At 55.5% G+C, this 406,953-nt stretch carries 362 protein-coding genes, 7 tRNA genes, 4 pseudogenes, 2 riboswitches and 1 other annotated feature (1 of these 376 only partly in view); of the genes and pseudogenes, 224 read left to right on the plus strand and 149 right to left on the minus strand.

Going from position 1 to position 406,953, the window contains the following annotated elements:
• Window positions 1-404: the beginning of a D-lactate dehydrogenase gene (dld, locus tag KK102_RS10270; RefSeq protein WP_126544437.1), read on the minus strand. 1,345 nt of this gene lie to the left of the window's left edge; 404 of the gene's 1,749 nt are visible here — the first part of the coding sequence; it begins with the start codon at window positions 402-404; the stop codon falls past the left edge of the window.
• 189 nt (window positions 405-593) lie between these two features.
• On the opposite strand from dld, the gene bglX reads away from it, so the two are divergent.
• The 5 genes from bglX to KK102_RS10295 all read left to right on the plus strand — a co-directional run bounded on the left by bglX (window position 594) and on the right by KK102_RS10295 (window position 6,787).
• Complete coding sequence (gene bglX / locus KK102_RS10275; protein WP_216357508.1) at window positions 594-2,891, plus strand: beta-glucosidase BglX; 2,298 nt, start codon at window positions 594-596, stop codon at window positions 2,889-2,891.
• A 144-nt stretch (window positions 2,892-3,035) separates the two neighbouring features.
• A complete protein-coding gene (osmF, locus tag KK102_RS10280; protein ID WP_216357509.1) occupies window positions 3,036-3,953 on the plus strand; it encodes a glycine betaine ABC transporter substrate-binding protein OsmF in 918 nt (305 codons plus the stop codon).
• A gap of 12 nt (window positions 3,954-3,965) precedes the next feature.
• The gene (locus KK102_RS10285) at window positions 3,966-5,123 is read left to right on the plus strand and encodes an ABC transporter permease (RefSeq protein WP_216357510.1); all 1,158 of its coding nucleotides are present in this window, start codon (window positions 3,966-3,968) and stop codon (window positions 5,121-5,123) included.
• Complete coding sequence (locus KK102_RS10290; RefSeq protein WP_216357511.1) at window positions 5,116-6,066, plus strand: ABC transporter ATP-binding protein; 951 nt, start codon at window positions 5,116-5,118, stop codon at window positions 6,064-6,066. Before KK102_RS10285 ends, KK102_RS10290 begins: the two co-directional genes overlap by 8 nt.
• Window positions 6,050-6,787 (plus strand): ABC transporter permease, encoded by a 738-nt coding sequence (locus KK102_RS10295; RefSeq protein WP_010433609.1) that lies wholly within the window; start codon window positions 6,050-6,052, stop codon window positions 6,785-6,787. Before KK102_RS10290 ends, KK102_RS10295 begins: the two co-directional genes overlap by 17 nt.
• Here the strand turns inward: KK102_RS10295 and KK102_RS10300 are convergent.
• Window positions 6,762-6,875: a protein YohO gene (locus KK102_RS10300; protein WP_010433613.1), complete on the minus strand. Its 114-nt coding sequence runs from the start codon at window positions 6,873-6,875 to the stop codon at window positions 6,762-6,764. The genes KK102_RS10295 and KK102_RS10300 overlap by 26 nt on opposite strands.
• A gap of 69 nt (window positions 6,876-6,944) precedes the next feature.
• Window positions 6,945-7,685 carry an HTH-type transcriptional regulator MlrA gene (gene mlrA, locus KK102_RS10305; RefSeq protein ID WP_010433616.1) on the minus strand — a complete coding sequence of 247 codons (741 nt, stop codon included), beginning with the start codon at window positions 7,683-7,685 and terminating at the stop codon, window positions 6,945-6,947.
• Window positions 7,686-7,903: 218 nt separating this feature from the next.
• On the opposite strand from mlrA, the gene KK102_RS10310 reads away from it, so the two are divergent.
• Genes KK102_RS10310 through KK102_RS10320 form a run of 3 tightly spaced genes read left to right on the plus strand, consistent with a single transcriptional unit; the run spans window position 7,904 to window position 10,819 of the window.
• On the plus strand, window positions 7,904-9,589 hold the full coding sequence (locus KK102_RS10310) for a sensor histidine kinase (protein ID WP_126544442.1): 1,686 nt from the start codon (window positions 7,904-7,906) through the stop codon (window positions 9,587-9,589).
• On the plus strand, window positions 9,583-10,302 hold the full coding sequence (btsR, locus tag KK102_RS10315; RefSeq protein ID WP_216357512.1) for a two-component system response regulator BtsR: 720 nt from the start codon (window positions 9,583-9,585) through the stop codon (window positions 10,300-10,302). Before KK102_RS10310 ends, btsR begins: the two co-directional genes overlap by 7 nt.
• A 46-nt stretch (window positions 10,303-10,348) precedes the next feature.
• Window positions 10,349-10,819 (plus strand): YehS family protein, encoded by a 471-nt coding sequence (locus KK102_RS10320; RefSeq protein WP_216357513.1) that lies wholly within the window; start codon window positions 10,349-10,351, stop codon window positions 10,817-10,819.
• A 107-nt stretch (window positions 10,820-10,926) separates the two neighbouring features.
• Here KK102_RS10320 and metG read toward each other — a convergent pair whose 3' ends face one another.
• Window positions 10,927-12,960 (minus strand): methionine--tRNA ligase, encoded by a 2,034-nt coding sequence (metG, locus tag KK102_RS10325; RefSeq protein ID WP_216357514.1) that lies wholly within the window; start codon window positions 12,958-12,960, stop codon window positions 10,927-10,929.
• A 137-nt stretch (window positions 12,961-13,097) separates the two neighbouring features.
• On the opposite strand from metG, the gene apbC reads away from it, so the two are divergent.
• Window positions 13,098-14,207 carry an iron-sulfur cluster carrier protein ApbC gene (gene apbC / locus KK102_RS10330; protein ID WP_216357515.1) on the plus strand — a complete coding sequence of 370 codons (1,110 nt, stop codon included), beginning with the start codon at window positions 13,098-13,100 and terminating at the stop codon, window positions 14,205-14,207.
• A 92-nt stretch (window positions 14,208-14,299) separates the two neighbouring features.
• Here the strand turns inward: apbC and KK102_RS10335 are convergent, their stop codons facing one another.
• Both KK102_RS10335 and KK102_RS10340 read right to left on the minus strand, forming a co-directional pair.
• Window positions 14,300-14,779 (minus strand): GNAT family N-acetyltransferase, encoded by a 480-nt coding sequence (locus KK102_RS10335; RefSeq protein WP_216357516.1) that lies wholly within the window; start codon window positions 14,777-14,779, stop codon window positions 14,300-14,302.
• Window positions 14,730-15,062, minus strand: a complete 333-nt coding sequence (locus KK102_RS10340; protein WP_042718816.1) for an RcnB family protein — start codon at window positions 15,060-15,062, stop codon at window positions 14,730-14,732. Before KK102_RS10340 ends, KK102_RS10335 begins: the two co-directional genes overlap by 50 nt.
• A 490-nt stretch (window positions 15,063-15,552) precedes the next feature.
• On the opposite strand from KK102_RS10340, the gene KK102_RS10345 reads away from it, so the two are divergent.
• Genes KK102_RS10345 through KK102_RS10355 form a run of 3 tightly spaced genes read left to right on the plus strand, consistent with a single transcriptional unit; the run spans window position 15,553 to window position 19,338 of the window.
• A complete protein-coding gene (locus tag KK102_RS10345; protein WP_216357517.1) occupies window positions 15,553-16,692 on the plus strand; it encodes a polysaccharide export protein in 1,140 nt (379 codons plus the stop codon).
• The gene (locus KK102_RS10350) at window positions 16,692-17,132 is read left to right on the plus strand and encodes an arsenate reductase/protein-tyrosine-phosphatase family protein (protein WP_126544447.1); all 441 of its coding nucleotides are present in this window, start codon (window positions 16,692-16,694) and stop codon (window positions 17,130-17,132) included. The genes KK102_RS10345 and KK102_RS10350 overlap by 1 nt, the downstream gene beginning before the upstream one ends.
• A 7-nt stretch (window positions 17,133-17,139) precedes the next feature.
• Entirely contained in the window at window positions 17,140-19,338 is a 2,199-nt protein-coding gene (locus KK102_RS10355; protein WP_216357518.1) for a polysaccharide biosynthesis tyrosine autokinase, read from the plus strand.
• On the opposite strand, the gene KK102_RS10360 is transcribed toward KK102_RS10355, so the two are convergent.
• Window positions 19,335-20,678, minus strand: a complete 1,344-nt coding sequence (locus tag KK102_RS10360) for an NCS2 family permease (protein ID WP_216357519.1) — start codon at window positions 20,676-20,678, stop codon at window positions 19,335-19,337. The genes KK102_RS10355 and KK102_RS10360 overlap by 4 nt on opposite strands.
• 20 nt (window positions 20,679-20,698) lie before the next feature.
• Window positions 20,699-22,477: an adenine deaminase gene (locus KK102_RS10365; protein WP_216357520.1), complete on the minus strand. Its 1,779-nt coding sequence runs from the start codon at window positions 22,475-22,477 to the stop codon at window positions 20,699-20,701.
• Between the two features lie 122 nt (window positions 22,478-22,599).
• Between KK102_RS10365 and KK102_RS10370 the strand changes: the two genes are divergently transcribed.
• Window positions 22,600-23,520, plus strand: coding sequence for a LysR family transcriptional regulator (locus tag KK102_RS10370; RefSeq protein WP_216357521.1), 921 nt, complete (start codon window positions 22,600-22,602; stop codon window positions 23,518-23,520).
• 50 nt (window positions 23,521-23,570) lie between these two features.
• Here the strand turns inward: KK102_RS10370 and KK102_RS10375 are convergent, their stop codons facing one another.
• The 3 genes from KK102_RS10375 to KK102_RS10385 form a co-directional block, all read right to left on the minus strand.
• On the minus strand, window positions 23,571-25,037 hold the full coding sequence (locus KK102_RS10375; protein ID WP_216357522.1) for a pyridoxal phosphate-dependent decarboxylase family protein: 1,467 nt from the start codon (window positions 25,035-25,037) through the stop codon (window positions 23,571-23,573).
• A gap of 18 nt (window positions 25,038-25,055) precedes the next feature.
• On the minus strand, window positions 25,056-26,432 hold the full coding sequence (locus KK102_RS10380) for a diaminobutyrate--2-oxoglutarate transaminase (RefSeq protein ID WP_014884533.1): 1,377 nt from the start codon (window positions 26,430-26,432) through the stop codon (window positions 25,056-25,058).
• A gap of 333 nt (window positions 26,433-26,765) precedes the next feature.
• Window positions 26,766-27,773, minus strand: a complete 1,008-nt coding sequence (locus KK102_RS10385; RefSeq protein WP_216357523.1) for a LacI family DNA-binding transcriptional regulator — start codon at window positions 27,771-27,773, stop codon at window positions 26,766-26,768.
• A 238-nt stretch (window positions 27,774-28,011) separates the two neighbouring features.
• Here KK102_RS10385 and KK102_RS10390 point away from each other — a divergent pair, with 238 nt between their 5' ends.
• Together KK102_RS10390 and KK102_RS10395 are read left to right on the plus strand one after the other, a co-directional pair.
• The gene (locus KK102_RS10390) at window positions 28,012-29,253 is read left to right on the plus strand and encodes an MFS transporter (RefSeq protein WP_216357524.1); all 1,242 of its coding nucleotides are present in this window, start codon (window positions 28,012-28,014) and stop codon (window positions 29,251-29,253) included.
• A 15-nt stretch (window positions 29,254-29,268) separates the two neighbouring features.
• Complete coding sequence (locus KK102_RS10395) at window positions 29,269-30,702, plus strand: glycoside hydrolase family 32 protein (protein ID WP_126544455.1); 1,434 nt, start codon at window positions 29,269-29,271, stop codon at window positions 30,700-30,702.
• A gap of 110 nt (window positions 30,703-30,812) precedes the next feature.
• On the opposite strand, the gene KK102_RS10400 is transcribed toward KK102_RS10395, so the two are convergent.
• Together KK102_RS10400 and KK102_RS22215 are read right to left on the minus strand one after the other, a co-directional pair.
• Window positions 30,813-31,166 (minus strand): hypothetical protein, encoded by a 354-nt coding sequence (locus KK102_RS10400; RefSeq protein WP_216357688.1) that lies wholly within the window; start codon window positions 31,164-31,166, stop codon window positions 30,813-30,815.
• A gap of 599 nt (window positions 31,167-31,765) precedes the next feature.
• Window positions 31,766-32,857 carry a YadA C-terminal domain-containing protein gene (locus KK102_RS22215; protein ID WP_244992452.1) on the minus strand — a complete coding sequence of 364 codons (1,092 nt, stop codon included), beginning with the start codon at window positions 32,855-32,857 and terminating at the stop codon, window positions 31,766-31,768.
• Window positions 32,858-33,553: 696 nt separating this feature from the next.
• A riboswitch (TPP riboswitch) is annotated at window positions 33,554-33,650 on the plus strand.
• A 35-nt stretch (window positions 33,651-33,685) separates the two neighbouring features.
• Here KK102_RS22215 and thiM point away from each other — a divergent pair.
• From thiM to KK102_RS10420, 3 genes are read left to right on the plus strand one after another with little or no spacing between them, the layout of a single operon-like run.
• Window positions 33,686-34,456: a hydroxyethylthiazole kinase gene (thiM, locus tag KK102_RS10410; RefSeq protein WP_126544458.1), complete on the plus strand. Its 771-nt coding sequence runs from the start codon at window positions 33,686-33,688 to the stop codon at window positions 34,454-34,456.
• Window positions 34,453-35,253, plus strand: a complete 801-nt coding sequence (thiD, locus tag KK102_RS10415; protein ID WP_126544459.1) for a bifunctional hydroxymethylpyrimidine kinase/phosphomethylpyrimidine kinase — start codon at window positions 34,453-34,455, stop codon at window positions 35,251-35,253. The genes thiM and thiD overlap by 4 nt, the downstream gene beginning before the upstream one ends.
• A 42-nt stretch (window positions 35,254-35,295) precedes the next feature.
• The gene (locus KK102_RS10420; protein ID WP_042718846.1) at window positions 35,296-36,042 is read left to right on the plus strand and encodes a GntR family transcriptional regulator; all 747 of its coding nucleotides are present in this window, start codon (window positions 35,296-35,298) and stop codon (window positions 36,040-36,042) included.
• On the opposite strand, the gene KK102_RS10425 is transcribed toward KK102_RS10420, so the two are convergent.
• From KK102_RS10425 to KK102_RS10435, 3 genes are read right to left on the minus strand one after another with little or no spacing between them, the layout of a single operon-like run.
• Window positions 36,016-36,969: a PfkB family carbohydrate kinase gene (locus KK102_RS10425; RefSeq protein WP_216357525.1), complete on the minus strand. Its 954-nt coding sequence runs from the start codon at window positions 36,967-36,969 to the stop codon at window positions 36,016-36,018. The two genes, KK102_RS10420 and KK102_RS10425, sit on opposite strands and share 27 nt — an antisense overlap.
• The gene (locus KK102_RS10430; protein ID WP_216357526.1) at window positions 36,966-37,970 is read right to left on the minus strand and encodes an ADP-ribosylglycohydrolase family protein; all 1,005 of its coding nucleotides are present in this window, start codon (window positions 37,968-37,970) and stop codon (window positions 36,966-36,968) included. The genes KK102_RS10425 and KK102_RS10430 overlap by 4 nt, the downstream gene beginning before the upstream one ends.
• Window positions 37,967-39,244: a nucleoside permease gene (locus KK102_RS10435; RefSeq protein WP_216357527.1), complete on the minus strand. Its 1,278-nt coding sequence runs from the start codon at window positions 39,242-39,244 to the stop codon at window positions 37,967-37,969. The genes KK102_RS10430 and KK102_RS10435 overlap by 4 nt, the downstream gene beginning before the upstream one ends.
• A 251-nt stretch (window positions 39,245-39,495) precedes the next feature.
• On the opposite strand from KK102_RS10435, the gene fbaB reads away from it, so the two are divergent.
• From fbaB to KK102_RS10470, 7 genes are all read left to right on the plus strand, one after another.
• A complete protein-coding gene (gene fbaB, locus KK102_RS10440) occupies window positions 39,496-40,548 on the plus strand; it encodes a class I fructose-bisphosphate aldolase (protein ID WP_126544464.1) in 1,053 nt (350 codons plus the stop codon).
• A gap of 317 nt (window positions 40,549-40,865) precedes the next feature.
• Window positions 40,866-42,020 (plus strand): mandelate racemase family protein, encoded by a 1,155-nt coding sequence (locus tag KK102_RS10445; RefSeq protein WP_216357528.1) that lies wholly within the window; start codon window positions 40,866-40,868, stop codon window positions 42,018-42,020.
• A 33-nt stretch (window positions 42,021-42,053) separates the two neighbouring features.
• Window positions 42,054-43,670: an ABC transporter substrate-binding protein gene (locus KK102_RS10450; protein WP_126544466.1), complete on the plus strand. Its 1,617-nt coding sequence runs from the start codon at window positions 42,054-42,056 to the stop codon at window positions 43,668-43,670.
• Window positions 43,667-44,704, plus strand: coding sequence for an ABC transporter permease (locus KK102_RS10455; RefSeq protein ID WP_120157850.1), 1,038 nt, complete (start codon window positions 43,667-43,669; stop codon window positions 44,702-44,704). The genes KK102_RS10450 and KK102_RS10455 overlap by 4 nt, the downstream gene beginning before the upstream one ends.
• Window positions 44,701-45,606, plus strand: coding sequence for an ABC transporter permease (locus KK102_RS10460; RefSeq protein WP_126544467.1), 906 nt, complete (start codon window positions 44,701-44,703; stop codon window positions 45,604-45,606). The genes KK102_RS10455 and KK102_RS10460 overlap by 4 nt, the downstream gene beginning before the upstream one ends.
• Window positions 45,578-46,438 carry an ABC transporter ATP-binding protein gene (locus tag KK102_RS10465; RefSeq protein WP_216357529.1) on the plus strand — a complete coding sequence of 287 codons (861 nt, stop codon included), beginning with the start codon at window positions 45,578-45,580 and terminating at the stop codon, window positions 46,436-46,438. The genes KK102_RS10460 and KK102_RS10465 overlap by 29 nt, the downstream gene beginning before the upstream one ends.
• A gap of 9 nt (window positions 46,439-46,447) precedes the next feature.
• The gene (locus tag KK102_RS10470; protein WP_126544469.1) at window positions 46,448-47,221 is read left to right on the plus strand and encodes an ABC transporter ATP-binding protein; all 774 of its coding nucleotides are present in this window, start codon (window positions 46,448-46,450) and stop codon (window positions 47,219-47,221) included.
• 98 nt (window positions 47,222-47,319) lie between these two features.
• Here KK102_RS10470 and yegS read toward each other — a convergent pair whose 3' ends face one another.
• The 9 genes from yegS to yegD all read right to left on the minus strand — a co-directional run bounded on the left by yegS (window position 47,320) and on the right by yegD (window position 62,505).
• Window positions 47,320-48,219 carry a lipid kinase YegS gene (gene yegS / locus KK102_RS10475; protein WP_216357530.1) on the minus strand — a complete coding sequence of 300 codons (900 nt, stop codon included), beginning with the start codon at window positions 48,217-48,219 and terminating at the stop codon, window positions 47,320-47,322.
• Between the two features lie 249 nt (window positions 48,220-48,468).
• A complete protein-coding gene (gene trhP / locus KK102_RS10480) occupies window positions 48,469-49,830 on the minus strand; it encodes a prephenate-dependent tRNA uridine(34) hydroxylase TrhP (protein WP_216357531.1) in 1,362 nt (453 codons plus the stop codon).
• Between the two features lie 176 nt (window positions 49,831-50,006).
• Window positions 50,007-50,729, minus strand: coding sequence for an envelope stress response regulator BaeR (gene baeR / locus KK102_RS10485; RefSeq protein ID WP_120157855.1), 723 nt, complete (start codon window positions 50,727-50,729; stop codon window positions 50,007-50,009).
• Window positions 50,726-52,129: an envelope stress sensor histidine kinase BaeS gene (gene baeS / locus KK102_RS10490; protein WP_216357532.1), complete on the minus strand. Its 1,404-nt coding sequence runs from the start codon at window positions 52,127-52,129 to the stop codon at window positions 50,726-50,728. Before baeS ends, baeR begins: the two co-directional genes overlap by 4 nt.
• On the minus strand, window positions 52,126-53,541 hold the full coding sequence (gene mdtD / locus KK102_RS10495) for an MFS transporter (RefSeq protein WP_216357533.1): 1,416 nt from the start codon (window positions 53,539-53,541) through the stop codon (window positions 52,126-52,128). Before mdtD ends, baeS begins: the two co-directional genes overlap by 4 nt.
• Window positions 53,542-56,619 (minus strand): multidrug efflux RND transporter permease subunit MdtC, encoded by a 3,078-nt coding sequence (gene mdtC, locus KK102_RS10500; RefSeq protein ID WP_216357534.1) that lies wholly within the window; start codon window positions 56,617-56,619, stop codon window positions 53,542-53,544.
• The gene (locus KK102_RS10505; protein ID WP_216357535.1) at window positions 56,620-59,742 is read right to left on the minus strand and encodes an MdtB/MuxB family multidrug efflux RND transporter permease subunit; all 3,123 of its coding nucleotides are present in this window, start codon (window positions 59,740-59,742) and stop codon (window positions 56,620-56,622) included.
• Entirely contained in the window at window positions 59,742-60,944 is a 1,203-nt protein-coding gene (locus KK102_RS10510) for an MdtA/MuxA family multidrug efflux RND transporter periplasmic adaptor subunit (RefSeq protein ID WP_216357536.1), read from the minus strand. Before KK102_RS10510 ends, KK102_RS10505 begins: the two co-directional genes overlap by 1 nt.
• 208 nt (window positions 60,945-61,152) lie before the next feature.
• Window positions 61,153-62,505: a molecular chaperone gene (gene yegD, locus KK102_RS10515; protein ID WP_216357537.1), complete on the minus strand. Its 1,353-nt coding sequence runs from the start codon at window positions 62,503-62,505 to the stop codon at window positions 61,153-61,155.
• A 130-nt stretch (window positions 62,506-62,635) separates the two neighbouring features.
• Between yegD and alkA the strand changes: the two genes are divergently transcribed.
• Window positions 62,636-63,508 carry a DNA-3-methyladenine glycosylase 2 gene (gene alkA / locus KK102_RS10520; protein WP_126546208.1) on the plus strand — a complete coding sequence of 291 codons (873 nt, stop codon included), beginning with the start codon at window positions 62,636-62,638 and terminating at the stop codon, window positions 63,506-63,508.
• Here the strand turns inward: alkA and KK102_RS10525 are convergent.
• On the minus strand, window positions 63,473-66,802 hold the full coding sequence (locus KK102_RS10525; protein ID WP_216357538.1) for a diguanylate cyclase: 3,330 nt from the start codon (window positions 66,800-66,802) through the stop codon (window positions 63,473-63,475). The two genes, alkA and KK102_RS10525, sit on opposite strands and share 36 nt — an antisense overlap.
• Before the next feature lie 343 nt (window positions 66,803-67,145).
• Here KK102_RS10525 and udk point away from each other — a divergent pair, with 343 nt between their 5' ends.
• The 3 genes from udk (at window position 67,146) to asmA (ending at window position 70,333) form a co-directional block, all read left to right on the plus strand.
• Window positions 67,146-67,787 carry a uridine kinase gene (udk, locus tag KK102_RS10530; protein ID WP_010431898.1) on the plus strand — a complete coding sequence of 214 codons (642 nt, stop codon included), beginning with the start codon at window positions 67,146-67,148 and terminating at the stop codon, window positions 67,785-67,787.
• Window positions 67,788-67,878: 91 nt separating this feature from the next.
• Window positions 67,879-68,460, plus strand: a complete 582-nt coding sequence (gene dcd, locus KK102_RS10535; RefSeq protein WP_006176323.1) for a dCTP deaminase — start codon at window positions 67,879-67,881, stop codon at window positions 68,458-68,460.
• Between the two features lie 22 nt (window positions 68,461-68,482).
• Window positions 68,483-70,333, plus strand: coding sequence for an outer membrane assembly protein AsmA (asmA, locus tag KK102_RS10540; protein WP_216357539.1), 1,851 nt, complete (start codon window positions 68,483-68,485; stop codon window positions 70,331-70,333).
• Between the two features lie 90 nt (window positions 70,334-70,423).
• Here the strand turns inward: asmA and KK102_RS10545 are convergent, their stop codons facing one another.
• Window positions 70,424-72,007, minus strand: coding sequence for a TerC family protein (locus tag KK102_RS10545; RefSeq protein WP_126546211.1), 1,584 nt, complete (start codon window positions 72,005-72,007; stop codon window positions 70,424-70,426).
• A 694-nt stretch (window positions 72,008-72,701) separates the two neighbouring features.
• Here KK102_RS10545 and KK102_RS10550 point away from each other — a divergent pair.
• The 36 genes from KK102_RS10550 (at window position 72,702) to ugd (ending at window position 113,756) form a co-directional block, all read left to right on the plus strand.
• Complete coding sequence (locus KK102_RS10550; RefSeq protein WP_042719349.1) at window positions 72,702-73,838, plus strand: polysaccharide export protein; 1,137 nt, start codon at window positions 72,702-72,704, stop codon at window positions 73,836-73,838.
• Between the two features lie 6 nt (window positions 73,839-73,844).
• A complete protein-coding gene (gene wzb / locus KK102_RS10555; RefSeq protein ID WP_126546212.1) occupies window positions 73,845-74,288 on the plus strand; it encodes a low molecular weight protein-tyrosine-phosphatase Wzb in 444 nt (147 codons plus the stop codon).
• A gap of 2 nt (window positions 74,289-74,290) precedes the next feature.
• On the plus strand, window positions 74,291-76,453 hold the full coding sequence (gene wzc / locus KK102_RS10560; protein WP_126546213.1) for a tyrosine-protein kinase Wzc: 2,163 nt from the start codon (window positions 74,291-74,293) through the stop codon (window positions 76,451-76,453).
• Between the two features lie 121 nt (window positions 76,454-76,574).
• Window positions 76,575-77,417, plus strand: coding sequence for a colanic acid biosynthesis glycosyltransferase WcaA (gene wcaA, locus KK102_RS10565; protein ID WP_216357540.1), 843 nt, complete (start codon window positions 76,575-76,577; stop codon window positions 77,415-77,417).
• Window positions 77,417-77,908 (plus strand): colanic acid biosynthesis acetyltransferase WcaB, encoded by a 492-nt coding sequence (gene wcaB, locus KK102_RS10570; protein ID WP_216357541.1) that lies wholly within the window; start codon window positions 77,417-77,419, stop codon window positions 77,906-77,908. Before wcaA ends, wcaB begins: the two co-directional genes overlap by 1 nt.
• The gene (gene wcaC, locus KK102_RS10575; protein WP_216357542.1) at window positions 77,905-79,122 is read left to right on the plus strand and encodes a colanic acid biosynthesis glycosyltransferase WcaC; all 1,218 of its coding nucleotides are present in this window, start codon (window positions 77,905-77,907) and stop codon (window positions 79,120-79,122) included. Before wcaB ends, wcaC begins: the two co-directional genes overlap by 4 nt.
• Window positions 79,097-80,317 carry a colanic acid polymerase WcaD gene (wcaD, locus tag KK102_RS10580; protein ID WP_089598070.1) on the plus strand — a complete coding sequence of 407 codons (1,221 nt, stop codon included), beginning with the start codon at window positions 79,097-79,099 and terminating at the stop codon, window positions 80,315-80,317. The genes wcaC and wcaD overlap by 26 nt, the downstream gene beginning before the upstream one ends.
• Window positions 80,318-80,333: 16 nt before the next feature.
• Complete coding sequence (gene wcaE, locus KK102_RS10585) at window positions 80,334-81,080, plus strand: colanic acid biosynthesis glycosyltransferase WcaE (protein ID WP_089598071.1); 747 nt, start codon at window positions 80,334-80,336, stop codon at window positions 81,078-81,080.
• Between the two features lie 16 nt (window positions 81,081-81,096).
• Entirely contained in the window at window positions 81,097-81,651 is a 555-nt protein-coding gene (gene wcaF, locus KK102_RS10590) for a colanic acid biosynthesis acetyltransferase WcaF (protein WP_010431937.1), read from the plus strand.
• Between the two features lie 21 nt (window positions 81,652-81,672).
• On the plus strand, window positions 81,673-82,794 hold the full coding sequence (gene gmd / locus KK102_RS10595) for a GDP-mannose 4,6-dehydratase (protein WP_088208132.1): 1,122 nt from the start codon (window positions 81,673-81,675) through the stop codon (window positions 82,792-82,794).
• A 2-nt stretch (window positions 82,795-82,796) separates the two neighbouring features.
• A complete protein-coding gene (gene fcl / locus KK102_RS10600) occupies window positions 82,797-83,762 on the plus strand; it encodes a GDP-L-fucose synthase (RefSeq protein ID WP_024908102.1) in 966 nt (321 codons plus the stop codon).
• Between the two features lie 2 nt (window positions 83,763-83,764).
• Window positions 83,765-84,244, plus strand: a complete 480-nt coding sequence (locus KK102_RS10605; RefSeq protein WP_216357677.1) for a GDP-mannose mannosyl hydrolase — start codon at window positions 83,765-83,767, stop codon at window positions 84,242-84,244.
• A complete protein-coding gene (wcaI, locus tag KK102_RS10610; protein ID WP_126546218.1) occupies window positions 84,241-85,464 on the plus strand; it encodes a colanic acid biosynthesis fucosyltransferase WcaI in 1,224 nt (407 codons plus the stop codon). The genes KK102_RS10605 and wcaI overlap by 4 nt, the downstream gene beginning before the upstream one ends.
• 3 nt (window positions 85,465-85,467) lie before the next feature.
• Window positions 85,468-86,904: a mannose-1-phosphate guanyltransferase gene (gene cpsB / locus KK102_RS10615; protein ID WP_216357543.1), complete on the plus strand. Its 1,437-nt coding sequence runs from the start codon at window positions 85,468-85,470 to the stop codon at window positions 86,902-86,904.
• 110 nt (window positions 86,905-87,014) lie between these two features.
• Window positions 87,015-88,385 (plus strand): colanic acid biosynthesis phosphomannomutase CpsG, encoded by a 1,371-nt coding sequence (cpsG, locus tag KK102_RS10620; protein WP_216357544.1) that lies wholly within the window; start codon window positions 87,015-87,017, stop codon window positions 88,383-88,385.
• Window positions 88,386-88,431: 46 nt separating this feature from the next.
• Window positions 88,432-89,826, plus strand: a complete 1,395-nt coding sequence (wcaJ, locus tag KK102_RS10625) for an undecaprenyl-phosphate glucose phosphotransferase (RefSeq protein ID WP_126546220.1) — start codon at window positions 88,432-88,434, stop codon at window positions 89,824-89,826.
• Window position 89,827: 1 nt separating this feature from the next.
• Window positions 89,828-91,306, plus strand: a complete 1,479-nt coding sequence (wzxC, locus tag KK102_RS10630; RefSeq protein WP_216357545.1) for a colanic acid undecaprenyl disphosphate flippase WzxC — start codon at window positions 89,828-89,830, stop codon at window positions 91,304-91,306.
• A 15-nt stretch (window positions 91,307-91,321) separates the two neighbouring features.
• Window positions 91,322-92,602 (plus strand): colanic acid biosynthesis pyruvyl transferase WcaK, encoded by a 1,281-nt coding sequence (gene wcaK / locus KK102_RS10635; RefSeq protein ID WP_216357546.1) that lies wholly within the window; start codon window positions 91,322-91,324, stop codon window positions 92,600-92,602.
• Window positions 92,599-93,819, plus strand: coding sequence for a colanic acid biosynthesis glycosyltransferase WcaL (gene wcaL, locus KK102_RS10640; protein WP_100165927.1), 1,221 nt, complete (start codon window positions 92,599-92,601; stop codon window positions 93,817-93,819). The genes wcaK and wcaL overlap by 4 nt, the downstream gene beginning before the upstream one ends.
• Before the next feature lie 12 nt (window positions 93,820-93,831).
• On the plus strand, window positions 93,832-95,223 hold the full coding sequence (wcaM, locus tag KK102_RS10645; protein WP_216357547.1) for a colanic acid biosynthesis protein WcaM: 1,392 nt from the start codon (window positions 93,832-93,834) through the stop codon (window positions 95,221-95,223).
• Window positions 95,224-95,400: 177 nt separating this feature from the next.
• A complete protein-coding gene (galF, locus tag KK102_RS10650; RefSeq protein WP_216357548.1) occupies window positions 95,401-96,297 on the plus strand; it encodes a GalU regulator GalF in 897 nt (298 codons plus the stop codon).
• 378 nt (window positions 96,298-96,675) lie between these two features.
• Window positions 96,676-97,800 (plus strand): non-hydrolyzing UDP-N-acetylglucosamine 2-epimerase, encoded by a 1,125-nt coding sequence (gene wecB, locus KK102_RS10655; RefSeq protein ID WP_276516118.1) that lies wholly within the window; start codon window positions 96,676-96,678, stop codon window positions 97,798-97,800.
• Between the two features lie 3 nt (window positions 97,801-97,803).
• Window positions 97,804-98,892 carry a dTDP-glucose 4,6-dehydratase gene (gene rfbB / locus KK102_RS10660; protein ID WP_216357549.1) on the plus strand — a complete coding sequence of 363 codons (1,089 nt, stop codon included), beginning with the start codon at window positions 97,804-97,806 and terminating at the stop codon, window positions 98,890-98,892.
• On the plus strand, window positions 98,889-99,782 hold the full coding sequence (rfbD, locus tag KK102_RS10665; protein WP_216357550.1) for a dTDP-4-dehydrorhamnose reductase: 894 nt from the start codon (window positions 98,889-98,891) through the stop codon (window positions 99,780-99,782). The genes rfbB and rfbD overlap by 4 nt, the downstream gene beginning before the upstream one ends.
• Window positions 99,783-99,833: 51 nt before the next feature.
• Window positions 99,834-100,712, plus strand: a complete 879-nt coding sequence (rfbA, locus tag KK102_RS10670) for a glucose-1-phosphate thymidylyltransferase RfbA (RefSeq protein WP_216357551.1) — start codon at window positions 99,834-99,836, stop codon at window positions 100,710-100,712.
• A gap of 2 nt (window positions 100,713-100,714) precedes the next feature.
• The gene (gene rfbC, locus KK102_RS10675; protein WP_216357552.1) at window positions 100,715-101,263 is read left to right on the plus strand and encodes a dTDP-4-dehydrorhamnose 3,5-epimerase; all 549 of its coding nucleotides are present in this window, start codon (window positions 100,715-100,717) and stop codon (window positions 101,261-101,263) included.
• Between the two features lie 11 nt (window positions 101,264-101,274).
• Window positions 101,275-102,411: an MATE family efflux transporter gene (locus KK102_RS10680; protein WP_216357553.1), complete on the plus strand. Its 1,137-nt coding sequence runs from the start codon at window positions 101,275-101,277 to the stop codon at window positions 102,409-102,411.
• Window positions 102,395-103,459, plus strand: coding sequence for a polysaccharide pyruvyl transferase family protein (locus KK102_RS10685; protein WP_216357554.1), 1,065 nt, complete (start codon window positions 102,395-102,397; stop codon window positions 103,457-103,459). Before KK102_RS10680 ends, KK102_RS10685 begins: the two co-directional genes overlap by 17 nt.
• Window positions 103,460-103,475: 16 nt before the next feature.
• Entirely contained in the window at window positions 103,476-104,894 is a 1,419-nt protein-coding gene (locus tag KK102_RS10690) for a hypothetical protein (protein ID WP_216357555.1), read from the plus strand.
• A complete protein-coding gene (locus KK102_RS10695) occupies window positions 104,891-105,745 on the plus strand; it encodes a glycosyltransferase (protein ID WP_216357556.1) in 855 nt (284 codons plus the stop codon). The genes KK102_RS10690 and KK102_RS10695 overlap by 4 nt, the downstream gene beginning before the upstream one ends.
• Window positions 105,746-105,755: 10 nt before the next feature.
• On the plus strand, window positions 105,756-107,153 hold the full coding sequence (locus tag KK102_RS10700) for a mannose-1-phosphate guanylyltransferase/mannose-6-phosphate isomerase (protein WP_216357679.1): 1,398 nt from the start codon (window positions 105,756-105,758) through the stop codon (window positions 107,151-107,153).
• A gap of 18 nt (window positions 107,154-107,171) precedes the next feature.
• Window positions 107,172-108,602, plus strand: coding sequence for a phosphomannomutase (locus KK102_RS10705; RefSeq protein WP_216357557.1), 1,431 nt, complete (start codon window positions 107,172-107,174; stop codon window positions 108,600-108,602).
• Between the two features lie 22 nt (window positions 108,603-108,624).
• Window positions 108,625-109,740, plus strand: a complete 1,116-nt coding sequence (locus tag KK102_RS10710) for a glycosyltransferase family 4 protein (protein ID WP_216357558.1) — start codon at window positions 108,625-108,627, stop codon at window positions 109,738-109,740.
• Between the two features lie 8 nt (window positions 109,741-109,748).
• Window positions 109,749-110,807 (plus strand): DUF1972 domain-containing protein, encoded by a 1,059-nt coding sequence (locus KK102_RS10715; RefSeq protein WP_216357559.1) that lies wholly within the window; start codon window positions 109,749-109,751, stop codon window positions 110,805-110,807.
• 151 nt (window positions 110,808-110,958) lie between these two features.
• The gene (gene gndA / locus KK102_RS10720) at window positions 110,959-112,365 is read left to right on the plus strand and encodes an NADP-dependent phosphogluconate dehydrogenase (RefSeq protein WP_216357560.1); all 1,407 of its coding nucleotides are present in this window, start codon (window positions 110,959-110,961) and stop codon (window positions 112,363-112,365) included.
• 224 nt (window positions 112,366-112,589) lie between these two features.
• Complete coding sequence (gene ugd / locus KK102_RS10725) at window positions 112,590-113,756, plus strand: UDP-glucose 6-dehydrogenase (RefSeq protein WP_216357561.1); 1,167 nt, start codon at window positions 112,590-112,592, stop codon at window positions 113,754-113,756.
• 53 nt (window positions 113,757-113,809) lie between these two features.
• Here the strand turns inward: ugd and KK102_RS10730 are convergent, their stop codons facing one another.
• On the minus strand, window positions 113,810-114,814 hold the full coding sequence (locus tag KK102_RS10730; RefSeq protein WP_216357562.1) for an NAD-dependent epimerase: 1,005 nt from the start codon (window positions 114,812-114,814) through the stop codon (window positions 113,810-113,812).
• Between the two features lie 192 nt (window positions 114,815-115,006).
• Between KK102_RS10730 and wzzB the strand changes: the two genes are divergently transcribed.
• Window positions 115,007-115,987, plus strand: a complete 981-nt coding sequence (wzzB, locus tag KK102_RS10735) for an LPS O-antigen chain length determinant protein WzzB (protein ID WP_216357563.1) — start codon at window positions 115,007-115,009, stop codon at window positions 115,985-115,987.
• Between the two features lie 40 nt (window positions 115,988-116,027).
• Here the strand turns inward: wzzB and hisIE are convergent, their stop codons facing one another.
• The 9 genes from hisIE to hisL all read right to left on the minus strand — a co-directional run bounded on the left by hisIE (window position 116,028) and on the right by hisL (window position 123,244).
• Window positions 116,028-116,639, minus strand: a complete 612-nt coding sequence (hisIE, locus tag KK102_RS10740) for a bifunctional phosphoribosyl-AMP cyclohydrolase/phosphoribosyl-ATP diphosphatase HisIE (protein ID WP_216357564.1) — start codon at window positions 116,637-116,639, stop codon at window positions 116,028-116,030.
• Window positions 116,633-117,409 carry an imidazole glycerol phosphate synthase subunit HisF gene (gene hisF, locus KK102_RS10745; RefSeq protein ID WP_216357565.1) on the minus strand — a complete coding sequence of 259 codons (777 nt, stop codon included), beginning with the start codon at window positions 117,407-117,409 and terminating at the stop codon, window positions 116,633-116,635. Before hisF ends, hisIE begins: the two co-directional genes overlap by 7 nt.
• Entirely contained in the window at window positions 117,391-118,128 is a 738-nt protein-coding gene (hisA, locus tag KK102_RS10750; RefSeq protein ID WP_216357566.1) for a 1-(5-phosphoribosyl)-5-[(5-phosphoribosylamino)methylideneamino]imidazole-4-carboxamide isomerase, read from the minus strand. Before hisA ends, hisF begins: the two co-directional genes overlap by 19 nt.
• Entirely contained in the window at window positions 118,128-118,718 is a 591-nt protein-coding gene (gene hisH / locus KK102_RS10755; RefSeq protein ID WP_216357567.1) for an imidazole glycerol phosphate synthase subunit HisH, read from the minus strand. Before hisH ends, hisA begins: the two co-directional genes overlap by 1 nt.
• Window positions 118,718-119,785 carry a bifunctional histidinol-phosphatase/imidazoleglycerol-phosphate dehydratase HisB gene (gene hisB, locus KK102_RS10760; protein WP_042716027.1) on the minus strand — a complete coding sequence of 356 codons (1,068 nt, stop codon included), beginning with the start codon at window positions 119,783-119,785 and terminating at the stop codon, window positions 118,718-118,720. Before hisB ends, hisH begins: the two co-directional genes overlap by 1 nt.
• Entirely contained in the window at window positions 119,782-120,843 is a 1,062-nt protein-coding gene (gene hisC / locus KK102_RS10765) for a histidinol-phosphate transaminase (protein WP_216357568.1), read from the minus strand. Before hisC ends, hisB begins: the two co-directional genes overlap by 4 nt.
• The gene (gene hisD / locus KK102_RS10770; RefSeq protein ID WP_216357569.1) at window positions 120,840-122,144 is read right to left on the minus strand and encodes a histidinol dehydrogenase; all 1,305 of its coding nucleotides are present in this window, start codon (window positions 122,142-122,144) and stop codon (window positions 120,840-120,842) included. The genes hisC and hisD overlap by 4 nt, the downstream gene beginning before the upstream one ends.
• Before the next feature lie 5 nt (window positions 122,145-122,149).
• Entirely contained in the window at window positions 122,150-123,049 is a 900-nt protein-coding gene (gene hisG, locus KK102_RS10775; protein ID WP_126546241.1) for an ATP phosphoribosyltransferase, read from the minus strand.
• A 45-nt stretch (window positions 123,050-123,094) separates the two neighbouring features.
• Window positions 123,095-123,218, minus strand: a sequence feature (His leader region).
• On the minus strand, window positions 123,194-123,244 hold the full coding sequence (gene hisL, locus KK102_RS10780; protein WP_099516347.1) for a his operon leader peptide: 51 nt from the start codon (window positions 123,242-123,244) through the stop codon (window positions 123,194-123,196). Its footprint overlaps the feature before it by 25 nt.
• 173 nt (window positions 123,245-123,417) lie before the next feature.
• Here hisL and KK102_RS10785 point away from each other — a divergent pair, with 173 nt between their 5' ends.
• The 4 genes from KK102_RS10785 to KK102_RS10800 all read left to right on the plus strand — a co-directional run bounded on the left by KK102_RS10785 (window position 123,418) and on the right by KK102_RS10800 (window position 126,843).
• Complete coding sequence (locus KK102_RS10785) at window positions 123,418-124,242, plus strand: SDR family oxidoreductase (RefSeq protein WP_042716031.1); 825 nt, start codon at window positions 123,418-123,420, stop codon at window positions 124,240-124,242.
• A 41-nt stretch (window positions 124,243-124,283) separates the two neighbouring features.
• On the plus strand, window positions 124,284-125,213 hold the full coding sequence (locus KK102_RS10790; protein WP_042716033.1) for a LysR substrate-binding domain-containing protein: 930 nt from the start codon (window positions 124,284-124,286) through the stop codon (window positions 125,211-125,213).
• Between the two features lie 219 nt (window positions 125,214-125,432).
• A complete protein-coding gene (gene yoeI, locus KK102_RS10795; RefSeq protein WP_099458931.1) occupies window positions 125,433-125,495 on the plus strand; it encodes a membrane protein YoeI in 63 nt (20 codons plus the stop codon).
• The gene (locus KK102_RS10800) at window positions 125,485-126,843 is read left to right on the plus strand and encodes an APC family permease (protein WP_010432055.1); all 1,359 of its coding nucleotides are present in this window, start codon (window positions 125,485-125,487) and stop codon (window positions 126,841-126,843) included. Before yoeI ends, KK102_RS10800 begins: the two co-directional genes overlap by 11 nt.
• Before the next feature lie 111 nt (window positions 126,844-126,954).
• Here KK102_RS10800 and sbcB read toward each other — a convergent pair whose 3' ends face one another.
• On the minus strand, window positions 126,955-128,391 hold the full coding sequence (gene sbcB / locus KK102_RS10805) for an exodeoxyribonuclease I (RefSeq protein ID WP_371317564.1): 1,437 nt from the start codon (window positions 128,389-128,391) through the stop codon (window positions 126,955-126,957).
• 198 nt (window positions 128,392-128,589) lie between these two features.
• Between sbcB and dacD the strand changes: the two genes are divergently transcribed.
• From dacD to KK102_RS10825, 4 genes are all read left to right on the plus strand, one after another.
• Window positions 128,590-129,756, plus strand: a complete 1,167-nt coding sequence (dacD, locus tag KK102_RS10810; RefSeq protein WP_126546243.1) for a serine-type D-Ala-D-Ala carboxypeptidase DacD — start codon at window positions 128,590-128,592, stop codon at window positions 129,754-129,756.
• A gap of 118 nt (window positions 129,757-129,874) precedes the next feature.
• Window positions 129,875-130,348, plus strand: coding sequence for a DNA gyrase inhibitor SbmC (sbmC, locus tag KK102_RS10815; protein WP_126546244.1), 474 nt, complete (start codon window positions 129,875-129,877; stop codon window positions 130,346-130,348).
• 91 nt (window positions 130,349-130,439) lie between these two features.
• The gene (locus tag KK102_RS10820; protein WP_126546245.1) at window positions 130,440-131,498 is read left to right on the plus strand and encodes an FUSC family protein; all 1,059 of its coding nucleotides are present in this window, start codon (window positions 130,440-130,442) and stop codon (window positions 131,496-131,498) included.
• Between the two features lie 158 nt (window positions 131,499-131,656).
• On the plus strand, window positions 131,657-131,992 hold the full coding sequence (locus tag KK102_RS10825) for a DUF496 family protein (protein ID WP_010432067.1): 336 nt from the start codon (window positions 131,657-131,659) through the stop codon (window positions 131,990-131,992).
• A gap of 49 nt (window positions 131,993-132,041) precedes the next feature.
• Here KK102_RS10825 and KK102_RS10830 read toward each other — a convergent pair whose 3' ends face one another.
• A complete protein-coding gene (locus KK102_RS10830; protein WP_216357570.1) occupies window positions 132,042-132,374 on the minus strand; it encodes a gamma-glutamylcyclotransferase family protein in 333 nt (110 codons plus the stop codon).
• 53 nt (window positions 132,375-132,427) lie between these two features.
• Window positions 132,428-132,503: transfer RNA gene (locus KK102_RS10835), tRNA-Asn, on the minus strand.
• 161 nt (window positions 132,504-132,664) lie between these two features.
• Here KK102_RS10835 and emmdR point away from each other — a divergent pair.
• Both emmdR and KK102_RS10845 read left to right on the plus strand, forming a co-directional pair.
• Window positions 132,665-134,119 carry a multidrug efflux MATE transporter EmmdR gene (gene emmdR, locus KK102_RS10840; RefSeq protein ID WP_216357571.1) on the plus strand — a complete coding sequence of 485 codons (1,455 nt, stop codon included), beginning with the start codon at window positions 132,665-132,667 and terminating at the stop codon, window positions 134,117-134,119.
• A 103-nt stretch (window positions 134,120-134,222) separates the two neighbouring features.
• A tRNA-Asn gene (locus KK102_RS10845) sits at window positions 134,223-134,298 on the plus strand.
• A 61-nt stretch (window positions 134,299-134,359) separates the two neighbouring features.
• Here the strand turns inward: KK102_RS10845 and KK102_RS10850 are convergent.
• From KK102_RS10850 to shiA, 3 genes and pseudogenes are all read right to left on the minus strand, one after another.
• Window positions 134,360-136,122, minus strand: a pseudogene (locus KK102_RS10850) (aminopeptidase P family protein).
• Window positions 136,123-136,137: 15 nt separating this feature from the next.
• Entirely contained in the window at window positions 136,138-137,592 is a 1,455-nt protein-coding gene (locus tag KK102_RS10855; RefSeq protein WP_010432073.1) for an AMP nucleosidase, read from the minus strand.
• A 73-nt stretch (window positions 137,593-137,665) separates the two neighbouring features.
• Window positions 137,666-138,982 (minus strand): shikimate transporter, encoded by a 1,317-nt coding sequence (gene shiA / locus KK102_RS10860; RefSeq protein WP_216357572.1) that lies wholly within the window; start codon window positions 138,980-138,982, stop codon window positions 137,666-137,668.
• Window positions 138,983-139,238: 256 nt separating this feature from the next.
• Here shiA and pagP point away from each other — a divergent pair, with 256 nt between their 5' ends.
• Complete coding sequence (gene pagP, locus KK102_RS10865; RefSeq protein WP_174339782.1) at window positions 139,239-139,814, plus strand: lipid IV(A) palmitoyltransferase PagP; 576 nt, start codon at window positions 139,239-139,241, stop codon at window positions 139,812-139,814.
• Here the strand turns inward: pagP and KK102_RS10870 are convergent.
• The 3 genes from KK102_RS10870 to KK102_RS10880 are packed head-to-tail and all read right to left on the minus strand — an operon-like array spanning window position 139,811 to window position 144,920.
• On the minus strand, window positions 139,811-140,776 hold the full coding sequence (locus KK102_RS10870; protein WP_216357573.1) for an acyltransferase: 966 nt from the start codon (window positions 140,774-140,776) through the stop codon (window positions 139,811-139,813). The two genes, pagP and KK102_RS10870, sit on opposite strands and share 4 nt — an antisense overlap.
• Window positions 140,777-140,778: 2 nt before the next feature.
• Window positions 140,779-143,835: an efflux RND transporter permease subunit gene (locus KK102_RS10875; protein WP_216357574.1), complete on the minus strand. Its 3,057-nt coding sequence runs from the start codon at window positions 143,833-143,835 to the stop codon at window positions 140,779-140,781.
• Window positions 143,835-144,920, minus strand: a complete 1,086-nt coding sequence (locus KK102_RS10880; RefSeq protein ID WP_216357575.1) for an efflux RND transporter periplasmic adaptor subunit — start codon at window positions 144,918-144,920, stop codon at window positions 143,835-143,837. Before KK102_RS10880 ends, KK102_RS10875 begins: the two co-directional genes overlap by 1 nt.
• Window positions 144,921-145,317: 397 nt before the next feature.
• Here KK102_RS10880 and KK102_RS10885 point away from each other — a divergent pair, with 397 nt between their 5' ends.
• The 3 genes from KK102_RS10885 (at window position 145,318) to ldtA (ending at window position 149,449) form a co-directional block, all read left to right on the plus strand.
• Complete coding sequence (locus tag KK102_RS10885; protein ID WP_126546512.1) at window positions 145,318-145,749, plus strand: universal stress protein; 432 nt, start codon at window positions 145,318-145,320, stop codon at window positions 145,747-145,749.
• A gap of 47 nt (window positions 145,750-145,796) precedes the next feature.
• The gene (locus tag KK102_RS10890) at window positions 145,797-148,490 is read left to right on the plus strand and encodes a cation-transporting P-type ATPase (protein WP_216357576.1); all 2,694 of its coding nucleotides are present in this window, start codon (window positions 145,797-145,799) and stop codon (window positions 148,488-148,490) included.
• 62 nt (window positions 148,491-148,552) lie between these two features.
• Complete coding sequence (gene ldtA / locus KK102_RS10895) at window positions 148,553-149,449, plus strand: L,D-transpeptidase (RefSeq protein WP_216357577.1); 897 nt, start codon at window positions 148,553-148,555, stop codon at window positions 149,447-149,449.
• A gap of 134 nt (window positions 149,450-149,583) precedes the next feature.
• Here the strand turns inward: ldtA and KK102_RS10900 are convergent.
• Window positions 149,584-149,659: transfer RNA gene (locus KK102_RS10900), tRNA-Asn, on the minus strand.
• Between the two features lie 319 nt (window positions 149,660-149,978).
• Here KK102_RS10900 and nac point away from each other — a divergent pair.
• The 7 genes and pseudogenes from nac (at window position 149,979) to KK102_RS10935 (ending at window position 154,814) form a co-directional block, all read left to right on the plus strand.
• Window positions 149,979-150,896, plus strand: coding sequence for a nitrogen assimilation transcriptional regulator NAC (nac, locus tag KK102_RS10905; protein WP_010432103.1), 918 nt, complete (start codon window positions 149,979-149,981; stop codon window positions 150,894-150,896).
• A 96-nt stretch (window positions 150,897-150,992) separates the two neighbouring features.
• Entirely contained in the window at window positions 150,993-151,943 is a 951-nt protein-coding gene (gene cbl / locus KK102_RS10910) for an HTH-type transcriptional regulator Cbl (protein WP_010432106.1), read from the plus strand.
• A gap of 380 nt (window positions 151,944-152,323) precedes the next feature.
• A pseudogene (locus KK102_RS10915) lies at window positions 152,324-152,524 on the plus strand (type II toxin-antitoxin system RelE/ParE family toxin); the annotation flags it as partial.
• 38 nt (window positions 152,525-152,562) lie between these two features.
• Complete coding sequence (locus KK102_RS10920) at window positions 152,563-152,865, plus strand: helix-turn-helix domain-containing protein (RefSeq protein ID WP_182945657.1); 303 nt, start codon at window positions 152,563-152,565, stop codon at window positions 152,863-152,865.
• 205 nt (window positions 152,866-153,070) lie between these two features.
• Window positions 153,071-154,030 carry a quinone oxidoreductase family protein gene (locus KK102_RS10925; protein WP_216357579.1) on the plus strand — a complete coding sequence of 320 codons (960 nt, stop codon included), beginning with the start codon at window positions 153,071-153,073 and terminating at the stop codon, window positions 154,028-154,030.
• A 193-nt stretch (window positions 154,031-154,223) separates the two neighbouring features.
• Complete coding sequence (locus KK102_RS10930; RefSeq protein ID WP_216357580.1) at window positions 154,224-154,481, plus strand: AbrB/MazE/SpoVT family DNA-binding domain-containing protein; 258 nt, start codon at window positions 154,224-154,226, stop codon at window positions 154,479-154,481.
• Window positions 154,482-154,814, plus strand: a complete 333-nt coding sequence (locus KK102_RS10935) for a type II toxin-antitoxin system PemK/MazF family toxin (protein WP_216357581.1) — start codon at window positions 154,482-154,484, stop codon at window positions 154,812-154,814.
• A gap of 54 nt (window positions 154,815-154,868) precedes the next feature.
• Here KK102_RS10935 and KK102_RS10940 read toward each other — a convergent pair.
• From KK102_RS10940 to KK102_RS10965, 6 genes are all read right to left on the minus strand, one after another.
• Window positions 154,869-154,944: transfer RNA gene (locus tag KK102_RS10940), tRNA-Asn, on the minus strand.
• A gap of 164 nt (window positions 154,945-155,108) precedes the next feature.
• Entirely contained in the window at window positions 155,109-157,298 is a 2,190-nt protein-coding gene (locus KK102_RS10945) for a TonB-dependent siderophore receptor (RefSeq protein WP_216357582.1), read from the minus strand.
• A gap of 26 nt (window positions 157,299-157,324) precedes the next feature.
• The gene (locus KK102_RS10950; RefSeq protein WP_216357583.1) at window positions 157,325-158,650 is read right to left on the minus strand and encodes a lysine N(6)-hydroxylase/L-ornithine N(5)-oxygenase family protein; all 1,326 of its coding nucleotides are present in this window, start codon (window positions 158,648-158,650) and stop codon (window positions 157,325-157,327) included.
• Window positions 158,647-160,389, minus strand: a complete 1,743-nt coding sequence (gene iucC / locus KK102_RS10955; protein ID WP_338070876.1) for an aerobactin synthase IucC — start codon at window positions 160,387-160,389, stop codon at window positions 158,647-158,649. Before iucC ends, KK102_RS10950 begins: the two co-directional genes overlap by 4 nt.
• Window positions 160,386-161,333: a GNAT family N-acetyltransferase gene (locus KK102_RS10960; RefSeq protein WP_216357584.1), complete on the minus strand. Its 948-nt coding sequence runs from the start codon at window positions 161,331-161,333 to the stop codon at window positions 160,386-160,388. Before KK102_RS10960 ends, iucC begins: the two co-directional genes overlap by 4 nt.
• A complete protein-coding gene (locus tag KK102_RS10965) occupies window positions 161,333-163,075 on the minus strand; it encodes an IucA/IucC family protein (protein WP_216357585.1) in 1,743 nt (580 codons plus the stop codon). Before KK102_RS10965 ends, KK102_RS10960 begins: the two co-directional genes overlap by 1 nt.
• Window positions 163,076-163,213: 138 nt before the next feature.
• Here KK102_RS10965 and KK102_RS10970 point away from each other — a divergent pair, with 138 nt between their 5' ends.
• Complete coding sequence (locus KK102_RS10970) at window positions 163,214-164,425, plus strand: MFS transporter (protein WP_216357586.1); 1,212 nt, start codon at window positions 163,214-163,216, stop codon at window positions 164,423-164,425.
• Here KK102_RS10970 and mtfA read toward each other — a convergent pair.
• Window positions 164,422-165,219, minus strand: a complete 798-nt coding sequence (mtfA, locus tag KK102_RS10975) for a DgsA anti-repressor MtfA (protein ID WP_126545511.1) — start codon at window positions 165,217-165,219, stop codon at window positions 164,422-164,424. The genes KK102_RS10970 and mtfA overlap by 4 nt on opposite strands.
• A 314-nt stretch (window positions 165,220-165,533) precedes the next feature.
• Between mtfA and psrA the strand changes: the two genes are divergently transcribed.
• Window positions 165,534-166,433 (plus strand): L-proline-binding transcription factor PsrA, encoded by a 900-nt coding sequence (gene psrA / locus KK102_RS10980; RefSeq protein ID WP_126545510.1) that lies wholly within the window; start codon window positions 165,534-165,536, stop codon window positions 166,431-166,433.
• Here the strand turns inward: psrA and KK102_RS10985 are convergent.
• From KK102_RS10985 to KK102_RS10995, 3 genes are all read right to left on the minus strand, one after another.
• Window positions 166,408-167,199, minus strand: coding sequence for a substrate-binding domain-containing protein (locus KK102_RS10985; RefSeq protein WP_216357587.1), 792 nt, complete (start codon window positions 167,197-167,199; stop codon window positions 166,408-166,410). The genes psrA and KK102_RS10985 overlap by 26 nt on opposite strands.
• A gap of 15 nt (window positions 167,200-167,214) precedes the next feature.
• A complete protein-coding gene (tcuC, locus tag KK102_RS10990) occupies window positions 167,215-168,510 on the minus strand; it encodes an MFS transporter (RefSeq protein ID WP_120157903.1) in 1,296 nt (431 codons plus the stop codon).
• 327 nt (window positions 168,511-168,837) lie between these two features.
• Window positions 168,838-170,136: a serine hydrolase domain-containing protein gene (locus tag KK102_RS10995; protein WP_216357588.1), complete on the minus strand. Its 1,299-nt coding sequence runs from the start codon at window positions 170,134-170,136 to the stop codon at window positions 168,838-168,840.
• A gap of 116 nt (window positions 170,137-170,252) precedes the next feature.
• Between KK102_RS10995 and KK102_RS11000 the strand changes: the two genes are divergently transcribed.
• Window positions 170,253-171,134: a LysR family transcriptional regulator gene (locus KK102_RS11000; RefSeq protein WP_010432293.1), complete on the plus strand. Its 882-nt coding sequence runs from the start codon at window positions 170,253-170,255 to the stop codon at window positions 171,132-171,134.
• Here KK102_RS11000 and fumA read toward each other — a convergent pair.
• Window positions 171,123-172,772, minus strand: coding sequence for a class I fumarate hydratase FumA (fumA, locus tag KK102_RS11005; RefSeq protein WP_216357589.1), 1,650 nt, complete (start codon window positions 172,770-172,772; stop codon window positions 171,123-171,125). The genes KK102_RS11000 and fumA overlap by 12 nt on opposite strands.
• A gap of 55 nt (window positions 172,773-172,827) precedes the next feature.
• On the minus strand, window positions 172,828-174,336 hold the full coding sequence (locus KK102_RS11010; RefSeq protein ID WP_108417534.1) for an anion permease: 1,509 nt from the start codon (window positions 174,334-174,336) through the stop codon (window positions 172,828-172,830).
• A 609-nt stretch (window positions 174,337-174,945) separates the two neighbouring features.
• Here KK102_RS11010 and KK102_RS11015 point away from each other — a divergent pair.
• The gene (locus KK102_RS11015) at window positions 174,946-177,726 is read left to right on the plus strand and encodes a flavocytochrome c (protein WP_216357590.1); all 2,781 of its coding nucleotides are present in this window, start codon (window positions 174,946-174,948) and stop codon (window positions 177,724-177,726) included.
• 95 nt (window positions 177,727-177,821) lie between these two features.
• Window positions 177,822-178,784 (plus strand): FAD:protein FMN transferase, encoded by a 963-nt coding sequence (locus KK102_RS11020; protein ID WP_216357591.1) that lies wholly within the window; start codon window positions 177,822-177,824, stop codon window positions 178,782-178,784.
• On the opposite strand, the gene dcuR is transcribed toward KK102_RS11020, so the two are convergent.
• Entirely contained in the window at window positions 178,765-179,484 is a 720-nt protein-coding gene (gene dcuR / locus KK102_RS11025; RefSeq protein ID WP_010432304.1) for a two-component system response regulator DcuR, read from the minus strand. The two genes, KK102_RS11020 and dcuR, sit on opposite strands and share 20 nt — an antisense overlap.
• On the minus strand, window positions 179,481-181,097 hold the full coding sequence (locus KK102_RS11030) for a sensor histidine kinase (RefSeq protein WP_216357592.1): 1,617 nt from the start codon (window positions 181,095-181,097) through the stop codon (window positions 179,481-179,483). The genes dcuR and KK102_RS11030 overlap by 4 nt, the downstream gene beginning before the upstream one ends.
• A gap of 163 nt (window positions 181,098-181,260) precedes the next feature.
• Between KK102_RS11030 and KK102_RS11035 the strand changes: the two genes are divergently transcribed.
• The gene (locus KK102_RS11035) at window positions 181,261-182,124 is read left to right on the plus strand and encodes an N-acetylmuramic acid 6-phosphate etherase (protein ID WP_216357593.1); all 864 of its coding nucleotides are present in this window, start codon (window positions 181,261-181,263) and stop codon (window positions 182,122-182,124) included.
• Window positions 182,125-182,179: 55 nt separating this feature from the next.
• Here the strand turns inward: KK102_RS11035 and ompC are convergent, their stop codons facing one another.
• Window positions 182,180-183,355 (minus strand): porin OmpC, encoded by a 1,176-nt coding sequence (ompC, locus tag KK102_RS11040; RefSeq protein ID WP_216357594.1) that lies wholly within the window; start codon window positions 183,353-183,355, stop codon window positions 182,180-182,182.
• A 285-nt stretch (window positions 183,356-183,640) separates the two neighbouring features.
• Here ompC and KK102_RS11045 point away from each other — a divergent pair, with 285 nt between their 5' ends.
• From KK102_RS11045 to KK102_RS11055, 3 genes are all read left to right on the plus strand, one after another.
• A complete protein-coding gene (locus KK102_RS11045; protein ID WP_216357595.1) occupies window positions 183,641-184,342 on the plus strand; it encodes a phosphohydrolase in 702 nt (233 codons plus the stop codon).
• Between the two features lie 61 nt (window positions 184,343-184,403).
• Complete coding sequence (locus KK102_RS11050) at window positions 184,404-185,819, plus strand: DNA cytosine methyltransferase (protein WP_126545528.1); 1,416 nt, start codon at window positions 184,404-184,406, stop codon at window positions 185,817-185,819.
• Complete coding sequence (locus tag KK102_RS11055; protein ID WP_216357596.1) at window positions 185,800-186,282, plus strand: very short patch repair endonuclease; 483 nt, start codon at window positions 185,800-185,802, stop codon at window positions 186,280-186,282. Before KK102_RS11050 ends, KK102_RS11055 begins: the two co-directional genes overlap by 20 nt.
• Here the strand turns inward: KK102_RS11055 and yedA are convergent.
• Window positions 186,254-187,168, minus strand: a complete 915-nt coding sequence (gene yedA / locus KK102_RS11060) for a drug/metabolite exporter YedA (RefSeq protein WP_100165984.1) — start codon at window positions 187,166-187,168, stop codon at window positions 186,254-186,256. The genes KK102_RS11055 and yedA overlap by 29 nt on opposite strands.
• A gap of 178 nt (window positions 187,169-187,346) precedes the next feature.
• On the opposite strand from yedA, the gene KK102_RS11065 reads away from it, so the two are divergent.
• The 3 genes from KK102_RS11065 (at window position 187,347) to dgcQ (ending at window position 190,274) form a co-directional block, all read left to right on the plus strand.
• On the plus strand, window positions 187,347-188,258 hold the full coding sequence (locus KK102_RS11065; RefSeq protein ID WP_216357597.1) for a DUF808 domain-containing protein: 912 nt from the start codon (window positions 187,347-187,349) through the stop codon (window positions 188,256-188,258).
• Between the two features lie 78 nt (window positions 188,259-188,336).
• Window positions 188,337-188,519, plus strand: a complete 183-nt coding sequence (locus KK102_RS11070; RefSeq protein WP_010432330.1) for a YodC family protein — start codon at window positions 188,337-188,339, stop codon at window positions 188,517-188,519.
• A 54-nt stretch (window positions 188,520-188,573) separates the two neighbouring features.
• Complete coding sequence (dgcQ, locus tag KK102_RS11075) at window positions 188,574-190,274, plus strand: cellulose biosynthesis regulator diguanylate cyclase DgcQ (protein WP_216357598.1); 1,701 nt, start codon at window positions 188,574-188,576, stop codon at window positions 190,272-190,274.
• On the opposite strand, the gene KK102_RS11080 is transcribed toward dgcQ, so the two are convergent.
• Both KK102_RS11080 and yodD read right to left on the minus strand, forming a co-directional pair.
• The gene (locus tag KK102_RS11080; RefSeq protein WP_216357599.1) at window positions 190,259-191,059 is read right to left on the minus strand and encodes a mannosyl-3-phosphoglycerate phosphatase-related protein; all 801 of its coding nucleotides are present in this window, start codon (window positions 191,057-191,059) and stop codon (window positions 190,259-190,261) included. The genes dgcQ and KK102_RS11080 overlap by 16 nt on opposite strands.
• A 299-nt stretch (window positions 191,060-191,358) precedes the next feature.
• A complete protein-coding gene (gene yodD / locus KK102_RS11085) occupies window positions 191,359-191,586 on the minus strand; it encodes a YodD family peroxide/acid resistance protein (protein WP_120157917.1) in 228 nt (75 codons plus the stop codon).
• A gap of 128 nt (window positions 191,587-191,714) precedes the next feature.
• On the opposite strand from yodD, the gene dsrB reads away from it, so the two are divergent.
• Window positions 191,715-191,903, plus strand: coding sequence for a protein DsrB (gene dsrB, locus KK102_RS11090; RefSeq protein WP_010432339.1), 189 nt, complete (start codon window positions 191,715-191,717; stop codon window positions 191,901-191,903).
• Between the two features lie 105 nt (window positions 191,904-192,008).
• Here the strand turns inward: dsrB and rcsA are convergent, their stop codons facing one another.
• The 14 genes and pseudogenes from rcsA to fliF all read right to left on the minus strand — a co-directional run bounded on the left by rcsA (window position 192,009) and on the right by fliF (window position 203,538).
• Window positions 192,009-192,632, minus strand: coding sequence for a transcriptional regulator RcsA (rcsA, locus tag KK102_RS11095; RefSeq protein WP_010432341.1), 624 nt, complete (start codon window positions 192,630-192,632; stop codon window positions 192,009-192,011).
• 290 nt (window positions 192,633-192,922) lie between these two features.
• Window positions 192,923-193,715, minus strand: a pseudogene (gene fliR, locus KK102_RS11100) (flagellar biosynthetic protein FliR); the annotation flags it as partial.
• A 7-nt stretch (window positions 193,716-193,722) separates the two neighbouring features.
• Entirely contained in the window at window positions 193,723-193,992 is a 270-nt protein-coding gene (gene fliQ / locus KK102_RS11105; RefSeq protein WP_003859587.1) for a flagellar biosynthesis protein FliQ, read from the minus strand.
• Window positions 193,993-194,002: 10 nt separating this feature from the next.
• Window positions 194,003-194,740 carry a flagellar type III secretion system pore protein FliP gene (fliP, locus tag KK102_RS11110; RefSeq protein ID WP_126545492.1) on the minus strand — a complete coding sequence of 246 codons (738 nt, stop codon included), beginning with the start codon at window positions 194,738-194,740 and terminating at the stop codon, window positions 194,003-194,005.
• A complete protein-coding gene (gene fliO, locus KK102_RS11115) occupies window positions 194,740-195,114 on the minus strand; it encodes a flagellar biosynthetic protein FliO (RefSeq protein ID WP_126545491.1) in 375 nt (124 codons plus the stop codon). Before fliO ends, fliP begins: the two co-directional genes overlap by 1 nt.
• A gap of 2 nt (window positions 195,115-195,116) precedes the next feature.
• The gene (gene fliN, locus KK102_RS11120; protein ID WP_003859592.1) at window positions 195,117-195,530 is read right to left on the minus strand and encodes a flagellar motor switch protein FliN; all 414 of its coding nucleotides are present in this window, start codon (window positions 195,528-195,530) and stop codon (window positions 195,117-195,119) included.
• Window positions 195,527-196,531, minus strand: coding sequence for a flagellar motor switch protein FliM (gene fliM, locus KK102_RS11125; protein ID WP_010432363.1), 1,005 nt, complete (start codon window positions 196,529-196,531; stop codon window positions 195,527-195,529). Before fliM ends, fliN begins: the two co-directional genes overlap by 4 nt.
• Before the next feature lie 4 nt (window positions 196,532-196,535).
• Complete coding sequence (fliL, locus tag KK102_RS11130; protein ID WP_010432366.1) at window positions 196,536-197,006, minus strand: flagellar basal body-associated protein FliL; 471 nt, start codon at window positions 197,004-197,006, stop codon at window positions 196,536-196,538.
• A gap of 106 nt (window positions 197,007-197,112) precedes the next feature.
• Window positions 197,113-198,348 (minus strand): flagellar hook length control protein FliK, encoded by a 1,236-nt coding sequence (gene fliK, locus KK102_RS11135; RefSeq protein WP_216357600.1) that lies wholly within the window; start codon window positions 198,346-198,348, stop codon window positions 197,113-197,115.
• Window positions 198,345-198,788, minus strand: a complete 444-nt coding sequence (fliJ, locus tag KK102_RS11140) for a flagellar export protein FliJ (protein WP_126545489.1) — start codon at window positions 198,786-198,788, stop codon at window positions 198,345-198,347. Before fliJ ends, fliK begins: the two co-directional genes overlap by 4 nt.
• Before the next feature lie 21 nt (window positions 198,789-198,809).
• Window positions 198,810-200,180, minus strand: coding sequence for a flagellar protein export ATPase FliI (gene fliI / locus KK102_RS11145; protein ID WP_010432376.1), 1,371 nt, complete (start codon window positions 200,178-200,180; stop codon window positions 198,810-198,812).
• Window positions 200,180-200,887, minus strand: a complete 708-nt coding sequence (fliH, locus tag KK102_RS11150) for a flagellar assembly protein FliH (protein ID WP_126545488.1) — start codon at window positions 200,885-200,887, stop codon at window positions 200,180-200,182. Before fliH ends, fliI begins: the two co-directional genes overlap by 1 nt.
• Window positions 200,880-201,878 (minus strand): flagellar motor switch protein FliG, encoded by a 999-nt coding sequence (gene fliG, locus KK102_RS11155; protein ID WP_089599455.1) that lies wholly within the window; start codon window positions 201,876-201,878, stop codon window positions 200,880-200,882. The genes fliH and fliG overlap by 8 nt, the downstream gene beginning before the upstream one ends.
• Window positions 201,871-203,538, minus strand: a complete 1,668-nt coding sequence (gene fliF, locus KK102_RS11160; RefSeq protein ID WP_126545487.1) for a flagellar basal-body MS-ring/collar protein FliF — start codon at window positions 203,536-203,538, stop codon at window positions 201,871-201,873. Before fliF ends, fliG begins: the two co-directional genes overlap by 8 nt.
• 228 nt (window positions 203,539-203,766) lie before the next feature.
• Here fliF and fliE point away from each other — a divergent pair, with 228 nt between their 5' ends.
• Window positions 203,767-204,081 carry a flagellar hook-basal body complex protein FliE gene (gene fliE, locus KK102_RS11165; protein WP_010432385.1) on the plus strand — a complete coding sequence of 105 codons (315 nt, stop codon included), beginning with the start codon at window positions 203,767-203,769 and terminating at the stop codon, window positions 204,079-204,081.
• Between the two features lie 75 nt (window positions 204,082-204,156).
• Complete coding sequence (yedD, locus tag KK102_RS11170; RefSeq protein WP_216357601.1) at window positions 204,157-204,570, plus strand: lipoprotein YedD; 414 nt, start codon at window positions 204,157-204,159, stop codon at window positions 204,568-204,570.
• 94 nt (window positions 204,571-204,664) lie between these two features.
• Here yedD and amyA read toward each other — a convergent pair whose 3' ends face one another.
• From amyA to fliD, 4 genes are all read right to left on the minus strand, one after another.
• Window positions 204,665-206,152, minus strand: coding sequence for an alpha-amylase (amyA, locus tag KK102_RS11175; protein WP_216357602.1), 1,488 nt, complete (start codon window positions 206,150-206,152; stop codon window positions 204,665-204,667).
• Between the two features lie 98 nt (window positions 206,153-206,250).
• On the minus strand, window positions 206,251-206,622 hold the full coding sequence (fliT, locus tag KK102_RS11180; RefSeq protein ID WP_126545484.1) for a flagella biosynthesis regulatory protein FliT: 372 nt from the start codon (window positions 206,620-206,622) through the stop codon (window positions 206,251-206,253).
• Entirely contained in the window at window positions 206,622-207,032 is a 411-nt protein-coding gene (gene fliS / locus KK102_RS11185) for a flagellar export chaperone FliS (RefSeq protein ID WP_126545483.1), read from the minus strand. Before fliS ends, fliT begins: the two co-directional genes overlap by 1 nt.
• A 30-nt stretch (window positions 207,033-207,062) precedes the next feature.
• Entirely contained in the window at window positions 207,063-208,475 is a 1,413-nt protein-coding gene (gene fliD, locus KK102_RS11190) for a flagellar filament capping protein FliD (protein WP_126545482.1), read from the minus strand.
• Between the two features lie 268 nt (window positions 208,476-208,743).
• Here fliD and KK102_RS11195 point away from each other — a divergent pair, with 268 nt between their 5' ends.
• The 8 genes from KK102_RS11195 to sdiA all read left to right on the plus strand — a co-directional run bounded on the left by KK102_RS11195 (window position 208,744) and on the right by sdiA (window position 216,326).
• Window positions 208,744-210,471, plus strand: coding sequence for a FliC/FljB family flagellin (locus tag KK102_RS11195; protein ID WP_032659212.1), 1,728 nt, complete (start codon window positions 208,744-208,746; stop codon window positions 210,469-210,471).
• Between the two features lie 163 nt (window positions 210,472-210,634).
• Window positions 210,635-211,354 (plus strand): RNA polymerase sigma factor FliA, encoded by a 720-nt coding sequence (locus KK102_RS11200; protein ID WP_042714098.1) that lies wholly within the window; start codon window positions 210,635-210,637, stop codon window positions 211,352-211,354.
• A gap of 54 nt (window positions 211,355-211,408) precedes the next feature.
• On the plus strand, window positions 211,409-211,960 hold the full coding sequence (gene fliZ, locus KK102_RS11205; RefSeq protein WP_010432406.1) for a flagella biosynthesis regulatory protein FliZ: 552 nt from the start codon (window positions 211,409-211,411) through the stop codon (window positions 211,958-211,960).
• Window positions 211,961-212,046: 86 nt separating this feature from the next.
• Complete coding sequence (tcyJ, locus tag KK102_RS11210) at window positions 212,047-212,847, plus strand: cystine ABC transporter substrate-binding protein (protein WP_010432408.1); 801 nt, start codon at window positions 212,047-212,049, stop codon at window positions 212,845-212,847.
• A 107-nt stretch (window positions 212,848-212,954) separates the two neighbouring features.
• Entirely contained in the window at window positions 212,955-213,941 is a 987-nt protein-coding gene (dcyD, locus tag KK102_RS11215) for a D-cysteine desulfhydrase (RefSeq protein ID WP_216357603.1), read from the plus strand.
• Window positions 213,942-213,962: 21 nt separating this feature from the next.
• Window positions 213,963-214,631: a cystine ABC transporter permease gene (gene tcyL / locus KK102_RS11220; RefSeq protein WP_126545481.1), complete on the plus strand. Its 669-nt coding sequence runs from the start codon at window positions 213,963-213,965 to the stop codon at window positions 214,629-214,631.
• Window positions 214,628-215,380: an L-cystine ABC transporter ATP-binding protein TcyN gene (gene tcyN / locus KK102_RS11225; protein ID WP_126545480.1), complete on the plus strand. Its 753-nt coding sequence runs from the start codon at window positions 214,628-214,630 to the stop codon at window positions 215,378-215,380. Before tcyL ends, tcyN begins: the two co-directional genes overlap by 4 nt.
• Before the next feature lie 223 nt (window positions 215,381-215,603).
• On the plus strand, window positions 215,604-216,326 hold the full coding sequence (gene sdiA, locus KK102_RS11230) for a quorum-sensing transcriptional regulator SdiA (RefSeq protein ID WP_216357681.1): 723 nt from the start codon (window positions 215,604-215,606) through the stop codon (window positions 216,324-216,326).
• A 65-nt stretch (window positions 216,327-216,391) separates the two neighbouring features.
• Here the strand turns inward: sdiA and KK102_RS11235 are convergent, their stop codons facing one another.
• Both KK102_RS11235 and KK102_RS22390 read right to left on the minus strand, forming a co-directional pair.
• Window positions 216,392-216,616, minus strand: a complete 225-nt coding sequence (locus tag KK102_RS11235) for a DUF2594 family protein (RefSeq protein WP_126545479.1) — start codon at window positions 216,614-216,616, stop codon at window positions 216,392-216,394.
• The gene (locus KK102_RS22390; protein WP_420842092.1) at window positions 216,603-216,758 is read right to left on the minus strand and encodes a hypothetical protein; all 156 of its coding nucleotides are present in this window, start codon (window positions 216,756-216,758) and stop codon (window positions 216,603-216,605) included. Before KK102_RS22390 ends, KK102_RS11235 begins: the two co-directional genes overlap by 14 nt.
• Window positions 216,759-217,084: 326 nt before the next feature.
• Here KK102_RS22390 and uvrY point away from each other — a divergent pair, with 326 nt between their 5' ends.
• From uvrY to KK102_RS11275, 8 genes and pseudogenes are all read left to right on the plus strand, one after another.
• Window positions 217,085-217,741: a UvrY/SirA/GacA family response regulator transcription factor gene (uvrY, locus tag KK102_RS11240; RefSeq protein ID WP_042714108.1), complete on the plus strand. Its 657-nt coding sequence runs from the start codon at window positions 217,085-217,087 to the stop codon at window positions 217,739-217,741.
• Window positions 217,738-219,570: an excinuclease ABC subunit UvrC gene (uvrC, locus tag KK102_RS11245; RefSeq protein ID WP_126545478.1), complete on the plus strand. Its 1,833-nt coding sequence runs from the start codon at window positions 217,738-217,740 to the stop codon at window positions 219,568-219,570. The genes uvrY and uvrC overlap by 4 nt, the downstream gene beginning before the upstream one ends.
• Before the next feature lie 56 nt (window positions 219,571-219,626).
• Window positions 219,627-220,175 (plus strand): CDP-diacylglycerol--glycerol-3-phosphate 3-phosphatidyltransferase, encoded by a 549-nt coding sequence (gene pgsA / locus KK102_RS11250; protein WP_046888002.1) that lies wholly within the window; start codon window positions 219,627-219,629, stop codon window positions 220,173-220,175.
• Between the two features lie 151 nt (window positions 220,176-220,326).
• Window positions 220,327-220,402: transfer RNA gene (locus KK102_RS11255), tRNA-Gly, on the plus strand.
• Between the two features lie 46 nt (window positions 220,403-220,448).
• Window positions 220,449-220,522 (plus strand) — tRNA-Cys (locus KK102_RS11260).
• An 11-nt stretch (window positions 220,523-220,533) separates the two neighbouring features.
• Window positions 220,534-220,620 (plus strand) — tRNA-Leu (locus tag KK102_RS11265).
• 913 nt (window positions 220,621-221,533) lie between these two features.
• Window positions 221,534-222,680 (plus strand): annotated as a pseudogene (locus KK102_RS11270) (IS3 family transposase).
• 393 nt (window positions 222,681-223,073) lie between these two features.
• Window positions 223,074-224,222, plus strand: a complete 1,149-nt coding sequence (locus KK102_RS11275) for a hypothetical protein (RefSeq protein ID WP_216357604.1) — start codon at window positions 223,074-223,076, stop codon at window positions 224,220-224,222.
• Between the two features lie 30 nt (window positions 224,223-224,252).
• Here KK102_RS11275 and KK102_RS11280 read toward each other — a convergent pair whose 3' ends face one another.
• On the minus strand, window positions 224,253-226,115 hold the full coding sequence (locus KK102_RS11280) for an acyltransferase family protein (RefSeq protein ID WP_216357605.1): 1,863 nt from the start codon (window positions 226,113-226,115) through the stop codon (window positions 224,253-224,255).
• A 247-nt stretch (window positions 226,116-226,362) separates the two neighbouring features.
• On the opposite strand from KK102_RS11280, the gene KK102_RS22220 reads away from it, so the two are divergent.
• Window positions 226,363-226,749, plus strand: a complete 387-nt coding sequence (locus KK102_RS22220; protein WP_244992461.1) for a HumD family translesion DNA polymerase — start codon at window positions 226,363-226,365, stop codon at window positions 226,747-226,749.
• A 285-nt stretch (window positions 226,750-227,034) separates the two neighbouring features.
• Here KK102_RS22220 and KK102_RS11285 read toward each other — a convergent pair whose 3' ends face one another.
• The 5 genes from KK102_RS11285 to KK102_RS11305 form a co-directional block, all read right to left on the minus strand.
• On the minus strand, window positions 227,035-227,751 hold the full coding sequence (locus KK102_RS11285) for an ABC transporter ATP-binding protein (RefSeq protein WP_216357606.1): 717 nt from the start codon (window positions 227,749-227,751) through the stop codon (window positions 227,035-227,037).
• Complete coding sequence (locus tag KK102_RS11290; protein ID WP_216357607.1) at window positions 227,748-228,623, minus strand: ABC transporter ATP-binding protein; 876 nt, start codon at window positions 228,621-228,623, stop codon at window positions 227,748-227,750. Before KK102_RS11290 ends, KK102_RS11285 begins: the two co-directional genes overlap by 4 nt.
• Window positions 228,620-229,894: a high-affinity branched-chain amino acid ABC transporter permease LivM gene (gene livM, locus KK102_RS11295; protein ID WP_216357682.1), complete on the minus strand. Its 1,275-nt coding sequence runs from the start codon at window positions 229,892-229,894 to the stop codon at window positions 228,620-228,622. The genes KK102_RS11290 and livM overlap by 4 nt, the downstream gene beginning before the upstream one ends.
• A gap of 11 nt (window positions 229,895-229,905) precedes the next feature.
• Complete coding sequence (locus KK102_RS11300; protein WP_089598431.1) at window positions 229,906-230,820, minus strand: ABC transporter permease subunit; 915 nt, start codon at window positions 230,818-230,820, stop codon at window positions 229,906-229,908.
• A gap of 97 nt (window positions 230,821-230,917) precedes the next feature.
• Window positions 230,918-232,039 (minus strand): branched-chain amino acid ABC transporter substrate-binding protein, encoded by a 1,122-nt coding sequence (locus KK102_RS11305; protein WP_126545475.1) that lies wholly within the window; start codon window positions 232,037-232,039, stop codon window positions 230,918-230,920.
• A 424-nt stretch (window positions 232,040-232,463) separates the two neighbouring features.
• On the opposite strand from KK102_RS11305, the gene KK102_RS11310 reads away from it, so the two are divergent.
• A complete protein-coding gene (locus tag KK102_RS11310) occupies window positions 232,464-233,132 on the plus strand; it encodes a YecA/YgfB family protein (protein WP_216357608.1) in 669 nt (222 codons plus the stop codon).
• Between the two features lie 33 nt (window positions 233,133-233,165).
• On the opposite strand, the gene tyrP is transcribed toward KK102_RS11310, so the two are convergent.
• From tyrP to yecR, 3 genes are all read right to left on the minus strand, one after another.
• Window positions 233,166-234,377, minus strand: coding sequence for a tyrosine transporter TyrP (gene tyrP, locus KK102_RS11315; protein ID WP_216357609.1), 1,212 nt, complete (start codon window positions 234,375-234,377; stop codon window positions 233,166-233,168).
• Between the two features lie 213 nt (window positions 234,378-234,590).
• A complete protein-coding gene (ftnA, locus tag KK102_RS11320; protein ID WP_216357610.1) occupies window positions 234,591-235,088 on the minus strand; it encodes a non-heme ferritin in 498 nt (165 codons plus the stop codon).
• 202 nt (window positions 235,089-235,290) lie between these two features.
• Window positions 235,291-235,629 carry a YecR family lipoprotein gene (gene yecR, locus KK102_RS11325; RefSeq protein WP_216357611.1) on the minus strand — a complete coding sequence of 113 codons (339 nt, stop codon included), beginning with the start codon at window positions 235,627-235,629 and terminating at the stop codon, window positions 235,291-235,293.
• Between the two features lie 246 nt (window positions 235,630-235,875).
• Between yecR and KK102_RS11330 the strand changes: the two genes are divergently transcribed.
• From KK102_RS11330 to KK102_RS11340, 3 genes are all read left to right on the plus strand, one after another.
• Entirely contained in the window at window positions 235,876-236,514 is a 639-nt protein-coding gene (locus KK102_RS11330; RefSeq protein ID WP_126545470.1) for an RpiB/LacA/LacB family sugar-phosphate isomerase, read from the plus strand.
• Between the two features lie 234 nt (window positions 236,515-236,748).
• Window positions 236,749-236,832, plus strand: coding sequence for a stress response protein AzuC (azuC, locus tag KK102_RS11335; RefSeq protein WP_003859682.1), 84 nt, complete (start codon window positions 236,749-236,751; stop codon window positions 236,830-236,832).
• Between the two features lie 106 nt (window positions 236,833-236,938).
• On the plus strand, window positions 236,939-237,190 hold the full coding sequence (locus tag KK102_RS11340) for a DUF2766 family protein (RefSeq protein ID WP_006176098.1): 252 nt from the start codon (window positions 236,939-236,941) through the stop codon (window positions 237,188-237,190).
• A gap of 40 nt (window positions 237,191-237,230) precedes the next feature.
• Here the strand turns inward: KK102_RS11340 and KK102_RS11345 are convergent, their stop codons facing one another.
• Window positions 237,231-238,574, minus strand: coding sequence for an anaerobic C4-dicarboxylate transporter (locus tag KK102_RS11345; RefSeq protein ID WP_216357612.1), 1,344 nt, complete (start codon window positions 238,572-238,574; stop codon window positions 237,231-237,233).
• Between the two features lie 149 nt (window positions 238,575-238,723).
• Window positions 238,724-239,227 (minus strand): non-heme ferritin-like protein, encoded by a 504-nt coding sequence (locus KK102_RS11350; RefSeq protein ID WP_010432470.1) that lies wholly within the window; start codon window positions 239,225-239,227, stop codon window positions 238,724-238,726.
• Window positions 239,228-239,732: 505 nt separating this feature from the next.
• On the opposite strand from KK102_RS11350, the gene KK102_RS11355 reads away from it, so the two are divergent.
• From KK102_RS11355 to otsA, 6 genes are all read left to right on the plus strand, one after another.
• Window positions 239,733-240,290, plus strand: a complete 558-nt coding sequence (locus tag KK102_RS11355) for a DJ-1/PfpI family protein (protein ID WP_126545468.1) — start codon at window positions 239,733-239,735, stop codon at window positions 240,288-240,290.
• A gap of 316 nt (window positions 240,291-240,606) precedes the next feature.
• The gene (araF, locus tag KK102_RS11360; protein ID WP_008500409.1) at window positions 240,607-241,596 is read left to right on the plus strand and encodes an arabinose ABC transporter substrate-binding protein AraF; all 990 of its coding nucleotides are present in this window, start codon (window positions 240,607-240,609) and stop codon (window positions 241,594-241,596) included.
• Window positions 241,597-241,666: 70 nt separating this feature from the next.
• The gene (araG, locus tag KK102_RS11365) at window positions 241,667-243,181 is read left to right on the plus strand and encodes an L-arabinose ABC transporter ATP-binding protein AraG (RefSeq protein WP_216357613.1); all 1,515 of its coding nucleotides are present in this window, start codon (window positions 241,667-241,669) and stop codon (window positions 243,179-243,181) included.
• Between the two features lie 14 nt (window positions 243,182-243,195).
• The gene (gene araH / locus KK102_RS11370) at window positions 243,196-244,176 is read left to right on the plus strand and encodes an L-arabinose ABC transporter permease AraH (protein ID WP_216357614.1); all 981 of its coding nucleotides are present in this window, start codon (window positions 243,196-243,198) and stop codon (window positions 244,174-244,176) included.
• 152 nt (window positions 244,177-244,328) lie between these two features.
• A complete protein-coding gene (otsB, locus tag KK102_RS11375; protein ID WP_216357615.1) occupies window positions 244,329-245,132 on the plus strand; it encodes a trehalose-phosphatase in 804 nt (267 codons plus the stop codon).
• Complete coding sequence (otsA, locus tag KK102_RS11380) at window positions 245,107-246,531, plus strand: alpha,alpha-trehalose-phosphate synthase (RefSeq protein WP_100166006.1); 1,425 nt, start codon at window positions 245,107-245,109, stop codon at window positions 246,529-246,531. Before otsB ends, otsA begins: the two co-directional genes overlap by 26 nt.
• Window positions 246,532-246,546: 15 nt before the next feature.
• On the opposite strand, the gene uspC is transcribed toward otsA, so the two are convergent.
• Window positions 246,547-246,975, minus strand: a complete 429-nt coding sequence (gene uspC / locus KK102_RS11385) for a universal stress protein UspC (protein WP_216357616.1) — start codon at window positions 246,973-246,975, stop codon at window positions 246,547-246,549.
• Between the two features lie 794 nt (window positions 246,976-247,769).
• On the opposite strand from uspC, the gene flhD reads away from it, so the two are divergent.
• The 6 genes from flhD to cheW all read left to right on the plus strand — a co-directional run bounded on the left by flhD (window position 247,770) and on the right by cheW (window position 253,190).
• Window positions 247,770-248,120, plus strand: a complete 351-nt coding sequence (flhD, locus tag KK102_RS11390) for a flagellar transcriptional regulator FlhD (protein WP_010432485.1) — start codon at window positions 247,770-247,772, stop codon at window positions 248,118-248,120.
• Window positions 248,117-248,701 carry a flagellar transcriptional regulator FlhC gene (flhC, locus tag KK102_RS11395; RefSeq protein WP_172411157.1) on the plus strand — a complete coding sequence of 195 codons (585 nt, stop codon included), beginning with the start codon at window positions 248,117-248,119 and terminating at the stop codon, window positions 248,699-248,701. Before flhD ends, flhC begins: the two co-directional genes overlap by 4 nt.
• Before the next feature lie 123 nt (window positions 248,702-248,824).
• Window positions 248,825-249,712 (plus strand): flagellar motor stator protein MotA, encoded by an 888-nt coding sequence (gene motA, locus KK102_RS11400; RefSeq protein ID WP_008500417.1) that lies wholly within the window; start codon window positions 248,825-248,827, stop codon window positions 249,710-249,712.
• Window positions 249,709-250,638 carry a flagellar motor protein MotB gene (gene motB / locus KK102_RS11405; RefSeq protein ID WP_126545465.1) on the plus strand — a complete coding sequence of 310 codons (930 nt, stop codon included), beginning with the start codon at window positions 249,709-249,711 and terminating at the stop codon, window positions 250,636-250,638. The genes motA and motB overlap by 4 nt, the downstream gene beginning before the upstream one ends.
• A gap of 4 nt (window positions 250,639-250,642) precedes the next feature.
• Window positions 250,643-252,667: a chemotaxis protein CheA gene (gene cheA / locus KK102_RS11410; protein WP_126545464.1), complete on the plus strand. Its 2,025-nt coding sequence runs from the start codon at window positions 250,643-250,645 to the stop codon at window positions 252,665-252,667.
• 19 nt (window positions 252,668-252,686) lie between these two features.
• Window positions 252,687-253,190, plus strand: a complete 504-nt coding sequence (cheW, locus tag KK102_RS11415; protein ID WP_008500420.1) for a chemotaxis protein CheW — start codon at window positions 252,687-252,689, stop codon at window positions 253,188-253,190.
• Window positions 253,191-253,287: 97 nt separating this feature from the next.
• Here the strand turns inward: cheW and KK102_RS11420 are convergent, their stop codons facing one another.
• Complete coding sequence (locus tag KK102_RS11420) at window positions 253,288-254,547, minus strand: dicarboxylate/amino acid:cation symporter (protein WP_126545463.1); 1,260 nt, start codon at window positions 254,545-254,547, stop codon at window positions 253,288-253,290.
• Window positions 254,548-254,977: 430 nt separating this feature from the next.
• Between KK102_RS11420 and KK102_RS11425 the strand changes: the two genes are divergently transcribed.
• From KK102_RS11425 to cheZ, 11 genes are all read left to right on the plus strand, one after another.
• A complete protein-coding gene (locus KK102_RS11425) occupies window positions 254,978-255,550 on the plus strand; it encodes a Csu type fimbrial protein (protein ID WP_216357617.1) in 573 nt (190 codons plus the stop codon).
• A 78-nt stretch (window positions 255,551-255,628) separates the two neighbouring features.
• Window positions 255,629-256,111 carry a Csu type fimbrial protein gene (locus KK102_RS11430; RefSeq protein WP_476728941.1) on the plus strand — a complete coding sequence of 161 codons (483 nt, stop codon included), beginning with the start codon at window positions 255,629-255,631 and terminating at the stop codon, window positions 256,109-256,111.
• Between the two features lie 16 nt (window positions 256,112-256,127).
• Window positions 256,128-256,886: a fimbrial biogenesis chaperone gene (locus tag KK102_RS11435; RefSeq protein ID WP_126545460.1), complete on the plus strand. Its 759-nt coding sequence runs from the start codon at window positions 256,128-256,130 to the stop codon at window positions 256,884-256,886.
• Complete coding sequence (locus KK102_RS11440) at window positions 256,862-259,246, plus strand: fimbria/pilus outer membrane usher protein (RefSeq protein WP_216357618.1); 2,385 nt, start codon at window positions 256,862-256,864, stop codon at window positions 259,244-259,246. Before KK102_RS11435 ends, KK102_RS11440 begins: the two co-directional genes overlap by 25 nt.
• Complete coding sequence (locus KK102_RS11445; protein WP_216357619.1) at window positions 259,243-260,205, plus strand: Csu type fimbrial protein; 963 nt, start codon at window positions 259,243-259,245, stop codon at window positions 260,203-260,205. The genes KK102_RS11440 and KK102_RS11445 overlap by 4 nt, the downstream gene beginning before the upstream one ends.
• 84 nt (window positions 260,206-260,289) lie before the next feature.
• Complete coding sequence (tar, locus tag KK102_RS11450) at window positions 260,290-261,957, plus strand: methyl-accepting chemotaxis protein II (RefSeq protein WP_216357620.1); 1,668 nt, start codon at window positions 260,290-260,292, stop codon at window positions 261,955-261,957.
• Window positions 261,958-262,001: 44 nt separating this feature from the next.
• Window positions 262,002-263,603 carry a methyl-accepting chemotaxis protein IV gene (gene tap / locus KK102_RS11455; protein ID WP_126545456.1) on the plus strand — a complete coding sequence of 534 codons (1,602 nt, stop codon included), beginning with the start codon at window positions 262,002-262,004 and terminating at the stop codon, window positions 263,601-263,603.
• A gap of 19 nt (window positions 263,604-263,622) precedes the next feature.
• Window positions 263,623-264,489: a protein-glutamate O-methyltransferase CheR gene (cheR, locus tag KK102_RS11460; RefSeq protein ID WP_216357621.1), complete on the plus strand. Its 867-nt coding sequence runs from the start codon at window positions 263,623-263,625 to the stop codon at window positions 264,487-264,489.
• Window positions 264,486-265,535: a protein-glutamate methylesterase/protein-glutamine glutaminase gene (locus KK102_RS11465; RefSeq protein WP_126545455.1), complete on the plus strand. Its 1,050-nt coding sequence runs from the start codon at window positions 264,486-264,488 to the stop codon at window positions 265,533-265,535. Before cheR ends, KK102_RS11465 begins: the two co-directional genes overlap by 4 nt.
• 16 nt (window positions 265,536-265,551) lie before the next feature.
• Window positions 265,552-265,941 (plus strand): chemotaxis response regulator CheY, encoded by a 390-nt coding sequence (gene cheY, locus KK102_RS11470; protein ID WP_010432528.1) that lies wholly within the window; start codon window positions 265,552-265,554, stop codon window positions 265,939-265,941.
• 10 nt (window positions 265,942-265,951) lie between these two features.
• Entirely contained in the window at window positions 265,952-266,596 is a 645-nt protein-coding gene (gene cheZ, locus KK102_RS11475) for a protein phosphatase CheZ (protein WP_216357622.1), read from the plus strand.
• A gap of 47 nt (window positions 266,597-266,643) precedes the next feature.
• Here the strand turns inward: cheZ and KK102_RS11480 are convergent, their stop codons facing one another.
• The 4 genes from KK102_RS11480 to KK102_RS11495 all read right to left on the minus strand — a co-directional run bounded on the left by KK102_RS11480 (window position 266,644) and on the right by KK102_RS11495 (window position 271,768).
• Complete coding sequence (locus KK102_RS11480) at window positions 266,644-267,807, minus strand: fimbrial protein (RefSeq protein WP_216357623.1); 1,164 nt, start codon at window positions 267,805-267,807, stop codon at window positions 266,644-266,646.
• On the minus strand, window positions 267,797-270,352 hold the full coding sequence (locus KK102_RS11485; protein ID WP_216357624.1) for a fimbria/pilus outer membrane usher protein: 2,556 nt from the start codon (window positions 270,350-270,352) through the stop codon (window positions 267,797-267,799). The genes KK102_RS11480 and KK102_RS11485 overlap by 11 nt, the downstream gene beginning before the upstream one ends.
• A 9-nt stretch (window positions 270,353-270,361) precedes the next feature.
• Window positions 270,362-271,054, minus strand: coding sequence for a fimbrial biogenesis chaperone (locus tag KK102_RS11490; RefSeq protein ID WP_216357625.1), 693 nt, complete (start codon window positions 271,052-271,054; stop codon window positions 270,362-270,364).
• Between the two features lie 138 nt (window positions 271,055-271,192).
• Window positions 271,193-271,768, minus strand: a complete 576-nt coding sequence (locus tag KK102_RS11495; protein WP_126545451.1) for a fimbrial protein — start codon at window positions 271,766-271,768, stop codon at window positions 271,193-271,195.
• Window positions 271,769-272,274: 506 nt separating this feature from the next.
• Between KK102_RS11495 and flhB the strand changes: the two genes are divergently transcribed.
• The 5 genes from flhB (at window position 272,275) to bglB (ending at window position 278,875) form a co-directional block, all read left to right on the plus strand.
• Window positions 272,275-273,423 carry a flagellar biosynthesis protein FlhB gene (flhB, locus tag KK102_RS11500; RefSeq protein ID WP_126545450.1) on the plus strand — a complete coding sequence of 383 codons (1,149 nt, stop codon included), beginning with the start codon at window positions 272,275-272,277 and terminating at the stop codon, window positions 273,421-273,423.
• A complete protein-coding gene (flhA, locus tag KK102_RS11505; RefSeq protein ID WP_089598182.1) occupies window positions 273,416-275,494 on the plus strand; it encodes a flagellar biosynthesis protein FlhA in 2,079 nt (692 codons plus the stop codon). The genes flhB and flhA overlap by 8 nt, the downstream gene beginning before the upstream one ends.
• Complete coding sequence (gene flhE, locus KK102_RS11510; RefSeq protein WP_120157986.1) at window positions 275,494-275,886, plus strand: flagellar protein FlhE; 393 nt, start codon at window positions 275,494-275,496, stop codon at window positions 275,884-275,886. Before flhA ends, flhE begins: the two co-directional genes overlap by 1 nt.
• 261 nt (window positions 275,887-276,147) lie before the next feature.
• Entirely contained in the window at window positions 276,148-277,731 is a 1,584-nt protein-coding gene (locus KK102_RS11515) for an MFS transporter (protein WP_126545448.1), read from the plus strand.
• A gap of 4 nt (window positions 277,732-277,735) precedes the next feature.
• Window positions 277,736-278,875 (plus strand): beta-galactosidase BglB, encoded by a 1,140-nt coding sequence (gene bglB / locus KK102_RS11520; RefSeq protein WP_216357683.1) that lies wholly within the window; start codon window positions 277,736-277,738, stop codon window positions 278,873-278,875.
• A 75-nt stretch (window positions 278,876-278,950) separates the two neighbouring features.
• Here bglB and argS read toward each other — a convergent pair whose 3' ends face one another.
• Window positions 278,951-280,684, minus strand: a complete 1,734-nt coding sequence (gene argS / locus KK102_RS11525) for an arginine--tRNA ligase (RefSeq protein WP_126545447.1) — start codon at window positions 280,682-280,684, stop codon at window positions 278,951-278,953.
• A 239-nt stretch (window positions 280,685-280,923) separates the two neighbouring features.
• Between argS and KK102_RS11530 the strand changes: the two genes are divergently transcribed.
• Both KK102_RS11530 and cutC read left to right on the plus strand, forming a co-directional pair.
• Window positions 280,924-281,484 carry a VOC family protein gene (locus KK102_RS11530; protein ID WP_126545446.1) on the plus strand — a complete coding sequence of 187 codons (561 nt, stop codon included), beginning with the start codon at window positions 280,924-280,926 and terminating at the stop codon, window positions 281,482-281,484.
• A gap of 78 nt (window positions 281,485-281,562) precedes the next feature.
• Complete coding sequence (cutC, locus tag KK102_RS11535) at window positions 281,563-282,306, plus strand: copper homeostasis protein CutC (protein WP_216357684.1); 744 nt, start codon at window positions 281,563-281,565, stop codon at window positions 282,304-282,306.
• A gap of 192 nt (window positions 282,307-282,498) precedes the next feature.
• Here cutC and cmoB read toward each other — a convergent pair whose 3' ends face one another.
• The 5 genes from cmoB to KK102_RS11560 are packed head-to-tail and all read right to left on the minus strand — an operon-like array spanning window position 282,499 to window position 286,080.
• Window positions 282,499-283,470: a tRNA 5-methoxyuridine(34)/uridine 5-oxyacetic acid(34) synthase CmoB gene (gene cmoB / locus KK102_RS11540; RefSeq protein ID WP_216357626.1), complete on the minus strand. Its 972-nt coding sequence runs from the start codon at window positions 283,468-283,470 to the stop codon at window positions 282,499-282,501.
• The gene (gene cmoA / locus KK102_RS11545) at window positions 283,467-284,210 is read right to left on the minus strand and encodes a carboxy-S-adenosyl-L-methionine synthase CmoA (protein ID WP_216357627.1); all 744 of its coding nucleotides are present in this window, start codon (window positions 284,208-284,210) and stop codon (window positions 283,467-283,469) included. Before cmoA ends, cmoB begins: the two co-directional genes overlap by 4 nt.
• Before the next feature lie 40 nt (window positions 284,211-284,250).
• Window positions 284,251-284,646, minus strand: coding sequence for an MAPEG family protein (locus tag KK102_RS11550; protein WP_010432562.1), 396 nt, complete (start codon window positions 284,644-284,646; stop codon window positions 284,251-284,253).
• Window positions 284,647-284,698: 52 nt separating this feature from the next.
• Entirely contained in the window at window positions 284,699-285,517 is an 819-nt protein-coding gene (locus KK102_RS11555; protein ID WP_216357628.1) for a DUF72 domain-containing protein, read from the minus strand.
• Entirely contained in the window at window positions 285,514-286,080 is a 567-nt protein-coding gene (locus KK102_RS11560; protein ID WP_126545443.1) for a hydrolase, read from the minus strand. The genes KK102_RS11555 and KK102_RS11560 overlap by 4 nt, the downstream gene beginning before the upstream one ends.
• A gap of 264 nt (window positions 286,081-286,344) precedes the next feature.
• On the opposite strand from KK102_RS11560, the gene aspS reads away from it, so the two are divergent.
• The 6 genes from aspS (at window position 286,345) to ruvB (ending at window position 291,600) form a co-directional block, all read left to right on the plus strand.
• Complete coding sequence (aspS, locus tag KK102_RS11565) at window positions 286,345-288,117, plus strand: aspartate--tRNA ligase (protein WP_216357629.1); 1,773 nt, start codon at window positions 286,345-286,347, stop codon at window positions 288,115-288,117.
• A gap of 1 nt (window position 288,118) precedes the next feature.
• Window positions 288,119-288,562, plus strand: a complete 444-nt coding sequence (gene nudB, locus KK102_RS11570) for a dihydroneopterin triphosphate diphosphatase (protein WP_216357630.1) — start codon at window positions 288,119-288,121, stop codon at window positions 288,560-288,562.
• A gap of 27 nt (window positions 288,563-288,589) precedes the next feature.
• Window positions 288,590-289,330, plus strand: coding sequence for a YebC/PmpR family DNA-binding transcriptional regulator (locus KK102_RS11575; protein ID WP_047345933.1), 741 nt, complete (start codon window positions 288,590-288,592; stop codon window positions 289,328-289,330).
• A gap of 34 nt (window positions 289,331-289,364) precedes the next feature.
• Window positions 289,365-289,886 (plus strand): crossover junction endodeoxyribonuclease RuvC, encoded by a 522-nt coding sequence (gene ruvC, locus KK102_RS11580; RefSeq protein WP_003859749.1) that lies wholly within the window; start codon window positions 289,365-289,367, stop codon window positions 289,884-289,886.
• An 80-nt stretch (window positions 289,887-289,966) separates the two neighbouring features.
• On the plus strand, window positions 289,967-290,581 hold the full coding sequence (gene ruvA, locus KK102_RS11585) for a Holliday junction branch migration protein RuvA (protein ID WP_023312236.1): 615 nt from the start codon (window positions 289,967-289,969) through the stop codon (window positions 290,579-290,581).
• An 8-nt stretch (window positions 290,582-290,589) separates the two neighbouring features.
• Entirely contained in the window at window positions 290,590-291,600 is a 1,011-nt protein-coding gene (gene ruvB, locus KK102_RS11590) for a Holliday junction branch migration DNA helicase RuvB (RefSeq protein ID WP_100166022.1), read from the plus strand.
• Window positions 291,601-291,694: 94 nt separating this feature from the next.
• Here ruvB and znuB read toward each other — a convergent pair whose 3' ends face one another.
• Both znuB and znuC read right to left on the minus strand, forming a co-directional pair.
• A complete protein-coding gene (znuB, locus tag KK102_RS11595; RefSeq protein WP_126545440.1) occupies window positions 291,695-292,480 on the minus strand; it encodes a zinc ABC transporter permease subunit ZnuB in 786 nt (261 codons plus the stop codon).
• Window positions 292,477-293,232 (minus strand): zinc ABC transporter ATP-binding protein ZnuC, encoded by a 756-nt coding sequence (gene znuC, locus KK102_RS11600; protein ID WP_216357631.1) that lies wholly within the window; start codon window positions 293,230-293,232, stop codon window positions 292,477-292,479. Before znuC ends, znuB begins: the two co-directional genes overlap by 4 nt.
• A gap of 77 nt (window positions 293,233-293,309) precedes the next feature.
• Between znuC and znuA the strand changes: the two genes are divergently transcribed.
• The 3 genes from znuA (at window position 293,310) to lpxM (ending at window position 296,680) form a co-directional block, all read left to right on the plus strand.
• Window positions 293,310-294,254, plus strand: a complete 945-nt coding sequence (gene znuA / locus KK102_RS11605) for a zinc ABC transporter substrate-binding protein ZnuA (RefSeq protein WP_216357632.1) — start codon at window positions 293,310-293,312, stop codon at window positions 294,252-294,254.
• Window positions 294,255-294,269: 15 nt separating this feature from the next.
• Window positions 294,270-295,589: a murein DD-endopeptidase MepM gene (mepM, locus tag KK102_RS11610; protein ID WP_148399914.1), complete on the plus strand. Its 1,320-nt coding sequence runs from the start codon at window positions 294,270-294,272 to the stop codon at window positions 295,587-295,589.
• A gap of 119 nt (window positions 295,590-295,708) precedes the next feature.
• Window positions 295,709-296,680, plus strand: coding sequence for a lauroyl-Kdo(2)-lipid IV(A) myristoyltransferase (gene lpxM, locus KK102_RS11615; RefSeq protein WP_089598192.1), 972 nt, complete (start codon window positions 295,709-295,711; stop codon window positions 296,678-296,680).
• Window positions 296,681-296,735: 55 nt separating this feature from the next.
• On the opposite strand, the gene pyk is transcribed toward lpxM, so the two are convergent.
• Both pyk and KK102_RS11625 read right to left on the minus strand, forming a co-directional pair.
• The gene (gene pyk / locus KK102_RS11620) at window positions 296,736-298,178 is read right to left on the minus strand and encodes a pyruvate kinase (RefSeq protein ID WP_010432595.1); all 1,443 of its coding nucleotides are present in this window, start codon (window positions 298,176-298,178) and stop codon (window positions 296,736-296,738) included.
• Window positions 298,179-298,292: 114 nt separating this feature from the next.
• Window positions 298,293-299,162: a MurR/RpiR family transcriptional regulator gene (locus KK102_RS11625; RefSeq protein WP_010432597.1), complete on the minus strand. Its 870-nt coding sequence runs from the start codon at window positions 299,160-299,162 to the stop codon at window positions 298,293-298,295.
• 357 nt (window positions 299,163-299,519) lie between these two features.
• Here KK102_RS11625 and zwf point away from each other — a divergent pair, with 357 nt between their 5' ends.
• The 3 genes from zwf to kdgA all read left to right on the plus strand — a co-directional run bounded on the left by zwf (window position 299,520) and on the right by kdgA (window position 303,722).
• Window positions 299,520-300,995, plus strand: a complete 1,476-nt coding sequence (gene zwf, locus KK102_RS11630) for a glucose-6-phosphate dehydrogenase (protein ID WP_089598193.1) — start codon at window positions 299,520-299,522, stop codon at window positions 300,993-300,995.
• Between the two features lie 234 nt (window positions 300,996-301,229).
• Window positions 301,230-303,041: a phosphogluconate dehydratase gene (gene edd / locus KK102_RS11635; protein WP_174339742.1), complete on the plus strand. Its 1,812-nt coding sequence runs from the start codon at window positions 301,230-301,232 to the stop codon at window positions 303,039-303,041.
• Window positions 303,042-303,080: 39 nt separating this feature from the next.
• A complete protein-coding gene (gene kdgA, locus KK102_RS11640; RefSeq protein ID WP_006811025.1) occupies window positions 303,081-303,722 on the plus strand; it encodes a bifunctional 4-hydroxy-2-oxoglutarate aldolase/2-dehydro-3-deoxy-phosphogluconate aldolase in 642 nt (213 codons plus the stop codon).
• A gap of 41 nt (window positions 303,723-303,763) precedes the next feature.
• Here kdgA and purT read toward each other — a convergent pair whose 3' ends face one another.
• Window positions 303,764-304,942 (minus strand): formate-dependent phosphoribosylglycinamide formyltransferase, encoded by a 1,179-nt coding sequence (gene purT / locus KK102_RS11645; protein WP_216357633.1) that lies wholly within the window; start codon window positions 304,940-304,942, stop codon window positions 303,764-303,766.
• Between the two features lie 169 nt (window positions 304,943-305,111).
• Between purT and KK102_RS11650 the strand changes: the two genes are divergently transcribed.
• Both KK102_RS11650 and ptrB read left to right on the plus strand, forming a co-directional pair.
• Window positions 305,112-305,765, plus strand: coding sequence for a tellurite resistance TerB family protein (locus tag KK102_RS11650; protein WP_126545436.1), 654 nt, complete (start codon window positions 305,112-305,114; stop codon window positions 305,763-305,765).
• Between the two features lie 83 nt (window positions 305,766-305,848).
• Entirely contained in the window at window positions 305,849-307,909 is a 2,061-nt protein-coding gene (gene ptrB / locus KK102_RS11655) for an oligopeptidase B (protein ID WP_216357634.1), read from the plus strand.
• Here ptrB and exoX read toward each other — a convergent pair.
• The 3 genes from exoX to KK102_RS11670 all read right to left on the minus strand — a co-directional run bounded on the left by exoX (window position 307,906) and on the right by KK102_RS11670 (window position 309,584).
• Window positions 307,906-308,568, minus strand: a complete 663-nt coding sequence (gene exoX / locus KK102_RS11660; RefSeq protein ID WP_010432611.1) for an exodeoxyribonuclease X — start codon at window positions 308,566-308,568, stop codon at window positions 307,906-307,908. The two genes, ptrB and exoX, sit on opposite strands and share 4 nt — an antisense overlap.
• A 24-nt stretch (window positions 308,569-308,592) precedes the next feature.
• Window positions 308,593-309,243 carry a carbon-nitrogen hydrolase family protein gene (locus KK102_RS11665; protein ID WP_126545434.1) on the minus strand — a complete coding sequence of 217 codons (651 nt, stop codon included), beginning with the start codon at window positions 309,241-309,243 and terminating at the stop codon, window positions 308,593-308,595.
• Between the two features lie 110 nt (window positions 309,244-309,353).
• The gene (locus tag KK102_RS11670) at window positions 309,354-309,584 is read right to left on the minus strand and encodes a DNA polymerase III subunit theta (protein ID WP_010432616.1); all 231 of its coding nucleotides are present in this window, start codon (window positions 309,582-309,584) and stop codon (window positions 309,354-309,356) included.
• 137 nt (window positions 309,585-309,721) lie between these two features.
• Here KK102_RS11670 and yobA point away from each other — a divergent pair, with 137 nt between their 5' ends.
• From yobA to KK102_RS11685, 3 genes are read left to right on the plus strand one after another with little or no spacing between them, the layout of a single operon-like run.
• The gene (gene yobA / locus KK102_RS11675; protein ID WP_216357685.1) at window positions 309,722-310,093 is read left to right on the plus strand and encodes a CopC domain-containing protein YobA; all 372 of its coding nucleotides are present in this window, start codon (window positions 309,722-309,724) and stop codon (window positions 310,091-310,093) included.
• Between the two features lies 1 nt (window position 310,094).
• Window positions 310,095-310,964 carry a copper homeostasis membrane protein CopD gene (copD, locus tag KK102_RS11680; RefSeq protein ID WP_216357635.1) on the plus strand — a complete coding sequence of 290 codons (870 nt, stop codon included), beginning with the start codon at window positions 310,095-310,097 and terminating at the stop codon, window positions 310,962-310,964.
• Window positions 310,965-310,980: 16 nt separating this feature from the next.
• The gene (locus KK102_RS11685; protein WP_010432621.1) at window positions 310,981-311,319 is read left to right on the plus strand and encodes a YebY family protein; all 339 of its coding nucleotides are present in this window, start codon (window positions 310,981-310,983) and stop codon (window positions 311,317-311,319) included.
• 407 nt (window positions 311,320-311,726) lie between these two features.
• Here KK102_RS11685 and KK102_RS11690 read toward each other — a convergent pair whose 3' ends face one another.
• Window positions 311,727-312,668: a VirK/YbjX family protein gene (locus tag KK102_RS11690; RefSeq protein ID WP_216357636.1), complete on the minus strand. Its 942-nt coding sequence runs from the start codon at window positions 312,666-312,668 to the stop codon at window positions 311,727-311,729.
• Between the two features lie 167 nt (window positions 312,669-312,835).
• Here KK102_RS11690 and pphA point away from each other — a divergent pair, with 167 nt between their 5' ends.
• Window positions 312,836-313,474, plus strand: a complete 639-nt coding sequence (gene pphA / locus KK102_RS11695; protein WP_216357637.1) for a protein-serine/threonine phosphatase — start codon at window positions 312,836-312,838, stop codon at window positions 313,472-313,474.
• 34 nt (window positions 313,475-313,508) lie between these two features.
• Here pphA and KK102_RS11700 read toward each other — a convergent pair whose 3' ends face one another.
• The 4 genes from KK102_RS11700 to yebS all read right to left on the minus strand — a co-directional run bounded on the left by KK102_RS11700 (window position 313,509) and on the right by yebS (window position 319,258).
• The gene (locus tag KK102_RS11700) at window positions 313,509-313,748 is read right to left on the minus strand and encodes a YebV family protein (protein ID WP_042717979.1); all 240 of its coding nucleotides are present in this window, start codon (window positions 313,746-313,748) and stop codon (window positions 313,509-313,511) included.
• Window positions 313,749-313,852: 104 nt separating this feature from the next.
• Entirely contained in the window at window positions 313,853-315,316 is a 1,464-nt protein-coding gene (rsmF, locus tag KK102_RS11705; RefSeq protein ID WP_244992467.1) for a 16S rRNA (cytosine(1407)-C(5))-methyltransferase RsmF, read from the minus strand.
• A 56-nt stretch (window positions 315,317-315,372) separates the two neighbouring features.
• Window positions 315,373-318,006: a PqiB family protein gene (locus KK102_RS11710; RefSeq protein ID WP_216357639.1), complete on the minus strand. Its 2,634-nt coding sequence runs from the start codon at window positions 318,004-318,006 to the stop codon at window positions 315,373-315,375.
• Window positions 317,975-319,258 (minus strand): membrane integrity lipid transport subunit YebS, encoded by a 1,284-nt coding sequence (gene yebS, locus KK102_RS11715; RefSeq protein ID WP_216357640.1) that lies wholly within the window; start codon window positions 319,256-319,258, stop codon window positions 317,975-317,977. Before yebS ends, KK102_RS11710 begins: the two co-directional genes overlap by 32 nt.
• 132 nt (window positions 319,259-319,390) lie before the next feature.
• Between yebS and KK102_RS11720 the strand changes: the two genes are divergently transcribed.
• From KK102_RS11720 to htpX, 4 genes are all read left to right on the plus strand, one after another.
• Window positions 319,391-319,888 carry a GAF domain-containing protein gene (locus KK102_RS11720; RefSeq protein WP_010432639.1) on the plus strand — a complete coding sequence of 166 codons (498 nt, stop codon included), beginning with the start codon at window positions 319,391-319,393 and terminating at the stop codon, window positions 319,886-319,888.
• Window positions 319,889-319,984: 96 nt separating this feature from the next.
• On the plus strand, window positions 319,985-320,671 hold the full coding sequence (gene proQ, locus KK102_RS11725) for an RNA chaperone ProQ (protein WP_126545427.1): 687 nt from the start codon (window positions 319,985-319,987) through the stop codon (window positions 320,669-320,671).
• A 19-nt stretch (window positions 320,672-320,690) separates the two neighbouring features.
• Entirely contained in the window at window positions 320,691-322,739 is a 2,049-nt protein-coding gene (gene prc, locus KK102_RS11730; protein WP_216357641.1) for a carboxy terminal-processing peptidase, read from the plus strand.
• Between the two features lie 193 nt (window positions 322,740-322,932).
• Entirely contained in the window at window positions 322,933-323,814 is an 882-nt protein-coding gene (gene htpX, locus KK102_RS11735) for a protease HtpX (RefSeq protein WP_216357642.1), read from the plus strand.
• Window positions 323,815-323,865: 51 nt separating this feature from the next.
• On the opposite strand, the gene KK102_RS11740 is transcribed toward htpX, so the two are convergent.
• Window positions 323,866-325,239, minus strand: coding sequence for an MFS transporter (locus tag KK102_RS11740; RefSeq protein ID WP_214605549.1), 1,374 nt, complete (start codon window positions 325,237-325,239; stop codon window positions 323,866-323,868).
• Between the two features lie 178 nt (window positions 325,240-325,417).
• Here KK102_RS11740 and kdgR point away from each other — a divergent pair, with 178 nt between their 5' ends.
• A complete protein-coding gene (kdgR, locus tag KK102_RS11745) occupies window positions 325,418-326,209 on the plus strand; it encodes a DNA-binding transcriptional regulator KdgR (protein WP_010432655.1) in 792 nt (263 codons plus the stop codon).
• 65 nt (window positions 326,210-326,274) lie between these two features.
• On the opposite strand, the gene KK102_RS11750 is transcribed toward kdgR, so the two are convergent.
• The gene (locus tag KK102_RS11750) at window positions 326,275-326,514 is read right to left on the minus strand and encodes a YobH family protein (RefSeq protein ID WP_029485125.1); all 240 of its coding nucleotides are present in this window, start codon (window positions 326,512-326,514) and stop codon (window positions 326,275-326,277) included.
• A 159-nt stretch (window positions 326,515-326,673) separates the two neighbouring features.
• On the opposite strand from KK102_RS11750, the gene mgrB reads away from it, so the two are divergent.
• From mgrB to rlmA, 7 genes are all read left to right on the plus strand, one after another.
• Window positions 326,674-326,817: a PhoP/PhoQ regulatory lipoprotein MgrB gene (gene mgrB, locus KK102_RS11755; RefSeq protein ID WP_089598207.1), complete on the plus strand. Its 144-nt coding sequence runs from the start codon at window positions 326,674-326,676 to the stop codon at window positions 326,815-326,817.
• 74 nt (window positions 326,818-326,891) lie between these two features.
• A complete protein-coding gene (locus tag KK102_RS11760) occupies window positions 326,892-327,182 on the plus strand; it encodes a YebO family protein (RefSeq protein WP_216357643.1) in 291 nt (96 codons plus the stop codon).
• Between the two features lie 23 nt (window positions 327,183-327,205).
• Window positions 327,206-328,195 (plus strand): MBL fold metallo-hydrolase, encoded by a 990-nt coding sequence (locus KK102_RS11765; protein ID WP_216357644.1) that lies wholly within the window; start codon window positions 327,206-327,208, stop codon window positions 328,193-328,195.
• 526 nt (window positions 328,196-328,721) lie between these two features.
• On the plus strand, window positions 328,722-328,865 hold the full coding sequence (locus KK102_RS11770) for a DUF2627 domain-containing protein (protein WP_052302290.1): 144 nt from the start codon (window positions 328,722-328,724) through the stop codon (window positions 328,863-328,865).
• A 12-nt stretch (window positions 328,866-328,877) separates the two neighbouring features.
• The gene (gene cspE, locus KK102_RS11775; RefSeq protein WP_001062678.1) at window positions 328,878-329,087 is read left to right on the plus strand and encodes a transcription antiterminator/RNA stability regulator CspE; all 210 of its coding nucleotides are present in this window, start codon (window positions 328,878-328,880) and stop codon (window positions 329,085-329,087) included.
• 218 nt (window positions 329,088-329,305) lie between these two features.
• Window positions 329,306-331,024 (plus strand): peptidoglycan glycosyltransferase FtsI, encoded by a 1,719-nt coding sequence (gene ftsI / locus KK102_RS11780; protein ID WP_126545421.1) that lies wholly within the window; start codon window positions 329,306-329,308, stop codon window positions 331,022-331,024.
• Between the two features lie 67 nt (window positions 331,025-331,091).
• On the plus strand, window positions 331,092-331,907 hold the full coding sequence (gene rlmA / locus KK102_RS11785; protein ID WP_126545420.1) for a 23S rRNA (guanine(745)-N(1))-methyltransferase: 816 nt from the start codon (window positions 331,092-331,094) through the stop codon (window positions 331,905-331,907).
• Here the strand turns inward: rlmA and mntP are convergent.
• The 5 genes from mntP to manX all read right to left on the minus strand — a co-directional run bounded on the left by mntP (window position 331,904) and on the right by manX (window position 336,057).
• Window positions 331,904-332,470 (minus strand): manganese efflux pump MntP, encoded by a 567-nt coding sequence (gene mntP / locus KK102_RS11790; RefSeq protein ID WP_126545419.1) that lies wholly within the window; start codon window positions 332,468-332,470, stop codon window positions 331,904-331,906. The two genes, rlmA and mntP, sit on opposite strands and share 4 nt — an antisense overlap.
• A gap of 9 nt (window positions 332,471-332,479) precedes the next feature.
• Window positions 332,480-332,670: riboswitch (yybP-ykoY riboswitch) on the minus strand.
• A gap of 197 nt (window positions 332,671-332,867) precedes the next feature.
• On the minus strand, window positions 332,868-333,326 hold the full coding sequence (locus tag KK102_RS11795) for a DUF986 family protein (RefSeq protein ID WP_126545418.1): 459 nt from the start codon (window positions 333,324-333,326) through the stop codon (window positions 332,868-332,870).
• Window positions 333,327-333,382: 56 nt separating this feature from the next.
• Window positions 333,383-334,234 (minus strand): PTS mannose transporter subunit IID, encoded by an 852-nt coding sequence (locus tag KK102_RS11800; RefSeq protein WP_006810994.1) that lies wholly within the window; start codon window positions 334,232-334,234, stop codon window positions 333,383-333,385.
• A 12-nt stretch (window positions 334,235-334,246) separates the two neighbouring features.
• Window positions 334,247-335,047 carry a PTS mannose transporter subunit IIC gene (gene manY / locus KK102_RS11805; RefSeq protein ID WP_008500490.1) on the minus strand — a complete coding sequence of 267 codons (801 nt, stop codon included), beginning with the start codon at window positions 335,045-335,047 and terminating at the stop codon, window positions 334,247-334,249.
• 47 nt (window positions 335,048-335,094) lie between these two features.
• A complete protein-coding gene (manX, locus tag KK102_RS11810; protein WP_126545417.1) occupies window positions 335,095-336,057 on the minus strand; it encodes a PTS mannose transporter subunit IIAB in 963 nt (320 codons plus the stop codon).
• 461 nt (window positions 336,058-336,518) lie between these two features.
• Between manX and yoaE the strand changes: the two genes are divergently transcribed.
• Window positions 336,519-338,078, plus strand: a complete 1,560-nt coding sequence (yoaE, locus tag KK102_RS11815) for a CNNM family cation transport protein YoaE (protein WP_008500492.1) — start codon at window positions 336,519-336,521, stop codon at window positions 338,076-338,078.
• Between the two features lie 6 nt (window positions 338,079-338,084).
• Here yoaE and KK102_RS11820 read toward each other — a convergent pair whose 3' ends face one another.
• The 4 genes from KK102_RS11820 to pabB all read right to left on the minus strand — a co-directional run bounded on the left by KK102_RS11820 (window position 338,085) and on the right by pabB (window position 343,274).
• Complete coding sequence (locus KK102_RS11820) at window positions 338,085-339,683, minus strand: EAL domain-containing protein (protein ID WP_216357645.1); 1,599 nt, start codon at window positions 339,681-339,683, stop codon at window positions 338,085-338,087.
• 130 nt (window positions 339,684-339,813) lie between these two features.
• Window positions 339,814-341,178: an L-serine ammonia-lyase gene (gene sdaA / locus KK102_RS11825; RefSeq protein ID WP_008500494.1), complete on the minus strand. Its 1,365-nt coding sequence runs from the start codon at window positions 341,176-341,178 to the stop codon at window positions 339,814-339,816.
• A gap of 185 nt (window positions 341,179-341,363) precedes the next feature.
• Entirely contained in the window at window positions 341,364-341,942 is a 579-nt protein-coding gene (locus KK102_RS11830) for a CoA pyrophosphatase (RefSeq protein WP_045908238.1), read from the minus strand.
• A 6-nt stretch (window positions 341,943-341,948) separates the two neighbouring features.
• Entirely contained in the window at window positions 341,949-343,274 is a 1,326-nt protein-coding gene (gene pabB, locus KK102_RS11835) for an aminodeoxychorismate synthase component 1 (RefSeq protein ID WP_216357686.1), read from the minus strand.
• A gap of 61 nt (window positions 343,275-343,335) precedes the next feature.
• Here pabB and KK102_RS11840 point away from each other — a divergent pair, with 61 nt between their 5' ends.
• On the plus strand, window positions 343,336-343,518 hold the full coding sequence (locus KK102_RS11840) for a YoaH family protein (RefSeq protein ID WP_008500497.1): 183 nt from the start codon (window positions 343,336-343,338) through the stop codon (window positions 343,516-343,518).
• A gap of 6 nt (window positions 343,519-343,524) precedes the next feature.
• On the opposite strand, the gene KK102_RS11845 is transcribed toward KK102_RS11840, so the two are convergent.
• The gene (locus KK102_RS11845; protein ID WP_216357646.1) at window positions 343,525-343,869 is read right to left on the minus strand and encodes a RidA family protein; all 345 of its coding nucleotides are present in this window, start codon (window positions 343,867-343,869) and stop codon (window positions 343,525-343,527) included.
• Between the two features lie 133 nt (window positions 343,870-344,002).
• Between KK102_RS11845 and KK102_RS11850 the strand changes: the two genes are divergently transcribed.
• The 5 genes from KK102_RS11850 to rnd all read left to right on the plus strand — a co-directional run bounded on the left by KK102_RS11850 (window position 344,003) and on the right by rnd (window position 350,382).
• Complete coding sequence (locus KK102_RS11850; protein WP_216357647.1) at window positions 344,003-345,913, plus strand: DNA repair helicase YoaA; 1,911 nt, start codon at window positions 344,003-344,005, stop codon at window positions 345,911-345,913.
• A gap of 66 nt (window positions 345,914-345,979) precedes the next feature.
• Window positions 345,980-346,675 carry a tRNA (adenosine(37)-N6)-threonylcarbamoyltransferase complex dimerization subunit type 1 TsaB gene (gene tsaB, locus KK102_RS11855; RefSeq protein WP_216357648.1) on the plus strand — a complete coding sequence of 232 codons (696 nt, stop codon included), beginning with the start codon at window positions 345,980-345,982 and terminating at the stop codon, window positions 346,673-346,675.
• A gap of 37 nt (window positions 346,676-346,712) precedes the next feature.
• The gene (locus tag KK102_RS11860) at window positions 346,713-347,294 is read left to right on the plus strand and encodes a Slp family lipoprotein (RefSeq protein ID WP_010432706.1); all 582 of its coding nucleotides are present in this window, start codon (window positions 346,713-346,715) and stop codon (window positions 347,292-347,294) included.
• Window positions 347,295-347,497: 203 nt separating this feature from the next.
• Entirely contained in the window at window positions 347,498-349,183 is a 1,686-nt protein-coding gene (gene fadD / locus KK102_RS11865) for a long-chain-fatty-acid--CoA ligase FadD (protein WP_126545410.1), read from the plus strand.
• An 83-nt stretch (window positions 349,184-349,266) separates the two neighbouring features.
• A complete protein-coding gene (gene rnd / locus KK102_RS11870; RefSeq protein ID WP_216357687.1) occupies window positions 349,267-350,382 on the plus strand; it encodes a ribonuclease D in 1,116 nt (371 codons plus the stop codon).
• An 84-nt stretch (window positions 350,383-350,466) separates the two neighbouring features.
• Here rnd and minE read toward each other — a convergent pair whose 3' ends face one another.
• Genes minE through minC form a run of 3 tightly spaced genes read right to left on the minus strand, consistent with a single transcriptional unit; the run spans window position 350,467 to window position 352,280 of the window.
• On the minus strand, window positions 350,467-350,733 hold the full coding sequence (gene minE, locus KK102_RS11875; RefSeq protein ID WP_003859937.1) for a cell division topological specificity factor MinE: 267 nt from the start codon (window positions 350,731-350,733) through the stop codon (window positions 350,467-350,469).
• Between the two features lie 3 nt (window positions 350,734-350,736).
• Window positions 350,737-351,549, minus strand: coding sequence for a septum site-determining protein MinD (gene minD / locus KK102_RS11880; RefSeq protein ID WP_094943030.1), 813 nt, complete (start codon window positions 351,547-351,549; stop codon window positions 350,737-350,739).
• 23 nt (window positions 351,550-351,572) lie between these two features.
• On the minus strand, window positions 351,573-352,280 hold the full coding sequence (gene minC / locus KK102_RS11885; protein WP_010432720.1) for a septum site-determining protein MinC: 708 nt from the start codon (window positions 352,278-352,280) through the stop codon (window positions 351,573-351,575).
• A 123-nt stretch (window positions 352,281-352,403) separates the two neighbouring features.
• Between minC and KK102_RS11890 the strand changes: the two genes are divergently transcribed.
• The 3 genes from KK102_RS11890 to KK102_RS11900 all read left to right on the plus strand — a co-directional run bounded on the left by KK102_RS11890 (window position 352,404) and on the right by KK102_RS11900 (window position 353,920).
• Window positions 352,404-352,679: a YcgL domain-containing protein gene (locus KK102_RS11890; RefSeq protein WP_089598219.1), complete on the plus strand. Its 276-nt coding sequence runs from the start codon at window positions 352,404-352,406 to the stop codon at window positions 352,677-352,679.
• A 47-nt stretch (window positions 352,680-352,726) separates the two neighbouring features.
• Window positions 352,727-353,386: a fumarylacetoacetate hydrolase family protein gene (locus KK102_RS11895; protein WP_126545409.1), complete on the plus strand. Its 660-nt coding sequence runs from the start codon at window positions 352,727-352,729 to the stop codon at window positions 353,384-353,386.
• A gap of 93 nt (window positions 353,387-353,479) precedes the next feature.
• Window positions 353,480-353,920 carry a YcgN family cysteine cluster protein gene (locus KK102_RS11900; RefSeq protein ID WP_126545408.1) on the plus strand — a complete coding sequence of 147 codons (441 nt, stop codon included), beginning with the start codon at window positions 353,480-353,482 and terminating at the stop codon, window positions 353,918-353,920.
• Window positions 353,921-354,047: 127 nt separating this feature from the next.
• On the opposite strand, the gene dsbB is transcribed toward KK102_RS11900, so the two are convergent.
• Together dsbB and nhaB are read right to left on the minus strand one after the other, a co-directional pair.
• The gene (gene dsbB, locus KK102_RS11905; RefSeq protein ID WP_216357649.1) at window positions 354,048-354,578 is read right to left on the minus strand and encodes a disulfide bond formation protein DsbB; all 531 of its coding nucleotides are present in this window, start codon (window positions 354,576-354,578) and stop codon (window positions 354,048-354,050) included.
• A gap of 143 nt (window positions 354,579-354,721) precedes the next feature.
• Window positions 354,722-356,260, minus strand: a complete 1,539-nt coding sequence (gene nhaB / locus KK102_RS11910; RefSeq protein ID WP_126545407.1) for a Na(+)/H(+) antiporter NhaB — start codon at window positions 356,258-356,260, stop codon at window positions 354,722-354,724.
• Between the two features lie 201 nt (window positions 356,261-356,461).
• Between nhaB and fadR the strand changes: the two genes are divergently transcribed.
• Window positions 356,462-357,181, plus strand: coding sequence for a fatty acid metabolism transcriptional regulator FadR (gene fadR / locus KK102_RS11915; RefSeq protein WP_014884259.1), 720 nt, complete (start codon window positions 356,462-356,464; stop codon window positions 357,179-357,181).
• Between the two features lie 113 nt (window positions 357,182-357,294).
• On the opposite strand, the gene KK102_RS11920 is transcribed toward fadR, so the two are convergent.
• On the minus strand, window positions 357,295-358,827 hold the full coding sequence (locus tag KK102_RS11920) for a SpoVR family protein (RefSeq protein ID WP_089601462.1): 1,533 nt from the start codon (window positions 358,825-358,827) through the stop codon (window positions 357,295-357,297).
• A gap of 322 nt (window positions 358,828-359,149) precedes the next feature.
• Between KK102_RS11920 and KK102_RS11925 the strand changes: the two genes are divergently transcribed.
• Together KK102_RS11925 and dadX are read left to right on the plus strand one after the other, a co-directional pair.
• The gene (locus KK102_RS11925) at window positions 359,150-360,448 is read left to right on the plus strand and encodes a D-amino acid dehydrogenase (protein ID WP_100166050.1); all 1,299 of its coding nucleotides are present in this window, start codon (window positions 359,150-359,152) and stop codon (window positions 360,446-360,448) included.
• A gap of 9 nt (window positions 360,449-360,457) precedes the next feature.
• Complete coding sequence (gene dadX / locus KK102_RS11930) at window positions 360,458-361,528, plus strand: catabolic alanine racemase DadX (protein ID WP_010432750.1); 1,071 nt, start codon at window positions 360,458-360,460, stop codon at window positions 361,526-361,528.
• A gap of 96 nt (window positions 361,529-361,624) precedes the next feature.
• Here the strand turns inward: dadX and KK102_RS11935 are convergent, their stop codons facing one another.
• Window positions 361,625-363,358, minus strand: coding sequence for a potassium/proton antiporter (locus tag KK102_RS11935; RefSeq protein ID WP_216357650.1), 1,734 nt, complete (start codon window positions 363,356-363,358; stop codon window positions 361,625-361,627).
• Window positions 363,359-363,455: 97 nt separating this feature from the next.
• The gene (ldcA, locus tag KK102_RS11940) at window positions 363,456-364,370 is read right to left on the minus strand and encodes a muramoyltetrapeptide carboxypeptidase (RefSeq protein ID WP_126545405.1); all 915 of its coding nucleotides are present in this window, start codon (window positions 364,368-364,370) and stop codon (window positions 363,456-363,458) included.
• Window positions 364,371-364,477: 107 nt separating this feature from the next.
• Between ldcA and emtA the strand changes: the two genes are divergently transcribed.
• The gene (emtA, locus tag KK102_RS11945) at window positions 364,478-365,089 is read left to right on the plus strand and encodes a membrane-bound lytic murein transglycosylase EmtA (protein ID WP_216357651.1); all 612 of its coding nucleotides are present in this window, start codon (window positions 364,478-364,480) and stop codon (window positions 365,087-365,089) included.
• A 35-nt stretch (window positions 365,090-365,124) separates the two neighbouring features.
• Here emtA and ycgR read toward each other — a convergent pair whose 3' ends face one another.
• Window positions 365,125-365,856, minus strand: coding sequence for a flagellar brake protein YcgR (gene ycgR, locus KK102_RS11950; RefSeq protein ID WP_216357652.1), 732 nt, complete (start codon window positions 365,854-365,856; stop codon window positions 365,125-365,127).
• A 206-nt stretch (window positions 365,857-366,062) separates the two neighbouring features.
• Between ycgR and KK102_RS11955 the strand changes: the two genes are divergently transcribed.
• Window positions 366,063-366,317 (plus strand): GlsB/YeaQ/YmgE family stress response membrane protein, encoded by a 255-nt coding sequence (locus KK102_RS11955; protein WP_126545520.1) that lies wholly within the window; start codon window positions 366,063-366,065, stop codon window positions 366,315-366,317.
• A 115-nt stretch (window positions 366,318-366,432) separates the two neighbouring features.
• The gene (locus KK102_RS11960) at window positions 366,433-368,535 is read left to right on the plus strand and encodes a TonB-dependent siderophore receptor (protein WP_216357653.1); all 2,103 of its coding nucleotides are present in this window, start codon (window positions 366,433-366,435) and stop codon (window positions 368,533-368,535) included.
• Between the two features lie 62 nt (window positions 368,536-368,597).
• Here the strand turns inward: KK102_RS11960 and KK102_RS11965 are convergent, their stop codons facing one another.
• Both KK102_RS11965 and KK102_RS11970 read right to left on the minus strand, forming a co-directional pair.
• A complete protein-coding gene (locus tag KK102_RS11965) occupies window positions 368,598-370,283 on the minus strand; it encodes an alpha,alpha-trehalase (RefSeq protein ID WP_216357654.1) in 1,686 nt (561 codons plus the stop codon).
• A gap of 102 nt (window positions 370,284-370,385) precedes the next feature.
• Window positions 370,386-371,342 (minus strand): AraC family transcriptional regulator, encoded by a 957-nt coding sequence (locus KK102_RS11970; RefSeq protein ID WP_216357655.1) that lies wholly within the window; start codon window positions 371,340-371,342, stop codon window positions 370,386-370,388.
• Window positions 371,343-371,457: 115 nt separating this feature from the next.
• Between KK102_RS11970 and KK102_RS11975 the strand changes: the two genes are divergently transcribed.
• A complete protein-coding gene (locus tag KK102_RS11975; protein WP_126545400.1) occupies window positions 371,458-372,645 on the plus strand; it encodes an MFS transporter in 1,188 nt (395 codons plus the stop codon).
• A gap of 41 nt (window positions 372,646-372,686) precedes the next feature.
• On the opposite strand, the gene gap is transcribed toward KK102_RS11975, so the two are convergent.
• Both gap and KK102_RS11985 read right to left on the minus strand, forming a co-directional pair.
• Window positions 372,687-373,697, minus strand: a complete 1,011-nt coding sequence (gap, locus tag KK102_RS11980) for a type I glyceraldehyde-3-phosphate dehydrogenase (protein WP_216357656.1) — start codon at window positions 373,695-373,697, stop codon at window positions 372,687-372,689.
• Between the two features lie 78 nt (window positions 373,698-373,775).
• Entirely contained in the window at window positions 373,776-374,756 is a 981-nt protein-coding gene (locus KK102_RS11985) for a GlxA family transcriptional regulator (protein ID WP_216357657.1), read from the minus strand.
• Between the two features lie 154 nt (window positions 374,757-374,910).
• Here KK102_RS11985 and KK102_RS11990 point away from each other — a divergent pair, with 154 nt between their 5' ends.
• Together KK102_RS11990 and KK102_RS11995 are read left to right on the plus strand one after the other, a co-directional pair.
• Window positions 374,911-375,867 (plus strand): fatty acid desaturase, encoded by a 957-nt coding sequence (locus KK102_RS11990; RefSeq protein ID WP_216357658.1) that lies wholly within the window; start codon window positions 374,911-374,913, stop codon window positions 375,865-375,867.
• Complete coding sequence (locus KK102_RS11995; protein ID WP_216357659.1) at window positions 375,860-376,618, plus strand: phosphate/phosphite/phosphonate ABC transporter substrate-binding protein; 759 nt, start codon at window positions 375,860-375,862, stop codon at window positions 376,616-376,618. Before KK102_RS11990 ends, KK102_RS11995 begins: the two co-directional genes overlap by 8 nt.
• On the opposite strand, the gene KK102_RS12000 is transcribed toward KK102_RS11995, so the two are convergent.
• The gene (locus KK102_RS12000; protein WP_216357660.1) at window positions 376,597-377,493 is read right to left on the minus strand and encodes a LysR family transcriptional regulator; all 897 of its coding nucleotides are present in this window, start codon (window positions 377,491-377,493) and stop codon (window positions 376,597-376,599) included. The two genes, KK102_RS11995 and KK102_RS12000, sit on opposite strands and share 22 nt — an antisense overlap.
• 22 nt (window positions 377,494-377,515) lie before the next feature.
• On the minus strand, window positions 377,516-379,804 hold the full coding sequence (locus KK102_RS12005) for an FdhF/YdeP family oxidoreductase (RefSeq protein WP_216357661.1): 2,289 nt from the start codon (window positions 379,802-379,804) through the stop codon (window positions 377,516-377,518).
• Window positions 379,805-380,807: 1,003 nt separating this feature from the next.
• On the opposite strand from KK102_RS12005, the gene KK102_RS12010 reads away from it, so the two are divergent.
• The 10 genes from KK102_RS12010 to KK102_RS12055 all read left to right on the plus strand — a co-directional run bounded on the left by KK102_RS12010 (window position 380,808) and on the right by KK102_RS12055 (window position 392,708).
• Window positions 380,808-381,302 (plus strand): SH3 domain-containing protein, encoded by a 495-nt coding sequence (locus KK102_RS12010; RefSeq protein WP_126545393.1) that lies wholly within the window; start codon window positions 380,808-380,810, stop codon window positions 381,300-381,302.
• Between the two features lie 24 nt (window positions 381,303-381,326).
• Window positions 381,327-381,830 carry a type VI secretion system lipoprotein TssJ gene (tssJ, locus tag KK102_RS12015; protein WP_216357662.1) on the plus strand — a complete coding sequence of 168 codons (504 nt, stop codon included), beginning with the start codon at window positions 381,327-381,329 and terminating at the stop codon, window positions 381,828-381,830.
• A gap of 28 nt (window positions 381,831-381,858) precedes the next feature.
• On the plus strand, window positions 381,859-383,202 hold the full coding sequence (gene tssK, locus KK102_RS12020) for a type VI secretion system baseplate subunit TssK (protein ID WP_216357663.1): 1,344 nt from the start codon (window positions 381,859-381,861) through the stop codon (window positions 383,200-383,202).
• Window positions 383,203-383,219: 17 nt separating this feature from the next.
• Window positions 383,220-384,458, plus strand: a complete 1,239-nt coding sequence (locus tag KK102_RS12025) for a DotU family type VI secretion system protein (RefSeq protein ID WP_089601490.1) — start codon at window positions 383,220-383,222, stop codon at window positions 384,456-384,458.
• Window positions 384,459-384,460: 2 nt separating this feature from the next.
• Complete coding sequence (gene tssM, locus KK102_RS12030) at window positions 384,461-388,081, plus strand: type VI secretion system membrane subunit TssM (protein ID WP_216357664.1); 3,621 nt, start codon at window positions 384,461-384,463, stop codon at window positions 388,079-388,081.
• A gap of 16 nt (window positions 388,082-388,097) precedes the next feature.
• Window positions 388,098-388,814, plus strand: a complete 717-nt coding sequence (gene tagF / locus KK102_RS12035) for a type VI secretion system-associated protein TagF (RefSeq protein ID WP_126545389.1) — start codon at window positions 388,098-388,100, stop codon at window positions 388,812-388,814.
• 11 nt (window positions 388,815-388,825) lie between these two features.
• Window positions 388,826-389,842 carry a type VI secretion system protein TssA gene (tssA, locus tag KK102_RS12040; RefSeq protein WP_216357665.1) on the plus strand — a complete coding sequence of 339 codons (1,017 nt, stop codon included), beginning with the start codon at window positions 388,826-388,828 and terminating at the stop codon, window positions 389,840-389,842.
• Window positions 389,843-389,917: 75 nt separating this feature from the next.
• Complete coding sequence (gene tssB, locus KK102_RS12045) at window positions 389,918-390,442, plus strand: type VI secretion system contractile sheath small subunit (RefSeq protein WP_008502644.1); 525 nt, start codon at window positions 389,918-389,920, stop codon at window positions 390,440-390,442.
• A 3-nt stretch (window positions 390,443-390,445) separates the two neighbouring features.
• Entirely contained in the window at window positions 390,446-391,945 is a 1,500-nt protein-coding gene (gene tssC / locus KK102_RS12050; protein WP_028018712.1) for a type VI secretion system contractile sheath large subunit, read from the plus strand.
• Between the two features lie 97 nt (window positions 391,946-392,042).
• Window positions 392,043-392,708, plus strand: a complete 666-nt coding sequence (locus KK102_RS12055) for a hypothetical protein (protein WP_235843720.1) — start codon at window positions 392,043-392,045, stop codon at window positions 392,706-392,708.
• A gap of 193 nt (window positions 392,709-392,901) precedes the next feature.
• On the opposite strand, the gene KK102_RS12060 is transcribed toward KK102_RS12055, so the two are convergent.
• Complete coding sequence (locus KK102_RS12060) at window positions 392,902-393,117, minus strand: hypothetical protein (RefSeq protein ID WP_126545387.1); 216 nt, start codon at window positions 393,115-393,117, stop codon at window positions 392,902-392,904.
• 272 nt (window positions 393,118-393,389) lie between these two features.
• Between KK102_RS12060 and KK102_RS12065 the strand changes: the two genes are divergently transcribed.
• The 12 genes from KK102_RS12065 to KK102_RS12120 all read left to right on the plus strand — a co-directional run bounded on the left by KK102_RS12065 (window position 393,390) and on the right by KK102_RS12120 (window position 406,806).
• A complete protein-coding gene (locus tag KK102_RS12065) occupies window positions 393,390-393,872 on the plus strand; it encodes an Hcp family type VI secretion system effector (RefSeq protein WP_014884229.1) in 483 nt (160 codons plus the stop codon).
• 58 nt (window positions 393,873-393,930) lie between these two features.
• Window positions 393,931-394,422 carry a type VI secretion system amidase effector protein Tae4 gene (locus tag KK102_RS12070; protein ID WP_126545386.1) on the plus strand — a complete coding sequence of 164 codons (492 nt, stop codon included), beginning with the start codon at window positions 393,931-393,933 and terminating at the stop codon, window positions 394,420-394,422.
• Window positions 394,419-394,772, plus strand: coding sequence for a T6SS amidase immunity protein Tai4 family protein (locus KK102_RS12075; RefSeq protein ID WP_126545385.1), 354 nt, complete (start codon window positions 394,419-394,421; stop codon window positions 394,770-394,772). The genes KK102_RS12070 and KK102_RS12075 overlap by 4 nt, the downstream gene beginning before the upstream one ends.
• A gap of 87 nt (window positions 394,773-394,859) precedes the next feature.
• Window positions 394,860-396,623, plus strand: coding sequence for a type VI secretion system-associated FHA domain protein TagH (tagH, locus tag KK102_RS12080; RefSeq protein WP_216357666.1), 1,764 nt, complete (start codon window positions 394,860-394,862; stop codon window positions 396,621-396,623).
• Entirely contained in the window at window positions 396,620-397,417 is a 798-nt protein-coding gene (locus KK102_RS12085) for a PP2C family protein-serine/threonine phosphatase (RefSeq protein WP_216357667.1), read from the plus strand. The genes tagH and KK102_RS12085 overlap by 4 nt, the downstream gene beginning before the upstream one ends.
• 16 nt (window positions 397,418-397,433) lie before the next feature.
• Window positions 397,434-398,420, plus strand: coding sequence for a hypothetical protein (locus tag KK102_RS12090; RefSeq protein ID WP_216357668.1), 987 nt, complete (start codon window positions 397,434-397,436; stop codon window positions 398,418-398,420).
• A 9-nt stretch (window positions 398,421-398,429) separates the two neighbouring features.
• Window positions 398,430-399,242: a type VI secretion system accessory protein TagJ gene (locus tag KK102_RS12095; protein WP_216357669.1), complete on the plus strand. Its 813-nt coding sequence runs from the start codon at window positions 398,430-398,432 to the stop codon at window positions 399,240-399,242.
• Window positions 399,235-399,798 carry a type VI secretion system baseplate subunit TssE gene (tssE, locus tag KK102_RS12100; RefSeq protein WP_047744817.1) on the plus strand — a complete coding sequence of 188 codons (564 nt, stop codon included), beginning with the start codon at window positions 399,235-399,237 and terminating at the stop codon, window positions 399,796-399,798. Before KK102_RS12095 ends, tssE begins: the two co-directional genes overlap by 8 nt.
• 2 nt (window positions 399,799-399,800) lie before the next feature.
• Entirely contained in the window at window positions 399,801-401,672 is a 1,872-nt protein-coding gene (gene tssF, locus KK102_RS12105; protein WP_126545381.1) for a type VI secretion system baseplate subunit TssF, read from the plus strand.
• Window positions 401,669-402,709, plus strand: a complete 1,041-nt coding sequence (tssG, locus tag KK102_RS12110; protein WP_126545380.1) for a type VI secretion system baseplate subunit TssG — start codon at window positions 401,669-401,671, stop codon at window positions 402,707-402,709. Before tssF ends, tssG begins: the two co-directional genes overlap by 4 nt.
• 38 nt (window positions 402,710-402,747) lie before the next feature.
• Entirely contained in the window at window positions 402,748-405,363 is a 2,616-nt protein-coding gene (tssH, locus tag KK102_RS12115) for a type VI secretion system ATPase TssH (RefSeq protein WP_216357670.1), read from the plus strand.
• Between the two features lie 24 nt (window positions 405,364-405,387).
• Window positions 405,388-406,806 (plus strand): serine/threonine protein kinase, encoded by a 1,419-nt coding sequence (locus KK102_RS12120; RefSeq protein ID WP_216357671.1) that lies wholly within the window; start codon window positions 405,388-405,390, stop codon window positions 406,804-406,806.
• Window positions 406,807-406,953: the final 147 nt, after the last annotated feature.

Raw genomic sequence — 406,953 nt, forward strand, 5'->3', positions numbered from 1 at the left:
CCCAGTGGCTTAAGCGCTTTTTCCAGCGTGTAGAGCGTGGTGCCGGGGAAGGCCAGCACCTGTTCACCTTTGTCCAGCAGGTGAAGTTTGTCGAGGCGCAGGGTGCTGATAATCACGATGTCACGATCGTAATCATTGCCGTTCGGCGTGGAGCCTTCGGTCAGGCCGGTATTGGCGGCCTGCATTAAAATAATCTTGTCGGCGGCGACGCAGGCGCTCAGCACGCGCCACAGCTCAAGCAGCGTGCCGGGGAAGACCACCGCCAGCGCGTCGCCCTGGCCGGAACGGAAACCCTTGCGATAGCGGGCGGTTTTAGCCGGGTCAGTAAGCAGGTGAGAGTGACCAACCAGGCGCGACAGTTCGTTAATAAAAGTATTGTTATCGTCAGTTCGAACAGAAGACATCTTCCACTCCTTGTGGTGGGGCAAATTTCTCGCTGTAAAGCATAGCGCGATTAACTGTTAAGCGGTCGAGTATTCACGAGAAAAATCAGAGAATAACCCTGCAAGGTTCAATGGGTTTGTGGCACACTGCGCTTTTCGCACGGTATGGCCGAGATCGTCCGGCGGTTATTGATGAGAGAGTATAACGACATGAAATGGCTATGTTCTGTAGGTGTCGCCGTCAGCCTGGCGCTGCAACCTGCGCTCGCAGAGGATTTATTTGGTAATCACCCGCTCACGCCTGAAGCCCGCGACGCGTTTGTCACGGAATTGCTCAAAAAGATGACGGTTGATGAGAAAATCGGTCAGCTGCGTCTTATCAGCGTCGGCCCGGATAACCCGAAAGAGGCCATCCGTGAGATGATTAAAGAGAGCCAGGTGGGGGCGATTTTTAACACCGTTACCCGTCAGGATATCCGTAAAATGCAGGATCAGGTGATGGAGCTCAGCCGCCTGAAGATCCCTCTCTTCTTTGCCTACGACGTGCTGCACGGCCAGCGTACCGTCTTCCCGATTAGCCTCGGGTTAGCCTCCTCCTTTAACCTCGACGCGGTGAAAACCGTCGGGCGCGTGTCGGCGTATGAAGCGGCGGACGACGGCCTGAACATGACCTGGGCGCCGATGGTCGACGTCTCCCGCGATCCGCGCTGGGGCCGCGCGTCGGAGGGCTTCGGTGAAGATACATATCTAACGGCCACAATGGGTAAAACCATGGTGGAAGCGATGCAGGGCAAAAGCCCGGCGGACCGCTACTCGGTGATGACCAGCGTGAAGCATTTTGCGGCCTACGGCGCGGTTGAAGGCGGCAAAGAGTACAACACCGTCGACATGAGCCCGCAGCGCCTGTTCAACGACTACATGCCGCCGTACAAGGCAGGGCTGGATGCGGGGAGCGGCGCGGTAATGGTGGCGCTGAACTCGCTGAACGGCACGCCAGCGACCTCCGATTCCTGGCTGCTGAAAGACGTGCTGCGTGACCAGTGGGGCTTCAAGGGCATTACCGTTTCTGACCACGGCGCAATCAAAGAGCTGATTAAACACGGCACGGCGTCCGATCCGGAAGACGCGGTGCGCGTCGCGCTCAAGTCCGGCATCAACATGAGCATGAGCGACGAGTACTACAGCAAATACCTGCCGGGGCTGGTGAAGAGCGGCAAGGTGACGATGGCGGAGCTGGACGACGCCACCCGCCACGTGCTGAACGTGAAATACGACATGGGGCTGTTTAACGATCCGTACAGCCATCTGGGTCCGAAAGATTCTGACCCGGCAGATACCAATGCCGAAAGCCGTCTGCATCGCAAAGAGGCGCGTGAAGTGGCGCGCGAAAGCCTGGTGCTGCTGAAAAACCGCCTCGACACGCTGCCGCTGAAAAAATCCGGCACCATTGCCGTGGTGGGCCCGCTGGCCGACAGCAAGCGCGACGTGATGGGCAGCTGGTCTGCCGCTGGCGTGGCTGACCAGTCGGTGACCGTGCTGACCGGTATCAAGAGTGCCGTGGGTGATAACGCCAAGGTGGTCTACGCCAAAGGCGCAAACGTCACTGACGACAAAGACATCGTTACCTTCCTCAACCAGTACGAGGAAGCGGTGAAGGTGGATCCGCGCACGCCGAAGGAGATGATTGACGAGGCGGTGAACGCCGCGAAGCAGTCTGACGTCGTTGTTGCGGTGGTGGGCGAAGCGCAGGGGATGGCGCACGAGGCCTCCAGCCGTACCGATATCACCATTCCGCAAAGCCAGCGCGACCTGATCGCCGCCCTGAAGGCGACCGGCAAACCGCTGGTGCTGGTGCTGATGAACGGTCGTCCGCTGGCGCTGGTGAAAGAAGACCAGCAGGCTGACGCCATTCTGGAAACCTGGTTCGCCGGTACTGAGGGCGGTAACGCCATCGCCGACGTGCTGTTTGGCGATTACAACCCGTCGGGCAAGCTGCCGATGTCCTTCCCGCGCTCCGTCGGGCAGATCCCGGTGTACTACAGCCACCTGAACACCGGTCGTCCGTATAACGCCGACAAGCCGAACAAGTACACCTCCCGCTACTTCGACGAAGCCAACGGCCCGCTGTATCCGTTTGGTTACGGTCTGAGCTACACAACCTTTACGGTCTCTGACGTGAAAATGTCAGCGCCAACGATGAAGCGTGACGGCAAGGTCACCGCCAGCGTGGACGTGACCAACACCGGCAAGCGCGAAGGGGCAACGGTGATCCAGATGTACGTGCAGGACGTCACCGCGTCGATGAGCCGTCCCGTGAAGCAGCTGCGCGGCTTTGAAAAGGTCAACCTGAAGCCGGGGGAAACCAAAACCATCAGCTTCCCGATCGACGTCGATGCGCTCAAGTTCTGGAACCAGCAGATGAAATATGACGCGGAACCGGGCAAGTTTAACGTATTCATCGGCGTGGACTCCGCCCGCGTGAATAAAGGCGAGTTCGAACTGCAGTAATCTTCCCTTCCTTCGCATCCCCCCCCACGGGGGATGCGTCTTACCTTATGCTAAAAAGGCATTTTGACGGTTAAACACGCCGTTTTAAGCTACGCTTTTCTCTCAAGCCTCTGAAAAAGGCGATAAAAAAATGAGGACAGCGGAATGACGATTAAAAAGGGGATGTTAGGCTCTGCGGTGTTACTGGCCGCGCTTAGCCTGCCGCTTCAGGCAGCTGAGCCTGTCAAAGTGGGATCAAAGATTGATACCGAAGGGGCGCTGCTCGGCAATATTATTTTGCAGGTGCTTGAGAGCCACGGCGTCAAAACGGTCAACAAAGTTCAGCTCGGTACAACGCCCGTCGTGCGCGGTGCTATTACCTCCGGCGAGCTGGATATCTACCCGGAATACACCGGCAACGGCGCATTTTTCTTCAAAGATGAGAACGATCCGGCATGGAAAAACGCCAGCGCCGGGTATGAAAAAGTCAAAAAACTGGACGCGGACCAGAACAAGCTGGTCTGGTTGACGCCTGCGCCAGCGAACAATACCTGGACCATCGCGGTGCGTAAGGACGTGGCGGAGAAGGGCAAGCTGACCTCGCTCGCGGATCTCAGCCGCTACCTGAAAGAGAAGAACGATTTCAAACTCGCCGCGTCGGCTGAATTTATCGAACGTCCTGACGCGCTGCCTGCGTTCGAAAAAGCCTACGACTTCAAGCTTGATCAGGCCCAGCTGCTCTCTCTGGCAGGCGGTGATACGGCAGTGACCATCAAAGCCGCCGCGCAGCAAACCTCCGGCGTAAATGCCGCGATGGCCTACGGCACCGACGGCCCGGTTGCGGCCCTTGGCCTGCAAACCCTGACCGACCCGAAAGGCGTCCAGCCGATTTACGCCCCGACCCCGGTAGTGCGCGAAGCGGTGCTGAAAGCCTACCCGGATATTGCAGAATGGCTCAAACCGGTCTTTGAAAAACTGGATGAAAAAACGCTGCAGCAGCTGAACGCCAGCATTGCCGTTGAGGGACTGGATGCCAAAAAAGTGGCGGCCGACTTCCTGAAACAACAAGGGCTTGTGAAGTAACAGGATAAAGCTGTGCCAATACAATGTCATAACCGCGTGCTGCTGCTGTTGGCCTGTGTGGCCATCGCGGCGGTCGCGTTACCTTTTGTGAACGTTGCGCCTAACCGGTTGATGTCGGGTGAAGGGCGCACACTCTGGCAGATTTGGTCGTTTTCGCCCGCGCTGCTGACGGTGGCGCTGGGCGCGGCCGTCGTCCTGTCGCTCTGGTCAGGACGTGCCGCGCACTGGCTGACGCTGCTCCTCTGTGAAGCCCTTTTTTTGGGGCTGTTCTGGAGCGCAGGGCAGTCGGCGACGTTCATGATCTCTGCGGAAAGCCCGCTGGCGCGTACGTCCATCGGCAGCGGTCTGTGGCTATGGTTGGCGCTCTGCCTGCTGGCCTGTAGCGATGCCATTCGCCGCCTGACGCCAGTGCCCGTCTGGCGTTGGCTGCTGAACGCGCAAATCTGGCTCGTCCCCCTGGTCCTCCTCTTTAGCGGTGAGCTGAATAATCTCTCGTTGTTAAAAGAGTACGCTAATCGTCAGGAGGTGTTTGATGATGCGCTCTCGCAACATTTGACGATCCTTTTTGGCACGCTTTTCCCGGCGCTGCTTCTGGGCGTCCCGCTGGGCATCTGGTGCTATCGCCATCCGGCGCGACAGGGGAGGGTGTTCACCGTTCTCAACGTCATTCAGACGGTACCCTCAGTGGCCCTGTTTGGATTGCTCATTGCTCCGCTGGCCGGTCTGGCGAGGTCATTTCCCGCGTTGGGGGACATCGGCATTGCCGGTACCGGACTCACGCCCGCGCTGATTGCGCTGGTGCTGTATGCGCTGCTGCCGCTGGTGCGCGGTGTGGTGGCGGGCTTAAGCCAGGTTGCGCCGGACGTGCTGGAAAGCGCCCATGCGATGGGGATGAGCGCGCGGCAGTGTTTCTGGAAAATACAGTTACCCCTTGCGCTTCCGCTGTTAATTCGCAGCCTGCGGGTGGTGACGGTGCAAACCGTGGGGATGGCGGTGATTGCAGCGCTCATCGGCGCGGGCGGTTTTGGTGCCCTGGTATTCCAGGGCCTGCTCAGCAGCGCGCTGGACCTGGTCTTATTGGGCGTTGTGCCCACTATCGCGCTGGCGGTTGTTTTGGATGCGTTATTTGCCCTGTGGCTCGCGCTGCTCGGGAGAAGAGCCAATGATTGAATTTCATGATGTCAGTAAAACCTTTGCCGGTCGTCCGGCGGCAAGCCACCTGAATCTGCATTTTGCCGAGGGGGCATTTTCGGTATTGATCGGCACATCGGGGTCGGGAAAATCTACCACCCTGAAGATGATCAACCGGCTGGTTGAGCACGACAGCGGGATGATTCGCTTTGCCGGGGAAGAGATCCGCAGCCTGCCGGTGCTGGAGTTGCGCCGTCGTATGGGCTATGCCATTCAGTCTATCGGGCTGTTCCCTCACTGGACCGTGGCGCAGAACATCGCCACCGTGCCGCAGCTGGAAAAATGGACGCGGGCGAAAACCCATGCGCGGGTAGATGAGCTGATGGCCCTGCTGGGATTAGAGCCGACACTGCGTGACCGCTACCCGCATCAGCTTTCCGGCGGACAGCAGCAGCGGGTTGGGGTCGCGCGCGCGCTGGCGGCTAATCCGCAGGTGTTGCTGATGGATGAACCTTTTGGCGCGCTGGATCCGGTCACACGCGGCGCGCTGCAGGCGGAGATGACCCGCATCCACCGCATTCTGGGGCGCACCATTATCCTTGTGACGCACGACATTGATGAGGCGCTGCGCCTGGCTGACCATCTGGTGCTGATGGACCACGGTGAGGTGGTACAGCAGGGCACGCCGCTTGCGCTGTTGAGCCAGCCGAAGAACGACTTTGTGCGCGAATTTTTTGGCCGCAGCGAGCTGGGCGTCAGGCTGCTCTCTTTGCGCACCGTTGGCGATTATATGCGCCGACAGGATGCGCCGCTAAGCGGTGAACCGTTACAGGAGCAGATGAGCCTGCGGGATGCGCTGTCTGCTTTCGTCGCCAGACAATGTGAGATCCTGCCGGTGACCAACAGCCAGGGAACAACCTGTGGTGCACTGCACTTTCGCGATCTGCTGGCCGGGGAGGTGACGCGTGAAGGTCATGCGTGATCCGCTGCTCTGGCTGGCGCTGCTCTTCGTCGGCCTGCTCTTTCTGATGCCGCACAGCGCGGCGCTGTTCAGTTCGCTCTTTCCTGGCCTGCCGCGACCGGTCTATCAACAGGAGAGTTTTATTAACCTTGCGCTGGCGCACGCCTGGCTGGTGACGATCTCAAGCGTCATTGCCATCGTCCTCGGCGTGGGGGCAGGGATCGCGGTGACAAGGCCATCGGGACGCGAGTTTCGTCCGCTGGTGGAGACGATTGCGGCGATCGGTCAGACGTTTCCGCCGGTGGCGGTACTGGCGATTGCGGTACCGGTTATTGGCTTTGGGCAGCAGCCGGCGATTATTGCGCTGATTTTATACGGGGTATTGCCGATACTTCAGGGAACCCTGGCCGGTATTGCGGCGGTGCCCGCATCGGTGCTGAGCGTAGCAGAAGGGATGGGCATGAGCGCCTGGCAGCGGTTGCGCAAGGTTGAGCTCCCGCTCGCGGCACCGGTCATTATCGCCGGGATCCGCACGTCGGTGATTATCAACATCGGTACGGCGACTATCGCCTCGACGGTGGGGGCAAACACGCTGGGAACGCCGATTATCATCGGCTTAAGCGGATTTAATACGGCCTACATTATTCAGGGTGCGCTACTGGTTGCGCTGGCGGCGATTGTGGTCGATCGCCTTTTCGAGCGCCTGGCGCTGTATCTCAGCCGACACCGCCACGGACGATAAACGAGTAACCCGCCAGCATCACGCCGCCGATACCGCTTACGGCCATCAGGACAAAAAGGGTAATTACCGCCAGTTTAGTTGCCTTCATCATGTGCTCCTGTTGTTAACGGAACAATTATACGGTGAAGCGCAGCTGTTAATGAACCATTAAATGCCGTTATGGCTCATCCGGGCCCAGGGAATAAACCGGGTAACCATTCTCGCGCCATTCCGTCAGCAGCTGTTGCTGCGAGGCGGAGGGCACTTCGCCACACCAGACCAGCAGGGTCTGACCGTCAAAAAACTCGGGCCGTAGCTGGGCCAGCGAGTGCGCGAGCACATCCACGCGCCAGCCTTTTTGGGTGGCAATCCAGGCTTCCAGCCACAGACGCGTGGTGTCGTGCACGTTCCAGCCAACCACCAGCGCATCTTTTCCGGCCTTGTTCTTCGCCGAGGCAAGGCATACGGCAATATAGTTGATCAGTACGCCGTCGAGCATGCTGAGCAGCGCCTGCAGGGTAGACTGCTGGCACTGGAGGCGTCGACGGAGCGGAATGAAAAGATGGGTGATCAGCGTTTGCGCGGGATAATCACGCCCTTGATCTTTTATCCACGCGCGCAGGCGCTGCAGGTTACCTGCCTGCAGGAGCCGCAGCAGGGCTTCCTGTTGCTCACGCCAGAGATGCTGGGTGTCCGGATCGTCATGGCTAAGCAAGGATTTCACTTTGCCGACCTGCACACCGTTGTCGATCCAGCTTTTTATCTCGCGGATCCGGTCGATATCGGCCTCGTTGAACAGACGATGCCCACCGTCCGTTCTCTGCGGTTTAAGTAATCCATACCGTCGCTGCCACGCCCGTAGGGTAACGGGATTGATATCACAAAGGAGTGCCACTTCACCTATTGTGTAAAGCGCCATATTCGCCCCCTGGCTTACGCGTCCCCAGCTTAACTGTAGACCCACTTTGCCGAACCAGGAAGGGTTGATTGTTTTTTGAACAAATAATGCGAAGCATGCGCGATGTTCGGCAAACGCTGTGATGACGGACACGATTTGCAGCTTTTTTGGCGCGCTTCAAAGAAAGTTTACCTGCATCAGTGTATGTTACGCGTTTTTAGAATGTGCGGTTTTTTTGTATGTACGAGTTTAATCTGGTGCTGTTGTTGCTTCAGCAGATGTGCGTGTTTCTTGTCATCGCCTGGCTGATGAGTAAAACGCGCCTGTTCATTCCGCTGATGCAGGTCACCGTCCGTCTGCCGCACAAGCTGCTTTGCTATGTGACCTTCTCCATTTTCTGCATTATGGGGACCTACTTTGGCCTTCATATCGAAGATTCCATTGCCAATACGCGCGCCATCGGTGCGGTGATGGGCGGCCTGCTTGGCGGTCCCGTTGTCGGCGGCCTTGTTGGGCTTACCGGCGGCCTGCACCGCTATTCTATGGGCGGCATGACGGCGTTGAGCTGTATGATCTCCACGATCGTCGAAGGACTGCTGGGTGGCCTCGTCCACAGCTACATGATCAAACGCGGCCGCCCGGATAAGGTATTTAGCCCGCTCACCGCCGGTGCCATTACCTTTGTAGCCGAAATGGCGCAGATGGCGATCATTCTGCTCATAGCTCGTCCGTTTGACGATGCGCTGCACCTGGTGAGCAATATTGCCGCTCCGATGATGGTGACCAATACCGTGGGCGCGGCGCTGTTTATGCGTATTCTGCTCGACAAGCGCGCCATGTTTGAGAAATACACCTCGGCGTTTTCCGCCACGGCGCTGAAGGTCGCCGCCTCGACCGAAGGTATCCTGCGCCAGGGGTTTAACGAAGAGAACAGCATGAAGGTGGCGCAGGTGCTCTACAAGGAGCTGGATATCGGTGCCGTCGCCATTACCGACCGCGAAAAGCTGCTGGCGTTTACCGGTGCCGGAGACGACCACCATCTGCCGGGCAAACCGATCTCATCAACCTATACCCTGCGCGCCATTGAAACCGGTGAAGTGGTGTATGCGGACGGGAATGAGATCCCCTACCGCTGTTCGCTCCATCCGCAGTGCAAGCTTGGCTCGACGCTGGTGATCCCGCTACGCGGTGAAAATCAGCGGGTGATGGGGACGATTAAGCTCTACGAAGCGAAAAACCGCCTGTTCAGCTCGATCAACCGCACGCTGGGGGAGGGGATTGCCCAGCTGCTGTCCGCGCAAATTCTGGCGGGGCAGTATGAACGGCAGAAAGCGCTGCTGACGCAGTCTGAGATCAAGCTCCTGCACGCCCAGGTCAATCCGCATTTCCTGTTTAACGCGCTTAATACGCTGAAGGCGGTGATCCGCCGCGACAGCGATCAGGCCGCGCAGCTGGTGCAGTTTCTGTCGACCTTTTTCCGCAAGAACCTAAAACGGCCTTCCGAAATCGTGACCCTGGCCGACGAGATTGAACACGTTAATGCGTACCTGCAGATTGAACAGGCACGCTTCCAGTCTCGCCTGCAGGTGTCGCTCTCCGTCCCGGACGCGCTGGCGTACCAGCATCTTCCGGCCTTTACCCTGCAGCCGATTGTGGAAAATGCCATCAAACACGGTACATCGCAGCTGCTGGGCATCGGGGAGATCACCATTTCTGCTACCCAGTTTAACCACCATCTGGTGCTGGATATTGAAGATAACGCCGGGCTCTACGTCCCTTCCGCCTCGGGTGGGTTAGGGATGAGTCTGGTGGATAAACGCCTGCGTGCGCACTTCGGTGACGACTGTGGCATTACCGTCGCCTGCGAACCCGACCGATTTACCCGTATCACCTTACGACTGCCGCTGGAGGAAAACGCATGCTGAGAGTGCTGATTGTGGATGACGAGCCGCTGGCACGGGAAAACCTGCGCGTGCTATTGCAGGAGCAGAGTGATATCGAGGTGGTGGGTGAGTGTGCAAACGCCATTGAGGCCATCGGCGCGGTGCATAAACTGCGTCCGGACGCGCTGTTCCTCGACATTCAGATGCCCCGCATCAGCGGGCTGGAGATGGTCGGGATGCTTGATCCCGAGCACCGCCCCTATATCGTCTTTCTGACAGCGTTTGATGAATACGCCGTGAAGGCATTTGAAGAGCATGCCTTTGATTATCTGCTGAAACCGATTGAAGAGAAGCGGCTGGATAAAACGCTCACCCGTTTACGCCAGGAGCGCACCGTGCAGGATATGACGCTGCTGCCGGAAAACCAGCAGCCGCTGAAGTTTATTCCCTGTACCGGGCACAGCCGAATCTACCTTCTGCAGATGGATGACGTGGCCTTTGTCAGCAGCCGCCTGAGCGGGGTATATGTCACCAGCGCGGAGGGAAATGAAGGCTTTACCGAGCTGACGCTTCGCACCCTGGAGAGCCGCACGCCGCTGATCCGCTGCCATCGCCAGTATCTGGTGAACATGGCGCAGCTGAAGGAGATCCGCCTGGAAGATAACGGCCAGGCCGAGCTGGTGCTGCGTGCCGGGCAAACGGTGCCCGTCAGCCGTCGCTACCTGAAGAGTTTGAAAGAGGCGATTGGGCTGTAAAGCTGGTACACTGCGCGCCATTGCATCATCGACATTCGAAGGCTCTATGCTAAGTAACGATATTCTTCGTAGCCTGCGCTACACCCTGAAAGCGAACAATAACGATATGGTGCGCATCCTTGCGCTGTCCGACATGGAATCCACGTCTGCCGGTTTCGACACCTGGATGACCAAAGAAGACGAAGAGGGCTTTGTCCGCTGCCCTGATATCATTCTGTCGGGTTTCCTGAACGGCCTGATTTACGATAAGCGTGGCAAAGATCCGGCCGCGCCAGAGCTGGCGCTGGAGCGTCGCGTGAACAACAACACGGTGCTGAAAAAGCTGCGCATCGCGTTCTCGCTGAAAACGGACGATATCGTGGCGATCATGACCGAGCAAAAATACCGCGTATCCCTGCCGGAAGTGACCGCCATGATGCGCGCGCCGGACCACAAAAACTACCGCGAGTGCGGCGACCAGTTTCTGCGTAATTTCCTGCGCGGGCTGACCCACCGGGTGCATCACCCGAAAGTGTGATTGCAGAATGGGTGCGGCCTGATGCCCTCACCCCGACCCTCTCCCACAGGGAGAGGGAGAAAACAAAATGCCGTAAAAAAAGCCGGAGATAATCTCCGGCTTTTTTCTTATTTCACCTGCTGACCCGGCTTCGCGCCTTCGTCAGGGCTTAACAGGAAGATATCTTTCCCGCCAGGGCCTGCGGCCATCACCATCCCCTCGGAGATGCCGAAGCGCATTTTGCGCGGCGCCAGGTTCGCCACCATCACGGTTTGACGGCCGATCAGCACCTGCGGGTCCGGATAGGCAGAGCGGATGCCGGAGAAGACGTTGCGCTTCTCGCCGCCGAGATCCAGCGTCAGGCGCAGCAGCTTGTCAGAGCCGTCCACAAACTCCGCGTTCTCGATCAGCGCCACGCGCAGGTCGACTTTGGCAAAATCATCGAAGGTAATGGTTTCCTGAATCGGGTCGTCCGCCAGCGGGCCGGTGACCGGTGCCGCAGCCGCCTTCACCTCTTCTTTAGACGCTTCCACCAGGGCTTCAACCTGCTTCATCTCGATGCGGTTGTACAGCGCCTTGAAGGTGTTCACCTTGTGGCCGAGCAGCGGCTGCTGGATGGCATCCCAGGTCAGTTCGGTGTTCAGGAACGCTTCAGTACGGGCTGCGAGCTGCGGCAGAACCGGCTTCAGCCAGGTCATCAGCACGCGGAACATGTTCAGACCCATGGTGCAGATTGCCTGCAGGTCAGCGTCGCGGCCTTCCTGTTTCGCGACCACCCACGGGGCCTGCTCGTCCACATAGCGGTTGGCAACGTCGGCCAGTGCCATGATTTCACGAATCGCTTTACCGAACTCGCGGCTTTCCCAGGCTTCACCAACCGCCGCGGCGGCATCGGTGAAGGTTTTATACAGCGCAGGATCGGCCAGTTCGGCAGAAAGCACGCCGTCAAAACGCTTGGCGATAAAGCCCGCGTTACGGGACGCCAGGTTCACGACCTTGTTGACGATGTCCGCGTTCACGCGCTGCACGAAATCTTCCAGGTTCAGGTCGATATCGTCGATGCGGGAAGAGAGCTTCGCGGTGTAGTAGTAGCGCAGGCTGTCCGCGTCGAAGTGGTTCAGCCAGGTGCTGGCCTTGATGAACGTACCACGAGATTTGGACATCTTTGCGCCGTTCACCGTCACGTAGCCGTGAACGAACAGGTTGGTTGGCTTGCGGAAGTTGCTGCCTTCCAGCATCGCTGGCCAGAACAGGCTGTGGAAGTAAACGATGTCTTTACCGATAAAGTGATACAGCTCGGCAGTGGAATCTTTCTTCCAGTATTCGTCGAAGCTGACGGTGTCGCCACGCTTGTCGCACAGGTTCTTGAAGGAGCCCATGTAGCCGATTGGCGCGTCCAGCCAGACGTAGAAGTATTTGCCCGGCGCGTTCGGGATTTCAAAGCCGAAGTACGGTGCATCGCGGGAGATATCCCACTGTTGCAGGCCGGATTCGAACCACTCCTGCATCTTGTTCGCCACCTGCTCCTGCAGCGCGCCGCTGCGGGTCCATGCCTGCAGCATTTCGCTGAAGGACGGCAGGTCGAAGAAGAAGTGCTCGGAGTCACGCATCACAGGTGTTGCACCGGATACCACGGATTTCGGCTCGATAAGCTCGGTCGGGCTGTAGGTCGCGCCGCACACTTCGCAGTTATCGCCGTACTGGTCCGGGGATTTACATTTCGGGCAGGTGCCTTTGACAAAGCGGTCCGGCAGGAACATGCCTTTTTCCGGATCGTACAGCTGAGAGATAGTGCGGTTTTTGATAAAACCGTTCTCTTTCAGACGGGTGTAGATCAGCTCCGACAGCTCGCGGTTTTCGTCGCTGTGCGTGGAGTGATAGTTGTCATAGCTGATGTCAAAGCCAGCAAAATCAGTTTGATGCTCCTGACTCATTTCGGCAATCATCTGCTCCGGGGAAATCCCCAGCTGCTGCGCTTTCAGCATGATCGGCGTGCCGTGGGCATCGTCCGCACAGATGAAGTTAACCTCGTGGCCGCGCATTCGCTGGTAACGGACCCAGACATCAGCCTGGATATGCTCCAGCATGTGGCCGAGGTGGATTGAGCCGTTGGCGTACGGCAGTGCGCACGTTACCAGAATTTTCTTCGCGACTTGAGTCATAGTAGGCATTACTTCTTTTAACTGTGAAAAGGGTTTTTGATATTACCAAAAGGGGCATTATTAAGTAAGCACAAACCACGGCCTTTCAGGTAAACTTGTTCATCTAAGGTCTTATTCACAAGAACAAAGGAGTCGGGATGAGTTCTCAATCCCAGGCCAAATCACCGGAAGCCTTACGAGCAATGGTCGCCGGGACGCTGGCTAACTTTCAGCATCCAACCCTGAAGCACAATCTTACGACGCTGAAAGCGTTACACCACGTTGCCTGGCTGGACGATACGCTGCACATTGAGCTGCAGATGCCGTTCGTCTGGACCAGCGCCTTCGACGCGCTGAAAGAGCAAACCAGCTCGGAGCTGCTGCGCATCACCGGTGCAAAGGCGATTGACTGGAAGCTGAGCCACAGTATCGCCACGCTGAAGCGCGTGAAAAACCAGCCCGGCGTGAACGGCGTGAAAAACATCATTGCCGTCAGCTCGGGCAAGGGCGGGGTGGGTAAATCCTCCACGGCGGTAAACCTGGCGCTCGCGCTGGCAGCGGAAGGGGCAAAAGTCGGTATTCTGGATGCGGACATTTATGGCCCGTCCATTCCAAACATGCTGGGCGCGGAAAACCAGCGTCCAACCTCACCGGACGGCACCCACATGGCGCCAATCATGGCGCACGGTCTGGCAACCAACTCGATTGGTTATCTGGTCACTGACGATAACGCGATGGTCTGGCGCGGCCCGATGGCCAGCAAGGCGCTGATGCAGATGCTGCAGGAAACCATGTGGCCGGATCTGGATTATCTGGTGCTGGACATGCCGCCGGGCACGGGTGACATTCAGCTGACGCTGGCGCAGAACATTCCGGTAACGGGAGCAGTCGTCGTGACCACGCCGCAGGATATCGCGCTGATCGACGCCAAAAAGGGCATCGTGATGTTCGAGAAGGTTGAAGTGCCGGTGCTCGGTATCGTTGAGAACATGAGCATGCACATCTGCAGCAACTGCGGACACCATGAGCCTATTTTCGGTACCGGTGGTGCGGAGAAGCTGGCGGCGCAGTATCACACTCAGCTGCTGGGGCAGATGCCGCTGCACATCATGCTGCGTGAAGATCTGGACAGCGGGAAGCCAACCGTGGTGAGCCGTCCGGACAGCGAATTTGCGGATATGTATCGTCAGCTGGCCGGGCGCGTTGCGGCGCAGCTCTACTGGCAGGGCGAAGTCATTCCGAGCGAAATCGCGTTCCGCGCGGTGTAATTCCTCAGCGCCGAATTGCCGGGTGGCGCTTCGCCTTACTCGGCCTACGAAGTTTGGGTTTGTAGGTCAGGTAAGCGAAGCGCCACCTGACCTTACCCTGGCCGATAATGCATCAGATAGTACTCTCCGTCCGGAGAATCACCCGTCGCCTCGATGTGCCAGCCGTGTCTCTGGTAAAACGCAACAGCACGCGCATTTTTGACCAGACACTTAAGCGAACCTGTACTGGTAAACGTTTTCTGCACCTGTTCCAGCAACACATGCCCGACGCCCAGGCTCTGATACTGCGGGTCAACAAACAGGTTGTGCAGAAAATTATCGTTCGTCCAGACGGAGGCGAAGCCAAGTCGATGCCCGTCCTGCACCGCCACCCAAACCTCTTCGTCCAGGATTGCGGCGTCAAAGTCCTCAAGCTGCCATTCCGCACCGTTCAACCATGGCCAGGCGTCGCGCCGGGCATGCAGGTAAATCGTGCGCAGGAAAGGACGATCGCTCTCCTGCCAGCGGCGTACCAGGATCGTATTAGCGGTGATAGAAGATATCTCCGTTATAGGCCTTATGGATTTTTCCATCGGCATCGCCAATCAGCACGTAGTTCTCACCCATGTAGGTCCAGTGTGTTCCGGCATCCGGCGCTGGCAGGTTACGCAGCTGGTACTGCTTGATGGTGTACTCGGGCGTTTGATACTGCGCTGGCGCCGTGTCACCAATCTTGAATTTTGTGAAGTCAGCGATGAACTCTTGTTCTTCATAGGCTTTGATGCCAGAAGGTGCTGCAGCCGTTTGCGGAGCAGAAAATGCGGAACCCGCCAGAGACAGTAGTACACCCAGAAGCAGCAATTTACGCTTAGCCATTTTTTCTCCAGTGATATCGTTACAGATACATTTTGTCTGCGGGTTTCAGTATGCGCGGCAGACGGTCCATTTTAAGTATCAAAACATGGTGTGTTTGAAAAAAAATGTAACAAAACTGAACGGTTTTGTGTAGTCGCAACAAAGAAAGTACATAACGGCCGTAAATGATATTTGTGTTTTATATTTAATGTATTTATTGATTTATTAATTAATTCTGAAAACGCACCACGACTTCAAAATTGGACCGTTAAGCGAATGCTTTCCCACAGCAGAACATTTAATATCGGCCCGGCACGACATGTTATGACATCTGATTCCCGGCTCAATAGCGCTGATCGGGTTAGACGATTCAGTATCTGGTTACTGTGTTGAAAATACTCTTTATTAACACACTGCAATTCATTTAATTCAATGAATTATATGATTATTTTTATTAAATAAAATTGTCGTACGTACGATAAGCACAACGATAAAAGATATGTTTATATAAATGAAAAACACAACGGCATTCTCCTTTTTATTTCTTGCAATAAGTCAGTTAACAGGCTGCGTATTTTCACCGGGTCAGGATTTAGCCATGACCGGAAAAAATATTATTGCAACAGAAGATAAAGATTATCAGCTTGATAAACACGTGGAAATTTATCCGCTGACCCCGGTGTTGATTGAGAAATTGCGTCCGCCCGTATCGAAATCTCAGGCAAATCCTAATCTGGAAGAGCAGGTGAAAAACTGGGAATACCGAATCGGCACCGGTGACATCCTGACGGTCACCGTCTGGGATCATCCTGAGTTGACGACACCCGCAGGGCAGTACCGTAGCGCGAGTGACGCGGGGAACTGGGTCAACGCGGACGGTACGCTCTTTTATCCCTACGTAGGGAAACTGCATGTGGCAGGAAAAACGGTTTCGCAGGTCCGGGAAGAGATTACCGCGCGGCTGGATAAATTCATTGAGAGTCCCCAGGTGGATGTCAGCATTGCCTCTTTTCGTTCGCAAAAAGCCTACGTGACGGGAGAAGTTGCGAAATCTGGCCAACAACCCATCACCAACATCCCCTTGACCGTGATGGACGCGGTCAATGCCGCAGGCGGTCTTTCACCAGATGCCGACTGGCGCAATGTCGTTCTCACCCATAATGGCCAGGATTCACGCCTCTCGCTGTATGCCCTGATGCAACTCGGCGATTTAACACAGAACAAGCTGCTCTATCCTGGCGATATCCTGTTTGTACCGCGTAATGATGCCCTGAAAGTCTTTGTCATGGGCGAAGTGGTTAAGCAGAGCACGCTGAAGATGGATCGCAGTGGGATGACGCTGGCGGAAGCGCTGGGCAATGCGGGCGGCCTGAACCAGAACATGGCTGATGCAACCGGCATTTTTGTCATTCGCTCAGTACATCAAAAAAGCCAGACGGGCATTATTGCGAAAATTTATCAGCTCAATGCGAAAGATGCGTCAGCGATGGTATTGGGCACTGAATTCCAGCTTGAGCCGTATGACATTGTCTACGTGACAACGGCACCGTTGTCGCGCTGGAATCGCGTTATTACGCAGCTTGTGCCGACCATCAGTGGTGTACATGACCTGACCGAAACGGTTCGTTACATCCGATCCTGGCCGCAATAATGTTCAACTCAATCTTAGTGGTTTGCACGGGCAATATTTGCCGCTCCCCGATGGGGGAGCGGCTGTTGCGTCAGCAATTACCCGGAAAACAGGTGACCTCAGCAGGGATTTTCGGCCTTGAGGGACATCCGGCAGATGCGGTTGCTCAGGATGTCGCCTGGCATTATGGCGTCTCGCTGGACGATCACGTGGGGCGCAAGCTGACGCGCAGCCTGCTGCAAAAATCCGATCTGATTCTGGTGATGGAGCCGGAACATCTTCGTTTTATTGCTGCAGTGGCCCCGGAAAACCGTGGGAAATCACTGCTATTTGGACAATGGCTGGAGACAAAGGCAATTCCCGATCCCTACCGCAAAAGCCGTGATGCTTTCGAATACGTTTTCGGGCAGTTGGGAAAAGCCAGTCAGGAATGGGCTCGTCGTTTGAGTCAAAAGGAATAATGCAGCAATGCCATCTTATACTTCAGATACCTATGGTGCTGCGGCATCGCAAAATAATGAAATTGATCTTCTGCAACTGCTTGCTGAGATATTCGATCGTCGGGTGATGATAGGCCTGGTGACACTTCTGTTTACGGTGTGCGCGGGACTCTATGCCTTTTCAGTCCCCCCTGTCTATCAGGCTGACGCCCTTGTGCAGATAGAAGCGAAGCAGGATAACGCATTGCTGAAAAGCTTAAGCCAGTTCGGCTCCGATCTTTCACCTGACGCTGCACCGGAAATCTTACTGATAAAATCGCGAATGATCCTCGGAAAGACCGTGGATGAACTGGGGCTGACGTACCGGGTAAAGCAGCGCCTTACCCCGTTCGTGGGGCACCTGTGGGCACGTTTTCGCCCCAGCAAACCTGGCCACTTGACCATCGGTGAACTTACCCTCCCCCGACTAGATGGCAAACCGCAAGAGCTTGTGCTGACGGTGCTGGAGCAGGGACGGTATCACCTTGAGGGGGAAAGTTTCGAGGCTGTGGGTACGGTCGGGAAAACGCTGCTTAAAGACGGCGTCTCTCTTCTGGTGACATCTCTTGGCGCTGCACCAGGGACGCAGTTCTCGCTCAAAACGATTACAAAGCTTGAAGCCATCAACGCGCTTCAGAAACTGCTCACCGTTGCGGAATCCGCGAAACAGAGCGGAATGATCGCGTTAACGCTGACGGGCGAGGATCCTGGCAAAATTGCCCAGGTGCTGAATACGATTGCGGAAAATTTCCTCAAGCAGAATATTGAGCGCCAGGAAGCCCAGGATTCCCGCAGCCTGATCTTTTTACAGCAGCAGTTACCGAAAATCAGTCACGAGCTGGATCAGGCCGAAGCGCGACTGAATATGTACCGCGAGCAGCGCGACTCCGTCGATTTATCTCTGGAGGCGAAGTCCGTTCTCGATCAGGTTGTTAATGTGGAAAATCAGCTCAACGAGTTGACGTTCCGCGAAGCGGAGATCTCTCAGCTTTTCAAAAAGGATCACCCAACCTATCGCGCATTACGCGAAAAGCGCCAAACCCTTGAGAAGCAGCGTGCCCGCCTGAACGATCGCGTATCAACCATGCCTTCCACACAGCAGGAAATTTTGCGGCTGAGCCGGGATGTTGAATCCGGGCGCGCCATTTACCTGCAGTTATTAACGCGTCAGCAAGAGCTCAATATCTCTCGCTCCAGCGCTATTGGAAACGTGCGGATCATTGACTCAGCGGTTACGCAACCTGAACCCATAAAACCACGTAAAGCACTCATTATGGTGCTTGGCACACTGTTGGGACTGATATTCTCCAGCGGCTGGGTATTGACTCTCGCTGCCTTTAAACGGGGGATAACCTCGTCTGAGCAACTGGAAGTGCAGGGGATGCCGGTCCTGGCGACGCTGCCGCGCTCGCTATGGCTCTGGAAAAAAACGCATCTGCGTAAAATGAGTTTCCTGGGTTCTCGCTGGACACACAAAACGTCGGATGTGCCCTTTCTGCCCATCGAAAGGCCAGCAGATATTTTTATCGAAGCGATGCGCGGGCTGCGTACCAGTCTGCACTTCACCATGATGGACGTCACGAATCAGATTGTCGTCATTACTGGCCCAACACAGGACTGCGGCAAAACGCTGGTCAGTACCGTACTGGCCGCGCTGGCTTCTCAGGCCGGGCAGCGGGTGCTCTTTATTGACGCGGATATGCGTAAGGGCTACGTGCATAACATCTGTAAGCTGAACAACCGTTGCGGATTGTCCTCAGTGCTGGAGGGCGATGTGAAATGGCAGGATGCGCTCCAGCGCTTTGAGAAAGGCGGATTTGATGTTTTAACCTGCGGTCCACAGCCTTCACTTCCTGTGGAGTTGCTTATGGGGCAACGCTTCCAGAATGCCATCTCGCAGATGAACGAACATTATGACATCGTGATTATTGACACCCCACCAGTGCTTGCCGTGACGGATGCCTTACTGATTGCCAAAGTGGCGGCGACAACCTTACTGGTTGCACGCTTTGGTAAAACCAGCGTCAAAGAGATTGAGCGCAGTCTGAAGCGTCTACAGCAAATGGGTGTGCAAGTGAATGGCGCTATTCTTAATGATATCGTGAAGTCCGCCTCGCTCTATTACAACTCGGGGTACAGCCATTACGACTACGGCTATACCCCGAAGGAAAAACGGCGTGAGGGTTAGTGCTTCACCAGCGTAGCAAAGTAGTAGACCAGGGGGATGGCGAGGATCCACAGACCAACGGGGATTTCGCGCCATTTCCCGGCAATCGCTTTGATCACGATGTAAAACAGCAATCCGCCAGCAATTCCCGTTCCGAAGCTGTTGGCAATCAGCGTTATCATGACCATCATCAGCACCGGCAGGCCGTCGGTGAAGTTCGCCAGATCAACCTTACGTAAGCCGCTAAACATATTCAGTCCAATGAGGATCAGCGCAGGTGCGGTGGCTTCTTTTGGGATCATCAGTGCCACAGGCGTAAACAGCAGCATCAGCAGGAACATCACTGCCGCAGCCAGTGCCGTCATGCCCGTTTTACCGCCCGCTTCAGCAGCAGCCGAAGATTCGATCAGCGCCGTTGCGGCAGGAATACCGACCCACGGACCTATCGCAGCGGCAATAGAGTCCACCATAAACGGACGGTTGATATGCGGCATGTTGCCTTCGTCATCCAGTAATCCCGCCTCACCGCCAACGGCCAGCGTGGTGCCCATGGTGGAGAAAAATTCCGACGCAAAGAAGACAAACAGGAAGGGCAGGAAAGCAATGTTCAGCGCCCCGAGCATATCAATGTGGCCAATAACCGGGGCCAGAGAATGCGGCATATCAATAAACTGACCAGGCAGTTTTGTCACCCCCAGCGGAATACCGACCAGGGTGGCGAACAGAATGGCCCACAGTATTGCCCCTGGAATGCGGCGCGCCTGTAACGCGATGGCCAGGAAGAGACCTGCTAACGCGACCAGCGCCGCCGGTGACAGAAAATCCCCCAGCATCAGGGCATTCGTTTTCGCGTTTGCCAACACCAGTCCGGCGTTACGAAAGCCGAGCACGGCAACAAACAGGCCGATGGAGGCCGTTAACCCCAGCTTGATGGACTGCGGGACCGAACGGGTGACGACTTCACGCAGCCCAAAGCGGGTCAGCAGGAAGAATAAAATCCCGGACCAGCAGGCGATGCCGAGACCAATTTGCCAGCCAATACCTTCGCTGCCCGCAAGCGTGACGCCGACCAGGACTGAACCGCCAATGCCTGGCCCGACGATAAAGGGCAGGTTGGCATAGAACGCCATCAGCAGCGTTCCGGCAACGAAGACCAGAATGGTGCCCGTTGTTGCCGCGCCTTTATCCATTCCTCCGACCGCCAGCAGCCCCGGGATCACCACCAGCAGGTAGGCGGCGGCGAGAAAACCGGTGATGCCAGCCAGGCACTCGGTGCGTACGGTACTGCCACGCGCATGCAGTGCAAAACGGCGTTCAAGCCAGCTCCCTGGTGCTGGCGAATTAACGGTGTTGTCGGCCATTATCCGGCTCTCCTTCGGCATTATTGTGTGTTGTCCGGGGTTTCCCGGTAAGAAATTAACGGATCGACAATCTGGCGCGTGGTGCCATCGGTCAGTCCAAGATCGGTCAAATGCGGGCCGGCGTTGCAGGCAAGACAGGTGCCCTCTATGGCTTTAAAGACCCGATACGGCGGTTCCCAGTCGGCTATCAAATTGCTGCGCTCGCGCAGTTCCCTGAACTGGCGAGCCAGCTCATCAGGCGGCAGTTCCGAAAGCATCCCCGCAATCGGCATGGTGACGTGGGCGATGACGTCGCCATTCTGTGCCAGCGCCATCCCGCCGCCGCTCTGGATAAGCGTGTTGGCAGCCAGCGCCATGTCGTGCGGATCGCGGCCCAGCACCACCAGATTGTGAGAGTCGTGAGAATAGCTGGTGGCAATTGCCCCACGCAGTTCACCCCAGCCTTTGAGCAGGGCGAGTTGCGGTTTCGCCGCATGGCGCGCGTGGCGATGCTGAACCCAGATCAGGCTAAAGCCATCCGGGATCGCCACTACGCCGTGACGTACCTTCGCGTCAACTTCACCCCACTGCGTGAAGCGTGCGCCGCTGATATGGCGCAGGCGCGCCACGCCGTGTTTCGCGTTGTCGATTTTCATACGGAAATCATCGTCAGCCAGAGTAGACAGCCGCACGGTATCACGCGGTAGGGGCAATATCGTATCAACGATGGGTTCAACCATTGCCCCGTCGCGCGCAATCAGCTTACCGGCGACGTACACCTGACGAGCCGTGAGCTTTTCAAGCGAGTCAAACGCCACCAGATCCGCGCGACGCCCGGCGGCAATCAGCCCCAGATCGTTACGCTGCAGGCGAATAGCGGCGTTCAGCGTGGCGAAACGCAGCGCGTGCGTTGCCGGTAATCCGTGGTCAATCAGCAGGTTCAGCAGCGCAACGATCCCGCCTTTTTCCATCAGCATGTCGGGCGGGACATCGTCGGTGCAGACCGTGATTTGTGAAGAAAGGTGGGGCAGGGATTTCAGTGCGCTTACGATATCGGGCAGCAGATAGGGATGCGAGCCGCGGATCTCCAGCGTCAGCCCGGCGCGCAGCTTTTCCAGCGCGTCGTCTGCGGAGGTCAGCTCGTGATCGGAGGTCACGCCTGCGGCCAGATAAGCCTGTAAATCCGCACCGTGAAGCCCGCGCGCGTGGCCTTCAATCAGCTTTCCGCTGTCCAGACCGGCCTGCATAATTTCCAGCATGCGTTGGCTGCCGTTAAGCACGCCGTGCATATCCATCACTTCCGCCACGCCGCGCACTTCCGGCCAGCCGAGCAGGGTATCCATCTCTTTCCCGGCGAAATCTGCGCCAGACATCTCCAGCCCTGGCGTCGACGGTACGCTTGATGGCGCAGCGACCATCACCTGCAGCGGCAGGTTGCGGCTGGCCTCAATGGCAAAACGTACGCCTGCAATGCCCAGCACGTTTGCCAGCTCATGCGGATCCCAGAATACGGCGGTGGTGCCCTGTGCCAGCACGATCTCTGCATAGCGAGCAGGAAGCAGGTGCGAACTCTCCAGATGCACATGCGTATCGATCAGTCCCGGAGAGAGGTACCGGTTGTTCAGATCGTGCGTCTCACCCGCATCGCTGCGGCTGCCGCGCGGATGAACGCTGGCGATAAGACCGCCCACGATGCCGACATCGGCGTCGCGGATCTCGCCCGTGGCCATATCAACAATGCGGGTGTGTGTAAGCAGCAGGTCGAACGGCATTTCACCGCGTGCAGCCTGGACGGCACGGCGTCGGGTTTCGGCACTCATGTAATTAACGGTTCCAGCATGAAAATAATGACGTTACTCTATGCACGCGGCAAACGTTTGCCCAGCTGATAAAATTTATCACCCGATAACCCCGGCTTATTCTGCGACGCGTGTAAACGATAATGACGATGGAACCCTGGCAGCGCCTGCCCGCGCTCTCGCTGCGACAGCTACAGTATTTTGTCACCCTGGCGCAGCTGCGTCATTTCACCGACACCGCCAGCAAGCTGGCGATCAGCCAGCCTGCGCTCAGCAGCGCATTGCGGCAAATCGAAACGGTGCTCGGCGGCAAGCTGGTGAACCGTACCGCCTCTGCGGTGACGCTGACGGAGCTGGGCAACGCCATCCTGCCGCACGCGCAGCGGGTGCTTAGCGTGGCTCAGCTTGCCTTCGAAGATATGCAGCAGATTGTGCAGGCCGGCGGTGACGGCACGGTGCGCATCGGGCTGGTACCATCCGTCAGCTCGCTCTTGTTCCCGCAGTTGCCCCAAACGCTGGCGCAGGCTTTTCCGCGTCTCAAGGTAGAGTTTCACGATCAAACCAATGATGCGCTGGTGGTACAGCTGCTGAAAGGGCAGATTGATTTTGGCATAGGCGCGCTGGACAGCTCTGTGCCGGAACAGCTGTCCGTCTTCCCGCTGCAGGAGGATCCTTTTGTTGCGGTGATCCATTGTGACGATCCGCTGGCGGCGTCGGCGCATTTACCCTGGAAGCAGCTTGTGGGCCGAGATCTCGCCGTGTTTTCAAAAGGTAACATCCAACGCCTGGTCGGCGCGCTCGCTGAAAGCCATCGTTTGTCGTTGCAGACACGTTATCAGGTGGATTATATCGAAACGCTGTACGGTCTGGTACGTTCCCGGCTGGCCGTGGCGATACTGCCGCAACTCTACACCACGCATCTTCAGGATCCGCAGCTTAAGGTGGTTCATCTTCAGCAACCGGCACTTGCCCGAACGGTGGCATTGATGCGTGCGCCACAGCCGTTACCGACGCTTATCGAATCGTGCTTTACGCTAATGGTTGAAACCTTGAGGACACACTGAGGGGATAGGGCAGGGGAAATACCCTCTCCCGAACGGGAGAGGGATAAGCATTACTTAGCCAGAACTTTCTGTGCGGTACGCTCAACCAGAGACAGCAGGATTTTGATATCTTCCAGCGTCACGGTTGGGTTCAGCAGCGTCAGCTTCAGGCAGGTCACGCCGTTATGCTCGGTCACACCGACGTTTGCACGGCCGGATTCCAGCAGCGCGTCACCAATTTTCTGGTTCAGCAGGGCGATACCCGCTTCATCCGTCTGCACCTGTCCGCGGAAGCGGAACAGAACGCTTGCCAGCTGCGGCTGCATAACCAGCTCCAGCGCAGGCTGCGCTTTCACGTAGGCCGCAACCTGCTGTGCCAGGGTCACGCCGTGATCGATGATCGCCGCGTATTGCTCCTGACCCAGCGCTTCCAGGCTCATCCACAGCTTCAGCGCGTCGAAACGACGGGTGGTCTGCAGAGATTTGGAAACCAGGTTAGGCACGCCGGCTTCTTCGTCGAACTCAGAGTTCAGGTAAGCCGCCTGGTAGCGCATCAGCTCATAGTGACGTGCTTCTTTCAGCAGGAACGCGCCGCAGCTGATGGTCTGGAAGAACTGCTTGTGGAAGTCCAGGGTGACGGAATCCACCAGCTCGATGCCGTCCAGGTAGTGACGATACTGCTCAGACATCAGCAGCGCGCCGCCCCAGGCCGCATCAACGTGTACCCAGATGTTCTGCTTCGCGGCCAGCTCAGCAATCGCACGCAGCGGGTCGATAGCACCGGCATCGGTGGTACCTGCCGTCGCGACGATGGCCAGAATCTGCTCGCCGTTCGCATTGCACTGTTCGATTTTCGCCGCCAGATCGGTCAGATCCATGCGGGAGAACTCATCCGTTTTCACCTGCACCACGGACTGGTAGCCCAGGCCCATCAGCGCCATGTTTTTCTGCACGGAGAAGTGCGCGTTTTCGGAGCACAGCACGCGAATTTTGCGCAGATCGCCAACCAGACCGTCCTGCTGAACGGAGTGACCCTGACGCGCGAAGAACGCATCGCGCGCCAGCATCAGGCCCATCAGGTTGCTCTGGGTGCCGCCGCTGGTGAAAACACCTGCGTCGCCGGCCTGATAACCCACGCGGGTACGCAGCCACTCGATCAGTTTGATCTCAATGATGGTTGCGGACGGGCTTTGATCCCAGGAGTCCATACTCTGGTTAGTGGCGTTGATCAGCACTTCCGCCGCCTGGCTTACGACCAGGCTTGGGCAGTGCAGATGCGCCACACACTGCGGGTGATGAACGGACAAACTGTCTTTCAGGAAGAACTCCACGGCGCGTTCAATCGCCGCTTCGTTGCCCAGCCCTTTCGGGTTGAAATCCAGCTTAATACGGTCGCGCAGTTCCGCGACCGTTTTGCCCTGGTACATCTCAGGCTGTTTCAGCCACTGCATCACAGCCTGAGTGCTTTGTTCAATCGCCTGCTGGTAAGCTTCAATGCTCTGCGCAGAGGAGAACAAAATTGGGTTTGAATCAGACATCGTAATCAACAACTCCGGTTACGCCGGGCGAACGCCCGCAGCAAGCAGTGCCTGCTCAAATTTATCCAGGAAGATTTTCAGCTCTTCGTCACTGATCAGCAGAGACGGCAGCAGACGCAGAACGATACCGTTACGGCCACCGCGCTCCAGAATCAGACCGGCTTCGAAGCACTTCTTCTGAATCAGTGCAGACAGCTCGCCGTCGCCAGGGAAGCAGCCCATGTGGTCAGCCGCTTCGTGTGGCTTAACGATCTCAATACCGATCATCATGCCCAGACCGCGAACGTGACCAATCACCGGGTAGCGCTTCGCCATCTCTTTCAGCTGGCCTTTCAGCCATTCGCCCTGTGCAGCCACTTTGCCAGCGATGTTCTGGTCTTTCAGGATTTTCAGCGTCGTCAGACCGGTGGCCATCGCCAGCTGGTTGCCGCGGAAGGTACCGGTGTGGTGACCTGGCGCCCATGCATCGAACTGCTTTTTGATGCCGAGCACGGCCAGCGGCAGACCGCCACCCACTGCTTTAGACATCACGATGATGTCTGGCTCAATGCCCGCGTGTTCGAAGGCGAAGAATTTACCGGTACGGGCAAAGCCAGCCTGAACTTCGTCGAGGATCAGCAGAATGCCGTGTTCCTGAGTCACTTTACGGATGCGCTGCAGCCACTCAGCCGGAGCCGGGTTCACGCCGCCTTCGCCCTGAACCGCTTCCAGGATCACCGCAGCAGGCTTACGCACGCCGCTTTCAACGTCGTTGATCAGGTTATCGAAGTAGTAGGTCAGCGCTTTCACGCCCGCTTCACCACCGATACCCAGCGGGCAGCGGTATTCGTGCGGGTAAGGCATGAACTGCACTTCCGGCATCATACCGTCAACCGCTTCTTTCGGTGACAGGTTGCCGGTCACGGACAGCGCGCCGTGGGTCATTCCGTGGTAACCACCAGAGAAGCTGATGATACCGCTACGACCGGTCACTTTTTTCGCCAGCTTCAGCGCCGCTTCAACGGCGTCAGCACCGGATGGACCGGTGAACTGCAGGCAGTACTCTTTGCCCTGACCAGGCAGCAGAGAGAGCAGGTATTCAGAAAACGCGTCTTTCAGAGGCGTCGTCAGATCCAGAGTATGTAACGGCAAGCCGCTGGTAATGACATTTTGGATGCTTTTCAGCACATCAGGATGGTTATGGCCAAGCGCAAGGGTCCCTGCGCCTGCTAAACAGTCAAGGTATTCTTTATTATCTGCATCGGTGATCCACACGCCTTCTGCTTTAGTGATGGCTAAAGGCAGTTTGCGCGGATAACTCCTGACGTTAGATTCAAACTCGGCCTGACGGGCCAGATAGGTTTCGTTGCTTTTGTGGGCATCTACGGTGTCAATACGGACTTTATCCGTCATCATATCACTCCTACAACCGCCGCTTCGTTATGAGCCACGATTGAATAAAAAGTTAAAAAACAGATGGGGGCCTGAAAAAAACGCCGCCAATATAGAGCCTTTTGCCACGGGGCTCAATGGTTAATTTGTTTACTGTTTTGTGACACGGGGCTGTGGGGAGAAAATATCCCCATTTTTAAAATGAAAATTGCATTTTATGCCAAATAAAAACAGCTCGTTACAGGCCGTTTGCCCGTTGTGTAAAGTCACAGAAAAGAGTGTGACAAATCGTGCCATCGAACGGCATAAAAGGAGGGGGACGCTCCCTGTTTCGGCGTCATGGGCAAAAAAGGTTGGTTACGTTGCGTGCGCAACGGAATCACGCGGTAAAAAGGGACTTTCTACGCGCGTGGTTTCCTGATGTTCTTCACCGTTAATAATATGCAGGGCGCTCAGGCGACCAATTTCATAGTGCGGCAGTTGAACCGTCGAGAGAGGGGGCAGGAACAGCTCCCCAATACCCACCATATTGTCATAGCCGATTACCGCGACATCTTCCGGTATGCGAAGCCCTTGCGCCAGCAGCGTCTGGTACACCATAAACGCGATACGATCGTTGCCGCAGATAACCGCGTCGAACCGGGGAATGCCATTCTGCATGTGCGCCAGCAATACTGACGGAATGTCACGATAGTGCTCATCGCCGAGCGCCATATAGCTGTGCTCCAGGCCGTCCGGATCGAGCCCCGCTTCACGGCATGCACGTTCCAGCCCCTGACGACGTCGGGTTGTGGCCAGATGCCCCTCAGGCAAATGCAGGCAGAGAGGGCGTCGGTAACCCTCCGCGAGTAACGCCCGCACGGCGGTATACTGCCCCTGTTCATCATCGGGAATATAGCTGGCGACCTTTTCGCCGTCGCTTTCGCAGTTAGCCAGCACGCAGGGAAGGGTGAGGAGTTTGGCCGGGAGAGGAACCTGACGTAACCCCATGGTGGTGTAGATAATTCCGTCAGGCCGATGCGAAAGGAGAAGGTCGACAATGGCGTCCGGGTTGTCATCGGTAAACATATTCATCACGAAGCTGTTCCAGCCGTGCATTCTGGCCGTCTCTTCAATCGACAGCGTGATCTCCACCGAGAAAGGCGTCGTCACCGTATCGAGCGCCAGTACGCCTATGGTTTTCGGCGAGGCATGCGCGCCGCGAATTTTCTTGGCGGACAGGTCTGGCACGTAGCTGGTCTGCTCGATAGCCAGCTGAACGCGCGCCAGCGTTTCCGGCTTAAGGCGCTCCGGGCTGTTCAGCGCGCGGGAAACCGTCATCAGCGATACGTTAGCCAGCTTTGCGACGTCCTTCAGGGAAGCCATTTTCTTACTCCGTTAATGCTCTGTGTGAAAGGGTATACAACTAAGTCGCTGATGTAAAAGGAAGGCTGATGCACATGCCAGGTCAGGCTTACCTCCGTGATGAATATTTGATCGCGATCTCATTCTCTTAATGTTAACGTTAACTTTCGTGATTAACATCTTAAATCTTCACCAAATAGCATGAGAAAGAAATTATGTTAACGTTACCATTGTGTCATTACTCCAATATGAGAATGTCATGATGAAAACGCATCGCTCTCACAGCTACCCTTTACTGAGCGCATTACTGTTTTTCTTTTTTGTCACCTGGTCATCTTCCGGCTCGCTACTCTCCATCTGGCTTCATCAGGAAGTGGGCCTAAAAGCGGGGGATACCGGCGTTATCTATGCCGTGCTTTCCGTCTCCGCGCTTTTTGCTCAAATCTGCTATGGATTCATTCAGGACAAGCTCGGCCTGCGAAAAAACCTGCTCTGGTTTCTGACCAGCCTGCTCATTCTTTCCGGTCCGGCCTTCCTGCTGTTTGGTTATCTGCTGCAGATTAACGTATTACTCGGCAGCATTTTCGGCGGGGTTTATATCGGGCTGACGTTTAACGGTGGAATAGGGGTTCTGGAGTCCTACACCGAGCGCGTGGCCCGCCAGAGCCAGTTCGAGTTCGGCAAGGCGAGGATGTGGGGATCGCTTGGCTGGGCGGCGGCAACCTTTTTTGCAGGGCTCCTTTTCAACATTAATCCGAAGCTGAACTTCGCGGTGGCGAGCTGCGCCGGGCTGGTGTTTTTTGTGTTGCTGGCGCGCCTCAGGGTCTCTTCCGCCCCGCACGCCATGCAGGAGGCGGTGTCCGGCGGTAAGGTTACGCTGGAGGATGCATTGCGCCTGCTGACGCTGCCGCGCTTCTGGGCGCTGGTGTTTTTCGTTATCGGCACCTGTATTTATGGCGTTTATGATCAGCAGTTCCCTGTCTATTTCTCGTCCCAGTTCCCGACGTTACAGGAAGGGAACGCCATGTACGGCTATCTCAACTCCTTCCAGGTTTTCCTGGAGGCGGCGGGCATGTTTTGCGCCCCGTGGCTGGTGAATCGTCTCGGGGCGAAAAACGGCCTGATTTTCGCCGGAATGGTGATGGCGATGCGTATGGTGGCATCGGGTCTGGTTGAGGGACCGGTATTGATCTCCATTACCAAGCTATTGCACGCGGTTGAGCTGCCCGTTTTGCTGGTCTCCATCTTTAAATACAACAGCCTGCATTTTGATAAGCGGCTCTCTTCCACCCTCTATCTGGTGGGCTTTGCCTGTACAAGCTCGGTGATTGCCTCGGTGCTGTCGCCGCTGGCCGGCTACAGCTATGAGAAGTACGGCTTTGCCCAGTCCTATCTCATCATGGGGCTGTTAGTTTTCAGCACCACGTTTATCTCCATCTTCCTGTTGCGCTCGGGTAAGTCCTCTTCTGACCCGCTCATGCCGCAACCTTCCACCATCTGATCAAAGAGTAGAGAAATGACGTATTCCATTACGAAAGCAGAACAGGAACTACAGTCCGGACGCGAAGGGCTTAACCTGCGCTGGTATCCCCGTTACCACCTCGCCGCGCGTGCCGGCTGGATGAATGACCCGAATGGCCTGGTCTGGTTTGACGGCTGGTATCACGCCTTTTATCAGCATCATCCGTATTCCACCCAGTGGGGGCCGATGCACTGGGGCCATGCGCGCAGCAAAGATTTAGTTCACTGGGAGCACCTCCCGGTTGCGCTGGCACCGGAAGGACCCGACGACAAGGACGGCTGTTTTTCTGGCTCAGCGGTGGTGGATGGCGACACGCTGGCGCTGATTTACACCGGCCACAAATTCCACGGCGATCCCGGCGATGAGGCTAATCTCTACCAGGTTCAGTGCCTGGCAACCAGCCGTGACGGCATCCACTTTGTGCGGCACGGGACCGTCATTGACACACCGCCTGGACTGCATCACTTCCGCGATCCGAAAGTATGGCGTGAAGGGGAGTGGTGGTACATGGTCGTTGGCGCACGAGAGGGCGATACGGGCCAGGTGCGTGCGTACCGGTCTGCCGATCTGCGCGAGTGGCAGGACAGGGGCGTGCTCGCGGTGGCTGAAAAAGAGATGGGCTATATGTGGGAATGCCCGGACTTTTTCACTCTTAATGGTAAACGCGTGCTGATGTTCTCTCCTCAGGGGCTGGCGGCGGACGGATTTAAAAACCGTAATCTTTTCCAGAGCGGCTACCTGCTGGGCGAGTGGCAGCCCGGTCATCCTTTCGTGCCTGAAGGGAAATTTGTGGAGATGGATCGCGGGCATGATTTCTACGCGCCGCAAAGCTTCCAGACGCCGGATGGTCGACGCATCGTCATCGGCTGGCTGGACATGTGGGAATCCCCGCTGCCGGAACAGGAGGATGGCTGGGCGGGCATGCTCTCCTTACCTCGCGAGCTGACGCTGAGTGCGGATAACCATCTGCAAATGCGGCCGGCCAGAGAAGTTGAAGCCCTGCGCAGGGCGTGGTTCCCCTGGCCGATAAGTACGCTTAATAACCAGCAGATGACGCTGGTGGAACACTGCGATGCGATGGAGGTCATTTTGCAATGGGATTGCGCGAACAGCAGCGCGGAGCAATACGGCATTCGTCTCGGCGACGGGCTACGCGTCTATGTTGATGCCCAGATGCAGCGCCTGGTGCTGGAGCGTCACTATCCGCAGTATGGTCTGTGCGGGACCCGAAGCGTCGCGCTTAACCTCAACGACGCGCTCAGCCTGCGCCTGTTCTTTGACTGCTCTTCCGTGGAAGTGTTTGTTAACGAGGGTGAGGCGTGCCTCAGCAGCCGCATTTATCCTGATGCAGACTGCCGCGAGCTGGCGTTATTTGCCTGGGCGGGGAGAGCGTCGCTTACTCATGGCGGGGCGTGGCAGCTGGAATAAATGTATATTTATTAACGAGCCAAAATAAAGCCCCATATGCATGGGGCTACGTAAATCTTACCAGACAGTACCGAAAACAGGGCAAACGTAAGGCATTATTTATTCCATTGTCATTTGGTTAAATTAAAATCAATTACGTTATTATCCTTTATTTTCAACGTAAGCGTATAACCTTGTTTTTTCCATACACCATTGTCAGGTTTCCAGTCTTTGGAAAGAAGATATTCAGCACCGTCAGAAATAGGTTTATCCACGACGCGATAAGCTTCTGCTTCTAACGCTAACCTGGCTTCTTGAGAGGAAATAGCTTCCTTGTTTTGCTCTTTGGTTTTATGAATATCGCAACCATGCCCATCCGTTACCTGAGTACATCCAGAACGCTCTAATTGCTCACGATAGTGCGCATTAATCGCATGAGCAGGAAGAGATGCAATAACCAGAACAGCCAATAACAGTTTTTTCATAATTCTAAATTCTGCCTTTCGTGTATCACCGCAACAAAAAAGATATCAGCAGCATCGTAGTAACAATGCACCGCCAAAATAATAGACCTATCCCTGTTTCCTGTTTAAGAAAAACATCAGAAGGAACAATTCCCTATATATAAACACTCCGTAGACAGGAACTTGCATAATCCATAGTAACGTCTGTTTAGCTGCTCTCGCAGCTATAAGCTATGTTTAATATGGTACGACTGTAAGTAATACCTATAAATACGCCAGTAGCTACTAAAGCTAACGATACTAAAGCAGAGCATATAATTAGTTTAATCATGGCTATCATCACTGTTTTATCCTAAGGAACCATTCTGATGGTTCTTTCTCAGGGAATTAAACTCCTTCACTATAAAAGTATCAATGAATCATGGTATATGTTAGCACTCCAGTATTGTTGGTTTAGTCTCATGTTTGATAAACAAACAAGATAAATTTAAAGCTGTTAATCACATAGTTAGTCAGGTTAACGGTTTTCAATTCGCCGTTAGATCCCTTAATGCAACAGCTTGTAGAAACATCTTTAAGGGGGACTTACATTGATTTCACTTGGGGGCTTTATTGTTTACTTAAAAGCCGATCCCGACGCCAACAGAAGCACCCATATCATTAGCGGTATCATCAGAGAAACTCACTTTAGCGATAACGTTGGAGTTAAAGTTAACCGATGCTCCTACAGCAAGTGCGCTTTCCCCTTGATACGTTGCTGCGCCAGCGCTAAACATCACTTTCTTATTGGTTTGCACTTGAGGCAAGCCCGCCATAGCCATCGCGCCACTAATACCCGCATTGGCTTGCTTCTTGTTATTATCCACTTCATCACGCAATGATTTGAATTGCTGGTTAGTGTTATTGTTCATTGCTTGCAACGTTTGTTTAGCAGCTTGTAGATCCTGAGCATTGGTTACCACTTGCTTTTGTGTTGCGGTGTCAACGTTCGTGATAATGCTCGTAACGCCATTCTTTCCATCTTTACCGTTAATCCCGTCTACACCGTTTTTACCATTAGCACCATCTTTACCGTTAATCCCGTCTATACCGTTTTTACCATCAACACCATTTTTACCATTGATCCCGTCTATACCGTTCTTACCATCAACACCATCTTTACCATCAGTACCTGCTACACCAGCAATACCTTGCGCCCCTGTATCACCTTTATCCCCGTCTTTACCGTCTACGCCATCTTTAGGCGTTGGGAGGTTAGCAAGTTGCTGTTTGGCTTGCCCTGCTAATAACCATGCGTCATGGGCTTGTTGTTGTACGCTATCAATCTGCCCTTGTTGCTTCTGAATTTGATTACCTAACAGTACATCACCATCAGCACGAGCCTGATCTACTGATTGAACGTAGTTGTTAACCTGGTCAAATTGACGTGTTGTGTCATTTTTCAGATTATTAATATCGTTACGATTTTGCATAATATCTTGTTGCTGATCATTATTGAAATCATGCGCTGCCTGAATTGCAATATCCTGATTAGAGTTTGCTTGATAGAGACTACCTACATCGTTAGACAACCCGTCAACTTGACCTTGTACATTCTGCGCCCATTCTGTAGAGCCGCTAGCATCAGTAGCAAAATCAGCAGCATGAGAAGCATCAGTAGAACCAGCGAAAACTGCACCAAACACGAAAACAGCCAGGATAGAACGTTTCATTTTATATCTCACTAATAAATAAGGATTAAGTTTATTATCAAAAGCTTTTGCAAGTGCTTAGCTTTCTCACTGATATGGAGATTAACCCTGCTATTAGTGTGTACCAAAATAGGTTAATTCTCGCGCAATTCTTTTTTAATAACGTGAATTAACTATCCAGTATTGCACATAAGTCAATGTTGATCTGGATCACGTAAAGCACGAAATGCAACAGTGGCTGGCTGTGTTGTGAGAAATATTTTTTCAATGTATACATTGACTTATTGTTGGTGAGGTTAAGGTTTGCTCAGTGTTTAAGCTATTGAAATAGATATAAATGTCTAAATTAAGTGTATGACTTAATGAAGGCTTTATATTTCAAATGAAATAAAAATATTTGCTTTTTAAAAGTCATTTTGAAGTGATTAAAAATTCTTATGTTCAAGCCAGATTTTTAGTGGCAATTGAAATGCTAATTATTTGATAATGCTTAGTGCTAAATATTGCTTTTTTGTAATGTTCATTAATATAGAGCCTGAAACTCTTGCAGAATCCTGGCGACAATATGACTTTCTCCGAGTTGATTAATACGCCGCGATGTTAGGAATGCCTAATAAGTGACATGGGGACATCCCAGTGAAGAATCGTCACCCGAAAGGGCGGGCTTGCTTGAGCAAGCAACTTCCCCTAATCTGGCAAAAAGTAAGCTAATGCTTACCAAATGACTCGGGGTGCCCTTCTTTGTGAAGGCTGAGAAATACCCGTATTACCTGATCTGGATAATGCCAGCGTAGGGAAGTCAGATGCCTTCCCGGTCATCGCTTCTTCACGCAAGGCAGGAGCGAAACCATGCAGCCTGACCTGCTCGATTTACACGTTTTACATCAGTTCCGAACCCGTTCCCCGCTCACGCACTGTATGACCAACGATGTTGTACAGACCTTCACGGCCAACGTGTTGCTGGCTCTCGGCGCATCGCCAGCGATGGTGATTGAGGCCGAAGAGGCCGAGCAGTTTGCTGAAATCGCCGACGCGCTGCTGATTAACGTTGGCACGCTGACCGCACCGCGCGCCCAGTCGATGCGTCGGGCGATTGAACGCGCGGTGGCGGCGGGTAAGCCCTGGACGCTCGACCCGGTTGCCGTTGGCGCGCTCGCGTACCGTACCCGTTTTTGCCAGCAGATCCTCGCGCTGAAACCAGCCGCGATCCGCGGCAATGCCTCTGAAATCCTTGCCCTTGCCGGGATGAGCGCGGGCGGGCGCGGCGTTGATACCACCGACACCGCAGCCAGCGCGGTGCCTGCCGCGCAGGCTTTGGCGCGTCAGACGAATGCAATTGTCGTAGTCACGGGAGAAGTGGATTACATCACCGATGGACAGCGCACGCGCACCGTAACGGGCGGTGACCCGCTGATGACGCGCGTGGTGGGCACCGGGTGCGCGCTTTCGGCCGTCGTCGCGGCGAGCTGCTCGCTGCCGGGCGACCGGCTGGATAACGTCACGGCCGCCTGCGGATGGATGAAGCGAGCCGGAACGGTGGCTATTGCGCAGTCTCGTGGCCCGGGCAGTTTTGCCAGCGCGTTCCTGGATGCGCTCTTCACGCTGGAGGAGCTGGCATGAAGCGGATTAACGCACTGACCATTGCCGGTACCGATCCCAGCGGCGGCGCGGGTATCCAGGCTGACCTGAAAACCTTCTCCGCCCTTGGTGCATACGGCTGTTCCGTCATTACCGCGCTGGTGGCGCAAAACACGCGCGGCGTGCAGTCGGTCTACCGTATCGACCCGGATTTTGTTGCCGCGCAGCTGGATTCAGTATTCAGTGATGTGCGCATCGATACCACCAAGATCGGCATGCTGGCCGAAACGGACATTGTGGAAGCGGTGGCCGAACGGCTTAAGCGTTATCAGGTGCAAAACGTGGTGCTGGATACCGTCATGCTGGCGAAAAGTGGCGACCCGCTGCTCTCCGCCTCTGCCGTGGAGACGCTGCGCACAAAGCTGCTGCCGCAGGTGGCGCTGATCACGCCCAATCTGCCGGAAGCCGCCGCGCTGTTGGGCACATCGCATGCGCAAACTGAACGCGAAATGAAAGCGCAGGGGAACGCGCTGCTGGCGATGGGCTGCGGCGCGGTGCTGATGAAGGGCGGTCATCTTGATGATGTCGAAAGCCCGGACTGGCTCTTTACCCGCGACGGCGAAATGCGTTTTACCGCGCCGCGCGTGCAGACCAAAAACACCCACGGCACGGGCTGCACCCTCTCAGCCGCGCTGGCTGCGCTGCGTCCACGGCATGACAGCTGGGCCGATACGGTGGGCGAAGCTAAAATCTGGCTCTCCGCGGCGCTGGCAAAAGCCGATTCTCTGGAAGTGGGTCACGGTATTGGACCGGTTCATCATTTTCATGCGTGGTGGTAACCCAGTATACTGGCAGAAAACACCACGCCTGAGAAAACAGAGATGGAACAAGCGCATACCCGGTTAATCACTCAACTGAATGAACGGATCGCCGCGCCGGACAACACGCCGCTGTACCTGAAATTTGCCGAAACGGTAAAAAATGCGGTGCGCAGCGGCATGCTGGAGCACGGGAATATTTTGCCCGGCGAGCGCGATCTGAGTCAGTTAACCGGCGTGTCGCGCATTACCGTGCGTAAGGCGATGCAGGCGCTGGAGGAAGAGGGCGTGGTCACGCGCTCCCGTGGCTATGGCACGCAAATCAATAACATCTTCGAGTATTCGCTGAAAGAGGCGCGCGGGTTCTCTCAACAGGTGGTCCTGCGCGGTCAAAAACCCAATACGCTGTGGGTCAACAAGCGGGTGGTGAAGTGTCCCGAAGAGGTGGCGAACCATCTTTCAATTCCCCCCGAGAGCGAGGTTTTCCTGCTCAAGCGTATTCGCTACGTTGACGATGACGCCGTCTCGATTGAGGAGTCCTGGGTGCCGACGGGATTTATCCACGACCCCGATGCGATTGGCGTCTCGCTTTACGATTACTTCCGCAGCCAGAATATCTTCCCGCAGCGGACCCGTTCGCGCGTGAGCGCCCGTATGCCGGACAGCGAATTTCAGGCGCACATTAAGATGGACGAAAAAATACCGGTGCTGGTGATCAAGCAGGTTGCGCTTGACCAACAGCACCGGCCGATTGAGTACAGCATCAGCTACTGCCGCAGCGATCTATACGTCTTTGTGTGCGAGGAGTAATTCGTCGCGAGTCGGTGCGCAATCGCCGCCGCGGTGGCTGACCACCCAGGACGCCACGGCATTCCCCAGGAGAACCGCATCTGCCAGCGACCATCCCGCCGCCAGCCCGGCAAGCGTGCCGCCCGCGTGGCTGTCGCCTGCGCCAATGGTGTCCACTACCGTCGCCGGAAAAGCCGGCACAACGCCCGAGACGTCTCCGTCATACCACGCGGCACCGTCTTTATCATGGCGCACAATCAGCGCGGCACCGAAACGCTGCTGCCACTGCGTGCCGAGGGTTTCCACTTCAACTCCCAGTCTTTCTGCGGCAAGCTCCGCTTCCTGACGATTAAGCGACACAATGGGTCTGCAGGCCATAATCCGCGCCATCAGCGCATCGGGGATATCCGCGATGCGGGGACCGAAATCGATAAATGCCGTCACGTCCTGCAACCCCTCCAGCCAGCGTGTCAGCAGCTCGCCGCACGGCGAGGCCAGCTGATAGCCGGATAAATAGACCAGGCTGTATTGCGGAACGAGAAGCGCATCCAGCCAGCGCTGCTGCCACTGGTTCTCCACGCCGCTAAAGGACATAAAGGTGCGCTCGCCGTCTGGCTCCACCAGCGCCAGACACCAGCCGTTATCACCCGTATCGGCTTCCACCGCGCTGTGCAGATCCTGCTTCGCCATGGCGTTGCGAATAATATCCGCCCACACGCCGTGGCCGACGGGCAGGGCATTTTGCGCCGCAATGCCGAGCCGTTTCAGGGCGATGGCGATATTGAGCGCGCAGCCGCCGATATTGACGCCCTGCTGTTTAAGCTCGATATCGCACCCGCGCCAGGGCAGGGCGTAAGCGTCGGCGATGACGTCTATCACCGCCGCGCCCAGCACCGTCACCGGGCGCGTGGCGTGCAAGGTTTCAAGGCGCTGAGCCAAAGACGTCATATGCCCTCCCGTTGCTCCCGATAGTGGAGCAGTTTTTCGCAGTAGTGACCGAAATCGAGCTGGTTAACGGCGTCGAGTTCGGCCTTCAGCGTCGGGTCAATGGCCTGCACGCCGTGCAATGCGCCGCAGATTGCTGTGGCCATTGCGCCAATGGTGTCGGTATCGCCGCCCAGGTTGGCGCATAAAATGGCGCAGCGGTTTGGGTCGGTTCCCGCCAGTTCGACCATCGCAATGGCCGCCGGAACGGATTCGATGGTGCTGGTTCCGGCACCCACGAGCTGATACACCTGCTCGCTGGCGGACTCAATCCCGTTGGCTTCTCGTACGGTCTTAAGCGCCAGCTCAATACGCGCCGCCAGCGACGCGCTGAAGGTAGTAGTTTTCGCCTCCTGCGCATAGCGGGCGATCCCCGGCAGGGCATCAACGATGTTCTGCCAGCTTTCGCCGTCGACGGCGCGGGAAACCGCCCAGGCAATCACCACCGCGCCGGCAATGGCGAGATCGGATTTATGGGTCGGGCTGGAGGCCAGCGCCACCTGCTCAACAAAGTGTTCCAGACGCGTGGCCGGAAGCAGGCAGCCCAGCGGAGAGGCGCGCATCGCCGCCCCGTTGGTCACGCCGTTGTTTTCCAGCTCGCTCACCGGCTTGCCGTCGCGAATCGCGTTAAGCGCGATTTTGGAGGTGGGGCCGAGCACGTTCTTATTGAACGCGTCGAATCCGAGCGCCCATTTCAGGATATGCTTGCCGATAACGTCCGGGTTAATCTGCCCGTCGCACTCGATAATCGCATCCGCCAGACAGAGCGCCATCGAGGTATCGTCGGTGAACTCTGCCTGGTTGAAATAGCAGGCCGCGTTATTCTCCGCCGGGCCGGGTAAGAAACGATCTATCCAGCCGAAGTGCGTCTTGACGCGCTTTCTCGGCCACAGCTCCGACGGCATGCCCATCGCATCCCCTAACGCCTGCCCGTAAAGAGCACCGAGAACACGTTCTTGTTTCATTTAACTTCCCCTTGTGTCAGCGCGGCATCGCCATCAACCACCGCAATTGCAGCGATCTCTTTATCCGATTCGCGGAAAAACAGCATAAACAGCACGGCAATCACGGCAATCATGATTGCACCAAATGTCCACATTCCGGCCCAGTTGAAGGTCAGCCCGTTCACCGGCTCTTTGTAAGCGAACATTTTTTCCATCATCACGCCGCCCAGGCGGTAACCCAGCAGGCTACCAAAGCCCTGACAGCACAGCGTGATCAGACCCTGCGCCGCGGTGCGCATGTGCACCGGCGCTTTTTTGTCCACGTAGATATACGCGGTCACGTAATAGAAGTCGTAGCTTACGCCGTGCAGCAAAATGCCGAGGAACAGCAGGGCGTAGGTGAAGTACTGCTCCGCACCGCCGTAAACAAAGAAGCCGTAGCGGATGGCGGCGGTAATAAGCCCCAGCAGCAAGACCTTCTTAATACCAAAGCGTTTGGTAAAGAACGGCAGCGCCAGCATAAAGAAGATTTCAGAGAACTGGCCCAGCGTCATCCAGCCGGTGGCGTTTTTCATGCCGACTTCGGTGAGATAGCCGTTGGCGAAGATGTAGTAGAACGCCAGCGGCATGGCGAACAGGAACGAGCAGAAGAAGAACACCAGAAAGTTTCTGTCGCGCAGCAGGATCAGCGCGTCCAGCCCCAGCATCACCTTAAAGTCCAGCTTGCCGGTGCTCTTCGGCGGCGTGTTCGGCAGGAAGAGGGCAAACACGCCGAGCAGGGCGGAGCTGGCTGCCGTCATCAGCAGGGGAATATTGGTATCGGAAATATCGTTATAGCCCATCATCTGCGGCAGGAAGCCGCACGCCAGCCCGGAGGCGATCCAGCCGATAGTGCCCATCACGCGGATACGCGGGAAATCGGCCTCGACGTCGTCCACGTTCGCGAATGCAATGCTGTTGGTCAGCGCGATGGTGGGCATATAGGTCAGGGAGTAAACCAGCAGCAGCGGGAAGAAGGTGCTGAACTGGGTTTGCTGTGCGGCGAAGTACATCAGAATCGCGCCGGCAAACATCAGCACCGCCAGTACTTTCTGGGCGGCGAAGAAGCGGTCCGTCAGCGAGCCGACCAGAATTGGGGAGAGGATAGCGGCAATGGCGGTACAGGCGTAGGACCAGCCGATTTCCCCGGCGGTAAAACCGCTTTTGCTCAGCCACAGCCACAGCGGCACAAACCACGCGCCCCAGATAAACCATTCAACAAACATCATGAATGACAGTTGGACTTTCGTTTTCATTTTTTAATCCTGCATGTCAGAGAGGGTACGCCTTTAACATACCACTTAATAATACCTTTCAAATACCTTTGAGGTGAATGTTTGATCAGTGTAACAAAATTGTTGTATACGAAACGAGCCAGCAGATTGTGCTTAAAAAAGTTGCAGACGGTGGAAAATCTGTTAAGTCGGTACCAGGCTTAGTCTGCCTGCAAACTTGTGGGTTTGGATCACACGCTCCGACTCGACGTCGGACTTACGGGAGCATCACTATGACTGATATTGCGCAGTTGCTTGGCAAAGACGCCGACAGCCTCTTACAGCATCGTTGTATGACCATTCCAGCCGACCAGCTCTACCTGCCCGGCCACGACTACGTGGACCGCGTGATGGTGGACAACAACCGTCCGCCTGCCGTGCTGCGAAACATGCAGACGCTCTATAACACCGGGCGACTGGGCGGCACCGGGTATCTCTCCATTCTGCCGGTGGACCAGGGCGTTGAGCACTCTGCTGGTGCCTCCTTCGCGGCGAATCCGCTCTATTTCGATCCGAAGAACATTGTCGAACTGGCGATTGAGGCGGGCTGTAACTGCGTGGCCTCCACCTACGGCGTGCTGGCCTCCGTCTCGCGTCGCTATGCCCACCGCATTCCGTTCCTCGTGAAGCTGAACCATAACGAAACCCTGAGCTACCCAACGGAATATGACCAGACGCTCTACGCCAGCGTTGAACAGGCGTTCAATATGGGGGCGGTTGCCGTTGGGGCGACGATTTACTTCGGCTCCGAGCAGTCCCGTCGTCAGATAGAAGAGATCTCTGCGGCGTTCGAGCGCGCGCACGAGCTGGGTATGGTGACCGTGCTGTGGGCGTATCTGCGTAACTCGGCGTTCAAAAAAGACGGCGTGGATTACCACGTGTCGGCCGACCTGACGGGCCAGGCGAACCATCTGGCGGCGACCATCGGCGCGGATATCGTGAAGCAGAAAATGGCCGAGAACAACGGCGGCTACAAGGCGGTGAATTTTGGCTACACCGATGACCGCGTTTACAGCAAGCTGACCAGCGATAACCCGATCGACCTGGTGCGCTACCAGCTGGCGAACTGCTATATGGGCCGCGCGGGGCTGATTAACTCCGGCGGCGCGGCGGGCGGTGACACCGACCTGTCAGACGCGGTGCGCACGGCGGTGATCAACAAACGCGCGGGCGGCATGGGGCTGATCCTTGGCCGTAAGGCGTTTAAGAAAACCATGGCCGACGGCGTGAAGCTGATCAATGCGGTGCAGGACGTCTATCTGGACAGTAAAGTGACGATTGCTTAAGCATTTTCCCCTCACCCTAACCCTCTCCCCACAGGGGAGAGGGGACTGCACGGTGCGATCTTCTCCCCCTCGCCCCTTTGGGGAGAGGGTCGGGGTGAGGAGCAATAAATACCACATTTTATTTCTCCCGATCCACCTCACACTTCCCCCTTCTTTTGTGAAAACTGTCACTCCTTCCCGTGCATATGCACAAAAAATGGTCAGCGCTTAGCGGAATTTGTCTAAGGCAGCGGACGAATTTTGCGCTTAAAGTTAATTTCGAAACACCTTTTCAAAATTCGAATCGCGCTGAACCTCTGTCGTCTTAAGGACTGATAATGAAAATTGAATCTGTAAACGTCACCGTCTTCCAGTACCCGACGAGTCGGGTTTCCGACGCTGCCGGGCATTCGCATCCGGGGCCGGAGAGCATGGCCAAAATGGCGATGCTTTCTATTACGGCAGACGATGGCACCAAAGGGTATTCCTTCGCGCCGCCGGAGGTGGTGCGCCCCTTTGTGGTCAACACCTTCTTTCGCAAGGTGCTGGTCGGCCAGGACGCGTTCAACCGCGAGCGCATCTGGCAGGATCTGGCGCACTGGCAGCGCGGTAGCGCGCATCAGCTGACCGAGCGCGCGCTGGGCTTCGTCGAACAGGCGCTGTGGGATCTCACTGGCCGCAAGCTAAACATGCCGGTCTGGAAGCTGCTGGGCGGCTACCGCGACACGGTTCCGGCCTACGGCAGCACCATGTGCGGCGACGATCTGCCGGGAGGCTTATCCACGCCGGACGAGTATGCCAGCTTTGCCGAAAAACTGGTGGCGCGCGGGTATAAGGCCATCAAGCTGCATACCTGGATGCCGCCGGTCTCCTTTGCGCCCAACCCGAAGATGGACGTCAAAGCCTGCGCCGCCGTGCGTGAAGCGGTAGGCCCGGATATCGATCTCATGATCGACGGCTACCACTGGTACAGCCGCACCGAAGCGCTGTACATCGGTAAAGAGCTGGAGAAACTCAACTTCGCCTGGTTCGAAGAGCCGATGGAGGAGGAGAGCATGGCCTCCTACGCCTGGCTGGCGGAAAACCTGTCGATCCCGATTATCGGCCCGGAAAGCCTGGGCGGAAAACACCACAGCCGCGCGGACTGGATCAAAGCCGGGGCGTGCGACATCCTGCGCGCGGGGGCCAACGGCGTGGGCGGCATCTCTCCGACGCTGAAGGTGGCGAACCTGGCGGAAGCCTTCGGGATGGATTGCGAAGTGCACGGCAACGGCGCGGCGAGCCTGGCGGTGATTGGCGCCATCAAAAACTGCCGTTGGTACGAGCGCGGCCTGCTGCACCCGTTCCTCGACTACGACAAACCGGCGGCGTACCTCAACAGCCTGGTCGACCCGATGGACGAGCACGGCATGGTCAGCCTGCCGACCCGCCCGGGACTGGGCGAAGACATTAATTTTGCATATATCGAAGCCAATACCGTCAGCCACGACTGACAGATAAAAACGTACCCTACAGGCGATATATACATGAAACGATCTCCTTTAGCCGGGGCGTGCTTGCTCGCGCTCTCGCTGATGATGGGGAGCGGTGCGGCGGTCGCAAAAACGCCGCCCGACCAGCTCATCATCGGCATGAATATGAACAACCTCCTGACCCTCGACCCGGCGGCAATGACCGGTAACGAAGTGGTCGGCATTGTGGTCAATCTCTATGATTCGCTGGTGGAGCTGGATCCGAACGAACTCACCAACGTCAGGCCCGCGCTGGCAAAATCATGGGATATTTCGCCGGACCGTCAAACCCTGACCTTCCATCTGCGCGATGACGTGAAGTTTCACTCCGGCAACCCGCTCACGGCGGAGGACGTGGTCTGGTCGATGCGCCGCCTGCTGCACCTCAACCTTGCGCAGGCGTCGGTGTGGAAATCCTACGGATTTTCAAAGAAAAACATCGATAGCCACATCAGCGCACCCGATGCGAACACGGTGCAGATTGTCCTGCCAAAGGCCAATGACCCGCAGCTGGTGATTTACTCCCTTGGCGCGCTCGGCAACCTCGGCGTGCTCGACAGCAAAACGGTGCAGCAGCACGCGGTCAACAACGACTGGGGCAACCGCTGGCTGACCACCAACGAAGCCGGTTCCGGCCCGTTTATGCTGGAGACCTGGCAGGCGAAGGACGTGCTGCGCATGCAGCGTAACCCGCACTACTGGCGCGACGCGCCGAAGATGAGCCGCGTGGTGCTGCGCCATTTCCAGGAGTCGCAAACCCTGCGCCTGATGATTGAAAAGGGTGACCTCGACATTGCCAACAATATGGCGGTGGCGGACATCAACGCTCTGCGTAAAGACCCCCAGCTCACCGTCGAAGCCGTACAGAAAGGCACGGTCTACTACGTGGCGATGAGCATGAAAGAGCCGCATTTCGCTAACCCGAAGGTGCGCGAAGCGGTGCGCTACCTGATTGACTATCAGGGCATCAATAAAGCGCTAATGCCGGGCTACGGCGTGCTGCACCAGCGCCCCATCAAGGCGGGCATGCCATCAACGCTGCCCGACCCGGGCTATAAGCTCGATATCCCTCGCGCCAAAAAGCTGCTGGCAGAGGCGGGTTATCCGGACGGATTTGATACCACCCTGCGGGTGCTGGCGGATCAGCCGTTCCTGAACATTGCCATTGCGGTGCAGTCAACGCTGATGCAGGCGGGGATTAACGCCAAAATCATCACCGGCACCGGGAACCAGATCTACGGCGCAATGCGCGAGCGCAGGTTCGACATGCTGGTCGGGCGCGGGGGCAGCGGGGTAGAGCCGCATCCGCACTCCAGCCTGCGCGCGCTGGTCTATAACCCGGACAACAGCGACGAAGCCCGTCTGACCAATTTCCAGGGCTGGCGCACCAGCTTTTATGACAGGCCGCTCAACGAGATGATCGACAAGGCCCTGCTGGAGCGCGATCCGAAGAAACAGGTCGCCGACTACCAGCAGATCCAGGTGCGCTACGACGCGCTGATCCCGGCGCTGATCCCCCTGTCCCAGATGGTGGATTCGGTGGTGGTGCGTAACGAGGTGAAGAACTTTCAGTCGCACCCGTCGGCCACGACCTTCCTGCGCGACGTCTACAAAACCGGAGGTGAAAAATGAGCGTGGCGATCCTCGCACCCGGCTCCCGGGCCCGGCGCTTCTCAACGCGGCTCACGCAGGTGCTGGTAACGCTGTTCGGCCTGCTGCTGTTGACCTTTTTCATCGGCCGCGTGATGCCCGTCGATCCGGTGCTGGCGATTGTTGGCCCGGATGCCGACCACAGTACCTACCAGCAGGTCTATCACCAGCTGGGGTTCGATAAATCTCTGCTGACGCAGTTCGGCATTTACCTCAGTAACCTTCTGCACGGCGATCTGGGCAACGCGCTGCTGACGGGCAAACCGGTGACCGCCGATATCCTGCGCGTTTTCCCGGCGACGCTTGAGCTGGCGACGATGGCGATAATCGTCGGCGCGGGCTTGGGCATCCCGCTGGGCGTGCTGGCGGCGGCGCGACGCAACAGCGTTTCCGACTACGTGGTGCGCATCATCAGCCTCGCGGGCTACTCCACGCCTATTTTCTGGGTCGGGATGATGGGGCTGCTATTGTTCTACGCCTGGCTCGGCTGGGTGGGGGGCGCAGGGCGTCTGGATCTCGGGCTGGAGGGTTTAGTCCCGCGCCGCACCGGACTGATGACGGTGGATGCGCTGCTGGCCGGGAACGGCGCGGTGTTCTGGAACGCCGTTAACCATCTGGTGTTACCGGCCTCGCTGCTCGGCTTCCACTCGCTGGCCTACATCAGCCGCATGACCCGCAGCTTTATGCTGGCGCAGCTGTCGCAGGAGTTCATCATCACCGCGCGGGTAAAAGGCTTAACCGAGCGTCAGGTGATCTGGAATCACGCGTTTCGCAATATCCTCGTGCAGCTGCTGACGGTGGTGGCGCTGGCCTACGGCTCGCTGCTGGAAGGGGCGGTGCTGATTGAGACCGTCTTCTCCTGGCCGGGCTTCGGCTCGTACCTCACCGGCAGCCTGCTGCTCGGGGACATGAACGCGGTCATGGGCTGCGTGCTGCTGGTGGGGGTTATCTTCGTGATGCTCAACCTGCTCTCCGACATGCTTTATCAACTCTTTGACCCGAGGACGAAATCATGACCGTTTCTCTGGATACGCCGCTGGGGGCGGGGCCATCCGAAAGCCGCCAGCGTATCAGGCGTACGCTGGGCCGCGCCGCCGGTTTTGTCAGCAAGATGGCGCGCAACCCGCTCACCGCCATCGGCGGCGGGATTATCCTGCTGCTGCTGATTGTGGCGGCCTTCGCGCCGCTGATCGCGCCATACAATCCGCTGGTACAGGACCTTAACAACGCGCTGGTCGCCCCGAACGCGCAGCACTGGTTCGGCACCGACGAGTTTGGCCGCGACATCTTCAGCCGCCTGGTGTACGGCTCGCGCATCACGCTCTATATCGTGCTGCTGGTTTCCGTGACCGTCGGCCCGCTGGGGCTGCTGCTGGGCGTTACCGCAGGCTATTTCGGCGGCAGGGTGGATGCCGTGCTGATGCGGGTGACCGATATCTTTATCTCCTTCCCGAGCCTGGTGCTGGCGCTGGCGTTTGTGGCGGCGCTTGGTCCCGGGCTGGAGCATGTGGTTATCGCGATTACGCTCACCGCCTGGCCGCCGATTGCCCGTCTGGCGCGCGCCGAAACCCTCTCCCTGCGTCAGGCCGATTTTATCTCCGCCGTGCGTCTGCAGGGGGCGTCATCGGCCCGTGTGCTGTGGCGCCACATCGTGCCGCTGTGCCTGCCGTCGGTGATTATCCGTATCACCATGAACATGGCGGGGATCATTCTCACCGCCGCCGGGCTGGGCTTCCTCGGCCTTGGCGCACAGCCGCCGGAGCCGGAGTGGGGGGCGATGATCTCCAGCGGTCGCACCTACATGATGGAGTGCTGGTGGGTAGTGACTATTCCGGGGCTGGCGATCCTGATCAACAGCCTGGCGTTCAACTTCTTAGGAGATGGCCTACGTGACATCCTCGATCCTCGCAGCGAATAGCCCGCTGCTCGACGTGCGCGATCTCCACGTCGATTTCATCAACGGCGGTGCGGTAACCCACGCGGTGCGCGGCGTCTCTTTCCAGCTCGGACGCGAAAAGCTGGCGATTGTCGGCGAGTCCGGCTCCGGCAAATCCACCGTCGGGCGGGCGCTGCTGCGCCTGCATCCGGCCAAAGCGCAAATCAGCGCTTCACGGATGCAGTTTGGCGACGTCGATTTACGCTCCGTCAGCGAGGCGCAGATGCGCGGTATTCGCGGCAAGCGTATCTCGATGATCATGCAGGACCCGAAGTACTCGCTCAACCCGGTGGTTTGCGTGGGCGATCAAATTGCCGAAGCCTGGCTGACCCATCATCCGGGGCGCAAGGCGGAAGCGAAAGCCAAAGTGCTGGAGATGCTCGACGTGGTGCGCATTCGTCAGCCTGAGCGGGTGTATCACCTCTATCCGCACGAGATTTCCGGCGGGCAGGGGCAGCGCATCATGATCGCCATGATGCTGATCACCGACCCGGAGCTTGTGATTGCCGACGAACCGACCTCGGCGCTGGACGTGTCGGTGCGCCTGCAGGTGCTCGGCCTGCTGGACGATCTGGTGCAGTCCCGCGGGCTCGGGCTGATCTTTATCAGCCACGACATTAATCTGGTGCGCAGCTTCTGCGACCGGGTGCTGGTGATGTACGCCGGCCGCGTAGTGGAGTCGATTGCCGCGCGGGATCTGCACAACGCGAAGCATCCCTACACGCAGGGTTTAATCAGCGCGCTGCCGGAAATCAACCGTCGCCGTCCGACGCTGCCGGTATTACAGCGTCAGGCCAGCTGGCTCACCGAGTAAGGAGCAGAGATGATCGAGATTAACCACCTCAACCTGGCGTTCGGCGAGGGCGAGAAGCGCAATCAGGTGCTGGACGATGTGAATATCAGCGTGAAAGAGGGTGAGATTTATGGCCTGGTGGGGGAGTCCGGTTCGGGCAAAACCACGGTGCTGAAATGTCTGGCCGGGCTGTTTACCCACTGGGAGGGCGAGCTGGCGATTGGCGGTAGGCCGCTGGAAAAGCGCATCAGCCAGGAACGATGCCGCCGGGTGCAGATGGTGTTTCAGGACCCGTACGGCTCGCTGCATCCGCGCCACACCATCGGGGATATTCTGGAGGAGCCGCTGCAAATCCACGGCATCAGCGATCGGGAGCGCCGCATTTACGCCCTGCTGGATAAGGTGGGGTTAAACCGGGCGTTTCGCGACCGCTATCCGCACCAGCTTTCCGGCGGGCAGCGCCAGCGCGTGGCGATCGCCAGAGCGCTGATTCTGGAGCCGCAGGTGCTGCTGCTGGATGAGCCGACCTCGGCGCTGGACGTCTCCGTGCAGGCGGAAATCCTCAACCTGCTGGCGGAGCTTCAGCGTGAGTCAAATTTGACCTACCTGATGGTGACGCACGATCTGGGCGTGATTGCCCACCTGTGCCAGACGGTGGCGGTGATGCAGTACGGCAAAATTCTCGAAAGCCTGAGCGTCGATGCGCTGGTGGCCGGGCAGGCCAAAACCGACTATACGCGGATGCTGGTCAATGCCAGCCAGCAGTATTCCCGCGAAATGGCGCGGGAGGTGGCGGTGTATTAGGGGTGTGCGGTTTTTAGCCGGGTGGTGGCTACGCCTTACCCGGCCTACAGTACCGAGCGCGTAGGTCGGGTAAGGCGTAGCCGCCACCCGACAAAACCTCAGCGCAAAAGTGCGCAGTCCGGCGGCAAACGGCACTGCAGCGCACCGGGCAACACCTCAATGCGGAACTGCGTCCCGCTCAGCGGTTCCCCGTCGAGGTTAAAGGTCATCCCGTGTGGGGCATTCACTTCAAACCATGCCGATTTCCCGGCGATGATATTTGGACTCTCTTCCGGTTGCGTCAGCGTGGTGAACAGCGCGGGCAGCAGTCCGTCGCCGGTGAAAATGCGCAGCTGGAGCTGGCCGTCGTTGATCAACGCTTCCGGGCAAAGCTGCTGTCCGCCACCCGCCTGACGCCCGTTGCCGATGCCAATCACCAGCGCGTCACCCTGCCAGTGGAAGTTTTCACCGTGGATTTCACAGCTGTCGGGCTTGAGCGTGTCCATGCGCATCAGGCCGTGGATCAGATACGAAACGCCGCCCAGCGCCGCCTTGAGCTTTTCCGGCGTTTCGCTGGTGATGCGCGTACCGAATCCGCCCGTCGCCATATTGATAAAGCAGGTTTTATCATTCACCTGCGCAATGTCTACGGCGGTCGATTTGCCCAGAATTGCCAGCTGTAGCGCTTTCCCGAAATCTTCCGGGATCCCTGCGCTGGTGGCAAAATCATTTGCCGTGCCAAGCGGCAAAATCCCCATCACCGGACGGTTTGCCGCGGGCAGGTTGATAAGGGCTGAGGCAATCTCATTAATGGTGCCATCTCCGCCGCCGGAAATAATGGTTTTGACGCCCAGCCGGATGCCTTCCTCGATGTACCGTGCCGCGTCGCCTTTTTCAAACGTCACCCGCACGTGAATGCGCGCACCGTCTTCCCGTAATTCGGTAATGGCCTGGCGAAGCACATCGTTGCCCGCACTTTTGCCGTTGAGAATCAATAAACTGTCTGGATAGGTTGCCATCCGCGCTGCTCCCTTTTTTAGCGTTACTAAGAGTGTATAGCAGAGAGGAAAAAAGCGCGTAAGAACAGGATGAAAGGCAAAAAATAAGCCCACGTAAGGGAGATTACGCGGGCTAAGGAGGTGGTTCCTGGTACAGCTAGCATTTATGGGTTATGTTTTTCAGCGCTGGGGATAATACCCGTATTGAACGAAGCGGTATGTGATCCGATTCTAAGAATTATCCCGATGTGAAAAAATCCCGCTGATTGACTATTTGCTGTGCGGATTTCGGGTGTTTTCACCCTCGAAATTGCGCATCAGCAGCGCAAACTCCAGATCCACTTCTTCAGGTACCGGCAGCCAGACGACGTGTCCGTCGCCCGGTGCGACGTCAATCGCTTCACCCTTTTTATTTTCCAGATGCTCCAGACGGAAGTTCATGTTGCCCTGCGGGGTCATGAGCTCCAGGCTGTCGCCTTTGGTGAATTTGTTTTTCACCGCCACGGCCGCCAGCGCGCCCTTGCGCTCGCCGGTGAAATCGCCGACAAACTGCTGGCGCTCGGAAATGGAGTAGCCGTGCTCGTAGTTCTGATAATCATCGTGGGTATGACGGCGCAGGAAGCCTTCGGTGTAGCCGCGATGCGCCAGACCTTCCAGCGTTTCCAGCAGGCTGGTATCGAACGGTTTACCGGCAGCGGCATCGTCAATAGCCTTGCGGTACACCTGTGCGGTACGCGCGCAGTAGTAGTAGGACTTGGTGCGGCCTTCGATTTTCAGGGAGTGCACGCCCATCTGGGTCAGACGCTCGACGTGCGCGATGGCGCGCAGGTCTTTGGAGTTCATGATGTAGGTACCGTGCTCGTCTTCAAAGGCGGTCATATACTCGCCCGGACGCTTGGCTTCTTCAATCATAAACACGCTGTCGGTTGGCGCGCCGACGCCCAGCGTTGGCTCAACGTTGGTCACCGGGATCGGCTCGTGCTTGTGCACGATGTTGCCGATGTCATCCTCTTTGCCTTCCTGGACCTTATATTCCCAGCGGCAGGCGTTGGTGCAGGTGCCCTGGTTCGGGTCGCGCTTGTTGATATAGCCAGACAGCAGGCAGCGGCCGGAGTAGGCCATGCACAGCGCACCGTGGACGAAAATCTCGATTTCCATATCCGGCACCTGGGCGCGGATCTCTTCGATCTCTTCGAGGGAAAGCTCGCGAGACAGAATGACGCGGGTGAGCCCCATCTGCTTCCAGAACTTCACCGTCGCCCAGTTGACGGCGTTGGCCTGCACGGAGAGGTGAATATCCATCTCGGGGAAGTGCTCCCGAACCAGCATGATTAAACCCGGGTCCGACATGATCAGCGCGTCCGGCCCCATCTCCACGACCGGCTTCAGATCGCGGATGAACGTTTTCAGCTTGGCGTTGTGCGGCGCGATGTTCACCACCACGTAGAATTTTTTGCCCAGGGCATGCGCTTCGTTGATGCCGAGCTGCAGGTTCTCGTGGTTGAATTCGTTGTTGCGCACGCGCAGCGAGTAGCGCGGCTGGCCCGCGTACACCGCATCGGCACCATAGGCGAAAGCGTAACGCATATTTTGCAGCGTTCCCGCCGGGGAAAGGAGTTCCGGTTTAAACATGATTGTTCTCGTTCTGATGACAGGTCAGATCCGCGTGCACTGGTGCAGCGGTAAGGGGAGATCCCCCACTTTAAGGGCGGGCATTGTAGCGCTGTGGGGCAGGGAGGTAAAGTTTTTGCCCCTCACCCTCACCTTCGCCCCTTTGGGAAGAGGGCCGGGGTGAGGGGAGAATTTTGTTACACAATTCTGCAGGCATCCGCTTCCCAGCGATACCCCACGCCATACACCGCGCGAATGAACGACTGGTCGGCATCCAGCGCCTCCAGCTTGCGGCGCAGGTTTTTGATGTGGCTGTCGATGGTGCGGTCGGTCACGACGCGGTAATCGTCATACAGGTGGTTCAGCAGCTGCTCGCGGGAGAACACTTTTCCCGGCTCGTGGGAGAGGGTTTTCAGCAGGCGGAACTCCGCAGGCGTCAGGTCCAGCAGCTTGCTGCGCCAGCTCGCCTGGAAGCGGCTTTCGTCGACAATCAGCGGGCTTTCGGCGTCGAGCACCTGAAGCTCGCGCTGCGGCCTGCAGCGGCGCAGAATGGTTTTCACGCGGGCGACCACTTCACGCGGGCTGTAGGGCTTGCAGATGTAATCGTCAGCGCCGATTTCAAGTCCCAGCAGGCGGTCGATTTCTTCTATTTTGGCGGTCACCATCACGATGGGCACGTCAGAGAAACGACGAATTTCGCGGCACAGGGTCAGGCCGTCAGTACCCGGCAGCATCAGGTCAAGCAGGATCAGGTCCGGCGGCGTCTGGCGCACGTAGGGCAACACCCGATCGCCATGGTTAATCAGCGACGGGGCATAGCTGGCCGCGCGTAAATAGTCGATCAGTAACTGCCCAAGCTTAGGCTCGTCTTCCACAATCAAAATGCGTGGCGTGTTTTCGTCAATCGGTAACTCGGTCATGCTTCTCTCGATAAATCCCGTTCCAGAGGTAACTCTACTGTAATGCTAACCCCGCCAAAAGGCGAATGGGCGGCGCGGAGGGTGCCGTTGTGGGCCTCGACGATGTTGAGGCAAATCGCCAGCCCAAGCCCGGAGCCGCCGCTGGCGCGGTTGCGCGATCCTTCAGTGCGATAGAACCGCTCAAACAGTCTCTCCAGCTGCGCATCCTGCACGCCGGGGGCGGAATCCGCGAAGGTGAGGGCGAAGCGTCCGTTTTCCTGTCTGCCGGAAATATGCAGCCCGCCGCCGCTGTCGGTGTAGCGCAGGCTGTTTTCCAGCAGGTTGTTGAACAGCTGCATCAGCCTGTCTTTATCGCCAAACACCACCGCGCTGTCCGGCAGGGAGAGGTCGATTTTCAGGTTGCGGCTGGCAAAGCGCTCGCGGAAGGCGCCGCTGATCACTTCCAGAATGTTAATCACGTCGACCGGCGCTTTCTGGTAGGCCAGCGCGCCTTCGTCGGACATGGAGAGCTGGTGGAGGTCGTCCACCAGCTTGGTCAGCGTGCCCACTTCCGCCTGCAGCGAGGCAACGGACTCGGGCGTAAACTGACGCACGCCGTCCTGAATCGCCTCCAGCTCGCCGCGCAGCACCGCCAGCGGGGTGCGCAGCTCGTGCGAAATATCGGCCATAAAGTCGCGGCGCATCTGCTGGTTCTTCTCCAGCGTGCTGGCGAGCTGGTTAAAGTCCTGCGCCAGCTTGCCCAGCTCGTCCTGACTGCGGGTGTCGACGCGGGTGGTAAAGTCCCCGGCGGCCAGCCTGTGTGTGCCTTCCACCAGCCGCTTAACCGGGGCCAGCAGGCCGCGCGCCAGCGGGAAGGTGGCGAGCGCGGCGAGCAGCGTCGACAGGGCGACAATCAGCCAGCTGGTCTGACGCTGCTGGCGGTCAAAGTTAATATCGGTATTGCGCGTCAGGCGTTCAACCGGCGAGGCGATCACCCAGCCCACCGTGGCGCCGTTAGCCGTGATGGCGCGCCGCGTGCCGTCCGGCGGTATCGGTGCGCGCGGCCCAACCAGCGTGCGCATGTCCTGGTCTATCACCCAAAACTGGGTGCGCCAGCCGTGCGGCGGCATGCCCGGGCCCGGGCGGTCGTCGTCATTATCGTGCTCCAGGGAGCGCAGGATCTGGAAGATAAATCGGTCATTATTGCGCAGGAACCGCCAGTTGCCATGCTGCGTATACTGCTCGCCCAGCGCATCGCTTAACCCCTGCAGGCGCTGTTCGTTGCCGTGCTTGATGTAGTCGATAAAACCGCGCTCAAAGCTGACCCGCACCGCCCAGTGCATGGTGATCAGCAGGACGATACAGGTGGCAAAAATCGCCACAAAGAGTTTGCCGGTAATACCCGGACGCCAGAATTTCATGGTGCACTCCTTTTGCCGCGTCGGATCACGACGTTCTTTGTGGTGTCATTCGGGACTCTGGCGAAGATGACGGCGGGCAGGGCGATAATCACCGCCATGCTGAGATAGGTATATAAAAAGACCTGATGCGCAACGGGCGTATCCACGCTGAGATGGTGCTGTCCGTACATGCCGAGCAGCAGGCCCGCAATGGTCACGCCGACGCTCATGGAGAGCTGCATGATCATCGACAGCAGGCTGTTGCCGCTGCTCGCCAGCTCGTCCGGCAGGTCTTTCAGCGTCAGGGTGTTCATCGACGAGAAGCGCATGGAGTTGATGATCCCCTGGCAGAACAGCACCAGCGGCAGGACGTAATACCAGCCCATCAGCGCCACGGCCATAAACAGCAGGCTCACCAGCGCCAGCCCCAGCGTGGCGGCGACCAGAACGCGGCGGTAGCCAAAGCGGTTCACCACCTGCACCACGATGCGCTTCATGCCCATGCTGCCGAGGACCATCGGGATCATCATCAGGCCCGCATGGAACGGCGAAAATCCCATCCCGATTTGCAGGAAAACCGGCGTCATAAACGGCAGCATCCCGCTGCCAATACGCCCGGCGAAGCTGCCGAACAGGCCAAGGCGGTAGGTGGGGTTTTTAAACAGATTCAGGCTGAACAGCGCCTTGTCATTCTCGCGAGCATGCCACAGATACCACAGAATGGCGGTGATGCCGATAGCGACCAGCATTCCCAGCGTCAGGGACGAAATGCCCAGCCCTTTGTGCCCGTCGAGCGCCAGCGTGAGCGTTGCCATGCCCGCCGCCAGCAGGATAAAGCCGAAGAAATCAAAGCGCCGCGTCTGCATTTTGTAGTTCGGCATCAGCGTCAGGGTGGCGATGGCGCCGATGATGCCCACCGGCAGGTTGATTAAGAAAATCCAGTGCCAGGAGGCGTACTCCACCAGAATCCCGCCGAGCGCGGGGCCCAGCAGCGGCCCCACCTGGCCGGGTAACGTCACAAAGGTCATCGCCGCCATATACTGTTCGCGCGGCACAATCTTCATCACCGTTAGCCGCCCGACCGGCACCATCATCGCGCCACCAACGCCCTGCAGCACCCGCGCCATCACCAGCTGGTCGAGGGTGTTGGCCTGGGCGCAAAACAGCGATCCGGTGGTAAACAGCACGATGGCGGTAAAAAAGATATTGCGCACGCCCACTTTGTCCGCCAGCCAGCCGCTGGCAGGCAGCATGACCGCGACCGTCAGCACGTAGGAGACAATCACCATATGCATGTGTAGCGGGCTCTCTCCCAGGCTTTTCGCCATCGAGGGGAGGGCCGTATTAACGATGGTCGTATCCAGCGACTGCATAAAGAAGCCGAACGCGACTATCCACAGCTGCCAGCGAACGTTGTTGGGGAGGTCGGTCATTTACTCGGTCACCGTGGTTCTCTTTTTACGTGAAAAGCGCAGCCGCAGGCGGTCAAAGAACAGATAGACCACCGGCGTGGTGTACAGCGTCAGCAGCTGGCTCATTACCAGGCCGCCGACGATGGTGATCCCCAACGGCTGACGCAGTTCTGAACCGTCTCCACCCGATATCACCAGCGGCAGCGCGCCAAACAGCGCTGCCAGGGTGGTCATCATGATCGGGCGGAAGCGCAGCAGGCAGGCCTGGAAGATCGCCTCTTCCGGCGAGAGGTTGCCGTTGCGCTGGGCGTCCAGCGCGAAGTCGACCATCATGATGGCGTTTTTCTTCACAATACCGATTAACAGCATGATCCCGATGAGCGCGATGAGGCTGAACGGCGCGCCGAACAATTCCAGCGCCAGCAGCGCCCCCACGCCCGCCGACGGTAGCGTCGAGAGAATGGTCAGCGGGTGAACGTAGCTCTCATACAGCACGCCCAGCACAATATAAACCGTAGCAATCGCCGCCAGAATCAAAATCACCTGCGAGTTCATCGTCTCCTGGAACACCTGCGCCGTGCCGGCAAAGCTGCCGCGCACGGTGGACGGCACGCCAAGCTGCGTCATGGCGCGGTTGATAGCATCGCTGGCCTCTGAGAGCGACGAGCCGGTTGGCAGGTTAAACGAAATGGTCGAGGCCGCCGAAAGGCCCTGATGGTTAACCGACAGCGGCGCATTTGACGGCTGCCAGCTGGCGAAGTACGACAGCGGGATGGCCTTGCCGTCGCTGTTGATGACAAACATCTTGTCCAGCGCGCTGATGTCCTGGGTGTAGCGCGGGTCAACCTCCATCACCACCTTGTACTGATTCATCGGCTGATAGATGGTAGAAATCTCGCGCTGACCAAAAGCGTTGTTCAGCAGGCTGTTAGCCGCTGCCACGTCAATGCCCAGCCGCGACATGGTTTCGCGGTCGTAGGTGAGCGCCATCTCCGCGCCGTTGTCCTGCTGATCCGAGTTGACGTCCGCCAGCGCCGGCAGGGCGGCCAGCGCTTTACGGATCTTCGGCTCCCACTCGCGCAGGGCGGCTAAATCATCCGAGAGCAGAGTGTACTGATAGCTGGCGTTGGCCTGACGACCGCCGACGCGGATATCCTGAACGGCCATCAAAAACAGGTTCGCCCCCGGCTCTTTGGCGAGCTTCACGCGCAGGCGGTCAATCACCTGCTGCGCGGTAAGATTACGCTCGTCGCGGGGCTTGAGGGTAATAAACATCATCCCGCTGTTAACGCGCGATCCGCCGGTAAAGCCGGTGACGTTATCTACCGCCGGATCTTCACGGATGATCTTCATAAAGTCCTGCAGCTTGCCGCGCATCGCCTGGAACGAAATGCTCTGGTCGGCCTGAATACCGCCCATCAGCACGCCGGTATCCTGCTCCGGAAAGAAGGTTTTCGGGATGGTGATATACATCCAGACGTTCAGGCCAATGGTGGCGATAAGTACCAGCCCGACCAGCCGCGTATGGTTTAGCACCCACTTCAGCGATCTACCGTACCCTTCCTGCATCGCCATCAGAACACGGCCAAAGCCTTTACGGCGCGGCTGCGAATGCGGCTTGCTGCGCTTGAGCATCCAGCCGCACATCATCGGCGTGAGCGTCAGCGAAATCGCCAGCGAGATACCTATGGCGACCGAAAGCGTGACGGCAAACTCCCGCAGCAGTCGTCCCGGCAGCCCGCCCATCAGCAACAGCGGAAGGAACACCGCCACCAGCGACAGGCTCATGGAGAGCACGGTGAAACCGACCTCGCGCGTCCCTTGCAGCGCCGCCTGCAGCGGCTTCACGCCCGCTTCCAGATGGCGGGAGATATTCTCCAGCACCACGATGGCGTCATCCACCACGAAGCCGGTGGCAATCGTCAGCGCCATCAGCGACAGGTTATTAAGGCTAAAGCCGCACAGGTACATGGCGGCAAAGGTGCCAATCAGCGAGACCGGCACCGCCACCGCCGGGATCAGCGTCGCACGGCCGGAGCGCAGGAACAGGAACACCACCAGGATCACCAGCGCCACGGAGATGATCAGCGTCTGCTCCACCTCTTCAAGCGAGGCGCGAATGGTTGGGGAGCGATCCTGCGCAATCTGCAGATCGATGGCCGCCGGAATGGTCTCCTGCAGCTCCGGCAAGCGTTCGCGGATGCTGTTGACCGTCTGGATGATGTTGGCTTCCGGCAGCTTGCGGATCATCAGCAGGATCGCCGGTTTGGCGTTGGTCATCCCGGCGTTACGCACGTCCTGCACCGAATCGGTGACGCTGGCAACGTCGCTCAAGCGCACCGCCGCGCCGTTGTTGTAGTGAATAATCAGCGGCTGGTATTCCGCGGCGGTTTTCAGCTCGTCATTGGTCTGGAGCTGCCAGCGGTGGCTGCCGTCCTCAATCGCCCCCTGCGGTTTGCGCACGTTGGCGTTGCTGATGGCGGAACGCACGTCGTCCAGCGACACGCCCTGATTAAACAGCGCCTGCGGGTTCAGCCCCACGCGCACGGCGGGCAGGGAGCTGCCGCCGACGTCAACGTCACCCACGCCGTCAATCTGGGCGATGGTCTGCGCCAGCTGCGTAGAGGCGAAGTCGTACAGTTGACCCTGCGAGTAGGTGTCCGAGGTGAGCGTCAGGATCATGATCGGCGCGTCGGACGGGTTGGCTTTACGATAGGTCGGTCGGCTCGGCATGCCGCTCGGGAGCAGGCTTTGTGCGGCGTTGATCGCCGCCTGCACGTCGCGGGCGGCACCGTTAATATCCCGGTCGAAGCTGAATTCCAGAATAATGCGCGTGCTGCCCAGCGAGCTGCTGGAGGTCATCTCGTTGACCCCGGCAATCCGCCCGAGCGAACGCTCGAGCGGCGTGGCGACCGACGAGGCCATGGTTTCCGGTGAGGCACCCGGCAGCGAGGCGCTGACCATGATCACCGGGAAATCCACCTGCGGCAGGGGCGCCACCGGCAGCAGCCGGAAGCCGAGCACGCCGCACAGGGTGATGGCGACGGAGAGTAAAATTGTCGCCACCGGGCGGTAAATGAAGAGGGCGAAAAACTTCACTTACGCCTCCTCTTCACGTTTCGGGAAGCGGCTTTTCGCCCACAGCGCCAGGCGGTCAAACAGCAGGTAGATCACCGGCGTGGTAAAGAGCGTCAGCACCTGGCTGACCAGCAGACCGCCAACCATACCGATCCCCAGCGGTCGGCGCAGCTCAGCACCGACGCCGGTGCTGAGCATCAGCGGCAGCGCGCCCAGCAGGGCGGCGAGGGTTGTCATCAGGATCGGACGAAAACGCAGCAGACAGGCCTGGAAGATGGCATCGCGCGGCGACATCCCCTGCTCGCGCTCGGCGGCAAGGGCGAAGTCGATCATCATGATGGCGTTTTTCTTCACAATACCGATAAGCAGGATAATGCCGATGATGGCTATGACGTCCAGCTCGCTGCCCGCCAGCATCAGCGCCAGCAGCGCCCCCACGCCTGCGGTTGGCAGGGTAGAGAGGATGGTGATCGGGTGAATAAAGCTCTCATAAAGCACGCCGAGCACGATGTACATCGCGACCACCGCCGCGACAATCAGCCAGACGGTGTTGCCCAGCGCGGCCTGGAACGCCAGCGTGCTCCCCTGGAACTGGGTCTGAATATCGGACGGAAAGTTGAGTTCTTTTTCTGCGCTCAGAATGGACTCTACCGCTTCGCCCAGCGAGTATCCGTCCGGCACGTTAAACGAAATGGTGGTGGACGGGAACTGATCCAGGTGGTTGATCGACAGCGGGGTATAGCGCTCCTCCACGCTGGCAATGGCGCTTAACGGCACGATACCGCCGTCTTTACTGGTCAGGCGCACCGAGTCCAGCGCGGCGAGGCCCGGCGTGTTATCCGTGTTGTGCTCCAGCACCACGCGATACTGGTTCGCCTGGGTGTAGATGGTGGAAATCAGGCGCTGACCAAAGGCGTTATAGAGCGCGTTGTCCACGTCCGCCATGGTAATGCCCAGACGGCTGGCGGTGTCGCGGTTGACGTTCACGTACGCCGCCAGCCCTTTATCCTGCCAGTCGCTGCTGACGTCGGAGAGCTGCGGCAGCGCTTTCAGTTTTTCCACCAGCTGCGGCACCCAGGTGCTGAGGGCATCCAGCGTGGTGGCCTGTAGCGTAAACTGATACTGCGTGCGGCTGACCTGGGTATCAATAGTTAAATCCTGAATGGGCTGCAGGTAAAGCTCGATGCCCGGCACTCGCGCGACGGCGTTTTGCAGACGCTCAATGACGGCGTTAACGCGGTCGTCTCGGTCGTCCAGCGGCTTGAGGTTGATCTGCAGGCGCGCGCTGTTGAGCGACGGATTGGTACCATCCACCCCCACGTAGGCGGTCAGGCTCTCCACCGCCGGGTCCTTCATAATGATTTCAGAGACCTGCTGCTGGCGCTGCGCCATACTGGCGAACGAGACCGACTGCGGGGCCTGCAGCGTGCCCTGAATAATGCCGTTGTCCTGGATCGGGAAGAAGCCTTTCGGAATGAAAATCCACAGCATTACGCTGAGCGCCAGGGTACCCAGCGCCACGCCGAGCGTTGCCCACGGATGGTTCAGGACTTTCGCCAGCACGCGACCGTAGGCGGCAATGATCCGGTCAAACATGCGCTCGGAGGCGCGCGAGAAGCGGTTTTGTTTGCGCAGGGACGCGTGGCTCAGCATGCGGGCGCACATCATCGGCGTCAGGGTCAGCGAGACCACGGCGGAGATCAAAATGGCGACCGCCAGCGTCACGGCAAACTCGCGGAACAGACGTCCGACGATATCGCCCATAAACAGCAGCGGGATCAGCACCGCAATCAGCGAGAAGGTCAGCGAGATAATGGTAAAGCCGATTTCGCCCGCGCCCTTCAGCGCGGCGGATAAGGGCTTCTCACCTTTTTCGATATAGCGCGAAATGTTCTCGATAACGACGATGGCGTCATCCACCACGAACCCGGTGGCAATGGTCAGCGCCATCAGCGTCAGGTTGTTGATCGAAAAATCGAGGAACACCATCACCGCAAAGGTGCCGACCAGCGAGAGCGGCACGGCGACGGCGGGGATAATGGTTGCCGGGACGTTGCGCAGGAACAGGTAGATGATCATGACGACCAGCGCAATCGCCAGCATCAGCTCGAACTGGGTGTCGGTGACCGACGCGCGAATGTTGGTGGTACGGTCGGAAAGGACCTTCACGCTGACCGATTTCGGCAGGCTTTCGATCAGCTGCGGCAGCATGGTGCGAATGCTGTCGGCGGTGTCGATGATGTTCGCGCCAGGCTGGCGCTGCACGTTCATCACGATCGCCTGCTGCCTGTTGGCCCACGCCCCCAGCCAGCTGTTTTCCGCCCCTTGCTCAACGGTCGCCACGTCGCCCAGACGGATCGGCGCGCCGTTCTGGTAGGCCACAATGAGCTGACGGTATTCATCGGCAGACTGCATCTGGTCGTTGGCGGAAAGCGTCACGGCGCGGGTTGGACCGTCCAGCGAACCTTTCGCCGAGTTGACGTTAGCATTGCTGATGGCGGTGCGGATGGTTTCGCTGGTCAGGCCCAGCGCGGCAATGGCCTGCGCGTTCAGCTTCACGCGGACGGCCGGGCGCTGGCCGCCTGCCAGCGTAACGAGGCCCACGCCCGAGACCTGCGAAATTTTCTGCGCCACGCGTGTTTCAACCATGTCTTCCACCTGCGTCATCGGCATGGCGGAGGAGGTGACGGCGAGCGTCATGATCGGCGGATCCGCCGGGTTTACTTTGCTGTAGACCGGCGGATTAGGCAGGTCCGACGGCAGCAGGTTGGTGGCGGCGTTGATGGCGGCCTGCACCTCCTGCTCGGCAACGTCAAGCGACAGCGTCAGCTGGAACTGCAGCGTCACGACGGACGCCCCACCGGAGCTTTGCGAGGACATCTGCTTCAGGCCAGACATCTGCCCAAACTGGCGCTCCAGCGGCGCGGTAATGGCGGACGTCACCACGTCCGGGCTGGCGCCCGGATAGAGCGTTACCACCTGAATGGTGGGATAATCCACTTCCGGCAGCGCCGACACGGGCAAGAAGCGGTAACCGATAATCCCGGCCAGCAGGATCGCCACCATCAACAGCGTGGTGGCGACAGGTCGCAAAATAAACAGGCGTGAAGGCCCACCTGTAGAGCCTGGTGGCATTACCTGCATCAGGCTTTCGCTCCCTGTTTCGCCGGTTCAACCACTTCCACTTTCGCCCCTTCGGTCAGGCGGTCGATGCCGTCTGTCACCACGCGGTCGCCGGCGGAAAGCCCGGCGGCGATCACCACCGTCTGGCTGTCCTGAATCCCGGTTTTCACCAGATGTTTACTGACTTTATTGTCGCTGTTCAGTACCCAGACGAAGTTACCTTCGTTACCCATCTGCAGCGCGGCCGTTGGGATCACCACCGCGTTCTCTTCGGTCGCAACCAGCATTCGCGCGTTGACGAACTGGTTCGGGAAGAGGGCATCGTCCTGGTTGTTAAAGCGCGCCTTCAGCTTGATGGTGCCGGTCGTTGTGTCGATCTGGTTATCCAGGCTGAGCAGAGTACCTTCGCTCAGCTTCTGCTTGTTGGTGCGGTCCCAGGCTTCCACGACCAGCCCCTTTCCGGCTTTCTGCGCCTGCACCACGGTGGCAATTTCGCTTTCCGGCAGGGTAAAGACCAAATCGATAGGGTGGGTCTGGGTGATGACGACGATGCCCGTGGTGTCGCCGCTGGAGATCTGGTTGCCGATATCGACCTGCTTCAGGCCCACGCGTCCGTCAATCGGCGCGGTAATGCGGCTCCAGTCCAGCTGCAGCTGTGCGCTGGCGACGGCGGCTTCGTCGGCTTTGAGGGTGCCCTGCGTTTCGCTGACCAGCGACTGCTGGGTGTCCAGCTCCTGACGTGACACGAGGTTGGTTTTCACCAGCTGCTGGTAGCGCGCCAAATCGCGGCGAGCGTTGGCGAGGGTAGCTTTGTCCTTCGCGAGCTGGCCCTGCGCCTGGGCGAGGGCAACCTTGAACTGGCTCGGGTCGATTTCCGCCAGTAAATCACCGGCTTTGACCTGCTGCCCTTCCTGGAAGTGAATGGCCATCAGCTGGCCGTCGACGCGGCTGCGCACCGTCACGGTGTTGGCGGCAGTAATGGTCCCGAGGCCGGTAAGATAGCGAGGAACGGCCTTGTTCACCGCCGTTGCCGCCTGTACCGGCGCCAGCGCACCGCCGCGCATACCGCGACGGCCTCCGGCGGCTGGGCCCTGCGACGCGCTCGTGGCACCGGCGGGTGCAGGGGCGTTAGCGGATTGGCTGTGCCAGTACCAGGCGGCGGCAAGGACCACCACAATGATGCCAGCGGCGATTGCCCAGCGGGATTTGTTACTGCCTTTCATCGTTATACGTTCTCATCCTGAAACTCTTTCGGGGAATGATACTAGTTTAGTCAGGTAACACAGCGGAAAAATGGAGGAAATATGGAAGACTGTCAGGAATGGTCTGAGTGTGGTGCTCTTTTTAGCCGGGTGGCGCTTCGCTTACCCGGCCTACACCCGAGGGTTTTGTAGGCCGGGTAAGGCGAAGCCGCCACCCGGCGCAACGACATTAACTAAACATCACCTGCGCCCAGCGCGCCAGCCCTGCGGTGACGGAGCCAAAGTCATCCCCACCGGCAATCGGAATGCCCGGCAGCTGTTCCGCCAGCGCTTTCTTAATCAGCGGTGAACGGGCGCTGCCCCCGGTCAGGTAGATAACGTCCGGCTTCTCTTTGCCGTTATCCAGCGCCAGCTGCACCTGTTCCAGAATGCGCTGCAGCGGCTGAGCAAGTGCGGTTTCCAGCCCGTCCTGCGAAATCGCCGTAGCGAGTTCGTCGCTGATAAACGGCAGCGAGACCGCATGTTCTGCGCGGTCGGAAAGCGCAATTTTACTCTCTTCCGCAGTACGCACCACGCGATAGCTCAGGCGCTGACGCCACACTTTATACAGCAGCGCGACTTTTTCGGCGTCCTGCGCGTCGCGCACCAGATCGTTCAGGAAGCGGCCGTTCGCGGTGCTGTAAAAATCACTTTGCGCAGGCACGTCGTTAATGGCAATCGCGTTCCACCACGGCAGGATCGGCAGGGCGATGCCTTTTTCCGTTTGACCGCCCATGCCGAGCAGCGGCATCAGGCTCTTGAATGCCAGCGCGATATCCAGATCGTTACCGCCTACGCGGCACCCGCTGTGCCCCAGCAGGCTATTTTCACGGTCACGACGGTTATGCCACTGCGGTCCCATCAGCAGCAGCGAGCAGTCGGTTGTGCCCCCACCGATATCCACGACTAAGACGCGTTTTTCTTCCGTCAGCGTGGCTTCAAAATCCAGCCCCGCGGCAACCGGCTCATACTGGAACACCACGTCGCGGAAGCCCGCGCGGTGCGCCGCACGCTCAAGGATCCCCTGCGCCTGCTGGTTGGCCTCGTCGCCGCCCAGCCCCTGGAAGTTAATCGGGCGACCAATCACCGCCTGGGTGATGGCATCCTGTACCTGGGCCTGCGCCTGATTTCTGATGTGAAGCATCATGGCGCACACCAGATCTTCAAACATCGCCACCTGCTGCGGCTTCAGGCCGCTGGCACCCAGGAAGGATTTCGGTGATTTGACGAAGTAAACCTCTTCCGGATCTTCAATATAGTGACCGAGCGAAGAGAGGCCGAACTGCACGCTGGACGGCGTAACGTCGATGTCTTCCTCACGGTTAAAGCTGACCGCACGGCGCAGCAGCGCCTGGGTTTCCGCTGCGGTAGCGGGGACCTGATGATGGCGGAACAGCCATTCGCTGACCGCTTCGCGCGTTGGTGCGCAGAGCATTGACGGCAGCAGCGTGCTCTCTTTCTCCATTTTCAGGAGCTGCGGCTGTCCGTTTTGCATAATCGCAACCGAGCAGTTTGCCGTACCGTAGTCGAATCCAATAAACACGATGAATCCCCATGCCAGTGAGAAGGGGCGAGACTTTAACGAAATGTCTTCATGGCGACAACAGGAATATGAAAGCAAGGCGAAACAAGCGCTTTCCGTTTATGCTGTGGGGAACCCAAAAGGAGAGACGATGTACACCCTGACCTGGCAACCCCCTTACGACTGGCAGTGGATGTTTAGCTTTCTTGGCGCGCGTGCGGTAACGGGCGTTGAAACCGTCACGAGCGACTACTACGAGCGCAGTTTCGCCTGCGGTGGCCATCGGGGTGTCTTTCGCGTGACGCCGGATACCGCAGCCCATACGCTGGTCGTGACGCTCAGTCCCGGCTTAATCCCGGTTGCGCAGACCTGTCTTGAACGTATTGCGCGGCTGTTCGATCTCGCCTGTAACCCGCAACATATTGCGGACACGCTGGGCGATCTCGGTGCCGCGCGGCCGGGCTTGCGTTTGCCGGGGGCCGTGGATGCCTACGAACAGGGCGTTCGGGCCATTCTCGGGCAGCTGGTGAGCGTGGCGATGGCGGCGAAACTGACGTCGCGGGTGGTGGCGCTGTGCGGCGAACCGGTGGCGGATTGTCCGGGCTATCTCTGTTTCCCCACGCCGGACGCGCTGGCGGCCGCGGACCCGATGTCGCTGAAAGCCTTAGGCATGCCGGTAAAGCGCGCGGAGTCGTTGATTTATCTGGCGCAGTCGGCGAGCGAGGGGACGTTTCCGCTTTCCCCGCCCGCGGATATTGAGGCCGGAATGAAGGCGCTACAGCAGAGGCCCGGGATAGGGCGCTGGACGGCAAACTATCTGGCCCTGCGCGGCTGGCAGGCGAAGGATGTCTTTCTGCCGGATGATTATCTGATTAAGCAGCGCTTCGCCGGCATGACGCCCGCGCAAATTCGTCGCTATGCCGAACGCTGGCAGCCGTGGCGATCCTATGCGCTGTTGCACATCTGGTATACCGACGGCTGGTCACCCTTAATTGATGGCGAAGTAACTGGTGTTCAGCAGTAGCTCCAGCGGCTGCGCTTCAGCGATGGTATCGCCGTAAATGAAGTCGATACCAATGCCTGAAAGCGTATCCATGACGATCGGCTGATGACAGGGGCCTGCGAGAGTTTTCATCCCCAGACGCTGGGCGTGCCCCTGGATAATGGTCACCATCATTTCGTCCATCAAATTGCCGTGAACGTTGTTAATCACGTCGGGATCCAGCATCAGATAATCGGCCATGTTGGTGTTCAGGCCGTTAAGGTCATTCATATCGCGTCCAACATGGCTTAACACCACGCGGCAGCCCGCATGGCGGAGTTTTTGCAAACTGCGCTGCGCGTTTTCATCCGGGCTGCGCACCACGCCAACCGGAATAACCAGATGCAGCAGACGGCCGGGCAGCGGGCCTTTCTCAAGCAAATCGAGCAGTTCATCCACCAGCGTGACGCTGGCTAATCCGGCTTCCGACAGCGGCAGGGCAACGCCCATGCCTTTTGCGGCGACGGGCGCGGCAAAGGTACGGAAGAACTCGTTGAAGATCCGCCTGTCGAGGGCGTGCAGCAGTTCAGGCTCTGCCAGACCTGAGCGGAAGGCATGCTCCTCCAGCATTTCACCCTGGCTGGTCCACAGGCGGAGCGACAGCAGCCAGAAGCTGGCGCTTTCCGGAATGCGCGGAGAGGCCACGCTGCGGGCTATCATCATCAGATGATTGTCTTTGATCATATGCCACTGCTCGTCCAGTGACATCATGCTGCGGTTGCTGTGGATCCGCTCCTGCTGTGGCTCGTAGAGCGTGACCACGCCACGTCCGCTGTTTTTTGAGGCATAGCAGGCGATATCTGCCTGAGACATCACTTCCGCCGCCTGATGGTTACTCTCATCAATCAGCGTGATACCCGCGCTGGCGCCGATCCGGTGCAGACGACCTTCCCACGTGAAGTGATAGTTATTGATGGTGTTAATCAGCCGTCCCGCGATATAGCGCGCGCTTTCGAGATTGCAGTCCGGCAGCAGGAGACCAAACTCATCTCCGCCCAGCCGCGCCAGAACGTCGCTGGAGCGCAGCATGGTCAGCATGAGGGATGAAAGTTCCCGCAGGAGGGCGTCGCCCGCGGCATGGCCTGCCGTATCGTTAACGGCTTTGAAGCGATCGAGATCGATAAAGACCAGCGCATGACGCTGGTGCGTCTCCTGCACCGTTTGCAGCAGGCGTTTGAGATGGTTCTCGAAACTGACGCGGTTTGCGAGCCGGGTGAGCGCATCATGGGAGGCGCTATAGCTCAGCTGGCGCAGCATTTTGCGCGACTCGGTTACGTCCTGAATCACCAGGACGGAGCCAATATTGTGCCCGTCAAGGGTACTTAATGGCGTGATGCTGTAGTGAATGTCGAAGCACCCGCCGTTGCGGCAGTTGAGCACCACGTCCTGTTCGATATCTGACCGTGACATATCGCCGCTGTGGATGTTCTCCATCAACGGTCCATTCTCGCCAAAGGTAATGTGCAGCACGCGCAGGATCGGTTGCCCGATGGCTTCGGTTTGCGGCCAGCCGCTCATCTTCTCGGCGACCGGGTTCATAAAGGTGACGTTCATGTCGATATCGGTACAGATCACCGCTTCGCCGATGGAGTCGAGCGTAATATGCAGACGCTCCTTTTCCTGGAACAGCGCTTCGTTAAGCTGCTTCACCTCGGTCATGTCCATATTGATGCCGAGCAGGCGTTCCACCTCGCCCTGCTTGTTCAGCACCCGATTGGCCAGCGAACGAATGTGGCGAATGCCGTCCTTCACACGAATGCGAAACTCAAGCTTGAACGGCAGCCTAGCGATTAATGAATCGCGCAGCACTTTTTCGGCGTGCTCACGGTCTTCTGGCACCATGGCGTCATGCCAGAGCTGCCAGGTCGGTTTGATGTGCGGCGGGATTTCGTAAAGTTCGAACATCCGCTTGTCCCAGCTGATGATATCCGGCTCCAGATCCCACTCCCAGATGCCAATCCCGCCCGCTTCGTTGGCGAGCGTAATGCGCTCCATCAGGCGTTTGTTGACCCACTCGGTTTGTTTCAGGTCGTTAATGTCTTCAATCTGGGCGATAAAATAGAGCGGCGTGCCGTCAGCATGACGAACAACGGAGACGGCGAGCAGCGCCCAGACAACCTCGCCGCTGCGGGTGTAATAGCGTTTCTCCAGCGTGTAGGTATTGATTTCGCCGCTTACCAGCTGCTCAAGTTGCTCCAGATCGGTGTTCAAATCCTCAGGCCAGGTCAACTGCTGGAAGGTGAGGGACTGAAGCTCCGTCTGGCTATAGCCAAGGAAATTGCACAACGCTTTGTTGGCCTGCAGCCACTGGCCTTCGATCCCCACCAGCGCCATACCGATGGCGGAATACTCCATCGCATTACGAAAACGCTCTTCGCTTTCGGTAATGTGCTTGCGTTCGGCGCGAAACGCGTACATCACCATGGTCATGACGTTGGCGGGCAGCAGCATCATCAGGAAGGGGAGCCAGGGCGCATTGAACGCAACCATAACATTCTGCGGCGTTATGGACGCCGGGTTTCTCGCCATCATCAGGGAGACCATCATGGTAGTGGCTAAAAATACCAGATAGGCTTCCATCCGCGGCAGGCGAACGGCGCTCCACATCAGCAGGACGATGACGCAGGTAAAAGGCCACGGGAGCCAGGTGATCGCCGCCCAACAGAGCACCAGGGTTATCACCGTCGTCACCAGCGTTTCCAGCAGCAGTTTCGGGTTACGGTGACGCAGCAGGTAGTGTGGTTTAAACAGCAGCCCCAATGGCACCAGCGCCAGCGCGCCGATGGATTCCGACAACACCCAGATGAGGAAATTACGCAGGGGGTCAGTGTTCGGTATCAGTAAATAAACCAGTACTCCGCCCACAAGAGGCGGGATCAACGCACTGCCCACGGCCAGGCGGATCCAGTCGTTCAGGTTCTGCAGCGGGTTGTACCAGGGGAGCAGTTTGCGTAACAGTAACGCCCCAACGCACGCCTCGATAATATTCACAAAGGTATAGACGAGGTTGAGGGATCCCCATGAGAACAGCATCCACGAGGCCAGAATATTGCCCAACGAACAGGCCAACGCAATGCCCGGCCACATTTTCCCGGCGTGGCGATAAAAGGCCACCATCATGATGGACGTTGGGAACCACAGCGGTGCCAGCAGCGTACCAAAGCGGGTCAGTTCGAGTGAAAATAGGGTAAAAATGAAGGTGACCAGGCCCAGGCAGACAAGTCGTAATAAAGGATGTGGGGTGGTAACCAAAACCCGTTGGTATTGTTTATTCATTACCGCTCTATCCAGGGACGCCATGCCGTCAGGAGCGAGGTCCGGGCGCGTGAAAGGATTAATTTCGTTTATGCTAGTACAAACAATTTACAAATCATATGCTGACAGCTCAGATTTTGACATCATAGACTTATTAAATAGTTACTCCGGGAAAAATTCCGGGTGAACGCCGAAAAAGCAGTCGTTAAAATTTCACTCAGGGAGTAAAAAGACACTTTTCAGGCAGTCTCGCATAACCTGCGCTTTCGACTGGTATCACGCCCGCGAAATCCCTATAATTGCCGCGTTTGACGCTCCGGCGTCGTCCTTCCTTAACATCCAGGTTAATCAGGTCGCTAAATTTATGACTGATAAGTCTCATCAGTGCGTCATCATAGGCATCGCCGGCGCATCGGCTTCAGGTAAGAGTCTAATTGCCAGTACGCTTTATCGCGAATTGCGTGAACAAGTCGGTGATGAGCACATCGGCGTCATTCCCGAAGACAGCTATTACAAAGACCAATCCCATCTTTCGATGGAAGAGCGCGTCAAAACCAACTACGACCACCCCAGTGCGATGGATCACAGCCTGTTGTTCCAGCATCTTCAGTCGCTTAAAAACGGTACGGCCATTGAGCTGCCGGTCTACAGCTACGTAGAGCACACCCGCACGCAGGAAACGGTTCACATTGAACCGAAAAAAGTCATTATCCTTGAGGGCATCCTGCTGCTGACGGATGCCCGTCTGCGTGAGTCGATGAATTTCTCCATTTTCGTCGATACGCCGCTGGATATCTGTCTGATGCGCCGCATCAAGCGCGACGTTAACGAACGCGGTCGTTCCATGGACTCCGTCATGGCGCAATACCAGAAAACCGTGCGTCCAATGTTCCTGCAATTTATCGAGCCATCCAAGCAATACGCCGATATTATCGTGCCTCGCGGCGGTAAAAACCGTATTGCTATTGATATCTTAAAAGCGAAAATCAGCCAGTTTTTTGAATAAGCCGCGCGAATTGTGTACCGTTCAGAGATAACCTGGTTTTGCCCTGTGACCCTACGGTTGCGGGGCACGATGCACGAAAGGAGAAAGTGCCATGCGTCTTTGTGACCGCGATATAGAAGCCTGGCTGGATGAAGGCCGTCTGTCTATCACCCCGCGTCCGCCGGTAGAGCGCATTAACGGTGTCACCGTTGACGTGCGCCTGGGGAATAAATTCCGCACCTTCAGCGGCCACACGGCACCGTTTATCGATCTCAGCGGGCCGAAAGATGAAGTCAGCGCCGCGCTCGATCGCGTGATGAGTGACGAAATCGTCCTTGATGAGGGCGAGGCGTTTTATCTGCATCCCGGTGAGCTGGCGCTGGCAGTGACCTTTGAGTCGGTGACGCTGCCTGCCGATCTGGTGGGCTGGCTTGATGGCCGCTCTTCGCTGGCGCGTCTGGGCCTGATGGTTCACGTTACCGCTCACCGTATCGATCCCGGCTGGTCTGGCCGCATCGTGCTGGAGTTCTTCAACGCCGGTAAATTGCCTCTGGCGCTGCGCCCGGGCATGATGATTGGCGCGTTGAGCTTTGAGCCGCTGACCGGCCCGGCAGATCGTCCTTACAACCGCCGTCAGGACGCGAAATATCGCGACCAGCAGGGTGCGGTTGCCAGTCGTATTGATAAAGACTGATTGTTCGTTCACTGAGGATGCCATGAGAAGAGTTCTGACAACGCTGATGATTTTGCTGGTGGTGCTGGTGGCTGGCCTTTCTGCGTTGGTGCTGCTGGTTAACCCCAATGATTTCCGTGCTTATATGGTACGGCAGGTCGAGGCTCGCAGCGGGTATGAACTGAAGCTGGACGGGCCGCTGCGCTGGCACGTCTGGCCGCAACTCAGCATTCTCTCGGGTCGTATGTCGTTAACCGCGCCAGGGGCGTCTCAGCCGCTGGTGTCGGCAGACAATATGCGCCTTGATGTGGCGCTGTTCCCGCTCTTCTCGCATCAGCTTCAGGTTGACCAGGTGATGCTGAAAGGGGCGGTGATCCAGCTTACTCCTCAAACCGAGGCGGTGCGTAAAGCGGATGCTCCGGTCGCCCCACGCGAAAATACCCTGCCGGACGAGCCGTCTGATACCGGCTGGTCGTTCGATATTGGTAACCTGAAAGTGGCTGACAGCGTGCTGGTCTTCCAGCATGAAGGTGACGAACAGGTCACCGTGCGCAACATCAACCTCAGGATGGAGCAGGACGCCAACCATATCGCCACCGTGGAGTTCTCCGGGCGGGTCAACCGCGATCAGCGCGATTTGAACCTCTCTATGAACGCTAACGTGAATGCCTCGGACTATCCCCATCTTCTGACGGCGGATGTCCAGCAGCTGAACTGGCAGCTGACGGGTGCAGACCTGCCGACGGCAGGGATTACCGGTCAGGGCACGCTGCAGGCCGTCTGGCATGAAGAAAACAAGCAGCTGGAGCTAAACTCGCTCAATTTGCAGGCCAACGACAGTACCCTGAAAGGGCAGGCGAGCGTCTCTCTGGCTGAAAAGCCGAAATGGGTTTTTGACCTGCAGTTCGACAAGCTGAACCTGGAAAACCTGCTGCCACCGCAGCCGAACGCTGCGGCTGACGGCGATGTTGCACAGACAGGGCAAAGCCAGGCCGCGAAACCGCGTCCGGTGATCTCCTCGAATCTCGATCAGCCCAACTACAACGGTCTGCGCGGATTTACCGCCGACATACTGCTGAAAGCCAACAGCGTACGCTGGCGCGGTATTGATTTCACTGACGTCAGCAGCCAGATGTTCAACCATAATGGCCTGCTGGTGATCTCTGAACTCAGCGGCAAGATGGGGGCGGGGCACATATCGCTGCCGGGTACGCTGGACGTGCGCAAAGACGTGGCCAGCGCCGAATTCCAGCCACGCCTTGAAAACATTGAGATCGGCGCGATCCTCAAAGCCTTCAATTATCCAATTGACCTCACGGGGCAGCTGACGCTGGCGGGGGATTTCTCCGGCACGAAGATTGACGCGGAGTCATTCCGCCGCGACTGGCAGGGTCAGGCGCACGTTGATCTGAAAGACACCCGTATGGAAGGCCTCAACTTCCAGCAGCTGGTGCAACAGGCGGTAGAGCGCAGCAGCAATGTCAAAGCGCAGGAAAACTACGATAGCGCAACGCGTCTCGATAACTTTACCAGTGAGCTGACCCTGGATAACGGAAAGCTGTCCCTGGACGAGATGCAGGGAGCATCTTCTCTGCTGTCGCTGACGGGCGAGGGCAAGCTGGATTTAGTGAAAGAGACGGCGGATACGCGGTTTAACGTTCGTGTACTTTCCGGATGGGAAGGCGAAGGCGAGCTTATCAATTTCCTGAAGGAGACGCCGATCCCGCTGAACGTTTACGGTAAATGGCAGGCGCTGAATTACAGCCTGCAGGTCGATCAGATCTTGCGTAAGCATCTGCAGGACGAAGCAAAACGTCGGCTGAATAGCTGGGCGGACCGCAATAAAGATTCCCAAACCGGCAGGGACGTGAAGAAGCTGTTAGATAAGCTGTGATGCCCGTGGTGCCGGGTGGCGGCTACGCCTTACCCGGCCTACAAAAGCCAGACACCGTAGGCCGGGTAAACGAAGCGCCACCCGGCTTTTTTACACCTCAAAATCCATTTCTTCCTCATCCCGTAGTGGAATGAGCTGCACTTTCTGCACGCGATGGTTTTCAATTTGCAGCGTTTTCAGCAGATAGTCTCCCACCTGAACCTCTTCCCCCGGCTGCGGGATTCGCTGTAAATACTCCATCAGCAGACCCGCAATGGTGTGATACTCCCGTTTGTCATCCAGCGGCAACGGCACAAACTGCACCAGGTCCTCCAGCGGCATATGGCCGTTGGCCGTCCACGTACCGTCTGCGTTTTTCTGAATGTCATGGCGCGCATCGATTTCATCCACCTCATTCGGCAGATTACCGGCGATGGTTTCCATCACGTCGCTCAACGTCACCAGCCCCTCGACGGACCCGAATTCATCCACCACAAAGGCGAAGTGGGTACGCGCGTTACGGAACTGCTCAAGCGCGGAGAGCAACGGCAGTCCCTCCGGGAACACCAGCGGCTGGCGCACCAGCACGCGTAGATTAAGCGGCTCGCCGTGCAGCTGCTGCTGTAGCAGGTCAATGACGTGCACCACGCCCAGCAGCTCCTCTTCCTCTTCACCGCCCGTCACCACGACCCGGGTGTGCTGGTTTTTATCCAGCAGGGCGCGTATTTGCTCTTCCGGCGCCGTCAGATCGATATGCTCGATATCGTGACGCGAGGTCATGATGCTGCTGACGGAGCGCTGGTTCAGGTTAAGCACCCGCTCAATCATCCGTCGTTCCTGCGGATCGAAGATCTCCCCGTCGCTGTGATCGGCCAGCATTGCAGAGGATTCGGCGTCCAGCTCGGCATCCTCTTTTCGCCCGCTCAGCAGGCGCATTACCGTATCGGCGGTGCGCTGGCGCAGCGTCTGATTTGCTGAGAGAAAGCGGCGACGGTTAAAGATTGCCAGCTGGTTGAGCGATTCGATCATGACCGAGAAGCCAATCGCCGCGTACAGGTAGCCTTTTGGAATGTGGAAACCAAATCCGTCGGCGACCAGGCTGAAACCAATCATCAGCAGGAAGCTCAGACACAGGATCACGATGGTCGGGTGGCTGTTCACAAACCGCGTGAGCGCTTTACTGGCCATTACCATCAGCGTGATGGCGACGATCACGGCGGCCATCATCACCGCGAGGTGATCGACCATGCCGACGGCGGTGATGACGGAGTCCAGGGAGAAAACGGCGTCGAGCACCACAATTTGTGCCACCACCGGCCAGAATTTTGCGCCGCGCCGCTGCGTGGGGCTCTCGCTGTCTTTCCCTTCGAGCCGCTCATTGAGTTCAACCGTGGCTTTGAAAAGAAGGAACAACCCGCCAAAAAGCATGATCAGGTCACGCGCGCTGAAGCTCAGGCCGTAGAGCGTAAACAGCGGTGTGGTGAGGGTAACCAGCCAGGAGATTGAGGCCAGCAGCAGCAAACGCATCACCATCGCCAGCAGCAAACCCGTAACGCGCGCACGGTCGCGCTGCGCGGGGGGCAGCTTTTCGGCGAGGATGGCGATAAAGACCAGATTATCAATACCGAGCACTAATTCGATGACGACCAGCGTAACCAGCCCGGCCCAGATTGATGGATCGGCAATCCATTCCATAGTAATCGCAATACCTTAAGTTACATGAGCAATGTCACACTTCGATCATGGATAAAGCTGGCCGAAATTGCAATGCCGGGCTGAGATTTCTCTTAATAGAAGAGAGGATAAAACGAGTGAAAAAATGAGCCGTGTAAATAAGGTAATGGAGAAGATTTAATTACACTGGTTCATATTTAGGATATATCGCAATAAATGGTTTTAACGCATATTTTGTCAATATAAAGAAAATCCTAAAACCTCAAAACTTTGCTCTTAATATTAATCTTAAAAACAGATATTAGGAGGGTTGTCTCCTTGCCTGCTATTAGGTTAGCTGCAACAATTCTCCCAGCATCAAATGTTAAATTTCTTTGTTGCTATTTTTGTTTCGTTCTTATGGTGTGGCAATTCATTGCCAGCGGGCTATTTAACGTGGCTGAAATATTCCCATAAGACCTTGTTTAAGAGGGTGTCTATCCATAACACATTGTTTAGTCAGTGGATTGGTAACTGAAAGCCAAGGGCGGTAGCGTGCCTGAAAGCGTGTGAATCAGCCTCGATTATTCTGTCAATAGCCAATGGATGAATAAGCTTTTTTTAGGACTGATGCCAGTTATATTACTCATTGCTTAACTGCATTCTGAATGCCAAAACGACCCGCGCTTATTTAAATTGCACAGGATAATTACTCTGCCAAAGTGATAAATAATCAATGATGAAATCCAAAATGAAATTGATGCCATTATTGGTGTCTGTGACCTTGATGAGTGGTTGCACGGTCTTTCCCGGCAGCAATATGTCAACTATGGGCAAGGATGTGATCAAACAGCAGGACGCCGATTTTGACCTCGACAAAATGGTGAATGTTTATCCATTGACCCCACGTCTGGTGGAACAATTACGTCCGCGTCCCAATGTTGCCCAGCCGAATATGTCGCTGGACCAGGAAATCGCCTCATACCAGTACCGCGTAGGACCGGGTGACGTGATCAACGTGACCGTATGGGACCACCCGGAACTGACGACCCCAGCCGGCCAGTACCGCAGCTCAAGCGACACCGGTAACTGGGTTCAGTCTGATGGCACGATGTTCTATCCGTACATCGGCAAAGTGCACGTGGCTGGCAAGACGCTGGCCGAGATCCGTAGTGATATTACCGGCCGCTTAGCGCAGTACATCGCTGACCCGCAGGTGGACGTTAATATCGCCGCCTTCCGCTCGCAAAAAGCCTATATCTCCGGCCAGGTGAATAAATCCGGCCAGCAGGCCATCACTAACGTCCCGCTGACGGTTCTGGATGCCATCAACGCCGCAGGCGGCTTAACCGACGGTGCCGACTGGCGCAACGTTGTCCTGACCCACGAAGGCAAAGAGCAGCGCATTTCGCTGCAGGCGCTGATGCAAAACGGCGACCTGACGCAGAACCGACTGCTCTATCCGGGTGACATTCTGTACGTGCCGCGCAACGACGATCTGAAAGTGTTCGTGATGGGTGAAGTGAAGAAACAGAGCACCCTCAAGATGGACTTCAGCGGTATGACCCTGACCGAAGCGCTGGGCAACGCGGAAGGCATCGACCTGACCTCGTCGAACGCCAGCGGTATCTTTGTTATCCGTCCGCTGAAAGGCGAGGGTACGAAAGGCAAGATTGCCAACATCTACCAGCTGGATATGTCTGATGCGACGTCGCTGGTGATGGCAACGGAGTTCCGCCTCCAGCCATACGATGTGGTCTACGTTACCACCGCGCCGGTTGCCCGCTGGAACCGCCTGATCAACCAGTTGCTGCCAACCATCAGTGGCGTTCGCTACATGACGGATACGGCGCGCGACATTCATACCTGGTAATCCGCGATGTTTAACAAAATTCTGGTGGTATGCGTGGGGAACATTTGCCGTTCCCCCACGGCTGAGCGGCTGCTGAAGCAGTACGAGCCAGCGTTAACGGTTGAGTCCGCAGGGCTTGGCGCGCTGGTTGGCAAAGGGGCCGACGAGCGTGCGACGAGCGTTGCGCGGGATCATAACCTCTCTCTTGACGGGCACGTTGCCCGTCAGATTTCAGGCCGGATGTGCCGCGAGTATGACCTGATCCTCACGATGGAAAAACGCCACATTCACGCGCTGTGCGAGATTGCACCGGAGATGCGCGGCAAGGTGATGCTGTTTGGTCACTGGGATGGCGAGCGTGAAATCCCCGATCCGTATCGCAAGAGCCGTGAGGCATTTGAGGCGGTATACACCTTACTTGACCAGTCTGCCCGTCAGTGGGCGCAGGCACTGAAAGCTCAGCAGGGATAACAATGACAGAAAAAACAAAACCTTCTGCCGCCCCGACTTCGGGCAGTGATGAAATCGATATTGGTCGCCTGGTCGGCACCGTTGTTGAAGCGAAGTGGTGGGTGATAGGGATCACCGCCGTGTTTGCCGTGGCAGCGATTGTTTATACGCTTTTCGCGACGCCTATCTACAGCGCTGACGCGCTGGTGCAAATTGAACAGAACACCGGTAACTCGCTGGTACAGGATATCGGCTCTGCGCTGGCGAACAAACCGCCCGCATCTGACGCTGAAATTCAGCTGATCCAGTCGCGTCTGGTATTGGGCAAAACGGTGCACGATCTGGGGCTTGATATCTCCGTCACCAAAAACACATTCCCGATATTCGGGGCGGGCTGGGATCGCCTGATGGGGCGCAGCAATGACACCGTCAAGGTGACGGACTTCGTGCTGCCTAAAGGGGCCGCCGATCAGACCTTCACCCTGACGGTGCTTGGTCCGAAGCAGTACCAGCTGACCAGCGATGCGGGCCTTAGCGCGCGCGGTGAAGTGGGGCAGATGTTGACCAAAGACGGCGTCAGCATGATGGTGAGCGCGATCCACGCCCAGGAAGGCGGAGAGTTTACCGTCACCAAATTCTCCACGCTCGGGATGATCAATAACCTGCAAAACAACCTCACCGTCACCGAAAATGGGAAGGACACCGGCGTCCTGAGCATGACCTTTACCGGTGAAGATAAGGACAAAATCCGCGATATCCTGAACAGCATTACCCGCAACTACCTTGAGCAGAACGTCGAGCGAAAATCAGCGGAAGCCGCAAAAAGCCTGGCCTTCCTCGCCAAACAGCTGCCGGAAGTGCGCTCCCGTCTGGATGCCGCCGAGAACAAGCTGAATGCATATCGTCAGGATAAAGACTCCGTTGACCTGCCGCTGGAAGCGAAATCCGTTCTTGATTCAATGGTGAACATTGATGCGCAGCTTAATGAGCTGACCTTCAAAGAGGCGGAAATCTCCAAGCTCTACACCAAACGCCACCCGGCCTACCGCACGCTGCTGGAAAAACGCCAGACGCTGGAAGAAGAGAAGGCCAAGCTGAACAACCGCGTGACCGCCATGCCGAAGACGCAGCAGGAAATTGTGCGTCTGACCCGCGATGTGGAGTCCGGTCAGCAGGTCTATATGCAATTGCTGAACAAACAGCAGGAGCTGAAGATCACCGAAGCCAGTACGGTGGGTGATGTGCGTATCGTCGACCCTGCCATCACGCAGCCTGGCGTGCTGAAGCCGAAGAAAGCGCTGATTATTCTCGGCAGCATTATTCTCGGCCTGATGCTCTCCATCGTGGGTGTGCTGCTGCGCTCGCTGTTCAACCGCGGTATCGAAAGCCCGCAGGTGCTGGAAGAGCACGGCATCAACGTGTACGCCAGCATCCCGCTCTCCGAATGGCAAAAATCGCGTGACAGCGTCAAAACCATCAAAGGGGTTAAGCGTTACAAACAGAGCCAGCTGCTGGCCGTGGGTAACCCGACAGACCTGGCGATTGAAGCGGTGCGCAGCCTGCGTACCAGCCTTCACTTCGCCATGATGCAGGCGAAAAACAATGTCCTGATGATGACCGGCGTTAGCCCGTCAATCGGTAAAACCTTCGTCTGTGCCAACCTGGCGGCGGTGGTAAGCCAGACCAACAAGCGCGTGCTGCTGATCGACTGCGATATGCGCAAGGGCTACACCCATGAGCTGCTCGGCACCAACAACGTTAACGGCCTGTCGGAAATCCTGCTTGGCAAAGGGGAGATTAGCGAGAGCGCGAAGCCGACCTCTATCCCGAAATTTGACCTGATCCCGCGTGGTCAGGTGCCGCCGAACCCGTCCGAGCTGCTGATGAGCGAACGCTTCACCGAGCTGGTGGCGTGGGCGAGTAAACACTATGACCTGGTGCTGATCGATACCCCGCCAATTCTGGCCGTGACCGATGCCGCCGTGGTGGGCCGTCATGCAGGCACCACGCTGATGGTGGCGCGCTACGCGGTGAACACGCTGAAGGAAGTCGAGACCAGCCTGAGCCGCTTCGAGCAGAACGGCATTGAGGTGAAAGGGGTGATCCTGAACTCCATCTTCCGTCGCGCGACCGGATACCAGGATTACGGGTATTACGAGTACGAATATAAATCTGACAGTAAATAACAAAACTCACCCACACCCCTCACCCTAACCCTCTCCCCAGAGGGGAGAGGGGACTGCCTGGTGCGGTCTTTCACCTTCTCCCCTCTGGGCAGAGGGCCGGGGTGAGGGGTAGGAGGAAAAAATGACCACACAACGCCCTTTGATTTCTATCTATATGCCGACATGGAATCGTCAGCAGCTGGCGATCCGCGCAATCAAGTCGGTGTTACGTCAGGACTACGATAACTGGGAGCTGATCATCGTGGATGACTGCTCTTCCTCGTATGAGCAGCTGCAAAAGTTTGTAACTGACCTCAACGACCCGCGGGTGGTCTATACGCATAACGCCATTAACTCCGGCGCATGCGCGGTGCGTAATCAGGCAATTATGCAGGCCAAAGGGCAGTATCTGACCGGAATCGACGACGATGACGAATGGACGCCAAACCGGCTGTCGATCTTCCTCTCTCACAAAGCGCAGCTGGTGACGCACGCGTTCCTGTATGCCAACGACTACGTTTGCCAGGGGGAAGTGTACTCGCAGCCGGCCAGCCTGCCGCTGTACCCGAAATCACCGTACTCCCGCCGCCTGTTCTACAAGCGCAACATTATTGGTAATCAGGTCTTCACCTGGGCATGGCGCTTCAAAGAGTGCCTGTTCGATACCGAACTGAAGGCCGCGCAGGATTACGACATCTTCCTGCGGATGGTGGTGGAGTACGGCGAGCCGTGGAAAGTGGAAGAGGCCACGCAGATCCTGCACATCAACCACGGGGAGATGCAAATCACCTCGTCACCGAAGAAATTCTCGGGCTACTTCCACTTCTACCGCAAGCACAAGAACAAGTTTGACCGTGCCAGCCGGAAGTATCAGCTCTTTACCCTGTATCAGATCCGCAACAAGCGCATGAACTGGCGCACGCTGCTGACGCTGCTTTCCGTGCGTAACGGCAAGCGTCTGGCCGACGGGCTTCGGGGGAAATAATGTTTCTGGAAGATTGCCGCGCTAACAGCTGGAGCCTGCGCCCGTGCTGCATGGTTCTGGCGTACCGCATCGCGCACTTTTGCTCGGTGTGGCGTAAGAAAAACGTTTTAAACAATATCTGGGCGGCACCCGTGCTGGTGCTGTACCGCATCATGACCGAATGCTTTTTTGGCTATGAAATTCAGGCCGCTGCCACCATTGGTCGACGCTTCACCATCCACCACGGGTATGCCGTGGTGATCAATAAGTTCGTCGTGGCGGGGGATGATTTCACCATTCGCCACGCGGTCACTATCGGCAACCGTGGGCCAGACAGCCTGGCCTGTCCGGTAATTGGCAATAACGTCGAGCTGGGCGCCAACGTGGTGATCGTTGGTGACATCACGATCGGCAACAACGTCACGATTGGCGCAGGCAGCGTGGTGCTGGACAGCGTTCCGGATAACGCGCTGGTGGTGGGAGAGAAAGCCCGCGTGAAGGTGATTAAATGAACATTCTGCAATTTAACGTACGCCTCGCAGAAGGCGGAGCGGCAGGCGTGGCGCTGGATCTGCACCAGCGCGCGCTGCAAAAAGGATTACAGTCGCGTTTTGTTTACGGCTACGGCAAAGGCGGCAAGAAAAGCGTTAGCCACGATAACTATCCTCAGGTGCTGAAGCAGACCCCGCGTCTGACCTCCATTGCCAACATCGCGCTGTTCCGCCTGTTTAACCGCGATCTGTTTGGCAACCTGAACAATCTTTACCGCACCGTGACGCGCACCGCCGGTCCGGTGGTGCTGCATTTTCACGTACTGCACAGCTACTGGCTGAATCTGGACGAGGTGGTGGCGTTTTGTCAGAAGGCTAAAGCGCATAAGCCGGACACCCGATTCGTCTGGACGCTACACGATCACTGGAGCGTGACCGGACGCTGCGCCTTTACCGACGGGTGCGAAGGCTGGAAAGATAGCTGCAAGAAATGCCCGACGCTGAGCAATTACCCGCCGGTGAAGGTGGATCGCGCGCATCAGCTGGTTGAGGGCAAACGTCAGCTGTTTCGCGACATGCTCTCGCTCGGCTGCACCTTTATTTCCCCAAGCCAGCACGTGGCGGATGCCTTCAACAGCCTGTACGGGGCAGGGCGCTGCAAGATCATCAACAACGGCATCGACGTGGCGACGGAAGAGATCCTGGCGGAACTGACGCCCGTAGCCGAAACGCCGGGCAAACCGAAAATTGCCATTGTTGCGCATGACCTGCGCTACGACGGAAAAACCAACCAGCAGCTGGTGCGCGACATCATGGCGCTCGGCGACAAGGTTGAACTGCACACCTTCGGCAAGTTTTCCCCGTTTGAAGGGGCGAACGTGGTGAATCACGGATTTGAAACCGACAAGCGCAAGCTGATGAGCGCCCTCAATGGTATGGACGCGCTGGTGTTCAGCTCCCGCGTGGACAACTATCCGCTGATCCTGTGCGAAGCGCTCTCAATCGGTGTTCCTGTTATCGCCACCCACAGCGACGCCGCGCGCGAAGTGCTGGAGAAATCCGGCGGGAAAACCTTTGCGGAGCAGGAGGTGCTGCCGCTGGTGCAGCTGCCGAAGGCCGCGATTGCGCAGGCCGTTTTTGGCACTGACCTGGAATCGTTCCGAAACCGCAGCCGCAAGGCCTACAGTGGACAACAGATGCTGGAGGAGTATGTCTCGTTCTATCAGAATCTGTAGTTATCTGCTGCTGCCGCTGATCTACCTGCTGGTCAACGTCAAGATTGCCCAGTTGGGAGAGAGCTTCCCGATTACCATCGTCACCTTCTTGCCCGTTCTGCTTTTACTCTACGTTGAGAAAATCAGTCTCAAGAAGCTGATGATAGCGTTAGGGCTCGGGGTGGGTCTGACCGCGTTTAACTACATCTTTGGTCAGTCGCTGGATGCCAGCAAATACGTCACCTCAACCATGCTGTTTGTTTATATCGTTATCATAATTGGCATGGTGTGGAGTATTCGCTTTAAAACTATTTCCCCTCACAATTATAAGAAAATCCTTAGGTTCTTTTATATTGTCGTTGGGGTCATTGTTATGCTTGCCGCGATGGAAATGGCGCAAATTATTTTGACCGGCGGCAGCAGCCTGATGGAGATAATTTCGAAATATCTCATATACAGTAACAGCTATGTACTGAACTTCATTAAGTTTGGTGGTAAGCGTACTACTGCACTCTATTTTGAACCGGCGTTTTTCGCTCTGGCGTTAATCTCAATTTGGCTCAGCATCAAACAGTTTGGTATCAAAACCCCCAAGACCGATGCTATGATTCTTGCAGGAATTGTTCTGTCTGGATCGTTCTCAGGGGTAATGACATTTATCCTGTTTTACCTCCTGGAGTGGGCATTCCAGTATCTGAACAAAGATGCGATTAAGAAAAAACTGCCGCTGGCGATTATCTCCCTGACGGTATTTATGGTTGGCGTGATATTTGCCTTCCCGTACATCTCAGAACGTTTGGGAGATTTGGGAACGGAAGGGTCTTCGTCCTATTATCGCATCATCGGGCCACTGGTGATGGTGGGTTATTCCTTAACCCATATTGATGGGGTAGTAAGATTCGGCTCACTTTACGAATATGTTGCATCATTCGGAATCTTTAACGGTGCGGATGTCGGTAAAACCATAGACAATGGTCTGTATCTGTTAATTATTTATTTTTCGTGGTTCGCCGTACTGTTGACGATCTGGTATCTGTTTAAAGTTTTTAAAATGATGATTAACGCGTTTGGTGATAACCAAAACTTTCGCGTGCAGCTTTATCTTTTTACGCCAGTGTCGTTGTTCTTTACGGGGTCAATATTTAGCCCGGAATATGCTTTCTTGATTGTCTGCCCGTTTATTTTGCGCAAAGCGCTCAATATTACGCGCGTATGACGAAATGAGGTGATTTATGTTTCTTAGCGTCATTACTGTCGCCTTTCGTAACTACGAAGGGGTGGTAAAAACCTGGCGCTCGCTGCGCAACCTGGCGCGCGATCCGAGCCTCACCTTTGAGTGGATCGTGGTTGATGGCGGTTCGAACGACGGTACGGCTGAGTTTCTGGAAAAACTCAACGGTGAGTTCAACTTACGTTATATCAGCGAGAAAGATAAAGGCATTTACGACGCGATGAATAAAGGCATCGCGATGGCGCAGGGACGTTACGCCATCTTCCTGAACTCCGGCGATGTGTTCCATGACGACGTGGCCCTGTTTGCCCGTCAGCTCGCCCGCCAGAAAGAGGACGCCTTGTATATTGGCGATGCACTGCTCGATTTTGGTGACGGAAATAAAGTGCTGCGCAGCGCCAAGCCGGGCTGGTATATCTACCACAGCCTGCCGGCCAGCCATCAGGCCATTTTCTTTCCGGTCGAGGGCCTGAAAAAACAGCCTTACGATTTGCAGTATAAAGTGTCTTCAGATTATGCACTAACTGCCAGCTTGTACAAATCAGGTTATCCATTCCGTCGTATTAAAGGACTGGTATCTGAATTTTCCATGGGCGGTGTGTCAACCTCAAATAATCTGGAATTGTGCCAGGATGCAAAAAACGTGCAGCGTAAAATATTACGCGTGCCGGGGTTCTGGGCGGAATTGTCTTATTTTTTACGCCTGAAAACGACAGGTAAAGCGAAAGCCTTATATAACAAAGCCTGAAATATAAGGAAGCCTAATGCAGGAACTTAATGGATTCTCCGTGCCGAAAGGCTTTCGGGGCGGGAACGGTATTAAGGTGCAGTTGTGGTGGGCGGTTCAGGCGACATTATTTGCCTGGTCTCCGCAAATACTGTACCGCTGGCGAGCCTTTTTATTGCGTCTCTTTGGCGCAAAAATCGGAAAAAACGTAGTGATTCGCCCCTCGGTGAAAATTACCTATCCCTGGAAATTAACGCTTGGGGATTACGCCTGGGTAGGGGATGACGCGGTGCTATATACCCTGGGCGAGATTACGATTGGCGCAAATTCGGTGGTGTCGCAGAAGTGTTATTTGTGCACCGGCAGCCACGATTTTATGAGTCAGCATTTTGATATTACCGCTTCACCAATTGTGATTGGTGAAAAATGCTGGCTGGCAACGGATGTCTTTGTTGCACCTGGCGTTTCTGTTGGCGATGGCACGGTAGTCGGTGCCCGCAGCAGCGTTTTTAAATCGCTACCGGCAAATACAATTTGCCGTGGCAACCCCGCAGTGGTGATACGCGAACGCGTTGAAACTGAAAAACTTTGATAAGTACAGAGGAATATAAACATGTCTAAAGTCGCTCTCATCACCGGCGTTACCGGACAAGATGGTTCTTACCTGGCAGAACTGCTGCTGGAAAAAGGGTATGAAGTACACGGTATTAAACGTCGTGCCTCTTCGTTCAACACCGAGCGTGTCGATCATATCTACCAGGATCCTCATGCGGCGAACCCGAAATTCCACCTGCACTATGGCGACCTGACCGACACGTCCAACCTGACCCGCATCCTGCAGGAAGTGCAGCCGGATGAAGTCTACAACCTGGGCGCGATGAGCCACGTTGCGGTCTCCTTCGAATCCCCGGAATACACCGCCGACGTTGACGCCATGGGCACCCTGCGTCTGCTGGAAGCCATTCGCTTCCTGGGCCTCGAGAAGAAAACCCGTTTCTACCAGGCGTCCACCTCCGAGCTGTATGGCCTGGTGCAGGAAATTCCACAGAAAGAGACCACGCCGTTCTACCCGCGCTCTCCGTATGCGGTTGCTAAGCTCTACGCCTACTGGATCACCGTGAACTACCGTGAATCCTACGGCATGTACGCCTGTAACGGCATTCTGTTCAACCACGAATCTCCGCGTCGCGGCGAAACCTTCGTGACCCGCAAAATCACCCGCGCGATCGCCAACATCGCTCAGGGGCTGGAATCTTGCCTGCACCTCGGCAACATGGACTCCCTGCGCGACTGGGGCCATGCGAAAGACTACGTGAAAATGCAGTGGATGATGCTGCAGCAGGACAAACCAGAAGACTTCGTGATCGCGACCGGCGTGCAGTATTCCGTGCGTCAGTTCGTTGAAATGGCTGCCGCACAGCTGGGCATCAAACTGCGCTTCGAAGGTACCGGCGTGGAAGAGAAGGGCATTGTGGTTTCCGTGACGGGTCACGACGCACCGGGCGTGAAGCCGGGCGACGTTATCGTTCAGGTTGACCCACGCTACTTCCGTCCTGCTGAAGTGGAAACCCTGCTGGGCGACCCAACCAAAGCGCACGAGACCCTGGGCTGGAAACCCGAGACCACTCTGCAGGAGATGGTTTCCGAGATGGTGGCCAAAGACCTTGAAGCAGCGAAAAAACACTCCCTGCTCAAGTCTCATGGCTACGAGGTTGCCATCGCGCTGGAGTCCTGAGAATGACAAAACAACGTATTTTTGTCGCCGGTCATCGCGGAATGGTGGGTTCCGCGATTGTGCGCCAGCTCGAGCAGCGCGGTGACGTAGAGGTGATTGTCCGCACCCGCGACGAGCTGAACCTGCTCGACAGCCGTGCGGTACAGGACTTCTTTGCTAACGAACGCATTGACCAGGTGTATCTGGCGGCGGCGAAGGTGGGCGGCATTGTTGCCAACAACACTTACCCGGCGGATTTCATCTACGAGAACATGATGATCGAGAGCAACATCATTCACGCGGCGCACCTGCACAACGTGAACAAGCTGCTGTTCCTCGGCTCATCCTGTATCTACCCGAAAATGGCGAAGCAGCCGATCGCCGAGAGCGAGCTGCTGCAGGGCACGCTTGAGGCGACCAACGAGCCGTACGCGATTGCCAAGATTGCCGGGATCAAGCTGTGTGAGTCTTACAACCGTCAGTACAACCGCGACTATCGTTCGGTGATGCCGACCAACCTGTACGGACCGCACGACAACTTCCACCCGAGCAATTCGCACGTGATCCCGGCGCTGCTGCGCCGCTTCCACGAGGCGACCGCCGAGAACGCGCCGGACGTGGTGGTGTGGGGCAGCGGCACGCCGATGCGTGAATTCCTGCACGTGGACGACATGGCTGCGGCCAGCATTCACGTGATGGAGCTGGATCGCGAGGTGTGGCAGGAGAACACCGAGCCGATGCTGTCGCACATCAACGTCGGTACCGGCGTGGACTGCACCATTCGCGAGCTGGCGCAGACTATCGCGCAGGTAGTGGGCTACAAAGGCCGCGTGGTGTTTGACGCCACCAAGCCGGACGGTACGCCGCGCAAGCTGCTGGACGTGACTCGTCTGCATCAGCTGGGCTGGTATCACGAGGTGTCACTGGAGCAGGGGCTGGCCAGCACCTACCAGTGGTTCCTGGAAAACCAGCACCGCTTCCGGGGGTAATGATGTTTTTAAGTCAGGAAGATTTTGCCACGGTAGTGCGTTCTACTCCGCTGATCTCAATCGATCTGATCGTGGAGAACGAACGCGGCGAGTTCTTGCTGGGGAAACGAACCAATCGTCCTGCACAGGGCTTTTGGTTCGTGCCCGGCGGGCGCGTGCAGAAGGATGAGCGGCTTACCGATGCGTTTGAGCGTCTCACTCTGGCGGAGCTGGGCCTGCAGCTGCCGATGGCGGCGGGCCAGTTTTACGGGGTCTGGCAGCACTTCTATGACGATAACTTTTCAGGCACCGGGTTCTCCACGCACTACATCGTGCTGGGGTTCCGCCTGAAGGTGAGCGAGGCAGATCTGCATCTGCCTGATTCTCAGCATGACGACTACCGCTGGCAGACGCCAGAGGCGCTGCTGGCGAGCGACAACGTTCACGATAACAGTCGAGCGTACTTCCTCGCAGAACGTCAGTCCGGGGTGCCGGGTTTATGAAGATCCTTGTGTATGGCATTAACTATTCGCCGGAATTAACCGGCATCGGGAAATATACCGGCGAGATGGTTGAGTGGATGGCGAGCCAGGGACATGACGTGCGGGTCATTACCGCGCCGCCGTATTATCCGGAGTGGAAGGTGGGCGAGCGCTACTCAAGCTGGCGCTACCGCCGCGAAGAGGGCGCAGCGACCGTGTGGCGCTGCCCGCTCTACGTGCCAAAACAGCCTTCGACGCTGAAACGTTTAATTCACCTGGGCAGCTTTGCCCTGAGCAGTTTTTTCCCGCTGATGGCGCAGCGTCGCTGGAAGCCGGATCGCATTATCGGCGTGGTGCCGACGCTGTTTTGCACGCCGGGCATGCGCCTGCTGGGCAAACTTTCCGGCGCGCGCACCCTGCTGCACATTCAGGATTATGAAGTGGACGCCATGCTCGGCCTGGGAATGGCGGGCAAGGGCAAGGGCGGCAAGGTGGCGAAGCTCGCCAGCGCCTTTGAGCGCAGCGGGCTGCACAACGTGGATTACGTCTCGACCATCTCGCGCTCGATGATGAACAAGGCGCAGGAGAAAGGCGTCCCGGCGGAGAAAGTCATTTTCTTCCCGAACTGGTCCGAAGTGGCGCGTTTCCGCGATGTGACCGAACAAGACGCGCATGCGCTCCGCGCCAGGCTCGGATTGCCTGAAGATCAAAAAATCATTCTTTACTCGGGCAACATCGGCGAAAAGCAGGGGCTGGAGAGCGTCATTGAAGCGGCGCAGCAGCTTAGCGAACATCCGTGGACGTTTGTGATTGTCGGGCAGGGCGGTGGAAAAGCGCGGCTGGAAAAAATGGCCCTCGAACGCGGCCTGACCAACGTGAAATTTTTCCCGCTTCAGTCTTACGAGGCGCTGCCTGCCCTGCTGAAGATGGGCGACTGCCATCTGGTCGTGCAAAAGCGCGGCGCGGCGGACGCGGTGCTGCCGTCCAAGCTGACCAACATTCTGGCGGTGGGCGGTAACGCGGTGATTACGGCAGAAGCCGAAACAGAATTAGGCCAGCTGTGTAACAGCTATCCCGGCATTGCCGTTTGCGTGGAGCCGGAATCCGTTCCCGCGCTGGTAGCCGGTATTGAGCAGGCACTCGCCATGCCAAAAGAAAACACGGTGGCACGTGAATATGCCGAACGCACGCTCGAAAAAGAGAACGTGCTGAGCCAATTTATTGCAGATATACGGGGATAAATCATGAGTCAAACCACGTTGTATCCGGTTGTGATGGCAGGTGGCTCTGGTAGCCGTTTGTGGCCGCTGTCCCGCGTGCTCTATCCAAAACAGTTCCTCTGCCTGAAAGGGGACCTCACCATGCTGCAAACGACGGTCAACCGTCTGCACGGCGTGGAGTGTGAAAGTCCGGTCGTTATTTGTAACGAACAGCACCGTTTTATCGTTGCCGAGCAGCTGCGCCAGCTGAACAAACTCACAGAAAACATCATTCTGGAGCCTGCCGGTCGTAACACCGCCCCAGCGATCGCCCTGGCTGCGCTGGCGGCAAAACGCAGCAGCCCAAACTGTGACCCGCTGATGCTGGTACTGGCGGCTGACCACGTCATTCAGCAGGAAGAGGCGTTCCGCGATGCGGTTCGTGCGGCCATTCCTTACGCGGAAAGCGGCAAGCTGGTGACCTTCGGCATCGTGCCGGACCTGCCGGAAACCGGCTATGGCTACATCCGTCGCGGCAGCGTGACGCCGGGTGAAGGCGACAGCGTGGCGTTTGACGTGGCGCAGTTCGTCGAAAAACCGAACCTGGAAACCGCGCAGGCCTACGTGGCCAGCGGGGAATATTACTGGAACAGCGGCATGTTCCTGTTCCGCGCCGGACGCTACCTGGAAGAGCTGGAAAAATACCGTCCGGACATCCTGCGCGCCTGCGAGAAAGCGATGGCGGTGGTGGATCCTGACCTCGACTTTATTCGTGTGGATGAGCAATCCTTCCTCGCCTGCCCGGAAGAGTCCATTGACTACGCGGTCATGGAGCGCACGGCGGATGCCGTGGTGGTTCCGATGGACGCTGGCTGGAGCGATGTGGGGTCCTGGTCATCCCTGTGGGAGATTAGCGCCCATACCCCGGAGGGTAACGTCCATCACGGTGATGTGATTAGCCACAAAACGGAAAACAGCTACGTTTATGCCGAATCTGGCCTGGTCACCACGGTTGGGGTGAAGGACCTGGTGGTCGTACAGACCAAAGATGCGGTGCTGATTGCCGACCGTAACGCCGTGCAGGACGTTAAAAAAGTGGTTGAACAAATCAAGGCCGATGGCCGTCACGAGCACCACATTCACCGCGAAGTTTACCGCCCGTGGGGCAAGTATGACTCCATCGACTCCGGCGACCGCTATCAGGTGAAGCGTATTACCGTGAAGCCGGGGGAAGGACTGTCGGTACAGATGCACCACCATCGCGCCGAGCACTGGGTGGTGGTGGCGGGAACCGCAAAAGTCACCATCGACGGCGAAATCAAACTGCTGGGCGAAAACGAATCCATCTACATTCCGCTGGGGGCCACGCACTGTCTGGAGAACCCGGGGAAAATTCCGCTCGACTTAATTGAAGTGCGCTCCGGTTCGTATCTGGAGGAGGACGATATCGTTCGCTTCCAGGATCGTTACGGACGGGTGTAGCGCCTCTGCTTCCTGCCCGGTGGCGCTGCGCTAACCGGGCCTACGAATGAAAAAAAAGAATTTGGCCATTAATTGGTCAGGGCCAACTGTTGCCTGAAAAAGGGGTCATCATGGAAAAGTTAACCTGTTTTAAAGCCTACGATATTCGCGGCAAGCTGGGCGAAGAGCTGAATGAAGACATTGCGTGGCGCATTGGCCGCGCATACGGCGAATATTTAAAGCCACAAACTATCGTGCTGGGCGGCGACGTGCGCCTGACCAGCGAGTCCCTGAAGCTGGCTCTGGCGAAAGGGCTGCAGGATGCGGGCGTGGACGTGCTGGATATCGGCCTTTCCGGCACCGAAGAGATCTATTTTGCCACCTTCCACCTGGGCGTGGACGGCGGTATTGAAGTGACCGCCAGCCACAACCCGATGGACTACAACGGCATGAAGCTGGTGCGCAAGGGCGCGCGTCCGATCAGCGGCGATACCGGTCTGCGCGACGTGCAGCGTCTGGCGGAAGCCAACGATTTCCCGCCGGTGAACGACGCGAAGCGCGGCAGCTACACGCGTATCAACTTGCAAAAAGAGTACATCGACCACCTGCTGGGCTACATCAACGTGGCAAACCTGAAGCCGCTGAAGCTGGTGATCAACTCCGGTAACGGCGCGGCCGGTCCGGTGGTGGATGCCCTGGAAGCCCGCTTTAAGGCGCTGAACGTGCCGGTTACCTTCATCAAAGTGCATAACACCCCGGACGGCAACTTCCCGAACGGTATTCCTAACCCGCTCCTGCCGGAGTGCCGCGACGACACCCGTAACGCGGTGATTGAGCACGGTGCCGATATGGGGATCGCCTTTGACGGTGACTTCGACCGCTGCTTCCTGTTCGACGAAAAAGGGCAGTTCATCGAGGGCTACTACATCGTCGGCCTGCTGGCGGAGGCCTTCCTCGAGAAAAACCCGGGAGCGAAGATCATTCACGACCCGCGCCTCTCGTGGAACACCGTCGACGTGGTGTCCGCGGCGGGCGGTACGCCGGTGATGTCCAAAACCGGCCACGCCTTTATCAAAGAACGCATGCGTGAAGAAGACGCCATTTACGGCGGCGAGATGAGCGCTCACCACTACTTCCGTGATTTTGCCTACTGCGACAGCGGGATGATCCCGTGGCTGCTGGTGACAGAGCTGCTGTGCCTGAAAGGGCAGACCCTGGGCGAGCTGGTGCGTGACCGCATGGCGGCCTTCCCGGCGAGTGGGGAGATCAACAGCAAGCTGGCGCAGCCTGCCGACGCGATTGCCCGCGTGGAGCAGCACTTTGCCATCCACGCGCTGGAAATTGACCGTACCGACGGCATCAGCATGGCGTTCCCGCAGTGGCGCTTCAACCTGCGCTCGTCCAATACCGAGCCGGTAGTGCGCCTGAACGTGGAATCCCGTGCCGACACGGCGCTGATGGAAGCCCGAACGAAGGACATTCTGGCGCTGTTGAATCAGTAATATTTGCCCCTCCCGGTGGGAGGGGGAATCGAATACAGGAACAACGATGACGAATCTAAAAAAACGCGAACGAGCGAGAACGAATGCATCGTTAATCTCTATGGTGCAGCGTTTTTCTGATATCACCATCATGGTCGGCGGATTGTGGGCGGTGTGTCGGGTTAGCGGGCAACCGTTCTTATATATGCATCTGCTGATGGCATTGATTGCGCTGGTCGTGTTTCAGATGATCGGCGGGATGACCGATTTTTACCGCTCGTGGCGTGGGGTGAAAATCACCACCGAGCTGATGCTGTTGCTGCAAAACTGGACCTTAAGCCTGATTTTCAGCGCCGGGCTGGTGGCATTCAGCCATGATTTTGATAACCGCCTCGTGACCTACCTCTGCTGGTACCTGTTGACCAGCGTGGGCATGGTTGTCTGCCGTTCGCTGATCCGCTTCGGTGCGGGCTGGCTGCGCAATCGGGGTTACAACAGACGCTATGTGGCCGTCGCAGGGGATCTGCCCGTCGGTCAGGTGCTGCTCGACAGCTTCCGCAAAGAGCCGTGGTTAGGTTTTGAAGTGGTGGGGATCTACCACGACGCGAAGCCGGGCGGCGTCCCGTCTGAGTGGGCTGGCAACTACGAGCAGCTTATCGACGACGCGAAAGCAGGGAAGATCCACAACGTCTATATCGCCATGCAGATGAAAGACGAATCCCGCATTAAGAAACTGATGCGCGAGCTGGCGGATACCACCTGTTCGGTGATCCTGATCCCGGACGTCTTTACCTTCAACATCCTCCATTCCCGCATTGAAGAAGTGAACGGCGTGCCGGTTGTGCCGCTGTACGATACGCCGCTGTCCGGCATTAACCGCGTGCTCAAGCGCGCGGAAGATATTGTTCTCTCTTCGCTGATCCTGCTGCTGATTTCGCCCGTGCTGTGCTGCATTGCGCTGGCGGTGAAAATCAGCTCACCCGGGCCGATTATCTTCCGCCAGACACGCTACGGCATGGACGGCAAGCCGATCATGGTGTGGAAATTCCGCTCCATGAAGGTGATGGAAAACGACAAGGTGGTGACCCAGGCGACGCAGAACGATCCGCGCGTGACCCGCGTGGGGAACTTCCTGCGCCGGACCTCGCTGGACGAGCTGCCGCAGTTCATTAACGTCTTCACCGGCGGCATGTCGATTGTTGGACCGCGTCCTCACGCGGTAGCCCATAACGAGCAGTACCGCTCGCTGATTGAAGGCTACATGCTGCGCCACAAGGTGAAGCCAGGCATCACCGGCTGGGCGCAGATCAACGGCTGGCGCGGCGAGACCGATACGCTGGAAAAAATGGAAAAACGTATTGAGTTCGATCTGGAGTACATCCGTGAGTGGAGCCTCTGGTTCGATATCAAGATTGTTTTTCTGACCATCTTCAAAGGCTTCGTGAACAAAGCGGCGTACTAAGATGAGCTTACGTGAAAAAACCATCAGCGGCGCCAAGTGGTCGGCCATGGCCACCGTCGTCATCATTGGCCTTGGGCTGGTGCAGATGACGGTGCTGGCGCGGATTATCGATAACCATCAGTTCGGCCTGCTGACCGTCTCGCTGGTGATTATCGCGCTGGCCGATACGCTGTCTGACTTCGGGATCGCCAACTCGATTATCCAGCGCAAAGAGATCAGTCATCTGGAGCTGACCACGCTCTACTGGCTGAACGTGGGGCTGGGGATTTTCGTCTTCGTTCTGGTGTTCCTGCTGAGCGACACCATCGCCAGCGTGCTGCATAACCCGGATCTCGCTCCGCTGATGCGTACGCTGTCGTTTGCTTTTGTGGTGATCCCGCACGGGCAGCAGTTCCGCGCGCTGATGCAAAAAGAGCTGGAGTTCAACAAGATCGGCATGATCGAGACCAGCGCCGTGCTGGCGGGCTTTACCTTCACCGTGGTGAGCGCCCATTTCTGGCCGCTGGCGATGACCGCCATCCTTGGTTATCTGGTGAACTCGGCCGTGCGTACGCTGCTTTTCGGCTACTTTGGCCGGAAGATTTACCGTCCGGGGCTGCATTTCTCGCTGGCGTCCGTCTCGTCCAACCTGCGCTTTGGCGCGTGGCTGACCGCGGACAGCATTATCAACTACGTCAACACCAACCTCTCGACGCTGGTGCTGGCGCGTATTCTGGGCGCGAGCGTGGCGGGGGGCTATAACCTGGCCTACAACGTCGCGGTCGTACCGCCGATGAAGCTGAACCCGATTATCACCCGCGTGCTGTTCCCGGCGTTTGCCAAGATTCAGGACGACACCGAAAAGCTGCGCGTTAACTTCTACAAGCTGCTTTCCGTAGTGGGGATTATTAACTTCCCGGTGCTGCTGGGGCTGATGGTGGTGTCCAGCAACTTCGTGCCGCTGGTGTTTGGTGAGAAGTGGAACGGCATCATCCCGATCCTGCAGCTGCTGTGCGTGGTAGGGCTGCTGCGCTCTGTGGGTAATCCGATTGGTTCCCTGCTGATGGCAAAAGCGCGCGTGGACATCAGCTTTAAGTTCAACGTGTTCAAAACCTTCCTGTTTATTCCGGCGATTATCGTCGGCGGGCATATGGCGGGCGCTATCGGCGTCACGCTGGGCTTCCTGCTGGTGCAGATCGTCAATACCGTTCTGAGCTACTTCATCATGATCAAGCCGGTGCTGGGCTCCAGCTACCGTCAGTACATCCTGAGCCTGTGGCTGCCGTTTTATCTCTCCTTACCCACGCTTGCGGTCAGCTATGGCCTGGGCGTGGTGCTCAGCGGTCATCTGCCGCTGGCGGCGCTGCTGGCGGTTCAGGTCGCCGCAGGCGCGCTGGCGTTCGGCGTGATGATTGTGCTGTCACGCAATGCGCTGGTGGTTGAGATGAAGCGCCAGTTTTGCCGTAACGAAAAAATGAAAACGCTGCTTCGCGCAGGCTAATTTTAAGAGGCCATTATGAAATTACTTATTCTTGGCAACCATACCTGCGGCAACCGTGGCGACAGCGCCATCCTGCGCGGTTTATTGGATGCAATTAACACCCTTGAGCCTGAGACAGAAGTGGATGTGATGAGCCGTTATCCGGTCAGCTCATCCTGGTTACTGAACCGCCCGGTGATGGGCGACCCGCTCTACAGCCAGATGAAACAGCACAACAACGCCGCGGGCGTGATGGGGCGCGTGAAGAAAGTTCTGCGCCGTCGCTACCAGCATCAGGTGCTGCTTTCCCGCGTGACCGACACCGGCAAGCTGCGCAACATCGCCATTGCCCAGGGCTTTACGGATTTTGTCCGCCTGCTCTCCGGCTATGACGCCATTATTCAGGTCGGCGGTTCGTTCTTCGTCGACCTGTACGGCGTGCCGCAGTTTGAGCATGCGCTCTGCACCTTTATGGCGAAAAAGCCGCTGTTTATGATCGGCCACAGCGTCGGGCCATTCCAGGATCCGCAGTTTAACCAGCTGGCGAACTACGTCTTCGGCCACTGCGACGCGCTGATCCTGCGCGAGTCCGTGAGCCTGGACCTGATGAAGCGCAGCGAGATCGACACGTCAAAAGTTGAGCACGGCGTGGACACCGCCTGGCTGGTGGATCACCAGGTCGATAATTTCCAGCCGAGCTACGCGGTACAGCACTGGCTCGACGTGGCGGCGAAACAGAAAACCGTCGCCATCACCCTGCGCGAGCTGGCGCCTTTTGATAAACGTCTTGGCACCACGCAGGCGGCCTACGAGAAAGCCTTCGCCGACGTGGTGAACCGCGTGCTGGACAGCGGCTACCAGGTGCTGGCGCTCTCCACCTGTACCGGGATCGACAGCTACAACAAAGATGACCGCATGGTGGCGCTTAACCTGAGTCACCTGGTGAACGACCCGTCGCGCTACCACGTGGTGATGGACGAGCTGAACGACCTGGAGATGGGCAAACTGCTCTCCGCCTGTGACCTCACCGTCGGCACGCGCCTGCACTCGGCCATTATCTCCATGAACTTCGGCACGCCGGCGATTGCCATTAACTACGAGCACAAATCGGCGGGCATTATGCAGCAGCTCGGCATGCCGGAAATGGCGGTGGATATTCGTCATCTTCTCGACGGTTCTCTGGGTGCCATGGTCGGCGACACGCTGGGACAGCTGCCGGCGATTAACGAACGCCTGGCCGTGGCGGTGAAAGCCGAGCGCGATAAAGGGATCGGCATGGTGAAATCGGTGCTCGACCGCGTCGGGGAGGGGAAATGAAGGTTGGTTTCTTCTTACTGAAATTTCCGCTGTCGTCTGAGACCTTTGTACTGAACCAGATCACCGCGTTTATCGATATGGGATATGACGTGGAGATTATCGCCCTGCAAAAGGGCGATACGCAAAACACCCATGCGGCGTACACCCAGTATGGGCTGGAAGCCAAAACCCGCTGGCTGCAGGATGAGCCGGGCGGGCGGCTGAACAAACTGCGCTACCGCGCCAGCCAGACGCTGCGCGGGCTGCATCGTCCCTCGACGTGGCGGGCGCTGAACGTGTCACGCTACGGGGCGGAATCCCGCAATCTGATCCTCTCCGCCATTTGCGGACAAACGGCGCAGCCGTATCGTGCGGATGTGTTTATCGCCCACTTCGGCCCGGCGGGCGTGACCGCCGCGAAGCTGCGCGAGCTGGGGGTGATTGACGGCAAAATCGCGACCATTTTCCACGGTATCGATATCTCCAGCCGGGAAGTGCTGAACCACTACACCCCGGAGTATCAGCAGCTTTTCCGCCGCGGTGACATGATGCTGCCCATCAGCGAACTGTGGGCCGGTCGGCTGAAAAAGATGGGCTGCCCGAGCGAAAAAATCACCGTTTCGCGGATGGGCGTCGATATGGAGCGCTTCACCCAGCGCCCGGTGAAGGTGCCGGGGAAACCGCTGCAGATTATCTCGGTCGCGCGTTTAACCGAGAAGAAAGGGCTGCACGTCGCGATTGAAGCCTGCCGCCAGCTAAAAGCGCGTGGGGTGGATTTCCACTATCGCATTTTAGGTATCGGCCCCTGGGAGCGCCGACTGCGCACGCTGATCGAACAGTACCAGCTGGAAGGCTACGTGGAGATGCCGGGCTTCAAGCCAAGCCATGAGGTGAAGGCGATGCTCGACGAGGCGGACGTTTTCCTGCTGCCCTCCGTGACCGGCGCGGACGGTGATATGGAAGGTATTCCGGTCGCGCTGATGGAGGCCATGGCCGTGGGGATTCCTGTTGTGTCGACGCTGCACAGCGGGATCCCGGAACTGATCAGGTCTGAATATTCCGGCTGGCTGGTGCCTGAAAATAATGCTTTCGCCCTGGCCGACCGCTTAGCGGCCTTCAGCGACATCGACCAGCAGGAGCTGGTACCGGTGTTGCAAAATGCCCGACAAAAAGTCGAAACAGAATTTAACCAGCAGGTGATTAATCGCCAGTTAGCGAGCCTGCTGCAAACGCTGTAACGCCGAGGTTGTATGCTGAAAAAGATTACCCGACGCCATTTTGTCTCTTCCTTATCCGTCCTGGCGGCAATGCCGCTGCTTTCGCCGCGCGCCGTGCGGGCGGCCACAGGGAGGACGGTCTCCGTGGAACTGTACAACAACAGCGACTGGATCGCCGCCTTTAAGCAGGCGTTTTCCGAGGCCGACACCGTTGTGGTACCCGCCGATCTCGTCTGTGGCAACATCAATACCGGTATTTTCATCCCCGACGGTAAAACGCTCCTGATACGGGGTGGGCTCAAAGGCAACGGGCGCGGGCGCTTTGTGCTCCAGGAAGGCAGTAAAGTCATCGGTGAGGGCGAAGGGCGCACGCACAACATCACGCTGGATGTCCGCGGCTCCGATTGCGTCATCAAAGGCCTGGCGATGAGCGGCTTTGGCCCCGTCACGCAGATCTACATCGGCGGCAAAAAGCCGAGGGTGATGCGCAACCTCCTCATCGATAATATCAACGTGAGCCAGGCCAACTACGCCATTTTGCGACAGGGCTACCATAATCAGGTGGACGGTGCGCGCATTACCAACAGTCGATTTAGCCACCTGCAGGGTGACGCGATTGAGTGGAACGTGGCGATCAACGACCGTAACATTCTGATCTCTGACCATGTGATCGACAACATCAACTGCACCAACGGTAAAATCAACTGGGGGATTGGCATCGGGCTTGCGGGCAGTACCTACGACAATGACTACCCTGAAAAGCAAACCGTGAAGAACTTCGTGGTGGCCAATATAACGGGCAGCAACTGTCGTCAGTTAGTTCATGTCGAAAACGGTAAACACTTTGTTATTCGCAATATTAAGGCTAAAAACATTACCCCCGACTTCAGCAAAAAAGCGGGAATAGATAACGCCACGGTAGCGATTTACGGCTGTGATAATTTCGTTATTGATAATGTCGACATGGTCAATAGCGCTGGAATGTTAATCGGTTACGGCGTAATTAAAGGCAACTACCTGTCGATACCGCAGAATTTTAAGCTCAACGATATTCGCCTGGATAATCGGCAACTTGCCTATAAGCTGCGCGGAATACAAATTTCATCCGGCAACGCGACCTCGTTTGTCGCCATCACCAACGTTGACATGCAGCGCGCAACGCTTGAGCTGCACAACAAGCCTCAGCATCTTTTCTTGCGTAACATCAACGTGATGCAGGAAGCGGCCGTGGGGCCGGCGCTGAAAATCAAATTTGATTTGCGTAAGGACGTGCGGGGCAAGTTTATGGCCAAAGACGAAACGCTGCTGTCGCTGGCGAACGTTAAGGCCGTCAATGAAAAAGGGCAAAGCTCGGTGGACATTGACCGGGTTGACCAGCATGTTGTGAATACGGAACGGCTGAATTTTGCGCTGCCGGGAAGATAATCACCCGCCGGTAATTTTTGCGACGATTCCTGGTTGGATAATGCGATCTATTCAGATTACAACTACTGTAATTTGTGGTGCCTGGGCGTAACATGAATCCAGAATTACAGCAAAACGTACTGGCGAAAACAGGTTTAAAAGCTATAATTCGTCAACCATTTTAAGGTGGAAGATATAATGATTAATTTGAAAGCAGTCATTCCGGTAGCGGGTCTGGGCATGCATATGCTGCCAGCCACCAAGGCAATTCCTAAAGAGATGCTGCCGATCGTCGACAAGCCGATGATTCAGTACATCGTCGACGAGATTGTTGCTGCAGGGATCAAAGAAATCGTTCTGGTCACGCACTCCTCGAAGAATGCGGTTGAAAACCACTTCGACACCTCTTATGAACTCGAAGCGTTGCTTGAGCAGCGCGTGAAGCGTCAGCTGTTGGCAGAAGTACAGTCTATCTGCCCGCCTGGCGTGACCATCATGAACGTGCGTCAGGCGCAGCCGCTGGGTCTGGGCCACTCGATTCTGTGCGCGCGTCCGGTCGTGGGTGATAACCCGTTCATCGTCGTTCTGCCGGACATCATCATTGATACCGCGTCTGCGGACCCGCTGCGTTACAACCTGGCGGCAATGGTGGCACGCTTCAACGAGACGGGCCGCAGCCAGGTGCTGGCGAAGCGCATGAATGGCGATCTCTCTGAGTACTCTGTCATTCAGACGAAAGAAGCGCTGGAAACGGAAGGGCAGGTGAGCCGCATTGTTGAGTTCATCGAAAAGCCGGATCAGCCTCAGACGCTGGACTCCGACCTGATGGCCGTTGGCCGCTATGTTCTGAACGCGGATATCTGGGCCGAGCTGGAAAAAACGGAGCCAGGTGCCTGGGACCGTATCCAGCTTACCGATGCGATAGCTGAGCTGGCGAAAAAACAGTCCGTAGATGCCATGCTGATGACCGGCGACAGCTACGACTGCGGTAAGAAAATGGGGTATATGCAGGCGTTTGTGAACTACGGCCTGCGTAACCTGAAGGAAGGGGCGAAGTTCAGAAGCCGCATAGAGAAGCTGCTGGCTAACGACTGATTTGTCTCTGTCTGTTTGAATAAGCGGCAGTTATCATTTGGTATGTGTAAACATAACCAAAATGGTAACTGCCGCTTTTCGTTATTAATTCTAGTGATAACATGGAGTTATCTGATTCAAATGTGGACTGATTTGTAACGATTTGTGCTTGTTTCTGAATCCATTTAGGACGACAATTAACGGCAGTTTTTGTCTTTAATCAGACTACAAAATCATTCAAAAAAAACGTTGCTCAGTGCACTGGTAGCTGTTAAGCCAGGGGCGGTAGCGTGCAATAAATCACAGCTTTCTGCGTAGCCTGAGCTTTGTTACACTTACAATACGTGCACTTCTCGGAACGTTAGGTTAGATATCGAACATATTAGGTGAAAATTCACAATGATGAAAAAAGTTTTGATTGTTTTTGGGACTCGGCCTGAAGCAATAAAAATGGCTCCTTTGGTTACTGAAATCAAAAATAATCCGCAGCTGAATCTTAAGGTATGTGTAACAGCGCAGCACAGAGAAATGTTGGATCAGGTACTGGATTTATTTGAAATTACGCCTGACTATGATCTTAATTTAATGAAAGCAGGGCAGAGCCTTAACGATATTACCTCGGCTATTCTTATCAATCTTAAACCAATACTGCAAGAGTTCCAGCCTGATATTGTACTGGTGCATGGTGATACAGCGACCACCTTTGCTGTGAGTTTAGCAGCATATTATGAGAAAGTTGCTATTGGTCATGTAGAAGCGGGTTTACGTACGGGAAATATATATTCACCTTGGCCAGAAGAAGCCAATCGAAAACTGACATCTGTTTTAACAGATTATCATTTTGCACCTACAGAGTCTTCAAAAGCGAACCTAATTAAAGAAGGCTACAATGCAGATAAAATCATTGTTACCGGGAATACAGTGATTGATGCATTGCATATGGCAAAGGACAAAATTGACAATAATCCTGCTCTGGTAAGTAAGCTTGAAGCGAGTTTCCCTTTCTTATCTGCTGATAAAAAAATGATATTAGTAACAGGCCACCGTCGCGAAAGTTTCGGGCGCGGTTTTGAAAATATTTGTGAGGCGTTAGCAACACTGGCAACACAGCATAACAATGTACAGATTGTCTATCCTGTCCATATGAATCCAAACGTTAGAGAGCCTGTTAATCGTATCCTTGCTGGTATCAATAATGTTCATCTTATTGAGCCGCAACAGTATCTGCCTTTTATATACCTAATGGACAAATCTTATCTGATATTGACGGATTCAGGCGGGATCCAGGAAGAAGCGCCTTCATTAGGTAAGCCTGTTCTAGTGATGCGTGATACAACTGAAAGACCGGAAGCCATCCAGGCGGGGACTGTTAAGCTTGTTGGTACAGATAAGAGGCGTATTGTTGATGAAGTTAATGAGCTTCTCGAGTCTAAAGCTGCCTATAACGTGATGAGTTTCGCCCATAATCCCTATGGTAATGGGACTTCTTCAAAAGTAATTGTTGACACACTTACCTCAAAATAAATTATGAAAATACTAATTACTGGCGGTGCTGGGTTTATTGGTTCGGCTGTCATTCGGCATATTATTAACAATACTACTGATCACGTTGTGAACGTTGACAAATTAACCTATGCCGGAAATCTTGAGTCGCTTTCATCCGTAAGTGATAATGAACGATATGCGTTCGAACAAGTTGATATCTGTGATAGAAATGAGTTGGATCGCGTGTTCAATCATTATAAACCGGACGCGGTTATGCATCTGGCCGCAGAGAGCCATGTTGACCGCTCAATTACTGGACCTACAGCTTTTATCCAGACAAATATTGTTGGTACGTATTCTTTGCTTGAATCGACTCGAGCATATTGGTCTACCTTAGATAATGCTGCGAAACAGAAATTCCGTTTGCATCATATTTCTACTGATGAGGTTTATGGCGATTTGCCTCATCCAAATGAAATTTCAAAAGGCGAAGCATTACCGCTATTTACTGAAAATACCGCTTATATGCCAAGTAGTCCTTATTCGGCATCTAAAGCTGCAAGCGACCATTTGGTGCGTGCATGGCTCCGTACTTATGGTTTACCTACAATAGTAACCAACTGTTCAAATAATTATGGGCCATACCATTTCCCTGAAAAACTGATCCCACTGGTAATTCTAAATGCACTTGAAGGTAAACCGTTACCAGTTTATGGCAATGGCGACCAAATCCGTGATTGGTTATTTGTCGACGATCATGCTCGTGCACTCTATACCGTTGTGACTAAAGGTAAAGTGGGAGAAACCTATAATATTGGTGGACATAACGAAAAGCAAAATATCGAAGTGATCCGGACTATCTGTAATTTGCTTGATGAAATTGTGCCTAAAGGAACATCTTACAAAGAACAGATCACGTATGTTAGCGATCGGCCTGGGCATGATCGTCGCTATGCGATAGATGCACAAAAAATTAGTACCGAGCTTGGCTGGGTACCGCTAGAAACATTTGAGACGGGTATTCGCAAAACGGTTCAATGGTATCTGAATAATCAAGAATGGGTTGCGAATGTAAAAAGTGGAACCTATAAAACTTGGATTGAACAGAACTATGGGGGTCGCAACGCTTGAATATTCTGCTATTTGGAAAATCTGGTCAGGTCGGTTGGGAACTCCAGCGCGCACTGGCGCCTTTAGGAAATATCACGGCAGTTGATGTCCATTCAATGGACTATTGTGGTGACTTTAGCAACCCTGAGGGGGTTGCCGATACGGTGCGTCGGGTCAAGCCTGACGTCATTGTTAACGCTGCTGCACATACTGCCGTCGATAAAGCTGAATCAGAGCGCGAACTGGCACTACTCATTAATGCTACCGCCGTTGAAGCTATTGCGAGAGAAGCGCAAAAAATTGATGCGTGGGTTGTTCATTACTCAACGGACTACGTATTCCCTGGAACAGGTAAAAATCCCTGGTTAGAAAGTGATACACCGGCACCATTAAATGTCTATGGTGAAACGAAATTAGCGGGTGAGCGAGCACTCCAGAATACCAGTAGTAAATATCTTATATTTCGCACAAGTTGGGTTTACGCCAGCAAAGGCAATAATTTTGCAGCGACGATGTTACGCCTTGCAAAAGAACGAACTGAAATGTCGGTCATCAACGATCAATATGGCGCTCCGACAGGTGCCGAGTTGTTAGCTGACTGCACTGCGCACGCTATTAAGTCAGTTCTCAATCAACCTAATTTAGCAGGTGTGTACCACCTCGTCGCATCAGGTACAACGACTTGGTTTGACTATGCTTCATTGGTTTTTGAAGAGGCAAGACGCTCAGGTATAGAACTTTCACTGGAAACACTCAATGGCGTACCGACGGAAGCGTGGCCGACACCAGCCAGACGTCCACATAATTCACGTCTGGATACGAGTAAGTTTCAGCAAAGCTTCGCGCTAACGTTACCTGCCTGGGAAATAGGGGTAAAACGCATGTTAGCAGAACTATTTTTATCTCAATGAGTGTGACAAATTTAATGCGCTCAATTGAGCAAACAATATATGAGAACGAGAATGACTACGCGTAAAGGAATTATTTTGGCGGGTGGCTCCGGGACACGTCTTTATCCGGTGACAATGGCGGTAAGCAAGCAATTGCTGCCAATCTATGATAAACCTATGATTTATTATCCATTAACGACACTAATGCTTGCAGGTATCAAAGATATTCTTATTATTAGTACGCCGATGGATACACCACGCTTTGAACAATTGCTTGGTGATGGCAGTCAATGGGGATTATCACTGCAATATAAGGTTCAACCGAGCCCGGATGGATTAGCACAAGCCTTTATCATAGGTGAAGAGTTCATTGGTGATGCCAATTGCGCGCTTGTTCTTGGTGATAATATTTTCTACGGTCATGATTTACCGAAAGAACTTGAGGCCGCGGTAAACAGCAATAAAGGTGCCACCGTTTTTGCTTACCATGTTAATGATCCTGAACGTTATGGTGTTGTAGAGTTCGATAAATCCGGTCTCGCTATAAGTCTCGAGGAAAAACCACTTGAGCCTAAGAGTAATTATGCGGTAACTGGATTGTATTTCTACGATAATGATGTAGTAGATATGGCAAAAAAACTTAAGCCTTCTGCACGGGGTGAACTTGAAATTACAGATATTAATCGTCTATATCTTGAGAAAGGAAATCTTTCTGTCGCTATGATGGGGCGTGGTTATGCATGGCTGGATACCGGCACGCATCAAAGTCTCATAGAGGCCAGCAATTTCATCGCAACTATCGAAGAACGTCAAGGGCTGAAAGTGGCTTGTCCGGAAGAAATTGCATACCGTAAAGGCTTTATTGACGCAGAACAGGTTAAAAAACTGGCAGAACCACTTAAAAAGAATGCATATGGTCAGTATTTGCTTAAATTAGTGAAGGATGTTTGAACGTGAAAGTTATTGAAACCTCTATCCCTGATGTTAAGATCTTCGAACCAACAGTTTTTGGCGACGAGCGTGGATTCTTTTATGAAAGCTTTAGTCAGAAAATATTCAACGAAGTGGTGGGTAATCATGTTGAATTTGTACAGGATAATCATTCTAAATCCAGCGAAGGGGTACTGAGAGGATTACATTATCAGATGCCTCCCTACGCACAAGCAAAGCTTGTACGCTGTATTGTTGGGGAAGTTTTTGATGTTGCTGTTGATGTACGCGAAACATCACCGTATTTTGGCAAGTGGGTCGGGGTTCATCTTTCAGCGACAAATAAACGACAATTATGGATCCCTGAAGGCTTTGCCCACGGCTTTTTAACCATAAGCGAAAAAGCGGAGTTCATCTATAAAACAACAAATTATTACAATAAAGCATCAGAAGCGGGTATTATTTGGAACGATCCTGATATTGAAATCCATTGGCCGTTAGGTGATTTAAGTATTACTCTATCGCAAAAAGATGAGAAATTACCATATTTCGCATCTGCTTCTTATTTCTGATATTAATTAGTATGAATAAATCAATATTTGTTACTTTTGCTGGCGGTTTACTGTCAGCGATTTTAACTTTCATGGTTAATGTTGTTGCAGCAAAATTTCTTATTGTAACTGAGTTCAACCAGTTGGCTGTATTTATTAATGCAACTGTTATTCTAAGTGCAGTTTTTGAATTCGGTCTTTCATCATCACTGATAGTAATTTTTAAAAAGAAAGATAAGCGCCATTGTGAAATGCTAACAAGCTTAGCAATAGCTGGTATGATTGGTTTATTTATATTAATGTTGCCCTTTGTCTATTTTTATTGGGGTGGCAATAGCGTATTGTGTGTGTTTGCGTCCTTGTTGATGGCCGTTCATAAGGTTCTTAACATATTCAATCAAATCGATGAGTCGTGGGGGCGCTATTCTTTTAATAATGTCCTAAGCAATGCGGTAAAATTAGGTTTTGTCACAATAGCCGTAATTATTTATCCAAAAGATGTTTTTTTTGCGTTGATGGGACTTACGGCTGCCTATATCATTTCTATTATTTATATCATCAGAGGGTGTTATATACATTTAAGTTTCACGTGTAAATACTACTTTTTTAAAGATGATCTACCAATATTGTTCAAATTGTATTTGGTGACAGCTATTGTCGCATTGTTGATGCGTGCAGACGTCATCATTATCGATGGAATGGGCTTTAATGCAGCTAATTATTTTATCGCAAGCACACTTTGCATGCTTATACCCTTACTTAACTCGTCAGTGATGGCAGTACTGGTTAAAGTTGGTATTAAAAATGTTCAAAAGAAGCAGAAGATATTTTTCATTGCTTTTATCATATTAGGTTATCTCGTTTTTTCGAAACTAGTTCTTTCATTATTATATGGTAACACTTACGAATCAGCAGCAACAATCATGTATGTTCTTGCCATTGCCTTCTCTGTTGGTCTGTATTTCACAGACAGGGAAAGCGTACTTTACCATCAGTCCAACAACCGATTACTTTATCTCAAAATCACACAATTAGTTGTTATGTTTATTACATCCTACCCTTTAATAACTTATCTTGGTGAAATCGGGATGGCATATGCGGTACTGCTATCACGTCTGGTTGGCTGGCTATATCTTATTACAATTTGTGAAAATGAAAAAAAAATCTGAAATCACGTTATGGGGTTATTACGGCTATAAAAACCTTGGCGATGACGTAATGCTTGATGTATGCCTTAAAGCCATTAAGCAATCGCAATGTTACAAAAATATCAATGTCTATGGACATTACGATAAGGAAATAGTTCAAAATGGTGTCTTTTACAGACCTTTAGGGGGCTTTAAAAATAAACTTCGCTTTTTGACTGTATTAAGACGGTCGGATAAACTTGTTTGGGGGGGGGGGACCTGTTTTTATAAAGATGAAAATACAGGTTACTCCGGACTTATACTGTTGTTTATCATTTCATTATTTTGTTTTATTAGTGGTACAAAAAATTATTTTGTGGGTGTGGGAATTGGTAATTTGACTACAAGGTGGGCAAAAATACTTGTTAATTTGATTCTCAAGCTTTCAAAGCATATTGTTTTTCGAGATGGTAAATCATATCGAATAGCGGTACAAGAATTGCAAATAAAGAATTGTGAATTGGGTGGTGATCTTGTTCTGTTAAACGAAATTTTTACTGATCCTGAAAAGGAAATATATAATGAATCCTTTATTTCAGTATCCGGACATTATGCTTATATTGGTGATGAAAGGTTGATGCATAATTATACAACTGTCATCAATGCCATCATTAAGAGCACTGGTATTTTTAATATTTGTTTTGTTTCAATGCATCAAGATCCAACAAATAACGACCATGCATTTCATCGTAAATTAAGTGAGTATCTTCCGAGTGAAGTTAATTTTCATTTTTGTGACGAAAATGAATCAATTCAGAAAATTGCTTTATCAAAATACCATATAGGGATGAGATTACATTCTCTTGTCTTCGCTACATTATATAATGTTCCACTGGTTGCATTCACATATTCTCCGAAAATAAATTCATTTTTGGAAAATATGTATAATAATCCACGTGTGTTTGATGGCACTTCAATGGTAGAAAATCTTGGGTTAGAACAAATGACTTGCTCTGATTTGAATATATCGAATATATCTGATGAAAAAAAACGTGCTCTAAAAGCCTTAACAGATGTGGTGAAAAGCTAACATCATTGGAGAGTTCATGAGTCGAAATGAATTTGGCCATATTTTATTTTGGTCACTAATATCCTTTACTTGGATAACATTCCTTGCAGAAAATATGGCTGGCATGCTAGTTTCAATATTAGCATTTTTCATATTAATATATTATGGGTTATTTAAGAAAAAAAAACTTATTGAGATAAGCTTATTTTTACTTTTCTTGATTCCTGAATATCCAAGAGACATACTTTTTCTGTACGATTCCTTAAGTTCCAACGAAATTTTTTATAATACAGTAAACACTGTAAAAATAGGCCCATTAACATTATTTTATTGGGCAATAATTACATTACCCGTAGCGGCTGTTGTATTCAATAAATTTAAGCTTAGTACTGCATCAGGAACAGCTGTCTCTGCCGTAGTACTTTTATTGGCATGGCTGGTATTCATTACAGTTATCAATGACCAACCTTTCGATTTATCCATAGCGATTACAAATGTAAAAATATATATAGTTTTAATGTGTGTATTTTTACTTCTTTCAAACTGGAAAGAACAAGAGCTTAAGGCTCAGTTGCAAGACTTTTTAATATTTTTGCCGGCAATTATCGGTTTGCGAGTTATTTTATTTATTGCTTATGATTTTACTTTAGGAACGCCTTCTTGGGATTACTTCACTCAGCCGTTGATTTCGGTAATAGCATTTATTTTGTTTTTGCAAACTAAAGATAGAACCATTTTCGAGAGATCTATAGTTTATAGAATTCTTTTTTATATATCATTGTTCTCTTTAAGTCGTGCTTTGATAGGTATAGTTATTTTGACATTGGTTATTTCTTTCTTTTTGTCAAAAAAAATAAAGCTGAAATTTAAAGTTTTGATGGAAATTATTCCATTCTTTACGGTGCTTTGCTTTGCTGTACTGGTTACCAATCCTAACTTATATAACTTTTTACTGTGGAAAGTATCTGATCTTAATATTTTTCAAGAAAATAAAGAGATGTCCGGGTCCGGTAGGGTTAGGCAATATGAAGTAATCAATATTCTTGATGGAAATGAGAGTTCCGAGCTTAAAGTAATATTAGGGTATGGTCTTTCAGGTAGTTTCAATTTTGACAAATATCCTCTACCGATCCTTGAAGCACTTGACAGTAAAAGTTTCTCCGAAAAGGAGCGGCTTGGGAATAGGTATTTCTTCCCTCACTCTTTCGTAGCAGCAAACCTATTGCGGGGTGGTTTGTTACTCCTTCTGTTTTATCTATTTGTGCATCTAGCGCTGTTTGTTTATTTCATTAAGACTGATGAATACTATTTATCAGTACTCTCAATATTTCTGATTTATAACTCATATGTACGTGTTGAATATGCATTGCTTTTGTCAATAATTATTACACTCGCTTTAATGAAAAATCAGGTGAATACTATTCAAAAAAATTCTGACAAGGCTACACATTCATGAATCAAGTTACATTAATCTCAACTGTCTTCAATGAAGCTGCATCAATCAAACGATTTTGTGATTCTATCCTCAGCCAGACCGACATTCCTGATGAAATAGTTATTGTTGATGGAGGTTCAAGTGACGATACTGTGAAGCTTATCAAGGAAGCTTTTGCTGCTTTGGCTGGTCAATGTGAATTAAATGTCATAGTCGATCCGCAATGCTGCAAAAAGTATTCAAAGGGACCAATAGCTCGTGGTCGCAACGTGGCAATCCGCAATGCAAAGTACGATCGAATCCTGGTGACTGATGCTGGTTGTATCGTTGACAAGGATTGGGTCAAAAACATGAAAGAGTGCTTTGATGAAGGAGCCGACATTGTCTCTGGAACTTATAAGGCTCGAGTAACAAACAAGTTTCAGCTGTATACTGCCGATATATTTTGCCCTACTCTTCCACCGGACATGCCAGCAAAAAGCTTTTTACCGAGTTCACGTTCACTTGGCTTTGAAAAAAAAATTTGGGAACGTGCTGGGGGGTATCCAGAAGATTCCTATACCGCAGAAGATACCGTGTTTATCTTGCGTGCTTTTGAACAGACTGAACGCGTAAAAATAGCCCATAATGCATTTGTATATTGGGATTTACCTGTTGATTTTAATGAATTAAAGTCGAAGTTGATCAACTATGGCATTGGGGATGGATATCATCGGCTTGATAAAAAGAAATATTTTGCTCGAATGGTTGCGCTTATACTCTTTCCAATAACGGTACCTGTTATGTTATTAAAAGGTAAGAAATTAATTGCCTTGCCAATGTATTATTATATGTTGAATGGATATGTGAAAGGTCTGCTGCAGAATAAGTGAGATTATGAAAATGGATAATAATTATATCGTTCCCGTCATCATGGCTGGCGGATCCGGAACTCGTTTATGGCCACTTTCGCGATCCACATATCCTAAGCAATTTTTGAAACTTATTGGTGAAGCGACGTTGCTGCAGGAGACAATCGCTCGTCTTGATGATATCCCTCATGATAGAACTATTATTATGAGTAACGAAGATTATCGATTTATTGTAGCGGAACAACTACGTACGATTAATTATAAAAAGGCTGATATTATTCTTGAGCCTGAAGCAAAAAATACTGCTCCCGCCATTGCTTTATCAGCATTTCATGCTTTATCCTATAATAAGAATGCAATATTAGTAGTCTTAGCAGCAGATCATTATATCGAAAATAAAGAGAAGTTTAGTTATCTGGTTGCCGAAGGCGTTGATGCAGCTATAAAGGGCTATATCGTTACTTTTGGGGTTGTTCCTAATAAAGCTGAGACAGGTTACGGTTATATTCGCTCTGGTGATGAGTTAGATAAAAACCTATACAAGATTGACTCGTTTGTTGAAAAGCCATCTCTTGAAAAGGCTGAACAGTATCTTAAGGAAGGTACTTATTTTTGGAATAGTGGTATGTTTGTATGTAAGGCTTCTACATATTTACATGAACTAAAAAAATTTGCTCCTGATATACATTCAGCTTGTGAAAAATCGTTGCTTCAATCACAAGCTGATATGGATTTCTTACGGGTAGATGCAGATGCTTTCAACTGCTCTCCGAAAGACTCTATTGACTATGCCGTTATGGAACATACTGAACGTAGCGCGGTCATTCCATTTTCTTCCCAATGGAGTGACGTGGGATCCTGGCTCTCGCTATGGGAAACATCTGAAAAAGACGAATCGGGAAATGCGAAAATTGGTGACGTTATTTGTGTAGATAGCGCAAATAACTATATGTATTCGTCAGATTCGCTGGTGACTTTAGTCGGTGTCGAAAATCTCGCTGTTGTGCAAACTCAGGATGCGTTACTGGTAGCGTCATTAGATAAAGTTCAAAACGTTAAGGCGGTTGTTGAAGAACTGAACCGCTTAAAACGTAAAGAACATATTTTGCATACCGAAGTGTTCCGTCCTTGGGGAAGTATTCGTTGTTACACTCGAAGTAATAATTATATCGTAAATAAAATCGTCATAAATCCCGGGGCTGGAATTTCTCAGCAGTACCATCATCATCGCGCCGAACACTGGATTGTTGTTAAAGGAACTGCATATGTAACTAAGGGCGATAAAAAAATCTTTGTTACTGAAAACGAATCAACCTATATTCCTATTGGAGTGATGCATAGCATTAAGAATAATGGCCGCATTCCTCTTGAGGTTATTGAGATACAATCTGGCTCATATCTCGAAGAAGACGACATCTACAGGGATTAATGCTTAAGGAAATGGCTCATGAATAATTTATCTACGAAGGATATTATAAAAAAAAGTACCATTATGTTTGGTACTAGCGGCGCACGAGGTATGGTAGAAGAATTCACCGATTTAGTCGTGCGCGCTTACGTTTCAAATTTCGTCGCTGTTGTAAGTAAAATAAAAAAAACTGAAGAAGTTTTTATTGCTATTGATAATCGCCCCAGCAGCTATGGTATCGCGTTGAGCTGCGCTAATGCATTGAAAAATCTTGGTGTCGAATATCGCTTTTTTGGTGTTATTCCTACACCAGCATTAGCCTATCACTCGCTTAGCAAAGGAGTGCCAGCAATTATGGTAACCGGTAGTCACATTCCTTTCGATAGGAATGGGCTGAAGTTTTACACTTCTACAGGGGAGATCACTAAGCAAGACGAGTTGGATATAACGAGCTCTGACATACCGCTGAATGATTCCATAATTATCGAAAAATTGACAATAGATGAATCAGCTAAAAAAAATTACATTAATAGATATACTCATTTCTTCCCGGATGGCTGTTTGCAGGGATTGAGGATTGGCATTTATGAGCACTCTAGTGCTGGACGTGATGTCTATCCATTTATCTTTGAGAATCTTGGCGCTACGGTAATATCGTTGGGAAGGACACAAGAATTTGTGCCCATCGATACTGAAGCTGTATCAGAAGAAGATAAGCAAAAAGCCCGCATTTGGAGGAATGAATTTGACCTTGATGCAATATTTTCAACTGATGGTGATGGTGACAGGCCGCTTTTGACAGATGAAAACGGTGAGTGGTTGCGTGGAGATATACTGTGCATTCTAACCGCTATTGCTCTTGGTGTGAAAGCTGTTGCTACACCGATATCTTCCAATACGCTCTTGAATCAATGCGGCAAATTTGACGAAGTGTTATTCACTAAAATCGGTTCGCCTTATGTTATTGATGGTTTATCAACATTACTTTCCCATCATGATACTGTCGCTGGCTTTGAAGCAAATGGTGGTTTTATTCTGGCAAGCTCAATCCACCAGGCCGATAGGATTATTAGTGCATTGCCAACCCGAGATTCTGTTCTTCCAGCACTGGTAGTTTTAGCTGCCTATGCAAGAACTGGGATTAAAGCTGCGTTAGACTCGCTGCCACAAAGATTCACTTATTCTGACCGTATTCAGGCTTTTCCACCTCATCAGTCCACACCTTTGATTAATCTTGGTAAAGATAAACCTGATGAACTTTTGGCCTATTTGGGCCTGAACAAGGCCATAGTTAAGGTTGATTATACAGATGGTGTTCGGATGATGTTAGAAGACACATCCATACTTCATTTTAGAGCTTCAGGAAATGCTCCTGAATTGAGGATTTATGCAGAAGCATCTGAAGAGAGTGCGGCGAAAGAGCTTGTTTTATTTTGCAAAGAGAAACTCAAACATCTCTCTTTAACCTGAATTTCAGTAAGGAATGATTCCTATGATGAAAGTACTATTCATCTCCCGTCCCACATTGTTCAGTGGGCCAGGTGGAGATACCATTCAGCTCCTCAAAACAAAACAGTATCTTGAAAAAATTGGTATTTCTATAGATATTTTTGATGGCGGCGAAATAAATTTCGATAGTTATGATTTGATCCACTTTTTTAATCTAAGGAATCCTCAGGATATCCTCCATTATGTTCGTCAGGCTAAAGATAAAAATAAGCCCATGGTTCTTTCGACGATATGGGGTACTTATTATGAATGTGACCAAAAGGCGCGAGTAGGTCTGCAGCGCTGGGTGGCTAATAATTTTCAGGAAAGCATGGTTGAGTATTTAAAGACAGCGATGCGAATCATCAAAAATAGAAATTTTCACTCTGGAACTATTGAATATCTTTTTAAAGGCCATATGAGAGCTCAGCGAGAAATTGCACGGGCTGTTGATGTGCTTCTACCTAATAGTCCTACTGAACTTGAACGCGTCCGCCATGACATGGGGCTGCCAAGGAAAGCTGGCGTATCTGTAGCGAATGCCGTTGATTTGAATGTCTTTAATTTTCACGCAACGGATTCATCAAAATATCACAATCTTGAAGGTTGTTTACTCAGTGCAGCGCGAATAGAAATTCGTAAGTGTCAATTAGAACTGATTCGCGCGTGTAAAGACCTGCCATACAAATTAGTATTAGTTGGTAAGCCAAGCCCTAACAGTTTAAGCTATTACGAGCAATGTAAACGAGAAGCTGGTGAAAATGTCATTTTTATTGAGCATGTTTCTCAGGAAGAACTTGCTGCTTTATATAAAGTGGCAAAAGCGCATGCATTAATATCATGGATGGAAACGCCAGGGCTTTCTACGCTTGAAGCTGCAGTGATGAACTGTAATGTACTTGTCACAGATCGTGGTGATACTCAATATTATTTTGAAGATATGGCTGTCTACTGTGAACCTGGTGATGTTTCATCGATACGTCAGGGGGTGATTGAAGTCATGGAGAAGCCTTTTAGTACAAAATTAAAAGAGCGTATCGTTTCTAATTTCACTTGGGAGCATACTGCTGAACAGACCCTGGATGGCTACAAACTGTCACTACAGTTACATACTAAATGAATGAATCTATGAAGAAGATTGCGGTAGTTGGTACTGTTGGGATCCCTGCCTGTTATGGGGGGTTTGAGTCTCTGGTACAAAACTTGGTTGATTACCAAAGTGAAAATGTTTCCTATACGGTTTTCTGCTCATCAAAGCATTATCAAAATCAACCAGCGCATTATAAAAATGCCCGACTTGAATATGTTTCTTTAAAAGCAAACGGAGCCTCGAGTATCTTTTATGATATTTATAGCTTATTCCGTTGCCTTAAGGGGAAGTATGATGTTGTACTGATTCTTGGGGTCTCAGGATGTATTGCACTGCCAGTTTTCAGACTTTTTTCACATTCTAAAATCGTCACTAACATTGATGGTCTTGAGTGGCGTCGTGAAAAGTGGGGGCGTCTGGCTAAATCTTTCCTCAAACTGTCAGAAAAATTAGCCGTAATCAGTTCAGATGTTGTTATTTCAGATAATCAGGCAATTGGTGACTACGTTAAGTCTGAATATAATAAAGATAATGAGGTCATTGCTTATGGGGGAGAGCATGCCCTGATAAAAGGACAGGTGGTCCCTGAACATAAATCTGATTTTTATCTTTCGCTATGCCGTATAGAACCAGAAAACAACGTCGCTATGATTCTCGAATCTTTCGCTGGTTCACCGTATAAACTCAAGTTTGTCGGTAATTGGAATAACAGTGATTACGGCCTGTCATTGAAGGAAAAGTATAGCCAATTCGATAATATTGAAATTATCGATCCTGTATATGACGTTTCGGTACTGTTTGACTTGAGAAGTCAGTGTAAAGGATATGTTCATGGTCACAGTGCTGGCGGTACGAATCCTTCACTCGTTGAAGCGATGCAATTTGGTATGGAAATTATCGCCTTTGATTGTAATTTCAACCGCTATACAACGGAAGATAAAGCACATTATTTCTCTTCTGATACGCACTTAAGGGATATTGTTGGGAATATCGAACTCTCTGTTCTCAAACCGACAGGAAGAGATATGGCAGAAATAGCTTCCAGGCGGTATCAGTGGTCAGAAATTACGCGCTTATATGAACAGACTTACAATTAGCGGCCCTTTTAAAAGTCACATCCTTTTGACAATCAGCAGAGTATGGTTAACAGCATCTTCCACTACCCATTTTTACTGATCCTGAGTTAACATCATAGATACATTCAAGCCACGTATTTTTCGTGGTGACCACACCTGACAGGAGTATGTAATGTCTAAGCAACAGATCGGCGTTGTCGGTATGGCAGTGATGGGGCGCAACCTGGCGCTCAACATCGAAAGCCGTGGTTATACCGTCTCCGTTTTCAACCGCTCCCGTGATAAGACTGAAGAAGTCATCGCTGAGAATCCAGGCAAGAAACTGGTTCCTTTCTATACGGTTAAAGAGTTCGTTGAGTCTCTGGAAACGCCTCGTCGTATCCTGTTAATGGTGAAAGCGGGCGCGGGTACCGATGCTGCTATCGATTCCCTGAAACCGTATCTGGAAAAAGGCGACATCATCATTGATGGCGGGAATACCTTCTTCCACGACACCATTCGTCGTAACCGTGAACTGTCTGCGGAAGGCTTTAACTTCATCGGTACCGGTGTTTCCGGTGGTGAAGAAGGCGCACTGAAAGGCCCATCTATCATGCCTGGCGGCCAGAAAGAAGCGTACGAACTGGTCGCGCCTATCCTGACCAAAATTGCAGCCGTTGCTGAAGACGGCGAGCCGTGCGTGACCTATATCGGTCCTGACGGTGCTGGTCACTATGTGAAGATGGTCCACAACGGCATCGAGTACGGCGATATGCAGCTGATTGCCGAAGCATACTCCCTGCTGAAAGGCGGCCTGAACCTCTCTAACGAAGAACTCGCCGAGACCTTCACCGAGTGGAACAAAGGCGAGCTGAACAGCTACCTGATCGACATCACTAAAGATATCTTCACTAAAAAAGATGAAGAGGGTAAATACCTGGTTGATGTGATTCTGGATGAAGCAGCGAACAAGGGTACCGGTAAATGGACCAGCCAGAGCTCTCTGGATCTGGGCGAGCCCCTGTCCCTGATCACCGAATCTGTGTTTGCTCGTTACATTTCCTCTCTGAAAGAGCAGCGCGTTGCCGCTTCAAAAGTGCTGTCTGGTCCTCAGGCCAAACCAGCTGGTGATAAAGCTGAATTCGTTGAGAAAGTTCGTCGTGCGCTGTATCTGGGTAAAATCGTCTCTTATGCACAAGGTTTCTCTCAGCTGCGTGCCGCTTCAGACGAAAACAACTGGGATCTGAACTACGGCGAAATCGCGAAGATCTTCCGTGCTGGTTGCATTATCCGCGCTCAGTTCCTGCAGAAAATTACTGATGCGTACGCTGAAAATGCCGGTATCGCGAATCTGCTGCTGGCACCGTACTTCAAGAAAATCGCGGACGAATACCAGCAGGCGCTGCGTGACGTGGTTGCTTATGCTGTGCAGAACGGTATCCCTGTTCCGACCTTCTCCGCTGCGGTGGCGTACTATGACAGCTACCGTGCTGCCGTACTGCCAGCGAACCTGATTCAGGCACAGCGTGATTACTTCGGTGCGCATACGTATAAACGTATCGATAAAGACGGTGTATTCCATACCGAATGGATGGAATAATTTAATCAACTGGCTGTGAACAAAACCCGGAGAATTCTCCGGGTTTTTTTTATCATGATAATGATGTTTTTTTCGAAGAAGTCTGAATGTCAGCCCACTCGTAGGGATTACTCCTGGTTTGCCTTGACAGTCCTGTTGGCAAGAAGGTACAAAGCCCAACAGTCAGGTTCATCGCGATGGTCACGCGACCATCAATACAGTTAACTCACAGAAGTCATTAGCGAATGAAAATAACTATCTCCGGAACCGGTTATGTAGGTCTCTCAAACGGCATTCTGATCGCACAAAACCATGAAGTGGTTGCACTGGATATCGTGCAGGCCAAAGTGGATATGCTCAACCAGAAGAAGTCACCGATTGTTGATAAGGAAATACAGGATTATCTTTCAAATAAACCGCTGAATTTCCGTGCCACGACGGACAAAGAAGACGCCTACCGCGACGCAGATTTCGTCATCATCGCCACACCAACGGATTACGACCCTAAAACCAACTACTTCAACACCTCAACCGTAGAAGCGGTGATCAAAGACGTTATCGCAATCAACCCAAAAGCGGTGATGATCATCAAATCGACCATTCCGGTAGGCTTCACCAAATCGATTAAAGAAGAGTTGGGTATTGATAATGTCTTCTTCTCGCCAGAGTTTCTGCGCGAGGGCAGGGCGTTATACGATAACCTGCACCCATCCCGTATCGTGATCGGTGAGCGCTCTGAGCGTGCGGAACGTTTTGCCGCACTGCTTCAGGAAGGCGCAATCAAGAAAGATATTCCGGTACTGTTCACTGACTCCACTGAAGCCGAGGCGATCAAGCTCTTTGCCAATACCTATCTGGCAATGCGCGTGGCCTACTTCAACGAGCTGGACAGCTATGCAGAGAGTCTGGGCCTGAACACCCGCCAAATCATCGAAGGCGTGTGCCTCGACCCGCGTATCGGTAACCATTACAACAACCCGTCGTTTGGCTACGGCGGTTACTGCCTGCCAAAAGATACTAAGCAGCTGCTGGCAAACTATCAGGCGGTGCCAAACAACCTGATTTCCGCGATTGTGGATGCCAACCGCACGCGTAAAGACTTCATCTCTGATTCGATCCTTGCGCGTCAGCCGAAAGTGGTGGGCGTCTATCGTCTGATCATGAAGAGCGGCTCTGATAACTTCCGCGCCTCGTCTATTCAGGGGATCATGAAGCGTATTAAGGCGAAAGGCGTGCAGGTCATTATCTATGAACCCGCGATGCAGGAAGACGAGTTCTTCCACTCCCGCGTGGTTCGCGATCTGGACGCTTTCAAGAAGGAAGCGGATGTGATTATCTCGAACCGTATGGCGGAAGAGCTGGCAGACGTGGCGGACAAGGTTTATACCCGCGATCTGTTTGGTAGCGACTAATCCTCTGTCTACCGCACATAAAAAACCCGGCTCATGCGCCGGGTTTATTTGTATTAAACCTTATAGAAATTACGGTACCAGTCGACAAAGCTCTTCACTCCGTCTTTAACCGAGGTCTGCGGTTTAAAACCAATCACGTCATATAACGCCTTCGTATCGGCGCTGGTTTCCAGTACGTCACCGGGCTGGATGGGCATCATGTTTTTCTCTGCCTTTTTGCCTAACGCGTCTTCCAGCGCGGTAATGTAATCCATCAGCTCGACAGGCGAGCTGTTGCCGATGTTGTAGACGCGATACGGTGCGGAGCTGGTCGCTGGCGAACCGGTCTCGACGGTCCAGTTTGTATCGGCCTGAGGGATCACATCCTGCAGGCGGACGATCGCTTCAGCGATATCATCGATGTAGGTGAAGTCACGCTTCATCTTGCCGTAGTTGTAGACATCGATACTCTTGCCTTCAATCATCGCTTTGGTGAACTTAAACAGCGCCATGTCCGGGCGTCCCCACGGACCGTACACTGTAAAGAAGCGAAGCCCGGTCGTCGGCAGGTTGTAGAGATGCGAGTAAGTGTGCGACATCAGTTCATTGGCTTTTTTGGTCGCCGCATACAGTGAAACCGGGTGATCCACTGAGTCGTCAGTTGAGAACGGCATCTTACGGTTCAGGCCGTAAACGGAGCTGGAGGAAGCATACAGGAGGTGCTGAACCTTGTTATGGCGGCAGCCTTCCAGCACGTTGAGATGGCCCACCAGGTTAGCATCTGCATAGGCGTGCGGGTTTTCCAGCGAGTAGCGTACGCCCGCTTGCGCGGCCAGATGGATCACACGGTCAAATTGCTCACTGGCGAAAAGCGCGGCCATACCTTCGCGGTCGGCTAAATCCAGCTTGTGGAAGGTAAAATTATCGGAGTCGAGCAGATCCAGACGTGCCAGCTTCAGGTTCGGATCGTAATAGTCATTCAGATTATCAATACCGACGACCTGATGGCCTGCATCCAGCAGTCGCTTGCTGACATGTGAACCGATAAAGCCTGCTGCGCCCGTTACCAAAAATTTCATATCTTTCCTCGTTAACGCTTCGTTCTTGTTGACGCCTGAGGCATCAGAATTTGTCTATGATAGCGCGTAGCGCATAAGTTACATAACCCATCTTTCCGATATAACTCATCGAATTCCTATAGAAAAATCTGCAGCAACAGATAAACTACGTAAACATTATGTTTTTTGCCCTTTTCATCTGTTAGGGATTGTATGACACAAAACAACAATAGCCTGGTCACTCGCAATACTGACCCGGAGCAAATTGATTTACTTGATTTAGTGCTGCAACTTTGGCGCGGAAAGTGGGTAATAGGGGCGTTTGTCGCTGTTTTTATCGTATTAGCAGGCGTATACATCACGGTAGCAAAAGAGAAATGGACCTCATCTGCTATCATTGCCCAGCCCGATGCGGCTCAGATTGCCACCTACGCGAATGCGTTGAATATCCTTTACGGCAGTGCTGCTCCGGCGATGCTGGACATTCAGACTCGTGCGATTGGTCGTTTCAATTCCTCATTCTCGGCTTTAGCCCAGGCGCTTGATAATCAGGAAGATCCGGAAAAACTCACTATCGACGCAACTGTTAAAGGGCAAGCACTGCCTTTGACCGTAAGTTATGAGGGTGAATCCGCAGAAGCCGCTCAAAAGCAACTGGCACAGTACATCCAGCAGGTCGACGAGCAAACCGCAAAAGAGTTGACTCTCGACCTCAGGGATAACATCAAACAGCAGATCACCACTCTGAAAGACTCTCTGGAAAACCAGGAGAAGGTTTCTCAGGAGCAAAAAGATCTGCGAATCAAACAGATCGTTGAGGCGCTTAAAAACGCCGAAGCGGCAAAAATCACAACACCTCAGATTCAGCAAACTCAGGATGTCACTCAGGAAACCATGTTCCTGCTGGGAAGCGAAGCGCTGAAGTCAATGATTGATAACGAAGCGTCACGTCCGCTGGTCTTCTCAGCTGCGTACTACCAGACCAAACAAAACTTACTGGACATCCAGAACCTGAACGTGAACCCGGACACCATTCACGTTTACCGTTATGTGATGAAACCGAATTTACCTATCCGTCGCGATAGCCCGAAAAAAGCCATCACCCTGATTCTTGCCGTGCTGCTGGGCGGGATTATCGGTTCGGGTGTGGTACTGGGCCGCAACGCGCTGCGCAACTACAAGCCAAAAGCCTGATTCGCAGACAAAAAAAGACCGGGTTTCCCCGGTCTTTTTTTTATTTATGGCGCTTACGCAAGTTCTCAATCACCGCCGTTAAATCCAGCTCCTGATCCTGCAGCAGCACCAGCAGGTGGTACATCAAATCCGACGCCTCGTTAGTCAGCTCCTCCCGGTCATGCACCGTCGCCGCCAGCGCCGTTTCGACGCCTTCTTCGCCCACTTTCTGCGCTATGCGCTTGGTTCCGCTGGCGTACAGCTTCGCGGTATACGAACTTTCAGGATCGGCTGTTTTACGTTCAGCCAGAAGCTGCTCAAGCTGGTAAAGGAACAGCCACTGGTGGCTCGCCTCACCAAAGCAGCTGCTGGTCCCTTTGTGGCACGTCGGCCCAATCGGGTTTGCCAGCACCAGTAGGGTATCGTTATCGCAGTCAGGGGTGATGCTGACCACGTTCAGGAAATGACCGGAGGATTCGCCTTTGGTCCACAGGCGCTGTTTGGTGCGCGAGAAAAAGGTCACCTTACCGCTGTCGAGCGTTTTTGCCAGCGCGTCCTGGTTCATATACCCCAGCATCAGCACTTCACCTGAAACAGCATGCTGTACAACTACCGGCAATAATCCGTCAGTCTTTTCCCAGTCCAGCTGCGCCTGTTGTTGCTCTGTTAACATACCCTGATCTCCACGCCCTGGTCGGCCAGGTACGTTTTTAACTCACCAATATTGATAATTTGTTTGTGGAACACGGACGCGGCCAGCGCGCCGTCCACGTTCGCATCGCGGAAGGCTTCAAGGAAGTGCGCCATGGTGCCCGCGCCGCCGGAGGCGATGAGCGGCACATGGCACACGGCGCGCACTTTTTTCAGCTGCTCCAGGTCATAGCCGTTACGCACGCCGTCCTGGTTCATCATGTTGAGAACAATCTCGCCCGCGCCGAGCTTCTGCACTTCCTGCACCCAGTCCAGCGTCTCCCATTGGGTAACGCGGGTGCGGCTTTCGTCGCCCGTGTACTGGTTAACGTGGTACTTGCCGGTGGTATCGTCAAACCAGGTGTCGATACCGACCACAATACACTGCACGCCAAAGCGATCGGCCAGGCGGGTGATGAGTTCCGGATCGGCCAGCGCAGGGGAGTTGATGGAAATTTTATCCGCGCCAAACGAGAGAATTTTGGCCGCGTCGTCAGCGGATTTGATTCCGCCCGCCACGCAGAACGGGATGTCGATCACTTCTGCCACGCGTGCGACCCAGCTTTTGTCGACCACGCGTCCATCGCTGGAGGCGGTGATGTCATAAAATACCAGCTCATCGGCACCTTCATCTGCATAGCGTTTCGCCAGCGGAACGATGTCACCAATGATCTCGTGGTTGCGGAACTGCACGCCTTTCACCACCTGGCCGTCACGCACGTCCAGGCAAGGGATTATCCGTTTTGCCAGCATTGAATCGCCTCCGTCACCGTAAATTTGCCTTCCAGTAAGGCCCGTCCCACAATCACACCCTGCACACCGGTACAGCGCAGCGCGGCCACGTCGCCAATATCACCGATACCGCCAGAAGACTGGAACGCCACCTGCGGATAGCGCGCGCAAACCTCTTCGTACAGCGAAACGTTAGAGCCGGCCAGCGTGCCATCGCGTGAGATATCCGTGCACAGCACGTGCTTCAGGCCGACGGGAAGATAAATATCGACCAGCTCTTCCAGCGTTACGCCGGAGTTTTCCTGCCAGCCGCTAACGGCAACCTGCTTGTTACCCTGTTCATCAATGCGAACGTCCAGCGCCAGCACCAGCGCATCGGCGCCGAAGCGGCGGAACCAGCCCTTCACCGTATCAGGATCTTTCACGGCGGTAGAACCGACCACCACGCGCGCCACGCCCGCGTCCAGCAGGGCGGCAACATCGTCTTCCGTACGCACGCCGCCGCCAACCTGCACGGGGACATCCACCCCAGCAACCAGCTTTTTGAGCAGAGGGATCTGGCGTTTCGCCGGCTCTTTCGCGCCGGTCAGGTCGACCAGGTGCAGCACCTCAGCGCCCTGCGCCGCGTAGTCTTGCAGGCGCGGCAGCGGGTCGTTACCGTAGTCGCGCTGCTGGCCGTAATCGCCCTGGTGGAGACGAACAACCGTGCCGTCAATTAAATCTAAAGCGGGAATAATCATCACATCTCCAGGAAGTTTTTCAGCAACTGTGCGCCCGCGGCACCAGAGCGTTCCGGGTGAAACTGCACGCCGTAAAAATTATCTTTCTGTACCGCTGCGGTAAACGCCTCGCCGTAGTTGCACTGGGCAATGGTGTCCGCATTCACCGGCATGGCGTAGCTGTGTACAAAGTAAAAGTACGCGCCGTCTTCGATCCCCTGGAACAGCCTGTTGCCTGCTTTCGGGTAAACGCGGTTCCAGCCCATATGCGGCAGAGGCAGGCCGTGGTCGTTCATTTTCGGCACGTCTTCGTCAATAATGCCCAGCAGCTCGACGCCGTTGCTCTCTTCGCTGCGGCGGCCCAGGATCTGCATACCCAGGCAAATGCCGAGCACCGGTTGGGTACAGGCTTTGATCAGATCGACCAGCTCGCGCTCGCGAATCTGATCCATCGCCGCCTGCGCGGTGCCCACGCCCGGTAAAAAGAGTTTGTCGGCGCGCAGCACCACGTCCGGGTCACGGCTCACCACCGGCTCGTAGCCGTGGCGGGCAATCGCCGACTTCACGGAGTTCAGGTTGGCGCATCCGGTATCCAGAATCACCACGTTCATTACAACACTCCTTTCGACGAGGGAAGGGCGTCACCTTCAACGCGGATCGCCTGGCGCAGCGTACGGCCAAAGGCTTTGAACAGGCTCTCCACGCGGTGGTGATCGTTCTTGCCTTTGGTTTTCAGGTGCAGCGTCAGGCCCATAGTGTAGGTGAGCGAACGGAAGAAGTGCTCCACCATTTCGGTGCTGAGATCGCCCACGCGCTGGTAGGTGAAATCGGCTTTATATTCCAGGTGCGGGCGACCCGAGATGTCCATGGCGCAGCGTGCCAGGCATTCGTCCATCGGCAGGACGAAGCCGAAACGGTTGATGCCGCGTTTGTCACCGAGCGCCAGCTTCAGGGCTTCGCCCAGCGCCAGGCCGGTGTCTTCCACGGTGTGGTGATCGTCAATATAAAGGTCGCCTTTTACCGTAATTTCCATGCGGAAACCGCCGTGGGTCGCAATCTGGTCCAGCATGTGGTCAAAGAATCCGACGCCGGTGTGGATCTTGCTGCCGCCTTCGCGGTCCAGCCAGACCTTCACGTCAATCTGCGTCTCTTTGGTGTTGCGCTCAACGTGCGAGTAACGGTCGCGTTTGGTCAGCTGTTCGCCAATCTTCGCCCAGTTGAGATCGCTGCTGCTGTAACGCAGGCCCGCGATGCCCATGTTTTCGGCGAGGGTGATGTCGGTGGCGCGATCGCCAATCACATAGCTGTTGGCTTTATCGAGCGCTTCTTCCGCCAGATAACGCTCAACCAGCTTCACTTTCGGTTTACGGCAGTCGCACTCGTCGGCTGGCAGGTGCGGGCAGATCAGCACCTCATCAAACGCCACGCCCTGCGAGGTGAGGATCTGCATCATCAGGTTGTGCGGGCCGTCGAAGTCGGCCTGCGGGAAGCTGTCCGTACCCAGCCCGTCCTGATTGGTGATCATCACCAGCTTAAAGCCAGCCTTCTGCAGCTTGAGCAGAACCGGGATGACGTCGGGTTCAAAAGCCAGCTTGTCGAAACGATCGACCTGAAAATCGGTAGGTGGCTCCGAAATGAGGGTGCCGTCACGATCGATAAAGAGATACTTCTGACTCATACTTTCTCCGCTTTCAGGGCGTCAATCACGCGCTGGCTCTCTGCACGGGTGCCGACGGTAATACGCAGGCAGCCGCTTAAGGATGGTTGTTTATTTTGGTCTCGTAAGATAATGCCTTGATCCCATAAAGATTTAAATACGGAGCTTGAAGCAGTAAAACGCACCAGAATGTAGTTGGTTTCAGAGTCAAACACCTGTTCTACGCAGGGGATCGCTTTCAGGGCTGTCACCAGGTACTGACGCTCTTCCAGAATTTGCGCCACGCGTTCACGCATGGCGTTGATACCTTGCGGCGCCAGCGCCTGTGCGGCAATGTCGGCAACCGGCGTGGAGAGCGGGTAAGGGGCAATGACTTTCAGCAGCAGGTCGATGACCTCTTTATTGGCCAGCGTAAAGCCGCAGCGCAGGCCCGCGAGGGCGAAAGCCTTCGACAGCGTACGCAGCACCACCAGATGCGGATACTCTTCAAGCCAGCCTGCCAGCGTCGCCTGCGGGCAGAATTCAATATAGGCTTCATCCGCCACCACCAGCGCCTTGCCGCGGGTCATTTCCAGCAGGGTACGGATATCCTGCGGATGAATAATCTGCCCGGTGGGGTTGTTCGGGCTACAGACAAACACCACCTTCACGCCGTCGAGGTTATCGGCGATGCCCTGCAAATCCAGCTGCCAGTTGTCGAGCGCCTGCACGTTGCGGCACGCCACGCCAAAGGTTTCGGCGCTGACGCTGTACATCCCGTAGGTGGGCTGGCAGTACATCACCGCGTCTTTACCCGGCTCACAGAAGGCGCGGATCAGCAGCTCAATCCCTTCATCCGCGCCGCGGCTGACCAGCACCTGCTCAGGCTTCACGCCTGCATACTGCGCATAGTTCTCGATCACCGCTTTCGGCTGACACTCCGGGTAGCGGTTCAGCGTCTGCTGCGAAAGCTCAAAGGCCACCGCCGTGGGATATTCGTTGGCATTCAGCCAGACGTCGCCGTTCCCGCCCAGACGACGCGCAGACTGATAGGGCGTCAGGCGACGGACATTTTCGCGGGCTAATTCTTCGATGTTCATGCTTGCTCCTTCAGGGCGGCAACGCGCAGGGTCACGGCGTTTTTGTGGGCGGTCAGGCGCTCGGCGGCGGCCAGGGTTTCAATGGTCGACGCCAGCGAGGCAAATCCCTCGCGGGAGAGTTCCTGCACGGTCATGCGCTTCTGGAAATCCGCCAGCCCCAGGCTTGAGCAGGTGGAGGTATAACCATATGTCGGCAGCACGTGGTTGGTGCCGGAGGCATAATCGCCCGCGGACTCCGGTGACCAGTCGCCAAGAAACACCGAGCCCGCGCTGGTAATGCTGTCGACCAGATCGCGCGCGCTGCGGGTCTGAATAATCAGGTGCTCGGGACCGTACTGATTAGAGATGGCAATACACTGGTCGAGATCGCGCGCCACGATCAGGCGGCTGGCGGACAATGCCTGGCGAGCCGTTTCGGCACGCGGCAGGTCCGCAAGCTGGCGCTCAACGGCTTCGCCTACGCGTTTCGCCATATCGGCATCCGGCGTCAGCAGGATGACCTGCGAGTCCGGGCCATGTTCCGCCTGTGAAAGCAGGTCGGACGCCACGAAGTCCGGCGTGGCGCCGCTGTCGGCAATCACCAGCACTTCAGACGGGCCGGCAGGCATATCGATGGCCGCGCCGTCCAGACGCTGGCTGACCTGGCGCTTGGCTTCGGTCACATACGCATTGCCAGGGCCAAAGATTTTGTCGACCTTGGGAATGGATTCCGTGCCGAACGCCAGGGCCGAAATCGCCTGCGCGCCACCCACTTTATAGATCGCCTGCACGCCGCACAGCTTCGCCGCGTACAGGATCTCGTCGGCAATCGGTGGTGGTGAGCAAAGCACCACTTTCTGACACCCGGCGATACGCGCCGGGGTCGCCAGCATCAGTACGGTGGAGAAAAGCGGGGCAGAACCGCCAGGGATATAAAGGCCGACCGACGCAACCGGGCGCGTGACCTGCTGGCAGCGCACGCCGGGCAGGGTTTCCACATCAACGGTCTGTAATTTCTGCGCGGTGTGGAAGGTATCAATGTTTTTCACCGCAACGGCCATCGCCTGCTTGATGTCGTCGCCCAGACGATTGCTGGCATCAATGATTTCCTGCTCGGTTACCTGTAATGCGTCAACTTCCGTCTTATCAAACTTTGCGCTGTATTCCCGCAGTGCGTCATCGCCGCGGGTTTTGACGTTGTTGAGGATCTCGGCCACGGTACGGGTAATGCTTTCCGAGGCGGAAATCGCCGGACGCATCAGCAGTTCGCGCTGCTGTGCGTCGCTACAGTTATTCCAGTCGATGATTGTGTTAAAGCTCATGGCCATTACTCCATCATCTTTTCAATTGGCAGCACCAGAATAGAGCTTGCGCCCAGTGCCTTCAGCTTTTCCATGGTTTCCCAGAACAGGGTTTCGCTGCTCACCATGTGCATCGCCACGCGCTGCTGATCGCCCGCCAGCGGCAGAATGGTTGGACGCTCAGCGCCCGGCAGCAGGGCGATCACTTCGTCCAGACGCTCGGTCGGCGCGTGCATCATGATGTATTTGGATTCACGCGCCTGGATCACGCCCTGAATACGGGTCAGCAGCTTGTCGATGAGCTGCTGCTTGGGTTCGGCCATGTCACCGTCGCGCTGAATCAGGCAGGCTTTGGAGCGGTAGATAACTTCTACTTCGCGCAGACCGTTCGCTTCCAGCGTCGCGCCGGTAGAGACCAGGTCACAAATGGCGTCCGCCAGTCCCGCACGGGGGGCCACTTCAACAGAGCCGTTCAGCAGGCAGGATTTAAACTGCACGCCTTTCTGGTCGAGGTAACGCTTTAACAGGTGAGGGTAAGAGGTGGCGATACGTTTGCCGTTCAGCGCAGCCGGGCCGTCCCACGCTTCATCGACCGGCGTAGCCAGCGACAGGCGGCAGCCGCCGAAGTCCAGACGACGCAGGGTGAAGTAACGCGGGTCTTCGCCCTGCGCGCGGCGGGTCAGCAGCTCTTCTTCCAGCACGTTTTCCCCGATGATGCCGAGATCAACGACGCCATCCATCACCAGGCCAGGAATATCGTCATCACGCACGCGCAGAATATCGATAGGCATATTTTCAGCCAGGGCAATCAGGCGCTGGGTGTGCAGGTTGATTTTAATCCCGCAGCGGGCCAGCAGTTCGCGTGAATCGTCACTCAAACGGCCTGATTTTTGAATAGCTATGCGTAAACGTGAGTTATCTAACATTCTTTATTCCTCGTTAACCTGTTTTAACCTGTCTGAATGCGGTCCAAAAAAAAGCCCCCGGAAGATGATCTTCCGGGGGCTTTCTCTTGCGTTCGCGCACCACTGGAAGATCCAAACGTCTTCCAGCACACATCGCCTGAAAGACTAGTCAGGATGATGGTGGTGATGGTGGTTTTTAAATGGAACGCGTGTCATATAAATTCTCGTTGAATGCTTATGCATCTGATGTCTTTTAACCTAAACCACTTGCCCGGCAGATTGCAAGGGCTTTTTGTGATCATTAATTCATTTCATATTGATGCTATGAATTGTGTGTTCTGCCGGGCTGGCGTAGCCTTAATACAAGCATGTGTAAGCGGAGAGTTTTCATGAAAAAGGTCGCGATTGTCGGTTTAGGATGGTTAGGAATGCCGCTGGCGATGTCATTAGCCGCGAAAGGCTGGCAGGTGACCGGGAGCAAAACCACGTCGGATGGGGTAGAAGCCGCACGCATGTGTGGCATCGAGGGCGTTGAGCTGCGCCTTGAGCCCGAACTGGTTTGTGATGCTGACGATCTGGATGCGCTGATGGATGTCGATGCGCTGGTTATTACCTTACCCGCCCGTCGCAGCGGGCCGGGAGAGTCTTTTTATCTGCAGGCGATGCAGGAGATTGTCGACAGCGCGCTGGCGCATCACATCCCGCGCATCATTTTCACCAGTTCCACCTCAGTCTACGGTGACGTTGAGGGGACGGTGAAGGAAAACAGTGAACGTCAACCGGTAACCGCGAGTGGTCGCGTGCTGAAAGAGCTGGAGGACTGGCTGCATAACCTGCCGGGCACTCAGGTAGATATCCTGCGTCTGGCCGGGCTGGTGGGGCCGGGTCGTCATCCAGGACGGTTCTTTGCCGGAAAATCGGCTCCGGATGGACAACATGGCGTCAATCTCGTCCATCTTGAGGATGTTATTGGGGCAATTGAGCTGCTATTACAGGCTCCGAAGGGTGGGCACATCTATAATATATGTGCACCCTCTCATCCATCGAGAAGTACCTTCTATCCGCTGATGGCTCGTCAATTGGGTCTGGCTCCGCCAGTCTTTGGCGATGCGAAAGGGGAAGGGAAAGGCAAAATTGTTGATGGCAATCGAATTTGTCATGAACTGGGATTTGAGTATCAGTATCCCGATCCGCTGGTGATGCCCATGGAATAATGCCATCAGCGGAGACGATCGCACACCGTAAGGGGGCGAAGATGAAACCGCTGCTGGATGTTCTTATTATTCTGGATGCGCTGGAAAAAGAGGGAAGCTTCGCCGCGGCGTCAGCGAAGCTTTATAAAACGCCTTCGGCGCTCAGCTATACCGTGCATAAGCTTGAAAGCGATCTGAACATTGAGCTGCTGGATCGCTCCGGACATCGCGCGCGTTTTACGCGAACCGGACAGATGCTGCTGGAAAAGGGGCGCGACGTTCTCCATACGGTTCGAGAGCTGGAAAAACAGGCTATCAAACTTCATCAGGGCTGGGAAAACGAACTGGTGATCGGCGTGGATGATACCTTTCCCTTTTCTCTCCTGACGCCGCTGATCGAAGCGTTCTATCAGCGCCACAGCGTGACCCGGTTAATCTTCATTAATGGTGTGCTGGGCGGCTCCTGGGATGCGCTGACGCGGGGCAGGGCGGATATCATCGTCGGGGCACTGCATGAGCCCCCCCAGTTGAGTGATTTTGGCTTTGCGCGACTGGGTATACTGGAACAAATTTTTGCCGTCGCGCCCCATCATCCGCTGGCGAATGAACCTGAGCCCATTAACCGCCGTATTATTAAAAACTACCGTGCCATTGTGGTGGGCGACAGCTCCCGGCCTGAATGTGGCGTCTCTTCGCAGCTGCTTGATGAGCAAGAGGCGATTACCGTGTTTGATTTTAAAACCAAGCTGGAGCTGCAAATAAGCGGTCTGGGGTGCGGCTATTTGCCGCGCTATCTGGCGCAGCGCTTTATTGATAGCGGTGCGCTTGTTGAAAAACAGGTACTTGCTCAAAGCAGCAACGAATCGGTTTGGGTGGGCTGGAATGAACAAACTGCCGGACTTGCCAGCGCATGGTGGCGGGACGAAATTTTAGCAAATAGTGCTATCGCCGCAGTTTACTCTCAGGGCAGCGTCGAGAAATCAGCCAGTTAGCAAAAAGAAAATTGCCCGGTGCGTTGCAAACTATTGCCTTTTGTATCTGATGTGGGGCAAAATGCCGCCGCTGCAAACAAATGAATAATCGACGATATAAAAGGCGTCGGTTATTTTTTTTTGCATGTACGAAACGAAACTAAAAACCAAGAGGCCGGGCTTCGTACCGGATAGATATTTACTAAAATCCGACAGTTGTTGTCGCTGAGGAAGAAAGAAATGGGGCAATTTTTCGCTTACGTGGCGGTTATTACCGTAAAGGAGAATAACTATGTCGCATAATGCAACTCCAAACACCTCTCGCGTGGAATTACGTAAAACGCTTACGTTGATTCCGGTTGTTATGATGGGCCTTGCCTATATGCAACCGATGACGCTGTTCGATACATTCGGTATCGTATCAGGCCTTACTGACGGTCACGTTGCAACGGCGTACGCCTTTGCGCTGGTCGCTATTCTCTTTACAGCGCTGAGCTACGGAAAACTGGTTCGCCGTTTCCCGTCTGCGGGCTCTGCCTACACCTATGCTCAGAAATCCATTAGCCCGGCGGTTGGCTTTATGGTGGGCTGGTCATCGCTGCTGGACTACCTGTTCATGCCGATGATCAACATTCTGCTGGCAAAAATTTACTTCGAAGCGCTGGTACCTTCCGTACCGTCGTGGATCTTCGTGGTGGCGCTGGTGGCCTTTATGACCATCTCTAACCTGCGCAGCATCAAGACCGTGGCGAACTTCAACACCCTGATTGTTATTCTGCAGATGGGTATCGTTGCGGTTATCGTGGGCTTGATCATTTACGGCGTGTCCCACGGTGAAGGCGCAGGTACGCTGGCCAGCACCCGTCCGTTCTGGTCTGAAGGCGCGCACGTTGTGCCGATGATCACCGGTGCGACCATCCTGTGCTTCTCGTTCCTGGGCTTCGACGGTATCTCTTCTCTGTCTGAAGAGACCAAAGACGCCGAGCGCGTGATCCCGAGAGCGATTTTCCTGACCGCGCTGATTGGCGGCATGATCTTTATCGGTGCTTCCTACTTCCTGCAGCTGTACTTCCCGGACATCTCTCGCTTTAAAGAGCCGGACGCATCACAGCCTGAAATTATGCTGTATGTTGCAGGGAAAACCTTCCAGTGGGGCGTGCTGATCTTCTCCAGCGTCACCGTACTGGCATCCGGTATGGCGGCACACGCAGGTGTTTCTCGCCTGATGTACGTAATGGGTCGTGACGGTGTGTTCCCAACCCGTTTCTTCGGCTACGTCCATCCGAAATGGCGTACCCCGGCGTGGAACGTACTGCTGGTTGGCGCAATCGCCCTGATGGCCATTAAGTTTGACCTGGTGACTGCAACCGCGCTGATTAACTTTGGTGCGCTGGTGGCGTTTACCTTTGTTAACCTCTCGGTGATCTCTCAGTTCTGGATCCGCGAAAAGCGTAATAAAACGCTGAAAGACCACTTCAACTATCTGGTGCTGCCAATGTGTGGCGCGCTGACGGTGGGTGCGCTGTGGATTAACCTGGAAGAGAGCTCAATGGTTCTGGGTCTGATCTGGGGTGCTATCGGTCTGATCTATCTGGCTTGCGTAACCAAAAGCTTCCGTAACCCGGTACCTCAGTACGAAGACGTTGCGTAATATTGTGTCGGGTGGCGGCTACGCCTTACCCGACCTACAAAAAACATAGGCCCGCGCCACCGGGCGAAAAAAAGCCGGAGACAATGTCTCCGGCTTTTTTGTACCCATCACTCAAACAATCTCTTGCGCATACTGGAACAGGGATTTCAACAGCGCCTGTTTCTCAGCATTCCCTTCATACTGGCCGTAAAGCATTTCCAGCTCTTGCGCATAGCTGTTGAGGAATTCCGGCGTAAACACGTTACGTCGATGCTGCAGCCAGCGTTCCTGCTCCACTTCGTCCAGGGTACCCGGATAGTTTCGCGCCCGGTAATTGAACATCAGCTTTTCAATGCGCTTATCTGCAAAGGTAATATCCAGCGCCGGTAAATTACGCGGCTCGGTTTGCAGAACGATATTCATCGCCGCGCGATCGGCATCGCTGAAGAAGCCGTTATAAAGCTGTGCGTCGACGTTCTCAGACGGTACAAACGGCTCGGCTTCCGCAAAGATAGCGACCACTTTTTCCCGTACCTGCGGGTTGTCGCGCAGCACCTTCAGGTTATCCAGACAATGCTGACGATTAATACCCAGCCTGTCAGCATCTTCTGGTCGCAGCGTATTGGCCTGTGCCAGCACCGGACATTTATTGATGTGAACCAGCTTCACCGGTACCGCAGGTAGATCGCCGAGCTCGTTTTTCGGTGTGTAAAGCCGTTCACGCAGCGTATCGCTGTCCAGTTCCAGCAGCGGGGAGATATCGCCCGCCAAATCCACCATGATAACGGCATTACGGTTGTCGGGATGCCATGCCAGCGGCGCAACCCAGCTGGTATTGCCGCGCCACGCACCGAACATCCCGGAGATGTGTACCAGCGGCTTCATCTGCGGTACATCAATGAGCGTAGTCAGCTTCTGTTTGCTGCGGTGACTCAACAGATACTCAAACAGACGCGGCTGGGCGGTTTTCACCAGCTTTGCCATGGCAATGGTGGCATAGACGTCTGCCATCGCGTCGTGAGCATTGCTGTGTTCGATGCCGTTGGCGCGCGTCAGGTGTTCAAGCCTGAAACTCGGCAGGCCATCCTCGTTCTCCGGCCAGTTAATGCCTTCAGGACGCAGGGCGTAACAGGCGCGCATAATGTCGAGTAAATCCCAGCGCGAATTGCGGTTCTGCCAGCTCCAGGCATAGGGATCGTAGAAGTTGCGGTAGAAGATATTGCGCGTCACTTCATCATCGAAACGGATGTTGTTGTAACCGACCACGCAGGTATTGGGAACGGTAAACAGATCGTGGATGCGGCGGGCAAACTCCGCTTCGCTCACCCCTTTTTCCCGCGCTTCCTGCGGCGTAATGCCCGTAACCATCACCGCGCCCGGCTGCGGCAGATAATCATCCGCGGGCCTGCAGTAAAAGACCTCTGGCTCGCCAATAATGTTGAATTCATCGTCGGTACGGATGGCAGCAAATTGCGCCGGTCTGTCCAGCGCCGGGTGGGTGCCAAAGGTTTCGTAATCGTGGAACAAAAAAGTTGGGCGCGCGGCAGAATCAGACACCAGTAAAATCATCCTGTAAAAAATTCACGACGCTATGGTAAACGATCGCGCTAAGCAGTCCGAATAAAAAGCGCGGTCATGCGTGAAATTTGCGAGACAGCGTCAGAGAAAAACATGCACTCTGTCACATTTTTTTGCAATTAAGGCAGGTAACGACAGCAGAACTCCCGTAAAAAGGTCATCGATTTTTAATGACCTGAGGATATACCGTTGAAACGCCGTCTGTTTATTGCTGTTTCTTTACTTGCTTCGAGTATCACATCTGCGCTGGCTGCCGATCCGCTGGATTTCTCCCCGCAGCCACCTGCCATCCAGGCGGGGTCCTGGGTGCTGATGGATTACACTACTGGCCAGATATTAACGGCGGGCAACGAACATCAACAGCGTAATCCGGCAAGCCTGACCAAGCTGATGACGGGCTACGTCGTTGACCGCGCTATCGACAGCCATCGCATCAGCCCGGATGACATCGTCACGGTTGGGCGCGACGCCTGGGCAAAAGGTAACCCGGTCTTTGACGGATCGTCTCTGATGTTCCTGAAAGAGGGCGATCGCGTTTCCGTACGCGATCTCAGCCGGGGCCTGATTGTCGACTCCGGTAACGACGCCTGCGTGGCGCTGGCCGATCACGTCGCGGGCGGTCAGCCGCAGTTCGTGAATATGATGAATGACTATGTGCAAAAGCTGAACCTGCGCGACACCCATTTTGAAACCGTTCACGGACTGGATGCGCCAGGGCAGCACAGCTCCGCTTACGATCTGGCCGTTCTCTCCCGCGCGATCATTCACGGTGAGCCAGAGTTTTATCATATGTACAGCGAGAAGAGCCTGACCTGGAACGGCATCACCCAGCAGAACCGCAACGGCCTGCTGTGGGATAAAACCATGAACGTGGACGGTCTGAAAACGGGGCATACCTCCGGCGCGGGCTTTAACCTGATTGCCTCCGCGGTGGACGGTCAGCGTCGCTTGATCGCCGTGGTAATGGGCGCAGATAGCCCGAAGGGGCGTGAAGATCAGGCGCGCAAGCTGCTCCACTGGGGACAACAGAACTTTGATACGGTGCAGATCCTGCACAGCGGTAAAAAAGTGGGGACCGAGCGGATCTGGTACGGTGATAAAGAACAGGTAAACCTGGGAACCGATCAGGACTTCTGGCTGGCCTTGCCAAAAGCAGAAGTGCCAAACATTAAGGCTAAATACGTGCTGGATACAAAAGAGCTGCAGGCCCCGATTGCCGCCCATCAGCGGGTCGGTGAAATTCAGCTGTACGACCGCGATAAGCTGGTGGCGCACTGGCCGCTGGTCACGCTGGAACGCGTTGATAAAGGCGGTATTTTCTCTCGCCTGAGTGATTATCTGCATCACACTATCTAACCTTTCTGAGCAGACTGGCAGGGTTGCGAGTCTGCTCACATAATAAACACTCCTCGTTTGCCGATAATATTTACTCTGCTTTATAGTGTATAAATATACAGTAATAATCGGAGGCAGCATGGACTACAGCATCAAGCAGCAGCAGAAACGTAAAATCGCAGGTTTTCACCTTGTTGGGCCGTGGGAAAAAACCGTGAAGCAGGGCTTTGAACAGCTGGTCATGTGGGTGGATGGGCGTCACATTCAGCCGCTGGAGTGGGTCGCGGTTTACTACGATAATCCTGATGAGGTCCCGGCAGAAAAACTGCGCTGTGACACCGCCGTCACGGTTCCCGCCGACTTTATCATTCCCGATAACAGTGAAGGGGTGATGATGACCGAAATTGTGGCCGGGGATTATGCCGTGGCGACGGCACGCGTAGAGAATTACGACTTTGCGACCCCGTGGTACCAGTTCTTTAATTCCCTCCTGCAGGACAATAAGTACCAGATTGCCCCAAAACCCTGCTTCGAACGCTATCTCAATGATGGTAACGCAGATGGCTACTGGGACATTGAGATGTTCGTCGCGGTAGAGCACAAAGCGGGTTAACCCTGTAAAAAGTGGGATTTTTAGCCGGGGGCGATCCACCCGGCTGAAAACACAGTACAATTGTGATTTGCCGTGTAGCTGGAGAGCGGGTGTGCGTCCCGACAAATCATTAACGCCGTTTGAAATTCGGTTGTACAAACATTACCGCGTGGTGCATGGGTGTCGCATCGCGCTGGCGTTCGTGTTGACGTTTGTACTGGTTCGCTTGCTGGATGTTCCGGAGGGGACGTGGCCGCTGATTACGCTGGTGGTCGTGATGGGGCCCATCTCCTTTTGGGGAAACGTTGTTCCGCGCGCGCTTGAGCGAATTGGCGGAACCGTTTTAGGCTCCGCACTTGGGCTTATCGCCCTGAAGCTGGAGCTTATCTCGTTCCCGGTCATGCTGGCATGGTGCGGTGCCGCCATGTTCCTGTGCGGCTGGCTGGCGTTGGGCAAAAAACCTTATCAGGCCCTGCTGATTGGGATTACGCTCGCGGTGGTGGTCGGTGCGCCCGCCGGGGATATGACCACGGCGCTGTGGCGAAGTGGGGATGTGGTCCTCGGCTCGCTGCTGGCGATGCTGTTTACGGGGATTTGGCCGCAACGCGCCTTTCTGCACTGGCGTATTCAGATGGCTAATTACGTCACCGCCTTTAACCGCGTCTATCAGGCCGGTTTCTCTCCGAATCTGGTTGAACGGCCACGGCTGGAAAAACACCTGCAGAAGATCCTCAATGATGTCGTCAAAATGCGCGGCCTGATCACGCCCGCCAGCAAAGAAACCCATATTCAGAAAGCGATTTTCGAGGCCATCCAGACGGTAAGCCGCAATCTGGTCTGCATGCTTGAGCTGCAGATCAACGCCCACTGGGCCTCGCGTCCCAGCCATCTGCTGATGCTTAATGCGCATACGCTCAGAGAGACCCAGCAGATGACGCAGCAAACGCTGTTGACCATCGCCCATGCGCTCTATGAAGGCAACCCGCAGCCGATACTGGCCAACAGCGAGCGGCTGAATGAGATCGTCGCGGAGCTGAAGCAGCTAATCAATGAACGCCAGAGCGATAACGTGGCGGAAACGCCTATTCATGGCTACGTCTGGCTGAGTATGGAACTGGCGCGGCAGCTTGAGCTGCTATCGCACCTGATTTGTCGGGCGCTGCGCAAATAAAAGGCGTATGTGACGCCTGCTGCTTCGATTCAGCAGCAATTGGGGTTATGATAGCTTTAAACGATATAGCCATTGTCATTCGCAGCCGCTGTCAGTAAGGTTACTGTTACAACGGTTGCTTTAACGAATCCGAATCTCACATTATCAGGGGTGTAAAAATGGAAACTACCAAGCCTTCGTTCCAGGATGTTCTGGAATTCGTCCGCCTGTTCCGCCGCAAAAACAAACTGCAGCGTGAAATTCAGGACGTTGAGAAGAAGATCCGTGACAACCAGAAACGTGTTCTGCTGCTCGACAACCTGAGCGACTACATCAAGCCAGGCATGAGCGTTGAAGCTATTCAGGGCATCATCGCCAGCATGAAGAGCGACTATGAAGACCGCGTTGATGACTACATCATCAAAAACGCCGAGCTGTCCAAAGAGCGTCGCGACATCTCCAAGAAGCTGAAAGTGATGGGCGAAATCAAAAACGCTGAAGCAAAAAGCGAGTAATCGCTGCTAATTGTGAAAAAGGCTCTCTGGTGACAGAGAGCCTTTTTTATTACGCAGAGCGCGGCTGTAGCTGATAAATCCAGGCCTTAACCTGTTTACCCTCAAGGGTAGTGACCGTGACCTCAACCCGATTGTAGCCGTCTTCAAACTCATCCAGCATTTGCCAGTGTGCAGCAAGGTTATCAGAGATAAACAGATAGCCTTCGACGCGGGGGCCGTCCGGATGGAGCACAATCCCCGGGAAATCCGCCGCAGCGCCCCAGCCGCGTTCGTAAAACGTGCCGGATACGAAGCCAGCCTGCCATTCACCGCCAATGTTTTCAAGAATATGCGCGTTAGAGTGACCGGGGCGTAGTGTGCCGTAAACAAACAGTGCGTCCATTTATCCTCACCGGAAAAGCAAAAAGCCCGCTCGAAAGCAGGCTTTTCTAAATGTGGCTCCTCTGACTGGACTCGAACCAGTGACATACGGATTAACAGTCCGCCGTTCTACCGACTGAACTACAGAGGAATCGTTGTGGAGGCTTATCTTAGCGGCGAAAAAAGTTTTGTCAAACCTGATCTTAGGGAAAATCGACTGACTGCTGATTCTGTCGTCAGTTTGTTGTAAATCCAAACATCTTTTTTATGGAAATACTTTGCAGGATAGCCATTTCTCCCCCATCATTTGAAATGGAGTTTCAACTTTTCTCGCTAAGGTCCATTTTGAACGTCACTGCCCCCTTACGCCAGGCGATCGTGCGCACGCCCTGGTATGCAAAACGTAAAAGCTATCGTGTTCTGTTCTGGCGTGAAATCACCCCCCTTGCGGTGCCTATTTTCCTGGAGAATACCTGCGTACTGCTGATGGGCGTGCTAAGTACGTTCCTCGTCAGTTGGTTGGGCAAAGAGGCGATGGCAGGGGTCGGGCTGGCGGACAGCTTTAACATGGTGGTGATGTCTTTCTTTGCCGCTATCGATCTGGGTACAACGGTTGTCGTTGCCTTTAGTCTGGGGAAACTTGATCCGAAGCGCGCGCGCGAGGCGGCACGCCAGTCGCTGATGATCATGACGCTCTTTTCGATCGTTCTGGCGGCGGTTATCCATTACTACGGCAAAGAGATTATTGATATTGTCGCGGGCGAGGCGACCAGCGAGGTGAAAGACCTTGCGCTGACATACCTGGAAATGACGGTGTTAAGCTATCCGGCGGCGGCCATTGCCCTGATTGGCAGCGGCGCGCTGCGCGGAGCGGGCAATACTAAAATTCCGCTGCTGATCAACGGCGGGATGAATATCCTGAACATCATTATCAGTAGTGTACTGATTTACGGGGTCTTTTCCTGGGACGGTCTGGGGTTTGTTGGTGCTGGCCTTGGCCTGACTATTTCACGTTACATTGGCGCGGCAGCGATTATCGGCGTGCTGATGACGGGGATCACTCCGTCGCTGCGCCTCACGCTGAAAAGCTATTTCAGGCCGTTTAATTTTGCCATTATCTGGGAAGTGATGGGCATCGGTATTCCGGCAAGCATTGAGTCGGTGCTGTTCAACGGCGGCAAGCTGCTCACGCAGATGTTTGTGGCCGGTATGGGAACGGATGTTATCGCCGGTAACTTTATCGCCTTCTCCATCGCCTCGCTGATTAACCTGCCGGGCAATGCCCTTGGTTCCGCCTCCACGATTATCACCGGCAAACGTCTCGGGAAAGGGCAGATAGGGCAGGCGGAGCGCCAGCTCCGGCATGTCTTCTGGCTATCGACAATTGGGCTAACAATGATCGCCTGGGGAACCGCGCCTTTTGCCGGGTTGATGGCCTCGTTCTACACCCACGAAAACGACGTTAAAGAGGTGGTTAAGATCCTGATTTGGCTCAACGCCGCGTTTATGCCGATCTGGGCCGCGTCCTGGGTGTTGCCCGCTGGGTTAAAAGGCGCGCGCGATGCCCGGTTTGCCATGTGGGTATCCATGCTCGGGATGTGGGGTTGCCGCGTGGTGGCGGGCTATACGCTGGGGATTATGCTGGGAATGGGCGTTGTAGGGGTCTGGCTGGGTATGTTCCTGGACTGGGCCGTGCGCGGTGCACTGTTCTACTGGCGCATGGTAAGTGGGCGTTGGTTATGGAAATATCCACGGAAGAATGCCTGACAAATGCGCGAAATGGAGAATAAATCGGCAAACGAACGGAAATCTGCATTCTGCCTTTGACATCATCGGGGAGCATCGATAATATGCGCCCCGTTCACACGATTCCTCTGTAGTTCAGTCGGTAGAACGGCGGACTGTTAATCCGTATGTCACTGGTTCGAGTCCAGTCAGAGGAGCCAAATTTGAAAAGCCTGCTTTTAAAGCAGGCTTTTTGCTTTTCTGCGTCGGCAAAAAGCCGCACTATCCGTTCATACGAATCGGCGCCGTCGCCTCAATCAGCCACGGACGCGCATTGCTATTCACCAGCGGTGACAATGCCTCCCGTACCTGCTGATGGTATTCATCCAGCCACTGCTTTTCCTGCTCGCTCAACAGATGCAATTCGACCTGGCTTAAATCGATTGGAATCAGCGTCAGCGAGGCAAACCTGCAGAAACCCGGGCGGCTTTCCACAATCTCGACCTGGTTTTCAATGCGAATGCCGTGGCTATCGCCCAGATAGTAGCCCGGTTCGATGGTCATGATATTCCCCGCCACCAGCGGCCACGGGTTGACCTTTTTGGCGATACGATGCGGGTTTTCATGGATCAGCAGCTGATGCCCCACGCCGTGCTCGGTACCGTGATCGTAATCCAACCCCATCTCCCACAGCGGACGACGGGCGAAGGCATCCAGCTGATGTCCCTGAGTCCCTGAAGGGAACTGCAGGGTAATGAGCGACAGGAAGCCTCTCAGCACGGCGGTATAGTGCAGGCGCTGCTGCGGATCGACTTTACCCCACGCCAGCGTGCGCGTGGCATCGGTGGTGCCGTTGTGGTACTGACCACCGGAATCATTCAGATAAAAATGGTCATGTCCGATGGGCTTGTTACTGGCTTCGCTTGAGTGGTAATGGCACATCGCCGCATTGCTCGAAGAGGCGGAGATGGTTGCAAAACTCTGCTCGATGAACCCAGGCTGCTGTTGACGGAACGCCAGCTGCTGCGCCTGAACCTCCAGCTCTGTTAGCGGATTCCCTGCCGCCTCGCGCAGCGGCACTTCACGGCTCAGCCAGGCCAGGAAGTTGACCCAGGCGGCGCCGTCCTGGTGATGACACTCGCGATAACCTGCCAGCTCGACCGGGTTTTTGGTGGCCTTGATCAGGGTGATGGGGTCAGTCCGCCAGATAATTTCTCCCCTTGGCTCAATAGCGAAGCGCAGAGCCACCGGCGCGGAATCGGCATCAACCAACACCCGTTTGCCTTCAGCCATTTGCTGACAGCGTTCGATAAAAGCGTCCTGCGGCGCAATGGTAAACGCATTGCGCACCTCTGCAGGAAGTGTGCTGAGCTTATTGTCGTTAACAAACCACTCAATCCCACCATCACGACCAAGAAGGGCGAAGGAGAGAGGAACCGGGCTGAAGGGGATATCTGAACCACGCACGTTCAGCAGCCAGGCGATGTTGTCCGGCAGCGTCACGGCGAGGAAATCAGCATTGTGTTCTGCCAGCACGGCGGCAACACGCTGACGTTTTTCTGCGCTGCCTTCACCGCTGACCTCAATGGGCATTTCGCGGATAAGCCCCGCTGGCGCCGCTGGGCGGTCAGTCCACAGCGTGTCAAACGGCGAGGCATCCAGAGGCACAAGCTCGCACGGCGTGGCGGACAGCTGCTCAAACTCGGAATTTGTCATCAGCATCGCGTCAAAGGCGATGCGCGTCCCTGCCTCGACGTTTTTCGCCAGCCACTCAGCCAGCGGTTCGTTGTGAAGATGGTGTCGTCCATATTGACCTGAACGCGGGCCTGAACCTGATAACGTCCATCGACGAAGAGTAGCGCTTTGTCTTTCAGCACCAGAGCCAGACCGGCCGAGCCGTCAAAGCCCGTCAGCCAGGCCAGCTTTTCGTCGTACGGGGCGCAGTATTCGCTCTGCCAGGCATCCGCACGCGGAACGATCATTCCGTCGAGATGACTGGCTTCAAGCCAGTGGCGCAGGGCAGAGAGCGGTGATGTGGTGTGCATGGTTTTTCCTTGTTATTAGCGGAACGGCGGCTCGTTGAAGGTACGCAGCTTGCGTGAATGCAGCTTGTCGCCCTCCGCCCGAAGTAAATCAATCGCACGAATACCGATCTGCAGATGCTCAGAGATAGCCCCTTCGTAAAAACGGTTGGCCTGGCCCGGCAGCTTGATTTCGCCGTGCAGCGGCTTATCGGAGACGCACAGCAGCGTGCCGTAAGGGACGCGGAAGCGATACCCCTGCGCGGCGATGGTGGCGCTCTCCATATCAATCGCCACCGCGCGGCTCAGGTTGAACCGCAGCGCGGAGGCGGAATAACGCAGCTCCCAGTTGCGGTCATCCGTCGTCACCACCGTGCCGGTGCGCAGGCGCTGTTTAACCTCTTCACCCGGCATACCGCTGACCTCTTTGGTAGCGTCATAGAGCGCACGCTGCACTTCGGCGATGCTTGGGATCGGGATGTCCGGCGGGAGCACCGCGTCCAGCACGTGGTCATCACGCAGATAGGCGTGTGCCAGCACGTAGTCGCCAATCAGCTGGCTTTCGCGCAGGCCGCCGCAGTGGCCAATCATCAGCCACACGTCCGGACGCAGGACCGCCAGATGGTCGCAGATGGTTTTGGCGTTTGACGGGCCCACGCCGATGTTAATCAGCGTAATGCCCTGACCGTCGGCGGTGATCAGGTGCCACGCGGGCATCTGGTGTTTTTTCCACGCCAGGTCGGAAATAGCCTGCTCGGGCGCTTCGGTCTCCGCGGTGATCCAGATCCCGCCCGCGCAGGAAAGGGCAATGTACGGGCTGTCCGGATCGAGAATTTGGCTACAGCCCCAGCGGACAAACTCATCCACGTAGCGGGTGTAGTTGGTGAACAGCACAAACGGCTGGAAGTGCTCCGCAGGCGTGCCGGTGTAGTGACGCAGGCGCGCCAGCGAGAAGTCCACGCGGCGAGCATCAAAGTGCGACAGGGGAGAAAATTCCGCCGGGTGATAAATCCCGTCAGCCGTCTCATCGCCAATCTGGGAAAGCTCGGTGGTCGGGAAGTGGCGCGTCAGCCCCGCGCTCATGGAGCGATCCAGCGTCAGCGCCGAGCCGTCTATCACGTACGGATAAGGGATTTCGTGCAGCGAAGGTTCTACAGAAATGTGCGCGCCGTAATCCTGATACAGCAGCGTCAGCTGTTCCTCAAGATAGGGGCGGAACAGCGCAGGGCGGGTGACGGTGGTGCTGTAACAGCCGGAGTGGGTAAAGCGCGCGTAGGCACGGGTTTTGGGATTACTGCTGGCACTGCCGTCCCAGGTCACAGAGAGCGACGGATAAACAAAAAGGCCCTGAGTTCTGGCCTTTTCATCGGGAAGTTTCCCTGATTCGATGTATTCACTGATGGCGCTGCGCAGCGCGTTGACGGACTGTTCATACAGCGCGTCGAGTTTTTCCAGCGCCTGAGCCGGGGTCAGGCTGGAGCCCTTATTATTCATCTCTGTCTCCTTGTTCCACAGGTGTGTGACTCTACCCGATAGTATGTCACACGCCCGTGAAACAAAAGTGAGATCAGGCGTGGCGCGGCTCTTTCATAAACAGCGCCGTGGCGGCAGAGAGCAGGCAACCGGCCAGCAGATAAATCGCCACGCTGTGCCAGTTTCCGCCAGAGAAAGTCACCAGCGCGGCGGCAATAAACGGCGTAAACCCGCCACCGACTACGCTTGCCACCTGATAGCCCACGCCCGCGCCGCTGTAGCGGTAGCTTGCGCCAAACAGCTCGGTGAACATCGGTTGCTGCACGCACACCACCATGTCGTGAGCGATGTTGGCGAGCATGATGGCGAAGAAGACAATCCAGAAGATCGACTGTGCCTCCAGCGCCATAAAGAACGGCCAGGCGCTGAGGGTGCCAATCAGCGCCCCGGTAATATAGACGCGACGGCGACCAAACCGGTCCGCCAGCCAGGCGAAGCAGGGGATCGTCAGGCAGCTTATCCCGCCGACCAGCAGGCCGATATTGAGGAACAGCTCGCGGGGAAGTCCGAGGTTCTGCGTCGAGTAATTCAGCGCAAACGCGGTGACGATATACATCGTCAGCAGTTCACAGAGGCGCAGGGCGATAATTTTCAGAAAAGCGCCAGGATGCTGAACCAGCGCTTCCATCACCGGCAGCCGTTTTTTAGCGACCGGTTTTTCCCGCTGCTGCTGTTCGAATTCCGCGGACTCTTCCATCCCGTTGCGTATCCACAGCGCGGCGATGACCAGCATGATGCTGAAGATGAACGGAATGCGCCAGCCCCAGCTCAGAAACTGCTCGTCGGTGGTGAGCTGGCTGATTAAGGAGACCAGCCCGGTAGAGAGCAGCAGGCCGACGCCGTAACCCACCTGCACGCCGCTGCTGTAAAACGCTTTCTTATTTTTTGGCGCGCTCTCAACGGACAGCAGCGCCGCGCCGCCCCATTCACCGCCTACGGCGAAGCCCTGGATGGCACGCAGGGTGACCAGCAGTACCGGCGCCCACCAGCCGATGGAGGCAAACGAGGGGAGAATACCGATAAGCGCAGTGGCGATCCCCATCATCCAGACGGTGAGCATCAGCATGCGCTTGCGGCCGAGGCGGTCGCCAAAGTGGCCGAAAATCACCCCGCCCAGCGGGCGAAACAGAAAGCCGACGCCGAAGGTGGCAAACGCCGCGAGCGTGCCCATCGCGGGGCTGACCTGGGGAAAGAATTCGCGGTTAAACACCAGGGCGGCAGTGATGCCGTAAAGCAGAAAATCATACCAGTCGACGACGGCACCCGCGAAGCTGCCTAAGGCTGCGCGGCGGGCACGGTTGAGCGAAGGTGTCTCCTCGTTGGGACGTTCGGAGATGAGGGTGGAGTCCATAGTTGTCCTGTCTGTACTGATTTTTAATTATTGGTATAAGAAAAGGTCACTCACATTGCGTCCGTCATATAAACGGAACCTATGAGACTACCGCGACAAAACGCCTGAGAAAACGTTTTTATCTTTCCGGAAGGCGTTGAATAAATAAATTTCATCTTCCCCTGCCTCGAGATAAATCAGTCTGTTTGGCTCCGGTTAGTGCTGAATGGATTACAGTAATAGAAACCGCTGCGTGACTTGAGATGAGGGAAAAACGATGCAACGCACCTTTTCGGCCATATGGATTGTCCTGTTTTTATTCGCCGCACCGCTTCATGCCGAGCAGAAAGTCTATGGAGAACAGCGGATTAGCGGCTGGTGGAATACGCTGACGGAGGATATCTCCCAGACCTGGGAAGAGCCTCAACGTTACGATCTGTACCTGCCGTTCCTGAGCTGGCACGCTCGCTTTATGTACGACAAAGAAAAAACGGACAATTACAATGAAATGCCGTGGGGCGGCGGGCTGGGCGTTTCCCGCTATAACGAAGAGGGCAACTGGAGCGCGCTCTTCGCGATGATGTTCAAGGACTCCCACAACGAATGGCAGCCCGCAATGGGCTATGGCTGGGAGAAGGGCTGGTATCTGGATAATGCGAAGGATTTCCGCCTGGGGCTCGGTGCTGCAGCGGGCATCACGGCGCGAGATGATTTTGCCAACTACGTGCCGCTACCGTTCATCTTCCCGCTGTTTTCGGCCGGGTATAAGCGCGTTACCGTCCAGTTCACCTATATTCCAGGTACCTACAATAACGGCAACGTGCTCTTTGCCTGGCTGCGCTTAGGCTTTTAAAGGGTGATCACCTTTTTTGCCACGGCGTTAGACAATACCAGCATGGAGAAGAGAACAGAGGTGACGAACGTGAGCACAATCAGCGAAAGCTTTATGCCGAGGGAGGTCACCGGTATCAGCGCCGTCAGCAGGTGAAATACCGAGTAGTGCACAATATACACGCCGGTCATCGTTTTGCTGATGGCGGCCAGAACCGACTCTTTGAATTCGGCGTTCCGACGAAAGCGCACGCCGTTCGCCGCAATCACCAGCGCGATGATCAAAATGTAAATTTGAGAGCCGGTGAGAATAAAGGCGTTTCTGTCCGCCTTGAACAGCGCGAAGAAGAAGTGGCGCTCGTAAAACCAGGTGAAGAGATAGATAAACGGGATGGCGAAAACCGCCGCCCTGACGACATTTTTGCGGCTAATCAATTCGGCGATTTTCGGGTCGCAGAAGAGCTGCCCCGTCAGATAAAACAGCAGCCATGTCCACAGCCGATACTGCGGTGACAGGGAAAAGATGTGTGTTTCAGGATAAAGCGCTGATAGCAGATCGTATCCGTAGGAAAAGAGCAGCAGGGCGGCAATCGCTCCGCAGAATAGCGCTCGCCGCTGGCTGAGCCACTCCACCGCCGGATGGAAGGTGTAAATCACGACAAAGGCGAACACAAACCAGGGCTGGATTAAATACCCGCGCTGATAGGGCTCCCACAGGTAGTAGATCGTTATCCAGAACAGAAAAACAATCACCAGACTTTTAATTTTACCCAGCTGCCAGCGGGTGCCGTGCCGGGACTGTCCGTCGAGATAGCCCGAAACCACAAAAAACAGCGGCGTGGCGATGGTCGAGATAAAAGTTAAAAACCCCAGGATCCAGTGATAGTCATAATCATAATGATCCCAGGTATTGTAAATGGTAAAGAAGGTCACCGCCGTCATACAGCCCAGCGTCTTGATAATGTTCAGCCCTGTCGCATTCATTGTTATTTGGCTTCGTCCTTACGATGGAAACACGCATAGATCACGGGGAGTACCAGCAGCGTCAGGATTGTAGCAAACCCCAGTCCAAACATAATCACAACGGCCATGCTCTGGAAGAAAACGTCCAGCAGCAGCGGAGCCAGGCCAAGTACGGTGGTGAACGCGGTGAGCAGGATAGGGCGCAGGCGCGAGGTGGCGGCGTACACGATCGCCTCGTGCTGATCCTTTTGCATTTTCTGCTGCTCAATCTCTTCCACCAGCACGATGCCGTTGCGGATGAGCATTCCGCTCAGGCTCAGCAGGCCAATCAGCGCCATAAAGCCAAAGGGAATGCCGGTAATTAAAAATCCCGGCGTCACGCCGATCAATGCCAGCGGTACGGTCAGCCAGATGGCGACGGCATTTTTCACCGAGCTGAACATTAGCACCGTAATGACAAACATCACCAGATACCCGAGAGGTAGCGTAGTGAACAGCCCCTGCTGCGCTTCGCTGGAGTTTTCCGCGTCGCCTCCCCACTCAATGCTGTAGCCGTGTGGCAGGGGAAGGGCATCTACCTGCGGCTTCACGCGGGCGAGGATATCGCCGGAGGTTTGCTGGCTTAGCGGGTCCGGGTCCGTCTGAACCGTCAGCACCCGCGAGCGGTCGCGTCGAAGGATGAGCGGATCCTCCCACTCCAGCGAGAAGCGGCTGACGACGTTACTCAGCGGGATGTACTGCTGCCGCGTCTGGCTCCACACCAGCACGTTGTTCAGGTGATTGGCGTCCAGCCGTTCGCTCTCAGGCGGGCGTACCACCACGGGCAGCAGGTCGCTGCCTTCCCGGTATAGCCCCGCCCGGCTGCCGGAGAAGTTCATCTCCAGCGCGTTGTCGACGTCCTGTTTATCTACGCCAAGCTCGCGGCCCAGGGCGGCAACGTACTGTGGGCGGATCACCTTGCTGCGGTTTTGCCAGTCGTTCCTGACGCTGCCCGTGGCAGGGTCGCGGGTGAGGATGTCGTCCACCTGGCTGGCAATCAGGCGCAGCCGGTCAGGATCGGGACCTTTAATGCGCACCTCAATGGCGCTGTCGCCGGAGGGGCCAAACATCACGCGCTTGGTGCTGGCGTTGACCTGCGGATAGTTTCGCGCGATGTACTCGTCCACGTGGCGCGTCAGGGCGGAGATGTTGCGCTGATCGTCCATGCGCACCATGATCTGCGCATAGTTGCCGTACTGCCGCTGTCCGCTGTAGGTCAGAATAAAGCGCATACTTCCCTGACCAATGGTCGAGACGGTGGTTTCTACGCCGGGCTGGCCGTTAATGGTTTTTTCGATATCGCCGGTCATTTTCTCGGTCCATTTAATATCGGTGCCGTAGGGTAGCCAGAGGTCGACAAAGAAAATCGGCGTATTAGACGAAGGGAAAAAGTTTTGCCGTACGGCGCCAAAACCCCAGACAGACGCTGCCAGCAGCGCAGCCATCACAATGAGCGTCGGTGCCTTATGGTGCAGCAGCGTGTTAAGCAGGCGCTGGTAGGCGCGGTAGAGCCGTTTGTCGTAAGGATCTGACTCGTCGGTTTTATTAGGGGTGTCGTCGTTTTTAAACAACCACCACTTAATCAGCACCGGGGTGAGGGTGAGCGCCGAGAACCAGCTCAGCATCAGGGAAATCAGCAGCACCTGGAACAGGGATTTACAGTATTCCCCGGTGGAATCCTGCGACAGCCCGATAGGGGCAAACGCCAGGATGGCAATCACCGTCGCCCCCAGCAGCGGCAGGGCGGAGCGGCGGATGATGTAGTTCACGGCGGCCAGCAGAGGTGAGCCCTGCTGCCGGGCAATCAACACCCCTTCGACAATCACGATGGCGTTATCCACCAGCATGCTGAGGGCGATAATCAGCGCCCCGAGCGAGATGCGCTGCAGCTCAATGCCCCACAGATACATAATGAGCAGCGTGCCGAGCACGTTGAGCGCGAGCGAAAACGCAATGATGATCCCGCTGCGTACGCCCATAAAGATCAGCAGCACGCCGATGACAATCGCCAGCGCCATCAGAAAGTTAATAATAAAACCGTTAACGGAGTGGCCCACTTCGGCTGCCTGATCGTAAAACAGGTCTATTTGTATGCCTGCCGGTTTTTCCGCCGACATCTGGTTTAGCTTCGCCTCCAGCGCGTGGCCCACGTCGATCACGTTCACGCCGGGAATAAACGAGACGCCCATGGTGACGGCTTTTTTGCCGTTGGCATGGTAGATGCTGGCTGGCGATTCGTTCAGCCCGCGCGACAGCGTGGCGATATCGCGCAGACGCGTCGCCGCCCCGGCGCCGGAAGGCGTGATGATGAGATCCGCCAGTTCATCAAGATTCTCGAACTCACCGGTCGGGTGCAGGCGAATGGATTCGGTGCCGGAGGTGATTTCTCCTGCGCTGGAAACGACGTTAAGTCTGCTGAGCAGGGCAGAAAGCTGGTTCAGCGTAATGCCGCGCGCGGCCATTTTGGTCAGGGAAATGTCGATGTTGACCTGTTGGCTAATGGCCCCGCCGATGGCAACCTTTGCGACGCCGGGGATTAGAATCAACTCCCGGCGCAGTTGCTCCGCATATCTCACCAGTTCAGGATTACTGAATTCATCTCCGGAAATGGCGAAGAAAAAGCCGAACACGTCGCCGAAATCGTCATTCACAAAGGGCGTGACGACGCCGGGCGGGAACTGACGTGAGGCATCGCCCACGCGGCGGCGAAGTTCATCCCAAATCTGCGGCAGTTCGTTCGAGTGATAGCGTGAAGCGATGTTAACGGTGATTTGCGACAGACCGTTTGACGAGATGGAGCTCACGTTGTCCAGATAAGGCAGCTGCTGCAGGGCATTCTCCAGCGGAAGCGTCACCTCTTCTTCAACCTGCTGAGCGGATGCGCCGGGGTAGTGGGTGACCACCACTGCGGTTTTGATGGTAAAGGCGGGATCTTCCAGCCTGCCGATATTCAACAGGGCGAAAATCCCCCCGACGCCCAGCAGCAGAATCGTTAGCCAGACGCGAACAGGGTTATTAATAAATTGACGAGAGATATCCATTACAGTCCCCGTTCACGCGTCCAGATACGCACCGGCTGGTTAGCGTGGAGCTCCCCAACGCCTGCGGCCACCACGCGTTCGCCCGCCTTAAGCCCGCTGGCGATCACCACGCCTTCGGTACTCACTTGCCCCACGCTGACCTTGCGGTCTTCAAGATGGAGCGTGTCGCCTTCGCCCGTCACGACCCAGACGTGCGGCTCATTGCGCGGGCTGTTGTCCGGGTTAAAGACTGCCTCTACCGGTACGACCAGCGCCTGAGCGCCCGCACCGGCCGGGAGGTTGGTTAAATTGATGGTCACCGTACCGCTTACGCCACCGACGGCGGGAAAATCATCGGGTCGCGGCATGGTGAGTATCACCTGCCAGGTCAGGGTATTGCTGTCGCTACTGCCCGAATGCTCTTTGTAGACGGCGGTAAATTCCCGATCCGGAATGGCGTTAATTCTCACCACGGGACGATACTGCGCGTTGCGGATATCAAAGGTCTTAAACAGGTTTTCAGGGATACTGAACACCACGTCCAGCAGATCGGTACGGGTTAACGTCGCAATGGGCTGACCGGCAGACACCACCTGATGATTTCGCACGTGCACGCTGGCCGCCGTCCCGCTAAAGGGCGCAACGAGCGTCATCTGATTTAGCTCTTCCCGGGCAATCTGCAGCGCCGCATTCGCCGAATCGCGGTTCGCACGCTGCACGTCCATCTCGGCTTTTGAAATGGCCTGTCGTCCTGCCAGCGTCTGGAAGCGATCGAACTGCCTCTGGGCCAGCGTCGCCGCCGTTTGTCTGTCGTTAACCCGCTGCTGGGCCTCACGGGCGTTCAGTCTGGCAAGCTGTTGCCCCTGTTTGATGGCAGCGCCCTGACGTACATCGAGCGCTTCAATTTGCCCTGCGCGCTTGAAGGAAAGGTCTGTGGCATCGCCCGATTCAATGCGGGCAGGAAAAACGCGCTGCTGGGCGTGGCCGGGAACCGTCACCTCCGCCACTTTTACCATCCTGGGCAGGGGGGCGGTTTGCTTCGGTTTCGGGTCGCACGCCGTGAGCGTTAACAAAACGAACGGTAAAAAAGAAAGGTAGCGGTTCACTGTATTCCCCTAATAAATAACTGTTTTATTTATTCCATAACCTGGACAGGGGGTGACACTATTCAGCCAGAACAGTGACGACCATATAGGTAAATAAACCAATCGCCGTGCTGGCGATAATGGCGAGTGCAATAAACATCCCCAGGCGGATCAGACTTAAACCATACATACATTCCTCCATGAGCCGGAAGCGGTGGCTGACTATGAGCATAGTCGGCGAAAACATAAATGTTAAATAACCATTATCAGTGGGGAAGCGCTAAACCTGATATTCCTGTGCTACGTTTAATATTATTCATCTCTTTTTACCGTAACTGGCATTAAGGGCAACCCCCTGCATTTAATGCGTTTTTTTGCTTCATTCACTCTCGTGTTGGTTATAAAAAGGATGCTCGATATGTATAAAAACATTCTCGTTCCGGTGGACGTCTACGAGACAAGCCTGGCGGATAAAGCGTTGCAGCATGCACAGTTTCTGGCGCAAAGCGCTTCGGGGGACATTCATTTGCTGCACGTCATGCCCAAATTTTCAGCCGAACTGACGCGTGGTTTTATTTCAGATGCGCGCAAAATGGATGAATATATGATTAATAATTCGAAAGAAAAGCTGTCTGATCTGGTCAAAAAAGTGAATCTGCCAGAAGCGCGTGTTCATCTCCATGTCCGTAGCGGGAACGTTCGTGATGAGGTTATAAAGCTGGCGGATGAACTGGCTGTCGGCGCGATTATTGTCGGCTCGCGAAATCCCAATATTCAAACCCATTTGTTAGGATCGGAGGCGGCAAGTATTGTTCGCTACGCTCATGTCCCTGTTTTCGTTATTCGTTAATTACAGAGAAGCAAGGTGATTTCTGAATAGAACCTGAGGAAGGAACGATGAAAACAGGAAAACCTGAACGTCCGTATTATCAACAAACCGTTGACGAAACCCTGTCGAATATCCACTCCACCCTGGAAGGCCTTAGCGGCACTGAGGCATCCGCCCGGCTTCAGCAGCACGGTGAGAATGCGTTACCGCAAAAAAAGGGCAAGCCCGCCTGGCTGCGCTTCCTGGCGCATTTTAACGACGTATTGATTTACGTTCTGCTGGTGGCCGCGTTGCTTAAGCTCTTTATGGGCCATTGGGTAGACATGTTTGTAATCCTGGGTGTTGCCATCATTAACGCGCTGATTGGCCATATCCAGGAGAGCAATGCAGAAAAATCGTTGCAGAGTATTCGCAATATGCTCTCCAGCGAAGCCGTGGTGGTACGACAGGGGAATCATGAAACGATCCCCACCACGGCGCTGGTCCCGGGGGATATCGTGGTGATCCGTGCCGGGGATCGTATCCCTGCGGATCTGCGCGTGATTGAAGCGCACAACCTGCGCGTGGAGGAGGCCATCCTGACCGGCGAATCCACCGTTGTTGAGAAAAACAGCGATGCGTTAAGCGGGGAACTGCCTTTGGGTGACCGGTATAATCTGCTCTACTCAGGCACCACCGTCAGCTCCGGCGGCGGTAAAGGCGTGGTGGTGGCAACCGGGGGTGAGACCGAGCTGGGCCACATCAATCAGATGATGTCAGACATTGAAAAGCACCGCACGCCGCTGATGGTGCAGATGGATAAGCTCGGTAAGACCATCTTCATCACTATCCTGGTGATGATGGTGGCGCTGTTCGTCTTTAGCCTCCTGTTCCGGGATATGCCGGTTTCTGAACTGGTGCTGTCGCTTATTAGCCTCGCCGTTGCCGCCGTGCCGGAAGGTCTGCCGGCCATCATCTCCATCATCCTTTCGCTTGGCGTACAGGCCATGGCGCGTCGCAAGGCCATCATTCGCAAGCTGCCCACGGTGGAAACGCTGGGGGCAATGACGGTCATCTGCTCGGATAAAACCGGCACCCTGACGATGAATGAAATGACGGTCAAAGCGGTGATTACCGCTGACACGACCTATCGCGTGGAGGGCGACAGCTACGAACCGGTGGGGAATATTCACCCCGTAGATGATCCAACGCCCGTCAGCGTGACGCAGGGTTCCCTGCTGGAACGCTACCTGCGCACCATTGACCTCTGTAATGACAGCCAGCTGATCAAAGACGAGCAGGGGCTGTGGAAAATCACCGGGGGCCCAACCGAGGGCGCGCTGAAGGTGCTGGCGGCGAAAATCCCGCTCCCACCGCTCGATACCGAAATGCGCAGTAAAATCCCGTTTGATTCGCAGTATAAATACATGTCCACGCTGTACCGGCTGGGCGATGACGAGGTGATTTTGATCACCGGCGCACCGGACGTCCTGTTCCGCCTCTGCCAGTACCAGCAGACGAATGACGGACTGCAGCCGTTCGATCAGCCTTACTGGGAAGGGAAGATTGAAGAGTATGCCCGGGAAGGTCTACGCATGGTGGCTGCGGCCTGGAAACCTGCCCGCGAGGGACAGCGCGAGCTGGATCACCCGGACCTGCATGATGGCGTGATCCTGCTGGGTATTGCAGGAATGATGGATCCGCCGCGTCCGGAGGCCATTACCGCCATTGCCGACTGTCTGCAGGCCGGGATCCGCGTGAAAATGATCACCGGCGATCACCCGCAAACGGCAATGAGCATTGGGCAAATGTTGGGGATAGGTAACGCCGCAAGCGCGATCACCGGACGCGAGCTGGAGGCGATGGACGATCGTCAGCTGAGCGACGCCGCCCAGCAGTACGATATTTTCGCCCGAACCAGCCCGGAGGATAAATTCCGCCTTGTGCAGGCTCTGCAAAGTAAACAGGAAGTGGTGGGCATGACCGGGGATGGCGTAAATGATGCCCCGGCGCTCAAGCGGGCGGATGTGGGTATCGCCATGGGGATTAAGGGGACGGAAGTCACCAAGGAAGCCGCCGACATGGTGTTAACGGATGACAACTTTGCCACCATTGCCCGTGCGGTGCACGAGGGACGTCGGGTTTACGATAACCTGAAAAAGACCATTCTGTTCGTTATCCCTAGCAACATCGCGCAGGCTCTGCTGATCATCATCGCGCTGCTGGCGGGGAACCTGATCCCGCTAACGCCGGTCCTGATCCTGTGGATGAACATGGCGACGTCGGCCACGCTGTCGTTTGGCCTGGCGTTTGAAGCGGGTGAGAAGAACATCATGAACCGGCCACCGCGCAAGGCGAATCTCCACGTGATGGACGGCTATGCCATCTGGCGCGTGGTGTTTGTCGGTCTGATGATTGCCATCAGCGCCTTTGTGCTGGAGGCCTGGCTACAGCCGCGCGGCTATTCGGCGGAATTTATCCGCACCGTGCTGCTGCAAACCCTGGTCACTGCGCAGTGGTTCTACATGCTCAACTGCCGCGTGAATGACGGCTTCTCGCTGAGCAAAGGCCTGCTGGCGAATAAAGGGATTTGGATCGTCAGCGGCGTACTGCTGGCGCTACAGCTTCTTATCATTTACGCACCCTTCATGCAGATGCTGTTTGGCACCGAAGCGCTGCCGTTCCGCTACTGGGTCATCACCTTGCTGATTGGCTTTGTGATGTTCCTTATTGTCGAGGCGGAAAAAGTACTGACGCGCAGGTGGCGCAAAACCGAGGCGTGATAGCGTAAACTGAGAAAGCCTGCCTGAGCCCGGGCTTTCTCTTTTTATGAGCACAGGAAACTATGATTCGACTTGTCTGGTTCGTCCTTACGCTGTGCGCCGCCGTTCCCGGTGCGTTTGCCGTCACCTATCCACTTCCGCCGGAAGGCAGCCGTCTGGTGGGAACCCCGATTATCATCACCGTTCCCGAAGGCAACACGCTGCCTCTGGAAGCCTTTGCCGCGCAGTACGGGCAGGGGCTGAGCAACCTGCTGGAAGCAAACCCGGGCGTGGATCCTTTTCTGCCCAAATCCGGCACCCGTCTGGTAATCCCTCAGCAGCTGATTTTGCCCGACACCGTCCGCGAGGGGATCATCGTGAATGCGGCGGAAATGCGCCTCTACTACTATCCGCCTGGCGGCAGCACCGTTGAAGTGCTGCCCATCGGTATCGGCCAGGCCGGGCGTGAAACCCCGCGTAACTGGGTGACGGCCGTTGAGCGTAAGCAGGAGGGGCCAACCTGGTCTCCGACGCCGAATACGCGCCGCGCCTATGCGGCAGAGGGGAAAACGCTTCCGGCGTTCGTGCCGGCCGGGCCGGATAACCCGATGGGGCTGTATGCGATTTATATCGGCAGGCTCTATGCCATTCACGGCACAAACTCGAATTTCGGCATCGGGCTGCGGGTGAGCCAGGGCTGTATTCGTCTGCGTAATAACGACATCAAATATCTTTTCGATAATGTTCCCGTAGGTACCCGCGTGCAGCTTATCGACAGGCCCGTTAAAACCACCACCGAGCCGGACGGCAGCCGCTGGGTTGAGGTTCATGAGCCATTATCACGTAACCGCGCGGAATTTGAGTCAACCCGGAAAGTGCCTCTGCCCATTTCAGCCGCACAGCGGACAGAGTTGGTAAACGAGGGGGCGGGCGCTGAGCTGGAACGGCGGTCGGGGATGCCGGTGAAGCTCAGCGATTGAGTTCGTTTCGCCCGGTGGCGCTGCGCTTACCGGGCCTACAGCCCCGTAGGTCGGGTAAGACGAAGCCGCCACCCGACAATTTTTCCCGACGCAGAAAAGCAAAAAGCCTGCTTTAAAAGCAGGCTTTTCAAATTTGGCTCCTCTGACTGGACTCGAACCAGTGACATACGGATTAACAGTCCGCCGTTCTACCGACTGAACTACAGAGGAATCGTGTGAACGGGGCGCATATTATCGACCTGCGTTCGCCTTGTCAAAGGATGGATCAACACCTTTTGATCGTTTGCTGACAAAATCAGCAAAGTGGCGCTTTTGCCAACGTAATGCACCGTCATGGTGCGAACATACCCCTAATGGGGCAGATCATAAACCGCTGTTTCAGTCATTAAACCCCCATCCATGATTAGCTTTCCTTATTTTCAGCCGCTTAACAGCAAATCAGACCTCTTCGTAAAACTGGCATTCATATTGCAAAACCAGTTCAACAACGACAGCCGGTTCCGGCACAGTTTTTTGAACAGGGGGCAAAATGAACTTAAGACGACTGAAATACTTCGTAAAAATCGTCGATATCGGCAGCCTGACTCAAGCGGCAGAAGTGCTGCATATCGCGCAGCCTGCGCTGAGCCAGCAGGTGGCTACGCTGGAAGGCGAAATGGATCAGCAATTGCTGATCCGCACCAAGCGCGGCGTAACGCCAACAGAAGCAGGTAAAATTTTGTATACCCATGCCCGCACTATTCTACGTCAGTGTGAACAGGCGCAGCTGGCGGTAAACAATGTCGGCCAGACCCTGAGCGGGCACGTTTCCATTGGTTTAGCGCCAGGAACCGCGGCATCGTCTATCACCATGCCATTGCTGCAGGCCGTTCGCGCTGAGCTGCCTGAAGTGCTGGTCTACCTGCACGAAAACAGCGGTTCCGTACTGAATGACAAACTGCTCAACGGCCAGCTGGATATGGCCGTCCTTTACGATCGCTCTCCCGTCGCCGGGATCACCAGCCAGCCGCTGCTGAAAGAAGATCTTTATCTGGTCGGCACCCGCGACTGCCCGGGTCAGAGCGTTGATTTAACCGCCGTGGCCGAGATGAATCTCTTCCTGCCGCGCGACTATAGCGCCGTGCGCGTGCGCGTGGACGAAGCGTTCTCCCTGCGCCGCCTGACGGCTAAAATTATTGGCGAAATTGACTCAATCTCCACGCTGACCGCGGCCATTGCCAGCGGAATGGGAGTAACGGTCCTGCCGGAGTCCGCCGCCCGCTCGCTGTGCAGTGCGGCAAACGGCTGGATGGCGCGGATCACCACGCCTTCCATGAGCCTGCCGCTGTCGCTGAACATGTCCGCTCGCGGTTCGCTGTCGCCGCAGGCGCAGGCGGTAAAAGAGATTTTGATGTCGCTGGTCAGCAAGCCGTCGCTTGAGAACCGTGAACTCCAGCTCGTGAGCTGATATTCCATAAAAGAATAAGATGCTGGTTTTTATTATTTGTTCTGCAGCTCGGCTGACTCTAACAATAGAGCTATGTCAGATGCGCCGGAGTGAATCGTGAATTTCCAGCAACTTAAAATTATCCGTGAGGCGGCCAGGCGGGACTACAACCTAACCGAAGTCGCTAACATGCTTTATACATCCCAGTCGGGCGTCAGCCGCCATATTCGCGAGCTGGAAGAGGAACTGGGGATAGAGATTTTTATCCGTCGCGGCAAGCGTCTGCTTGGGATGACGGAGCCGGGCAAGGCATTGCTGACCATCGCTGAGCGGATCCTCAACGAGGCCAGCAACGTGCGTCGTCTGGCGGATCTCTTCACCAATGACGCTTCGGGCGTGCTCACCATCGCCACTACCCACACGCAGGCGCGCTACAGCCTGCCGCCGGTGATTAAAGCCTTCCGCGAACTTTTCCCGGATGTCCGTCTGGAGCTTATTCAGGGCACGCCGCAGGAAATTGAAGTGCTGCTGCAAAACGGCGGGGCAGATATCGGCATTGCCAGCGAGCGTCTGAGCAACGACCCGCTGCTGGTGGCGTTCCCCTGGTTCCGCTGGTACCACAGCTTATTACTCCCGGTCGATCATCCGCTGAATCAGGTCTCACCCCTGACGCTGGAAGACATTGCGAAATGGCCGCTGATCACTTACCGCCAGGGCATTACCGGACGCTCGCGCATTGATGAAGCCTTCAACCGCAAAGGGCTCACGCCGGACGTGGTGCTGAGCGCGCAGGACTCCGACGTGATCAAAACTTACGTCGAGCTGGGTCTGGGCATTGGCCTGGTGGCGGAACAGTCCAGCGGGGAACGCGAAGACGGGAACCTCGTGCGTCTTGATACGCGTCACCTGTTTGACGCCAATACCGTCTGGCTTGGCCTGAAGCGCGGGCAGCTGCAGCGCAACTATGTGTGGCGTTTTATCGAGCTGTGCAATGCCGGGCTGTCGGTGGACGAAATTAAACGTCAGGTGATGGAGCCGGAAGAAGTGGCGATTGATTACCAGATTTAGCCGCTGGCTTGCCCGGTAGCGCTGCGCTGGCCGGGCTCGTCGCTCAGTTGAAAGGATATTTTTAAAAACTGGCTGTGATTCGAATGATTCGGCAACCTGCTCGGGGGCGACCTGAGCCTCAAAATAATTCCGTATCTGCGACGACTCCATCTGCCGTCACCTGTCCTCGCAGCGTGGCGCTGGAGGCAGTTGACCGGATCCTGACTTTTTTCGATGCTGCTCGTAACAAAATGAATATCCGATAAGGCATACACAGAATTACTCCGGCACGCATTCTGTATTCTCCTAACCCCACAAGAATCTTCTTTTCTCTCTCAGCATAATCATTGCTATAGCTTTTCATGTATATAGCTTTTGATCTATATTTGCTGGGAGGTCTTGTGTGGGCAATTAATACGACGGACAGGTTTGATCGCTGGTTCACTTCGCTTGACGATACAGATCGCGCCAGCGTACTTGCAGCAATGCTTGTTTTGCGAGAGAAGGGGCCGGGTTTATCAAGACCCTACGCCGATACGCTTAAAGGCTCTCGTCACAGCAACATGAAAGAGCTACGTATTCAGAGTAAGGGTGATCCATTGTTACTGGCTGAATACATTAAAAGAGAGGGAATAGCACGATGGGAAGAACCCTTGAGCAGCTTATAGCGGATGAAAAGCCGGAGGTTGTCGCCAGCGCTCAGGCGATAGCAACGGATATTTTGCTCAACATTCATCTGGCTGAGTTACGTGAGAAAGTCCATAAAACGCAAGTAGAGATGGCACAGGCTCTGGGTATCAGGCAGCCTACCGTTGCGGTAATGGAAAAGCCCGGGCGCGATTTGAAACTCTCTTCACTTAAGCGTTACGTTGAGGCTGCGGGCGGAAAGCTGCGGCTTGATGTTGAACTGCCAGATGGCTCGCACTATGAGTTTGTGCTGTAGGGCAGAAGAATGATGGACAAAGTCGCTTGTTTATCCGCCCGATCTGGCGCCTGTAAAGTGTCTTTGTGTTCACCGGACAGATTTCGCCCCTGCTGTTCTCACGGCTGCGGGCTGCACGTTTGCTGACGTGACTGTACGGATTCCAGTTTGAGATTAAGGTGATTGCCAGGCTGCCCACGAACCATGATAAGACAGAGGTAAATTGATGAAAGCAGCGGTTTATGACGTGGAAGGCGCTCCCGACGTCCTGCAATACATTGATGTCCCGGATCCTGTCGCAGGGCCTGACGATGTCCTGATTTCTGTCGAGGCAATCTCGATTGAAGGGGGAGATCTGATCAATCGGCGCTCAACGCCGCCGCCTCTTCCTTCGTGGATCGTCGGCTACGCGGCCGCGGGCACGGTGGTTGCCGTCGGAGCGAAAGTTCGTAACCGCAGGGTCGGAGACAGAGTGGCTGCGTTTAGCATGCAGGGATCGCATGCGGAACGTTGGGCTGTGCCTGCAAAACGAACCTGGCTAATACCAGACGGGGTGGATGCAGCAGACGCGGCGGTGGTACCGATCTCTTTTGGAACCGCGCACCACTGCCTTTTCACACGAGGCATGCTCCGGCACGGAGAAACCGTCCTGATTCAGGCAGCCGCGGGGGGCGTCGGGCTCGCGGCCGTTCAGCTTGCCTCACAGGCAGGCGCGACGGTCATCGCCGTGGCAAGCGGAACGCAGAGAAGAAGTCGGTTGCGTGAATGGGGTGCCGATTATGTCGTGGATCGTGTAGAGGATAACGTCGTTGACAGTGTCCGAGAATACACTAATGGTGCCGGTGTTGACCTCGTCATCGATCCGGTGGGGACGACGTTGCCTGTCTCGCTCTCTGCACTCGCGCCGGAAGGACGTCTCGTCTTCGTCGGCAATGCGGGCGGTGACAGCCTGACTGTCGACCTGTGGCCGCCAATGCAGTCTAACCAGACGCTCATGGGGGTATTCATGGGGCCCCTTTTTGAAAGGCCTGACGTTCGGACAAGCGTGGACGACATGCTGCAGGCTGTGGCAGAAGGGCGCATCAGGGTTGTCATTGACCGCATCTTCCCCCTGGCAAACGCCGCCGCGGCCCATGAATACGCTGAGACAGCGAAACCGCTTGGCCGCATCGTTATGACGCCGTGAGAGAGGGGGCCTCAACCTGGCCCCCACACAGCGCCGATCCGGAAGCCGCCTCGCATTTCGTCTATCCGTCCTTCGATGGATAACGGCTTTCTGCACTCTTCATTACGAAAACGAAATCACCATGAATCTGATGAATAATTGCGCACCATCCGCCACGAATGTTATATTAAAATATAATATTCGGAGGTGCGCTATGTATACAACTCGCCTGAAAAAGGTTGGCGGATCCATCATGCTGGCGGTTCCTCCCGCCGTGCTGAAAACGCTGGAGCTGTCGACGGACAGCGAAGTCGGCATAACCATTAATAATGGCTGCCTGATTATTGAACCCCAGAAACGGCCTCATTATTCGCTTGAGGAGCTGCTGGCGCAGTGCGATCCGCACGCTGAAATGAGCGAAGAGGAGCGGGAATGGATTGATGCGCCTGCAGTAGGCAAGGAGATCCTGTAAATGGACAGAGGGGAAATCTGGCTTGTTTCACTGAATCCGATTGCTGGCCATGAGCAAAGTGGAAAACGCCCGGTACTCATCGTATCGAAGGCATCGTTTAACAAGCTGACCCGGCTACCGGTAGTGGTTCCCGTCACCAGCGGCGGAAACTTTGCTCGTACAGCAGGTTTCACCGTTTCACTGGAAGGGGCGGGGACAAAAACAACAGGCATTATTCGCTGCGACCAGCCCAGAACCCTTGATATGGCTGCCCGAAACGGCATGCGGCTGGAACGCATACCTGACGCCGTTGTAAATGAGGTGCTTGCCAGGCTGGATGCGATTCTGAATTAACATCAGAGACGCAGAAAAGCAAAAAGCCTGCTTCAAAAGCAGGCTTTTCAAATTTGGCTCCTCTGACTGGACTCGAACCAGTGACATACGGATTAACAGTCCGCCGTTCTACCGACTGAACTACAGAGGAATCGTGTGAACGGGGCGAATATTATCGACCTGCGTTCACCTTGTCAAAGGGGGAACGTAAACTTTTCGTTCGTTTGCCGACAATTTCAGCAAATCGCTGATTTTATAGCAAATTCGCGTTGAAATTACACAGCAATATGCGCCGCCCGCAGGCGGCGCGCAGGATCAGAACAGTACGGAGTAGTTCAGACCAAAGGTACGTCCGCGGCCTTTATAGGTATACAGGCCCGGTGCGCCGTAGGTTGGGCTATACAGCCCCGGCGCGCGCTGGCCCCAGGCGGTGGTGTAGTCTTTGTCCAGCAGGTTTTCCACGCTGAAGCTGACCTTGCCCACCGGCAGGGCGTAGCTGCCCAGGAAATCAATGGTGTTATAGCCATCGATCTTCTTACCGTCGGCGTCAGACACGTCAAAGGTCTGCGTGCTCTGCACGCGCAGCGCCCAGTCGCCCGGTGCCCAGTTAACCCATGCGCTGGCCTTCGACGGGCTGGCGCTGTCGACCGTCAGCTTCTCCCATTTTCCGTTTTCACGCGTCTCAGACTTAATGGCGTTAAAGTTCGCGCCGGTGCTCCAGTCGCTGTCGGTGAAGAAATAGTCAACCTGGCCTTCAACCCCGTAAATACGACGTTTATCGTCTTCGAGGTTGATGGTCATGTCACTCTTGTTGATGGTGATGGTTTTATCGGAAAGCGAGTAGTACGCCGCGACCTGCGTGCGCAGGTTGTCGCCGGTGAAACGCCAGCCCAGCTCGTAGGCGTTAACCTTGATCCCGTCCAGAGTCGAGTCGTTCACGTTCACGCTGTTCAGCAGGCGATAGTGGCCGTCGACGAGCTGGTAGGTGCCAGATCCGTAGTACTTCGCCAGGTCCGGAATTTCGAAGCCCTGGGAGAAGTTAAACCACAGCTGCTGCTGTTCGGTCAGGCGACCGAGTATCCCGGCGTTAAACAGGAAGTTGTTGTAGTCCGTTTTCCCACCCGGCACCGCGTCGGCGGAGGTGGCTTTCCCGTTCGCGATGGCCTGCTGCTGGGCGTAACCCACAAAGTCATCCACCTTGTTTTCGGTGTACTGGTAGCGCACGCCGCCGCTCAGGGTGATGGCATCAATGTCATAGCTGGCCTGCAGGAACGGGGCGAGGTTGGTAATGCTGTAACCCGGATAACGGCCCACGTTGTAGGCATTTTCCAGATCCATACCGCCGCTTGCCGCCGCTTTACTCAGATCGAAGAACTGCTGGTTGGCATCGAAGGTTTCATGGTCGGCATCGACACCCCAGGTGAGGGTCAAATCGTCCATCGGCTTGCTGTTCAGGGTCAGCTTGCCGCCGTAAAAGTCGGTTTTCTGCTGGGATGCGCCAATACTGGTCACCGCACCTTTGCTCAGCGTCGGGAACGGGTAGTAGGTCAGGCTCTCATCGCGATAGTAAATCTGCGCGACCAGATCCTGGCCCCAGAAATCGGTATTCGAGTACTGCAGGTTAATCAGGTGGCGCTCGGTACCGGGGATACGATCGGAGTTGAGGTTGTCTTTATTGTAGGCTTTTGCATCGCCCGTCACCGCCGAGAAGTTCTCGCCGAGGAACAGACCGTGCTTCCCGTCGGACTCGCTCTTGTAGTACTGCGTGGTGAGCTGCAGCTGCTGATGGTCGTCAATGTTGATGGTGCCCGTGCCCATCACGTCAATACGGTCGGAATACTGCAGGCCGGTCTGGGTGTTATCGATAATCACCTCGTCGCCGTTGCCGTCATACCAGCCGCCGTAGCGCTGATACGACACCGACAGACGACCGGAGGCCTTATCGTTGCCGCCGCTGACGGCTGCCGACACGTTCTCATCGTGATCGTTGTGGCTGTTAAACCCGCTCTTTGTCCCGGTCTGGAACTCCACTTCGGTATCCGGCTGGCCCTTTTTGGTGACGATGTTCACCAGGCCGCCGGTGCTGCCGCCGCCGTAGAGCGAGGTGGCACCGGAGATCACTTCGATACGATCGATATTGAACGGATCGATAGAGTCGAGCTGGCGGCTGTCGCTGCGTGACGAGTTCAGACGCACGCCGTCCACCATCACCATCATCGAACGACCGCGCAGGTTCATGCCGTAGTTGGTGCGCCCCTGGCTGCTGACGTCCATGCCCGGGATCAGCTGGGCCAGCACTTCTTTAATCTCTTTTCCGCCCTGAACCTGCTGCTCAATTTCAGCCCGTTCAATGACCCAGGTGGTCTGCGCCATTTCAGCCACGCTGCGGTGAGCACGGCTGGCAGAGACCACGATATCTTCTTCCTTTTGTTCTTCTGCCCACGCAGAGGTAGAAAGCATTGCAAGCAAGCAAGGATTTAAAACCCAAAGATGAGAACGTTTCATTGTTATGTTGATCCTGAATGTGTGTGTCAGTACTCGGTCGTTTTTGCTAAAGATTTAAAAACCTGGCTACTTTCCGGGCTGGCGGTGCTTCGCCAGTGGATAACGCCAGGGGTGGTAGCCAGTTCAAACGGCTCGTCATCGTGCGCGCGATTCAGAATTCGCGCCGCGCGCCAGGCCATCAGGCTGAGCTGGGGTTCGGCAATGCCGAGACGGTGCATCCCGGCGTTTACGGCAAACAGGCGGTTGCTCTGCGGGCCGTCCCATTCGAGGGTGAAATCGTTGTTGATGCAGAAGGCCTCATCCGTATCCCGATGGAGGCGGTGAGACAGCGGCGCGAGGAACGCAGGGTGCACGGCGCGGTAGCCGGTGGCGAAAATCACCACGTCGCTCTCCAGCTGTTCCTGACCGCCATCAAGATTATGCTGAATGCTCAGGCGATGTCCGTTTTCCTGGCGCGTGAGGGCCGTCACCGAGCGGGATGGCAGGAGGTGAGCCCAGGGTTTTTCACGCAGCACTTCAAAGCGGTGGTACATGGCGCGGTAAATCGCCAGCAGCGATTCCGTGGTAATACCGTCAGAGGTCATCTTCTGCTCGTGCAGCATCTGGCGACGCGCCTCTTCACCGAGCGTGGAGAAGCTCTCCACGTACTCTGGCGTGAAGTATTCGTTGGCAAAGGCAGCTTCATCCAGCGCGTTGTAGTTGTTGCGGCGCGATACCCAGTTCAGGCTCCGCGGCTGGCCCCATTCACCGCGGAAGATGTTCAGGAACAGGTCGGCACCGCTCTGGCCGCCGCCGATCACGGTGACGCGCTTGCCCGCGAGATCCGGCGTGCGCAGCATCATCTCGCTGGCGTGGAAGCAGCTATCGTCCTGCACGGTGACGCAGTCAGGCAGGTTGATCTGTTTGCCAATCCCCACGCAGACGTGGCGCGCCAGGAAGCGGTCCCGCTGGGTCACCACCTCAAACAGGCCGCTTGTCTCATCAAAGCTGACCTGCTGCACCTGCTGGCTGAATGACAGGTTGGTGAGGTTTTCCGCCGCCCAGCACAGGTAGTCCGCAAACTCCTCGCGGGAGACGGTGCGCTGCTCGGTGGTCAGAAAGCGGTAGAACTTTTTACGCTGCACCAGGTAGTTCAGGAAGCTGTGGCGGTTGGTGGGCTCCACGGCGCTGACCAGATCTTTCAGAAAGCTGGTCTGCATGTGGCAGTCCGGCACCATCATCCCCGGGTGCCAGGAGAAGTGCGGTTTACGCTCAAGGAACAGCGAGCTAAAACCGTCCAGCCCTTCCGCCAGCGCGGCGATGCTGAGGTTAAACGGGCCAATACCAATGCCGATGAAATCATAGGTTTTCATTGCGCTGACTCCCGGGAGGCCAGAAAAAGAGGGTTATCAAGGTCGGTGACGTAGTTCGGCAGCATGCGGCTGCCGCCGTCGTGTTCGGAGAAGGTCAGTTTGACCGGGTTGAGGATGACGCGAATAATCTGCGGCTTGAAGAGATCGAATTTGGCGAAGCGTTCTGCCAGATCCGTGTGTTCAGCCATATAGCCACGCAATACCTCGGCCAGAATCTGATAGAAGCGCGTTTCGCTGACGCCGCATTGCAGGGTGAGGCGCGAGATAAAACGCAGCACCGTCACAAAGTTGCCGGTTTGCAGGTCGTGAATGATGTAATCCGCGCTGAGGCGCGCCGTGACGGCCTTCACCTGATCCGGCAGGCTCTGCGTCTGCGGGAAGTCTTCATCCACCAGGCGCATGTCGCCCTGGAAATCTTTCAGCAGGATGCGCTGCGGAACAGAGTCCTTCATCACCAGCGTCACGTTCTGGCCGTGGGCGATCAGCGCCACGCCGTAGCGGCAGAGCAGGTGATAGAACGGGATCACCGTTGCTTCAAACAGCTTCTCCAGCCACGCGTCGGCGCTTAGCCCCGAGCGTTTAATCCACGCGTCGATCAGCGGGCGCCCGGCATTGTCGGTTTCCATCAGCGCCGCCATCAGCACCGCCTGTTCACCGTCTTCTAAATAACAGGACGGGTTCTCGCGCCAGATCACTCCCAGCATCTCCTGATAGCGGTAGGGCGCTTTCGGCAACGCGGCATAGCCCGGATGCGACAGATAGCCGGCGGCGGGTTCGCCCAGCACCTGCGCGCCAGAGCGGGCAAGCGTGGCGTCGGTGGCAAACTGCTCCTGCAGCCAGCGCGAGGCCAGCGGCCCGGCGGCAATGTACTTGCCCGGAATGCCGCGATAGCAGGAGGTGTTGTAGATGGTCAGCGGCAGCTTGATGTCATACGGCGCGCGACGGCTGGCATTGGTGAGCGTGCGCAGGGACTGCTGCGCCAGATACTCATCGCCAAACTCGCCCAGCTCGACCATCTCTCCGCGCGCGAGCTGCGCCAGGAAATGAATGGCGATCTTCTGCTGCCACTGCCACGGGTGCAGCGGCACCGGCAGCCAGGTCTCGTCGAGGCCCAGCGCCTGCCAGCGGGCGTCAAAGCGGGCGCGCTCGGTATTGTCCATGGCGCTCGCCAGCAGAGCGTTGATATCGCAATCGGCGTCGCTGCTCCAGACCAGATGCGCCCGCTGAACGGCAACCCAGTGCAGACGAAAACGTCCCCGATACTCAGGCGCGTACTGACGCAGCGCGTCCAGCCCCCAGCCGCGGCGGCCTTTGTTGAAAATAAACTTCGGGTGGCCGCTCATCAGACACTGTAATTCGTCCGGGTCGAGGTGGATCAGCGCGTCCGCGTCCATCGCTTCACGCGCCTGCGGCAGCTGCATGTCGCCGCGCAGCGTGGCGTAGAGATCTTCCATGTGCTCTGCCGTTTGCGCGTCGCTCATCTCCAGCACTTTCGCCAACTGCAGCAGCGCGCTCTCCGCTTCGACGGCTTCGCCGCTGGCGGTGGTCAGGCTGTCCGGGTCGATGTGCAGCCAGCCCCAGATCCCGCGCGCGGCGCGAAACTGCCAGGACTCGCTGCCCATGGTGATGCGCCAGCCGTCCGACGAAACCGGCTCAGCGCGCAGGGTGCGTTCGTATTCCAGCTCGGCGAGGATCTTCGCCACCATCTCGCGGTTCACTTTCTGCCAGAGCGCGTTCACAGTTCCACCTCGCTGAAGAAGCGGTGACGCTCGCTCATGATGAGGCGCGAGCGCTTGTGTGGGAAGTCGAACTCTTTCATCGTGTCAAAACCGGCGGATGCCAGATGGCGGAACAGGCGCTGGTTGTCGAAGCGCGGCTCGGCGACAATGCGCGCGGTGCGCGGTTCATCGAGATACAGATAGTGGCTCAGGCCGCGCAGCCAGCTGCGGATGTACTGCGCGCCGCGCCAGTTTTCTTCACCCACCAGCATGTGCAGCCCGCGGTCAAACGGCTGCCAGCGGTAGTGACGGCCAATGCGGTCTTCCGCCGCCCAGTAGAGTTCAAAATAGCCGAACGGCTGGTCGTCGAAGCAGCCGATAACCGGGTAGCAGTAGGTCGAGTCAAGCTGACGACGCAGGTAGCTTTCCTGCTCGGCCTGCGGACCCGCCATCTCCCAGAAGGCGTTCACGCGCGGGTTGTTCATCCATTGCGTAAAGCGCTCGCCGTCCAGCGCCACGTCGGCCACGCGGAAACTCAGGGTGCGCTTAATTTGCGGATCGTAACGGCGGTACACTTCGCCCTGCGGGCGGCGAGGACGCAGCGGGAAGTACAGCTGACGGCTCTCATCAAACTGCATCCCGCCGCTGGACTGCGGCTGTTCGCCTTTCAGCCACAGCGGCTGCTGCCAGAAGGTTTCACGCGCCAGATAATCCCCGCTTGCCAGACGAAACAGTGCCTGCGCCTGCGGTTCATCCTGCCAGGTTGCCCAGGGCAGGGTGATGCCGGTCAGCGTGGGTGCGGCAACAAACAGCTGATCCAGCGCCTCGACCAGCCAGCCGTCCGGGATCCCATTCAGACGCTCCAGCACCGCGCTGCCATCAAGACCCAGCGTCAGCGGCAGGTTTTTTTCCGTGGCTGTGCAGCGAAAGCCGTAGCCGGAATGGACGATATTCGCAATGGCCATCACGCCTTCTCCTTGTAAAACGGGTTGCTAAAGTCGAAATAGATCACCGCCGGATCGACGATGGTGTTTTCATTGCGATCGTGCAGGTAGCAGAAGAAGTTGCCTTTGCAGTTCCAGGTCGGGCTGTCGAGCACGTAGTCGAGGCAGCGGGTCTGCAATGCAGTCTTGCGCAGTTCGGCCAGCGCGTCGCGCACCCGGGACATCAGGCTCTCCTCGCTGTCAAAACCGGCGGCTGCAAGGGCGGCGGTGACGGCAAGGGTAGAGTTCAGCAGCAGGTAGTAAGGGAAGTAGCGCAGCAGCTGGCTGTCGCCGAAGCGGTTTTCCACCTCCGTTTCGCCCGCCTCTTTCAGCCACGCGTCGGCCCCTTCGGTCCACGCGCTGCCCTGGCAGTCGCGGTAGATAAGCCCGACTGGGAAATCCTGCTGCATTTCAACGAGGATATTCTGCTGGTGCGCCAGCAGGACAAGGCCGTAGTCCGCCTCGGCGCTGAAAAGCGGAAGTAACACGCGGTCGCAATAGGCATCCAGCCAGCAGCGTGCGGCCCGGTCGAGCGGTAAGTCCAGACGCTGGCTCAGACGGCGCACCGCCGCGGCCAGCAGGCTGTCACCGCCGTCCGGCGCGGACTGGGTCAGGCTCACCAGCACGTTGGTCTGGGTGTCTGGCGTATCGAACAGCAGGTTGACGCGCAGGGCCATCAGGCTCTCTTCCTGAACGATGCCGTTTGCGTCACGCAGCCCGGCCCAGCCGTCTTCCTGCATCACGCGCATGGTCGGGTAGCGTGCCTGCAAATCTTGCCAGCGTTCCGTTTTCGCCAGTCGCGCCAGGCGCATCCCGCGCTTAACTTCTTTCACCGACAGCGTGCGCACGGAGTTGGTCAGGCGCACGCTGAGCGAGAACTTAATCATGTCGCTGTTGGTTTCGCTGTACAGCGAGCGTGACGAGCTGGTGGGCAGCCACTGTGCGCCCGCTTCGCCCAGGTCCTGCAAGGCACCGTTTTCCACCAGACGCTGGCACCACGCCTGCTCCAGCAGATAGTCGGCCTGCCACGGATGCATCGGCAGCAGCCAGCGGGTGTCGGTGAAGTGGCCGAGCAGCTCAGGAGCGCTCTGTGCCGCGAAGCGCAGCAGACGTTCGCGCAGGGAGACGTTCAGGCTATCGCCGGCAATAAGCGTGCTCTCAACGGCAAACCAGCGCAGCGGGAAGCGGGAGGCGAAATCAGGCAGATAGCGCCGCGCCTCGGTTTCGCTGAACGGCTCGTGGGATTTTGGCGCAGGGTGAAACGCGTGGCCGACCAGCAGCGCCTGTTCCGCGTCGGCAAACGTCAGCGGCTTATCGCGCAGGGTTGCCCAGCCGTGGCGCAGATCGATCGCCTGCCAGGTGTGGGCGTGGCTTTCAAGGACGCGCTGTTTAAAGCGTGTCAGCGTTTCGCTATCCAGCGAGCCTTTTACGGAGGATTTTTCAAGAATTAAATCAACCAATTGCGTAAAGGTGACAGCGTCACCGCTATCGCTGTCTGCGTGGATCAGCGTTGCCGGAAAACGATACTGGTGATGCTGGGTAGGCGAAAAATAGCGTACGGGAACCCGAATAGCCTGGGTCTGGGAAAGCGGGATATGAATCTGCGATAACTCATCCGCAGCGGTAGCAGGGTGATAGCGCCAGTCCTTCGTTTCGCGCAGCAGCGCGTTCAAAAAACACTGGGCCGCAACGTCTGTACCGGCGGAGCGGGGCAGAGCACGCATAAAAGTACCTCATTCCATGACTGATAATAATTCTCGTTATGATATTCATTCTGTTTACAGTCGCAACTATTTTTGCAATATTTGTTTTCATAAACTTCATAATTTCCACATATTTATTGACACTATCTTCACAATTCTATGCGCCCAACCTCTGAAACTCTGATGGACAACGTCACCCCGAAAGCGAACTGGCCTCTGGCGCTGTGCGCAGGTTTATTAGGTATCGGGCAAAATGGTTTGCTGGTCATGCTGCCGCAGCTGGTCAGCCTGACCGGACTCTCGCTCTCCGTCTGGGCGGGGCTATTGATGTTTGGCTCAATGCTCTTTTTACCCGCCTCTCCCTGGTGGGGACGGCAGAGCGAGCGGCACGGCTGTAAGGTGGTCATGCTCGCCTCCCTTGGTGGCTACCTGGCGAGTTTCCTGGTGATGGCGCTGGTGGTCTGGGCGATGAGCAAGGGCGTGTTGAATGCCGCGTGGGGGCTGGCGGGGCTTGTTCTCTCGCGCACGCTGTACGGCCTGACGGTCTCCGGGCTGGTGCCCGCCGCGCAGACGTGGGCCATTCAGCGCACGGGGCTGGAGAAGAGAATGGCGGCGCTGGCGACCATTAGCTCGGGTCTCAGCTGCGGACGTCTGCTGGGGCCGCCGCTGGCGGCGCTGATGCTCAGCGTTAACCCGGTGGCGCCGCTCTGGCTAATGGCAGTAGCGCCCTTCATCGCGCTGCTGCTGGTGCTGCGTGAAGCCGCCGATCCGCCGCTGCCGCCGGTGGCGCACCAGTCGACCCGGCTACAGGTATCAATGCTGCCGTTTCTGGGGCTGGCGCTGCTGCTGGCGGCGCTGGTGAGCCTGATGCAGCTTGGCCTGTCACCGCATCTGCATCCGTTGCTCCAGGGCGACCCGGTGCAAATCAGCCATCATGTTGCGATGCTGCTGAGCCTGGCCGCACTGGCCACGCTCGCCGCCCAGTTTCTGGTGGTTCGCCCGCAGCATTTCAGCCCGATGGCGCTGCTCTGCCTGGCCGCGGTGCTGATGGTGGCAGGGCTTGGAGTGATGTATGTCGCGGATCTCGCGCTTTTCTACGTGGGAATTGTAATGACGTCGCTGGGTGCCGCGATGGCAACGCCGGGGTATCAACTGTTGCTGAACGACAGGTTGACGACAGGGAAAGGGGCGGGGATTATCGCCACCAGCCATACGTTAGGTTACGGAGTGAGTGCGATGCTGGTGCCTGTCGTAACCCGCTTTTACGGTGAGTCGTTTTTAATTGCCGCCGCATGGGGAATTGCGCTGCTGTTTTTGCTGGTCAGCTTAGGGGTACGCTGCACCGCTCGTCCCCCTGCCGAAAAATGTTAATGGACCTGGCGGGAAGTATTACCGCCGGGCTCTTCGCTTTGCCGCAGACGGTGCAGAGGATCCTGTTGGTAAAACTGGCAAAAACGCTGCCACAGCGCCGGGAACCGTGGGGCAAAGAGTTCTGGTGCGCTAAAGAAATACTCTGACAGCACCGCAAAACACTCGGCAGGATCGGTTGCGGCATAGGCATCAATACTGGCCGCGCTTTCCCCCACCAGGTCTATCTCATCCTGAATGTTCTCCATCGCCGCATGCAGGTCGTGCTCCCATCCGGCAACTTCACGAAGCGGGATAAGAGGGACACCGCTGGCGCGATCGCCGTTGCGGGTATCCAGCTTGTGCGCCACTTCATGAATAATCAGGTTGAAGCCTGAGGCATCAAACGAGTCCTGAATATCCAGCCAGTTAAGGATGATCGGCCCTTGCTGCCAGCTCTGACCGGACTGCACCACGCGCTGGTTGTGCACCAGCCCGATGTCATCTTCCCACTCGTCATCGACGATAAAGGGGGCCGGGTAGATCAGCACTTCGTGGAAGCCATCCAGCCACTCAATGCCGAGCTCCAGCACCGGCAGACAGAAAAGCAGGGCGATACGGGTATTTTTCAGCGGATCCAGCTCGAACCCCTGCAGCGGAACCAGGCGTTTTTGCTGCAAAAAACGATCCGCCATCTGAACCAGTTTCGATTGTTCATCCGGCTTAAGATTAGCCAGAACAGGGATCGCCAGCGCGTCATCCCACGGCAGCGCCATATCCCGGCCAGCCTCATTCGTTTTCCAGGGCCACTTAATCATCGCTTTGCTCGCAAACTCGTCACTTGAACAAAAATGGGAAGGTGATGTGCTGTTAACATGCCAAAGAACCCGGCATGAAGGCAACAACAAACGGAGTTGGGGGAAACGCTACCGGGAGGGTAAATCTTCCGCTCTCCGCCATTATTCAAGCACTTATCCCGTTTCTTTTCAGTGACAAAAATCCCATTGAGGACATCCCTTACATAAAATATGACGCGCGCTTGCGGTGACAACCAGAGAAGGTTGCCGCCAATCCATAAGTCGCTATTATGAATGTCCGAGTTTCCAGAAAGCGCTAAGGATTGCCAGAAAGTATGCCCGTCAACTTCGACCTTAACGATCTTTACGCCTTCAGAGCCCTGGTAGAATACGGTAATTTCCGTATTGCGGCAGAATCTATCTGCATTTCGCAGTCTGCCTTAAGCCGCCGCATCGAAAAGCTGGAGGCGGCAGTGGGGGCCAAACTGTTCGACAGAACCACCCGGCGCGTGATGCTGACGCTCTTCGGGCAAACCTTTGCCGAGCGCTGTGGGGTGCTTCTGGAAAACGTGGAGTCGATGCTGGCCGATATCGACAAGGTGAGCGAGGAGCGTACCGGACTTATTACCGTCGCCACTGTGCCTTCGGCTGCCTGTCATTTTATGCCCGAGGTCATCCGCCAGTTCCATAGCCGCTATCCGCGGGTGCGCATAAAGCTTATCGACAGCAGCGCGGGCAACGTGATTGAGGCGGTGGCCAGCGGGCAGGCGGATTTTGGGATCTGTTTTGCGAGAAGCCTGCAGCCGGATATCACGTTCATTCCGCTGGTGGAGGATGTCTACGTCGCCGCGTGCCGTCGCGATCATCCGCTGGCGGGGCGTAAGAATCTGACCTGGCAGGCGTTTTATCAGCAGGATTACATCAGCCTGGATATCACCTCCGGAAACCGCAACCTGCTCGACCAGATGCTCGGCCACATCAAGCCCGAGCGTCCGGGGATCTGTGAAACGCGCCACGTCACCACGATGCTGGGGATGGTGGAGGCGGGGATTGGCATTGCGGCCGTCCCCGCCATGTCAATGCCGCACGCGGAACATTCGATTCTGACGCATATCCCGCTGACCGAACCTGAAGTGAAACGCACTGTCGGGCTGATTCGGCGCAGCGGGCGCATTCAGTCATGGATTGCCGCCGAGCTGGAAACGCTGATTACCGCGCGCTATCGCGCGGCGTAGCGACGGGGATCATCCCGGTAGCGGTAATGGTCTCCCGCGCGCTGGCTGACGCGAGATAATCCAGCAGCGCTTTCGCCTCTGAGGGGTGATCCGCATGGGCCGTCACTGCGCCGGCAAAACGGGTAATGTATTGCAGATTATCCGGGAGCTTGCCGACAAAGGTAACCCCCGGAACAGGCAGCAGCTCGCTCACCTGCTGGAAGCCGATGCTGTACTTCCCTTTTGCCACTTCCGACGCGACCGGTATCCGCTCAACCTTGTGCGCTTTTCCCGCAACCTGCTCTTCAATCCCCAGTTTTTTAAACAGCTGAGTTTGCACATACCGACCGCTGGCGCTGTCGGAGTAGGCGATAGCGTTCGCCTTCAGTAGGGTCTGGCGCAGGGTGGCCTCCGTGGCGATATCCGGCACCGGCGAACCGGCTTTGACCACCACGCCGATGGGCGAGTTCGCCAGCTCAACGCGTGAGCCGTCTTTGACCATCCTGTCCTTCGCCAGATGCGCCAGCGCATCACCAACCATGATCACCACGTCCGCTTTTTCACCACGTGCCAGCCGGTTGGGGATCGCCTGCGGCGTCTTTCCCATCGATGGCCCCGGGATCAACACAATGTGGTCGCCGCTTTTGGCTTCATACTCTGGCGCTAGCTTTTCAAGGGCGGCTTTAAAACCGCCCGAGATCATGACGGTCACCTCCTGGGCCAGCGCCGCTGCGCTGGTTGCCAGCAATACCAGCCCGGTCAGTCCTGAACGTATAAATGTGCTCATATCATCCTCTCCGGATTAACGGGCTGTTTGCAGATGCAGTGCGCTGCGACGGTAGAGATAGAGCGTTGCCAGCATGGCACAGACTGCCGCGAAGCTCATCCAGTATCCCGGGGAGGCTTTGTCGCCAGTGTACTCAATCAGGGCCGTTGAAATGACCGGCGTAAACCCGCCAAAGACGGCGGTAGCCAGGCTGTACGCCAGTGAGAAACCAGCCACTCGCACCTCAACCGGCATGATCTCCGTCAGTGCCGGGATCATCGCGCCGTTATACAGGCCGTACAGGAAAGAGAGCCACAGCAGCACGCTCAGCATCATGGAGAAGCTTGGGGCCTGCGCCAGCAGCGTTAGCGCCGGGTAGCTGGTCGCCAGCGCCAGAAGCGTCATGGCAATCAGTACCGGTTTGCGCCCGAAGCGGTCCGACAGCGCGCCGCCTACCGGCAGCCAGATAAAGTTAGAGATCGCCACCAGCAGCGTGACCAGCAGGCTGTCAGAGGCGCTCAGCATCAACACCTTTTTGCCGAAGGTCGGCGCGTAGACGGTGATCAGATAGAACGCGGTGGTGGTCATCGCCACCATCAGCATGCCCGCAACCACAACCGGCCAGTTCGCCAGCAGGGTAGTAAAGACCTGACGCATCGCCAGCGTGTGGCGGCGCGCGCGAAACTCTTCCGTCTCTTCAAGCTTACGGCGCAGGAAAAAGATAAACGGCACGATTAAGCAGCCAAACAGGAACGGAATGCGCCAGCCCCATTCGCGGATGGCGCTCTCTTCCATCAGCGCGTTCAGGGCAAAGCCCATTGCCGCCGCCACCATAATCGCCACCTGCTGGCTGCCGGACTGCCAGCTGGTATAAAAGCCCTTGCGGCCCGGCGTGGCGATTTCCGCCAGATAGACCGACACCCCGCCAAGCTCCGCTCCGGCGGAAAAACCCTGCAGCAAGCGCCCCATCAACACCAGCAGCGGCGCCCACAGGCCGATGCTCTCATAGGAGGGGATCAGCACGATCAGGAAGGTTCCTGCCGCCATAATCGACAGCGTGACGATCAGCCCTTTGCGGCGGCCAACCTTGTCGATATAAGCCCCGAGGACGATGGCGCCGACAGGGCGCATCAGGAAACCTGCGCCAAAGACGGCGAAGGTCATCATCAGCGAGGCAAATTCACTGCTCGCAGGGAAGAAGGTGTGCGCGATGTAGGTGGCATAGAACCCGAACAGGAAGAAGTCGAATTGCTCAAGGAAGTTGCCGGAGGTGACGCGAAGTATCGCGCCCGCTCTTGCACGAACGGTTGCAGGTGGGGTCGAGGAAATCATGATTGTCTCCAGTTTTATCGTGACGTTATGATCGTCTGTTTCTGAAAACTGGCTCAATAAAAGGAATTTAATAAGCGCAAATCGCGCATGAACTGATGCGTGCTGTGCATCAATGACGGGGCGTTGACCAGGATTTACAGTTCTAACAATAACTTAACAATTCATTGATTTTTCGTTCACCATATTCCACTAAGTGGCTGATATCGCTGTTTTGTGACATCGCGCAGAAAAGAAGCCAGGCAGGCCTGGCTGAGATGGATGGCTAACCCGTTATCAACAACTTAGCCGCTTTCTACGAGCGGCAGTAATATCAATGAAGTGCACTATTCAGCGCAGCGCCTGAGCAATCGCGCTAAACATCAGCGATGCTTCCAGCGGCTGGGCGCTGAATGACGGTTCCGCCTGCGGCCAGGTTGACCACTGGACGATGACCAGGTTTTCCTTTTGATTCACCATAATCATCTGGCCAAAGATCCCCAGCGCCCAGAGTGAATCTTTCAGCGAATCCTGCACCGCGGGCTTAACCCCCGTGGCCGTGGCGGGCACTTCGTTATTCCACCACTGATAGCCGTATAACCCTTTCGGGTGCGCCTTCGACACCGATCCCGTTGCCTGCGTCCAGTCTGCGGACTGCTTCACCCAGCCTGCGGGCAGGATCGACTTACCGTTCGGCAATGTGCCGTTATGAAGGATGAATTGACCGAAGCGGCCCCAGTCTTCCAGCGTGGCGTTAAAGCCGTGGGCGCCGACGTCGTGCTGCCCTTTACGGTAGGCATGCCATACGCCGTCGCTCGCCATACCGTAAGGCTGCCAGATGCTTTTCTCCAGATACGCCGCGAGCGTCATGCCGGTGGCGCGTTCAAGCACGTCCCCCAGCAGCCATGCGCCGCCCGAGGAGTAGGACCAGTTTTCGCCCGCGGGATGCTCGCGGTGTAACCCCTTCACCAGCGTTCGCACGCAGTCGTAGGTGCCCGGCTTCGCTTCACACTCGGTAAGCTGCGCGAAGTCTGATTTTGGGTTGGTGTAGTCTTCGTTCCACGCCACGCCGGAGGTATGGGTGATGAGCTGTTTCAGCGTCACGCCGTCCCAGGCGGTGCCTTTTAAATCCGGTTCATATTGGGTGATGAGATCGTCCAGGGAATGGATTTTCCCCTCCTTGAGCGCCACCCCCACCAGCGCGGAGACCACCGATTTTCCCACGGAACGCGAGGTCCAGAGCGTGGAGTCGGTATTGCCTTCACCCAGATATTTATAGGCCACTTTTCCGTTCTTCAGCACCAGCATACCGCTGACGTTCTGGCGTTTCAGGTAATCCTGAAGGTTCCAGGTCTTGCCGTTAACCCGGTAACGGGCATCGGTGAGCGGTTTGTCTGCCGCCAGCAGCGGCGTAGCGTCGCCGTGGCGGAACACGTCTCCCGCATAGTTGCGGTAGTCATTACGAAAGCCCACGACGCGGTCGGTCTGGCTCCAGGTCAGCATAGCATGCGCATCCGGCAGTTTTGCATCATACGGGGCAGGACAGGCCGTCAGCTCGCTGCCGTGACAGGCAGCCATGACGGGGGGGGAGAACAGGCTGCTGAAAACCAGACCGGCAAGCAGAGTGAGTTTTAAGGTTTTGTTTTTCATGTTGATCTCGTTTGGTCAGGGAGGGCTTCAGTTTACGAACACGCGGTCTATAATAAAAAACGCGTTATGGGGGAAAATCCCCCGTAAATTAACGGGAGTCAGGTGTGGCGACATTGATGTATTCGTTTGCCCAGCTGGAGGCGTTCACCGCCGTGGCTGAGCACGGCAGCCTGATGAAGGCGGCCAGCAAGCTCGGAAAAGATCGCACCACCTTGCGCGATCTGATCGATTTTCTGGAAGACGGTCTGGGCTATGCGCTGTTCGTGCGCGAGGGGCGCCACCTGCAATTAACGCCGGAAGGGGAGCAGCTTCAGCGTCAGGCCCATCTGCTGATGCGGCAGGTGAGGGCCTTCGAGGCGTTTGCCAGAGCGGTGCCGGACAGCGCGATGCAGGACATTTCCCTCGTCTACGATCCGTTCACGCCAAGGGCTTTTTTGCAGGCGCTGCTGGCGAAAATGGCGACGCGCAACGTTCGTTTGAGTTTGACCTGCGCCTCGCGCGACGACGCGGAAGCGATGCTGGCACGCGGTGCGGCCGATCTGGGCATCTGCCAGGCGCGCAATCGCAGCGTCGGTAACGAGATGGAGTGGCGGGCGCTCGGCGCCATTGATATGGATTTTTACGCCTCGAAAGTGCTTTTCAGGGAGAATGCGTCGCCGGTGTCGCTCCTCGACCTCTCCCTTGTGCCGCAGGTGGTCATGCACCCTGCGTCTGACGAACCGGTCGCGCGTCGCCTGCAAATCTCCGGGCATACGATTTTTACCAACGAGCTGGAGATGCTGCGCGGCCTGCTGGAGAAAGGGTGTGGCTGGGGATTTTTGCCGACGCATCTTCAGGCGGCGCGATGGCAAAACGTAAAAAGGCTGCACACCGAAGTGGGCAGCCAGGGGATCGGTCAGACGATGGTGACGATCTGGAAACCGGGCAGCGACAAGCGTGGGTTAATTAATGAAACGCTGTCGCTGCTGCCGTCATTGTGGAAAGACTCAGCGCTGTGAGCACCCCTTGCACTGCTTGTTCTGGATCTGCTGGAAGAAATCGTTGCCTTTGTCATCCACCAGGATAAAGGCCGGGAAGTTCTCCACTTCAATTTTCCAGATGGCTTCCATTCCCAGCTCCGGATACGCCACGCACTCCAGGCTCTTGATGCTGTTTTGCGCCAGTACCGCTGCCGGGCCGCCGATGCTGCCGAGGTAGAAGCCGCCGTGCTTATGGCAGGCGTCCGTCACCTGCTGGCTGCGGTTGCCTTTTGCCAGCATGATCATGCTCGCGCCGTGGGATTGCAGTAAGTCCACATAGGAGTCCATACGTCCCGCAGTGGTCGGGCCGAGTGAGCCAGACGCGTAGCCTTCTGGCGTTTTGGCCGGGCCTGCGTAGTAAATCGGGTGATCTTTAACGTACTGCGGCAGTTCTTCCCCGTTGTCGAGCAGCTCTTTCAGCTTCGCGTGGGCGATATCGCGCGCCACGATGATGGTGCCGTTCAGCGACAGGCGGGTGGAGACCGGGTGCGCGGAAAGCTGCGCCAGGATCTCATTCATCGGCTTGTCGAGATTGATGCTCACCACGTCGCCTTCACCCTGTTGACGCAGGGACTCAGGAATATACTGGCCCGGATTGTGTTCCAGCTTCTCAATCCAGATCCCGTCGCGGTTGATTTTCGCTTTGATATTACGGTCAGCGGAGCAGGAGACGCCCATGCCGATTGGGCAGGAGGCACCGTGGCGCGGCAGGCGGATCACGCGGATGTCGTGGGCGAAGTATTTACCGCCAAACTGCGCGCCCAGACCAAGGTCCTGCGCTTCCTGGAGCAGTTCCTGTTCGAGCTGAACATCACGGAACGCCTGACCGTGTTCGTTACCTTCGGTTGGCAGCGCATCGTAGTAGCGGGTGGAAGCCAGCTTAACGGTTTTGAGCGTGGCTTCCGCTGAGGTTCCGCCGATAACAAAGGCAATGTGGTACGGCGGGCAGGCTGCGGTGCCCAGGGTGCGCATCTTCTCAACCAGGTAGTTTTTCAGCTTCGCCGGAGTGATCAGCGCTTTGGTTTCCTGGTAGAGATAGGTTTTGTTGGCAGAACCGCCGCCTTTCGCCATGCACAGGAATTTATACTCGACGCCGTCCACGCTGTAGAGGTCAATCTGCGCGGGCAGGTTGGTGCCGGTATTCACCTCTTTATACATATCCAGCGCCGCATTCTGCGAGTAGCGCAGGTTATCTTCAATGTAGGTGTTATAGACGCCCTGGCTCAGGGCCGCTTCGTCACCGCCGCCGGTCCAGACGCGCTGGCCTTTTTTACCCATGATAATCGCGGTGCCGGTATCCTGACAGGTCGGCAGTACGCCTTTTGCGGCAATGTCAGAGTTACGCAGGAACTGCAGGGCAACGTATTTGTCGTTCTGGCTGGCCTCCGGGTCGTTCAGGATCGCGGCAACCTGCTTCTGATGGGAAGGACGCAGCATAAACGCAGCATCGTGGAAGGCCTGCTGCGCCAGCAGGGTCAGGGCTTCAGGCTCCACTTTCAGGACTTCCTGACCGTCGAACTCGGCAACTGAAACGTGCTCTTTGGTGAGCAGATAGTATTCGGTGTCATCGTGCGCGAGAGGGAAGGGGTTTTGGTAGATAAACGGTTTGTTTGACATAGCGTATTGCTCCACAAAAATAAAACCGCCGGAGGAGAAGTCCGGCGGTCAGGAATCAGAACATCATGGACATCCACGGATAACCAATCAGCAGCAGGGCCGCCAGGAAGATGGCACCGAAGATGGTGCCGAGGCGCCAGTAGTCTTTGGTTGGCAGGTAGCCGCTACCGTAGTAAATCGGGCTTGGGCCAGTACCGTACGGGGTGATGATCCCCATCACGCCCAGCGAGGTCACCATCAGCAGAACGAACACTTCCATATTCATGCCCGGAATGGTGGAGGCGATGGTCAGCATCGCTGGCAGCAGCGCCGTGGTGTGCGCGGTGGTGCTGGCAAACAGGTAGTGCAGCAGGTAGAACGCCAGCAGCAGGACGATGGTAGCCACACCCGGCGAGATACCGCTCATTAACAGACCGCCTTCTTTACCCAGCCAGCTGATAAAACCGGTGGAGGAGAGGCCATCCGCCAGCGCCACCAGCGTGGCGAACCAGACGAAGGTGTTCCACGCGGCTTTGTTACCGGTGATATCGTTCCACTCCAGCACGCCGGTCCACAGCATCAGGCCGACGATGAGCAGGGCAGCCATAGCGGGTTCAATCCACGCGGCGGCAAAGATCCACATCAGCAGCGCACAGCATACGAACACCAGCAGCAGGATTTCGTTGCGGGACAGTTTGCCCAGTTTTTCGAGTTCACGGGTCGCCCACAGCGGTACTTCGTCGTTCACTTTTACTTCAGGCGGATAGAACCAGTAAGCCAGCAGCGGCATGGTCAGAATCAGCAGCACGCCCAGCGGCAGGAAGGCGATGAACCAGGTGCCCCAGGAGATGTTGATCCCGACAGTGCTTTTCACCAGCGCCAGCGCCAGCAGGTTAGGCGCCAGAGCAGAAAGGAACATCGAACTGGTGATACAGGCCGCGGTGATCGCCACCCACATCAGGTACGAACCAATCTTACGCGCGCTTGGGTCATTCGGTTTTGAACCGTACAGCGGCGGCAGGTTAGCGATGATTGGGTAGATTGTCCCGCCGCTGCGCGCGGTGTTGGAAGGGGTGAACGGTGCCAGCAGCAGGTCAGCAAACGTAATCGCGTAACCGAGCGTCAGGCTGCGACGGCCGAGGTATTTCACCAGAATCAGCGCCAGACGGCGGCCGAAGCGGGTTTTGTCATAGCCTGCGGCAAACATGAAGGCACCGAAGATCAGCCAGACGGTTGAGTTACCAAACCCGCTCACCGCCCACTTAAAGGAGGCGCCTGCCAGCTTGAATTTCGGGTCAGCCAGCTGTTCCGGGCTGAAAAGTACCCACTGGCTGCACAGCGCAATGGCGACCACACCGGTCAGACCGATCACCGCACCCGGCAGCGGTTCGAAGATCAAGCCCACGATCACGCCGACAAAGATAGCGAAGTAGTGCCATGCGTAAGGCGGCAACCCTTCAGGAACGGGAACAAACAGCAGCAGTACGGCGACAACGATGGGCAGCGCCATCATCAGCAGTCGTTTTGCTTGTCCATTTGATGCCTGATTCGCCACAGGAGGCGTTACAGCAGTTTTTGTATTCATAGTTTCACGTCTTAAGTTGTCAAAGATTCGGTTGCTCTGAAAAAACAAAATCGCTTTCTTAAGTTTCTTTGCTTTCTTTAGTTATTTAAGATGCTGTTTTGTATTTTCAGTAATAGCGATTTAACGCTTTTTGGTTTGCGCTAAATTAAAAAATAATGATGTTTTTATATTGCGCTTTTGGATGCCATAACTATTGATCGCGATCAAAAAAACAGAATTGCAGCGTTATTTTTATGCTTTTATTAATAACCACTCTGGCGTATGTGGGTATTATGTATTTTACGAGTGTATTTTATCATTTTTGTAACATATTTACTTTTTGTTGTTTTGTATCATATTGATTTTATTTGTTTTGTGTGTGTCTCGGTGAAATGGTTTTACCATTAATCATTTAACGATTTTTAAATTATTGTGAATGGCTGAATTACAATCGCTAACACCAATGTATTATTTGTGTTATCGCAGGGATTAAATAGTTTTTTAACTAACGTAATAACTTTAGAAACTAAAAAAATCATTATATTAATATCATGACATCGGCAAATAACGACGAAATAAAAAACCAATCCGATAACGAATTCTTAATTTTTAAAGTTTGGAGTTTTTATTATGAGCACTAACGAACGTATTCTAAGCCCCTTCACATTACCGAATGGCACTGAACTGAAAAACCGTTTGTTAATGGCACCTATGACCACCTGTACCGGCTATTACGACGGCACCGTCACCAGCGAGCTGGTGGAATACTATCGTGCCCGTTCCGGCAGTATCGGCACCATTATTGTGGAGTGCTGCTTCGTCGACGATCTCGGCCTCGCCTTCCCGGGCGCAATCGGCATCGATAACGACGAGAAAATTGCCGGGCTGGCGAAAATCGCGGAGGCGATTAAATCGAAAGGCTCTAAGGCCCTGCTGCAGATCTACCACGGCGGCCGCATGGTCGACCCAAAACTGATCGGTGGCCGTACGCCGGTTGGCCCGAGCGCCGTTGCCGCGCCGCGTGAGGGCGCAGCAACGCCAGTGGCGCTGACAGGCGAAGAAGTTGAAGGCATGATCGGCAAGTTTGGTGAAGCGGTGCGCCGCGCCATCCAGGCCGGCTTCGACGGCGTGGAGATCCACGGGGCGAACACCTACCTGATTCAGCAGTTCTACTCACCGAATTCTAACCAGCGCGACGACGAGTGGGGCGGCAGCCGCGATAACCGCGCGAAGTTCCCGCTGGCGGTGCTGGACATTACTCACAAAATGGTGCGCCAGTACGCGGACGACGCCTTTATTATTGGCTACCGCTTCTCCCCTGAAGAGCTGGAAGTGCCGGGCATCCGCTTTGACGACACCATGTACCTGCTGGAAAAACTGGCGGCGCGCGGCGTGGACTATCTGCACTTCTCCGTCGGCGCCACCCTGCGTCCTTCCATTGTCGATACCCAGGACCCAACGCCGCTTATCGAAAAATACTGCGCGATGCGTTCTGACACGCTGGCGCAGGTTCCGGTCATGGGCGTGGGCGGCGTGGTGAATGCTTCAGACGTGAATGAAGCGCTTGACCACGGTTACGACCTGATTGCCGTGGGTCGCGCGACCATTGCATACCCTGACTGGACCGACCGCATTACAGCGGGCGAAAGCCTTGAGCTGTTTATGGACAGCACCAAACGCGAGGCGCTGAGCATCCCTGAACCGCTGTGGCGCTTCTCGCTGGTGGAAGCGATGATCCGCGACATGAGCATGGGTGAATCTAAATTCAAACCAGGCACCTTCACTGAGAAAGTGCAGGACGACGCCAGCGAGCTGGTGATTAACGTCAGCCTCGAAACCGACCGTATTGCAGACATTGAGCTCGCGTCTGGCCCGAGTGAAGACGTTGAGTTTGTGACCAGCTTTGAAGAGATCCGTACCCGCATTCTGGACGCTAACACCCCGCACGTGGATGCCATCACCGGCGCAACCAGCCAGAGTGAAGCAGTGAAGAAAGCGGTATCCAAAGCGATGCTGAAGTCCAGCAAAGCGCTGGCAGCGGAAGAGGGCGTTGACCCGAACGAAACCCGCAGCGTGGACGTGGTCGTTGTCGGCAGCGGCGGCGCCGGTCTGGCGGCGGCGATTCAGGCTCACGACGAGGGCGCGAGCGTGCTGATCGTCGAGAAAATGCCAACCATCGGCGGGAACACCATTAAAGCCTCTGCCGGGATGAACGCCGCCGAAACCCGCTTCCAGCGCGTGAAGGGCATTCAGGACAGCAAAGAGCTGTTCTACCAGGAAAGCCTGAAAGGCGGCGGTAACAAGAACAACCCGGAACTGCTGCGTCGCTTTGTCGAGAACGCGCCACAGGCGATTGAGTGGCTGGCAACGCGCGGCATTATGCTGAACGACATCACCACCACCGGCGGGATGAGCATCGACCGTACTCACCGTCCAAAAGACGGTTCTGCGGTGGGGGGCTACCTGATCAGCGGCCTGGTGCGTAACGTTAACAAACGCAACATCGAGGTGATGCTGGATACCTCCGTCAGCGACATTATCTTCGAGAACGGTGAAGTCACCGGCGTACGCCTGACTACCGAAGAGAATGAAACTGTCACCGTAGCAGCAAAAAGCGTGATTGTGGCGACGGGCGGCTTCAGCGCCAACAGCCAGATGGTGGTCAAATACCGTCCGGACCTTGAAGGGTTCGTCACCACCAACCACAAAGGGGCAACGGGTGGCGGCATCGCGCTGCTGGAACGCATCGGGGCGGGCACCGTGGACATGGGCGAGATTCAAATTCACCCAACCGTAGAGCAGAAAACCTCGTACCTGATTTCCGAATCTATCCGCGGCGGCGGGGCGATTCTGGTGAACCAGAAAGGGGAGCGCTTCTACAACGAAATGTCGACCCGCGATAAAGTCTCGGCGTCAATCATCGCCCTGCCGGAGAAATATGCTTACATCGTCTTTGATGAGCATGTCCGCACGAAAAATAAAGCGGCGGATGAGTACATCGCGAAAGGTTTCGTGACCAGCGCCAGCTCGCCAAAAGCCCTGGCTGAAGCGCTGGGCATGGATCACCACGCTTTCCTGGCGACCCTGGAACGCTACAACGGTTTCGTTGAAAAACAGCACGATGATGATTTTGGCCGTACCACCGCGCTGCGTGCGCCAATCAATGAAGGGCCGTTCTACGCCATTCAGATTGCGCCGGGCGTGCACCACACTATGGGCGGCGTGACCATCAACACCGAAACCTGCGTGCTGGACAGCACGCACAACGTGCTGCCAGGGGCGTTTGCGGCCGGTGAAGTGGTCGGCGGGATCCACGGCGGTAACCGTATCGGCGGTAATGCGGTGGCAGATATCATTATTTTTGGTACGCTTGCAGGACATCAGGCGGCTATGCGTTCGAAAAAGCAGTAAGACCCCCTGTGTTGTATGCCGGATACGCGCAGCGTTATCCGGCATTTTCCCCGGCGGCGCGGTGCTTGCCGGGGCTACATCTGAGGACTCATGCTATGCCTGATGACCATCGCGTTTACAGTTATTCCGCCGTTCTGATGGGATCGCCCATCCTCCTCAAACTCTTTTCCCATGACGAGGCCCTCGCGTCCCGCGTGTTTCGCCTGATCAAACAGTACGAAGACCTGCTTACCGTTAACCGTGCGCATTCTCAGGTGATGGATATCAACCATGCGGCCGGTCAGCATCCGGTTGCCGTCAGCCGTCCGGTGTTTGAGCTGATTCGCTGCGCGAAAGCGGCAAGCATGCTTAAAGACAGCGCGTTTAACCTGGCCATCGGCCCGCTGGTGAAACGCTGGAAAATTGGCTTCCAGGGCGATAGCGTTCCGCCTGCCGATGACATTACTGCACTGCTGGGCGTAACCGATCCTGCGGATGTGGTGCTGAATGAACCGGACAGCAGCGTCTTTCTGATGAAAGCGGGAATGGAGATCGACCTGGGAGCCATTGCGAAAGGCTATATTGCCGACAGGGTGCGGGATTATCTGCACAAAGAGGGCGCCGGACTGGGGCTGATCAACCTCGGCGGAAACATCCAGACGTTAGGCTCACCGGAAGGGGACTGGAGCGTCGGATTGAAAAAACCGTTCGCCGGTGATGCGTTGATTGGCGCGATGGCGGTAGAGAATCGATCCGTCGTGACCTCGGGAACGTACGAGCGCTACTTCGAACAAAACGGCAGGCGCTATCACCATATTCTCGACCCGCGTACCGGGTATCCGCTGGACAACGAGCTGGACAGCGTCACCATCGTGTCGAAAGATTCCATCGACGGCGATATCTGGACCACGCTGATTTACGGTATGGGCGTTGAAAAGGGCTGCGCTGCGCTGCGCGCTCGTCCTGATATCGAAGCGATTTTTGTGACCAAAACAAAAGAAGTGGTGATCTCCTCGATGCACCACTTCCGCTTCACGCTGATGGATAACGACTATCGGGTTACTGACAATACTGTTTGAGTAACCCCGTTTGCTCCGGCTGCAGCCGGTAGCGATACACCGGACGCCCGGTCGCGCCGTAGTGAATGCTGGTGAACAGAATGTTGATTTGCGCCAGCCAGATTAAATACTTGCGGCAAGACACCCGCGAAATATTGACCGCGTTCGCCAGGTCATCGGTGGAAAACTCCATCTCCGGGTGCGCGTCGATCCACTGGCAAATCGTGCGCAGCGTTTGCGGCGTTAACCCTTTCGGCAATTTCTTGCTGTCGGCGAGTTCCGGCGCACCGCCGTGGATCAGTCTGTCCACGTCCGCCTGCTCATAATACTGGTGGGATCCCATCAGGCTGTGCTTTGCCTTCCAGCCGTTCAGCGCCTCTTCAAAACGCGGAAACTGGAACGGTTTGATCAGGTAATCCACAACCCCGTAATGCATGGAGGTCTGAATAGTGGTGGCATCGGACGCCGACGAGATCATAATCACATCAATCGGACGACCCGATGCACGGATGATCGGCAGGAGATCGAGCCCGTTATCCTGCTGCATGTAGACATCCAGCAGCACCAGATCGACGGGCTGGTTCGGGTTATTGATAATGGCCTCGGCCTGGTTGAGCGTGGAGGCGACGCCGCAGCAGCTAAAGCCTTCAACACGGTTAACGTACAGACGGTTGAGGTCGGCTACCATGGCGTCATCATCGACAATTAATACATTTATCACGCGATATTCCTCTCGCTATCCCAGGGGATGTGAACAAAAAATTGGGTAAATACGCCAGGCTCAGATTCGACGGTGATATCGCCGCCCAGATTCTGGATTTGCTGACGCGCAAGGAACAGCCCAACGCCCCGGTTTTCACCTTTTGTTGAGAAGCCCTTTGTAAAAATAGCCTCCAGCTGAACCGGATCGATACCGGGGCCATCATCGCTGACTTCGCAGCTGAGCCAGCCATTTTGATAGTGTAACAGCAGAGTGATTTCGCCTTCCGGCTGGCCTTCCATTGCATCCAGTGCGTTTTCAATTAAATTACCGAGCACGGTGACCAGCACCGCAACCTGCTCTTCATTGGCGGTATCCGGTATCTGGCACTCATCTGCCAGCGTAAGCGTGATGCCCGCTTCTTTGGCACGGTGAATTTTACCCAGCAAAAAGCCTGCGATAACCGGTGATTTGACTTTGCTCTGGATGGTGCCAATGTCCGTCTGGTAATTATGCGCCGTCTGGAGGATGTACTCCTCGAGTTTGTCATAGCGCTTAATGTTCAGCAGCCCAAGGATCACGTGCAGTTTATTCATAAATTCATGGGTGTGGGCGCGCAGGGCATCAACATAGTTGACCATCCCATCGATGCGCTGCATCAGCTGGCTGATTTCCGTTTTATCGCGGAAGGTGCTGATCGCCCCGATCACCCGATTCTGACTTTTAACGGGCACCATATTACAGAGCAACAACCGCCCGTTGCAGCTGATCTCCTGATCCTGACGCGCAATCCCGGTTTTCGACACGTCGCGCAGGCTTGCCAGCAGCGGCTCGCTGGCGTTTTCGGTCTGCTTGCCCGACGGCAGGAGCAAAATCTCTCTGGCAGCGTGGTTAATCATCGTCACGCGGCCGTGAATGTCTACCGCCAGAACCCCTTCCCGGAGCGACTGCAGCATCGCCTGACGCTGTTCAAACAGCGCGGAGATCTCGTACGGCTCCAGCCCAAACAGGATGCGTTTGAGCACGCGGACCAGGCCCCAGATCGCCAGCGAGCTCATTAAGATACTGAATAACACGGTCCAGAGGGCGTTAAGCCGTCCGCGGGTGATCTGCTCTTCAACTTTTTTGAGGGAGATGCCGACCACCACCACGCCGATTTGCTCTTGCTGCGCGTCAAAGACGGGCGTAAAAACGCGCAGCGCTTCGGCGAGCGCGCCCCGGTTGACGGAGACATTTTCTTTACCTTCCAGCGCGGGTGTTAAATCGTCGCCGATAAAATGCAGCCCCAGCAGCGCTTCGTTCGGGTGAGAGTAGCGGATCCCGCGCATGTCAGTGACCACGGTAAACAGCAGATCGTTACGCTTTGTCACCGCCTGGGCGAGGGGCTGAATAATATCCGCCTGGGGCGCCTGCATCAGGCCGCGTTTGACCTCAGGGCTGTCCGCAAGGGTGCGGGCAATGCCGAGCGCGGTGTCTTTGACATCATCGCGGGTCGCACGGGTGATTTGCACAGAATAGAGCGCAAAGACCAGCAGCAGCACGGAACCGATAATCGCGCACACCATCAACGTGACGAGGGTGTTCAGTTTCATAGGGCGCTTGCGCGTCAGGGGGAAGGGCTGCAAATCGCTCATCAACACTCCGCGATGATTATAAAGAGGTAATTATCGCTGATGACGCGGTTTTCTTAAAGCCATGTAAAAGCATGCGCTTGGTCCTCTTTTCGTGACCCTCATCTCATGTGACCTATATAAAACACTTTATAGTGTGGGGGTACTCATAATAAGGAGGCTGTTTATGAGCATTATGCTTACCGGTTCGGTCAAGGAAAGACGGCACGCCAGCACGATGAATATCGACAGATTGTCCACGCTGGATATGCTGAACGTCATTCACCAGGATGATGCACAAATCTCTTCTGCTATTACCCCTTTCTTAACAACGATTGCGCGCGTGGTGGATAACGCTGCGGCGACGCTCAGTCATGGCGGGCGGCTGGTGCTCGTCGGCGCGGGGCCTTCGGGACGTATAGCAAGGCAGGCGGCTGATGAGTATGCGCCGGGTAAACATCCCGTTATCGCCATTACGACGGACGGTGAAGCGGCAAGCTACGAGCGCGGCGTTGCCGACCTGCAGGCGCTTAAGTTTGGCGAGCACGACATGATGCTGGCGGTGACCGTCAGCGGAAAAACGCCGTGGGTATGGGGGGCCATGCGGCATGCATGGTCGTTGGGTTCACCGGTCGCGGTGATAACAGGTGATGCGCAAAGCGAGGCGGCACAGTTAGCGAGTATGGTGATTGCGCCTGAACTGGGGCCTGACGTGGTGGCGGGATACGCCAATGCCAAAGCGGGGATCGCGCAAAAAACGATCCTCAATATGGTGACCACAGGGCTGGCGGTGAGATCCGGGCGCGTCTACAGCAACCTGCGCGTGGATCTGGAGGCGACCAGTACCAAATGGTCAGAACGACAAATCGCGATAGTGATGGAAGCGGGCGGATGTACCCGGACTGAAGCGAAGGCCGCGCTGGAGAGCTGTAACCACAACTGCAAAACGGCGGTGTTGATGGTACTGACGGGGCTGGATGCCTGGAAGGCGCATGAACTGCTGGCGCAGAATAACGGGTTTATTCGCGTGGCGCTGCAGGAAGCGCCGTAACACTTCAGCATTAAATAAAAAAGCCCGCGAATGCGGGCTTGAGTATTTCTGGGGATTAGAACTGGTAGGTCATGCCGACGCCAACGATGTCGTCGGTTGCGATGCCGTTGTCGCTGTAGAACGCGTCATCTTCGTCCAGCAGGTTGATTTTATAATCAACATAGGTGGAGAAGTTTTTGTTGAAGGTGTAGGTCATGCCCAGGTCGATGTAGTTAACCAGATCCTGGTCAACATAATCGTAGCCATTGCCTGGGTGATAGTCGTTGCCACCCAGATCGACGCCCTTAGAGTATACCCATGCCAGGGATGGACGCAGGCCGAATTCAAACTGGTACTGTGCTACGGCTTCAAAGTTCTGAGTTTTGTTGGCGATGCCACCATCTGCATTGCTACCGTAAGGCGTCATGTTGCGAGTTTCGGCATACATCATCGCCAGGTAAACATCCTTAGCATCGTACTTCGCGCCGATGGTCCAGGCTTCAGCACGTTCGCCGCCAGCATATTTGCTGAAGCGGTTGTAACTGCCTGCGCCATAAGCAACCTGATCGTTGGTACGGTCAGAAGAAGAGTACGCAGCACCCAGGCTCAGGCCAAAGTCGAAGTCATAGGAGGTTGACATACCAAAGCCGTCGCCGTTCTGGAAACGTACGTTTTCATGGCCGTTTTTGGTGCCTTCCTGATCTTCATTTGCGTTGCTGCCTTCATTATTGCCCTGATACTGCAGCGCAAAATTCAGACCGTCAACCAGGCCGAAGAAACCTGAATTACGGTAGGTTGCCAGACCGTTAGCACGGCCATTCATAAAGTTATCGGTCCAGGTGTAAGAATCGCCACCGAATACTGGCAGCATATCGGTCCAGGCTTCAACGTCATACACGACGCCGTAATTACGGCCGTAATCAAATGAACCCAATTCAGCGTATTTCAGACCAGCGTAAGCCAGACGGTTAAATGATGTATCACCAGCGCCTTCGGTATCGTTAGCGTAGGTTTTATATTCCCACTGGCCATAACCCGTCAGGTCACTGGTAATCTGTGATTCGCCTTTGAAACCAATCTGTACATAGGTTTCATCGCCGTCGTCGCCAGCGTTATCTGAGAAGGTATGACGTGCATCGACTTTACCGTACAGGTCGACTTTGTTGCCGTCTTTGTTGTACATCTCAGCTGCATTTGCTGCGCCAGCCATTAATAATGCGGGTACAAGAATTGCCAGAACTTTTCTTTTCATTATATATTCCCTTTAAAGATAATTTATATGAATATATGTAATCACCCTCCGTAATTACGTGTTCGATACTATTCTAAGGCCGGCTAATTTGGTTCAAAAATAAATGTAATTAAATTGGTAAAAATATTGCAAAATATTTCTACTAATCTCTTTATTTTTCGTGTGAATTAATTAATTGAAAATATAGTGAGTAATTATTATTAAGTATTTCGTGTGTCTATTTTTTAATTTATTAAATTTGGCTATGTTATAATTAACCCTCAATTTTCGTAACGGGAAAGAAAGATGGAACTCACTCAATGGCAACAGCGCTTCGAATCCTGGCTTGATCAACATCACGCTTCCGACGACGCTGCGCATGATATTTCACACTTTCGTCGCGTCTGGATGACGGCGCAGAAAATCATGCCTCATTACAACGCTGACCCGCTGGTAGTAATGACTGCCTGCTACTTTCACGACATTGTCAGCCTGCCGAAAAATCATCCCGAACGCAGCCAGTCCTCGCGGCTGGCGGCGCGTAAAACGCGTGATATTTTGCAGCGCGATTTCCCGGATTTTCCGCCAGACAGGTATGCCGCGGTGGAACACGCCATAGAAGCGCACAGCTTCAGCGCCGGGATTGCGCCACAAAGTCCCGAGGCCAAAATAGTTCAGGATGCCGACCGGCTGGAGGCATTAGGCGCTATCGGTCTGGCGCGCGTTTTTGCCGTATCCGGCGCGCTGGGTGTCACCCTGTTTGATGCGCGCGATCCGTTCGCCGATTCGCGTGACCTGGACGACAAAGCCTTCGCCCTCGATCACTTCCAGACCAAGCTGCTGCGCCTGCCCGAGACGATGCAGACCGACGTGGGGCGTGAGCTTGCCCGACATAACGCCGATTTTCTGATCCAGTTTATGGCGAAACTGAGCGCAGAACTGCAGGGCGACTGCCTGGGGCTGGATGGTCAGGTATTGAGCCGCTTCCGTCGGAGTGTGAGCCGGTAAACTGTGGTAATCTGTCTCCAGTCTTTATTGCCCGGTTAAGAGAATGCAGGAAATACGATCAGTGATTGAGCCCGCGCCAGCGCAGGCTGAGAAATCAACGGCAGCCGTGCAGGCATTACTGCGGCAGCTGCTGGATATCTATGATGTTAAGACCCTTGCCAACCAGCTGGCGGCCCATGGCGAGAGTCACTGGAGCCCGGCAATACTCAAAAGACTGCTGATAAGCGACAGGGCAGGGCGCCGCATGAGCGACGGCGAGTTCCGTTATCTGCAAAATCTGCTGCCGCGTCCTCCCGCCGCGCATCCAGACTATGCGTTCCGCTTTATCGATCTGTTCGCCGGTATTGGCGGCATCCGCCACGGTTTTGAAGCCATTGGCGGGCAGTGCGTGTTCACCAGCGAGTGGAATAAACACGCGGTGCGTACCTATAAGGCTAACTGGTACTGCGATCCTGATGAACACCATTTCAACGCTGACATCCGCGATGTGACCCTGAGCCACAAAAGCGGCGTCAGCGATGAAGAAGCCGCAGAGCATATCCGGCAAACCGTGCCTGAGCACGACGTGCTGCTGGCGGGCTTCCCGTGCCAGCCTTTTTCGCTCGCCGGGGTGTCGAAAAAAAATGCCCTGGGACGCGCCCACGGGTTTGCCTGCGATACGCAGGGCACGCTGTTTTTTGACGTGGTCCGAATTATTGATGCCCGTCGTCCGGCTATTTTTGTGCTGGAAAACGTCAAAAACTTAAAAAGCCATGATGGCGGGAAAACCTTCCGCATCATTATGCAAACGCTGGATGAACTGGGCTATGACGTGGCCGATGCGCAGGACATGGGCGCAGACGATCCGAAAATCATCGACGGTAAATATTTCCTGCCGCAGCATCGCGAACGTATCGTGCTGGTAGGCTTCCGCCGCGACCTCAATCTGAAAGGGGATTTCACCCTGCGGGATATCCCGTCGCTGTATCCGGCGCGCCGACCGAGCGTGGCCGATCTGCTGGAGCCCGCCGTTGACGCCAAATTTATCCTGACGCCGGTACTGTGGAAATACCTCTACCGCTATGCCAAAAAGCACCAGGCCAAAGGCAATGGGTTCGGTTTTGGCATGGTGAATCCAACGAATGCAGACAGCGTGACCCGCACCTTGTCGGCGCGTTATTACAAAGATGGCGCAGAGATCCTCATCGACAGAGGCTGGGATAAAGCGCTGGGCGAAAAAGATTTTGACGATCCGCAGAACCAGCGCCATCGCCCACGTCGCTTAACCCCGCGTGAGTGCGCGCGGCTGATGGGGTTTGAGTCGCCGCAGGGCTACAGCTTCCGTATTCCGGTGTCCGACACCCAGGCTTACCGCCAGTTCGGCAACTCGGTGGTGGTGCCCGTGTTTGCGGCGGTGGCGAAACTGCTGGCCTCACGCATTAAGCAGGCTGTGGCGCTGCGTCAGAGCGAGGCCGTCAGTGACGGACGTACACAATAAAGCGACGCGCAGTAAAAACATGCGTGCCATCGGCACGCGTGATACCGCCATCGAAAAACGGCTGGCGGAATTACTGACCCAGGCCGGTTTTGATTTTCGCGTCCAGGATGCCGCGCTCGCCGGGCGTCCCGATTTCATCCTCGACGCGTATCAGTGCATTATCTTCACCCACGGCTGCTTCTGGCACCATCACAACTGCTACCTGTTCAAGGTTCCCGCGACGCGAACCGATTTCTGGCTGGAGAAGATAGGCAAGAATGTAGAACGGGATAAACGCGATATTGCAACGCTTCTTGCTCAGGGCTGGCGGGTATTAGTCGTGTGGGAATGCGCCTTGCGCGGCAGGCTAAAATTGAGCGATCTGGACCTGACAGAGCGGCTGGAAGAGTGGATCTGCGGCGGCGCGGCGGCCGCGCAGATCGATACGCAGGGAATTAAGGTTTCTCCACCTCGCACGGCGTGACGACCGGTTTCGCAGGCAGCAAATATTTGCCCAACGTTACCAGCACAACCGCAAAAACAATCACACACAGCGCCAGCCATTCAACCGTCGATAACACTTCTCCCGCAAAACCGGTACCGAGCAGCACGGCGACCACCGGGTTCACGTACGCGTAGCTGGTGGCGACGGCCGGGGAGACATTGCGGATCAGGAACATATAGGCATTAATGGCAATAATGGAGCCAAAGAGCGCCAGATACCCCACGGCCAGGAAGCCAGACAGGTCCGGCATCGTTGTCAGTTTCTCACCCATCAGCGTCGAGGCAATCAGCAGCACGATACCCGCTGCGAGCATCTCAATCGCGCCTGCCATCATGCCGGAAGGCAGTTCAATCCGTGAGCCGTAGACGGAGCCAAACGCCCAGCTCATTGAGCCAACCATGATCAGCAGCGCACCCCATGGGTTTCCGCTCAGGTTGCCACCGCTGTTGAGCAGGATGATCCCCGCAAGCCCGATGCCGATCCCCAGCCATTCCAGCTTGCGGGTGCGGATACCGAACAGGCGGCTAAAGCAGAGGGTAAACAGCGGGACGGTGGCCACCACCACGGCGGCGATCCCGGACGGTACATTCTGGTGCTCCGCCACGGTCACGGCACCATTCCCAACGGCCAGCAACAGAAATCCAATCAGTGCCGCGTTGAGCAGCGGGCGGAGTGGGGGAAGCTTGTGGCCGCGCAGCAGCAAAAACGTTATCAACAATACGCCCGCAGAGAAGAAGCGGATCCCTGCCATCATCAACGGGGGCCAGCTTTCCACACCGATTCGAATGACAAAATAGGTGGATCCCCAGATGATATACAGCGAAAAAAGTGCTCCAATGAGCGGTAATAGTTGCCGGAAACGCATAGTCCCTCACGTCGAAATAAAAAGTTCGCTCATAGTAAACGCCAAAACTATCGGTCTGGCGAGTGCTTTAATTGTGGTGTGGATGTGAATTTTTTGTTGACGTCAGGTGCCTGTTTCCGGGTGTCCGGTTTTGTTCCATACTATTCACTTAATTAGCAAAAAAAGAAGGATAGAGATTTTGGCAGGAAGTAGCTTATTAACATTGCTGGACGACATTGCCACCCTGCTGGACGACATTTCGGTCATGGGAAAACTGGCGGCCAAAAAGACCGCCGGCGTGCTGGGGGATGATTTATCGCTGAACGCGCAGCAGGTCACCGGCGTCAAGGCTAACCGGGAGTTACCGGTGGTATGGAGCGTGGCGAAGGGGTCCTTTATCAATAAGGTGATCCTCGTTCCGCTCGCGTTGTTGATCAGCGCCTTTATCCCCTGGGCCATCACGCCGCTGCTGATGATTGGCGGCGCGTTTTTGTGCTTCGAGGGGGTCGAGAAAGTCCTGCACTCTTTTGCCTCGCGTAAGGAGAGCGACACGCCAGAGGTGCGCCAGCAGCGGCTGGAAGCCCTGGCTGCTCAGGATCCGCTGGCGTTCGAACGCGATAAGGTGAAAGGGGCCGTCCGCACTGACTTTATTCTCTCGGCCGAAATCGTGGCGATTACGCTGGGCATTGTGTCAGAAGCACCGCTGGTCAATCAGGTTATGGTGCTTTCCGGCATTGCGATTCTGGTGACCGTGGGTGTTTACGGCCTGGTGGGGCTTATCGTCAAGCTGGATGATATCGGCTACTGGCTGGAGCAGAAATCGAGCGCGGTAGCACGCGGTATCGGTAAAAGCCTGCTGACGCTGGCCCCCTGGCTGATGAAAAGTTTGTCGGTTGTGGGCACGCTGGCCATGTTCCTCGTCGGCGGCGGGATTGTCGTGCACGGTATTGCGCCGCTGCACCATGCGATTGAGCATTTTGCCTCGGCGCAGGGGGCGGCTGTCGCCGCTATTTTGCCGACGCTGTTGAATCTGGTGCTGGGCTTTATCATTGGCGCTATCGTGGTCGCTGCCGTAAAAGCAGTCGAAAAAATGCGTGGAGCCTCGCACTAATTGCTACCCGAACAGGGATGCAAAAAGGCCATTCCTCGTCTAAATTGAAAAAGTTTCACCCTGATACAGGAGGCGGGTATGGTCTTTTTGGTCAGTGATGAAGTTAAGCCGAAGAACGGTGGTCCGCGTATGATTGTCACAGGTTATTCCAGTGGTATGGTGGAGTGCCGGTGGCATGATGGTTATGGCATCAAGCGGGAAGCGTTTCGTGAAGACGAGCTTCAGCCGGGGGACGGACGGCAACATCGCGAGAAGGCTTAATCACTCTAACGCCCGGTTCGCCGGGCGTTTTTATGTGACATTCAGGGAGTGTGTGTGCAGCGCGATACCTATGTTGTAAAACGATCTCTTCAGCAATGGCTGCATCAGCGTAGCAATCCCGGCCTGATTGTTAATCTCTGTTTTATTATTGTCCTGGTCTTTTCCACGCTCCTCACCTGGCGTGAAGTGGTGGTACTGGAAGATGCCTATATCTCCAGCCAGCGTAACCATCTGGAAACGGTCGCAAATGGCCTGGACAGGCAGTTGCAGTACAACGTCGATAAAATGCTGTTCTTTCGCCACAGCATGCGCGATGCGCTGCAAACTCCGCTGGCATTCGGTGTGCTGCACAATGCGGTGGCGCGTTTTAACACTCTGCGGAACACCGCAAACTGGCAAATCGCGGTGGACGAAAATCGCACGTTACCCATCAACGGGGTGTCCGATGCGTTTGTTGAAAAAACCACGCTTCTCAACCGCGATAACGATCGCCTGGCAAACGAACTCTCTGCTGCCCTCGAAGTGGGGTACCTCCTGCGTCTGGCGTCATCGCGCACCAGTAACGTAGAGCGGGTGCTCTATGTTTCCCGCGCAGGGTTCTTTATCGCGACCGATACGCCTGCACAACCGGGAGATATTGCCCACCGCTATTATCAGCTGGTCACGCAGCCCTGGTTTTCACAGCAGTCTGAGCGCGAAAACCGCGCGCGTGCCGTTCGCTGGTTTATTTCGCCTCCGTCGTCATTTGTCGGGAACAAGCGGCTTATTACTGCCAGCGTGCCGATCTACTACGACCATTTCTGGTACGGCGTGGTGGCGATGGATATCAGCGTTGATACGATGAAACAGCTGCTGGTGGAGGCCGTGGACAACCATACAGAAGGCGAATACCAGCTTTACGACACGCGCCTCAACATGATTGCGACCTCCGAATCACCCGAAAGCAACGTAAACCACTTCGATGCAAGCGAGCTGGCGCAGATAGCTCACGCTATCGAGTCCGACACGGAGGGGGGGATTCGTCTGGGTAGCCGCTTTATCAGTTGGGAACGGCTCGATCATTTTGAGGGCGTTGTCCTGCGCGTGCATACGCTACATGAAGGGGTTCGCGGGGATTTCGGCAGCATCAGTATTGTGCTGGCGCTACTCTGGGCGCTCTTCACCGCCATGCTGCTGATCTCCTGGCTCGTGATCCGCCGTATGGTCAGCAATATGTATACGCTTCAACACTCGCTTCAGTGGCAGGCCTGGCACGATCCGCTGACCCGCCTGAATAATCGCGGGGCGCTGTTTGAACGGGCGAAAGCCCTTGCGAAGCAATGCCAGCAGCAGTCCCTGCCGTTTTCTGTCATCCAGATCGACCTGGACCATTTCAAGGGTATCAATGACCGCTTCGGGCATCAGGCAGGGGATAAAGTGTTGTCGCACGCCGGAGGATTGATTGCGAGTGCGCTGCGCGCCAACGACGTGGGCGGCCGCGTGGGTGGCGAGGAGTTCTGTGTCGTGCTCCCTGGCCTGACGCTTGAGGAAGCGGCAAATGTTGCTGAGCGGATCCGCGCACGGATCGACAGCAAAGAGATTTTGGTTAAGAAGAGCGTCACTTTGCGCATCAGTGCCTCACTGGGCGTCAGCAGCGCCCAGGAGAAGGGTAACTATAATTTTGAGCAGCTGCAGTCAATTGCCGATGCGCGGTTGTATGAGGCAAAGCAGGGGGGACGCAACTGCGTCGTCTGGCGCGATCACAACAAGAAGTGATCTAGCCCTTCGCGCCAGCCCGCGGGGCCGGGAAGCTGCGTGTGATAAACCCGTTCCGGGCTATCGTTCTGCAGCGAAATGCCCTGGCGGTTAATGCCTTTGACCACCACCGCAAAGTCGACGCTGTCTAACAGCGGGGCGTCGTTAGGACCATCGCCCAGCCCAAGGGATGTCCACGCAACACGCTCCTGCAGACAATACCGTTCAGTCAGCCATTTCACCGCCACATCCTTGCCGCAGCGCGCGTCCAGGACGTGCCAGAATCTCGCCCCCTGTACAATCTGCAGGCCATGCGGTTCCAGCGCCTCTTCAAAGCGCGTCATTTGCGCATCGCTGTCGCGCCAGATCAGCGTCGCGGACGCTTCATGCCTGCGCGCAAGCAGCGAACGGGAAGGCGTCAGTCCCGTCCATTCACCGATTACCCGTTCATTCACGTCGTCAAAGGAGGTGAATTTTACGTGCGTGTGCAGTCTGATCTGCTCGAGGATGTGAAGAATCGTATGATGCGACATCCCCGTGATGCGCCGGGCAGGTGGGTCCCAGCGAACATCCGGCTGAATGACCGCTCCGTTTTCCGCAATGAACGGCAGTCCTTCCAGGCCCAGCTCCTGCTGGATGTCGAGCATCTCAGCCGCCGTCTTGCTGCTGCAGAGGATAACGGGGACCTGTTTATCCCGTAGACGCTCCAGCCATGCGGCGGCAGGCTGCCAGTCATAGGTATGAATATCCAGCAGCGTGCCATCCAGATCGGTAAAAATCAGCAGTGGCTTCTGAAGCGAAAGCATAAAGGCTCCTGATGGCTGACGGGGGTTGTCTAAGATTATTCCTAAAAAATGACCGTATCGGGGAGCTGGTTTGAGGATATCCATCCTGCGTAACCCACACACGGCGCATGTTGCTGCTCATAACTAAAATTCACATGTATAAAATATTATATTCGCCAGGAGAATATATGCTTGTCAGACAAATCCGTTGGGGATAGTGTGGTTTCTACATCAGATTTCCTGGTGTAACGAATTTTCAAGTGCTTCTTGCATAAGCAAGTTTGATCCCGGCCATCCCCATGACCGGGATTTTTTTCATCTTACCGATTCGCTTCAGACACGCTGAAGTCATGAATATCAAGCTCGAAGGCTTCGGCCAGCTCGCGGTAAGTGTGATAGTCCCTCCCGTTCACAATCACTTTGTCTGACTCATCGTCTGAGCGGCGAACTTCGGACTCGCTGATCTCATTGATCGCGGCCAGCAGGGCATCGACATCCACCTCCACCTCACGCTTGATGGTGTCGCTGTACTCTTTATCGGTCTTCATTACGGGGTCCTCATGCAACCGTGTCCATTCCTAAGTATAGACCGCACACAAAAACACCATTCGCGCCGGGGGTCGGTGCCAGTTAATGCGTTTTGTTCTACACTGGCTCAAAACCACAGGAGGAATGTATGAAGGTCAACGATCGGGTAACCGTTAAAACGGACGGTGGACCGCGCCGCCCGGGTGTGGTGCTGGCAATAGAAGAGTTTAGCGAAGGTGTAATGTACCTGGTTTCTCTGGAAGACTACCCGCTCGGTATCTGGTTCTTTAACGAACTGGGACATGAGGATGGTATTTTTGTGGAAGCAGCAGAATAGCGTGGTGTCGGGCGGCGTTCCCGTCCCCGGCCCATGCGGCTGAAAATGCAAAAATCTCTGGCCAGGCCAGAGATCGCAGGTAGGGTACAGAAGGTCTTGCGCGGATCAGCGCATATTAACGAAAATTCCGTTTGTGACATTATCGGTCAGGCGAACGACGTGGTAGATCACTTGCTTATTATGCGTTTTAATTTTCCTTTTAATATTTCCTTTGTGTGACGAAACCGTTTTTGCCTTGATATTCATCTGGTCCGAGATCTGAATTGTCCCTTGTCCAGCCATCCACATTCTGAGCATACTTGATTCAGTTCTGCTTAATGATAGGGTGGGTAAGTTAACCGCTCCTACATTCTTAACTTCTTTATTCAAATAATCACCCAAAATGTCATCCAGCGACTCGGGTTTAATCGATTTTGAACTGATCAATAAATTTTTACGGACCAACAAGTATTCGTCGAAATGAATATTAGCGATCGCCATAAAAACAATAAACAACGTTTTAGGATGCTGATTAATGATTTGCTTAATGTGCTGACTGTTGGCTGGATCGTGAATGAAACAGTCCTCATTAATAAACACCACGCCGGGCTTGTGTGCTTCACAAGCGGCTTCGAGTTCGTCAACGGTGTGTGCATCGTTGATGTCTCTCTTTCTTACCCCTCTGCTTGCCAGATACCCGGTTAACCCTAGCCGGGTGTAGCTGCATAAATCCATAATGATCGTTGACATGGCATACCCTCACTCAATGCGTAACGATAATTCACCATCTGCCTGAGAGCTCGTAAACAGCCATACGGGATGGAAAAAACCAAATAAAACCTGTGAGCATGACAAAGACTTTCAGGCGAACTCACTATCCCGTAAAGTTACTTATAATTTGCCAGGAATCTTCTTAAAGTAAAGTAAATATTAAGTATTGTGAGATGGTTAGAAACATTTAAACCGCGTCAGATATATCCTGGAAGATGTTTTTCACGTTTTATTTTAGGAATATCCTCAGAAAGACAATGTGGAGTGTGAGGACTATTATTTGCGAGGCAGTTCGCTGACAATATCCGCTAACAGGTTGAATATCTCGCTGAATAAATGTTCACAGAAGGGGGCGATAAGTGGCATTAGCAATGACATTAATAAAAGACCGACCGTCAACGTCACGGGAAAACCAATGACAAACACGGAAAGCTGCGGCGCCATTCTGTTCAGCAAGCCTAATGCCAGGTTAACGGTCAGCAGCAGGGTGATGATCGGCAGCGCCAGCATCAGCCCGTTGAGAAAAATCAGCCCGGCGGCACGCACCAGCGCCAGAAACGCGTTGCTGTTAACCGGATTTTCGCCAATCGGCAGCGTGTGGAAGGTATCCACCAGCATTGAGATGAGCCATAAGTGGCCGTTAAACGACAGGAACAGCAGCATCGCCAGCAGATCGATGATACGCGCCAGCACCGGCATGTTGAGGTGGCTGCCGGGGTCGACGAAGGTGGCGAAGGATAACCCCATTTGCAGGCCGATCAGCTCACCCGCAGTACGCACTGCCGCAAAGGCGAGCTGCATGGTAAACCCAACGGCGACGCCGATCATCACCTGCTGAAGCGCCACCCATACGGCGTTAGCGGAAAATACAGGGATATCAACCGGCGGCAGGGACGGGGCGACAATAATCGTGATGACGATCCCCAGCCCCACTTTGATGCGCTTGGGTATCGATTTCTCGCTGAGAATAGGGGCGGTTGAGATGAGCGCCATAATGCGCAGCATCGGCCAGAAGTAGACGCCCAGCCACTGGACGTATTGATCGCTGGTGAAGTGCAGCATCGTGATATCAGCCGATGATGTACGGCAGATTGGTGAACAGGTTGCGCATATAGTCCAGCAGCAGGTTCAGCATCCACGGCCCGGCGACGATAATCGCCACGAACACGGCAATGATTTTCGGGATAAACGACAGCGTCATTTCGTTAATCTGCGTGGCGGCCTGCAGGATACTGATGATCAGACCGGTCACGAGGGCAACAAGCAGCAGCGGGGCGGCAACGGCAATCGCGACTTTCATCGCTTCCGTGCCCATCATCATGACCGATTCTGGCGTCATTGCGCGCTCCTCAACTGTAGAAACTCTGCGCCAGCGAACTGACCAGCAGCTGCCAGCCATCGACCAGCACAAAGAGCATGATCTTAAAGGGCAGAGCGATGGTTGCAGGTGGCACCATCATCATCCCGAGCGCCATCAGGACGCTGGCGATCACCAGGTCAATAATCAGGAACGGAATAAAAATAGTGAAGCCAATCTGGAACGCGGTTTTTAGCTCGCTGGTTACATAGGCTGGCAGCAAAATGCGCATCGGCACCGCTTCCGGTCCCTGCAGCTCGCCGGTGTTGGAGAGGCGGGCAAAGAGCGCTAAATCCGCTTCACGCGTCTGGCGCAGCATAAATTCACGCAGCGGCTGCGCGCCTTTCTCCAGCGCAACCTCCATCGAGATTTTATCTTCGCTGAACGGCCGATAGGCGTCGGTGTAAATCTTGTCGATCACCGGCGACATAATGAAAAAGGTCAAAAACAGGGCCAGACCCAGCAGCACCTGGTTGGGCGGCGCGGAAGGGGTTCCCAGGGCGTTTCGCAGCAGGCCAAAAACAATGATAATGCGGGTAAAGCTGGTCATCATCAGCAGAATGGCCGGAATAAAGGTCAGCGAGGTGATGAACACCAGCGTCTGAACCGAAAGCGACCAGCTTTGTCCGCCTCCGGCAAGCGGGGTCGAGACCAGACCGGGCAGTTGCGCATAGACCGCGGGAGCAAACAGGCCAACACCCGCAAGCGTAAGGGATAACAAACGGCGCATCAGGATCTCCCGGAACGCTTAAGCAAACTCTTCATAACGGACTGGAAATCCGCTGGGGCTTCTGCGCGCTCGTCACCCGTGACAGGGGCGGGCGGCAGTTTATGTAAGACATTGATGTTTGAGGCGGTAACTCCCAGTACCAGACGCGCATCTTCCACGTCGACGATGACCACGCGCTCGCGTGGCCCCAGCGCGGTACTGGCGCTGACCTTCAGGCCGCGCGTTCCGGCGGTTTTACCCGCCAGACCAAAGCGCTTTGCCAGCCAGGCCGCAATAAGAATGAAGGCAATAATGCCGAACAGAGCACCGCTCACCTGGAGCAGCGGTGAGCCAGGTACCGCGGAGGGTTGGGACATTGTTGCCTGGGTTTTCATGCTTAACGGCTCAGACGGCGCATACGTTCGGACGGGGTAATGATGTCGGTGATGCGCACGCCGTACTTGTCAGCAACCACCACCACTTCACCCTGAGCAATCAGATAACCGTTGATCAGAATATCCAGCGGCTCGCCGGCCAGGCCGTCAAGGGCGACCACGGAGCCCTGCGTCAGGCGCAGCAGCTCTTTAATGGTCATGCGGGTGCGGCCCAGCTCAACCGTCAGCTTAACCGGGATATCCATGATCAGATCGATGTCCTGCAGCGTGCCGCTGACGTCGCCGCCGCCCAGCTGCTGGAATACCGCGTCCGCCGCGCTTTTCGTCGGGGTCGTCTTTTGCTCGTTTAACGCGTCAGCCCACAGATCGTCCAGTGCTCCGCTGTTCTCATCGGACGGATTGTTCATGTCACTCATTTGGGCTGTTCCTCATTCAGCGAATTCAATATCGGGTTGATCAAGTGCTCAACGCGTAACGCATACTGGCCGTTAATTGTGCCGTACTGACTGGTCAGCACGGGGACACCATCCACATGGGCAATAATGCGGTCGGGTTTTTCTATCGGCAAAACGTCGCCGGGTTGTAATTTCAGGATCTGAGATAACCGCAGGGGAATATCGGCAAAGCTCGCCACCAGCTCCAACTGCGAATGCTGAACCTGGCGGACCAGGTTTTCACGCCAGTTTTGATCTTCGTGGCGCGAGTTCTCCAGCGGCGGGTTCACCAGCAGCTCGCGCAGCGGTTCAATCATGCTGAACGGCAGGCAGATGTTGAACTCACCGGTCAGGTTGCCGATTTCAACGTGGAACGGCGTGTTAACGACGATATCGTTCGGCGAGGTGGTGATATTGGTGAACTTCACCTGCATCTCGGAACGGACGTACTCCACTTCCAGCGGGTTAATCGCCTTCCACGCGTCGCTGTAAGACTCCAGCGCCAGCTTCAGCATGCGGTTAATGACGCGCTGTTCGGTGTGGGTGAATTCACGACCTTCTACTTTGGTCGGGAAACGCCCGTCGCCGCCGAACAGGTTATCCACCGCAATGAACACCAGGCTTGGGGAAAACACCACCAGACCGGTGCCGCGCAGCGGCTTCAGATGAATCAGGTTAAGGTTGGTTGGCACCGGCAGGTTGCGGGCAAACTCATGATACGGCTGAATGCGGATCGCGCCGACGGTGATATCCGGGCTACGACGCAGCAGGTTAAACAGCCCCATACGGAACTGACGCGCAAAACGTTCGTTGATGATCTCCAGCGCCTGCAGACGTTCACGTACCACGCGACGCTGGGTATTCGGGTCATAGGGGCGAATATTGTCGTCGCCGCTTAGACCCGGTTGCGGATCATCACTCTTATCGCTGTCGCCGTTGAGCAGCGCATCGATTTCTGCCTGAGAAAGAATACTGTCGCCCATGTCGTTACCGCAGAATGAAGGCTGTATACAGAACGTCGGTGACTTCCTGCTTCGGTTGGCCGTTTACCAGCGGGGTCGACAGCGTTTGTTTGATGGCGTCGACCAGTTTTTGCTTACCGTCATCGGTAGCGAGCGTCGAAGCGTCCTGACGAGAGAACAGCAGCAGCAGACGGCTACGCACTTCAGGAAGATAATCGTTCAGACGAGAACGGGTAGCTTCGTCTTTCAGGCGCAGCGTAATGCCAACGTAAAGCACACGATCCGCATCACCCAGGTTGACGGTGAAGGTGTCCAGCGGGAAGAACACGGGAGCCGGAGGCGGTGGCGCTTCAGCTTTGGCTGCAGCGGCAGTCGGTTCCTGCTGCATACGCCAGTAACTATAGCCCGCGGTAGCGCAGGCGGCGAGCGTGATCAACACCAGCAGCGGGATCCAGATGGAGCGCTTGCTTTTTTTGGTGATAGCGGAGTCAGTCATCTGATACGAGCTTCCTGTTTCGGTACAGCTTAATAGGGTGATTATCCCGTGTCCGCCTTATCTCAAAGCGTGGAAAAGACGGGAATAATCACGCTACCTCTGGCGTTTAGGCGAAGATATCCACTGCGCCATTTCCGCGCGCGGCGGATTGCAGGGCGGCAGGGGTCGCCAATAGCTCATCACTCTCTTCATTGAACGCGCCGTGCTGGCCCGAGCGGGAGGCCTGCTGTTGCTGCTGCGATGAAGATTGCTGCTGTCCGGCGAAGCTCTCGCTGCTGACGCTGCTCTGCGAAAGCTGAATGCCGCTTTCCGCCAGAGAGGTGCGTAAGACCGGCAGAGCAGCCTCCAGCGCCGCGCGCACGTGGCTGTGCGGAGACACCATCTGCAGCTGCGCCTGGTTATCATCCAGTTTAAGCGAGATTTGCACCTGGCCCAGGTCTTCCGGGTGCAGACGCAGTTCAGCGGTCTGCTGGCCTTGCTTCGTAAACAGCGTGATGTGCTGGCTCAGCGTCTGCTGCCATTCGCTGGTGCCGAGCGGCTGGCTCAATACCGGCGCGGTGGCAACGGTTGCAGCAGGCTGTGAGGTCGCGTGGCTGCTGAGGATCGGTGCCAGGGTTGCGGTGGGCGAGGTTGACGACGCGCTGCTCGCGATGTCCTGTTTCTCTACCGCGGCCGCGGCCGCGGCCGCGACCGCAGGCGTCACGGGTACGCTGGCGGGCAGGGCTGCGTCAGCCGTTTGTGTCACAGGCTGAGACGCCGCCTGAGGCTGGCTATTCTCTTTTCCCGGCAGCGCGTTTTTCAGCGTTTGCGGAAGAGCGGAGGGGAGCGACGTCTGAGTGGTAACGCCGTCGACGTGGGTTGCCTGCGTCGTTACCGGTGTTGCCGTCTGCTGGTGCGGCAACATCGCCATCAGCGCGCTGAGCCCCGCGAGTTCGTCTTCGGTTAGGTCAGTTTTGCTGTCATCCTTTGCGGACGCGTGGGTCAGCGTCTTTAACGCATCACCGTGGGTCGTCGGCATCAGCCCGGACACCAGCGTTTGCAGCGCAGTGGTCTTCGCCGCGTCATCGTCGGCGGTCAGCGTCTCCTGGCGTGAGAGCAGGTCGGCAATTTTCGCCTGCAGGGTGGTCTCGCCTGCGTCCTGTTGCGCTACCCTGGACAGCTTGCTGCCAGCGGCTTTCAAATCAGCCAGGGTCAGCGGCGCATCTTTGCCCTGACCGTTCGCTTCGGTCAACGCGCCCGCCAGCAGAGAAAGAAAGTCTTGCGCACCCTCGGTACCTTTCCCCGTTGGCGTGCCGCCTGACAGGTCGCTGTCGGTCATCAGCAGTTGTTGCAGTGTGATCATTCCGGTTTCCTCATTGATGCGCGCTGGGCAAACTCATCCATCTTTTTCTGATCCAGGCGGTTTTCCGCCAGGGTTGACGCCGCGACCTGTCGGTCCTGCAGCGTCTGCCAGGCCTGCAGCCGCTGTTTTTTCTCGCGCCAGAAGTTGAGCGCGGTATCCACTTTTTCGGTCCACTGGTTAAGCTGCAGGCGGTGTTGCTCAATCGCCTTTTCCAGCGTCTGGATAAACTGCTGATAGTTGATCCAGCGCTGGCTGCCAATGCCCTGCGTCATATCGGCATTCAGGTTGGTGCGATATTCATGCTGATAGTCGATTAACATCTTCAACTGCTCTTCAGCCTGCTGGCACCCGCGTCGCATTGCACCGAGCTGCAGTGCGGCATCATCAACTTCTTTTTCGGCCAGATCCTTTAGCGTTGATAACGCGCTGTTTTGCGCCATGACCTTCGCCCTCCACCTGTGTTACACCTGCGGGAAAATCAGATCCAGAGCCTGGATTGAGTCTTCCCAGTCGGCGCGTTCAAAAATGCCTTGTTGCAAAAACGCTTCCAGCTGCGGCCAGAGCGCAATCGCTTTGTCGAGCATCGGGTCGCTGCCTTTGGCATACGCCCCAACGCTGACCAGATCGCGGTTGCGCTGGAAGCTGGAGAGCAGTTGTTTGAAGTTACGCACGCGCGCGTAGTGCTTCTCGGTTATCAGCGCCGTCATTGCGCGGCTGATGGATGCTTCAATATCAATCGCCGGGTAATGTCCCGCTTCGGCCAGACGGCGCGACAGCACAATGTGTCCATCGAGGATCGCACGCGCGGAGTCGGCAATCGGATCCTGCTGGTCATCGCCCTCGGTCAGCACCGTATAGAATGCGGTGATGGAGCCGCCGCCGCTGATGCCGTTCCCCGCGCGTTCCACCAGCGCCGGGAGCTTGGCAAATACCGAAGGCGGATACCCTTTGGTGGCCGGCGGCTCACCGATAGCGAGCGCGATTTCACGCTGCGCCATCGCGTAACGGGTCAGGGAGTCCATGATCAGCAGGACGTGCTGGCCGCGGTCGCGAAAATCCTCGGCGATACGGGTCGCGTAGGCTGCACCCTGCATACGCAGTAATGGTGATACATCCGCCGGGGCGGCAATAACCACCGAGCGGGCGCGGCCTTCCGCACCCAGAATGTTTTCGATGAAGTCTTTGACTTCGCGTCCACGCTCGCCAATCAGCCCAACGACGATTACATCGGCCTGGGTATAGCGCGCCATCATGCCGAGCAGGACGGATTTCCCCACGCCGGACCCGGCGAACAGGCCCATACGCTGTCCACGTCCCACGGTCAGCAGGGCGTTAATCGGGCGCACGCCGGTATCCAGCACGTGCTCGATAGGGGTACGCTGCAGCGGGTTGAACGGCTGGGTGATCAGCGCCCCGGTTTCGGTGGTGTCCGGCGAGGGCAGGCCGTCGAGCGGCTTGCCGCTGCCGTCCAGCACGCGCCCCAGCAGCGCTGGCCCAAGCGGTAACTGTTTGCCGCTTTGCAGACCGTCGCCTGAGCTGTTTTTCGCGTAGACGCGCGCGCCGGGCAGAATGCCTTCAACTTCTTCGAGCGGCATCAGGAACAGGCGCTGGCCGTTAAATCCGACCACCTCACTTTCGACCTCACGCATTTCCAGCCCGTCCTGACGCTCAATAACGCAGGTGGCACCCAGCGGAAGCTGCAGCCCTGTTGCTTCCAGCACCAGGCCGGTGGCGCGGGTCAATCGTCCATAACGACGAACAGATGGCAGCTGTGCCATCTTCGTTTCAAAGTTATCGAGCGTGTTGAGCCAGCGGGTAAGGCGTGCGGTCATCAGACGACTCCCGGTGCTGCCAGGCGGCACAGTTCTTGCCAGCGGGTAGCGACGCTGGCATCCAGATCGCCCTCATCCGCAGAAACTTTGCACCCGCCGTGGTGTAACGAGGGATCGCCCCGCAGCCGCCAGCCGTGCAGGCTGAGCGTCGCGCCAAGACTCTCTTCCACGCGCTGGAGATCGTCCGGGTGTACCCGCAGCTGCGGTTTGCCGCTGAACAGCGGCTCCTGCTGGAGCAGACCCTGAATCTGTTTAATCAGCGCCGAGTTATCGACGGCTGGCGTCTGGCCGATCACCTGACGCGCGGCTTCCAGCGCCATCTGCATCAGGCGCGACGCAATCACGCTGTCGAGCGCGTCCAGCGTATGCTGGAACTCGCTCACCAGCTGCTGCATACGGGCATTGAGGGGCGCCTGCTGCTGGCGCGCCTGTTCGATGCCTTGCTCCAGCCCTTTTGCCAGCCCTTCCTGATAACCCTGCTCCTGGCCTTTCTGCCGTCCTTCGTGCAGACCGGCGTTGAAGCCCTGCTCGTGCGCCTGCATTTGCATCTGCGCCAGCATCTGCGCACGCTGCTCTTCTTCGCTCAGCTCGGGCACCGCGGCATCGATATCGCCCTCATCGGACGGGATCGCGGCCGGGGTAAATTCGGAGAGGGGAGGCGCCAGATCGTCAGGCGTCCAGCGCGTCCACGGCAGCTCATTAGACATAGGTGTCGTCTCCGCTGCCAATCACCATCTCGCCGGTTTCGGCCAGTCGACGAACGATAAGCAGGATCGCCTTCTGTTCGTTTTCCACCTGCGACAGGCGCACCGGACCGCGGTTGGCCAGGTCGTCGCGCAGGATATCGGCCGCACGCTGGGACATGTTGCGCAGGAACTTCTCGCGCAGCGGCTGCTCGGCACCTTTGAGGGCGATAAGCAGCGATTCGGAGTCCACTTCCTGAAGCAGGCGCTGGATGCTGCGATCGTCCACTTCGACCAGGTTTTCGAACAGGAACATCTCGTCGATAATTTTCTGCGCCAGCTCGCCGTCGAACTCGCGCACCGCGGTGATGACCGCTTCTTCCTGCTGCGTTTTCATCAGGTTGATGATCTCGGCCGCCGTTCTCACGCCGCCCATTTTGCTGCGCTTGAGGTTCTGGCCGTCGAGCAGGTTGTTCAGCACTTCTGTCAGTTCCGCCAGCGCCGCCGGCTGCACGCCGCCGAAGGTGGCGATACGCAGCATCACGTCGTGACGCAGACGCTCTTCGAACAGCGCCAGAATATCGGCCGCCTGACCACGTTTGAGGTGGACAAGGATGGTGGCGATAATCTGCGGGTGCTCGTCGCGAATAAGGTCGGCGGCGCTCTGCGGCTCCATAAAGTTGAGCGTTTCGATACCGCTGGCGGTATCGCGGGTTTCCAGAATATCTTCCAGCAGGCTGGCGGCACGCTCTTCGCCCAGCGCCTTGACCAGCACGGAGCGCAGGTATTCGTTGGCGTTGACGTTGAGCGCGGCAAACTGTTCGGCTTCCTGCTCAAATTCCGCCAGCACTTCGGTCAGCTGCTTGTTGGAAATTTGCCGCACGTTGGCCATGGCCGCAGAGAGGATTTGCACCTCTCTTTGCGAGAGGTGTTTGAACACCTCTGCCGCGCGGTCTTCGCCAATGGTCATCAGCAGGATGACGCTTTTATCGGTACCTGTAAGCGTATTACTCATGTTCGTTACCCATCCAGCTGCGGATGACCAGCGCGACGACGCGCGGATCGTTGTCTGACATTTCGCGAATGCGCTGGCTCATGACCTCTGCACCCATGCGTTGGTTAGCGCGGCGCTGCTGCACCTGCTCGTCTTTGCTGAGGCGCACTTCAACCGCTTCTTCCACTTCCTGGCGATTATTCATCTGTTCCAGCGCGGCTTTCTCGGCTTCAGCACGGCGCTGGAGCTGAGGACGTACGCCCTTACGCCACAGCAGCCAGGCAACAATCAGCACCAGCAGCCAGCGGCCAGCAGACATCAGCTGATCGATAAACGCCTGCTGTTGCCAGAACGGCAGTTCGCCACCGCTTTCATCAACCGAGTTGAACGGTGAGTTCACCACGTTCAGCGTATCGCCACGTTTTTCGGAGTAGCCCATCGCTTCACGGGTCAGATCTTCAATCTGCTTCATCTGCTCGGCCGTCAGCGGCAGAGGCTTGCCGTCCGGCAGGGTTTTGTAGTTCACCACCACGGCAACAGACAGACGCTGAATATCCCCCACGTTCAGTTTGGTGTGGCGGATAGTACGGTCCACTTCGTAGTTCGTGGTTTCGTTACGGCTGCTGGTGCGCGGACCGGCGTTGTTTGCCGTTGAGGTTGTCTGCTGCGCATTCTGCTGGTTGGCCGGAGGCGTTGAAATCGGTGCCGCGTTCGCCGGGGCAGGCTGGTTAGACAGCGCGCCCGGCACGCCGCCAGGGTAGGGGCCGCCCACCTGCTCGTTCGAGTTAATCTGACGAGAGCGCATCACCGCCTGAGACGGATCGCCGTTCGGGCTGTACTGCTCTTCCGTTTGTTCTTTGTTCGCGAAATCGATCTGCGCGGTAACCTGAGCATGCACGTTGCTGTTACCGACGACCGGGCCCAGGATCGCTTCGATGCGGCGCTGAAGACGGCCTTCCACGTCGGCCGCGTACTTCAGCTGGGCGTCGTTCAGATCGCGACCGGCGCTGTTGTTCTGCGTCAGCAGATGACCGCCCTGATCCACCAGCGTCACGTTACCCGGCGGTAAGCCTGCAACCGCGCTGGAGACCAGATGCGTGACCGCGCTGATTTGTCCTTCGTCCAGCGCGCGGCCAGGCTCAAGGTTGACGGTTACGGAGGCAGAAGGGGATTTCTGTTCACGAACAAATAAAGAGGGTTTAGGCATGGCAAGGTGTACACGGGCACTCTTCACCGGGCCTAAGGTTTCAATGGTACGGGCCAGTTCACCTTCCAGCGCGCGCTGGTAGTTCACCTGCTCGCTGAACTGGCTGATACCGAATTTTTCCTGATCCAGCAGCTCGAAGCCGACCGCGCCGCCTTTCGGCAGACCCTGCTGCGCCAGGCGCAGGCGAAGCTCGTGCACCTTGTCCGCGGGCACTTCAAGCGCGCCGCCGTTATCGGCAAAGCGATAAGGGATGTTCATCTGGGTAAGCTGGGTGACGATGGCACCGCCATCCTGATCGGAAAGGTTACTGTAAAGCGTGCGGTAATCAGGGCTTTTCGCCCACAGGACCATCGCAACAAGGATCGCAATGGCGGCAGCGCCTGCCACGATCAACGGGATTTTAGGGTTCGCGCGAAGGCGGTTCATCCACTCGAGTGATTTATTCTGTGGCGCTGTCGATGCTGTTGCACTCATTGCGCACCTCTTAAATCCTGGTGGTTTACGTTATTCGTGTAGAGAAACAAAACTGACTCCCGGGTCGGCAAACACGACAAAAGTTCCATATTGATGGCCCTGCCATTATTTGATGATTCGTGATTTTCTATGCGTCAAATAACCTGGTTTTTTAACGCTATTTACCGCCATTATCTGATTGACAAGCTGTTAGTCTTGACCGCGTAAAAAACCATCCAGGGGAAAGTCATGGCTATACAGGGCATTGAAGGGGTAATCAGTCAGCTGCAGGCAACGGCAATGACGGCACGTAATCAGAACGTGATGGATGAACCTTCAACCATCAGCTTTGCGGGGCAACTGCACGCCGCGCTTGACCGTATCAGCGACAAGCAGAACGCCGCCCGGACGCAGGCGGAGAAATTTACGCTCGGTGAGCCGGGCGTGGCGCTTAATGATGTGATGGCCGATCTGCAAAAAGCGTCGGTGTCGCTGCAGATGGGTCTTCAGGTGCGTAATAAGCTGGTATCGGCCTATCAGGACGTCATGTCGATGCAGGTATAAAACCTGCCGATCTTACGCTGGCACCCATACCGCTTTAATGCCACAATATTTTTTTCTTCCCACGCAGGAAAAATGATGAAAAAAATAGCAATTGTGGGTGCGCTTCTGGCGTTAACCGGCTGTGTTCAGGTTGATAATTATCAGGAAGTCATCAAGCATCCTGTGCCGTCGCATCTGGCAGGGTACTGGCAGTCAAAAGGGCCGCAAAGCAAGATGGTGAGCCCGGAGGCGATTGCCACGCTGGTGGTGACGGAAGAGGGCGATACGCTGGATTGCCGTCAGTGGCAGCGCGTGGTGGCGGTGCCGGGCAAGATTATGCTGCGTTCTGATGATTACTATAACGTGACCAGCAAGCTGGATATCTATCCGCTGGAGCGTGATGGCGCAACGCTTGAGTATGATGGTATGGAGCTGCAAAAAGTGGATCGTCCAACGGTAGAGTGTGCGAATTACCTGAGCAAAAATCCGCTGGAGAGTAAGCTCCCGTAGCCGTTTTTTTGCCGGGTGGCGGCTTCGCCTTACCCGGCCTACAAAACCGCCGCACCGTAGGCCGGGTAAGCGTTAGCGCCACCCGGCATTGTTTCTACAGCGCATCCTCTATGACCCACACGCTGACGCTTCCCCCGTTACAGAAGAACGTCCCTTCACCATCCGCCGCCGTGGTCACGGTTTCCTCGCGATTGCCCAGAAAATCACGCCAGGTTTTATTGCCGTAATTCTCGCCCAGACAAATCACTTTTTCCCCGTCATCGCCATTGGAAAGAACCACCACGCAGCCCGGCGCGTCGTCGGTCCCGCTGCGGCTGAACGCGATACAGTTAGGATGATCAAAAAACAGCGTTTGAATGCCGTGGGCAAAACGCTGGCGGGCGAGGATCAGCTCATGCAGTTGTTCAATCACGGGCATATCAATATGGTACGTATTACCGTCGCCGCCCGTATCGTCGTAGCTGGCACCGAAGAGGTCCGGATAGAACACGCTCGGCACGCCGTTTTCGCGTAGCAGAATTAACGCATAGGCGAGCGGTTTAAACCAGGCTTCCACCGGGGCTTCCAGCGCCTGCAGGGGTTGGGTGTCGTGGTTGGCAACCAGCGTGACCGCATGGAACGGATCGGCTTCCACCAGCGTGCCGGTGAAGATCTGGCTCATGTCGTAGTCGCGGCCCTGACGCGACGCCTCGTGGAACTTCATCTGCAGCGGCGCATCGAACAGCATGGTTTTGCCGTCTACCTGATTGATGTAGTTCTGCAGTTTATCCACCTCGTGCGACCAGTATTCCGCGACGATAAACAGCGGCTGCGGCGCCACCTCCTGCACGTGCTCAATCCACTCCTTATAAAACCAGGCCGGAATATGTTTTACGGCATCCAGACGAAAACCGTCACACTGCGTTTGCTCCATCACCCAGCGCGCCCAGTATTTGATCTCCTCGGTCACGGCATGATTGCGAAAATCGATATTCTCGCCCATCAGGTAGTCGAAATTGCCCATCTCGTCGTCGACCTGATCGTTCCACCCTTCGCCGGTGTAGTCGTTAACGATTTTAAAGATATTGTCTTCATTGGGGTTTTCGATGTGGTCGATGCCGCTGAAGCATTTGTAATCCCAGATAAACTGCGAGTATTTCCCCGTGCGGGCAGGGAAGGTGTAGCGCGTCCAGGCTTCACACTCGACGATTTCATCGTCGATTTGCGTACGGTCCTGTTCATTGACGCGCTGCACGCGGATCGACTCTTTCTCGTCCGCCCCCATTTTGTGGTTGACCACCACATCCAGCAGCACGGCGATCTGGTTGCTTTTGAGCGCGTCGATGGCCTCCAGCAGCTGTGCTTTATCGCCGTATTTGGTGGCGACGCTGCCTTTTTGATCGAACTCACCAAGATCGAACAGATCGTAAGAGTCGTAACCCACGGAATATCCCCCCGATGCGCCTTTGTACGCAGGAGGTAGCCAGACCATATTGATGCCGATTTCGTTGAGGTTGGGGGCTAAAGCCGTAACTTCTCGCCACAATTCACCGCCAGCGGGGTAATACCAGTGAAAGCATTGCAGTAAGGTTGGATTGCGCATGCACCGTCTCCATGAGGTCGCGAAACTCAAGTATGGAGTACGTTTTGCAGAAATGCCTGGCGAACGAAGCGGGAAACGTTCGTTCGCCAGCTACATGGCTAATTGATATCGCTATTGCTTTGCGGGACCAGGACATGACCGCCCTGGTTGCCGTAGGTGGAAAGTACTGATTTTTGGATAGAGGACTGACCAACGAGCTTTGCCAGTTCATCCATTCTGGCCTGTAGCAACTTTTTGACCTGGCTTTCATTATCCAGAATAAGCCGCAGCGTGGGACGTAGCTGCTCCTGCACCTGTAAAGAAGGTGCGATATCCTGCGTCATGCGAGCCAGCGAGTGCACCGCGTTGACATAATCGGTCTCACAGGTTATCAAGTCATCCCATAATCCCTGGCGTGCCAGTCGCAGCATTAAATGGCTCTGCTCAAGGAGTTGTTGATAGAGTGTATAGAGTTGCGGTGCATTACTCATTAGAAGGCGTCCTGGGCAAGAGTTGGTATACCTGCTGCCTCCTTCCATCCATCCGCAATATTGCGCAGTAAATTCTCCACCTCTTCGATGGCACTGACATCATTGCGAAGGTTGGCCTGCAGCAGGCGACGTACCATATAGGCATAGAGAGCGATCAGGTTTTGCGTCAACTCGTCTTTGCTCTCTTCATCTAATCCGACCTTGAGGCCATTTTCGATGATATTAATCGCTTTGGAGAGTGCCAAACCTTTTGCCGGAATATTGCCGTCTCCCAGGAACAGACGCGCGCGTACCAGCGCGCTGAGGGCCCCATCAAATAGCATGATAACCAGGTGCTGCTGGCTGGCGCTCATCACCGCGCTTTCAACTTCTATCTTTGCGTAGGCTTGCGTGCCTTTTGCGCCATACATGTTATTCCCCTCGGATCTGATTAACTGTTACTACTTATTGGAAGACGTATTTTCAAACTGTTGTGTTAGGTAGCTGCTGGTGGAGTTCAGGGAGTTCATCATGACGTCCAACTGCGTAAACTGTTCTTTATAACGCGCTACCATGGTGTCGATGCGATCGCTCGCTGCGTTATATTGCTTTGTTAAATTGTTCAGCGTTTTGCTGACACCATCTTTAGCCGCTTGAATAATGCCGGTGCTGGATAACCAGCCTGTCAGGTTTGTCCCCACGGTGGTGGTGATACCGGATGTTTTACCGTCACCGACCAGCAGATCTTTCATACCGGCCGCGCTGTTTTTCATTGCCGCACTCAGCTTGTCATTATCAACTTCCAGCTTGCCGGTGCTCGGATCGGTGGTAATCCCCGCCTGGGCCAGCGTTTTAATGTTGGAGCTGGTGTGGGGGTTAATTAAAATAGTTTGTAACTGGGTCTGAATAGTTCGCAACGTACTGTCACCTAACAACGCGCCGTTGCTGGTACTCTGCGCATCTGATCCTGCATCCACCGCTGTATATTTTGTCAGGCTGCTAAAGGTGTCTTGCAGTGAATTATATGCAGTAACCCAGTCATTAATCGCTTTGGTTGCTTTGCTGGTGTCGTTGGTGATGGTTAAGGTCTGGTTGCCGCTCGTAATATCATTCAGATTTAGCGTGATATTTTCCAGCGCATCGCTGATGGTATTACTGCTGTTTTCAATATCGACGTTGTTGACTTTTAGTTTAGCGTTTTGCGCGTTAACACTTTCCAGCATGCCGTTACTGGCATCACCTTTCGTGCCGTTGTAGCCCATAAAGGATTGCAGCGCCGAATCGCCGCTGACGCTGATGGTCATCGCATTCTCATCGCCAGTCTCTTTAGAGGTAATGGACAGACGATACTCGCCGTTTCCGACGTTAATAATACTGGCGCTTACGCCCGCATCCGCTTTATTGATCGCGTCACGGATGCCGGTCAGAGACGAGTTTGCTGCGCTGATATCAATAGTGACAGGTTTCTTATCGCCGCCCTGCTGAATGGTGATCTTGCTGTCCGCGGTTGCAATCGCCGCTTTGCTGTCGCTTTGCGTTTTAGATGTGGTCAGCGTTTGGGCCTGAGCGAGCTGCGAAACGCTAATAGTGTATTTACCCGCGATTGCGCTGCCGGTGGTGGTCGCGCTAAACGCCGTTGAGCTGCTAACAGTAGTGGTTGCGGTAAAGAGATCCGCTTTACTTAACGCAGTATTCGCCGTCTGGAAGGACTCCAGTGCACTTTTCAACGTGCCGTAGGCGCTGAGTTTTGCTGTATAGGAAGACTGCTGTTTGGTGATTGGCGTTAACTGAGCCTTTTGTGCAGCGGTAAGACTATCCAGAATGTCTCCTAACTGCAGACCTGAGCCGACTCCCAACGTAGAAATACTTGCCATATTTATTCCTTAATGTAACGACACGTAGAACGAATAGTGGGGTTATCGGCCTCAACTCAGGAAAGTTTACGGTTAGATTCTTTTTTTTAATGGCGAGAATAGCGCTAATAGAGAAGAGTATTTCTGTGGCTAAAAAAAATGATGCGATCCTGAAAAAAAATCTAAAGGTTGTTTTGGACCAGACGATAACACCTTTGACGGCGATGAAGCCGAAGGGTGGAAACCCAAATCTAATCCACAGATTTGATGAACAACAGGAAACGAAATCATGGCACAAGTCATTAATACCAACAGCCTCTCGCTGATCACTCAGAACAACATCAACAAGAACCAGTCTTCAATGTCTACTGCCATTGAGCGTCTGTCATCCGGTCTGCGTATCAACAGCGCAAAAGATGACGCAGCAGGCCAGGCGATTGCTAACCGCTTCACCTCCAACATCAAAGGTCTGACTCAGGCTGCACGTAACGCTAACGACGGCATCTCTGTTGCACAGACTACTGAAGGCGCACTGTCTGAAATCAACAACAACTTACAGCGTATTCGTGAGCTGACCGTTCAGTCTTCTACTGGTACTAACTCTAAGTCTGATCTGGACTCAATTCAGGATGAAATCAAATCCCGTCTGGACGAAATTGACCGCGTGTCTGGTCAGACTCAGTTTAACGGTGTTAATGTGCTGGCTAAAGACGGTTCCATGAAAATTCAGGTTGGAGCGAACGATGGCCAGACCATCACTATCGACCTGAAACAAATCGACTCTAAAACTCTTGGTCTGACCGGTTTTAACGTTAATGGTCAGGGCTCTGTGGCAAACACTGCTGCTACCAAGGATGAACTGGCAGCGGCAGCAGCTACAGCAGGTACAACACCATCCACCGATGCTGCCGGTGTAACCAAATACACTGTAGACGCAGGTCTGAATAAAGCCACTGCTGCAAACGTATTTGCAAATCTGTCTGATGGTGCAATTGTCGATGCCACAATTTCTAATGGTTTTGGGACAGCGACAGCGACTAACTATACCTACAACAAAGCAACAAATGATTTCAGCTTCGGGGCGACCATCGCTGCTGGTGCGGCAGCTGGTGACAGCAATAGCGCTGCACTGCAATCCTTCCTGACGCCGAAAGCAGGGGATACTGCTAACCTGAGCGTTAAGATTGGTGGTACTTCTGTTGATGTTGTGCTGGCGAGTGATGGTAAAATTACTGCTAAAGATGGTTCAGCACTGTTTATCGATTCAACAGGTAACTTGACTCAAAACAGCGCCGGTACAGTTGCCGCGGCAACGCTTGATGGTCTGACTAAAAACCATGACGCTACAGGTGCAGTGGGTGTTTCAATTACTACGGCTGATGGCGCAACTATCGCTCTGGCGGGTTCTGCTGACGCAGCAACAGGTTCTCAATCAGGTACAATTACACTGAGCAACGTTCGTATCAGCGCTGATGCTCTGCAATCCGCTGCTAAAGGTACTGCTCTCAATGTAGATAATGACGCTGATGGTACTGACGATATTTCTATTAGCGCAACTGGCGTTGTTACCACTGGGGGCGCGGCTACTTATACAGCGACTGATGGTACTCTGACTACTACCAATACCGTTGATTACTTCCTGCAAACTGATGGCAGCGTGACCAATGGTTCTGGAAAAGCTGTTTACACTGACGCAGCAGGTAAATTCACTACCGACGCAGCGACTAAAGCTGCTACTACTACCGATCCACTGAAAGCATTGGACGATGCTATCAGCTCCATCGATAAGTTCCGTTCTTCTTTAGGTGCCATCCAAAACCGCCTGGGTTCTGCTGTCACCAACCTGAACAACACCACCACCAACCTGTCTGAAGCGCAGTCCCGTATTCAGGACGCCGACTATGCGACCGAAGTGTCAAATATGTCTAAAGCGCAGATCATCCAGCAGGCTGGTAACTCCGTGTTGGCCAAGGCTAACCAGGTTCCTCAGCAGGTTCTGTCTCTGCTGCAAGGCTAATCGCCTGTTTAAGCTCAAACCCCGCTTCGGCGGGGTTTTTTCTGTCCGCATTTACGCGTAACCCCCCAAATAACCCCTCATTTCACCCACTATTCACCCGATTAAAACCCCTCCAGAATCGGATAATCATGCCGATAACTCAATTAACGCAGGGCTGTTTATCGTGAATTCACTCTATACCGCTGATGGTGTAATGGATAAACACTCGCTGTGGCAGCGTTATGTTCCGCTGGTGCGTCACGAAGCATTGCGCCTCCAGGTGCGTTTGCCGGCGAGCGTGGAACTGGACGATCTGCTACAGGCGGGCGGTATCGGGTTATTGAATGCAGTTGACCGATACGACGCTCTGCAAGGAACGGCATTTACGACTTACGCAGTTCAGCGTATTCGTGGGGCGATGCTGGACGAGCTGCGCAGCCGAGACTGGGTGCCGCGCAGCGTTCGCCGCAACGCGCGCGAAGTGGCGCATGCGATGGGGCAGCTGGAACAGGAGCTGGGACGCAACGCGACGGAAACCGAAGTGGCGGAACGTCTTGGGATCGCTGTTGAAGAGTATCGTCAGATGTTGCTCGATACCAATAATAGCCAACTCTTCTCTTACGACGAGTGGCGCGAAGAGCATGGCGATAGCATCGAGCTGGTGACGGACGAGCATCAGCAAGAAAACCCGTTACACCATTTAATGGAAGGGAATTTACGCCAGCGCGTGATGGAAGCGATTGAAGCTTTACCAGAACGCGAACAGCTGGTGTTGACCCTCTATTACCAGGAAGAGCTCAATCTCAAGGAGATTGGCGCGGTACTGGAGGTGGGGGAGTCTCGGGTTAGCCAGCTGCACAGCCAGGCCATCAAGCGCTTACGCACGAAACTGGGCAAGTTATAGGTGATTGATTCACCTGGGAAATGCCGCACAACGTATTGACAACCAGGAGTTATCATGACGGTGCAGCAATCTAAAAGACGGCCTTTAAGCCGCTACCTGAAAGACTTTAAACACAGCCAGACGCATTGCGCCCACTGTAATAAATTACTCGACCGTATCACGCTGGTTCGTCGTGGCGAAATCGTGAACAAAATCGCGATATCCCGCCTCGACACGTTAATGGATGAGGCCGCCTGGCTCGAAGAGCAAAAAGAGTGGGTGGCGCTTTGCCGTTTCTGTGGCGATCTCCACTGCAAAGAGCAAAGCGACTTCTTCGATATTATCGGCTTCAAGCAATTCCTGTTTGAACAAACGGAGATGAGCCACGGCACCGTTCGCGAATATGTGGTTCGCCTGCGTCGCCTTGGGCAGCATCTGACCGTCAACAATATTTCTCGCGATCTGCTGAAAACCGGTTATCTGGATGAAAATCTGGAGCCGTGGCTGCCTGCGACCAGCACCAACAACTACCGGATTGCGCTGCGCAAGTATGCCCAATACAAGGTACAGATGCCGGGTGTCGTGAAGCAGAAAGCCCACGCCGGAACAACTTCTGATATATATTAAAAAAGAATAAGATGTAGCGCAGTCGCCTTTGACGTGGCAGGCGATTTCTCTACACTACGTAAAAATTCCACTATATCGGGGTATTTATGAAATTTGCACTTCTGGGTCGTCAGGCGCTGATGGGTGTTATGGCCGTTGCGCTGGTTGCGGGCATGAGCGTGAAAACGTTCGCCGCGGAAAACCTGCTGAATAAAGTAAAAGAGCGTGGCACGCTGCTGGTGGGGCTGGAAGGAACCTATCCTCCGTTCAGCTACCAGGGCGACGACGGTAAACTGACCGGTTTCGAAGTGGAATTTGCGGAAGAACTGGCGAAACACCTTGGCGTGAAAGCGTCCCTGAAACCGACCAAATGGGACGGTATGCTGGCGTCGCTGGATTCAAAACGTATTGATGTGGTGATCAACCAGGTGACCATTTCTGACGAGCGTAAGAAGAAGTATGACTTCTCCACGCCGTACACCGTGTCCGGTATTCAGGCGCTGGTGAAGAAAGGTAACGAAGGCGGGATTAAAACGGCTGCGGACCTGAAAGGGAAGAAAGTCGGCGTCGGTCTGGGTACTAACTACGAAGAGTGGCTGCGCCAGAACGTGCAGGGTGTGGATATTCGCACCTATGATGATGACCCGACCAAATACCAGGATCTGCGCGTGGGCCGTATCGACGCCATTCTGGTTGACCGCCTGGCCGCGCTGGATCTGGTGAAGAAAACCAACAATACCCTGGCCGTTGCGGGTGATGCGTTCTCTCGTCAGGAAGCCGGTATCGCCATCCGTAAAGGTAACGAAGACCTGGTGAAAGCGATCGATTCCGCGATTGCTGACATGCAGAAAGACGGTAGCCTGAAAGCGCTTTCTGAGAAATGGTTCGGCGCTGACGTCACCAAATAAGTCTTTGACCCATAAAAAAAGGCGCTTTTAAAAGCGCCTTTTTTATTTCTTACGCGTCTGCGTGCATAATGAAAAATATCATATGAATTAGCGTTACCGGAGGAACCATGTCACTGCAGAATTTAACGCGCTTTCCCCGCCTGGAGTTTATCGGCGCGCCCACGCCGCTGGAGTATTTACCCCGATTTTCTGATTATTTAGGGCGCGACATTTTTATCAAGCGCGATGACGTGACGCCGATGGCGATGGGCGGCAATAAGCTGCGCAAGCTGGAGTTTCTGGCGGCAGACGCGTTGCGCGAAGGGGCGGACACGCTGATCACCGCAGGGGCAATTCAGTCTAACCACGTGCGCCAGACGGCGGCGGTGGCGGCAAAACTTGGCCTGCACTGCGTCGCGTTGCTGGAAAACCCGATCGGCACGCACGCAGAAAATTATCTCACTAACGGTAACCGTCTTCTGCTGGATCTGTTTAACGTGCAGGTCGAGATGGTCGACGCCCTGACCGACCCGACCGCGCAGCTCGACGAACTGGCCACGCGTCTGGAAGCGCAGGGTTTTCGTCCGTACGTTATTCCCGTCGGCGGGTCGAACGCGCTGGGCGCATTGGGCTATGTAGAAAGCGCGCTGGAAATTGCGCAGCAATGCGAGGGCGCGGTGAATCTCTCATCCGTTGTTGTCGCCTCCGGTAGCGCCGGAACCCATGCCGGGCTGGCGGTGGGGCTGGAGCAACTGCTGCCGGATGTTGAGCTGATTGGCGTGACGGTCTCCCGCAGCGTTGCGGATCAGAAGCCGAAAGTGGTTACGTTACAGCAGGCGGTGGCCGAGCAGCTGGAGCTGAAGGCAAAGGCCGATATTCAGCTCTGGGATGACTATTTTGCGCCGGGCTACGGCACGCCAAATGAAGAGGGGATGGAAGCGGTGAAGTTGCTGGCACGCCTCGAGGGCATTCTGCTCGATCCGGTCTATACCGGTAAGGCGATGGCGGGGCTGATAGACGGCATTGCACAGAAGCGCTTTAAGGATGAAGGGCCGATTTTGTTTGTACACACTGGCGGGGCGCCTGCGCTGTTTGCCTATCATCCTCATGTCTAAAAATCAGGTCGAAAAATAATAATGCACGAAAGTATTCAACTGGTTATTGATTCACTGCCGTTCCTGCTTAAGGGGGCGGTGTTTACGCTTCAGCTCAGTATCGGAGGGATGTTCTTCGGCCTGGTGCTTGGGTTCGTGCTGGCGTTAATGCGCATGTCGCCCGTCTGGCCGGTACGCTGGCTGGCGCGTTTTTACATCTCTGTATTTCGCGGCACGCCCCTTATCGCTCAGCTCTTTATGATCTACTACGGTTTGCCGCAGTTTGGTATTGAGCTTGACCCCATTCCGGCGGCGATGATTGGTCTGTCGTTAAATACCGCAGCCTACACGTCCGAAACCCTGCGTGCGGCCATCTCCTCCATTGATAAGGGGCAGTGGGAAGCGGCGGCCAGTATCGGGATGACGCCGTGGCAAACCCTGCGTCGGGCGATATTGCCCCAGGCCGCGCGCGTAGCGTTACCGCCGCTGAGCAACAGCTTTATCAGCCTGGTAAAAGATACGTCGCTGGCGGCCACCATTCAGGTGCCGGAGCTGTTCCGTCAGGCTCAGCTGATCACCTCGCGGACGCTGGAAGTGTTCACGATGTATCTGGCGGCCTCGCTGATTTACTGGGTGATGGCGACGGTGCTTTCCGCCCTGCAGAACTATTTTGAAAACCAGCTTAACCGCCAGGAGCGTGATCCGAAATGAGTGCAATCGACGTTAAAAACCTGGTGAAAAAATTCCACGGACAAACGGTGCTCCACGGTATCGATCTGGAAGTGGAGCAGGGCGAAGTGGTAGCGATCATCGGGCCGAGCGGCTCGGGGAAAACCACGCTGCTGCGCAGTATTAATCTCCTCGAACAGCCTGAAGGCGGAACGATCCGCGTCGGGGAAATCACGATTGACACCGGTAAATCCATCAGCCAGCAGAAAGGGTTGATTCGCCGTCTGCGTCAGCATGTTGGTTTTGTTTTCCAGAACTTCAACCTTTTCCCGCACCGTACGGTGCTGGAAAATATTATTGAAGGGCCGGTCATCGTAAAGGGGGAGCCAAAAGAAGAGGCCACCACCCGCGCACGGGAGCTGCTGGCGAAGGTTGGGCTGGCCGGTAAGGAAACCAGCTATCCGCGCCGTCTTTCGGGGGGACAGCAGCAGCGTGTGGCCATTGCGCGCGCGCTGGCGATGCGTCCGGATGTCATCCTGTTCGATGAGCCCACCTCCGCGCTCGATCCCGAGCTGGTAGGGGAGGTGCTGAACACCATTCGCCAGCTGGCGCAGGAAAAACGGACGATGGTCATCGTGACTCACGAAATGAGCTTTGCGCGTGATGTTGCAGACCGGGCTATTTTTATGGATCAGGGCCGCATTGTTGAGCAGGGGCCAGCGAAAAGCCTGTTTGCGAACCCGCAACAGCCGCGAACGCGCCAGTTCCTTGAAAAATTCCTCATGCAGTAGCATTTTTGCAGTAATTTGCTCCAGATTTTTCTTCTGGGGCAAATTATTCACCTGTAAACGCGTGTTCGTAGTTTTTTTATTCCGCTAGTGTTCGGATTAACCGTATTAAATCTAAAGATTCAGGTGCGTTGGATGATATTTTGTATAAATAAATAAGATTTATGTGTTAGGTTATATTCACCATAATAATGATTATCTTTATCAGAGGCTTCATTCGGTAAGTATGAGGGATTCAGACTTTTTCAACTGGCGACGGGATTGCTTCCTCCGGTTTCAGGAAATGTCCTGTGCCGACGAGGTATATCAAGAACTTCAGCGACAAACGCAGGCACTCGAATTTGATTATTTCTCACTTTGCGTTCGTCATCCTGTCCCCTTTACGCGCCCTAGGATTTCGGTCGAAACCAGTTATCCGCAGGAATGGATGGCGCAATATAAGTCAGAGAATTTTTTCGCCATCGATCCGGTGCTGAAACCAGAGAATTTCGTTCAGGGGCATTTACCCTGGACGGATGAATTATTCGCTGATGCTCAGGTACTCTGGGACGGCGCGCGGGACCACGGTTTGCGTACGGGAATTACGCAGTGTTTGATGCTGCCTAATCATGCGCTCGGTTTCCTGTCTGTATCGCGTACTAGCGCACAGGTGGAAAAGCTCAGCTGCGAAGAAATAGAGTTGCGTCTGCAAATGCTGGTTCAAATGGCCTTAACGTCTCTGCTGCGTTTTGAACATGAGATGGTCATGCCGCCTGAAATGAAATTCAGCAAGCGTGAGCGGGAAATTCTGAAGTGGACTGCGGAAGGAAAGACGTCTGCAGAAATAGCGATTATTCTCTCGATATCGGAGAATACGGTTAATTTCCATCAGAAGAATATGCAGAAGAAATTTAACGCGCCGAACAAGACGCAGATAGCCTGTTACGCGGCGGCGACGGGACTGATCTGAAGAGACAACACGTTCTGCGTGACAGACGAGATAACGGCTGAATGCACCGCATTCAGCCGTTTTTCTTACTGGCGGTAAGCTTGTTTAATCTGCTTAACGGTATTGGCGAATACGGCTGATTCTGCCTGGTCTTCCATCTGCGCGATTTGTTTTTCCATCTTAAGGATCACGCGGCCCGCGTCAGCCTGACCCATAGCCTGTAACATGAGCGTCAGCAGCGATTTCAGGCAGTTTACTTCCTGTGCCAGTTCTTGGTTATTTTCCGCAGTGGCGAATTCAGGTGAGCTCATTTATTTTCCTCATTATAAAACAGCGCTCGAGCGCGACGATGAAAGTCAAGGCCGCGGAGTATACCACAAGCCGGGACAAAAAAAGCAGTGGTTGTTTTTCGTACTTTTCCGCATTTTGTTTATTTACGTAAACAATACCCACAGGTAATGTCTCCTCTACGTTATTCGCATTTTTTTTGCCATCGCCGGTTCGTTTGCCGTTAATTGTTGTTACAAAAAGTTTAGAACTGTTTTTAAGTCGATGTTGCGTGCCTGTTTTTTGTAACTTTTTGAATACAGATGCTTAAAAATAGACGCAATAGCCCGTGCAGCATGGGTTTTCTTTCCACTTGCTGTACAGGCTAATTTCCAAAAACGAGAGCGTAATCGTATAGCACGTTTTTTAACGTTTTAATCTTGCGGGGAAAACCGTTAATATAAACGCAATAAGTAGTCAGTAGCGTTATCCCTATTCTGGAGACATTTCCTTTGATCAACGTCCTTCTTGTTGATGACCACGAACTGGTGCGCGCAGGGATACGACGCATTCTTGAAGATATAAAGGGTATTAAAGTTGCCGGTGAGGCCTGCTGTGGTGAAGATGCCGTGAAATGGTGTCGCACAAACTCGGCCGACGTGGTGTTGATGGATATGAACATGCCCGGCATTGGTGGGCTTGAAGCAACACGTAAAATCGCCCGTACCTTTGTTGATACCAAAGTCATCATGCTGACCGTACATACCGAAAACCCGCTGCCCGCGAAAGTTATGCAGGCGGGAGCCGCCGGGTATCTGAGTAAAGGCGCCGCACCGCAGGAAGTTGTGAATGCCATTCGCTCCGTCTTTGCCGGTCAGCGTTACATCGCCTCGGACATTGCACAACAGATGGCATTGAGCCAGATTGAACCGGAAAAAACGGAATCGCCGTTTGCCAGTTTGTCCGAGCGCGAGTTGCAGATTATGCTGATGATCACCAAAGGCCAGAAAGTGAATGAGATCTCTGAACAGCTGAATCTCAGTCCGAAAACGGTGAACAGCTATCGCTATCGGATGTTCAGTAAACTGAACATTCACGGTGATGTCGAGCTGACTCACCTGGCCATTCGTCATGGTCTGTGTAATGCGGAGTCGTTAATAAGTCAGTGAATGAAGCGTTCGATTCAAAAGCATTTCTAAAAACCGTCACCAGCCAGCCAGGCGTGTATCGCATGTATGACGCTGGCGGTACGGTTATCTATGTGGGTAAGGCGAAAGATCTCAAAAAACGCCTTTCCAGCTATTTCCGCAGCAATCTTGCCTCTCGCAAAACCGAAGCGCTGGTCGCACTCATTCAGAATATTGATGTCACCGTCACGCACACCGAGACGGAAGCGCTGCTGCTGGAACATAACTACATCAAACTGTATCAGCCCCGCTATAACGTGCTGCTGCGCGATGATAAATCCTATCCCTTTATTTTCCTGAGCGGGGATACCCATCCGCGCCTGGCGATGCACAGGGGGGCGAAGCATGCGAAGGGTGAATATTTCGGCCCGTTCCCGAACGGCTATGCCGTGCGTGAAACGCTGGCGCTGCTGCAAAAAATCTTTCCGATCCGCCAGTGTGAAAACAGCGTCTACCGTAACCGCTCGCGTCCGTGCCTGCAGTACCAGATTGGTCGCTGTCTGGGGCCGTGCGTAGCGGGTCTGGTCAGCGAAGAGGAGTATGCCCAGCAGGTAGACTATGTGCGCCTGTTCTTAGCCGGAAAAGACGATCAGGTCTTAACGCAGCTGATTGCGCGGATGGAAAAAGCCAGCGCCGCGCTGGAGTTCGAAGAGGCCGCGCGCATTCGTGACCAAATTCAGGCCGTACGCCGCGTTACCGAAAAGCAGTTTGTCTCCAATACCGGTGACGATCTGGACGTGATTGGCGTGGCCTTTGACAACGGGCTGGCCTGCGTTCACGTTCTGTTCATTCGCCAGGGCAAAGTGCTCGGCAGCCGCAGCTACTTCCCTAAAGTACCGGGCGGCACGGAGCTGGGTGAAGTGGTCGAGACGTTTGTTGGACAGTTCTATCTTCAGGGCAGCCAGATGCGCACGCTGCCCTCCGAGATCCTCCTTGATTTTAATCTCGACGATAAAACCCTGCTGGCGGATTCCCTGTCTGAACTGGCCGGGCGTCGGGTGAATGTCCAGACGAAACCGCGCGGGGACCGTGCACGCTATTTGAAGCTGGCGCGCACCAACGCGGCGACGGCGCTGACGACTAAACTGTCCCAGCAGTCGACGGTAAGCCAGCGCTTAACCGCGCTTGCTACGCTTCTGAAGCTGCCGGAAGTGAAACGTATGGAGTGTTTTGACATCAGCCATACGATGGGTGAGCAGACCGTAGCCTCCTGCGTGGTGTTTGATGCCAACGGTCCGCTGCGGGCGGAGTATCGCCGCTATAACATCACCGGGATCACCCCGGGAGATGATTACGCCGCGATGAACCAGGTGCTGCGTCGACGCTATGGCAAAGCCATCGAAGAGAGCAAGATCCCGGACGTGATCCTTATCGACGGCGGGAAAGGGCAGCTCGGACAGGCCAAGGCGGTGTTTGAATCACTCGACGTTGAATGGGATAAAAACCATCCGCTGCTGTTGGGCGTGGCGAAAGGCGCGGATCGTAAAGCGGGTCTGGAAACGCTTTTCTTTGAGCCGGAAGGTGAGGGCTTTAGCCTGCCGCCGGATTCTCCTGCGCTGCATGTGATCCAGCATATCCGCGATGAATCGCACGATCACGCGATCGGCGGCCACCGTAAAAAACGGGCGAAGGTCAAAAACACCAGCACGCTGGAGACCATCGAAGGCGTTGGACCAAAACGTCGTCAAATGCTGCTGAAGTATATGGGCGGATTGCAAGGATTACTCAACGCCAGCATGGAGGAAATTGCAAAAGTGCCGGGTATTTCGCAAGGGCTGGCAGAAAAGATCTACTACTCGTTGAAACATTGAGGGCTCTGTAGCAACATAGAGCTAAATTTTACTGACAACAAATAGTTACCGCCACTATGCAATATAATATCCCTACGTTGCTCACTCTTTTTCGCGTCGTGCTTATCCCGTTCTTTGTACTGGCGTTTTACCTGCCGGTCGTCTGGGCACCATTTGCCTGCGCGCTGATTTTCCTGGTCGCTGCGGTAACCGACTGGTTCGACGGCTATCTGGCGCGCCGCTGGAATCAAAGCACTCGCTTTGGCGCGTTCCTTGACCCGGTGGCCGATAAAGTCATGGTGGCGATCGCGATGGTGCTGGTGGCTGAACATTACCACACCTGGTGGGTCACGCTGCCCGCGGCAACGATGATTGGCCGCGAGATTATCATCTCTGCGCTGCGCGAGTGGATGGCGGAGCTGGGGAAACGCAGCAGCGTGGCGGTCTCCTGGATTGGTAAGGTTAAAACAACGGCGCAGATGGCGGCGCTGGTCTGGATGCTGTGGCGCCCGAACGCCTGGGTTGAGTGGGCGGGGATTGGTCTGCTGTGGGTTGCGGCGGTTTTGACGCTGTGGTCAATGCTGCAGTATTTGAACGCGGCGCGCGGAGATTTGCTTGAACAGTGATCGTTTCGACGTAATTTTCAGCAAACGATCCGGGGATGCAAAAAATAACGTTGACTCAAAACGACATATCAGTAGAATGCAACGCATCGAACGGCGGCACAGCTAGCCGGACGATAATGAAATCAAGTGGTTAGAATCAACTTGATGACATGCGGGAATAGCTCAGTTGGTAGAGCACGACCTTGCCAAGGTCGGGGTCGCGAGTTCGAGTCTCGTTTCCCGCTCCAGATTAAAGACATGCGCAGCAGCGAGTGTCAGTTTGAAAAGTTTTACGGCGCGTTAGCAAAGCGGTTATGTAGCGGATTGCAAATCCGTCTAGTCCGGTTCGACTCCGGAACGCGCCTCCACTTTCTTCCCTGGCCGGATGGTGGAATCGGTAGACACAAGGGATTTAAAATCCCTCGGCGTTCGCGCTGTGTGGGTTCAAGTCCCACTCCGGCTACCATGGGAAAACAAGAATAAAATCAATGATAAGCAGTGTCGTGTAAACCACCGAAAGGTGGTTTTTTATTGCCTGTTTTTCGCCATTCCCCATTCAGCTTCGCCATAAGAAGAGGGCATTACTGCCCCCCAACCACCGCACAACAGAAATTTTTCGGTTATATCTCGCCGTTTGAGATGCGTTTTTCTGACCTTAAATTTCCTGCCTTTCGTGAAGCATTCCTTCTAGATCAGATTGCCTCATTGGATCCTCATCAAGCGCTGATGATACAGAGATCCCTCCGGCATGGACCACTGGAACGATTGTTGATATTGAAGCACCAGAAACATATACCGTTGACCTCAACAACGGCTATAGCGTGATCTACGGCTCCGTTTGGCTATTGGCATGGCCCTAACTCTGGAGTTAAATAACGATACTTTTGATTTAATCGTCGCTGCTTAGAGCTCGTCAGTTCCTGCTGTACCTGGTGTTGGTGGTAACACAGCAAGCATTGCAGCGAGTGCCTCACCAACAACCTATGATTTCAGTAGTGCGCCCAAGACATTTACTATCAACTTGATGTCTATAGCGTACACGGTATCGCTCACCAGTAATGACGTCACGATGAGCGGCCTCGTAAATGCGATCACCAGTCAAATCTCTGCATCAGGTTTAAGAGCACGAGATAACTCTGGTCGTGTTGTTATTGATGAATTAAGCAGCCCTTACGCGGGGGGAGCAATTACCCACAGCGCTTTGCCAGTGAGTGTCTATGGAAGCTCGCCAGTTGATACGGCTGGCGTTGCATCAACAGGTGGTACAGCGGCAGTTCCGGCCAGCATCCGTCTTGCATATGATTCAGCAACAGGCATGAATCGCCACGGGTTTAACAGACACCTCAGAGTCATTTAAGATGACTTAAAGAGAGGTGCCCATGAGCGGTAAGCGTTATCCTGAAGAGTTTAAAATTGAAGCAGTCAAACAGGTTGTTGATCGTGGTCATACTGTTTCCAGTGTTGCAACACGTCTCGATATCACCACTCACAGTCTTTACGCCTGGATAAAGAAGTACGGTCCGGATTCTTCCACTCATAACGAACAGTCAGATGCTCAGGCCGAAATCCGCCGTCTTCAGAAAGAGTTGAAGCGGGTTACGGACGAACGGGACATATTAAAAAAAGCCGAGGGGTACTTCGCAAAGCTCTCCGACTGAGGTACGCCTTTATCCGCGACAACAGACGTTGCTGGCCTGTTCGTGTGCTCTGTGGGGTTCTGGATGTCCATCCGAGTGGATTTTATTTCTGGCTTCAGCAGCCACATTCACAGCGTCACCAGACAGACCAGATGCTGACCGGGCAGATCAAACAGTCCTGGCTCGAGTCTGGCTGCGTCTATGGTTATCGCAAGATCCATCTCGATCTGCGTGATACCGGACAGCAGTGCGGAGTGAACCGGGTCTGGCGGCTGATGAAGCGTGCCGGAATAAAAGCTCAGGTTGGGTACCGTAGCCCACGGGCACGTAAAGGCGAAGCCAGCATCGTGACACCCAACAGGCTCCAGCGGCAGTTCAATCCGGGCTCACCGGATGAGCGTTGGGTGACGGACATAACCTACATCCGAATCCAGAAGGCTGGCTGTATCTGGCCGTGGTGGTTGACCTGTTCTCCCGAAAAGTTATCCGCTGGTCAATGCAACCCCGCATGAAAAAAGAGATTGTCCTGAACGCATTACTTATGGCGGTGTGGAGGCGTAATGCTCAAAAGCAGGTACTGGTTCACTCTGATCAGGGCAGTCAGTACACGAGCCATGAGTGGCAGTCGTTCCTGAAACCACACGGTCTGGAAGGCAGCATGAGTCGTCGCGGTAACTGCCACGACAACGCGGTTGCGGAAAGCTTTTTCCAGCTACTGAAACGCGAACGGATTAAGAAAAGGATCTACGGAACGAGAGACGAAGCCAGAAGCGATATTTTTGATTATATCGAAAAGTTTTATAACAGTAAGCGTCGGCATGGTTCGAGCGAGAAGGTGCCACCGGCTGAATATGAAAAACTATATTATCAACGGCTCAGAAGTGTCTAGATTATCCGTGGCGATTCACTGAGCAACGGGATGTATGTAATTGCAATTTTTGACGGTAGCATAGACCCCCTTCAGTTTGGTCTCGCTGAATCTCGCTCAGCTGCACAAAATAAGATATCTCTTGATAATACTTTCAAATTTGCCCTGGATAATAAGAAATCTATCGTGCAAAGCAGAAGCGGGTTATATGACACTGACCCGGTAGAAATCAGCGGTGCCAGTTATGACTTCTTTTACTGAGAGTGCAGTCGCGGAGAGGTGACTTATAGGTGCACTAATGCAACCACGCCCCTGTTAACTCTACATGGTGACGCTCCGCCTGGCGGTTCGATAGTTGCAAACACGTTCCAGTATTGCACTATCAAAGGTTTTCGATTTATCAGCCCGTACTGTATGATTCGCTACTTCTACACGGAAAAAATGAGGTTGCAGGACCTTTTTATTAGTGGGACAGGAACGACATGTGACGCCATAATCGGGCCGATGTACAACACAGAATATTCTCTATGGGACATTCTTGAAAAGATAGTCGTTGCCAACAGTAACCGTGGTTTTGTCAGCGGCGTTGCCTTTCAGTCAGGGTCTCCAAAGCATGTTTACGTGGGCGATTGTACGTTCCGTGACTGGGATTTCCAGAATTGCGGACTACAGCCAAATGCATTCGTATTTGACGGAGGGTATTTCTATGGTGGTCTTTTGGATAACATTCAGTTCCATATGAATGCTGCGGCAGGGTTTATCACTAACGTACTCTGTCTGAGATTATTTAAGCCTTCAGTTGTAAACTTCAAAAACTGTTATTTATGGGAGGCAAACGGGACGGCGGTACAATTGCTTTCTCCTCGTCATGTACGAATGGATGGATCAAATATGATATGGGGTGCCGGGCAGACAGGCTCAGAGCCCGGACTGTTGATTACTAATTTTGACGGTCTTTCCAGCCATGGCTGTGAGATCAGCCCCCTCATAGCGAATGGATATGGCAGTGCAGTTCAAATTGTAACGCAAGGTTGCATTGATCTTTCCGGCCTTGTCGAAAGAGACAATTGCAAGGCGGGAAATACCATTCTTGGAGTTTCTTTGAATGGTTGTGATGGAATCAAGATGCACAACCTTACAATGCAAAGCCCTGGAGGGGCCGCCCTTAGCCTTCTAAGTTCCAATGTGGAAGTTTTTAATATTAATTATAGCGGTTATACAAGCCAGAGCATTCGAACGTCATCAACAGTTAAGTGTATACCTGCCAACTCAGTTCGGCAGTTAAGCACGGTAACTAACTTCCTCGGCGTGTTTGATGATGAGATACAGTGCAATGCGTCGACTGGAGCAACGACGGTAACATTACTGCCAGTAGCTGACTGCCCTGCAAAGCTAGTGAGGATTGTGAAAACGGACGGCACAGCCAATGGAGTCCAAATTGTTCCGGCAAGTGGAACGGACAATACGATTAACGGAGCAGGCTCCTATAGTCTCGCCGCACAATATGCATTTGTATATCTACGAAGCACTGGAAATAACTGGATTATCGTTGGTAAATCATAAAATGAGGCCGCAATACGCGGCCTTTATTATTTACTCAAGGAATATTCCAGAATTTGATTTTTTGAGTTTTTTACCAAACTCTATGGACCCATTGAGTGTGAAGTGTCCGCCATCGAAATAATTGAATTTTTTATTACTTTTATCTAACAAATCGCACTCCATCGATTCACCACACTGAACATCAAGGAACGAAATATATTCTACGCCGAACGCGCTATAACGCTTTTGTTCGAATAATTTCTTAATGTCGGCATCAGTTTTGCTAACGTACTTATTGTAGTACTTTTTACCATATTCATTAATCATTGGGATCGTTGACTGTCTGTCATTCATAGCATTGGCAACAATCTCCGACGGTGATTTGCTAAATGTCATCTTCGGTCCAACTACATAAATCTTGGCTTTTGTTAATTTTCTGATATCGGTTATCGCCTGCTCTAGTCCGACTATATACTCGACCGCCCAGTTGTCATGAAGAATAACAATCTCCGCATCTGCAAGGTCCTTACTGTTAAGTACATTTTCGTATACCTTTCTACATCTATCAGTGAACTTAGGATTGTTAGCAGTAAGTCCAAAGTTAGAACAACTAGATGTGGTTCTTAGATATGCGATATCTCCCTTCATTCCGTTCTCTGTGAGAGCGTAAGTAAGATCAATTCCGTGTGAGTTACCAATGATAACAATTTTTGTATCGCCGCTTTTAGGCACCGGATGTGGTTTGTCACCATCCACCCAGTATCTAGTCTGTTCTTTTTTAATATCTTCAGCAGAAAGCAAAGTAAACGGATAGCGTGAAGGCACTCCATGGTCTGAATTGATATACAAACCAGCGTACGCTGGTACAGCAAGGATAACCCCGGCGATGAAAAACTGAGGTGCCACCCTAATGTATTTAATACTGAGGAGTTTTCTTGATGGGTTTTCAACGCACTCATATGAAACCCACCCAAGGAATAATGATGAAATCATCCCAGTGATGATATTTTGTGTTGTCATTAAATCAAAATAATTTAGGTAGACAACTATCGGCCAATGCCACAGGTATACTGAATAAGATATTTTTCCAATAAACTGAGATATATTATTTTTTACTATAAATGAATCATGAGAAGCATAGATGAATGCGATGGAAGACAATACAGGAATAAGTGCGTAATACCCAGGCCACAAATCTTCTCTCGATAATACTGTTACGCTTAAAACAATACCTATCAAGGACAGGTAATGCAGCCACAGCGATGAGGAACGTTTCCTTTTTCTGCATGCGAAGTATGCCATCCCTCCAGATAGCATTTCCCATGCTCTTGATGGAAGAAGATAAAAAGCCTCTGAATTTCCACCGCTGGAGACAAGTAAAGAGGAAAATGAAAGACTGCATAACAATAAAAACGCCAGGGCATATATAGATTTATCCCCGAGAACCTTCTTAAGAAGAATAGATATAATTGGATATATTATATAAAATTGCCATTCAACAGAAAGTGACCATGTGTGCAACAACCACTTAGAGTGTGAGTCAGCATCAAAGTAGTTAATTTCACTGAAGTATGTGTTATTCGAAATGAACAACATGCTTGATAAAACATGGTGACCAAGTGATTCATAATCTGCCGGGATAAGAATAAACCAACAAGCAATCATCACAGCAATACAGAGCGCGGCCAATGCGGGGATAATCCTTTTACATCTTGCCATGTAAAAATCTGCAAGAGAGAAAGAACCATTATCTAGCCTGCTGAAAATAATTCCTGTCATTAAGAAACCAGAAATGACGAAGAATATGTCCACACCAGCAAAACCACCGGTAAAACCGCTAACGTTGAAGTGGAAAAGCACCACAGCTAAAACAGCTATCGCTCGCAATCCATTGATATCAGACCTGAATTTCACGACTAACCTCAAACAACTTTAAAGTTTAGGAATATTACCATATACAAAAACATACATAAATGACCCAAAATACGTAAATTCTATAGATTAGGATATCCAGATTCATCAGAAAAGAGCCATGGTGGACTATTTTTGCACCCAGCATGACAGATGCACCAGAACGGGAGTTTTTTTTCGTTACACAACTTGATCGACACCTTCGATTGGTCATGCTGTATGCATATACAGTAACTATCGGAGGCGCATTATGGGATTCCCGAGCCCAGCACAAGGCTACGTTGAGGAGCACATATCGCTCGACAAGCGCATCATAGCCAGACCAGCAGCTACGTACTTCATTAGAGCTGGAGCGACGCATTACCGCGAAGGAATTCTCAATGGTGCACTACTGGTAGTGGATGCATCGCTATCACCTTGTGACGGCTCGCTGCTAGTTTGCAGAATGGAAGGTGAACTGAGAATTAAGCGGTACCGTAATTCTCCACGACCTCACCTGGAGGATTTGCAGACCGGAAGGCGCGAAGAGATTCCAGTGCACGATGACGGAACAAGCCCTGATGCAATCTTTGGGGTGATCACGTATAGCATAAACGATATGAGGCTCGGCGAGTTTGATGATTGCCCGGTGATGTAGAGATCAGAACATAGCGTTTTGGGCTTCAAAACCTTCGCCATTGTGAGCTTATTCTATGCATAAGTTGTTGATTCAACTGATCTAAAATTTATTAATTAATGGCGAAAAATAAACATATGTCATTGTTTTTTAATGATAACACGCGTGATTTAAAATCCCTCGGCGTTCGCGCTGTGTGGGTTCAAGTCCCACTCCGGCTACCATGGGAAAAAGCAGAATAATCAAAGCAATAAGCAGTGTCGTGAAACCACCGAAAGGTGGTTTTTTTGTGCCTGCAATTTACGCTCAAACCCCACCCAGATACGCTTTCATCACCTCCTGATTCCCCAGCAGCTCATCGCCGCTGCCGCTCAGCCGGATCTGTCCGTTGACCATCACGTAGCCGCGGTCGGACAGCTTCAGCGCGTGGTGCGCATTCTGCTCAACCAAAAAAATGGTCATGCCGTTGCGTGCCAGCTCGCGCAGCGTCTGGAAAATCTGTTTTACCACGATAGGCGCCAGGCCCAGGCTGGGTTCATCCAGCAGCAGCAGCTTAGGGCGGCTCATTAAGGCACGCGCAATCGCCAGCATCTGCTGTTCTCCGCCGGACATGGTCATTGCCCGCTGTTTACGCCGCTCCTTGAGGCGGGGGAAAAGGTCGAACATGCTTTGCATGTCTTCAGATGCAAACTGGTTTCCAATCGGGATGGTGCCCATCAGCAGGTTCTCTTCCACCGTCATATCCGGAAAGATACGCCGACCTTCGGGCGCCTGGGCGATACCGCCGGACGCGACGTAGTGGGTGGATTTATGGCTGATATCCTCTCCGCAAAACAGGATCTGCCCACTACGGACCCGGGGTTGACCGAAGATAGACATCAATAATGTCGACTTTCCCGCGCCGTTAGCGCCAATCAACGCCACGGTTTCGCCTTTGTTAACCTCAAGGGAAACTTGCTTCAGTGCCTGGATCACGCCGTAGAAAACGTCCACCTCCCGAAATTCCAGCATCGTTTCGCTCACAGGTTAACCTCGCTCTCTTCGGTGCCAAGGTAGGCGGCAATCACTTTCTCATCGTGCTGGATCTGCTCGGGTTTCCCCCGCGCGATGACGTCTCCGTGGTCGAGCACAATAATGTCGTCCGAAATCTCCATGACCATCCCCATATCATGCTCAATCAGTAATACCGTGATGTCGTGGTGGTCGCGCAGAAAACGGATAATGCTGCTGAGCTTGTGCGTTTCCACCGGGTTCAGGCCTGCGGCAGGTTCATCAAGGCAGATCATCTCCGGTCCGGTACACATTGCCCGGGCAATTTCGAGGCGTCGCTGTTGACCGTAAGACATCTCCCCCGCGAGGCGATTGGCGCAGTCCACCAGGTCCACCACTTCCAGCCAGTAAAATGCGCGATCGAGGGCATCACTTTCCGCCCGACGCCAGGCGGGGGTGTTGAGCACACCGGCGAGGAGATTACGGTTTACACGCATATGCTGTGCAACCAGCAGGTTTTCGACGACCGACATCTCGCGAAACAGGCGGATATTCTGGAACGTGCGCGCCAGTCCCGCGCGGTTAACCAGGTGTGTTCCGCCGAACATTTTGTAGAAAAGACGCGACCCTAGCCGGGCCGGGTTAATCCAGTCGCCGGGCTGGAATCTTTGACCGAGAACCTGAATCACATTGGTGGTTTTACTGCGGGTGTTGAATAAGATAGAGCCGCCGGACGCCCTGTAGAAGCCCGTCAGGCAGTTGAACACGGTTGTTTTCCCCGCCCCGTTAGGCCCGATGAGGGCGGTAATCGACCCGCGTTGTACATCAAGGTTGACGTCATTTAGCGCTTTAATCCCGCCAAAGTGCATCATCAGGTGCTCAACGCGTAATATGGTTCCGTTCATGGCGCGACCCCCTTACGCACGGCATAGCCGCTGCGGTTAATGCGGATCAAACCGCGCGGACGCCAGATCATCATGACCACCATCAACACGCCAAACAGCAGGACGCGATACTCGGCAAAGCTGCGCAGCAGTTCCGGCGTGACGGTCAGGACAAAGGCGGCCAGCACGACGCCCAGCGTTGAACCCATCCCGCCCAGCACCACGATGGCCAGAATCAGTGCGGATTCAAAAAAGGTAAAGGAGGTGGGATTAACGAACCCCTGATAGGTGGCGAAGAAGACCCCCGCAATCCCGGCCGTTGATGCGCCCAGCGTAAAAGCAGAAAGCTTCACCAGCACGTGATTAAGACCCATCGAGCGGCAGGCAATTTCATCTTCGCGTAAGGCCTCCCACGCCCGACCAATCGGCATTCGCGTCAGGCGGTGCTTGATGTAGAGCACCATCAGCACCACCAGGAACAGCACGGCGTAAATAAAGATAAACTTCATGTTCGGGTTATAGGTCAGATGGAAAAACTCGTGGAAGGGGACGCCGCCTTCTTTGGCGCGCCGGCCAAACTCCAGGCCAAAAAAGGTGGGGGCAGGGGCTGAAACGCCGTTCGGGCCGCCAGTGAAGGTCAGCCAGTTATTGAGCACCAGGCGGATAATCTCGCCAAACCCGAGCGTCACGATGGCCAGATAGTCCCCATGCATGCGAAGCACCGGGAAGCCAAGCAGCGCACCGGCGGCGGCGGCCATCAGCGCCGCCAGCGGCAGCATGCTCCAGAACCCTAACCCCAGATACTGATACCCCAGCGCGAGGCCATACGCGCCAATCGCGTAAAAGGCGACGTATCCCAGATCCAACAGTCCCGCAAGGCCGACCACAATATTCAGCCCGAGGCCGAGCAGAACATAGATCAGCCCCAGAATGGCAACGGTCAGCACGTATTTGGTCGCCACAAACGGAAAGCAGATCGCAAGCGTAATAACCAGCGGAATAATCCAGCGCATGCGGCTCTTGTATCCGGGAGGGCGGACATACACCCCTGCGCTGTCCGCTTCAAACCTCGCCTGAAAACGCGCACCGGGGGCGGTCTGCAGGAAAGTCGTTAGCAAAAAACGGCCCAGCATGACGATGACAATAATCCACGCCAGCCGGTGTCCGGCAAAGTTAAAGCTGTAACCGTCGAGCACCACGCCAGCGATAGGGCCAAAGATAATCAAAGCAACCAGCCCGGAAAATACGGCATCCAGAATGCAGCGTTTAAGGGAGAAAGCGGCAGATGTCATCGTCTTCACCCTCACACCTTCGCCACGACGGGGCGGCCCAGCAGACCCTGAGGACGGAAAATCAGGATCAATACCAGCAGCCCAAACGAGAAGACGTCTTTATAATCCGAGTTCACCATTCCGGAGAACTGCGCTTCCGCCACCCCCAGTATCAACCCGCCGAGCATGGCGCCAGGCAGAGAGCCGATGCCGCCCAGCACCGCCGCCGTAAAGGCTTTTATGCCGATGACAAAGCCCACGTAGAAATCAAAGGTGCCATAGTTCATGGTGATCAATACCCCCGCCAGCCCGGCCATGGCCGCGCCGATGACAAAGACCAGCGAAATAATTCTGTCGGTATTGATCCCCAGAATGGAGGCCATTTTACGATCCTGCTGCACCGCACGACACATCCGCCCCAGCCGGGTATGGCTGATTATCCAGGTAAGCAGCAGCATGCCCGCGAACGAGGCGATCAGAATAAAGATCTTGGTGTAGGTGATCTGGACGAAACCTTCTCCCAGATGCACGCGAAGTACGCCGTCCAGCATGGTTGGCACGCCTTGCTGACGGGGACCCTGGCTCAGCTGGGCGTAGTTTTGCAAAATCAGCGACATCCCGATGGCGGAGATGAGCGGTGCCAGTCGGGTGGAGTTTCGCAGGGGTTTATAGGCGATGCGCTCAATAGTCCAGCCATACACGCCCGTCACCACGATGGTGAACGCCAGCGTGCCCAGAATCAGCAGGGGAAACGACTCAAGACCGAAGAATGACAGCAGGGCCAGCCCGATGGCGCAGAGGTAGGCCGAGATCATATACACTTCGCCATGGGCAAAGTTGATCATGCCAATGATGCCGTACACCATGGTGTAGCCGATGGCGATTAAGCCGTAGACGGAGCCCAGCGTTAATCCGTTGATTAACTGTTGCAGGAAGAATGTACTCATCATCGCGCGCTCTTTTTATAGGCCGCAACGCGTGCGGCCCGATGTGTATTCCGCGTCGGCGGGCGAACCTGCCGACGTTGAGCGTGACTCCGTCCCGTTACTGCACTTCCTTATATTTTCCCTTGTCGTCCCACTGATAAACCACGTAGTCAGACACTTTTAAATCGCCTTTGCTGTCCCATGCTTTTTTGCCCATCACCGTGTCGACGGCGTTCGCTTTCAGCCACTCGCTGGCTTTGGCGGAGTCTTTGCCTCCGGTGGCCTTGAAGGCGGCGGCAATGGCCTGGATAGAGGCATATGAGTAAAGGGTATAGCCTTCTGGTTCGAATTTACCGGCGCGGAATTTCTCAATCACCGCTTTACCGTCCGGGATCAGTCGCGGATCTTTACCAAAGGTCATGTAGATACCGTTGGTGTACTGCGGGCCACCCGCGGCGGTAACCATCTCTTCATTGACGATACAGTCCCCTGAAAAGAATTTCGCCTGTACGCCCTGTTCACGCATCTGGCGCACCAGCGGGCCCGCCTCAGGGTGGCAGCCCCCGAAGAACACCACGTCCGGTTTTTGCGCGCCAATTTTCGTTACCAGCGCGTTAAAGTCTTTTTCCCCACGCGATAAGCCTTCATACATCACATCCTTCACGCCGCGTTTGGCAAGCGCCGCTTTGGTGGCGTCCGCTAACCCCTGACCGTAGGTGTCTTTATCGTGAATGATCGCCACGCGTTTGGCCTTCAGCTTATCGATGATGAAGTCGCTGGCGACTTGCCCCTGCTGATCGTCCCGGCCGCACATGCGGAACATATCGCTCATGCCGCGCTCGGTAATGAGTGGGTTAGTCGAACCGGGGGTGATGGCAATAATGCCCGCATCGCTATACACCTCGGAGGCGGGCATGGTGGAAGAGGAGCAGAAATGGCCGACAACCGCATTGACTTTGTCCTGGTCGACTAAACGGTTAGCGACGGCAACAGCCTGCTTAGGCTCGCAGGCATCATCTCCCTGAACCAGCTTAATTTTCTCACCGTTGATCCCTCCCGCGGCGTTAATGTCTTCTGCGGCCTGCGTTGCGCCATGCCAGTACTGATCGCCATAGGTGGCATTTGGGCCTGTAAACGGCCCGGCCACGCCAATCACAATATCGGCCTGGGCGGAAAATGCCGTCACCAGACAACCGGCTAACACAAGAGAAAGAGGACTTCTGATAAATTTCAGCGACATTATTGTGTTCCTTAGCAAAGAGGTTTTTGCACCACGGCGTCAACCCAAACGCCCTACGGCGCAGCCAATCTATAAATAAGATCGAGAACAACATGCACTAAACGAACAAAATCCAGGCCACATCCTGCTTAATACGGCGAGGTTTCCATGCGCAGTTGCGCGCAGAACATTAAGCAAAATCGTTGCCAGAATGGTTAACCCATTGACCGGGTTGTGACATAGTTGAGTATAGAGCGCCGATTTACGCAGCCTTGCGGGACGCACTGAAATTACAGCGGAGATCACATCTCGTTAACAACAAAGCCCATAAGTTGTGCAAGGGTCACGATTTGCACGTTTTTGCAGCAATAAAGACCTCAACTTCCGCCGGGAAAGGCGTAGGTTATGTGTTAGGATCGTTTCCTTTTCATCAGGAGTGTCAGCGATGACTGAAGGCCCATTAAATGAAAGCGAAATGGAGTGGCTTGAAGAGACGTTAATGTCTTACGGTCATGACGATGCGTCCGTGATTGACGTGTCCGAACTGGACGGCATGCTTACCGCAGTGCTTTCCGGCCCAAGGGTGGTTGAACCCGATGCCTGGCTGGTAGCGGTCTGGGGCGGCGAGAAGTACATTCCGCGCTGGAAAAACGATCGTGAAATGAATCGTTTTATCGATCTCTGCTTTAAGCATATGAACGACATTGCTGAGCGCCTGAGCGAGTATCCGGATCAGTTCGAGCCCATGTTTGGTTTTAACGACGTTGATGGCCAAAGCTACACCGTGGTTGAAGAGTGGTGCTATGGCTATATGCGCGGCGTGGCGCTGACCGACTGGTCGTCACTGCCTGACGAACTGAAAGCCGAACTGGATGTGATTGCCCTACACGGAACGGAAGAGGGCAGCGAAAAGCTGGATGAGCTGACCGAAGAGGAGTATACGGCCAGCATCGAGAGCATCCAGCCCGCGGCGCTGCGTTTATACAACTACTGGGTTGCCCATCCGCAGCAGCAGGAAACACAAAAACCAATTATTAACGGCACGAAGGTCGGGCGTAACGATCCGTGCCCGTGCGGCAGCGGGAAGAAGTTCAAGAGCTGTTGTTTGCATTAATAAAGAAAGGGGCTAATCGTAGCCCCTTTTTTATTACCCCACTTCCGGCAGCATTCCCGCTGCTATGAGGAATTGCACCAGAATAATCACCACGCCGCAGGCAAACACGATGCACAGCAGCGGTTTACCCCCCGCCACGCGATAACCCTGCTGAGGATGCTGCTGACGGCTCTTCCATGCCAGCAGGGAAGGCAACAGCAGCGCGAGGACGGATAACGCCACGCCCGCATAGCCCAGCGCCATCACAAAGCCACGCGGATAGAACAGCGCAAAGGCCAGTGGCGGCAGGAAGGTAATTGCACCCGTTTGCAAGCGTCCGGCAACGGTATTGCGGCGCTGGAACAGATCGGCCAGATAATCAAACAGGCCGAGCGCCACGCCCAAAAACGACGTCGCCAGCGCCAGGTCAGCGAATAAATGTACCGCCAGCTCGACGTGTGGAGAGGTCACCACCTCACGCAGCGCCATCAGGAAACCATTCAGTCCGGAATGCGCAGCCATTAAACCGATAAAGGTTGAGGAGTCAATGCTGCCCAGCGTGACCAGCTGCCAGAAGATGTAGGCGACCAGCGGAATCGCGCTGCCGATGATAAAGATGCGGCGGAGCTTGCGGGTATCGCCATTCATATAGCTGACGATACTCGGCACGCTGCCGTGAAAGCCGAACGAGGTGAAAATCACCGGGATCGCGGAAAGCGCCAGCCCTTTCTCCAGCGGCAGCGTCAGCAGGTTAATCTTGTGAACGTGCGGCGCGAGCAGAGCCAGCATCACAACCAGGAAAATAATCTTGGCGCTGAACAGAAAGCGGTTAAAGAGATCGACCAGCGATGTGCCAATACACACCACGCTGCCGCCGACGAGTGCGAAGAAGACCGCGCCCGTGCCGGGCGTAACCTGTGTGCCAAACCCGTCATTGACGCTGGACGCGATCAGCTCTCCGGCTCCGCTAATGTAGGCAGCCGTCAGGGCGTACATCAGGAACATCATGCTAAAGCCTGTAACCCACTGGCCATAGCGTCCCAGGTAGCGTGCAGCCAGCGAACCTAAACCCGTGTCGGCAGGGACGTGCTGATAAACCTCCAGCAGCAGCAGAGCGGTGTAACACATCAACGCCCAGAGTGTGGCGAGAAGCAATAAGGTTACGCCAAATCCGACGCCTGCGGCCGCCAACGGCATGGCCAGCATTCCTGCGCCAATCGTCGTTCCTGCGACGATGAAAATACTTCCCAGAGCTCTGTTTTTCACGCTTTCCTCTACAACGATTCTTAATCGCGACCTAATCTGCGGCGCAGAGTAAGGGAAAAGCGTTAACTCGTCAAATCACCGTTACAACGTGTGTAACTTTAAGTTTACGATTTGGCGAGGGACAAGCATGTATTGAACGGTGAGGTGAAGGGAAGAGGTAATAAATAGAGGGGGGCATTAAAACGGTGCTGAGCGTTCAGCACCGTAGGGGAATTAATTCTGCGCGTCGAGGGTCGCCAGTTCTTTATCAATAAAGTAAAGACCTTCACCTGATTTACCGGCCAGAGACAATTTATCCAGCACGGATTTAAACAGTTTTTCTTCTTCGTGTTGCTCGGCGACGTACCATTGCAGGAAATTAAAGGTTGGATAATCCTGGCTGGTCATTGCAGCGTGAACCAGTTCATTAATTTTCTGAGTGATCAGCTGTTCGTGCTCGTAAGTGGCGCGGAACAGTTCATCAAGAGAACCGTATTCAGCAACCGGAGAGGCAACCGTATCAATGCGCGGCAGGCTGCCCGTATCTGTCAGATAATCAAAGAGACGCTGCATGTGCGTCATCTCTTCCTGTGCGTGACGACGCAGAAACGCGGCGGCACCTTCAAAGCTGTGATAGCTGCACCAGGCGCTCATCTGCTGGTAAAGAAGGGATGAATAAAGCTCAAGGTTCATTTGAGCATTGAGCTTGTCGATCATTTCAGTTTTCAGCATGGTGGCGCTCCGGTTTATTATTTCTGGTTCACAATGAGCGACACTATAATTTGTTATTTAATTATTTGCAAAACGTAAAATAAATATTTGTTTATTTAAAAATACGAATGGGAATAACACGCATTGGCACTTTTTTATATTTATTAATGAGAATTGTTTGTGTTCTTAATTAAAAGACTGCCAGCGGTGCTGGCAGACAACATTAATACCATGGATTCGTGACGCCAGGATTCACGGCGTAGCCCATGCATTTATACTGAATGGTCACGCTCTCGTTCAGACATAGCGATCCGCTAATCAGGGTACAGGTTTTGACAGGCTGACCATAGGCGGAGGCGGAGGCATATCCCATGCCCTGACAGGCTTTCACTGCGGTGCCGTTATTCACATACGCATCGGAATGGGCGTTTTGCAGCATGGCCTGGCCGTAGTCGAGGCGGACAATCCCGTTGGGGGCGTCAAGATGACTGACCTCCGCCTGACGGTTAACGTTGCACCCCGCGAGAAGCAGGAGCGTTCCGGCGATGATTACTCTTTTCATGGTTCATTCTGCGTGAAGAGGAAATACGCTATTTTAGCGTCCACCGTTTCAGTCAATGCCTCGAATAGCCTGAGGATCAACCCTTTCTCTTCGCAACGAACAGCATCAGGTCACGAAACTGTGAGCGCAATTGTGTTTTTTAAAACACATTTTCACTTAATTTGAAAGAGTGTTTGTTTGATAGTAAGGTTAAGGGGATACGGTATCCACAGCGGGCTTGTCCGCCACACATTCAGGAGAGACACGATGAAAATTGCGCTGATGATGGAAAACAGCCAGGCAGCTAAAAATCCCATCATCCTTAATGAGCTAAAAGCCGTTGCCGATGAAAAAGGCTTCCCGGTGTATAACGTCGGGATGAGCGACGAAAACGATCACCATCTTACCTATATCCATCTTGGGATTATGGCGAGCATTCTGCTGAATTCCAAAGCCGTGGATTTTGTCGTGACCGGCTGCGGTACCGGCCAGGGGGCGCTGATGTCGCTCAATATCCATCCGGGCGTAATTTGCGGCTATTGCATCGATCCTGCAGACGCCTTCCTGTTTGCGCAGATCAACAACGGTAACGCGCTGTCCCTGCCATTTGCCAAAGGCTTTGGCTGGGGTGCTGAATTGAACGTGCGCTTTATCTTTGAGAAAGCCTTCACGGGCCGTAACGGCGAGGGGTATCCGCCAGAGCGTAAAGAGCCGCAGGTGCGTAATGCGGGGATCCTGAACCAGGTGAAAGCGGCGGTGGTAAAAGAAAATTACCTCGATACCCTGCGCGCCATCGATCCTGAACTGGTGAAAACCGCCGTATCCGGTCAACGTTTCCAGCAGTGTTTCTTTGAAAACTGCCAGGATAAAGAGATCGAAGCCTTCGTGCGTGGGATTGTTGGCTAACAGCCTGTGATTGCATCCATAACGTTCCAGGCGTATCAAAATTTTTTATAAAAATTTACTGGAATTTATATTGGCGTAACCTGTGGATTTTGCAGCTTTTTCCGTAACATTGTTGTAGCACTGGTGGATTTGTTGATGTGATGCCCATCACAAAATGATTGATTTTTGTGATGGTGGTCATATTATAAGCGCATTGACAATAACACCTGCATAACACGTTACTGGAGCATCATAATGAAACTGCGCAAAATCCTGAAAAGCATGTGGGCTAACTACTGCACGACTTTCAAAGACGTCCCACCGGGCGCGATGTTCTGATAAAAAACCTGCTTCGGCAGGTTTTTTTATGCCTGCAAGCGACGAGAAAGAGATGAAAGGGCGCGCGGTTTGCTACTATGGCGGCCTTTAACTAAGGAGAAACCCCATGTCACAAAACCTGAGCGCCGATCAGGAACTGGTCTCTGACGTCGTTGCCTGTCAGCTGGTTATTAAGCAAATCCTTGATGTGATTGACGTTATCGCGCCTGTCGAAGTACGTGAAAAAATGTCGACCCAGCTGAAAAACATCGATTTCACCAGCCATCCCGCGGCGGCCGATCCGGTTACGCTTCGCGCCATTCAGAAAGCCATCGCGCTGATTGAGCTGCGATTCACCCCGCAGGGCGAGTCTCACTAAGCCGTGAAACGGGCGACCCTGTCAGTCGCCCGAGGGACGGTCAGAAGAAGGTCTGGACCAGCAGGTAGCTCGCCGCGCAGGCACAGCTCACGCCGATCAGCCCCGGCAGGATGAAGCTGTGGTTGATGATAAATTTGCCGATGCGGGTGGTGCCTGAACGGTCAAATCCAATGCAGGCCAGATCGCTGGGGTAGGTCGGTAAGACAAAGTAGCCGTACGAGGCCGGGAAAAAGGCGATCAGCATTTTCGGATCGATGCCCAGCATTAACCCCATCGGCGCAACCGCAGTTAACGCCGCCGCCTGGCTGTTCACCAGTTTAGAAACCAGAAACAGTACAATGGCATAGGTCCACGGGTGGCTTTTGACGACCCCTTCCAGCGCCATTTTCAGTTCATCCAGATGCGCCTGGAAAAAGGTATCGCTCATCCACGCCACGCCAAACACCGAGAAGATTGCAACCATTCCCGCTTTAAACACCGCACCGTTCGAGATGGCAGAGGCATTCACCTTGCAGGCCATTAGCATGACAGCACCGGCAATCAGCATCATCATCTGGATGACCAGGTTCATCGAAAGCGCCGCCATTTTGCCTTTTACCTCAAAAGCAGGGCGCAGTTCAGGCAGGGCTCCCAGCAGAACCACGATGGCAATCCCGGTGAAGAAGATCCAGGTGGACCAGTAGGCCTGTTTCGGGAAGCGCTGATTCATCAGCGTTTCCGTGCTGCCATAGATAAACTCCCGCTGTTTCGGATCTTTCAGCTTTTCCTGAAACTCCACGTCATCCGCTAAGTCTTTGCCGCGACGCAAACTCCACAGGGCCGCAATCGCCACCCCAAACAGCGAGGCAGGTACGGATACGGCGAGGATCTCCAGGATCCCCCACGCGTGACCGATTCCGTGCTGCGCGCCGAGAATCGACACCAGCGACACAACCGCGACCGATACAGGCGAGGCGGTGATGGCCATTTGCGAGGCCACGGAGGCTACCGCCATGGGGCGCTCCGGGCGGATCCCTTTTTTCAGCGCAATATCGGCAATAATGGGGAACATGGTGTACACCACGTGGCCCGTGCCGCACAGAAAGGTCAGCATCCAGGTGGTGAAGGGGGCGAGGAGCGTGATGTGCTGCGGATGTTTGCGCAACAGACGCTCGGCGAACTGCATCATCACGTTCAGCCCACCGGCAGTCTGCAGAGTGGCCGCACAGCCAATCACCGCGAGAATGGTCAGCATCACGTCAACCGGCGGTTTGCCGGGTTGCAGCCCAAAAATGAAGCTCAGAATAAACAGGCCAATACCGCTTATTAGCCCCAGTCCCATCCCGCCAAAGCGGGTCCCGACCAGCAGACAGGCAATAACAACAATAAACTCAATGGTGATCATGATGCTCCCTCGTCAAACATTATGTAATTAAATAAATCATTACACGATGTGTGGTTATTCATTGGGAGCAAGATCTGATTTGTTAAATCTCAGACAAAGCAGGAGGTTGTGGGAGGAACCTGCCCCGGTCAGGAGCAGGTCAGTCGCGCTCAGTGGCGCTGAACGGTGACAATGTCGAGCAGATGACGGTCAGTTTGCTCCGGGCATAAACCGGCATGCTTCGCATTGCGGAGTTCGTCCGCAAGCGTTTTGAGCAGCGTACCGTCCTGCTGCTGCTCTTTGTCCATATCGCGCAGGAATTTCAGGGTAATGCTGTCGTGCTGCGCTTTGGCTTCATCAGCCAGTTTGCTGAGTGTGCTGCAGCGCTGTTCATACTCTTCAAGCGTTTTCTGGAACAATTCTTCCAGCGAAGAGTAGTTATCGTCGATCGTGTCCAGGGCTTTTACGATAGGGTTCGCCCCTACAGCTTTCAGAAAGTTAAAGACGCGCATCATATGCGTGACGTTACTTTGCGCCTGAGTGCGAAAGAACGTGGCTGAACCATTGAGACTGTTTTCGGAGCACCACGCGCTCAAATGCAGGTGCAAATTGGAGGCGTAGAACTCCAGGTTCATTTGGGCATTCAGTTTTTGCATCATCGTTTGGGTAGTCATACTCATATCCTTATTGACTGTGGGACGTGATGTCCGCAGCTAAACCTGACCCGGCAGGTAGATAAAATTACAGGCAGAAGGCAATTCTGCATTGACGGAAGTTGATCGAATATTCACATCCTGTGTTCGATATAAATAAGCATACCCTTGTCTCTGGATTAAGAAAACTCTTAATTGTCCCGTATTTACCATACATTACAAATTTTAATATAGTACAGAATATCAAACAGATGGATATAAATTAACACATAAATAAGTGATTGATTTTGCAGTGCATTGATATATTTACTGCTCAGGATACACAGCGTTAAATAGTCTGGTAACAGAATATTCTGTGAATAGAAGAAATATGCATCATTAATTCAAAATATATTCTATGGGCGTAAAATTGCGCTAAATCAATTTTTGTAAAAATGACGGTAATGTGATCGCCATGCAGGATTGTTCCAGATGATTTTGTGAAAATGAAACAGTGTTTTAATCCATTCCATTCACTGAGGTTAACATGGCGAACGTTGCGGTGCTGCTGGCACCTGGTTTTGAGGAAGCAGAAGCAATTATTACGATTGATATTCTGCGTCGGTTGAATATTGAGGTGGAAACCCTGGCTTGCGCAGAATCTCGGGCGGTAGTGAGCTACCATAACATCCCGATGGTGGCAGACAGTACGTTATCCGAGCGTCTGAACACGCTTTACGATGCGGTGGTGCTACCCGGAGGGCCGCAGGGAAGCGTCAATCTGGCCGCCAGCCGGGACGTCATCCGCTTTGTGTCCACACATGATGAAAGTGGAAAATTAATTTGTCCCCTCTGTTCTGCCGCAGCGCGCGTGCTTGGCGGGAACGGGTTACTCAAAGGACGCCGTTACGTCTGCTCGGGAGATTTATGGGAAACCGTAACGGACGGTGAATACGTGGATGCACCGGTCGTCGAGGATAAAAACCTGATCAGCGGTAAAGGTCTGGGCCACGCGTTTGACTTTGCGCTGACCCTTTCTGCTCGCCTGTTGGGTGACGAAGCGCCTGTCCGCGATCACGCGGATCACATCTATTACGCCTGGTAATTTTCCTGCCGGACGTCATGGCGTCCGGCTGTCAGGGACTTCTTGGCTAATCTTATGGATTATTCTGCTGAACCCTATTTTAATTGTCTGACAATTCCTGCCATTTTTATGTCATTTTCCGCTGAATTTATGTACGCAATTACTGTAATTCTGCGGTGTGATGCCGCTCTCTTATGGATGATTAATTTCCCGCTAAAACTATCACCAGCACTAACGCTTATGACGAGGTAAGCGCTAATGCCTTGTTTTAAGTCCGATTAAATAAGAAGCACGCAAATATTCCCTACAGAAAAGATTGCTAAAGCTGGAGTTTACCATGCACAAATTTACTAAAGCGCTGGCGGCCATCGGCCTGGCTGCCGTTATGTCACAATCCGCTATCGCTGAAAATTTAAAACTCGGTTTTTTGGTTAAACAGCCTGAAGAACCCTGGTTCCAGACCGAGTGGAAATTCGCCGATAAAGCCGGAAAAGATTTAGGTTTTGAAGTGATTAAAATCGCCGTACCGGACGGTGAGAAAACCCTGAACGCCATCGACAGCCTGGCGGCCAGCGGTGCGAAAGGGTTTGTTATCTGTACCCCGGATCCGAAACTGGGTTCAGCGATTGCCGCCAAAGCACGTGGCTATGACATGAAGGTCATTGCGGTTGATGACCAGTTCGTGAACGCCAAAGGTAAGCCGATGGACAGCGTCCCGCTGGTGATGATGGCGGCGACCAAAATCGGCGAACGTCAGGGCCAGGAACTCTATAAAGAGATGCAAAAACGCGGCTGGGATGTGAAGGAGACCGCGGTGATGGCGATTACCGCTGACGAGCTGGACACGGCGCGCCGTCGTACGACCGGGTCAATGGACGCGCTGAAAGCAGCCGGCTTCCCGGAAAAGCAGATCTACAAAGTCCCCACCAAATCTAACGACATCCCGGGCGCGTTCGACGCGGCTAACTCTATGCTGGTCCAGCATCCGGAAGTCAAACACTGGCTGGTGGTCGGCATGAACGACAACACCGTGCTGGGCGGCGTGCGCGCAACCGAAGGCCAGGGCTTCAAGGCGCCTGACGTTATCGGCATCGGCATCAACGGCGTGGACGCGGTCAGCGAACTGTCCAAAGCGCAGGCAACCGGCTTCTATGGCTCGCTGCTGCCAAGCCCGGACGTTCACGGCTACAAATCCAGCGAAATGCTCTACAACTGGGTGACCAAAGGGGCTGAACCGCCGAAATTCACCGAAGTGACCGACGTGGTGCTGATCACCCGCGACAACTTCAAAGAGGAGCTGGCGAAAAAAGGACTGGGCGGTAAGTAATACGCTGTGATTGTGCCCCTCATTTACCTGAGGGGCCAGACGTACACACTACAGGAATCACGGAGTCGTTATGCAACAGTCTGATCCCTATCTCTCTTTTCGCGGCATCGGGAAAACGTTCCCCGGTGTTAACGCGCTGACCGATATCAGCTTTGACTGCCATGCCGGTCAGGTTCACGCCCTGATGGGGGAGAACGGCGCGGGAAAATCCACGCTGTTGAAAATTCTCAGCGGTAACTACACCCCCACAACCGGCACGCTGGCGATACGCGGCGAAGAGGTGGCGTTTGCCGATACGACGGCGGCCCTCAATGCCGGGGTCGCCATCATCTATCAGGAACTGCACCTCATTCCTGAAATGACCGTGGCAGAGAACATCTATTTAGGTCAGCTTCCGCACAAAAGCGGCGTGGTAAATCGTTCGCTACTCAATTACGAAGCGGGGCTGCAGCTTAAACACCTTGGGCTGGATGTCGATCCGCAAACGCCCCTGAAATATCTCTCCATCGGCCAGTGGCAGATGGTTGAAATTGCCAAGGCGCTGGCGCGTAACGCCAAGATTATCGCCTTTGATGAACCGACCAGTTCGCTCTCCGCACGTGAAATTGAAAATCTGTTCCGCGTGATCCGCGAGCTGCGCAAAGAAGGGCGCATTATTCTGTACGTTTCGCACCGTATGGAGGAGATCTTTGCCCTAAGCGATGCCATCACCGTGTTTAAGGACGGTCGCTACGTGCGGACGTTCACGGACATGGCACAGGTTAACCATGACCAGCTGGTTCAGGCGATGGTCGGACGCGAGCTGGGCGATATTTACCACTGGCAGCCGCGCGAGTACGGCCCGGAGCGCCTGCGCCTGGATAACGTTAAAGCGCCCGGCGTGCGCACGCCGATTTCTCTTTCGGTGCGCAGCGGGGAAATCGTCGGGCTGTTTGGCCTTGTCGGGGCAGGGCGCAGCGAACTGATGAAAGGGTTGTTTGGCGGCACGCGGATCTCAGAGGGGCAGGTCTCTATTGACGGGCAAAAAATCGATATCCAGAAGCCCGCCCACGCGATCAATGCGGGCATGATGCTCTGCCCGGAAGATCGCAAAGCGGAGGGGATCATTCCGGTCCACTCGGTACGCGACAACATCAATATCTCTGCGAGACGCAAATACCTCCGCGCGGGGTGCCTGATCGATGACGGCTGGGAAGCGAGCAACGCCGACCATCATATCCGCTCGCTGAACATCAAAACGCCGGGTGCGGAACAGCTGATCATGAATCTCTCCGGCGGTAATCAGCAAAAAGCCATTCTGGGCCGCTGGCTGTCGGAAGATATGAAGGTCATTTTGCTGGATGAGCCGACGCGCGGTATCGACGTGGGGGCAAAACACGAAATCTATAACGTGATTTATGAACTGGCAAAACGCGGCGTGGCGGTGCTGTTCGCCTCCAGCGATCTGCCTGAGGTGCTTGGCGTTGCCGACCGCATCGTCGTGATGCGTGAAGGTGAAATTGCCGGTGAGTTGCTGCATGAACAGGCGAATGAACAACAGGCGTTGAGTCTCGCCATGCCTAAAGTTAGCCAGGCTGTCGCCTGAGTAAGGAGTCAATGATGTCCTCTGTAACTACATCCGGAGCGCCGAAGTCGGCTTTCAGTTTTGGCCGCATCTGGGACCAGTACGGTATGCTGGTGGTCTTTGCCGCGCTGTTCCTCGCCTGCGCGATTTTTGTGCCGAACTTTGCCACCTTCATTAATATGAAGGGGCTGGGGCTGGCAATCTCCATGTCCGGCATGGTGGCCTGCGGCATGCTGTTCTGCCTGGCGTCGGGCGATTTTGACCTGTCGGTGGCCTCGGTAATTGCCTGTGCAGGCGTGACCACGGCAGTCGTCATCAACATGACCGAGAGCCTGTGGATTGGCGTCTTTGCAGGGTTGATGCTCGGTGTGCTGAGCGGCCTGGTGAACGGGTTTGTGATTGCCCGCCTGAAGATTAACGCCCTGATCACGACGCTTGCGACCATGCAAATCGTGCGCGGTCTGGCCTACATCATCTCCGACGGGAAAGCCGTGGGGATCGAAGACGAGCGCTTCTTTACCCTGGGCTATGCCAACTGGCTGGGCCTGCCCGCGCCAATCTGGCTGACGGTCGCCTGCCTGATCCTGTTTGGCTTCCTGCTTAACCGCACCACGTTTGGCCGTAACACGCTGGCGATTGGCGGGAATGAAGAGGCGGCGCGCCTGGCGGGGGTTCCGGTGGTGCGCACCAAGATCATTATCTTTGTGCTTTCCGGGCTGGTCTCCGCAGCAGCAGGGATCATTCTGGCGTCGCGCATGACCAGCGGCCAGCCGATGACTTCCATTGGTTATGAGCTGATCGTCATCTCAGCCTGCGTTTTAGGGGGCGTTTCCCTGAAAGGCGGCATCGGAAAAATCTCATATGTAGTGGCCGGTATCCTGATTTTGGGGACGGTGGAGAACGCCATGAACCTGTTGAATATTTCGCCATTCTCGCAGTACGTGGTGCGTGGTCTGATCCTGCTCGCAGCCGTGATTTTCGACCGTTACAAGCAAAAAGCGAAGCGTACCCTTTAACGCCTTTCCGCGCTTTTTATTGCTCAACTAATAACCATAGTTGACCCCTTAACCGCCCCGCCAGTTTTACTGACGGGGCGGTTGTCAAATGGCGAGCACCGTCACACTGTCTATACTTACATGGCTGTTTACTCACTGTAAGGAGGAAAAGGGTGGCTGACTTGTTAACCGCACCGCCTGTACTGCCCGGAAAATTTGCTTTCTTTTTTGACCTCGACGGAACGCTCGCCGGGATAAAGCCGCATCCTGATGAGGTCGTCGTACCGGATACGGTGTTAGAGAATTTGCAGCAGCTCTCGCGGATGAACCAGGGAGCACTGGCATTGATTTCAGGGCGCTCAATGGCCGAGCTGGACGTGCTCGCCAGTCCATATCACTTTCCGCTGGCCGGTGTACACGGAGCGGAGCGCCGCGATATCCATGATCAACAGCATATTGTCTCACTCCCCGATGCCTTAATTCAGTCGCTGCATGCTCATCTCTCTTCTGCTCTGGAGGCGCTGCCGGGTACCGAGCTGGAAGCCAAAGGTATGGCCTTTGCTCTGCACTATCGTCAGGCACCGCATCATGAAGCGGCAGTCTTTGCCATCGCCCGCGGCGTGGCCGATGCGCACCCGGAGCTCGCGTTACAGCCGGGGAAGTGCGTCATTGAGATTAAACCTGAAGGGATCAACAAAGGCGCTGCTATTGCGGCGTTTATGGCCGAGCCGCCTTTTCAGGGGCGTAAGCCGGTATTTTTGGGGGATGACCTGACCGATGAGGCCGGGTTTATGGTGGTTAATAAGGCCGGCGGGATGTCTGTCAAAGTCGGGCCAGGGGAAACGTGTGCCGGATGGCGGCTGGAAAGCGTCGCCAGCGTCTGGCAGTGGATATCTGACGTCGCTAACCAGCAACAACAACAAATAGCGCAACACAACGGGAGAAATCTATATGGGTCGCTTAATCGTCGTCTCTAATCGCATTGCACCGCCGGATGATAAAAAAGCCAGCGCGGGTGGCCTGGCGGTGGGGGTATTAGGTGCCCTAAAAGCCGCCGGAGGACTCTGGTTTGGCTGGAGTGGGGAAATCAGTAATGAAGACAAGCCGCTTAAGAAAGTCTCGCGCGGCAACATTACGTGGGCCTCTTTCGCCCTGAACGAACAGGACTATAACGAATATTATTCCGAGTTCTCTAATGCCGTACTGTGGCCTGCCTTCCACTACCGCCTGGATCTGGTCAAATTCCAGCGCGAGTCTTATGAAGGCTATATGCGCGTTAATGCGCTGCTGGCCGATAAACTGCTGCCATTAATTAAAGAAGACGATATTTTATGGATCCACGATTATCATCTTCTGCCCTTTGCCAGAGAATTGAGAAGACGCGGCGTCAACAATCGCATCGGCTTCTTCCTGCATATTCCCTTCCCGACGCCGGAGATCTTCACGGCGCTTCCGCAGCACGACGAGATCCTGGAGGCACTGTCCGATTACGATCTCCTGGGTTTCCAGACTGAAAATGACAGGCTGGCTTTCCTCGACAGCGTGTCGGGTAAAACGCGGCTGGTTACGCATGGCGGTAAATCGCACGCGGCCTGGGGTAAAACCTTCCATACGGAGGTTTATCCTATCGGCATCGAGCCGGAAGAAATTGCCGAACAAGCGTCTGGCCCGTTGCCGCCAAAACTGGCACAGCTGAAAAATGAGCTTAAAAACGTTAAGAATATCTTTTCAGTAGAGCGCCTCGATTACTCCAAAGGCTTACCGGAGCGCTTCCTGGCGTATGAAACGTTACTGGAGAAATATCCGCAGCATCACGGCAAAATTCGCTATACGCAGATAGCGCCGACGTCGCGCGGCGAGGTGCAGGCTTATCAGGATATTCGTCACCAGCTGGAGACCGAAGCAGGGCGCATCAACGGCCGCTACGGACAGCTGGGCTGGACACCCCTTTTCTATCTGAATCAACACTTTGAGCGCAAGATCCTGATGAAGGTCTTCCGCTACGCGGACGTCGGGCTGGTGACGCCCCTGCGTGACGGGATGAATCTGGTGGCAAAGGAGTATGTAGCAGCACAAGATCCTGCGGACCCTGGGGTACTGGTGCTGTCTCAGTTTGCCGGTGCGGCGAATGAGCTTACTTCAGCACTCATCGTTAACCCTTACGATCGCGATGACGTCGCAAACGCCCTCCACCGCGCCTTAACCATGCCGCTGGCGGAGCGTATATCTCGCCATGCGGAGATGATGGAGACCATCCGTAAAAATGACATTAACCACTGGCAGGCTCGTTTTATAGACGATCTGCGTGAAATTGAACCGCAGAGCCATGAGGGACAGCTGCAAAAAAAGATCGCGACTTTCCCTAAACTGGCGTGATATTCCTCGGGGGCTTTATGAGCCCCCGAGAGGTACCAACAACACATCCACCTGGCTTGAGGCGACAATCGATTTCGCCGAACAGGCCGCACGAGAAAAAAAGCTCTGGTTATGATTACCGCAGATCACCAAATCAATATTCTGTTTTTGGCAAACGCTAAGAATATGTTCGTTTAATTCCCCGGTGGCAATAATGGTCTGGTGAACCGGATATTGTGCCTTTTCGACCAGCTCTCGCAGAAACTGCTGCGTTTCTTCCTGCAAAACCTCACGAATATCCTCCAGCATGGGGGCCGCCAGTTGATTGTACATTTCGGGTTCGGCCGTCAGCGTGATCAGGCTGATGCGGGCATTGGCGGGTCTGGCGATAGAAACGGCACGGGCGACGAGTTGATGACTTTCCGGCGAAACCGAGACAGAAACAAGAAGATGGGAGTAACTCATCACGCAATCCTTTGATGTCTGAACAACAAGGTTTCTTCAGCTTTACCGCGATTTCAAGACTTCCGCAAGGGGGGAATAGGGCATTAGTGTGAAGCTTATCATAATTATTCATTAATTATTCTTATAAGAAGAATAATTGCAAAGTGTGTCTAAATGAAAAAAATTAACAACTTAACGTAAATCACACTTTTTTTAGTCAGTCGCGTTAAATCGTTTTAACCTGTTATAAACACAATTTGAATGATCACGCAGTGAAATAAATTTTATGCGCTTTTTTCATAACTATATGTTTTTACTAAGTAATGGAAGTGTGACTGCCAAATGTACACGATGTGAATGATTGGCGTAGTCAATATAAGCAGAAAAAGCAACTCCTGTGCCGTATCTGTTCATGCGCATGCATGAGTATTCGCTCTTCAAGAATATAAAACAGTCTCGTTTGGTTAAATTTTGACCAAATTACAAGTCATACTGATGGATTTATGGAGAATATTCACTTAAATTGTGTGACGCAGATCACATTTTTTTTAAATTTGAGGATGGCTGCATTGTATGTGTCAAAACTGACGAGTAGAGTTTGCGTCGAATTAGGAAAAATCTTAGTTATTTGTAAGAAATGATAAAACGATATGAGGCGCAGCTGCGTTTCAGCTGTTGTACGTTTTGCTGAATACAAACCTAAATTCAACTATGCATTTAGCCTTTTCTTTTTTATACCGGGTGATTTCCCGGCGACATCACGGGGTGCGGTCTTTCCGCATAAAAATAATAGTTGGTTATTCGGGATGGGAACAATGCATACATCCGAGTTGCTAAAACATATCTATGACATCAATTTGTCATATTTACTGCTCGCGCAGCGTTTGATTAGTCAGGACAAAGCGTCCGCGATGTTTCGTCTGGGTATTAACGAAGAGATGGCAACTATGTTGGGGGGATTAACACTCCCGCAAATGGTCAAGCTGGCAGAAACGAATCAACTCGTTTGCCAGTTCCGCTTTGATAATCCGCAGACAATCACGCGTTTGACCCAGGAATCCCGCGTTGACGATCTTCAACAGGTCCATACCGGTATTCTTCTCTCCACACGATTGCTCAGCGAAATCAGCCAGCCTGATGACGTTGCCCGTAAGAAAAGGGCATAAAAATGAGCGAGAAAAGCATTGTTCAGGAAGCGCGTGATATACAGCTGGCAATGGAGCTGATTACGCTGGGTGCTCGTTTACAAATGCTGGAAAGCGAGACTCAGCTGAGCCGTGGTCGTCTCATCAAACTGTATAAAGAATTACGCGGTAGTCCACCGCCTAAAGGAATGCTGCCGTTCTCAACGGACTGGTTTATGACCTGGGAGCAGAATATCCATGCATCGATGTTCTGTAACGCCTGGCAGTACCTTCTGAAAACCGGTTTGTGTAGCGGCGTCGATGCCGTGATCAAAGCCTATAAACTTTACCTTGAACAATGCCCTCAGCAGGAAGATGGACCCCTGCTGGCGCTGACCCGCGCATGGACGCTGGTGCGTTTTGTTGAAAGCGGAATGCTTGAACTGTCTCGCTGCAACTGCTGCGACGGCAATTTTATTACCCATGCTCATCAGCCTGCTGGCAGCTTCGCCTGTAGTTTATGCCAGCCTCCATCCCGCGCCGTAAAAAGACGTAAACTTTCCCGGGATGCTGCCGATATTATTCCACAACTGCTGGATGAACAGATCGAACAAGCTGTTTAACCCGAACGTGTGGGCAAGATTCCAGCAGCGGTAAGCCATTACCGCTGCTTTTTTTTACCCTACATTCCGGTAACGCTGTCGAAATGAACGTCCTGCCTTAGTCACTAGCGGAAGGATGATGTCGTGCTTATCTTATTAGGTTACCTGGTAGTTCTCGGTACAGTTTTCGGCGGTTACATGATGACCGGCGGGCACCTTGGAGCACTCTATCAACCGGCTGAACTTATTATCATCGGCGGTGCAGGGGTAGGGGCTTTTATCGTTGGTAACAACGGTAAATCGATCAAGGGCACGCTGAAAGCGATTCCGCTGCTGTTCCGTCGCTCGAAATACACCAAAAGCATGTACATGGATCTGCTGGCGCTGCTCTATCGCCTGATGGCGAAGTCGCGTCAGCAGGGCATGTTCTCGCTGGAGCGTGACATCGAAAACCCGAAAGAGAGCGAAATCTTTGCCAGCTATCCGCGCATCCTGGCTGACGCGATGATGCTGGATTTTATCGTCGATTACCTGCGCCTCATCATCAGCGGCAACATGAACACCTTCGAAATCGAAGCGCTGATGGACGAAGAGATCGAAACCCACGAAAGCGAATCTGAAGTGCCGGCCAACAGCCTGGCGCTGGTGGGCGACTCGCTTCCGGCGTTTGGTATCGTTGCGGCGGTGATGGGGGTGGTTCACGCGCTGGCCTCGGCGGATCGTCCGGCGGCAGAGTTAGGTGCGCTGATTGCCCACGCGATGGTGGGGACTTTCCTCGGTATCTTGCTGGCGTACGGTTTTATCTCCCCGCTGGCGAGCGTTCTGCGTCAAAAGAGCGCGGAAACCACCAAAATGATGCAGTGCGTGAAGATCACGCTGCTCTCCAACCTCAACGGTTACGCACCACCGATCGCCGTCGAATTTGGCCGTAAAACGCTGTACTCCAGCGAGCGTCCGTCGTTTATCGAGCTTGAAGAACACGTGCGTGCGGTGAAAAACCCAAACCAACAGACGACAACTGAGGACGCATGAAAAACCAGTCCCATCCGATCGTCATCGTAAAAAAGCGCAAGCATAAGGGGCACGGGCACGGTTCCCACGGCTCGTGGAAAATTGCTTACGCCGACTTTATGACTGCCATGATGGCGTTCTTTCTGGTGATGTGGCTGATCTCCATCTCCAGCCCGAAAGAGTTGATCCAGATTGCGGAATATTTCAGAACGCCGCTGGCAACGGCGGTGACAGGTGGGCCGCGCATTTCGAACAGCGAGAGCCCCATTCCTGGCGGTGGCGACGATTACACCCAGCAGAAGGGTGAAGTGAAAAAAGAGCCAAACATCGACGATCTGAAAAGACGAATGGAGCAGGCGCGCCTGAAGAAACTGCGCGGCGATCTCGATCAGCTGATTGAAGCGGACCCGAAACTGCGCGCGCTGCGCCCGCACCTGAAGATCGATCTGGTGCAGGAAGGCCTGCGTATCCAGATTATCGACAGCCAGAACCGCCCGATGTTTAAAACCGGGAGTGCGGAAGTTGAACCGTACATGCGCGATATTCTGCGCGCCATTGCCCCGGTGCTGAACGGCATTCCTAACCGAATCAGCCTGTCAGGCCACACGGATGATTTCCCGTACGCCAGCGGGGAGAAGGGATACAGCAACTGGGAGCTTTCTGCCGATCGTGCCAACGCCTCGCGTCGCGAGCTGGTGGCGGGTGGGCTTGATGATGGCAAGGTTCTGCGCGTGGTCGGCATGGCAGCAACCATGCGCGTCACCGACCGCGGGCCGGACGACGCCATCAACCGTCGTATCAGTCTTTTAGTGCTGAACCAGCAGGCGGAGCAGGCCATCCTGCATGAAAACGCCGAAAGTCAGAATGAGTCACTGGACGATTTAAAACAGCCTGGGGCCGTTCCTTCGGCTGCCGTTCCAACATCGCCACCAGCCAATCCGAGGTGATAGCGTGAGCATGGATATTAGCGATTTTTACCAGACATTTTTTGATGAAGCCGATGAACTGTTGGCCGATATGGAGCAACACCTGCTGGACCTGGTGCCTGAAGCACCGGATTCAGAGCAGCTCAATGCCATTTTCCGTGCAGCGCATTCTATTAAAGGTGGTGCAGGGACCTTTGGATTTACCATTTTGCAGGAAACGACCCATTTAATGGAAAACCTGCTGGATGAAGCACGACGCGGTGAGATGCAGCTCAATACCGACATTATCAACCTGTTTTTGGAAACCAAAGATATTATGCAGGAACAGCTCGACGCCTATAAAAGTTCGGCAGAGCCTGATGCCGCCAGCTTTGAATACATCTGCAACGCGCTGCGCCAGCTGGCGCTGGAAGCGAAGGGTGACGTGGTCGCTGCCGTACCGGCGGCGAAGCTGAGCGTTGTTGATGCCATTGCCGCACAGGACGCTGCGCCCGTTGCCGACCGCCCGGCGAAACTGCGCGTGGTGTTGTCACGTCTTAAAGAGAGCGAAGTCAACCTTCTCGAAGAAGAGCTGGGCAACCTGGCGACATTGAGCAACGTGGTGAAAGGCAAAGACAGCCTTGCCGCGACGCTCGATGACGGTATCAGTCAGGACGATATCGTGGCGGTGCTGTGCTTTGTTATCGAAGCCGACCAAATTGCTTTTGAAACTGAAGCCGCGGCAGTCGATGTCCCTGTCGCAGTGGAAGAGGTCGCACAAGCGGCTGCGCCTGCCGTCGTACCGGCCACGCCTGCATTAAAAGCCGTGCCGAAAGATACGGCTGCACCTGCCCGCGGTGAAAAACCGGCCGCGCGCTCCAGCGAGTCCACCAGCATTCGCGTGGCGGTTGAGAAGGTTGATCAGCTGATTAACCTCGTCGGTGAACTGGTGATCACCCAGTCGATGCTGGCTCAGCGTTCTAACGAACTGGACCCGGTAACCCACGGCGATCTCATCACCAGCATGGGTCAGTTACAACGTAACGCCCGCGATCTGCAGGAATCGGTCATGTCCATCCGTATGATGCCGATGGAATACGTCTTCAGCCGCTTCCCGCGCCTGGTGCGCGACCTGGCCAGCAAGCTCAATAAGCAGATTGAACTGACGCTGATGGGCAGCTCCACCGAGCTGGACAAAAGCCTGATTGAACGCATCATTGACCCGTTAACGCACCTGGTGCGTAACAGCCTCGACCACGGCATTGAGCTGCCGGAAAACCGCGTGGCGGCGGGGAAATCCCCTGTCGGAAACCTGATTCTTTCCGCGGAACATCAGGGCGGGAACATCTGCATCGAAGTGACCGATGATGGCGCGGGCCTGAACCGCGAGCGCATTCTCGCGAAGGCGATTTCGCAGGGCATGGCGGTTAACGAAAACATGACCGACGAAGAAGTGGGCATGCTGATCTTCGCCCCGGGCTTCTCAACCGCCGAGCAGGTGACCGACGTGTCCGGACGCGGCGTGGGCATGGACGTGGTGAAACGTAACATCCAGGAGATGGGCGGCCACGTTGAGATCCAGTCTAAACAGGGCTCTGGCACCACCATCCGCATCCTGCTGCCGCTGACGCTGGCGATCCTCGACGGCATGTCAGTCAAAGTGGCGGACGAAGTCTTCATTCTGCCGCTGAACGCGGTGATGGAATCCCTGCAGCCGCGCGAAGAAGATCTGCATCCGCTGGCGGGCGGCGAACGCGTGCTGGAAGTGCGCGGCGAGTATCTCCCGCTGGTTGAACTGTGGAAAGTGTTCGAGGTGGACGGCGCCAAAACCGAAGCCACGCAGGGCATCGTGGTGATCCTGCAAAGTGCCGGCCGCCGCTACGCGCTGCTGGTCGATCAGCTGATTGGTCAGCACCAGGTGGTGGTGAAGAACCTCGAAAGCAACTACCGCAAAGTGCCGGGTATTTCTGCTGCGACCATTCTGGGTGATGGCAGCGTGGCGCTGATCGTCGACGTGTCGGCGCTTCAGGGATTAAATCGTGAACAACGTGTGGCGTACACAGCCGCCTGATTAAGTAGAAGGTAAAAACATGACCGGTATGAGTAATGTAACGAAGCTGGCGGGCGAGCCATCAGGGCAGGAATTCCTGGTATTCACTTTGGGCGATGAGGAGTACGGCATCGATATCCTGAAAGTGCAGGAAATTCGTGGTTACGATCAGGTTACCCGCATCGCTAACACGCCTGCCTTTATCAAAGGCGTGACCAACCTGCGCGGCGTCATTGTGCCTATCGTCGATCTGCGCGTGAAGTTCAGCCAGGGCGACGTGGACTACAACGACAACACCGTGGTGATCGTCCTCAACCTGGGGCAGCGCGTGGTGGGTATCGTGGTGGATGGCGTCTCTGACGTGCTCTCCCTGACCTCTGACCAAATCCGTCCTGCGCCGGAATTTGCGGTCACGCTGTCGACCGAATACCTGACCGGTCTGGGCGCGCTCGGCGAGCGTATGCTGATTCTGGTGAACATTGAGAAGCTGCTGAACAGCGACGAGATGGCGCTGCTGGATATCGCCGCGAGTCACGTGGCATAAAAACAAAGCCGGGTGGCGCTGACGCTTACCCGGCCTACGTGTTCGAGCCATTTGTAGGCCGGGTAAGGCGAAGCCGCCACCCGGCTTTTTCATGCCATTACGCTTCCTGCTTTACCAGCTCCGCTTCAGCTTCCCGCGCACCTTCATTCTGCGACAGCATCGCGGTCGCAATACCATTCCCCAGCACGTTAATCGCCGAACGGCCCATATCCAGGAAGTGGTCGATGCCCATCAGCAGCAGAATCCCGGCCACCGGAATATTGAAGCTTGGGATCGTTGCCGCCAGTACCACCAGCGACGAGCGCGGTACGCCCGCAATCCCTTTGGAGGCCAGCATCAGCGTCAGCATCAGCACCGTCACTTCCGAGAAGCTCAGGTGAATGTTGTATGCCTGGGCGATAAACATCGAGGCGAAAGAGCAGTACACCATCGAGCCCACCAGGTTGAAGGAGTAGCCAATCGGCAGGACGAAAGAGGCAATACTGCGCGAGCAGCCAAAACGCTCCAGCTGCTCCAGCGTTTTAGGGTAGGCGGCTTCAGAGCTGCTGGTGGTAAAGGCCACCAGGACCGGATCTTTCAGCATGCTGACCAGGCGAAACACCTCTTTTTTCAGCACCATGTAACCCACCGCCAGCAGCACCATGCAGGTCAGCAGGATCGCCACATAGTAGCCGCCGATGAAGGAGGCGTAGTTCAGCAGAATGCCCAGACCCTGGGTGGCGATGACCGAGGAGATCGCCGCGAAAATGGCCAGCGGCGCAACGTACATCACGTAACCCGTGACCTTCAGCATGATGTGGGAAACCACATCCAGCGCGGCCACCAGCGGCGCGTTGAATTTCTGCCCCAGCGATGCGCCAGCAATGCCGAAGAACATTGAGAACACCACAATCTGCAGGATCTCATTGTTCGACATCGCCCCTGCGATACTGGTCGGAATGGTGTGCGACAGGAAGGCTTTTAGCGTCATGCCGCTGACGGCCAGGCCGGTATCCACCGCTTCGGTTGGGATCGTCAGGTTCAGACCGCTTCCCGGATGCTCCAGCGTGACGATAAACAGGCCAACCAGAATGGAGAGCACGGATGAGCTGATAAACCACACCATCGCTTTACCGCCAACGCGGCCAATGGTGGAGGTTTCGCCCAGCTTCATAATGCCCACGGTGAGCGTACTAAAGACCAACGGGGCAATAACCATTTTGATCAGACGGAGGAAAATATCGGTCAGAAGGGTAATATTATCCGACCAGGCTTTGATGGCATCCGCAGATGCATATTCATGAATTGCTGCCCCTGAAAGAATACCCGCCAGCATGAAAATCACGATGAAGAGTGTGAGTTTGTTTGCACTTGCCACGAAAAAAGACCCTCTCTGCGCTTCAGATGTAGCCCGCGTCGATACATATAAATTTTTTATTACGAAACGGGAAATTATTCGGCCCATAAATTGACGCAAAGCGTAGGGGGATACAACTCCTTTTTAAGTTTTATTAAATTTGTTGTGAATACGCCGACGATATATTGTGATTAAGATCACGCTTTAATGGATATATTCTCTCCTGATAAAACAAAATCGCCGCCTGAAAGAATTTAACTCTCTGTTATTTATAAAAATAGGGAGTCAATAGGACATATGGCTTATGCGTAAAGGGGAAGGTGGTCGAAGCGATATCCGTAAACTAAATTCTCAATAACCCCTCTCAGATGAACCTTAAGCGGGGCTAACATCTTGAACAGCAAAAATAAAATGTGGCAAGGGAACGGCGACGTCTTCTGGAGAGTGGTATATGAAAAGAAAACGCCTTTTGATCTGCGCAGGCTCGTTACTGGCTGCGACAGTGGCCCCTCAGGCTTTGGCCGTGACCAGCAGCGGCACCATCGGCGCGACGCTGACGCTGACAAACGGGTGTCTGATAAACGGATCCCCCGCGCAAAGCGGCATTAACTTCGGTACGCTCGATTTCGGGACCCATCCCGCCACGTTTTCTACCCTGACCACGCAGCTCTCCGGTGCCAGCGGCGGAAACACCTTTACCATTCAGTGCACGACCGCCAGCTATTCGGTGGCGATCGTCGGCAACACCAACTCCACGGCCCCCGGCACCGTTGTCGGCACGCCAGGCACTCCTGCGCGCTATCTGGTTAACACCGCCAATACCGCACAGGGCGTGGCTTACAGCCTGTACAGCGACAGCGGGTTTAATACCGTTATTGCCAATAACGCCGCCTTGCCGATCGCCTCTACGACCGGAGGGGTGGACAGTTACACCCTCTACGGGCGTATTACCGGCGGCGGCAACAGCGTGACGGTCGTACCGGGGACCTACACCGACACGATTAACGTCAGCGTCACCTACTAGTCCTCTACCGCCATGAAGGCAACGTTGACAAGTCTGCGCAAACGCGCAGAGGGACGCGTGCACCCTTTTTTCGCGCTGATGGTCGTATCGCTCATGGTGCCGACGGTAGATGCGGTGACGTCTCAGTCCTTTAAGGTCAGCGCCACGATTGTACCCGGATGCGCGGTGGCCACCGGCAGCGGCGGGCTTTTCGGCACGCTGGATTTTGGCAGCCATAACGGCGTCGAGAGCGCGCCGGTCAGCACCAGCTTTGTGCCAAACGGGGCGCTGTCCATCGCCTGTACGCCGGGCGTGGCGCTGAGCATGAGCATTAACGGCGGTCAAAATTATTCATCCGTTCGTCGGATGAAGCGGTCCGGTGGAACAGAACTGGTGCCGTACCGGCTCTACAGCAGCAGCTCGCTGGCCGCCAACAGCGAAATTGGCGTCAACCAGGCGATACCGGTGACCTATAGCAACAGCAATAACATCGCGCTGCCGCTTTTCGGCGTGGCGCTACTGACCGGGTTTAGCCCGGCAGGAACCTATACCGATCAGCTCACCGTGACCTTGTCATGGTAATAAAGGGAGAGTGTTGATGAAGCCATTTTTCAGGCCCGTTTGTCTGGCGGGCGCGTTGGGCATAGCTGCAGCTACCGGCCAGGCGCAGGCGGCGGCCACCATCCTGCTGTGGCCGATCGATCCGTGGCTGGCTGCGGACGCCAACGCCACGGAGCTGTGGATCCAGAACCAGGGGAACAGCGCCACGACGATGCAGGTCCGCATCGTGCGCTGGAAGCAGGAGGACGGACACGAGCGTTACACCGCGCAGCAGGACGTGGTCGCCAGCCCGCCCATCGTCACGATTGGCAGCGGCAGCAAGCAGCTTATTCGCCTTATAAAACAGGCTCCAGTTCCCGCAGGTGTCGAACAGGCTTACCGCATCATCGTGGACGAAATCCCCCAGCCTGATACCAAAGCCGAACCCACCATCGGCCTCAAATTGCAGATGCGCTACTCTATCCCTCTGTTTGCGTATGGGCAGGGGGTTCCGACGATAAAAGAGGGTGCGCATCACGCGCTGGCGCAGACCCAAAACCTGAGCTGGCGGGTGACGCAGGCGGGTGGACAGCCTGCGCTGGAGGTACGAAACCGGGGGGATGTTCACGTCAGGCTGAGCCAGGTGGCGCTGGAGCAGGGGGGGCAAAAACGCACGGTCGCGGAGGGGTTACTGGGTTACGTGCTGCCGGGCAGCACCCGCAGCTGGCCGATACCCGCCGGCGTTCGTCAGCCAGAGCGGATGAGCGCGCAGATTAATGCCAGGGACGCACAATGGCAGTCGACGCCCGTAAACTGAAGCCTGCGATGATGATACTGCTTTGCGTCAGTTCCGCGACCCTGGCCGAGCCCGGCGACGACAGCTTGCCGCCGCCTCCTCAGGCGCAGGCGATAAATGATGAAGCGGTCTTCCAGCTTGACATCGTGCTCAACCACTACGATACCGGTCTGGTCGTGCCGGTAACGCAGCGTAAAGGCGCTTTCTTTATCTCCAGCGCCGACCTGCTGCGCGCGGGGCTTCCTCCGGCGCATGTGCCTACCGGAGAGGTGAATATCTCCTCGCTTGATCAGGTTCGGGTGGAGTACGACAGCGCCGCGCAGCGCCTGCTGCTGACCGTTCCCCGCGACTGGGTGACGGCCCGCGTGACGCCGTTCAGCGCGCAAGCGGCGCAGGCCAAACCGCACTACGGGCGCGGGGCGCTGCTGAATTACGATCTCTACACCAACCACACGGAACATATCGGCGGTCAGGCGTCGCTCTGGCATGAGTTCCGCTACTTCAACGAGAGCGGCTCCTTTTCCTCCACCGGCTACGCCCGGGAAAACTTCACCGGTAACGACGGCCAGCAGGAAGGGTATGTTCGCTATGACACGACCCTGCTGTTCACGAATGAAGATGACGCGATGAGCTGGAGCGTAGGGGATGTGATCAGCGATGCCCTGAGCTGGAGCTCCAGCGTGCGGATGGGGGGGGTAAGCGTCGGGCGGGATTTCTCCCTGCGCCCCGATCTGGTGACGTGGCCGCTGCCCGAGTTCGCGGGGGAAGCCGCAGTACCCACCTCGGTCGATCTCTTTATCAACGGCTATCGCTCCGGCTCAACCCAGCTTCAGCCCGGCCCCTTCACCCTGACTAATCTGCCCTATATCAACGGCGCCGGGGATGCGGTGCTGGTCACGACGGATGCGCTGGGGCGACAGGTCAGCACCACGCTCCCGTTCTACGTCACAAGCGACCTGCTTAAACAAGGGCTGAGCGACGGTGCCGTGACGCTGGGCAGCCTGCGGCGCAACTACGGCATCAAGAATTTTGACTACGGTTCGGCAGCAGGTAGCGGCTCGTATCGCTACGGGATGACGGACTGGCTGACGCTGGAGGGGCATGCGGAAGGGGCGCAGGAGCTGGCGCTGGGCGGCGCAGGGACGGTGATAAAACTCGGCCAGTTTGGCGTGGTCAATACCTCCTACTCGCAAAGCCGCATGCGCGGTGACGAGGGCGGGCAGGTCAACTGGGGTTACCAGTACAGCACCAGCGAGTTTAGCGTCGCCACCCAGCACACGCACCGCGACCGCGGCTTTGGCAATCTGGCCCTCTACGACCAGCCGACGGTCTATGACGAAAACGATAAACCCATCGCCAGCTTCAGCCGCAATACGGACCAGTATTCTCTCACCTTCAATCTGGGACAGTACGGCAACATCGGCGCGGCGTGGATCGGCGTGGAGAGTTTTGACGGTCAAAAAACCGAGCTGCTTAATCTCTCCTGGAGCCGCAACCTGTGGGGCGCGAGCAGTATATACCTCGCCGGCAGCCGGGATCGCCAGCGCGGGGACTGGACCGTCGCGCTGTCGCTTCAGGTGCCGCTGGGCGAGCGCGACAGCGCTGCCGTCACCGTTGAAAACACCCCGGACGCAGGCAGCACCCAGCGCATTAACTACAACCACTCAATGCCTTCTGACGGTGGGTTCAGCTGGAATATGGCCTGGGCGAACCAGTCAAGATCCAGTGATTATCGGCAGGGGACGCTGGGCTGGCGCAATAACAATATTGAACTGCAGGGCGGCGGCTATGGCGAAAGGGACACCATGACCTGGTGGGGCGAGGCGATGGGATCCGTTGTGCTTATGGACGGCGAGCTGTTTGCGGCGAACAAAATCAACGATGCGTTTGTGGTGATCAGCACCGACGGCCACCCGGACGTGCCCGTGAGCTACGAGAACCAGCCCGTCGGTAAAACCAATAACAACGGCTATCTGCTGGTGAGCGGGGTGTCGGCGTATTACCCCGCAAGCTACCGGATTGATACCCTGAATCTGCCGGCGGATACGCGTCTGAAAGAGACGGAGCGACGGATCGCGATCCGCCGTCACAGCGGCTATCTGGTCGATTTCCCGATGGAGCAGGAGCGGGTGGCCAGCGTTATTCTGCATGATGCGCACGGGCAGGCGCTGCCGGTGGGAAGCCAGGTCCGACGCGTCTCGCGCAGCAACGCGGTGGTGGGGTATGACGGCATCGCCTGGCTGGAAAATCTCAGCGATGTGAACCCGCTTGAGGTGATAGCACCTGACGGAAAGCGCTGCAAGGCTACGCTGACCGTGGGAGCCAATCCAGAGCACAAGCTGCAAACCTACGGTCCGCTGGTGTGCCGGGAGGGGCCATGACGCGCCTGCTGCTGTGGATGCTGATGCTGTTTTCCAGCGGCGGCTGGGCGGCGTGCACCGTCAGTACGGTCAACGCGTCGTTTGGCAGCGTTACCTCGTTCGCGCTCAGCGGAACCGGGGAGGTGGAAACCACCGGCACGCTGGTGGTGTCCTGTGATGCCATACTGAATCTGCTGACCAACGACTCGGTGACGCTGACCTATACCGCGGCATCGGTTTCGGGCAGCAGTCGGGCCACCATGAAGCGCACGGATAATGCGGCCATCACGGACGTGATCCCCACCCGGCTGTGCGGACTCTCGGGCTGCGCGAGCAGCAGCGAGGTACAGATAAGTAAATCGTATACCTGGAGTGGGAATACCTTGCTGGGGCTGCTGGGGTCAAAGCAGTACAACATTCCGCTCTATTTTCGCACCGTCGCCGGACAAAACGTCACTGCCGGGCCATATCAGGTGCAGTTAACCTTCAGCGTTAACTACAGCGTGTGCTCCGTGGGCGCGCTCGGCATTTGCACAATCAATCAGACGGGAACCGCAACGACCACTATTCTGCTTAACATGACCGTCACCAACGACTGCAGCGCCATGACCACGCCGGACGTGAACTTCAACAGCGCACCGCTGGTACAAAGTTTCCCTACCGTCTCGCAGGCCATTGCTGTCACCTGCACCAAAGGCAGCACCTACACTATCGGCATTAATAATGGTGCCAACGCTCTCAATAATGTCCGTCGGATGGTCAGCGGCAGCAACACCATGAGCTATGACATTTATAAAGAAGCCACGACCAACCGCTGGGGCAGCAGCGGCAGCGAGCGCTGGACCAGCGCGACATCGTCGCAGGTCAGCACCGACGGTTTACTGCGTACCTATAACTACACCGCAAAAGTCCTGACCAGCCAGGCCACGCCTCCCGCCGGAACCTACACCGATACGCTGATTGTCGACGTGGCGTTTTAACCCCGCGCTTTTCCCTTTCGCAAATGTAAAGTTCCTGTGGCCTGTGCCGATAACACCGTTAATAAATCTATGAGAAGGTGTTGTATGTTGAACCGTATCCGCGTTGTCACAATGCTCATGATGGTGCTGGTCATTTTCGCACTTCTTCAGCTTATTTCCGGTAGCCTCTTTTTCTCGTCGTTAAAACAGAACCAGGACAGCTTCGTGGCCTCGAACGATCTGCGGCTGCAGCAGAGTGAACTGACCACGACGTGGGATCTGATGCTGCAAACGCGTATCAACCTGAGCCGCTCGTCCGCACGCATGATGATGGATCCCAACAATCAGCAGAGCAGCGCGAAAACAGATCTGTTGAAAAACGCGCGTGCGACGCTTGCCGACGCGGCAAAACATTACGACGCCTTCAAAAAGATTGCTCCGCAGCCTGCGATGGAGCAGGCGAGCGCCAACATTGATGAGAAGTACAACGCCTACTTTGCCGGGCTGACGGAGCTGATCCAGTTCCTGGAGAGCGGCAACATGGATGCCTATTTCGCTCAGCCGACGCAGGGGATGCAAAACGCGCTCGGCGCGGCGCTGGGTGAGTATGCCAAAGCCAGCAGCGACTTGTACCACTCTGCATTTACGGAAAGCCAGAACGACTACCGTTTCGCTAAATGGCAGATGGCCGTGCTGGCGCTGGCGCTGGTCATCGTGCTGGTAGCCGTGTGGTACGGCATTCGTCACATCCTTCTCAACCCGCTGGGCCGGGTGATTGCGCATATCCGCGACATCGCTTCAGGCGATCTGACCAAAACGCTGACCGTGTCCGGGCGCAATGAGATCACCGAGCTGGCCAACAGCGTTGACCATATGCAGCGCTCGCTGGTGGAGACCGTCACCAACGTGCGTAACGGATCCGAGGCGATCTATACCGGCACCAGCGAAATTGCGATGGGGAATAACGACCTCTCTTCCCGTACGGAACAGCAGGCGTCTGCGCTGGAAGAGACCGCAGCCAGCATGGAAGAACTGACGGCTACCGTGAAGCAGAACGCCGATAACGCCCGCCAGGCGTCTCAGCTGGCGGAAAGCGCCTCTGAGACGGCGCAGCGCGGGGGGCGCGTGGTGGATGGCGTGGTGAAAACCATGCACGAAATCGCCGACAGCTCGAAGAAAATCGCTGACATCATCAGCGTCATCGACGGCATTGCCTTCCAGACCAACATTCTGGCGCTGAACGCCGCCGTGGAAGCGGCGCGTGCGGGCGAACAGGGACGCGGTTTTGCGGTGGTGGCCGGTGAAGTGCGTAACCTCGCCAGCCGCAGCGCCAATGCGGCGAAAGAGATCAAAGCCCTGATTGAAGATTCCGTCTCCCGCGTGGATACCGGCTCCGTGCTGGTAGAAAGCGCAGGGGAGACCATGAATGACATCGTGAATGCCGTTACCCGCGTAACGGACATCATGGGTGAAATCGCCTCTGCGTCTGATGAGCAGAGTCGTGGTATCGACCAGGTTGCCCTGGCGGTATCGGAAATGGATCGCGTGACACAGCAAAACGCCGCGCTGGTGCAGGAATCCGCTGCGGCGGCCGCTGCGCTGGAAGACCAGGCGAGCCGTCTGAAGATGGCCGTCTCGGCGTTTCGTCTCGCTTCACTCGCTGGAAACACGGTCACCCCGCAGGCGACGTATCGCACGCCAGCCGCTGAGCCGGCTGCAAACCGTACGCGCACCGCGACGACCGGACAAGATGAAAACTGGGAAACATTTTGACTGACAATTAAACCGCGGCTGCTTGCCGCTTGATGGGAGCGTGGATGTTAAATCGTATTCGTATCTCGACCACACTGTTTTTGATTCTGATCCTTTGCGGTGTGTTGCAGGTTGGCAGTAACGGGTTGTCTTTTTGGGCGTTTCGCGATGGTTATCGGAATTTGCAGGAAGTCGAGACGAGTAATCAGCAGCGCTCCGCGCTGGCACAAACCCGTGCCGTGCTGCTGCAGGCAAGCACTGCGCTGAACAAGGCGGGAACCCTGACCGCGTTGAGCTATCCGCCGGATGACATCAAGGCGCTGATGGCGACCGCGCGCGACAGCCTGAAGCAGGCTGACGCACAGTTTAAAGCCTTTACGGCGCAGGCCACCGACAGCGAGAAAGAGAAAGCGCTGAAAGCGGCCATGAAAAAGAATTTTGAACAGTGGTACAGCGATCTGGACCACCAGGCGACCTGGCTTGAAAACAACCAGCTTTCGGATTTCATGACCGCGCCGGTGCAGGCGTCTCAGGCGGCGTTTGACGGCAGCTTTAACGCGTGGCAGCAGGATATTAACCAGTCTGTACAGCGTGCCGGCGAAGCGAGCCGTACCAGCTATCACATGTCGGGCGTCATCTTTGCCGTGGTGGTGATTCTGGCGGGGTTGCTGACCGGCGGCGCGCTGTTCTGGGCTCGCAGGATGATTGTGCAGCCGCTGGCGATTATCAGCAGCCACTTCGACAGCATTGCCAAAGGCAACCTTGCGCGTCCGGTGGCGGTGTACGGGAAGAACGAAATTTCGGCCATCTTTGCCAGCCTGAAGGCGATGCAGGGATCGCTGCGGGAAACGGTGAGCGACGTGCGGCAGGGCAGCTATGCCATGCACACCGGGATCTCAGAGATTGCAGCGGGCAATAACGATCTCTCATCCCGCACCGAACAGCAGGCGGCCTCGCTGGCGCAGACGGCGGCCAGTATGGAACAGCTGACCGCGACGGTAAGCCAGAACGCCGACAACGCGCGTCAGGCGTCGGATCTGTCAAAACAGGCGGCGATGACGGCGAAGCGAGGGGGCGACCAGGCCTCTCACGTGGCCAGCACCATGCAGGATATCGCCGCCAGTTCGCAGAAAATTGGCGACATCATCAGCGTGATTGACGGTATCGCGTTCCAGACCAATATTCTGGCGCTCAACGCCGCCGTCGAAGCGGCGCGTGCGGGCGAGCAGGGGCGCGGGTTTGCGGTCGTTGCGGGTGAAGTGCGCAACCTGGCGAGCCGCAGCGCCAACGCGGCGAAAGAGATTAAAGGGCTGATAGAAGAGTCGGTCTCCCGTGTTCAGCAGGGATCTGCCCTGGTCGATACGGCGGCAAAAACCATGACCGAGATTGTCACTTCCGTCACCCGGGTTAACGACATCATGGGTGAAATCGCCTCGGCGTCGGACGAGCAGCGCCGTGGGATCGAGCAGGTGGCCCAGGCCGTCAGCCAGATGGATCAGGTCACGCAGCAGAACGCGTCGCTGGTGGAAGAGGCGGCAGCCGCGACCGATCAGCTGGCAAACCAGGCCGACCATCTCACCGGACTGGTCGCGGTGTTTAATGTCAAAGAGCACGTTGAAGCAGTAACAGAAGTCGGGCGGTCGCAGGCCGTGCCAGTTGTATCCTGAATGTGATTAAGAAGGCGCTATGACATCACCCACGCCCTCAGGGCAAACGTCATTATTGTTACAGATGACACAGCGCCTCGCGCTGTCCGACGCGCATTTTCGTCGGATATGTCAGTTAATCTACCAGCGTGCGGGGATCGTGCTTGCGGATCATAAGCGCGACATGGTCTACAACCGTCTGGTGCGGCGCTTGCGCACGCTGGGGCTGGATGATTTTGGCCGCTATCTGAGCATGCTCGAGGCGAACCAGAACAGCGCGGAGTGGCAGGCTTTTATTAACTCGCTAACCACCAACCTGACGGCGTTTTTCCGTGAAGCCCACCACTTCCCGGTCCTGGCCGAGCACTCACGCCGTCGCAGCGGCGAGTATCGCGTCTGGAGTGCGGCCGCCTCGACGGGGGAAGAGCCGTATTCGCTGGCGATCACCCTGGCTGACACGCTGGGCATGGCGCCCGGACGCTGGAAAGTCTACGCCAGCGATATCGACACCGAGGTGCTGGAGAAGGCGCGCAATGGCGTTTATCGCCAGGATGAACTAAAAACGCTGTCGCCGCAGCAGCTGCAGCGTTACTTCATGCGCGGCACCGGCCCGCATGAAGGCCTGGTACGCGTACGCCAGGAGCTGGCGAACTGCGTCGAATTCGCGCCCGTTAACCTGCTGGACAAGCAGTACAACGTGCCGGGTCCGTTCGACGCCATTTTTTGCCGTAACGTCATGATCTATTTTGATAAAACGACGCAGCAGGACATTTTGCGTCGCTTTGTTCCGTTGCTCAAGCCTGACGGTTTACTGTTTGCCGGGCACTCGGAAAACTTCAGCAACCTCGTGCGTGAGTTTAGCCTGCGTGGGCAAACGGTATATGCGCTGAGTAAGGAAAAAGCATGAGTAAAATCAGGGTATTGTCTGTCGATGATTCAGCGCTGATGCGCCAGATCATGACTGAAATCATCAATAGCCACAGCGATATGGAGATGGTGGCGACCGCCCCCGATCCTCTGGTAGCGCGGGATTTAATTAAAAAATATAACCCCGACGTGCTGACGCTGGATGTCGAAATGCCGCGCATGGATGGCATCGATTTCCTTGAAAAATTAATGCGCCTGCGCCCGATGCCGGTGGTGATGGTCTCCTCCCTGACCGGGAAGGGTTCGGAAATTACCCTGCGCGCGCTCGAGCTGGGGGCGGTGGACTTTGTTACCAAGCCGCAGCTCGGCATCCGCGAAGGGATGCTGGCCTACAGCGAGATGATTGCCGAGAAGATCCGCACCGCGTCGCGGGCGAAGCTTGCGGCGCACAAACCGATGTCGGCACCGACGGCACTGAAGGCCGGTCCGTTACTCAGCTCGGAAAAACTGCTGGTGATTGGGGCGTCAACCGGAGGAACAGAGGCAATTCGTCATGTACTCCAGCCATTGCCGCTTTCAAGTCCGGGTATTCTGATCACGCAGCATATGCCGCCGGGATTTACCCGCTCGTTCGCCGAACGTCTGAACAAGCTGTGTCAGATCAGCGTGAAAGAGGCCGAAGACGGCGAGCGCGTCCTGCCGGGACATGCGTACATCGCGCCGGGCGATAAGCATATGGAGCTGTCGCGCAGCGGCGCGAATTATCAAATCAAAATTCATGACGGACCGCCGGTTAACCGGCACCGTCCGTCGGTGGATGTGCTGTTTCATTCGGTGGCGAAACATGCGGGGCGCAACGCCGTAGGGGTGATCCTGACGGGGATGGGCAACGACGGTGCCGCCGGAATGCTTGCGATGCACCAGGCTGGCGCCTGGACGATTGCGCAGAATGAAGCAAGTTGTGTGGTGTTCGGCATGCCGCGCGAGGCCATCAATATGGGTGGCGTGAGCGAAGTGGTCGATCTTAGCCAGGTAAGCCAGCAGATGCTGGCGAAAATCAGTGCCGGACAGGCAATACGTATTTAAAGAGGAGTGTAGTTTTATGGCGGACAAAGAGCTCAGATTTTTGGTTGTGGATGACTTTTCCACCATGCGTCGCATCGTGCGTAACCTGCTGAAAGAGCTGGGCTTCAACAACGTTGAAGAAGCAGAAGACGGCGTTGATGCGCTGAACAAACTGCAGGCGGGTGGCTTTGGTTTTGTGATTTCCGACTGGAACATGCCGAACATGGATGGTCTGGAACTGTTGAAAACCATTCGTGCGGATGCCGGTATGGCGTCACTGCCGGTGCTGATGGTGACTGCAGAAGCGAAAAAAGAGAACATCATTGCAGCAGCCCAGGCGGGCGCAAGCGGCTACGTGGTGAAGCCATTCACTGCGGCAACCCTGGAAGAGAAGCTCGGCAAGATCTTCGAGAAACTCGGCATGTGAGGTGATGGATATGTTGCAACCTGCTATGAAACCCGCTGAAGAACATTCACCGAGCGACATTATCGCCCGCATTGGTAGCCTGACGCGCATGCTGCGCGACAGCCTGCGTGAACTGGGACTGGATCAGGCTATCGCCGAAGCGGCAGAAGCGATTCCTGATGCGCGCGACCGTCTGGACTACGTTGTGCAGATGACCGCGCAGGCCGCTGAGCGCGCCCTGAACAGCGTTGAAGCGTCACAGCCGCACCAGGACGCGATGGAGAAGGGTGCGAAAGCGCTGACCCAGCGCTGGGATGAGTGGTTTGAAAACCCTATCGAGCTGGCTGACGCGCGCGAGCTGGTGACCGATACCCGCCAGTTCCTGGGCGATGTGCCGGGCCACACCAGTTTCACCAACGCACAGCTGCTGGACATCATGATGGCGCAGGATTTCCAGGACCTCACCGGTCAGGTTATCAAGCGCATGATGGATGTGATTCAGGAGATTGAACGTCAGCTGCTGATGGTGCTGCTGGAGAACATCCCGGAACCGGCTGCCCGTCCGAAACGCGAGAACGAAAGCCTGCTCAATGGCCCGCAGCTCGACGCCACCAAAGCGGGCGTCGTGGCAAGCCAGGACCAGGTCGACGACCTGCTGGACAGCCTTGGCTTCTGATTGAACGGATAACCCTCAGGTGCAGTTCCAGCCTGAGGGTTATTCCGCTAGCGCAGATCCATCTTCACCGTCACGTTACCCTCAAAGCGGCCCGGTTCAGGCGCGGCATTTGTGGTGCTGACTGGCACCGCCTGAATGTTGACCACGCCGTTTCCCTGCTCGTCCATCGTCACCGGGAACTCATAGGTGCCATCCAGCGCGACGTTCTGGCTATTTTCATCGTACACCCGCACGCCGAGATCGTCTCTCTCCAGAAGCTTCGCAATGTATGGTGTACTGCTATCCGCCACACCCTGGTCTGCCGTAAGCGTGAGCTTTATCCGGTCCGTATTCCCGACAGCGTTATCATCACAGTGGTAGGCAATATCGACATTTTTGAGGGCATAGCCTTTCGGGGGCTGCCCCTTGCTGACGAATTGCTTGCTGACAATGCTGCCAAATTCAACCTCAATGGTGCTGCCCGCGTTGATGGTGCAGCTTAGCGGCGCCGATAGTGTGCCGCTAAACCAGATATCTGAGACCTGTTCCGCCTCTCCTGCATCACAGTTTGCTCCTGCCGTATAGAGGCAGGCATAGTTCTGTACAATGATTGTCGGCTGGATCACCTCTTCCCCAAGGATAGGTTTTTTAATGTGAAGCATCACGGCAACGACATTCCAGCGGAATTTCCGCTTTGTCGCAGCAGAGCCGGTGGGGCGGGTATCGTCACTGCAGACGCTGGCGTCTCCCTCCGTTTTGGCGGTCGAGCTTTCCATAACACTGTTCATATTACCCCGGGAAGTTGGATATTCATTAACAGGCACCGGGGTCAAAGAGTTTCCGTCTGGGGAATTGATGGCATCGACGTAGCCCGTAACATCGGCATCGATCTTATCGGTCAGATAGCCGTAACCGTTTGTTCCTGGAGGGAGTGGGCTGCCAGCAAATGTTTTTTCATAGAGGGTAGTCGATGAATACAGATTTGCCGGGCAGTTGCAGTTGGCCTCCAGTTCAGCTCCAGCGCCGACAAGATGATCGGGTATATCGTAATCGTGATTGGCAATGTTCTCGCTGGAGGCAAACTCGTGAATGAACGAGATGGTATATGTTTGCGGAGCGCCGAAACAGTTTTTGAGCACCATGCTGGACCCCCAACACGGGCCGGCAGATACCAGACACAGTACAGTCGCTACTGAAACCCCAGCGGCGAGTCTCTTCAGTTTATTTTTCATGTGGTTTTTCCTGCTGACAAAGTGCGCTAACGGATCGAATACCGTTAGGGCTTTCGCCTGGCTGTTCTGCCTGTTGTGAAATGCTGGTTTGACACTGCTGGTCCTTGCCGTTACCCCATTTCACAGTGAGCTGCGCGGTTTCCCCGATGCCCGCAAGATACACGGTGCCCGTATCATCCACGATCCCGCTTAATACAGGTGATGCGCTGGTAGCAATGGCGCCAAACGGGACGTGTTGACCGTTAGGTCGCGTCAGGGTGATTAGCAAGCGATAACCCACGTGAGCATCAAAGTTAGCCATCACAGCAGCGTTGCGAGAGGGAATGACGGTGACAGAAGTATCGCTGCTGTCCACGTTTTCCGGCAGGCTCGAAGTATCAATACGAATAGTGTTTTCCTGGTACGGGGTAAGCGACGGAATGACGGCGTTACCCTGCCAGTCGGTCTGTATGCCTCGCTGGTTCTGGAAGCGGACGCCAGAGGCGTCGTTGGCGCTCACGATGGCAAACTGGCTGCCTAAAGGTTGCGCCAGCGTGACGCCCTGAGGATGGGCAACAATACCGCCGCTAATGCCGTAGTTAAGCTGCTGAGAGTCATCACTGGAAGCGTAATACCCGGCGGTCAGGTTGGCGTATTGCGAACGGTAGCTGCCGTATACGCTGCTGGTATCTTCCCCGTCGTGGTTGGAGTGGCTCTGCTGCAGCGAGTAGCTCAGGCGCTCGTCATCCAGCAGCGTGCCGCTGAAGCCAAGGTTTTGCCGCGTGTAGCCGTCTTTGGTGTTACTGATGTTATAGCTGCTCCAGGCGCGGGGCAGCCATCTGGCGAGAGGAATAGTGAACCCGAAAGAGACCATTCTGTCGGACTTTTCATCGTTGGTTTTGCTGTAGGTATAAGCCAGATGGTAACTCGTCCCGGCAATAACGGTATTCATACCAACCGACAGGCTGCGCTCTTTGTCAGAGGTGCCCCAATAATCCTGCAGATAGCCGTTAAGATAAAGGCTGAGCCCTGCCAGGGTCTGGCTGACGCTGGCCTGAATGCGGTTGCGTTTATTGTAACGAAACAGCAGATCGTCTTCGTGGCCGTCAAGCTTTTGGTTGGCATCGGCAAAACTGTAGTATCCGCGGCTGGAGTATCGGTAGCTGCCAAGGCTGAAGCTGGTATTGGTCGAATCCAGTTTGCCGGTATAAAGCAGACGCCATGACTGGCCCGTATGCTGACTGTCATCGTCGAGCCGGGTATCGGCCAGGGTGACGTCAGCCGACAGCGAGCCCAGTTGCCCCAGCGCCAGACCGACGCCAGCATTGGCGGCGTTATAGTCTTGCGAGAGCGTCAGTCCGCCAAACGCGGTAAGCAGGTTGTTTAAACCGTAAATCATGCTTCCCTGGAGAAAGTCGGGCTCCTTTTGGTCGGTCCCGCTGTCAGACCGGTAACGGCCCGCCGTCACTTCGTACTTCATTCGTCCCGGGCGCAGCATGACCGCGATGCTGGAGTAGGGCTGCGTGAAGTGGTGCTCTGTGCCGTCGGCCTCTTTCACCGTGACGTCCAGATCGCCGCTGTTGGTGGTGGAATAGAGGTCATTGATCTCGAACGCCCCTGGCGCGACATTTTGCTGGTAGATGAGATAGCCATTCTGACGCACCGAGACTTCCGCGTTAGAACTGGCGATGCCGCGTATGACAGGGGCATAGCCGCGCTGGCTGTAGGGCTGCATCTCTTCATCCGACGCAAGATTGACGCCGCGGAACTGTAAGCTATCGAACACCTCGCCCCGCGTGTTGCTCTCTCCGGCGGTGAACTGTGACTTAAGGGCATCGACGTCATGCTGAAGGAAGGTATTGATGGTCTCCCACTGGTTTTCACTGTCCGAATGGCTCCACGTCGAGTAGTTGCGCACTCGCCAGCCGCCCAGATTGGCGCCGGTGCGCACATTCAGATACTGACTGGTGGTGCTGTTGTTCCCGTTGTCCTTATTTGTTGACCCTGAGAACGCATAGTCGCTGAACATGACGGGCACCCCGTCGTCCCAGCGCGAGGGATCGATGTAATCACGACCGGTACCGTTTAACGCGGCCTGAGGAATACTCAGCGCTAATGTCATGGTCGAGAAATCAAGCTGCGCGGACGCCAGGGGAATGTAGCTGCCGAGCGTTTTGGGGAGGGGGTCACTGGCTGGCAGCGTCTGCAACGCGGGATAACGATCGATAGCGATCCCCCAGGCGCGCAGCATGCCCGGCGTAAGCTGCGGTATTAGTGCTCCTTCCGGAGAGCTGACGTAGGTGACAGTGGCGTCCCTCATGCGGCGGTCGTTCACCTGAATTTTTGAAGGCCAGGTGCCGGGAAGCTGAGCGTTCGACTTAGAAAAGAGTGAAAGGTCGATATCCTGTTGGGACAACATATCGCCTTCCAGCGATGAAGGAGAGAAGCGATACTCACGGGCATGTGCCGAGCAGTTGGCCATAAGCAATACGCCGCCAAGGCAGCGCAGAAGCGGATTCAGTCTGGAGATCCGCCCGTATGACAAATAATTACGTCCTGTAATCATTGCGGTCTTTTAATCCTGCGCCAGGGTGGAAGTGTGTTTTTCGGAAGCGTTGCCGTAATCGGTGATGCAGCGCCAGCTGACGCTCGTACCCTGAGCGCCTTTTGGGAGCGGAATGGCAACGCTGGATTTAGGGCCAACCATGTCGGCTTTCTCGACTTTTTGCCCGCCCAGCGCAAGTGAATCAAAGACGCTATGGAACGCCCCGTCGTTGATGACGGTGAGCTGTTGTCCATGACGAACAAAGCGCAGATTTTTACAGGATTCGGAAGGGGTGCCGCTCAGCCCGACCGGGCGCCAGAACAGTTTCAGACGCGTTTTATAGATGAGACGCAGGACGTTTTTGTCTTCCTCATCCGCTGCCGTTGCGGGGACGGTTCGTACGTTCAGATAGAACAGCGATTCTTTATTACCCGGTAAGGCTTTGCCGTTCCAGGTAATGCGTAAGCTTTGCTCTTTTTGCGGATCGAGGCGAAAGAGGGGCGGAGTAACAATAAAAGGCCCGTGCGTTTTACCATCACCCGTGTCCGTCCATGACTGAATAAGCCAGGGACGTTCTCGATCGTTATTTTGTAAGGGCAGGGCAACTTCCTTTTTCGCGGCATCGTAAATTATGCGTGTGCGACCTATCTGAACGCCTGTTGCGTGACAAAGAGAACTCGCAATAACTGGAGTGCATAATAAGAGCTTGAGGGAAATGCGCATGGTGAAACCCTTAATAAAGGAGAGGGAGAAAAATGATAATAGTCCGAACCTGGACCCGGACTACTATCAGAGCATGACTCCTTAAACGTCATGATGTCTGGAGATATATAAATTCTCTGAATGTCAAAAAGATATTTATTAGCGGTAAAGGATATTTACCGTCATATCCGCGTCTGCCGGACCGGGGGTGACCGCGGTAGCAAAGGATTTATAGCGGGCATTAAAATTAGCCAGAATGGTGTCCGACGATTTTGTTGCCAGCTCGATATAAACCTGACCTTCAGCGCCGTCCATGGTGATGAGTTGATCATCTTTACCCGCCGGGCTAACGGCAACGCCAATCCCGGTAGCTGCGGTGTCGCCAGAGGTGGTGATTTTACTGACGTCGAGCAGCGTGTTGGTGTTGGTCAGCGTCGTTGGACCGTTGAAGGTCAGCTGCACGGCCGGGAGACCGTCGCTTTTTAAGGGACAGTTCGCCAGCGTAATGGTGAACGGTATATACGTGGTTTCTTTCCCAACTTCGGTAAACAGTGATGTGGGATAGGTGCCCAGTGGAATAGTGCTGTCCGTGCCATTGTCACCCTGAATTGTGCAGCTTGGTTCAATAATTTCACCCGTGAAGTGAATGGTGCCAGCATTCATTTCTGCAGCAAAACTATTCATCGATACGGCGGCGAACGCCAGGCCCGCAAAAATATGATTTTTTAAGTCCATCTAACGTTTTCCTTAAAGTGTACACTCTATTCGGCATGCCTTTAACCTTCTCGCGAAGTCAAATCATGTCGCGCGAAAGTATAACGTTTAATTTTCTTCAGGTAAGGGTGTGCCAGGAATAATATTATATGGCTTAATGCAATGTAGAGGGTTTACAGAATAATAACAGGTAGAGGTTCAATTACTATTAATTATTGAATTCACATATTTATATCATTCATGCAAAACCAGACGCTCAGAATCGCTGTATATGTTAATTTTTTCCCGGATATATTTTCGCTATTGACGTTTCTTAAAGCTGTGCTTAATTCAATTTGTAATATAAAAATTATCAAAAAAAGCTGGACTTCTTTTTTTTGTCTATCATTTGCGCTTTCCACGCTCGCATGACGGGCGGGGAGTGAGCTTAAACTGGATAAAAAGACCCGGTTATGGGGTTTTTTCAGCCTATTGATGAAAGGCCATGCTGGCATGATACCCATGACGTAATGGGCTGAGCATGCACTGTGGCAGAAGAGAACGACGACAAAACGGAAGCCCCCACACCACACCGACTTGAAAAAGCGCGTGAGGAAGGGCAGATCCCCCGATCCCGAGAATTGACATCCCTGCTGATCCTTATCGTAGGCGTGTGCATTATCTGGCTGGGTGGGGAGTCGCTCGCCCGTAGACTGGCGGGAATGCTCTCTTCTGGGTTACGTTTTGACCACAGCATGGTCAACGATCCCAATCTCATTCTGGGTCAAATCATTATTCTGATTAAAGGCGCAATGATCGCCTTGCTGCCGCTGATTACCGGCGTGGTGCTGGTGGCGATAGTGTCGCCGATCATGCTGGGTGGCCTGGTGTTCAGTGGCAAATCGCTGCAGCCGAAGTTTTCTAAACTCAACCCGTTTCCCGGTATAGCGCGTATGTTTTCGGCCCAGACCGGGGCTGAGCTGGTTAAAGCTATCCTCAAATCGACCCTGATGGGCAGCGCTGCCGGGTTTTACCTGTGGCATAACTGGCCTGATATGATGCGCCTGATCAGCGAATCGCCGCTCAGCGCCATGCGCAACGCCATGAACCTCATCGGGTTTTGCTCGCTGCTGGTGGTGCTGAGCATCATCCCGATGGTGGGCTTCGACGTCATCTTCCAGCTCTATAGCCACTTCAAGAAGCTGCGCATGTCGCGTCAGGATATTCGTGACGAATATAAGCAGATGGAAGGTGACCCGCACGTAAAAGGGCGTATCCGCCAGATGCAGCGTGCGGCTGCTCGTCGACGCATGATGGAAGACGTGCCTAAAGCCGATGTGATCGTCACCAACCCGACCCACTATTCCGTTGCGCTGCAGTATGACGAAAACAAAATGAGCGCGCCAAAAGTGGTGGCAAAGGGGGCCGGGCTTATCGCGCTGCGTATCCGTGAAATCGCGACGGAGAACCGCGTCCCCATTCTTGAAGCGCCTCCGCTGGCGCGCGCCTTATACCGCCATGCGGAAATTGGGCAGCAGATCCCAGGACAACTCTACGCCGCCGTGGCGGAAGTGCTGGCCTGGGTATGGCAATTAAAACGCTGGCGTCTGGCTGGCGGTCAACGACCTGTGAAACCTGAAAACCTTCCGGTGCCTGACGCGCTGGATTTTTTGAACGAGAAGGACACTGATGGCTAATCTGGTGGCAATGTTGCGCCTGCCCGGCAACCTGAAATCGACCCAATGGCAGATCCTTGCCGGGCCGATTCTCATTCTGCTAATTCTGTCGATGATGGTACTGCCGCTCCCGGCATTCATTCTCGATCTGCTTTTCACTTTCAACATTGCGTTGTCCATCATGGTGCTGCTGGTGGCGATGTTCACCCAGCGCACCCTGGAATTTGCGGCGTTCCCGACCATTCTGCTGTTTACCACGCTCCTGAGACTGGCGCTGAACGTGGCGTCTACCCGTATCATTCTGATGGAAGGCCATACCGGTGCGGCAGCAGCGGGTAAAGTGGTGGAGGCGTTCGGCCACTTCCTCGTGGGCGGTAACTTTGCCATCGGTATCGTGGTGTTTGTCATCCTCGTGATCATCAACTTTATGGTTATCACCAAAGGTGCGGGGCGTATCGCGGAAGTCGGCGCGCGCTTCGTGCTGGACGGGATGCCGGGCAAGCAGATGGCGATCGACGCCGACCTGAACGCCGGGCTTATCGCAGAAGATGAAGCGAAAAAGCGCCGCGCGGAGGTGACGCAGGAAGCGGACTTCTACGGTTCGATGGACGGTGCCAGTAAGTTTGTGCGCGGTGACGCCATCGCGGGCATCCTGATCATGGTCATCAACGTGGTTGGGGGGCTGCTGGTCGGCGTCCTTCAGCATGGGATGGACATGGGCCACGCGGCGGAAAGCTATACGCTGCTGACCATCGGTGACGGTCTGGTCGCCCAGATCCCGGCGCTGGTTATCTCGACCGCAGCAGGAGTTATCGTCACCCGCGTGAGTACCGATCAGGACGTGGGTGAGCAGATGGTGGGGCAGCTGTTCAGCAACCCCCGCGTGATGCTGCTGTCGGCGGCGGTGCTGGGCCTGCTCGGTATGGTGCCGGGGATGCCAAACCTGGTGTTCCTGCTGTTCACCGCGGGCCTGCTGGGCCTGGCCTGGTGGATGCGCGGACGTGAAATGAAACCGGCGGCAGAGCCGGCGCCGGTGAAAATGCCGGAGAATACCCAGGCCGTGGAGGCCACCTGGAACGACGTGCAGCTGGAAGATTCTCTGGGGATGGAAGTGGGCTATCGCCTGATCCCGATGGTCGACTTCCAGCAGGATGGCGAACTGCTGGGGCGTATCCGCAGCATCCGTAAAAAATTCGCCCAGGATATGGGCTTCCTGCCGCCGGTTGTCCACATTCGCGACAATATGGACCTGCCGCCCGCGCGCTACCGCATTCTGATGAAGGGGGTCGAAATTGGCAGCGGTGATGCCTATCCTGGCCGCTGGCTGGCGATTAACCCCGGCACCGCCGCGGGCACGCTGCCGGGCGAGCAAACCATCGATCCGGCCTTTGGCCTGGCGGCTATCTGGATTGAGAGCGCCCTGAAAGAGCAGGCGCAGATTCAGGGCTATACCGTTGTTGAAGCCAGTACCGTGGTGGCGACCCACCTCAACCATCTGATTGGCCAGTTCTCCGCCGAGCTGTTTGGGCGTCAGGAAGCCCAGCAGCTGCTGGACCGCGTCACGCAGGAGATGCCGAAGCTGACGGAGGATCTGGTCCCGGGCGTGCTGACGTTGACCACGCTGCACAAGGTGCTGCAGAACCTGCTCGACGAGAAGGTGCCGATCCGCGATATGCGCACCATCCTGGAAACCCTGGCCGAGCATGCGCCGCTGCAAAGCGATCCGCACGAGCTGACGGCGGTGGTACGCGTGGCGCTGGGTCGTGCTATCACCCAGCAGTGGTTCCCTGGCACCGGAGAAGTGCAGGTGATTGGCCTCGATACGCCCCTTGAGCGTCTGCTGCTGCAGGCGCTGCAGGGCGGTGGTGGCCTTGAGCCGGGTCTGGCCGACCGCTTGCTGGCGCAGACGCAGGAGGCGCTGGCGCGTCAGGAGATGCTGGGTGCGCCGCCGGTTCTGCTGGTGAATCACGCGCTGCGCCCGCTGCTTTCTCGCTTCCTGCGCCGTAGCCTGAACCAGCTGGTGGTGCTGTCGAATATGGAGCTGTCGGACAATCGCCACATTCGTATGACGGCGACCATTGGAGGAAAATAATGCGGAAGTGGCTATGGGTACTCTTTTTCCCGCTGGCGGCGCAGGCCGCAGGTGAGGGGACATGGCAGGCCAGCAGCATGGGCGTTACTCTCAGCAATCGCGGGGTGGCAATGTCTTCGCGTCCTCTGTCGCCGCCGGAACCGGCTTCTGGCCTGATGACGCTGGTGGTCTGGAACTATACGTTGATTGGCCCGACGCCCGCCGGGCTGCGGGTGCGTCTCTGCTCCCAGACGCGCTGTACCGAAATAGACGGTGAAAGCGGAACGACCCAGGCGTTCAACGGTGTGCCCGCCGTCGAACCTTTACGTTTTATCTGGGAGGTGCCCGGTGGCGGTCGCCTGATCCCGGCGCTGAAGGTTCAGCGCAATTCCGTCATCGTCAACTACCGTTAACTGCCTGCCTTTTCGCCAGCCTTCAGGCAAATCTGATGGCTGGCTCGCAAAATTGACCTCACCTTTTGATGCAATAGAAACACTGTTTTATAAATCAGTGACACGCGTGACGACACTCTTTGCATTTTTGCCATTCACCCCTGTGCGATGGCAGAAACAGAAAGGTATCAACAGGTCGATACTTTTACTGTAGCCGTGTAAAAACTCCCGGACGAGGTTTGCTTACAGGGAGTCTCCCAAAACTGATTAGGGTTGACGGCAATGAAAACACGTAAAATTGGACTCGCAAATTATCTTGCTTACGGGTCAGGCGATTTCCTCGGGGCGGGTACCACCGCGCTGACGGCGGCCTGGCTTTTGTATTTTTATACCACCTTCTGCGGACTCACGCCGATTGAAGCAACGTTCATCTTTGCCGCCGCAAGGGTGCTGGATGCCGTAGTCAGCCCGCTGATGGGCTTTTTGACCGATAACTTTGGTACGACCTGGCTCGGTAAGCGCTTTGGCCGTCGTAAGTTCTTTATCCTGCTGGGTATTCCGTGCGTGTTCAGCTACTCGCTGATGTGGGTGGGGGACATGAGCTTCTGGTACTACCTGCTGACCTATCTGGTGTTTGATATTGTCTACACCATGATTCTGGTACCGTACGAAACGCTGGTGCCGGAAATGACCGACGACTTTAAGCAGAAAACCAAGTTCTCCGGAGCGCGTATCTCTATGGCGCAGATGTCCGCCATTCTGGCCTCCTTCCTGCCGGGGATCCTGCTGACCCACTTCGGGAAAGACAACGCGGTTTCCTTCTTCTACGCGAGCCTGGTTTTCTCCGTGCTCTGCGCGCTGATGCTGACCTTCGTTTGGTTCTTTACCTGGGAGCGCCCGCGTGAGGAGTGGTCTGAAGCGGCGCTGCGTGCCGAAGAGGAGAAGAAGAAGCTGACGCTGGGCCAGAGCCTGAACCGCCTGTTTGTCGAGTTAAGCTCGACGCTGCGTATCAAGATTTTCCGCCAGCATCTGGGCATGTACCTCGGTGGATACATCGCGCAGGACGTCTTTAACGCGGTGTTCACTTACTACGTGGTGTTCGTACTGATGCAGGAAGCCTCTATGGCGTCCAACCTGCTGGGCACGATGGCCATCTTCCAGTTCCTCGCCGTGATCGGCATGATCCCGCTGTGCATTCGCTTCGGGCCTGCGCCGTCTTATCGCATGGTGGTGGTGCTGTTTGGTCTGGCTTCGCTCTCTTACGCGGTGCTCTATTACGCGGGCCTGAGCGACGTTTACGCTCTGCTGTTGCTGATCTCTGCGGTGGCGGGCCTCGGTCGCGGCGGTATCAACTACGTTCCGTGGAACACCTACACCTACATTGCTGACGTGGACGAAGTGATCACCGGCCAGCGCCGCGAGGGGATCTTCGCGGGCATCATGACCCTGACCCGTAAGGCATCCCAGGCCGGTGCGGTGATGCTGGTGGGGATCGTGATGCAGATGTCCGGCTTTGTCAGCGGTCAGAAAGTGCAGCCTGCGGAAGTGAGCCACACCATTCTGATGATCCTGAGCGTGGGCACCATTCTGGTGCTGTTCTGCGGCTTCCTCGTTTCCCTGCGCTTCAAGCTCAATTTGCAGACCCACAGCACGCTGCGCGAAGAGACCGCCAAAATGCGCGAGTCCGGCCGGGCGATGCCAGAATCCGCTACGCCGCAGGCCCGCGAGACCGTGGAAATGCTGGCCGGCATGCCCTATGAGTCACTGTGGGGCAACAACAACATTGGTTATCTGAATCGTAATAAACCGGCGGCACCTTCGCTGAAGGATCGCGCGGTACTGAATTCGACATACAACAGAGGTTAAGATGATGAGAGTTTGGCCTGTCAAACATAGCCCGTTACTGCGTCAGCCCGAGCGCTTTATCGCCCGGGACGAGCTGAAGTCGCTGATTCAAAAGGTGACGAATAACCTGGTCAATATTCACGACAAAACGGGGCAATTTTTGCTGCGGCTGGACGACGGGCGCGTAATCGACACCAAAGGCTGGGCCGGATGGGAATGGACGCACGGCGTCGGCCTGTATGGGATCTGGCAGTACTACTGCCAGACCGGCGACGACCTTATGCGCGAGATTATCGACGGCTGGTTTGCCGACCGTTTTGCGGAAGGCGCAACCACCAAAAACGTGAATACCATGTCGCCGTTCCTGACGCTGGCCTATCGCTACGAAGAGACGAAAAACCCGGCCTGGCTGCCGTGGCTGGAAAGCTGGGCGGAATGGGCGATGAATGAGATGCCGCGTACCGAACACGGCGGCATGCAGCACATCACCCTCGCGGAAGAGAACCATCAGCAGATGTGGGACGACACGCTGATGATGACGGTTTTGCCGCTGGCGAAAATCGGCAAGCTGCTCAATAAGCCGGAGTACGTTGAAGAGGCGGTCTATCAGTTCCTGCTGCACGTGCAAAACCTGATGGATCGGGAGACCGGCCTGTGGTTCCACGGCTGGAGCTACGACGGCAACCATAACTTCGCCAATGCCCGCTGGGCGCGTGGCAACAGCTGGCTCACTATCGTGATCCCCGACTTCCTCGAGCTGGTGGATCTGCCGGAAAACAACGCCGTGCGCCGCTATCTGGTGCAGGTGCTGAACGCGCAGGTTGCGGCGCTGGCGAAATGTCAGGATGAGAGTGGGCTGTGGCATACGCTGCTCGACGATTCGAATTCGTATCTTGAAGCATCGGCTACCGCCGGGTTTGCTTACGGCATTCTGAAGGCGGTGCGCAAGCGCTATGTTGGGCCAGAATATGCCGAGGTGGCTGAGAAAGCGATTCGCGGTATCGTGAAAAATATCTCGCCGGAAGGGGAACTGCTGCAAACGTCGTTCGGTACGGGGATGGGCAGCGATCTGGAGTTTTACCGCCAGATCCCGCTGACGTCGATGCCGTACGGCCAGGCGATGGCGATACTGTGTCTGACGGAGTATTTGCGGAAATACTTCTGAACCTGTGGATATCCCCGGTGGCGCTGCGCTTACCGGGGCTACAAAACAAAACCCGGCTTGCGCCGGGTTTTGTTTTTACATACGTTCTACGGTTTCGATACCCAGGGTATCCAGACCCAGCTTCAGGGTCTTCGCCGTCAGCTGCGCCAGCTTCAGGCGGCTGTTGCGAACCGCTTCGCTTTCTGCGGACAGGATAGGGCAGTGCTCGTAGAAGCCGGAGAACAGACCCGCCAGATCGTACAGGTAAGCACACATCACGTGCGGCGTACCGTCGCGCGCCACAACCGTCAGCGTCTCTTCAAACTGCAGCAGACGTGCTGCCAGCTGCGCTTCGCGATCTTCGGTAATATTCACCGTGGCGTTCGCCAGCACGCTTTCGTCGATATTGGCTTTACGGAAGACGGAGAGCACGCGGGTGTAGGCATACTGCATGTACGGTGCTGTGTTACCCTCAAACGCCAGCATGTTATCCCAGTCGAAGATATAGTCTGTGGTACGGTTCTTGGACAGGTCCGCGTATTTCACCGCGCCGATACCGACGGCGTTCGCCAGTTTTTCCAGCTCGTCAGCAGGCATGTCCGGGTTCTTCTCGGCCACCAGGCGACGGGCGCGTTCCAGCGCTTCGTCCAGCAGGTCAGAAAGCTTCACGGTGCCGCCCGCGCGGGTTTTGAACGGCTTGCCGTCTTTACCCAGCATCATGCCGAACATGTGGTGTTCCAGCGGTACGGAATCCGGCACGTAGCCCGCTTTACGCACGATAGTCCATGCCTGCATCAGGTGCTGGTGCTGGCGGGAGTCGATGTAATAGAGCACGCGGTCAGCATGCAGGGTTTCGTAGCGGTATTTCGCACAGGCGATATCGGTGGTGGTGTAGAGATAGCCGCCATCCTTTTTCTGGATGATGACGCCCATCGGTTCGCCTTCCTTGTTTTTGTACTCATCAAGAAACACCACCGTTGCCCCTTCGCTCTCTACCGCCAGACCTTTGGCTTTCAGGTCTGCCACAATGCCGGGCAGCATTGGGTTGTAGAGGCTTTCACCCATCACGTCGTCGCGGGTCAGGGTGACGTTCAGGCGGTTATAGGTCAGCTGGTTCTGGGACATGGTGATGTCAACCAGCTTGCGCCACATCTCCAGGAAGTATTGATCCCCTCCCTGCAGTTTCACCACGTAGCTGCGCGCGCGCTCGGCGAAGGCTTCGTCTTCGTCGTAGTGCTTTTTCGCTTCGCGGTAGAAGCCTTCCAGGTCCGCCAGCGCCATCTCGCCTGCGTTTTCCTGCTGCTGTTTTTCCAGGTACGCAATCAGCATGCCGAACTGGGTTCCCCAGTCGCCCACGTGGTTCGCGCGGATCACTTTATGGCCGAGGAATTCGTTGGTACGCACGGAGGCGTCACCGATAATGGTGGAGCGCAGGTGGCCGACGTGCATCTCTTTTGCCACGTTTGGCGCGGAGTAGTCGATCACGACGGTCTGCGCCTTCGGCTGGGAAACGCCCAGACGGTCTGATTTCAGCGCTGCGTCAACGTGGCTTGCCAGGAACGCAGGCTCCAGGAAGATGTTGATAAAGCCCGGACCGGCGATTTCAGCCTTGCTGGCAATCCCGGTGAGATCCAGATGCGTCAGTACCTGCTCAGCGAGCTGTCGCGGCGGCATGCCCAGTTTTTTAGCCACTGCCATCACGCCATTAGCCTGATAGTCGCCAAACTGTACTTTTGCTGACTGACGAACCTGCGGTTCGCAATCCGCAGGCGCACCTGCGGCAATCAGTGCCTGACTGACTTTTTCGGAGAGAAGAGCCTGAATATTCACCTGGATACCTTACGTTTTTGGTGCGGGGGAACAACGACCCGCGCCCGTTAAAGAATTTAGGGCGGGAGTATACTGCAAATGCCCTCTGGCGTCAGCATTGCGCGGGCTGAAGATAGTACAGAATCCAGGCTAAGAAGGTGTGCATAATCATGCAGTCGTAAAAACCACGATTCTGCGGTTGGTCGAAAGAGGGGAACAGAGTAAATTAGCGGCTTTGCGACATGATAAGAGACTGACGTATGGCGAACTGGCAAACCATTGACGAACTGCATGATATTTCCGCAGATTTACCGCGCTTCACTCAGGCGTTCACAGAACTTGCCACCCGCCTGGGTCTGGATATCGCACCGCTTGAGGCCGATCACATCTCTCTGCGCTGTCATCAGAATGCGACAGCCGAGCGCTGGCGTCGCGGTTTCGAGCTGTGCGGTGAACTGCTGTCTGAGAATATCATTAACGGTCGCCCAATCTGCCTGTTCAAGCTGCACGAGCCGGTGCGTGTCGCGCACTGGCAATTCACCGTGGTTGAACTGCCGTGGCCGGGTGAGAAACGCTATCCGCATGAAGGCTGGGAGCACATCGAAATTGTTTTGCCGGGCGAGCCTGAAACGCTGAATGCGCGCGCGCTGGCGCTGTTATCCGACGAGGGATTAAGCCAGCCGGGTATCTATGTGAAAACGAGTTCACCGAAAGGTGAGCGCGAGCGTTTACCCAATCCAACGCTTGCCGTCACTGACGGACAGGTCACGGTGAAGTTTCATCCGTGGACGATCGAACAGATCGTTGCCAGTGAAGCGTAAGAGTTGTGAGTTCACGCCGGGACCGAAAAAGAACGGCGTGACATGATGGCACGTTGAGTGGAAATTAAGGAGGATGAAATGGCGCTGCTGGAGATTTGTTGTTACAGCGTGGAGTGTGCCGTGACCGCGCAGGAGCGGGGTGCGGATCGCATTGAACTGTGCGCGGCACCGAAAGAGGGCGGGCTGACGCCCTCCTGCGGCGTGTTGAAGTCTGCCCGTCAGGCCGTCACGATTCCCGTTCACCCGATTATTCGTCCGCGCGGCGGTGATTTTTGTTACACGGCGGGCGAGTTCAGTGCCATGCTTGATGATATCGCGCTCGTTCGGGAACTGGGGTTCCCGGGGCTGGTTACCGGTCTGCTGGATGAAGACGGCAATATTGACATACCGCGCATGCGTCAGGTCATGAGCGCCGCGCAGGGGCTTGCCATCACTTTTCATCGTGCATTTGATATGTGTAAAGATCCGCTTCAGGCCTTTGAAACGCTTGGAGAACTTGGCGTGGCGCGCATTCTGACATCGGGTCAGCAGTCGTCAGCTGAAAAAGGACTGCAATTAATTACGGAACTAAAAGCACATTCCGGTGTTCCAATAATCATGGCGGGCGCAGGAGTACGCGCCAGCAATCTGGAACTGTTTTTAGACGCAGGGGTAGAAGAGCTTCACAGCTCGGCAGGTCAATGGATACCGTCACCCATGCGTTATCGCAATACAGGGTTGTCTATGTCGACGGATGCTGAAGCGGATGAGTACTCACGCTACGGTGTAGATGGAGAGTCGGTTGCGGTAATGAAATCGTTGATTGAACGTCATCACGTGTAGCAACGTACCGATTTTTACCGCGCATCATGTCGCCCAATATGATGCTTGCTTGTACCAGGCCCCTGCAATTTCAACAGGGGCCTTTTTTTATCCCCCTCACCCTGACCCTCTCCCCATAGGGGAGAGGGGACTGTACGGTGCGGTCTTTATCTCCTTCGCCCCTATGGGGAGAGGGCAGGGGTGAGGGGAAAACTACGGCTTCGTTGCAATCAACACCGCACGCATCGGGGCAGGATAGCCTTCAATGGTTTTGCTGCGATCGGCCGGGTCGAGGAACTGCTCCAGCGATTCGGTGATCATCCACTCGGTGCGGCGCTGTTCTTCGAGAGAGGTCACGCTGACATCGGCAATGCGGACATCCACGAACCCACACTTCTCAAGCCAGTTTTTCAGCGCCAGCGCGGAAGGGATGAAATAGACGTTGCGCATCTGCGCGTAGCGGTCGCCCGGCACCAGAACGGCATGTTCATCCCCTTCAATTACCAGCGTTTCCAGCACCAGTTCGCCGCCGCTGACCAGCTGATCTTTCAGTTGCCAGAGATGCTCCAGCGGGGAACGACGGTGGTACAGCACGCCCATGGAGAAAACGGTATCAAACGCTTTCAGGGCAGGGAGCTGCTCAATGCCGAGCGGCAGCAGATGCGCTCGCTGGTCGTTGCCCAGCAGTTTACGCACCGCTTCAAACTGGCACAGGAACAGCTGCATCGGATCGATACCGACCGCCAGATGCGCACCCGCACCAATCATGCGCCACATGTGGTAGCCGCTGCCGCAGCCCACGTCCAGAATGGTGCGCCCGCTCAGGTCTGAAAGATGTGGCAGAACGCGATCCCATTTCCAGTCAGAGCGCCATTCGGTATTAATGTCCACACCGTACAGCGAGAACGGCCCTTTGCGCCACGGCATCAGGTTACGCATCAGGGTCTCGATGCGGTTTATCTGCCCGGGAGGGAGCGGCTCTTCACTTTCCGCCGTCACGCTGTGCAGCAGATCCAGGCGGTGCGGCGTCAGTTCCGGCAGAAACTCCACCGCGTTGGACCACTGCTTAAGCAGCCCATGCTGCTGATCGCGCTGCCAGGTGGCGATTTGCGCAGGCAGGGTTTCCAGCCAGTGAGAGAGGTGATTTTTTGCAATCAGCTGATAGAAGTTGCCGAACTCAATCATGCTGCATCCTCAGCTTTCAGCGCCACCAGAGAGCCAAAGTTAAAGCACTGGAACCAGAGTTCACTGTGCTCGAATCCCGCTTTGCGCAGGCGCGCCTTGTGGGTTTCTACGGAGTCCGTCAGCATCACGTTTTCGAGCATGCTGCGCTTCTGGCTGATCTCCAGCTCGCTGTAGCCGTTCGCACGCTTGAAATCGTGGTGCATGTTGAACAGCAGTTCGCCTACCTTAGCATCCTCGAAGCTGAACTTTTCAGAGAGCACCAGCGCGCCGCCGGGGTTCAGACCTTTATAAATTTTGTCCAGCAGCAGCTGGCGGTCTTCAGGCACCAGGAACTGCAGGGTAAAATTCAGTACCACCATCGACGCGTTTTTGATCTCGATATCACGGATATCGCCTTCCACCACCTCGACAGGGGTGGGGGCTTTATAGGCGTCAATGTGGCGGCGACAGCGTTCAACCATGGCCGGAGAGTTATCGACGGCAATGATTTTGCAGTCATCCTGACGTACGTTACGACGGATCGACAGCGTTGCCGCGCCGAGCGAGCAGCCCAGATCATAGACCTGCGTGCCGGGTTGAACGAAACGTTCGGCCAGCATGCCGATCATAGAGATAATATTGGAGTAACCGGGAACAGAGCGCTGGATCATATCCGGGAAGACTTCGGCTACCCGTTCATCAAAGGTCCAGTCGCCCAGGCTGGCGATAGGCGCGGAAAAAAGCGTGTCGCGATCTGACATAACGTAAAAATCCGGGAAAAATAAAGGGGCGTATTGTGCGCTAACGGAAGGAGAAAACCAACTCCCACGGCATATACCAAAGGTTAGCCAGCACCATCAGCACAAGCGAACACCAGGTCGCGCTCATGCCGGAACGACGCCAGCGAAAAACGCGGTGGTGGTAGCCATAATAATGCATTAACCGACCCGCAATCAGGAGCAGGCCGCAGACGTGCACCATCCAGGTTTCTGCCCCGTTCATTTCCATAAACAGCAGCAGGATCAGCGCGACGGGAATGTATTCAACCGCGTTACCGTGAATGCGAATGGCGCTCTGCAGTTCGGAAAAACCACCATCACCGTAGGAGACGCGGTATTGCATTCTCAGGCGCACAACATCAAATGAAAACTTAATCAGCAGTAATGCACCTAACACCGCATACAGCGCGCTGACCATACAAACTCCCTGTTATTTGGCAGATGGCACCTCTCTATGATAAGTGCCTTCCTCAAAAAAGAGAAGATTGTTGTGGAATAGAAGGGGCGCTGCCGACGGACGGTACCGCGGCCTGCAAGGCCTGCCAGAGAGCATCGACCAGTTCGGGAGCCTGGGCAATGTCGGGGGTGTGCAGGAAAAGATAGGGCGTGGTCGCTTGCTCCCATTTCGCTAACGTTTGCAGCCAGACGGCGAACATATCCTGATTTTGCTGCATGTTATCGCTGCCGATGAACCTGACCATTGGATTTTGCGCGGTCACGATGGCGTGCACCGGAACTTTTGGCTTCTTGCGCTGGGCGTCCACAATCGCCTCATTGTGTGGAATTGCGCTGTGCACCGGACGGCTATCGAGGATCACCCGGTTAATGGAACGTTCAAGAAGACCGCGATTGAGCGCGCGTTCGGCCTCGCCTTTCGCAAAGAAGTCCTGATGACGGACTTCAACGCCGTAGGTGAATTCACGGGGCAGAGCATCCAGGAACTGCCACAGCGCGGGCAAATCGCGTGGGCCAAAGGTGGCGGGAAGCTGGAGCCAGTATTGGCCGATTCGGTTGGCCAGCGGGGACATGCGCGTAAAGAACTCTTCGGTTAAGTCACTGCAGTTACGCAGCGCGGCGTTGTGGGAGATAGTCGCCGGAAATTTAAAGCAGAAGCGAAACGCGTCCGTGGTTTGTTCCCGCCAGCGCTCAACAATCTCTGCTTTGGGGAGCGCGTACAGCGTGGTATTACCCTCGACGCAGTTGAAGTGTCGGGCATACTCTTCAAGGCTGGTGATGCCCAGACGCACCCATTTCGGGTGCGACCACTGGGGCAGGCCCACGAACATCATAAGGCGCTTAGAATCTCGCTTGTGCTGCGCACGCGACCGATGCGCGGGAAGATGTGGCTCATGCTGCCCTGATGCTGCTCCGCAGATGCCGCGCTGCACGCGTCTTCGGCAATCACCAGGTTAAAACCTAATTCCCAGGCGTTGCGGGCCGTTGATTCCACGCCGATGTTGGTGGAGATCCCGCACAGGATAATGGTGTCGATCCCGCGACGGCGCAGCTGAAGCTCCAGATCGGTGCCGTAGAACGCGCCCCACTGGCGTTTGGTGACTTCGATATCGCTGTCGCGCTTGCCGAGCGAGAGAGGATATGTCCACCAGTTGTCCGGCAATGCGTGCGCGGCAGCCTGTGCGTCGACCGGCTGTTTCAACGCTTCGGCGAAATCCGCTGACCAGCCGACGCGCACCATGACAACAGGCGCACCGCTGGCGCGGCATTTTTCCGCGAGACGGGCCGCACGGCTGACCACATCGTCAGCGGTATGTGGGCCACCGGCAAAGGGGAGGATCCCTTCCTGTAAATCAATCACCACAAGTGCAGTTTTGGTGGCATCAAGTGTCAACATAGTCACTCCAGTTAAATGAATAGCTTCGGCTACACCTTACGACGTGATGGTCTGTTATCGGTCGGATAATTTTGTTAATTTTTGTGAGAATACGCAATAAGAGTGCAGCAAACGAGCGTCAGGACGCGCTTCTCTCTTATCGTCCGGCGGAATTTCCAGTATAATAGCCGCCTTTTTTCATCCAGTTGTGACATACAGAAAGCTGCGACATCGTGGCCTGCAAGACAGGCGACAATCAGCCTGCGGCTAATTAAGGGATATCTCATGCGTACAGAATATTGCGGGCAGCTGCGTCAGTCCCACGTCGGGCAGCAGGTTACCCTGTGTGGTTGGGTCAACCGTCGTCGTGATCTTGGTAGCCTTATCTTCATCGATATGCGCGACCGCGAAGGTATCGTTCAGGTATTCTTCGATCCGGATCGTGCAGAGGCGTTGAAGCTGGCTTCTGAACTGCGTAATGAGTTCTGCATTCAGGTCACCGGCACCGTGCGTGCGCGTGACGAGAAAAACGTTAACGCAGACATGGCGACCGGTGCGATTGAAGTCCTGGCGTCTGACCTCGTTATCATTAACCGTGCTGAAGCGCTGCCGCTGGACTCCAACCACGTCAACACTGAAGAAGCGCGTCTTAAGTATCGTTACCTGGATCTGCGTCGCCCGGAGATGGCCCAGCGCCTGAAAACCCGTGCGAAAATCACCAGCCTGGTGCGTCGCTTTATGGATGACCACGGTTTCCTCGATATCGAAACCCCGATGCTGACCAAAGCCACGCCGGAAGGCGCGCGCGATTATCTGGTCCCGTCCCGCGTTCATAAAGGCAAATTCTACGCGCTGCCGCAGTCTCCGCAGCTGTTCAAACAGCTGCTGATGATGTCCGGCTTCGATCGCTACTATCAGATCGTTAAATGCTTCCGCGACGAAGACCTGCGCGCTGACCGCCAGCCAGAATTTACCCAGATCGACGTGGAAACCTCCTTCATGACCGCCGAGCAGGTGCGTGAAGTAATGGAAGCCCTGGTACGTAGCCTGTGGAATGACGTGAAGGGCGTTGAGCTGGGTGACTTCCCAATCATGACCTTTGCTGAAGCCGAGCGTCGCTACGGCTCCGACAAACCAGACCTGCGTAACCCGATGGAGCTGGTGGACGTTGCAGACCTGGTGAAAGCCGTTGAGTTTGCGGTGTTTGCTGGCCCGGCTAACGATCCGAAAGGCCGCGTCGCGGCGCTGCGCGTTCCGGGCGGTGCGGCCCTGAGCCGCAAGCAGATCGACGACTACGGCAACTTCATTAAGATCTACGGCGCGAAAGGTCTGGCCTATATTAAGGTGACCGAACGCGCGAAAGGCCTGGAAGGTATCACCAGCCCGGTCGCGAAATTCCTGAACGCAGACATCGTGGAAGCGATCCTTGAGCGCACCGGCGCGCAGGACGGCGACATGATCTTCTTCGGCGCAGACAACAAGAAAGTCGTGGCGGATGCGATGGGCGCGCTGCGTCTGAAGCTCGGCAAGGACCTGAGCCTGACCGACGAGAGCAAATGGGCGCCGCTGTGGGTTATCGACTTCCCAATGTTTGAAGACGACGGTGAAGGTGGCCTGACCGCAATGCACCACCCGTTCACCTCGCCAAAAGACATGAGTGCGGCAGAGCTGAAAGCAGCGCCGGAAGAGGCGGTCGCGAACGCTTACGACATGGTTATCAACGGCTACGAAGTGGGCGGCGGTTCCGTGCGTATTCACAGCGGTGAAATGCAGCAGACCGTGTTTGGCATTCTCGGTATTAACGAGCAAGAGCAGCGCGAGAAATTCGGCTTCCTGCTGGACGCGCTGAAATACGGCACGCCTCCGCACGCGGGTCTGGCTTTCGGTCTTGACCGTCTGACCATGCTGCTGACCGGCACCGATAACATCCGTGATGTTATCGCCTTCCCGAAAACTACTGCTGCCGCGTGTCTGATGACCGAAGCGCCAAGCTTTGCCAACCCGGCCGCACTGGCTGAGCTGGGCATTGAGGTGGTGAAGAAGGAAGAGAAAAACTGATATGACATATAAGCTCCCCGTTTCGGTCCTGGTGGTCATTTATGCAGAAGACACGAAGCGGGTGCTGATGTTGCAGCGGCGCGATGACCCTGATTTTTGGCAGTCGGTTACCGGCAGTCTGGAAGAGGGGGAGACCGCGCCGCAGGCCGCCGCGCGTGAAGTAAAGGAAGAGGTCGCCATTGATGTTGCTCGCGAGCAACTGACCCTGAAGGACTGTCAGCGCACGGTGGAGTTTGAAATTTTTAGCCATTTACGTCATCGCTATGCGCCGGGTATCGAACGCAATACGGAATCGTGGTTCTGTCTTGCGCTTCCCCACGAACGGGAGATCGTGTTCACTGAACACCTGACCTACCGCTGGATGAATGCAGCGGATGCCGCCGCACTCACTAAGTCGTGGAGCAACCGGCAGGCGATTGAAGAATTTGTAATTAACGCGGCCTGAGAAGGCGCGATTTTTGGAGAACTTTTTATGGCAGGTCATAGTAAGTGGGCCAACACCAAACACCGCAAAGCAGCACAGGATGCCAAGCGCGGTAAGATCTTTACCAAAATCATTCGCGAGCTGGTGACGGCAGCGCGTCTGGGCGGCGGCGACCCGGCTTCTAACCCGCGTCTGCGCGCGGCGGTGGATAAAGCGCTGTCGAACAACATGACGCGTGACACCCTGAACCGCGCAATCGCACGTGGCGTGGGCGGCGATGAAGACGCGAACATGGAAACCATCATTTATGAAGGTTACGGTCCTGGCGGTACAGCGGTAATGGTTGAGTGCCTGTCCGACAACCGTAACCGTACCGTAGCGGAAGTGCGCCATGCGTTCACCAAAACCGGTGGTAACCTGGGCACTGACGGTTCCGTGGCTTACCTGTTCAGCAAAAAAGGCGTCATCTCCTTCGAGAAAGGCGATGAAGATGTCATCATGGAAGCGGCGCTGGAAGCCGGTGCGGAAGACGTGGTGACCTTTGACGACGGTGCTATCGACGTCTACACCGCGTGGGAAGAGATGGGTGCGGTGCGCGACGCGCTGGAAGCGGCTGGTCTGAAAGCGGACAACGCTGAAGTCTCCATGATCCCGTCCACCAAAGCGGATATGGATGCAGAGACTGCGCCAAAACTGCTGCGTCTTATCGACATGCTCGAAGACTGCGACGACGTGCAGGAAGTGTACCACAACGGTGAGATCTCTGATGAGGTTGCAGCGACTCTCTAATGAGAGCGTATAAATCCGTTACAGGAGACGCGTGATGTCGATTATTCTCGGGATTGACCCAGGCTCACGCGTCACCGGTTATGGCGTTATCCGTCAGGTTGGACGCCAGCTAACCTACCTGGGCAGCGGCTGTATTCGCACCAAAGTGGACGATCTGCCGTCGCGCCTGAAGCTCATTTATGCGGGCGTGTCGGAGATCATCACCCAGTTTCAGCCCGACTATTTCGCTATCGAGCAGGTCTTTATGGCTAAAAACGCCGATTCGGCGCTAAAGCTCGGTCAGGCGCGTGGTGTCGCCATCGTCGCTGCGGTCAACCAGGATTTGCCGGTATTTGAATACGCGGCACGTCAGGTCAAGCAGACGGTGGTGGGCATCGGTAGCGCGGAGAAAAGTCAGGTGCAGCACATGGTGCGTACCTTGCTGAAGCTTCCCGCAAACCCGCAGGCCGACGCCGCCGATGCGCTGGCCATTGCGATTACCCACTGTCACGTCAGCCAGAACGCGATGCAGATGAGCGAGTCGCGGCTTAATCTGGCGCGAGGCAGGTTACGATAATGAGAAATCAGGCTGGATAAACATCCAGCCTTTTTTTATTATGTCGGCAGTTACTTTCTCCCAGAACGCAGGAGCGTCACGTGATAGGCAGACTCAGAGGCATCATCATTGAAAAACAACCCCCGTTAGTGCTGCTGGAAGTAGGTGGCGTGGGCTATGAAGTCCATATGCCGATGACCTGCTTCTACGAGCTGCCGGACGCGGGCAAAGAGGCGATTGTCTTTACCCAGTTTGTGGTGCGTGAAGATGCCCAGCTGCTGTACGGCTTCAATAACAAGCAGGAACGCACTTTGTTCCGCGAGCTGATTAAGACCAACGGCGTCGGGCCGAAGCTGGCGCTGGCGATTTTATCCGGCATGTCCGCACCACAGTTTGTGAATGCCGTTGAGCGCGAAGATCCTGCGGCGCTGATTAAACTCCCTGGCATTGGCAAGAAAACCGCCGAGCGTCTGATTGTCGAGATGAAAGACCGCTTTAAAGGCCTGCATGGCGATCTGTTCACGCCGGCTGCCGATTTGGTACTGACCTCGCCAGGCGGCCCTGCCACGGATGATGATGCCGAGCAGGAAGCGGTTGCCGCGCTGGTGGCGCTGGGCTATAAACCTCAGGAGGCCAGCCGTATGGTGAGTAAAATTGCCAAACCGGACGCCAGCAGTGAAACCCTGATTCGCGAAGCGCTGCGCGCCGCATTGTGAGGTAAAGGATGATTGAAGCAGACCGCCTGGTATCGGCAGGCACTATTCAGGCAGATGACGTGGTGGATCGCGCGATCCGCCCTAAGCTGCTTGATGAGTATATCGGCCAGCCGCAGGTTCGTTCCCAGATGGAGATTTTCATCCAGGCGGCAAAGCTGCGCGGCGATGCGCTCGATCACCTGTTGATTTTCGGCCCGCCGGGGTTAGGTAAAACCACGCTGGCGAATATCGTTGCCAATGAAATGGGCGTGAATCTGCGCACCACCTCCGGTCCGGTGCTGGAGAAAGCGGGCGATCTGGCGGCAATGCTCACCAACCTTGAGCCGCACGACGTGCTGTTTATCGATGAAATCCACCGTCTGTCGCCGGTGGTGGAGGAAGTGCTCTATCCGGCGATGGAAGACTACCAGCTGGATATCATGATCGGCGAAGGTCCAGCCGCGCGCTCCATTAAAATCGATCTGCCGCCGTTTACCCTGATTGGCGCCACGACCCGCGCCGGGTCGTTAACTTCTCCGCTGCGCGACCGTTTCGGCATCGTGCAGCGCCTGGAGTTTTACCAGGTGCCCGATCTCCAGCATATTGTTGGCCGTAGCGCCCGCTATATGGGTCTGGAGATGAGCGAAGAGGGCGCGTTTGAAGTGGCGAAGCGTTCCCGCGGTACGCCGCGTATCGCAAATCGCCTGCTGCGACGCGTGCGTGACTTTGCCGAAGTGAAGCATGATGGTTCGATTTCGGCAGAGATCGCCGCCCAGGCGCTGGATATGCTGAACGTCGATGCGGAAGGCTTCGATTACATGGACCGTAAGCTACTGCTGGCGGTACTGGATAAGTTCTTTGGCGGCCCGGTCGGGCTGGATAACCTGGCGGCGGCAATCGGAGAAGAGCGAGAGACGATTGAGGATGTGCTGGAGCCGTATCTGATCCAGCAGGGCTTCCTGCAGCGTACGCCGCGTGGACGTATGGCGACGGTGCGAGCGTGGAATCATTTCGGCATTACGCCACCGGCGATGCCGTAAATAATGCCGGGTGGCGGCTCCGCCTTACCCGGCCTACAATTTGAATTTGGCCTTTGTAGCCCCGGTAAGCGAAGCGCCACCGGGGAAAAGCCAACTACTGCGCTGTCTTCTTCATCATACTGAAAATAAACAACACCGCCGCACACAGCACCACTGACGGCCCTGCTGGCGTGTCATAAAACGCCGAGAAGGTCAGCCCACCCGTTACCGCAATCATCCCGATAATGACGGCCACACCGGCCATCTGCTCGGGCGTACGGGCGAAACGACGCGCGGTTGCCGCAGGGATGATCAGCAGCGACGTGATAATCAGCGCGCCGACGAACTTCATCGCCACGCCGATGGTCAATGCCGTCACCAGCATCAGCAGCAATTTTACGCGCTGCAGCTTCACGCCGTCGACAAACGCCAGGTCCGGGCTTACGGTCATCGCCAGCAAATTACGCCACTGCCAGAGCAGAATAGCGAGCACCACCACCACGCCGATGGCGATAGCGATGAGGTCTTCCGGCGTCACGGCCAGCAGATCGCCAAACAGGTATGCCATCAGGTCAACGCGGATGTTCGACATCAGGCTGACGACCACCAGGCCGAGAGAGAGGGCGCTGTGCGCCATGATGCCAAGCAATGTATCGATGGCGAGGTGAGGGCGTTTCTCCAGCCAGACCAGACCGGCCGCCAGCAGCAGCGTGACCACAATCACCGCGTAGAAGGGGTTGACGTCCAGCAGCAGGCCGAAGGCAACGCCCAACAGTGACGCATGTGCCAGCGTATCGCCGAAATAGGACATTCTGCGCCAGACAACAAACGAGCCCAGCGGGCCCGCGGCGCAGGCAAGCATAATCCCGGCCAGCCAGCCGGGCAGTAACAGTTCAATCATGAGTGTCCGTTTCCCCGGCGCAGGACAATTCGTCCCTGTAAATCATGGCGGTGGTTATGATGATGGCGGTAAATCCCCAGCTGTTCAGCGCCGCGAGGGCCGAACATTGAGATGAACTCCGGGTGCATCGAGACCACTTCCGGCGTGCCGGAGCAGCAGATGTGATGGTTCAGACACAGCACTTCGTCAGTTTTCGCCATCACCAGGTGCAGATCGTGAGAGACCATCAGCACCGCGCAATCAAGCTCACGACGAAGCTGGTCGATCAAATCATAAAGCGCAACCTGACCGTTCACGTCCACGCCCTGGGTGGGTTCATCCAGCACGAGCAGCTGCGGGCTGCTCAGCAGCGCGCGGGCAAGCAACACGCGCTGGGTTTCACCGCCAGAAAGCTTTTGTAACGGGGCATCGACAAGATGACCTGCCTGCACGCGTTTCAGCGCAGGGAGGATATCGGCCTTACGGGTACCCGGGCGCAGACGCAGAAAGCGGCTAACCGTCAGCGGCAGCGTGGCGTCCAGTTGTAATTTTTGCGGTACATAGCCGATACGCAGTTTATCTTCGCGTTTAATAACACCTTCATCGGGGGCTACCAAACCCAGAACCACGCGCACGAGCGTAGATTTGCCTGCGCCATTAGGGCCAAGCAAAGTCAGAATTTTGCCGGGTTTTAGATCCAGCGACACGTCAGAAAGGACGCGGCGCTGGCCGAATGATACCGACACATTTTCAAGGGAAACCAAAGTCGTCATGTCAATTTAAGCTTGCAGAAGTCAACGAATGTTATAATATCACATTCCACGCATTCATTACGATGATTAGTCGCATTATGTTACATAAAAATACGCTTCTTTTCGCAGCATTATCCGCTGCGCTTTGGGGGACAACAGCACAAGATGTTAACGCCGCCGTTGTCGCTTCGCTTAAACCGCTTGGATTCATTGCCGCGGCCATAGCTGATGGGGTGACTCAGACCGAGGTTCTGCTCCCGGATGGTGCATCCGAGCACGATTATGCTCTGCGTCCGTCTGATGTAAAACGCTTACAAAACGCGGACTTAGTCGTCTGGATTGGACCAGAAATGGAAGCGTTCATGCAGAAGTCGGCGAAACAGGTACCCGATGCAAAACAGGTCACTATTGCCGAACTTTCTGGCGTAACGCCGCTGCTCATGAAAGGGGCAGATGATGACGGTGACGAACACGACCACGATCATGCTCACGACGAAAAAGGTGACGAGCATCACCATCACGGCGAGTACAATATGCATCTCTGGCTCTCCCCAGAGATAGCGCGGCTTTCGGCGGTTGCAATCCATGACAAATTAGTGGAACTTATGCCGCAAAGTCGAGTCAAACTCGACGCCAACCTGAAAGCGTTTGAAGCTCAATTAGCTGCAACCGACAAGCAGGTGGCTACCGAGCTCGCACCGCTAAAAGGAAAAGGGTATTTCGTTTTTCATGACGCCTATGGCTATTACGAAAAACATTACGGCCTGACCCCGCTGGGGCACTTTACCGTTAACCCTGAAATTCAGCCTGGTGCGCAGCGTTTACATGAGATCAGAACACAGTTGGTTGAGCAAAAAGCGACGTGCGTTTTTGCTGAGCCACAGTTCAGGCCAGCGGTCGTAGAAGCCGTGGCCAGGGGAACATCCGTGCGCATGGGAACCCTTGACCCGCTAGGTACGAACATCCAGTTGAGCAAAGCGAGCTATTCGCAGTTCCTCAGCCAACTGGGGAATCAGTATGCGAGCTGCCTGAAAGGAGATTAACGAGGAAGTGAATACGTGCAACAGATAGCCCGCTCTGTCGCCCTGGCATTTAACAATCTGCCTCGACCCCACCGCGTTATGCTGGGGTCGCTTACAGTTCTCACCTTAGCGGTCGCCGTCTGGCGGCCCTATGTTTACCACCCGAGTTCTGCCCCTATCATTAAAACCATCGAGCTTGAGAAAAGTGAGATCCGTTCGCTGTTGCCTGAGGCCAGTGAACCTATCGACCAGGCTGCTCAGGAAGATGAAGCTATCCCGCAGGATGAACTTGACGATAAAATCTCCAATGAAGCGGGTATCCATGAATATGTCGTGTCGACCGGTGATACGCTGAGCAGCGTGCTCAACCAGTACGGTATCGACATGGGGAATATCAGCCAGCTCGCGGCCTCGGACAAAGATCTGCGTAATCTGAAAATTGGTCAACAGCTCTCCTGGACCTTAACCGCAGATGGCGATTTACAACGTCTGACCTGGGAGATGTCCCGCCGCGAAACCCGCACCTACGATCGCACTGCAAACGGTTTCAAAATGACCAGCGAAATGCAGCAGGGCGACTGGGTTAACAGCGTGATGAAGGGTACCGTCGGGGCGAGCTTTGTTTCAAGCGCGCGCGATGCCGGGCTGACCAGCGCTGAAATCAGCTCGGTGATAAAAGCCATGCAGTGGCAGATGGATTTCCGCAAACTGAAAAAAGGCGACGAATTCTCCGTGCTGATGTCCCGCGAAATGCTGGACGGTAAGCGCGAGCAGAGCCAGCTGGTGGGCGTTCGTTTACGCTCTGATGGCAAAGATTATTACGCGATCCGTGCCGAAGACGGTAAGTTCTACGACCGTAGCGGTACGGGGCTTGCGAAGGGCTTCCTGCGCTTCCCAACGGCTAAGCAGTTCCGTGTCTCCTCAAACTTCAACCCGCGCCGTCTTAACCCTGTCACCGGACGCGTTGCGCCGCACCGTGGTGTAGACTTCGCGATGCCACAAGGTACGCCAGTGCTGTCGGTTGGCGATGGCGAAGTGGTCATGGCAAAACGCAGCGGCGCGGCAGGGTATTACGTGGCTATCCGTCACGGTCGTACTTACACCACGCGCTATATGCACCTGCGTAAGCTGCTGGTTAAACCTGGCCAGAAAGTGAAGCGTGGCGACCGCATTGCGCTCTCGGGTAACACCGGACGTTCAACCGGCCCGCATCTCCACTATGAAGTGTGGATCAACCAGCAGGCCGTGAATCCGCTGACGGCGAAATTGCCGCGTACCGAAGGTCTGACGGGTAAAGATCGTACCGATTACCTGGCACAGGTCAAAGAGGTGATGCCACAGCTGCGCTTTGATTAAGCCCTCTGTTTGTTAATGAAGCCGGCGTCTGTATGCGCCGGCTTTTTCTTTTGTACGCAAGCGACTGCCTCGCTACACTATCTGAATATATTTTTGCGTCACCAGACCCTGGAACCAGCATGGAAACCAAAAAAAACAATATTGAATACATTCCTGAGTTTGAAAAATCTTTTCGCCATCCGCGCAACTGGGGCGCCTGGCTTGGGGTATATGCTTTTGCTGGCATAGCGATGCTGCCTGCTTCGGTACGCGATCCCGTTCTGGGTAAAATTGGCCGCCTGGCCGGACGTTTAGGCAAGAGCGCCCGCCGTCGCGCGCAGATCAACCTTTACTACTGTTTTCCTGAAAAAAGCGAGGCTGAGCGCGAAGCCATCATCGATGAGATGTACACCACCGCGCCGCAGGCAATGGCGATGATGGCCGAACTGGCGCTGAAAGGGCCGGAGAAGATCGTCGACCGCGTTGACTGGAAAGGGCTGGAAATCATTGACGAAATGCGTCGCAACGACGAAAAGGTTATTTTCCTCGTGCCTCACGGCTGGGGCGTTGATATTCCGGCGATGCTGATGGCATCTCAGGGCCAGAAAATGGCGGCGATGTTCCATAACCAGGGTAACAAGATCTATGATTTTGTCTGGAACACAGTGCGCCGTCGCTTTGGTGGACGTTTGCATGCGCGAAACGATGGCATCAAGCCGTTTATTCAGTCTGTTCGTCAGGGCTACTGGGGATACTATCTGCCGGATCAGGACCACGGCCCGGAGCACAGCGAGTTTGTCGATTTCTTCGCAACGTACAAAGCCACGCTGCCTGCGATTGGTCGCCTGATGAAGGTTTGCCGTGCTCGCGTGATCCCGCTGTTCCCGGTCTATGATGGTAAAACGCATCGCCTGAGCATTGAGGTGCGGCCGCCGATGGATGACCTGCTGACCGCAGACGATCGCACTATCGCGCGGCGTATGAATGAAGAGGTGGAAATTCTGGTGGGGCCGCATGCCGAACAGTACACGTGGATACTGAAGCTGCTGAAGACGCGTAAGCCGGGTGAAACAGAGCCGTATAAGCGTAAAGAGCTTTTCCCGAGGAAATAAAAAACCTTCCCCCTCACCCTGCCCCTCTCCCCATAGGGGGAGAGGGGAGCGGATCTTACTCTACGGTCAGTACGCGAGTGGTATTGGTTGAGCCGATGGTGCTCATCACATCACCCTGCGTCACGATGACGATATCACCGGACACCAGGTAGCCTTTGTCGCGCAGCAGGTTCACGGCATCGTGCGCGGCAGCGACGCCGTCATTGGTGCTGTCGAAGTGAACCGGGGTCACGCCGCGGTACAGCGCCGTCAGGTTCAGCGTACGTTCGTGACGGGACATGGCGAAGATCGGCAGGCCGGAGCTGATACGCGAGGTCATCAGCGCGGTGCGGCCAGATTCGGTCATGGTGATGATGGCAGTCACCCCTTTCAGGTGGTTGGCTGCGTACATCGCAGACATCGCAATCGCTTCTTCCACGTTGTCGAACTGAATGTCCAGACGGTGTTTAGAGACGTTAATGCTTGGGATCTTCTCTGCACCCAGGCACACGCGCGCCATGGCGGCCACGGTTTCTGCCGGATACTGGCCCGCAGCGGTTTCCGCAGACAGCATTACCGCATCGGTACCGTCCAGCACGGCGTTAGCCACGTCCATCACTTCCGCACGGGTTGGCATTGGGTTAGTGATCATGGATTCCATCATCTGGGTGGCGGTGATCACCGCGCGGTTCAGCTGGCGCGCGCGACGGATCAGCGCTTTCTGGATGCCGACCAGTTCCGGGTCGCCAATTTCTACACCCAGATCGCCACGGGCAACCATCACCACGTCAGACGCCAGAATCACGTCGTCCATCGCGTCCTGATCGCACACGGCTTCAGCACGCTCCACTTTGGCAACGATCTTCGCGTCGCAGCCTGCATCACGCGCCAGACGACGGGCATAGTTCAGGTCTTCGCCGCAGCGCGGGAAGGAGACGGCAAGGTAATCGACGCCAATTTGCGCCGCAGTTACGATATCCGCTTTGTCTTTGTCGGTCAGCGCTTCTGCAGACAGGCCGCCGCCGAGTTTGTTGATACCTTTATTGTTCGAGAGCGGGCCACCGACGGTCACTTCGGTGAATACCTTCATGCCCTGAACTTCGAGGACTTTCAGCTGTACGCGTCCATCATCGAGCAGCAGGATGTCGCCAGGCACAACGTCAGCAGGCAGACCCTTATAGTCGATACCCACTTTCTCTTTGTCGCCTTCGCCTTTGCTCAGGTTGGCATCCAGCAGGAATTTATCGCCGATATTGAGGAAGACTTTGCCTTCTTTAAAGGTCGATACGCGGATTTTTGGACCCTGAAGGTCACCGAGAATGGCAACATGGCGGCCCAGTTTAGCCGCGATTTCACGCACTTTATCGGCACGCAATTTATGGTCTTCTGGCGTACCGTGAGAGAAGTTCATACGCACCACGTTGGCACCCGCGGCGATAATCTTTTCAAGATTATTATCGCGATCGGTAGCCGGGCCTAATGTAGTTACGATCTTGGTTCTGCGAAGCCTTCTGGACATGTAATACTCCGTTGACTGAAACAACTTTGGTGTTGCGTGAACATTAAATCGGCCTTCATCTGCCGCAAGGCAGCAAAGAGGGGACCGAATGCCGTAAGTCGTACATCTTAGTTATTAGGGAACATCGCTCTTTATAAGCAATTCTTTATCAAAACGCGATTCCTTGAGCGCTTCCTTGACACGCTTCAAGTTATCTCTGAATTTTGCACCCCTGCGCAAGGTAAAACCGGTCGCCAGCACGTCAATCACCGTTAGCTGCGCCAGACGTGACACCATAGGCATATACATGTCGGTGTCTTCCGGCACGTCCAGAGTGATGGCGAGCGTTGCTTCCCGCGCCAGCGGCGTGCCTGCGGTCGTCAGGGCAATCACCATGGCATCGTTTTCACGTGCCAGTTGAGCCAGCTCAACCTGGCTCTTGGTGCGCCCGGTGTGCGAGATCAGTACCACGACATCATCTTCGCTACAATTCATACAGCTCATGCGTTGCAGCACAATGTCATCGGTATAAATTACCGGTACGTTAAAGCGGAAGAACTTGTTCATGGCATCATGCGCCACGGCAGCCGACGAGCCAAGACCGAAGAAGGCAATGCGTTTGGCCTGCGTCAGTAAATCGACCGCGCGATTGACCGAGCCCATGTCCAGCGACTGACGTACGTGGTCCAGCGTCGCCATGGCGGATTCAAATATTTTCGCTGTGTATGCATCAACGCTGTCGTCTTCATCCACATTGCGATTAACATACGGGGTGCCGTTTGCCAGACTTTGCGCAAGATGCAGTTTAAAATCAGGAAAGCCGCGCGTTTCAAGGCTGCGGCAGAATCGATTAACCGTCGGTTCGCTGACGCCCGACTCCTGCGCCAGAGCGGCGATGCTTGAATGAATCGCCTGAGCGGGAGAGGCAAGAATAACTTCGGCCACTTTTCGCTCGGATTTGCTAAGGTGTTCCAGTTGAAACTGGATTTTTTCCAGCATGTTCATTGTTAACAGGGCGCTCGTGGGGGTGGAAACGATTTCATTAATAGATGAAATCGAGATTCGATTTAGCCGATATTACCCCTGTGTTTTACTAAAGGGTAACAGTCGACAAGAAATGTTGTTGTTTTTTTTCATTACTTGATCGATGTCGGATTTTGCTGGGACCCTGTTGCGCAAAGAATCGACGTTTGTTGCGTCATTGCGCCATCGCTAACGTCTGAAGGGCGGAAAATCGCGGTATCGCACGCGACGTTAAGCGCTAATGGTTTCAGGAATGACGTAAAAGCAGTACAGTGCATTGTAATAAAATTACAACGATACCTGGCAGAAGCACCAGGTGATCTAACTGAGGAGAATGACATGGCGGTAACGCAAACAGCCCAGGCATGTGACCTGGTCATTTTCGGCGCGAAAGGCGATTTAGCACGCCGAAAATTGCTGCCTTCCCTGTATCAACTGGAGAAAGCGGGTCAAATTCATCCGGATACCCGTATCCTGGGTGTAGGGCGCGCCGACTGGGACAAGGACGCTTATACAAAAGTGGTGCGCGAAGCGCTCGAAACTTTCATGAAAGAGAAAATTGATGAAAGTTTGTGGGATACGCTGAGCGGACGCCTTGATTTCTGCAATCTGGACGTGAACGACGTAAGCGCCTTTACCCGTCTGGGCGAGATGCTGGATCAAAAAAATCGCGTCACCATTAACTATTTTGCGATGCCGCCAAGCACCTTCGGCGCGATCTGCAAAGGTCTGGGCGAAGCGAAGCTGAACGCTAAACCGGCACGCGTCGTAATGGAAAAACCGCTGGGTACCTCGCTGGCAACGTCGCGGGAAATCAACGACCAGGTGGGCGAGTTCTTTGAAGAGTGCCAGGTCTACCGTATCGACCACTATCTCGGAAAAGAGACGGTACTGAACCTGCTGGCGCTGCGTTTTGCGAACTCCCTGTTTGTGAATAACTGGGACAACCGCACCATCGACCACGTGGAGATCACCGTGGCGGAAGAGGTGGGGATTGAAGGTCGCTGGGGTTACTTTGACCAGGCCGGTCAGATGCGCGACATGATCCAGAACCACCTGCTGCAAATTCTGTGCATGATTGCCATGTCTCCACCGTCTGACCTGACGGCCGACAGCATTCGTGACGCCAAAGTGAAAGTGCTGAAATCACTGCGCCGCATCGACCGCTCCAACGTGCGTGAGAAGACCGTCCGCGGCCAGTACACCGCCGGGTTTGCTCAGGGCAAAAAAGTGCCTGGCTATCTGGAAGAAGAGGGCGCGAACAAGTCCAGCAACACCGAGACGTTCGTGGCGATCCGCGTGGATATCGACGACTGGCGATGGGCGGGGGTTCCGTTCTACCTGCGTACCGGAAAACGTCTGCCTGCTAAATGCTCCGAAGTGGTGGTTTACTTCAAAAACCCAGAGCTGAACCTGTTTAAAGAGTCCTGGCAGGAGCTGCCGCAGAACAAACTGACCATTCGTCTGCAGCCGGACGAGGGCGTGGATATCCAGATCCTGAATAAAGTGCCGGGTCTGGATCACAAACATAACTTGCAGACCACCAAGCTGGATCTGAGCTACTCCGAAACCTTCAATCAGACGCACCTGGCTGATGCTTACGAGCGTCTGCTGCTGGAAACCATGCGCGGTATCCAGGCGCTGTTCGTGCGCCGCGACGAAGTGGAAGAGGCGTGGAAATGGGTCGACTCCATCACCGAAGCCTGGGCTGCCGATCAGGATGCGCCAAAACCGTATCAGGCAGGGACCTGGGGACCGGTTGCATCGGTTGCGATGATCACCCGTGACGGTCGTTCCTGGAACGAGTTTGAGTAACAGTCGCCTCTAGCCCAAAGGTGTTATTTTACCGGTAACATGATCTAACACAGCTAGTGGCACATTTTTTAAACTTTTAAGCTCCGCGTGGATTCACCCGCGGAGCTTTTTTTATTACACTGCCGGAAGCGATTTTGCCCTTGAGCTCCGGACAGCAAGCGTTTCAGCGTTGTTAACAACTGCCAGCGACTTTGTAAACTCCCGAGCCCAGACAAATAAATTAGAGGAGCTTTTATGAATCCGATATTGTTACGCGTAACACAACGCATCATTGAACGCTCGAAAGAGACCCGTTCCGCCTACCTCGCCCGTATTGAACAAGCAAAGAGTGAGACCGTCCACCGTTCGCAGCTGGCCTGCGGTAACCTCGCGCACGGTTTCGCCGCCTGCCAGCCGGGTGATAAAGATTCGCTGAAAAGCATGCTGCGTAACAATATCGCCATCATCACCTCCTACAACGATATGCTCTCCGCACACCAGCCGTATGAGGTCTATCCCACTATCATTCGTAACGCGCTGCACAGCGTAAATGCCGTGGGTCAGGTGGCAGGCGGTGTGCCCGCTATGTGCGACGGCGTGACGCAGGGACAGGACGGGATGGAGCTGTCGCTGCTGAGCCGCGAAGTGATTGCGATGTCTGCGGCGGTGGGCCTGTCTCACAATATGTTCGATGGCGCGCTCTATCTCGGCGTATGCGACAAGATCGTCCCTGGCCTGGTGATGGCGGCGCTGTCATTTGGTCATCTGCCCGCGATTTTCGTGCCGTCCGGCCCGATGGCGAGCGGTCTGCCAAATAAAGAAAAAGTGCGTATCCGCCAGCTCTACGCGGAAGGCAAAGCCGATCGTCAGGCGCTGCTGGAAGCGGAGGCCGCCTCCTACCATGCGCCGGGCACCTGTACCTTCTACGGTACGGCCAACACCAACCAGATGGTGGTGGAGTTCATGGGGATGCAGCTTCCTGGATCATCCTTTATCCAGCCGGATGCGCCGCTGCGCAAGGCGCTGACTGAAGCCGCGGCGCGTCAGGTGACGCGTCTGACCGGGAACGGCAACGACTGGATGCCGATGGGCAAAATGGTTGATGAGAAAGTCATCGTCAACGGGATTGTTGCGCTGCTGGCAACCGGTGGTTCAACCAACCACACCATGCACCTGGTCGCGATGGCGCGCGCGGCGGGCATCCTGATCAACTGGGATGACTTCTCCGACATCTCCTCCGTGGTGCCGCTGATGGCGCGCCTGTACCCGAACGGTCCGGCAGACATCAACCACTTCCAGGCGGCAGGCGGCGTTCCTGTCCTGATGCGCGAGCTGCTGAAAGGCGGTCTGCTGCATGAAGACGTTAACACGGTGGCGGGCTTTGGCCTCCAGCGTTACACCCTCGAACCGTGGCTGAACAACGGCGAGCTGGACTGGCGCGAAGGGGCGAGCGACTCTCTCGATCCTCAGGTAATCGCGACCTTCGAACAGCCGTTCTCGCGTCACGGTGGCACCAAAGTGCTGAGCGGTAACCTCGGTCGTGCAGTCATGAAGACCTCTGCCGTCCCGGAAGAGAACCAGATTATCGAAGCTCCTGCGGTGGTATTTGAAAGCCAGCACGACGTGCTGCCTGCCTTTGACGCGGGCCTGCTTGATAAAGACTGCGTGGTGGTGGTGCGTCATCAGGGGCCAAAAGCCAACGGGATGCCAGAATTACATAAACTTATGCCCCCACTTGGTGTATTATTGGACCGCCGTTTCAAAATTGCACTGGTGACCGATGGACGCCTCTCTGGCGCATCGGGTAAAGTGCCTTCTGCCATCCACGTGACCCCGGAAGCGTATGACGGTGGTTTGCTGGCAAAAGTGCGTGATGGTGACATGATCCGCGTGAACGGTCAGACAGGTGAGTTAACCCTGCTGGTCGATGATGCAGAGCTGGCAGCGCGTCAGCCTCATATTCCTGACCTGAGCGCATCGCGCGTGGGCACCGGACGCGAAATGTTTGGCGCGCTGCGCGAGAAGCTGTCCGGCGCAGAGCAGGGCGCAACCTGTATTACGTTTTAAGACGACGTGTTTTTAACGATCTGGCGAGAGAAAACTCTGATGAAAAACTGGAAAACAAGTGCAGAAGCAATCCTGACCACTGGCCCTGTCGTGCCGGTCATCGTGGTGAACAAACTGGAGCACGCTGTCCCAATGGCGAAAGCGCTGGTTGCGGGCGGCGTTCGCGTCCTGGAAGTGACCCTGCGCACCGCGTGTGCGATGGACGCTATCCGCGCTATCGCCAAAGAAGTGCCGGATGCCATCATCGGTGCGGGTACCGTTCTGAATGCGCAGCAGCTGGCTGAAGTGACCGAAGCCGGTGCTCAGTTCGCTATCAGCCCGGGACTGACTGAGCCTCTGCTGAAAGCGGCAACCGAAGGTTCTATCCCTCTGATCCCTGGTATCAGCACCGTGTCTGAACTGATGCTGGGCATGGATTACGGTCTGAAAGAGTTTAAATTCTTCCCGGCTGAAGCCAACGGCGGCACCAAAGCGCTACAGGCGATTGCGGGTCCATTCTCTCAGGTGCGTTTCTGCCCGACCGGCGGTATCTCTCCAGCCAACTACCGTGACTACCTGGCGCTGAAAAGCGTGCTGTGTATCGGCGGTTCATGGCTGGTGCCGGCGGACGCGCTGGAAGCCGGTGACTGGGATCGCATCACCAAACTGGCTCGCGAAGCGGTTGAAGGTGCGAAACAGTAAGTTAATCGCAGCATGAAAAACGGGCCTTTTGGCCCGTTTTTTTATCCCTCAACCTTGACGTTCGCAGCGGCCGCTTTCGCTCTCCCCACGGCGTCGTCAACGTTATCTCCGGTGGCTAACGCTACGCCCAAACGACGGGTTCCGTCAATCTCCGGCTTGCCGAACAGACGGACCTGCAGGCCTGCGCCTACCGCGCCTTCGACGTTATCAAACGTCAGGTTCCGGCTGGTCAACTCGGGCAGGATCACTGCCGATGCCGCAGGGCCGTACTGGCGAATGCCGCCAACAGGCAGGCCGAGGAAAGCGCGCACGTGCAGGGCGAACTCGGAGAGATCCTGCGAAATAAGCGTTACCATTCCCGTATCGTGCGGACGAGGGGAGACTTCGCTGAAAATCACCTCGTCGCCGCACACAAACAGCTCGACGCCGAACAGGCCATGGCCGCCGAGCGCCAGGACGGTTCGACGGGCGATCTCCTGCGCGCGCTCCAGCGCCAGAGCGCTCATCTGCTGCGGCTGCCAGGATTCACGGTAATCGCCGTCTTCCTGACGGTGGCCAATCGGGTCGCAGAAATGGACGCCATCCACGGTGCTAACGGTGAGCAGAGTGATTTCGAAATCAAACTTCACGACCCCCTCAACAATCACGCGACCGGCTCCGGCACGACCGCCCTGCTGGGCGTAATCCCACGCGCTATCCAGCGCGCTGCTGTCGCGAATAAAGCTCTGTCCTTTACCGGAGGAGCTCATCACCGGCTTAATGATGCATGGGTAGCCAATCTCTTCCACGGCCTGCAGGAATGCGGCTTTATCGCCAGCAAAGCGATAGCTTGACGTGGGCAATTCAAGCTCCTCCGCTGCCAGGCGGCGAATGCCCTCGCGGTTCATGGTGAGCTTCGCGGCTCTGGCGCAGGGCACCACGCGCTGGCCTTCCTGCTCGAGAGCAATGAGCGTATCGGTGGCAATGGCTTCAATTTCTGGCACCACGAAATCCGGCTTTTCTTTGGCAATCAGATCGCGCAGCGCGTCGCCATCCAGCATATTGATGACGTAAGAACGGTGGGCGACGTGCATCGCAGGGGCGTCGGCATAGCGGTCAACCGCAATGACTTCCACGCCTAAACGCTGGCACTCGATGGCGACTTCTTTACCCAGTTCACCCGATCCCAAAAGCATTACACGCGTCGCCGCAGGTCGCAGCGCGGTTCCTAAACGAGTCATAAAAATCCCCCTGAAAAAGTTGCGGGCAGTATAAACGAAAACGTTTGCGTCTGTCTTGCGCAGGGGGCGTTTCGTCACGCAAGAATTTGCGCTTCTTTAGTGCAGGCAGACATTTCCTGACACCCACTCGCTTAGGCTGTGAGCATATGCACCGTTAAGTGAGGAAATTATGTCAGGCTGGTTAAATCAACTGCAATCCATGCTGGGTCAGAAAGGCACATCCGCCGGCGAGCAGGGGCTCAGCAAGCTCCTGGTACCGGGCGCGCTGGGAGGATTGGCGGGGCTGCTGGTCGCCAATAAGTCATCGCGTAAGCTGCTGGCGAAATATGGCACTGGTGCGCTCCTGGCAGGGGGCGGAGCCATCGCGGGTACCGTCCTGTGGAACAAATACAAGGACAAAGTGCGCACCGCGCATCAGGATGAGCCGCAATACGGCGAGCATGTGACACCGCTGGATCTCCGAACAGAGCGGCTCATTCTGGCGCTGGTATTTGCAGCCAAAAGCGACGGGCATATTGATAGCAAAGAGCGCGCGGCGATAGAGCAGCAGATGCGTGAGGCCGGCGTGGAAGAGCAGGGCAGAGCGCTGGTTGCGCAGGCCATCGAACAGCCTCTCGATCCCCAGCGTCTGGCGCAAAGCGTGAGGAACGAAGAAGAGGCGCTGGAGCTCTATTTTCTGAGCTGCGCGGCTATCGATGTCGATCACTTTATGGAGCGCAGCTACCTGAACGCGCTCGGCGATGCGCTGAAGATCCCTCAGGATGTTCGTGAGGGTATTGAGCAGGATATTCAGCAGCAAAAACAGACGTTACAGGCCGGGTAATCAACTGATGTGGTCATGTTTCGCTTGCATCATGCGCGTGTTTTGCCAACCTTATAGGGTGTAAAACTCAAAAGAATCATGACATGCCACCGAAAGCCCGACGTACTCCTTATGCGATCGCCACGCATGGTGATACGCGCATAGACCACTATTACTGGCTGCGGGATGACTCGCGTTCCCAGCCAGACGTGCTCGACTATCTGCACCAGGAAAACGACTATGGCCGCAAGGTCATGTCGAGCCAGCAGGCGCTGCAGGATCAGCTGCTGAACGAAATGGTGCAGCGTATTCCCCAGCGCGATGTGTCTGCCCCCTGGACCAAAAACGGTTATCGCTACCGTCATATCTATGAACCCGGCAATGAGTATCCCATCTATCAGCGCCAGTCGGTGCTATGTGCCGAATGGGATGAATGGGAAATCCTGCTGGACGCCAATCAGCGTGCCGCTCACAGTGAATTTTATACGCTCGGCGGTATGTCGGTGTCGCCAGATAACGCCATTATGGCGCTCGCAGAAGACTATCTTTCCCGCCGACAGTACGGCCTGCGCTTCCGCAATCTCGAGTCGGGGAACTGGTATCCGGAAATGCTGGAGAATATCTCCCCGGATTTTGTCTGGGCGAATGATTCTGAAACGGTCTACTACGTCAAAAAGCATGTTTCCACGCTGCTGCCTTATCAGGTCTGGCGGCACACCGTAGGGACGGATTCTGCCGATGATGAACTGGTGTACGAAGAGAAAGACGAGACGTTTTACGTCAGCCTGCACAAAACCTCATCGCGCCACTATGTGATTATTTACCTGGCCAGCGCCACCACCTCGGAAGTCCTGCTGCTGGATGCCGAGCTGCCTGATGCGCAGCCGCTCTGTTTCCTGCCGCGCCGCAAAGATCATGAGTACAGTCTTGACCATTTCCAGCACAGTTTTTACCTGCGCTCGAATCGCGAGGGGAAAAACTTCGGCCTCTACAAAACCAAGGTGCGTGATGAGCGCAAGTGGGAGGTGCTGATCCCCGCGCGGGAGCAGGTGATGCTGGAAGGCTTTACGCTGTTTACCGACTGGCTGGTGGTGGAAGAGCGTCAGCGGGGGTTGACCAGTATCCGCCAAATCAACAGGAAAACGCGGGAAGTCGTGGGAATTGCCTTCGACGACCCGGCCTATGTCACGTGGATTGGCTTCAACCCTGAACCGGAATCGTCGCGTCTGCGCTATGGCTACTCTTCAATGACGACGCCGGACACCCTGTTTGAGCTGGATATGAACACCGGGCAGCGCCAGGTGATTAAACAGGCTGAGGTGAAAGGATTTGAGTCGGATAACTACCGCAGCGAACACCTGTGGGTGACCGCCCGCGATGGCGTTGAGGTGCCGGTCTCCCTGGTGTATCACAAGGCGCATTTTAACAAAGGTAAAAACCCTCTCCTGGTTTACGGCTACGGCTCCTACGGCTCCAGTATGGATGCGGATTTCAGCGGTAGCCGATTGAGCCTTCTCGACCGCGGCTTTGTCTACGCGATTGCCCACGTGCGCGGTGGCGGTGAACTGGGCCAGCACTGGTATGAAGAGGGTAAGTTCCTGAAGAAGAAAAACACCTTCAATGACTATCTCGACGTCTGCGATGCCCTCATCGAACAAGGCTATGGCGACCCGTCGCTCTGCTTTGGGATGGGGGGAAGCGCGGGCGGCATGCTGATGGGGGCCGTGATTAATCAGCGCCCTGAGCGCTTTAAGGGCATTATCGCGCAGGTTCCGTTTGTCGATGTGGTGACCACCATGCTGGATGAGTCTATTCCGTTAACCACGGGGGAATTTGAAGAGTGGGGGAATCCTCAGGACGAAATCTATTATCGCTACATGAAAGAGTACAGCCCCTACGATAACGTGGAGGCGAAAGCGTATCCGCATCTGCTGGTCACTACCGGCCTGCATGATTCACAGGTGCAATACTGGGAACCTGCGAAATGGGTGGCGAAACTGCGTGAACTGAAAACCGACGATAATCTGCTGCTGCTCTGTACCGACATGGACTCCGGGCACGGGGGTAAATCAGGGCGATTTAAATCCTATGAAGGCGTTGCGCTGGAGTACGCGTTCCTGATTGGCCTGACGCAGGATACGCTGCCAGGCCGCGCAGAACGTTAGGCGTCGCCCAGATAGTGCTTCAGCGTCAGGCGAAGCTCCGGGCTCATTCTGTCAAGGTTGTTATACAGCCAGCGCAGATAGCCCGGATCTTTATCCGCCACTTCCGACACCGGTTTGCCGCGGTATTTCCCAAAGGTAAAGGTGGTCAGTAGCGCAGGGCGTCCGGTGATGGTTGCCATATCATCCGGCGTCCAGCCAGAGATATTCATAATATCAATCAGCAACGCGGCGGTGATATAGCAGTCATAGAGGGCGCGGTGATGGTGCAGCCCCTCAGGCGTTCTGACGCTAAGCTTGCGGGATTTATACAGCGCCATATTGCTGTATTTAATCCCCGGCCACAGTCGACGAGCCAGCTTCATGGTGCAAATCCATTCGCCCGGCATTTCCGGAAGAACGCGGCGATCGAAGCTGGCGTTATGTGCGACATACCACGGGCTGCCGTAATAATGCGGTATGATCTCTTCAATCCATGGCTTGTCCGCCACCATCGACTCCGTAATGCGATGAATTGCCATCGCCTGCGGACTTATCGGACGGTCGGGACGCACCAGGTGGCTCATCGGGTTGACTATCTTTCCGTCAACCACATCGACTGAAGCCACTTCTACTATTCCGCCCTGCAGATCGCAGGTTTCGGTATCGATGACGCGCAGCATTGATCGCTCCTGACCCTAAAACGCTTAGCCTAAAGGAATGATATCGCCTTGCCAACCCTGTCTGCCAAGAGATCCGGTTAAGAGCAGCTCGCCTTTGTCGGCGCGAACGATCAGCTGACCTTTTTCATCCCATAATGCACTGCCGCTGCGGGCGTTGGCCATTAATACCGCAATGGCATACTTATGCGCGAAGCGCTGCAATGTGCTGATGGACTGCCGCCAGCGGTGATCGCCCACCGCCTGGCAACTGGTAAATAGCGTGGCTTGCGGATCGAGGTTAGGGGTGTCTGACTGGGCATCGATAATAGTGAGCTGTTTATCCCCCGGGATCAGGCTCGCACCGCTTCCCTGAGGGTAACGGAGGACAGTATCAAGATGGGGCGTGAAGAGGGCGAGTCCTTTACGACGCTGGCCCTGATGAACGAGCGTCAGCCCTGCAATAACCGTTATATTGTGTGACTGCGCGGCGTGAAGGAGTGGGGCAAGCTGCAGATCGTCGGGCGGCGCGGGCAGGTCAGCCTCGCCGGGGCCTGTTAATGAGAGTTCAGGAAACACCAGCAGCTGACACTGCTGACGCGCCGCTTCGTCAATGAAACGGAGGTGGTGTTTTACATGGCTATCGACACTGGAGTGCTGTGCCGCATATTGAGCTGCTGCAATATTCCATCGAGACATCGTGACTTCCTTATACACTGAGTCGCCGGGATTTAAGAATACACCTAATTTTATAATGGTTTTCTTATCCTGCCATAATCCGCGTAAGGAAGTGTAATGCGTCGTTAAGCTTATTTAACTTTTGGTTCGTACGGCAGTCGCGAGAGATTAACCGAGGCCAGTCGATGCGCAATCAGGCGTTCGCGGAACCAGTCGCGCAGGTGTGCGGGTTGCTCACGCTCGACAACTTCAGCCACGATGGGCATGTTGTAGCGTTCTTTAAATGCCACGCCAGCGGCAGCGAGATCGACATTGACTTTGTCCATCTCGTCCTGAGGAAGGGCAGCCAGATTAATGTTCATTACCTTCTCCTTTTTATGCGGCGGCAACGTTACCGCGATTGGATGACGATGACAAGCGAAGGGAGGATGATCCTCGACTCGTTTATTATACAGCGTTATTCTTTACCTTACAGGCATAACAAAAAGGAATGATTGTGATGGATTTCTCCTCTTCCCGCGCGGTGCGCGCGCTCACTTTATTGATCGCGTCGGCAGTGACGCCCGCCGTTCTGGCACACGCGCATCTCAAACAGCAATCCCCGGCGGCCAATGCTCAGGTAGCGGCTCCGCAGGCCCTGACGCTGAACTTCTCCGAAGGTATTGAACCGGCATTTAGCGGCGTTGTGGTGACCGATGCGCAACAGCAGGTGGTGAAAACCGGTACCGTGAAGCAGGATGAAAAAGATAACGCCCGGCTGGTTGTGCCACTGGAACAGCCGCTGCCGGCGGGCACCTATCAGGTGGACTGGCATGTGGTCTCGGTTGACGGCCACAAAACCAAGGGCAGCTATCACTTTAGCGTGAAGTAACATGCTGGCGCTGATCTACGTGGCGTTACGCTTCATCCATTTCGGCACGCTGATGCTGATTTTTGGCAATGCACTTTACAGCGTCTGGTTTGCACCGTCGTCACTGCAGCGCCTGATGCTGCGACGCTTTCAGGCGCAGCAGAAAATGGCCGCGTTAATCAGCCTGGTGACCGCTCTCCTCATGTTTGCGGTACAGGGCGGAATGATGGGCAACGGCTGGCCTGACGTGCTGAGTACGGATATCTGGCGCAACGTGCTGGGGACGCAGTTTGGCAGCGTCTGGCTGTGGCAAATCATTCTGGCCATCGTCACCGCCGGTGCCGCGTGGCTGGCGCCCCAAAAAGGTTCTCGGCTGTTGCTGCTTGCGATGGGGCAGTTTGTCCTGCTGGCGGGCGTCGGGCATGCGGCAATGGATGACGGTGCGCCGGGCGCACTGCACCGCCTTAATCATGCGGTCCATCTTCTCTGCGCGGCAACCTGGCTTGGCGGACTGCTGCCGCTGCTGTTTTGTATGCGCCTCTTGAGCGGACGCTGGAAGACGGCGGCAGTCTATACCATGATGCGTTTTTCCCGTGTGGGGCACTATGCCGTGGCTGGCGTGATATTCACGGGTATCATTAACGCGCTGTTTATTTCCGGCATCAATGTGCCCTGGCAGACGGGCTACGTAAAAATGTTGTTGTTCAAATGTGCGCTGGTGGCGTTGATGGTGGTAATTGCGCTGGCGAATCGGTATTTTCTGGTTCCACGCTTTCGTCCGGATGCCGGGTGGGAGCAAACTCTTTTTATCAGGATGACACAGGCAGAAGTGGTGCTGGGCGCGTTGGTACTGGCCACGGTCAGTCTGTTTGCGACCTGGGAACCCTTTTGACAAGGTTTAAAGACATATGAAAAAGACACTACTTTCTCTTTTACTGTTGGCCTGCACCGGCAGTGCGCTGGCAGCGCCGCAGGTGATCACCGTCAGCCGTTTCGAGGTGGGTAAGGAAAAATGGGCCTTCAATCGTGAAGAGGTGATGCTGACATGTCGTCCTGGCCACGCCCTGTACGCGATCAACCCAAGCACGCTGGTGCAATACCCGTTAAATGATACCGCAGAGCAGCAGGTTGCCAGCGGTAAAAGTAACGGACAACCGATTAGCATTATCCAGATTGACGATCCCGCTAAACCTGGCCAGAAGATGAGCCTGGCACCGTTTATCGAGCGCGCGGATAAACTCTGCTAACGCTAATGTTTCCAATAAAAAACCGCAGATGCTAGCGAAAGCACTGCGGTTTTTTTTACGTTTAATGATGCTCCGACGCTTTTTTTCAGGCCACTTTAACCGTGGACTGGAAAACCTGGCGTCGTCATCTATTCTTAAAAGGCAAGGCGACTTAGCCTGCATTAATGCCAACTTTTAGCGCACGGCTCTCTCCCAAGAGCCATTTCCCTGGACCGAATACAGGAATCGTATTCGGTCTCTTTTTATCTGCATGAAAGTAAACGATAAAATCCTGCTATCGACCTCTGCAGCGAGCACATTTCCTGTGCGACTGGTTCAAACATACCACAAGACGGCAGGCCAAAGTCCAGCCCTTTTTGACTGTTTTGTTAAATTCTTGTGCGTAGTTGGCGAAAGCCCTCAGTAGTTCAGAAGCGAGAACTCATCGATCCCGCGATATCATCCAGCAGCTCGAAGCGGCGACGATATTCAGCCCGCTTTTTACTGGCGATCTCTTCCAGTGATTTACGTTCCACCTGCAGAGGGAGTTGCCAGCAGAAAGGTGAAAGCTTACGGCCGTTAAGCGTTTCCCAGAATTCGTCGTAGCTGGCGTGGAAATGTCGACCTTTGCTCAGGCGATAGCGCAACGCACGGAACACGTGTCCCTCATCGCTGACGGCGAAAATGGCGTGAATATTCGCCTGTGCGGCCAGCTGGAAAATCACTTCCATCAGGACGCGCTTAGGGAACAGGCCGTGGCAGGCTCGGGTGGCCTGCTTGATCGCCTCCCGCGATACGTTGCGGCGCGGTCCCTGAAGTCCGCCAATGACCAGCACTGGGCGACCGTGGCTGCGCGCGACGCAAAACGTCAGGCTGGCGAGCAAGGTGTTATCGCTGTCATGGAGCCACAGCGTACTCTCGCCTTCACGCTCGGCTTTACCGGCGGAGGAAGCATTAACGGTATAGGTCACGTCGTTTTTTGCCTGAAATTGCACAATGCACCGCTCGTGCGGGCTGGTCAGGGCGTGGCCAAGATCGCTGTTCTTCAGGCTATCGATCCAGTGATAGTGGCTGACAACAGCGTCGGCGCGATCGGCAGGACGCAGGCCGCGCATCAGGTACTGGCGGTGGGTTTTACTCGGTAACGTGATTTGCGATGCCAGCAGCCTGTCAAAATCATCGCGTCCTGATAGCGCGTCCAGCATGCGATGGGTGGAAGCGCGGAATAACAGTGAGCGCAGAAGAAATTTCAGCCGGTAGTCGCGCTTCTGCCAGATTGGGCCCGGAACGCGTTTTCCTTTCACCAACTCGGAGATGATATTTGTGCGACAGGGATACAGCACATCGTTTTGCAGGTGTATGTTAGACACGTTAAGACCTCTCATTCTATTTCGCTCTATTTTAGAGGGGCGGGAATAAGGGATTAATAGCCCGACGATCTTTATTTCCGTTTGGTTGAAGGTTTGTTTGGGTTGGAAAAAAACGATGTCGGGACAGGATATTTTCTGCTGCAGCTATACTCTTTAAAGGAGGCGTTATGTATCAGAAAATTGAGGGTAAATACTGGCGTCATGTCTGGGTCGTCAGCGATATACATGGCTGCTATCAATGGCTTATGGACGCACTGAAGCGTCGACATTTCAATCCTTACGAGGATCTTTTGATTTCCGTTGGCGATATTATCGATCGCGGCCCCGATTGCGTGAAATGTTTACAGCTTATGGACGAAAAATGGTTTCGGGCGGTGCGAGGCAATCATGAACAGATGGCGCTGGATGCAATAGAAAATAATGATTTTGCGCTTTGGATGTCAAATGGCGGCATATGGTTTTCAGCGCTCGAAGACAAACGGAACGCTCTGAGGCTACTCAACGCGTGTCGGGACTTACCGCATATTATTGAAATCACCTGCGCAAACGGTCTGAATGTTATTGCTCATGCGGATTATCCGGCAGCGGAGTATGTCTGGAATAAACCGGTCAGCGCGCAGCGGGTGCTTTGGGATCGCGACCGTTTAATGGGGTTTATGATAGGGAAAGGGCAGGGGATCAAGGGTGCGGATCATTTCTGGTTCGGTCATACGCCACTGGATAAACGCTATGACTTTAACAATCTGCACTATATCGACACCGGTGCGGTGTTCGGAGGAGTCCTTACGCTGGCTCAGCTGCAGTAATAAATAACCCGCCTTCGGGCGGGTTCACTTTAGGTCAGGCAAGACGCAAGACCCAGGCATCGGTGTTACGGTCGTAATGCTCGCGGTAAAGGACTGAGTGTTCTCCATCAAGGATTGCCGGAACGCTTGTGTCCGCATCCCAGGCATCCAGTTGCATGCACAAATCCGGGTCGGATTTGCAGGGAATACTTAACGTTCGATCGCCTTGTGCTTCGCCGCGCAATTCTGCGTCGTCGATTTCAAAAGCGCCAATACGCACGCTGGTTTTCGTCATAGTGCTCTCCGGGTTCGTTGCAAAAATCTGGTATGACCAGTACGGGCATCCATTTTTTAGCCTAGACAAGGAGAGCAAAATCGCCAGTAAAAAAATGCGCTTTTTTAGTCGGTGCGAGTGTTACCCGTAAACAAGCGACCATCACGAACCAGCTCGCGCGGATAATTATTTTTCAACCGTGATCCGATCTTTTTCGCCAGCCCCAGCGGGAACCCCTGATAGGTGACAATGACCTCATCCTGGGACGGGGTGCTTTCAGGGTAAACATCACGGCCGCGATACCACTCTTCGGCTTCCTGATGCGTCAACTCAAAGGTGTTGTCGCTACCCGCCAGCGCAATAACCGCCTCGTGCTGCCAGCGGTACCCCTTGTTGTGTACTTCCGCCAGGCGGATACCGATACGGGAAAAGCGGACCTTACCGATAAGCGGCTCAATGTGTGCCGGGAACAGCCAAATCTCTTTATCGCGTATCCAGAGGTGCAAACTCTCGTCCCAGACCAGCCCAACCCTGTTGGCGGCGGCTTCAAGCTGCGCGGCATCGCGGCCTTTAAGCGGCGCAAACGGGAAATTGCCGACTTTGAATTTGGGTATTGGCAGGGGAGCCACCGCCTGCGTTTTACGCAGACGCGCGACAAAGAACCCTTCGCAGTCGTAAATTTGCGGGAATACGTGGAGAAAACCGTCGGGCGTGGCCGCCTCATGCGCCGTGGGGAATAAGTCATTGAGGGGCAAGAACTCGACCGCATCCGGATATTGCGCTTTCAACCACAGACAGACCTCTTCGTTCTCATCGCGGTTTAAGGTGCACGTTGAATAGACCAGCGTGCCGCCAGGACGCAACGCGTGAAACGCGCTCTCAATCAGCTCGCGCTGCGTGGCGGCGATATCCAGGTTGCTTTCCACCGACCAGTTTTTGAGTGCATCAGGATCTTTGCGCACCACGCCCTCGCCGGAGCAGGGAGCATCCAGCAGAATGGCATCGAATGCCGCCGGCAAGGCGGCCCCGAATACGCGACCGTCAAAATGCGTCAGGGCCACGTTATGGATACCGCAGCGGCTGATATTGGCGTGGAGCACCTTCACGCGGCTGGCGGAAAACTCGTTGGCGAGAATCGCCCCGCGGTTGCCCATGCGTGCGGCAATCTGCGTGGTTTTTGAGCCGGGTGCGGCGGCGACATCCATCACGCGTTCGGGCGCGTTACCCTCAGCGAACAGGGCGGCAACCGGCAGCATCGAACTTGCTTCCTGAATATAAAACAGTCCGCTCAGGTGTTCAGCGGTGCTGCCCAGCGGTAAAGCCTCCTCGTCGTCGCGCTCGATCCAGAAACCCTCTTCACACCATGGCACGGGCGTGAGTTGCCAGCCATACGGCGACACCAGCGTCAGAAAATCGGCCACGCTGATTTTGAGCGTATTAATGCGGATGCTACGACGCAGCGGGCGCTGGCACGCGGCGATAAAATCATCGAACGAAAGATGAGAAGGAAGCGCCTCGCGCATCTGCGCCAGGAATTGTTCAGGAAGAAATACGGAGTTTTGAGCCACGGGCACACCACAGGGAAACATTCAGGCGCGCAGTGTAGCATAAAGGCTCCGGCGCGTTGACACCGGAGCCTTTCAGATTAACGCGGCAGGGCGGTTCCCCATTCGCGCCACTCTTTGGGTTCACTTTCCAGCAGCAGGAAATGTTTACCCGGCTGGGCTTTCGGTGCCAGCGGGGTACCCGGTGGCGTCGCGAAGGCGATACCGCCGCGGATGAATTGATTAAAGGTACCGGTTTTCACCACGCCGCCCGTCAGGCCAAAGTCCAGTGAATACCCGGAGGCCAGCCAGAATACGGAGTTGTTGCGGACCAGGTGCTGGTAACGATCGCTAATGCGCAGCGCGACCATCACGCGGTCCGAAAGGGTACCCAGCGTCAGGCCCGTCACGGTGCCGACTTCAATACCGCGGAACAGCACCGGTGTGCCGATGGACAGTCCTCCGGCTTCCGGGACTTCCACCACAATGCTCAGGCCATTGAGGTAGCGCGAGTCGGTAATCGTCGCTTCCTGCAGTTCAAAGTCACGACGGGCTTTCCCTCGACCGGCTTCAACGTTGATGTAGGGCTGCAAAATAGTGTCGAGATGCTCAACGCCTGCGGCAGAAATCTGCGGCGTGACCACGGAGAAACGTGAGCCCGCACGGGCGAAGGTCTGCACGTATTCCGGATAGAGCACGGCGGTGGCCTGCACTTCATTGCGCGATGTGATCAGCGTTAGCTTCTGGATCTGCCCGATATCAATGCCCAGATAGCGAATTGGCATTCCCTCAGCCAGTTTTCCCGCATCGAAGGCATGGAGGGTGATCTGTCCGCCTACGGCACGCGCCGCGGTCTCAGACGGGAAGAGGATGCGCTTATCCCCCTTGCGCATATCGCCCCCCGCACCTGGCAGATTATCGAAGCTAATCGCGCCGCGCAGTGCGCGCGAGAGAGGCGAGGCCTGCACGGTTAACCCGCTGCCGTTAAGCTGGACCTTCGCGCCGCCTTCCGCCCAGAACACGCTATTAGCGGTGAGCAGCTTGCGGTATTCCGGCTTGATATGCAGTTCGATATCAAAGGCGTCCGCGCGCGGACGTACGGCGATCACTTCCCCGACCTCAAACTTGCGATACAGCACAACTGAACCGGCCTGCACGTCTGGCAGCGTCTCGGCGCTCAGCGTCAGCGTGGTGGTCGGCAGATCGCTCAGGCTGTTTTCAATCGCCTTGTCCAGATTGGCATACAGCGGATAACTCTCCCGAACGGGGCCTTTATTGCCCGGCAGAATGCGGATCCCGCCGTTGACCCATTCGCTGGCGCTGGCACCGAGGAACTCAACGCCGTCGAGACCGACCTTCACATCGACGCGGCTGTTCACCACGAACTTGCTGTCACCATGCACCAAATCGCTGTACTGCGGATCGATAGCGGCCGAGAAGGTAACGCCTTTTTCCGACAGGGTGCGCTCCAGCACCTGGCCCACCTGCACGCCATGCAAAATCAGCGGCTGACCGGCTTCAATGCCGTAACTTTCCGGGGCGTTAAGCGTGACGGTCACAACGCCGGGTTTTTGCAGCAGCGCTTTGTCCGTCGGGGCAATGACGAAACTGTTGCTGGGCTGCCCCTCTCCGGGGATAAGTTCAAAGGTCGTGCCTGTGAGCAGGCTACTGATGCTGGCATCGCTCAGCGACAGTTTTGGACTGCGCATCTCAATGCGCGTTTTCTCTCGCAGGAGACTGACCACGCTCGGATCCACGGTCATCTCGCCGGTTACCGAACCGCCGGGATTGAGCGTCATTTTCGTCAGCTGTCCGACCTCAAGCCCCTGATACATCAGCGGAGTTGAACCGGCTTTCAGGCCTTTGGCGTCGGGCAGGGCAAGTTTTACGATCACACCGCGCTGACTGTGGGCCAGATCGGCGTACAGTCCAAAGGTGTCATCGGCTTTGGCAGGGCTGGACCCTTCCGGGGAATCGAAGGCGATAGCCCCGTTCACCAGCGCCGCCAGGCTTTCCAGCTTCACTTTTGCACCGCTCAGGCTGACGTCCGCATCCACGCCGGACACGTTCCAGAAGCGGCTGCCTTTTTTCACCAGGTTTGTGAAGCGGCGATCGATCAGCACGTCAATGGTCACACCCTGTTTGTTCGGGTTGATAGCGTAGTCGTAAACGCGACCCACCGGAATTTTGCGGAAGTAAACCAGCGAACCGCTGTTCAGTGAACCCAGGTCAGGTGCCTGCAGGTGGATCATCAGGTCGCCGTTATTGAGTCGGTACTTCGGCTGCGTATCGAGCGCCACAAAGTGATCCTGCGGCTCGCCTTTACCCGGCATCATGCCGATATAGTTACCGCCAACCAGGGCATCCAGCCCCGACACACCGGCGAGGGAGGCTTTCGGCGTTACCAGCCAGAACTGCGTTTCGCTGCGCAGGGCATCCTGCATGTCAGATTTGATACTGACTCGCACCTGAATTTTGTTCAGCCCTTTTCCCAGCGTGATGTCCTGGACCGTACCGACTTCCACCCCCTGGAAGCGCACAGGGGTGCGCCCGGCGACGATACCGTCGGCGGTCTGGAAGTCAATGGTGACAGTACTTCCGCGATCTTCATAGCTCGTCCAGATAAGCCAGCCCGCGATCATCAGGGCGATGACGGGCAGCAACCAGAATGGCGAAATGCGGCGTTTTGTTTTAATTCTCGCTTCAGTCGGCGAAGCGGGCGTTTCCTGACTCATGTGCATCCCAAAGTAAGCGGCTATCCAGCCATTCCACAGCAAGAATAGTCAATATCACCGCAGAGCCGAAATAAAAAGCTGCGGGTCCCATTGTAAAAGCAAGCAGCTGATCGCGATTGATGAGCGACATCATCAGCGAAATCACGAACAGATCCAACATCGACCAGCGACCAATCCAGGTAACGAACCGCAGAAGCAGAATGCGTGTGCGCAGGCCCTGTTCGCATTTAAAATGGATGCTGATAAGTAACGTAAACATCACCACCACTTTGGTGAACGGCACCAGGATACTGGCGATAAACACGATGGCCGCCACGCCCACGTTGCTGTGGGCGAGGGAGATAATCCCTGAAAGGATGGTGTCTTCCTGGCGCGCGCCATTCACATAAATGATTGAAATCGGCAGCATGTTAGCCGGGATCAGGAATATCAGGGAAGCAATCAACGCAGCCCAGCATTTTTGCAGACTGTTGTTGCGCCTCAGCCTTAGCGGAATATGGCATCGCGGGCAGCGTCCCCGCATGTCCGGCAAGCCGGTATAGTGGCAACCTAAACAGACGCGCAGGTTTTCATCCGGACGCGAGGCCGGGCGCTGGGGATAAAAACGCTCCCAAAGCTGCTCTACGTTCAGATGGATCAGCGTCAGAATACTGAGCAATACCAGGCAGATGAAGGCGAACAGCCCAACGCCGGGCTGCAAAAATGCGTAGTCCTGCACTTTAATTGACGCCACACCGACCCCGACCAGGTAGATGTCCAGCATGACCCACTCTTTCAGCTTATCGAGCATCAGCAACACGGGGCGCAGATTCATCCCAAGAATGTTACCAAGCCACAGATAGGCGATGGCGGCGACCAAAACCAGTGGCGCACCGACGGTACAAAAAAGCACCATTGCGGCGGTCAGGGGATCGCCCTGGCGCGTCATCTGCCAGATCCCTTGCAGTACGTTGGCATCAATACGCACGCCGAGCAGATAAAGTTTCAGCAGCGGCTCGCTCCAGGCAAAGGGCATAAGCAAGAGCATCGTCACGGCCATGGCTGCCAGACGGGTCAACGACCAGTCCCGCCCGTCGCGGATTTTGGCGTCACAGCAGGGACAAAACGCACTTTGGTGCGATTTCATCTTCGGCAACATAAAAAGCGTATCGCACTGCGGGCAACGCTGATAATGTGCACGAGGCAGGGCTTCACTTACCGTATGGACAGTGATCTTCTTTGTCGGCGTAATTTTGGTTGTTTTTAAGGCCATCAGCTGCGCACAAAAGTGTATTGTTGAAAGTTATATTAACTCATGAATTGATTCATCTTGAGCATGAGCGCATTTAATGCTTATTTTAATAGGCTATGCGGTAATTTTGTAAGACAACTAAGTGATTGAAGAATGAGCAAAACAGAATTCTACGCGGATCTCAACCGCGATTTTAAGGCATTGATGGCAGGTGAAACCAGCTTCTTAGCCACTCTGGCAAATACAAGTGCATTATTGTTTGAACGGTTGACCGAGGTTAACTGGGCCGGTTTTTACCTTCTGGAAGGTGAAACGCTGGTGCTGGGGCCTTTCCAGGGAAAACTGGCCTGCGTGCGTATTCCTGTCGGACGCGGCGTATGCGGTACCGCGGTGGCTACAAACCAGGTTCAGCGCGTGGAGGATGTCCACGCTTTCGACGGTCACATTGCCTGCGATGCGGCAAGTAATTCTGAAATCGTACTGCCGCTGGTGGTAAAAAATCAGATTATTGGCGTTCTGGACATCGACAGTACGGCCTTCAGCCGCTTTACGTCTGAAGACGAGCAGGGCCTGCGCGAGCTGGCGGCGAATCTCGAAAACGTTCTGGCAGCAACCGATTATCAAAAATTCTTTGCGAGCGTCGCAGGATAATCAACGGATAACGTAGCAATTACTGATAGCGTCATTATAATGTCGCCTGTTCATGCCTGCGCGAGTTGGCAACGTCCGTTGTAATCAGGAAATTTCATGGAAAATCAACCTAAGTTGAATAGCAGTAAAGAAGTTATCGCATTTCTGGCCGAGCGTTTTCCTCAGTGCTTCAGCGCTGAAGGTGAGGCTCGTCCTCTGAAAGTCGGTATCTTTCAGGATCTGGTCGCGCGCGTTGAAGGTGAGATGAATCTCAGCAAAACGCAGCTTCGTTCTGCCTTACGTCTTTATACGTCTAGCTGGCGTTACCTGTACGGTATCAAACCGGGCGCAACCCGCGTTGATCTCGACGGCAACCCTTGCGGCGAACTGGACGAGCAGCACGTTGAACATGCGCGCAAGCAGCTGGAAGAAGCCAAAGCACGCGTTCAGGCACAGCGTGCCGAACAGCAAGCGAAAAAGCGCGAAGCCGCTGCGGCAAATGGTCAGGATGATGCGCCTCGTCGCGAGCGTAAACCGCGTCCAGCACCGCGTCGCAACGAGAATAACGATCGCAAACCGCGTGCTGACAAGCCAGCAGCTAAAGCCCCACGCGCGCCTCGTGAAGAGCAGCGCCATACCCCAGTTTCTGACATTAACGCACTGAGCGTCGGTCAGGCTCTGAAGGTCAAAGCGGGTAACAATGCGATGGACGCCACCGTACTGGAAATCACCAAAGACGGCGTTCGTGTACAGCTGACTTCTGGTATGTCAATGATAGTACGCGCAGAACACTTGTTGTTCTGAAACGGAGGCCAAGCCTGGCATGAACACTTTTTTTAAGCTCACCGCGCTGGCGGGCCTGTTTGCTATAACAGGTCACGCCTTCGCTGTGGACGATATTACGCGCGTTGATCAAATTCCGGTATTGAAGGAAGAGACGCAGCACGCGACGGTGAGTGAGCGCGTGACGTCGCGCTTTACTCGTTCGCACTATCGTCAGTTCGATCTCGATCAGGCCTTTTCGGCCAAAATTTTCGACCGTTATCTGAACTTGCTGGATTACAGCCATAACGTATTGCTGGCCAGCGACGTCGAACAGTTCGCTAAACGTAAATCCGACGTGGGTGACGAACTGCGCTCCGGTAAGCTGGATCTGTTCTACGATCTGTACAATTTATCGCAAAAGCGTCGTTTTGAACGTTATCAATACGCGCTGAAAGTGCTGGAACGTCCAATGGACTTTACCGGCAACGACACCTTTAATCTGGATCGCAGCAAAGCGCCATGGCCGAAAGACGAAGCCGAGCTGAATGCGCTGTGGGACGGAAAAGTTAAATATGACGAACTGAGCCTCAAGCTCACCGGCAAAGACGAAAAAGAAATTCGTGAGACCTTAAACCGTCGCTACAAATTTGCCATCCGTCGCCTGGCGCAGACCAACAGTGAAGATGTGTTCTCACTGGCAATGACGGCGTTCGCCCACGAAATTGACCCGCATACCAACTATCTCTCCCCGCGTAACACTGAGCAGTTTAATACCGAAATGAGCCTGTCTCTGGAAGGTATTGGCGCGGTGCTGCAGATGGACGATGACTATACCCTGATCAACTCCATGGTTGCTGGTGGCCCAGCCTCCAAAAGCAAAGCGATTAGCGTAGGCGATCGCATTGTCGGTGTTGGTCAAACCGGACAGAACATGGTCGATGTGATCGGCTGGCGTCTGGACGATGTGGTTGCGCTGATTAAAGGGCCGAAAGGTAGCAAAGTTCGCCTGGAAATTCTGCCAGCAGGAAAAGGGACCAAAACCCGTATCGTTACCCTGACGCGCGAACGCATTCGTCTTGAAGACCGTGCCGTCAAAATGTCGGTGAAAACCGTCGGTAAAGAGAAAGTCGGCGTTCTGGATATCCCTGGCTTCTACGTTGGTCTGACCGACGATGTAAAAGTGCAGCTGCAGAAGCTGGAAAAACAGAACGTCAGCAGCGTGATCATCGATCTGCGCAGCAACGGCGGTGGGGCGCTGACCGAAGCGGTTTCCCTGTCGGGTCTGTTTATTCCGTCTGGCCCGGTTGTTCAGGTTCGTGATAACAACGGTAAAGTGCGTGAAGATGCCGATACCGATGGTGTGGTCTATTACAAAGGCCCGCTGGTGGTGTTAGTCGATCGCTTCAGTGCGTCTGCTTCTGAGATTTTTGCCGCGGCAATGCAGGACTATGGGCGTGCGCTTATCGTCGGTGAGCCGACCTTTGGTAAAGGCACCGTTCAGCAGTATCGCTCTCTGAACCGTATATACGATCAGATGCTGCGCCCGGAATGGCCTGCACTGGGCTCCGTTCAGTACACCATTCAAAAGTTTTACCGCGTGAACGGTGGCAGTACGCAGCGTAAAGGCGTGACGCCGGATATCATGATGCCAACGGGCACCGAAGAGACCGAAACGGGCGAGAAGTTTGAAGATAACGCGTTGCCGTGGGATAGCATCAATGCGGCGACGTTCGTAAAAGCTGGCGACATGACTCAGTTTGGTCCTGCGTTGCTGAAAGAGCATAACGAACGCATCGTGAAAGATCCTGAATTCCAGTACATCCTGAAGGACATTGCACGTTTCAATGCCCTGAAAGCGAAACGGAACATTGTTTCTCTCAATTACGCTCAGCGTGAAAAAGAGAACAATGAGGATGACGCAACGCGTCTGGCGCGTATCAACGATCGCTTCAAACGCGAAGGTAAGCCTCTGCTCAAAAAACTGGACGATCTGCCAAAAGATTACCAGGAGCCGGATCCGTATCTGGACGAGACGGTACATATCGCCCTCGACCTGGCGAATCTGGAAAAAGAGAAACCCGCAGTGCAACCGGCACCGGCAAAATAATCCCTCAACAGGCACAAGACATTGTGCCTGTTTTTTTTAGTTCTGCTTCCTCTCGTCAAGCTGATCTTCAATTGTGTAAAGTTGTGTCTTTCTGGTGACTTACGCCCCTCGAATCCTTGAAAATAGCCACAATACCCATACGATGTGGGTAATCGCATAGTGCGTTTTGTTAAACAGAGGTTAAAAGAAAATTATGATGCGAATCGCGCTCTTCCTGCTCACCAACCTGGCGGTTATGGTGGTATTCGGGCTGGTGCTAAGCCTGACAGGAATTCAGTCGAGCAGCGTTCAGGGTCTGTTGATTATGGCGCTGCTGTTTGGTTTTGGTGGCTCATTCGTCTCTCTGCTGATGTCGAAGTGGATGGCGCTGAAATCAGTCGGTGGTGAAGTTATCGAGCAGCCGCGTAACGATATGGAGCAGTGGCTGATGAACACGGTGGCTCAGCAGTCAAAGCAGGCAGGCATCGCGATGCCTCAGGTTGCTATTTACCATGCACCGGACATTAACGCTTTCGCTACGGGGGCTCGTCGTGATGCGTCTCTGGTTGCCGTCAGCACTGGTTTGCTACAGAACATGAGCCGTGACGAAGCCGAAGCGGTTATCGCCCACGAAATCAGCCATATCGCGAACGGTGATATGGTGACCATGACCCTGATTCAGGGCGTGGTGAACACCTTCGTGATCTTCATCTCTCGTATCCTGGCGCAAATCGCGGCAGGCTTTATGGGGGGCAACCGCGACGAAGGTGAAGAGAGCAACGGAAACCCGCTGATCTATTTCGCTGTTTCGATGGTACTTGAGCTGGTGTTCGGTATCCTGGCAAGCATCATTACCATGTGGTTCTCACGTCACCGTGAATTCCACGCGGATGCAGGCTCTGCAAAACTGGTAGGGCGGGAGAAGATGATTGCTGCGCTGCAGCGTCTGAAGACCAGCTACGAGCCGCAGGAAGCGACCAGCATGATGGCCTTCTGCATTAACGGTAAATCGAAATCGCTCAGCGAGCTGTTTATGTCCCACCCGCCGCTCGATAAACGTATTGAAGCGCTGCGCAACGGCGAATACCTGAAGTAACGTGTAGAGACCGATAAAAGCCGGGCCGGAGAGTACTCCGCCCGGCTTTTTTTATGCCTTCACGCCGGGCTGGGTAACCCGAAGTCCGCTGATAATGGCCGCGAGGGTAGCCAGGAACCCTGCGGTCAGGAGCGCAACGTGGTTACCATTCTGCCCGGCAAGGTTAAACATCAGCGCAACCAGTGCAGCACCGGTACTTTGACCCAGCAGGCGGGCCGTGCCGAGCATGCCGCTGGCTCCTCCGCTGCGATGGCGCGGTGCGGACGTGATAATGGTGTGATTGTTCGGCGACTGGAACAGACCAAAACCCGCACCGCACAGGATCATGCGCCAGATAATATCCAGATCCGTAGGCGATGAGGGAAGCAGAGCCAGGGCAAACAAGCCGGTTGCCATCACCGCCAGCCCGATTGCACCCAGCAGTCCGGCATGCACGCGTTCGATCAAATATCCGGCCAGCGGCGCCATCACCATCGTCGCCAGCGGCCATGGCGTTAACAGCAGCCCGGTTTCAACCTCAGAACGACCGACCACGCTCTGCAGGAAGAAGGGCAGGGAAACCAGCGCCAGCATCTGGGCACAGAACGAACAGATCGAGGTGCAAATAGACAGTGAAAAAAGAGGAATACGCAGCAGGTCTACCGGCAGCAAGGGTACCGGCAGTGCAAGCTGGCGACGCACAAAGAAGAAGCCTACAACCAGCAGAGCGGCAAGTTCTGCGCCGGTAAGCGCTAACGACTGACCCTGGGCAAACCCGCTCAGAGCAGTGATCAGCAGGCCAAAGGTCAGGGCATTCATTACCGCACTGGGCAGATCAAAGCGGGGCATGGTGCTTTTCGGGCCATTGCCAGGGAGATAGCGCAGGGCAAAGACGATCGCGACGATGCCGAGCGGCACGTTGATGGCGAAAAGCCATTGCCAGGAGGCGACAGAAAGAATGGCCGCCGCAATAGTCGGTCCGGCGGCAGAAGAGACCGCGACAATAAATGAGTTGATCCCCATACCGCGTCCTAAATGGCGCTGAGGGTAGATTAAGCGGATCAGCGCAGTGTTGACGCTCATCAGCGCCGCGCCGCCAAAACCCTGGGCAATACGGGCTATCGTCAGGGTGTGCAGCGAATCTGAAAGGGCACAGAAGAGCGACGTCAGGGTAAAAACCACCAGCCCGCACTGATAGACCCGGCGGTAGCCGAACATGTCGCCCAGAAAAGAGAACGAAAGCAGCGAAACCACGATGGCTATCTGGTAAGCGTTGACGATCCAGATAGAGCTGGCGGGGGAAGCCTGCAGATCGCTGGCAATCGTTGGCAGGGCAACGTTAGCAATGGCACCGTCGAGAACGGCCATGGAAATGCCGATGATAATCGTCGCAATAGCGCCGTAACGCTGGGGCAAAGGCAGACCATCGGAAAGGATTTTTTGCATTATGGATGAATAGCTCGGTAGGAAATTATTCTCAGGGTAACTATTTTAGCACTGTTAATTCCGTTTTATGTCGCAGATTTGTAACGAAGTAAACGAGGATTGATTGCAGCTAGCATGACGGGAATTTATAATAAAAACCGGTTCTGATTTTTATAAAACACTCTCCATGAGGTGATAAATGGCAATTGCAGATTTGGATAAGCAGCCAGATTCTGTTTCTTCCGTGCTGAAGGTGTTTGGCATCTTACAGGCGCTCGGAGAAGAGCGTGAAATTGGTATTACAGAGTTGTCGCAGCGTGTGATGATGTCGAAAAGCACCGTTTATCGCTTTTTGCAAACCATGAAGTCACTGGGCTATGTTGCGCAGGAAGGCGAATCTGAAAAATACTCGCTGACGCTGAAGCTGTTCGAACTGGGTGCACGTGCCCTGCAAAACGTTGATCTGATCCGCAGTGCGGATATTCAAATGCGCGAACTCTCTCGTCTGACAAAAGAAACTGTCCATCTTGGCGCACTGGATGAGGACAGCATTGTTTACATCCATAAAATTGATTCCATGTATAACCTGCGCATGTATTCGCGCATTGGTCGCCGTAACCCGCTTTACAGTACCGCCATTGGTAAAGTACTGCTGGCATGGCGCGACCGTGAAGAGGTGGAACAGATCCTCTCTGGCGTGGAATACAAACGCAGCACGGAGCGTACCATCACCACCACCGATGAGCTATTAGCGGTGCTGGATAAAGTGCGTGAGCAGGGATACGGTGAAGATAACGAAGAACAGGAAGAAGGGCTGCGCTGCATTGGCGTCCCCGTGTTCGACCGCTTCGGTGTTGTTATTGCCGGCCTGAGTATCTCGTTCCCGACGCTACGCTTCTCCGAAGAACGCCTGCATGAGTACGTGGCTATTCTTCATACCGCCGCGCGTAAAATTTCTGAGCAGATGGGCTATAACGATTATCCGTTTTAACCCTGGCAGGGATAAAGAAAACGCCGCATTTTGCGGCGTTTTTCATGGATGCGGTTGAGCGATGTTTAGCCGTTATCAATCACAACGGACGATTTACGCAGGACAGGGCAGTTGGTCAAACCGATGATCCCACTGTCCGAGTGGATGTACTGCGCAGTACTCATTCCCTGGGCTGTCAGATATTTACACTTGATACCTAAACCTGCGGCGTTTTCGGTGCTCCCCACAAGCACGCCATATCCGGTTAACAGAAGGCCAGTCCAGAGAACGGCCAGTGCAATAATAGTTCGAATGATTAAATGCATCATTACCTCTTTATCGTTGTTGTCATGCATTTAGCCTAACCTGTTTACTCAGTGAAACAAGTGCACGATTCCGAAAAGAGTTTGATGAGGGTACAGTTAGACGCTGTTTAAGATAGCCGTGATAACCTGGCTGCCTCGGGTCATAAAACGGAGAGTGGAGTGAAAAAAATACGCTGGGTAATTCTGGTTATCGTGTTGGTGGCATGTGTGGTGCTGTGGACACAGACTATCAACGTGATGTGCGATCAGGATGTACAGTTTTTTAGCGGCGTTTGCGCAATCAACAAGTTTATTCCGTGGTAAGACGCATTTTTTCCTAAGGTCATTTCCTTCCTTCGCGCCAGTGGTAAAATGGGCGTTTTTATTGAGGTGGTGAAATGGGTGAGTTAATGAATTCTGGGCTGCTAAATCTGGCGTCCCTGATGGTCTCGTTGATTATTCTGGTCGCAGGACTGGTCATTTGGTTTTTCGTCAACCGCGCCAGCTCGCGCACGAACGAACAAATTGAGTTGCTTGAAGCGCTGCTCGATCAGCAAAAGCGCCAGAATGCGCTGCTGCGCCGTCTGTGCGAAGCAAACGAACTTGAAGAGAAAGAAGTCCCTAAAGAAGCGGTCGTTGCAGACAAAGAAGACGAAGACGATTTTATCCGTCTGGTGGCCGAACGATAACCTGTTGCTCGCGGGAGGTGGCCGTGGTCTGGAAAAATCCCTGGTATGACCCCTCCCGGATCCATCACACGCCGAATGGCTTTCGCAATACTGCACCCGTAGGACATCAGCCCGGCGATGTTGAGCGCTGGCGTAAGGCGCGGAAAGCTGCAGGTTTACCCAAACCGCCTGCGCTGGGATATGACGATTTCATACGCCAGTGGTGGCAACCGGTTGAGCTGAAACAGCCACAAGGCGACGGGGTCTGGTGGCTTGGACACGCGAGTCTGCTGGTGCAGATGGACGGCAATACCATTCTGACCGACCCGGTCTTTTCGCGACGCGCTTCTCCGCTTCCTTTTGCAGGACCGGTGCGCAAAACACCTCCCGCACTGTCTGTTGAGCAACTTGTACAGCTTGATGCAGTGGTTATCTCGCATAATCACTACGATCATCTCGACGACGCAACCATTCGCCGTATCCTCAAACGTTTTCCTGACGTAATGCTGTTTGTTCCCTTAGGTCTGGCAGACTGGTTTCGCCGCCGCGGAGCCAGGCACATCGTACAACTCGACTGGTGGCAGAGCATGACCTGGCAGGGAATCACCCTGACGGCCGTTCCGGCGCAGCACTGGAGCATGCGAACCCCCTGGAACCGGAATCGATCCTTATGGTGTGGTTGGGTCTTTGAGGGAAGAAAGCACCGTTTTTGGTTCAGCGGTGATACGGGTTATTCGCCGGAGTTGTTATCGATACCCGAACGTCTGGGCAAAATTGACGCCGCCGCGTTGCCGATTGGCGCGTATGCACCAGAATGGTTCATGGCGGTCCATCACATGGACCCGCAATCTGCCGTGGCGTTATGGCAGCAGCTCGGCCAACCCCTGGCCTTTCCCATCCATTGGGGCGTGTTTGAGCTGGCAGATGAATCCCTTGATGAACCCGTCCAGGCGTTAACTCAGGCACTTAATTATGTAGCAGCGGTTAATAATTCCTTCAGGATACTGAAAATTGGCGAATATTTATCCTTTTAAACAATGCGCGTAACAGTTGCATATATTTTGTATTTATAGCCCTTCACGATTGTTTTATTTTTATCGAAACGTTTTGCTTGCCTTGTTTTGAGGCAGAGTCATAAAAATTTCATTATTTTGGTGCATCATATTCTTTATTCACTGGTGATTTTTAATGCAGTGCCAGTATGTTTATTAACATCAAATATGCATTGTCCATTACCGGCGCGTTGGAATGATTTGAGCATAAGTTTTCACAAAATGTTCTAACTCAATCAACGTTATAAAGAAAGTTGTCCCTGTCTCTGGACGGCAAGAAATGTATGGTCTATGGTAAAAAAGTCTTAGATAACAGCGCTTGCGGTAATAGCGCAGTGGCGGTGTAAAGAACACACGTTGTCCATGATCGTTGCGCATTAGCGTGCAGATCATACCAGGACAGTGTTTGAATTTGTGCGGCGGATCGAGACACGTTTAAAAATGGCTTGCCATATTAATCGTTGTGTGTGATAACACGTTTTGGGTCAAACGAGGTACAGTTCTGTTTATGTGTGGCATTTTCAGTAAAGAAGTCCTGAGTAAACACGTTGTCGTTGAATACCGCTTCTCTGCCGAACCTTATATTAGTGCCTCATGCAGTAATGTCTCAGTTTTATCTCAGTCAAGCCTGCGGGCTAAGAAAACACTCTAAGGAATTTTGCAAATGGCAAAGATTAAAGGTCAAGTTAAGTGGTTCAACGAGTCTAAAGGTTTTGGTTTCATTACTCCTGCTGACGGCAGCAAAGATGTGTTCGTACACTTCTCTGCAATCCAGGGTAATGGCTTCAAAACTCTGGCTGAAGGCCAGAACGTTGAGTTCGAAATTCAGGACGGCCAGAAAGGCCCAGCTGCAGTTAACGTAACTGCTATCTGATCGAACCACTGCTGACTGAAGTGCCTGGCGCTTCAATCTCAGACATAAAGCCTCGCGCATCGCGGGGCTTTTTTATTCTCTTATCTTTCAAAATATTACCATTCCACTGCTTGTTAGTAACTTGTTGCAAAGCTACGAGGTTATTAGCATTGTTTACCCTCCTTCAGAACGGTTTTTCTCGTTAAATCAGGGCGTTGATCAACAGCCCTGAGGCTCAGGTGAAAAAGAAAACCATAATGACCACCGGAAACTTCACTCCGGCGCGTTTTGCTCTGCTTTGTTTTGCTATTTTTTGCAGTCTGGCTTTTTTGCTGGGGCGGGTGGCCTGGCTGCAAATCGTTAAACCTGACAATCTGGTTAAGCAGGAGGACATGCGCTCGCTGCGTGAGGTCGCCATTGATGCGCCGCGCGGAATGATCGTGGACCGCGAGGGCAGGCCGTTGGCGGTGAGTGTGCCTGTCCGGGCGGTATGGGCCGATCCTAAAACGGTACTGGCAAAAGGTGGCGTAGGGTTTGACGACCGCTGGCAGGCGCTGGCCAATGCGCTGCATCTCTCGCTGAGCACGCTGTCGTCGCGCATAAACAGCAATCCGCAGGGACGGTTTATTTACCTGGCCCGTCAGGTCGATCCTTCACAGGCGCAGTGGATAGACAAACTCAACCTGCCGGGCATTAATCTACGCGATGAATCCCGCCGCTTTTACCCTGCAGGACATGTGGCGGCCAATCTTATTGGCTTTACGAATATAGATGGACAAGGAATTGAAGGTGTTGAGAAAAGTTTCAATACCCAGTTGATGGGCAAGCCTGGCGTCCGACAGGTGAGGGAAGACCGCTACGGGCACGTGGTTGAAAATCTGACGGAAGTGGCCCCCGTGCCTGCCCATAACATTCAGCTGAGTATTGATGAGCGTCTGCAAACCATCACCGAAGACGCGCTCGATAATGCGGTGGCGTGGAATAAAGCCGAGTCGGGGGCGTCGGTATTAATCAATATCCAGACGGGCGAAATTCTTGCGATGGCAAGCTATCCGGATTTTAACCCTAATAATCGCGAAGGGGCGACGTTAAATGATTTCCGTAATCGTGCGATCAGCGATACCTTCGAACCGGGTTCGACCGTCAAACCGCTGGTGCTGATGACGGCCCTGCAGCAGGGGCTGGTACAGCCGGACAGCGTGATTGACACCCGCCCGTACATGCTTGACGGGCACCGTATCCGCGATGTGGGTTACTACCCGGAACTGACGATGACCGGTATCCTGCAAAAATCGAGCGATACGGGCGTGTCACGCCTCTCTCTTGCGATGCCGGTCCAGCACCTCATCGATACCTATAGAAACTTTGGTTTCGGCACAAATACTGGCCTTGGCTTAACTGGGGAAAGTGCGGGGCTATTGCCACAGCGTAAATTCTGGAGCCAGCTCGACAGAGCGACGTTTGCATTCGGCTATGGGCTGATGGTAACGCCGCTTCAACTGGCGCATGTTTACGCCACTATCGGTAGCTTTGGTCTTGAGCGTCCACTCTCTATTACCCGCATTGACCCTCCCGTTATGGGCCATCGGGTGATGTCAGAGGCGATTGCGCATGAAGTCGAACACATGATGGAAAGCGTTGCGCTGCCGGGTGGCGGCGGTGTTAAGGCCGCCGTACGTGATTATCGCGTGGCGGTGAAAACCGGGACAGCGAAGAAGATTGATGACAGCGGGAAATACGTCGATAAATATGTCGCCTATACCGCTGGCGTTGCGCCTGCCAGCGATCCGCGCTTTGCGCTGGTGGTGGTCATTAACGATCCTCAGAACGGTGCCTACTACGGCGGTGCCGTCTCTGCGCCGGTGTTCAGCGAAATTATGGGCAACGTGCTGCGTCTGGAGAATGTGAGACCGGATGGTCTACCGGCGGATTCTGACCACCTTATCGTCATGCGTTAACCAGGCGTTTATAAGACGGGCGAATAGCGGTACACTTCGCCCTTTGGTTTATGCCCCCGGAGTTGTCATGTCCTTCAGTTGTCCCCTTTGCCATGCGCATCTGCTGCGCTCAGAGAAAAGCTTTACCTGTCCGCAGGGACATCAGTTTGATATGGCGAAGGAAGGGTACGTGAATCTTCTCCCTGTGCAGCACAAGCGCTCCCGCGATCCGGGGGATAGTGCAGAGATGATGCAGGCGCGCCGTGCGTTTCTGGATGCAGGACACTACCAGCCGCTTCGGGATACGGTCGCACAGGTACTGGCGCATCACCTGCCTGATAATGCTACCGCTGTGCTGGATATCGGCTGTGGCGAAGGCTACTACACGGCAACCTTTGCAGAGATTGCCCGCGAGAAGGGCGCAGAGACTTTTGGCCTGGATGTCGCAAAAGTGGCGATTCGCGCGGCGGCAAAACGCTATTCTGCCGTAACGTTTTGTGTGGCATCCAGCCACCGGCTGCCGTTTGACGACGCCAGCATGGACGCCATTATCCGCATTTATGCTCCCTGCAAGGCGGAAGAGCTGGCGCGCGTGGTGAAACCGGGTGGCTGGGTGATCACCGTCACGCCCGGACCACGACATCTGATGGAAATGAAAGGGTTGATTTACGACGAAGTGCGTTTGCACGCGCCTCACTCTGAACAGCTGCCGGGTTTTATGCTGCAGCAGGAACACACTGTGGCGTATGAAATGGATCTCAAAGGGGAGGAGGCCGTAGCGTTGCTGCAGATGACGCCCTTCGCGTGGCGGGCAAAACCAGAGGTGTGGGAAACGTTATCAAAGCAGACCGTTTTTCGCTGCCAGACTGATTTCAGCATCCACGTCTGGCAGCGCGAGGTTTAACCGGCGAAGTGCGCCCAGAGAATTTGAGCGCCAATACCGATCAACACGATACCGCCCAAGATTTCGGCTCGCTTGCCCAGCAGCGGGCCGATAAACCGACCCACCATCATCCCCAGCGTTGACATAATCAACGTAGCGCAGCCGATGGCCAGTGCAGTAGCAACAATATTGACCTGCAGGAATGCCAGACCGACGCCGACCGCCATGGCATCGAGGCTGGTGGCAATCGCCGTGGTGACCAGCAGCCAGAAGCCGTGGCGATGCTGTGGCGCATCATCTTCATCGCTGTTACCGCGAAAACCTTCGATGACCATTCTCCCCCCCAGGAACACCAGCAGGACGAACGCAATCCAGTGGTTCCATTCCAGCACGAACTGGCTGGCGAGCATCCCCAGACCCCAGCCAATAAGCGGCGTTAGCGTTTCGATAGCACCGAAAATCAGGCCGGTACGCAGGGCTTCAGAGAATTTAGGTTTGTGGAGCGTGGCGCCTTTGCCGATGGAAGCAGCAAATGCGTCCATGGACATGCCAAAAGCAAGGAGGATCGTAGCGGAGATGTTCATAACAGCGTCCAGACCGGGGATATCCATATGACACATCACTGCCCCCAGTAAACAGCAGTTGATGTATCTATGGTCTCGCCTGATCGCAACACACCTGAAATGTGCTGAAAGCGATCCGTACGCGCCACGTTTTTCAACGAGTATGTTGACACGTACATTTCCTGATAACAGGAAATCGGCTACTCCCCAACGACGGGCGCAACCTTAACATATTTTGAGAATATAAAACAACAACGAAGCAGGCTTAATTTAGCTGCTTTTCTGATAACGATTTTCATTTAGATTTATGCGTGAAAATATCGTTAATAAATATAAGTTAAGATGATGGTGGATATAGCAACGGCTATATTGTCTGCACGCGAATATCGTACTTTATAGCCGATGCTATAATAATAACCTATTGAGTTTTAAGGAGTAACCGGGAGATCTTTTCAAGGTCATCAATATTTCTGACCCGAATCAGCAGACGACGCTGTTCTAATTGCATCACTAACACACCGTCTTCGGATAAATTCATCTCTTTAATGCGGTTATATTCTATCCAGACATTGGCGAAGAAGAATCCGTGTTTTTTAAAAATGATTTTTGGCGAGCGGATCCAGAACAGGTAAATTGCCATTAATGCCAGCGCACATAATAACCATGTGGTTAATAGCGCACCGTTGCTGGTTACGTTGTTGTAGATCAGAATGACGATGAGGCCTGCGAAGATGAAGCCATCAACGCGCCCGCGTCGCAGAAGGGGAAGGGAAAGCAGCGTCTCGCCGTGACGGCGGGGCATGATGAACTCGTCATAGATCGCGTAAGCCATAAGGGCAACAATAAACAAAACCAGTACGATGTCCGTGACAGTCATTCATCCTCCAGATAAAAAGACCGGGGGCAAGCCCCCGGCCTAAAGCATTGTGAAACTTACAGGCCCAGCAGACCGACGGCGTAGCCCGCGATACCGATGACGAAGAAGCCAACGATGATCCACAGCGGGTTCACTTTCTTACGCAGCAGCCACATACAGGCGAAGGTCAGCAGCAGCGGTACCAGGCCCGGCATCAGCTGGTCCAGAATCGTCTGCACGGTGGTCACACGCGTCTGACCATCCTGACCGGTGATGGTTGAGACCACCAGCGGGATGTTCACGTGCGTCCACTTGTTAACCAGCGCCCCCATCACAAACAGGCCGAGAATTGACGCCCCCTCGGTCAGTTTCTGCAGGAAGCCGCCGCCCATGTCCTTAACGATGTCTACCCCTTTACGGTAGCCGTAAGCCACGCCGTAGTAACGGGTCAGCAGGCGAACTGCGTTGAAGAGGATGAAGAACAGCAGTGGGCCAAGCAGGCTGCCGCTCATCGCGATACCGGCACCCAGTGCCGCAAAGACCGGACGAACGGTACCCCAGAAGATCGGGTCGCCGACACCGGCCAGCGGTCCCATCAGGCCGACTTTGATACCGTTGATAGCACCATCGTCAATCTCTGCGCCGTTCGCACGCTGCTCTTCCATCGCCAGCGTTACGCCCAGTACGGGGGCCGCAACGTAAGGATGAGTGTTGAAGAATTCCAGGTGACGCTTAATCGCCTGACGACGCGCTTCGTTGTTTTCCGGGTACAGGCGTTTAATTGCCGGTACCATGGAGAAGCAGAAGCCCAGCGCCTGCATACGTTCGAAGTTCCATGAACCCTGGAACAGGTTAGAACGAATGAACACGCCACGAATATCACCCGGAGTGAGTTTTTTCTCAGTGGTAGTTTTTGTCATATCAACCATTTCGCTCACCTGCTAGTCCAGTTCGTTATCGAGATCGTTGTTACCAGCAGCCTGCGCTGGGGCACCCGCGACGCGGTTATATTTCGGGCTGAGCTGGATGTAAAGAATCGCCATCACTGCACCAATCACACCCAGCGCAACCAGGTTGAAGTTGGTGAAGGCGGCGGTCACGAAGCCGAGGTAGAAGAACGGCATCAGGTAGCCTGCGCGCATCATGTTGATGACCATCGCGTAACCGACAACCACGATCATGCCGCCCGCGATGTTCAGACCGCCGGTGACCACTTCTGGAATGGCGTTCAGCATGCTCTGGACTTCACTCGTACCGACAGAGATCGCCACGATAACCGCCGGGATCGCGATACGCATCGCCTGCAGGAACAGGGACGACACGTGGATCCAGGATAGCGCCGTCAGGTTGCCGTTTTCGGCCGCCTTATCCGCCGCGTGCTGGAAGGCAACGGTGATGGTACGCACGATGATGGTCAGAACCTGGCCTGCTGCAGCCAGCGGGATCGCCAGGGCGATACCGGCACCAATACTCTGATGACCGGCGATAACCAGAACGGTCGAAATGATAGAGGCCAGCGCGGCATCGGGCGCAACCGCTGCACCAATGTTCATCCAGCCGAGGGCGATCATTTCCAGGGTACCACCGATGATGATACCGGTTTTCATATCACCGAGAACGGCACCGATCAGCGTACAGGCCACCAGCGGACGGTGGAACTGAAATTCATCAAGTACGGATTCCATACCCGCAATACATGCGACGACGAACACCAGCACAATCTGAAGAGTGGTAATCTCCATTGTACTTCTCCTATTGCATAAGCTTTATGTGAAAAACCGGCGCGGGCTTATTTCCCAACTTTGCCGATCAAATCCATCATTTTCAGTTTCTGATCCGTGGAAACCTTGCGGGCTTCCAGCTCAATACCGCGTGCATTCAGCTTGTTGAATGCCTCAATATCTTTTTCATCAACCGAAATCGCGTTGTTGACCTGCGTTTTGCCCTGACGGAAAGCCATACCACCAATGTTTACGGAGGTGATTTTCACGCCGCCTTCAACAATGCGCTCGACGTCTGTTGGGTTAGTGAACAGAAGCATCACGCGCTCGCCAGCATATTTCGGGTTGTTGTACACGCGGATCATCTTGGCCACATCCACCACGTGCGCGGTAACGCCTGGAGGGGCAACCTGAGTCAGAAGGGTTTTACGTACGGTATCCGCAGCCACTTCGTCACTGACGACGATGATGCGGCGAACGTTGGTCTCTTTGGTCCAGCGTGTCGCCACCTGGCCGTGGATTAAACGGTCATCAATACGCGCAAGGCCGATGACCATATAATCGTTCGGGCCCATCGGTTTTGTCGGTGCCGCCGCTTTCGGTGCCGCCGCAACCGGGGCAGGTTTTTCAACCGGTTGCGCTTTCAGCGCCTTAACGCCTTCACGCCCGGTTTCCACCGCCAGGGCCACCAGCTCATCGAAGCTCGGGTTGTCGTCGCGCGCCATGAAGGTTTCCACCAACATTGGGATATTCACCCCGGCGACAACCTCGTAGTGCTCTTTATCGACGACAATGCGGCTGGCAGCATTAAACGGGCTGCCGCCCCACGTATCGACGAGAAACAGCACGCCTTTGCTGGTATCCAGCTTCGCGAGTTGAGCGTTGTACTTCTCTATCAGCGTCTCGGCGTTTTCACCGGGAACGAAATCGATCCAGCCGACGTTTTCCTGCTCGCCCAACAGCATCTCTGCCGTCTTGAGTAGCTGCTCAGCAGCCCAACCATGTGTGCCTATGACAATAGCAATGGTCACTTGCTACCTCCTTTTATTATCATTAATACGCCTGTCGGGCAGACGTACTGAGAATCGTATTGGCGAACCGAATCGATTCAGATAAGGGTTAGAGTTAAATTAACTAAGACTTCCGCGAATTATTTTAGACAGTGAAAAAATAATTTATGTGATGAAGATCCGTAATTTAGCTTTCGCAATACAGAAAAATCTCAACAGAAATTGAGTCTTATTGCGTTTTTGCAAAGGAAAGTAAATCTTTGCTAAAAAGACGTTATCTCTGATATGTTTAGCCTCCGTTTAATTGTTCAGGAGTACAGGGCTACAGCCCGCTATATGGACCGTCACCGACGTCAGTTATCTTCCAGGCCATTCCGCGCCTTTTTCACCGGCGATCCTCGCCAGATCTCGTCTCTGTTTGCCTCTGTTTTGCCTACATTGAGTGGGGCACCGTTTTGTCATTCCTTTAGCAGGAGCTTGTCATGGAATTCTTAATGGACCCGTCAATCTGGGTAGGATTGCTCACGCTGGTCGTACTGGAGATCGTTCTCGGTATTGATAACCTGGTGTTTATCGCCATCCTTGCAGATAAGCTGCCGCCAAAACAGCGTGATAAAGCGCGTCTGATTGGACTCTCGCTGGCGCTGGTCATGCGACTGGGGCTGCTCTCCGTCATCTCGTGGATGGTCACGCTGACCAAACCGCTATTCTCCGTCATGGATTACACCTTCTCCGGCCGTGATTTGATCATGCTGATCGGGGGGATATTCCTGCTCTTCAAAGCGACGACAGAACTTCACGAGCGGCTGGAAAACCGTCAGCACGATGATGGGCACGGTAAAGGCTATGCCAGTTTCTGGGTGGTGGTGCTGCAGATCGTGGTGCTGGATGCGGTCTTCTCGCTGGATGCGGTGATCACGGCGGTCGGCATGGTAAACCATCTGCCGGTCATGATGGCAGCGGTGGTTATTGCGATGGCGGTCATGCTGCTGGCGTCGAAACCGCTGACGCGTTTCGTGAACCAGCATCCAACGGTGGTGGTACTGTGTCTGAGCTTCCTGCTGATGATTGGTCTGAGCCTGGTGGCGGAAGGCTTTGGCTTCCATATTCCGAAAGGCTACCTGTACGCCGCGATTGGCTTCTCGATCCTGATCGAGCTGTTCAACCAGATTGCGCGCCGTAACTTTATCAAGCAGCAGTCAAATCAGCCGCTGCGCGCCCGTACCGCAGATGCCATTCTGCGCCTGATGGGCGGTCGTCGTCAGGTGAATGTGCAGTCTGATTCCGAAAACCACAACCCGGTTCCGGTCCCGGAAGGGGCGTTTGTGGAACAGGAACGCTACATGATTAACGGCGTGCTCTCTCTGGCCTCCCGTTCGCTGCGCGGCATCATGACGCCGCGCGGGGAGATCAGCTGGGTCGATGCTAACCTGAGCGTCGATGAAATTCGCCAGCAGCTGCTCTCTTCACCGCACAGCCTGTTCCCGGTATGTCGTGGTGAACTGGATGAGATCATCGGCGTGGTGCGGGCGAAAGAGATGCTGGTCGCCCTGGAAGAGGGCGTTAACGTCGAAGCCGTTGCTGCTGCATCGCCTGCGATTGTGGTGCCGGAAACGCTGGATCCGATCAACCTGCTCGGGGTGCTGCGCCGCGCTCGCGGTAGCTTTGTTATTGTCACCAACGAGTTTGGCGTGGTGCAGGGGCTGGTGACACCGCTGGACGTGCTGGAAGCGATCGCCGGTGAATTCCCGGATGAAGACGAAACGCCGGAAATTGTTGCCGATGGCGAAGGCTGGCTGGTTAAAGGTACCACCGACCTGCACGCGCTCTCGCACACGCTGGGGCTGGAAAACGTGGTCAACGATGAAGAAGACATCGCGACCGTTGCCGGTCTGGTCATCGCCGTAAACGGCCAGATCCCGCGTGTTGGCGATGTGATCGAGCTGCCGCCGCTGCACATTACCATTGTCGAAGCCAACGACTATCGCGTTGATATGGTCCGTATTGTTAAAGAACAATCTGCCCACGACGAAGATGAGTAAGTCTGCTTAACGCAGCGGCATTAAGGGTACGATGTGCCCGTTATGACGCGCTGGCGGGGGAGCACTTCCCGCCAGCCAGTCTGGAAAGTCCCGTAGCGGCATCGGCCGCGCATAGAAAAAGCCCTGCAGGACTGGAACGCCGTGACGGCGTAAATAGCGCGCCTGCTCTTCCGTTTCGACCCCTTCCGCAACCAGCTCGATATTCAGCCGCTGGCCCAGTGCAATGATCATGTCCGTCACCGTTGAATTCACGGCATCCGTGCCAATGGCGGTGGTAAAGGACTGGTCAATTTTCAGGACGTCCGGATGCAGCTTTTCAAGCCAGGAGAGGGAGCTGTTCCCGGTGCCAAAATCGTCGATAGCGAGCTTCACCCCTTTGCGATGCAGTTCGCGCACGATGCGATAATCAGCGTCCAGCAGCGCATCCCGTTCCGTGAGTTCAATCACCAGCTGCTGTCGCGGATTGGCGCTGAACCAGAGACGATTCAGGTCCTGTACCAGTACAGCGTGGCGGAAATGGCTGGCTGCAACGTTAATGCCGATGTGGAAACCGGCGCTGGACGGGAAGTAGCCTATCTGGCGCACCGTTTCGGCGATGACATAGCGGGTCAGGGGGACAATCTGGTTATGTTCTTCTGCCAGAGGGATAAACACCTCCGGGGTGATCCAACCCTGACGGGGGTTATTCCAGCGCAGCAGGATCTCAACGCCCGTGCACGCCTGGGTGCGGGCATTCACCAGCGGCTGGCAGAAAAGCTCAAATTCCCGCGCCGCAATGCCCATATCGATCTCCCACGTAAAGCTCATCCGGTTTGCCGTCGCCAGCCAGGCGAGATAGCCCAGCAGCAGGCTGAGCATCAGCCCCAGCGGCAGCTGGGCGGGCAGGCTTTTTAAGGCTAACTCACCGGGGCCAGGTCCGCTGACCGTAATGGTGAAAGGATTTCGGGTTGATGATTGCTGGAAAAGGGCGCTGTCTTCATCAAACGTCAGGCTGTCGGTGACGCGTTGACCGTAGCGTAAAAAACGATCGCCGACTGTCAGCACCACGTCATTAATGAGCGGACGCTGGGGCTCGAGGATCATTCTGGCGATCAGGTCGATATTAATAATCTCGACGACGCCTTCTTCACCGTCCTGGGAGACGGGATACCACTGGATCAAAATAGGGCTGCCCTTAAGCAGCCACTGGTCGGTCGATAAAATCAGCTTCGCCGTGCTGGCGGGGAGTTCCTGAAGGAAGTCACGAACAGGCTCGCTGCGGCTGCCGAAAATACTCGAACAATACAGGATACCGTCTTTAATCAGGGCGATAGAACGTACCGTCTGCAAAATGGCGGCCTGTTGTCGCAGCGCCAGCTGCACCTGCGGGCAGGGCTGTCCCACCAGCGGCTGCAGCACGTTGCGGTGGTTTTCCAGCGAAAGCAGAACGTTATCAAGGGCGCGAACGGTATGGCTGGTAAAATCGAGGATCCGCTGTTGGTTAACGTTGCGCTGGGAAATAAAGCGAATGCCCAGCGTCAGGATGAGCGTGAGGAGCGCAACCGTCACACAGACGATAACGCGTTTTCGGCGATAGTTTTTAATGATCGTTTGTGCAGTTTGCATGAACGGTCGCCTGATAAGCCACCAGCCACAAAAGCCGGACGCAACAGTGAAAGTGTAGTGGGGAAAGCAGAAGGAGACGAGGAAGAAGAGGGAAATTCGCCCATCCGTTGCAGATGGGCGAAAGGCAGTATTAGTCGCACTGCACCTTAATGGCCAGACCACCACGGGACGTCTCGCGGTATTTCGCGTTCATGTCTTTGCCCGTTTCGTACATGGTTTCAATCACCTTATCCAGCGATACGCGAGGTTCGCTGGTACGGCGCATCGCCATACGTGAGGCGTTGATGGCTTTCACCGAGGCAATCGCGTTACGCTCAATGCACGGCACCTGCACCTGGCCCGCGACCGGATCGCAGGTCAGACCGAGGTTATGTTCCATACCGATTTCAGCCGCCACGCAGACCTGCTCAGGGCTTGCACCCAACAGCTCTGCCAGACCCGCCGCCGCCATGGAGCAGGCCACGCCGACTTCACCCTGACAGCCCACTTCCGCACCGGAGATGGAGGCATTCATCTTGTACAGCGCGCCGATGGCACCTGCTGCCAGGAAATAACGGATATAGATGTCCGGCGTCACGGGCTCAATAAAGTGGTCGTAATACGCCAGCACCGCAGGAACAATGCCGCACGCGCCGTTGGTTGGCGCTGTCACGACGCGGCCACCGGCGGCGTTCTCTTCGTTAACCGCAAGTGCAAACATATTCACCCAGTCGACCACGTTCATCGGGTCGTTGGAGAATTTGTCCGTGGTCACCAGCATACGGCGCAGAGCAGAGGCACGACGCGGCACGCGCAGCGGACCCGGCAGAACCCCTTCGGTGTTCATCCCGCGATCGATACAGGCGCGCATGGTTTGCCAGACGTTGGCAAAATAGTCTTCAATCTCTTGTTTACTGTGCAGGGCCAGTTCGTTCTGCATCACCATGCCAGACAGGGAAAGACCGGTCTGTTTGCAGTAACCCAGCATCTCGGTCGCCGATTTGAACGGGTACGGTACGCTGACGTCGCCGACGCTGTCTTTGCCAAAATGCTCTTCATCCACGATGAAACCACCGCCGATGGAGTAGTACGTTTTGCTGTAAATCTCTTTTTCACCGCTATAAGCGTGAATGGTCATGCCGTTTTCATGCAGCGGCAGGTTGTCGCTACGGAAACGCATGCCGTCATCCTGCGGAAAATCGACTTCCTGCTGGCCGTTTGCCAGCAGCAGGCGGCCGCGTGTTTCCACGTCGCGGATGAATGCCGGGATGGCATCAATATCAACGGTATCCGGCATATTGCCTGCCAGACCCATAATAATGGCGATATCGGTGTGGTGGCCTTTACCCGTTAATGACAGCGAGCCGTAAACATCCACGGCGACACGGGTAACGCTTTCCAGTAATCCTTTTTCGACCAGATCATCGACGAACTGTTTACCGGCCTTCATCGGGCCAACAGTATGGGAAGACGAAGGGCCAATTCCCACTTTGAACATGTCGAATATACTAATCACTTTCACACTCCTGACAGGGTTACCGGGGTTCCAGTAACGATGTTATAACTGCGCATAGTGTAAGAGGGAACACCGACCTCGGCTTAACTATTCACATGAATTAAACTAATGGTTAACGATGGGTTTTGCTAATAGCGCGACGCAGATCGCAAACCTGGCAGAAGAGGGCGGAATGTAAAGTATAGTCAAGGCTTCAGGCCGATTTGCAACGCCAGCTCACGAATAATGCCCGCCGTCATGCCCCAGACAAAATAATGCTGATACCAGGACAACCAGACCCGATGGTCATGCCCACGACGCTGAATATCCAGCGGGTGATAACGACTCAGTCGGAGGGCTTCATCCAGCGGCATTTCAAACACCGCGGAGACTTCATCGACGCTGGCGTGATACTGTAGGCCCGGCGGGATAATGCCGACCACCGGCGTGACCTGAAAACCGGTGACGCTGTCGACGGGCGGCAGCACGCCGATGACCTCAACGGCCTCCGGTGGAATGGCAACCTCTTCCTGCGCTTCGCGCAGCGCGGCGGCAATCAGCGAGGCGTCGGAACTGTCTACCGCGCCCCCCGGAAAAGCGACCTGACCCGCGTGCTTGCGTAAATGGGCGGAACGCTGGGTGAGCAGCAGGCCCGGCTGCGCGCGACGCACGACCGGGATCAGCACGGCCGCCTGACGTTGATTCAGCGCTTCGCGGTTGACCTGCGGTCGTAATAGCTGAAAGCGAGATAAAAAGTCATCCAGCGTCAGATTCTCTTTTTCCACCCGTGTTTACTCCAGTTGTTTCAGGATACGGTTAACTTTATCAAAGGTTTCCTGATATTCCGCATCGACCTGGCTGTCGGCAACAATGCCGCCCCCGGCCGAACAGTAAAGGTTTCCGTTACAGGCGGTCAGCGTGCGAATGGTGATGCTGGTATCCAGCGTGCCGCACAGGCTGATATAGCCGATGCTGCCGCACCAGGCATTGCGGCGGTGGGGCTCCAGCTCATCAATGATCTCCATTGCCCGCACCTTGGGCGCACCGGTGATGGAGCCGCCCGGGAACGCGGCGCGCAGAAGATCGCAGGCCGTGCGCGAGTCAGGCAGCCGCGCGGTAATGGTGCTGACCAGATGATGCACCGCCGGGAAAGGCTCAACGACAAACAGTTCCGGCACGCGGACGCTGCCCGGCACGGCCACCCGGCCAATGTCGTTACGCATCAGATCGACAATCATCAGGTTTTCGGCGCGGTCTTTTGGCGAGGCGGCCAGTTTTTCCGCCTGCTGGCGATCGGCATCAGGATCGGCAAGGCGTGGAAGCGTGCCCTTAATCGGGCGGGTTTGAATGGTGCCCTCGGCCAGATGAATAAAACGCTCGGGCGACAGGCTGAGGATCGCCCCCTGTTCCAGACGCACAAAGGCGCTGAACGGTGCCTTATTGCTGGCATTAAGGCGGGTAAACGCCTGCCACTCATCTCCCCGATAGGTCGCCTCGAAGCGCTGGGCGAGGTTAACCTGATAGCAGTCGCCGCTTTGCAGATACGCCTGAACGCGCGAGAATTTTTCGCCATACTCCGCGGCGCTCATGTTGGAGCGCCAGCCGGAGGTCAGCGTAAACGTCTCTGCGGGTGCAGCCTGTTGCGCCTCAAGCCAGGCCAGACGCGCCTGCACGTCACGATGGCTCAGCAGGGAAACCGTTTTTTTCTGGTGATCGACAATTAACGCCCAGTCATACAGCCCCACGGCCATGTCGGGCAGGGGGATATCAGCCTGCGCATGCTCGGGCAGCGTTTCGAAACGGCGACCCAAATCGTAGCCAAACAGGCCCAGCGCGCCCCCCTGAAAAGGAAGGTCCGGGTTGGGTGTGGCAGATAAGCCCAGCGCGTCAATGTCGTGCTGAAGCTGCACCAGCGGATCGTCCGTCAGCGACAGGTCATCGGTTGTCAGCGTCTTCAGCGGATCGGCGACCAGAATATCAAAGCGGCTATAGGGATGGTCCGCATGACCGGAGTGCAGCAGCATCGCAAACGGAAGATGGCTCAGGCGGGCAAACCAGTATTCAGCGGCGTCTGTCCGCCAGGTCAGGGTAATAACAGTGGGGAAGCGCATGTTCATGTGTGGCATACTACCGGGCAGCGTGAAATAATTAGCGCGAATAATTTAGCAGGAGTTGACGATGTTTGCAGGTTTACCTTCTCTGAGCCATGAACAGCAGCAGAAAGCGGTTGAGCGAATTCAGGAACTGATGTCCCAGGGGATGAGCAGCGGACAGGCGATTTCCCAGGTGGCGGAAGAACTGCGCGCCACGCATACCGGCGAGCGGATCGTGGCGCGTTTCGAGGATGAAGATGAAGAGTGATCGGGCTTAAACTGCCGCGATAATCTTAATCTCTACCTTGTATTCCGGCTTCATCAGCGTGGCCTGTACGGTGCAACGTACAGGCGCGTGACCCGCCACCACCCACGCGTCCCAGGCTTTGTTCATTTCCGCGAAGTCATCTTTGTTTGCCAGGAAAATCGTCGCATCCAGAATGCGGGATTTGTCGCTGCCCTGTTTTTCCAGCACCGCGTCAATCTGCGCCAGGGTATTGGCCGTCTGCTCGAACGCATCCGCGTCCAGGTTAGCCGGGACGCCGGTGTAGTAGAGCGTCTGGTTATGGATCACCACATCAGACCAGCGGGCTTCGGCATCAATGCGCACAATTGTCATAAACGTTTCCTCGTTATTTTTCGTCGTCAGGCGGCAAGACTGCCATATTGTTCATCCGTCGTCACTATTTGGGGTGGCACATGAGTGGATGGGCTGACATAATCCCTGTGCAAAAATACAGTGAGAGAGCACCGTGGCAGACGATTTTTCCCCTGAAGGTCAATTAGCGCAGGCTATCCCCGGCTTCAAACCCCGTGAACCTCAGCGTCAGATGGCGCACGCCGTTGCGCACGCTATCGATAAGGCTCAGCCGCTGGTGGTCGAAGCCGGAACCGGCACGGGTAAAACCTATGCTTACCTTGCTCCGGCGCTGCGCGCGAAGAAGAAGGTGATTATTTCCACCGGTTCGAAGGCGCTGCAGGATCAGCTCTACAGCCGCGATTTGCCCACGGTGGCGAAAGCGCTGAAATACAAAGGGCGTCTGGCTCTGCTGAAAGGGCGTTCTAACTACCTTTGCCTTGAGCGTCTCGAGCAGCAGGCGCTGGCGGGTGGCGATCTGCCGGTACAGACGCTGAGCGACGTCATTATCCTTCGGTCATGGGCGAACCAGACCGAAGAGGGGGACATCAGCACCTGCGCGAGCGTGCCGGAAGACTCTCCTGCCTGGCCGCTGGTGATCAGCACCAACGATAACTGCCTCGGCAGCGACTGCCCGCTGTACAAAGACTGCTTCGTGGTGAAAGCGCGCAAAACGGCGATGGACGCCGACGTCGTGGTGGTAAACCATCACCTGTTTCTCGCGGATATGGTGGTCAAGGACAGCGGTTTCGGCGAGCTGATCCCCGAGGCTGACGTGATGATCTTCGATGAAGCGCACCAGCTTCCGGATATCGCCAGCCAGTACTTCGGTCAGTCGCTCTCCAGCCGTCAGCTGCAGGATCTGGCGAAAGATTTCACCATCGCCTATCGCACCGAATTAAAAGATACCCAGCAGCTGCAGAAGTGCGCCGACCGCCTGGCGCAGAGCGCGCAGGATTTCCGCTTACAGCTCGGCGAGCCGGGCTATCGCGGTAACCTGCGCGAGCTGCTGGCGGACAAAAATATCCAGCGCGCGCTGCTGCTGCTCGATGATGCCCTGGAACTCTGCTACGACGTGGCGAAACTCTCGCTTGGACGCTCCGCGCTGTTAGATGCGGCGTTTGAACGCGCCACGCTGTATCGCGGGCGGCTCAAACGGCTGAAAGAGATTAACCAGCCGGGTTACAGCTACTGGTACGAGTGCACCTCGCGCCACTTTACCCTGGCGCTGACGCCGCTGACGGTGGCGGATAAATTTAAAGAGGTGATGGCGCAAAAGCCGGGAAGCTGGATCTTCACCTCGGCAACCCTGTCGGTGAATGACGATCTGCACCACTTCACCGAGCGCCTCGGCATTGAGCAGGCGGAATCGCTGCTTCTGCCCAGCCCGTTCGATTACGAAAAACAGGCGCTGCTCTGCGTTCCCCGTAATCTGCCGCTGCCGAACCAGCCGGGTGCGGCGCGTCATCTGGCGGCGATGCTAAAACCGATGATCGAGGCCAATAACGGCCGCTGCTTTATGCTCTGCACCTCCCACGCCATGATGCGCGACCTCGCCGAGCAGTTCCGCGCTACGATGACGTTGCCGGTGCTGTTGCAGGGCGAAACCAGCAAAGGCCAGCTGCTGCAGCAGTTCGTCAGCGCCGGTAATGCCCTGCTGGTGGCGACCAGCAGCTTCTGGGAAGGGGTCGACGTGCGCGGCGATACCCTCTCGCTGGTCATCATCGACAAGCTGCCGTTTACCTCTCCGGACGATCCGCTGCTCAAGGCGCGGATGGAAGACTGCCGCCTGCGCGGAGGCGATCCGTTTGACGAAGTCCAGCTGCCGGACGCGGTGATTACCCTCAAGCAGGGGGTAGGGCGTTTGATCCGCGACGTCACCGATCGCGGCGTGCTGGTGATCTGTGATAACCGACTGGTGATGCGCCCTTACGGCGCCACCTTCCTCGCCAGCCTGCCGCCCGCGCCGCGGACGCGGGACATAAAACGCGCGGTGCGTTTCCTGGCAAACCCAACGGCGGAGTAATTCGCCCCGGAATGTGCTAAGATGCGCGCCATTTTGTGACTGACCCTTGCGAGAGCGCGACGACTGATGCGAATTCTGGCTATTGATACCGCGACAGAGGCTTGCTCTGTCGCTCTGTTGAACGACGGTGCTGTTTCTGCTCATTTCGAAGAGTGCCCACGGGAACACACCCAACGTATTCTGCCCCTGGTAAAAGCCATGTTAACCCAGGGCAACACCTCCTTAACCGACCTCGACGCGCTGGCGTTTGGCCGCGGCCCCGGCAGCTTTACGGGCGTGCGCATTGGTATTGGCATTGCGCAGGGGCTGGCGCTGGGCGCTGAACTGCCGATGATTGGCGTCTCTACCCTCGCCACCATGGCGCAGGGTGCCTGGCGCATGACTGGCGCAACGCGCGTGCTGGCGGCTATTGATGCCCGCATGGGCGAAGTTTACTGGGCTGAATATACCCGTGATGATAACGGCGTCTGGCACGGTGAAGAGACGGAAGCCGTGCTGACGCCTGAAGCCGTGACCGAACGCCTGAAGCAGCTTTCAGGCGAGTGGGCAACGGTAGGGACGGGCTGGCCGGCATGGCCGGAAATGGGGAACGGCACCGGCGTAACGCTGGTTGACGGCAATATGCTTCTGCCTGCCGCCGAAGATATGCTTCCCCTTGCCTGTCAGCTGTTCGCGAAAGGAAAAACCGTTGCCGTTGAACAGGCTGAGCCGGTTTATTTACGAAACACCGTTGCGTGGAAGAAACTTCCAGGCCGCGAGTGAATCTCAGTAACAGGAACTGAGAAAAAGGAGTCGCATCATGGCGGTTCAAACTAAAGTTGTTCGCCTTTTAATGGCAGGCGTTGTTGCCACAGCACTGAGCGGTTGCGTAACCGTTCCTGATGCGATTAAGGGCAGTAGCCCAACGCCACAGCAGGATCTGGTGCGCGTTATGAATGCACCTGAGCTGTATGTTGGCCAGGAATCGCGCTTCGGCGGCAAGGTGATCGAGGTCTTTAACCAGCAGGGTAAAACCCGTCTGGAAATTGCGACGGTACCGCTGGACAGCGGTGCTCGCCCCGTACTGGGGGAGGCTTCGCGCGGGCGCATTTATGCAGACGTCAGCGGTTTCCTTGACCCGGTCGATTTCCGTGGGCAACTGGTGACCGTTGTTGGGCCGATTACCGGTTCGGTGCAGGGCAAAATCGGCAGCACGCCGTATAAATTTATGACTATGCAGGTGACGGGCTACAAGCGCTGGCGTATTGCCCAGCAGGTGGTTATGCCGCCACAGCCGATCGATCCGTGGATGTGGGGTCCTCATCCTTACCGTTATGGTTACCCCGGCTGGGGCTGGTATAACCCGGGCCCGGCGCAGGTTCAAACGATCGTAACTGAGTAACTAACTGTTATTATTAGGAAAGAGACAGCGGCTCAGCCGCTGTCTCTGTTTTTTTACGGATAAAATGAAAAAAAAGAGTGACGCGCTTCGCAACCTGCAATCTGAACAATTAATAAACTGGTACGCTGAGTTAATATAATGTTAACAAACTGTTTATTATCGGGGCTGTGATGACGACGAACACTCATTTCAGAGGTGATGCATTGAAGAAGGTTTGGCTTAACCGTTATCCCGCAGATGTGCCTGCGGAGATCAATCCTGACCGTTATCAATCCCTGGTTGAATTATTTGAACACTCGGTGCGGCGCTACGCTGACCAGCCTGCGTTTGTGAACATGGGCGAAGTGATGACCTTCCGCAAGCTGGAAGAGCGTAGCCGGGCGTTTGCGGCGTATTTACAGGAAGGGCTGGGACTGCAAAAAGGGGACCGCGTCGCGCTGATGATGCCGAACCTGCTGCAATACCCGGTCGCGCTGTTCGGCATCCTGCGAGCCGGGATGATTGTCGTCAACGTGAACCCGCTGTATACCCCGCGCGAGCTTGAGCATCAGCTGAACGACAGCGGCGCGGTCGCGATTGTCATTGTCTCGAACTTTGCCCACACGCTGGAAAAAGTGGTCGACAGAACCCAGGTAAAACACGTCATTCTGACGCGCATGGGCGATCAGCTTTCCACGGCCAAAGGCACGCTGGTTAACTTTGTCGTTAAATACGTGAAGCGGCTGGTACCAAAATATCACCTGCCGGACGCCATCTCCTTCCGCCGCGCGCTGCACGCGGGTTACCGTATGCAATACGTCAAGCCAGAAGTGGTGTCGGAAGATCTCGCCTTCCTGCAGTATACCGGTGGCACCACCGGCGTGGCGAAAGGCGCGATGTTGACGCACCGGAACATGCTGGCGAACCTTGAACAGGTGAACGCCACTTACGGGCCGCTGCTGCATCCGGGCAAAGAGGTGGTCATCACGGCGCTTCCGCTGTATCACATCTTTGCGCTGACCATGAACTGCCTGCTGTTTATCGAGCTGGGTGGTCAGAATATCCTCATCACCAACCCGCGCGATATCCCGGGCCTGGTGAAAGAGCTGGCGAAATATCCGTTCACCGCCATGACGGGAGTGAATACCCTCTTCAATGCGCTGCTGAATAACAAAGAGTTCCAGCAGCTGGATTTCTCCACGCTGCACCTCTCCGCAGGCGGCGGGATGCCCGTTCAGCAGGCGGTCGCCGAGCGCTGGGTGAAGCTCACCGGCCAGTATCTTCTGGAAGGCTATGGCCTCACGGAATGCGCGCCGCTGGTGAGCGTGAACCCGCACGACATTGACTACCACAGCGGCAGCATTGGCCTGCCTGTTCCGTCGACCGAAGCGAAGCTGGTGGATGATGAGGGAAACGAAGTGCCTCATGGTGAGCCTGGCGAGCTGTGCGTAAGAGGGCCGCAGGTGATGCTGGGCTACTGGCAACGTCCGGATGCGACGGACGAGATCCTCAAAGACGGCTGGCTGCATACCGGCGACATCGCCGTGATGGACGACGAAGGTTTCCTGCGCATTGTCGATCGTAAGAAAGACATGATCCTGGTCTCCGGCTTTAACGTCTACCCGAACGAAATCGAAGACGTGGTCATGCAGCACAGCGGCGTGCTCGAAGTGGCGGCTGTGGGCGTCCCGTCCGGCAGCAGCGGTGAAGCGGTGAAAATATTTGTGGTCAAGAAAGATCCTTCGCTGAATGAGGAAGAGCTGATAACCTTCTGCCGTCGTCAGTTAACGGGCTACAAGGTGCCGAAGCTGGTGGAATTCCGCGATGAACTGCCTAAATCTAACGTCGGGAAGATATTACGACGAGAATTACGTGACGAAGCCCGTGCCAAAGTAGACAATAAGGCCTGAGCTTCACGTTAATCGCCCAGACGCCGGTTAAGCCGGCGTTTTTTATGGGCGCAAACAAAAGAGAAAATGATTTGAATTACCAGATGATCACGACCAACGACGAGCTGGCTTCGCTGTGCGAAGTAACGCGCGACTATCCCGCCATCGCCCTGGATACCGAGTTTGTCCGTACGAGAACCTATTATCCGCAGCTGGGCCTGATTCAGATGTACGACGGCAAACATGTCTCGCTGATTGACCCGCTCGGTATTACCGACTGGGCACCGATGCGCGAGCTGCTGCTGGATACGGCCGTGACCAAATTCCTGCATGCGGGCAGTGAAGATCTGGAAGTGTTTATGAATACCTTTGGCATCATGCCGCAGCCGCTCATTGATACCCAGATCCTCGCGGCGTTCAGCGGGCGTCCGCTCTCATGGGGCTTTGCTGCCATGGTTGAGGAGTACACCGGCCTGACGCTGGACAAAAGCGAATCCCGTACCGACTGGCTGGCGCGCCCGCTGACCGAGCGTCAGCTGGAGTATGCGGCGGCAGACGTCTTCTACCTGCTGCCGATTGCCGGACAGCTGATGAAGGAGGCAGAAGCTTCCGGCTGGCTGTCCGCTGCGCTGGACGAGTGCCGAATGACCCAGCAGCGTCGTCAGGACGTGGTTGACCCGAAAGAGGCCTGGCGCGATATCACAAACGCCTGGCAGCTTCGCACGCGTCAGCTGGCGTGCCTGCAGCTGTTAGCGGACTGGCGTTTGCGCAAAGCGCGCGAGCGCGACCTGGCCGTGAACTTTGTGGTGCGTGAAGAGCATCTGTGGGCGGTCGCGCGCTACATGCCGGGCAGCATGGGCGAGCTGGACAGCATTGGGCTTTCGGGTAGCGAAATTCGTTTCCACGGCAAAACCCTGCTCGCGCTGGTGGCGCAGGCACAGCAAACGGCGGATGAAGACCTGCCGGAACCGCTGCTGAATCTGATGGATATGCCGGGCTATCGTAAAGCGTTTAAAGATATCAAGGCGCTGGTGCAGGACGTCGCAACGGAAAGCAAGCTGAGCGCGGAGCTCCTGGCATCACGTCGTCAGATTAATCAGCTGCTGAACTGGCACTGGAAGCTGAAGCCGCAGAATGGGCTGCCGGAGATGGTGGCGGGGTGGCGCGGCGATCTGATGACAGAGCGTCTGAATAAATTGCTCGAATCCTACCCGCGTTAAGAAACTGTAGCCCCGGTAAGCGCAGCGCCACCGGGGGATTGCCGGGCGGCGCGACGCTTGCCCGGCCTACAAAATCACAAACGATTAGCGCGACTCTTCCGCTTCTGGCAACGTGACGTTCAGCTCCAGAATCGAAATATCCCCGTCTTTTTGCTCCAGCTGTACGGTGACCATCTCCGGGTCAATCTGCACGTACTTGCAGATCACTTCCAGGATGTCCTTGCGCAGCTGCGGCAGGTAGTGAGGCTCGGCGTCGCTACGACGACGCTCCGCAACGATAATTTGCAGACGTTCTTTTGCGATGTTGGCGGTGCTTTTTTTCCGCGAGAGAAAAAAGTCCAGTAATGCCATAACTTATCCTCCGAACAGGCGTTTGAGGAAACCTTTCTTCTCTTCTTCAATGAAGCGGAAAGGACGTTCTTCTCCCAGCAGACGGTCAACGGTATCGGCGTAAGCTTTACCTGCATCTGCCATCGTATCCAGAATCACTGGCTCACCCTGGTTAGAGGCGCGCAGCACGGACTGATCTTCCGGGATGACGCCAACCAGCTTGATGCGCAGGATCTCCAGCACGTCTTCCATGCTCAGCATGTCACCTTTATTTACGCGACCCGGGTTATAGCGGGTCAGCAGCAGGTGCTCTTTAATCGGATCTTCGCCATTTTCCGCACGACGGGATTTGGAGGCGAGGATGCCGAGAATCCGGTCTGAGTCACGCACGGAGGAGACTTCAGGGTTGGTGGTGATAATCGCTTCATCAGCGAAGTAGAGCGCCATCAGGGCACCGGTCTCGATGCCGGCAGGGGAGTCGCAGACAATGAAGTCGAACTCCATTTTTTTCAGCTCGTCGAGTACCTTTTCCACGCCTTCGCGGGTCAACGCGTCTTTGTCACGCGTCTGGGAAGCGGGGAGGATGAAGAGGTTCTCGGTGCGCTTGTCTTTAATCAGCGCCTGGTTAAGCGTGGCATCGCCCTGGATGACGTTAACGAAGTCATACACGACGCGACGCTCACATCCCATGATGAGGTCGAGGTTACGCAGGCCGATATCGAAGTCGATAACGACGGTTTTCTTTCCCTTCTGGGCCAAACCAGTAGCGATGGCCGCGCTGGAGGTGGTCTTGCCAACGCCTCCTTTACCCGAAGTAACAACAATAATGCGTGCCATAGAAATTCCTTGTTAAAAAGGGATCAATTCAACGGTTGAACGGTCAACGCGTCGTCTGCCAGCAGCAGACGAGCCGCTTTGCCATAAAATTCGGCTGGGATCTTGTCGCTCAGCCAATATTCACCTGCGATGGACACCAGTTCCGCCGTCAGGTGACTACAAAATATTTGTGCTTCCCGATCGCCACTTGCGCCCGCGAGCGCACGCCCACGCATCATACCGTAGACGTGAATATTGCCATCCGCAATCAGTTCAGCGCCAGCACTGACGTGGCTTGTAACAATTAGATCACAGTTTGGCGCATAAATTCGCTGACCGGAACGAACCGGCACATCAATCAATCGCGTTTTTGTGACAGGTGTAACGTTTTGAACCGGGGGAGGGGGCGTCTGCACCGCCGCTGGAGCCGAACGAGGGGCTTTTTCTTTGCCTTCGGTCAGAAGCGGTAGCCCTGCCCGGTCAATCTCGGCTTTCAGTTCAGCATCTTTACAGCCGCTAATGCCGACAATACGCAGCCCGGTGGATGAAACCGCCTGCTGGAGAAGTTTCCAGTTAACCGGGGCATCCAGACCGCTCACATTGACGACTACGGGGGCATGTTTCAGAAAGGCGGGTGCCTGCGCGATTTTATCTTCTAACGCCTGACGAATAACCTCGGGTTTTGCATCATGCAAATGAACCACTGATAAGGTGAAGCTACTGCCTTTAAGCTCGATGGGCGTGTTTGACATCCTGGCCTTACTCAATTTGCTATTAACCGCAACAACTCGCTGCGATATTCCGAAGAGTATCAGGCATGTTATAGTCAGGAGTATATTGAGGCAAGCAACCACCCATTAATTCAGAGTAAAAACATGTTTTGTGTGATCTACAGAAGTACAAGCCGTGACCAGACCTATCTTTATGTCGAAAAGAAAGACGATTTTTCGCGCGTGCCTGAAGAATTAATGAAAAATTTTGGCCGCCCTCAGCTGGCGATGCTGCTGCCGCTTGACGGGCGTAAGACGCTGGTGAATGCCGATCTGGAAAAAGTGAAATTGGCATTAACCGAGCAAGGCTATTATTTACAGCTTCCGCCGCCACCCGAGAATTTATTAAAACAGCATCTTGAGGTGAACGGAAAGAAATAAACCCGGAAGCTTCCGGGAACAACACATCAACCGTTTAGGGGTCGACCATGTATCAACATCATAACTGGCAAGGTGCATTACTGGATTATCCCGTCAGCAAAGTCGTCTGCGTGGGCAGCAACTACGCAAAACACATTCAGGAAATGGGCAGCGCGACGCCAGAAGAGCCGGTGCTGTTTATTAAGCCCGAAACCGCACTCTGCGATATTCGCCAGCCGCTGGCGTTACCGCAAGGGTTGGGTTCTGTCCACCACGAAGTGGAGCTGGCGGTGCTGATTGGCGCAACGCTGCGTCAGGCTTCTGAAGAGCATGTGCAGAAAGCGATTGCCGGTTACGGTGTCGCCCTGGATCTCACCCTGCGTGATGTGCAGGGCAAGATGAAGAAAGCGGGGCAACCGTGGGAAAAAGCCAAAGGCTTTGATAATTCCTGCCCCATTTCGGGTTTTGTTCCGGTGAGCGAGTTTACTGATGACCCACAGAACACCCCGCTCAGCCTGAAGGTGAACGGCGAGGTACGCCAGCAGGGCACCACGGCGGACATGATCCATAAGATCGTCCCGCTGATTGCCTACATGAGCCGCTTCTTTACTCTGAAACCGGGTGATGTGATCCTGACCGGTACGCCAGAGGGCGTCGGCCCGCTCAACGGTGGCGATGAGCTTGAGGTCAGCTTCAACGGCCTGTCGCTGAGAACACGCGTGCTGTAAAAACACCTTGCCGCCCGAAATGGGCGGCAAAACTTGCATCAACATGCCAGACTCGTTATAAGGTGCGCTTTCTTTTGACGTGTGGACATCCTGATGAACGACATCCCTTTCTGGCAAAGTAAAACGCTCGACGACATGACCGACGCGGAGTGGGAGTCGCTGTGCGACGGCTGCGGACAGTGCTGCCTGCACAAGCTGATGGATGAAGACTCCGACGAGATCTATTTCACCAACGTCGCCTGCAAGCAGCTGAACATCAAAACCTGCCAGTGCCGCAACTACGAACGCCGCTTCGAGTATGAGCCGGACTGCATCAAGTTAACTCGGGATAATTTGCCGACCTTTGAGTGGTTACCGCATACCTGCGCGTATCGCCTGCTGGCGGAAGGAAAAGATCTGCCGAAATGGCATCCGCTGCTGACCGGATCTAAGGCGGCTATGCACGGCGAACGCATTTCCGTGCGCCATATTGCGGTGAAAGAGTCTGAAGTGCGGGACTGGGAAGATCACATCATGAATCACCCTAATCGGTGACAATAAAAAAACCCGCCGAGGCGGGTTTTTTATTTGTGTTTGTGCGGCCTGATGCCCTCACCCCAACCCTCTCCCACGGGAGAGGGCGCAAACACTAAAAACGGCAACCGAGGTTGCCGTTTTGCGTTTACCTTCCAAACAGATCGCGTTTTTTCGGTTTAAACGGCTGGGCAATCAGCACCAGCAGCGCCACGACGAAGTAGGCGGCAAAAATACCCACCAGCCACTGCGGCATCTCCAGCGTCAGGAATTCCCACTGACGAACGGAGCAGTCACCGGATGCAACAAACACCTGCGGCAGCCATTTGTCCAGCGGCAGCCAGCTCGGGAAACGGGCGGCAAAATCGCAGGTCATAAACGGTGACGGATGCAGCTGCATCATGGTGTGCTCCCAGGAGAGTTCAATTCCCTTCCAGGCACTGTATATCCAGATGGCAATACCGGCATAGCGAAGCGGCGATTTCGGGGCAATCGCGCCCACCAGGCCCGCACCCATAATGCCGAACAGTGCGCAACGTTCGTAGATACACAGCACGCAGGGCTTCAACCCCATCACATGCTGGAACCACAGCGCGACCATTTCCAGCGCAAAGGCGGTCAGGGCCATTAACAACCACGCTCCGCGACCGCGGGAGCACTGGTTTAAAAATCTCAACATAATCATTTCCCTGGAACATGCTTAGAAATCGCAGTGTAAACGAATTCGTTTTTCGCGCCACCTGTACCTGGCGAAATAAAACGTAATTGGATGTTTATCGTGCGAAAAGGCAAACGGGCAGCGAGCTGCCCGATTTACACATCTTAGTGCGCGGCAAGTATACCCGCTTGTATCAGCCAGTGCGTATAAGGAATGAGGGTAATTTTGACGCAAAGCAAACCCACAATCGTCAGTACCAGCGTATAGGGCAGGGCCATCCAGACCATTCTTCCATAAGAAAGTCGTATGAGTGGCGCAAGAGCCGAGGTCAGCAGGAACAGGAAGGCCGCCTGGCCGTTAGGTGTCGCCACGGAAGGGAGGTTGGTGCCGGTGTTGATCGCCACCGCCAGCAGCTCAAACTGTTGAGCGCTGATCACGCCTTGCTCCATGGCTGCTTTCGCTTCGTTGATGTACACCGTGCCGACAAAAACGTTATCGGAGATGGAGGAGAGCAAACCGTTGAACAGGTAAAACAGCGAAAGCTGGGCGTCGGGCGCGGCCTGTAATACAAAGGCGATAATCGGCGCAAACAGGTGCTGGTCGATAATCACCGCCACTACCGCAAAGAATACCGCCAGCAGCGCGGTAAACGGCAGGGCTTCGGTAAAGGCTTTGCCGATAGCGTGCTCGTCGGTCACGCCGCTAAAGGTGGTGGCGAGAATAATAACCGACAGGCCAATTAACCCTACCTCAGCAAGATGAAAAGCCAGCGCGGCGATAAGCCAGACGCCAATGATGCCTTGCGCGATAAGGCGTAGCGTATCCTGGCGCGTGCGCTGACGGCGACTTTGCACGTCGAATGTATGCAGCTCCTGTCGCACCGTTTCAGGCAGCTTCGCGCCGTAGCCAAAGACGCTGAATTTCTCGACAAGAATACAGGTGACGACGCCGCAGATCAGCACCGGAACGCTCACTGGCGCCATGCGCAGGAAGAATTCGCCGAAATGCCAGCCCGCCGCTTTGGCGATGATCAGGTTTTGCGGTTCCCCCACCATCGTCATCACGCCGCCCAGCGCCGTACCCACACCCGCATGCATCATCAGGCTGCGCAGAAACGCGCGGAACTGCTCCAGCACCTCGCGGTTATGCGCGTCGACATGGCTGTCGTCCTGCAAATCCTCACCGGGCCGAGAGGAGGCGGCGCGATGATAAATGCCGTAAAAGCCGACGGCCACGCTAATCACCACGGCCACCACCGTCAGGGCATCAAGGAAGGCCGACAGAAACGCTGCCGCGAGACAAAATGCCACCGACAGGATCGTTTTTGAGGGAATGCTCAGCAGCAGCCGGGTAAAGATAAACAGCAGTAGCTGCTTCATAAAGTAGATGCCAGCCACCATAAACATCAGCAGCAGAAGCACCTCAAGATTGGATGCCAGCTCCTGTTTAACATGCTCCGCGCTGGTCATGCCAATCACCACCGCTTCAAATGCCAGCAGGCCGCCGGGAAGGAGTGGATAGCATTTCAGCGCCATCGCCAGGGTGAAGATAAATTCCGCCACCAGCAGCCATCCGGCAACAAACGGATTGACATAAAACAGGATGGGGTTAACGACCAGGAATACCAGAAGTATGAGTTTGTACCAGTCAGGCGACTGGCCTAAAAAGTTGCGCCACAGCGCGCGGCCAAATGAAATTTCCACGACAGACGTCCTTCCCCGTCAAATAAGGCAAAACATCAGTATACGCAAAAATGGTGGCGTAGAGGGGCATTAGGTCAAATTGTAAATTTCACAAAAATGAAACGGCGATCCCTCTTTTCTCTCTTTGCTGCGCTATCTGCCTCTGCGCGCCTCTGGTATGATGAGTCCAATTTGCTAAAGCTGTGTAATGGAAATCTCACTATGGTCATTAAGGCGCAGAGCCCGGCGGGTTTCGCGGAAGAGTACATCATTGAAAGCATCTGGAATAATCGTTTCCCTGCGGGATCAATTCTACCTGCTGAACGCGAACTCTCTGAACTGATTGGCGTCACCCGTACTACGTTGCGTGAAGTTTTGCAGCGTCTGGCACGTGATGGCTGGTTGACGATTCAGCACGGCAAGCCAACAAAAGTAAACAACTTCTGGGAAACGTCCGGGCTGAACATTCTTGAAACGCTGGCGCGTCTCGATCACGAAAGCGTGCCGCAGCTGATCGACAATCTGCTCTCCGTGCGTACCAACATCGCGACTATCTTTATCCGCACCGCGTTCCGTCAGCATCCTGAAGATGCGCTCGCGGTGCTGGCCAGCGCGAACGAGGTCGAAGACCACGCTGACGCTTTCGCTACGCTTGACTATAACGTCTTCCGCGGCCTGGCCTTTGCCTCCGGTAACCCGATTTACGGCCTGATCCTGAACGGGATGAAAGGTCTGTATACCCGCATTGGTCGCCACTACTTCGCTAACCCTGAAGCCCGCAGCCTGGCGCTGGGCTTCTACCATAAGCTGAGCAAGCTCTGTACCGAAGGGCTGCACGATCAGGTTTATGAGACGGTGCGCCGCTACGGTCATGATTCCGGTGAAATCTGGCACCGCATGCAGAAAACGCTGCCGGGCGATTTGGCGATTCAGAGCCGCTAAAAGAAAAAACCTCTCGTACGAGAGGTTTTTTTTCGTCGGGTGGCGGCTACGCCTTACCCGACCTACGGTTCTTGTAGGCCCGGTAAGCGTAGCGCCACCGGGCAAAAGCGACGCTACAGCGTATTCAACCGCGCCGGGCACCGCTCCAGCAGCTCCACGCTGCCGTCTTCATTCTGCTGTTCAAGTAACACGTCAAAGCCCCACAGCCGGTGCACGTGCTTCAGCACCTCTTTACGCCCTTTATCCAGCGGCGCGCGGTTGTGCGGGATATAGCGCAGCGTCAGGGAGCGGTCACCGCGTAAATCCACGTTCCATACCTGGATGTTCGGCTCAAGGTTGCTCAGGTTGTACTGGGAAGAGAGGCGAGAGCGGATCTCGCGGTATCCCTCTTCGTTATGGATCGCCGAAATTTCCAGGTAGTTGTTACGGTCATCATCCAGCACGGTGAAGAAACGGAAATCTCGCATGATCTTCGGCGACATAAACTGACTGATAAAGCTCTCATCCTTAAAGTCACGCATCGCGAAATGCAGCGTTTCCAGCCAGTCAGAACCGGCGATGTCCGGGAACCAGTATTTGTCTTCCTCCGTCGGCGACTGGCAGATGCGCTTGATGTCCTGGAACATCGCAAAGCCAAGGGCATACGGGTTAATGCCGCTGTACCACGGGCTGTTATAAGCAGGCTGGAACACCACGTTGGTGTGGCTGTGCAGAAACTCCATCATAAAGCGTTCGGAGACTTTCCCTTCGTCATACAGGTGGTTAAGGATGGTGTAGTGCCAGAAGGTCGCCCAGCCTTCGTTCATCACCTGCGTCTGTTTCTGCGGGTAGAAATACTGGCTCACCTTACGCACGATGCGCAGGATCTCGCGCTGCCACGGCTCCAGCAGCGGGGCGTTCTTCTCCATAAAGTAGAGCAGGTTTTCCTGCGGCTCGGACGGATAGCGACGCGCTTCGGCGACCGTTTTCTCCTCCTCACGCTTCGGCAGGGTGCGCCACAGCATATTCACCTGGCTTTGCAGATACTCCTCACGGCTTTTCTGCCGGGCCTTCTCCTCCTGTAAGGAGATTTTTTGCGGACGCTTGTAGCGGTCAACGCCGTAGTTCATCAGCGCGTGGCAGGAATCGAGCAGTTTTTCCACTTCATCCACGCCGTACCGCTCTTCGCATTCGGTGATGTATTTACGGGCGAAAATCAGGTAATCGACAATCGAGCTGGCATCCGTCCAGCTGCGGAAAAGATAGTTGTTCTTGAAGAAAGAGTTGTGCCCGTAGCAGGCGTGCGCCATCACCAGCGCCTGCATGGTAATGGTGTTCTCTTCCATCAGATAGGCAATACACGGATTGGAGTTAATGACGATCTCATACGCCAGCCCCTGTTGACCGTGCTTATACAGCCGCTCCGTTTCAATAAATTTCTTACCAAACGACCAGTGCGGATAGTTGATCGGCATCCCGACGCTGGAGTAGGCATCCATCATCTGTTCGGACGTAATGACTTCAATTTGATGGGGATAGGTATCCAGGCGATAGAGTTTTGCTACCCGGTCAATCTCGGCCAGATAAACATCAAGCAGCTCGAAGGTCCAGTCGGGTCCATCGCTCAGACGTGTGTTGTCCTTGGATATGGAATCAATAGTAGCCATTAGCGCGCCCTCGTTGTTGGGAGCTCTCTCTGTCTGGAGAGCCTCCTTTCAAGCATAGATCAACGCGTTAAAAAGCGTGCTGAAGCAGAAATTTTTTCTTTGCGATTTCGCGTTTTTGATACGGCAAAAAAAGCGGGTCTCGCAGAGTTTTATGCTGGCTAAAAATAACGCGCAGCAGGAGATCCCAAATTAGCGCTATCCCCTGATACAGAGGGATGTGTGAGGTAAGTCACCATAAAAAAGTCGTATGTTGAATAATATTTTCAACTAGGTTATCAATCTGTAATTAGAAGATTGTTCTTTTGCACATAATGGAGTGGCTATGCGTGTTGTCATACTGGGAAGTGGTGTCGTTGGCGTAACCAGCGCCTGGTATTTAAGTCAGGCGGGGCATGAGGTTACCGTTATCGATCGTGAATCCGGCCCGGCGCTTGAAACCAGCGCGGCGAACGCCGGACAAATCTCTCCGGGCTATGCGGCGCCGTGGGCAGCGCCCGGCGTGCCGTTAAAGGCGATTAAGTGGATGTTCCAGCGCCACGCGCCGCTGGCGATCAGTCTCGACGGCACGCAGTTCCAGCTGAAGTGGATGTGGCAGATGCTGCGCAACTGCGACACACGCCACTACATGGAAAATAAAGGACGCATGGTGCGCCTGGCGGAGTACAGCCGCGACTGTCTGAAAGCCTTACGCGCCTCGACGGGCATTGAGTACGAAGGCCGTCAGGGCGGTACGCTGCAGCTGTTCCGCACCGAGCAACAGTATGAAAACGCCACCCGCGATATCGCCGTGCTGGAAGATGCGGGCGTACCCTATCAGCTGCTGGAAGCCAGCCAGCTGGGGCAGGTGGAGCCTGCGCTGGCGGAAGTGGCGCACAAGCTGACGGGCGGCCTGCGCCTGCCGAATGACGAAACCGGCGACTGCCAGCTCTTTACGCAACGTCTGGCGCACATGTGCGAGCAGGCAGGGGTCAAATTCCGCTTTAACACCTCTGTCGACAAGCTGCTGTCGGAAGGGGAAAAAATTTACGGCGTGAAGTGCGGCGAAGAGGTGATCAAAGCCGATGCCTACGTGATGGCGTTTGGTTCGTACTCGACCGCCATGCTAAAAGGTATCCTTGATATTCCGGTCTACCCGCTGAAAGGCTACTCGCTGACCATTCCGGTGAAAGAAGAGAGCGGCGCGCCCGTGTCGACCATTCTGGACGAAACCTACAAAATCGCCATCACCCGCTTCGACAACCGCATTCGCGTAGGCGGCATGGCGGAGATCGTGGGCTTCAACACCGAACTGCTGCAGCCGCGTCGTGAAACCCTGGAGATGGTGGTGGGAGATCTCTTCCCGCGCGGAGGCTTTGTCGAACAGGCGACCTTCTGGACCGGTCTGCGCCCCATGACGCCGGACGGCACGCCGATTGTCGGCCGCACCCCGTATAAAAACCTGTGGACCAATACCGGGCACGGCACGCTCGGCTGGACGATGGCCTGCGGCTCGGGTCAGCTGCTGAGCGACCTGATATCTGGCCGCACGCCAGCAATTCCGTTTGACGATTTAAGTGCCGCACGTTATCAATCAGGGTTTACCCCATCGCGTCCGCAGCACCTGCACGGCGCACATAACTAAGGAGTCGTCATGTCCCGTCCCATTCTGGCTCAGCTGGATTTGCAGGCCCTGAAGGATAACCTGCAAATTGTTCGCCGTGCTGCGCCGGGTACACGCGTCTGGTCGGTAGTCAAGGCAAATGCCTACGGCCACGGCATTGACCGCATCTGGAGCGCCCTTAGCGCAACCGACGGTTTTGCGTTACTTAATCTGGAAGAGGCGATTCTGCTGCGCGAGCGCGGCTGGAAAGGGCCCATCCTGCTGCTGGAAGGCTTTTTCCACGCCGACGATCTGCCGCTGCTGGACAAATACCGTCTGACCACCAGCGTTCACAGCAACTGGCAGATTAAGGCGATTCAGGATGCGAAGCTCCACGCGCCGCTGGATATCTATCTCAAGGTGAACAGCGGCATGAACCGCCTGGGCTTCCAGCCTGAGCGGGTCCATACGGTCTGGCAGCAGCTGCGTGCCCTGAAAAATGTCGGTGAAATGACGTTGATGGCGCATTTTGCGGATGCTGAAAAGCCGGACGGTATCGCCGATGCCATGGTCCGCATTGAGCAGGCGGCAGAAGGGCTGGATTGCCCACGTTCGCTGTCGAACTCGGCGGCGACGCTTTGGCATCCTGAAGCTCACTATAACTGGGTGCGTCCGGGTATCGTGCTGTACGGCGCATCTCCCTCAGGCCAGTGGCAGGACGTCGCCAACAGCGGCCTGAAGCCGGTCATGACCCTGCGCAGTGAAATCATTGGCGTACAGACGCTGAAGACGGGTGACACGGTAGGCTATGGCAGCCGCTACCGTGCGGCGGGCGAGCAGCGCATCGGGATTGTCGCGGGGGGCTACGCGGACGGCTATCCGCGCCTGGCGCCAACCGGCACGCCCGTGTGGGTCGATGGTGTTCGCACGGGCACGGTAGGGACCATCTCGATGGATATGATGGCGATAGATTTAACCCCCTGTCCGCAGGCGGGCATCGGATCGCCGGTCGAGCTGTGGGGTAATGAGGTTAAAATCGACGATGTGGCTTCCGCTGCGGGCACGGTCGGCTATGAATTGATGTGCGCGCTGGCACCGAGAGTGCCGGTTGTGACGGTGTAACGAATGTGTGTGTCGGGTGGCGGCTTCGCCTTACCCGACCTACAAAACCCTCGAACGTAGGCCGGGTAAGCGTAAGCGCCACCCGGCAAAAAAACACTACTCCGCGTCCTCTTCCCTCGGTCTCACACCGACTTTTCTCACCGCGTTATCTTCTTTCTCCGCAACCGTCCAGATCATCCCGGCGAACTCCACCTGGTCACCCACGACGGGCGCGGCCCCCAGCAGCTGCTGAATGATTTCCCCGAGCGTTTGCTGCTTGTCGCGGTGCTCCAGCCCCTCATCCAGCCCGTAAATCAGCGCCACGTCCGCAAACTTGGCGCTGGCTTCGAGAATAAAATCGCCGAAGAACCGCTGGTCCAGCGCGACAGGTGGCGACTGGCTGAACAGTTTGCCCAGCGCGGGCAGGTCGCGCTCGCGGCCAATGACGCACAGAATATCGCCTTCGCGCAGGCGGGTGCTGCCGGTAGGGTGCAGAAGGGCGTTATCGCGGAACAGGGCGGCAATGCGCGTTTCGGCGGGCATATGCAGATCGCGCAGTGAGGCCCCCACGCACCATTTGTCGGCGCTGAGCTGGTAAACAAACTGCTCCCACGGGTTTTCCGGGTGAATATCCAGCCCCACGCGGGAGACCGGCCAGCCAACGGGCGGCACCACCACCTTGGCCTTTTTCGCCGCCCACCCGAGCGACGTCCCCTGGAACAGCAGCGAAATCAGCACCACGAAGAACGCCACGTTAAAGAACAGCCGCGCGTTATCCAGACCGGCCATCATCGGGAAAACGGCAAGGATAATCGGCACCGCGCCGCGCAGGCCCACCCAGCTGATGAACACCCGTTCGCGCAGGTTGAAGCCGCGAAACGGCAGCAGACCCGCGAACACCGAGAGCGGACGGGCGAAGAAGATCATCCATGCAGAAAGCAGCAGCGCCGGAACGGCGATCGGCAGCAGGTCGGATGGCGTGACCAGGAGGCCCAGCACCAGGAACATGCCGATCTGCGCCAGCCATGCCAGGCCGTCGAAGTTCTGCAAAATGGCATGGCGGTTACGGATTGGCCGGTTGCCCATCAGGAAACCGCAGAGGTAGACGGCGAGAATACCGCTGCCGTCCAGCGCGGTGGTGACGGCAAAAATCAGAATTCCGCCGCTCAGCGCCAGCAGGGGGTAAAGCCCCGCGGGCAGCGAGATGCGGTTGATCATCTGCTGTAACAGGTATCCCCCCGCCAGGCCGATAACAATCCCCAGCCCAAACTGCTGCAGAATATGCCAGGCGAACATCCAGCTTAATCCGGTTTCGTGCTGCTGAATCATCTCAATCAGCGTGATGGTGAGAAACACCGCCATCGGATCGTTACTGCCGGACTCAATCTCAAGAGTCGAGCCGACGCGCTCGTTTAGCCCTTTACCGCCAAGCAGGGAAAATACCGCTGCGGCGTCGGTTGAACCGACAATCGCGCCAATCAGCAAACCCTCCATGAGATTGAGATGGAAAAGCCACGCGGCCATCATCCCGGTGAGGCCGGAGGTAATCAACACGCCGACCGTCGCGAGCGACAGCGCAGGCCCTAAGGCGACGCGGAAAGAGCTCGCCTGGGTGCGCATCCCGCCGTCCAGCAGGATCACCGCCAGCGCGAGGTTACTCACCATGTAAGCGAAAGGGTAATTATCGAATGGGATACCGCCGATGCCATCAATGCCGGCCAGCATGCCGATGGCAAGGAAAATAACAAGAATAGGTATGCCGAGACGTGATGAAAATGAACTCAATAAAATACTGCTGGTTACAAGCACAGAACCCAGAATGAAAAGGCTGATTATTGCTGCGGCATCCAATGTTGTCGTACTCCCACCTCAATGTTAACGCTGTTATTAAAACCCTAACATATTAACGACAGGAACAGCGTTTTATTGAGGCGGTTTAAGCGCTTTTTTATGCCTTTAAGACCGGATGGCCGCTGAGAGTCAGCCGACTGCCTGAATTATTATGCGTCAGCGTCGCCTGTGCGCCCAGCGGCAGGGTAACGGTCTGCTGCTCATGGCCAAAATCCAGTCCCGTAATCACCGGAATATCCAGCCGCGAACGGATGAAATCAACCATCGTCTCAAGGGAGTATCCTGCATCATAGTCATTCGGTGCCGAGCCGCTAAAGCTGCCGAGCACGATGGCGGACTGGCGCCCGAGAATGCCCGCATGGTAAAGCTGGAGCAGCATGCGCTCGACGCGGAACGGATGCTCGTTGATATCTTCCAGCACCAGGATGCCATCCTCAATCTGGGGCAGCCACGGCGTGCCAATCAGCGACACCAGCATCGCCAGGTTCCCGCCCCAGAGCTGGCCCTCACATTCCCAGTGCGGCCCATTTCCCTGCCACTCAACGCTGTAGGTCGAATTTTGCAGCGCGCGCCAGAAATGTTCCTGGGTGAACGCATCCAGCTCCGGCGCGCCGAAGTTACCGGCCAGCATCGGGCCGCTGAAGGTAATGACGTTGTGCAGCGCCAGCAGGCCGAGCTGGATCGCCGTGAAATCGCTGTGTCCACAAATCAGCAGAGGATCCTGCTGCTGGCGTTTTGCCAGGCCTTGCCAGTCGATACTCTCCAGCAGCCGGCTCGCGCCATACCCACCGCGCACCGCAAGCACAATCTGGTTAGCGCCCTTCAGGTTTACCAGGCTGTTGATATCATTCAGTCTCTGCGCCTCTGTTCCGGCAAAGCGCTGCAGGCGGCGGGGGATAATTGTCTGATTTTCTACCCGATGGCCGGATTCCAGTAAGCGCTGAACGCCCCGCTGCGCCGCGTCCTGGTTGATGCAGTAACCCGACGGCGCGATGAGATGAAACTGAGACATGGCAATTCCTTGCTGAATGAGAAACTAATTGTCTATATCATGCCGCTTATACGCCGCCTGCTTCAAGAGGCGGCGCACTGCGATGACCGGCTATAAGGATAGATGACGTGAAATTGAGATGGTTTGCTTTTTTGATTGTGTTGCTTGCTGGCTGTAGTTCAAAACATGATTATCAAAATCCGCCCTGGAACCCGGAAGTGCCGGTGAAACGGGCCATGCAGTGGATGCCGATCAGCGAGCAAGCCGGGAAGGCCTGGGGCGTGAGCCCGCGCCTGGTCACGGCGATCATTGCCGTGGAATCCGGCGGCAACCCAACGCTCGTCAGTAAATCCAACGCGGTGGGGCTGATGCAGCTTAAGGCATCAACGGCGGGCAAAGAGGTCTACCGCTATATGGGCTGGAGCGGTCAGCCGTCGACCAGCGAGCTTAAAAACCCGGAGCGCAACATCTCAATGGGAACCGCTTACCTGAGCATTCTGGAACACGGCGTGCTGAAGGGGATTGAAGATCCTGAAGTGATGCAGTACGCGCTGGTGGTCTCTTACGTGAACGGTGCCGGTGCGCTGCTCAGAACGTTCTCTTCCGACCGTAAAGAGGCGATTGAAGAGATAAACGACATGGACAAAGACGAGTTCTTTGAACATGTAGTGAAGAATCACCCGTCACCGCAGGCACCTCGGTATATCTGGAAAGTACAGAAAGCGATGGACGCCATGTAGCGCCGTTGTCGGGCGGCCCCGCTGCCCGACGCCCCTCACAAGACTTTATTCGCCCGTTCCCGCGCCTCTCGCTCCAGAGAGAAGATGATGCGCTGAAGCTCGCGCTCTGCACCCGGCCCCACGTTGAGAAAGCGAAAGCTCAGACGGGGCGTGGAAATGGTCTCGTTCTTGCTGTCTACCACCTTACGCTCGCTGATGGCAATCAGCTGCGCATCGAAATAAAACCGCCCCCAGCCGCCCATATCCAGCTCAATCTGCGTGAATCGCATGCCTTCAACCAGCCCGTCAGGTTTTGGGGTATCCATCAGCGCGCCCATGCCGCCCAGCGACAGGTCAAAAAGGCGGAAGCGGATCTCTTTTTTATCCGGCATTTTTGCCCGACAAAAATAAGCAGGGTGGAGCGGGGCGCTGATGCGGAAATATTCCCGACGCTGTACAAACCAGAGGTTATCAGGCAGCGGCGAGGTAAAAGCAGGCAGCCCCAGATATTCGCTCAGCTCAAGCCGCGGCAGAATAAATTCCACCTTTGCGCCGTGTGTTTCAGCCATCACCGAGATGCTTTCCGCCCGCTGTGCGGCGCGGTTCTCATGCTCCTGGCTGCCCAGGTCGACGATCAGACGGTCGGACGACACGTCCAGGATCTTGCTGATAAACTGATTGTTTGACCAACGCATGCGTAGCGGCACTTCACCTTTTTGCAGGTCGCGTAATACCCCTAATACAGCCAGCGGATTTTGTTTCAGGAACTGCTCACTGTAATTACTCACGCCAGATTGCTCCTTGATATGTGACAGACTGTCTCTGCGTTATCGGCAATCTGAAATGAAACTTAATACAAACCGGTGATTTTTTTTACTGGCCGCTGTAATTTAAGTCGGTGAGATGAAAATGATTTTCGGGCAATGACCTATACTTAAGTCACCAGCGCGGAAGGTTTTCCGTGCATGCGTTAAACCTGCAAGAGGGCATCGCTATGGGTATCATCGCCTGGATTATCTTTGGTCTTATTGCCGGCGCTATCGCCAAATTGATCATGCCGGGAAATGATGGTGGCGGCTTTATTCTGACCTGTTTACTCGGCGTGGTCGGGGCGGTTGTCGGCGGCTGGCTGGCAACGATGTTTGGCTTTGGCGGCAGCATCAGCGGTTTCGATCTCCACAGTTTTCTGGTCGCGGTGGTCGGCGCAATCGTTGTACTCGGCATATTCCGGTTACTCCGACGGGCATAACATGTTCACAAGCGGCTCTCATCTGAGGGCCGTTTTTTTTATCTTCGTATTGATTTGCTAATCGAAATGATAATAATTGTCGTTCCCAGTATTATCTACAACAAAGACGACAATGATGAATACCTCACGTTTTGCGTTATGTGCGTTGGCAGGAGCCGTGGCGCTGGCATTGCAGGCACAGGCTTTCGCCGAAGAATCGACTATCCTGGTCACGGGCGCAGAGCAGGGCAGCGCGCTTCCTTCATGGACGAACAGTGCGACCAAATCGGCGGTGGCAGAAAGTAAAACGCCGCAGGTGATCAATACCCTCTCTGAGCAGGAGATAGAAAAGCGTCACGCGAACTCCGTGAATGAAATCCTGCGCTATGCCCCGGGCGTCTCGACCGAGGTGAGGGGCAGTACCTCGTACATGAGCGAATACAAAATCCGCGGGTTTACGGTTGACCAGGAATTCTATAACGGTCTGCAGCTGCCGTATAACGTCACCGGTAACACCAAAGCGCGCATCGATCCGCTGCTGATTGAGAGCGTTGATATTCTGAAAGGTCCCTCTTCAGTGCTGTACGGTGGCGGCTCCCCGGGTGGGCTGGTGAATATTCAAAGTAAGAAGCCGCAAAAAGCCTCCCGTACCGAGGTGGGTTTTAACACCGGTACCCGCAACCTGAAAGAGGGCTACCTCGACTCAACCGGGCAAATCGCTGACAGCGACTGGAACTACCGTCTGCTGGGGAAAGCGACGGAGAATGACGACCAGCCGCACACCACGCGCTACGAAAACTACCTCGTGGCACCGTCAGTGACCTGGCAGCCGGACAGCAAAACGCGTCTCACCATTGATGCGCTGGCGCAAAATACCCCGAGCCTGTCGCCGTCAGACCCGCTGCCGCTCGCCTACCTGCGCTCGAGCTACGCCGACCGTCGGGACTATGCCGGGGACGAGTGGAGCGGATTCAAACAGCGCCAGTGGATGCTGGGCTACAGCTTTGAGCATGAGTTTGAAAGCGGCTGGGGCTTTAATCAGAAAGCACGCTACTTCGACGTGGATACCCATCAGCGCAGCGTCTATTCAACCGGGCCGGGCAGCGAGGTCTATCAACTCAACCGCTTTGCTTACACCACGGATGAAGACCTTCAGAGCTTCAACATCGACAACCAGGTCACCAAAACGGTTGCGCTGGGGGAATGGAAACATCATCTGCTGGCCGGGTTTGACTATCAGAAGCTGAACTCGCACTTCCACTACCGATACGCCTCCTCAACGCCGGGTATTGATATGCGCAATCCCGACCACGCGCAGATCGATGAAGGCGCGCTGGGGCTGTATACCGCCCAGAAAAACCGTCTGAGCTATCAGCAGAACGGCTATTACCTGCAGGATCAGGTGGAGTTCGGCGGATTAAACCTGCTGGGCAGCCTGCGCTATGACGATTACCGCTCCGTGACCACGAATTACCTGCAAAACGGCGACAAAGCGTATGTCTCTCAGGATCGGGTCACCAAACGTCTGGGGGCGCTTTACGCTTTCGATAGCGGGATTTCGCCGTTTATCAGCTATTCCGAAGGCTTTGCGCCGGTATCCCCTCAGGGGACGCTCGTCGCCAAAGACGTCAAGCCAACCACCAGCAAGCAGGTTGAGGGTGGGGTGAAATACCTGCTGGCGGACTACGCCACCACCTTTACCGCATCGGTGTTTAACATTCGCCAGAAAAATGTCGTCACCTCCGATCCCGGCTTCCTCAACTACCGTCAGACCGGAGAAGTGGAATCCAAAGGGGCTGAGCTGTCGGCGGTCAGCCGTCCGACGGATAACCTGACGCTGATTGCGAACTACGCTTACACCCACGCCATCAATACGGAAGATGATAAATACCAGGGCAAGCGTCCAACCCAGGTGCCGGAGAATGCCTTTAACCTGTGGGGCGACTACACCTTCGACAGTACGCCGCTGAAAGGATTGATGCTGGGTGCTGGCGCGCGCTATACCGGGCCGATGGAAATTTCACCAAATAACGATGCGGGCAAACTCGGGGGCACCACGCAGTACGATCTGGCGGCCTCTTACCGCATGGGAGAAGTTCTGCCGTCGCTTGAAGGACTGACGGTGAAAGCCAGCGCGCAGAACATCACCAATAAAGAGACGCTGACCTGTTACGACGCCACCAACTGCTGGATTGGGCGTGACCGGACGTTCCAGCTAGGGGCGAGCTACAGTTTCTAAGCAAAGCCCTGTTATTTCCAAAAGTAGGCCGGGTAAGGCGTAGCCGCCACCCGGCAATACCCTTACTGCGCCGCGCTTTTCGCTGGCGCGGCGTCGTCATTTGCCGCAGGCCGATTCTCCGGCACGCTGTCGCACGGTTTCTCTTTCGGACAAACCAGGTCCAGCATCTTGAGCGTCACGCCGTTGCTCCAGCCAAATCCATCCTGCAACGGATATTCGCCGCCGCCCCCGCCGGTGCCGGTAGACGAGACATCATACTTCTCCACCAGCTTCTTCTCGCGGTCGTAGGTGTGCTGAACGTTTTTCAGGAAGCGCCAGGTCACGTCCATCGCCACGTTGTCCTGTCCATAGTTCTGCAATCCTTCCGCTGCGACCCACTGCAGCGGTGCCCAGCCGTTTGGCGCATCCCACTGCTGGCCGCTGTTGATAGTGGTGGTCGTAATGCCGCCCGGCTTCAGCAGGCGTGAAGCGGTAGCTGCAGCAACTTTATCCGCGCGGTCCTGTGCCGCAGCCTTCACGTAAAGCGGGAACAGGGCGGCGGCGGTGAGCTGATTACGCACCTTTTTACTCTTCAGATCGTAATCCGCGTACCAGCCCTCTTTTTCATTCCACAAATGGCTCTCGATGGCCTTCTGGCGCGAGGCGGCCAGCGCGTCATATTTGCTCGCACCGGCGGTATCGCCATCCTCCTGGCTTGCCCGTGCCAGCAGCTTCTCCATCTTGAACATCAGGGCGTTCAGGTCCACCGGCACGATGCTGGTCGTGCGGATGGTGCCAAGCTTTTGCGGATCGTCCATCCAGCGGGAGCTAAAGTCCCAGCCTGACGCGGCAGCCGAGCGCAGATCGCGGTAAATTTCCGTCGCCGGGCGGTTAGGGTTATTTTTAGCGGTGTTTACATCGTCAAGCCAGGATTCAGGACGCGGGGTATCGCGGTCATCCCAGTAGCGGTTAAGGATTGTCCCGTCATCCAGCTTCACGACGCGCTTGTTGGCCTGGCCCGGCTGCAGGCCATCGACGCCCTCCATCCAGTAGGCATACTCTTTTTCCATCTGCGGACGGTACTTTTTCAACGCGTCCTTATCATGCGTCGCCAGCAGTTCGACCATCAGGGAGAAGAACGGCGGCTGCGAACGGCTCAGGTAATAGCTGCGGTTGCCGTTAGGGATGTGGCCAAAGGTGTCAATTTCATAGGCGAAGTTGTCCACCATATCGCTGATTTTGTTCCAGTGGCCGCTTTCGGCCAGGCCCAGCATGGTGAAATAGCTGTCCCAGTAGTACACCTCGCGGAAACGCCCGCCGGGTACCACGTAAGGTTTCGGTAGCGGCAGGAGCGAATCCCACTTGTTGCTGGCTTTATCGGTGGTGCGGGTCAGTACGGGCCAAAGATCGTCAATATGCTCACGCAAACTTTGTCCAGCAGGCGGAACATATTTTTCACCTTCCGCGGGGAGCGTGAAGTTCATCTCGACAAAGTGGCGTAAGTCAAAGCTGGACTGGGCGTGCTGCATCCGATAATCCGCCAGAATCATCAGCGGGTCGCTTTTGGGTACGGCATCAGCAAAGGTTTTTTGATCGGGAAACAGTTTGGCACTTTGCACATCATTAAACAGAGGACCCAGCAAAATATCGGGTGATGTCGTCTGGGTTGTAGGGGGCTGGTCAGCATAAGCGAATGCTGTTACGCCGAGCAGCGCGCCTCCCAGCGCAAGCTGCAAGAACGCAGGGCGTAGTGTACGAGGTCTTATCATGAGTTCGTCTCCTGTCTTCACTAAACAGCGTGACCGCTGTTGTCAATCACCTGAAAACCTTAGACGAATATTGCCCGCTTCGCGTGAAATATTGCTGGCCCGTTACGCCTCTTCCGGGGTCTGGCTGGCTTCCCGCAGCGTGCCCGGCGCATGTCCGATAATGCGCTTAAATGCCCGGCTAAATGCCGCCAGAGACCCGTATCCCAGCCGCAGCGCGACCGTTTCGATGGGCTGATTTTCATGACGGATATACTGAATAGCCAGCCGCATTCTCAGCTCGCTGAGATATTTTGCCGGGGTGGTCCCCGTCGCGGCCAGAAACCGTTCGGCAAACACGGAGCGGGAGGTGCCCGCTTCTTTAGCCAGATCGGCCACGCTCCAGTTCAGGCCGGGCTGCTGGTGCATGGCATAAATTGCTCTGCTGAGGCGGGGATCGCGCAGCACCTGCACCCACCCGGTGGCTTTACCGCATCCGGCTTCGACCCAGCCGCGCACGATCAGCGCCGCGACGACGTCTGCCAGACGCGCCAGGATCCCGGCAAAGCCCACCTGACGGGTCATGGATTCTCGCTCCATGGCAGCCAGCAAGGGATGGATCTCCGGCCAGGTGGACATCAGCCTGCTCACCATCATCACCTCCGGCATAGCCTTGATCAGCGGCTGCATTCCGCCCAGCTCAAAATCCATGCATCCGCTAAAGATAATGGTGTTCTCACCGTCCGGACAGGGCTCACAGGCAATCGCGCAGACCGAGCTGCAGATAGGTTCGCTGGGAAAAGCATCCACCGGCGTCAGGGGAGCCTGCGCGTCTGAGAGCAGGGCGTGAGCGTTGCCGTTCGGGATAAAGAGCGCATCGCCGCCGCTTAATTCAAAGGTTGCACCACTCTCCATGCGCAGCAGCGCGCTGCCGTGGCTGACGAAATGAAACTGCGCCTTACCGGGAGCCTGATGGAACGCCACGCCAAACGGCGCGCTGGCTTCAATTCGCCGGTATTTCACTCCGGAAAGGCGCATGCCGCGTAAAAGCTCGCTGATCAAATCGGGTGACTGAACGGTCATCGCACAACTCCGGACGAATAATCAATAAGTGGAGATTATATGTCATAGATCGTCCATGGGGAACGCTCTATGCTTTTGCGATATTAGTCACATTTTGATAACGGGAGATCAACAGATGAGTTCATGTGTCGCGGCGAGCGAGGCGATAGCGCCTGCAAAACCCGCCTGGCGAGCGGTCTATTCGCTGGGGCTGGGCGTATTTGGATTGATCACGGCAGAGTTTCTGCCCGCCAGTTTGCTCACGCCGATGGCTGCCAGCCTGGGCGTAACGGAAGGGATGGCCGGGCAGGCCGTTACGGCGACCGCGCTGGTGGCGCTGGTCACCGGTTTACTGATTACGCCAGCCACCAAAAGTATCGACCGCCGCTGGGTGTTGATGTTCTTTTCGGTGCTGCAGATCGTCTCCAGCCTGCTGGTGGCCTTTGCGCCAACCCTGCACGTCCTGCTGATGGGGCGCCTGCTGCTGGGCGTTGCTATCGGGGGATTCTGGGCGATGTCGACCGCTACGGCGATGCGGCTGGTACCTGCCGATAAGGTGCCGAAAGCGCTGGCGGTGATTTTCTCCAGCGTGTCCATTGCAACGGTTGTTGCGGCGCCGCTGGGCAGCTATCTGGGCAGCCTGATTGGCTGGCGTAACGTCTTTGTTCTCTGCATAGTGCCGAGCGTAGCGGCCCTGCTGTGGCAGGTCTGGGTCCTGCCGTCGATGAAGCCGGAGAGCAGCGGCAGTCTGGGAACCTTGTTCCGGGTGCTGCGTCGTCCGGGGATGATCGGCGGGATGCTGGCAACCATTCTGATCTTCAGCGGCCATTTTGCTTTCTTTACCTATCTGCGCCCGTTCCTCGAGACCGTCGGTCAGGCAAGCGTAGAGACGATTTCGCTGATCCTGCTGGGCTTTGGTATCGCCAACTTTGTCGGCACCTCCGTTGCCGGACATCTGCTGGCACGCAATCTGCGCCTGACGCTGGCGCTGGTGCCGTTCGCCATGGGCGTACTGGCGCTCATGATGGTCGCGTTTGGTCATCTGGCGATGCTGGACGGTTTACTGGTTGCGCTATGGGGCTTTGCCTTTGGTCTGGTACCGGTGGGCTGGTCAACCTGGCTGGCAACCACCGTCCCTGATGAAGCCGAAAGTGCAGGCGGTTTGCTGGTGGCCTCTATTCAGCTGGCGATAAGCGCAGGCGCGGCGGGTGGCGGGGCGGTATTCGACCTCAACGGTGCCAGCGGCGTGTTTGCGGGCAGCGGTTTCCTGCTGGTGACGGCAATGGTGATTGTGCTGATGGGTGTGAAAGTAAAAGCGGAGTGAATTATTTGCCGGGTGAACGCAAGCGCCACCCGGCTCCAGACTTACAGCCCTTTCTTATCCATCAGCACCGCCAGATCCACCAGGCGGTTTGAGAATCCCCACTCGTTGTCATACCACGCCAGAATTTTGACCATGTTCCCGCCAATCACCAGCGTCGACAGCCCGTCGATAATTGAGGAGCGCGGGTCGCCCTGGTAATCGCTGGAGACCAGCGGTTCATCGCTGTAGCCCAGGATCCCTTTAAGGGGGCCGCTAGCCGCGGCCTGACGGAACGCGTCATTCACCTCGTCGGCGGTCACGTTACGGCTCAGCGTTACCGTCAAATCCACAATCGACACCACCGGAACCGGAACGCGCAGAGAATACCCGGTCAGCTTACCGTCAAGAGAGGGGATCACTTTCCCCAGCGCCTTCGCCGCGCCGCTGGAGTAAGGCACAATCGACAGGGCCGCCGCGCGTGCACCGCGCAGATCTTTCTCCGGCTGGTCGTGCAGCGCCTGGCTGTTGGTATAAGCATGCGTGGTGTTCATCAGGCCGTGCTCAATACCAAACTGCTGATGCAGCACCTGCGCTGCCGGAGCCAGTCCGTTAGTGGTACAGCTCCCGTTACTCACGACGGCGTGCAGGGCCGGATCGTACAGTTCGTGGTTCACACCCATCACCACCGTCAGGTCATCGTTTTTACCCGGCGCAGAGATGATGACGCGCTTGGCGCCACCGCGGGTGATATGTACCGCCGCCTTTTCGCGTTCGGTGAAGAAACCGGTGGCTTCAATCACCACGTCCACCCCAACGTCGCGCCACGGGATGTTCGCCGGATCGCGTTCGCTGAAGACGGTGAGCCGCTGCCCGTCCACCTGTAACGCGCCGTCAGCCGCCTCAACGGGCGCCTGCAGCGTGCCGAGCAGGGAATCATATTTGAGCAGATGGGCGAGGGTCTGGCTGTCCGTCAGATCGTTAATGGCCACAATCTGAAGATCCGGGTTACCCAGCGCCGCGCGCAGGAAATTACGTCCGATACGGCCGAAACCGTTAATACCGACCTTAACCATGATGCACTCCTTATCTCTGTTGTCTGGAGTCACTCTAGGCGTCAGGCTGCATGGCGTAAATGACAAAAAAGGATCACATTACGCCATCTTGCGGCAGTGAAAGCGCTGGCGGTATTCCGTGGGGGTGAGATGAAGCTGTTTCTCGAAAACACGACGCAGGTTAATGCTGGTGCCAAACCCGCTTTGCTCAGCAATCAGCTCCAGCGGATCGCTGGTTTGCTCAAGCAGCTGCCGGGCGGCGGCAAGACGCGCTTCCGTGACGTAGCGTGCCGGAGAAACCCCCGCATCCCGCGTGAATACGCGGGTGAAATTACGGGGACTCATCGCCGCTCTTTCCGCCAGGCGCTCAACGCAGAGATCGGCGGTCAGATTTTGCAGGATCCAGCTTTGCAGGTCGCTAATCGGCCCCTGGGTGCCGGACTGCCGCAAATTATAGCGGCTAAACTGCAGCTGTCCGCCCGGACGGCGCAGGTACATCACCATATCCTGCGCTACGTCGCGGGCGAGAGAGAAACCGTAATCGTCTTCCACCAGCGCCAGCGTCAGGTCGAAACCGGAACTGACCCCGCCGGAGGTCCAGATGGGCCCATCCTGAACGTAGATCGGGCCGCCTTCCACCCTGATGGCCGGATAAGCGGCCTGCATGGTCTCCAGCAGACGCCAGTGTGTGGTTGCCCGCCGACCGTCAAGCAAACCGCTCTGCGCAAGCAGCATCGCGCCGCCGCAGATGGAGGCAATACGCCGCGCATGCGGTGCTGCAAGATGCAGCCAGTCCACCACGGCGGTGCTCTCCTGTTCATTCATGCCGCGGCCGGTAATGATGATGGTATCCAGCGGCTCACGCGGGTCCAGTTCAGGCAGACGATAATCCGCCAGCAGGTTTAATCCGGACTGACCGTGGATCACCTGATGGGGCTGCGTGGTGGCGATGATGATGCGGTAGCACGGGTGAGACAGACCTTCCGGGTGCAGCCGGTTGGCCTGCATCAGAATGTCGGCGATACCGGCGGCTTCAAACAGCATGCCGCCGTCGGGAACAATAATCAGGATCTTCTTCATGTCCTGAAAAGTAGCTTTATTACAAAATAAGTCAACGGGTGGAGCGCATAAACGCCATTTCTGGCAAAGCAAAGCGATTTAAGTTCTTTGTTATTACAGCCGTTTTCCCGGATCGTCAGGAGACAGAACGACAAACGGAACGGCATCGGCAGGAATGAGTCACTATTTACACCCGCAGCAGCGAGAACATATTCACCAGCTTGCCACGCGGTTGCTGTGGCGAAGCGAGCTTCCCACCTGGCTGTTAATTATCGCTATCTATACCGGCTGGTTTACCACCCTGGCGTACTGGCGCACGCTCGGCTTGCTGCCTGCCACGGTGCTGCTGATCTGGTTTACCGCCTGGTATATGTCGCTTCAGCATGAGCTGATCCACGGTCATCCGACGCGCTTTCCCCGCTTAAATCAGCTTTTCGGAACGCTGCCGCTGGCGGTCTGGTATCCCTATGGCCTTTACCGCGACTCGCATCTTGCCCATCACAGCAACGATCGTCTCACGGTACCGGTGGACGACCCTGAATCCTACTATTTTACCGAAGAGAGCTGGGCGCGTTTTGCGCCCTGGCAGAAGCGCATTATTCATGTGCGTAATACGTTTCTGGGGCGGCTGTTACTGGCTCCGCTGCTGGATATCGTCCAGACGCTGGGAAGCGCCGTGGCGGCGTTTCGCCACATGAACCTGCGGGCGATGCTGATGTGGCTGGTGCATGGCGGGCTGTTGGCGGGTCTGTTTGTCTGGATGCGCCACGTGGATTTCTCACCGGTCTGGTTTGTGCTGGCGGTGAGCTATCCCGCGCTGGCGCTCACCAAAGTGCGCTCTTTTCTCGAGCACCGCGCTGCAGACGATCCTCTCGCGCGTTCGGTCATTAACGAAGCCGGGATCGTCTGGCAGGTGCTGTTCCTGAATCTCAACTACCATTCAGTGCATCACGATCTGCCAGGCGTACCCTGGTATGGTCTTAAGGCGATCTACCAGCAAAACCGGGCGGTGTACCAGCAGCGCAATCACGGTTTTGTGGTCAAGGGATACGGCCAGTGGCTGCGACAGTTTTGGGATAAGGCCGTGGACGTCACGGTTCATCCGGGGATAAAGCGAGAAGAGCATGAGTAACCTGCTGGCGTTTCCGATGTATGCCGTCAATCGGGCCGATACCGACGCGCTGTGGCGAGCTGTGCACGCTTTGCTGCTGGCACGCGGCGTGCCGGTGGGCGGTCTCGTGCCGGGCATCCCGGAAGAGGACCTACTGACGCACTGGCAGCAGCCTGGACTCATCCTGAGCCAGACCTGCGGTTATCCGCTGATCACACAGTTGCCGGACGTGCAGGTCGTCGGCTGTTTTCATTATGCGGCGCCGGGCTGCGAAGGGATCGCTTACCGCAGCCTGCTGGTGGTGCGGGAAGAAGATAAACACCTGCGCGTTGACGATTTCCGCGGGCGGAGGGTGGTGTGTAATGCGCCCGATTCCCAGTCCGGCTACAACACGCTGCGAAGACGAGTGGCACCTGATACGGTCAATGACTATTTTTCGCAGGTGATTTTAAGCGGCAGCCATCGCCAGTCGCTGGTTGATGTAAAAGGCGGGGTGGGGGATATTGCGGCCATCGACTGCGTGACCTGGGCACTGCTGCAGCGCCATGAGCCGGAACGGCTAGCGGGGCTGGCGGTCATTGACCGTACCCCTCTGACGCCGGGACTGCCGCTGATCGCTTCGCATAACACCTCACCTGAAACGCTTAGCGCCATTCGCGATGCGCTCCATGCGCTGGTCAGTTCACCGGAACATCGGGCGATTTGTGACGTGGTGCTGATCGGCGGTTTTAGCGTGGTGACGCGCGAGGCCTACGCCTCATTGTTGGCGTGATAAATCTCCTGCGCGTCGGTAAAACAGCGCAGCGCCAGCGAGGAGACGGGTTTCTGCCTGCGCATAATCAGGCCGACGGGCGCCTCAATGTTCGCCTCGGCGATGGGGACAATCCTGAAATTGCTGTTCAGCGCCTCCAGCCCGTTGTTCAGCGGCATGACGGCGCAGCATACGCCGCTCTGTACCGCCTGAATGATCTGGAACGTGGAGTCGCTCTCGAAAACGGCTGTCGGTTCAATGCCTGCAGCGTGAAAGCTGGCCTCCATATGCGCCCGGTAGTGCATCCCTTTGGTCAGGAACCCCAGCGGAAAATCCGTCAGGTCGCGCCAGGCCAATCTCTCCTGGCCGAGCTGGAAATGGCGGACGTCGTGCAGCAGGCCCATCTTCGTTTTGGGAAGCTGGATAATGTCAAACAGGCTGGTGTCGATGCTGTTGAGGTAGCATATTCCCAGCTCAAGCTGATTCCGGCTGACGCCGTCGGCAATCTGCGCGGAGGACATGGAATAGAGGCTGTAGGTCAGCTCCGGGTATTTTTGCGTCAGCAGGCGTATAAAGATCATCGGATCCACGCTCGCCAGCGGCACCATCCCCAGACGGAGTTCGCCCACCACCTGGCCTTTGCACAGCGCGGCTTCCGCCTGCAGCCCGTCGTGCGCCGCCAGCAGCGCGCGGGTCCACGCAAGAATACGTTCACCCTCCGGCGTAAACCCTTCAAAGCGCTGCCCGCGTACAATCAGCACCAGCCCCAGCTCCTCTTCCAGGCTGCGGATGCGCATGGAGAGGGTCGGCTGGGTGATGTTGCACTGCGAGGCCGCTTTACCAAAGTGCCGGGTCTCGTCGAGCGCGATTAAGTATTTTAACTGTTTAATATCCATCGTTTTCTCTGCGCGAACGGCCTTACAGCATGCGGATCTCTTTTGAGCGCAGGGTGATGCGAACCGGAACGGATTTATAAGACGGCGTCCCGCTGTCCTTGTCGAGATAATCGAGCGGCACCAGCACGTTAGCCTCCGGGTAGTATGCCCCGACGGAGCCCGGGGCGATGCTGTACGCCACCACGGTAATGTCCTCCAGGCGCTGAACGCTGCCGGGGAGGGCGGTTTCGATATCCACGCGGTCGCCGTGCTCCAGCCCTGACTGTGCCATATCGTCTTCGTTCATAAACAGCACGTCGCGGCGGCCAAAGACCCCCCGGTAGCGGTCGTCCAGGGCGTAAATGGTAGTGTTGTACTGGTCATGGCTGCGCAGCGTAATCAGACGCAGAACATGCTCGCCTTCGCCGCTGGCGTTCTCGTGAACCCCGTCGAACACCGAGAACATCGCTTTTCCTGTCGCCGTTGGCCAGATACGTTGCGTCGGCGGCAGCGGCATGCGGAAGCCGCCGGGAACGCGGATCCGCGCGTTGTAGTTCTCAAACCCCGGAATGGTCTGCTCGATCAGATCGCGGATGCGGTCGTAATCCTCAACCAGCGTCATCCAGTCCACGCGGGTGGCCTGTAGGGTGGCTTTCGCGAGGCCAGCCACGATGGCGGGTTCCGAACGCAGCAACGGCGAGGCGGGTTTCAGCTTGCCGGACGAGGCGTGCACCATCGACATGGAATCTTCGACGGTAATGGACTGACGGCCGGTAGCCTGAATATCCAGCTCGGTGCGGCCGAGGCACGGGAAAATAAAGGTCTCTTTGCCCACCAGCAGATGGGTGCGGTTGAGCTTGGTGCCGACGTGCACGCTCAACGCCAGGTTACCCATCGCCGGAAAGCCCCGCTCGTGATCGGGCATCGCAACCGCAAAATTGCCGCCGAGGCAGATAAGTGCCTTCGCACGGCCGTCAATCATCGCCAGCGTGGCCTGCACCGCATCGTGTCCGTGGTGAGACGGCGGCTCAAAGCCGAACACGTCCTTCAGACGGTTCAGGAAGGCCGGTGTGGGTTTCTCGCTAATCCCGACGGTCCGGTTTCCCTGCACGTTTGAGTGGCCGCGCAGAGGGCAGATACCCGCGCCGGGCTTACCGATGTTCCCGCGCAGCAGGAGCACGTCAGCGATCAGGCGGACGTTCGCCGTGCCTTTATTGTGCTGGGTAATTCCCATTCCGTAGGTAATGATGGTGGCATTTGATTTGGCATAGGCCTCGGCAACCTTCCTGAGCGCCGCCTGGCTCAGGCCTGACTCGCGCTCAATGTCTTCCCAGCGGGTTTGCGCGATATCGGCGGCGAAGTCCTCAATGCCTTGGGTGTGTTCAGCAATAAACGCGCGATCCAGCACGTCACCGCGTTCGGCCTCCATCTCCAGAAGGTGTTTAGCCATCCCTTTCAGCGCGGCGGCATCGCCCCCGGCTTTCACCTGGAAATAGGTCGAGGCGATATCCGTGGAGCCGTAGGTCGCCATTTCAATCACGCTCTGCGGGTCCGCAAAACGTTCGAGGGCGCGCTCACGCAGCGGGTTAAAGACGATAATCGGCACGTTGCGGCGGGCCAGCTCGTGAAGGGTGCCCATCATTCGCGGATGGTTGGTGCCGGGGTTATGGCCGATGGAGATCACCAGTTCGGTCTTATCGAAGTCGTCCAGCGAGACGGTGCCTTTCCCGATCCCGATAGATCGCGGCAAGCCGACGCTGGTGGCCTCGTGGCACATATTCGAGCAGTCGGGGAAGTTATTGGTACCGTATTCGCGGGCGAAGAGCTGAAACAGGTATGCCGCTTCGTTAGAGGCGCGTCCGGAGGTATAGAACTCAACCTGGTCCGGCTCGAGCCCGCGCAGGACTTCACCGATACGCTGAAACGCCTCGTCCCAGTCGACGGGGCGGAAGGTATCGCTTGCCCGGTCATAGCGCAGGGGATGCGTCAGGCGACCGTAGCCTTCCAGCTCAAAGTCCGATTTTGCCAGCAGCGAAGCGACGCTGTTTTCCGCCAGAAATTCGGGGGTGACGCGTTTGCTGGTGGCTTCCCATGTCACCGCCTTCGCGCCGTTCTCGCAGAACTGGAACGTCGATTTATGCTCCTTATCGGGCCACGCGCAGCCAGGGCAGTCAAAACCGTCCGGCTGGTTGGTGCGGAGCAGGGTCGCGGGGGCGTCCAGAGTATCCATTTGGGTACGTACCGCGATGGCCGTTGCTTTCAGCGCGCCCCAGCCTCCGGCGGGACCGTCATAGTGTCTGATGCCGGGAACTGCGCGTCTTTTCGTGTTCATACCCACTCCTGATTTGTTCGGTTACACAACATCTAAACCCATAAAAGCGCTGCGCCGGGCAATAAGCGAAAGCAATCACGACCGTATGGCTGCTCGCATGCGGTAGAGAAAATGGCTTCTTCTTAAATTCTTTTCATTACAGGGTTTTATAGGATTTTGCGCCTAAGGATTTAAAGAAATTATAACGAATTTTTATCATTTTAATAATAAATCTTATCTATCGCCTGGTAGGTGAGATAGATGGCGGTGAACAGGTAAGGATGTAGCACCAGTAAAATTTCGAATGAAGCGCCTTAACGGGAGAAAGAGACGATGTTCGCAGTTGGCAGGTAATTGCGTGCATTTTTTAGTGGCGATTAAGGCAGGAAGGTTAACTCCCGCTTAATGATTAATGGATATAATTTATGCCTTAAAGGGAAATTGTCTTCGCGTAAAATATAAAGTTATTTTGAGCCGTGAAATTAACGCCGGGCGGCATCGGTGAAATAGGTTCATTCTGAGCGCAAAGTTCGTGCAATATTAAAGATGCCCTGTTAGTGCAACAAATAATTCATTGGCGATATGTTCTTCTGACATCACCAATACGCGAATTCTACTAATAATGGTAGTGGCGATAATAGCGGCATTGCGTTATTGAAATAGATTCTCTTTTGTGTATTTGTTATGTAAAACAGTGGCTTATGCGCGCATTGAGTGAGTAAATAAATGGAGGTAGGCCGTGTATCATTTTTTATTAAGATTAATCCTATAATCTATCCTCTGCTTCATTTACCAACAGTTACGTAACGGTAAATATTGAATTGATGCGAAGCTCATGTAAACTTGTTTACCGTTTGTCAAAATATGTCAGGAAGACGCTGGGCCTTATTCTGAAGGGCTCGTGCGGTAGCTATGCCTTTAAAATAGTAACGCCACGAAAATATCCTGACTATTTTAACAATAGCACTTAAGTCAAACTTCACCTCCTTATCTTCATCATCGAAATATCGCTACGGAAAAGCATATGAAAATGCGCGTATTGTTTTCACTTCTGTTTGTAATGGCGGTGGCGGGTTGTAAAGCGCCGCAGAAACCTGCGATCACTGACGATACCATCGTGACCAGCCAGGTGAACGGCGTCACCTTAACTCACCGTCATGTTGTGCTGCCCCCGGCAGAGTTCACCCAGGTGAATGAGCCTTATCGCGCCATGTACCCCGCATCCCTGATGAGCCGTCCGGACTACGGCGGAAAAGTGATCCGCACGCTGGAGACCGGCAAAACCTACGTGGTGCTGGGGCAGGTTGAACACTTCTGGATGGCGCTTGCCGACGAAGGGAACGAACAGCTGATTGGTTACGTCCCAATGCGCGCCGTGATCAAGGCCGACCAGTACGAAGCCACCGTGCGTAAACAGGCGATCCGTCCAAAAGCGCGTAAGAAAACAACCTGTGTTGACGTCGATGGCAACAGCAAAGCCTGCAAAGACAGCGCAAACGGCACCTGGATCCTGAACTAAACGGGTTTCAAGAGCGTATTTTTTATGAATACAAAAACGTTTCATCAGCTCGGGTTAGCATTTTTCGCGGTGGTTTTCACCCTGTTGAGTGGTTGTACGTCGTCTTCACACAGCGACCCCTCCCGCTACAATCTGCAGTTTCAGGCTCACCCTCAAATCAATGATTCTGCGCCATTAAAGGTCAGAGTGTTGCTCCTGAAATCCGATGCGGATTTCATGTCCAGCGACTTCTATTCCCTGCAGAACAACGCGTCAGCCACGCTTGGCGCGAATCTGCTCAACAGCGATGTGTTCTTCCTGATGCCGGGCCAGCTTTCGAAAAACCTGAGTGGACAAAGCTCGCCCGAGGCACGCTATATCGGCGTGATGGCGGAATATCAGACGCTGGACGGGAAAAAATGGCGCGTCTCAATCCCATTGCCTGTTCCCGGCGAAAACCATTTCTACCAGTTCTGGAAATGGTCCGCAGATGAACTCATCGCCAACGTCTTCCTGGACGTGAACGGTATCCGGGTCATCAGCCAGTAACGCGCTTCATAACAGGAAACACATCATCATGACGAAGGCAGAAAAGGTCGTCTGGACCGAAGGCATGTTCCTGCGTCCACACCATTTTCAGCGGACAGAAAGTTATCTGCTGAACCACATTCGTGAATGGGGTGCGCTGCAGCGATCGTATCTGTGGGGCTTTCTCGACGTTGAGCTGGACGACGCGATGCTCCGCCAGGGCTGTATTGCGCTGAGCTACTGCAGCGGGTTACTGCCTGACGGCACGTTTTTCCAGGTGCGCAACGGCCGCAATGGCCCGGTGCCGCTGAAGATCCCTGACAATCTCACCAATGAGAAGGTGGTGCTTGCGCTGCCGGTTCGCCGCGGCGAACGCGAAGAGGTGATTTTCAGTGAAGAGCAGGCCTCGCTGGCGCGTTACCTCGCGTTTGAACAGGACGTCGAAGACGATAATGCCATGTCGGTGGGCGATGCCACGGTACAGTTTGGCCGCCTGCGTTTAACCCTGATGCTGGAAAAAGATCTCACGGCAGAGTGGACCGCCATCGGCGTGGCCTTCGTGAGCGAAAAACGCAACGACAACCACGTGCGGCTGGATAACAGCTACATTCCGCCGATGCTGAACGCCAACAACAGCCCGCAGATCTACGGCATGATTAACGATCTGCATGGGCTACTGGTCCAGCGCAGCCAGCAGATTGGCGGACGTCTGCGCCAGCCTGGACGTTTTAATACCTCCGAACTGATTGAGTTCACGCTGCTTTCGCTGGTCAACCGCCATCTTGGTGAGATTGCCCATATAAAAACCCTGCCGCTGCTCCACCCGGAAACGCTGTGGCGCAGCTGGCTGCCGTTTGCGACGGAACTTGCCACCTGGACCTCACAACGCTCAGCGGAGAGCGTGCTCCCGGTGTATGACCATGACGATCTGGCGGTCTGCTTCAGCAAGCTGATGCTGATGCTGCGTCAGGGGCTGTCGCTGGTGATAGAAGATCACGCCATCCAGCTGCCGCTCAACGAGCGTTCCCACGGTCTTAACATCGCTACCGTGCCGGAGACCAGCATGGTGCGCGAGTTCGGCTTCGTGCTGGCGGTGAAGGCCAACGTGCCGGGCGAACACCTGCAAACCCATTTCCCGGCCCAGATGAAGGTGGCACCGGTCTCGAAAATCCGCGATCTGGTTCAGCTGCAGCTGCCGGGCATTATGCTGCGCGCCATGCCGGTCGCCCCGCCGCAAATACCGTGGCACGCGGGCTACAGCTATTTCGAGCTGGAGAAGGGCAGCGAGCTGTGGCACGAGATGGATAAGTCCGGTGCGTTCGCTCTGCATCTCGCAGGGGAGTTTCCGGGTCTCGATATGGAGTTTTGGGCCATCCGTAGCCCGACAGAATAATAAAGCGAGCACTAAATATGCAGGAACGACAGGATACCGGCAGTGATGCTGTGTTTACCGGAGCCAGTGGCAATAATCAGCTGGTGGCGGCTGCCAACCCGCTGCTCAACGCCATTCCACAAATCCGTCATTCGGTTTCTCATGACGATCAGGTGGCGTTGCGCCAGCGTCTGATCGACGAAATTCGCCGTTTCGAAGTGCGATGCCAGCAGGCAGGGTTGCCGTATGAAGTGATCGTCGGTGCCCGCTACTGCCTGTGTACGGCGCTGGATGAAGCCGCCGCGCTCACCCCCTGGGGCAGCAGCGGCGTCTGGTCCAGCAGTGGTCTGCTGGTCACGTTTCATAATGAAACCTGGGGCGGCGAAAAATTCTTCCAGCTGCTGGCGCGCCTCTCTCAGAACCCGCGTGAACATATCCTGCTGCTGGAGATGATCAACTACTGCCTGCTGCTCGGCTTCGAGGGACGCTATCGGGTGCTGGATAATGGCCGCACCCAGCTGGAAACCATCAAACAGCGACTGTGGCAGATGATCCGCAGCGTGCGCGGCAGCTACGCGCCGCCGCTCTCGGTGCACCCGGAAGATCGTCCTGTACTGCGCAAGCTGTGGCGTCCGATGGTCCCCCTCTGGGCCTGCGTGGCGCTGGTCGGGTTTATCGCCTGTCTGTTTTATATCGTGCTTAACTGGCGTCTCGGCGATAACACCAGCCCGGTGCTGGCGAAGATTTATCAGTCTCAGCTGCCGGAAACCTCTATTCAGCAGCCCGCTCGCCAGCTGCCTGCGGTACTGAACCTGCGCGGCTTCCTGAAGCCTGAGATCGATGCCGGTCTGGTGGCGGTGAAGGATGAAGCGGATCGCAGCGTGGTGATCCTGAAAGGGGACGGCCTCTTCGCCTCGGCCTCGACGGTGGTGCGCGACCGCTATGAGCCGGTCATCAACCGCATTGCGCAGGCGATGAATAACGTCAGCGGCAAAATTCTGGTGGTGGGCTACAGCGACAACGTGCCGATCCGCAGCGCGCGCTTTGCCTCCAACTATGAACTCTCTCTCGAACGCGCCCGGTCGGTGCAAAAACAGCTGCAGGGAAGCCTCTCGCAGCCTGAACGCGTGAAGGCGGAAGGGCGGGGCGAGATTAACCCGGTGGCGCCGAACACGACGCCTGAAAACCGCGCCCGTAACCGCCGTGTGGAAATTACTCTGCTGGTGTCGCCTGAAAATACGCAGGCTGAGCTGAACGGATTGCCGCAAGGAAACTAAGGATGCTGACTACTCTTCTTTCCATACTGACCAATCGCATTCTGTGGAGCTTCCTCGGCGTAACGGCGCTCGCGGCGGTGATCTGGATGATTGGTCCGCTGTTGTCCATCGTGGATACCCGTCCGCTTGAATCTGAACAGAACCGCGTTATCAGTATCGCGGTGGTATATCTGATCTGGGCCCAGAGCCACATTCTGCCTCGGCTGTATAACGCCTGGCTGAACCGCAAGCTGATGGACAAGCTCAACGAGAACACAACTAAAGCGGAGGCGGCCGATCCGCAGAAACGCCTGAATAACGAGGAGCAGATCCTCGCAGGTCGTTTCGACGAAGCCGCGCAGATGCTGAAAAAAGCCCACTTCAGTAAGGCGGGCCACAGCGCGCAGTGGACGCAGCGTTTCAGCACGCAGTACCTCTATCAGCTGCCGTGGTACGTCATCATCGGCGCGCCGGGCTCCGGGAAAACCACCGCGCTGGCCAACTCCGGGCTGCAATTCCCGCTGGCGGATCGCTTCGGTAAAACCGCGCTGCGGGGCATCGGCGGCACGCGCAACTGCGACTGGTGGTTCACCAACGAGGCTGTCCTGCTGGATACCGCCGGACGTTATACCACGCAGGAGAGCGAACAGGTTCAGGACGCAGGAGAATGGCTGGAGTTCATCAACCTGCTGCGTAAATATCGTCGTCGCCAGCCGATCAACGGTGTGATTATCACCATCAGCATTTCCGACCTGCTCACGCAGTCCGCCGAGGCGTCCCGCCAGCAGGCGGTGAACCTGCGCCAGCGTCTGTCCGAGCTGCATGAGCAGCTGGGCATCCGCTTCCCGGTGTACGTGATGGTGACCAAGGCTGACCTGCTCAAGGGCTTCCGCGCCTGGTTCGCCGATTACGACAAAGCGCAGCGCGACCAGATTTGGGGCTTTACGCTACCGTGGGAGCAGACCAAACACGCGGATTACGACCTGATGGGCAACTTCCAGCAGGAGTTTTCTCTGCTCCAGCAGCGCCTGGATGCCGGTCTGCCGGAGACCATGCTCAAGGAGCATGACGGTAAAACCCGTGCGGAAGCCTATCTTTTCCCGCAGGAGTTCGCCGCGCTGCGCCCGCTGCTGGCGGATTACCTGAGCACTGTCTTTGCCCGTTCAAACTTTGAAACCGAATTCTCGCCGCGCGGCATTTACTTTGCCAGCGGTACCCAGGAAGGCATGCCGTTTGACCGCGTGATGGGCGAGCTCAACCGCGCGCTCTCTCTGCCGGAAGGTGCCGAAAGCGATAACTGGGATTCCGTCAGCAAAGAAGCCCCCATCCCGGGCGCGAAAGGCCAGAGTTTCTTTATCAAGAATCTGCTGCAAAACGTCATTTTCCAGGAAGCGGGCATAGCCGGAGAAAACCGCTGGTGGGAGCTGCGCAACCGGGCGGTGATCTGGTCTGGTTACGCGGCGCTGCTGGCCCTGCTGGTGATTCTGGGCGGGCTGTGGCTGACCAGTTACGCCAAAAACAAGGCCTATCTGGAAGAGGTTGACGCCAAAGTGCCGGTGCTGGAACAGCAGAGTAAGGCGCTGCAAAATCAACCTCAGCGCGATCTCTTTGCGCTGCTGCCGCTGCTAAATGGTCTGGTCGATCTGCCGAAGAGCGGTGCCTTTGACGTTAATGACCCGCCCGTCTCTCGCCGTATGGGACTTTATCGCGGGGATGACGTCAGCGATGCATCGCAGTCTCTGTATCAGAAAGCGCTGGATCAGATGTTACTCCCCGCCGTGGCGATGCACATCACCACCTGGCTGCGCAACGACAACGGCAGCGACGTAGAATACAGCTACGAGGCGCTGAAAGCCTACCAGATGCTCTATCAGCCGAAGCACTACGACGGCAAATTCCTCCATTCCTGGGTGATGCTCAACCTGCAGCGCAACCTGCCGCAGGACGTCACTCAGGCGCAGCTTCAGCAGCTTGAATGGCATCTGACCCAACTGCTGGAACCGAAAATTCAGGCGTCACCCTATGCGCTGGATGAATCCCTGGTCGCGCGGGAAAGGACGCTCATCAACCAGCAGCCGCTCTCGACTCGCGTATACGGTCGTCTGAAGCGCCTGCTGGAGCATGACGAAAACCTCAAGCCGGTCTCGCTTTCCGATCTTGGCGGCCCGCAGAGCGAGCTGGTTTTTTCCCGCAAAAGCGGCAAGCCGGTCAGCGAAGGCGTGCCGGGTCTGTATACGCCTGACGGCTACTGGAAAAGCTTTAACGGGCAAATCGACAGCGTGACGACCGCCCTGCATGAAGATGACGCCTGGGTATTAGGTGCCACCACGGCCCAGGAAGATAAACAGCAGATCGATAACGCGGTGCGCCAGCTTTACATGCGCGACTTTATCGCCAACTGGGATCGCTTTCTCGCCGACATCCAGCTCAACGGCAGTGCCGATCTCTCCCAGCGTATCAACACCGCGCGCCTGCTCTCCGGGGCAAACTCACCCCTGCGCCGTCTGGTGCTGAACCTGAGCCAGGTGCTGACGCTGTCGCGCAATGCGCCTGCGCCAGCGGATGCCGGGAAAGCGGAAGAGCAGAGCAATCGCGCTACCCGGACGCTGCAGGCGCTGTTCAGTAACAGCGATGCGGCACCAGCGCAGGGTGCGGTAGCGGTACAGGCACCGGAGCAGCTGGTGACTGACCACTATGCACCGATGATTGAGCTGGCGCAGCCGCTGGAGAAAGGCGGAAAAACCATTGTCTTTGACGATTTTCTCAAGCAGGTGGACGAGCTGTATCGCTACCTGACCGCCGTTCAGGATGCGGCCAACAGCGGGATGCCTGCGCCGGGCGGCGACGCAATTAGCCGTCTGCAGGCCAGCGCGGGCCGTCTGCCGGGCGGGCTGCAAACCATGTTCAGCAATATGGCCGTGGGTGCCAGCAGCGATACCCAGCGACGCGATCTGGAAAACGTGCGTAAGCGCATTAACGTGGAAGTGGGTGGCTTCTGCCGTCAGGCGATTGCCGGCCGCTACCCGCTGGTGCGCAGCGCCAGCATGGAAGTGACGCCTGACGATCTCGCCCGCATGTTTGCACCCGGCACCGGGCTGATGGACACCTTTTTCCGCGATAACCTGACCAACAAAGTCGACACCACCCAGGCGAACTGGCGCTTTATGCCGGGGATCGACGGTAAAACCCTGCCGGGCAGCGAAGGGCTGCTGCGCCCGTTCCAGCAGGCGCAGTCAATCCGCGATGCCTTCTTTGCCAACGGGGCGACAACGCCGTCCTATAAGGTCACGGTGCGCACCGTGCGGATGGATAACACCATTCTGAACCTGACGCTGGACGTTGATGGCCAGCTGCTGCGCTACAGCCACGGCCCCCAGGCGGTGCAGATCATGAACTGGCCGGGACCCGGCGGCACCAACCAGGTGCGTATGCAGCTCGGACTGGCAAACGGCAGTACGGCATCTCTGGTGACTAACGGATCCTGGGCGCTGAACCGCTTTTTCGATAAGGCCCGGACCAGTCCTGGCGCGGGTAGCCTGAGCCGTCAGGCCACCTTCAACGTCGACGGTCATCAGGTCACGCTGGAGTTTGCGCCAAACAGCATTCGCAACCCGTTCCAGCTTCCCCGTTTCTCATGCCCATAACCGCAAGGACAGCCGTATGACGAATACCCCTGCGATGAACCGCTACAGCTGGTATGGCAAATTACCCAGCGCCGGTGACTTTTTGCAGCGTCGCTTTCCTGACACCCTTCAGCGCCAGTGGTCACACTGGTTTCAGGTCGGCCTGCTGGCCTGGCAACAGGAAGAGCAGCGCAGCGGTGAGCGCCAGTTTACGAAAGCCCCGGTGTGGAATTTTGTCGTTCCGCCCATGCTGGGCAGCCAGATGATCCAGATGGGCTGCCTGCTGCCGGGACGCGACAGCGTGGGTCGCCACTACCCGGTCTGCATTCAGCTGAGCTTTAGTCCCGCCGAATGGTCATCGCGTCTGCTCGGCCAGGCCGAAAGCTGGTACCAGCAGCTGGGTCGTCTGGGCCTGCACGCGGTGCGCAACGGTTTTTCCGCCTCACAGCTTGACGAGACGTTGATGAGTATCCCGGCGCCGCAGCCCGTTGAGCCACAAAAGCGATCCGACATTCTGGACGTGATTGGCTATGACGATGACGGCCAAAGCACGCTGGGCTGGCCGCAGGCGGCAGAGTGTTTTGACCCGCTGCGTCAGACCAGCTTCTGGTGGACGAACCGCTGCGACGGCTACCCGCTCTACACGCACGTCCACAGCGGCAACTTTACCGGGCAGCTCTTTACGCTGCTGTTCGATCCGGCAGGTGGCGCCCGACCGGGTCGTCACGGTCTTTATCCGCCTATGTTTGAATAAGCAGGGATCTCATGAATATCGAAGAATTTCTCGCGCCGATAAGCCCCGACAAGCCCTGTGGCGAAAACCTGGAATATGACGCCGACTTCCAGACCATGAATCAGGCAAGTCTTGGGAAAGCGGAACAGCAGTTTGGCGACACTATTATTCCCGCAGAGCCCGCTGACTGGAACACGGTAGAAAAATACGCCACCAGCCTGCTGACCCGCACCAAAGATCTTCGCGTCCTGCTGGCGTTAACCCATGCCTGGACGCGTCGCCGCGGGCTGGCGGGCTATGCAGACGGGCTGTTACTGGTGCAGGAAGCCCTGACCCGTTACTGGGAGCAACTCTATCCGCTGCTGGAAGAGTATGGCGAAACCGATCCGTTCTACCGCATCAACGCTCTCGCCGGGCTGAGCGATAAATCTGACCTCACCGTCGCCGTGCGTAACGCCTCGCTGCTGCGCTCGAACGGCGATGAAATTTCGCTCCGGGATGCCCAGGCCCTGCTGGACGGCAGTAAGACGGAGTGTCCGGACTATCCCGGCGGCCGTCCACGGCTGATTGACGAGCTGGCCCGCGGCGACCAGCCGGGAACCGCAGCGGTTATCGTCATTAACGAACGGCTGCTGGCGATTCGCGAGCTGCTCACCGGGCATCTCGGTGAAAGCGGCGTGCCCGAGATGGAGCAGCTGCTGAAAACCGTGGGGCTGGTTTCCAGCGCCTGTCAGGTGACCGATATCAGCAAGCTGCTGCCGAACCGTGAGGCGCAGGCGGAACCCCAGGTTGAGCAGCAATCGGCGGTAACGCAGCCCGTTCAGCAGGTCACCGACTGGCGCAGCGTGCAGGTCACCAGCCGCGCCGACGCCCAACTGATGCTGGAAAAAGCGAAGCAGTATTTTGCGCAGTACGAACCGAGCCATCCCGCACCGCTGATGATTGAGCGGGTGCAGCGGCTGTCTGAACTTAACTTTATGGACATTATTCGCGACCTGGCGCCAGACGGCGTTAACCAACTGGAAAACATCTTTGGACGCCGCGAATAACGCGTCCTGGCATTATGACGACAGGCATGGAGCCTGCCGTTTCACCTTCACCGCGCATCTTTGATGGAGAACATCATGGCAATGAGTAACAGTGGACAGAAATTCATCGCACGTAACCGTGCTCCCCGCGTCCAGATCGAGTACGACGTAGAGATCTACGGTGCAGAACGTAAAATTCAGCTGCCGTTTGTGATGGGCGTCATGGCCGATCTGGTCGGTAAACCGGTAGAAAACCTGCCTGCCGTCGACGAGCGTAAATTCCTCGAAATCGACATCGACAACTTTGACGAACGCATGAAGGCGCTGAAGCCGCGCGTGGCGTTCCAGGTGGACAACACCCTGACCGGCGAAGGTAAGCTTAACGTGGATCTGACCTTCGACAGTATGGACGACTTCCTGCCGGATGCGGTGGCCCGCAAGGTTGAGCCGCTGAACAAGCTGCTGGAAGCGCGTACCCAGCTCTCTAACCTGCTGACCTACATGGACGGCAAAAACGGTGCGGAAGAGCTGATCGCAAAAATTTTGCAGGATCCGACGCTGCTCAAATCCCTGAGCCAGTTGCCGAAAAATGACGAAAGCGCGAAAGGTAGCGAGGAATAATCGATGAGCAACCAGACTCAACAACACGAGCAGCAGGCGGGTCAGGCGTTCAGCCAGGATGAGTTCAGCGCGCTGCTGAACAAAGAGTTCCGCCCGAAAACCGATCAGGCGCGCTCCGCCGTAGAAAGCGCGGTCAAAACCCTGGCGCAGCAGGCGCTGGAAAATACCGTCACCTTCTCGAACGATACCTACCGTACCATTCAGAACCTGATTGCCGGTATCGACGAGCAGCTGTCGCAGCAGGTGAATCAGATCATTCACCACGACGAGTTTCAGAAGCTGGAGAGCGCCTGGCGCGGTCTGAGCTACCTGGTGAACAACACTGAAACTGACGAGATGCTGAAGATCCGCTTTATGAGCATCTCCAAGCAGGAGCTGGGCCGCACCCTGAAGCGCTACAAGGGCGTGGGCTGGGACCAGAGCCCGATCTTCAAGAAGATCTACGAGCAGGAGTACGGTCAGTTCGGCGGCGAGCCGTTTGGCTGCATCGTCGGGGACTACTACTTCGACCACAGCCCGCAGGACGTTGAGCTGCTGGGTGAAATGGCGCGCATCGGCTCTGCGGCGCACTGTCCGTTTATCACCGGTACCGCACCGGGCGTGATGCAGATGGAGTCCTGGCAGGAGCTGGCTAACCCGCGCGACCTGACCAAGATCTTCCAGAACACCGAATACGCGGCCTGGCGTTCGCTGCGTGAATCCGAAGATGCCCGCTATCTGGGCCTGGTGATGCCGCGCTTCCTGTCGCGCCTGCCGTACGGCATTCGCACCAACCCGGTCGACAGCTTTGACTTTGAAGAGCAGACCGACGGCGCGAACCACAATAGCTACTCCTGGGCGAACGCCGCCTATGCGATGGCCGCCAACATCAACCGCTCCTTTAAAGAGTACGGCTGGTGCACCTCGATTCGCGGCGTGGAGTCCGGCGGGGCGGTGGAAAACCTGCCGTGCCACACCTTCCCGAGCGATGACGGCGGCGTGGACATGAAGTGCCCGACCGAGATCGCCATCAGCGATCGTCGTGAAGCCGAGCTGGCGAAAAACGGCTTTATGCCGCTGGTTCACCGCAAAAACTCCGACTTCGCCGCCTTCATCGGCGCACAGTCCCTGCAGAAACCGGCCGAATACCACGATCCGGATGCCACCGCCAATGCGCGTCTGGCGTCTCGTCTGCCGTACCTGTTCGCCTGCTGCCGCTTCGCCCACTACCTGAAGTGCATCGTGCGCGACAAAATCGGCTCCTTCCGCGAGCGTGAAGAGATGGAACGCTGGCTGAACGACTGGGTCATGAACTACGTCGACGGTGACCCGGCGAACTCCTCCCAGGAGACCAAGTCCCGCAAACCGCTGGCGGCTGCGGAAGTACAGGTGCAGGAGATTGAGGACAACCCGGGCTACTACGCCGCGAAGTTCTTCCTGCGTCCGCACTACCAGCTGGAAGGTCTGACCGTTTCCCTGCGTCTGGTTTCTAAACTGCCGTCGCTGAAGACGAAAGACGCGTGATGACCATTGCCGGCCCCTTGGGCCGGCAAAGTAAACGACATTGGCATAATTCATATAGAAAACCATCGACATTCATTAACTTCAGGAGGAATCAATATTGGGAACGAGTTCACCAAAAGAAATTGCAGATGGCATGTTGAAGATTTTTGATACGCGTAAACAGAGTGGCGCAGAAATTTTCGCTCGCAGCGCGGTCGATGGTTTTATGTCAATCCCAGAAGACTTATGGATGTTAACCAAAGATTTTCTGGATACAGACCATCGGTGGCGAAATGAAACAGACAAAATTAGGTTATTAACGCTAATCAAAAAAGGGCTTACATCAGAAGATGTGCGTCGGTTAATCAATACAGTGGTCAAACGTTATCTGTCTGGTTTATCTGAGGAGCAATCTAAGGAACTCCTCCTAAGAGTGGGTGGGTCGCAAGTAGGTGGTATAGCCTTTAAAATGGTTTTCGTAAATGAACTAATTACGCTATTCGTTTCAAAAATTGTTCCGAGATTTCTTGTTTCTGCAGGACTTACTGGTGTGTTAAGTGTAGGGGCTTCAATTTCTCGCTCCGTTTACACCTCATACGATCTGTTAAAATTAAATAAAAATGTTTACTATGAGCTGCGTGGTGCGGGCGATTTGGATTTATTATATTTTCTCGTTGAAGATAATGTTAAGCCATTTATTGAAGCTATAAATTTCCAACAGAGTCATGGTGCTATAGATAAAGAGATTTTTAGCCGATTTTTAGCAGGAGCTACTCGTGTTTGAAAGAGTATCAAAATACGTTATAGTCTATCTCATGCTTATTGTTTCATTTATGCTTTTCTTCTCAACCCTTGGCTATTATATTTTTGTTTTTGATTGGTCGGTGACTACCTTGGAAATAACGATAAATGCAGCTCTATTAATCATTCTTTTAGTTGCATCTATCGCTATTTACTATTTTGCGGAAAAATTAAAGTCAAGGCTTTGATTTACGTAAAAACTTTAGCGAGAAGTAAAGAACCAAAAGGATGACCACCAGGAAAACTAATTTCCCAAAAAGTAAGCCTGCAGAAGTTGTAGTGATTTTTTCTAATGAAAATACATACCAGGCTGATTGAAAAAGATCTGCAGTTGTGAAAACTGCGATAATCAAAAGTACAATGGTAAGTATTAATAACAATGTTTTTTTCATGTTATGTTGCCTTAAATGAATGATAGACGATTGAAAATATTCTAGATGATACAGTGAATGATTGTCTAGCGCTTAGTTACCATGAAGTGTGACTAACAAAATTTAGGGTGGTTGCAATTGCAGGCACTCTGAAGAGTCTGAACGAAGTTCGAATTCGTCAGGCTAGAGGCAGAGGTAAAATATGGACGGTTTTATTCAGCCCCATGCTTTCCTGTTTGCCATATAAGTGCTTTTTCGAAAGCAATATTGTTCATCCACGAAGAGTAGATATTATGGCTATTGATATGTTTCTGAAGGTCGAGGGTGTTACGGGCGAATCAAAAGATTCTAACCACACCGGCTGGACTGATATTACCTCCTTCTCCTGGGGCGCTTCCCAGCCGGGTAATATGAGCGTTGGCGGTGGCGGCGGTGCCGGTAAAGTTAACTTTAACGACCTGCACGTTAACGCGCTGATTGACAAATCCACTACCGCTATCCTGAAACACTGCGCCAGCGGTAAACACCTGACTAAAGTTGAACTGTCCGTTTGTAAAGCGGGCGGCCAGCAGGTTGAATACACCCGCATCACCCTGGAAGACGTTCTGGTGACTTCCGTTCAGTACACCGGTGCAGACAACGGCGATACCGTTGGTGTGACCTACGCATTCCAGGCTGCGAAAGTGAAACAGCAGTACTGGGAGCAGACCACTGCCGGTGGTAAAGGTGCTGAAAGCAGCGCTGGCTGGAACATCAAAGAAAACAAAGAAGCGTAATAATAGTGGGCCCGAAAGGGCTCACTTTAACCTGAGCTTCTTATCAAGGAGAAACAAGATGTCTCAAATGCGTCCTGCCTTTGGTGCCGCCTGGAACAGATTTAGAGAAGTGAACGTAAGCGTAGAACAGGTTGGCAATTTGTTGGGCGGAAAAGTTCAGCATAATATCGACGCCGGTATTTTTAAAAATGCCTGTCCAATTCGTATGAGCTACGTTTTAAATTACTGTGGCATTCCGATCCCTTCTAATAGCAAATATGCAACAGTGACCGGGAACGATAAAAAGCGCTATATGTTCCGCGTTAAAGATATGATTGCATTTCTACCCACGGTACTGGGCAATGCAGATATGTCAGTCTCTTCCCCAACGCCTGCCCAATTTGCTGGCAAGCAAGGTATTATCATCTTTACCGGTCACGGCTGGAGCGACGCAACCGGGCATGTCACACTCTGGAATGGAAATATTTGCTCTGATGATTGCCATTTTCTGGGCTCACCGGGTAATGGTTCGTTTATTCCGACCAACGCAACATTCTGGAGCCTGAAATGATACGTTTACTGCTGCTCGTGGTTGCATTAACTACTTCTGTTGTTCATGCCCAAACGCTGCCTGATGTCAGTGCATTTTCTCAACAACAAATTTTTGAAAACTGGGTGCAGAATCGTTGTATTGGCAAGATTGCAGACAGCAAGGCTCTGAAAGCTGATGCAGAGGCCAGCGCTGCCGCCTGGCTCGAAGCAAGCGATCTGCCTGCTGAGAATTTTGAAAAAGCTGACAAGGTGATTGTTTCTTTATTGAAAGAGAAAGTAGGCGGCACCGAACCGGGTCAATATCAGGTTCTAAAGTGCAGCTTAATCGCCAACAGCGACGCGATTCGTCCGCTCAAAACCGCAAAATAGAAGCAATGGAATCCGGCCCCAAACGCCGCCGTTCTCGCCCCGAGAGCGGCAGCGTTTGAGCGCTAATCATACCAGCAGGAATACGCCATGCGATTCACGATTATTTCTACGAAACCCGGTCATCAGCCGCCGCAGAGCAGCTGTGATTTTTACGCCCCGGGCGGCACCATTGGGCGCGGTACGGATAACAATCTGGTATTGCCGGACAATGACCGCACCATCTCGCGTCTGCAGGCCATTGTTCACGTTGACGCCAATGGCGAATGCCGCGTCACTAACCGTGGCAGCGTTACGCGCGTGGTATTGAACGATATTCCACTGGAACGCGGTCGTCAGGTCGAGCTGCAGGATGGAGACGTGCTGGGTATTGATGAATACCGCATCGAAGTGGCTGAAATTATTCACGACACGCAGCCGGTGAGCCGCATGGCGGCCAGCATGCAGCAGCAGGTTCGTCCAGCCGCGCCAGCACCAGCGTCGCAGCCGAAACCGGCGAATGCTGCACCGCGCGGGAAGGGCGAGCCGACCGCCGTGCCAACCGAGATCTGGGATAGCCTGATGCAGGAGTTCTCCATCTCCGACAGCATCTCCAGCAACCGTATAAAACCGCAGCCTGCTGCATCGCACGATCCGTTCTCCCAGCCTGCTGCGCCAGAGCGTAACGCCGAAGATCCGCTGGCGATGTTCAACGACAGCGATCCGACGCTCGAGCGTAAGAACGTTGACCCGGACACGCTGTTCAGCGATGAAGCGCTGTTCAAAAAAGAGAGTATTTTTGACGACGTCACCCCGTCAACGCTGGTGCCGCCGGGCGAGACGAACCCCGTTAAGCCAGAAGAAGAGGCAACGGATGAGCTCGATCCGCTGGCCCTGTTTGGCGGTAAAGCCAGCGCGCCAGCCGCGCGCAATGACGACCCGCTCGGGCTGATGGGCGGTGCGCCGTTAACCCATCCGGATGACATTACTAACGAGAAGCCTGTCCCCGTGCCGGAGCCTGAGCAGGAAGAGAACGCGCTGGCCGATTCTCCGCTGTTCGCCCCTGAGCCGCAGGAGGCCCCGCGTGCTGCTGAAGAAGAGCCCGCGCGACCGGATTACGCAGGTTTCACCATGCCGACGCCGCAGGCCGTTGCGCGCAGCAGCGCTCAGGCACCGAAGGGCCGCCTGCGCATCGACCCGGTCAATAACGCCGCCTCACCAGCCGCTACGGCGAACAGCGGCGAGAAAGGAGACGTGTTGCAGGGCGAGCTGCTGGAGGCGCTGCTGGAAGGCATGGGCCTGAGCGAAATGCAGCCCGTCCCGCAGTTTGACCGTGAGAATATGCGTCAGCTGGGGCAGATCCTCGGCATGTTCTCTCAGGGTACCGTGGCGCTGCTTTCCTCGCGCTCCATCCTCAAGCGCGGCGTGAAAGCCGATATGACCATGGTGCTGGACGATGCCAACAACCCGTTCAAGCTGCTGCCGACCGGGAAAACCGTCTTGATCCAAATGTTCGGCACCCCGATGCCGGGCTTTATGCCACCGACCAAATCCGTGCGCGACGCGCTGATCGATCTGCAGGCGCACCAGCTGGGGATGATCTCCGGTATTCGCGCCATCATCGCCGCGATGCTGCAGTCCTTTAACCCGGAACAGCTGGAAGAGCAGGCGAAGCAGAACGGGATGACCTCCCGTCTGGCGCTGCCGGGCAGCCGCAAAGCCGCCCTGTGGGATTACTTTGTGCGCAGCTATGGCGAGACGGCGGGCGAAATTGAGGACGACTTCCACACCCTGTTCGGCGAAGCCTTCCTTCATGCGTACGACATGGAGGTGAATCAGTACAAAGACTCACAGAGCGGATCGGAAGACAAATGAATATCGCAACGGCTTCTCTCTCCCGCCAGGGAACGCGCGCCAGCAACCAGGATCAGACGGGAGAAACCATAGGGGAACGTTCAGCCTGCTTCGTCGTCTGTGACGGCATCGCGGGTTTGCCGGGCGGTGAAGTGGCCGCTGAGCTGGCCCGCAACAGCATCATTTCCCGCTTTGATGGCGACAAGCACCTGAATGCGCAGCATATTCGCGACTATGTGCAAACGGCGAACCGCACCATCCTCAGCGAACAGCAGGCGGTTCAGGATTACCGTCGAATGGGCACCACGCTGGTGAGCCTGTTCATTGACCGGGATTACCGTCTGGCCTACTGGGCGCACGCCGGAGACAGCCGCCTGTATCTGTTTCGCCGCGGATGGCTGTGGCATGTCACCACCGACCACAGCCTGGTGCAGCAGATGAAGGATGCGGGGCATCAGACCGACGAGCTTAACAGCAACCTGCTGTACCTCGCGCTGGGGATTGAAAACGGCGGGCCGGAAGCGAGCTACAGCGACGTGGTGCAGGTTGAGGACGGCGATGCCTTTTTACTCTGCACCGACGGGTTCTGGCACGGTGTCAGCGAAGAACAAATGAAGCAGTCGCTGCATATGGTCAATACGCCGCAGGAGTGGCTGACCTTAATGAACCAAATCATTCAAAAGAATGGCGAGCAGGAGGGGAATGCTCAGGACAACTATACGGCCCTGGCGGTATGGATGGGCGACCCTCAGGACACCACTTTGCTGCATACGCTCTCTGACGCAGCGCAATTTCTTCCCTGCGGAACTGATTAGACACACAAGGAACGATATGAAACTTTGGCTATCGGGTTTGGCACTTCTGGCGGTGACCTCCACCGCGCAGGCTGAGAATTTCCGCATCGTGCAGTCCCCTGCGCAGAAGCTGGATATCTGGATCGACAACATCAAAGACAACACGCCGCAGAGCTGGTGTAAGCCTGAAGTGGCGCTGCGTATTGTGGCAAACGGCAAGAAAGACGTCTCCGTACTGGAAAACTTTGTGCCGCGTCTTGGCTCACTGCTGGAACACCAGTGCAGCAAAGTGAATACACTCAGCTGGACGCTTAACGATCCGGCGGGCGTCACGCTGGCTGAGGGTAGCGCAGGGAAAGCGCAGGATTGGGCGCTGGTGGTGAAACAGCAGCAGGCGGCTCCCGCCAGTACCGCCGCCAGCGGCGCGCTGCTGCCGCCGGATCAGAACGCTGAAGCCCGCACCGTGGCTGCTGACCGCACGCCGTGGCAGGAGTTTACCCTTCAGGACGGCTGCCATCTGCGTACGTTCTGGGAAGGCGGAGCCTCCGCACCGGCACTGTTCATCCCGGACACCGACACCACCCGCTGCGGCAACGGCAGCTGGCTGAGCGGCCATACCGTTATCTCTCAGACCCGCAACGGCGAGCAGAAAGAGATGGCGGTGACCTACATTCACGGCTTTCCGGTCATGGGCCTCAACAAAAGCGCCGATCCTGAAAACGCCCTGATCACCTCCGTCAACAAAGAACGCATGGTGTTCAGCACGCAGAACAGCGATCAAAGCTGGATGATCCTGCCTTACGACAACGCCCTGAACGGCTGGAAAAGCAACGGCACGGTGGCGGTAGAGATTTCCCGCGAGATCGCCAGCGATGACGCCAAACTGCAGGCGCGTATTGCCGAAGCCAAACAGACCTGGGGCGCGTGGGTGGCACCGGGTACCTCGCTAAATATTGTCCTGATTGACACCCTGCGTCCTCAGCTGCGCGATCCGGCAGTGGGCGCATGGCGCGCGGCAAACTAAGGAGTGGCGATGAATACGCTCTATCAACACCTGGCGGGTGAGCCGCTCAGCGATGCGCTGCGTCGTCTGGAAGCCGATATCAAAGTCCGTCCGGCGGATGCCGATCTCCGCGCCGCGTTTGTGCAGTTTCTGATCCTCAGCGGCAACTGGACGCGCGCCCTGACCCAGCTGAAAAGCTGGCTGGCGCTGAAGTCGCAGGCGAAACCCACCGTCACGCTGCTGGAGCAGTCCATTCAGGGCGAGCTGCAGCGCGCGCAGGTGATGGCGGGACAGGCGCGTCCGGCCATGCCTGAAACCCAGTGGCCGTGGCTGACCACCCTTGCGGCGGCGCTGAGCGAGGAGGGCGAGTGCGCCAGTGCGCTGCGCCTGGACGCCCTCGAGAGGGCGCAGGCAAACCCTGGCTATATCACTCTCGAAAACGATGAAACGCAGGCGTTTGGCTGGCTGATGGACGGCGACGCCCGCCTCGGCCCGGTATGCGAAACCATCGTCAACGGCCGCTATTTCTGGCTGCCGTTTAGCGCTATCGCCGAGATCCGTTTCCAGGTGCCCGCCAGCGTGACCGATCTGGTCTGGCGTCACGCCCTGGTGCGCCTGACCGACGGTACGGAGCAGGTGTGTCAGATCCCGGCGCGCTATCCGTTTGCTGAAGACGCTTCGGATTCCGTCATGCTCGGGCGCACCACCGAATGGTTGACGCTCGACGCTGACGGCACGCTGTATGAAGGCCAGGGCCAGAAAGCCTGGCTGAGCGAACAAAGCGAATATCCGCTGCTCTCCCTGAACCTCGTGACGTTTGCGACGGATGGAGCCGATGAGTAATCCCGCTGGCGAAGGCGATCTGCTGCGCAGCGGCTGGCAGGCACGCAGCAAGCAGGAGAAGGTGGGGGCGCGCGACAAAATGCAGCCCTCGCTGCTGGATCGCCTCACCGATAACGACCCGGAAAAAAAGCGCGAGTCGGCCAACAGCAATCTGATCACCCACGCCGCCCTGCGCCGCAACGTGCTGCGCGATCTGCAGTGGCTGTTTAACACCATCAACCACGATGCCTCCGGTGATTTGAGCGCCTTGCCGCACGTGAACCGCTCGGTGGTTAACTTCGGCGTCGCACCGCTGGCCGGGAAAAGAATGTCGGACATCGAATGGCACGATATTCAGCGCAAGCTCACCGAGGCCATCATCCATTTTGAACCGCGAATTTTGCCGCAGGGGCTGCAGGTCCGCTGCGTGTCGGATACCTCCTCGCTGGATCTGCACAACGTGCTCTCCATCGAGATCAAAGGGCGTTTATGGTGCGTGCCGTACCCGCTGGAATTTCTGTTTCGTACCGATGTCGATCTGGAAAACGGCCATTTTGAACTGAAAGATGCGGGGTAATCATGGAAAGTAAACTGCTCGAATACTACAACCGCGAGCTGGCCTACCTGCGCGAAATGGGGGCCGAGTTTGCCGAACGCTACCCTAAGGTCGCCGGGCGGCTGGGCATGCGCGGCATCGAGGTGGCGGACCCGTATACCGAACGTCTGATGGAGGGCTTCGCCTTCCTGACCTCCCGCGTGCAGATGAAAATGGACGCGGAGTTTCCGCGCTTCTCCCAGCGTCTGCTGGAGATGATTGCGCCGAACTATCTTGCGCCCACCCCGTCGATGGCGATCGCGGAGATTGAGCCCGACAGCAGCCGGGGTGACCTGAGCAAGGGCTTCATTGTGCCGCGCGGTACCATGATGGACAGCCTGGCGCTGAAAAAAACCGGCGTGACATGCAGCTATACCACGGCGCACGAGGTCAACCTGCTGCCGCTGAAAATCGACAAGGTCGAGCTGGGCGGCGTGCCCGCCGATCTGCCGCTCGCGCAGCTGGGGCTGAGCCAGCGGGGGATCGGCAGCGCTCTGCGGATCCGCATCGCCTGCGACGGCCCGCAAAACCTCGGGCACCTGGATTTCGACCGTCTGGAATTTTTCCTCGGCGGTCCGGACATTGAAGCGCTGAAGCTGCTGGAGCTGGTGATGGAGCACCACGTCGGGATCGTCTGTCAGACGGTCGGCCCGCAGCCGCAGCGACAGCTGCTGGCGTCGGATGCGCTGCGCCAGGAGGGCTTTGAGCCTGACCAGGCGCTGCTTCCGGACGATCTGCGCAACTTTGACGGCTATCGCCTGCTGCAGGAGTATTTCGCCTTTCCGGCCCGTTTCCGCTTCATTAGCCTCTGCGGCCTGAGCAAGCTCATCCAGCGCTGTGAAGACGAAAAAGCCTTCGATATCTTTATTCTGCTGGACAAGTCGGATGAACAGCTGGAGCGCGTGGTCGATGCCAGCCACCTGGCGCTGCACTGCACGCCGGTCATCAATCTGTTCCCAAAGGTCGCGGCGCGTCAGAAGCTGAATGAAGGCCAGCATGAATACCATCTGGTGGTGGATAACATCCGTCCGCTGGATTATGAAATTTACGCGGTCAAAAAAATCTATGGCAGCGCGGACGGTCAGCGTGATGACCAGACGTTTCGTCCGTTCTGGAGCACCTGGAGCGGCGATGCGGGCAACTACGGGGCCTATTTTTCCCTGCGCCGCGAACAGCGCGTGCTGTCCGAACACGCCCTGCGCTACGGCACCCGCACCGGCTATATCGGCTCGGAGGTCTTTGTCTCGCTGGTGGATGAACAGCACGCCCCCTGGCAGGAAAACCTGCGCTATATCTCTGCCGAGGTGCTCTGCACCAGCCGCGATCTGCCGCTGATGCTGCAGCAGGAGCTCGGGCAGTTCATTATGGCCGATTCCATGCCGGTGAAATCCCTCACGCTGCGTAAAGGCCCGACGCCGCCGCGTCCGGCGCTGGCCGAAGGGTTCAGCACCTGGCGGCTCATCAGCCAGCTGCAGATGAACTACCTCAGCCTGATGGACAGCGAAAACGAAGAGGGCGCAGCCGCGCTGCGACAGCTGTTAGGGCTGTACGCCAACCTGGCAGAAACGCCCGTGGCGCGTCAGGTGGAAGGCGTTCGTCACTGCGTGCTGGAGCCGGTTCACCGCCGCGTGCCTGAACCCGGCCCGGTCGTTTTCGCCCGCGGGATCGGCATTACCCTGACGGTGGATGAGAGAGCCTTTTCCGGCGCCAGTCCGTGGCTCTTCGGCAGCGTGATTGAGCGTCTCTTTGCCCGTCTGGTGTCGATCAACAGCTTTACGGAGTTCACCCTGAAAAGTCAGCAGCGCGGCGAGATTGGCTACTGGGCGCCGCGCATGGGTAAAAGGGCGCTGATATGAGTGACACCGCTGCACCGCTGCGCGTGCATCGCCTGACGAAGCTGCCGGATGCGTTCTGGCACGGGGTCCGCGAGACGCCCTGGCGCTACGATCTGTTTCAGCTGTTAAGGCGCATTGATGCCCAGGGCGGCGAGCGCTACCCGCTGGGCCGCGCGCCGCTGCCGAAATTTGAACCGCTGCGCATCGGCCAGCAGCCGTCGATGAGTTTTGCCCCGTCGACGCTGGCCCAGGTGCGTCAGCGGGAGGACGGCGGGCTGCATGAGGTGTCTATCCTCAGCTTCGGCCTGTTTGGCCCGAACGGCCCGCTGCCGGTCCACATGACCGAGTACGCCCGCGAGCGTATTTATCATCATCAGGACACCAGCCTGAGCGCGTTTGCCGATCTGTTCCACCACCGCCTTGCGCTGCTGTTTTACCGCGCCTGGGCGGATGCCCAGCCCACCGTTTCGCTGGACCGCGCCGATAACAGGCGCTTTGAGGGCTACCTGGCGTCGCTGATTGGTATGGGCCAGCCGGGTCAGATGGACAAAGGCAGCCTGAGCTCGCACGCGCGCTTTACCCACGCCGGGCACCTGACCCGTCACGGACGGGATCCGGAGGGGCTGGAGAAGATCCTGCGCAGCTATTTTAAGGCGCCGGTTAAGCTGGTCAGCAACGTGCCCCAGTGGATGCCGCTCTCCACGCGCGAGCAGGCGCAGCTGGGAGCAGGACGCCGCATGCCGCGCATGGGTGAGTCCGCCTTTCTCGGCGTCGCCGTCCGCGACGTGCAGCATAAGTTTCGAATCGAGATTGGCCCGCTGAGCGCGGAGGAGTACAGCCGCTTTCTGCCGGGTGAAGCGTGGGTCACCGAGCTGCGCGACTGGGTGCGTCAGTACGCCGGGGTGGAGTTTGAATGGGAAACGCGGGTGATCCTGCGCGAAGACGCGGTGCAGGGCACCACGCTCGGCGGTGCCGGGCGATTAGGCTATAACACCTGGCTGGGCCTTCAGCCGCAGCCTGTCCCGCGCGGCGATCTGGTGTATCGCGCAGAGCGGTAATCCTTCCGTATACCGAATCATTGTTAATGGAAACTAACATGTCAGAAATTAGCCGTGCCGTGCTTTTCGGCAAACTGGATACGCTGTTATTTACCTCTCTGGAAAGCGCCACTGCGTTCTGCAAGCTGCGCGGCAACCCCTATGTTGAGCTGGTGCACTGGCTGCATCAGCTGATGCAGCAGCAGGATGGCGATCTGCAGCAGGTCATCCGCCACTTTGCCCTCGACGAGCAGCAGCTGACGCGCGATATCGTTGCCGCGCTGGATGTGCTTCCGCGCGGGGCGAGTTCCGTTTCCGATCTCTCCGAGCATATCGACAGCGCCGTGGAGCGCGCCTGGGTCTTCGGCTCGCTGAAGTTTGGCGTCAGCCGCATTCGCGGCGGCCATTTGCTGATCGGCATGCTGAAAACCTGGAATCTGGCCAACGTGCTGAAAAGCATTTCGTCGCAGTTTACCCGCCTTAACGTCGAGGTGCTGATTGAGCAGTTCGACGCTATTTGCGCCAACAGTAAAGAGACGCAGCAGGCCGCTGCCGCCGTCGATGCACCGGCGGGTGCAGTACCGGCTGCTCAGGGGACGCTGGCCCAGTACGGTCAGGACCTGACCGCCCGCGCCCGCGACGGTAAGATTGACCCGGTTGTCGGGCGCGACGAGGAGATCCGCCAGATGGTCGATATCCTGATGCGTCGTCGCCAGAACAACCCGCTGCTGACCGGGGAAGCCGGGGTCGGCAAAACGGCGGTGGTGGAAGGGCTGGCGCTGCGTATCGCCGACGGCGACGTGCCGGAGCCGCTGCAGAACATTCAGCTGTGGCTGCTGGATATCGGCATGCTGCAGGCTGGTGCAGGCATGAAAGGCGAGTTTGAAGCCCGGCTGCAGGCGCTCATTAACGAAGTCCAGTCCAGCGCCACGCCGATTATTCTGTTCATCGATGAGATCCACACCCTGATTGGCGCAGGCGGCCAGCAGGGGACCGGCGATGCGGCGAACCTGCTGAAGCCCGCGCTGGCGCGCGGCCAGCTGCGCACCATCGGCGCCACCACCTGGGCAGAATACAAAAAGTACATTGAGAAAGACCCGGCGCTGACCCGTCGTTTCCAGACGGTGCAGGTACACGAGCCGGACGAAGCGAAAGCCATTCTGATGCTGCGCAGCACCGTGTCGCCGCTGGAGACGCACCACCAGGTTCTGCTGCTTGACGAAGCGGTCAGCGCGGCGGTGAAGCTGTCGCATCGCTACATTCCGGCGCGTCAGCTGCCGGACAAAGCCGTTGCGCTGCTCGACACCGCCTGCGCCCGCGTGGCGGTCAGCCAGAGCGCGCCACCGGCGCAGCTGGAAGACTGCCTGCGCCATATTGCCGCGCTGGACGTGGAAATTGAGATCGCAGAACGCGAGGCGCGCGTCGGTGCCGGTGACGCTGAGCGCGTAGCAACGTTACGCGCCGAACGCGACGCGTATGAGACAAAACGCGAAGCCCTGTCCCGGCGCTGGGAAGAAGAGCGCAGCCTGGTGCAGGAGATTATCCGCCTGCGCGCCGCGCTGTTCGCGGCGGGCGAAGAAGATACCGCTGAGCTGCGCGGCAAGCTGACGGAACAGCAGCAGGCGCTGAACGCCTTACAGGGTGATGAACCGCTGCTGTTTGCGGCGGTGGATGAAAACGTGGTTGCCGCGGTGGTCTCTGACTGGACCGGGATCCCGCTGGGCCGGATGGTGAAAAACGAGATCGACGCGGTGCTCAAACTTGCCGACACGCTGAACCAGCGCGTTATCGGCCAGCGTCACGGTCTGGATCTGATTGCCCGCCGCGTGAAAACCTCCCGGGCGAAGCTCGACGATCCGAACAAACCGGTGGGCGTCTTTATGCTGTGCGGCCCGTCCGGCGTCGGTAAAACCGAAACCGCGCTGGCGCTCGCCGAATCTCTGTACGGCGGCGAGCAGAACGTCATCACCATCAACATGAGCGAGTTCCAGGAAGCGCACACCGTCTCCACCTTAAAAGGTGCGCCTCCGGGATACGTCGGGTATGGTGAAGGCGGCGTGTTGACCGAGGCCGTGCGCCGTCGCCCGTACAGCGTGGTGCTGCTGGACGAAATTGAAAAAGCGCACCCGGACGTCCACGAAATCTTCTTCCAGGTCTTTGATAAAGGCTGGATGGAGGACGGCGAGGGGCGCCACATTGATTTCCGCAACACCATTATTATTCTGACGTCCAACGTCGGCACCGAGCTGATTAGCGCCATGTGCGCCGATCCGGAGTTGATGCCGGAGCCGGACGCGTTAAGCGGCGCGCTGCGCCAGCCGCTGCTGGAGGTGTTCCCGCCCGCGCTGCTGGGCCGCCTGCTGGTGGTGCCGTACTACCCGCTCAGCGACGAGATGCTGGGGCAGATTGTTCGCCTGCAGCTCAGGCGCATTCAGCGTCGTCTGGAAGAGAATCACAGCATCATTTCTGAGTTTGACGACAGCGTGGTGGAACAAATCGTTCAGCGCTGTACCGAGGTGGAGTCCGGCGGCCGCATGGTGGACGCTATTCTGACCAACACTCTGCTGCCTCAGATGAGCCAGATCTTACTTACCGCCAGCCGCAGCGACGAACAGTACCGACGTCTGCATGTCACCTGCGAGCAGGGCGAGTTTCACTGTCAGTTTGCCGCGTAATAATCATCAAGAGAACTGTAAAAGATGACGGATAATGATAACAATCGGACTGTCCCAAACGCGCTCCCGGTCGGGTACCGCTTCAACGAGTTTGAAATCAAAGAGGTGATCGGCGGCGGCGGTTTTGGCATTGTCTATCGCGCGTGGGATCACCAGCTCGAACGCACTATCGCTATCAAAGAATTTATGCCTTCCTCGCTGGCCGTGCGCGGCGACGACATGACCCTGGTGCTGCGCAGCGAGCGCTTTGGCAAAGCGTTCTCCGCGGGGCTGAACAGCTTCATTCAGGAAGCGCGTCTGCTGGCGCGCTTTAACCACCCGAACCTGCTGCACGTCCTGCGCTTCTGGGTGCAAAACGACACGGCCTACATGGGGACGCTGTTTTACAGCGGCACCACGCTGTCGCGCCTGCGGGAAGAAAAGCCGGAGCTGATCAACGAAGCCTGGATCCGCCGCACGCTGCCGATGCTGTTCGGCGCGATCAAGACCATCCACGACGAAGGCTACCTGCACCGCGACATCTCTCTGGATAACATCCAGATCCAGGATAACGGCCTGCCGGTGCTGCTCGATTTCGGCTCCGCGCGACGCACCATCGGTAACCTCTCCGACGAAACGGAAACCATGCTGCGTCCGGGCTTTGCGCCGATTGAGCAGTACACCGACGACAACGAAAGCGAGCAGGGCCCGTGGACGGATATTTACGCCCTCGGCGCGGTGCTGCGTACCCTGATTGTGGGTTCTCCGCCGCCGGTCAGCGTGGTGCGCTCTATTCAGGATACCTGCAAACCGCTGGTGGAAATCATGCCGCAGGGCTATTCCATTCCGCTGCTGCAGGCCATTGACCGCGCGCTGGCGCTGCACATGGAGGACCGTCCGCAGTCCATCGACGAGTTCGCCGCGCTGATTGAGATGCCGGTCGCCGGTATCAACGATGTGCTGACCGCCAAAAAAACCGGCACCATGCTGGTTCCGGTTGAGGAAGAGAAGCCAGCTTCGGCACTCGACTGGCGCCGCTACAAGATCCCGGGCATGGTTGCCGCGGGCGTGCTGGTGGGCGTTGTCGCCGGAGCGATGCTGTTCAGCAGTAGTAACGATACGCCTGAGCAGGCTGCACAGGCACCGGCAGAGGCGCGTTCGACCGAAACCGCCGCGAACGCGCCAGACGTGAAGCCGGAAACAGCGAAGGTGAGCGAGCAGGCGACGGCGCAACAGACGCCACCGCCTGCCGCGAGCCCTGTTGCGCTGGTCTATATCCGCATCCTCGACGGCGAAACGCTGAAAGTTAACGGCGAGCCAAAGGCGCTGCGCCCGGGAGCCAACGGCTATGCATCGCTCAAGCTGCCGGCCGGCGAGGCGAAGATTGAACTGCAGGGCAACGGAAGAACGCGTGGCCAGACGCTGGAGATTGCCAAGCCGGGCACCTGGCTGGTGAATCCGTAGGATGACGCTCAGTTACTGATGCGACCCGCGTTTCTGAATCGCATAAGCCAGATGGAATAAAGATTATGCTCAACCGAATTACCGTTCAGCTCCCGGTGGAGGGGCTTCTGTTCTGGAAACTGACGGGCCGCGAGGCGATGTCCGAAT

The sequence above is a fragment of the Enterobacter quasimori genome (genome assembly GCF_018597345.1).
GTDB lineage: Bacteria > Pseudomonadota > Gammaproteobacteria > Enterobacterales > Enterobacteriaceae > Enterobacter > Enterobacter mori.

What these genes read in the sequence shown, in the direction of transcription:
- bglX (WP_216357508.1), top strand. Translation starts at nt 594, where the DNA reads ATGAAATGGCTATGTTCTGTAGGTGTCGCCGTCAGCCTGGCGCTGCAA.
- osmF (WP_216357509.1), top strand. Translation starts at nt 3,036, where the DNA reads ATGACGATTAAAAAGGGGATGTTAGGCTCTGCGGTGTTACTGGCCGCG.
- KK102_RS10290 (WP_216357511.1), top strand. Translation starts at nt 5,116, where the DNA reads ATGATTGAATTTCATGATGTCAGTAAAACCTTTGCCGGTCGTCCGGCG.
- KK102_RS10300 (WP_010433613.1), bottom strand. Translation starts at nt 6,875, where the DNA reads ATGAAGGCAACTAAACTGGCGGTAATTACCCTTTTTGTCCTGATGGCC.
- mlrA (WP_010433616.1), bottom strand. Translation starts at nt 7,685, where the DNA reads ATGGCGCTTTACACAATAGGTGAAGTGGCACTCCTTTGTGATATCAAT.
- KK102_RS10310 (WP_126544442.1), top strand. Translation starts at nt 7,904, where the DNA reads ATGTACGAGTTTAATCTGGTGCTGTTGTTGCTTCAGCAGATGTGCGTG.
- btsR (WP_216357512.1), top strand. Translation starts at nt 9,583, where the DNA reads ATGCTGAGAGTGCTGATTGTGGATGACGAGCCGCTGGCACGGGAAAAC.
- KK102_RS10320 (WP_216357513.1), top strand. Translation starts at nt 10,349, where the DNA reads ATGCTAAGTAACGATATTCTTCGTAGCCTGCGCTACACCCTGAAAGCG.
- metG (WP_216357514.1), bottom strand. Translation starts at nt 12,960, where the DNA reads ATGACTCAAGTCGCGAAGAAAATTCTGGTAACGTGCGCACTGCCGTAC.
- apbC (WP_216357515.1), top strand. Translation starts at nt 13,098, where the DNA reads ATGAGTTCTCAATCCCAGGCCAAATCACCGGAAGCCTTACGAGCAATG.
- KK102_RS10335 (WP_216357516.1), bottom strand. Translation starts at nt 14,779, where the DNA reads ATGGAAAAATCCATAAGGCCTATAACGGAGATATCTTCTATCACCGCT.
- KK102_RS10340 (WP_042718816.1), bottom strand. Translation starts at nt 15,062, where the DNA reads ATGGCTAAGCGTAAATTGCTGCTTCTGGGTGTACTACTGTCTCTGGCG.
- KK102_RS10345 (WP_216357517.1), top strand. Translation starts at nt 15,553, where the DNA reads ATGAAAAACACAACGGCATTCTCCTTTTTATTTCTTGCAATAAGTCAG.
- KK102_RS10350 (WP_126544447.1), top strand. Translation starts at nt 16,692, where the DNA reads ATGTTCAACTCAATCTTAGTGGTTTGCACGGGCAATATTTGCCGCTCC.
- KK102_RS10355 (WP_216357518.1), top strand. Translation starts at nt 17,140, where the DNA reads ATGCCATCTTATACTTCAGATACCTATGGTGCTGCGGCATCGCAAAAT.
- KK102_RS10360 (WP_216357519.1), bottom strand. Translation starts at nt 20,678, where the DNA reads ATGGCCGACAACACCGTTAATTCGCCAGCACCAGGGAGCTGGCTTGAA.
- KK102_RS10365 (WP_216357520.1), bottom strand. Translation starts at nt 22,477, where the DNA reads ATGAGTGCCGAAACCCGACGCCGTGCCGTCCAGGCTGCACGCGGTGAA.
- KK102_RS10370 (WP_216357521.1), top strand. Translation starts at nt 22,600, where the DNA reads ATGACGATGGAACCCTGGCAGCGCCTGCCCGCGCTCTCGCTGCGACAG.
- KK102_RS10375 (WP_216357522.1), bottom strand. Translation starts at nt 25,037, where the DNA reads ATGTCTGATTCAAACCCAATTTTGTTCTCCTCTGCGCAGAGCATTGAA.
- KK102_RS10380 (WP_014884533.1), bottom strand. Translation starts at nt 26,432, where the DNA reads ATGATGACGGATAAAGTCCGTATTGACACCGTAGATGCCCACAAAAGC.
- KK102_RS10385 (WP_216357523.1), bottom strand. Translation starts at nt 27,773, where the DNA reads ATGGCTTCCCTGAAGGACGTCGCAAAGCTGGCTAACGTATCGCTGATG.
- KK102_RS10390 (WP_216357524.1), top strand. Translation starts at nt 28,012, where the DNA reads ATGATGAAAACGCATCGCTCTCACAGCTACCCTTTACTGAGCGCATTA.
- KK102_RS10395 (WP_126544455.1), top strand. Translation starts at nt 29,269, where the DNA reads ATGACGTATTCCATTACGAAAGCAGAACAGGAACTACAGTCCGGACGC.
- KK102_RS10400 (WP_216357688.1), bottom strand. Translation starts at nt 31,166, where the DNA reads ATGAAAAAACTGTTATTGGCTGTTCTGGTTATTGCATCTCTTCCTGCT.
- KK102_RS22215 (WP_244992452.1), bottom strand. Translation starts at nt 32,857, where the DNA reads ATGAAACGTTCTATCCTGGCTGTTTTCGTGTTTGGTGCAGTTTTCGCT.
- thiM (WP_126544458.1), top strand. Translation starts at nt 33,686, where the DNA reads ATGCAGCCTGACCTGCTCGATTTACACGTTTTACATCAGTTCCGAACC.
- thiD (WP_126544459.1), top strand. Translation starts at nt 34,453, where the DNA reads ATGAAGCGGATTAACGCACTGACCATTGCCGGTACCGATCCCAGCGGC.
- KK102_RS10420 (WP_042718846.1), top strand. Translation starts at nt 35,296, where the DNA reads ATGGAACAAGCGCATACCCGGTTAATCACTCAACTGAATGAACGGATC.
- KK102_RS10425 (WP_216357525.1), bottom strand. Translation starts at nt 36,969, where the DNA reads ATGACGTCTTTGGCTCAGCGCCTTGAAACCTTGCACGCCACGCGCCCG.
- KK102_RS10430 (WP_216357526.1), bottom strand. Translation starts at nt 37,970, where the DNA reads ATGAAACAAGAACGTGTTCTCGGTGCTCTTTACGGGCAGGCGTTAGGG.
- KK102_RS10435 (WP_216357527.1), bottom strand. Translation starts at nt 39,244, where the DNA reads ATGAAAACGAAAGTCCAACTGTCATTCATGATGTTTGTTGAATGGTTT.
- fbaB (WP_126544464.1), top strand. Translation starts at nt 39,496, where the DNA reads ATGACTGATATTGCGCAGTTGCTTGGCAAAGACGCCGACAGCCTCTTA.
- KK102_RS10445 (WP_216357528.1), top strand. Translation starts at nt 40,866, where the DNA reads ATGAAAATTGAATCTGTAAACGTCACCGTCTTCCAGTACCCGACGAGT.
- KK102_RS10450 (WP_126544466.1), top strand. Translation starts at nt 42,054, where the DNA reads ATGAAACGATCTCCTTTAGCCGGGGCGTGCTTGCTCGCGCTCTCGCTG.
- KK102_RS10455 (WP_120157850.1), top strand. Translation starts at nt 43,667, where the DNA reads ATGAGCGTGGCGATCCTCGCACCCGGCTCCCGGGCCCGGCGCTTCTCA.
- KK102_RS10460 (WP_126544467.1), top strand. Translation starts at nt 44,701, where the DNA reads ATGACCGTTTCTCTGGATACGCCGCTGGGGGCGGGGCCATCCGAAAGC.
- KK102_RS10470 (WP_126544469.1), top strand. Translation starts at nt 46,448, where the DNA reads ATGATCGAGATTAACCACCTCAACCTGGCGTTCGGCGAGGGCGAGAAG.
- yegS (WP_216357530.1), bottom strand. Translation starts at nt 48,219, where the DNA reads ATGGCAACCTATCCAGACAGTTTATTGATTCTCAACGGCAAAAGTGCG.
- trhP (WP_216357531.1), bottom strand. Translation starts at nt 49,830, where the DNA reads ATGTTTAAACCGGAACTCCTTTCCCCGGCGGGAACGCTGCAAAATATG.
- baeR (WP_120157855.1), bottom strand. Translation starts at nt 50,729, where the DNA reads ATGACCGAGTTACCGATTGACGAAAACACGCCACGCATTTTGATTGTG.
- baeS (WP_216357532.1), bottom strand. Translation starts at nt 52,129, where the DNA reads ATGAAATTCTGGCGTCCGGGTATTACCGGCAAACTCTTTGTGGCGATT.
- mdtD (WP_216357533.1), bottom strand. Translation starts at nt 53,541, where the DNA reads ATGACCGACCTCCCCAACAACGTTCGCTGGCAGCTGTGGATAGTCGCG.
- KK102_RS10505 (WP_216357535.1), bottom strand. Translation starts at nt 59,742, where the DNA reads ATGCAGGTAATGCCACCAGGCTCTACAGGTGGGCCTTCACGCCTGTTT.
- KK102_RS10510 (WP_216357536.1), bottom strand. Translation starts at nt 60,944, where the DNA reads ATGAAAGGCAGTAACAAATCCCGCTGGGCAATCGCCGCTGGCATCATT.
- alkA (WP_126546208.1), top strand. Translation starts at nt 62,636, where the DNA reads ATGTACACCCTGACCTGGCAACCCCCTTACGACTGGCAGTGGATGTTT.
- KK102_RS10525 (WP_216357538.1), bottom strand. Translation starts at nt 66,802, where the DNA reads ATGAATAAACAATACCAACGGGTTTTGGTTACCACCCCACATCCTTTA.
- udk (WP_010431898.1), top strand. Translation starts at nt 67,146, where the DNA reads ATGACTGATAAGTCTCATCAGTGCGTCATCATAGGCATCGCCGGCGCA.
- dcd (WP_006176323.1), top strand. Translation starts at nt 67,879, where the DNA reads ATGCGTCTTTGTGACCGCGATATAGAAGCCTGGCTGGATGAAGGCCGT.
- asmA (WP_216357539.1), top strand. Translation starts at nt 68,483, where the DNA reads ATGAGAAGAGTTCTGACAACGCTGATGATTTTGCTGGTGGTGCTGGTG.
- KK102_RS10545 (WP_126546211.1), bottom strand. Translation starts at nt 72,007, where the DNA reads ATGGAATGGATTGCCGATCCATCAATCTGGGCCGGGCTGGTTACGCTG.
- KK102_RS10550 (WP_042719349.1), top strand. Translation starts at nt 72,702, where the DNA reads ATGATGAAATCCAAAATGAAATTGATGCCATTATTGGTGTCTGTGACC.
- wzb (WP_126546212.1), top strand. Translation starts at nt 73,845, where the DNA reads ATGTTTAACAAAATTCTGGTGGTATGCGTGGGGAACATTTGCCGTTCC.
- wzc (WP_126546213.1), top strand. Translation starts at nt 74,291, where the DNA reads ATGACAGAAAAAACAAAACCTTCTGCCGCCCCGACTTCGGGCAGTGAT.
- wcaA (WP_216357540.1), top strand. Translation starts at nt 76,575, where the DNA reads ATGACCACACAACGCCCTTTGATTTCTATCTATATGCCGACATGGAAT.
- wcaB (WP_216357541.1), top strand. Translation starts at nt 77,417, where the DNA reads ATGTTTCTGGAAGATTGCCGCGCTAACAGCTGGAGCCTGCGCCCGTGC.
- wcaC (WP_216357542.1), top strand. Translation starts at nt 77,905, where the DNA reads ATGAACATTCTGCAATTTAACGTACGCCTCGCAGAAGGCGGAGCGGCA.
- wcaD (WP_089598070.1), top strand. Translation starts at nt 79,097, where the DNA reads ATGTCTCGTTCTATCAGAATCTGTAGTTATCTGCTGCTGCCGCTGATC.
- wcaE (WP_089598071.1), top strand. Translation starts at nt 80,334, where the DNA reads ATGTTTCTTAGCGTCATTACTGTCGCCTTTCGTAACTACGAAGGGGTG.
- wcaF (WP_010431937.1), top strand. Translation starts at nt 81,097, where the DNA reads ATGCAGGAACTTAATGGATTCTCCGTGCCGAAAGGCTTTCGGGGCGGG.
- gmd (WP_088208132.1), top strand. Translation starts at nt 81,673, where the DNA reads ATGTCTAAAGTCGCTCTCATCACCGGCGTTACCGGACAAGATGGTTCT.
- fcl (WP_024908102.1), top strand. Translation starts at nt 82,797, where the DNA reads ATGACAAAACAACGTATTTTTGTCGCCGGTCATCGCGGAATGGTGGGT.
- KK102_RS10605 (WP_216357677.1), top strand. Translation starts at nt 83,765, where the DNA reads ATGTTTTTAAGTCAGGAAGATTTTGCCACGGTAGTGCGTTCTACTCCG.
- wcaI (WP_126546218.1), top strand. Translation starts at nt 84,241, where the DNA reads ATGAAGATCCTTGTGTATGGCATTAACTATTCGCCGGAATTAACCGGC.
- cpsB (WP_216357543.1), top strand. Translation starts at nt 85,468, where the DNA reads ATGAGTCAAACCACGTTGTATCCGGTTGTGATGGCAGGTGGCTCTGGT.
- cpsG (WP_216357544.1), top strand. Translation starts at nt 87,015, where the DNA reads ATGGAAAAGTTAACCTGTTTTAAAGCCTACGATATTCGCGGCAAGCTG.
- wcaJ (WP_126546220.1), top strand. Translation starts at nt 88,432, where the DNA reads ATGACGAATCTAAAAAAACGCGAACGAGCGAGAACGAATGCATCGTTA.
- wzxC (WP_216357545.1), top strand. Translation starts at nt 89,828, where the DNA reads ATGAGCTTACGTGAAAAAACCATCAGCGGCGCCAAGTGGTCGGCCATG.
- wcaK (WP_216357546.1), top strand. Translation starts at nt 91,322, where the DNA reads ATGAAATTACTTATTCTTGGCAACCATACCTGCGGCAACCGTGGCGAC.
- wcaL (WP_100165927.1), top strand. Translation starts at nt 92,599, where the DNA reads ATGAAGGTTGGTTTCTTCTTACTGAAATTTCCGCTGTCGTCTGAGACC.
- wcaM (WP_216357547.1), top strand. Translation starts at nt 93,832, where the DNA reads ATGCTGAAAAAGATTACCCGACGCCATTTTGTCTCTTCCTTATCCGTC.
- galF (WP_216357548.1), top strand. Translation starts at nt 95,401, where the DNA reads ATGATTAATTTGAAAGCAGTCATTCCGGTAGCGGGTCTGGGCATGCAT.
- wecB (WP_276516118.1), top strand. Translation starts at nt 96,676, where the DNA reads ATGATGAAAAAAGTTTTGATTGTTTTTGGGACTCGGCCTGAAGCAATA.
- rfbB (WP_216357549.1), top strand. Translation starts at nt 97,804, where the DNA reads ATGAAAATACTAATTACTGGCGGTGCTGGGTTTATTGGTTCGGCTGTC.
- rfbA (WP_216357551.1), top strand. Translation starts at nt 99,834, where the DNA reads ATGACTACGCGTAAAGGAATTATTTTGGCGGGTGGCTCCGGGACACGT.
- KK102_RS10680 (WP_216357553.1), top strand. Translation starts at nt 101,275, where the DNA reads ATGAATAAATCAATATTTGTTACTTTTGCTGGCGGTTTACTGTCAGCG.
- KK102_RS10685 (WP_216357554.1), top strand. Translation starts at nt 102,395, where the DNA reads ATGAAAAAAAAATCTGAAATCACGTTATGGGGTTATTACGGCTATAAA.
- KK102_RS10690 (WP_216357555.1), top strand. Translation starts at nt 103,476, where the DNA reads ATGAGTCGAAATGAATTTGGCCATATTTTATTTTGGTCACTAATATCC.
- KK102_RS10695 (WP_216357556.1), top strand. Translation starts at nt 104,891, where the DNA reads ATGAATCAAGTTACATTAATCTCAACTGTCTTCAATGAAGCTGCATCA.
- KK102_RS10700 (WP_216357679.1), top strand. Translation starts at nt 105,756, where the DNA reads ATGGATAATAATTATATCGTTCCCGTCATCATGGCTGGCGGATCCGGA.
- KK102_RS10705 (WP_216357557.1), top strand. Translation starts at nt 107,172, where the DNA reads ATGAATAATTTATCTACGAAGGATATTATAAAAAAAAGTACCATTATG.
- KK102_RS10710 (WP_216357558.1), top strand. Translation starts at nt 108,625, where the DNA reads ATGATGAAAGTACTATTCATCTCCCGTCCCACATTGTTCAGTGGGCCA.
- KK102_RS10715 (WP_216357559.1), top strand. Translation starts at nt 109,749, where the DNA reads ATGAAGAAGATTGCGGTAGTTGGTACTGTTGGGATCCCTGCCTGTTAT.
- gndA (WP_216357560.1), top strand. Translation starts at nt 110,959, where the DNA reads ATGTCTAAGCAACAGATCGGCGTTGTCGGTATGGCAGTGATGGGGCGC.
- ugd (WP_216357561.1), top strand. Translation starts at nt 112,590, where the DNA reads ATGAAAATAACTATCTCCGGAACCGGTTATGTAGGTCTCTCAAACGGC.
- KK102_RS10730 (WP_216357562.1), bottom strand. Translation starts at nt 114,814, where the DNA reads ATGAAATTTTTGGTAACGGGCGCAGCAGGCTTTATCGGTTCACATGTC.
- wzzB (WP_216357563.1), top strand. Translation starts at nt 115,007, where the DNA reads ATGACACAAAACAACAATAGCCTGGTCACTCGCAATACTGACCCGGAG.
- hisIE (WP_216357564.1), bottom strand. Translation starts at nt 116,639, where the DNA reads ATGTTAACAGAGCAACAACAGGCGCAGCTGGACTGGGAAAAGACTGAC.
- hisF (WP_216357565.1), bottom strand. Translation starts at nt 117,409, where the DNA reads ATGCTGGCAAAACGGATAATCCCTTGCCTGGACGTGCGTGACGGCCAG.
- hisA (WP_216357566.1), bottom strand. Translation starts at nt 118,128, where the DNA reads ATGATTATTCCCGCTTTAGATTTAATTGACGGCACGGTTGTTCGTCTC.
- hisH (WP_216357567.1), bottom strand. Translation starts at nt 118,718, where the DNA reads ATGAACGTGGTGATTCTGGATACCGGATGCGCCAACCTGAACTCCGTG.
- hisB (WP_042716027.1), bottom strand. Translation starts at nt 119,785, where the DNA reads ATGAGTCAGAAGTATCTCTTTATCGATCGTGACGGCACCCTCATTTCG.
- hisC (WP_216357568.1), bottom strand. Translation starts at nt 120,843, where the DNA reads ATGAACATCGAAGAATTAGCCCGCGAAAATGTCCGTCGCCTGACGCCC.
- hisD (WP_216357569.1), bottom strand. Translation starts at nt 122,144, where the DNA reads ATGAGCTTTAACACAATCATCGACTGGAATAACTGTAGCGACGCACAG.
- hisG (WP_126546241.1), bottom strand. Translation starts at nt 123,049, where the DNA reads ATGTTAGATAACTCACGTTTACGCATAGCTATTCAAAAATCAGGCCGT.
- KK102_RS10785 (WP_042716031.1), top strand. Translation starts at nt 123,418, where the DNA reads ATGAAAAAGGTCGCGATTGTCGGTTTAGGATGGTTAGGAATGCCGCTG.
- KK102_RS10790 (WP_042716033.1), top strand. Translation starts at nt 124,284, where the DNA reads ATGAAACCGCTGCTGGATGTTCTTATTATTCTGGATGCGCTGGAAAAA.
- KK102_RS10800 (WP_010432055.1), top strand. Translation starts at nt 125,485, where the DNA reads ATGTCGCATAATGCAACTCCAAACACCTCTCGCGTGGAATTACGTAAA.
- sbcB (WP_371317564.1), bottom strand. Translation starts at nt 128,391, where the DNA reads ATGATTTTACTGGTGTCTGATTCTGCCGCGCGCCCAACTTTTTTGTTC.
- sbmC (WP_126546244.1), top strand. Translation starts at nt 129,875, where the DNA reads ATGGACTACAGCATCAAGCAGCAGCAGAAACGTAAAATCGCAGGTTTT.
- KK102_RS10825 (WP_010432067.1), top strand. Translation starts at nt 131,657, where the DNA reads ATGGAAACTACCAAGCCTTCGTTCCAGGATGTTCTGGAATTCGTCCGC.
- KK102_RS10830 (WP_216357570.1), bottom strand. Translation starts at nt 132,374, where the DNA reads ATGGACGCACTGTTTGTTTACGGCACACTACGCCCCGGTCACTCTAAC.
- emmdR (WP_216357571.1), top strand. Translation starts at nt 132,665, where the DNA reads ATGGAGTTTCAACTTTTCTCGCTAAGGTCCATTTTGAACGTCACTGCC.
- KK102_RS10855 (WP_010432073.1), bottom strand. Translation starts at nt 137,592, where the DNA reads ATGAATAATAAGGGCTCCAGCCTGACCCCGGCTCAGGCGCTGGAAAAA.
- shiA (WP_216357572.1), bottom strand. Translation starts at nt 138,982, where the DNA reads ATGGACTCCACCCTCATCTCCGAACGTCCCAACGAGGAGACACCTTCG.
- pagP (WP_174339782.1), top strand. Translation starts at nt 139,239, where the DNA reads ATGCAACGCACCTTTTCGGCCATATGGATTGTCCTGTTTTTATTCGCC.
- KK102_RS10870 (WP_216357573.1), bottom strand. Translation starts at nt 140,776, where the DNA reads ATGAATGCGACAGGGCTGAACATTATCAAGACGCTGGGCTGTATGACG.
- KK102_RS10875 (WP_216357574.1), bottom strand. Translation starts at nt 143,835, where the DNA reads ATGGATATCTCTCGTCAATTTATTAATAACCCTGTTCGCGTCTGGCTA.
- KK102_RS10885 (WP_126546512.1), top strand. Translation starts at nt 145,318, where the DNA reads ATGTATAAAAACATTCTCGTTCCGGTGGACGTCTACGAGACAAGCCTG.
- KK102_RS10890 (WP_216357576.1), top strand. Translation starts at nt 145,797, where the DNA reads ATGAAAACAGGAAAACCTGAACGTCCGTATTATCAACAAACCGTTGAC.
- ldtA (WP_216357577.1), top strand. Translation starts at nt 148,553, where the DNA reads ATGATTCGACTTGTCTGGTTCGTCCTTACGCTGTGCGCCGCCGTTCCC.
- nac (WP_010432103.1), top strand. Translation starts at nt 149,979, where the DNA reads ATGAACTTAAGACGACTGAAATACTTCGTAAAAATCGTCGATATCGGC.
- KK102_RS10920 (WP_182945657.1), top strand. Translation starts at nt 152,563, where the DNA reads ATGGGAAGAACCCTTGAGCAGCTTATAGCGGATGAAAAGCCGGAGGTT.
- KK102_RS10925 (WP_216357579.1), top strand. Translation starts at nt 153,071, where the DNA reads ATGAAAGCAGCGGTTTATGACGTGGAAGGCGCTCCCGACGTCCTGCAA.
- KK102_RS10930 (WP_216357580.1), top strand. Translation starts at nt 154,224, where the DNA reads ATGTATACAACTCGCCTGAAAAAGGTTGGCGGATCCATCATGCTGGCG.
- KK102_RS10935 (WP_216357581.1), top strand. Translation starts at nt 154,482, where the DNA reads ATGGACAGAGGGGAAATCTGGCTTGTTTCACTGAATCCGATTGCTGGC.
- KK102_RS10945 (WP_216357582.1), bottom strand. Translation starts at nt 157,298, where the DNA reads ATGAAACGTTCTCATCTTTGGGTTTTAAATCCTTGCTTGCTTGCAATG.
- KK102_RS10950 (WP_216357583.1), bottom strand. Translation starts at nt 158,650, where the DNA reads ATGAAAACCTATGATTTCATCGGCATTGGTATTGGCCCGTTTAACCTC.
- KK102_RS10960 (WP_216357584.1), bottom strand. Translation starts at nt 161,333, where the DNA reads ATGGCCATTGCGAATATCGTCCATTCCGGCTACGGCTTTCGCTGCACA.
- KK102_RS10965 (WP_216357585.1), bottom strand. Translation starts at nt 163,075, where the DNA reads ATGCGTGCTCTGCCCCGCTCCGCCGGTACAGACGTTGCGGCCCAGTGT.
- KK102_RS10970 (WP_216357586.1), top strand. Translation starts at nt 163,214, where the DNA reads ATGCGCCCAACCTCTGAAACTCTGATGGACAACGTCACCCCGAAAGCG.
- mtfA (WP_126545511.1), bottom strand. Translation starts at nt 165,219, where the DNA reads ATGATTAAGTGGCCCTGGAAAACGAATGAGGCTGGCCGGGATATGGCG.
- psrA (WP_126545510.1), top strand. Translation starts at nt 165,534, where the DNA reads ATGCCCGTCAACTTCGACCTTAACGATCTTTACGCCTTCAGAGCCCTG.
- KK102_RS10985 (WP_216357587.1), bottom strand. Translation starts at nt 167,199, where the DNA reads ATGAGCACATTTATACGTTCAGGACTGACCGGGCTGGTATTGCTGGCA.
- tcuC (WP_120157903.1), bottom strand. Translation starts at nt 168,510, where the DNA reads ATGATTTCCTCGACCCCACCTGCAACCGTTCGTGCAAGAGCGGGCGCG.
- KK102_RS10995 (WP_216357588.1), bottom strand. Translation starts at nt 170,136, where the DNA reads ATGAAAAACAAAACCTTAAAACTCACTCTGCTTGCCGGTCTGGTTTTC.
- KK102_RS11000 (WP_010432293.1), top strand. Translation starts at nt 170,253, where the DNA reads ATGTATTCGTTTGCCCAGCTGGAGGCGTTCACCGCCGTGGCTGAGCAC.
- fumA (WP_216357589.1), bottom strand. Translation starts at nt 172,772, where the DNA reads ATGTCAAACAAACCGTTTATCTACCAAAACCCCTTCCCTCTCGCGCAC.
- KK102_RS11010 (WP_108417534.1), bottom strand. Translation starts at nt 174,336, where the DNA reads ATGAATACAAAAACTGCTGTAACGCCTCCTGTGGCGAATCAGGCATCA.
- KK102_RS11015 (WP_216357590.1), top strand. Translation starts at nt 174,946, where the DNA reads ATGAGCACTAACGAACGTATTCTAAGCCCCTTCACATTACCGAATGGC.
- KK102_RS11020 (WP_216357591.1), top strand. Translation starts at nt 177,822, where the DNA reads ATGCCTGATGACCATCGCGTTTACAGTTATTCCGCCGTTCTGATGGGA.
- KK102_RS11030 (WP_216357592.1), bottom strand. Translation starts at nt 181,097, where the DNA reads ATGAGCGATTTGCAGCCCTTCCCCCTGACGCGCAAGCGCCCTATGAAA.
- KK102_RS11035 (WP_216357593.1), top strand. Translation starts at nt 181,261, where the DNA reads ATGAGCATTATGCTTACCGGTTCGGTCAAGGAAAGACGGCACGCCAGC.
- ompC (WP_216357594.1), bottom strand. Translation starts at nt 183,355, where the DNA reads ATGAAAAGAAAAGTTCTGGCAATTCTTGTACCCGCATTATTAATGGCT.
- KK102_RS11045 (WP_216357595.1), top strand. Translation starts at nt 183,641, where the DNA reads ATGGAACTCACTCAATGGCAACAGCGCTTCGAATCCTGGCTTGATCAA.
- yedA (WP_100165984.1), bottom strand. Translation starts at nt 187,168, where the DNA reads ATGCGTTTCCGGCAACTATTACCGCTCATTGGAGCACTTTTTTCGCTG.
- KK102_RS11070 (WP_010432330.1), top strand. Translation starts at nt 188,337, where the DNA reads ATGGTCTTTTTGGTCAGTGATGAAGTTAAGCCGAAGAACGGTGGTCCG.
- KK102_RS11080 (WP_216357599.1), bottom strand. Translation starts at nt 191,059, where the DNA reads ATGCTTTCGCTTCAGAAGCCACTGCTGATTTTTACCGATCTGGATGGC.
- yodD (WP_120157917.1), bottom strand. Translation starts at nt 191,586, where the DNA reads ATGAAGACCGATAAAGAGTACAGCGACACCATCAAGCGTGAGGTGGAG.
- dsrB (WP_010432339.1), top strand. Translation starts at nt 191,715, where the DNA reads ATGAAGGTCAACGATCGGGTAACCGTTAAAACGGACGGTGGACCGCGC.
- rcsA (WP_010432341.1), bottom strand. Translation starts at nt 192,632, where the DNA reads ATGTCAACGATCATTATGGATTTATGCAGCTACACCCGGCTAGGGTTA.
- fliQ (WP_003859587.1), bottom strand. Translation starts at nt 193,992, where the DNA reads ATGACGCCAGAATCGGTCATGATGATGGGCACGGAAGCGATGAAAGTC.
- fliP (WP_126545492.1), bottom strand. Translation starts at nt 194,740, where the DNA reads ATGCGCCGTTTGTTATCCCTTACGCTTGCGGGTGTTGGCCTGTTTGCT.
- fliO (WP_126545491.1), bottom strand. Translation starts at nt 195,114, where the DNA reads ATGAAAACCCAGGCAACAATGTCCCAACCCTCCGCGGTACCTGGCTCA.
- fliN (WP_003859592.1), bottom strand. Translation starts at nt 195,530, where the DNA reads ATGAGTGACATGAACAATCCGTCCGATGAGAACAGCGGAGCACTGGAC.
- fliM (WP_010432363.1), bottom strand. Translation starts at nt 196,531, where the DNA reads ATGGGCGACAGTATTCTTTCTCAGGCAGAAATCGATGCGCTGCTCAAC.
- fliL (WP_010432366.1), bottom strand. Translation starts at nt 197,006, where the DNA reads ATGACTGACTCCGCTATCACCAAAAAAAGCAAGCGCTCCATCTGGATC.
- fliK (WP_216357600.1), bottom strand. Translation starts at nt 198,348, where the DNA reads ATGATCACACTGCAACAACTGCTGATGACCGACAGCGACCTGTCAGGC.
- fliJ (WP_126545489.1), bottom strand. Translation starts at nt 198,788, where the DNA reads ATGGCGCAAAACAGCGCGTTATCAACGCTAAAGGATCTGGCCGAAAAA.
- fliI (WP_010432376.1), bottom strand. Translation starts at nt 200,180, where the DNA reads ATGACCGCACGCCTTACCCGCTGGCTCAACACGCTCGATAACTTTGAA.
- fliH (WP_126545488.1), bottom strand. Translation starts at nt 200,887, where the DNA reads ATGTCTAATGAGCTGCCGTGGACGCGCTGGACGCCTGACGATCTGGCG.
- fliG (WP_089599455.1), bottom strand. Translation starts at nt 201,878, where the DNA reads ATGAGTAATACGCTTACAGGTACCGATAAAAGCGTCATCCTGCTGATG.
- fliF (WP_126545487.1), bottom strand. Translation starts at nt 203,538, where the DNA reads ATGAGTGCAACAGCATCGACAGCGCCACAGAATAAATCACTCGAGTGG.
- fliE (WP_010432385.1), top strand. Translation starts at nt 203,767, where the DNA reads ATGGCTATACAGGGCATTGAAGGGGTAATCAGTCAGCTGCAGGCAACG.
- yedD (WP_216357601.1), top strand. Translation starts at nt 204,157, where the DNA reads ATGAAAAAAATAGCAATTGTGGGTGCGCTTCTGGCGTTAACCGGCTGT.
- amyA (WP_216357602.1), bottom strand. Translation starts at nt 206,152, where the DNA reads ATGCGCAATCCAACCTTACTGCAATGCTTTCACTGGTATTACCCCGCT.
- fliT (WP_126545484.1), bottom strand. Translation starts at nt 206,622, where the DNA reads ATGAGTAATGCACCGCAACTCTATACACTCTATCAACAACTCCTTGAG.
- fliS (WP_126545483.1), bottom strand. Translation starts at nt 207,032, where the DNA reads ATGTATGGCGCAAAAGGCACGCAAGCCTACGCAAAGATAGAAGTTGAA.
- fliD (WP_126545482.1), bottom strand. Translation starts at nt 208,475, where the DNA reads ATGGCAAGTATTTCTACGTTGGGAGTCGGCTCAGGTCTGCAGTTAGGA.
- KK102_RS11195 (WP_032659212.1), top strand. Translation starts at nt 208,744, where the DNA reads ATGGCACAAGTCATTAATACCAACAGCCTCTCGCTGATCACTCAGAAC.
- fliZ (WP_010432406.1), top strand. Translation starts at nt 211,409, where the DNA reads ATGACGGTGCAGCAATCTAAAAGACGGCCTTTAAGCCGCTACCTGAAA.
- tcyJ (WP_010432408.1), top strand. Translation starts at nt 212,047, where the DNA reads ATGAAATTTGCACTTCTGGGTCGTCAGGCGCTGATGGGTGTTATGGCC.
- dcyD (WP_216357603.1), top strand. Translation starts at nt 212,955, where the DNA reads ATGTCACTGCAGAATTTAACGCGCTTTCCCCGCCTGGAGTTTATCGGC.
- tcyL (WP_126545481.1), top strand. Translation starts at nt 213,963, where the DNA reads ATGCACGAAAGTATTCAACTGGTTATTGATTCACTGCCGTTCCTGCTT.
- tcyN (WP_126545480.1), top strand. Translation starts at nt 214,628, where the DNA reads ATGAGTGCAATCGACGTTAAAAACCTGGTGAAAAAATTCCACGGACAA.
- sdiA (WP_216357681.1), top strand. Translation starts at nt 215,604, where the DNA reads ATGAGGGATTCAGACTTTTTCAACTGGCGACGGGATTGCTTCCTCCGG.
- KK102_RS11235 (WP_126545479.1), bottom strand. Translation starts at nt 216,616, where the DNA reads ATGAGCTCACCTGAATTCGCCACTGCGGAAAATAACCAAGAACTGGCA.
- pgsA (WP_046888002.1), top strand. Translation starts at nt 219,627, where the DNA reads ATGCAATATAATATCCCTACGTTGCTCACTCTTTTTCGCGTCGTGCTT.
- KK102_RS11275 (WP_216357604.1), top strand. Translation starts at nt 223,074, where the DNA reads ATGATTCGCTACTTCTACACGGAAAAAATGAGGTTGCAGGACCTTTTT.
- KK102_RS22220 (WP_244992461.1), top strand. Translation starts at nt 226,363, where the DNA reads ATGGGATTCCCGAGCCCAGCACAAGGCTACGTTGAGGAGCACATATCG.
- KK102_RS11290 (WP_216357607.1), bottom strand. Translation starts at nt 228,623, where the DNA reads ATGAACGGAACCATATTACGCGTTGAGCACCTGATGATGCACTTTGGC.
- livM (WP_216357682.1), bottom strand. Translation starts at nt 229,894, where the DNA reads ATGACATCTGCCGCTTTCTCCCTTAAACGCTGCATTCTGGATGCCGTA.
- KK102_RS11300 (WP_089598431.1), bottom strand. Translation starts at nt 230,820, where the DNA reads ATGAGTACATTCTTCCTGCAACAGTTAATCAACGGATTAACGCTGGGC.
- KK102_RS11305 (WP_126545475.1), bottom strand. Translation starts at nt 232,039, where the DNA reads ATGTCGCTGAAATTTATCAGAAGTCCTCTTTCTCTTGTGTTAGCCGGT.
- KK102_RS11310 (WP_216357608.1), top strand. Translation starts at nt 232,464, where the DNA reads ATGACTGAAGGCCCATTAAATGAAAGCGAAATGGAGTGGCTTGAAGAG.
- ftnA (WP_216357610.1), bottom strand. Translation starts at nt 235,088, where the DNA reads ATGCTGAAAACTGAAATGATCGACAAGCTCAATGCTCAAATGAACCTT.
- yecR (WP_216357611.1), bottom strand. Translation starts at nt 235,629, where the DNA reads ATGAAAAGAGTAATCATCGCCGGAACGCTCCTGCTTCTCGCGGGGTGC.
- KK102_RS11330 (WP_126545470.1), top strand. Translation starts at nt 235,876, where the DNA reads ATGAAAATTGCGCTGATGATGGAAAACAGCCAGGCAGCTAAAAATCCC.
- azuC (WP_003859682.1), top strand. Translation starts at nt 236,749, where the DNA reads ATGAAACTGCGCAAAATCCTGAAAAGCATGTGGGCTAACTACTGCACG.
- KK102_RS11340 (WP_006176098.1), top strand. Translation starts at nt 236,939, where the DNA reads ATGTCACAAAACCTGAGCGCCGATCAGGAACTGGTCTCTGACGTCGTT.
- KK102_RS11345 (WP_216357612.1), bottom strand. Translation starts at nt 238,574, where the DNA reads ATGATCACCATTGAGTTTATTGTTGTTATTGCCTGTCTGCTGGTCGGG.
- KK102_RS11350 (WP_010432470.1), bottom strand. Translation starts at nt 239,227, where the DNA reads ATGACTACCCAAACGATGATGCAAAAACTGAATGCCCAAATGAACCTG.
- KK102_RS11355 (WP_126545468.1), top strand. Translation starts at nt 239,733, where the DNA reads ATGGCGAACGTTGCGGTGCTGCTGGCACCTGGTTTTGAGGAAGCAGAA.
- araF (WP_008500409.1), top strand. Translation starts at nt 240,607, where the DNA reads ATGCACAAATTTACTAAAGCGCTGGCGGCCATCGGCCTGGCTGCCGTT.
- araG (WP_216357613.1), top strand. Translation starts at nt 241,667, where the DNA reads ATGCAACAGTCTGATCCCTATCTCTCTTTTCGCGGCATCGGGAAAACG.
- araH (WP_216357614.1), top strand. Translation starts at nt 243,196, where the DNA reads ATGTCCTCTGTAACTACATCCGGAGCGCCGAAGTCGGCTTTCAGTTTT.
- otsA (WP_100166006.1), top strand. Translation starts at nt 245,107, where the DNA reads ATGGGTCGCTTAATCGTCGTCTCTAATCGCATTGCACCGCCGGATGAT.
- uspC (WP_216357616.1), bottom strand. Translation starts at nt 246,975, where the DNA reads ATGAGTTACTCCCATCTTCTTGTTTCTGTCTCGGTTTCGCCGGAAAGT.
- flhD (WP_010432485.1), top strand. Translation starts at nt 247,770, where the DNA reads ATGCATACATCCGAGTTGCTAAAACATATCTATGACATCAATTTGTCA.
- motB (WP_126545465.1), top strand. Translation starts at nt 249,709, where the DNA reads ATGAAAAACCAGTCCCATCCGATCGTCATCGTAAAAAAGCGCAAGCAT.
- cheW (WP_008500420.1), top strand. Translation starts at nt 252,687, where the DNA reads ATGACCGGTATGAGTAATGTAACGAAGCTGGCGGGCGAGCCATCAGGG.
- KK102_RS11425 (WP_216357617.1), top strand. Translation starts at nt 254,978, where the DNA reads ATGAAAAGAAAACGCCTTTTGATCTGCGCAGGCTCGTTACTGGCTGCG.
- KK102_RS11430 (WP_476728941.1), top strand. Translation starts at nt 255,629, where the DNA reads ATGGTCGTATCGCTCATGGTGCCGACGGTAGATGCGGTGACGTCTCAG.
- KK102_RS11435 (WP_126545460.1), top strand. Translation starts at nt 256,128, where the DNA reads ATGAAGCCATTTTTCAGGCCCGTTTGTCTGGCGGGCGCGTTGGGCATA.
- KK102_RS11440 (WP_216357618.1), top strand. Translation starts at nt 256,862, where the DNA reads ATGGCAGTCGACGCCCGTAAACTGAAGCCTGCGATGATGATACTGCTT.
- KK102_RS11445 (WP_216357619.1), top strand. Translation starts at nt 259,243, where the DNA reads ATGACGCGCCTGCTGCTGTGGATGCTGATGCTGTTTTCCAGCGGCGGC.
- tar (WP_216357620.1), top strand. Translation starts at nt 260,290, where the DNA reads ATGTTGAACCGTATCCGCGTTGTCACAATGCTCATGATGGTGCTGGTC.
- tap (WP_126545456.1), top strand. Translation starts at nt 262,002, where the DNA reads ATGTTAAATCGTATTCGTATCTCGACCACACTGTTTTTGATTCTGATC.
- cheR (WP_216357621.1), top strand. Translation starts at nt 263,623, where the DNA reads ATGACATCACCCACGCCCTCAGGGCAAACGTCATTATTGTTACAGATG.
- KK102_RS11465 (WP_126545455.1), top strand. Translation starts at nt 264,486, where the DNA reads ATGAGTAAAATCAGGGTATTGTCTGTCGATGATTCAGCGCTGATGCGC.
- cheY (WP_010432528.1), top strand. Translation starts at nt 265,552, where the DNA reads ATGGCGGACAAAGAGCTCAGATTTTTGGTTGTGGATGACTTTTCCACC.
- cheZ (WP_216357622.1), top strand. Translation starts at nt 265,952, where the DNA reads ATGTTGCAACCTGCTATGAAACCCGCTGAAGAACATTCACCGAGCGAC.
- KK102_RS11480 (WP_216357623.1), bottom strand. Translation starts at nt 267,807, where the DNA reads ATGAAAAATAAACTGAAGAGACTCGCCGCTGGGGTTTCAGTAGCGACT.
- KK102_RS11485 (WP_216357624.1), bottom strand. Translation starts at nt 270,352, where the DNA reads ATGATTACAGGACGTAATTATTTGTCATACGGGCGGATCTCCAGACTG.
- KK102_RS11490 (WP_216357625.1), bottom strand. Translation starts at nt 271,054, where the DNA reads ATGCGCATTTCCCTCAAGCTCTTATTATGCACTCCAGTTATTGCGAGT.
- KK102_RS11495 (WP_126545451.1), bottom strand. Translation starts at nt 271,768, where the DNA reads ATGGACTTAAAAAATCATATTTTTGCGGGCCTGGCGTTCGCCGCCGTA.
- flhA (WP_089598182.1), top strand. Translation starts at nt 273,416, where the DNA reads ATGGCTAATCTGGTGGCAATGTTGCGCCTGCCCGGCAACCTGAAATCG.
- flhE (WP_120157986.1), top strand. Translation starts at nt 275,494, where the DNA reads ATGCGGAAGTGGCTATGGGTACTCTTTTTCCCGCTGGCGGCGCAGGCC.
- KK102_RS11515 (WP_126545448.1), top strand. Translation starts at nt 276,148, where the DNA reads ATGAAAACACGTAAAATTGGACTCGCAAATTATCTTGCTTACGGGTCA.
- bglB (WP_216357683.1), top strand. Translation starts at nt 277,736, where the DNA reads ATGAGAGTTTGGCCTGTCAAACATAGCCCGTTACTGCGTCAGCCCGAG.
- KK102_RS11530 (WP_126545446.1), top strand. Translation starts at nt 280,924, where the DNA reads ATGGCGAACTGGCAAACCATTGACGAACTGCATGATATTTCCGCAGAT.
- cutC (WP_216357684.1), top strand. Translation starts at nt 281,563, where the DNA reads ATGGCGCTGCTGGAGATTTGTTGTTACAGCGTGGAGTGTGCCGTGACC.
- cmoB (WP_216357626.1), bottom strand. Translation starts at nt 283,470, where the DNA reads ATGATTGAGTTCGGCAACTTCTATCAGCTGATTGCAAAAAATCACCTC.
- cmoA (WP_216357627.1), bottom strand. Translation starts at nt 284,210, where the DNA reads ATGTCAGATCGCGACACGCTTTTTTCCGCGCCTATCGCCAGCCTGGGC.
- KK102_RS11550 (WP_010432562.1), bottom strand. Translation starts at nt 284,646, where the DNA reads ATGGTCAGCGCGCTGTATGCGGTGTTAGGTGCATTACTGCTGATTAAG.
- KK102_RS11555 (WP_216357628.1), bottom strand. Translation starts at nt 285,517, where the DNA reads ATGATGTTCGTGGGCCTGCCCCAGTGGTCGCACCCGAAATGGGTGCGT.
- KK102_RS11560 (WP_126545443.1), bottom strand. Translation starts at nt 286,080, where the DNA reads ATGTTGACACTTGATGCCACCAAAACTGCACTTGTGGTGATTGATTTA.
- aspS (WP_216357629.1), top strand. Translation starts at nt 286,345, where the DNA reads ATGCGTACAGAATATTGCGGGCAGCTGCGTCAGTCCCACGTCGGGCAG.
- nudB (WP_216357630.1), top strand. Translation starts at nt 288,119, where the DNA reads ATGACATATAAGCTCCCCGTTTCGGTCCTGGTGGTCATTTATGCAGAA.
- KK102_RS11575 (WP_047345933.1), top strand. Translation starts at nt 288,590, where the DNA reads ATGGCAGGTCATAGTAAGTGGGCCAACACCAAACACCGCAAAGCAGCA.
- ruvC (WP_003859749.1), top strand. Translation starts at nt 289,365, where the DNA reads ATGTCGATTATTCTCGGGATTGACCCAGGCTCACGCGTCACCGGTTAT.
- ruvB (WP_100166022.1), top strand. Translation starts at nt 290,590, where the DNA reads ATGATTGAAGCAGACCGCCTGGTATCGGCAGGCACTATTCAGGCAGAT.
- znuB (WP_126545440.1), bottom strand. Translation starts at nt 292,480, where the DNA reads ATGATTGAACTGTTACTGCCCGGCTGGCTGGCCGGGATTATGCTTGCC.
- znuC (WP_216357631.1), bottom strand. Translation starts at nt 293,232, where the DNA reads ATGACGACTTTGGTTTCCCTTGAAAATGTGTCGGTATCATTCGGCCAG.
- znuA (WP_216357632.1), top strand. Translation starts at nt 293,310, where the DNA reads ATGTTACATAAAAATACGCTTCTTTTCGCAGCATTATCCGCTGCGCTT.
- lpxM (WP_089598192.1), top strand. Translation starts at nt 295,709, where the DNA reads ATGGAAACCAAAAAAAACAATATTGAATACATTCCTGAGTTTGAAAAA.
- pyk (WP_010432595.1), bottom strand. Translation starts at nt 298,178, where the DNA reads ATGTCCAGAAGGCTTCGCAGAACCAAGATCGTAACTACATTAGGCCCG.
- KK102_RS11625 (WP_010432597.1), bottom strand. Translation starts at nt 299,162, where the DNA reads ATGAACATGCTGGAAAAAATCCAGTTTCAACTGGAACACCTTAGCAAA.
- zwf (WP_089598193.1), top strand. Translation starts at nt 299,520, where the DNA reads ATGGCGGTAACGCAAACAGCCCAGGCATGTGACCTGGTCATTTTCGGC.
- edd (WP_174339742.1), top strand. Translation starts at nt 301,230, where the DNA reads ATGAATCCGATATTGTTACGCGTAACACAACGCATCATTGAACGCTCG.
- kdgA (WP_006811025.1), top strand. Translation starts at nt 303,081, where the DNA reads ATGAAAAACTGGAAAACAAGTGCAGAAGCAATCCTGACCACTGGCCCT.
- purT (WP_216357633.1), bottom strand. Translation starts at nt 304,942, where the DNA reads ATGACTCGTTTAGGAACCGCGCTGCGACCTGCGGCGACGCGTGTAATG.
- KK102_RS11650 (WP_126545436.1), top strand. Translation starts at nt 305,112, where the DNA reads ATGTCAGGCTGGTTAAATCAACTGCAATCCATGCTGGGTCAGAAAGGC.
- ptrB (WP_216357634.1), top strand. Translation starts at nt 305,849, where the DNA reads ATGCCACCGAAAGCCCGACGTACTCCTTATGCGATCGCCACGCATGGT.
- exoX (WP_010432611.1), bottom strand. Translation starts at nt 308,568, where the DNA reads ATGCTGCGCGTCATCGATACCGAAACCTGCGATCTGCAGGGCGGAATA.
- KK102_RS11665 (WP_126545434.1), bottom strand. Translation starts at nt 309,243, where the DNA reads ATGTCTCGATGGAATATTGCAGCAGCTCAATATGCGGCACAGCACTCC.
- KK102_RS11670 (WP_010432616.1), bottom strand. Translation starts at nt 309,584, where the DNA reads ATGAACATTAATCTGGCTGCCCTTCCTCAGGACGAGATGGACAAAGTC.
- yobA (WP_216357685.1), top strand. Translation starts at nt 309,722, where the DNA reads ATGGATTTCTCCTCTTCCCGCGCGGTGCGCGCGCTCACTTTATTGATC.
- copD (WP_216357635.1), top strand. Translation starts at nt 310,095, where the DNA reads ATGCTGGCGCTGATCTACGTGGCGTTACGCTTCATCCATTTCGGCACG.
- KK102_RS11685 (WP_010432621.1), top strand. Translation starts at nt 310,981, where the DNA reads ATGAAAAAGACACTACTTTCTCTTTTACTGTTGGCCTGCACCGGCAGT.
- pphA (WP_216357637.1), top strand. Translation starts at nt 312,836, where the DNA reads ATGTATCAGAAAATTGAGGGTAAATACTGGCGTCATGTCTGGGTCGTC.
- KK102_RS11700 (WP_042717979.1), bottom strand. Translation starts at nt 313,748, where the DNA reads ATGACGAAAACCAGCGTGCGTATTGGCGCTTTTGAAATCGACGACGCA.
- rsmF (WP_244992467.1), bottom strand. Translation starts at nt 315,316, where the DNA reads ATGTTTCCCTGTGGTGTGCCCGTGGCTCAAAACTCCGTATTTCTTCCT.
- KK102_RS11710 (WP_216357639.1), bottom strand. Translation starts at nt 318,006, where the DNA reads ATGAGTCAGGAAACGCCCGCTTCGCCGACTGAAGCGAGAATTAAAACA.
- yebS (WP_216357640.1), bottom strand. Translation starts at nt 319,258, where the DNA reads ATGGCCTTAAAAACAACCAAAATTACGCCGACAAAGAAGATCACTGTC.
- KK102_RS11720 (WP_010432639.1), top strand. Translation starts at nt 319,391, where the DNA reads ATGAGCAAAACAGAATTCTACGCGGATCTCAACCGCGATTTTAAGGCA.
- proQ (WP_126545427.1), top strand. Translation starts at nt 319,985, where the DNA reads ATGGAAAATCAACCTAAGTTGAATAGCAGTAAAGAAGTTATCGCATTT.
- prc (WP_216357641.1), top strand. Translation starts at nt 320,691, where the DNA reads ATGAACACTTTTTTTAAGCTCACCGCGCTGGCGGGCCTGTTTGCTATA.
- htpX (WP_216357642.1), top strand. Translation starts at nt 322,933, where the DNA reads ATGATGCGAATCGCGCTCTTCCTGCTCACCAACCTGGCGGTTATGGTG.
- KK102_RS11740 (WP_214605549.1), bottom strand. Translation starts at nt 325,239, where the DNA reads ATGCAAAAAATCCTTTCCGATGGTCTGCCTTTGCCCCAGCGTTACGGC.
- kdgR (WP_010432655.1), top strand. Translation starts at nt 325,418, where the DNA reads ATGGCAATTGCAGATTTGGATAAGCAGCCAGATTCTGTTTCTTCCGTG.
- KK102_RS11750 (WP_029485125.1), bottom strand. Translation starts at nt 326,514, where the DNA reads ATGCATTTAATCATTCGAACTATTATTGCACTGGCCGTTCTCTGGACT.
- KK102_RS11760 (WP_216357643.1), top strand. Translation starts at nt 326,892, where the DNA reads ATGGGTGAGTTAATGAATTCTGGGCTGCTAAATCTGGCGTCCCTGATG.
- KK102_RS11770 (WP_052302290.1), top strand. Translation starts at nt 328,722, where the DNA reads ATGTGTGGCATTTTCAGTAAAGAAGTCCTGAGTAAACACGTTGTCGTT.
- cspE (WP_001062678.1), top strand. Translation starts at nt 328,878, where the DNA reads ATGGCAAAGATTAAAGGTCAAGTTAAGTGGTTCAACGAGTCTAAAGGT.
- rlmA (WP_126545420.1), top strand. Translation starts at nt 331,092, where the DNA reads ATGTCCTTCAGTTGTCCCCTTTGCCATGCGCATCTGCTGCGCTCAGAG.
- mntP (WP_126545419.1), bottom strand. Translation starts at nt 332,470, where the DNA reads ATGAACATCTCCGCTACGATCCTCCTTGCTTTTGGCATGTCCATGGAC.
- KK102_RS11795 (WP_126545418.1), bottom strand. Translation starts at nt 333,326, where the DNA reads ATGACTGTCACGGACATCGTACTGGTTTTGTTTATTGTTGCCCTTATG.
- KK102_RS11800 (WP_006810994.1), bottom strand. Translation starts at nt 334,234, where the DNA reads ATGGTTGATATGACAAAAACTACCACTGAGAAAAAACTCACTCCGGGT.
- manY (WP_008500490.1), bottom strand. Translation starts at nt 335,047, where the DNA reads ATGGAGATTACCACTCTTCAGATTGTGCTGGTGTTCGTCGTCGCATGT.
- yoaE (WP_008500492.1), top strand. Translation starts at nt 336,519, where the DNA reads ATGGAATTCTTAATGGACCCGTCAATCTGGGTAGGATTGCTCACGCTG.
- KK102_RS11820 (WP_216357645.1), bottom strand. Translation starts at nt 339,683, where the DNA reads ATGCAAACTGCACAAACGATCATTAAAAACTATCGCCGAAAACGCGTT.
- pabB (WP_216357686.1), bottom strand. Translation starts at nt 343,274, where the DNA reads ATGAACATGCGCTTCCCCACTGTTATTACCCTGACCTGGCGGACAGAC.
- KK102_RS11840 (WP_008500497.1), top strand. Translation starts at nt 343,336, where the DNA reads ATGTTTGCAGGTTTACCTTCTCTGAGCCATGAACAGCAGCAGAAAGCG.
- KK102_RS11845 (WP_216357646.1), bottom strand. Translation starts at nt 343,869, where the DNA reads ATGACAATTGTGCGCATTGATGCCGAAGCCCGCTGGTCTGATGTGGTG.
- tsaB (WP_216357648.1), top strand. Translation starts at nt 345,980, where the DNA reads ATGCGAATTCTGGCTATTGATACCGCGACAGAGGCTTGCTCTGTCGCT.
- KK102_RS11860 (WP_010432706.1), top strand. Translation starts at nt 346,713, where the DNA reads ATGGCGGTTCAAACTAAAGTTGTTCGCCTTTTAATGGCAGGCGTTGTT.
- rnd (WP_216357687.1), top strand. Translation starts at nt 349,267, where the DNA reads ATGATCACGACCAACGACGAGCTGGCTTCGCTGTGCGAAGTAACGCGC.
- minE (WP_003859937.1), bottom strand. Translation starts at nt 350,733, where the DNA reads ATGGCATTACTGGACTTTTTTCTCTCGCGGAAAAAAAGCACCGCCAAC.
- minD (WP_094943030.1), bottom strand. Translation starts at nt 351,549, where the DNA reads ATGGCACGCATTATTGTTGTTACTTCGGGTAAAGGAGGCGTTGGCAAG.
- minC (WP_010432720.1), bottom strand. Translation starts at nt 352,280, where the DNA reads ATGTCAAACACGCCCATCGAGCTTAAAGGCAGTAGCTTCACCTTATCA.
- KK102_RS11890 (WP_089598219.1), top strand. Translation starts at nt 352,404, where the DNA reads ATGTTTTGTGTGATCTACAGAAGTACAAGCCGTGACCAGACCTATCTT.
- KK102_RS11895 (WP_126545409.1), top strand. Translation starts at nt 352,727, where the DNA reads ATGTATCAACATCATAACTGGCAAGGTGCATTACTGGATTATCCCGTC.
- KK102_RS11900 (WP_126545408.1), top strand. Translation starts at nt 353,480, where the DNA reads ATGAACGACATCCCTTTCTGGCAAAGTAAAACGCTCGACGACATGACC.
- dsbB (WP_216357649.1), bottom strand. Translation starts at nt 354,578, where the DNA reads ATGTTGAGATTTTTAAACCAGTGCTCCCGCGGTCGCGGAGCGTGGTTG.
- fadR (WP_014884259.1), top strand. Translation starts at nt 356,462, where the DNA reads ATGGTCATTAAGGCGCAGAGCCCGGCGGGTTTCGCGGAAGAGTACATC.
- KK102_RS11920 (WP_089601462.1), bottom strand. Translation starts at nt 358,827, where the DNA reads ATGGCTACTATTGATTCCATATCCAAGGACAACACACGTCTGAGCGAT.
- KK102_RS11925 (WP_100166050.1), top strand. Translation starts at nt 359,150, where the DNA reads ATGCGTGTTGTCATACTGGGAAGTGGTGTCGTTGGCGTAACCAGCGCC.
- dadX (WP_010432750.1), top strand. Translation starts at nt 360,458, where the DNA reads ATGTCCCGTCCCATTCTGGCTCAGCTGGATTTGCAGGCCCTGAAGGAT.
- ldcA (WP_126545405.1), bottom strand. Translation starts at nt 364,370, where the DNA reads ATGTCTCAGTTTCATCTCATCGCGCCGTCGGGTTACTGCATCAACCAG.
- KK102_RS11955 (WP_126545520.1), top strand. Translation starts at nt 366,063, where the DNA reads ATGGGTATCATCGCCTGGATTATCTTTGGTCTTATTGCCGGCGCTATC.
- KK102_RS11960 (WP_216357653.1), top strand. Translation starts at nt 366,433, where the DNA reads ATGAATACCTCACGTTTTGCGTTATGTGCGTTGGCAGGAGCCGTGGCG.
- KK102_RS11965 (WP_216357654.1), bottom strand. Translation starts at nt 370,283, where the DNA reads ATGATAAGACCTCGTACACTACGCCCTGCGTTCTTGCAGCTTGCGCTG.
- KK102_RS11970 (WP_216357655.1), bottom strand. Translation starts at nt 371,342, where the DNA reads ATGACCGTTCAGTCACCCGATTTGATCAGCGAGCTTTTACGCGGCATG.
- KK102_RS11975 (WP_126545400.1), top strand. Translation starts at nt 371,458, where the DNA reads ATGAGTTCATGTGTCGCGGCGAGCGAGGCGATAGCGCCTGCAAAACCC.
- gap (WP_216357656.1), bottom strand. Translation starts at nt 373,697, where the DNA reads ATGGTTAAGGTCGGTATTAACGGTTTCGGCCGTATCGGACGTAATTTC.
- KK102_RS11985 (WP_216357657.1), bottom strand. Translation starts at nt 374,756, where the DNA reads ATGAAGAAGATCCTGATTATTGTTCCCGACGGCGGCATGCTGTTTGAA.
- KK102_RS11990 (WP_216357658.1), top strand. Translation starts at nt 374,911, where the DNA reads ATGAGTCACTATTTACACCCGCAGCAGCGAGAACATATTCACCAGCTT.
- KK102_RS11995 (WP_216357659.1), top strand. Translation starts at nt 375,860, where the DNA reads ATGAGTAACCTGCTGGCGTTTCCGATGTATGCCGTCAATCGGGCCGAT.
- KK102_RS12000 (WP_216357660.1), bottom strand. Translation starts at nt 377,493, where the DNA reads ATGGATATTAAACAGTTAAAATACTTAATCGCGCTCGACGAGACCCGG.
- KK102_RS12005 (WP_216357661.1), bottom strand. Translation starts at nt 379,804, where the DNA reads ATGAACACGAAAAGACGCGCAGTTCCCGGCATCAGACACTATGACGGT.
- KK102_RS12010 (WP_126545393.1), top strand. Translation starts at nt 380,808, where the DNA reads ATGAAAATGCGCGTATTGTTTTCACTTCTGTTTGTAATGGCGGTGGCG.
- tssJ (WP_216357662.1), top strand. Translation starts at nt 381,327, where the DNA reads ATGAATACAAAAACGTTTCATCAGCTCGGGTTAGCATTTTTCGCGGTG.
- tssK (WP_216357663.1), top strand. Translation starts at nt 381,859, where the DNA reads ATGACGAAGGCAGAAAAGGTCGTCTGGACCGAAGGCATGTTCCTGCGT.
- KK102_RS12025 (WP_089601490.1), top strand. Translation starts at nt 383,220, where the DNA reads ATGCAGGAACGACAGGATACCGGCAGTGATGCTGTGTTTACCGGAGCC.
- tssM (WP_216357664.1), top strand. Translation starts at nt 384,461, where the DNA reads ATGCTGACTACTCTTCTTTCCATACTGACCAATCGCATTCTGTGGAGC.
- tagF (WP_126545389.1), top strand. Translation starts at nt 388,098, where the DNA reads ATGACGAATACCCCTGCGATGAACCGCTACAGCTGGTATGGCAAATTA.
- tssA (WP_216357665.1), top strand. Translation starts at nt 388,826, where the DNA reads ATGAATATCGAAGAATTTCTCGCGCCGATAAGCCCCGACAAGCCCTGT.
- tssB (WP_008502644.1), top strand. Translation starts at nt 389,918, where the DNA reads ATGGCAATGAGTAACAGTGGACAGAAATTCATCGCACGTAACCGTGCT.
- tssC (WP_028018712.1), top strand. Translation starts at nt 390,446, where the DNA reads ATGAGCAACCAGACTCAACAACACGAGCAGCAGGCGGGTCAGGCGTTC.
- KK102_RS12060 (WP_126545387.1), bottom strand. Translation starts at nt 393,117, where the DNA reads ATGAAAAAAACATTGTTATTAATACTTACCATTGTACTTTTGATTATC.
- KK102_RS12065 (WP_014884229.1), top strand. Translation starts at nt 393,390, where the DNA reads ATGGCTATTGATATGTTTCTGAAGGTCGAGGGTGTTACGGGCGAATCA.
- KK102_RS12070 (WP_126545386.1), top strand. Translation starts at nt 393,931, where the DNA reads ATGTCTCAAATGCGTCCTGCCTTTGGTGCCGCCTGGAACAGATTTAGA.
- KK102_RS12075 (WP_126545385.1), top strand. Translation starts at nt 394,419, where the DNA reads ATGATACGTTTACTGCTGCTCGTGGTTGCATTAACTACTTCTGTTGTT.
- tagH (WP_216357666.1), top strand. Translation starts at nt 394,860, where the DNA reads ATGCGATTCACGATTATTTCTACGAAACCCGGTCATCAGCCGCCGCAG.
- KK102_RS12085 (WP_216357667.1), top strand. Translation starts at nt 396,620, where the DNA reads ATGAATATCGCAACGGCTTCTCTCTCCCGCCAGGGAACGCGCGCCAGC.
- KK102_RS12090 (WP_216357668.1), top strand. Translation starts at nt 397,434, where the DNA reads ATGAAACTTTGGCTATCGGGTTTGGCACTTCTGGCGGTGACCTCCACC.
- KK102_RS12095 (WP_216357669.1), top strand. Translation starts at nt 398,430, where the DNA reads ATGAATACGCTCTATCAACACCTGGCGGGTGAGCCGCTCAGCGATGCG.
- tssE (WP_047744817.1), top strand. Translation starts at nt 399,235, where the DNA reads ATGAGTAATCCCGCTGGCGAAGGCGATCTGCTGCGCAGCGGCTGGCAG.
- tssF (WP_126545381.1), top strand. Translation starts at nt 399,801, where the DNA reads ATGGAAAGTAAACTGCTCGAATACTACAACCGCGAGCTGGCCTACCTG.
- tssG (WP_126545380.1), top strand. Translation starts at nt 401,669, where the DNA reads ATGAGTGACACCGCTGCACCGCTGCGCGTGCATCGCCTGACGAAGCTG.
- tssH (WP_216357670.1), top strand. Translation starts at nt 402,748, where the DNA reads ATGTCAGAAATTAGCCGTGCCGTGCTTTTCGGCAAACTGGATACGCTG.
- KK102_RS12120 (WP_216357671.1), top strand. Translation starts at nt 405,388, where the DNA reads ATGACGGATAATGATAACAATCGGACTGTCCCAAACGCGCTCCCGGTC.